Raw genomic sequence first — 453235 nt, 5'->3', positions numbered from 1 at the left:
TGCCTGATCTTGTTGGGGTCGATATCGACGCACAAGACGCGATGTCCGACATCGGCCAATGCTGCGGCTTGAATGAGGCCTACATAGCCCGTACCAAATACGCTCACGTCCACATTGGCGTGCCTCGTAAAACGGTGGATGTAACTGAAATGAGACTGTCAAAAGGGGTATAGCCCAGCCGTGGGAAAGAGAGTCAGCAAAATGACGGGTAACGCGACCGGGAGAACCCCGGTTTCACGGGCTTTTTGCCATCAAGTGCTTGCCGCTGCTGGATTTGCCGCGGTTTTGAGGGGTTTCTGAGGGTTTTAAGAAAACGATAAACGGTCGTAAGGCTTGAAACACAAGGGTTACAGGCGTTTGGGGGTGTCAGATTTGAGGCAACGTTTTTTTGACGCTTTGGGGAAAAAACCGGCATTTCTTGCGCTTCGAGGGCTCGGTGCTAGTGTCAGAAAATGGCCGACAATCCATTGGCCACGGAGGTGCTGTAATCACCATGATCCGTTACCTCAAGGAACTGTTGCTGGTTCTGTATTTACTCAAGAATTACGACGACTACCTCGATCGTCTTGACGCGCTGGGCATCGGTTTTCCTATGCTGCTGTATGGCGCAATGTTCGTCGTGCTGACAGTGGCGTTGTTCATGACCGCGTACATCCGTCAGACGCTGATCCGTCATCTGTTCGCGTTGGTGATGTCTGGCTCGGCGGTGTTCTTCGACGTCTATACGCAAGTGACTGCCGGTTACATGACCTACAGCAGTTTTGTGTCGCTGGTGTATTCCGGTGGGTTCATTCAAGAGGCCGCGTACCAGTACCGCGATGCAATCATCAGCGCGATGGTCAGTGGTTTGTTGCTGCTGATCGGTATCGGGCTCAAGCCGCGTCGACGGGCGCCATTACCGGATGCACTGTTGGTGGCGGCGCCAGTGCTCGGGGTGCTGATGCTCAGCACCGTGCTGTTCGTGCGGGCCGGCGAGGGGGCCCGTGGCTTGCCGATCATGTACACACCGTTGGCCTATCTGAATCTGTTCACCTATGAAGCGCTGCACAACACCGTCGGCCCGCGTGAGCCAGTGAGCCTGTCGCGCGTCGATCAGCCGGTGGGGCACGACATTGTGCTGATCATCGACGAGAGCATTTCCGGCAACTACCTGGACATCAACACGTCGTTCGGTGTGCACAGCAATCTCAAAGAACCGCGCCCGGGCGTGGACATCTTCAATTACGGCTACGCGGCGTCCATCGCCAATTGCAGCGCCGACACCAATGTCACCCTGCGCTACGGTGGCACCCGCGCCGACTACATGCGGATCAACAGCACATTGCCGTCGATCTGGCAGTACGCCAAAAAAGCCGGGCTGCGCACCGTTTACATCGACGCCCAGCGCACCGGCGGCAACTTGCAGAACCTGATGAACGCTGCCGAGAAAAAGGACATCGACGAGTTCGTGCAATTCGACCGCACCAGCGTGCGTGAGCGCGACATGGCCGCGGCGGCCAAGCTGATCGAGCTGCTCAACGACGGTAAGCCGGAGCTGGTAGTGATCAACAAGGTCGGTGCGCATTTTCCGGTGCACGACAAGTACCCGGACGCCTTTATGGCTTACCGCCCGACATTGCCCCGTGGACAGTTTGTCGAAGTGGTGGACACGGGCACACGCGATGGTTTCAATGGTCAGCCGGATGATTGGTTGCTGTACCGCAATGCCTATAAAAATACCGTGCTGTGGAATGTCGGCGAGTTTTTCGCGCGGGTGTTTGCTCAGGCGGATCTGAGCCATGCGCTACTGATCTACACCTCGGATCACGGGCAGGATCTGCATGAGCGCGGTAACCCCGGGCTCAATACTCACTGCGGTGGTGATCCGGTGGAGGAGGAGGGGTTGGTGCCGTTGGTGGTGATTTCGGGCAGCGGTTTGCAGACCCTGGACTGGCAGGCGCAATTGCCGGCCAACAAGGATCGCTCCAGTCACTACAACATCTTCCCGACGTTACTGCAGGTGATGGGTTATGACCTGGCGGGGATTGAGGCGGTGTATGGCAAACCCTTGAGTGTGCCGACGGTGGACGATTTCACCTTTAACTATCGGTTTAATGCGCGGTTGGGGGCCAAGCCGGAGTGGAAGCACATTGACCTGAACAGCATTGTGACGCCGGGGCGGGTGGTGCCGAGTGTGGCGGTGGGGCAGTGAGGTTTTGAGTGACTGACCTGGCCTTATCGCGAGCAGGCTCGCTCCCACATTCGATATTCGGTGGGCACAAAATCTGTGTTCACACCCATCAAATGTGGGAGCGAGCCTGCTCGCGATAAACGATAACGCGGTCCTGCTGCCGTCCGCTATCCTAGGCCCACTGCCTTCAACGAGTCTCCCCTCATGCTTTCGGTCCAGGGCGTCTTCAAAAGCTACGCCACCCCCCAAGGCCCGCTGCCGGTATTGCAAGGCGTCGACCTCACGTTGAAACCCGGCAGCAGCCTGGCGCTGATGGGTGAATCGGGCAGTGGCAAGAGCACCTTGCTGCACCTGATCGCCGGGCTGGACAAGGTCGATCGCGGCAGCATCCGCAGCGGCGAACATCGGCTGGAGCAGATGAACGAAAGCCAATTGGCGAACTGGCGACGGACCGAAATCGGTCTGGTGTTCCAGCAGTTCAACCTGATCGGCAGTTTGCGCGTTGAAGACAATCTGGCGTTTCAGGCACGTCTGGCCGGGCGCCACGATCCACGTTGGCAGGCGCATCTGGTGCAACGTCTTGGGTTGGGAGATTTGCTGCGGCGCTATCCGGAGCAACTGTCTGGTGGGCAACAGCAGCGGGTCGCCTTAGGTCGCGCCCTGGCATCGCAACCCAAACTGCTGCTGGCCGACGAGCCCACCGGCAGCCTCGATGAAGCCACCAGTGATGAGGTGTTGAAGTTGTTGCTGGAGCTGCTCGACGACAGCCCGACGACTTTGTTGATGGTCACTCACAGCCCACGGGTCGCCGCGCGGCTGGCAGACAAAGTGGTGCTGCACGGTGGCCGTCTGGCTGGCGCGGACGAGCGCTGAAGTGCGGGTTTTTCGTGAGACGCTGCGGGCGCTGCTCAGCCATTGGCGACAGCACCCGGTGCAATTTTTCAGTGTGCTGACCGGGCTCTGGCTCGCCACCAGCCTGCTGACCGGCGTGCAAGCGCTGAACAGCCAGGCGCGAGAAAGCTACGCCCGGGCCAGTCAGCTGATCGGCGGCGAACCGCAAGCCAGTCTCACGGCACTCGGCGGTGGGGTGTTTTCCCAGCAAGTGTTTGTTGACCTGCGTCGTGCGGGTTGGCCGGTATCGCCGGTGTTGCAAGGGCGGGTGACGCTCAAGGGCCATGAAGAGCAGCGCTTGCAGTTAATGGGCATTGAGCCGGTGTCACTGCCGGCCGGTTCCGCAGTGGCCGGGCGGGCGTTGCCGATCGAGCAGGTTGTCGAGTTTTTCACGCCGCCGGGCAGCACCTGGATTTCACCGCAGACCTTGCAGGCGTTGGGCTTGCGCGAAGGCGAAACCCCGATGGCCCAGAGTGGAGTCACCTTGCCGCCGCTGCGTGCCCAGACCGACATGGCGCCCGGCGTGTTGCTGGTGGACATCGGCTTCGCCCAACAGATTCTGCAATTGCCCGATCAATTGTCACGCCTGCTGCTGCCCAAGGATTTCACCGCGACCCTGCCTGATGAGCTCAAGGGCCAACTCCAGTTCAAAAGCAGCGGCGAAGAAAACAACCTCGCGCGCCTGACCGAGAGCTTCCACCTGAATCTCGATGCCTTGGGTTTTCTGTCGTTCGTGGTCGGCCTGTTCATCGTTCACGCGGCGATCGGCCTGGCGCTGGAGCAACGCCGAAGCTTGCTCAGAACCCTGCGCGCCTGCGGGGTCAGTGCCCGCCTGTTGATTGCCTGCCTTACCGTCGAGCTGGGTGCTCTGGCGCTGATCGGTGGTATCGCCGGCGTCGTCAGCGGCTACCTGCTGGCCGGCGTGCTGTTGCCGGATGTGGCCGCCAGCCTGCGCGGCTTGTACGGCGCCGAAGTGCCGGGGCAGTTGAACCTCAGTCCGCTGTGGTGGTTCAGCGGCATTGGCCTGAGCCTGTTCGGCGCTTTGCTGGCCGGCGCCAACAGTTTGCTGCGGGCTGCGCGGTTGCCGTTACTGGCACTGGCCAATCCGCAAGCCTGGCATCAGGCCCACGCCCGCTGGTTGCGACGCCAGGGTTGGGTCGCGGCGATGGCGGCGATGATCGCGTTATTGGCGTTGATCTTCGGCGACAGCCTGAGCAGCGGCTTCGTGTTGATGGGCGCGTTGTTGATTGGCGCCGCACTGGCCTTGCCGGTGGTGTTGAACAGTGTGCTCAACTGGGTGCTTGGGCGCAGTCGTTCGGTGCTCGGCCAATGGTTTCTCGCCGACTGCCGCCAGCAACTGCCGGCCCTGAGCCTGGCCTTGATGGCGCTGTTGTTGGCGCTGGCGGCAAACATCGGCGCCGGCAGCATGACCGCCGGTTTCCGCCAGACGTTCAGCAACTGGCTCGAACAACGGTTGACCGCCGAGCTGTACCTCAATCCGCAAAATCCCGCCCAGGCTCGAGAGCTGCATACCTGGCTCAAACAACAACCCCAAGTCACCGCAGTGCTACCGAACTGGCAGGTATCGATCCAGTTGCAGGGCTGGCCGGCGGACGTCTTTGGCGTGATCGATCACCCGACTTATCGTCAGCACTGGCCACTGCTGGAAGCCTTGGGCGACAACCCTTGGGAGCGACTGGCCAAGGATGACGCGCTGATGCTCAGTGAACAACTAGCGCGGCGGTTGAAGGTACGGCTCGGTGATCACCTGACAATCCCGACGCCGAATGGCCCATGGTCACCGCGGATCGTCGGGATCTACGCCGACTACGGCAATCCCAAGGGGCATCTGCTGGTCAACATCAATCATCTGCTGCGCGGCTGGCCGCAATTGACGCCCAACCGTTTCAACCTGCGCATCGACCCGGCGTCGATTCCCGGATTCCTGACCGCGCTGCAAGCACGCTTCGCCCTGGACGACAGCCGTATCGTCGATCAGGTCCGGCTCAAGGGCTGGTCCACGCAAGTGTTCGAACGCACCTTCGCCGCCACCGCCGCGCTCAATAGCCTGACACTTTGCGTCGCGGGCGTGGCGCTGTTCATCAGCCTGCTGACCCAAAGCCAGAGCCGCCTTGGGCAACTCGCGCCGCTGTGGGCTTTGGGCGTAACCCGTCGCCAATTGATGCTGTTGAACCTAGGGCAAACCTGGTTGCTGGCGGTGTTGACGCTGGTGCTGGCGTTGCCCTTGGGCATCGCGTTGGCGTGGTGCCTGGACACGGTGATCAACGTTCAGGCCTTCGGTTGGCGCTTGCCGTTGCGGGTGTTTCCGTTGCAACTGTTGCAGTTGATGGGCCTGGCGTTGCTCGCGACATTGCTCGCATCGGCCTGGCCGCTGTACTCGCTGTATCGCACGCAACCGGCGGATCTGTTGAGGACGTTTGCTCATGAGGATTAAGGTTGGCCTGTGGTTATTGGCCGCTCTGTTGAACGGATGCGACAACACGCCTGCGCCGGAGAAAGGCTTCGCCGGCCTCGGTCATCAGGCTGAGGCATTTACCCCGGTGGTGCCCGGTCGGGTATTCAGCTTCCCGGCGGATCACGGCCCCCACGATGGTTTTCGTATCGAATGGTGGTACGTCACCGCCAACCTCAAAGACGATCAGGGCCAGGAATTCGGCGCGCAATGGACACTGTTTCGCAGCGCCTTGAAAGCGACACCCGAGCAACCCGGCTGGGGCAAACAGACCATCTGGCTGGGTCACGCGGCCGTGACTTCCGCCACGGTACATCACGCTGCCGAACGCTACGCCCGAGGCGGCGTCGGCCAAGCCGGTGTGAGTCTGGCGCCGTTCAAGGCATGGATCGACGATTGGCATTTCAGTAGTCAGGCCAGCGATGAAGATCCGCTAGCGGACCTGCAACTCAGCGCCCGTGACAAGGCTTTCAGCTACCAGCTTCGACTGACCTCCACACGTCCACTGGTGCTTCAGGGCGACAAAGGCTTCAGCCAGAAATCCGAACAAGGCCAGGCGTCGTACTACTACAGCCAGCCGTTTTTCCAGGCCAGCGGAACCCTGGAAATCGACGGCAAAACCTACACCGTCAGCGGCCCGGCCTGGCTCGACCGCGAGTGGAGCAGCCAACCCCTGACCGCCAACCAGACCGGTTGGGACTGGTTCTCCCTGCACCTGGACAGCGGCGAACAGGTCATGCTCTACCGCATGCGGCAAAAGGACGGCGCGCCGTACCTCACCGGTACCTGGATCGATGCCCAAGGGCAAACGCAGTTATTGCACGCCGACGACATCAGCCTCACGCCTCAGGAGAAGACCAATGTCGCTGGCCGTTCGATGCCTGTGAGCTGGTCGATCAAGATACCCGCCAAGCACCTCGATATTACAATCGGTGCCCTCAACCCCAAGGCCTGGATGGACTTGCGCATTCCCTATTGGGAAGGGCCGGTGCGGCTGAGCGGCAGTCATGGTGGGCAGGGGTATCTGGAGATGACCGGGTATTAAGATCAAAAGATGGTTATGCGTATGCCGCAATGTCGCGGGTGTACTCGGTCAGTGTAGGAGCTGCCGAAGGCTGCGATCTTTTGATCCTGCTCCTAATGCGTCCAATCCACAGGAACTCCCAAAGGCCTCCATCTCTCTACCGTAATAATACCGGCAGGAGCCCGCCATGAGCGACGACCTCAAACCGCCCACCCTTGCCACCTGGCAGCGGCTGTTCGACGACAAAGCCTACTGGCAGCAATCCCCCGACGCGCATTACAGCGAATTGCTGCGCATCGCCGACGATCTGCTGGGGCAGGGCGCCATCGACCTTGATCAATGGCAGATCCTCAAGACCAAGGCCGATCAATCCCACAAAGACTCGCCTGCCGTGAATGTTGCCCATGAAGTCGACGATCCCGAAGCCTGAGGACATCCCCATGAATCGCAAACCGACCACTCCCTCGGAAAACCCCGACGAACCCCGGCCACCAGGCGAAGTCGAGCGCGACAACGACGCCCTGCGTCCCACCGACCCGACCCGGCGCAAGGAAAGCGGCAAGGGCACAGACAGCGGAGAATCCACCGCGCAAGAAACAGCGGAAACTCCCTGATCAGCGTCTATGCTCATCGGCACAGACGGCCCCGAACCTGGATAGAGAGCTGTCTGCTGCCATCCATCACAGGGAAAGTATCGCTTATGAAGCTCAACGCACTGACCAAAGCCATCACCCTCGCCACGCTCCTGGCCACCGCCAGCCTCAGCGCCATTGCCGCAGACATCCCGCTGTCCGCCGTCGTGGAAGCCGATCAGGTCATCACCAAAGTCCTGGCGGTCGACGCCGCCAAACATCAAGTCGTCCTTGAAGGCGCGGAAGGTCGGCAGGTCCATGTACAACTCAGCGACAAAGCCAAAAACCTCGGCAAACTGAAAGTCGGTGATCAGGTCAACGTCGAAGTCATCCGCTCGGTCGCGGCCTACCTCGACACCGACATCGACAAAGGCTTGCCAGGCTCCATCGAACACACCGGCGAAATCCGCGCCACCAAAGACAACCCCAACCCCGGCGGCGAAGCCTACCGTCAGGTACAGGTCCAACTGAAAATCACCCACATCGACCTGAAGAAAAACCAGGTGACCTTCCAAAACCCGGCCGGCCAATCCAAAATCGTCAACGTCGAAAGGCCTGAAGTCCAGGCGAAATTGAAAGATCTGAAAGTTGGGCAGAGCGTTGTGGTGACCTATACCGATGTGCTGAAAGTCACCAGCCAACACCCAAGCTGATCATTACTTGTACCCGTTGATTGTTTTTGTACAGAAAGTTGTATAAGAACAATCAGTTTTAATGGTCGAACTGGTGAGTTTTAAAAGTTTGTATCTGGTTTTTTAGCAAAAACTTACGAGATATTACGTGCATAAATTTCATGTTTATACCGAGGACATATCGGCCAAATTCTATTAAAATCCTTACCGTTCGCCCGGTGTCAGGGCTCTTTACCGGTGCATGGATTGCCAGGCCATTACACTGGGCGAACACCTTCTTTGGGAGGCGAAGTTTAAAAGTTTTTGATATAAAAAATGGGCGACCTTGGAGTCGCCCATTTTTATTGGCTGGGTTAAAGCGGTGGCGCCGGACACCCTACCGGGGGGTTGTAATGGCGTTTGTAGCCTGAGTCTATTTCAACCCAAAATTGTATCCATTATCGGAGTGCTGGCCTGGAGCTGCTGCCGATAGTTGGCTGCACGCTGAAGCACTCGGCACAAGGCCTGAAAATTTGCCGGTTTGGTCAAAATATCATTGGCACCGGCGGCCCTGAAACGTTCTATCTCGCTCGAAAAAGCACTCGCGGTGAAAGCAACGATGTAGCAAATATCGCCCAGTGGTAGTTCGCGGATTTTACGGATGGCCTCCAGCCCATCCATGACAGGCATGTTGATATCCATAAAAATGATATCCGGAGTCGAAGTCATGCACTGATTGATCGCCTCCAAGCCATCTGACGCAAGGTCGGGCGCATAACCCAACTCTTGCAACATCGCCATGGCAACTTTCTGACTCACGGGATGGTTTTCCACCAGCAGAATATCGAGCGGGTAATCCTCGGCAAAAGATGAGTCGAAACCAACCGATGCATGATCATCCCGGATGGGTAGTTCCGAAACCGAAAAAAGCTCCATGGGGAGTGAGAAGGAGAACGTCGATCCGACGCCAGGCTGACTGGTAAAGGATAAAGTCCCCTGCTGCGCCTCGACCAGACTTTTGCAGATGGAAAGACCGAGCCCACTCCCGGTAAAGCGTTGACTGGCCGGTCCTTTAAACTGAGCAAAGGGCTTGAACAGGCTGTCTTGCCGTTCCATGGGGATACCTATGCCGGTATCGCGGATGGAGAATTCGAGTCGGGCTCGAGTGCCGTAACCGCTAGTCGTGACCATGAGCGATACCTTTCCGGCCTCGGTGAATTTAACCGCATTGCCCAGCAAGTTGATCAATATCTGGCGCAGGCAATTGGTATCGGTTTTGACCAAGGGAGGTACGTCTGGTGAGACCTGAGCCTCAAGTACAATTGGCTTGTCCTGCATGTTTTGCCGGATCATTTCAATACTGGATGAAACCAGAGCTCTGACTTCGAAGACACGAGGCTTCAATTCAAGTTTGCCTGCTTCGATTTTTGCAAGGTCGAGAATGTTGTCGATAAGAGATAGCAGGGCTCGCCCACTTGTATTGATCGTTTTTAGCAGACTGCTTTGCTCGCGGTTCAGGGCGGACCTTGCCAGCAACTCCGTCGCGCCGATAACACCGTACATGGGCGTACGGATTTCATGACTCATGGTGGCCAAAAATCTGGTTTTTGAACGATCAGCATCCTCGGCGGCATTTTTTGCCTGATTCAATACTTCTTCGTTTATTTGCAATTGCTGGAGATGAGCGCGCATGCGTATAACGCTGAAGACGAGAAATACCAGAATGGCCAAGATGATATGGTGCAGGGAGTCCTGTTTAAGTTGCTGGTAGTAATCCGTCAACGTCATCTCCGCACCCGCAATATAAATCGTACCGTCCTGCGATTTCATCGGGACGAAGACGGCGCGAAAATCTCCCCAGTGATCCGAGTAGTCAATCCAGGTGGGTTCGGTGCGTTCAAAACTGTCGAGCAAAGCCTGACTGGCATCCGGGTAGGGATCGAAAAAGCGTACGAAATTCTTCTCCAAGATCTCTTTTTTCGATGCGCTGGAGCTGACCAGATAAGCCTCGCCCGAGCGTTTGACCACACTGTAGACAAAAGCAGTACCCATGGAATCGTTGAAGCTGGAAAGCCGTTGAATGGCATTCCAATCTTCCGCCTCGGATTTGGACTGTTTGTCGGTCAGATTGTCATGGTAGCGGTCGCCAAGGATGGCCGACGCCCCCAGTGCGGCATGCAGCAGCTTGTTATTAATGTTGTCAGTGAGGATCCCTTGAGTCTCGACGTAGAGGTAGTAGATATAGCCACTGACACCTACTATGTAGACCAAGAGAAAAATCCACGTTTTCCGTTTGAGTTTGAACATAAATCACAGCCTCCATACTGTAGGGCCAAGCATAATTTGAAGGCGTGGTGAAAACCATTGTTTTGTTTTTTGCTGTTTTCAGGTGAGGTGTTATTTGACCGAAGAGCCAGTTTTTTTGGTTTTTTTGCTCACGATGTTGAGTCGATTTTTTTGGATTGATCAGAAATTTAAAGACGGTTTTTAACAAACTCTTGCGAAGTACTGCGTGCATAAGTCTGGGAGGCGGAATTGACAATTTCGGATATAAAGTTGCGCTCGCAACCGCCGTCCGACCACATCCAGCAAATCGCAGCCATCGCGCAACGGGATGGCCAACACCCGCGCAAACTCTTGCAACAGCGCAGCATCACCACCAATCGCTTCGCCCAGGGAAAGCGTTTCCAACAGTTGAGTGACACTGCGAATGCGATACGCCGCCGTGTCGTGCAACACGTCGACAGGCGCTTCGATGTCGATCAGCAGGGAAGGGATCGTGCAGTCGATGCCGGTAATCGGCATGTATCGAGTCATGGTTGAGCCTGCTCAGCGTCGGACATCTCACCGGGTGGATCGAGATTGTCCAGCGCCCGGTTCACCAATAACTCGCCCAGTACGGCCAATTGCTGAATCGACAGCGCCAGGCTGCGGTGCGAGCCTTCGAGTTCGCAGGCAAAGTCAGTGGCCAGCACGTTGAGCGAGGCGAGGGTTTCGCAGGCGTGGCTTAACAGGGTTTCGGTGTCGATGTTGGGGATGAGGGGGAAAACGTGGCTGATGGGGGCGGGATGTTTTGGATCGCAGAGTCGGGCACTGACGGCCTGTGGATTGATGTCTTCAGATGTCACAACAGCCATCCTTGATGAGTGAATCTAAAAACTCATATCCGCTTCAATACTTTCTTCGTAAGTCGAGAGCAACTTCTCAACGCTTTCGTTTCCGGAGTATTTTTCTTTCAACTGCTTCAGCTGCTGGTCGGTGCCCTTGCAATATTTATTTATATCGCTGATGACACGATCGAGATTTTTCGGGGCAGCGGGGTCCCGTTCAGGAATATCTCCGCGCAAAGAATCACAGTTGTCTCTGTTTTTGATATAGCTGGAGACGTCGGTCGGAACGGACTCAGTATTTTCCGTTTCGCAAGAATTTGACGTTGGCTCTGCATCGTAACCTAGGCTCAAATACAAGTGACCGTTCAAACTCCCATTTTTTCTCGAGAAGAGATGAACGCCCTCTTGACTCAAGCAGGTGCTGATAGTTGTAGCTTGGTCCTTGACCTCAACGGCTGAGACGCCGCTTTCGGTTGCATGTTTACCAACTACAGCTATGCCGATGAAAGGCGCTGTGCATTGAATGTCAAGCCCATAGATGTGCATGTCGAATTCGTTGAGCAGGTCCACTGCATCGCCCTGCTGCTGTTTTCCCCCAGTTGTCTTTGTTAACTTACAGCAAGCAACGGTTCCATCCTGAGGGAATTGGACTGAAATGACTTCGCTGCCTGAAATATTCTGGGTTGTATATAGATAAGTTTTTCCGTCTGGATTGTTTTTAACGAGTCCAAATCCAGTGTCTTGGGCAAATACTGACCCTGAAAACATAGTCAGAATTATGAAAATTGTATGTTTAATGTCCATCGGTTGACCAACGTGGAGGGTCGAAAACAAGCTTTTTAACTCCATATGTAGTACCTGCTGGATTCAAATCCCCTTTCTTTACATTTTTGCTTTGAAGCGTTGAGGTGGGTTTTGTTAATTTTTTAGGCAGTTCTCTTGGTGTGAGCTGATTTGGATGTTCTTTTGCTACACTGCACCATAGTTATGGTATGCCTTAATATTTGCTATGGTAATGTTTTTTGCATTGCATGTGGCTGTACATGAATTTCCAAACCCAAGTGTGATTTTGTAGTTTGAGCTATCTTGAGTAACGGTTATAGTGGTGGGGCCGCTGAAATTGAAATTTTCGACATTGAAATTTTCTACATTTATCATGTAAAGCTGGAATTCGTACTCGTTATAATCTTTTTCCAGCCATTTCTTAGGGGCGACTGCTTGCTCTACTTGGCTGCATAGTTTTAAGCATATAGAGTTTCCGTCCAGTATGACGTAAGAAGTGCGCATGCTGGTAGGGGAGTAGTCTTCTCCAAAAATAGAAGTCCACTGTTTTTTATTAGATATTGATGATGTCCACATTTTAGGTTATTCAAACACGTAATGGTTGGCCACACTTTTGAGGTGGAATGTTAATAAAACTGTCCCTTGTTGGGTCAATTTTTCGTGATTAATTTTCTGCCGCCTCAGCTTTGGCGAGCAATCTGTTGAGTTCTGGCTCAACTTCATCAATGGGTGTTGCCTCTATAAGTTTTCTGATGGAGGATGCGTATTTTTTTTCTATAGGTACTTCTGCCCAGTCGAGTTCGTATGTTGCGATTATTTTTACATCTTTGTAGCAGGAACTGGAAAGCAATAGTTTTAGGAGTTTAATCGCTTGTTCTGTTCTGTCTTCTCCCAATGAAACGGCGCAACGCTGTTGCCAATACTCTGGCTTCTGAAGTATTTCTTGCTCTAATCGTTCCCATTGCTGATCTTTAAAGTCTATAAGGACTGACTTTGCAACAAGCTCTGTACCGTACTCAGTCCAGTTTGACTCCTCCGAATCGCCAATCCATGAGTGAAGCTTTTCATAAGTCTCGTTTTTTTCATAACCTTTCATGGGGTGACTCCTGTTGGATAAGATGAAGTCACTGCCCCGCTTTTTTGGATCACTTGCCATTTATGTTGGGTTTTGTTTTAAAAGCTTTGAATGATGTCTGGTATTTCAGTTTCGGTTGTTTTTATGGTGTCTAACATTTCAATTAAGGATTTTATTTTATCGCTATACTCTATTGGGGCGATAAGTTGTGCGGCTGAATGAGTATCGCTTTCTATGAAGCGGCCTATGAGGGTGTCTCGACTGTTTGTTAAGAGGTCAAAGATGTTTTGCGAAGTGATGCCTTTGTCTGCTTTACTAAGTTGTTCCCATATAAGGTTGAGGTTAGGGGTGGACTTTTTGAAGATTAGAATTGTATTTCGATGCTGTGTTAACTCGTTTGGTTTGAACTTGTTGTCTAGGTTATTGCTGGATTGAATATATGAATATATTTTTGAGGTTGCATTTTTTTTTATTAAATCTTCGTCGGTTAAGGTTTTTTCAATTTCTTTGCGTAGACGTACCTCTTGAATTTTATGTTGCTCCAAGGAGTAGCCAACTGTTCGCCATTTCATCACGATTGGCCATTCGGGTGCCAAAGAATTAGTGACTTTGCTCCAAGTGGCCCATACTTCCAAAATGGACGGGCCAAGAAATGAAAAAGTTATGAATCCGGGAGCAGTAGTATAGGTTGGTTGCTCCCATAGCTTTATTCCTGGTTCACAAGTATAAAATGTGCTCATGGTCTTTCTTTCTTGAAGTAGGTGTGTGAGTTGTCTCCCTCTTTTAGGGCTGCTTTTGTACCTGTGGTCCCAGTGACTTCTGTATTGAAGTGTGGGCCTTCATTACCTTTCACGTGGCCAAGGGAGTGTTCGCGTATTGTCACAGTTCGCCCATCCTTCAGGTGAAATTCGTAGACACGGCTCATTACACGACCCTTTTGGTCGGTAAGTACTTCTTTATATGACGTTGAAGGCTGCTGTGACAAAGGAACTCCGCCGACTTTTTTGGCCTGTCTGAATGCGGCTTTCCTAGTAAGGGTGCTGTCATGGCCTTTTGGTAGTTCAACTTCATTCGCTTCTACCTTTGAACTACTCGTATCATCTGGTTTTCTCTTGGTTCCGTTTTTTGTTTTTCCAGGACAATTAGTACTCAAGCCCAACGGATCCACCCAACCCGTAGGGTTGGGAACGTATTGGTAACTGTTCAACCCACCCGCCAGCTTGATCGGATCCGGAGTCAAAAACCGTCCAGTACCCGGATTGTAGTAGCGATGGCGGTTGTAGTGTAAACCTGTCTCCGCATCGAAGTACTGGCCTTGGAAACGTAGCGGATTGTCGATTTCGGCGACGTCCAGCGCGGCGAGGTTGCCGTAGGCGCGGTATTTGGCCGACCACATGATTTCGCCACTGTAATCGGTGAGTTCCTGCGGGGTACCGAGATGATCGAGCTGGTAGTAGAAAGGTGCCGCCTTCAGGGGGCCTTCACCGTCTAGCATCGCTAGAGGATGAAAGCTATCAGGCTCATATAGGTACGTGCGATACCTGTTTTCAGCGCTTTCCGTGAGTAAGTGATCTCCCATCCACAGGAACTCGGTGGTTTGGCCGTCGACAGTCTTTTCGATGCGTCGGCCGAAGGCGTCGTACTTGTAGGACGCGACGCTGCCACCCGGCAGGCTGACGCCGATCAGGCGATGTTGGCAGTCGTAACGGTACTCGGTAACCAGTTTCTGCCCGGCGCCGCGGCGTTCGCGGATCAGGTTGCCGTAGGCGTCGTAGTCGTAATGACGGTCGCCCTGCATCAGCAGTCGGTTGCCCTTGACGTTGGCGAAGTTCGCGGTCGGCTCGTTGTTTTGGCCGAGGAGGTTGCCCGCCGGGTCGTGGGCGAAGCTTTCAGGCGTAGCGCCGCGTACATTGATCAGGCGGTCAAGCGGATCATAGTGATAGCTGCGGTGGCCTTTGCGGCTGTCGTCGATGCCGGCGAGGTTGCCATTGGCGTCGTAGGTGTAGCGGCGCTGGAACAGATTCTTTTCGCGCTGGCTGACGCTGTGTGCTTGCAACCGACCCTGTTCGTCGTACTGGTATTGGCTGAGCAGCAGCCCTTGTTGGCGCTGTTGTTCGCGGCCGGCGTTGAACTGGTGGCTGGTCAGGCGCGAGCCGTTGAGGTCGATGCTGCTCAGCTGGCCGCCAGGCTGGTGGCGGTAATCGAGCTTGCTGCCGTCCGGGAGGCGGCAGTGTTTCAGTTGGCCGACGTTGTCGTACTCGTAGCGCAGAGTGCCCCAGCCCTGGTGCTCGGTGATCAGGCGATCTTGCCGATCGTATTCGTAGGCGAGGGGCCAGTGGCTGTCGTCGACGTTGACAAGGCGCCCGAGGGAGTCATAGCTGTAGTGAATTTCTTCACCGTCAGCCAGGGTTTTCACCAGCAGACGGCCAGCAGCGTCGCGCTGGTACTCGGTGATCAGCTCGCTGCCGTCGTCGCCGAATTCAGTTTTCTTCAGCAGTTGGCCATTGAGATCGTACTCGTAAGCGGTACGGCGACCGTCGAAACCGGTTTCCTGCTGGATCAGGCCGTTAGGGTAATAGTCGAGGCGGTAGTGCTCGCCACGTTCGTTTTCGATCTCGGTGAGCAGCAGGCGCGAGTTGTCGTAGCGGTAGCGCAGCTGGCTGCCGTCGGGGTTGATGCGGCGGCTCACGAGGTGCAGGTTGTCTGCGTATTCGTAGCGGGTGATGCGCCCGAGTTCATCCCGTTCGGCGGTGACGCGATCATACGGGTTATAGGTGAAGGCGCGGGTGGCGCCGCCCGGGAGGGTGATTTGTGTCAGGCGATCAACGGCATCCCATTGGTAATGGGTGATGGCGCCGGTTTCTTCCTGACGGGTGATCTGCCGGCCCAAGGCATCGTAGCGGTACTTGCGCTGACCGCCATCGGGCAGGCGCTCTTCCAGTAGTTGGCCGAGGTTGTTCCAACCCAGTTGATGACGACTGCCATCGGGATGGCGGATTTCCAGCAAGCGGCCTTGACGGTCGTAGTTGTAGTGGGTTTCGGCGCCGTGAGGGTCTGTTTGCTGGGTGATATCGCCTTGACGGTTGCGCTCGTACTTCCAGCGCGCTTTACCTCGCTGGACATCAATGAGTTGACCATTGAAGTAGTTGTAACGGGTCGGTTCGTCTTCTGGCGGGATCACGGCCATCAAGCGCCCGGCATCGCTGTACTGATACTCGGTGATGGCGCCCATCGGGTCTTTTACTGCGATCAGGCGACCCTGATCGTCATAGGCTTTCTGCGTTTCCCCACCATCGGGAGCGGTCTCGCTGATCAAACGCGCATTCTTGTCATGCACGTACACATGCTCGCTGCCGTCGGAGTTGTAAGCAGTCACTGAACCTTTGTCATCCCACTCGTAACGCGCTTCCAGCTGCGAGTAGTTAGCCCAGTGGCGGATGCAACGGGAAAGCTTGCCTTCACGCTCCCATTCCCAGAAAAAACTGGCACCACCGGCCAGTTGCCGTTCCAGAATGACGTGCTGGTCGTTGTAGTGGTAATGCTCGGTTTCACCTGCCGCATTGGTCGAGGATACGAGCTGATTACGCGTGTTGTAGCGGTAGGAGACCAAGGTCTGAATGGTTAGCCATGGATCCTGGCGTTCACCGCGGTCGTTGTACTCGGAGCGTTGTTGCTGATGATCCACTGCGGCGATATGACGGTCGTCGTAACGCAGCAGCAAGGCGCGGCCTGCACCGTTGTCGATGCGTTGAATACGGTCGACAAAGTCATAACTGATATGCACCCGATTGTCGTAGGCGTCGCTGATGCTGATCAATCGCCCGGCACGGAAGTGATAGAAGCGTGCTTTTGGTCCCGCCTGGGTAAGGGTTAACTCACCGGGTGCATCGCCCAAATAAATCGCCGCCTGCGCCAGGCTGTTGGTGATAGCCGGGCGTTGTTCGGTTGGCATCGGGAAGCGGATCTGGCGGTTTTCGTTGTCCGTCCACAGCACACCTTCATCGTCCAGTTGCAAACGATGAGACAAGGAATGGCTCCAACCATGGCCAAGACGGCTGTCGATTTCGACCGCACTGCTTCGGTAAAGGCGCGTCCATTCCAGAGGTAACAACCCACCCAGCTCGCCATCGGAGAGGGTCAGCAATTCCTCGCCGGTCACCATCGAAATCGGGTCGTCTTTGAGGCAGGTTTTATTGGCACACTCGGTGGGTTGGTCAGCCGGGTTTTTCGATTGGTTTGGCGCGTTGTCGACCGCTTCTTTTTGCTCGACGCGTGTGGCGCTTTCAGTTTTGCCGCGCGCCTGGATCTGCGCATCCGTTTCCACTTTTCCACCGGCGACAGGTGGCTTTTTCTTCGGCGCCATTGCTGTTTCGGCGGGTTTGGGCGGGGCGATCTCAACGTTGGCTTTACGCGCCGGGTTGAATGCCGAATTGCCATTAAGCAGTAAAGGCCGAGCAGCCTCGGTATGCGGTGTGGCGCTTGTTTTGCTGACTTTCATCAGCATGCCGGTAAAATCTTCAATCAGTTTCACAACTTTGGCGCTGTTTTGCGTGGCTTTAACTACCTTCGTGCCAATGCGCACGGCCAGGCCGAGACCACCGGTCAGGACCACACCGACCAGAATGTTCAGCAGGAACTCTGTGGTCAGCTGAGCCAGCACTTCTGTGCATGTCTGCGGCGGCAGCATCTTCACCCAGGCCATGATGGCGGCAACGTAGATCCACATCAGTGGTTCATCGCTGGCGATCAACAAGGCGGTGTGAATGGCCTCAGCGGAGGCGTCATAAATCTTCTTGATTTGCTCTTCGGTGAAGAAGTTTTTCAGCTTCTCGTAGTTCTCACGAGGATGCGCAACCAGGTTGTAGAGGCTTTTGATATCGCCCCACAGACCCATGATCGCTTTCAGAAAGCCTTCCCATGCGGCCTCCAGTTCCTGCAGGGCACGGCCACCCATCGAGGCATCGGTATGTGCCTGCCAAAGCGGTAGGAAACTGGTGCTCCATTCAGTCTGCAACCAGCCGCTCAAATCGCCGATCACGCCCTGATAGGAATTGAACAGGCTGTCGATCTGCGCGCGAGTAGGATTCGGGAAGAACGTGATTTTGTATTGCTGATTGGGCGTGAGGCCGGTGACTTCCAGAATCCCGGTCGAGTCGATTGTCTTGTTGATCTCCGGTCCGGCTTCGTTCTTGCCAGTGAACCGGCCATCCACCACAGGCACCAGACGGACCGGCGTATTGCCAATCGGAACAAATCGCGCAGACTCGAAGCTATGCACAAGCGTGAGCTTGCCGTTGGCCGGGCAGTTGGCATAAAGGGTGTTTTCCTTTTTGCTGTCCTTGTCCTGAGTACCGACCTCATCACCGACCTTGAATTGCTGTTCCGCGTCCAGCACACCGCCGTACCAGGCCTCGGCATGCTCACGGTAATCCTTCAGGCACTTTTTGAAGTCACTGATGATGGCCTGAGCATCAGGTTGTTTTGCCGTGAGGTTGCCTACGATCTCACCCATCAAAATGCTCATACAGCCACCTCATTTTCCAGATGGGCCTTCAACAGCCCGGTGAAATTTTCTTCCGTGAGCGGCGTGCGTTTTACGAAGCGCGCCACTTTTGTTCGTAGGTTGGATTCGGGAAACGAGAAGTACAGGTCGGCGTGATCCTCCTTCAACCACTGCATCATGTTGCCGACTACGGTCGATGGGTTTTGCTTGGTCAGGCCATCCAGCAACGCCTTCGGCACCTCCCACCAAGGCCAATCCTTCGCCGGTGGCACCACTCTCGGCCCCACCTCCAGGCTCTTGCCATTAATCAGGTACCGATCAAACACCGGCAGCACTTCACCGGCGGTATCGCCGAGGCCTTCCAGAATCGGGTAGATATGCCGCCCATCCCAGAACCGGAAAAACACTTCGGTCCCATCCGGCATCCGCACCTGAGTGAGGCTACGCAGATGCTCGAACACCACGTTCGGTTCGCTGCGGGAAACGGCCAGCCACCCCCAATCGAGGGCGTCCGTTTCGGCAATCCATGGCAGGAAGCTTGAGTTGGGTTTCAACTCGGTGAGGTAGGGCATCACCGGCTGCCAGGCCGCGTAGGGTGTACCGCCCCAGATCGGGATCGCCTGAGTTGTGGGTTCGTTTTGGTAAAGCGTCTTGAGCGCTTCGGCATCGCTGGCGGCGCTGACGATCAGGTACAAACGTTCGCCCGTTTGCAACGGCCGTCCTGCGAGCCAAGCCTGCGGAGTCATCAGATCAGATCGCACAGGCACCTGCCTTACACTTCTCGCACTCTTCACAGAACGGCGCATTACGTTTCAGCGTATTGATCTGCGCCGGGCTCAGCACCGCACCCGCCTTATCCGCATCCGCCTGTTTCAACGCCCCCGGCATCAACGGCGCCGCCCCGGTGCCACTTCCCGGGCTACCCCCAGAGTTCATGTTGATCACCGGGCCGCTTAGCGTCACACCGCTGGCGTCGATCTTGATGAAGCTGCCGCCGCCCTTGAGGGTCAGTTCGCTGCCGGCTTCGAGCACGACTTTCATGCCGCTGCTCAGGTGGATTTCCTGGCCGGCGTCGATGAATTGGCCGGTGCCGACCTTGATGTGTTGGTTCACGCCCACGGTCAGGTGGTCGTTGGCGCGGGCTTCGACTTTGCGGTCGGCATAGACGGTGTGGTGTTCTTCGGCCTTGAATTCGCTGTAGCTGTTTTTCTCGACGGTGTCGTGGCGTTCGTTGCCGACGCGGATTTTCTGGTCGTGTTCGACATTTTCGTCCCAGTCGCGCTGGGCGTGCAGGAAGATCTGTTCCTGGCCCTTTTTGTCTTCGATGCGCAGTTCGTTGTAACCGCCGCCACCCGGAGAGCTCAGGGTTTTGAAGGTGCTGCGGGTTTTGTTCGCCGGCAGGGCGTACGGGACGACGTTTTCCTTGTGGTACAGGCAGCCGCTGATCAGCGGTTGGTCGGGGTCGCCTTCGAGGAAGCTGACCAGCACTTCCATGCCGATCCGCGGGATGGCGATTCCACCGTAATGGGCGCCGGCCCAGGCGGAGGAGACGCGCAGCCAGCAGCTGGTCTTGTCGTCGGCCTGGCCTTCGCGGTCCCAGTGGAATTGCACTTTGACGCGGCCGTACTGGTCGCAGTGGATCTCTTCACCTTTGGGCCCGGTGACCACGGCGCTCTGGCTGCCGAGGATCCGTGGTTTGGGATGGTTCAGCGGCGGGCGGTTTGGCACGTCCCAAGGGGTGGCTTGGAAGCGGTTGCGGTAGCCCTGGTGGAAATCGTCCTTGAGGTTAGTCGTACTGCTGGTGACCGACTCTTCCAGCACTTGCGGCTGTTTGCCTTCGTGAAGGATTTCGGTCAGCAGCCACAGGTCGTTCCACTTAGGCTTAGGGTGTTGGGTCAGGGCCAGGAAGTGGCCGCTGACCAGCAACGGCTGATCGCTTTTGCCTTCGACGAGCTGGAAGTCGCTGCGGTGACGTTCGAGGGCGCGTTTGGCCAGGTGCTTGCCGCGTTCGCGGTCGATGAAGCGACCGGGGTAGTCGTAGTCTTCGAGGTCGGGCAGGGCATCGCCACGGTGTTCGCTTTCCAGGGTCAGGCGCGGTTTTTCGAAGTCGTAGTCGCGGCGGGTGGTGCGGCTGGTGCGGGTTTCGAGGCGCAGGTCGAAGCGCTTGATCACCGGGTCGTTGGCGACCATGCCGGAGTCTTGCTGGTAGGCCACGGGCGCGAGTTTCGGGAACACCGTCTGATCATCGCCGAACACCAGCTTGTGGGCCGTGGCGCTGTGCTGGAAGTGGTAGTGGATACCTTCTTCCTCGCACAGGCGCTGGATGAACTGCAGGTCCGATTCATCGTACTGAACGCAGTAAATGCGCTCGGGATAAATCGCCCCGACTTTGAATTGGTAGGCATTGCTTTGGATGCCGTGCTCTTCGAGGACCATGCCGACGATTTTCGGCACGCTGAGGTTCTGGAAGATGCGTTGGTTGATGCGGTGCGCCAGGTAAGACAGCTGCGGACGCAGGGTCACGGCGTAGCGGGTCAGGCGTTTGCCCGAATCGCCTTGGGCGGCGCGGTAGATCTGGCCATGGATGCCGCTGCCGTCAGGCGAGAGCTGCAAAAAGGCCGGTTTGTGCAATAGCGTTTCGAGGTCCAGGGACGGCTGTTCACTGACCAGCTCCACCTCAAACACAAAAGGCTGGCTGATGGCTTCCCGACCTTGCAGGGCAAGGACCTGGAGGTCGTTTTCCAGACCTTCGACAGTCAGGGCAAAGTGAGTCTGATTGGCCGGCGCGAACATCCCTTGTTCCTCGTGCAGTGCTGCGGCGCACGCCGACACCCAAACGGGCGCTTGCGGACGCGAAAATTCCTGGTAGGCGCAAATGACATCGACCAGCAGAGCTGGCCGATGTTTGGAACCGTCAGCCGCGATTAAGCGACTGGAACTCGCCAGTCATCGGAACCCGAAGTACCGGATACTTCGTGGGTCCAGGTGATTTTGCGGTAGGTGAATTGCACTTCTTCCAGGTGCGTGAAGTGCGAGTTCGACGGATCCTGGCAGTTGTGCATTTTGTTGTTGATGGCGACGATGATCGCGTCTTCCAGTTTGGTGGTGTAGTAGTGCTCTTGGGTACCTTGAGCCGAAGTGCGGTACCACTGGATAACGATTTCGCTCATGCGCTCGCCGGAGGTCAGCGCCGCTTGCAGCAGTGGCGAGGACTTGTCGTAGACCTTGGTGATCACGACTGGCTTGTGTACACGCTGACCGGTCGGTTGGCCCGACTGCGGGTCACGCGGGATGATCACGTCGTGGCTGAAAGCCTGAACCATGACCTGGTCTTCGTGACCTTCCTGGTAGGTGTTGCCAACGGAGTCGGCGGTGAATGCGCCGGCAGTGATCAGGCCTTGTTTCTCGCCGGTAACGGACATGTACGCTGGTGTAGCCATGGATGTGCTCCTTGCTAAAAGTTAGGGTGCCCGGGAGGCGGTATCGCCCGGTGGGTGCCTGACTGTTATCAAGGAGCGTGCCAGAAATTATTAATGCTATATAAATCAGATGGTTGAGGTGGTTTTCCCAGCGACGAAGAGGTTTTCGGTAAGGATCCGCTGAAAAAGTGCGCAAGAAGTTGCGCACCACTGCGCAACTTCTTGCGCACTTGGCTGGAGGGCTTGATAAACCTGGCGTTCAGCATCGCCGGGGGACTTTTCACCGAAATAGTTGCGCAACTTCTTGCGCATCAAGGCCATGAGCCGTCACCCCCGATAATGGGCGCAACGAACAGCGCTGTCCGGAGGTCAAATCCAGCGCCAAGATCACTGAGTAACCCTGACATCGACTGGAGAACGACATGAAAATCCTGATGGTTCTAACGTCCCACGATCAATTGGGTAACACCGGTAAGAAAACCGGCTTCTGGCTCGAAGAATTCGCCGCGCCGTATTACACCTTCAAGGACGCTGGCGCGCAGCTGACCCTGGTTTCACCCAAGGGCGGCCAGCCACCCCTGGACCCTAAAAGTGATGAGCCAGGCGCGCAAACCGCGGCCACCGATCGCTTTCGCAAGGATTCCGCTGCCCAGTCTGCTTTAGCGTCTACCGGGCTGCTGGATACCGTGAGGGCCGAAGACTACGACGCTGTTTTCTATCCAGGCGGGCATGGCCCGTTGTGGGATCTGGCTGAAGACACCTTTTCAATTGCGCTGATTGAAGCGTTTTACAAGGCGGGCAAACCGGTGGCAGCGGTCTGTCATGCGCCGGGGGTATTGCGCCACGTCAAGGATGAGGATGGTCAGCCGTTGGTCAAAGGCAAGCGGGTGACAGGCTTCACCAACTCCGAAGAGGCCGCTGTGCAGCTGACAGACGTGGTGCCGTTTCTGGTGGAGGACATGCTCAAGGCCAGCGGTGGTCTTTTCTCCAAGGCCGATGACTGGGCGAGTTACGTGATCGTGGATGGTCTGTTGCTGACCGGTCAAAACCCCGCCTCGTCGGAAGCGACCGCCAACGCGTTGTTGGCGAAGCTGCAATAAGATCAAAAGATCGCAGCCTGCGGCAGCTCCTACCTCGACCGCGTGCAACCGCAATGCAACGGGTGCACTCGACCCCCGTAGGAGCTGGCGAAGCCTGCGATCTTTTGATCTTGATTTTGGTGATGGCGAACACAGCCAAAAGATCGCAGCCTGCGGCAGCTCCTACCTCGACCGCGTGCAACCGCGATGCAACGGGTGCACCCAACCCCCGTAGGAGCTGGCGAAGCCTGCGATCTTTTGATCTTGATTTTGGTGATGGCGAACACAGCCAAAAGATCGCAGCCTGCGGCAGCTCCTCGACCGCGTGCAACCGCAATGCAACGGGTGCACTCGACCCCCGTAGGAGCTGGCGAAGCCTGCGATCTTTTGATCTTGATTTTGGTGATGGCGAACACAGCCAAAAGATCGCAGCCTGCGGCAGCTCCTACCTCGACCGCGTGCAACCGCAATGCAACGGGTGCACCCAACCCCGTAGGAGCTGGCGAAGCCTGCGATCTTTTTTGCGGCCATCACGCCTATTCGGAAACGTTCAAACCCAGTGCTGCAAGACACTCATCAATCGACCGCCGCTGCGTCTCGGCATACAGCCCCAGCTCGTCAATCGTCGACCTTCCCAGAGCCTTTTCGAACGCTCGCTGGTTCGAATGCACGCCATAGTGGATTTGCGCCGCGTCCCCCAGGTTCGACTGAAAAATCCCCGCCGCGCTGACCGGCAAAAAGTCTTCGTACACCAGCGGTTCAACCCGCACATAGCCGTCGCGAAGCAAATCCTCCAGCGACAAACCCTTCAGCCCCTTCGCCGCCAAGCCTTTTTCCGTAACGAAGTAGCGAAAATACGCCAATTCCTGTCGGCGCATATCCTCGACGGTGTCAGGGAATTCGCCAAAGTGCTGCGTCATTAGTGCGTTGTAGCGTGCGGCGTTGGTTTCGTTGGGGAAGTCCTTGAGTTCATCCCGGGCAGCGTTGAGCAAGCGGTCGTAAAGCGCCCGGCCTTTGGGGGTGAGCGCCGCGCCGCGTTGCTCGATTTCACCGAAACGGGCGCTGTGGCTGCCGCGGGTCTGGGCTTGATCGGTGAAGGTGATGGGCTCGTCCAGCGCCTTGAAACTGGTTTGACGCAGCAGGATCGGGCATTGGCGGCGGGGCGGGCCTTCGATCACCGCTTTGGGGGTGATGCCATGGGCGGGCATTTGCGCCTGGACGATGTCGATGTCCAGGGTGCGTGGCGTCAGGTGGTTGATGTGCGGGCCTTTGAACGCCACCACGTCGGCGATCAGCCGATGCTGGGCGCTGAGTTGCTGGTACTGCTCGGCCGTGACGGTGGCGCTGTGGTGCCAGCGGAAGGTTTCCAGGGCTTGTGCGACGAAATCCTGCACCTCGTCTTCGCTCAGGCCGCCCCGGGTTTCAGCGCGTTCGATGAGGGCCAATGCCGCCGGGGTGAAGATTGAGCGCTTATCCAGCACCGACTGGGCAAAGGTTCGCAGTTCGGCGTCTTCGATCAGTTCCAGGCGCAGCAGCGAGGTGAACACCCGGAACGGGCTGACTTGCAATGCGGCTTCATGCACGGCGCGGAACGCAGTGGAATGCACCGGAACACCGGCGGGGGTCAGGTCGTAATAGCCCACCGGCTGCATGCCCATCACCGCAAACAGGCGGGCGAGGGTCGACAGTTCAGCGGCAGTGCCGACCCGGATCGCGCCGTGGCGTTCCATGTCCAGGCGCTGGATTTCGCCGGTGCTGTGCAGCTGTCGGGCGATCTGCGGGTCGCTGTCCAGCACGTGGCGGTTGGTCTGTTCCACCAGTTCCATCAGCGCGCCGTACAGTGGCACTTCTTCGCGGTACATGTCGGACATCGCTTTGGAGAAGCGTTGGCGGATCAGGTCAGGGCTGACGAAGTTCGGATGGCTCATGAAAAGAATTCCTGGCGCGGTGTGATGGATGCGGGAAAAGATCGCAGCCTTCGGCGGCGCCGACAAACGAAGTTTCTGACGAACTTCATTCTGCCAAGGACTGTTCTTGCGACACTGCCCCGTTCGTTCAGCGCAGCACTTGGTCCACCAATTCGATCCAGTGCCTGACCGGCGTTCGTCCGGCGCTGTTGAGGTGGCTCTGACAGCCGATGTTGGCGGTGGCGATGACCTCGGGCTGGCCGCTTTCCAGGGCGTTGAGTTTGTTGTCTCTCAGTTGTCGGGCCAGTTCCGGTTGGGTAATCGAATAGGTGCCCGCCGAGCCACAACATAAATGACTGTCGGGCACTGCCGTGAGATTGAAGCCCAATCGGGTCAGCACGGCTTCTACCGCACCGCCAAGTTTTTGGGCGTGCTGCAAGGTGCAAGGGCAGTGGAAGGCGATCCGCTGGTCAGTAGCAGCGCAGACCCGTTCCAACGGTTCCTCGGCCAGCACTTGCACCAGGTCCAGCGCCAGTTCGCTGACCCGCTGGGCTTTGGCTGCATAGACCGGGTCGCGCTCCAGCAGATGCCCGTAATCCTTGATGAAGGCGCCGCAGCCGCTGGCGGTTTGCACGATGGCTTCGGCGCCGTTTTCCAGGTGCGGCCACCAGGCGTCGATGTTGCGTCGGGCGCGGTCCAGGCCCATGGCTTGGGCGTCGAGGTGATAGTCCAGCGCACCGCAGCACCCAGCTTCGGGCGCCGGGATCACGCTGATCCCCAGCCGGTCCAGTACCCGCGCGGTCGCGGCATTGGTGTTCGGCGACAGACCAGGTTGCACGCAGCCTTCGAGCATCAGCACTCGGCGAGCATACCGAGGGGCAGGGCGCTCGCCTGCGGCGGGGAGGTCGTGGGGCAGCTTCGCCTCGATGCCCCGTGGCAGCAATGGCCGGAATGTGGCGCCGATCTGCAGCAAGGTCTTGAACAGATTCGGATTCGGCGCCAGCGCCCGCAACCCCTGACGCAACAACCGCTGACTGGCCGGGCGCGGCACCGCTTGATCGATCACGGCGCGGCCGATGTCCAGCAGGTTGTGATAATCCACCCCGGACGGGCAGGTGGTTTCGCAGTTGCGGCAGGTCAGGCAGCGATCCAGGTGCAACTGGGCTTTGGCCGTGGCGGGGGCGCCTTCGAGCACTTGCTTGATCAGGTAGATGCGCCCGCGCGGCCCGTCCAGTTCGTCGCCCAGCAGTTGATACGTCGGGCACGTGGCGTTGCAGAAGCCGCAATGCACACAGGTGCGCAGAATCTTGTCCGCTTCTTCGGCGCGGGGCAGTAGTTTGGACTGTTCGCTGAGGTTGGTTTGCATAACGCCCCCTAGAGCTCCGCGTACATCCGCCCAGGGTTGAACAGCCCTTGCGGGTCCAGTTGCGCCTTGAGTTGCCGGTGATAGCGCAGCAGCGCCGGGGCCAGCGGCTGGAAAGGCGTTTCGCTGACGCCATGGCTGAAACAGGTGGCATGGCCGCCGAGTTCGTGGGCTCGCGACTGAATGTTGTCGGCTGCGGATTTCAACCAGCGTTGCGCGCCGCCCCAGTCGATCAGTTGCTCACCGGGCAAGTCCAGAGGCCCGAGGTTGTTGGGCAATGACAAGCGCCACAGCGGCAGGCCCTCATTGAAAAAGTCTAGTCGTTGTTCGTTCAGGTCGGCCCAATAACCGGAATCCAACGGTTCGCCACCGAGCCGTTGATGGGCGGCCGTCACCGAACCTTCGCCGCCTTCGAGCCGCAGATACAGACGCTGACCGTCGTGGCAGGCGGCGCTGATGGGCAGTGGTTGCTGGCCCCATTGCGCCAGATTGGCCAAGGCGTGGGCGCAGTCGATGTCCAGGCTGATGCTCAAGCATTGCCGGGGTTTGGGCAGCACTTTGAGCGAGACTTCGGTCAGCACGCCGAGGCAGCCATAACTGCCCACCATCAGGCGCGAGAGGTCGTAGCCGGCGACGTTTTTCATCACTTCGCCGCCGAAGCGCAGGTGGGTGCCGAGGCCGCTGATCACCCTCGTACCGAGGACAAAATCCCGCACCGAACCGGACCACGGGCGCCGCGGCCCGGACAGCCCTGCCGCGATCATCCCGCCAACAGTGGCGCCTTCGCCGAACGATGGTGGCTCGCAGGGCAGCATTTGCCCCTTTGCATCCAGTGCGGCAAACAGTTCGCTGAGCGGCGTGCCGGCGCGAACGCTGATCACCAACTCCGTCGGGTCGTAACTGACGATGCCGCAATGGGCGCGGATGTCGAGTATTTCTCCGGCCACTTCACGGCCGAGAAACGCCTTGGTGTTACCGCCCTGAATGCGCAGCGGCGTGGCGTTCTCCCGCGCCTGTTTGACCTGCTCCAGCAGGGCTTCACTGGCATCGAAGTCCGGCATCAGAAACGCTCCAGCTCAGGGAACGGCAGTTGTCCGGCGTGGATGTGCATCGCGCCGAATTCCGCGCAGCGGTGCAGGGTCGGGATGTTCTTGCCGGGATTGAGCAGGCCCTTTGGGTCGAACGCGGCTTTCACGGCGTGAAACAGGGTCAATTCATCACTGTTGAACTGCGCGCACATCTGATTGATTTTCTCCCGACCGACGCCATGTTCGCCGGTGATGCTGCCGCCGACTTTCACACAGAGTTCGAGGATCTTGCCGCCGAGGGCTTCGGCCCGCTCCAGCTCGCCGGGCTGGTTGGCGTCGAACAGGATCAGCGGGTGCATATTGCCGTCACCGGCATGGAAAACGTTGGCCACGCGCAAACCGTACTCTTGCGCCAGGCTGGCGATGCCCTTGAGTACACCGGGCAATTCGCGGCGGGGGATGGTGCCGTCCATGCAGTAGTAATCCGGCGAGAGACGGCCGATCGCCGGGAAGGCGTTTTTGCGTCCGGCCCAGAACCGCACACGTTCGGCTTCGTCCCGAGCCTGGCGCACGTCGCTGGCACCGGCCTGTTGCAGCACCTCTCGGACCCGCTCGCAATCGTCATGGACATCGGCTTCGACGCCGTCCAGTTCGCAGAGCAGGATCGCTTCGGCGTCCACTGGATAACCGGCATGGATGAAATCCTCGGCGGCACGGATCGCCAGGTTGTCCATCATCTCCAGGCCTCCCGGGATGATCCCGGCCGCGATGATCTCGGCCACCGCGTGGCCGGCCTTTTCCACGGAATCGAAACTGGCCAGCAGGACTTTGGCGACCTGGGGTTTGGGCAGCAGTTTGACCGTGACTTCGGTGATGATCCCCAGCAAGCCTTCGGAGCCGGTGAACAGGGCCAGCAAGTCGAAGCCCGGCGCGTCCAGCGAATCGGTGCCGAGGGTCAGGTGTTCGCCTTCGAGGGTGAGCACTTCGAGTTTCAGCAGATTGTGTACGGTCAGGCCATATTTGAGGCAATGCACGCCACCGGCGTTTTCTGCGACGTTACCGCCGATGGAGCAGGCGATTTGCGAAGACGGGTCCGGCGCGTAATACAAACCGAAGGGCGCCGCTGCCTGGGATATCGCCAGGTTACGCACTCCCGGCTGGACTCGTGCAGTGCGGGCGGCAGGGTCGATGTGCAGAATGTTGTTGAACCGTACCATCACCAGCAGCACGCCTTTGTCCAACGGCAGCGCACCGCCGGACAACCCGGTGCCGGCTCCGCGCGCCACCACCGGCACGTTGCGGGCATGACAGAGCCTGAGCAGCGCTTGCACCTGTTCCAGCTGCCGGGGCAGGGCGACCAGCATCGGTGTGGTGCGATAGGCCGAGAGGCCGTCGCATTCGTAGGGTTTGAGTTCTTCTTCGCGCCAGAGAATGTCCAGGTCCGGCACCTCCTGCTGCAAGGCCTTGAGTAACGCGGCCTTGTCGACATTGGGCAGAACACCGTCGATGCGTTCGTCGTAAAGAATGTTCATCGTTCACCACCCAGAGCAAAGGGGCTTGCCCCCTTTGTCACAAGGGATCTCATCAGGTTTTCCTTCCCAAAAACTCCCGATACAGCCGCGCGGTCTTGGCCGGTTGCTCAACCATCGGCATATGCCCGACACCGTCCCAGATCTCCACCTGCAAATCGGCGATGCCCTTGCTCCAGACCGGTACGCTGCTGACGTCGATCAAGCGGTCCTTGCGCCCCCACAGAAGCAGCGCCGGGCATTTGATGTCGGGCAGTTTTGGCTCCATCGGCGGGCTGGCGTGGAAGTCCCTGAAGATTTCTTCCAGCTCGTCGCGCTGCTGTTCATAACGCTGGGCGACGGCGTCCAGCACGATCCCCGGCACCCATGGCGGCGAGACCATGGTCATGGCATAAAAATGCTGGAACTCTTCACGGGAATGAATCAAAAACGGGTTATGCCCGCGAGCCAGGTGTCGCTCCATATCGCTGGGCTCCGGGGCGGTGACACCTGCCGGGTCGAGCAGCGCCAGCGAGATAATGCGCTCCGGGTAGTTGGCCGCCAGCCATGCCGCGATGTAGCCGCCCATGGAGTTGCCGATCACATGTACCTTTTCGACCCCGCAAATATCGAGCAACTGGATCAATCGTTTGGCCTGGACCGGAATGTCATAGCCCCCGCCGGCCTTGAAGCCGGTTTCGCCGTGCCCCGCGAGGTCAGGAATAATCACCCGGTAGTCGTCGACAAAATGCCGGGCGAAGCGCAGCCAGATGTTCTTGTCGGCGCTATAGCCGTGCAGCATCAGCACACTGCTGGCGGCTTCGTAAGGCCCGCCTTGCCAGGTCGAAACGGTCATTTCGGGGATTGGCACAACGATCTTGTGCAACCGGTACAGCCGAGCCTCCAGCGCCATGTTCAAGTCATAGAGCCAGTAACCGATGGCCGGGTAGCTCAACCAGCTCCAGGCCACGAAGACGGCGATAGTGACAACCAACAAAAGCATCAGGCTATTCCTTTGCAGTGATCAGGACAGCGTGTGGTCGGCGGATTTGAGCGCTCGGATCAATGTGTGTTAACTGAAATCCAATTCCGCCGCGACACACTCCTTGTAGCAGCTGGCGAAGCCTGCGTTCGGCTGCGAAGCAGTCGTGAATCCGGCTGATGCGGTTTGCCTATTGCATCGCGAGTTCAGGTTTTGTCGACTGCTTCGCAGCCGAACGCAGCCTCGCAGGCTCGGCAACTGCTACAACCGAACGCAGGCTTCGGCAAGTTGCTACAAAGGCCTCCTCTTTCTCGTTGTTATCGATCCCTCCCTTCATGTATAGACCAAACATTGGGCATTGAGCTCATGGGAGGTCACGCTATTCAGACCGCCAACCGGTGATGGCTATTTGCCGTTGCCCTGATAGACTTCAAACACACTTTCAACCCGTGTGTTGTCAGGCTCCGTTCAGCGGTACAGAGGCCTCTATGGAAAAAAAGGGAGGAAAGGGACTTTCACTGGCCAGGAGGCTGTACGGATCGCGAATCCTGGGGCTGGCCCTTGGATTATTGTGCGTCGGCGCAGGGATGTACCCACTCGACCCGGCGCCATGGGTCTGGGCGGTAATGCTGTTCAACGGGCTGCTCTGGCCGCATGTGGCCTATCAATGGGCGCGCCGGGCGGAAATTCCTTTTCGTGCCGAACACCGCAATATCCTGGTGGACGCGTTTCTCGGCGGTTTCTGGGTGGCCGCCATGCAGTTCAATCCGCTGCCCAGCGCGGCGACCCTTTCGATGATGGCGATGCACAACGTGGCCATCGGCGGTTTGCGTTTTCTGTTGATGGGCACCGTCGCGCAGGTGCTTGGGATAGGCCTCGGGCTGCTGGTGTTCATGCCGGCTTTTGTCCCGCAAACCAGTCCGTTTCAGCTGTACGCCTGCTTGCCTTTGCTGTCGATTTATCCGCTGTCTTTTGGTTGGATCTGCTTCCGTCAGGCCGACACCCTCGGCCGGCACAAGCGCGAACTGCTGGCCCTGAGCCGCACCGACAGCCTGACCGGCCTGCTGAATCATGGTGCCTGGAAAGATCAGCTGGAAATCGAGTTTCAGCGCTGCCAACGCCAACAGCAGGGCGGGGCGATTGCGCTGATCGACATCGACCATTTCAAAACCATCAACGATACCTACGGCCATGTCGCCGGGGATATGGTCCTGCGTCGGCTGAGCAAAATGCTCAAGCAGAACCTGCGGGCAGCGGATCTCGCCGGGCGTTATGGCGGTGACGAATTCTGTGTGCTGCTGCCGGACCTGCCGCTGGACCGTGCTGCCGTGGCGATGGATGCGTTGCGTGATCGTTTCGCCACATTGGGTTACGAGCAGAACCCGGCATTGAAAGTCAGTTTGAGCATCGGCCTGGCCGCCTTCAACCCGGCCCACGACGACGCGACCCTGTGGCTCAACGACGCCGACCAGGCGCTCTACGAAGCCAAGACCACTGGCCGCAACCGCGTCATTTGCCACAGTGATGGTAAACCGCATAAGGCGATGCTCGATTCGGTGTAAGCCAATCACCACAAACCCCTGTGGGAGCGAGCCTGCTCGCGAAGACGGCGGCACATTCAGCATCGAGGTGACTGACACACCGCTATCGCGAGCAGGCTCGCTCCCACATTGGATCTTCGGTTGATCGGGTTTGTGTGTGTCGTATTCGGTGTAGAGCGTTGTGGCTCAGTCAGGTAGTGTTTCAACACTCCGACACGAAACAAGGATCGATTCATGACGTTCAAACGCTCTCGCTCCCTCCTGGCCACCAGCCTCGGCCTGACCCTCGCCCTCGGCGCCTTCACCCTCACAGCCTTCGCCGAACCCCATAAACAAGTCCTCGCCGATGCCGAACAGTACAAAGGTGAAGCCCTGAAATTGCTGGAGCGGTTGGTGAATATCGACTCTGGCTCCGGTTATGAGCCGGGGCTGACTCAGGTGAGCGACATCGCCATCGAAGAGTTGAAGAAACTCGGTGCCACCATCGAACTCGTGCCCAACACCCCGGACAGGAGCAACCATGTGCTGGCCACGCTCAAAGGCACCGGCACGGCGAAAATCCTGCTGATGGCGCACATGGACACCGTGTTCAAGGAAGGCTCGGCCGCTGCGCGCCCGTTCCACATCAAGGACGGCCGCGCTTACGGGCCGGGCGTGATGGACGACAAGGGCGGCATCGTCGCCGGGATCTATGCACTGAAAGTCCTGAAAAACCTCGATTTCAAGGATTATGCGCAAATCACCTTCCTGCTCGACGCCAGCGAAGAAACCGGCTCGGACGTCGCCACCGATCTGATCAAGAAAACCGCCAAGGCCCACGACGTAACACTCAACCTCGAACCGGGCCGCCCGGCGGATGGTTTGGTGGTATGGCGCAAAGGCAGCGCCACCGCCGTGGTCGAGGTCAAGGGCAAGGCATCTCACGCTGGCGTCGCGCCGGAACTGGGGCGTAACGCGGCCATGGAAGCCGCGCACCAGATCCTGCAACTCGGCAAACTGGGCGATGCGCAGAAGAAAACCACCATCAACTTCACGGTGCTCAATGCTGGCGATCGCACCAACGTGATTCCGGATCAGGCCACCGCCAAGGCTGACGTGCGGGCAGCGGTGCCGGAAGAGTTCGACCGGATCGAGAAGGACCTGGCGCGAGTCTCCAAGGACAAACTGATTCCCGAGACTGAAGTGACCACTACCCTTAAACGCGGCTTGCCACCGATGCCGCAAACGGCGGAGTCAGATCGCTTGATGGCCATGGCCCAGGGGATTTACGGCGAAATTGGCCGCAGGCTGACGGAAGAAGGCAGCGGCGGGGCGGCGGATGCCAGCCTCTCGGCCGGAGTGGGTACGCCGACGCTGGACGGGTTCGGGATTGTCGGCGGCAATATTCATACCCCCGAGGAATACGCCGAGGTCGAGAGCGTGGCGCCACGGATCTATCTGTTGTCGCGGATGATTATGGAATTGACCAAGAAGTAATCGGCCAGATCATTCCTTGATGTGGGGCTGTTCCCTGTGGCGAGGGGGCTTGCCCCCGTTGGGGCGCGAAGCGGCCCCTGCATTCTTTCAGCCCCACCGAGTCGCCTGGATTACGACTGCTGCGCAGCCGAACGGGGGCGAGCCCCCTCGCCACGGGGGAGTAGGGAGGTTCAAGGTCGTGATTTAGCGGTGTTGCAGCAGCCGCTATCGCGAGCAGGCTCGCTCCCACATTTGATTGCTGGCATGCACAGGAAATCCAGTGTGGGAGCGAGCCTGCTCGCGATGGCGTCATGTTGGTTCACACCATCATTTGCGCCGAACCCTCACTCCTTGACGCTCATATATTCCTTCGCCCAAACGATGTATTCCTCAGGCTGCGTGTACGTGTGCGTCAGTTCAGTCGCGCTCAGATCCGATGCCTGGGTGAAGATCTGGCGTTGTTCGCGCAGGCTGTCATAAGTCGCCTTGATCGCCGCGAAGTACGCACCATGCCCGTCGATGGTGACGCGCACACCCAGTTCGGCCAGGCGATCGTCGTCGCGCAGCAACGGGTTGCCATAGGTGACCAGCATCAGCGGTACGCTCAGGTGCTCGGCGATTTGTTCGAGGTGATCGAAGTCCCGCACGCCCACCATGCAAATCCCGTCCGCCCCGGCCTGTTGGTATTGCTTGGTGCGGCTGATGATCTCCTGAACCGGCAGGATCCCGGCATTGGTCCGCGCAATGATCGCCATTTCCGAGTCGACCCGGGCTTCCAGAGCCGCGCGAATCTTGCCGACGCCTTCCGCGACCCCGATCAGGTCAGTGGACTTGCGGCCGAATTGCGCCGGCAACAGGGTGTCTTCAATGGTCAGGGCGGCCACGCCAGCGCGTTCGAGTTCGACGATGGTGCGCATGACGTTGAGCGCGTTGCCATAGCCGTGGTCGGCGTCGGCGATCACCGGCAATTGGGCCACGCGGCCGATGCGGGTGGCCTGCTCGGCGAACTCGCTCAGGGTAATCAAGGCAAAGTCGGGGGCGCCCAACACCTGCAACGACGCGACCGAACCACCGAGGATCCCCACTTCAAAACCCAGATCAGCGGCAATGCGTGCCGACATCGGGTCGAAGACCGATGCGGTGTGATAGCAGGCGTTGGAAGCGAATAGTTGGCGGAAATTACGGCGCAAATCTTGATGAGACAGCCTGGACATATGAGTTCCACCATACAAAGGAATGGAAGGGCTTGAGCAAAAGTGTCAACGCCGAAGGAACAAAAGGCTATCACGTGGGCGGGTGAAGAATGATGACGAATTTGCCGGCCAAGGAATGCAAGATCAAAAGATCGCAGCCTGCGGCAGCTCCTACAGGATGTTCAACGATTGATGCAGACGGGTAAAGAATGATGTAGGAGCTGTCGAAGGCTGAGATCTTTTCCGATCACGCCGCCACCGCCTGCTGCTGTTGATTGCGCAGCGGCACGGCACGCACCGAGTTGCCGGGTTGCAGTTGCAGGCGTTTGGCAGTGAGTCGGTCGACGATCAGGCTGTTGCCCACCAGCCGCGCCTGGGCAGTGGTGATGCGGCAGTTTTCCAGGCGGCGGTTGTGGATCAGCCATGTTGGCGCCTGGTCGTCGGGCGTGCCGATGGCCAGCTCCAGGCGTTGGCTGTCACGCACCGTGCGGATTCTCGATACCGGGGCTTCGATCACCGGGCCGGCGTCGAAGATGTCGATGTAACCCTTATGAGCAAATCCCTCGGCAGTGAGGATCTTCAGTGCAGGCTCGGTGTCCGGGTGTGGCTTGCCGATAACCGCCTGCGCCTGTTCGGTGAGCAGGCAGGTGTAGAGCGGCTGGCGCGGCATCAGTTCGGCGATGAATGCTTTGCTGCCAAGCCCCGACAAGTGATCGGCATGGCTGAAATCCATCTTGAAAAAGTGCCGGCCCAGGCTGTCCCAGAACGGTGAGCAGCCTTGTTCGTCGGCACTGCCACGCAGTTCGGCGATAAGCTTGTCGCCGAACAGATGGGGGAACTCGGCAACGAACAGCAGGCGCCCCAGCGACAGCAGTCGACCATTATTGCCATGACGTTGATCGTGTCGCAGAAACAGCGAACAGATTTCCGATTGGCCGGTCATTTCGTTGTTCAGGAACAACGTGGGGATCTGGCGCGCAATACCCAGGTCCGGCGAGGAGCTGACCGTGAGCCCCACCCGGTAGTTGTACCAGGGCTCCCGCAGGCCGACGGCTCCTGTCAGGGCGCTGACGCCGACCACTTGTTGATCGTCGTCTTCAAGCACGAACAGGTAATCGGCGTCCGCACGCTCGACCTGTTCTGCAAATGTGCGCTGGGCCCAGCGTACACGGTGGGTCAGGCGCTCTTCACTGGCCGGCAGGGTGGTGAACCCGGGGCCGGCCCGTTGCACCAGATCAAGCAAGGCGGGCAGGTCGGTGACTTGGACCGGGCGGACAATCATGATGCAGCTCCTTCTTCGCGCTTGTTCGGGCGCTGTCGTTGGGCACGGGGCCGGTGGCGGCTCACAGGGCGATCAACCGGATTGTGCTGGCGTCAGTCACATTCAGGGCCGCGCACATCTCGGCGCTCAAGGCCACGGGTTGCCCGGCGTGGTAGTCCAGTTCGGCAACGATTGCGCGGTAGTCCTTCAACGAATCGTTGCTCACCAGATAGTTGCTCACCAGGCAGTTGCTCACCAGGGAGCTACCGCGGGCGCGGGCATCGATGGCCGGGCCAGGATGCACCGTGCCGGTCTGGCTCTGGGCGATGGAGCGAATGTTCGAGGTGCGTGCGTACAGCGTCGGGCCAGCGTCGAACAGGTCGATGTAGCTGTTGGTCTCGAAGCCTTCGCGTTCAAGAATGTCGAAGGCCTCTTGACCGTCAGGATGAATCCGGCCGATACAGGCCTGTGCCTCCGGCGGCAGCATCGGCACGTAAATCGGGTATTGCGGCATCAGTTCGGCGAGAAACGTCCGGCTCTGCAGACCGCAAAGCCGCTCGGCCTCAACGTACGGCAGGTCGAAGAAATGCTTGCCCAGCGCATCCCAGAACGGTGACTGGCCCTGTTCGTCGCTGTAGCCAACGATTTCGGTGATCACCGCTTCGGCAAAGCGCGCCGTGTGTGCGGCGATGAACAGCAGTCGCGCCCGGGACAGCAATTCGGAAAACCGCGTGCGCTCCAGCGCTGCGTCGATATGGAAGCCACGCAGCAACGTATGACCACTGAGGTCGTGGCACAACGACAGTGCCGGCACCCCGTGCTCGATGTTCAGCTCCCGTGAGGCGCTGGTGAAATGGCGGTTGCGCAAACTGTAGAACGGCTCGTTGAACCCTGCGGTGGCGAGGATTTCCGAGCAGCCGACCAGACGGCGAGTCGTGAGATTTTCCAGCACGAAGAAATAATTCTCCGGACCAGGACCCTGCACAGCTTTTTCGAACGAAGCGCAGGAGGCGAGAATCTTCTCGCGCAGGCGTTCGGTGTCGTCCGGCAAGGACGTGACCCCCACCAGACTGTCGCGCGCCAGTTGCTGCAATTGGGGCAGGTCGGTTAACTCCACCGGGCGTAAGACCAGCATGGATGTACTCCTGTATCAAAGGGTTCGGCGATTTGCACTGAACCTGACTATCACTGTCGGTTTCCACGCTTGAAATCAGCAGTCGCCTGAATTCATGTCAGACGCTGCCCTTTTTCTTGTCAGCCATTGCTTGGGTCGGTGCTCGGATCAGGCCGCGCCGTGCTGGCACCCAGTTTGTTGAGGAAGAATAGATAGACCAGCCCCAGGGCAATCCAGATCAGGCCGAGTTTCTGTGCATCGACGCCCATGTTGTACATGATGGCCGCGACGATGATGAAGCCGATGACCGGGCAGATCAGGTGACGGATCACCTGGCCGGACTTCTGCCGACGCCAGTAATAGTTGATGACGGTCAGGTGCAGCAACATGAAGCCGCTCAGGGCGCCGAAGTTCACCAGGGAGGTGAGGGTGTCCACCGAGTTGATGAACAGGTAGCAGATCACCAGCGACAGCACCGCCACCAGATAGATGCTCAAGTACGGCGTGTTGTGTTTCGGGTGCACCTTGGCCAGCACTTTCGGCAGTTTGCCGTCCCGGGCCATGCCGAACAGCAGGCGCGAAACTGCCGCTTGCGAGGTGATCGCGACGGCTACGCCCCAAGCCAGGGCGGTGGCCACGGCGGTCAAGGTTGCCAGCCAGCTGCCGGCGGCGATTTCGGCGATTTCATAGAACGCAGTGTCGGCGCTCTTGAAGCCCAGGCCGGCGGCCAGATCCGTGGCAATCCAGGTCTGCACGACAAAGATCACGCCCATTACCAGCAATGTGATCAGCGCAGCCTTGCCGACGCTACGGCCCGGGTCGCCCTTGATCTCTTCGGCGAGGGTGGAGATCGCATCGAAACCGAGGAACGACAGCACGGCAATCGACACCGCTTGCATCAGCAAGGCGAAGTTGAAGGTCTCGGGGTTGTACAGCGGCGCCAGGGTCAGTTGACCATTACCGCCGCCGCTGTGCAGGGCATTCCAGGCGTAGAACAGGAAGATCCCCAGCACCACCAGTTGCGCCAGTAGAAAGATGATGTTCATCCGCGCGGTGAAGGTAATGCCCCGCAGGTTGACGAAGGTCGCGCTGACCAGAAAGGCCAGGATGAAGCCGACTTTCGGGATATCCGGGTACAAATGATTCAGCGCCATCGCCGCGTAGACGTAGAGCAGCGGCGGAATCAGCAAATAATCGAGCAGCATCAGCCAACCGGCGATAAATCCGACATGCGGGTTGAGGCCGCGTTGCGCGTAGGAATACACCGAGCCCGCAATCGGAAAGGCCCGGGCCATGCTGCCGTAACTGAGGGCAGTGAACAGCATCGCCACCATGCCGATGATGTAGGCCAGCGGCACCATCCCCGGGGCTTCGGCGTTGACGTAACCATAGACGCCGAACGGGGCGATGGGGATCATGAAGATCATCCCGTACACCACCAGGTCCGTCAGCGACAGGCTACGTTTCAACTCTTGCTTGTAGCCGAATTCTTCTATTTCCATGAAGCCCTTCTCCTTGATTTGAAAGCAGCTGAATGCTGCGAGTGTGAAGCTATTGCTCTACAGCAGTGGCGCCAGATAATCGGTCCAGCGACCGATGTTTTCGGGTGTGCGCAGCAGATCGTTGCGCACCTCGATCAACACCGACTCCAGCCCTCGTGCATCGCCGTGAACCGGCACGGTCATGTCGCACAGCGGATCGACTTTGTACGGCTGATTACCCGCGACTTTCAAGGGATGCCGACTCAACCCGTCGATCAATCGCTGGGCGTACTCCTCGGCCTGTCCATACAACACGCCGACTTCCAGCACGCGTGGCTGACCGTGATATATCGGCGTGAAGCTGTGAATCCCCACCACGCGAACCGGTCGACCTTGCGCCACACGGGCGTCGATCAAGGTTTGCAGGCGTGCATGAAAGGGCGTGAACAGGCAGTGCCGGCGATACTCGCGGGTGGCCTCATCCAGATCCCGATTACCCGACACCTGATAAATTTCGCTCTGCACAGGAATGCTGTCCGGCGCATGACGTGGACGGTTGAGGTCGATTAGCAGCCGTGAATAGTTGGCTGCCAACAGGGTCGCGCCCAGTGCTTCGGACAAGCCCTCGGCCAGCGCCAGGGCGCCGATGTCCCAGGCGATGTGTTCGCGGGCGGCTTCATGGCTCAAGCCCAGGTCATTCAACCCGGCCGGGATAAAACGACTGGCGTGTTCACACACCAGAATCAGCGGGTGCCCGGAGGCTTCCCGGCTCAGGGTGTACGCAGGCTGGGTATAGAGCCCCAGCTCGGCGGATTCAGTACAGGCGCGCATAGTGCTCACACAGATCGGCGGGCGAGAGCTGTTCCGTCAGCTTCAGTTCCTCGGTTTTAAGGGCGAAGTAGGTGTCCAGCAAGGCGCTCGGCAGGGCTTCGATCAGCGCCTCGCTGTTGCGCAGGCATTCCAGGGCCTGGGACAGGGACGCTGGCAGGGCGACGATGCCGCGGGCCTGGCGTTGCTCTTCGTTCAGGGAATCGGGGACTTCATCGGTGATCGCGTTCAGGGCCAGGCGCTGCTCGATGCCTAGGCGCCCGGCGATCAGCAACGCGGCCATGGCCAGATGCGGCGAGGCGGTGGCGTCCATGGCGCGAAACTCCAGGTTGTACTGCGCCGCCACGGCTTTGCCGCCCAGGCTCACGGTCGGGCAAATCCGCAGCGCCGCTTCGCGGTTGCGTTGGCCGAGGCAGGCGTAGGAAGCGCTCCAGTGATGAGGCTGCAAGCGTTCGTAGGAAACCGGTGTCGGCGCGGTAAAGGAGCAGAGCGCCGGTAAATAATGCAGAACGCCGGCGGCCCAATGCTGGCCGAGGGTCGACAGACAGTTGGTGGTGCCGGCGTCGTACATCACCGGGTGGCCGGCCAGATCCTGCAGGCTCACGTGCAAATGCACTCCGTTGCACACCGCCTGTGCGGAAGTCTTGGGCGCGAAACTCAGGTCCAGGCCCATTTGCCGGGCGATCTCACGGGTGATCTCTCGCAGGTTCACCGCGCGGTCGGCGGCGGCGACGCCGAGGGCGGGGCGGCAGGTGATTTCGTATTGGTGCTTGCCGTATTCCGGCAGGAACATCTCCGGCTCCACACCGCCGGCACGCAGTGCACTGAGCAACCAGCCGCCGAACTCGGCGCCTTGGCGCTGCGCCTCAAGAGAGAACGCCAGATGCTCAGCCGCGCCGCTGCCGAGGTTGAATTCATGTTCGAACGCGGCGTTGATCTGCAGTCCCAATTCGCCGCGATAACGCTCCACCTCATTGTGCAACAGCGTGCGCGGGCAGGCGCCCCACGGGCGGCCATCGGTTTCGCGAATATCGCCGTGAATGAAGTCCAGGGCCGGGGCGTTGGTGTCCGGGCCGTTGTTGACGGTCACGCGGCTGCTCATGTCGGGGATCAGCCGCAAGTCGCCATAAGCGCCCCATGGATTGGCGGAAGCGATGATGTCTTGCGGGGTCAGGGCGCTGTTGGCCGGCACCCACCCGCAGCCCGCCACTTGATAGGCCTCGAGTTCGTCGGTGGGAAAGGAACGGCCGCGCGTCACGCCGATCAGGTCGGTGGTGACAATGGTGGTCATGGGTAATGGCGACAGGCGAGCGCTCATGGCTGCATCTCCTGCAACCGACCCAGCACGGTCTGGGTATCGGTGATCCAGCAGTAGCCCTTGATGGCGTTCAGGCAGGCGTGATGCCGTTGTTCGGTGTAGGTGGCGCAGGCATCTTCGACCAGCGTCACCAAGTAACCGCGGTCGGCGGCATCGCGCACGGCCATGTCGACGCACTGGTCGGTGACGATGCCGGCGATGATCAGGTGTCGGGTTTCCAGGTTGCGCAGCACATAGTCGATGTTGGTGGAGTTGAAGACCCCGGAAGAGGTCTTGGGCAGCACGATTTCGTTTTCGATCGGTGTCAGGTCATCAATGATTCGCGCTTGAGGGCTGCCCTTGAGCAGGTGCATGTCCGAGAGTTTATGGTCCAGCGAGCGATCGCGACCATCGGCGGTGAGGCTCTCGATGAGCGTGTGCAGCACGTTTTGTCGTGTATTACGAAAAGCACTGAGCAATCGGCGTTGATTGGGCACCACTTGCATGTGGGCGCGGGTCAGAAAGTATTCGGCATCCGGCCCGTTGAGGTGCGCGTCGAACTGCGGCTCAAGCCAGGCACGCTGCATGTCCACCAGCAACAGTGCGGTATGGTCGGTGGCAAACGGCAAATCCCGGGGCGAGTGGTGGGGGAGCGTGAACATCCTTATTTTTCCTCCAGCAGGTGAGTGTCGAAGTCGTTCCGCAGGGCATCGATGCCTTCCAGGCGATCGGCCAGATCGGGGCTGCGCAGTGACAGGCAGGCAACCAGTGCTTCAACCTGAGCCAGCGCCGGAACCATCGAGTCGAAGGCCGACGCCGATTCCACCGGTGCGCTGATGATCAGGTCGGCCATTTCTCGTAGCGGTGACGCGTAGATGTCGGTGAACAGCACGACCCGCGCATGTCGGCTCTTCGCCGCATTGGCCACCCGCAGGGCTTGGGACTGATAGCGGCGATAGTCGAACACCAGCACCACGTCCTGACGCTGCACGTCGAACAGCCGGTCCGGCAATTGCGCGTTGTCTTCCAGGGCAAAACAGCCGGACCGCAGCAGGTGCAGATGGTTGAGTAAATAGTTGGCGAGGAAACTGCTGAAGCGGCCACCAAAGCAATGGACCTGATGGCGGGTGTCGAGCAGCCATTCGATGAGAATTCGTACATCTTCGGGTTGGGTCAGCGCCTGGGTCTCGACCAATGCCCGATGGCTGTTCGCCAGATAGTGGCCCCAAGGGTCATCTTTAGTGAGATGGGCGCGGGGTTGCAACAGGGTACTGGGAGAGCGCAAGCGGTCATCCATGTCGCTGAGCAAGGCTTCCTGAAAGTCGGCATAACCGCTGAAACCAAGCTTCTTTACCAGCCGCACGATGGTCGGATCGCTGACACCGGCATGTTCGGCCAGACGTGACATCGGGCCCAGCCCGTTACGCGGGTATTGATCCAGCAACGCACGTATCACTTTGCGTTCCGACGGCGTGAGTTCCAGGCCGGGATCGGTGATCAGGTCTCTGAGAGAGGGCATCCGGGCTCCTGCTGGATGGGTGTGTCTGTTTTGTTTCATAAATTGCTAAAACAGTATTTGTGTAACGTGTGCTACATGTCTAGTGATTTTTCCACGGATTTTCCAAGCCCCGGAATGGGGCGAAACCTCGTGCGTCGGGGGTTACGCGGATGTCGACTGAGTTTGTAGGACATCGCCCATGGTTGTGTGAGATATCGCCATTTTTTGGGGGAATTGGAGACTGTAGGAGCTGTCGAGCCTGCGAGGCTGCGATCGGCTGCGAAGCAGTCGAGAATCGGGCTGACGCGGTCTGCCTGACACACACCGCGACTTCTGGTTTTACGACTGCTGCGCAGCCGATCGCAGCCTCGCAGGCTCGACAGCTCCTACAGAGCCGATCGCAGCCTCGCAGGCTCTCGACAGCTCCTACAGAGCCGATCGCAGCCTCGCAGGCTCGACAGCTCCTACAGAGCCGATCGCAGCCTCGCAGGCTCGACAGCTCCTACAGAGCCGATCGTAGCCTCGCAGGCTCTCGACAGCTCCTACAGAGCCGATCGCAGCCTCGCAGGCTCGACAGCTCCTACAGGGCCGAACGCAGCCACGCGAGTTCGACAGCTGCTACGAGGAATGCGTTCAGAGTGTGCTTCTTGGGGCACAATGACGCGATTGTTCGCGGCGTCGTGCCGTTTTCCATCCTATCGACAGAGTGATCTTCCGTGCAGGCGACCCGCTTGACCCTGATGTGCCACGCTCGAACCGTCGCACAAAAATTGGCGCGTTTTCCTACGAATGAGCCGTTGGAAATGGATTGGCAATCGGCGAAGGGGTCGCGTTGCCGCCAGTTCAAGGGCATCCCCCGTTTGCTCTGTGGCCCGGAACTGCGGACCCGGCAAACCGCTGAGCTGTTTGGCCACGACGTGGAGATTGTCACGGCACTGGCAGATTGCGATTTCGGACGCTGGAAAGGCACGTCGATCGACGACCTGCAAACCTCCGAACCCGAGATGCTCCAGGCCTGGCTCAATGACCCGACCTCGGCACCCCACGGTGGAGAATCGGTGGCACAACTCGGTGAGCGGGTGGCTGCGTGGTTGAATAGCCTTGAGGCGACGCCGGGGCATCTCGTTGCCATCACTCATCCCTTTGTTATTCGCGCCGCACTGATGCAGGTGTTGCAGGGCGCGGCGTTCAACCAGATCGACGTCGAGCCGTTGTCGGCCATCGAGTTGCGGTTCAACGGTCGCTGGCGGCTACGTTTGATGGGCACGGAACCTGAGGGCACATGCTGATGAAAAAACTTCTGGTCATCGGTGTCGGCGCCGGCAACCCCGACTACATCACGATGCAGGCGGTGAAGGCACTGAACCGCGTCGATGTGTTTTTCCTCATGGACAAGGGCCAGAGCAAAGACCAACTGATCGACCTGCGCCGCGAGATTTGTGAGCGCTACATCACCGATCGCGACTACCGCTTCGTTGAAGCCCGCAGCCCTGAGCGGGAGCGCGGGGATGTGGACTACAAGGCCAGCGTCGAAGATCTGAACCGCGCCAAGCAGCAGACCTTCGAGCGGTTGATCAACGAGGAAATGACTGACAGTCAGTGCGGCGGTTTTCTGGTGTGGGGCGATCCTGCGTTGTACGACAGTACCATCCGGATCCTGCAGGCGATTCTGGCATCAGGCCGGTGTGTGTTCGAGTTCGAAGTCATCCCCGGGATCACCAGCGTGCAGGCGTTGGCGGCGCAACATAAGGTGCCGCTGAATTGCATCGGGCGCTCGATTGAAATCACCACCGGCCGGCGATTGGCGGCGGGGCAGGTGAGTGACGCCGACAGCCTGGTGGTGATGCTGGATGCGCAAGATGCCTACCATCAGGTGGCCGATCAGGAGACGGAGATTTACTGGGGGGCTTACCTGGGGACGCCGGATGAAATTTTGATCAGTGGCAAACTCAAGGATGTCGCGGATGAGATTGAACGGGTGCGTAAGGCGGCGCGGCTGGCGCATGGGTGGATTATGGATACCTATCTGCTGCGTAAGCCTTGAGAAAACTGGTGTCTGGGCTGGCCTCATCGCGAGCAGGCTCGCTCCCACATTAGACCGCGACCGTCCAGACAACTCGGTCAACTGTGGGAGCGAGCCTGCTCGCGATGAGGCCCTCAAACACACCTCAAATTATTGCTTTAACCTCTCGCCCAAACCGCTCCCGATACACCGACGGCGGCACGCCGACCACACTACGAAACGCCACCCGGAAACTCTCCACCGAACGATAACCGCAGTGCTGGGCAATCTGCTCGGTGTTCTGGCGGGTGCTCTCCAACAATTCGCGGGCCCGGGCCAGGCGCTCATGCTGCAACCATGCCTTGGGCGGCAGGCCGCTGGCTTCGGTGAACCGCCGCAGGAACGTGCGTTCACTCATGGCCGCTTCGCTGGCCAGGTCGCGAACTTCCAGCGGTTCGTGCAGACGTTCCCGCGCCCACTGCATGACCCGCGACAGATCGCTGCGGGGCGTCGGGCTGACCGGTGACGGAATGAACTGCGCCTGGCCGCCGGTGCGTTGCGGCGACATCACCAAGCGCCGCGCCACCGAGTTGGCCACCTGAGTGCCGAAATCCCGCGCGACCAGGTGCAGGCAGGCATCAATGCCGGCGGCGCTGCCGGCCGAGGTGATCAATTGGCTGGAATCAACATACAGCACGTCCGGGTCCACCTGAATGTCCGGAAAACGCTCGGCCAGTTCAGCGGTGTAGCGCCAATGCGTCGTGGCGCCGTGACCGTCCAGCAATCCGGTGGCCGCCAGTACAAATACCCCGGAACAGATCGACAGCAATCGCGCGCCCCGGGCATGGGCCTGGCGCAGGGCGGCGAGCAAGGGTTCAGGTACCGCCGCGCTGCGGTCGCGCCAGCCTGGGATGATGATAGTCCGCGCTTCTTCCAGCAGTTCCATCCCGCCGTCGGCCAGCACCTGAATGCCGCCCATGGCACGCATCGGCCCTTGGTCGACGGCAACGATTCGATGCTCATACCAAGGGAAATCGAACTCCGGTCGCGCCAGGCCGAAGATCTCCACGGCAATACCGAATTCGAAAGTGCAGAGGCCGTCATAGGCCAGAATCGCGACCAATCCAGGGGTGGGCTGCATTTGGCGGAAAATTCCCGGTGAGTGTCTTGTGCGCCACTGTAGCGGCAAGCGCGGGGCAGATAAAGTCTTCCCACACCCACCGAGACTTTGGAGTACAGCCCATGCCCAGCCTGGTTCGCGAAATTCCCGCCGCCCCATCTGCCATTGCCCTGATGCATTTCAGCAACCGTCTGACCTTCGAGACCGATTGTTCCGACGTCTACGGCAGCCAACAGGCCGGCGAGGTGGATTTCGTCCTGGTCGACGTGCGCGGACCGTTGGCGTTCGAACGCGGACATGTACCGGGCTCGATCAACATCCCGGGGCGGCTGATCACGGCTGACGGCTTGGCGGGTTATTCGACATCCACGCTGTTCGTGGTTTATTGCGCAGGGCCCCACTGCAACGGCGCCAACAAGGCCGCGGTGAAACTGGCGGCGCTGGGTTACCCGGTCAAGGAAATGATCGGCGGGGTGACCGGGTGGCTGGATGAAGGGTTTGAATTGAGTGTTGCGGTGCAACGGCCAGTCAGTACCGTGATCGGCTGCGAATGTTGATGTAGCCGAAAAGATCGCAGGCTTCGCCAGCTCCTACATTGATCGAGGACACCGGTGAAATCACGGCAGTACGTCTTCTGTAGGAGCTGCCGAAGGCTGCGATCTTTTGATCTTGATTCAAACCGCTGTCCGCGCCGCCCACCATTGGTCGAGCGTCCCCTGCAACCAGTCATTGACGGCTGTATAGGCGGCGCTGTCCTGTGACTCCCGAGGCAGCGGCGATTCCTCGGCAAAATGCTCATTGAGGGTCGCCACCGATTCAGCATTCCACTCCGGGTGGAACTGCAACCCCACCCGAGTTGCCCCGACGCGGTACATCTGCTGCTCACACACGTCACTGCTGGCCAGCAATTGCGCATCCGCTGGCAGATCGATCGCGTCTTCGTGCCATTCCAGCACCTTCAGCGTCTGACCATCCGCAAAGGTCACGGTCGTCCAGCCAGTTTCGGTGCGAGCCATGCGCCGCACATTCCCACCCAGGCTCAACGCCAGCAATTGCGCGCCCAGACAAATCGCAAACACCGCCGCGCCCTGAGCCAAACTCCCCGCCAGCCACTGACGCTCCGCTTCCAGCCACGTCGGCCCGGCGTTGGATTCATAAGGCCCGCCCAACAGGATCGCGGGTGCCGCGCTCACCGGCGGCAACTGGCTGAGGTCGGCGCGAAACACGTTCAGCGTAATGCCACGGGCCCGAGCCCATTCGGCAATGGCGCCAGGACCTTCGGCAGGATGGTGCTGGATCAGGTTCAATGCGGGCATCACGCTTCTCTTCCGGGGATGGGGTGGCGGGATCAATGTGCCGCAAAAAAAGCTTCATCGCCAGCGCGACTGTTCAATCGGATCACGCCCGAAACCTTGTAGGTTTTGTCTGAAACAAGGGATTGTCCTACAGCCCTTGCACCACCTTGGCGCACGCTTCAAGTGCCTTGAATTCCGTGGCTGTTTTTCTATAAGTATTTGTCGCTTAAACACAATTTGCCCTCCTGAAGCCGCTCTAGACTGCCGGCCACTTCGGTCTTCACTAACCGAAAGTTGCCAATCGAAAGCTGCCAATAAAAGCCTCCGCACACAGGAGTTATAAATGAAGAAGCGAGTGATGTTCGGTGCCCTGGCACTGTCGATGTTGTCCCTGACCGCCGTGGCTGAAGACGCCAAGCCGATTCGCCTCGGTATCGAAGCCGGCTACCCGCCATTCTCGATGAAAACCCCGGACGGCAAACTCACCGGTTTCGATGTGGACATCGGCGATGCGTTGTGTGAGCAGATGAAGGTGAAGTGCACCTGGGTCGAGCAAGAGTTCGATGGCCTGATCCCGGCCCTGAAGGTCAAGAAAATCGACGCGATCCTGTCGTCCATGACCATCACTGACGACCGCAAGAAGAACGTCGATTTCACCATCAAGTACTACCACACCCCGGCGCGCTTCGTGATGAAGGAAGGCACCGACGTCAAGGATCCGCTGACCGAGCTCAAAGGCAAGAAAGTCGGTGTGTTGCGCGCCAGCACCCACGACCGTTTCGCCACGGAAGTGCTGGTACCGGCCGGCATCAACCTGGTGCGTTACGGTTCCCAGCAGGAAGCCAACCTGGACATGGTCGCCGGTCGCCTCGACGCGATGCTGGCCGACTCCGTCAACCTGGACGACGGTTTCCTGAAAACCGACGCCGGTAAAGGCTTCGCCTTCGTAGGCCCGACCTATGAAGACGCCAAGTACTTCGGCGGCGGTGCCGGCATCGCCGTGCGCAAGGGTGATAAGGAGCTGGCGGACAAATTCAACACCGCCATCACCGAAATCCGCGCCAACGGCAAGTACAAGCAAGTGCAGGACAAGTACTTCAACTTTGACGTTTACGGCCATTAATAGGCTGTAGAAAAAAGTGGCCACTGTTGACGCGGTGGCCACTTTTTTTTATTACCCTGAGAAACACATTTCCCGTAGGAGCTGCCGCAGGCTGCGATCTTTTGATCTTGTTTCTAAAAGCAAAATCAAAAGATCGCAGCCTTCGGCAGCTCCTACCTGGGGGAACGGTGCATCGGTGGGAGACAGTGCATCGGCAGGAAGAGATGTTAGGCTTTGCCCCGAATCCTGCGCGCTGTGAAGGAAGGTTTATGTTGAAGTTGCTTGCTCTGCTCACGCTCCTGGCGTCCACCGCCGTCCACGCTCAAACCCCACTGCACACCGATCTGCCGCTCAAGTACCTGGAGCAGGCCGACTCTGAATCCCGCAACCAGCGTCTGGTGATTTTCCTGCACGGTTACGGCAGTAACGAGCAGGACCTGTTCGACATCAAGGATCAATTGCCGCCCCAGTACAACTACCTGTCGGTGCGGGCGCCGATGACGTTGGAGGAGGGCAGTTACCAGTGGTTTCGCCAGAAGGGCGAGGGCGCCTACGACGGTGAGACGGCCGACCTGAAGGCCAGCGGCCAGGTGTTGAGGGATTTTGTCGCACAAGCGGCGAAGAAATATCACACCGAAGCGGACAAGGTATTCCTGGTGGGTTTCAGCCAGGGCGCGATGATTTCCTACGAGGTCGCGTTGCGTCATCCCAACGCAGTGGGTGGAATTGCGGCACTGAGCGGGCGCGTTCTGCCGGTGCTCAGATCCGAGCTCAAACCGTATGAAAAGCGCCAGCAGCTGGCGATTTTCATCGGTCATGGCACCGCCGACACACTCCTGCCCTACAACGACGGTACTGAGGCCGACAGCCTGTTGCAGCGCCTGTCACTCAAGCCCGAGTTTCATGCCTATCCGGGTGTCGGTCACAGCATCAGCGCCACCGAGGTGAAGGATTTGAACGCCTGGTTGCAGCGGCTCAATCCCTGAGTCGGTCGGGTTTATTTGCCGCTGACGATTTGTTTCACCAGCGTTTCGTGACCGGTTTTGTCGTTGGGGCGGGAAATGATCTGAACGATGGCCATGCGCGTGCCGGAAGCAGCCATCAACGTGCTGTCCAGCGTCATGCCGCCGCCCTGGGTGGCGGTGCTGTCGATCTGCCGAAGGCCCAGGCCCGTGCCTTTCTGGGTCAGGCTTTTTTCGCTGGTTTTGTTGAAATCCGGCAAGGCGTTGCGTTGCTCGGTGGCGAACGCGGACACGGTGGTGTCGAGGAATTCACCGTCGTTGTCCTTGACGTTGACGCCGCCGGGGATGGTGTTTTCAGCGGCGATCACCACTGTTTTGGTGGCCTGGTTGGTGTACATCGTACCCGTCGCCCCAGCAGTGCCGGTGGCCGCATCGCCGGCTGGCAGCGGGTTGGCGATGAAACCCTTGGGCAGGGTGAAGATGAACTTGCCGCCGAGCATCGAGACCTTCTGGGCCGGCGCTTTGTCGCCGGCAGTGGCCTTGGCCGCCTGCGCATTCAAGGCACCCAGGCTGGTAGCCGCCATCAGCAGCAGAACAACGGCTTTTTTACTCAACAATGACATTCAAACTCTCCAGGGGATGATCCGCGCTTTGACGGCGATCATCCCATGGAGGTCAGGAAGCACTCCAGCGCGAATGTGCTGACTGGTTACGCAGTACTGGCGAATGAGTTGGTTGTGGCGAGGGGGCAAGCGCTCTCTCAAGCATCCACCGGCCACGTCCCACGCCGCACCATCTCCCTGACCCGATCGGCACCGTTGGCGCGCACCAGCAGTTCCATGCGGGCTTTTTCGATGTCTTCGGCGCTCCACTTCTCCGTGGCCATGGTGGCTTTTTCATGAGACCAGCCGTTGTCGTAGTGGCGGACTACGTATTGTTGCTGGTATTCCCACATTTCAGTGCCCGGAATCGGCGTGACGATAAAGGGATTGGCATAAGCCATACCTGCGCCCATCAGGTTGACGGCGTAGTCGATGGTATTACTGATCTGCCCCAGGCTTTCAATGAACGGTTGCTCACCGGCCGAAGCAGGCGGGTTGACGAAACCGAGCATGAACCCACCGGTGACCTGAATCCCGCATTCGGTAAACATTTGAATGATTTCGAAGGTTGCCTGCTGGATGGCGTTGAAGCGTGACTTGTTGGAGTTCACCAGGCTTTCTTCGTTGGCACTCTCCACTGCCAGATAAATGTTGTAGCAGCCGTTCTCGGCGATTGACCGGATGAATGCCTTTGCCGTTAGCCCGCCGCGAATGGCCGCGATGACATTGCGGTAATGGGGGCTTTTGAGTTCCTGTTCGTCGAGTTCGGCTAGAAATTGCTCGCCCTTGTGCAACAGCACCAGATTGAACAAGCTCAGACCACCTTCCTCGACCCAGGGCAGGTTGTGTTTCTTCAATAATTTGCCGACTTCCATGGCGTACAGCGGGTCGTGCATCAGGTGATCGTCTTCGATCAGCACTTCAGTCACGCCCTGTTTGACCAGGTCGGCCAGGTGCAGGTCAAACCAGTCCAGCCCAAGTGCCCGCCAGGGGCCGTTGATCTTGGGGATGTAGCAAAAGTTGCAATTGACGTTGCAGCCGATGGTGGAAAAGATCTGTGCCCAGGCCCCGTTCTTGCGCACCCTGGCCCCGGAGGAGTGATAAGGCTGCAGATAGTTGTTCATATCGAGGAAACTGAAGTCCGGCAGCGGCATCACACCCAGACGCTCTTCCAGATCCTGCCGGGCCGGGACAATGCTCAAGTAGCTGGATTTGCGTGTCGGGCGAACCAACTGGCCGCGGTAGTTGCGGTAGGCAATACCCGGTACCGCGTCAACATTGCCGGCGTCATGGGTGAGGGCGTCGAGCAACAGGGTGAAGGCACGATCGGCTTCGTTGATCAGCGTGAAATCGAAGGGCGAGTCGAGCAAGACGTTCTGCCAGTCGCCGCTCGAATGCGCGCCACCGGTGACCAGCAGCAAGTCGGGGTCGATGGATTTCACCAGATCGGCCAGCGCCCGTGCGTTGCCCCACTGCACGGTGTAGTTGCACTGGATGCCGACGATGTCCGGCTGGGCGTCTTCGATGATCTTGCGCATCTGCGCGTCGGTGAGGCCATAGCGGATCAAGTGGCCCTGATCGACTGCCACCAGTGTCTGTTCCTGAGACCAGCCGGCGAACGGCGCATCGACAATTTGCACGTCGTAACCGGCACGCCTGGCCACCGTGGCGATGCGCAACAGGCCGATGGGCGTACCCGCGCGCTTCATGACTTCGAACGTGTCGATGCCGATATCGGCAAACGCGCTGCCCAGCGGCACCGGTTCGATCAACCGTGTGTAGGGTGGCACGAATAGCAGCACTCGCGGGGCTTCGCCGTTGGCACGACGGCGAATGCCGCTGCGGCTCGATTTCAGTGAAGGCAGCCCCAGGTGCTGGAGTGCAGGTCGATTGGGGGCCACGCTAAAACGTGGCAGGTCGCGTTCAATCCTTACTGTTCCTTCAGAGGCAATCAGGTCCATCTCCACAGCTCCTTTACAACATTGATGTCAGGCTTTGGGCTGACCTGTTCGCGAGGTTGCGATAACGGCGCCGACGATAATCAGCAGGGCGGGAATAATCAGGAACGGGCTGGCATGGCTTTGCCCGATGGCCACCAACAGCAGGGTCGAGATCAGTGGCGCGAGGTACGACAGTGCGCCGAGCATCGACAGGCTGCCGTGCTTGGTCGCGTGATCCCAGGCAAAAAACGCCAGCCCCACTGGCCCTAGGCCGAGGCCGACGATGGCCGCCCATTGGCCGGAGTCGGGGGTGACCGAGGTCTCAAACGCCAGATGACAGACCAGACCTGCCACCGCGACCAGGCCGCAGATGCCGCCGATGATGCTGCTTGGCACTTCGTTGAAGCGCCGGTTGATGACCGAGTAGGACGACCAGACCAACGCGCAGGCGAACGCGGCCAGGTAGCCGGCCACCGGCATGTCGGCGACTTCCGCCGAAGCACGCTGCTGCATGATGAATGCGGTCCCGGCCAGCCCCAGCAGCGCACCGAGCAGTTGGCGTTTGCGTAGCTGTTCACCGGCGGTGAAGGCCGAGAGCAGCACAATCAGCAGCGGCCACAAGTAGGCGATCAGGCTGGCCTCGGCGGCTGGAGCGGCTTTGAGGGCGAAAAAATACAGCGCGTGGTAGGCGAAGATCCCGAGAAAACCGACCGCCCAGACCGACCAGGGCTGGTTCCAGCTGCGAAACCCTGCCACACCGCGTCGCCCGAGAATGCACAGACTCGCCACAAACGCGACGCCGAAGCTCAGGGTCAGCAACTGAAAGGGGGGAATGCCTTCAGTAAGGGTGGTCAATAACGCCAGGCAGGACCATAGAAACACTGCGATCACACCGACGGCAGTGGCGGATGTCGCGGTCTTGGCGGACCCAAGTGTTTTGGTTGTCTGCGTCGCTTCGCTCATCTGTGCCTCGTCTGATTCTTCATGTCAGTGAGGCGATGATAGAAAGGTCTGGTGGGGAGGGTATTGACGGAAACTGCTGAAGATTTGTTCAGGCCTGCCGGATTCACGCCAAGCGTGAACTTCTGCGGACGGCGGCCGGGGTGAGGTCACGGTGCTTTTTCAGCGCATGGGTGAGGGCACTCTGATCGGCATAGCCGACCCGATGAGCGATTTCGGTGATCGACAGCGCGGTCTCGCAAAGCAGCTCGATGGCTCTGTTCAGGCGCAAGCTCGCAATGTGCGCGAAAGGTGTGGTCTTCAAGTGCTGATCGAACAACACGTAGAGGCGCCGTTCGCTGGTTCCGGCCACCCGCGCGATGTCCGTGGCGGTGAGCGCGCTGTCCAGGTTGCTTTCGATACAGGCCAGGGCCCGGGCGAGCGTGAACTGGCTGTGATCGGGGATGTTTCTGGAGGGCAGCGTCAGAGAGGACAACAGCAACGTGCTCCAGGATTCGGCCACCTGAGGCGAGCTGATCAGCATCGGCGCGCTGCGGGCGGCGTAATCGAGCAAATGGCGGATTTCCGGGCGCACCGGGAAGAAGAGTTTGTCGACCAGCAGTCTGCTCGACAAATCGATATTCTGCTGCCCGCCGAAAGGCGCCGCTGGCACGTCGAGCACCAAAAAGGTATTAGCCTTCTGCGCCAGAAACGCATGACGCGCACCGGCGGGAATCACCACTCCCTGGCTCCAGTCGACTTTGCCGCCCTGGCCGTCAACCTCGATGTCCATGGCGCCGGACTGCGGTAGCACGACTTGATGGAAGTCGTGATCATGCAGCTCGACCTGACCCGAATACGAACGCAGGGCCAGTGAAACCGATGGGCTATCGTTGCTGCTCATTACGCCTCTCCGTTGGCTGAAGTTCGCATCATGCCTGAGTCACCGAACTCTGTGCCACCCGGCCTCTTCATGGGGAAAGGACGGGACGCATCATGCCGTAATGCCTGCGGTTTTTGCCGGCGTGATGTCTAACCGCTGAAAAGCCAAGGCTATCCATTCATCTTGCGCAGCTTTCGTGTTCCTGGTGCATTGTTTCCAGATCGCAAAAGCAAGCGTTTCGTGATCAACAACATTCCCATCGATACTCCCACGCCCAAAACAAACCCCTGCCACCCAAACTGCGGCAGCGCAAGCGCCAGCACCAGACAAAACGCCGCAAACGAATACATCCCCGTCGCCGTCGCCCTGAGCAACGCCGCAGTAAAAGCAGGCCCACGAGTCTGCTGGGAAAACACCGCCATCACACTGCCCAGCACCGGGAATACCGCGAGCAACCCGCTCCAGCGTTCGCCGACGGTGCTGGCCAGCAACGTCACAGCCAATGTGAGCAGGGCGCCGGCCATCATGCGCAGCAGCAGTTTGTCGGACTTCGGCGTCGGGCCTGAAACGATAAGTTGCACCGAGGGAAACAGGTACGGCGCGGCCAGTAATGCGGTGGCGGCCGCGATCACCGAGAACTCCAGAGATGGCGGAATCAGCGACAGCACAATAGCCGCCAAGGCCCAGACCAACAGCGAAATCGTCAGTGCCCACGGCCAGCTCAAGCATTGTGCAACCTGAGCGTAGGTCACGCAGAAGGCAATCATGGCGAACATTGCCGACAGCGCCGCCGTCGCCGCCTGAGCAGCGAACAGCTGGCCCTGCTCAATGGCGAGGAAGAACAGAATCGGCCCCACCACCACCGGCAACCCCGACAGCCAACCGGCCACGCTTGGGCCCCAGCGTTTACCGGCCAGGGAAATCAGCAAGAGAAACCCTGGAATTACCAGCAGTTTGAGCATCAGCACGCACGCGTCTCCATTCGGTGTGAGCCGGCCACGTTAGCATTGCGGGCGATGGATTGCTCAGGGGGTCGTTTGTGAATCGACCGGGTGTTTCAGCGGGGCGAACAACTGGTTGATTTTTCAGTTTGTGGTGTGAATCGTTAAAAGATCGCAGCCTTCGGCAGCTCCTACATGGGGATGCATACTCCTGTAGGAGCTGCCGAAGGCTGCGATCTTTTGATTTTCACCCCCGCTCAAACACCTCGACCAGATAATCGATAAACACCCGGGTCTTGGCCGGCATCAACGTGCGGCTCGGGTAATACAACGAGATCGGCCCCGCGTCGGCATGCCAGCCCGGCAACAAGCGCACCAGTTCACCTCGCTCAATATTGGCGGCGACATCGGGCAACACCAGCAGCGTTACTCCGAGGCCGAGCAGGGCTGCTTCACGCATGGCGGCCGGGTCATTGAGCACGATGTTTTCACTGAGCTCGGCACTTGCTTCATTGCCCGCGCCATCCTGCATGACCCAGTGACGCACTCGCCCGGTGCGCACGCCGCGCATCACAATCCCGTTGTATCGCGCCAGATCCGTCGGGTTGTCGGGCGGTGTGCGTCCGGCCATGTACGCCGGTGAAGCCACTGCCACCACATGCGCCGCCGCCAACGTCCGCGAGACGACCCCGGGCGTCAATTCGAAACCACCACCGATGGCCGCGTCATAGCCTTCGGCGATCAGGTCCACCTGGCGGTTTTCGAAGTGCCACTCAGGGCGAATCAGCGGATAGCGCGCCAGAAATTCCGGCAACAATGGCAATACATGGCCGATGCCAAAAGTCGGCGCCAGGCTGACCTTGAGCACGCCCGCCGGCTCCCCGCGATCACTGCTCACCGCACTGATCGCCGCCTGCAACGCGTGCAGATTGCCGCTGATACTCGCCAGAAAACGCTCCCCGGCTTCGGTCAGTGACAACTTGCGGGTCGAGCGCTGGAATAGCCGCACACCGATGTTGCGTTCGAGCATCGCCACGTTGCGGCTGACAGCGGCGGGTGTCAGTGCGAGCAGCCGCGCGGCGGCGGAGAAGCTACCGGTTTCGGCGCTGCGCACGAAAGATTCGAGGTTGGCGAGGGTTTCCATTTCAGACGCCTGATAGTAATGCTTGAAGATAATTCAAGTCATTACCGTCTAATCAAGTCGTAATGGCAAGTGCAGTATTCACTCCATCAACCCACCACGGAGTGAACACCATGAGCACAATCGGAATCATCGGCGCTGGCGCCATCGGCACAGCCTTCGCCAAAGCACTGTCCCGTCAGGGTATCGAAGTCGTCATCGCCAACAGCCGTGGCCCGCAAACCCTGGCCTCACTGGTAGCAGAACTCGGGCCGACAGCGCGGGCCGGCACCCGTGAAGAAGCGGCTGCACAGCCGATTGTTTTGGTCGCGGTGAATTGGTCGAAGTTACCGACGGCACTGGCCGGGCTGCCAGATTTCGGCGGGCGGATTGTGATCGATGCGAACAATTCGATTGAAGCGCCATCGTTCAAAGCGGTGGATTTGCAGGGACGTCCGTCCAGCGAAGTGTTTGCCGAATGGGTGCCCGGTGCGCGGGTCGTCAAAGCGTTCAATCACCTACAGGCGCATCTGCTTGAGAGCGATCCGAAAGCGGAGGGCGGTCGGCGGGTGCTGTTTCTCTCTGGTGACGATGCCGAGGCCAAGGCACAGGTGGCTGCGTTGATCGAGCGGTTGGGGTTCTTTGGAATCGATCTGGGCGAACTGAGTGTCGGGGCGCGGCTGGTGCAGTTTCCGGGCGGACCGTTGCCCGCGTTGAATCTGGTGAAATTCGCCTGACACAACGACTATCCCCCGTAGGAGCTGCCGAAGGCTGCGATCTTTTGATCTTGATCTTCTGCGGCCTCAAAAAAACCCAAAAGCAAGATCAAAAGATCGCAGCCTTCGGCAGCTCCTACAGGGCTTTCACAGGCTTCAGTGATGTGGAGGACCCGGTGCGATGTGAATCGCACCGGGTGTTTTGCCAGGCTGCGGCGGTTCTTCGTGGGTCCCCGTGCAGTCTGTTGAACGCTTTATGCCCGTTCGATCGCCAGCGCCACGCCCTGACCACCACCGATGCACAGGGTGGCCAGGCCTTTTTTGGCGTCCTGCTTGATCATTTCATGCAGCAAGGTCACCAGTACCCGGCAACCTGACGCACCGATCGGATGGCCCAGGGCAATGGCGCCGCCATTGACGTTGACCTTGTTCAGATCCCATTCCAGGTCTTTGGCCACGGCCAGGGATTGCGCGGCGAAGGCTTCGTTGGCTTCGATCAGGTCCAGTTGACCGATGGACCAACCCGCCTTGTCCAGGCAACGGCGAGTGGCCGACACCGGGCCGATGCCCATGATCGCCGGGTCGACGCCCGCGTTGGCATAAGCGGCGATTTTCGCCAGCACTGGCAACCCGAGGGCCTTGGCTTTGTCGGCACTCATCAGTATCACTGCAGCGGCGCCGTCGTTCAGCGAAGAAGCGTTGCCGGCAGTCACCGAACCGTCCTTCTTGAAGGCCGCTTTCAGTTTGCCCAGTGAGTCGGCGGTGGTGCCGGCCCGAGGCTGTTCATCGGTGGCGAAGGACAGCGGATCGCCCTTGCGCTGCGGGATCAGGATCGGCGTGATCTCATCGGCAAACCGCCCGGCTTCGATGGCAGCCACGGCTTTTTGCTGGGAGGCGGCAGCGAAGGCGTCCTGTTGCTCACGGGTCAGGCTGTATTTTTCGGCCAGATTCTCGGCGGTGATGCCCATGTGGTAATCGTTGAACGCATCCCACAAACCGTCGCTGATCATCGTGTCGACGATCTGCGCGTGACCCATACGCAAACCGGTGCGGGCGCCGGGCATGACGTAATTGGCCAGGCTCATGTTTTCCTGGCCACCGGCGATGATCACTTCGGCATCGCCGCAGCGAATCGCCTGAGCCGCCAGATGCAGCGCTTTCAGGCCCGAGCCGCAGACTTTGTTCAGGGTCATGGCCGGCACGGCGAAGGGCAGGCCGGCCTTGATCGCGGCTTGACGCGCAGGGTTCTGCCCGGCACCGGCAGTCAATACCTGGCCCATGATCACTTCATCGACCTGCGCCGGGTCCAGCCCGGTCTGCGCCAGCAACTGGCGGATCACCGCAGCACCAAGGTCAACGGCGGACACATTGGCCAGCGCCCCCTGGAAGCTGCCGATGGCAGTGCGAGTGGCGGCAACAATTACGACTTCTTGCATGGAAGGATTCCTCACTGGGCAGTGAACTGCATTTCCGGGACATGATCAGGCACGATCAGTTTACCAGCGGTCTTGGCGACGATTTCCTCGACGCTGACGCCCGGCGCGCGCTCTTTGAGAATGAACGCACCGTCCTTTATTTCCAGGTAGGCCAGGTCGGTGAGCACGCGCTTGATGCAACCGGCGCCGGTTAGCGGCAGGCTGCAACGCGACAGCAGTTTCGACTCGCCGTCTTTGGAGGCGTGGGTCATGGTGACAATGATGTTGTCCGCACCGGCCACCAGGTCCATCGCGCCGCCCATGCCCTTGACCAGTTTGCCGGGGATCATCCAGGAGGCGATGTTGCCTTCGACGTCCACTTCAAACGCGCCCAGCACGGTCAGGTCGATGTGGCCGCCGCGGATCATCGCGAACGATTCGGCGGACGAGAAAATCGATGCGCCGATTCGTGCAGTCACGGTTTGCTTGCCGGCGTTGATCATATCAGCGTCGACTTCGGCGTCGGTCGGAAAGGCGCCCATGCCGAGCAGGCCGTTTTCCGATTGCAGCATGACTTCCATGCCTTCAGGGATGTAGTTGGCGACCAGGGTCGGGATGCCGATGCCGAGGTTCACGTAGTAGCCGTCCTGCATTTCGCGGGCGACGCGCTGAGCCATTTGTTCGCGGGAAAGTGCCATTGTTGTTATTCCTTCATTCGGTCCGGGGGCAGGGGATCACTTACGCACGGTGCGCTGTTCGATGCGCTTCTCGAACGTGCCGCAAATGACCCGGTCGACGTAGATGCCAGGGGTATGGATCTGCGACGGGTCCAGCTCGCCGGGTTCGACGATTTCTTCGACTTCGACCACGGTGATCTTGCCGGCGGTGGCGGCCAGCGGGTTGAAGTTCTGGGCGGTGTGGCGATAGACCACGTTTCCGAAATGGTCGGCTTTCCAGCCTTTGACGATGGCGAAGTCACCGGTGATGGATTCTTCCATCAGGTACTGGCGGCCCTTGAATTCGCGGACTTCCTTGCCGTCGGCCACCGGAGTGCCGACGCCAGTGGCGGTGAAGAACGCCGGGATGCCGGCACCGCCTGCGCGCATTTTCTCGGCGAGGGTGCCTTGAGGGGTCAGGACGACTTCGATTTCGCCGCTCAGCAGCTGCTTCTCGAACAGCGCGTTTTCGCCGACGTAGGAGGCCACCACCTTGCGGATCTGCCGGTCCACCAGCAGCACACCGAGGCCGAAACCGTCGACGCCGCAGTTGTTGGAGACCACGGTGAGATCACGTGTGCCGCGGTGCTGGATCTCGGCGATGAGGTTTTCCGGAATCCCGCACAGGCCGAAGCCGCCGGAGATCACGGTCATGCCGTCTTCAAGACCTGCCATCGCTTCTTCGTAGGAATACACGCGCTTGTCGAACCCTGCCATATGCACCTCTTTTATTCTTTGTGGGCGGCTGGCTAGCCGGATGGGCAGGGAGTGTCTCGCTGGATGATTTATTTGTTAAGTTGATTTTTAAGGTTGATTGATAGATAAAACTCACTAATCGGTAGGAGCTGCCGCAGGCTGCGATCTTTTGATTTTGATTCTTGACGGCCACCAGATCGCAAAAGATCAAGATCAAAAGATCGCAGCCTTCGGCAGCTCCTACATTGGATGTGCTTACCGTTGGAGACCGTGGTTATGACCGTCAAACAGATCCGAGCCTTCCTGGCCGTGGCCCAGAGTTTGAGCTTTGCCGTGGCGTGCGAGCGGCTGCACCTGTCCCAGTCGGCGTTGAGCCTGACCATCAAGGCGCTGGAGGAGGGTTTGGGCGGGCGCCTGTTCACGCGCAATACCCGCAACGTCGCACTGACCGCCGAAGGCGAATCGCTGCTGCCACTGGCCCGTCGATTGATCGCGGACTGGGACAATGCCGAGGATGAACTGCGGCAACGCTTCACCCTCCAGCGCGGCCGCGTGACGCTGGCGGCTATGCCGTCGTTTGCCGGCAACCTGCTGCCGCCGATCCTCAAGACTTTTCGCGCGCGTTACCCCAAGGTCAACGTCACGGTGAACGACGTGATCAACGAGCAGGTGCTGGAAATGGTTCGCGACCGTCAGGTGGAATTGGGCGTGGCGTTTGAACCGACCCAGAGCTCGTCGCTGGAATTTACCCCGTTGTACATCGACCGGTTTGTGGCGGTGGTGCCCCTCGATTCACCGCTGGCGGAGCTGGACGACATTGATTGGCAGACCTTGCTCAAGGAGCCGTTCATTACCTTGCAGCGACCATCGACGGTGCGGGTGATGCTCGAAGAACATTTACAGACGCGCGGCATGAAGTTGCCGGTGGAATTTGAAAGCCATCAGTTGGCAACGGTCGGGCGGATGGTCGCCAGCGGATTGGGCGTCAGTGCGGTGCCGGCCTTGTGCGCCGGGCAGATGCGCGAGCTGGGCGCGCGTTGCATAACCCTGCGCGACCCGGTGGTGGAACGGGCGATCGGGGTGCTGACGATGGGGCATGAACTGTCAGCGGCGGCGCAGGCGTTGTTCGATATTCTCAAGGCCGAAAACCTTGGCGAACGCCTCTCCCTCTGAAATCCAACACGGTCCCGTAGGAGCTGCCGAAGGCTGCGATCTTTTGATCTTCAGCGATTCCAACATCGCCAAATCAAGATCAAAAGATCGCAGCCTTCGGCAGCTCCTACGATCAGCAGTCAGCGGTGTTTATTTACGCGCCTCCAGTATCAGGTTGAATGGCGTTTCGGTGGCCCGCCGGAACTGGGTGAACCCCGCCTCAGTGAAGACCTTGCGCAACCGTGCCTCACCCGCCTGGGCGCCGAGCCCGAGGCCGACCTCCTGGGACAGTGAGTTGGGTGTGCAGACAAAGGTCGAGGCGGCGTAGAACAGTCGTCCCACCGGAGTGGTGTTGGCGTCGAGCGTGTCGTTGGCGAAAGGTTCTACCAGCAGCACCGAGCCGTCGGGTTTGAGCGATTCATAGGCGTGCTTTGCGGCGCCGACCGGGTCACCCATATCGTGCAGGCAGTCGAAATAGCAGACCAGGTCATAGTCGTCGCCCGGATAGCTTTTGGCGGTGCCCTGAAAGAACCGCGCCCGGCCGGACACGCCACCTTCTTCGGCGCGCTGGGTGGCGACGGTGACCGAAGGCGCGTGGTAATCGAAACCGACGAACCGTGAATTCGGAAACGCCTGGGCCATGATTACGGTCGAGGCGCCGTGGCCGCAGCCGATGTCCGCTACCTTGGCGCCGGCCTCCAGTTTGGCGACCACTCCATCCAGGGCCGGCAGCCATTCGCTGACCAAATGCGCTTTGTACCCAGGGCGGAAGAACCGTTCGGTGCCGCTGAACATGCACGGATGGTGATCGCCCCAAGGCAGGGCGCCGTTGCCGCGCATGGCATTGACCAGTTTGTCCTTGTCATGGAAAAACGATGCAACCACGCCGACACCGCCGGCCACATAGACCGGTGAATCTTCGATTGCCAGCGCCAGGGCTTGCTCTTCAGGCAGGCGGAACTGGCCGTCGTGGTGTTCCATGTAACCGGAAGCGGCGTGGGCGCTGAGCCATTCACGCAGCAGGCGGGTGTTGCAGCCGGTCTTTTCGGCGAGTGCTTCGGGGGTGACTGGCTGACTGTCGGCCATGGCCCGGTACAGGCCGAGCTCTTCGCCGAGGATGACGTTGGCGAGCATCGCCGCGCCACCCATGTCGTTCACCAGTTTGCCCATGAAATCATTGAGTCTGGCCTCGTCCATCATGTGTGCTCCTTCAGCAGGATCAGGGTCCAGAGGCATTGTTTGTCGAGGCATGCACCTTTGGGCGGTGATCGTGGGAATGAACAGGACGATAACGGCGTCCTGGCCCCCTGCGGGGGTAATCAATAAGTCTAGTTCGTGTATCCCACTGTATCTGACTGCCTGTCCGATACAGTGGCCTGAGAAGAGCGGCGTTGGTGAACACAGACCCGACACACTGCGGCGCTTGACTGGGCCTGCCGGCCGGCACTGAGTTTTCAGACGCTGGAGACCGGATCCCAGGATGAGATCGACACCATGCACACTCCCCTCACATCAGCGAAGACGAGCGTCGGGCTAGGCTTGCGCCGCGGTTTGATGAAGGACCTTCAAGCGGCCCCGGTGGGCGCTTTCGACTTTCTGGAAGTCGCGCCGGAAAACTGGATCGGCATCGGCGGCGCTCATGGCGCGACATTTCGCGCCTTGGCCGAGCGCTATCCGTTGTCCTGTCACGGCTTGTCCTTGTCGTTGGGCGGGCCGGCACCGCTGGACGTCGGGTTTCTGCAGGAGGTGCGGGTTTTCCTCGATCACCACAAAGTGCCGCTGTACAGCGAACACCTGAGCTACTGCAGCGATGACGGGCATCTTTATGATCTGCTGCCATTGCCGTTTACCGAAGAAGCGGTGCATCACGTTGCCGCCCGAATTCGCCAGGCACAGGACATTCTCGGTCGGCGCCTGGCGGTGGAAAACGTCTCCTACTACGCCGCGCCGCAGCAAGACATGGATGAACTGACCTTCACCAATGCGGTGTTGCTTGAAGCCGATTGCGACCTGTTGCTGGACGTCAACAATGTCTACGTCAACTCGATCAATCACGGCTTCGATCCGCAGGCGTTTCTGGCCGGCATCGACGCGGGGAGGGTGGTCGCCGTGCATGTGGCGGGGCATTTCGATGAGTCCGACACACTGAAGATCGACACCCATGGCACCTCGGTCAAACCGGTGGTCTGGTCGCTGCTGGCCGACGCTTATGCGCGGTTCGGTGTGCAACCGACGCTGCTGGAACGGGATTTCAACTTTCCGGCGTTCTCTGAGTTGGTGACTGAATTGCAGATCATTCGCCGCCTGCAAGGTGAGGGGGTGAACCGTGGATAAGCCGACGCTGTATCAGCAGCAAGACACATTGACCCGCTACCTGCGCGACCCGGACCACTGTGCGCCGCCCGCCGGGATGGACGTGGCACGGGTGCAGGTTTATCGCGATCTGGTGTTTTCGAATCTGTCGTCGTTGCTCAGCGGCACTTTTCCGGTGCTGGTGAAGACTGGGTGACGGTGAGTGGCGTTCTCTGGTGCGGATCTTCCTGCGGGCCTATCGTGCTCAAACGCCAAAATTCGGCGAGATCGCCCGTGAGTTTGTCGAGTTTCTGGCCTCTGAACCACAGGCGCTGAGCGACGGACCGTGGCCGCCATTCATGGTTGAGCTGGCGCATTACGAGTGGGTCGAGATGGCGCTGCAACAATCCGAAGCCGAGCCATTGCCGGCCAGCGATGCCGGGTTGCTGCTGGATCGACCGTTGCAGGTTTCGCCCCTGGCCTGGCCATTGGCGTATGCCTGGCCGGTGCAGTTGGTGGGGCCGGATTACCGGCCGGACTCGCCGCCGGCCCAGCCGACGTTGCTGTTGGTTCGTCGGGGCGAGGACTGGGGGGTACGGTTTTCCGAACTGAGCCCTTTGGCGTGGCGGTTGTTGCAGCGGATCGGGGAATTTCCTCGGCTCGATGGCCGGGCGCAGCTAGAAGGGTTGGCGGTGGAGGCGGGGATGGTTGGATCGCCGGAGTTTATCGACAACGGGTTGGCGTTATTGCAGCAGATGCACGGGGAAGGGGTGATCGGCATAGTCGCCTGACCGCACGCAATCCCCCAAACACCCAATACTCCCTGTGGGAGCGAGCCTGCTCGCGATGAGGCCAGTAGACTCAATATCGATGTCGGCCGACATTCCGCCATCGCGAGCAGGCTCGCTCCCACATTGGATTTGTGGCGGTTATTGGGCCCTCGGCAACCTGAGCTCCGCACAAACCCCACCACCCTCGCGATTGCTCAATTTCAATGACCCGCCAATCGCGATGGCCAACTGCTGGGCAATCGCCAACCCCAAACCGGTCCCTCCCGTGCTGCGATTACGCGAGTTCTCCACGCGGTAGAACGGTTCCATCACTTGTGCCAATTGCTCTTCGGCGATCCCTGGCCCACGGTCCATCACTTTCACCGACAAGCTACCATCAGCCTTCGTTTCCACCGACAGCTCTGCGGTGCCGGCGAATTTCAGCGCGTTGTCTATCAGGTTCACCAGCACTCGTCGCAAGGCATGCGGCCGGGTGTTGATCACGGCTGCGCTTTTGCCGTCGAGCTGCACGTCTTTGCCCATGTCCTGATAGTCGAACACCAGGCTGTCGAGGAATGAATCCAGATCAGTGCGGCGACTTTCCTCGGTGGCCCCATGAATGCTGCGGGCATAGGCCACGCCTTCGCGCACCAGGTGTTCCATCTCGCCGAGGTCGTTCCACAGTTTGTCTTTCTCGCTGGAGTCATCCATGAACTCGGCGCGCAGTTTCATGCGGGTGATCGGGGTTTGCAGGTCGTGGGAAATTGCCGCCAACAACTGCATGCGTTCCTTGAGATAGGCCGCAATACGCGCCTGCATCGCATTGAAGGCCCGCGCAGCGTAGGCGACTTCGGTCGGGCCTTTTTCATCCAGGTGTACGGCGTGGGTGTTGGGGTCGAGGGTTTCCACCGCTTGGGCGAGGCGGGTGAGCGGGCGAATGGCGATTCTCACGGCCAGCCAGGTGCAGATAATCATCAGCGCCAGTTGCCCCAGCAACACCGCCGGCAGCCACGGCGACAACGGCACCATCGACGGTCGCACGTCGATAGTGACGGGGCTGCCGTCCTTCAGTTTCAGGTGGGCTTGGAAGTGTTTTTTCGGGCCGGGGATGTCGGTAAAGGTCAGCGGGTAATCATGGCCGATGGCGTCCTGAATCGAGGTCACTGCAATCGACACATCGCGGGCTGCCATCGGCGTGCCCGGCGAGCCTTCATTCAACAGATAGTTGTAGTTGGCGCGTTCCAGACGCGGTAGCCAGTTCGGGCGTTCGTCGGCGGGCAAACGGTCGAGGATGGCCAGAGAGGTCGAAACATCGGTTTCCAGGTTGCCCAACATGGTGTTTTTCGCACTTTCGTAACGCTCGTAGTACTGAGCGCCAAAGGACAGCACCTGGGCGAGAATCAGGCCAATCAGGAAAATCAGCGACAGCCGCGAAGCCAGCGTGCGGGGCCAGTGCAGCGCAAGGTTCATGACGGCGCACCGAGCACTTCCACCGGCAGGGAGAACACATAACCTTCACTGCGTACGGTCTTGATGTAAGCCGGCTCCCGGGCATCGTCCAGCAGACGCTGACGCAAGCGGCTCACCAGCAAATCGATCGAGCGGTCGAACAGATCGGCATCGCGGCCCTGGGTCAGGTTAAGCAACTGGTCGCGATTGAGCACCCGCTGAGGGTGATCGAGGAACACCCGCAGCAAACGATATTCCGCACCGCTGAGGGCGACCATGGTGCCGTCCTCATCCAGCAGATGCCGGGCCGAGGTGTCCAGGCGCCAGCGACCGAATGCCAGCAGGCGACCGCTTTCGGTGATCACCAGGTTCGGCGGCAGCATCCGCGTGCGTCGTAGCACAGCGTTGATGCGGGCGAGCAATTCACGGGCGGCGAACGGTTTGACCAGGTAATCGTCGGCACCCATTTCCAGGCCGATGATGCGGTCGGTTTCATCGTTGCGAGCGGTGAGCATCAGCACCGGCGTGGCCTTGTGTTTACCGGCGCGAAGTTCGCGGCAGAGGACCAGGCCATCGTCCCCCGGCATCATGATGTCGAGCACGATCAAATCCACTGGCGTGGACTCCAGAAACGAGCGCATCTGCCGTCCATCCGCCACCACGGTGGTGCGCAGGCCGTTCTTTTTCAGGTAATTGCCTACCAGTTCCCGGATTTCGCGGTCATCGTCCACGATGAGAATGTGATCGACGTGTTCCATAGTGACCAAGCCTCTTGAATGGGAGTTGTCGCACAGTCTATCGAGCCTTGGCCCGCTCGCCTGCCGTCGATTGTATTGCAGTGTATCTGGCGTATCAGCAGATACACGGGGACGCAAAAACAGCCGATTTCAGGGGTTTTGTATCGCTGTGTATCGCAGGCCTGCGCTGATACGTAGTGATTTACCCGCGCCTGTTCTCGACACAGACGGGATACCTCACGGGTTTCAAATAGGTTCCATCGAGGCAAACCCAACTGCCTCGGCTGACCTATGGAAGCCCTGAGGAAATCACCATGAACACCAAAGCCGTGTACGCCGCTTGCCTGTTTGCCGCCCTGAACATCTGCACCTTGTCGGCCCGGGCCGAAGCCGACGTCACTCATCAAACCTACACCTATGGCACGCACCTGGACATCCAGAAAGTGCTGTCGATGAAACAGGACGCCACCCCCGCCTGCGGGATTGTGAATGCCCGGATGACCTACCTGGATTCCCAAGGCAAAACCCGGGTACTGGATTACAGCAAATTCGCGGATGGCTGCAACGAAGGCAACTGAGGTCTGTAGAACCTCCACCGTTCTCATGTGTGAGCGAGCCTGCTCGCGATGACGGCAGCACATTCAACATCCATGTGACTGCCAGAGCGCTATCGCGAGCAGGCTCGCTCCCACATGGAACTCGCATTTCAAGGTGATTCAATGTTCCTCATCGCATTCCTGGGCGGTATTTTGACCGTCCTCAGCCCCTGCATCCTCCCGGTCGTGCCGTTTCTGTTTGCCGGTATTAAACGCACGCGTTCTTCGATCCTGCTCACCCTCGGCGGCATGGCCCTGACCTTCGCCCTGATCTCCAGCCTGGCTGTGGTCAGCAGCGATTGGGTGATACAAGCCAACAACACCGGCCGCCATGTGGCGCTGATCGTGATGGTGCTGTTTGCCCTGTCGCTGATCTCCGCTCGCATCGGTGGCTGGCTGGCGCGCCCGTTTGTGCTGCTGGGCAATCGCCTTGATCCCAACACTCGCAAAATGTCTGGCCCGTTAGGCTCGGTGATGATCGGCGTCGCCACCGGTCTGCTCTGGGCGCCGTGTGCCGGGCCGATCCTCGGGGTAATCCTCACCGGCGCCATGCTGCAAGGCGCCAACGTTCAGACCAGTCTGTTGCTGGTGGCGTACGGCCTGGGCAGCGCGTTGTCCCTGGGCACTTTGATCTTCGCTGGTCGCGGCCTGGTCAATCGCTTGAAACCGTCGATTCCGCTCATCGGTTGGCTGCGTCGCGGCACGGGGGCTGCGGTGTTGGTTGCCGCAGCGGTTATCTCCACGGGTGCCGACAACAAATTGCTCGCCAGCACCTCGTCCGAAGGCGTCACCACGGTTGAACAACACGTGCTGGAAACCGTACCGAAAGTGGTCGATTACTTCGTCAGCAAGGTCAAGGCCGACTCGACCCAGGACGCGGCCAAAGGCGCGATGCCGTCACTCTCTGGCGCGGTCGAATGGCTCAACTCGCCAGCGCTGAGCAACGATGCCCTGCGCGGCAAAGTGGTGCTGGTGGACTTCTGGACGTACGACTGCATCAACTGCCAGCACACCTTGCCCTACGTGAAGGACTGGGCGAAGAAATACGAGAAGGACGGCCTGGTCGTAATCGGCGTGCACACCCCTGAATACGGTTACGAACGCATCATCGACAACGTCCGCGAGCAGGTGAAAAAACTCGGCATTACCTACCCGGTGGCGATCGACAACAACTATGCGATCTGGCGCGCCTTCAATAACCAGTACTGGCCCGCTCACTACCTGATCGATGCCAAGGGCCAAGTGCGTTACACCCACTTTGGCGAGGGCCGATATGAGACTCAGGAACAGATGATTCGGCAACTGCTGGAAGAGGCCAAAACGCCTGCTGCATAACCCGTTTTCGGCGACGCAAGCCGATCTGTTAATGCGGCGTTACAGATAGGCGACCATGTATCGGAGAATGCCATATTTCGTGGGTTCTCCGGACGATCGGCAGGACGCCGGCGTATCCGGGAGCGATAGTTTGTGGACGACGGGATCATTGCCGACCCTGTCATCACCCTCAAGAAAAGGACGTTGCCATGCCTAAATACATTATTGAACGCGAGCTTCCGGGCGCCGGCGCACTGCCGCAACAGGAACTCAAGGCGATCTCGCAAAAATCCTGCGATGTGTTGCGCGAGATGGGACCAGAGGTGCAGTGGCTGGAGAGTTACATCACTGGCGACAAGATTTACTGCGTGTACATCGCGCCGAATGAGGGACTGATCAGGGAGCACGCCCAAAAAGGTGAATTTCCCATCAACAGCGTTTCGCGGGTCATGAACATCATCGATCCCACCACGGCGGAGTGAGCCGGACGAGTTCCAACCCGCAACGGAGCAGATTTCATGAGTACCCCCATTGACCTCACTGCCCTGAAAAACCGTCAAATGGCCTCGTGGGCCAGCGGCGACTACGCCGTGATCGGCACCACCTTACAGATCGTCGGCGAACAACTGGCCGAAGCCTGCGACTTGCTCTGTGATGAGCAGGTGCTGGACGTCGCCGCCGGCAACGGTAATGCAACGCTCGCCGCCGCGCGCCGGGGCTGCAAGGTCACGTCCACCGATTACGTGGCCAAGTTGCTTGAACGTGGCGAAGACCGCGCACGGGCGGAACACCTGGACGTGACCTTTCAGGTGGCCGATGCCGAGGACTTGCCGTTCGAGGACGCCAGTTTCGATGCTGTGCTTTCGACCTTTGGTGTGATGTTTACGCCAGATCAGCCCAAGGCCGCAGCGGAACTGGCGCGGGTATGCCGTCATGGAGGGCGGATCGGCCTTGCCAACTGGACGCCTGAAGGCTTCATCGGCCAGATGTTCAAGACCCTGGGCCGTCACATGCCGCCACCGCCAGGAGCGCAACCACCTTCGAACTGGGGCACCGAAGCCTGGTTGCACTCGCAGTTCGATCAGCGCGACTTTCAGCTCCAGGTGACACGGCGGTTGTTCAACTTCCGCTATCGTTCGGCCGCGCACTTTATCGACACCTTCCGCACCTGGTATGGCCCGGTTCACAAGGCCTTTGCGACCCTGCCACCCGAAGAGGCCGCGGCCCTGGAAAACGACATGACTGAACTGCTGAATCGCCTGAACCGGGCGGGGGAGCGGTCGCTGGTGGTGCCCAGTGAATACCTGGAGGTGGTGATTACACGGCGTTGAACCTTTGAGGAGGGCAATGTAGGAGCTGCCGAAGGCTGCGATCTTTTGATTTTGGTCTTGAAGATCCAAAAGATCGCAGCCTTCGGCAGCTCCTACAGGGGACCGCGTGCGGCGCAATCACTCATCCAGCCTCTCGGTGTACACCACCCATACACTGCACGGCATTTTGTACAGCAGATGCTCCACGGTGCTGCCGATCAACCGGCCCATGCCGCGATGGCCGACCCGGCCCATGACAATCACATCGACGTCATAAGTCTCGGCGTAGCGAGTCAGTACCTTGGTCGGGCTGCCCATGAGCATGTGCCGTTGCTCCGGCGCGATGCCGTTGCGCGCGGCCAATTCGTTGAAGGCATCCTCCTGGAAGTCGAACAGGGTCTTGGCCTTTTCCGAGGCGAAAAAAGCCGAACCGTTTTCGAAGCTGAACTCGTCCGAGCTGATCGACGAAAGGTCATAGGCGTAGACCACGTCGAGCTCGGCATTGCAGGCACTCGCGAGTTTTGACGCTTCGTGCAGAATCCGGTCATTGAAGCTTTTGTAGTGATCATCACGATGGAAGGGGTCCACCGCTGCAACGATCTTGCGCGGCAACGCATGCTTGGCATGGCTGACGAAGTGCAGCGGCACCGGGCATTCGCGCAGCAAATGCACGTCGAGAGGGGTAAAAACCAGCCGCGACAGCCGTGATTGGTGCTCCAGCGCCTTGATCAGCACGTCCATCGGCTGCTCTTTGAGGTGCGTCAGGATTTCCTCCAGCGGATTTTCGACCCAAGTCACCTCCGTGGTGACGTGCACTCCGATCTTGCGCAAAGGGCGAGCCTGTTCCTCAAGCCACTGGCGGTGACGCTCGACATAGCCCAGACGCATCTGCTCCAGAGCCTTTTCGTTGACCAAGCCGGCGGTCGCCAGACCCTCCAGATAGTCGAAGGCCACGATATGCAGGGCCGCATCTTCGGCTTTGGCCAGCGCTGCGGCCCGGTCGAAGGCAGGGCTGTGTTCCATCAGGGGCGAGGCGACCAGCATGAAACGAGCTTGACCAGACATGACAAACCTCCCGTGGGTAAACGAGCAGACGACGGGCCCCCTGGATTGCGATGGGGAATTGCCTGTGCGCCCGACGTGTGGTCATTCGATAGCCATTCAATCCTCTAAGTATTGACCATGATCAAAATCTCGTCCGCAAGCGGGCGATTAGCGTTGAGGTAGCGGTTGACTCGGTAAAAAGTGTGGGAGCGAGCCTGCTCGCGATGGCGGAATATCAGTCGACATCTATATTGACTGGAATGCAGTCATCGCGAGCAGGCTCGCTCCCACAAGGGATCAGCGGTGTTCATGTGATGGGTGTCACGCCGGAGTTCTAATGTGGGAGCGAGCCTGCTCGCGATGGCGGAGTATCAGTCGACATCTATATTGACTGGAATGCAGTCATCGCGAGCAGGCTCGCTCCCACAAGGGATCAGCGGTGTTCATGTGATGGGTGTCACGCCGGAGTTCTAAATGTGGGAGCGAGCCTGCTCGCGATGGCGGAGTGTCAGTCGACATCTACATTGACTGGAATGCAGTCATCGCGAGCAGGCTCGCTCCCACAAGGGAGATGGGGTTCGTGCGACCTATATAACCTTCGCGCCCCGTGCCTCCAGCAACTCCCGTAACACGGAACGGTGGCAGTGGGCCTCGTCTTCGCAATAACACCCCACGGCCAGCGACGTTTGATGGGAGAGGGCGGCCAGCAGGTCGAGCAGTTGACTGGGCGCGGGATGGTTCATCTCGGCCTTGAACTTGCGCTTGAAGGCGCCCCAGGCCTTGGCATCTTCCGCCGATTTGGCTTCAGCCACCAATTCGGGGCTGGGGGACAGCAGCGGTTGCCACACGTCGTAAAAATCCCGGCTGGCAAATTCGGCCTTCGGTACACCACGGGGCGGGCGGCGTACCGTGCCCAGGCGCAGGCCTTCATCCGCGGTGCGGGGTGAGCCCAGTTGGACGATGTGGATGGGCATGATCGCAGTGCCTATTTGAGCCGCGAGCTGTCGAACCACTCCAGCGCCGTGCGCCAGAAGCAGATCCCCAGGAAGTAGGCCGACATCAGCAACCACAAACCCATCACCAGCGGATTGATGACCGGGTGGTTGACCACCAGCGACAAGCTGCACAGCAGCCAGATGGCCGTCACGGCAATGTTGATCGGCATGAACCGGCGCACGCGGAATGGGTGCAGGAATTTCATGCGGGTCACGGTCAACAGCGCCAGGCCGATGACGGCGAGCAAGGTGATCCACGGCGACGGGTCGATGATGTACAGGCACAGCGCAACCACGTTCCACGCGGCGGGGAAGCCCTGGAAGTAGTTGTCTTTGCTCTTCATGTTGACGTTGCAGAAGCAAAACAGTGACGACACCAGAATCAGCGACACGGTCAGCAGCAGGGTGTAGTCCGGCAACGGGATGTAACGGTAGATGAACAGTGCCGGGATAAACACATAGGTCAGGTAGTCGATCACCAGATCGAGGATCGATCCGTCGAAACTCGGTAGCACCGACTGCACATTCACCTTGCGTGCCAGCGCGCCGTCCAGACCGTCGACGATCAGCGCCACGCCCAGCCACAGCAGGCAATTGGTCGGCTGGTTCTCCAACAAAGCGAGGGTCGCGAGGAAGGCTGTGACCACGCCAGTGGCGGTAAAACCATGGGCGCCCCATGCTTTTAGCCTGGCAATGTGTACGGTGGATATCACGGGGGCGTTCTCCAGAAAGTGAAGCAAGCCAGTTATCACCCTCTTGTTGAGGGCGTCGGCAAACCGGGTCGGGTTGCAGGTATCGACCGGATTTTCGGGGATAAGGTTCACCACCTATGAATCTTAGCCGCCGCGCAAAAAAATACCCCGGAAATATCCGGGGCAAGAATTAATGCGTTGTCCGCCTGTGCGCTCCATTCAAGGTGGGCGCAGCATAAAAGGTGGCAGTGTCATTTCTGTCAGGAGTGGGAAGGGCAAGGGCGGCGCGGCATCCACCTGTAGGAGCTGGCGAAGCCTGCGATCTTTTGATCTTCAGCGGTTTTGAAAATGGCCAGGATCAAAAGATCGCAGCCTGCGCCAGTTCCTACACAAATTGTGTACATCCCGGGATGCGGCCGGTGATTTCGGCAGCAGAAACGTAAGGCCGAAATTCTCGGCTGTCACCAGAGGCGTGAATCCCCCTGCGCTGAACTGCGCCGCGAGCCAGTGCCACGGCGCTGGCCCGTCTGTCCGGCCAATTTCAACGCCAATGGAATTTTTTTCAGGCACCGCCGCTCTGCTGATAGAGACGTGCTGATCCAGCGTCCTGCCACTGGCCGCAGAGCGAGAAAACCATTCCATGACTGCCCTGACACGACTTCAATCCCGGCCTGCCCACGAGCACGTGATAACTGTCGCTGGCGGCTTAAAGGCGCTCTATGAACAGTTGTTGCTGAACGACGATGATGCGCAAAAACATGCGCTCGCCCGGGGCTTCCTGCAAGAGCAATTGCAGCAAGCGGCGCAGCTGCCTGATGAACTGCCACGGGACCTCTCGGCCCTGCAAAACTGGGTCGAACAGCACAGCGTCGACGTGGCCCGGCAATACGCCGATTACCTTCAGCAACGCAAGGCGGGTGGGGCGCGACAGTTCTTCAGCAATAAAGCCCATGGGTTGTTTTTCCTGCAAGCGGTAGCCCCGACCAAATTGGTGGATGGCGCCTGGCTTTATGACCTGTTGCCGCACTGGCAGGACCCGCGCTTCGACGGGCTGTTGTGCACCTATCTGGAAGAATTGGGTGAGGGCAATCCGGCGCAGAATCATGTAGTGATCTACCGCAAACTGCTCGCCGAACATGGCTTGCCAGACACTGCCGCGATTACCGATGAGCGCTACCTGCAAGGCGCGATTCAACTGGCGCTCGGCTATTGCGCCGACGAGTATTTACCGGAAGTGATCGGCTACAACCTCGGCTATGAACAGCTGCCGCTGCACTTGTTGATCAGCGCTTATGAACTCAGCGAACTGGGCATCGATCCGCTTTATTTCACGCTCCACGTGACCATCGACAACGCCAGCATCGGCCATGCTCACAAGGCGGTGCAGTCGGTACTGCAATTGCTCCCGGTGGAAGGCGACCGTGATAACTTTTTGCGTCGGGTGGCGCTGGGTTATCGGCTCAACGACCTGGGGCAGGGCAGCCGGGCGATCATTGAGTCGTTCAACCTGGACAGTGAAGTCCTGAGCATGTTGGAACGCAAACGCCCGTTCGGCCAGCACATGCATTCCGATTACAGCCGCTTTGAAGGCAAGACCGTCAATCAGTGGCTGTCTTCACCGGAGCAATTGCCAGGATTGCTGGCGGCCATGGAAAACAGAGGCTGGATCAAGCGCCACCAGGACCCGCAGGCCAGCCGCTTCTGGCAATTGATCGACGGTGCCGGCGCGGCGATGTTCGGCGTATTCAGCCCTTACGAAAAACAGTTGCTGCATGACTGGATTGCTGGCGACTGGACGCCGGAGCATCCAGTCGCTGCGGTACGACGCGGCAGTAGCGTCACGGCGCAGACGCCGGTGCCCGCCGACAGCGATCCGGATATCAAGCGCCTGCATACCGCGCTGAACGGTTTGAGCGGGCACGAGCAGATGCCGGTGTTAATGCCGTGGCTTTCGCCCCGTCGGCATGCTCATCCTGCGGGTTTGTTGGCGACACGCCGGTTTGTCGAACTCAAATCCAGCCTTCTCTAGAACGCCTTTTATCAACGGGAGCGGTTTATGAGTCAGGAAGAACAGCTGTCTGTCGCCGACCTGGCACTGGTGCGACTGGGACGGCGTCTGCAGGCTGACGGCTATCGCTTCATCACGCCGACGCCGCTGACCCATCAGCGTGTCAATAACCGCGCCGAAGGCCTACGGGCCGAGACCCTGCGCGATGTTTTTGGCTGGTCGCGACCGTTCGAGCCAGGGCTATTGTCGGCGGATGAACAACGCCAGTTACAACAGGCGCAGGTGCTGGAGCCGTGCAACGGGCGGCTGAAAAGCCGGGTGCGCTGGTCCAGCCTCGACGACTTGCTGTTCGTGCATTCGGCCTTTCCTACGGAGGCCGCCGATTCGGTGTTCTTCGGGCCTGACACTTATCGGTTCGCCCAACTGATTCACGCCCATTTGCAGCAGAATTTCGCCCCGATCAGGCGCGCTGTGGACGTGGGTTGCGGTGCCGGTGTCGGTGCCATTCTGATTGCACGCGCCCGTCGCGAAGCCGAGGTGTTGGCGCTGGACATCAACCCCGAGGCGCTGCGCATGACAGCCATCAACGCCGCGCTTGCCGAAGTGGCTAACGTCAGGGTCGAAGCCAGCGATCTGTTGCAGGATGTCGACGGATACTTTGACCTGATCGTCGCCAACCCACCCTACATGGCCGACCCGGCCGAGCGTGCTTACCGGCATGGCGGTGGCGCGTTGGGTGCGGAGTTGTCACTGCGGATTGTCGAGCAGGCACTCGGTCGGTTGGCGCCCGGCGGCTCGTTGCTGCTGTACACCGGCGCGGCGATGGTCGATGGGCGCGATCCATTGCTGGAGGCCCTCACTCCGCGTCTAGAGGCTCCGGGGTTCGGCTGGACGTATCGCGAACTCGATCCCGATGTGTTCGGTGAGGAGTTGTCGACCCCCGGTTACAAACGGGTGGAACGGATTGCCGTCGTCGCGCTGACCGTGATGCGTCTCGGCCCAGGCATTGGGGAAAACGTTGATGAACAGGCGCCTGAACTTCGGCATTGAAGAAGAATACTTCCTCACCGACCTCGCTTCCCGGCGCATGCCGGGGCAGCCATCGGTCCAAGCGATCGAGGCGTGCAGGGCGGCGCTGGGCCAGTCGTTCGCCTATGAAATGTTCCAGGGGCAAATTGAAGTCGCCTCACCGGTATTCAGCAGTGTGCCGGAGGCTGCCGATTACCTGGCCACCACCCGCAGTGCCTTGCGACGTGCTCTGGAGCCGTTCGGCCTGGGCCTGCTCAGCGCCGGCAGCCACCCCTTGGCGGATTGGCGAATTCAGCAACCGACGGATCAGGTGCATTTCCATCAGTTGTTCGATGACTACCAGCGAGTGGCCCGGCGCAGCCTGTTGTCCGGGCTGCACGTGCACGTCGAAGTGCCCGGTCATCTGGATCGTATCCGCGTCATGAACGAAATCTTGCCGTGGGTGCCGCTGTTGTTGGCGCTCAGCACCTCGTCCCCGTTTTGGGAGGGCGTGGACAGCGGTTTCATGAGCTATCGCCAAGTCGCCTGCGACGAGTGGCCGCGCATGGGCATTCCGGAGTTCTTCGAGGATCAGGATGCGTTCGATGACTACGTCGCGCTGATGACCCGGACCGGCTCGATCCGCCAGCCCAGTGACTGTTGGTGGAGCGTGCGCCCGGCCGCACGGTTTCCCACGCTGGAGCTGCGCATCACCGACGCTTGCCCACGGTTGGACGATGCGCTGTGCATCGCTTCGCTGTTTCGCCTGATGGTCGCTGACGCCGTCGCGCAGCCGCTGCCCGGGGCGAACTTCAGCCGCGCGGCTTACTGGATCCTCAAGGAAAATCGCTGGCGTGCCAAGCGTTACGGCATTCACGGCACCTTCATCCGCCAGGACCACGAACCGACAATCTCGATCGAGCAATGGCTGGCCCTGGCGCAAGTGACATTTGCCGAGACCGCGCAGCAACTGGGTGTGCAAGACGTCTTCAAACAGGCCCGGCGCATGCTGATTGAGGGGACCAGCGCGGATCGGCAACGGTACGCGGTGGAACAGGCCTTGTGCGACGGACGTTCGATGCCCGAGGCGTTGGCGCAAGCTGTCGATCAACTGCTGATGGAAACCGGCGAACAACCTTGCGCCAGCCCGGCCTCGCAACGAGCGGTAGGTGAGCCATGAACAAGAACCTGGACGATTACAACCGCATGCGCGATTTCTCGGCGACCTCGGAACCGGCCGCCGTCAAACGCTCGGGCAAAAAAACAGCGAAGGATCATGCGTTGCAATTCTGCATTCAGAAACATGATGCCTCGCACCTGCACTATGACTTTCGCCTGGAACTCGACGGCGCGCTGAAAAGTTGGGCCGTGCCCAAAGGGCCGTCGCTGGACCCCAAGGTAAAGCGCCTGGCCATCCATGTCGAAGACCATCCGCTGGAATACGCTACGTTCGAGGGCACCATTCCCGAAGGGCATTACGGCGCTGGCGATGTGATCGTCTGGGACCGTGGGGTGTGGATTCCCCAGGACGATCCGGCCAAGGCGTACGCCAAGGGCCGGCTGAAATTCGAGCTGAAAGGAGAAAAGCTCGGTGGCCTGTGGAACCTCGTGCGCACGCACATGCCGGGCAAGCAGGAACAATGGTTTCTGATCAAGCATCAGGACAGCGCCGCCAGACCCGACAGCGAATACGACGTGGTCGCCGCTGAGCCCGACAGCGTGCTCAGCGACCGCACAATTCTGGAAAAAAAGCACGGTACTGAAAAACCCAAACCGGTCAACAAAGCCCTGGCCAAGGCGCGTAAGGAAAAGTCGGCACAACTGACGGGCGCGCGCAAAGCCAAACTGCCGGAGCTGCTCAAACCGGAACTGGCGACACTGGTCGAATCCGCGCCAAGCGGCGAATGGAGCTATGAGATCAAGTTCGACGGCTACCGGGTCATGACGCGCATCGACCACGATGAGGTCAAACTTTTCACCCGCAACGGTCACGATTGGACCCATAAATTACCCGGGCAAGCCGAGGCACTGGCAGCGCTTGGCCTGGAGTCGGCCTGGCTCGACGGCGAAATGGTGGTGGCCAACGAGCAGGGCGTTCCGGATTTTCAGGCGCTGCAAAATGCGTTCGATTCCGGCAGTAGCGCCAGCATCGTTTACTACCTGTTCGATTTGCCCTACCTCAATGGCGTGGACCTGCGTGAAGTACCCGTCGAGGAGCGCAGGGCGGCGCTGGCGACTGTGCTCAAACTCAATGAAAACCCGCTGTTGCGATTCTCCGACGCCTTCGACGAATCCCCGGAGGCGTTGCTCAACAGCGCCTGCGAAATGAAGATGGAAGGGTTGATCGGCAAGCGCCTGGGGTCGCCTTACGTGTCCCGGCGCACCCGTGACTGGATCAAACTCAAGTGCAAGCACCGGCAGGAATTCGTTGTGGTCGGCTTCACCGACCCCAAAGGCGCACGCAGTGCCTTTGGCGCGTTGCTGCTGGGGTTGCACGACCGCGACAGCGGTGAATTGCGTTATGCCGGCAAGGTTGGCACCGGGTTCAATGAGGCGACTCTCAAGCGCATTTACGAACAATTGAAACCGCTGCAGACGAAGAAGCCGTCGGTGGTCAATCCGCCTAGCGGTTTTGAAGCCAAGGGTGTGCATTGGCTTAAACCCACTTTATTGGCGGAAGTGGCCTTTGCCGAAATGACTAAGGACGGCTCGGTGCGCCACGCCGTGTTCCATGGTTTGCGCGATGACAAGCCTGCCAAAGAAATCACCGAGGAGTTGCCGACAACCGTGAACACATCAGCCTCGAAAACTGCCGCAGCAAAATCCTCAGCGAAGAACAAATCCGCCGCCGAGAAACCTGACGCCGCCGACCCGAAAACTGCCCAGTCGACTGTCGCGCCGTCGCAGATTGGCCTGGCCAGCGGCAAAGTGCGGATCACGCACCCGGACCGGGTGATCGACGCCAGCAGCGGCACGACCAAGATGCAACTGGCGCAGTACTACGCCAGCGTCGCCGAATGGATACTGCCGCAACTCAAGGACCGGCCGGTGGCGCTGGTGCGCGCGCCGGACGGCATCGCCGGCGAACTGTTCTTTCAGAAGAACGCCGAGCGCCTGGCCATTCCGGGGATTGTTACCCTGGACAAGGAACTAACGGGCCAACCGGTGATGATCATCAACAACGCCAAAGCGCTGATCGGCGCGGTGCAGATGAGCACGGTGGAACTGCACACGTGGAATGCCACGTCAGTCGATCTGGATAAACCCGATCGCTTTGTCCTCGATCTCGACCCGGATCCGGCGTTGCCCTGGAAAAGCATGATCGAAGCAACTCAGCTAACCCTCACGGTGCTGGATGAACTGGGGCTCAAGGCGTTTCTCAAAACCAGCGGCGGCAAGGGGATTCACCTGATCGTGCCGCTGACCCGCAAACACGGCTGGGACGAGGTCAAGGACTTCAGCCACGCGATCGTCAGCCACATGGCCAAATTACTGCCAGACCGCTTTTCTGCGGTGTCCGGACCGAAAAACCGCGTCGGGCGTATCTTCATCGACTACCTGCGCAACGGTCTGGGCGCCACCACTATTTGCGCGTATGCCGTGCGCACCCGCGAAGGGCTGCCGGTGTCGGTGCCGATCTTTCGCGAGGAGGTGGCCGAGCTCAAGGGTGGCAATCAATGGAACGTACATAACGTGCATGAGCGCCTGGCCGACATCGGTGACGAACCCTGGGCTGACCTGAAGAAAACCCGACAGACGATAACTGCCGACATGCGGCGGCGGGTGGGGATGAAAAAATAGTGAATCAGAAGGAAGGCGGCGAGGGCACTCGCCGCCTCGACGCCTATTGCTTGCCGACTGCGGCAGCCAGCAGCGGCGCCACCTGTTCATCGGTCAGTGCGGCGTGGACTTCCATGCTCATGAGGTCGCTCCATTCCAGCACCCACTTCTGAATCGACACCGGATCACTGGCTTCTGCAATGCCAAAACCACTCGAGCCACCGACGGCATGCCAGCGCCCCAGCATGTTGACGCCTGCGGGTGGCGCGCCACCGGTCTTGAGAAAACGTTCGATTGCGCTATTACGCTGTTGCGGACTGATGGACCAACGGACCATGAATAACATCTGCCACCTCCTGCTACGGATTGGCACCTTTTATCTTCGCGCACATGGCTGGCGCCGGGCCACGGCCACGCTTGTGTTTCCAGTTCCGTCCTGGCTGGCCTGATACCCTTTCTCCCATCAGAAGGCATAGCAGCGGCCCGCATTTCGCGTACGACCGCTGATCCTCTTTCAGGACATTTGAAACGAACATATCGAGATAACAGCGAGAACAATCAGGCATCACGCAACAAGTCGTTGGCATTGAGCAGCTCGTAGGCAATCTCCGGGCGCTTCTCCAGCCCTCGACGAATCGCCGCCGGAATCGACTGACGGGTTTTGCGGCACAGGCCTGGCAGTTCGCCGAGGGTAATGTTGATGCCGCGCATGGTGCGCACTTCATTGAAGCCCGGGACGATCTCGACGCGCAGACCCAATTGCTCGTACATCCGGCGTTGCAGACGCTCCAGATCGCCGAGGCTCTGGAGATTTTCCAAGCGCTCGACCAAGCGCTTTTCCTCCGATCGGGTCAGGCTCAGGATGCGCAGATCCGCGCCGGGGGTTTCCAGCAACGGCTCACGCTCGCAGATGCAGGCTCCGGGCGGGCAGGGTTGGCGGATTGGAAGAGAGGTCGTCATGGGGTTCAATCATAGAGCGCTATGATCGGGTTTGCCCATGGGGTTGTTGTGCCGTTGAGCGCGACACACTCCATGCAATCCGCTGTGCGAAAAGAGTCAAGCCTTGACCCAGCGTTGACGGCTCCAGCTGCTCAATGTATCGACCGCGAATACCAGCAACAGCATGGCCAGAATAACCGTGCTGGCTTGAGCTTCCTGGAACAGGCTGAGGCTGACATAGAGCATTTGCCCCAAACCACCGGCGCCGACGAAGCCGAGCACGCTGGCCATGCGGATATTGTTTTCCCAGCGGTACAGGACGTAGGCCAGTAGCTGGGGCAACAGGTTGGGCAGTGTGCCGTAACAGAAAGCCCATATGGCGTTGCCGCCCTGCAAGCGGATGGCTTCGGCCGGTTCCGGAGGGGTGTTTTCCAGCGCTTCGGCGAACAGCCGGCCGAGCACGCCGGTGGTGTGCAGGGCTAGCGCCAGGGTGCCGGCATTAGGGCCGAGACCAGCGGCAAGGACCATCAGCGCGGCCCACACCAGTTCCGGAACCGCGCGCAAGGCGTTGAGCACCAGGCGCGATGCGCTCTGCAATGGCCAGCCGAAGCGCCCGGCCGCAGGCAATGCCAATAGCAGACCGAATACCGCCGCGAGCAGGGTGCCCAGGGCAGACATGGCAATGGTTTCCAGAGCGCCGTGGCCGATGGCTTGCAGATGGCCGGAGCTCAGGTCCGGGCTGAGAAAACGCTGCGCATAAGCGCCCATCTGCTTCAGGTTGCCGGTGCCGCCCAGCTCGCCGAGGTCGATGCCCAGGTAGATGAACGAGGCGATCACCGCTGCGCCGATGCAGAGCAGCAGTGCCAGATTGATCAGGCGATTCATGCCAGCCTCCAGCGCAACAGGCGGCTGAGTTGATCGGCGAGCAGCACCAGCACGAGGAACGTCAGTAACAAACTGGCCACTTCACCGCCGGCGAACATGCGCAACGACAGATCTATTTGCTGGCCCAGACCGCCGGCACCGACAAAGCCCATCACCACCGAGGCGCGGATGGCGCATTCCCAGCGGTAAACCGTGTACGACAGCAGCTCCGCAGCGACATTGGGCAGGATCCCGTAGCAGAAGGCTGTGAGCCGACCGCTGCCCGATTGCAGTAGCGCGTGGGCCGGGCGCTGGTCGACCGACTCGAAAATTTCCGCATAGACCTTGCCCAACATGCCGCTGTAGGTAATGGCAATGGCCAGCACCCCGGCCGTCGGGCCGAGGCCGACGGCGCGCACGAACAGCAGGGCCCAGACGATTTCCGGCACGCTGCGCAGGAAGATCAGCAAACCGCGTACCGGCCAACGCAGCAGTTGGCCCCAATAGCTCGGGTGGCCGGCACGGGAGGCCGCAGACAGCGACAGAGCGCGGCTGGCCAACAGGCTGGCGGGGACTGCCAACAGCAACGCCAGGGCCATGCCGGCCGTGGCGATGGCCAGGGTCTGCAGGGTGGCTTGCAACAACAGCTCAATGAACGCTTCGCCATGGGCCGGTGGCCAGAAGGCGGACACAAACCGGCCCATCTCGCTCTGACTGTCACTCGCCACCAGTACGCTGAGGTCCAATTCGCTGAAGTGGATCCCTGGCCACAGCAAGACGAGGGCCAGCAAGATGAACAGCAGGCGGGGCCGGGTGGCCGGATCTCGGGTATCACGGGTCAGCATCGTGGAATCTGCACACTCAAGGGCGCCGGAGCAATCGGTGGGGATAACAGTTGTTCGTTGGCGTACAGCTTGTCGAGCAACTCGCGGTCGACTTCGCTGGCCTGAAGGTCGAACAGGATCTGTCCATCACGCAAGCCGATGATGCGCGAAAAGTGCGCCAGGGCCAGCTCCACCGCATGCAGGCTGGCGACCAGGGTGACGTTGTGCTGCCGGGCATGGCTGCAGAGCACCGAAAGCGTGTGATGGGCCAACACGGGGTCCATGGCCGAAACCGGCTCATCGGCCAGCAACACCTCGGGCGCCTGGTACAACACGCGGGCAATGCCCACACGTTGCAGCTGTCCACCGGACAGTTGCTGGCATTGCGCGAACAACTTGTCACTCAGGTCCAGCCGGGCCAATGCCGCGCGTGCGCCCGGAATATCCAGTGGGTGCAGCAGGTTCAGCAGGCTCTTGCCCAGACTCCACTGACCCAGCTTACCGGCCAGAACCGCGGTGATCACACGCTGGCGCGGTGGCAGGGGAGGCGACTGATGGATCAGGCCGATACGCGCGCGCAGACGCTGACGCTGGCGGGCGGAAAGCTGCCAGGCTCGCTCGCCGAGCACCTGCAGCTCGCCATTGCCCGGTCGCAGGGCAGTGGCCAGCAGGTTGAGCAGGCTCGACTTGCCCGCGCCGGACGGGCCGATGATGGCGACCTGTTCGTTTGCACCGATGTGCAGGTCCACGCCACGCAGCGCCTGGACACCATTGGCGTGGGTAAGGCTGACCTGGGTTAGACGCAATGTCATTTGAGCAGGTCGGCGGCGCGTGCGGCTTCCTCGATGCCCTTGTAGTTCTCGGGCTTGGTTTCGATGAATCGGCTGGCGGCCTGCAGATCCAGAATCTCCTTGTCCGCAGGCTTCGCCGGATCGAGGGCCAGGAAGGCAGCCTTAATCTTGGCCGCCAGCGCTGGATCGAGGGTCCCGCGCACCGTCCAGTTGTAGTCGAAGTAGGCCGGAGTAGTCGCAAACACTTTGACCTTGGTGGTATCGACCTTGCCGGCGGCGACCAGTTTTTCCCACACGCTGGCGTTCAGTACCCCGGCGTCGACCTTACCGGCCTGGACCCAGGCGGCAGTGGCGTCATGAGCGCCGGAGTAGCCGACTCGGCTGTAGTAAGTTTCAGGCTTGATGCCGTCCTTGAGCATAAAGTAGCGCGGCATAAGACTGCCCGACGTGGAGGACACCGAGCCAAATGCAAAGGTCTTGCCCTTGAGATCGGCGAGGGACTTGACGGCAGGGTCGGCGGTGATGAATTTGCTGGTGAATTGGGCGTCCTGTTCGCGCTGTACCAGCGGAATGGCATTGCCGGTTTTCAGGCGTGCCTGCACGAACGTGAAGCCGCCCAGCCAGGCCAGGTCGATTCGATCGGTGGCCAGCGCCTCGACCACGGCCGGATAGTCGCTCACCGGCACGAACTCGACCTTCATGCCCAACTGTTGTTCCAGATAGGCGCCAAGCGGCTTGAACTTGCGCAGCAGTTCGGTCGGGGCTTCATCGGGAATCGCGCTGACTTTCAGCGTATCGGCGGCCTGCGCCAACAGGGTGCAAAAAGGCAGGATCAAGCTGACGGCCAATGCCAGGGTACGCTTGAGCATGAAAAATCTCCGGTGTATTAACAAAAGAATGTCGAGGCGCCAGGCATGCCTGGCGCTTTGTGAGGGTAGACGAAAGGGAGCGATATTGACCGGTTTTGGCCCAATTGCAATCTGTTGCATCGGCGGGTTGAATCCAAAACGCAAAGCGGTCAATTTCCGGAACGCATAATACCGTTTGGGAGATCACCCCCCCACCAACGTCTGCATCATGATTTCTCTCGTTCCAGCGGCACCCTGCTAGTTACCGTCCGCCACCTTGCGTTCTATCTCCGCTATTTTTCGCCTGAGCTCTTCAGCCTCTAGCTCCCGGGCATGGGTTTGATTTATACCTTCGTTGTCGTTGTCGCTGTCCTCAAGCTCTGTTTCAACCACATCGTCGGGTTTGCCAGAGGTATCGGCAGGCGGGATGTTCGAGGTCGTTTCTGATTCGTCGTCATTAACACGGTCATCATTGTTCATTTCGCTCACCTCCATTGGCCTATAAATTGGATTCATCGGTGTGGAGGGAGTTCGGGTTTTTCAGCCTTTATGACGCGGTTCAATGCTTACTGTTTTCAATAACGCCTCTCCCTTGCCTCAATGGCATGTCGCAAACGCTCTCTCGCGTGTCGTCCCCGGCCACAACACCATTTTCGTCGATGATAAAGACCCGCTTCGTCACGGCTTTCAACTGGCCTGATCGGTCGCATAATTGCGCTAGGGCTTTTTGAGCTTCTGCAGGTAGCATTAGCTTTATTAGCGCACCTAATGACAGGTTGGTTAACGTAACCGAGTGGGTCGAACATTGATCGAACGACGTCAATTCAGCGGAGGCATGAAGGGGAAAAACCTCCGCTATCTGAATGAAAACACTGGCGAGCCTGCTCGAATGACTCGGGCAGGCTTTTTGCTGCTCGAGCATTTCTCGCTGCCCGCGTTCACGCAAGCACTGGACACGATTGTCACCGCGAATCTTCTACGCCCCGGATTGTTCTCTTCCCGAACGTTCGGCTTGAATGAGGGGGAGGTCGTCAGCGACCTGGGCCTGGTCATCCGGCCGGATGCACGTATCAACTCTTCAGCCATTCACGACCTGGACCTGCTGGTCATTTGCGGTGGCTACAGGACAGAACTGAAGGCGACTGATGAGTTCATCAGCCTGTTGCGAGCGGCGGCAGATCAGGGTGTCATTCTGGCCGGGTTGTGGAACGGTGCATGGTTCTTGGGCAGCGCAGGCTTGCTCGATGGATACCGTTGCGCCATTCACCCCGAACATCGTCCCGCACTGGCGGAAATCTCCAAGGCGACGCATGTCACCAGTGAGCCCTATGTGATTGATCGAGACCGGCTCACCGCGTCCAGTCCCTCTGGGGCATTTCATATGGCGTTGGACTGGATCAAGGAACTGCACGATAAAGCCCTGGTCGAGGGGATCGAGGACATTCTTGCTTTCGAGGAGTCTCGCTACCGGCGCATCAAACCGGCTGAAAATATCTGTGTGAGCGCGCCATTGCGAGAGGTGGTCAAGCTGATGGACGCCAACCTCGAAGAGCCTCTGGAGCTGGAGCAACTGGCGGTTTATGCCGGCCGTTCCCGGCGACAACTCGAACGCTTGTTCAAGGAGCAGCTCGGGACCACGCCGCAGCGATATTACATGGAGCTACGCATCACCGAAGCGCGTCGATTGCTTCAGCACACAGAACTGTCCCAGGTAGACGTATTGGTTGCCTGTGGCTTTGTGTCGCCCAGTCATTTCAGCAAGTGCTATAGCTCGTATTTCGGCTACAGACCTTCCAAGGAAAAACGGCTCGTTAAATAGCCGCTTTTGAGTCCCGGCGAAGATCTCCCGACGGCGCAAATCTGCCGTCGGGAATGGCCCGGTGGCGGCCTGCTCGATGGAGCAGTGCCACCGGATCAGTCCGCAGACTCAGCCCTTGGCCGCCATCGCGGTAACTTCCACGCGCATACCTTCGACCGCCAGGGACGCCACGCCAACGGCAGCGCGGACCGGCCAGGGCTTGGCGAAGAAGCGCTTGTAGACTTCGTTGAAGGCGGCTCGGTCGGCCATGTCAGTGAGGTAGATGGTCAGATGCAGCACCCGGTCCATCGAACTGCCGGCTAGCTCCAACGCTACCTTGAGCGCTTGCAGAGTGCATTCACTCTGCTCGGCGATGCCACCCAGCTCCAGACTGCCGTCGGCACGGGTGGGGATTTGAGTGGAGACCAACAGGCCGCCGAAACCGGCGACATCGGAGGAGATGGATTCCGGGTCCGGGTCGGGGAGAAAGGTGATGTCGCGATTTGCCATGTGGGATCTCTTGCTTGAGGTGGTTAAGGGCGGTTGTGTATGGGGCAGCTGCTACGGGCGAACGCAGCCTTCTCATTACGACTTAACGTACCGCGGTCAGTTTATAGCACGAGACTATCTGCCAGCTTCATGGCCTGCTGAGTCGCGGCCTTGCGCGCACTCAGGTCAACGTCTTCCCCCAGGATGGTTTTCTCGACAATCACCGAGTGCACATCGCTCACGCCGATAAATTGCAGCCAGGCTTCCACGTAGGGCTTCTGAAAGTCGAAGCGCTCCGCTGGCGTGATCGACTGCGCCGAAAAATCCAGGCCGCGGGCGTACATCACCACGGCGGTTTTGTTGTGCAGCATGCCTTCCAGACCGCGCTCCGGGTCGAAGCTGAATAAAATGTCTTTCTGCGACACCAGGTCGATGAAGTGTTTGAGTTTGTACGGGATGCTGAAATTCCACAGCGGTACGGACATCACCAGGACGTCTGCGCGGTGCAGGAACCCGGCCAGGTCTTTCAAGGTGTTCCAGGCGTCTTGCTGCGCCGGGGTCAAGGGCGTGCCATTGAGCCCGGCGTATTTGGCGTCCATTGCCAGCTCATCAAACTCCGGCAACACCATGTTCCAAAGATCGAGGGTGATGATTTCGGTGTCCGGGGTGTTTTCTTGATAGCGCGCAATGAAGCCGCGGGCGACTTCAAGGGAGGCCGATCGTTGTTTGCGCGGGGAACATTCGATATGCAGAAGGGTGGTCATGGCGTGTCTCGGGCGGGGAAGTTGGATCATTGCAACATAGTTTTATTTGGAATATAAATCGTGAATAAATAAACAATTAATCACGAATAGAACTATGTTCGATGTGCTGTTGTTAAAAACATTCGTCACCGTCGTCGATGAAGAGGGTTTCAGTCGCGCAGCCGAAAAGTTGCACCTGACCCAGTCTGCGGTCAGCGGTCACTTGCGGCGACTTGAAGAGCAAGTCGGAAAACCGCTGTTGACGCGTACAACCCGTTCCCAGCAATTGACGCCCGATGGCGAGCGCCTGATCGCTTATGCGCGGACGATCCTCGCGCTGAACCGTGATGCCTGGGCGCAACTGACGCGCACACCGTTTCACGGGCGGGTGCGGATCGGGGCGTCGGAGGATTTTGTCGAACCGCGATTGCTGCGGGCTTTTCAGGATTTCGCGGCGCAGTACCCGGGCATGGAAATCGACGTGCAGGTGGGCATTCCTGGCACGTTGCTGAACCTGATGAAGCAAGGTGATCTTGAGCTGGTCATCGGTTCTCTGTGCGAAACCAGCGAAGCGGGGTTGCTACTGTGGCAAGAACCGCTGGTGTGGGCCTGGTCGGCGCAGCCCGTCACCCAGTTACCGACACCGTTGCCGCTGGCGCTGTTTCCTGAGCCTTGTCCTTATCGTGAGATCGCGCTGAGGCGGCTGGCTCAGGCGGGGATCGCCCAACGCACGGCGATGTCATGCACAAGCACCGCCGGGCTGCGGGCGGCGGCGCTGGCTGGTTTCGCGGTGGCGCCCATGACGGTCAGTCAATTGGGGCAGGGACTGGCGGCTCTGGGGGCGGAACAAGGATTGCCGGATTTGCCGGATGCGCAGTTTCGGTTGTTTGCCTCTGCTGAAGCGGATCAGGCGATTGTGGCGGCGCTCTCTCAGCTCATTGTGGAGTATTGCTCCACGCGAAGGGCTTGATCGTCATTTACGAGGCGATGATTGGCCCTGTAGGAGCTGTCGAGCCCGCGAGGCTGCGAGCGGCTGCGCAGCAGCCGTGAATCCGGCTGACGCGGTCTGCCTGATACACCGCGAGTTCTGGTTTTACGACTGCTTCGCAGCCGATCGCAGCCTCGCGGGCTCGACAGCTCCTACGGTCGATCGCAGCCTGGCGATCAAGTAAGCAGCTCCCGTGGCAGATCGGCGTGCGGCTATGCGGTCGTGAGATAGACTGATCAGCGGGCATCGGACGGTGGGGGTGACAGGTGGCGCGCTTCAGATGGATTCGCTGATCACGGCGGCAGCGCGTGCGCTCGCGGCGGGTGATCCCCTCGGCGCGCTGAACCGCATCGCCTTGCGCGACGATGCGCCAGCCCTCGCGCTTCGTGGCATCGCGATGGCGCAGCTGGGCGACCTTGTGCGCGCGAAGGCGCTGGTGCGCAGCGCCGCACGTGCTTTCGGGCCGAAAGAGGCGTTGCCCCACGCGCGATGTGTCGTCGCCGAGGCCGAAATCGCGCTCGCCTCGCGGGATCTGAACTGGCCAACCAAGGCACTCGACGCCGCGCGGGCGACGCTTCAGGCGCACGGCGACTGGATCAACGCCGCCCATGCGCGGTACCTCGAGATCCGCCGCTTGCTGTTGATTGGGCACCTCGACGAGGCCGAACACCGGCTCACAGAACTCGATCCAACACCGTTACCCCCCGCATCGAGGGCAGCCTACGAACTGGTCGTGGCAGGCGTTGCGATGCGTCGCCTGCAAACAAAAGCGGCGCGCGCGGCACTTGAACGGGCCGAGCGTGCCGCACAACACGCCGCTATCCCCGCGTTGACGGCCGAGGTCGAAAGTGCCGCCCGCATCCTCGACACGCCGGCGGCGCGGCTGATTGTCGGTGGTCAGGAACGGCCGCTGCTGCTCGATGAAATTGAAGCGTTATTGGCGTCCCCCGCACTGGTCGTGGACGCCTGCCGGTATGTCGTGCGCGACGCAGGCTCGTCAGTTTCACTCGCCCGGCGGCCGGTGCTCTTCGCGCTCGCCCGGGCGTTGGGCGAAGCGTGGCCCGCCGACGTGCCGAGGGAGACGCTGATTGCGCGCGCCTTTCGTATGAAAGTCGCGGATGACTCCCATCGCGCGCGGTTGCGCGTCGAGCTCGGGCGGCTGCGCGCAGCGCTGCACCTGATCGCCGATGTCGTCGCGACCCCGCGAGGGTTTGCGTTGGTGCCGCAGGATGCGCGTGACGTCGTGGTGCTGGCGCGGCCTGTCGAAGAGCAACATGCGACGCTGCTCGCCTTCCTCGCTGACGGCGAATCATGGTCGAGTTCGGCCCTGGCGTTGGCGCTTGGCGCCAGTCAGCGCACCGTGCAACGAGCCCTCGACACGCTGGCGGTGGCCGGCAAGGTGCAGTCGTTCGGTCATGGCCGGGCCCGTCGCTGGATGACCCCGCAGGTTCCAGGATTCGCGACGGTATTGTTACTCACAGGGTTGCTGCCCAATGATTAGCATCCCTTCACCAACCCAGTGAATGAGGAACAAGACATGAAACATTCAACAGCCGAAATCATCCGCGAATACGGCCCTTTTCCAGGCGTCGACAGCGTCCATGGCGTCACCCATGACGGCCAGCAGGTCTGGTTTGCCTCCGGCGACAAACTCAACGCCCTGGATCCTGCGAGCGGCAAAACGCTGCGCTCGATCGATGTCGCCGCCCATGCCGGTACAGCCTTCGACGGTCAGCATCTGTTTCAGATCGCCGAGGATCGTATCCAGAAAATTGACCCACAGACCGGGCGTGTGCTCTCCACCATCCCCGCGCCCGGCGGCGGTGGCGACTCGGGGCTCGCCTGGGCCGAAGGGACGCTTTGGGTGGGTGAATATCGCGAGCGCAAGATTCATCAGGTCGACCCCCAGACCGGGGCAGTGCTGCGCACCCTCGAATCCAACCGCTTCGTCACCGGGGTAACCTGGGTCGAGGGCGACCTGTGGCACGGCACCTGGGAGGGTGACGAGAGTGAGCTGCGGCGAGTCGACCCGGCCACGGGCGAGGTGTTGGAGAGCGTCCAGATGCCGGCTGGCGTCGGGGTCTCGGGACTTGAGTTCGATGGTCACGACCGGTTTTTCTGTGGCGGCGGCAGCAGCGGGAAGGTGAGGGCGGTGCGCCGGCCTTGATAAGCGTTGGGGGCGGGTATCGGGCCGCAATACCCGCCCAGAAAAAACGAACTTGCGAAGCGGCCGCGTCTCGAATTTAAAAGACTCGAGAAGAAGGCGCCCAATGAGCAAGTCGATAGGCGCAAAAGACCTGAGTAGTCACAGCAGACCTCTGCCGGTCATGACGCCCAAGGAGCACCCGCGATACGACCTGGCGCTGTTGATTGCATTTCTTCTCATCGTCGCAGCACTGGGTATTTCACCCCATAGCCGAGTGGATTGGGTCCTGGAAAACCTGCTGGCCCTGCTGCTGGTGATGGTCCTGGTGGTCGTCTCCCGACGGTTCCGTCTGTCTGCCGTTTCCATCAGTCTGGTGTTCGTTTTTCTCTGTATTCATGAGCTCGGGTCGCATTACACCTATGCGCTGGTGCCCTACGACCGCTGGTGCTCAGCCTTGACTGGGGTCAGCCTGAACAAAACCCTTGGGTTGGAACGCAATCATTACGATCGGCTGGTGCATCTGACGTATGGACTCTTGCTGGTGTATCCGATTCGGGAAGTGCTGGTGCGAATCACGCCGCTGCGCGGTTTCTGGGTTGGGTTTATCGCGTTGAACATCGTGCTGTCGACCTCGGCAGTCTATGAAATCGTGGAATGGATAGGTGGGCAGTACCTTGGAAAAGACACGGCGAAGGCGTTTGTCGCTGCACAAAATGACCCATGGGACTCTCAAGCCGACATGGCGCTGGCCGTGGCAGGTGCGTTCTTTACGTTATTGGTTGTCTGGTTCCGGCGACGGTTGTTTCATCGAAACGCTCAATTAAATGCTTTCGAAGAGAATTCATAATATTTATAGAGTGTTCCAATTGAATGATGTCGATAAGCCGCCAATGTAAAACTACGGACCGCGCCAGGCCCCTTCATCGCCGTACTCCGGGGCTGAACGTACTCTGTAGCAGCTGCCTCGCGGGCTCGGCAGCTGCTACAGGATTAGGTCGTATTACCGGATGGAACTGATGCAGCAGGCGTACCGTCAATCGAGGACAGGGCCACCAGATCTGACTGTGTGAGAACTAAAAGCACTGGAGGCAATGCCAGTCAGTCAAACCGCACAACCTGTGGGAGCGAGCTTGCTCGCGAAGACGGCGTTACAGTCAACATTGATGTCGCCTGACTCACCGCATTCGCAAGCAAGCCCGCTCCCACAGGGATTTAGTGCTGGAGGCCTTAATTCTTCGACCGAATGACGGAGGGCCTCTCCATGAGGATCGCTCAGATCGCGCCGCTCACCGAACGTTGTCCGCCCCGTTTGTACGGTGGCACTGAGCGGATCGTGTCTTACCTGACCGAAGAACTGGTGCGCCAGGGCCACGATGTCACGCTCTTCGCCAGCGGCGATTCGCTAACCTCGGCACGCCTGGAAGCGGGCGCGCACCAAGCTCTGCGGTTCGATCCACGCATCAAGGACGGGGCGCCTCATCACATTCTGATGCTCGATCAAGTCCTGCGGCAGGCGGATCAATTCGACGTGATGCATTTTCATGTCGATATCTTCCATTTTCCGTTGATTCGACACCTGGCCGGGCGCAGCGTGACCACGCTTCACGGGCGTCTGGACATTGCGGATTACCAATCCTTTTACCCTCACTTTCCCGAGGTGCCGCTGGTCTCGGTGTCCAAGGCGCAACGCAGTCCGGTGAAGGGCGACGTCAATTGGGTGGGCAACGTCTATCACGGCATTCCGGGTGATCTGCTGACCTTCAACCCTGAACCGAGCGGCGACTATCTGGTGTTTCTGGGACGTATCTCTCCCGAAAAGCGCCCGGACCGGGCCATCGAGATTGCCTCGAAGGCCGGGCTGCCATTGAAAATCGCCGCCAAGGTCGACAAGGCCGATCAGGTGTATTGGGAAGAAATCATCGCACCGATGATCGCCACCCATCCGAATGTCGAATTTCTCGGCGAGATCGATGAATCGCAAAAGGCAGATTTGCTGGGCAATGCTCGCGCCTTGATCTTCCCCATCGACTGGCCTGAGCCGTTCGGCCTGGTCATGATCGAAGCCATGGCGTGCGGCACACCGGTGATTGCGTTTGGTCAGGGCTCGGTGCCGGAAGTGATCGATGAGGGGGTATCCGGTTACATCGTCGATGGTGTCGCAGGAGCGGTAGCGGCGGTGCAGCGGTTGGGAGAGCTGGATCGGCGCAAGGTGAGGGCCAGGTTCGAGGAGCGGTTCACGGTCGAGCGCATGACCAATCACTATCTGGAGTTGTACCGCCATCTGACGGCGGGCAACACCTATGGCCATCCCTCCACGCCCTTCGATATTCCCGCCACTGCGTCGTTGCAAGAGCTGCGTTTGCGCAACCTGAAAAACAACGACACCTTCGCGGTGTTCGATCCCAATGGCGATGTGCTGTTTGCGGACGACAGCCCGCAAGGGATTTTCCATACCGATACCCGCCACCTTTCCGGGCTCTACCTGACGCTTAACGGCGCGCGGCCGCTGTTGCTCAGTTCGACGCTGCGTGACGATAACGCGATGCTCACGTGCGACCTGACCAACCCGGATCTGTTCGACGCCCATGGTGAAAAAATCCTGCACCACGATTTGATCCATCTTCGCCGCTCACGATTCTTGTGGAATGGCTCCTGTTATGAACGGCTGACCCTGCGCAATTTCGACGATTCGCCCCAGCATCTGCAATTGAGAATTCAGTTCGCAGCCGACTTCAAAGACCTGTTCGAAGTTCGCGGCGCCCGGCGTCCGCAACGCGGGGAGGGGCACCGGGCAGAGATTACCGATGAAGAGGTGGTGCTTTCCTATACCGGCCTGGACCACAAACGGCGCATGACCCGCCTGCGTTTTGCCCCGGTGCCGGCCAGCCTGACCTGCGATTCGGCGTTGTTCGAGGTTCGGCTGGCCCCGGGGGAAAGTCAGTCACTGTTCATGGACATCAATTGCGGCGTGCAAAATCCACCATTTACGGTGCGCCACGGGTTCTTTATTTCATTGCGCGATTCCCGGCGCGAGTTACGCACATTCTCTTCGCGGGCAGCCTCTGTGGTGACCTCCCACGATGTGTTCAACGAGGCGGTCAGCCGCAGCGTTTCCGACCTCTACATGCTCATGACCAAAACCCGCGAGGGGCTCTATCCCTATGCCGGCATTCCTTGGTTCAGCACCGTTTTCGGACGAGATGCGCTGATCACGGCATGGGAGATGCTGTGGTTTGATCCCGGTATTGCCAAAGGCGTGCTCGGGCATCTGGCCGCCAACCAGGCAACCATCGTTGACCCCCATGCCGATTCCGAGCCCGGTAAAATCCTGCACGAGATAAGGCTGGGGGAAATGGCCGAGTTGGGCGAGGTGCCGTTCCGACGTTACTACGGCAGCATCGACTCCACGCCGCTGTTCGTCATACTGGCCGCCGCGTATCTGGAGCGCACCAATGACCTGGGCACACTGCGTCAGCTCTGGCCGAATATCGAAGCGGCGCTGAGCTGGATCGAGGAATACGGCGATCGGGATGGCGATGGCTTTGTCGAGTATGGCCGGCAGTCCGCCGAGGGGCTGATTAACCAGGGCTGGAAAGACAGCTTCGATTCGGTTTTCCATGCCGATGGGCAACTGGCCGTGGGCCCGATTGCGATTGTCGAAGTTCAGGCCTACGTGTATGGCGCCTGGACTGGTGCCGCTAAAATCGCTCGTCGGCTGGGTAATCCAGACCGGGCTCAACGCCTTAAATACAAGGCTCAACGCTTGCGCGAAGAATTCGATAACCGCTTCTTCGACGAAGAGCTGGGCACCTATGTATTAGCTTTGGACGGCAACAAGAAACCCTGTCGAATCCGTACCTCCAATGCCGGCCATGCCCTGTTCGCCGGCATCGCGTACCCGGAACGCGCGGCATCGGTCGTCAGCGCCCTGATGGACCGCTCATCCTTTTCCGGCTGGGGCGTGCGCACCGTCGCGTCTTCCCAGGCTCGCTATAACCCGATGAGTTATCACAACGGCTCCGTCTGGCCCCACGACAATGCGCTGATCGCGGCCGGCTTCGCCCGCTACGGTTACCGTCGGGACGCGGCGCGGATTTTCGAAGGTCTGTTCGCCGCGTCGACCTACATCGATCTGCGGCGCCTGCCCGAACTGTTTTGCGGCTTTGCCCGGCAACGCACCCAAGGGCCGACGTTCTATCCAGTCGCCTGCATGCCCCAGGCCTGGGCCGCTGCTGCGCCGTTGTCGATGATTCAGTCGTGCCTGGGGCTGAGCTTCAGGCCGAGGAAGCTCAACATCCTGTTCGACGAACCGGTGCTCCCGGCGTTTCTGGACACCATCGCCTTGCGGCGTTTGGCAGTGGGTGCTGAATGTGTGGACTTGATGCTCCGGCGCTCGGGGGAAAACGTCATGATCGAGGTTCTCAATCGCCAGGGCCCGGTGCGGATCTTGAGTACCAGTTAGCAAGATGGGCGCGAGCGTGTCAGAAGGTGAACGCTTGTGCCGACGGATGCTGAGCCATTTCAGTCTCCAGCAGATGCTCAACCAGCACATCATTCAAAAAGCGGAACTGATCGTTGAGCCCGACCACTTCGTTACTGAAGTGGTTGGCCGCTGCGGGCATCAGCAAGGCCTCGAAGTGCTCGTCGAACACCAGCGCGACTGCTTTGCGAGACACGACCTGCTGCGAATAATAGTTGCTGCCGAACACCGGGAAGCTCACGGCGAGGCTGACGGAATGAATCATGATTTCGGCTCCTCGGTTTGACCGATATCCAGCACCAAGCGGGAAAACAGGGTCAGGGTAACGGTCGTCAGGGCCAGGCAGGTCAGGAGATGGATCAACATGGTTTGCCCCTCCGGTGCGGGGTTGAAATAGGGATGAGATTGATCCTGCACCTGATGGTTTTTTTGCGGAAGGCATTCGCGGCGATGGTGAATATTGATGTGAATGATGGTGGCGATCTGTAGGAGCTGCCGAAGGCTGCGATCTTTTGATCTTGCTCTCCGATGGCCCCGAAAAGATCGCAGGCTGCGCCAGCTCCTACATTTGAAATGCATTCCCCTGTGGGAGCGAGCCTGCTCACGAAGGCGTCTTTGAGGGCGCCATCCATTCATCTGACGGACGGCCCCCGCCCCCGACCTATACTCAAATCAGCACGCTGTTTAGCGTTGGACACTCCGTTCGGCGCAGTCTGTAGGACCCCGCGATCTTGAACCTGCGTTCGCTGATCGTCGCTGTGTTGGTGATCTTGGCGGGATGCGCCACGCCTACGCCTGCCCCGGTAATCGTGGTGCCGGTGGTCGTGTCCCAGAGCACCTGGCAGCAGGTGGACCGGGAGATTGTCGCCGCTTCACAACAGGCCACCGAACAGGCCAGGGTCTATGCCCGCGGGTCCATGGAGCACTGGCGCACGCGGGTTTATCAGCAAACCGAAGAAGTCTTCATTCCGTGGTTCAGCAGCTACTGGACCCAGGAATGGCTGTCGATGAAAGTCAGCTGGTACGCCATCAATGCCGGAGACGAGCAGGATGCGGCGACCAAGCGCCTGGCGGCCTATCTGCTGGAGCAATATCACCGGCGCGTGCTGGAACCGGTGGCGGTGGAGATCGATCCCGACGCGATCCTCGGCCAGGCGACAGAGTTTTATGTGCAACTGATGGGGCAGCAGCTCGAAGTTATTTCCAAACGTCATGGCGTGCCAATGGCGCAGCTCAACGGTCGCATCCAGAAAATTCCGGCTATTTCACTGGGCCCGCCGCCTGCCCGTGACGCTTCGCTGTATCAGGTGGTGCATGCCGAACTGAGCAAATTGCCGGCTTATCTGGCACTGATCGACACGATCCACACGGCGGGCGGCGAGAAGGGCATCGCCTCGACGGACGCCGGCATGGCGCCGGTGGCCAAGCGTGCCAGCAAGCGAATACAAGCCGAAATGGCCCCGCGAGGGGCGGCCAGTGCAGTGGCGGCAGTGGCAGGGAAGGCGGCCGGGGCATTGATTTCCGTGGGGGTGGCGGGAGTGCGCGCGATCATTCAGGCCAACGACCGGCCCGACAGCGAAGCGCTGATCCGCAGCAGCCTGGGTAACTCGTTCGACAAGGCATGGGTGAAGCTGGTGAATAACCCCGCCACCGGCGTCATGGCCGGAACGCTGTACATGGCCAGGCAGATCGAGGGCAACCTGGCCCTCACCCTCGAACAGCCAGCCGAGCCGTCGGTCGGTCTGGATGCAGGCACTGTCGATTTTAGCCACGTTGAATCGACTACCCAGCAGATCACCCCATAACCCGAGGAGAACGATCATGGCTTACGTAGATGGCTTCGTCGCTGCAGTACCCACCGCCAACCGCGAAAAATTCAAACAACACGCACAATCCGCTGCCGAAATTTTCAAGGAAAGCGGCGCACTCAGCCTCGCCGAATGCTGGGGCGATGACGTGCCCGATGGCAAACTGACCTCATTTCCCATGGCAGTAAAACTCAAGGAAGACGAAACCGTGGTGTTTTCCTGGATTGTCTGGCCGGACAAGGCCACCCGTGACGCCGGGATGGCGAAGCTCATGAGCGATCCGCGGATGCAGCCGGACGTCAATCCGATGCCGTTCGACGGCCAGCGGGCGATTTTTGGCGGTTTCGAGATGCTCGTCAAAGCCTGAACATCGTCGCAGGATCACTCCGGCGTCGGGGTGGTCCTGCAACTCTTGCGGTTACGAATCTGGCTGTCCGACGGCCGCTCCTTGATGAACTCGAAGCGCGGCTCGCCTTCGTTGTAGTGAACCAGCCAACCCCATTCCAGCTCGGATTCATCCTGGCCGGGCTTGGGTGGCACAGCCCACCATGGCTCTTTGCTGATGACCTGACGCATGGCGCCCTCCCGTCGATTCGGTTGCTTCAACTATAACGCGCCTGCCGGGTGGTGCCAGAAATGCACTTGCTGGCGTGGTATCCCTTTGTAAAATCAAAGGGACTCCGTAGCCTTGAGGTGGCAGACATGAGCGATGAATCCCGTGAGCCGTTCAAACGGCTGTTCTTCGCCCTCAACTGCGCCCCCGAACAACGCCGGGCCATCGCCCGATGGCGCGGCGCGCTGGAGCTCAATGTCGGGCGCCCGGTGCCGGCGGAAAACTTTCATCTGACGCTGCTGTTTCTCGGCACGGTGGGGATGGCGCAGATAGCGGGCGTCTGCGAGGCCGCCGCCAATGTCCAGATGCCCGGCGTGCCGTTGACGGTTGTGCTTGATCGTCTGGAAGTCTGGCGTCGCTCCGGGGTTTTGTTGCTGGCGCCCGAGCAGGCAGCACCTGAGTTGCTGCGGTTGGTGTATGCGCTGGAGCAGGCCATGTTGCCCTTTGGTTTCGAAGACACCCGGCGGGAATTTCGCCCGCATCTGACCCTGATGCGCGACTACCGGGCGCCAATCCCCGAATCTGCGACGCCGCCAGAGTTTTTCCTGCGTGCTGACCGCTTCACCTTGTTCGAATCCCATAAAGGCCGGTACCGGGCGCTGGCCGAATGGCCGTTGGTCTCTACATAAAAAAAGGCGCCCGAGGGCGCCCGAAATTCACCTTGACCGAGGAAGCCAGGTGAAGCCGTTCTTCTTCAGAGGAGTGCAGCGGTGGTAAGGCGCTGCGTGAACGGAAAAGGGGAAAGCTGTCATTGATGCTGGATGTAATGGCCTCATCGCGAGCAGGCTCGCTCCCACAGGGGATCGGCGTCGTTAACAAATCTGCGTTCCACCACGGGCTACTGTGGGAGCGAGCCTGCTCGCGATAGCGATGTCAGGTTCAACAGTGATGCCGAGTGAATCACTTACCCAGCTTCACCCGCGTCCAGCCACGAGTCATCACCCGCTGAATACCGATCGGCATATCTGGAATCGCATACAGCGTCGCCATCACCGCTTGCGGCGGGTAGGACCCCGGGTCGTTTCGAATGGCTTCATCCACCAGCGGCGTGGCCGCTGCGTTGGCGTTGCTGTAGCCGACACTGTTGGTGACTTCGGCGATGATCTCCGGCCGCATCAGAAAATTCATGAACAGGTAGGCATTGTCGACGTTGGCCGCGTCCCGTGGGATGGCAACCATGTCGTAAAAGCTGCCGGCGCCTTCTTTCGGGATGCTGTATTCGATCTTCACCTTGTCGCCGGCTTCCTTGGCGCGAGCCTTGGCTTGCAGCACATCGCCGGAGTAACCGACGGCGACGCAGATGTTGCCGTTGGCCAGGTCGGAGATGTACTTCGACGAATGAAAGTAAGCCACCGACGGCCGAATCTTCATGAACAGCGCTTCAGCTTCGGCGATCTGCGCCTTGTCCTGAGAATTCACCGGGTAACCCAGATAGTGCAGGGCGGCCGGGAGCATTTCTGTCGGCGAATCAAGGAAGCTGATACCGCAGGCTTTGAGCTTCGCAGCGTTTTCCGGTTTGAACAGCAAGTCCCAGGAATTCACCGGCGCATCAGTGCCCAGCACTTCCTTGACCTTGGCCGGGTTGTAACCGATGCCGATCGAACCCCACATGTACGGGAAAGCGTGGCCATTGTCAGGGTCGCTGGCGGAGGCGTTTTTCAGCAGCACCGGGTTGAGGTTTTTCCAGTTCGGCAGCTTCGATTTGTCCAGCGGCTGATAGACGCCAGCCTTGATCTGCTTGGCCAGGAAACTGTTGGAGGGCACCACGATGTCGTAGCCGGATTTACCGGCCAGCAAGCGTGCCTCAAGGGTTTCATTACTGTCGAACACATCGTAGGTCACGCGAATGCCGGTCTCGTCTTCGAACTTCTTGACGGTGTCCGAGGCGATGTAATCCGACCAGTTGTAGACGCGCAATACCTTGTCATTGGCCTGGGCACCGGTAGCGATCGCGCCCAATAAGGACAGTGTCAGCAGAGTCCTGCCAAACATTTTCATTGGTACAACTCCATTTTCTTTTTATTCAAATCACATAGAACAACGGTGCAGGTGGACACAAACCCTGTGGCAAGGGAGTTTCTGTGGCGAGGGAGCTTGCTCCCGTTCGGCTGCGAAGCAGTCGTAAAACCAGCGAATTCGGTGTATCTGATACACCTCGGTTGCCGGTTTTGGGGTCGCTTCGCAACCCAGCGCGAGCAAGCTCGCTCGCCACAGTTTTGTGTTCACTTCATTTAACTCAACAGCACTAAGCCATCGCTTCGACCCGCTGGTTTTTCGGCTGCTGCCAGGATTCGTTGGCGGTCTGGTCCATGGCTTCCTGGATCGCCCGCTTGCGTGTGGCTTCGGCCTTGCGGCTGAAGTACCAGACCATGAACGTGACGATCGACACCGCCAACAGAATCAGGCTGGCTACGGCATTGATCTCAGGCTTCACGCCCAGACGCACCGCCGAGAATACTTCCATCGGCAACGTCGTCGAGCCCGGGCCAGAGACGAAACTCGCCAACACTAGATCATCCAGCGACAAGGCAAACGACATCATGCCGCCCGCCGCCAGCGACGGCGCGATCATCGGAATGGTGATCAGAAAGAACACCTTGAACGGCCGCGCACCCAGGTCCATGGCTGCCTCTTCGATTGACAGGTCCAGTTCACGCAAACGCGCCGAAACAACCACTGCCACATAGGCTGCGCAGAACGTTGTGTGGGCGATCCAGATCGTGACGAGGCCACGTTCCTGCGGCCAGCCGATCAACTGGGCCATGGCCACGAACAGCAGCAACAGCGACAGACCGGTAATCACTTCCGGCATCACCAGCGGTGCCGTCACCAGACCACCAAACAGCGTACGACCCTTGAAGCGTGTAACACGGGTGAGCACGAAAGCGGCGAGGGTGCCCAACGCCACGGCGGCAATCGCCGTGTAGCAAGCGATTTCCAGGGAGCGCACCACCGAGCCCATCAGTTGCGAGTTGTCGAGCAGGCCGACGTACCACTTCACCGACCAGCCGCCCCACACCGTCACCAGTTTCGAGGCGTTGAACGAGTAGATCACCAGAATCAGCATCGGCAGGTAGATAAACGACAGGCCGAAAATCAGCATGAACTTTGAAAACCCGAAGCGTTTCATCCCCGTCCCTCCATCTCTTTGGCCTGGCTGCGGTTGAACAGCAGAATCGGCACAATCAGAATCGCCAGCATCACCACCGCCAAGGCGGATGCCACCGGCCAGTCGCGATTGTTGAAGAACTCCTGCCACAGCACACGGCCGATCATCAGGGTCTCCGGGCCGCCCAACAGCTCCGGAATCACGAACTCACCGACCACCGGAATGAACACCAGCATTGCGCCTGCGATGATGCCGTTCTTGGCCAGCGGCACGGTGATTTTCCAGAAGTTGTTGAAGTTGCTCGAACCCAGGTCCGACGCGGCTTCCAGTAAGCTGTGATCGTGCTTGACCAGGTTGGCGTACAGCGGCAACACCATGAACGGCAGGTAGGCATAGACCACGCCGATGTACACCGCCGTGTTGGTGTTGAGGATCTCGATCGGCTGCGACGTCACCCCGGTCCACATCAGGAACGCGTTGAGCAAACCGTTGTTGCTCAGAATGCCCATCCACGCATAGACGCGAATCAGGATCGCGGTCCAGGTCGGCATCATGATCAACAGCAGCAGAACGTTCTGCGTTTCCTTGCTGGCCTTAGTGATCGCGTAGGCCATCGGGAAACCGATCACCAGGCACATTAGCGTGCTTAAAAACGCGACCTTCAACGAACCAAAGTAGGCCGAGATGTACAACTCATCTTCGGTCAGCAGCGAGTAGTTGCCGATGTTCAGCAGCAGCTGAAACTTCTGTTCGGCGAAGGTGTAAATCTCAGAGTAGGGAGGTATGGCCAGGGCCGCTTCCGAGAAGCTGATCTTCATCACCAGGAAGAACGGCAACAGGAAAAACAGGCACAGCCACAGGAACGGAATGCCGATGACCAGTTTGCGGCCGCTGGGCACCAGGCGCAGGAACTGCTGATTGAAGGTTCTCATGAGCGCAGTACCACGCCGCTGTCGTCTTCCCACCACACGTAGACCTGATCGTCCCATGTCGGGCGTGCGCCACGGCGTTCGGCGTTGGCCATGAACGACTGGACGATCTTGCCGCCGGGCAGCTCCACGTAAAACACCGAGTGGCCGCCGAGGTAGGCGATGTCATGCACCTTGCCTTCGGACCAGTTGTAGCGAGTTTCGGGCTTGAGGGTGCTGACCAGCATTTTTTCCGGGCGGATGGCGTAGGTGATCGACTTGTCTTGCACCGACGTGCTCACGCCGTGGCCGACGTAAATCTTCTGCTCAAGGTCCGGGCTGTGAATAATCGCGTGACCTTCCAGATCCTCGACCACCGTGCCGTCGAAGGCATTCACGTTGCCGATGAACTCACAGACCATGCGGCTGACCGGCGCTTCATAAATATCCACCGGGCTGCCGATCTGGGCGATCCAGCCCAGGTGCATGATCGCGATGCGCTCGGCCATGGTCATGGCTTCTTCCTGATCGTGGGTGACCATCACGCAGGTCACGCCGACGCGCTCGATGATCTCCACCAACTCCAGTTGCATCTGCGAGCGCAGCTTTTTATCCAATGCACCCATCGGTTCGTCGAGCAACAACAGCTTCGGTCGCTTGGCCAGAGAGCGGGCCAACGCCACACGTTGACGTTGGCCGCCAGACAACTGATGCGGCTTGCGTCTGGCGTACTGGGTCATGTGCACCAACCGCAGCATCTCTTCGACACGGGCGTCGATTTCGCTGGCGGGCAAACGGTCCTGCTTGAGGCCGAAAGCGATGTTCTGCGCCACCGTCATGTGCGGGAACAGCGCGTAGGACTGGAACATCATGTTGATCGGCCGTTCGTACGGCGGCATGTCGGTGATGTCGACCCCGTCGAGCAGAATCCGCCCTTCGGTCGGGCGCTCGAAGCCGGCGAGCATGCGCAGCAGCGTCGATTTACCCGAACCGGAACCGCCGAGCAGGGCGAAGATTTCGCCTTGATGGATCTCCAGTGACACATCGTCCACGGCGGTGGTTTCGTCGAATTTCTTGGTGACGCGGTCGACTTTCACCAACACCTTTTTCGGTGCCTGGTGACCTTCAAGAGCCTTCCTGTAGATGCTGGAGGCGTTTGCCATATGAAACTCCCAACAGGTTTCAGTCGTCGGGCCAACGCGGCCTGACTTAAGAGTGGATTGCAAACCCGGGCCGGACGATGCCCCCTGTAGGAGCTGGCGAAGCCTGCGATCTTTTGACTTTGCTCTTCAAAATCAAGATCAAAAGATCGCAGGCTTCGCCAGCTCCTACGGGGGATTACGCTGGCGCTCCGGGCTTATTCGGCACCGCCATCCTGGCTGCCTGGTCGTACTTGTTGTTATTGCGGTTCATCTATTACGTGAGCGACCGGCGCGCAAAGGCACGCCCGCCAGACTCACGGGGGCAGTTAAATCGTTGAATGCTGTTTGAAGTCAGCGCGTATTACGCAGCGCCGCCCGTTGCCGGCACGCGTCGCCAAACGCCTGGAAAATACTCAAGTAGGGGGGATTCGAAAGCACCTGCCATTCCGGGTGCCATTGCACGCCAACGGCGAAGGCCTTGCTGTGTTCGACGGAGATCGCCTCGATCAAACCATCCGGCGCGATCGCCTCAGCGCGCAGGCCGGGAGCGAGTCGGTCGATGCCCTGGCTGTGAATCGAATTCACCTGAAACACCTGCGGCAGGTCCAGCGCTTCGAACACACCGCCCGGTTGCACATTCACCGCATGGGCCGGTGCGTACTGCACGGCCAAATCCGGATGATCCGCTTCCCGGTGATCGAGCATGCCGGGCAGTTCATGCACCTTCTGATGCAGGCTGCCGCCGAACGCCACGTTCATTTCCTGAAAGCCCCGGCAGATGCCAAGCACCGGAACACCGGTGGCGATGGCTGCGCGCAGTAAGGGCAGGGTGGTGGCGTCCCGTTGCGGATCGTGATCCGTACCGGGGGCACTGGCCGGGCCTTGATAGTGGAAGGGCTCCACATTCGACGGCGAGCCGGTCAGCAGCAGACCGTCGAGCTGCGCGAGCAGGTCATCGATTTCGGTCAGATCGCCTAGAGAAGGAATGACCACTGGCAACCCCAAAGCCGCGACGCTGACAGCACGCAAATACTTGTCGCCGCTGACGTGGTAGGGGTGCAGGCCAATCTGTTTGATGCACGCAGTAACGCCGATCAATGGCTTGAATGCCATTTTTATCACCTCGAAGTTTCACACTTGAACGAGCTTTTCCGGAGCTTAGCCTTGTTGATTTTAATTAACAACTCTCATGTAAAAAATTCTAAACGCCGCGCATCCGATCTTCAGGATTTACGCGGTGCGCAAGACTGATCTGGCACTCTTGCGCCCAAAAAAGGCCCGAAAATAAAGGTTGAAAGGCCAAGTGTTCGCTATTGACTTCACTTTGCCTTTCGGATTGACTGGGCTCGTGAAAGGGTAGTGAACATAATAATTAACAGCTAATAGGTGCATCATGTCGGTCCCTCTGCGTGCCGTTCAACTCAACGAAGCAAACGCATTCCTTAAGAAATATCCTGAGGTTTTGTACGTCGACCTTCTGATTGCGGATATGAACGGTGTGGTGCGCGGCAAGCGCATCGAACGCACCAGTCTTCATAAGGTTTACGAAAAAGGCATTAACCTCCCGGCGTCACTGTTTGCCCTGGACATCAACGGCTCTACGGTGGAAAGCACCGGCCTGGGTCTGGACATAGGCGACTCGGATCGAATCTGTTTTCCCATCCCCAATACCCTGAGTATCGAGCCTTGGCAGAAGCGCCCGACCGCGCAGCTGTTAATGACCATGCACGAACTCGAAGGCCAGCCGTTCTTCGCTGACCCTCGCGAAGTGCTGCGTCAAGTGGTGAGCAAGTTCGATGACATGGGCCTGACCATTTGCGCGGCGTTCGAACTGGAGTTCTACCTGATCGACCAGGACAACGTGAACGGTCGTCCGCAGTCGCCACGCTCGCCGGTGTCCGGCAAACGTCCGCACTCGACCCAGGTGTATTTGATCGACGATCTGGACGAATACGTCGACTGCCTGCAAGACATCCTCGAAGGCGCAAAAGAGCAGGGCATTCCTGCCGACGCCATCGTCAAGGAAAGCGCCCCGGCGCAATTCGAAGTGAACCTGCATCACGTCTCCGACCCTATAAAGGCCTGCGACTACGCGGTGTTGCTCAAGCGTCTGGTGAAGAACATCGCCTACGACCATGAGATGGACACCACCTTCATGGCCAAGCCGTATCCGGGCCAGGCGGGCAATGGTTTGCACGTGCACATTTCGATTCTCGACAAAGAAGGCAACAACATCTTTGCCAGCGAGGATCCCGAGCAGAACGCCGCACTGCGTCACGCGATCGGCGGTGTGCTCGAGACCCTGCCGGCGCAGATGGCGTTCCTCTGCCCGAACGTCAACTCGTACCGCCGTTTCGGCGCGCAGTTCTACGTACCGAACTCGCCAAGCTGGGGCATCGACAACCGTACCGTGGCGGTGCGCGTGCCCACCGGTTCGGCGGATGCCGTGCGCATCGAACACCGCGTTGCGGGTGCCGATGCCAACCCGTACCTGCTGATGGCGTCGGTGCTGGCCGGTATTCACCACGGCTTGACCAACGAAATCGAACCTGGCGCCCCGGTCGAAGGCAACAGCTACGAGCAGAACGAGCAAAGCCTGCCGAACAACCTGCGCGATGCTTTGCGCGAGCTGGACGACAGCGAAGTCATGGCGCGCTACATCGACCCGCTGTACATCGACGTGTTCGTGGCGTGCAAGGAAAGCGAACTGGCCGAGTTCGAAAACTCCATCTCCGACCTTGAGTACAACTGGTACTTGCATACGGTTTGATGGCCAGACACCCGTCAATCGAGAATGTGGGTATCGACACATCTTTGATGACGGCGAATAACCCCGGTAGGAGCTGCCGAAGGCTGCGATCTTTTGATCTTGGCTTTTGATATCCATGAAGCCGCCGAAGATCAGGATCAAAAGATCGCAGCCTTCGGCAGCTCCTACAGGGATCGTGGTTTTCTGATCGTTAATTGGTCGGCTTTAGTCCGGCGACTACTTATTCCTCTGCGTAGAGTCACAACCATGACAAACACTCGCAGCGACTGGGAACAACGCTTCCAGTCCCTCACACTAGAAGGCCGCGCATTCATCGATGGCCAATACCGCCCGGCACTCAGCGGTGACACCTTCGAATGCATCAGTCCGGTCGACGGCCGCTTCCTGGCGAACATCGCCAGTACCGACGAAGCCGACGCCAATGCCGCCGTGCAGGTTGCACGCCGCACATTCGAATCCGGCATCTGGGCGCGGTTGGCGCCCGCAGAACGCAAGCGCATTTTGATTCGCTTCGCGGACCTCATCCTGGCCAACCAGGAAGAACTCGCCCTGCTCGAAACCCTCGACATGGGCAAGCCGATCAGCGATTCCATGAGCATCGACATCCCTGCGACCGCCAACGCGATCCGCTGGAGCGCCGAAGCCATCGACAAAATCTACGACGAAGTCGCCGCCACACCGCACGACCAACTCGGCCTCATCACCCGCGAGCCGACAGGCGTGGTCGCCGCCATCGTGCCGTGGAATTTCCCGTTGATCATGGCCAGCTGGAAGTTCGCCCCGGCCCTGGCGGCAGGCAATTCGTTCATCCTCAAGCCTTCGGAAAAGTCACCACTGACGGCGATTCGCATCGCGCAGTTGGCCCTCGACGCCGGCATCCCCAAAGGCGTGTTCAACGTCCTGCCAGGCTTCGGTCACACCGTCGGCAAAGCGTTGGCGTTGCACATGGACGTCGACGTGCTGGCCTTCACCGGCTCCACCGCGATTGCCAAGCAACTGCTGATCTACGCCGGGCAAAGCAACATGAAACGCGTCTGGCTGGAGGCGGGCGGCAAGAGCCCGAACGTGGTGTTCGCCGATGCACCGGACTTGCGTGCAGCCGCTCAGGCAGCGGTCAGTGCGATCGCCTTCAACCAGGGCGAAGTCTGCACCGCTGGCTCACGTCTGCTGGTGGAGCGCTCGATTCGCGAGCAATTCATTCCGCTGCTGGTGGAAGCACTGCAAGCCTGGAAACCAGGCCACGCCCTCGATCCTGAAACCACTGTTGGCGCAGTCGTCGATCAGCGCCAACTGGACAACGTGCTGCGCTACATCCAGATCGGCAAAGACCAGGGCGCGCAACTGATCGCTGGCGGCAATCGTACCCTCGCAGACACCGGTGGCCTGTACGTGGAACCGGCAATTTTCGACGGCGTGACCAACGCCATGACCATCGCCCGGGAAGAAATCTTCGGCCCGGTGCTGTCGCTGATCACCTTCGACACCGCTGAAGAAGCGCTGCAGATCGCCAACGACAGCATCTTCGGTCTGGCGGCCGGCGTATGGACCAGCAACCTGAGCAAGGCCCACACCTTCGCCCGTGGTTTGCGCGCCGGCAGCGTCTGGGTCAACCAGTACGACGGCGGCGACATGACCGCGCCGTTCGGCGGGTTCAAGCAGTCGGGTAATGGTCGGGACAAATCGCTGCACGCGTTCGACAAATACACCGAACTCAAAGCGACCTGGATCAAGCTCTAACACTTTTACAGCGGCGGTCGCAGGCGAGCGTTTGCGGCCATCGGAGAAACCTATGAAACAAGACTCTGTTAAACAAAAGCATGTAAACAGCTACTACGCCGCCACCCGCAATCAGACCGGCGATTACCCGATTCTGGAAGAGCTGGTGGACTGCGACGTCTGCGTGATCGGCGCCGGCTATACCGGTTTGTCCTCGGCGCTGTTCCTCAGCGAAGCGGGCTACAGCGTGACCGTACTGGAAGCCGCCAAAGTCGGCTTCGGTGCCAGCGGCCGCAACGGCGGCCAACTGGTCAATTCGTATAGCCGCGACGTCGATGTGATTGAAGAGCGTTACGGCGACAAAACCGCCGAAGTGCTCGGCAGCATGATCTTTGAAGGCGCCGACATCATCCGTTCGCGCATCAAAGAGTACGACATCCAATGCGACTACCGCCCCGGCGGCATCTTCGCAGCGCTGAACAAAAAGCAACTCAACGGCCTGGCCGAGCAAAAGAGCAGTTGGGAGCGCTATGGCAACAAGAACCTGAGAATGCTCGACGCCGCTGACATCAAGCGCGAAGTGGGTTGCGACAACTACGTCGGCGGCCTGCTCGACATGCAGGGCGGCCACATTCACCCGCTGAACCTGGCCCTCGGCGAAGCCGCCGCGATCATCCGCCTGGGCGGCAAAATCTACGAACAATCCGCCGCCGTGGAAATCACCTACGGCGAGCCGATCACCGTGCGCACCGCCAAAGGCGTGGTGCGGGCCAAGTACCTGCTGATCGCCGGCAACGCCTACCTGCCTCAAGACCTCGACAACCGCGTCACGCGCAAAAGCATGCCCTGCGGTTCGCAAATCGTCGTCACCGAACCGTTGTCCGAAAAAGTCGCCCGCAGCCTGATCGCCAACAACTACTGCGTCGAAGACTGCAACTACCTGCTCGACTACTACCGCCTCACCGCCGACAACCGCCTGCTGTACGGTGGCGGCGTGGTCTACGGCGCCCGTGAGCCGGACGACATTGAGCAACTGATCAAACCAAAAATCCTCAAGACTTTCCCGCAACTCAAGGACGTGAAAATCGACTACCGCTGGACCGGCAACTTCCTGCTGACCATGTCACGCATGCCGCAATTCGGTCGCATCGAAAAGAATGCCTACTACATGCAAGGCTACAGCGGTCACGGCGTCACCTGCTCGCACCTGGCCGGCAAACTCATCTCGGAAATGATCCGCGGCGACGCCGAACGCTTCGACGCCTTCGCCTCCCTGCCGCACATGCCCATGCTCGGCGGCCGCACCTTCCAGGCCCCGCTCACCGCCATGGGCGCCGCGTATTACGCGCTACGCGACCGATTCGGCATCTAAGGCAGACGCAACTCCTGTAGGAGCCGAGCTTGCTCGCGAAGGCGGCCGCACAGTCAACATCTCTGTCGACTGACACTCCGCCATCGCGAGCAGGCTCGCTCCCACAAGGGAACTGGCGACATACACAAATTTTGCGAACAACACCGACCACTGTGGGAGCGAGCCTGCTCGCGATGAGGCCATATCAGCCGCCATCAATGCTGCCTGACACACCGCCATCGCGAGCAGACTTGCTCCCACAAGGGAATTGGCGACGTACACCAAATTTTGCGAACAACACCGACCACTGTGGGAGCGAGCCTGCTCGCGATGAGGCCATATCAGCCGCCATCAATGCTGCCTGACACACCGCCATCGCGAGGCACCCCGCCCCCACAGTTCCCGCACCTGACCGACCGGCATCAGGGGCTCGCCGGCTTTTTTCATAGCCGTTTATCGAACCTGCTGAGCAACACCAACAAACGTGATTTAATACCCGCCTTTCACGGTTCCGGGACGGGAAACGGCGTGATCCGCGGCCACCAGTCGCCCGCCACCCACCCCCCATTACCCCTTAAGTATTCTTCGCATAAGGCTGTCATGGACACGGGCTCACGACTCAAATTAGTACGCGAAAGCTACAAACTGTCCCAGCGCGAGCTGGCCCGGCGTAGCGGCGTCACCAATGCCACCATTTCCCTGATCGAACAGAATCGCGTCAGTCCCTCCGTCAGTTCCCTGAAAAAACTGCTCGAAGGCATCCCCATGTCTTTGGCGGACTTCTTCACCTTCGACCAACCGCCCCGCGAGCACCAATACGTGTTCCGCGCCAATGAACAGCCAGATCTGGGGCGTCATGGGTTGCGGTTGTTGCTGATCGGCGCTTCGGTGCCGAGTCGGCAGATGCGGCTATTGCGCGAGCAATACGCCCCTGGGGCGAGTTCGGGTGAAGAACCCATCGTGCATGCTGAAGGGGAGGAGTGTGGGCTCGTTACCCGTGGCACGGTTGAGCTCACCGTTGATGGGCAGATCAGTGTGCTGAATGCCGGGGATGGGTATTACTTTCCGACGACGCTGCCGCATCGGTTTCGCAATATTGGGCAGGACGAGGCCGAGATCATCAGCGCCAACACCCCGGCGAACTTCTAATCTCCTTGCGCCTTCGCATTGGGCGGGGTTGCTGTCTTTGCGGCGGTGGTTTTTGTTTTTAGTTATTGTGTTTGGAAGCCAGGTTGCAGGCGGTAGTTAGTTTGGCTGGGTTATGATGGCTATGAGGTTATGGCATCGTTAAGCTTGGTTTGCCGCGATTGATAAAAGTCCAACTCCAGTTCAGGTGTTGGACTTTTTGTTTTTACGGTTCTAATAAATTTTAATGCTCGACCGAGTATGCCGGCTTCCGATCTTGAAGACATCTATTGCGATAGTTTTTTTTTGATGAATTGTTTCTGGGGTTGTGGGAATGATGTGTAGGATGAAAAGAAGTGGTGTGTAGGGTTTTTCGGATCGTCGCTCGTTTATGTCGTTTGTTAGAGTGAGTCATATTAATGATATGGTTATAATTTTTGGCATGTGCGCTGATTGTATCGAAGCTCAACAATCTGTGAGACTGTATGAGGGGGTGTTAATGCGATTTCGAGTTTTCTTTACTGTTTTAGTTTCGGATTTGCTAGCTGTTATTCTTTCCATGCTTTATGCGGCATTTCTTGCATGGTTAATAGAGAGAGTGGTCCCTTTAAGTGGGGTTTATTATTGGTTGGTGCTAGGTGCTTTTTTTGTTTTTTTATTGTTTGTTAATTTTTATTACTGCTCTCTCAGCTATATTGATGTTTCACTTGGGCGCGATCTTAATCCCGAAAGAGACTCTGCTTGGGTTGCGTATTTCGGTGCTTTTATCGTCTCTTTGTTTTGGGCTGCTATTATCGTTCTACAAATTGATCAAGTATTTCCACTGCAAGGCAAGCTTTCGTTTGTCGTTAGTGCGGCTATTTTTATGTTGGTTTTTGTCTGCTTATGCATTTATATAATGAGGCTGCGCCGAAGAAAGTGATGTGCTCGATGATGTGGTTTATTCTAAAGTTGTTTCTTCTGCTATGTTTTTCATTGTGATTGCATCGGCCAAGGCTTCAAAGGCCAGTGCCAGTTTTCCCATTTGTCTGTATGCTCGCTCATAGTTGATAGGGTCTTTCCTAAAAAGCTCAAGTGTATCGTTTTTACGCACTAAACTCATTGCGCCGAAAGCTGATAATCCTAAGTCCACAGAGTAATAGATAGTGTTGCCAGTTTTAGTGTTTTCGGCTAGGTGTTGATATGTTTTTCTAATTGGTCCTGCTGTGCTTGGTGCGTCAGGTCCGTTGTATATATTTCCTGCGTTTTCATAAATATTATTAGCGCCATGCGCAACGTAGGTTAACCCGCTAGCTAATTTAATACCTCTTGAGTTTCTGAGTAATGAAGCCCCAGTTTGAACTTGCATTACTCCCGCTAAAATACCAATGCCATTTTGAGTGTAAAACATCGCTTTGGATGATAGTTCGGTATGCTCATCTCTGATTTTTTGCAAACCCTGTCGCGCGCTAATTAAACCTTCATCAACCGCTTGGATAATCTCGTTAGCATAAGATGAAACGATCGAACTGAATTGAAGCTGCAAAAAACTATCGTACAGCTGCGTAGCACCAATAGAGCACCCAAACGCCACAAGATCAGACGCAGCTTTAGTCACGTCGTGAATATCACAGCGCTCGTCATTCATCCTCGTTCCCCCAAGTACTATAAGCACATGTGCCCGCCTGAATGTGTGTCCAACTAATGTCGCGATAACGAATGGACACCAATTCTTGCGGTTGTGCATCATTCATATGAATGGCATGAGGAACTTGAAGGCTGATATGTGCAATTTTAGCCCCCGTGAGTTGTATTGAATAATATTTGTCCTGGCCGCCCGCTGGTGATGTTCGATAAAAATGGATCGTGCATTCAATTTCTTCGCGCTCATGAAGTGCACTGGCCAGTAACGGTGAAGATTTATCAATGTTCTTTGTAATCATAATAGGCAGGTGCTTGCCGCGATTGCCTGAAACTCCGCCGTCGTTGCCTGTAATCATGTTGTGCGAATACGCCAGAATCATGATTTCGTCTTCATGAGCGATCTGACATTTGTTGCCGATAGAATTCAAGCCGGAGCACTCGGCAGAAATCAAACCTTGTCGTTTGCCGGTAATACTCATGTAACCGTGATTAGCCATATATGCCACTCCCTTTAGTCAACTGATCGCTCTATTCCAAGCGTAACAGTTGCTCTGCCAGGAGAACTTTTGTTTGGTTCAGCGCCTTAAAAAGTTCGGACTGTTCTTACAGCGAATAAAGAAATTAGTAATGGAAAAGCCCTACATCACTGCGCGATTAGTCACAACTGTCGAATGGCGTCAACAGGTAGGTGATCGGGGAAGACCTCGCAGATTCATCGGCTCGTGCAGCCCGCAATATTCCTGATTGCCACGATTGACAGTCGTAACGACTTGTAGGAATTTAGCCGCCCGCAGGTAAGGAATATCTGCTGACGACCAAAAATGGCCGTTATTCACCACACAGGGATTGTCTATGCAGGGTTCAAACACCGTTGCTCAACAAGTGTGCGGTCAGCTGGTGCACGAGCATCAGCACAACGCGCACATGAACATTGCCCAGCAAATTCTCGAATGCCTGTTTCGACGTCGTAGCCTTGCCCCGGGGCAGGATCACGAGCTTTCGTTGCAGGTGCTGGAACCCCATCTGGCGAAAGTAGTGCAGGCGATCGAGAACGGCCGCCAGATCGAAATGGTCTTGCCAGCCTTTCCCGGCAAGTCGCCCAGCCGCAAGAAAACCCTCAGCCATCTGCCCGATCTTGCCGAACATCATGCCATCGACGAGTTACATCGCCTGTGCAATGAGATCCAGCAGATCTACGCACCGGGGGCGCTGATTCATATCTGCTCCGATGGCTATGTGTTCTCTGACCTGGTGCATGTTCCCGATGCGGACGTCAAAGCCTACACCGACGCTATCCAGGACTACGCCGAACAGCACTATCCCGGCACGTTCGCCCATTTCGATCTGCGGGATGCCTATCCTCCGCTTGATTGTCTGGACGCCATGCGTGAGGAGATGATGATCGAGCACGGCCAGTCACTGGTCTTGTTGCAGCAGCGTTTCAAGGATGAGCCGCACATGATGTTGATGTACTGCGGTATCCATCGCTTCCTGTCCGAGGATTACTCGGGGCTCAAGGTGTTCGCCGGCATGAGTCTTAATGCGGTGAAGAAAATCGCCAAGCCTGCCTCGCAGCGGGTGATCCAGCGCAGTGAAGCCTGGAGTGCGCTGTTACAGGCGCGCTACCCGCATTGCCTGCGCCTGTCGATTCACCCGCAACTGGCGGTGTCGACGAAGATCGGTATCCGGTTGGTGCCAACCAGTGACCTGTGGCGTACGCCCTGGCATTCGGTGGCGATCAAGCGACGGGGTGTGGTCACCCTCGAAAAACGCAGCAATGTCGATGAACGCTACCACCGCTTGGTGTTCCGCAAGGGGCGTCCTTGTCACTACACCAGTGCTCAATAATGGCGTCTCGGTTGCGGGTCGAAGCCGTACTCTTCGATTTGGATGGGACCCTGGTCGACACCCTGCCTGACATCACCTGGTGCCTGAACCAGGTGTTGCTCGAACACGGTTGCCCGGCGCAGACAGCGGAGACGGTGCGGGGTTATATCGGCGGTGGGGTCACAGCGATGATCGAGCAGGTCGCCACGGGGTTTGGCATTGCCGATGCGGCCGCGATGCACCAGCGCTATGTGACGCTGTATCAAAACAACCTTGTTCAATTTTCCCGGCCGTTCAGCGGTGTGCTTGCCTTGCTCGAAGGTTGTCGCCAGTTACAAGTGCCGCTGGCTATCGTCACCAACAAGACCGAGGAAATGGCCCTGCAAGTAGCCGATGCGCTGCTTCCACAGAATACCTTCGGGGCGATTCTGGGGCATCGCGCGGGCAGGGCGCTCAAACCTCAACCGGAGGTGGCATGGGAAGCTGCCCGGCGATTGTCGGTTGATCCGCAACGCTGTTTGTTCGTCGGTGACACCGAGATCGATCTGAAGACCGCCCGTGCTGCAGGCATGTACTCGGCGGCGGTCACCTGGGGCTATGGCCTGACACCTGACTTGCAGGCCCTGGCCCCGAACTTCTGCTGCGAACAGCCGGCCGGATTGCTGCGCATTCTGCGGCAAGTCTGCGGTACGGCGCATGCATTCACCAAGCATGGCGACACCGTTAAATCCTGTTGATACACACACTCTCAAGGAAGTTGTTCTATGGAACATAGAGACGCCTGGATCGCTGCCGTCAGCGATTTGCTCGCGGGTTATCTGCTCAAAGGCACGGATGATTGTTTCGACACACAAGGCAGAGCGCATCTCGCGCAACGTTTGGGGCACTGCTTCGATCGCCGCCTGCCGGTGCGTCTGGTGCTGCCAGGTTTTCCCTGCAAGTCGCCAAACGCCACTGACCAGACATTCGGCGTGCTGCCGGACTACGGCGAGGTCATCGCCATCGAGCGCCTCGACCAACTCGGCCAGGCCATCGCCGCGCTGCACGCACCGGGTTGTGTGGTGTCGATCCTCAGTGACGGAACGACCTTCAACGACATCGTCGGCGTGGCCGACGACGTTCGCGAGACCTACAACCGGGCTTTGCGTGACCTGTGCACCACCCATACGATTCAGTGGGTCAGCATGGAAGACCTGTTTCCTCAGGCCCAAAGTGCCGAGTCGGTTCGCGCCAGCCTGATCAAGCAAGCCCGCCTACCCTGGAAAAATCTTGGGGATTTGATCGAGCAGAGCCGGCACGATGAATCCCTCAGCCAGGCCCATGACCACCTCTGCAGTCACCTCTACAACGACCTGCGTCTGTGCCGTGAAGACGGGCAGAGCGAAGGTGAGTACCTGCAGCAAATCAACTTCAAAGCCTACCAAATGATGTATCGAGGGCAGGCATTGAATGCGGCAGTGGATCGTTTCTTCGGTGATGACATTCGCTTGTCGGTCCATCAATACAGCAATGCCGGGCCCAAATTCACCTTCGGCCTGGCCGAAGGGCTGACCCGTGTCGACAGCCCCTGGCACGCCGTACCGGTGTGCAACCTCGATGGCAGCCAAACCCTTCGCGCCCGCGCCCAGGTCGACCTCGACCATCATGTGCTGGTCACCTTTGAGGGGCGGCCATGGCTCTACCACCAAACAGAAAACCCGCAGGCCCAAGGCTTCGAATACGAACTGCAAAAACTTCCGCTGTTTGGCCTGGTGGTGCGAGACCCGTTGGGGCTGGGTTTCGAACGACTGTCCACGGGCCTGCTGGAAGCACTGGTGGAAACCTTTGGTTTCGTCTGCCTCAAGGGCTGCCGCTTCGACGACCAGGACAGTTTTGCTCGCAGCTGCGAACGCTTCGGCACGCTGTACGAATGGGCCTTCGGTGCCGTGCACGTGGTCAAGCCTGCGGACAAACCCCAAGGCGTGGTGCACTCGCTGGAGAAAACGCCGTTGCACTGGGACCTGAACATGCTGCCCGACAGCGACCCACAGGTGCAGCGCAACCCGAAATTCTGCGCCAGCAAATTCATGCTGTATTGCAAGACCGCGCCGCAGCCGGGCGAAGGCCAGACCACCATCGTCGACAGTCGAAACGTACTGCGCAAAGTCGGCCAGCAAGTCGCCCGACAATGGCAGGACGTGAACATCACCTACTACACCAAAATGACCTACTTCGGTGGCTCCCCGCGCATGTACAGCCTGGTGGATCATCACCCCCGCAGCGGCGAACTGATCCTGCGTTACCAAGAGGGCACCGACTCGACATTGCAGACCCTGAGCCAGGCTGTGCAGGACCATGACGAGGAAGCTCAACAGGCACTGCTCGAACAGGTCAACTCGCTGGTTTATGACCCGGAGTGCCTGATTGCCCATCAATGGAGCGAGGGTGATCTGGTGTTGATTGATAACTATCGGACGCTGCATGGCCGGTTGCCGATGTCGGCGGGTTCTTCGTCGCGGGAGTTGTGGCGGGTGCAGGTTTACTGACCGGCATCGTTTGGGAGGCCCTGGAGACAGGGCCTTCTTCGAGACCTTTTCCCATCACTGTGCGATGAAGTTGCGAATCGAGAAAAATCGCTGGCATTGCATCAGCATCACACCAAGTCGGCCCAATACTCACATCTACCTCGACGCAGATGGCAACATTGATATGCGAAAAGGAAGTGGCACTGACACTGATCGCTTGAGGCCGTGCGAATGGGATCTAGCGAAGCCATAGTCGTAAAAAACCCGCAATAACACGGGTTTTTTTACGGCTCAAATAGGGTCACTGCCCCTTAGGCGCATCAAACCCACGCTGCTCAATCACCCGAAATACATCGCTCACATCCTGGACCATGATCCGGGCGATGTTGGTGACGGTGTTGATGTCGTGCTCGGCGTAGTCGGGGAGACTGGTGCAGGCCATGAGGTTGAGGTATTTGAGGACGGCGTTGAGGCGTTCACTGAGGCAGTTGTGGAGTTCACGCAGTGGGGCGTCGGCGTCGATGAGGAGGACGGGGTGATCGGTGGCGAAATGGGACATGGGGGTGTAGTGGCGGAGCGGGTTGTTCGTACTCATAAGTAAATCTTCCTCGTGTCTGTTAGAAGAGCTACTGCCGTTCGCTGCGAATCGAAAGGGTGGTAGCTATGTGCGGGTTCGCAGACCGAGGATACGAGGAACCCGGCAGACCCGAAGATCTCCCACACACAGCCACCATAAAACGGAGTACGGGCGCGTTTTTGCGGCCGTTGCTGGTTATGGGGTGCAAGGTTACTACACGTATCGTCAGGGCTGCGAAACCCTATCGCTGAATTCGCTCAGCGACAGACCCACTCTAGGCAGCGATTTTGGTAGCCGCAACCGGGCTGTAGGACCACACGCGCTCACTGTGGCGAGGGGGCTTGCCCCCGTTCGGTGGCGCAGCCGCCGTAAAACCGGGCGTTGTGGTGTGTCTGAGGAAATGGGCTAGCGGGGTTTGGGGCTGCTTCGCAGCCCAACGGGGGCAAGCCCCCTCGCCACAAAGGGCAGATTCCTACATGTTTTGCAGACTTCAAAATCCTCGCCGTGCCTTCATCGAACGTTCAGGCGCGGGATTTCCCGTGGGGAGGCTCGGCAGGATTCATTAAATTTTTTGGGGGGGTGTGGGGGCATAAGCGGGATTGCTCGCGATAGTGAGGGGTCGGGGCACTTTGAGGAGTCTGTCACTCGACTGCGTCTGAAGTCACACCGTCGCGTTACTCCGCAAGGTAAGTAGCCTGTGTGTCATGAAGTGGCTGCGCGATGTTGAGTGCATGTTTGACTGCCCGCCGTTCCTCGCCTGTGAGGCTCTTTCTACCAAAATCATAGGAGTCACCACCCGGATTCATGTGCAGCGAAAAGAGCCCAATGATCTCGTCGTCAGCCACTTTGAGGATCAATTCCATGTAAGTCTCGCTTGAGGTGCTCGCCGTTAAATAGGTGAGGCCTTCAACCACTGCGCTGCCGCACCAATGCAACTCATCCCAGGCCAGGAAGTTCCCATTCGCGGTTCCAATTTCTTGTAGATACCAAGACGTCGAATCTTCTTGGAGTGCTTGCAGTGCTGGCAGAAATCTCTCGCAGGAGAGGATGTCGAGTGGGTACTTGAGCTTGCCGTGGTGAATGTTATGCAGGCGTTCTGCTGACTGCTCTGGTGCTTGAGCCGCGCCGACAACTTTCGCCTTCAGCAGGTGGCTTTGGGCAATTTCTGAAGGTTGTTCACTCCAGCCATTCAAGTCGGAAACTGGCGGGCACCAGATAAGCAGAAGGATCTCACCAACGTCTAAACGGTCATGGCTATCAAAGAACGCGAAGGTTCTTTTGCCAACGCTCGGCACGATGTCTTTGAGGTGGAGTATCGGCGCGCTGTAGTCGATGCCCTGATCCAGAGACCAGAACATCGGGCAGTAGGTTTTCATCTGTGAACGCTCCTGGGAGGACAGCGCACTGTACGGTGTCTTTCCTGATTGCTCACATGAAAGCGGCCGCTCGGTTTTCACACAACGCTAGCACGATTCAGATTGCTCATATGTCCGATGCCGGCGGCCTTCAAACGGCTGACCAGATCTTCGCGTGCTGCTCGCCCACCCGATCGGACATATTCAAGCTCCGATGCGGTGATCAATACCATCGAAACCAACCTGACTGGAGATAACGGCATGTCATCCAGTCGGGTCGGGAAATCCGGTTCCAGGGCTCCCAGCAGGACGCCGGTACAATCGTCCTCGGTCACGAAGCTTTTGGGGAGTTGATCGCTCATGTGGTGCGACTGGCTGAACCCGGGAATTTCGAGAGTTGTGCTTCCACTTCAAGGATTTTTTTGCTGATGGCCAGGCAACTCAAGATTCCACCACCTCAATCGTCCATTCGCCCTGCACGTTCCGTGTGACGTATTGGATCGGCACAAACATTCCATACGCTTCGAGGTAGACGTAAATGTCGGTGCTGTATTGGTAGGCATCTCTTGTGCAACTGAGTACCTTGGCAGTTCCGGTCAAACTCGGGTGATACGTGCTGGCGGGTTTCTGCGACTGCACCTCACAGCTGTATCTGTCGTCGACCGGCACCAAGGCTCTGGGACCTTTCCCGCCGTTGGTATAAAGAAGCTGCATATCCTGCGTCGTGTATCGCAGGAGTGCGCCGACCGGCATGTTCGCCCAATCGCCCTCGAAGCTGAGTTTCGTCAGCGCCTTATTCTCGATCGTTATCTCACCTGCATGATTGTTGAATTCACTTTCAGCCAGGTCAATCAGACCCCGGAAAGTGACTTTGGCCCACTGACTTCCTCTGCCTTTAAAACGCTCCGTCAGTTGTTTACTCGTCTCGTCAGAAAGGTATTTCGAGTCACGCCCGTTAAGCCGTACGCCTTCATCTGAATACTGCCTTGGCTCGGACTTATCCGTGAACACCCGACGTAAGTGCCGAATGCTTTTCTCCGGTTTGGGCATGTTCAATGCCTCGATGGCTCTCAACACGGGGACGGCAACGGCGGGGACCGGCAATTCGAAGGGAGACTGCTCGCGTCCTTCAAAAGGTTTGTATTGATCCAGCGATTGCGGCTTGCCACAGGCCACCTGAAAAAGCTGACGTTCATCAGCGCCGAGGCTTTGCAGGCCGACGGTTTTAAGATCTGGCTGCATGTTTCCAGCGAGCACATGACTGTGAGCATCAAGGTAGAAATGGCTTAACGCGGTCAGTTGTTGCAGGGCGCAGTTGGCCGTCCACCGCTGGCGTACCTGCCCATACAAGACGTTTTTGCCGGGCATCAACATCTCGCCGGGTAGTACCCGAGCCGTCCAGAAAGTCACCTCATCACCTTTTACTTTCAGGCTGGCGCGGTCGATCATCTGCCAATCCTGAAGCTCGGGTGCCGAGAACACGCGCCATTGAGGAGGTGTTGTCTGGGCACACACTTGCTTCAACTGCGCACTTTGCAGGTACTGGCTCTTTTGTTCCGCAGGCAACTGCCAGGATTCCTCCGAGTCCCCCCGCGGTTTAACGGCGAATAGAGACATCCCCGCTTTGCTGCGGTAAGCCATTTGCGCATCGGGTTGGCCGCAGTTGGCATCGAAGCGTGCCAGATAGTGGAGTTCCGGGCTGGGGGACGAAGTCACTAAATAGGTGATCCTGTCTCCCTCTCGCACAATCGAACTCGGCTCGGGGGGCTCCAACATCACACTGTTGAAAACCGCAAGGCCTGGCTGGGCCTCGGGTGTTGTGATTTGAGCGGGTTTTGTTGCTTGGCATCCAGAGAGGATCACGGCAACGGTAAGCAGTGAAAAGAAGCTGGAAGGGCGGGACGTGGCATCCATGCGGGTGTACTTCATTGAAAGAGTGATGGCATATTAACATGAGCTGGTTGCCAAGTAGGACGGCGCTTATAGCGACGATATTGTGTTCGTGCAGCGCGCCCCGGACAAAACAGGCATCTGAGTTTCAGGGCTGCTACTCAAATTATGGAGAGGAAAAGATGACTGGACAGATTTTAAAGTCGAAGTGGGTCAATTTTCTGGTGGCCGATGCCGAGGTGAAATACGACAACGTTGACGATTTATATTCCGTAGCCGGAGCTGGCAATGTGAATGCGTTGGGCTGGGTGCTGGGGGCCTTCAAGAAAGCATACGGAGGGCTGTGGGTCGGCGGGAAAATGGTGCTGACTCAAACCGCAGTTCGCTTGAGCGCAAATGCCATGAACCGCCTAATTCAGGATGGGACGCTGGATATTGAACTCCCACTGGAGTTGGTCAGAAAGGTCAGCGTTGAGGGTTGGTTCGGGATGAAGATCGTCCGTCTTGATACCGACGCTGGCAGCGTTAAATTTCGATGTTACGGCGCGAAGGACGTCGCCGCGCTGATAGAGAAGACAATCCTCTCGACAACTCGACAGGCCTGAACAAAACAAAAAACCCGCAACTCAGTGCGGGTTTTTTTACGACTCAACTCTGATCACTGACCCTTAGGAGCATCAAACCCCCGCTGCTCAATCACCCGAAACACATCGCTCACATCCTGGACCATGATCCGGGCGATGTTGGTAACGGTGTTGATGTCGTGCTCGGCGTAGTCGGGAAGGCTGGTGCAGGCCATGAGGTTGAGGTATTTGAGGACGGCGTTGAGGCGTTCGCTGAGGCAGTTGTGGAGTTCGCGCAGTGGAGCGTCGGCGTCGATGAGGAGGACGGGGTGGTCGGTGGCGAAGTGGGACATGGGGCTGTAGTGGCGGAGCGGCTTTTGAGTCGTCATGGTGTTAATCCTAATAAAAGTAGAATTGCCACCGTTCTGCTGCGAAACAAAATGGGTGGCAGCTATGCGCGGGTTCGCAGACCGGAGGATTAACACCAGGACCCGGCAGACCCGAAGGTCTCCCACGCACAACCGCCATAAAACGATACGCAGCCGGGAGTCGGCCGTGCCTGACGGAACAAGGTGTCAATCTTAAGGGCTGCGAAACCCTATCGCCAACTGCGGTCAGCGACAGACCCACTCTAGGCAGCGATTTCGGTAGCCGCAATCGGGCTGTAGGACGCCAAGATTGTCATTTTGGCGAGGTGGCTCTTCCCCGTTCTATGTCGTAACGCAGTAAAACCGGGCGTTACGGTTTGTCTGAGGAAATGGGCTAGCAGGGTTTGGGGCTGCTTCGCAGCCCAGCGGGAGCAAGCTCCCTCGCCACAATCGGTTATTTCCTACGAGATTTTCGGACTTCAAAATCCTCGCCGTGCCTTCATCGAACGTTCAGGCGCGGGATTTTCGGCGGTGAGTGACGCTTGCTTCCGTTCAGCATCACCATAGTCGTAGACTGAACGCCAACGGGAATTCAAGGATGGAACGCGCCCATGATCGAAATCGGCAGCCGCAACAACGCCCCCACGCCACAGCACCAAACCCAGGACATTTACCTCTTCCACATCGACCTTTCCCGGCCGGATACGCCTTTTTGTTTCGAGCAGTCCATCGGTGGCGGTCATTGCGAGCAGGGTGGGGCGGCGTGGTTGGCGGTGTCGGCGCTTGAAGCCTGGCCGGGTGAGTGGCGTCTGCATTTGCAGAAGTCTGGTTGTGGCTGGGTCGCCGAAGTGGTGGATGGTCATCCGGGCGTCGATCAGGCGACGCTGGTGTCGATGATTCTCGAACGCCACGCTGAGGGCGCCAAGCGCAACATTCATGTCGCCGGCCGTTACGGCGTTTAACCCGAGGAGAATCCCATGACCCAGACACTGGAACGCGCCATTGCCATCGCTGCGGCGGCACATGAGGGGCAGGTGGACAAGGGCGGCGCGCCTTACATCCTGCATCCGCTGAAAGTCATGCTGCGGGTGAATACGCTGGAAGAGCGCATCGTCGCGGTGCTGCATGACGTGGTCGAAGACTGCGGCATCAGCTTTGACGATCTGCGTAACGAAGGCTTCAGCGAAACGGTGCTGATGGCGATTGCGTCGGTGACCAAGGTGCCGGGCGAATCCTACGAGGCGTTTATCGAGCGCGTGGCGCAGAACCCCATCGGGCGGGTGGTGAAACTGGCGGATCTGGAAGAGAACAGCGACTTGTCGCGGATTGCCCAGCCGTCCTGGGAGGATCTGGAGCGCGTTGAGAAGTATCGGCGGGCGATCGGGGTGTTGCGGTCGTAGAGTGGAGTTCCAGATTTACTGCGTGCTCATGCTTATAAAGCGCCCTTCGCCGGCGATGCATCGGGCTTGGTAATCCAGCCGACATAGGTGAGCCAGAGGCCGATCAGCACGGCGACGCCGAAGCCGACTTGCACCAGCAACGGCACCCTCGCCGATACAGCCACGCCACGTTCAATCAGTTGCGGCGCGGCCAGGAGTACAGCGCCGCGAAGCGCCAGGAACCAACCGAACAGGGAAATCACAACCGCCGCGGCGTTCGACCAATATTGATGGAACGCGATGATCAGCAGGCCACCGAACAACAGCAGGGCGCCGGCAAACCACACGGTGAGCGGGCTCGCGAAGAAGTCGGCTGCCAGTGGCCCCATGTCTGGCGCCCGCACGGCGATGATGCCGGGCACGATGACCAGCCAAGGCCCGATGACGCGTGCGAACGCGCGCGTGCACGCTCTGGATTCTGCTGTGGCGGGCATGGGAGTTTCCTCTATCACGTCGCTCGGTGGTTAGGGGAACTCTACACTCCATTTGCGGGCCATATCGAATATGGCAAGCAAAATGGAAAAGACAGAAACTCCCCAGGATCCGAAGGCGATGTCACGCCGTACGGCCATCACTTATGGGATCGGCCTGCCGCTTGCGCTGCTGGTATTGATCTTCCTGCCGGCTGGCACTATTGCCTGGCGGCCCGGATGGGTATTGCTGATCGTGCTGATTTTGGCTTTGGGCGCGTCAGGCCTTGTCCTGGCGTGGGTCAACCCTGTGATCTATCGCGCGCGCAGCCGGATTCAGCCAGGCACTAAAAGTTGGGACAAAGCGCTGCTGGCGCTCATATTGCCGACGATGACGGCGGTCCTGCCGGTCGCGGCGATCGATGCCGGGCGTTTCCATTGGTCGGCGGTACCGGCCTGGTTGGTGCCAGGCGGCTACATCGCTGTGCTGGCGGGCATCGCGGTAACAGGCTGGGCGCAGGCAGTGAATCCGTTCTTCGAACCAGGTGTGCGCATCCAGGCCGAGCGGCATCAGCGCGTGATCGATCGCGGCCCTTACCGTTTCGTGCGTCACCCCGGGTACATTGCCGCACTGTTCCTGTTCTTCGGCATGGCCCTTGCGCTGGGTTCGTTCTGGGCACTGTTGCCCGCCGCACTGGCGTCGGCGTTACTCGTCTTGCGCACGGCATGGGAGGACCAGCTGTTGCGGTCCGAGCTTGCAGGGTATGACGATTATACCCGTCGAGTACGGTGGAGATTGGTCCCCGGCCTCTGGTGAAGGCCAGGGTTGGATAGTGGTTTCCGAGCGGGAGGAGAGGAGAGCGCCAAGGCTGGCCGCCCCTTCACGACTTCACACACTGGGCCGGCAAAAAACAATGCTTTTGCTCGCCTGTTACGTTCATAGTCAGGTCGAGGAGAACAGCATGAAATCCCGGATCATTGGGTTGCGAGTGGCCGGCACCGTCTACGCACTGATGGCCTTGGCGCAACTGGGGCGCCTGATTATTCGCCCCGAGGTTCTCGTTGATGGGTATCCCATGCCCCTGTGGCCAAGCGTGCTCGCCTTGGTATTGCTCGTGGTATTGAGCGTCTGGATGTGGTCGCTCACACAGTCGCGAGCAGAGTGAGGCTGACTCATCCAGGCCGAACCGCTTTTTGGGCCACTGGAGCGCGTTGAGAAGTATCGGCGGGCGATCGGGGTGTTGCGGGGTGTTCCAGCCAGAAACGACAAAGCCTCAAATCATCAGGGCTTTGTTCTTACGCGACGGGTTTGATGTCTTAGTGGCGCGATGCTGATTTATCGACTGAACTGCTGCTCAGGTTTCAGGAGGAAATCAGATGGCGCGGCTCATTCTCGGTCATACCACCGATACGTCGATTAAAGTCTGGGTACGCGCCAGCGAGCGTTGGCCGGTGGCCTTTGTTGATGTCGTGGATTGCGACAACAATGCGACAGGCCCCACCAAGGTGCTCGATGCCCAGCCAATGGAGTTTTATACGGGCGTTCTGGAGTGGAAAAAGCTCAATCCCGATACGCCTTATACCGTGAAGGTGGCCTTCGGCAAGACCCGCGGTGCGGCAGCCGATGAGCGAGTTCGTGATGCCTATACCGAAGGGCGCTTTCGCACCTTTCCCGCGGTAGAACTGACCGGATCATTCTCTTTCGTGCTCGGCTCCTGCAATTTGCATTCGCTCGGGATACTGGAGAGGCCCGACCGTGCCTGGGTCGAGATTTCTCGGGTGGCCAAAAACAACGACGCACGCTTCATGATTCATTGCGGCGACCAGATTTACTCGGACATCCCGCGCCAGCCCTCCATCGATGTGCAGTTCTTTCGTGACAAGTATCTGGATGCCTGGGAGGACTGTGTGCCCGCGCGCCGGACGCTGACAGAGTTGTCGCATTACATGATTCTTGACGACCATGAACTGATCAACAACTTCGACACGGCCACCGGTTCGTCCACGCAAGCGCTGGCGAACGCCGCCATCAAGGCGTATTGGGAGTTTCAGCATTCGCACAATCCTTCGAGTCGTCATGCCGAGCATCATTACCACTACGAGTTCAACTACGGCGCGGTGAAGTTCTTTGTCATGGACACCCGTTATTACCGCAGCACGGCGCAAAAGTGTTTGCTTGATGAGGTCCAGGAAGACGACCTGTTGCGCTGGCTGTCGCGTTACCGTGATGACCTGAAGTTCGTTGTCACCAGCGTGCCGTTCGTGGGGGTGGTTAAAAACTCTGAAGGTGACAAATGGTCGGATCCTGCTTTCGAAGAACAGCGAAGCCGCATCCTTGAGCATGTCCTCGAAAAAAACGTATCACGCCTGACCTTCCTGACGGGCGACATGCACACCTCTTATCACGCCACGCTTGCGGTTTCGCGCGGCGAGAAAAGCACGGTGATCAATGAGTTGATGTCCAGCCCGATAAACCAGTACACCCCAAACATAAGGCCCGAGCAGATCTACAATATGAACCACTCGCACACCCTGCCTAATGGAATTTCCACGCTGTCGTGTATCGATCCGGATTCCTTTTACGGTAATCACTCGAATGTCATGGTGATCGATGTCGATATGACGTCAGCCAGGCAGACGGTGGGCTATAAGATTTTTCGCACAACAAAAACGGGTGCGGGGCCGAGTGGGAAATTCCATCCCTAAAGGGAAAGGAGAGTTCCATTGTGGTGAGGGGATTCCTATGGGTTTTTCGGGCCTCAGATCAATAGATCGCAGCCTTCGGCAGCTCCTGCGCTGTGGCGTTCGTCCTGGTTCGAGCCATAGGGGCGCAGCGTTAGTATCTTTCCATTTACCTGTCATTCCCTTAGAAAAGAATCGGTCTAAAAAGCCCGACCCAGGCTTCGATCGATTTGCTATTCTGAAGCTGTAGGTGAAGACGCAGACTGATGCGCAAAGGGATAGCGAGGAGGCGTGGGGCGCGCTCCCAAGGGTACACGGTTAGAAAGATCTCCGCGCTGAGATCCAGCCCTTATGCCGTGTGAGGCAGAACAGCCTAAAGTTAAAAATCCTGTTCTGTGAGAGGCCCGATAAACCTTGTAAGCCAGAGACCAGCGCTGGCCACCTACATCGATTTCCAAAGCCCGCCTTGTGCGGGCTTTTTCGTATTTGCGGGTAGCCAGTTTGTTCTACACGGCGCGCGCTTTTGCGGATGCGGCTCGCACGTGTTGTTCATCGCGTTCTGCCTGTCTGACGTGAGCCGAAAACCCAGTCTCATCCGACGCAATCTCCGCACGCAACGTGAGTTGCGGGATGTCATACGCCCCGGCATTCTGCGGCCGGAAAGGAATCGGTGCGGTCTTCCAGAGTTCATCCAGCCGTTGGCCGAGCGCATCACAGGTCGTCGAAAATTTCGCTTCGTCCATTCGGCTGGTGCGATAGATCACGAACGGTGGCAGCACGTCGAAACCGGGGTAAAACAGCACGCCATGCTGAATCGGGAATAACACATCATCGATGGGCCCATTGATGCCCCGAGGGCTGTAATGAGACTCCCATCCACCGGCGGTGACGATCAGCATCGCCCGTTTGCCCGCCAGCGTGCCTTCTCCATAGCGGTTACCCCAGCGCGCATCGGAATGCTCTCCTACGCCATAGGCAAAACCATAGGCATAGACGCGTTCCACCCAGCCTTTGAGGATCGCCGGCATCGAAAACCACCACAGTGGAAACTGCAGAATGACGGCATCGGCCCAGAGCAGTTTTTCCTGTTCGAGGACGATGTCCTGGCTTTGCCGGCCTTCTTCGAAGGCAAGTTTGGAGTCCAGCGAAGGATTGAACCGCGATTCGGCTGGCCGGCCGGGACTGTCATCGGCATCCAGCGAGGCTTTCCAGTCCATCGCGTATAGATCGGAGACCTGCACTTGGTGGCCGGCGGCCTCCAGGCGTTTGACGGCAAAGTCTTTGAGCGAACCGTTCAACGATTTGGGTTCGGGATGGGCATAAACGAGCAGAACTTTCATGGCTGAGTCTCCGGTGTCAGGAGTCAGCAGAATCGGACGTTACCCGGTATATTGGAAATGAATAACCAATATGCCAGGTATTACCATGAATAATCTGCGACGCCTGGACATCAATCTGTTGCTGACCCTTGATGTCTTGCTCTCGGAACACAACGTGACCCGTGCGGCGCAACGCCTGAGTTTGTCTCAACCGTCGGTGAGTGTTCATCTTGCCAAATTGAGGGACATTTTCGGTGATCCGCTGTTGCTGCCAGGACCACGGGGCATGCGGCCCACGGCCAGGGCCGATGAGTTGCGCGAGCCGTTGCGTCAGGCCCTGGAAGCCCTGGAGCGTGCCGTGTCGCCCGCCAGTCCTTTCAATCCGGCCGAGGCCCGGCAGACGTGGAACGTCATGGCGTCCGACTACGGTGAGACGACTATCGTTTTACCTGCGTTAGCCGGGCTGCGTTCGACAGCACCTGATACGCGTTTGGCGGTGTTTGATCTGGTTCCGTCTCAGATCGCCAGGCAAGCGGAGCAGGGGGCAATCGATCTGGCTTTCCACACCAGCGAGGACGCTCCCCCCGGCTTGCGGCGTCGCGCGTTGTTTACCGAGCAGTATGTTTTGGTGGGCCGTGCCGGTCATCCGCTATTGAAAAAGCGACCGACACTGGCGCAATTTTGTGAACTCGACCACGTGATCGTGTCACGGGATGGTGGGGCGTTTCAGGGTGTCACCGACCAGGCGCTTTCGGCGGTGGGCATGACGCGCCGGGTGGTGCTTTCCGTCCCGCATTTCCTGTTTGTGCGGTCGGTGGTGGAGAGTACCGACATGGTGGCGATGCTGCCGTCGCGGCTGGTTCGCGATGCGGGGGCGTTGGAAGTGGTCGAGCCACCGCTTGATGTCCCGGGTTACGAGATGTCGATGCTCTGGCCCGAGCGTGTTCATCGCGACCCTGCGCATCAATGGTTGCGCGAGTTCATTGTGAGTGCGTTGTGATGGGGTCGTGAAAAAGTAGAAGGTCCCCTGATGCCAGTCAGTCAAGCGCAATCCATGTGGGAGCGAGCCTGCTCGCGAAAGCGGTGTGTCAGTCGACATCAATGCTGGGTATGCCGCCGCCTTCGCGAGCAGGCTCGCTCCCACAGGTTCCGCGCTGCCATGCCGGTTGTGTTCATTCCACTGTTTGGCTAATCTCGCATAAACACGCAAAAACAGGCATAACCATGCAAGCCGAGCATTCCATCGCCGAACTCCCGCAGTTGCGCCGTCAAAAAATCCTGCTGATCCTCGAACGCGACGGCAAGGTTATGGCCTCCGAGCTAAGCCAGCATTTCGCCGTGTCCGAAGACACTATTCGTCGCGATCTGTCGGAGCTGGCCAGCGCCGGGCTGGTGCAGCGGGTGCATGGCGGAGCACTGCCGCGGCCCAAGGATACGGGCAAGGATTACTTCACCCGGGTTGGCGAAACCGATGAGGTGAAAACCCGTCTGGCCCAACTCGCCGCACGCCGGGTCAAAAACGGCCAGATTGTGATTTTCGATTCCGGCAGCACCACGCTGCAGATCGCGCGCTCGCTGCCCGCTGACATCTCCATCACGGCCATTACCGCGTCGCCGATGATCGCGATCACCCTGGCCGAATACAAAGGCATCACGGTGATTGTTGCCGGTGGTCAGCTCAATCCCGCGACGATGTCTTCCGGCGGCCATGAAACCCTGCGGTTGATCGAAGGCATCAAGGCCGATCTGCTGTTCACCGGGGTCTGCGCCATTCATCCGGAAGTCGGCATCAGCTCACTGCATTTCGATGAGGTGCCGGTGAAGCAGGCGATGCTCGCCAGCGCTTCCCATGTGGTTGCCGTCACCACCGCGGACAAGCTGGGGGCGGTGGAGCCTTTCGTTGTTGCGCCTTGCAACCGCGTGCATACCCTGATCACCGAACGTCACGTGGCCTCGGGCAATGTCGAGGATTATCAAAAGCTGGGGATCGAGGTGGTGCAGATAGACGCTTGAGCGTCATCGCGCTCAGTGCTGCATGGGTTACGCTGATAGCAACGACGGGAGGAATGCAGCCATGACTGAGCGCCATATGATCCACTCGGAAACACTATCGAACGGATGCAGCATCGAGGTTAAAGCCGAGATATTGAGAGACGGCTCGCTGAAGATGTTCATGGGTGTCTATTGGCCGGACGGTTCGGCCATCGTTGAGGACAACCACCCGTCGCCGCATCTGCTGGACATGGAAGCGGCGATGGAGTGGGCCATCGAAAAAGCCAAAACCATCGGTAACAGCCAAAGAACGCTGTAAGGCCTGGCGATAACTGAATCATTGAGCATCTGGAAGGTCGTACCTGCGGTTTGCACGCACTTCGATTGAATTCGTGGATAGCGTCAACTCATCCCCGCCGCTCTGACCTTTGCTTTTAGGATGTTCAAATGAAGCGCACCGCGATAATGACCCTGGCCATTGCAGCTACTCTCTTGTTGGGAGGCTGCTTTCCTCACTGGGAAGATGATGACAGGTACGATCGGGATCACCGCCGTGAATACCGTCGCGACCATGACCGAGGCTATGACCAACGTGATGATCGAGGGTATGACCGGGATTACGACCGACGTGATGATCGCCGTCGTTACCGCGACCGGGACCGCGACGACCGCGACGACGATTGATACTTGCTCGCCAGCCTTCAGAGCGGGCACCACCGCTCTGATCTGCCGTCAGTCATGCGAGGTGTCACCATGGGAGTTCTGCCTGGACGTTTCACTCGGCATGTCAGCCACTGGTTGATCGCGGCGGGTATCGGCCTGACCGCAGTGGTGCTCAATGCACAGGCGCAAACCCCACCTCAAGCCACTCAGGAAATAAACAGCTTGCTGGACTTTGTCGAGCACAGTGAGTGCCGGTTTGTGCGCAACGGGAGCGAATACCCAGGCGCTCAGGCCCGGGCGCATCTGGAAAAGAAGCTTGAGTATCTCGAAGAGAGGGACAAGATCACTAGCGCAGAAAACTTCATCGACCTGGCGGCCACCCAAAGCAGTGTGAGTGGTCGCGCCTATGAAGTGCGCTGTCCGGCGGGCGTACAACCGGCAGATACCTGGCTGAAGACCGAGCTGCAGAGGCAGCGACAACTTCACTGATCACGTTTGCTGCACTAGCGCAGCAAATGCACCACCAACCCGATCAGCCCGCACCCCATCAGTACTTCGATCACACCCCGCTTGAAGCGGAACAAGGCGATGGCCGCCGCAATGGCGATCAGCGCCGAAGGCCAGTCGAGTCGGCCGCTGAAGCCTTTGGGCCAAAGCACGTGGTAGCCGAAAAAACACGCCAGATTAAGGATCACCCCGACCACGGCCGCAGTAATTGCGGTCAGCGGTGCGGTGAGCCGGAGTTCGTTGTGCGTCGACTCCACCAGCGGACCGCCGGCGAGGATGAACAGGAACGATGGAAGAAAGGTGAACCAGGTCACCAGCGTGGCGGCGAGGGCGCCGGCCAGGAACACATGATCAGGGCCGAACACCTGCTGAACATAGGCGCCGACGAAACCGACGAAGGCCACCACCATGATCAGCGGCCCGGGGGTAGTTTCGCCGAGTGCCAGGCCGTCGATCATCTGCGTGGGTGTCAGCCAGCCATAATGGCCGACCGCGCCCTGATACACATAAGGCAACACGGCGTACGCGCCGCCGAATGTCAGCAATGCCGCTTTGGTAAAGAACCAGGCCATCTGGGTCAGGGTGCCTTCCCAGCCGAACAGCGTGGTGAGAATGCCCATCGGCAACACCCACAAAGCCGCACCCACCAGCAACAGACGCAGCAATTTAAAACGGTTGAAACGGGCATGTTCGGGAGGCGGGGTATCGTCATCGATCAAGGCTGGGCCGAAGGATTTTTTCGCAGCACCGTGGCCCCCGGTCTGGAACCTTTCAGGCGCCAGACGTCCGCCGACATAACCGATGATGGCGGCGCCCAGCACAATCAACGGGAACGGCACATTGAACACGAAGATGGCCGTGAATGAAGCCGCGGCGATGCCCCACAGCCAGTTGTTCTTTAGGGCCCGCGAGCCGATCCGGTGGGCCGCCTGCACCACAATGGCGGTCACGGCAGGCTTGATCCCATAAAAAAGCCCGGCCACCACCGGCACTTCGCCAAAGGCGATGTACACCCAGGACAACGCGATCAGGATGAACAGCGAAGGCAGCACAAACAGTGCGCCGGCAATCAGGCCGCCCCACGTGCGGTGCATCAGCCAGCCGATGTAGGTCGCCAGTTGCTGAGCCTCCGGTCCGGGCAGCAACATGCAGTAGTTGAGGGCATGCAGAAAGCGCCGTTCCGAGATCCAGCGTCGGCGCTCCACCAACTCCTGGTGCATGATCGAGATCTGTCCGGCCGGCCCGCCGAAACTGATGAAGCCGAGTTTCAGCCAGAACAGGAACGCTTCCCGCAAGCTGATGGCGTCAGGCTTCGACAGGTCCTGTTCGACGGTCGAAGAGGGGGCTTTATTCAAATGATGATTCCTTTTTCAACGGTCGATTCAAGCCTTCACGGCGTCCCGAACATCGCCGTCCAGTAAATGCCTGCGTCACTCTTCGGGTCCACCGCATAGGCCGCACCCAGCTCACGAAATTGCGGGTTCATCAGGTTGGCGCAATGGCCCGGGCTGGCCAGCCAGCCATCGACCACTTTGCGCACAGTGTCTTGCCCGGCGGCGATGTTTTCGCCGACCTGCTGGCCCGCATAACCCGCCAGTTCAGCCCGATCACCCGGCGTGCGACCGTCGCGGTCCTTGTGATCGAAATAGTTATTGTTGGCCATGGCGCGGCTGTGGGTCTCGGCCGCGGAGCCCAGTGTGGCGTTCCAGGCCAGCGGCGTCGTGGCGGCAAAGGCTTGGGTGCCGCACTGGCGCGTCTGAGCGCGGGCGCTGTTCATCGCTTCAAGCAGTTTCTGTCCCTCCGCCTGCCAATCACCCAAACGCCCGGTCAACAGCGGACGCGCCAGCACAATGCGCCATTCACGGCCATTGCGGCTGACGCCGATGTCGACGAATTGCGGGTCCAGCACCACTTGGCAGAAGCTCTCCTGAATCGCCTTCATGGCGGACGGCGCATCACGCGGACCCGAGAGGCTGATCGCCTGCACATTGACCATCGGATACGCCGCGCGGGCCAGTGCCTGCTGCAAATCACCGATGCTGTTGGCGGACAGGACCAGCCGCGGATCGCTCGCCAGCGGCGGCAACTCCGAAGACGCCTGGCCGCCGCAGCGCTGCACCTGGCTGCGGTAAACGTTGATCGACTCGACCAGCTGCGTTTCCTCGGCTGCCAAGGCGGCGACGCTGAACATCAGCCCGAATGACAACACGGCGAGATGCAAAACGGATGACAGGCTGCGCATGAAAATCTCCCTTGAACGGACTAGGGGGGCGTTCTCAATTAGTTTCCCCGCCGCGTTGTCGCCTTAAAGCGGGCCAGGCAAGGCGTAGGCCGCTGGGAATGGTTGTTCCCTTTCCAAGGCCTGCAACGCAGCCTGGCCCGCTTTAAGGCACAACCCGAAGGGCCGGGCCTGCTGTTGTGCAGGGCTGCGTTGCTCGAAGCTTATTTGGAATGACCAAACTACGCTTCTCGCGCCTTGCCCTGCACAACAGCAGACCCGGCGCGGCGGGGAAACTAATTGAGAACGCCCCCTTTGCCCATGATGCGCGATTTCCCCCCTGCGCACGCAATGCCTTTTTGCGCCGACATGCATTTATTGTCAGACGGCTGGAATGACGTGCGACGACTACAATCACAGCAGGTCAGCGCTACAACATCGCCGTTTCATTGCCCAAGCCAGTGTCATCGGAAGGATCGATCATGCGATTACATTGGGTACTCACCTGCTTCGCAATCATCCTTCTGTGCAGCCAGGTGTTGGCGACTGAGCAAGAGCAAAAACAGGAAGTGGCCGAAGACAAGGCGCAGGTCCTGGAGCAGAAAGCCGCCGAGAAGGACAGCGAACTCCCGGTGCCCAAGTCCGCAGTCATCACCCCCTCCGAAGCGCAGGCGGTCGATCCGGCAGGCGCAGCCCCTCTGGACGATGCAATCACCTGCTTTGCACGCAGTATCTATTGGGAAGCCAAAGGTGTTGCACCTGCCAACATGGAAGCCGTCGCCAGCGTGGTCATGAACCGGCTCGGCCATGGTGGGTTTCCCGATACGGTGTGCGCCGTGGTCAAGCAAGGCTCTGAAACGGGCTCCTGCCAGTTTTCATGGTGGTGCGACGGACGTGCAGATCAGGTAAAGGAAGACGACGAATATGCCCTCGCCAAGGAAATCGCGCGCAAGGCGCTCAACAAGCAACTCACGGACCGAACCCATGGTGCCTTGTATTTCCACGACAGAACGGTGAAACCCGCCTGGGCGAAGAAATACACCAAGACGGCTGAGACCCGGAAGTTCCTGTTCTATAAACCTCGTGGCGGGACGGCAAAATAGGGGTGAATCGCTTGATGATCATTGGGGGAGGGGGCTGCCCGTACAATTTTACGAATTCTTTACGGTCGATATTCTCCCTCGCGACGATACTTGCCGCGTTTTTTTGATCATGAATATGCCTGTAATTTTTCCTGATTCCAGTCAGTTAAGGCGCGAAACCTGTTGGAGCGGACTTGCTCGCGAAAGCGGTGTGTCAGGCGACTTTCGCGAGCAAGTCGAATTGTCGCACCGCCGCTCCCCACATGGATTTCGCTAAACTGACTGACATTGCAATCCTTCCTCCTTATCGAGAAGCTACCCGTGAGCGAAACAGCGATCCCGGCCCATGAAGAATCCCATTCCAAAACCTCGGGAGTGGGCTTGCTCATCGCCGCGGTGGGCGTGGTTTATGGGGATATCGGCACCAGCCCTCTTTACACCCTCAAGGAAGTGTTCGCCGGTCATTACGGAGTCCAGGCCAATCACGACGGTGTACTGGGCGTTCTGTCGTTGATCTTCTGGTCACTGATCTGGGTCGTCTCGATCAAGTATGTGCTGTTTATCCTTCGTGCCGACAACCAGGGCGAAGGGGGCATCATGGCCTTGACGGCACTGGCACGTCGGGCTGCGGCGCCGTATCCCAAAATGAGCAGGGTGCTGGTGTTGCTTGGCCTGTTTGGCGCGGCACTTTTTTACGGGGACAGCATGATCACCCCGGCCATCTCGGTGCTCTCTGCGGTTGAAGGGTTAGAGCTTGCGTTTGATGGCATTGAGCATTGGGTGGTTCCGCTGTCCCTTGTCGTCCTGGTAGTACTTTTCTTGATACAGAAACATGGCACGGCTCGTATCGGCATCTTGTTTGGCCCGGTCATGGTGCTGTGGTTTGTGGTGTTGGGGGTACTCGGCATTTACGGCATCTTGCAACGGCCGGAAGTTCTGCAAGCGCTGAATCCTGCGTGGGCGGTGAAATTTTTCGTGGTCCATCCGGGCATTGGCATCGCCATTCTGGGCGCCGTCGTGTTGGCATTGACTGGTGCTGAAGCACTGTATGCCGATATGGGCCATTTTGGTCGCAAACCCATTGCTCGTGCCTGGTTCATCCTGGTGCTCCCCGGCCTGGTACTTAACTACTTTGGCCAAGGCGCGCTGATCCTCGGGAACCCTGAAGCGGTACGTAATCCGTTCTATCTATTGGCACCTGACTGGGCGCTGCTGCCGATGGTTGCGCTCTCGACACTGGCCACCATCATCGCATCCCAAGCCGTGATTTCCGGGGCATTCTCACTGACTCACCAGGCCATCCAGCTGGGTTACGTGCCTCGTATGTTTATCCAGCACACCTCCAGTCAGGAGCAGGGGCAGATTTACATCGGCATGGTGAACTGGGCGCTGATGGTCGGCGTCGTGTTGCTGGTCATCGGTTTTGAATCGTCCAGTGCACTGGCGGCGGCTTATGGTGTGGCGGTGACGGGCACCATGCTGATTACCACCATTCTGTCCTCGGCTGTTGCATTGCTGCTTTGGAAAACACCTCGTTGGCTGGCTATTCCGATGCTCTTGGGTTTTCTCTTGGTGGACAGCCTGTACTTCGCTGCCAACGCTCCGAAGATCTTCCAGGGCGGTGCGTTCCCGGTGATTGCCGGTATTGCCCTGTTCATATTGATGACCACCTGGAAACGGGGCCGAAAGATCATTGTCGAGCGGCTGGACGAAACCTCGCTGCCGCTGCCGTTGTTCATCAGCAGCATCGGCTCGCAACCCCCTCATCGTGTGCAGGGTACCGCGGTATTTCTGACGGCCAGGGCGGATGCGGTCCCTCATGCCCTCTTGCACAACCTGTTGCATAACCAGGTGCTGCACGAGCAGGTGGTGTTGCTTACCGTGGTGTCTGAAGACAGTCCGCGTGTGCCGGCGGACCGGCGATTCGAAGTCGAGGCTTTTGGTGAAGGATTCTTTCGAGTGAGTCTGCACTTTGGTTTTATCGAGGAGCCCGACGTCCCTCTGGCGTTGAGCCTGTGCCATTTGAAAGAGCTGGATTTCAGCCCGATGCGCACCACGTATTTCCTCAGCCGGGAGACTGTCATCCCGACCAAGCGTATTGGCATGGCCCGTTGGCGCGAAAGCCTGTTCGCGTTCTTGCTGAAGAACGCCAACAGCAACCTCAAATACTTCAAGTTGCCGCTCAATCGCGTGATCGAGCTGGGCACGCAGGTTGAGATGTAGCCACAAACAAAACCGAAAATGCACCTGATCCCTGTGGGAGCGAGCCTGCTCGCGATTGCCGTCAGTCATTCCAGTTGATGTCGACTGATCCACCGCTATCGCGAGCAGGCTCGCTCCCACAGGTTCTGCAGCGCCGGATAGACCGTGCAGCCGTTGGGGCATGCATCGCAGTGGCAGTTTCCTCAGGCGCTCTGTGGTCTCGGTTTACGACCCTCACCGAGACGCCGGGCCGTTCATGGAGTGGGCTCTTGCTCTAATCTCATGCAAAATCACGGGTACAGCATGCTCACCGCGTATTGATCGCAGGTTAAGCACGTATTGTGAGTAATCGATCGCGCTAATGCAGTGCAACGAGAGCCACTATGAAAACCCTTTTTGAGATAAGTGATGTCTTTGAGCCCAACATCCAGTCACCCATCACCCGCCGGCGGTAACAGCATGATCGAGGTCACCGAGGTTTCCATTGCCCAACTGCGTGCTGCGCTCGAATCGGGCCAGACGACGGCGGTTGAACTGGTTCAGGCCTATCTCGCCAGAATCGACGCCTACGACGGCCCTGACACGCCCACCGCCCTCAACGCAGTGGTGGTTCGCAACCCCGATGCGCTCAAGGAAGCGCAGGCATCCGATGCCCGTCGGGCCAAGGGCCAGACGCTGGGGCCGCTCGATGGCATTCCCTATACGGCCAAGGACAGTTATCTGGTGAAAGGGCTCACCGCAGCCTCCGGAAGTCCCGCCTTCGCGAACCTGATTGCTTATCGCGATGCGTTCACCATCGAACGGCTTCGTGCCGCTGGCGCGATTTGCCTGGGCAAGACCAATATGCCGCCCATGGCCAACGGCGGCATGCAACGCGGGGTCTACGGTCGTGCGGAGAGCCCGTACAACGCTGCCTATCTCACCGCACCCTTCGCCTCGGGCTCATCGAACGGCGCGGGTACTGCAACCGCCGCGAGTTTCGCGGCATTCGGCCTCGCTGAAGAAACCTGGTCGAGCGGACGTGGCCCGGCGTCGAACAATGGTTTGTGTGCCTATACGCCTTCGCGCGGCGTGATCTCGGTGCGCGGGAACTGGCCGTTGACGCCGACCATGGACGTTGTCGTGCCGTTTGCCAGAACCATGGCCGACCTGCTCGAAGTGCTCGACGTGGTGGTGGCGGATGATCCCGACACACGGGGCGATCTGTGGCGGATGCAACCCTGGGTGCCCATCCCGAGTGTCGCCTCGGTGCGTCCCGCTTCCTATGGGGCGCTTGCCGCAAATACCGATGCCCTCGCCGGAAAACGCTTCGGCGTTCCTCGTATGTACATCAACGCGGATCCCGAAGCGGGCACGAGCGATGCGCCGGGTATCGGTGGTCCGACGGGGCAGCGAATCAACACCCGTCCTTCCGTGATCGGGCTCTGGGAAGAGGCTCGCAAGGCACTCGAAGCCTGCGGGGCCGAAGTGGTCGAGGTCGATTTTCCGCTGGTCTCCAATTGCGAAGGCGATCGTCCTGGTGCACCGACGGTGTTCAACCGCGGCCTGGTTTCCAAAGAGTTCCTTCACCATGAGTTGTGGGATCTGACAGCCTGGGCGTTCGACGATTTTCTGCGGGCCAACGGCGATCCAGAACTCAATCGCCTGGTCGATGTGAACGGGCCGCTGATTTTCCCGCACGACCCGGGGACGCTGCCCAATCGTGAGGGCGACCTTGCCGCTGGCATGGACGAGTATGTGCGGATGGCCGAGCGCGGCATCACGCCTTGGGACCAGATCCCCACGGTGCCGGACGGGCTGCGCGGCCTTGAGCAGACGCGCCGTATCGATCTTGAGGACTGGATGGATCGGTTGGGGCTCGACGCAGTGATCTTCCCGACGGTGGCCGACGTCGGGCCGGCGAATGCCGATGTCGATCTGAAGTCTGCGGACATCGCATGGAGTAACGGTGTCTGGGTCGCCAACGGCAACCTCGCCATCCGCCACCTGGGTGTTCCCACGGTCACGGTGCCGATGGGAATCATGCCGGACATCGGCATGCCCGTCGGGCTGACCTTCGCCGGTAGGGCCTATGACGACTCGACGCTGCTGCGCTTGGCTTCGGCGTTTGAGTCGACGAGGACGAAGCGATTGATCCCGCCGCGAACCCCACCGTTGTCGGGTGGTCAGAACTAGGAAGGGCGGGATTGGCGCACGGCACACGCGTCAATCCCGCCCGGTAACGGTAAGCCAGGGCAGTCTGGCTGTACTCAAATCGTCGCTCGCAAAAATAGTGTGCGGCGCAGCCGATGTGTTTTCCCGGCAAAGGTGCAGTGTCTTGTCTTTCTAACGCAGTCCTGTCCAGGTTGAGAGGTGGATTTCATGAACAACATCATCTACATCGTCGGGGTAGTTGTGATCGTCGTGGTTATCCTGTCATTCCTCGGGTTTGCATAGGCGAAGACCCCGCAAAAGCCAGTTTCCCTGGCAGCCGTCCCGATGCGCTCGACTATTGGCCCAGCAGAGGTGCCAGCAGTGCACACATGCTGCGCCAGTGCGCACCCTCCCAGTAAATCCGTTGGCAGGCATCGCAGCGCAGGAAGTGTGAATAGAGGGCGCCAACGCGGGGCGGCACCTGCAACCGGGCCAATTCCGGGCTGATCTCGTGCAGCGGCAGGTTGCAATGCAGGCACAGGCTGAATGGTCGCGCGCTACGCGCCAGGTCCAGGCGCTCGTACAATTCGCGCAGCTGCAGCGACGGTTTCAGGGCATGCACGTAACAGCCGTGGCTGATGATCCGCCGCTTGAGCAGTTCGCGGTCGCGGGTTAGCACGATGCGTCCTTGCTGCGCTGCGATCTCGGCGATCTCGCCGTCCTCGAAGCCATTGTCGTAGAGGGTGTCGAAGCCGCTCATGCGCAGCAGGTTTGCCAGCCCGCCAAGGTGCGCATCAGCGATAAAGCGCAGCACCCGTAAAGGTTGCGCACGAACCTTGAGCAGCGGGCTGATGTCCAGCGCTTCGAATTTGGGATACACCGCCAGCCGGTCATTGTCGAAAATCACCCGCTCCAGGCCCACCGACTCGCCGTTGAGCAGCACCAGCTCGACCTCGGTGTGCGGTATTCCGAGCGCTTCGATCATGTGCTTGACCGTCGCCCCGCGTGCGCACTCGCAGGTGAAGGACTGCCGCCGCCGGTCGGCCGGCAGGAAATCGTTGAGCTCCTCGTAGAAGCGGAAGGTTGCACGGGTCATGTTGAACAGTATGGCAGGGCTGCAGCGCTGGTTAATCTTTCAAAGCCGCTTCAATCGCAGCGATGTCGATCTTGCCCATCCCCATCATGGCGTCGAACGCACGCTTGGCCGCCGCTCGATCAGGATTGGCTATGGCGGCGGTCAGCACGCGTGGAGTGATCTGCCACGACAGTCCCCACTTGTCCTTGCACCAGCCGCATACATTTTCCTGGCCGCCGTTTCCGACGATCGCGTTCCACAAGCGGTCGGTTTCGGCCTGGTCGTCGGTCGCAACCTGGAACGAGAAAGCCTCGTTGTGCTTGATCTCCGGCCCGCCGTTCAGCCCCAGACAAGGGATACCCATCACTGTGAACTCCACCGTCAAGACATCGCCCTGTTTACCCGCCGGATAGTCGCCAGGCGCGCGAAGGACAGCGCCCACGGCGCTGTCCGGGAACGTCTCGGCGTAGAACGTCGCGGCATCCAGCGCGGTGCCGTCGTACCAGAGACAGATCGTGTTCTTGATGATCATCTTGGTTCTCCAGAATTGGCGTGTTATTCAGTGCCCTCGTTCATGACCGACGGGCGTTTGTTCAGTGATTGACCGCGAACAGAATGGACCGTTTCGATGACGCTCTATTAATTTTTGCACTCCGACAACACCACCTGGCAGGTATTGGGCGTACCCCCGGATCGGCCAGCATAACGAATGCAATTATCCATGGATTTTTTGCGAGCCATGCTCAAGGTATCGCCCCAAGCCAGGCCGCCCTCGCCGGCAGTGGGTATCGCTTTTGCGTAGCAGTTTGAGCCTGTATTTGAGGCTGAATAGTGAGCCGTGGAAGCTTTGCCTGCACATCCCGCCATCAGCGCCAGGTTGATCGCGAGCAGGGAGGGCAGGACCCATGACGAACACTGGCGCGCTGTTTTTCCGGTCATCCCGTTTCCCCTGAGGCTAGAGGCGTGTTTGTGCTGGTGCTCTACTCAGATTAGTCGACCCATGGCCGTGGCTTCGCTACTATTTTCACAGTTTGCAAAGTCACAACCGTCGCTTGATCAGAGGAGACGCAGCATGGACCGATTCACCGGCGGTTGCCTGTGCGGCAACGTCCGGATCGAGGCATCGGGACTCCCGTACCGGGTCGGCCTTTGCCACTGTCTCGATTGCCGCAAACATCATGGGGCTCTGTTTCACGCCTCCGCGATATTCCCTCAGGACGCGGTGACGATCGAGGGCGAAACACGCGACTACGCCGGACGGTTTTTCTGTCCCCGCTGCGGCTCGTCCGTTTTCGCCCGCACCGGCGACGAAATCGAAGTGAACCTGGGATCCCTGGATGCCCCTGACCAACTGACACCTACCTACGAAAGCTGGATCGTCCGTCGCGAATCCTGGTTGCCGCCGTTTCCGCTTACGCGACGATACGAGCGCGATCGTGACGCCACGGGGCGCTTTGAGGAGTAAGTCGCCCGAACGGTGCGAAGGCGCCCGGTAGGAGCTGTCGAGCTTGCGAGGCTGCGATCGGCTGCGCAGCAGTCGTAAAACCAGAAGTCGCGGTGTGTCAGTCAGACCGCGTCAGCCAGAATCACGACTGCTTCGCAGCCTCGCAAGCTCGACAGCTGCTACAAAGAGAGCGTCGTAGCTGTAATGGCTTTGCCTGAGCGGCATTTCAATCCAGCGTGAAGGGCGTTCAAGTGCCGCTTCGCTGTCGCCGCTGGCCCAGCCCTCGAACCCGACGACACCGGTGTATCCCTTGCCGAACAAGGCTTCGGCAATGGCCGGAGGATGCAATACGTGAGGTTTGGGTCGGGCACGGTCACCTGATATTCCTGAGCTACGCATCAGTGCCTCAAAGCATTGTTCTGATGCGAGCTCGCTATACCACCTATGTAGCAGCCTCTGTCATCAAATGTTAAATCACTGACGCTCAATGAAAAGCAGTCGATTTGCGCGTGACAATACTGACTCACTCACCGACGGTGAACAGTTAAGCGAAATTCCACTTACACATTAAGTCCGATGCCTCTCTGCCCTGATGGGAGGCTGTCAGTTGCATCTCAGTAGAACAATCATAGAGAGTGCAGAATGAAGTTCAGTTTTGTAGATAACAGCGAGCCGAGTCGCCGACGCATTCTACGCGATGCCTTCACTCTGGCTTTGGCGGCCTCTCCGTTGGCAAGCCTCGCCAAGGCAGCCGACGAGACCAAGGCAGCCGACGATACCAAGGCGGCCGACGAAAACGCCGAAGACGTGACCTTCGCTGCTGGCCCGCGGCCGCTGGTGCAATACCCGCAAAAACGACCGTTGACCCTGGTGACCACTCGCCCACCGCATCTGGAGACCCCATTCCCTGTCTTCAACCTAGGGCCCATTACGCCGAATGACGCCTTTTTCGTGCGTTATCACTTGCCCAATTTCCCTACCAGCATCGATCCGGACAGCTACCGTTTGACGATCAAGGGCTCAGTCAACACGCCGCTGTCACTGTCGCTTGCAGAACTCAAGGCCCTCGCCGAACCGGTAGAGGTGGTGGCCGTGAATCAGTGTTCGGGGAATAGCCGTGGCTTCTCGATGCCGCGCGTGTTCGGCGCTCAGTTGGGCAATGGCTCAATGGGTAATGCCCGCTGGGTGGGGGTGTCGCTCAAGGCGGTCTTGGAAAAGGCGGGTGTGAAAGCCGACGCCAGGCAAGCGACATTCCGTGGGCTCGATAGGCCAGTGCTGCCGAGTACGCCGGAGTTCATCAAGGCCCTGGACATCAGTCATGCCATGGATGGCGGGCCAATGATCGCCTGGTCGATGAACGGTACCGACCTGCCATTCCTCAACGGTTACCCGATACGTCTGGTGGTGCCAGGTTATTTCGGTACGTATTGGGTCAAGCACCTGAGTGAGATCGAAGTCGTCGACCACACCTATGACGGTTTCTTCATGGCTAAAGGTTACCGCGTTCCGGACAACGATTGTTTTTGCATCGCCCCCGGCACCACTGCGGCGCAGACTCAGCCGATTTCCAGGTTGCCGGTGCGCAGCTTCATCACCAGCGTCAAACACGGCGATGTGCTGCCGCTGAAAAAAAGCGTGGTGCTCAAGGGCATTGCGTTCGACGGCGGCGTTGGGGTCAACAAGGTTGAAATATCGATCGATGGCGGCAAAAGTTGGCGCGAAGCCAGGCTTGGTCAGGATCTTGGTCGTTTCTCCTTCCGTGAGTGGACGCTACCGATCACCTTTACCAGCAAGGGCGCCACACAGTTGATGGTGCGAGCCAGTAACAGTGCGGGCGAGACGCAACCGCTGCAAGCCGACTGGAACCCCGGTGGCTACCGCCGCAACGTAATAGAAACCAGCCACGTGACCGTCGCCTGAGGGGGCCCGCATGAAACGTATGACCACCTTGCTGTGCGCGGCTCAGGTTTTCTTGGCTGCCATGGCTAGCGCAGCGCCACTATCGATCACGTTGCCGCCCGAAACAGCTGCATTCAAGCCCAGTGCGCTGCCTGGCTACTCGTTGGCCCAGCAGAAATGTTCCACCTGCCACTCAGCCGATTACATCAACTTCCAGCCTCCTGGCATGACCTTGGCTCAGTGGACTGGTGAAGCGAGCAAGATGCAGCACGTGTACGGTGCTCCGATCAGCGATCAGGATGTGAAGATTATCGGCGCCTACCTTGCGGTGACCTACGGTAGTGCCCATGCGAGCGATGCCGATGTGCAGGCTGCCTCGAACCCGTCGGCGGGCCAACCCCCGGCGACGTCTGTAGCAAAAGTCGATTCCATGGCCTTGTTCCAGAGCAACTCCTGCCTGTCGTGCCACGCGATCGATCATAAGGTCGTAGGCCCGGCCTTTCACGATGTGGCTGCCAAGTATGCCAATGACCCGCAGGCACTGGCCAAGGTAACGTCCAGCATTCAGCACGGTGGTGCCGGCAAATGGGGGGATATCCCAATGCCGCCTTTTACGCAGTTAAGCCTGGACGATCTGCAAACCCTGGCAACTTTCATACTGGACCAGTAAGCCAACCTTTACCGGCCGCTGCGATGAGGGGCATCCGGCCGAACACTATCTCCAGCCAACACTATTCAGCCGAAGAAGATTGTTGCTGTGCCTTCAGCGACGCCAGCCAAAAGCCTGTTGCCGGACTTCAAAAGTGTCTCGCAGGGGTGACAGTGCGGTGGCCAGGCATGATTGATTCATTGTGCCTGGCTAGCGCTCACTGCATTTTTTTGTTCCTGGGATCGTCCGCCGGGTTGAGGTAAGTGATCCCCCAAGGCCCTGTGCCGTGGAGTTGAAGCACGGTTTCCTGTTCTCGACTGGCGCCGAACATCGACATGCCGACAGGAATGATCAGGGTGTCACCCGGATGATAGGCCTTGGCCCGTGCCGGATCGAATGTGTCTCCGGTGGCGAAGTAGAAGGTGCCCGAGATAACGGTTACGCGTTCGGTCACGGGATGGGTATGCACGCCGATTTTTGTATTGGCCGGCAGCTTCAAGCGCAGGGTGAAGGGCTCGGCGGCTTTCAGGTCACCTTCGATCACGGCAATCATTGCGCCAGGTCCCACCGCCGGCGCAGGTTTCCAGTTGAGTCCGGATGAGGTGGCGGCAATAAAACCCGCTTCCTCGGCCAGGGCGGTCAATGTCAGAAAGGCAGGGCTGAGCAAGGCCAGTAAAACAGCGACCGCTTTGTGGGCAATCATCATGGTTTCCTCGTGTGTGGGGGTCTCAATGCACAGGCGCAGAGCCTGTGTAATCAAGTCATATACGTTGACGGTAGCCGAATGCCGGATCGCGGATATATCCATTGTGAACCAGTGCTATAACGCATAAGCATGAATGTATGTTGGCCCGGTCCTACCGGGGCCCACCCTGAGGAGTGACAACCATCATGAAGAAGATCGACCCAAAAGACGGCGAGGAGGGAGGCTCCGTCTCTGTACTGATAGACGCAAAAATCAAGGCGCTGACTGACTGGCGGGGTGAGACCCTCGCTCGGGTTCGAACGCTGATCAAGCAGGCCGACCCTGAAGTGGTCGAGGAATTGAAGTGGAGAGGGGTTCCGGTGTGGTCGCACGCCGGCATCATCTGCACCGGTGAGACATACAAGAATGTCGTAAAGATGACCTTCGCCAAGGGGGCTTCGCTGGAGGATCCTTCAGGTCTCTTCAACGCCAGCCTTGAAGGCAACACCCGACGTGCCATTGATATTCATGAGGGCGAGAGGGTTGATGAAGAGGCGTTGAAGGCGCTGATTCGTGCGGCGGTGGCGCTCAATACGTCGGTGTGAACGGCTGACTGCACTGTTCAGTCTCAGAGAGGTATCAAGGAGAGCCTATAAAGTTTTTCGTAGATAGCTCGCCGACGCAGGGCACAGGTGCTTGAACTGAGCTGTCTGGCTGATTACGACAGGCGCTTCACCCCTATCGAGCAATTCATAGCCATTGGCTGCAAAAAAATCAGCCGCGCTTTGGGTCAGCAAGTGGAGTCGGACTGCGCCTTGGGAGATTGCATAGCGTTCCAGTTCAGACAACACGGCTTTACCCAGCCCCTCGCCACGACAGGTCTTACAAACGACCATTGAACGAAGCAATAGATCAGGGCCAGAACCTTCCAGCCCTCCATAAGCAACCCGGTTTCCATTCACCTCGAAGCGGAAAAACTGCAGCCCCGGTTCGCTTATATCATCGTAAGGAAGTCCTGCTTCACTCAAAGACTCACGAAGCTGATTCAAACCGCTGGGCCCTACTTTAATCGTCTGCATCGTTTGCTCCATTAAGATGTTTTTGGCACCAAGTTACTCGCTCAATCCTGGCGCTTGCCAATTGATCGTTCCGGGCTCAGGTTAGCGGTTGCGGTGGGACTAAGGCTTACGCAACAGAAGCAACAACAACGCCGCAGCCGCCAGCACCGCCCCGACGATGAAAGTGCTGGCCGAGCCCGAGGTCTCCCACAGCGCGCCTGCGAGCACACTGGCGATCAACAGGCACACGCCGCTGATCAAATTGAACAGGCCGAACGCCGTGCCCCTGAGGTGTTCCGGTGCGGTGTCGGCGATCAGCGTCGCGAGAATGCCCTGGCTGAAGCCCATGTGCAGGCCCCACAGGGCCACGCCCACCAGCATGGTCATGATCGAGTCCGCATGCGCCAACAACAGGTCTGCCAGGATCAGCAGGACGATGCCGATGCATAGCACTTTGGTGCGGCTGATCCGGTCGGACAACCAGCCGGCAGGGTAGGCGGATACGGCATAAAGCAGTGACATGACCACCATCACCATCGGCACCCAAGTGGCCGTCAGACCTGTTTGCTGTGCTTTCAATACCAAAAAGGCTTCGCTGAAACGGGCCAGTGTGAAGAGCCCGCCGACAATCACCACCCACCAATAATCGCGCGAGAAGTCGCGCAGGACTTTCCAGTGGATAGGCGAGCGGAAGGCGCGTTCGCCAGCGACAGTGGTCGGCTCTTTGACCCCGCCGACAATCATCGCCACCGATATCACCGCCGGGATCACCGCAAACCACAACACCAGATGGATCTGCCCGAGCCAGAGCATCAGCACGATGGCCAGAATCGGACCCAGAATGGCACCCACGGTGTCCATCGATTGGCGCAAGCCAAAGCAGGCGCCACGGATTTCGGCGGGGGCGATATCGGCGACCAGCGCATCTCGCGGCGCGCCACGAATGCCTTTGCCGATGCGATCCAGAAAACGCGCGGTGAACACCACATCCACCGAGTGCGCGAGGGGAAAGAGCGGTTTCGACAAGGCGGCCAGACCGTAGCCCATCAACAGCAGGCCTTTGCGCCGGCCGATAAAGTCGCTGATGGCGCCGGAGAAGATCTTGGTCAGCATCGCGGTCGCTTCGGCGATGCCCTCGATCACCCCGACGGTCAACGCGCTCGCGCCCAAGGTCGTGACCAGAAATATCGGCAGCAGGCTGTGCACCAGTTCTGAAGACAGGTCCATGAACAGGCTGACAAAACCCAGCGCCCAGACTGTTCGTGGAATACGTAACGGATCAGAGCGGATGCTTGCGGGATTTTTTTTCACATCAAGTCCTCATCTGAACACCGGGCTCTGGTCGGCTAGCCCATCCTGCGTGTGTTTGAGTGTGTGTCTGAAGTCTAGGGGGCTATCGCAAAACCGTTCTTGCAAAGACAGATGCGCTTTTCAGCCAGCTGTCGTTGTAAGCATCGATTGCTGTGTCTAGACTCCAGCCCATGAAACGTTATTTGCGGTTTTGCCTCGCCTTCCTGATCAGCTTCGCGCTTCCCGTTAGTGGAATGGCGGGCGTTCAGGCTCCTGCAGAACCTTGCCCGATGAAAACCATGGGCATGGCAATGATGGTCGACATGGATAAAGACTGCTGCCAAGACATGAGTCGCCCGTCCGAGCATGGCAAACCCTGTAAACCCGGTCAGGAATGCAAAACCGGTGGCATGCTGCAAGTCACCATCGCCCAACCTCCAATCACCCTTTTCAGCCCCATCGTAGCCTCGTTTTTTGTAGACGCACTGCCTGTTCAAACCCCGCCCGGGGTTTGGCGCCCCCCTCGCAGCTGATTCCTGTTCGACGCTGAGCCCCATTCCACCCATGCGGAATGGCGTTGCTGCGCGCCCTTTGAAAGCGCGCAGCGGATCATCACAGGAATTGTGAACATGAACTCCATGTGCTTTCGCGCAGGGTGGTCGCTATTGGCTGCGCTGGCGGCAAGCGTGCTGGCTTTGCCGTGCGTTGCTGCGCCATTGACTCTCGATGAAGCCCTTCGGCTGGCGGATGACAACGCGCCATCCCTCACAGCCCAGGCCGAAAAACTCCAGGCAGCACGAAGCGCCGCCATTCCTGCCGGTGAGTTGCCCGACCCCAAGCTGCTGCTGGGGGTACAGAACTTCCCGGTGGGTGGTCCCGATCGCGGGACGCTGGATCACGACTTCATGACCATGCAGATGGTCGGTGTGATGCAGGAAATGCCCAATGGCGACAAACGTCGGGCACGTATCGACGTCGCTGAGGCCGCCGTTGAGCTGGCCGCTGCGCAAGGTCGTGTCGAACGTTTGAACGTGCGACAGGCCACGGCGATGGCCTGGATCGGCAGTTATTCGGTGGAGTTGAAACAGACGCTGTTCCAGGAGTTTTACCGCGAGAATCGATTGTTGGCTGACACCGTTCGTGCGCAGATCGCCAGCGGGCGCGCTCAGCCTGCCGATGCGGTGACACCGAAGCAGGAAGCGGCGCAACTGGAAGAGCAGCAGGACCAATTACTGTTTCAACGCGCACAAGCTCGCGCGCTACTCAAGCGCTGGATTGGTCCCGCCGCCAATGAACAACCGGTCGGAAATTGGCCGCAATGGCCCATCGATGCGTCGGGTTACGTGAACAAGCTTGAGCATCACCCTGCATTGGCTGCATTTGCGCCATTGACCCGCGAGGCTCAGGCCAAAGTCCGTGAAGCGGAGGCTGACAAACGGTCCGACTGGAGTTGGGAGCTCGATTATCAGCGGCGCGGTCGGGAATTTGGCGACATGGTCAGCGTGCAATTCACCTTTGATCTACCGCTGTTTCCCGATACCCGTCAGAACCCGAAGATCGCTGCCAAACGTGCTGAACTGAATCAACTGGCGGCCGAACGCGAAGCGTTAACCCGTGAGCAAACCCAGCAGCTGGAAGAACAACTGGCCGACTATCAACGGCTGGACCGTGCTGTGCGGCGTCAACAGGAGAACCTGTTGCCGCTCGCCAAAGAAAAGGCCGAATTGACCCTGGCCAGTTATCGGGCGGGCAAAAGTGACTTGTCGGCGGTCGTCGCCGCCCGGCGTGAATTGATCGAGGCGCGCCTGAAACAGATCGATGTCAACGAACAGAAAGCGCTGATCAGTGCTCGGCTGTATTTCGCCTATGGGGAGGCCGGCCAATGAACATTCAGCGTTTTGTAGGTGTTCTATGGGTTGGCGGTGCATTAGTCCTGGGCGGTGTCAGCGGTTACTGGTTTGCCCATCGAGCAGAGCCCCTTGTTCCAGGCTCCGTGACCCAGGACGAGCGCAAGACCTTGTATTGGTACGACCCGATGTACCCGCAACAAAAGTTCGATAAGCCCGGTAAGTCGCCTTTCATGGACATGGAACTGGTGCCGCGCTACGCCGACAGTGCTCAGGACACAGCTTCCGTGCAAATCGATGCGAGCGTGACGCAGAACCTGGGGCTTCGTCTGGCCACCGTTACCCGTGGCGTTCAGGCTTCCAGTCTTGAAGCGGTAGGCGTGCTGACCTACAACGAACGGAATGTCGCGGTGATCCAGGCCCGGAGTCCGGGTTTTGTCGAGCGGGTATATGCCCGGGCACCAGGTGATGTGCTCAAGGCTGGTGCGCCATTGGCGGACGTTCTAGTCCCTGAATGGGCCTCGGCGCAGGAGGAGTTCCTTGTACTCAAGCGCATGGGGGATGTCGGGCTGTTGACAGCGGCCCGCCAACGCCTGCGTCTGACCGGAATGCCGGCGGAGTTGATTACCCGGATCGAGCGCAGCGCGAAGGTACAGCTGAACCACACCATGACTACGCCCATTGCTGGCGTGTTGCAGGAGTTGAATGTTCGTGCCGGTATGACCTTGGCTGTTGGCGATACGCTGGCCCGGGTCAATGGCCTTGAGAGTGTGTGGCTGGCGGTGGCCGTGCCGGAATCGGCAGCCGGGGGAGTCCAGGTCGGTCAGTCGGTAGAGGCCAGGCTTGCGACGTTTCCGGACGCCATTCTTCACGGTACGGTCAGTGCAGTTCTACCGCAAACCAGTCCGGACAGCCGAACTGTCAGCGTACGGGTTGAATTGCCCAATCCCGACGGCCGATTGCGACCCGGTCTCACGGTGCAGGTGCGGTTGAAGCGTTCGACCGAGCACAGTGTGCTGTGGGTGCCGAGCGAGGCATTGATTCGCACCGGTCGGCGCGTGTTGGTGATGCTTGCCGAAGAGGGCGGACGCTATCGCCCGGTAGAGGTGCAGGCAGGGCAGGAAAACGATGGCCAGACGGCGGTCCTCAATGGTCTGGAGGAGGGGCAGCAGGTTGTCAGTTCGGGCCAGTTCTTGCTCGACTCAGAAGCCAGTCTCAAAGGCATTATTGTCCAGCCTCTTGAGAAAACCGGAGCCCAGCCATGATTGCCGGATTGATTCGCTGGTCCGTGGCCAACCGTTTCCTGGTGCTGCTGGCAACATTGTTTGTCACCGTCTGGGGAGTCTGGTCAGTACAGAGCACTTCCATCGATGCGTTGCCGGATCTCTCCGATGTTCAAGTGATCATCCGTACACCCTATGCGGGCCAGGCGCCGCAGATTGTCGAGAACCAGGTGACCTATCCCTTGGCAACCACGATGTTGTCGGTGCCGGGTGCCAAGACAGTTCGCGGCTATTCCTTTTTTGGCGACAGCTTTGTCTACGTGTTGTTCGAGGATGGAACCGATTTGTATTGGGCGCGCTCACGGGTGCTGGAGTATCTGAGCCAGGTCCAGAGTCGTCTGCCGGCCAGCGCCAAACCGGCGTTGGGACCGGATGCCACCGGGGTTGGCTGGATTTATCAGTACGCCCTGGTGGATCGCACTGGCAGGCATGACCTCGCGCAACTGCGCGCCTTGCAGGACTGGTTCCTCAAATTCGAACTCAAGACCCTGCCCAATGTTGCCGAAGTGGCCACCGTGGGCGGTATGGTCAAGCAATATCAGGTTCAGCTCGATCCGCTGAGAATGGCCAGTCTGGGAATCCCCCAGACTCTGGTCACCGAGGCGATCGGCAAGGCCAATCAGGAAACCGGCGGTGCTGTGCTGGAAATGGCTGAAACCGAATTTATCGTGCGTGCTTCGGGCTATCTGAAGACGCTTGATGACTTTCGTGCCATTCCCCTCAAGCTCGGAGTGGGTAGCGTGCCCGTCACCCTCGGTGATGTGGCGACGATTCAACTGGGGCCAGAAATGCGTCGTGGCATCACTGAGCTCGACGGCGAAGGTGAGACTGTCGGGGGCGTGGTGATTTTACGCAGCGGCAAGAATGCTCGCGAAACCATTGCAGCGGTCAAAACGAAGCTCGATGAATTGAAAAGCAGCTTGCCGGTCGGTGTAGACATCGTCACCACCTACGACCGCAGTAAGCTGATCGACCGCGCGGTGGAAAACCTCAGCCGTAAGCTGATCGAGGAATTTATCGTCGTCACGCTGGTCTGCGTGATTTTCCTATGGCATCTACGTTCGGCGCTGGTGGCGATCATCTCTTTGCCGGTCGGCGTGTTGATTGCTTTTATCGTCATGCGTTATCAAGGCATCAACGCCAACATCATGTCGCTGGGTGGCATTGCGATTGCCATCGGTGCCATGGTCGATGCCGCGGTGGTGATGATCGAGAACGCCCACAAGAAGATCGAGGCCTGGCACGTCGCTCACCCACTGGAAGAACTGAAAGGTGAGCGTCATTGGCAGGTCATGACTGACGCGGCGGTAGAGGTGGGACCGGCGCTGTTCTTCTGCCTTTTGATCATCACGCTGTCGTTTATTCCGGTATTCACTCTGGAGGCCCAGGAAGGGCGCCTGTTCGGACCACTGGCATTCACCAAAACTTACGCCATGGCCGCAGCGGCAGGGCTGTCGGTGACGTTGGTGCCGGTATTGATGGGCTACTGGATTCGCGGACGGATCCCTGATGAACAACGCAACCCTTTGAATCGCTGGTTGATCAGGTTCTATCAGCCGGCGCTGGACGCGGTGTTGATTCGACCGAAAATCACCCTGCTGGTGGCGTTGCTGATCTTTCTCAGCGCGTTTTGGCCGATGTCTCGCTTGGGAGGCGAATTCCTGCCGCCGCTGGATGAAGGTGATTTGCTTTACATGCCCTCGGCGTTGCCAGGATTGTCTGCGCAGAAAGCGGCGCGATTGCTGCAACAGACGGACCGGCTGATCAAGACCGTGCCAGAAGTCGAACATGTTTTCGGCAAGGCGGGCCGTGCAGAAACCGCCACCGACCCGGCGCCGCTGGAGATGTTTGAAACCACTATCCAGTTCAAGCCACAAGAACAATGGCGTCCAGCAATGACCCAGGAAAAACTGGTGGAAGAACTGGATCGAGTGGTCCGTGTGCCGGGGCTGACCAATATCTGGATTCCACCGATCCGCAACCGTATCGATATGCTCGCCACCGGTATAAAAAGCCCGATCGGGATCAAGGTTTCCGGAAGCAATCTGGAGCAGATCGACATGGCCACGCAGGGGATCGAGCGCGCCGCCAAAGGTGTGCCGGGCGTCAGTTCTGCCCTGGCCGAACGTCTGACTGGCGGCCGTTACATCGATGTGGATATCAACCGCCAGGCTGCCGCTCGTTACGGACTCAATATTGCCGATGTGCAATCGATCGTGGCCGGTGCCATCGGTGGCGACAATATCGGGGAAACCATCGAAGGTCGTGCACGGTTCCCGATCAATCTGCGTTATCCCCGTGAGTGGCGTGATTCCCTGGGAGCCCTGGAGCAATTGCCGATCTATACGCCGCTGGGGAGCCAGATCACTCTCGGTACAGTGGCGAACATCAAGGTGACGGATGGCCCGCCGATGCTCAAAAGCGAGAACGCCCGACCGTCCGGCTGGGTGTATATCGACGTCCGTGGACGGGATATCGGGTCAGTGGTCGCCGACCTGCGCCAGGTCGTCAGTGAGCAAGTCAAATTGCAGCCCGGAATGAGTCTGAGCTATTCCGGGCAGTTCGAGTTTCTTGAGCGGGCCAATGCGCGACTCAAGTGGGTCGTGCCAGGCACGCTGCTGATCATCTTTGTGCTGCTTTACCTGACCTTCGCGCGTTTCGACGAAGCCTTGCTGATTATGGCGACGCTGCCTTTCGCCCTTGCAGGGGGTGTGTGGTTTCTCTACTGGCTCGGGTTCAATCTGTCGGTGGCCACGGGTGTCGGCTTCATTGCGCTAGCCGGTGTGTCCGCTGAGTTTGGCGTGATCATGCTGCTCTATCTGAAGAACGCCTGGGCCGAGCGCGAAGACGCTGGCGATCGCACTGAGCTCGGGTTGCTCGCCGCGATTCGTGAAGGGGCGGTGCAACGCGTCCGACCCAAGGCCATGACCGTCGCGGTGATCATTGCAGGTCTGTTGCCGATCCTGCTGGGGGGCGGCACCGGTAGTGAGGTCATGAGCCGCATCGCCGCGCCAATGGTCGGTGGAATGATCACCGCGCCCCTGCTTTCTCTGTTTGTCATCCCGGCGGCGTATCGCTTGATGCGCCGTCGTCAGGTTGAAGGAGTGAAATAGCACTCGGCCTTCCCGGCGGCACGAATGCGATTCGGCCGCCGGGTCGTCTGGTTCAAAGGTTCTGGCTGAGAAAGATCAACGTATTGCCATGTGCTTCGACCGCCGCCCGCTGGTTGTAGCTGTCACGGTGTGAGCAGTTGAAGCCATGTTCGGCTCCCGGATACACCTCGATATCGACGTCATCGTTGAACTCGAAACGCTCGGCGATTTGCTTCACGGCGTCGATGGGGATGTGGCTGTCCTGTTCGCCGAAGTGCATCAGCACCGGCACCTTGATTTCATCGGCTCGATCCAGCTGGTTCTGAATGCCGCCGCCGTAGTAGGCGATCGCCACGTCGACGAAACCGTTGGCTGCGGTGTTGTATGACAGCATGCCGCCGAAGCAGAAACCGATAGAAGCGATTCTGCCGTCCAGCCCCGGCTGCGCTTTCAGAGCGTCAATGGCCAGTTTGATGTCGGCCTGCGCTTTTTTGGTGTCGGTGGCGTTCATCAGCTCGACGGCGCGTTTCCAGCCGGCTTCGTCGTAGCCCAGTTCGATACGGTGGCCGTTGCGCCAGAACAGATCCGGCGCGATGACCAGGTAGCCGTCGGCGGCGTATTGCTCGGCGATCGAGCGGATGTGCTCGTTGACGCCGAAGATTTCCTGAATCAGCACAATCCCCGGACCTTTAAGGGTGTGGGGGATGGCCAGGTAAGCGCCGAATGTGCCCTCGGCGCTGGTGATCTCGATCCATTGGGTGGTCACGCTCATGATGGCTCCTTTACATAAGTTGGGTAGGTTATCGAGACGCTGGCGGATCAGCGGAGACTGCGCCGCCAGAAGTATCGAGCCAACAGCGCGTCGACGCTGAGTTTGCCGGCCCCCGAGAGTAACAACGGCATGAGGGCTGCGAGGTAGATCAGCGGCAGTTTGAAGTTGCCATGGCCTTTATTGCTGATGGCATAACCCTGGGCAAGTTCACTCAATGTAGACCAATCGGCCGGCCAGTGAACGGCAGCGGTCGCGACGATCGTGACCACGGTCAGAATAATCGCCGAAACCCGCGTCCCCAGGCCCGCCAGCAGGGCGAGGGCGCAGATCAATTCGGCCCACATCGCCAGTTCCCAGTTCAGCGTGGCCGGTACGTGATTGAAGGGAAACGGGAAGCTGTTCTGGATGTCGGCGAACCAGTTCTGGCCGTTCCATTTTTCCAGGCCTGATTCGAAAAACTCCCAGGCCAGAAACACCCGCAAGGTCAGGGGGGCGATCCAGCTGCCGGCACGGTCGAGGTTCAGGTGCAGGCCTTTGAGGGCCGATGAGAGGGAGGTATTCATGGGCTTGAGCTCCGGGATTTGATCGACAGGTGCATTCATTGTGGGAGCGGACTGTGGCGAGGGGCTCGCCCCCGTTCGGCTGCGAAGCAGTCGTAAACCCGTTACATGCGGTTTAACTTTGAAATGCCGGGGCCGCTTCGCGACCCAACGGGGGCAAGCCCCCTCGCCACAAAAGCTCGCTCCCACAGGGGAATGTCGGTGTTGTTGAGGTTTCATTCGGTCAATAGCGTGTTTCTGGCCGACCGTTTGTACTTCAGCGCAATCTTGCCCAGCAGCCGAACGACGATTGCCGAAAACATCAAACCGAACGGCAATACGTACCAGGCGCTCAGGGGGATGCGTTTGAAGTTGGAATAGGTGAACACCGCCGCAATCACCCACATGCCGCTGACGTGCAGGGCTTTCCAGGCTTTGGGGCCGATCAGCCGCGCCGTGGTTTTGAATGAGGTCAACGCCATCAGCACAATGAACAGATAACCGACCGAGCCCGGGATGTTGCCGACCGTGGTGCGGCCGGGCCAGAACTCGGGGTTCAGTTGGCCATAGCTGTAGATCAGGAGGGCGTGCACCAGGTGGGAAAATGCAAAGGCCAAGCCGATGAAGCGTCGTTCGCGCACCAGCGATCGGGTGAAAGGCGAGGGCACCAGCACGGCCAAAGCGGACGCAGTGAACGCCGCGAGAAACAGCCCAAACGAAGTGCGTGCGGTGGCGCGAATGGCGCTGCGCGTGGCCTCCACCAGGTCCGGGTTGAGCAGCAGAATCAGGCTGGTCATCACCAGCACCAGCAAGGACAGCAGGCCAAACAGCGACCAGCCGTGGTAACGGGGAACTTGGGTCATCATGACGACACTCCTGAGCAAGAGCCGACCCGGTTTTGCCGGTGATCGGCGGACGGCAAGAGTTTTTCAACCCGGTGTGTGGGCGGTATGTCCGAAAGGTTTCCCGGCGCAAGTTCATGTATCCCGGGCCCCGACAGATACATTCCCATACAAAACTGTGATTCAGCCCCGACCAGTGGCGTCTAGCGAAAGTGTCCCCGCAATCCCATGGGGCGAGACTTCGGAACCCGGCATGCAAGCGCTGTTGAACGAGATCCTTGACGCAGTCCGACCGTTGATCGGTCAGGGCAAAGTGGCTGACTACATTCCCGCCCTCGGCACCGTGCCGGCCAATCAGTTGGGCATTGCCGTGTATGGCAATGACGGCGAGTTGTTTTGTGCCGGAGACGCCGACACGCCGTTCTCTGTGCAAAGTATTTCCAAGGTGTTCAGCCTGGTGCAGGCCATCGACCATTCCGGCGAAGCGATTTGGGAGCGTTTGGGCCATGAGCCGTCCGGACAGCCGTTCAACTCGCTGGTGCAGCTGGAGTTCGAGCGCGGGCGCCCGCGCAATCCCTTCATCAACGCCGGTGCGCTGGTGATCTGCGACATCAACCAATCACGCTTTGCCGCGCCGGCATTGTCGATGCGCGATTTTGTCCGGCGCTTGTCCGGCAACCCGAATGTCATGGTGGACGGCAAAGTCGCCGAGTCGGAATACCAGCACCGCGCGCGTAACGCGGCCATGGCTTATCTGATGCAATCGTTCGGCAACTTTCATAACGACGTCGAAGCCGTGCTGCGCAGCTACTTCAGCCATTGCGCGCTGCGCATGAGTTGCGTGGACCTGGCCCGCACGTTCTGCTTTCTGGCCAATGACGGTTTCTGCAAACACAGCGGCGCACAGATCCTCAGCGCCCGCCAGACCCAGCAAGTCAACTCGATCATGGCCACCAGCGGGCTGTACGACGAAGCCGGCAACTTTGCCTATCGCGTCGGTCTGCCAGGCAAGAGCGGCGTGGGCGGGGGCATCGTCGCGGTGGTGCCGGGACAATTCACGGTGTGCGTCTGGTCCCCGGAGTTGAACGCTGCCGGCAACTCCCTAGCCGGCATGGCCGCGCTGGAATTGTTGAGTCAGCGGATTGGCTGGTCGGTGTTCTGATGGCCTGTCTTGACTAGCGCCCGATGACCGCTACCGTGAAGCAGGCATTCTTTGACTCAAGGGGCGGGTGACTTCATGGTGAATTTCGGTTCCGCGCTTCTAGTCTTCAATGACCCGGCCACTCAGTTGCGCAAAGGCTTGTCTGCCGTGGTCCAGATAGGCGACACCCTTTGGGTCGCCAATGATGAATCCTTGAGCCTGGAGCGCTTCACCTTGCGTGAGCGCGTCGGTGCGGGCGAGTTTCTGTTTGATCAGCACAAACAATTCCCGTTGGCGTCCCTGTTGACGCTGCCGGTCATCCCGACGATTGGCGAAGAATTCGTTGAGGCAGACCTGGAAGGCATGAGTTACGACCGCGACACGGGGTATCTCTGGATGGTGGGGTCTCACAGCCTGAAACGGAGAAAACCTGATAGCTCCAAGTCCCCGAAGAAAAACGCCGAGCGCCTGGCAACGGTCAGCCGCGATGGCAATCGTTTTCTCCTGGCCCGGATTCCGGTGGTCGAAGAAAACAGGACGTTCACTTTGGTGAAGAGCACCGCCGGCGATGATCGAGTTGCCGCCCAATTGTCCGGCAATCAACTGGGCAACGAATTGCTCGACGAGCTCAAGGACGACGAGCATGTGGGGGCATTTCTGCACATTCCCGGCAAGGATAACGGGTTCGATACCGAAGGCCTCGAGGTCAATGGCAAGCGGGTTTTTATCGGGTTGCGAGGGCCTGTGCTGCGGGGCTGGACCATTGTTCTGGAGGTCGAACCCGAAGACCATCCCAAGGCCGTCCACACGCTGACGCTGAAAAAAATCGGGCCTGGGGGGCGAAAATATCGAAAGCATTTTCTCCAGTTGGGCGGGCTCGGCGTCAGGGATTTGTGCATCGATGGTGATGACATGCTGATTCTGGCCGGGCCGACGATGAACCTCGACGGGCCAGTCAGCGTATTTCGCTGGCTCGACGGTGCCAGGCCAACAGACGAAAGTTTTGTCTTCAGCGAACAATTGCTGCCGGTCCTGGAGGTTCCTTACGGGCAAGGAAAGGATAAAGGCCGCGATCATGCCGAAGGACTGACCTTTATCAGCACCGCGGGCGTAGAAGAGCCCTTGCTGCTGGTGGTCTATGACGCGAACGCCGGATGGCGCAAACAGGGGAGCAATCGCCTGGAGCAAGATGTATTTCGACTGGCAAAAAAGTAACCGCTACTGCGCCCCAGTGAATGACGCTCCACGGATTTTCCTATACATTTTCTGACCGCTCTCCTGCATGGTGAAACCGTTTCATGTCTCTTGCACTCGAACGTCTAGTCGCTGGCACGCCAATCCCTTTTGCCGGTAACCGTGTCACTGTCGTCAGCCCCGAACTGGCGGCGCGCTTTCAGCCCGGCGACCATCTGCTGGTGGAGCAGGTCAGCGGCGAATTGTTGCTGATACCAGTGGCCGACCAGCAAGCGGCGGCTGTCGCCATCGAGCGCGCGGAATCGGCATTCGCTGCAATGTCTACCGTCTCGGATCACGCCATCAGCGAGTTCTTCGATCATTTTGCTCAACGCCTGGAAACCCCGGAATGCTGGGCCTTGATTGCAGCCGCCAATCTGGCCGACATCGAGCGAGCCAAGGCGCGCGGGCGTTCCACCACGCGGTTGCTCGCCGATGAACGCATGCGCGGCGACATGATCGCCGGCCTGCGGGCCTGGCGCGATGCACCGGCCACCCGTGGCAAAGTCGTGAGCTGCGTCGAGCACGACGGCTGGAAAGTCGAGCAAGTGGTTTCGCCGCTGGGTATCGTCGCGTTCGTGTTCGAAGGCCGACCGAATGTCTTTGCCGACGCCGCCGGTGTATTGCGCACGGGCAACACTGCGGTGCTGCGCATTGGCAGCGATGCGTTGGGCACTGCCCAGGCCATCGTCACCCACGCATTGAATCCTGCACTGGCCGACGCCGGATTGCCGACCGGTGCGGTGTCACTGGTGGAAAGCGTCAATCACGCCGCTGGTTGGGCGATGTTCGCCGATCGGCGCCTGTCATTGGCCGTGGCCCGTGGTTCGGGACGGGCGGTCAGCCAGTTGGGCAGCATCGCGCAACAGGCCGGCACCGCCGTCAGCTTGCACGGCACCGGCGGCGCGTGGCTGATCGCCGACAAACACGCCGATGCCCAGCGCTTTGCCGCCGTAGTGCGCAACTCGCTGGACCGCAAAGTCTGCAACACCCTCAACGTTTGCGTGATCCACCGCGACCGCGCCGCCGAACTGGTGCCGCTGTTTCTCGATGCACTGCAACAGGCTGGCACCGCTCGGGGCCAGGGCTGCAAGTTGCATATCGTCGAGGGGAGCGAACAGCATTTGCCAACTGATTGGCAGACCGCGAGCGTCGAGGTGTACCGCGCCGAAGGCTATCAGACCGAAGCGTTGGCCGAACCGCTGCCCGAGGATCAATTGGGCCGCGAGTGGGAATGGGAAGAAACCCCGGAAGTCAGCCTGAAGATCGTCGACGACCTGGACCAGGCCATTGCCTTGTTCAATCGTTACAGCCCGCAATTCACCGTGTCGCTGATCAGTGAAGATGCCCCGGTGCAGGAGCGTTTCTACAACGCGGTCAACGCACCTTTTGTTGGCAACGGGATTACCCGCTGGGTTGACGGTCAGTACGCGCTGAACAAGCCGGAACTGGGGCTTTCGAACTGGGAAAGTGGCCGCCTGTTTGCGCGCAGCGCGATTCTCTCGGGCGATGGCGTATTTACCATCCGTAGTCGCATGACGCAGACGAGTCTGTCGGTCAAACGTTGAAACGGCACTCCAAAACGGACGGCGAGGGACAGCCCAATGTCGGTAGTTAAGGGCTTGAACACCGCAGCCCTGTGGGAGCGAGCCTGCTCGCGATAGCGGCGGGTCAGGCAACATTGATGCTGAAGGTGCTGCCGTCATCGCGAGGAGGCTCGCTCCAACAAGTTTGCGCGGCTTATCTTACCGGCATCAGGGACAGCCCCCCCGATCGCAGGCAACGGCACGTACTATACTTAATGTGTGTCCGCGTCTGCGGTGGGGCGGGCGGCGCATCTGATTACGTGAGGGAGAGTTGCGCCATGAAACTTCATTCCTTTCAACATTACTCTCATGATCTGGAATCGGTCGTTCACGACGCGTGGATTACCACCAGAGTGAAGTCGGCCCTGGCATTGGCCGACTCATCCCTTGGCCTGCATGTCCATGTCAAAACCCATGCGGGCAGGGTGGCATTGAGCGGCCGCGTCAACACTCATAGACAGTGTGAGCAGGCTGTTGCTCTGGCCCGTTCGGTTCCTGGTGTCGTCGACATCGATGCCAGCGAATTGCTCACTCATGTGTTCACGCCGGGCAGTTTTCCAGAAGCGCCCAATGCCGAAGAGACCACTGAACGTCGGTCACAATCGTCTACAAAAATCGACGATAAATGACAGGGGCGATCTTGTGAGTGTCACATTCCCGGTCGGGAACCGAGGACGGGCGTAGTCGCGCGCGTGCCCACTTTGTAACGCTGCGCCAAGCTTGGTGCAGCTCGGGCAGACGAACCGTTCAGGCGGCTTCGACCGCTTGACCATACACCGCACAGGTGTCCGGGTGCTCGGCCAGCGACACGAAGTTGCGCCGGCTGGCATCCAGCGCATCGACGGAGCCGGTCTCGATTTCATAAACCCAACCATGCAGATTCAGCAGGCCTTTTTCCTGGGCCAGGCGCACGCTCGGGTGAGTCTGGATATTCGCCAGTTGGGCGATGACATTTTCCCGGACCATCGAACTTACCTTGGCTGCGTCGCTGGCGTGAGGGCGGGAGTCATTGATTACCTTGGCCGACTCGGCGTGTTGCAACCAGCCGCTGACGGCGGGCAGGTGATCCATGCATGTGCACTGAGCGATGGCGGTCATGGCGCCGCAGTCCGAATGCCCGCAGATCACGATGTCCGTCACGCCCAATACCGCGACCGCATATTCGACTGTGGCCGACACACCGCCGGGATGCGGACTGTACGAGGGCACGATATTGCCGGCATTGCGCACCACGAACAGTTCGCCGGGCTCTTGCTGGGTCAGTAATTCCGGCACTACGCGGCTGTCGGAACAGGTGATAAACAATGTGCCGGGATGCTGGGTAGTGGCCAGGTGTTTGAACAGGTCGGTACGTTGTGGGAAGGCTTCGTTCTGGAACTTCAATAAACCTTCGATGAGCGCTTTCATGGCGGACTTCCTTGCAATGAATGAGAGGGGGCTAATGCCAGTCAGTTAGGCACAATCCATGTGGGAGCGAGCCTGCTCGCGATGGCGGTACATTCAGCATCAATGTTGGCTGACCCGCCGCTATCGCGAGCAGGCTCGCTCCCACAGGGGGCAGTGTTCAAATTCTTAATTGACTGGCATTAGTCGGTGCGGGCTATTTCAGAACGGACGCAACGGCAGGAACTTGCCGTCCAGAGTAATCACTGCGCGGGAACCACCTTCCGGGTCTTCAACTTTCTTCATGTCCAGCTTGAAGTTGATCGCGCTGATGATGCCGTCGCCGAATTGCTCGTGAACCAGGGCTTTGAGTGTGGTGCCGTAGATCTGGATCATTTCGTAGAAACGGTAGATGGTCGGGTCGGTCGGGATACCCGAGAGGCTGCCGCGCAGCGGAATGATCTGCAGGCGGGCCACGGCGTCGGCGTCCAGTTCGAGTTTCTCGCCAATCACCCTGGCGGCAGCTTCCGGCAGCGGATGCTGGCCGAGCAGGGCGGCGGTGACGTAGGCCAAACCCAGGCCGGTGCCGTCGGTCAGATCCTGCCAGGACAGATTTTTTCGCGCCTTGGCATCGAGGATCGAAGTGGTCAGGGCCAGACTCGGGTCTTGGTAAGCATGGGACTGTTGCATGGTGTGACTCCTATCGGTTGTCGCTGGAAAGTGCAGCCATCTTCGGTCGATTGATCCATAGCGTCCAAGACCGATATACAATGCTTCGCATAAGTCCTGCCTATAGATGGTGTGCCCATGCTGCTCCGACATTTGCGCTATTTGCTGGCAGTCGCCGACCATGGTGGCTTCACCCGAGCCGCCGAGGCGCTGCATGTCTCCCAACCGACGCTGTCCCAGCAGATCCGGCAACTGGAGGAAACCCTCGGCGTCAGCCTGTTCGACCGCACCTCGCGCACGGTCAAACCGACCGATGCGGGGCTGGCCTATATCGAAAGTGTCCGTCGGGTACTGGTGGAACTTGAAGCCGGGAAACGCGCGCTGCATGACGTGAAGGATTTGTCTCGGGGCAGTTTGCGACTGGCTATGACGCCAACGTTCATGGCATATCTGGTGGGGCCGTTGGTGCGCGACTACGTGGCGAATTTTCCGAACATCCATCTGCAGATTTTCGAGTTATCGATGGATGACATCGAGGCCGGGTTGCTCGATGACTCGCTGGACATTGCCATTGCCTTTACCCCGGTGAGAAGCCCCGACATCGAGTGCGTGCCGGCGTTTGTCGAGACGTTGGGCGTGATGGTCGGGCGCAGTCATCCGCTGTACGAGCGCCAGACCCCGCTATCGCCGAAGGAGGTGGCGCAATTGGAGTTCGCGTTGCTGACGCCGGGCTTCATCACCCGATCTTCCATCGACGGGTATTTTCGGCAACAGAACATTACGCCCAAGGTGGCGATCGAGGTGAACTCGGTGAGTACGCTGTTGGAGGTCATTCGTCACGCGCCGATGGCCACCATCCTGCCGGAACCCATCGCCACCGCGGAGCGGGCATTGCGCAAAATTCCGCTGCAGGGGGAGGCGCCCAACCGAGGGGCCGCGCTGCTTCGGCGCAAAAACAACTATCACAGTGCGGCGTCGGTGGCTTTCATGGATCTGGTATTGGGCGCGGCTGCGGTCGAGTCGGCGAAGTCAGTCATCCACTGATTGGCACAGCCCATTGGGAGCCTTGCCGGTGGAGGACACGGTCACCGAATCATCATCGGCGAGGATGATCGAGATCGTGATGCCCGAACCCCTGGCTTCGAAGTGGCGATCGTTGATGGCTTTGGTTACCGCCTCTTTGCTGTTGATCAATACCGGACCGTCCTGATCTGCATGGACGACGACTTTACCGGGGCAGTCCACATCGAATGAGGGAATGCCAGGGAGGGTGTTCGCATGGACAGCATTCGCCATCGCGAACACTATGAATATCAGGATTTTGTTCATCGCAAGCCTCCAGAGATCCAGCAGGGCATACGGTTAACCATAGCTTTGTTTGGTGCGCACGAGACAAACGAAAAGGCCCCGCTCGATACTCCGAGCGGGGCCTTCTTTCTTTACTGAGGGGGGATATCAATACAACCGATCAATCACCCGAACTTCGTTCTGGTTCTGCATCGATGCCCACGCCTGTTTCAGCGTTTGCAGCACATTACCGATGAAGTCTTTGTCGGCCGCGGCTTTCTTGCCGACATAACCCTGGCCGCGACGGTACATCTTCAGTCGGGCGAGCAGGTTCTGGTTGTTCCGGTCGAACTCTTCTTCGTGGGCATGGGGCGACAGGCAGTCGATATGGACCTGGCCCGATTTGCTGATCCACAGAATATGGCTGTCCTGGCTGTCTTTTTGCGCAGCGAACAAGCGAGCCAGTTCATCGATAGTAGGTTGATTGTTCAGATTCATTGTAAGCCCCTTGACCATTTGGTGATCTTTCAAAGTTGATTCGCTAATACAAGTAGCCCATCGGTTAGTTGATCCCTGGCACCGAAACCAGGACGTCAGCGGTCGGCCGTCAATTTGACGGGGGGCCGCGTCTGCTGCATGTAGTCGTGTTGAATAACTGCTACGCAATAGCGTCACAACGAAGAGAAGCGACGAAAACCTGGAGGCCACTGCCGACGTTTTCAGGGTCGGCCACAAGCTTCATGAGGATTGATCGCCAGCGCTTCTCGTCCTTTGTACTGGACGTTCAGGCCAGGTCAGCTTCTTCAATCTGCCTTGTGGGCAGCGTGTATCCGGGAAAAACAGCTCGGCGGTCAGACGAGCTTGCTCAAACGTGTTGCCTGTACTCCCGATCGGGGAGATGTCTGCATCATGCAAGGGCAAATCGGAGGCGTCAACGGTTTTGTAGTGATTATTTTTGCTCACTACATATTGTCGGACAAAGTGGTTTTGGAATTAGAGAAGCGGTAAAAGGTGCAGGGGTAGCCATCCACTGCCAGTTGATGCACGGTGAATGCTGGACCCGTGAGATCGGGTATCACCTTGGCCCAGAACCGACGCGCAGGCTGGTTGGCATCGATGTGGAAAATCTGCCATTGACCGGGGAATCGGTTCAAGAGGGCGGAGACGACAAACTTCGCGACGCCTTGGCCACGAAAGCGTCGACTGACAAAAAAGTAGCCGATGTTGTACTCAGCACCGACGATATGGGTTTCGTTATCCACGGTCACGAAACCGGCAAGCTCGCCGTCAACCTTGATCAGAAACGGCCTGGTTGCCGGGTTGCGCCAGTAGTCCTGTCTGGGCTGGATGTTGAAGACGCCATGCTCACCGAGTTTCAGCGGCAACCATTCGCTGAAGTCATACACGTAGAACTGCATCAGGTTCTCGATGGTTTCCAGTTCGTCGCGCTGAGCGGCGTGCAGTTCTATCGAGGGCTGGCTTCTGACTGTCGTCATGGTTGTACCTTTCAGAAAGCAGGGGCTGATGCGTAGGAGCTGCCGAAGGCTGCGATCTTTTGATCTTGCGCCTGTACCCGATCAAATCAACAAAGCAAAAATCAAAAGATCGCAGCCTTCGGCAGCTCCTACATGTCCTCTTCACGCCCTGAGCCTTTGCGTCAACCCGGTTTTACCGCGCGCTTGGTGCCGGTCGAAGACTTGCGTTTGGCCGGTTTGCGTTTGTTTTTCCACGGTGTGGCGCCACGCCCGGCCGGGCTTGCCGGCCCGCTGATGGTCAGGTTCAGGCCGGCGCAACGGGCCACCTGCTTGCTCATCCACGCCGCCTGTTTGGTGACGAATTCTTCCAGGCTCATTTCACCGCTCTGCACCATGTCCAGGGCCTGTTCCCAGATCGCCGTGGTGCCGGGATCGGCAATCGCGCGCGGCACGGCATCGATCAGGCTGAACGCTGCCGGTGTCGCCGCCAGGGCCTTGCCGTTCTTGATCAGGTAGCCGCGGTCCAACAGGCCCTGGATGATCGAGGCGCGTGTGGCTTCGGTGCCGATGCCGGTGGTGTCCTTGAGCTTTTGCTTGAGCAGTGGATCTTCCACCAGTTTGGCGACGTTCTTCATCGCCTTGATCAGATCGCCTTCGGTGAATGGCTTGGGCGGCTGGGTCCAGAGGTCCTTGAGCTTCACATCCGCCACTGCACAGTCACGCCCTTCGGCCAGTGCCGGCAGTGTTTGTGGTGCCGGTGCTTCGCGGCCCTTGGCGGGTGCGAGGGCCTCGGGCAGGGCGCGTTTCCAGCCGGGCTCGACAATCTGCTTGCCCACCGCGCGCAAGGCTTCACCGGCGCAGTCGAAGTCGGCCTGGGTCCGGTCGTATTCATGATTGGGCAGGAACTGCGCCAGATAACGCGCACGAATCAGGGTGTAGACCGCCCGTTGTTTGCCTGCCAGTCGCTCGAGATTTTTCGCCGCTGCAGTGGGGATGATGCCGTGGTGAGCGCTGACCTTGGCATCGTTCCAGGCCCGTGAGCGGCGCTGGGGCTCCAGGTGATCGTGCAAGGCGTTCAGGGCCGGGTCGGCCAGCCTCAGCGCAGCAAGAATACTTGGGGCTTCACTGTGCTGACTCAGGGGCAGGTAGCCGCAGTCGCTGCGCGGGTAGGTAATGACTTTGTGGGTTTCGTACAGCGCCTGGGCGATATCGAGGGTTTCCTGGGCGCCGAGCCCGAGTTTCTTCGAGCAGACTTCCTGCAACGTGCCCAGGTCGAACGGCAAAGGCGCGACTTCGCGCATGCGTTCGGTGCGCAGTTTGATCACCCGAGCGCTTGCTGCATTGCCCATTGCGTAGGCTGCCTGTTGCGCCAAGGCCTGATTCAGGCAGCGATCCTGATCATCGCAAGCGTCGGAGGCCGCGCGCCATTGGGCGGTGAACGCGGTGCCGTCGTGCAGCAGTTGCACATCGATCGCCCAATAAGCGACCGGGACGAAATCGGCAATGCTGCGATCGCGATCCACCACCAAGCGCAAGGTCGGCGTCTGCACCCGACCGACCGGCAATACACCCTGATAGCCGGACTGACGCCCCAGCAGGGTGAACAGCCGGCTCATGTTCATCCCGATCAACCAGTCGGCCCGGGAGCGCCCCAATGCCGAATGATAAAGGCTGAACGTCTCGGCCCCTGGCTTGAGCGCCGCCAGTGCCTTGCGGATCGATGCATCGTCCAGCGCCGATAGCCACAATCGCCGGATCGGCCCGCGATAACGGCAATGTTCCACCAGCTCCCGGGCGATCATCTCGCCCTCACGGTCGGCGTCGGTGGCAATCACCAGTTCACTGGCCTCGCCGAGCAAGCGTTTGACCGCCTTGTACTGGCTGGCCGTGCGCGGTTTGACGGTCATCTTCCATTTTTCGGGAATGATCGGCAGATCCGCCAGCACCCAACGCTTGTAACGCGCGTCATAGGCATCCGGCGGTGCGGTTTCCAGCAGATGGCCGATGCACCAGGTCACCGTGACACCCGTTCCCAGCCAGCAGCCGTCGCCCCGGCGCTTGGCGCCGAGCACGGCCGCGATGTCTTTGGCCTGGGAGGGTTTTTCACAGAGGTACAGCTGCATAACCACCATCATCAATCAGTGTTCGAGAGGTGCACAGAATGGCGGCTGATGAGCGATGGAGCAATCTTTATCTGTATGGATGTACAGCTTGAGCTGTTGCGGTTGATGACAGCAGTCAGTCCACCACAAACAACCGGGCGCCCATGGCGGTGGATGAACGATGCGCTTCGGCATTGTCCGCCACTTGATAGCTCATGCCTGGCGTGAGAACGAAGACTCGACCATCCTCCAGTTCGGTGTGCAGTTCCCCCTCCAGGCAAAACAGCACATGCCCCTTTGAGCACCAGTGATCGGCCAGATACCCCGGTGTGTATTCGACGATACGCGCGCGAATCGCGCCGAACTGCCGGGTGCGCCACAGGGCGCTGCCAGTCTCGCCAGGGTGTTCGGTGGGTTCGATTTGCGACCAGTCGGTGGTGCCGAAGGGGATGTTGGCAATGTCCATGCTGCTCTCCAGGTTGAGGCATGCTGTTTTGGGACCTCACTGTAGCCCAAGCAAGCTCCGTTCGGCTGTGAAGCAGTCGCGATACCGAAACATGAGGTATACCTGTCGGAGTGCGGATTTCAGCGCAGCAGCGACAGAGGACCCTTTATGAAAGCCCCCGGACCCGGTAATCCCATCGCCATCAGCCCACAACCCGGCTGCGTGGTGGTGAAGTTCCATGGCATTCAAGTGGCGTCATCCACTCGGGCGCTGGTCATGCATGAGGCCAATTATCCTCCGGTGTACTACATCCCGCGGGAGGACATTGCCGAACAATATTTCGCCCGCACCGACCACACCAGCTATTGCCCGTACAAGGGCGATGCCAGCTATTTCAGCCTGCAAATCCCCGGGCATGAAGGCGCCAATGCGGTATGGAGTTATGAGCATCCGAAGGTGTCGGTTGCGCAGATTGGCGGGTATGTGGCGTTTTATCCTGAAGAAGTGACGTTTGAGGTGCTTGATACCTGAGGTGCAGAAAGCATTGTGGAGAGGGAGCTTGCCCCCGCTGGGGCGCGTAGCGGCCCCGAAACCTGTCAACGCGCAGAAATTCAGATAGAGCATGGTGTCCGTCTTGCGGCTGCTTCGCAGCCGAGCGGGAGCAAGCTCCCTCGCCACAGGAAGCCCGCTCTTACAGGAAACCTCCGCTAGAGGTTCGTGCCGTCAGTTCTTGTCCAGATCCACATCCTTCGTCTCACGCAAACACATCATTCCCACCACCAGGCTCACCCCGGTAATCACCACCGGGTACCACAGCCCGTAGAAAATATCCCCGGTGTACACCACCAGCGCAAACGACACCGTCGGCAGGAAACCACCGAACCAGCCGTTACCAATGTGGTAGGGCAGGGACATGGAGGTGTAGCGGATGCGGGTCGGGAACAGTTCGACCATCAGTGCCGCCAGCGGGCCGTAGCACATGGCGGAGATGATGATCAGCGCGACGATCAGCACCACGATCATCGGTTTGTTGATCAGCTGGGTGTCGGCTTGTGACGGATACCCGGCCAGGGTTACTGCGCCGCGCAAGGCCGCTTCATCGTAGCCATCGATTTTCACCTCGCCAATGCTGACCTGCACGGCGCTGCCGGTCGGGGCCGCTTCGCTGTTGTAGGGCAGGCCCTGTTTGACCAGGAAGGTTTTGACCTTGTCGCACGGGCTATCAAATTTTGCCTTGCCCACCGGGTCGAACTGGAAGGTGCAGGTGGCCGGGTCAGCCAGCACGGTGATCGGTGCCTGGCGGCTGGCCTGGTCGATGGCCGGGTTGGCGTAGTGGGCCAGGGTCTTGAAGATCGGGAAGTACAGCGCGGTGGCCAGCAGCAGGCCGATCATCAGCACGGGTTTGCGCCCGACCTTGTCCGACAGCCAGCCGAAAAAAATGAAGAACGGTGCGCCGATGATCACGCTGACGATCAGCAGGCTGTTGGCCAGGGCCGGGTCCATTTTCAGGAACTGGGTGAGGAAGAACAGCACATAGAACTGCGCCGCGTAGAAGGTTACCGCTTGCCCGGCGTTGATGCTGAACAGCGCAATCAGCACCACTTTGAGGTTGTCCCATTTGCCGAAGGAATCGCGCAGCGGCGACTTGCAGAGTTTGCCTTCTTCTTTCATTTTCACGAACGCAGGCGACTCATGCAGGCTCAGGCGGATCCAGGTCGAGATGCCCAGCAGCACGATCGAGAACAGAAACGGAATGCGCCAGCCCCAGACTTCGAACTGGTCGCCGGTGAAGTAGCGGCAGCCGAGCACCACCAGCAGCGACAGCAGCAAGCCGAGGGTGGCGGTGGACTGAATCCAGCTGGTGTGGAAACCGCGTTTGCCCATCGGCGCGTGTTCGGCGACGTAAGTGGCAGCGCCGCCATACTCACCGCCCAGTGCCAGGCCCTGAAGCATGCGCAACACCACGAGGATGATCGGCGCGGCGATGCCGATGCTTGCGTAGGTCGGCAGCAAGCCGACGCAGAAGGTCGCCAGGCCCATGAGGACGATGGTTGCCAGGAACGTGTATTTACGCCCGATCATGTCCCCCAAGCGTCCGAACACCAGCGCACCGAATGGCCGCACGATGAAGCCGGCGGCGAAGGCCATGAGCGCGAAGATGAACGCCGTGGTGTCGTTGACCCCGGCGAAGAACTGTTTGCTGATGACCGCCGCGAGGGCGCCATAGAGGAAAAAGTCGTACCACTCGAACACCGTCCCGAGGGACGAGGCGAAGATGACTTTCTGGGTTTCCTGACTGGTGCCGGCGCTGCGGACGGCTTCCATGGGCTGAACATGTTCTGACATATCGGTATCCCTCACAGTGATTGTTTTTGTTGTTCCACTGTCGGCGCCAGCCTTGTGGGCGGGTGCCGCTACTGTCGATGTATCGGGTGTACTCCTACAGGACTGCGTTCGGCTGCCCCCGTTCCCCGTAGGAGCTGCCGAAGGCTGCGATCTTTTGATCTTGATCTTCCAGCGCCTTCAAGGACGCCAAAAGATCGCAGGCTTCGCCAGCTCCTACAGGGACCGCGTTTGGCCGTTCAGGCATTGCTCGTCAGTTCCTTCTGCGCGGTGATGCTCCTTGTGTCAGGGCTGAGCATCAATTGCGCGGCTTTCTCGGCGATCATCAACGTCGGCGAACAGGTATTGCCCGAGGTGATGCGCGGCATGATTGAAGCGTCGGCGATGCGCAGACCCGGAATACCGTGGACGCGCAGCTCGGCGTCGACCACCGCGTCCGCATCGTTACCCATCCGGCAGGTGCCCACCGGGTGGAAAATCGTCGTGCCTATCCGGGCGGCGGCTTCGTGCAATTGTTCTTCGCTCCGCAAGCTGTCGCCGGGCAGATACTCGACCGGTTTGAACGCTTGCAAGGCGGGCGCGGAGACGATACGGCGGGTCAGGCGGATGGCATCGGCTGCCACTCGCAAGTCTTCGGGATGGCTCAGGTAGTTGGGCTGAATCAGCGGCGCTTCCCGTGGGTCGGCAGAGCGAATGTCTATTCGGCCACGGCTTTGCGGGCGCAGATCGCAAACCGACGCGGTGAACGCGGGGAAGGCGTGCAGCGGCTCGCCGAAACGCTCGAGGGACAACGGTTGCACGTGATATTCGAGGTTCGCCGAGGTCTGTTCCGGTCCCGAACGGGCGAAGGCGCCGAGTTGGCTCGGGGCCATGGACAGCGGGCCGCTGCGGTCATACAGATAACGCAGGCCCATGCCCATCTTGCCCCACAGCGTGCCGGCGATCTGATTCAGGGTGCGGGCGTTTTCCAGTTTGTAGATCAGCCGCAGTTGCAGGTGATCCTGCAGGTTGCCGCCCACGCCGGGCAGTTCATGGACAACGCCGATGCCCAGTTTTTGCAGCAGCGGGCGAGGGCCGATACCGGAACGCTGGAGAATGCCCGGTGAGCCGACGGAACCGGCACACAAAATGATTTCCTTGCGAGCCTTGAAGGTTTTCGCCTGGTCTTGCCAACGTGCGCTGACCGCCGAGGCACGGCCATTTTCCAGTAGCACGCGGTCCACTTCGACGTCGGTCAGCACCGTCAGATTGGCGCGCTGGCGGATCGGTTTGAGAAATGCCTTGGCCGCGTTCCAGCGCACCCCGGCTTTTTGATTGACCTGGAAGTAGCCGCAGCCTTCGTTGTCGCCGTGATTGAAGTCATCGATGCTGGCGATGCCGCTTTGCTCGGCGGCCGTGCGGAAGGCATCGAGGATCGGCCACGACAGACGCTGGCGCTCGACTCGCCATTGCCCGGCGGCACCATGAAATTCCGAGTCGCCGGCAAAATGGTTTTCGCTTTGTTTGAACAGTGGCAGCACGTCTTGCCAGCCCCAACCGGCATTGCCCTCTGCCGCCCAGCCGTTGTAATCGCCGGCCTGGCCGCGCATGTAGATCATGCCGTTGATCGAGGAACAGCCGCCGAGCACCTTGCCACGTGGGTAGCTCAGGGCGCGACCTTGCAGGCCCGGTTGCGCTTCGGTCTTGAAGCACCAGTCGGTGCGCGGGTTGCCGATGCAGAACAGGTAACCGACGGGGATGTGAATCCACGGGTAGTTGTCGCGGCCGCCGGCTTCGAGCAGCAACACGCGATGCTGCGGGTTGGCTGACAGTCGATTGGCCAGCAAACAACCGGCCGGCCCGGCGCCGACCACGATGTAGTCGTATTCATCAAGGGAAGTCTGCATCCCTGACCTCGTGTTGTTGTTCTTGTTGTCGGTCATCCTAGTTGTTAGCTTTCGTTAAAAGAATGTTAGTTTTTACGCAGCTGTTGTGCGTTTTTAAACAGTGTCGTTAACGGCATAACGTCAAGGATGGTTCATGTTCGACTGGAATGACCTGCGGTTTTTTCTCGAATTGCAGCGCAGCGGCCGCTTGCTGACCGCCGCGCGCCGTTTGAACACCACTCACGCCACCGTGGCCCGGCACATCGAGGCCATCGAAAAAAGCCTCGGCACCGCGCTGTTCGTCCAGCATGCCCAGGGCTACGAACTGACCCCGGCCGGCGAAGCACTGCTCAAACATGCCGAAGCCATGGAAAACGTCGCGCTGCTGGCACAGGAAGAAATCACCCAGTCATCCGCGCCGCTGGGCAAGATCCGCGTCGGAGTGACGGAAGGGCTGGGCATCATGTTCCTCGCCAGCCGCATGAACGGGTTGTTCGAACGCTATCCAGGACTGGAAGTGGAACTGGTGGCGGTGCCGCGCTTTGTCAGCATTCTCAACCGTGAAGCCGAGATCAGCATTCACCTGGAACGCCCGGCCGCCGACATGCTGGTCACCCGAAAACTCACCGATTACCGACTGGCGCTCTACGCCAGCCAGGCCTATCTGGACCGTTCGCCACCATTGCGCAGCCGCGAAGACCTCGGTCGCCATGCGTGGATCGGCTACGTCGACGATTTGCTGTTCAGTCAGGAGTTGATGTTCCTCAACAGCTTCTGCCGCAACCCCCAGGTGGTCTTTCACAGCACCAGCGTCATCGCCCAGCAACAAGCCGCGCGCTCGGGCCTGGGGATCGCCGTGCTGCCGTGTTACATGGCCAGCGCCGATCCCCAACTGGTGCCGTTGTTGCCGGATGAAAGCATCCAGCGCAGTTACTGGATCAGTACGCGGCGCGAGCTGCACAAATCCGTGCGGTTGCGGGTGCTGTGGGATTACGTGGTGGAGTTGTGTGAGCGTGAGCAACATCTGCTGCAAGGCTCCATTCCCCTGTAGGAGCGAGGCTTGCCCGCGAAGAACGATAACGCGGTGTGCCAGACCTTACGCCTTCGCGGGCAAGCCTCGCTCCTACAAAGGCATCCGCCGCGAGTGAGGCTGCATCTCGCTCACAGCCCCATTTAAACAAGAGAAATCGCGATCGTTTAAATGAAGCTTGCAGTTACCACCTAAGGGCTACAACGCCTTGCGCCACCCCCTTCACGTAAGACAGAATCCGCCGGCTTGTGCGTCTAGGGGGCCGTCGGTAACTTGATTCCCGTCACTGCTAATCAGTGATCGGGTCTGCAAGCCCGCCGGAATACCAGTCGCATAGCCCTGCCACAGGACGCTCGTTTATGTCCGCGAAATGGCGGCTTTGTACGGGAGATCTTCGGATCTGCCGGGTGCCTGGTTTCCCGGTCTTGCAGACCCGCACATAGCTGCCACCCATCATCTGCAAGTGATGTTGGTAGCTCCTAATGAACAATCAGGAGTTTCACCATGATCAAACCTGCGTTCGGCGCACAGACATTCAGCCATTGGACGTCCGTTGCGCAGGGTTGTGGTTCTGGCCATCAGGAATCGACAGCATCGCCCGCAGCCCGCCTTCGGGTGGATTGACCAGCGTAATCCGCCCACCCAGCCGCGTCGCAATGGTGCTGACGATGGTCAGTCCCAACCCCGCGCCCCCGGTATTTCCACGGCTGTAAAAGCGTTCGAACAACCGCGCGCGATCCGCTTCGTTGATGCCCGGTCCCTGATCCTGGACGCTCAAGTTGTAGAACCCGTCGTCCCGGCTCAATTGCACCGTGATGACACCATGCTTCGGCGAAAAATTCGCGGCGTTGGTGACCAGATTGTTCAGGGCGATGTCGATGTCGGCGGCGTCGGCGAGGACTTCAAAAGGCTGGTCAGCGACATCGAAGGCCAGCTCCAGGTTCTTGCTCAATAACCAGGGCGTGAGTTGGGCCAGACTGGCGCGCACCGTTTCGCTCAGGTCGATGCTTTGCTCCACCGGTGCCACGGCTTTGGGTTCGAGACGGGCCATGGTCAGCAGCTGATTGACCAGGCGGCTGGTGCGGTCGACCCCGGCAATCAGAAACGCCAGGGACTCACGACGCTCCTGTTCCGTGCCGGCTTCCTGCAGGTTTTGCGCATGCACCCGCAGCACGGCCAGCGGCGTGCGTAATTCGTGAGCGGCGTCGGCGATGAAGCGCCGTTCGCGGCCAAGCACCTCTTGAATTTGTGCGAGCATGCGGTTGAGCGCTGCCTGCATCGGTTCCAGTTCGCTGGGCAACGGGGTCAGTTGCAACGGCTCCAGAGAACCGCTGTGCCGTGCCCGCAACGTTTGCGCCATATTGGCCAGGGGTTTGAGCCCCCAGCCAATAGCCAGCCAGACCATGGCCGCCAATATCAGGCTACCCAGCACATTGGGCCACAGGGTATGACGCACGATCCGGTCTACCAGGTCCGCACGCACGTCGTCCCGTTCACCGACCCAGATGCGCAGGTCATTCTGTTTGTCTTCGAGCATGAACACCCGCCAATGACGGTTGTGCAGATCCACCACATCGCTGAAACCGGATTTCGTCGGCGGCGCCGTGAAGGAGGGCGCACTGGCGGTGTGCACCAGTACTTCGCCCTTGCGATTCCACACCTGAAAGGCAATTTTGCTTTCATAAGGATGACCATCGACTCTCGGCACCGCTTCACTCAAGGCCTTGTTGAACGCTTGATACAGTTCGGCGTGTTCATTGCTGGCCAGCGGCATGCGCATCACACCCTGCAACAGCCGGGCGTTCTGGGCCAGTTGGGCGTCGTAGACTTCGGCAATTTCGTGATTGCTGTCGTGCAGGTTGAGCACGCTGATGATCGCCAGACCCGTCAGCATCAGGCCGATGATCAGTGTCAGGGTGCGACGCCGGATCGAAGTCATCGACGCTCCTCCACCAGGTACCCGACACCGCGAATGGTGCGGATCAGGTCGGTGGAGAACTTCTTGCGCAGGTGATGGATATGCACTTCCAGAGTGTTGCTTTCGGCTTCTTCGTTCCAGCCGTAAAGCAGTTGCATCAGGTGATCGCGGGTCATGACCCGGCCCGGAGGCGAGAGCAACTCGTGGAGCAGTTGATACTCCTTGGGCGTCAGCGCCACCGGTTCGCCTTGATAGCTGACTTGCTGGGTACCGGGGTTCAGGCTGATGCCGGCGTGCTCGATCAGCACTTGGGCGCGACCGGCGCTGCGTCGCAACAAGGCCCGCAGGCGAGCCTTGAGTTCGGCCAGGTCGAAGGGCTTGATCAGGTAATCGTCGGCCCCGGCATCCAGCCCGGCGATGCGGTCTTCGGTGGCATCCCGGGCGGTGAGGATCAGTACCGGCAGGTTGGAGCCGCTTTCACGCAGGCGACGCAGCACTTGCAAACCGTCCATGCGCGGCAGGCCGAGATCGAGCACGGCCAAGTCAAACGTCTCGCTGAGCAGCGAATGCAAGGCACTGCTGCCGTCTTGCAGCCAGTCGACGGTGTAACCCTCACGGCCCAGGGCCTGATGAATGCCCTCGCCGAGGGCCACGTCATCCTCGATCAGTAATAAACGCACGCGGACTCCTGTCAGTTGAGTTTTTTGTTCACGTCCACCAGTAACGCTTCGATCTCTTTGCGGCGCCCGGCATCGGCGCTTTCCCGGCCAGGGCGGGGCGCTGCTTGCAGGGCTTTTTGCAGTGCTTCCTTGGCTTCACCATAGCGCTTTTGACGGTAAAGGTGATCGCCCCAGAAGTACAGACTGTCGATGCCGGCCGGGTTCAGCTGCAAGGCCTGCTTTAACAGTTGTTCGGCCTTGTCGGCATCGCCGAAACCGATGGGCCAGCCGGGCACGCGATCATACAGCGCCGCGAGACTGGTATAGGCCGAGCCTTGCAAGGCCTTGGGATCAATAGCGAGGGCTTTTTCCAGGTCAACTTTGGCGGCCTTGACCTTGCTCAGGGCGCCGAGTCCACCCTGGGCTCCGGCCCAACTGCTGGTGACAATGCCGGACCAGATCCACGCTTCGGCCAGGGACTGGCGTTCCCGGGTGAAGGCCGAGGTCTGGGTCGCGAGTTTTTCGAAGGCCGCGGTTCGCTGGTCGGCGGGCAATTCGTATTGAATGTGTGCCCAGCTTTGCTGAATGCCATTGAGGCGCTGCTGATCGGCGGCGTCCAGCGCCCAGACGCTTTGGCTCAACACCCCGAACAGCAGGCAAGTGACGATTTTTTTCATGGTTTGAGACTCTCGTTATCGGGCTTCTGACTGAGGCGACGGATCAGCGGCAACTGCTTGCGCAGGCCACGGTCCACCAGATGCGGCAACAGACTGTTCAGGCGGACGAAAAAGCGTTCCGGCCAGCCCAGGTACAAATCGCGCCGGTCACCGGCAATGGCGTGGATGACCGCCGAAGCGACAGTTTGCGGATCGTCGACATTGGCTTTGAGCGCATCGTTCAGCGCCTGGGCCGCCGGGCTGTTCATGCTGGTGTGGGTCGCCCGAGGGGCAACGTAAAGCACGCTGATCCGGGTGTCGGCCAGCTCCCGGCGCAGGGCTTCGGAGAAACCGCGCAGGGCAAACTTGGTGGCGCAATAGCTGGCGTAACCGGGGTAGCCGATGGAGCCGTAGGTCGAGCTGACGTTCACCACCATGGCGCTCTCGGCTTGCTTGAGCAGCGGCAGCAAAAGCTTGGTCAGGCAGATCGGCGCACTGATGTTCACCGCCAGCATCGCATTGATCTCGCTGTCATCGAGCTGTTCGAGCATGGCGAAGTGGTTGACCCCGGCGGCGTTGACCAGCAGGTTGATGCCACCGATGGCTTCGCCCGCAGCCAGCACTTTTTGTCGGTCGCCCGGGACGGTCAGGTCAGCGCCGACCCAACACAGGTGCAGCGGGTAGCGTTCGAGCAAGGGCTCCAGCGCCTCCCGGTGCCGGGACACGGCCAATACCCGCGTGCCACTGGCACACAGGGCGCTGGCGATGGCCAGGCCGATACCGCCGCTGGCTCCGGTCAAAACCACACGGGCTTCATGCAGCTGCATGCAGGTTCTCCCCATCGCGGGGCAGGCCGCGGAACATGTCGGTATAGAGCGTGTAAACGACCTTCGAGGCATGAATCACCGCGGCTTGATCCGCCGGGTCTTGGAGTGTGTTCATCAGCCGGCGGTAGGTCTGCATGTGTTCGATATCCAGCGAACCGTGGGAACTCAGGTAGCTGAAAGCGGTTTCCGGCAGCGCCAGGCGCTCGCGGATGCTGCCGGCCGCGTGGGTGGCCAGGGCAATGCTGGTGCCTTCCAGCACGTTGACCATGCCGAACAGGCCCACCGGGTTGTCCCGGGCAATCAGGTCGTAGAGGAAGCTGACCATCAACTCGATCGGCAGCGATGGACGACCGTCACGCACCGCCTCTTTGTCACCGCCACAGGCCGCGATGTCGTCGAGTACCCACTGTTCGTGGCCGTACTCCTCGTCGATGTACTCGCACACCGCTTTGCGTAGCCATTCCAGCCGCTGCGGCAGACGTGCGCCGCACGCCATCATCAACGGCACGGTATGGCGCACGTGGTAGTAGGCCTGGGCGAGGAAGGCGCGGTAGCTCTCCAGGCTGACCTTACCCTCAAGGGCATCGCGGATGATCGGCAGGTTGAACAACTCGTGGCGTTCCTGCTGGGTGGCTTCTTGCAGGGTGTCGAAAAAACTCATGATGCGGATTCCTCGGAAAAAATGAAGTCAGTGAGCTGCGCCCGGTAACGCTCGACGATGGCGTCGCGGCGCGGTCGGCCATTGGCGGTCAGCAAGCCATTGGCGGCGGTGAACGGTTGATCGAGGCGGGTCCAGTGATGAACCTGGGCGTAATCGGGCAAGGCCTCGTTGGCCTGGGCCACGGCGGCGGCCAGCTCTTCATCGGTGCAGTCAGGCCGATGGGGCCAGAGCAGGGCGTGGTTGGTTGGCATGGCTTCGCCGTAGACGAACGCCTGAGCGATGTGGCGACGCTGAGTGAGCTCGGCCTCGACCCATTCCGGATTGACGTTGCGGCCGAAACTGGTGACGAACTGATGCTTCTTGCGCCCGTTGAGGTAGAGAAAACCTTCCGGGTCGAACTCGCCGAGATCGCCGGTCGGCCACCAATCATCGCGCAAGGGTGCTTGCCCCAAGTAGCCGAGCAGGGTCGAGCCCTTGACCAGCACTTCACCATCATCGGCCAGGCGAATCTCGACATGGGGCAGGGGCCGGCCAACGCTACCAGGGCGGCGCGCGCCCGGGCGATTGAGGCACACCACCGACGAGCATTCCGACAACCCGTAACCCTCGTAGACCGGAATGCCGATGCGCTGGGCGCGATGCAGTAATTCTTCGCTAACCCGTGCTCCACCGACCGCGGCAAAACGCAACGATTGGGGGTTGAATGCTTTTTGCACGGCGGCGCTGACCAGCATCAGCAGCAACTGCGGCACCAGGATCAGACTTTCCGGTTTTCGGGCGGCCAGACAACCCAACAGCCGCGGCACATCGACACCGCTGGCACCTTGAATGCCCAGGGTTTTCTGGCTCGGTACGCTCAAGGTCGCGCCGGCATACAGCGCGGCGTAACAGCCGAGGTTTTCCAGCAGAATCGCCAGGGGCAGCAGCGCCAGGTGATGCCGTGGATCGGTGGGTTTGCTTGCCTGATCCAGCTCACGGACCACTCGCAAAAGGCTCTCGGCGCTCAGGCACACGCCTTTGGGCGTACCGGTGGTGCCTGAGGTGAAGGTCAGTTTGGCGGTGCCTTCGGGTATCAGGTTCGGGCCGCTGAAGGGGCGACGCCAGAATTCGCCGGTCTTCTCGTAGCCGGCCGCCTGCAGTTCGGCTTCCAGTTCCGGTTCGGCAATCACCAGTGTCGCCTGGCTCTGTTGCAGGCAATGATTGCGTTGTGCCGGGCTGAAGAAGGGCGGCAGCGTCAGGCAGGTCAGGCCTTCGAACAGGACGGCCAGGTCCCAGAGCATCGCTTCGGTGCCATTGTCCAGGGCCAGCGCGACCACTTTGACGTGCTCATCGCGCAGACGCTGTTGGCGGTACATGACCTCCGCATACAGCGTGGCGTAGTCCAGTTTCAACTGATCGCCCCACAAGGCGATGGCGTTGGTCTTGCGCTCGGCGTGACTGCGCAGGGTCTGCTTGAACCGCTCCATTTCAGGCGACATGGCTGGACTCCTCAAGGGCCGTCGGCAACCCCAGGCGATTGAACAGACCGATATTGCGCAAATGGATGAAACCGGCGCGGATGTTGCCGACATGCACCCATGGCTGACTCTCGTAATAACTGCCCCAGAGGTGACGGTCGTCGCCCAGCCGCGCAGGCTCGGCGGCGCAGAGCGTCACCGGCTTCAAGCCCAGGCGATGAAAACTGTTCACCAGCCCGATGTTGCCGGTGAACGCCACCCATTCCAGCCCGCCCATGGCCAACAGGTAGGTGATGGCGATGATGCTCAGGCGCGCACTGCCGGTATCGCTGGCGGCGAGGTTACCGACCTCGACGATGCCGGCCCGGTCCACGGGTTGACCGGCAGCGTCGCTGATCAGCGGATCAATCGCCTCGTCCAGATAACGCTCCAGAAACAAGGGTTCGGCACCGGCCAGTCGTACGCCAGCTACCGCACACAGCGTGCCTGACGCATCACTCATGCCGAACAGCTGCGGCATGAACTGGCGGATGTCGGCGCCGTGGGCCTTTCGAAAACGCTGCTGGATAAAGGCTTCGAAAACCGGACGCTGGGGATCGTCCGGCAAGGCTCTGGTCAGGCTCATCTGCGGGGTTTCGGCTTGGCCGAAGTGCAGGGGCAGAGGGATGTTCCAGTCGAAATCGGGCATGGGCAAGAACGCCTCCCTGAGTAAGTTTGGGAGGAGTATCAAAGGCAATTCTTAACGGAGTCTGAAGGTGGCCCTTCAGATTGTCTTAAGACTGGACGGGCAGGGTGACGCCGGTCGGTTCGACGAAACCGGATCCAGGCTGTACGAAATGAGTCGGCAGCCGCCACCGATCTTCACGAGGCCCCGTATGACCCGAGATTCAGCAGTACACCGGTATGGAAAACTCTCGATCACCTTGCACTGGCTGATACTGGCGCTGTTCGTCGGCGTTTATGGTTGCATCGAGATCAAAGGATTGTTGCCCCGTGGACATGCCCTGAAGGGCCTGTTTCTGGGGCTGCACGGCATATTCGGGGTGAGCATTTTTGTGCTGGTCTGGGTTCGCCTGCTCGGGCGCCTCACGCCTCGGCCACCGATTACCCCGGCCCTGCCCACCTGGCAGACGGGCGTCTCGCACCTCATGCACCTGGCGCTGTATGGGCTGATGATCGCTACGCCGCTATTGGCCTGGTTGATGCTGGCCGCCGGGGGCAAGCCGATGCCGTATTTCGGCTTTTTCCTGCCGGCGCCGGTTGCGGTTGATCCCGATCTGGCCAAGCAACTCAAGCATTGGCATGAATGGCTCGGCAGCACTGGCTACTGGTTGATTGGTTTGCACGCGGCTGCGGGTTTATTTCATCACTACTGGGTCCGCGACAACACACTCACGCGCATGCTGCCGGGGGGCTCTGGTGTGGGCGTCAATGAGCGTCAGCAATAATTCGGAATTGGGTGCTGGCCAAGCGTTCGCCATTTACCAGAATGTGCACCGCGTGCTGGCCGGCATAGTGCCGGCGGGTGGTCAGTTCCTTGATGTGCTGACTGCGGCTAATGGCTTCGCTGGCATTGTCGGACAGAGTGAGGGCTTTAAGTTTGAACACCTTTGCCGAGGTGCTGCCGTTGGCTTTGACATAATCGATAGCGTAATCGATCACCAATCGCTGACTGTCCGGGACCATGGACTTCACTCTGAAAGACAGGGTGATTTTCTCACCCAGACGTATCACCGCCGGCTCAACCTTCACGTCAATGATTTCAACCTCGGGCTTGCCGCTTGCGCCAATGATTGCCAGCGCTCGCTTGTTACCCTGTTTGATCAAACTGCGCAGAGCGTGTCTGGCAATCCACGCCGTGTGTTTGTTGTCCAGCGACCAGCCCTCGATCAGCGCCAGCACCCACTCGGGATGATCCTTGGTGATGTCGTTGAGGTGGTTGGCCACGGATTTTCGCACGTAGAGGCTGTTGTCGGCCTTGAGATTGTCGAGGATCGCTGCCGCCAGTGTCGGGTCGGCCTGGACCTGTTCCAGGCGGAACGACCATGGCAGGCGCGGTCGGCTGCCTTCGCTGGCCAGGCGCCGGACGTGTTCGTTTTCATCCAGCGACCAATCGTGCATCAGCGCCAACGAGCGTTCGATATCACTGCGCAAAAAATGCCGGATCGCGAATTCCGATGACCCGAAGGCCGTGAAATATTTGAGCGCGTCCATCGACAGATCGAACGTGTGAGCGCCGTAGGTCGCAACGTAGTGCGGCAAAAACATACTGACGAAGGCGCTGTTCAGGCGGGGGGCGAGGGCGCGCAGGACATCGAGGGATTCTTCATAACCGAGTGGCAATACCGCGTGCAGGCATTCGCTGACGCGGGCCATGCGTTGCATGACTGACAACTCCGAGAGGCCGGTTTTAGCCAGTTTCAGGAAGGCCTTGGCATCGAAGCCTGGATAGACCGCCGTCATTTCGGTGGCGATGTGCGCGAGGCGTTCGGCGTTGAAGATTTCCTTCAGGGCGGGGGAGGCTTGGTCTGTCATCGTGGATTCCTTGCCAGGTGATCGTTCCCACGCTCTGCGTGGGAATGCATCCCGTGACGCTCTGCGTCACATTTCAAGAGCGGACGCAGAGCGTCCATGGCGGCATTCCCACGCGGAGCGTGGGAATGATCTGGATCAAACCTTACCCGCTTCCTCTTCCAACTGATCCGACTCAAACAGTTTTGCCAATTCCGCCCGCGCTTCCTGGGCGGTCTGCATCACTTTGGCCGCATCGTCATACACCGCATGCTGGGCTTCCAGCACCTGTTCATCGTGATGGGTAAAGCGCTTGATCCGCGCATCCGCCTGGGCCTGTGTCAGACCCAGTCCGACCAAGGTCCGCCGGGTCATTTCCAGGCTGGAGTAATAGGTTTCCCGCACCGCCTGCGCCCCGACATCCACCAACCGGTGCACATGCTGACGGTTACGGGCGCGGGCGATGATTTTGATGTGCGGATAGAGCTTGTGCACCACCTCGGCCGTCTTGATGTTGGTGTCGGGATCATCGGTGGCGATCACAAAAAACTCCGCTTGCTCGACCTTGGCCGCGCTGAGGATTTCCGGGCGCATCGGGTCGCCGTAGAACACCGGCACGCCGCCGAAGCTGCGGGACAGTTCGATGGTTTCCACTGACGTGTCGAGGGCGATGAACTTGATGTTCTGCGCCCGCAGAATCCGCGCCACGATCTGCCCCATGCGACCCATGCCGGCGATGACCACGCGCGGCGTGTCGGCGTCGATTTCACGGAATTTTTCCGGCACCACCACGGGTTGAACCTTGGGGCTGACCAGTCGGGCGCACAACAGCAACAACAGCGGCGTCACGGCCATGGACAAGGTAATCGTCAGCACCAGCAAATCGTACAGGCGTGGCTCGAACAGCCCCTGATCACGACCGATCTTGAACACCACAAATGCGAACTCACCACCGGCCGCCAGCACGATGCCGAGGCGAATCGCACTGACCTTGCCCAAACCTCCGGCCAGTCGACCGACAACAAACAGCAGCGGCAACTTGATGGCGATCAGCAACAGGGTCAACCCCAGCACCACGACCGGCGCGCTCAGCAGCAAGCTCAAATTGGCGCCCATGCCGACGCTGATAAAAAACAGCCCCAGCAGCAGGCCCTTGAACGGCTCGATCTGCGCTTCCAGCTCGTGGCGGTATTCGGAATCCGCCAGCAGCAAACCGGCAAGGAACGCGCCGAGTGCCATGGACACGCCGACCAGGTCCATCAACCACGCCGTACCGATCACCACCAGCAACGCAGTGGCGGTGGACACCTCCGGCAGACCAGTCTTGGCCACAACCCGAAACACCGGTCGCAGCAAGTACCTTCCGCCAATCACCACCACCGCGATACTGCCCAGCACCCGCAAGCCATGGTTCAAATCTTCGGCGGCACTGGTGGTGTGATCACCGCCGGCCAGCAGCGGCACCATCGCGATCAGCGGGATCGCGGCGATGTCCTGGAACAGCAAAATCGCGAACGCCAACCGTCCATGGGGGCTGGTCAGCTCCTTGCGCTCGGCCAGGCTTTGCAAACCAAATGCAGTAGACGACAACGCCAGGCCCAGGCCCAACACGATGGCACTGTTCAGGGATTGGCCGAACACGAACAACGCCAGCACACCAATCACCGAACCGGTCAGCAACACCTGCGCCAGGCCCACGCCGAACACCGATTTGCGCATCACCCACAAGCGTCGCGGCGACAGCTCAAGGCCGATGATGAACAGCAACAACACCACCCCGAGTTCAGAGATGTGGCTGACGCTTTGCGGGTTGCCGATCAAGCCCAGCACCGACGGCCCGATGATCACCCCGGCAAACAGATAACCCAACACCGCCCCCAATTGCAGGCGCTTGGCCAAGGGCACGGTGAGCACCGCCGCGAATAAAAAGACGACAGCGGCTTGCAACAGGTTGCCTTCGTGGGGCATGGCGAAACTCCTGGGTGGGGCAGGCGAGAGCGGCGCTCGCCCGATTTTCAGCGGGGGCGTCAGGATAAAGGCTGGCGTCCGTTCAGTCAGCAACGAGGTGGCTGAACGAGCTCAGGGCTCAGTGCGGCCATTGTTCAAGCAGGATTGAAACGAACTTCTCCGCCGCCGGCGATAACGATGCGCCCCGACGGTACACCAAGCCGAGTGTCCGGTTCACGACGGGGTCAGTCAGCGGGATGCTCACCAGTGTCGGGTGATCCGCCGCCGGCATTGCGAGGCTCGGCATGGCGGAAACCCCAAGCCCGGCTTCGACCATGCCCAGCGAGGTGGACAAATGCTGCACTTCATAAAACCACTGCGGACGCCAGCTCAGGCCCGACAGGGCGTGGTCCAGCAGCATGCGGTTGCCGCTCAGGCGTCCGACGCCGATCAACCGGTAATCGCTCAGTTCTGACCAGGTCACGGACTTCCGCTGGGCCAGTTCATGGTCACGACGGCACGCCAGGACGAAGGGTTCGTTGACCAGTGAAACGAATTCGATGTCCGGGTGCTGGCCGCTCATCATGTTGATGCCGAAGTCGGCTTCCCCCCGCAACACTGCTTCGAGCCCTTCATTGGCGCTGAGGTCGAGCAAACGGATGCGGATTTTCGGGTAGCGCTCGTTATAAAGACGAATCACCGACGGCAGGAAGTAAAACGCAGCGGTTGGAATGCAGGCCAGGGTCACCTGACCGATTTGTCGTTCGGCCAATTCACGGATGTTCAGGATCGAATCGTCGAAGTCATCCAGTAATCGACGAGCCTTGGGCAGGAAGTCGCGGCCGACGCTGGTCAGGCTGACCTTGCGTGTGGTGCGATCAAGCAACGTAGTCCCTAAACCCTCCTCGAGTTTTTTTATCCGTCGGCTCAAGGCTGGTTGCGACAGATGCAGTGCATCGGCAGCTTCGTGAAAACTCCCAAGTTCGGCGATTTTCACGAAAGATCGAATGTCCTGAAGCTCATATTCCATGTTTTATCTCGTTGGGGAGGGCGTTGGACCACGTTCTGAACGTTAAAACTTTCTTTTGTGAAACGCAATAATTGCTACGATCTTTGCATTGGAAACACAATTACTTCCCTGTCACTCTTGTTTGCAAGACATCAATTACCCCGATTGATTAACAAGAGTTAGTGGCCATGCAACGAATTCCTTGTGTGCTGATGCGCGGTGGTACCTCAAAGGGACCGGTATTTCTCGCCTGGGATCTGCCGGTTTCGGTTGAAGAGCGCGATGAGTTGTTGCTCTCGGTGATGGGCTCCGGTCACGAACTGGAGATCGACGGCATCGGCGGCGGTAGCCCGCAGACCAGCAAGGTCGCCATCGTCAGCCCCTCGTTACATCCCGATGCCGATGTTGATTACTTGTTCGTTCAGGTCATGGTGTCCCAGCGTCGGGTGGATACCGCCCCGAACTGCGGCAACATGCTCTGCGCGGTCGGGCCGTTTGCCATCGAGCAAGGCCTGGTCAAGGCGGTCGGTGAGCTAACCCGCGTGCGGATTCGCAATCTCAACACCGGCACCTTCGTCACCTCTGACGTGCAGACACCAAACGGCAAAGTCAGCTATGAAGGTGACACCGCCATCGATGGCGTGCCAGGCAGCGCGGCACCGGTTCAACTGACATTCCTCGACGCCGCAGGCAGCAAGACCGGCAAGCTGTTTCCAACCGGCAGCACCCAGGACTGGTTCGACGACATTCCGGTGACCTGCATCGACATGGCCATGCCGATGCTGATCATCGAGGCGCGTCACTTGGGCAAACGCGGCGATGAAACTCCGGCCGAGCTGGACGCCGACAAAGACTTTATGCACCGTCTCGAAGCTCTGCGGTTGCGGGCCGGCGTAGCCATGGGGCTGGGCGACGTCAGCGACAAGGTCATCCCCAAGCCTGTGCTGGTTGCACCGGCCAAGGCCGGTGGCACGTTGCAGGTTCGTTACTTCATGCCGCACAACTGCCACCGTGCGCTGGCCATTACCGGTTCCATCGGTCTGGCCACGGCATGCGTCAGCGAAGGCAGTGTGGTTGCGCAGATGCTCGGTCATACCGGTGGGACGCGTCTGCAACAGGTGCGGATCGAGCACCCGAGCGGCGGCATCGATGTCGTGTTGTCCTACACCGGTAAAAACGGTGAGACAATCCGCGCCTCCGTTGTTCGTACCGCCCGAAGGCTGTTTTCCGGCTTTGTTTATGCCCCGGTTCCCCAACGGCTCGCCGGGTAGTCTTCCCGCGCAGTCACTGTCGTTTTGCATCAGAACAATTCTAAAAATGGGTGATGCCATGAAAGTTGTTAAATCGCTCTACTTCCAGATCCTCTGCGCCGTGCTGCTGGGCGTCGTGGTCGGACACTTCTGGGCTCAGCAGGCCATTGCCCTCAAGCCGTTGGGTGATGCCTTCATCAAGCTGATCAAAATGATGATTGCGCCGGTCGTGTTTTGCACCATCGTCACCGGCATCGCCGGGATGAACGACAAACGCTCCCTTGGCCGCTTGCTGAGCAAGACCATGCTGCTGTTTCTCGGGCTGACGGTGATCAGCTTGTTCATAGGCCTGGTCGCGGTCTACGTGTTCAAGCCGGGCGTGGGCATGAACATCGATCCGAGCCAATTGAGTACGGCGGGTCTATCCCAGTACACCGAGTCTGCGGCGAAGCTTGGGGTGGTCGAGTTTTTCATGCACATCATCCCTGACACCTTTATAGGTGCGTTCAGTAAAGGTGAAGTGCTGCCGGTGCTGTTTATCGCGGTGCTGTGCGGTTTCGCCCTGTCTTCCCTGGGCGACCGTGGCAAGCCAGTGCTCGATGTACTGGAAGCGGCATCGCAGATGGTCTTCAAGATTTTTTCCTATCTGATGCGTTTTGCGCCGATCGGTGCCTTCGGGGCACTGGCGTTCACCGTCGGACAGTACGGCATCACCTCGCTGGGTTCGCTGGCAAAGTTGATCATGACCTTGTACGTCGCCTGCGCCTTCTTCGTCTTTGTGGTGCTGGGAAGCATTTGCCGCGCCCACGGCTTCAGCCTGTGGAAGCTGCTGCGTTACCTGCGCGAAGAGTTCCTGGTGGTGTTGGGGACTTCCTCCACTGAGCCGGTCATGCCACGCATGCTGGAGAAACTTCAGGCATTGGGATGCAGCAAAGGTGTGGTCGGGCTAGTGCTGCCGACGGGGTACTCGTTCAACCTCGATGGCACGGCGATCTACCTGTCTCTGGCGGCAATTTTCATTGCCCAGGCCTGCAACATCGACCTGACCATGACCCAAACCTTGACCATGCTGGCGATCATGTTGCTGTCGTCCAAGGGCGCGGCAGGGGTGACTGGCAGCGGTTTCGTGGCGCTGGCTTCCACGCTCACGGTGATCCATGACATTCCGCTGGCTGGTCTGGCGCTGTTGATCGGGATCGACCGTTTCATGTCTGAAGCACGGGCCTTGACCAGTCTGGCCAGTAACGCCGTGGCGACTGTGGTGATCTCTATCTCGGAGAACGCCTGCGACCGTCAGGTCCTGCTCGATACCCTGGACGGTAAAACACCGGTTGTCCCGGGTGTGGATCAAAGCTGGGACCGCGTCGGGACCACCACGCACATTTAGTCCTGCGTAAACGCGGCAAAAACTAAGCTTTTTACTACCTGCTGCCGGGCGTCGCCAATCGCGTCGCCTGGCGGGCTCGGAGTCGTTCGCCTGCGCGTCGGCCACACAATCCATAACAACAAGAGAGTTGCCTTATGCTTGCCTTACTCGGCTTGGCCATGGTGGTTGTGTTCACCTTTCTGATCATGACCAAACGTCTGTCACCGATCGTTGCGTTGACCGTTGTTCCGATCGTCTTTGCGGTTATCGGCGGTTTTGGTGGGACTACCGGCAAAATGATGCTTGATGGCCTGAAAATGGTCGCACCGTCGGCGGCGCTGCTGCTGTTCGCGATTCTGTTTTTCGGTTTGATGATCGACTCGGGACTGTTCGATCCGCTGATCCGCAAGATTCTCAAACGGGTCAACGGTGACCCGATGAAAATCGCGGTCGGCACTGCGCTGCTGTCGCTGACTGTCGCCCTGGACGGTGACGGCACAACCACTTACATGATCACCTGCGCGGCGATGCTGCCGTTGTACAAGCGCATCGGCATGAACCCGATGATTCTGGCGACTATTTCCATGCTGTCGCTGAGCATCATGAGCGGCATGACCCCTTGGGGCGGCCCGGCGACCCGGGCGATTGCCGCGCTGGGGCTGGATGCCGGGGCGTACTTTGTTCCGTTGTTGCCCACCATGATCGGCGGCGCTACGTGGGTGGTATTCACCGCGTTCCTGCTGGGCCGCGCCGAGCGTAAACGCATTGGCAACGTCCAGCTGCAAAGCGGCGGGAGTGATTGCTACATCAAGGCGATTCTTGAGGACACGCCGCACAAACGCCCGAAACTGGCCTACGTCAACCTGTTGCTGGTGACGGCGGTGATGGTCGCGCTGGTGATGGGGCTCATGCACTCGGCAATCCTGTTTCTGATTGGCTTCGTGCTGGCGCTGATGATCAACTATCCGCAACTGGACATTCAGAAAGAACGCATCCTCGCACACTCCGGCAACGCCATGACTGTAGTCCTGCTGGTGTTTGCGGCTGGTATTTTTGCCGGGATTTTCTCTGGAACCAAAATGGTCGACGCATTGGCGCAAACCCTGGTGGACTGGATTCCACCGTCCTGGGGGCACCTGTTCCCGCTGGTGGTGGCGATCACCAGCATGCCGTTGACCTTCGTGCTGTCCAATGATGCCTATTACTTCGGTGTGGTACCGATCCTCGCCAACGCGGCGGCAGCCTACGGGATCGACCCGGTGGAAATCGCCCGGGCGTCGATTCTTGGCCAACCGGTGCACTTGATGAGCCCGCTGGTGGCCTCGACCCTGTTGCTGGTGGGGATGGTCGATCGCGACCTGGGCGACTTCCAGCGCGCCACCTTCAAATGGGCTGTGCTCACTTCCCTGGTGGTCACAGCTTTAGCCCTGCTGACCGGGGCCTTGACGCTGTTCTCCTGATTCACCCCTGACTCGCCGCTGATAGAACTCCACGCTCCCGATGACGGGTGCGCGGCCACGTGCATCCTTAAAACAACAATATGAGTAGTTCGACATGACCCATTTTCTGACTCGCGGGGCTCTTCTTCCTCTTCTGGGCGTGTTGCCGGTGGCCACTGCCGGTGCGAGTGATTTCATCGACGACAGCAAGTTGAAGCTGCAACTGCGCAACGTCTATTTCAACGAAAACTTTCGCGATGAACATGGCTTGAGTGCGCGCTCCGCCAGAACCGCCAAAAGTGAGCGCACCGAGTGGGCCCAGGGTTTCCTGCTGGATTTCCAGTCGGGGTTCACCCCCGGCACTATCGGTTTCGGGGTCGACGCATTGGGCCTGCTGGGTGTCAAACTCGATTCCGGGCGTGGCCGCAGTGGCACCGGTCTGTTGCCGGTACACGATGACGGTCGCGCCGCCGATGAGTTCGCCAGTGCCGGGGCTGCGGCCAAGGTCAAACTGGCCAAGACCACCCTCAAATACGGCACCCTGCTGCCCAAAACTCCGGTGCTGATCTATAACGATGCGCGTTTGCTGCCGCAAACCTATGAGGGAGGACAAGTCAGCAGCACCGACATCGAAAACCTGACCCTGACTGGCGGTCATCTGGAGCGATTCAAACTGCGCGATTCGACCGACAGCGTATCGATTGTTCCTGACGGATACTCAGGCGACAAAGGTGGCGATTTCACCTACGCCGGCGGTGATTACAAACTCGGCAAGAACACCCGTCTGAGTTACTTCTATGGTGAACTGGAAAATTTCTATCGCCAGAACTTTGCCGGCATCCAGCACGATCTGCCATTGGGCCCCGGGGTGTTGACCGGCGACCTGCGTTATTTCAGCAGCAATGACGCGGGCCGTGCCTACGCCTCGAAAATCGATAACGACATGCTCAGCGGTCAGCTGTCCTACGCGGTGGCGGGGCACACCTTTGGCGGCGGTTATCAACAACTCAGCGGTGACGCCGGGTTGCCATACATCAGCGGGGCGACGGTGTACTCATTCAGCAACGTCGGCATCGGCAAGTTCATCGAAGAGGACGAGAAGACCTGGATGCTCAGTTACGGTTACGACTTTGCACCGGTGGGCGTGCCCGGGCTGACGTTCATGACCCGTTATCTCAAAGGCAACGACGGCAAGTCCGACACCAACATCAAAGAGTCCGAACGCGACACGGAACTGGCCTATGTGGTCCAGAGCGGCACGTTCAAGGGTATTGGCGTAAAGCTGCGCAACTATGTCTACCGTTCGGACTTCGCGCGTGGACGTGACAGCAATCGGATTTACTTCACCTACGACATTGCTCTCTGGTAGGGCGCCGGGGCGCCTGCATCAGACCCAGCTCACCGTCTGCTCGCCCAACCGATACTGATTATTCCCACTGCGTTTAGCCCGAACCGTGGGAGGAGGTGGCGGGTATATTAGTTCACGGCCACTGCCCGATATAGAGCGAAACGGTTGCCAATAGCCCGCATTTCTGGGAAAACGGCGCCCATGAAGCCTGTTCAGGCAAGTGCACAATAGAGTGAACGTAATGAATGATGAATTGCAGGTAATCGACCTTGAAGTGGGCGACGGCAAAGCTGCCGTCAAAGGCGCGCTGATCACTACTCAATATCGGGGTTGGCTGGAAGACGGCACTGAATTCGACTCTTCCTACAGCCGGGGAAAACCTTTTCAGTGTGTGATTGGCACCGGGCGGGTAATCAAGGGCTGGGACCAGGGAATCATGGGCATGCAGGTCGGCGGCAAACGCAAGCTGCTGGTGCCGGCGCATCTGGCTTATGGCGAGCGGACGATGGGCGCGATTACACCGAATTCGAATCTGATTTTCGAGATTGAATTGCTGGAAGTGCTGACACGGGATGATTGATTGGCGCGTGGGCTGAAATGACAAAGCCTTCTATCTCTTCTCGCGGAGATGACGGGTTTGTTTTTTGCGAGCGGGCTTGCCTTGATGACTATCAGTTAAGTGTTGGCGACCCCAAAAGATCGCAGCCTGCGGCAGCTCCTACGGATTTGTGTACGGCTTCAATTCCACGGGTGTACCCGGTCGGCGTAGGAGCTGCCGAAGGCTGCGATCTTGGCGATTCCGAGTGTTCTTTTGCTAAACGGTGAGTCAGGTGAACGCCTCAATATCATCAAGGGTATCCGCCACAGTCCCTTCCAGTGAGGGGAATTTTTCCTTCATCTTTTCAAGAGCGGGGAGTACAGCACCCAAGTCCAGATCACCCAGCCTGCGGGCTATGTGACCGAGCGCGGTGATGGCAGCTGCTGCAACCGATTCGGACTCACTCTCGAGGTACTTCAGGCAGGTGTTCTGAGCCCAAATCCTGTCTTGCTCATTCAGGCCGATAGAAATCAATGCGGCGGCAACGCTGGTTTCTACGCCGCTGGCTAGAAGCCTCGTCGCTTCCTCGTGGCTCATTGTTGGATCTTGGTAGAGAAGGCTCATTTTTTAGCTCCCTGAATGTTGCCTTTGTGATCGGTTTTTCCTGCCTTGAACCATCGAGAATATTTGCTACCCCAAAAGATCGCAGCCTGCGGCAGCTCCTACGGATTTGTGTACGGCTTCGATTCCACGGGTGTACCCGGTCGGCGTAGGAGCTGCCGAAGGCTGCGATCTTTTGATCTTTGGGTGGCAGTTGGATCAGCACCTTAAGCCCTGACGCAAAACGATGTCACCTGTTGCGGTAGCCGGAGTTTGCGTTGTTTGTCAGACTGCTATCGCGAGCAGGCTCGCTCTCACACGGATTTGTGTCGATCACGAATGCTGTGTACGGGAAGACTTCGAAATGGAGGCCACCGCCATGACCCTGAAACCTCAGGCTTCGCGCTTTACCCACGACCACCTGTTTCTAGGGGCCGCCCACGATGACAACGCCCGCCGCACATTGTGGGTGGTGGCGCTGACGTTCGTGATGATGATTGGCGAAATTGCCGCCGGTTACATCACCGGCTCCATGGCGCTGCTGGCGGATGGCTTTCATATGGCGACTCACGCCGGGGCCCTGGGCATTGCGGCGGCGGCCTACGGCTTTGCTCGACGACATGCCAACAATTCGCGCTTCAGTTTTGGTACCGGTAAGGTCGGGGATCTGGCGGGTTTTGCTTCGGCCATAGTGCTGGGCCTGGTGTCGATCGGCATCGCTGGCGAATCCATCGTGCGACTGTTTCAACCGACCACGGTGGCCTTCACCGAAGCGACGGTGATTGCGGTGGTGGGGCTGGGGGTGAACATCGTCAGCGCGTTTCTGTTGTCGGGCAATCATGGGCATCACGGCCATGATCATCACGATCACAGTCATGCCCACGCTCATCATCACGACAACAACCTGCGTTCGGCGTATTTGCATGTACTGGCCGATGCGTTGACCTCGGTGCTGGCCATCGTGGCATTGTTGGCCGGGCGCTACCTGGGCTGGGTCTGGCTGGACCCGGTGATGGGGATTGTCGGCGCCATCGTGATCGCGAGATGGGCTTATGGCTTGATGCGTGACAGCGCCGCCGTGTTACTCGACACCACCGATGAGCACGTCGCCGCCGAAATTCGTGAGCTGCTCGAATCGACGGACGATGTTCGCATCAGTGACCTTCATGTCTGGCAGGTTGGCCCTCAGGCGCGGGCGGCGATAGTCAGCGTCGTGGCCGTGGCGGGTATTAGTGCCGATGCCATTCGCGAACGTCTGGCGCCGGTTCATGAGTTGTCTCACTTGACGGTCGAGCATCGCCACGCTTGAAGTGTCTTTCAGGCAAAGAGCGGAATGCGCCCGTTAAGGGAAGGGCGGTAGTGCCAGGTCAACCGGTCCAAAGCAGGTTGCATCGCCAGGATCTCAGCCAGCGTCGCACGGGCAATGCTTAAGGCCAACACCTGTCCCGGACATTGATGACGCCCCGCGCCGAAAGTGAAACTGCGACGGTTCGGGCGATCGAGCAAAAACGCGTCGGGATCATCATTAAGCTGCGGATCGCGATTGGCCGAGGCCAGCAGCACCAGGATAACCTCGCCGGTGTTCAGGCTCACGCCGTCAATTTCACACGGCGCGGCGACGAAGCGGCGGGTGTTTTGCACCGACGGGTCGAAGCGCTGAACTTCAGCGATCAGCTCGTCAACTTGAGCCGAATCCAACTGCGGGTTTCGCCTCAACGCCAATAGCGCATTACCGATCAGCCCGGCAGTGGCTTCATGGGTCTGGGAGAACAGGCCGATCAGGTTGGCGATCAAGGTTTCAGCGTCGGTTGATGTCGCCGCGAAACGCTGCCGGATACCGGCGAGCAGGGCGCTTCGGTTGCTCGGGTCGTCCAGTAGCTCGATGAAATAACCCTTCAGCTGTTCCGCCGCGACATGGGCGGCGTCCAGTTGCGCCTGATCGCTGAGAGGCGACAGGCAGGCGACGAAGTCTGCGGTCAGCTCGCTGATGGCCCGGCCCTGAGCTGGAGAAAACCCCAGCAACGCCGCCACTACGCAGACCGGTCCGCGAAACATCGCCGCGTACAACCCGTCGGGGCCCGGGGTAATCAATCGAGCGCCGACCAACGCATTGACCTCATTCACGTCAATCAACGCCAGCCCCGGCTCAATCGCCGCCCTCGGGCAACGCTGCCGCTCGCCTTCATTCATCCGCATCAGCTGACCGAACACCTTGCCGGCCATGCCTTGAGCAATCGCCTGGGGCACCGGCTCGTGGGTTGGCCGCACATGACAGTGCGGATGCGCCAGCACGGCGGCAACGGCTCGGGCACTGCTGGCCACCCACAGTTTCAGTCCTTGATGAAAAACCAGCCCACCCTCGGCGCGCAGTTGCGCGTAGTAAGGGTAGGGATCGGCGTGAGTCGCAGCGATGATCGGGTCCATGGGTCGCAGCCTTATCGATGGTTGAAAAGTGTTGCTACTATCTCCAGTCCGAAAGGGCCTTGATTCGTCCGGGAGCGAAATATGAACGCAGAACAACACGACATCGGCGTCTCGCAAGTGGCTGCCGCCATCGCGGAACCTGCCCGAACGAAAATCCTCTGTTCGCTGATGGACGGCCACGCCCGCACCAGCACCGAGCTGGCGACGATTGCCGAAGTCAGCGCCTCGACCGCCAGTGCTCACCTGGCCAAGCTCAAGGAACTGGCGCTGGTGCGTTTGCACGTTCAGGGCCGTCACCGCTATTACAGCCTCGCGGACAAGCGCGTGGCCCAGGCACTCGAAGCGCTGATGGTGATCGGCCAGAACGCCGCGCCGACGTTCAATCCGCGCACCCCGGATCGCCTGCAATTCGCCCGCACTTGCTACGACCACATGGCCGGCACGCTGGCAGTGTTGCTGCATGACCGGATGATCGACGCGGGGTGGTTGCTGGAAACAGATGAGCAGGTTTATCAACTGAGCGACAGCGGTGAGGCGTTGTTCGAAGGATTGGGCATCGACGTCAAAGACCTCGGCACCTTGCGCCGCCGCTTCGCCTGCCCCTGCCTGGACTGGAGCATGCGTCGGTCGCACCTGGGCGGTGCCTTGGGCGCGGCATTGCTGCAAACGGCGATCAAACGCAAATGGGTAACGCAGGATCTGGACAGTCGGGCGCTGGCATTGACGGCGCTGGGGCGCAAGGAACTCAATAGCCGGTTCGCCATAGAGCTGCCGGTTCAGGCAGCGACAGCACAACCTGCGTCCACCGAGACCAGGCGCCGTGCGATCGCCAGCCCCGCGGCTTAGCGACTGGACGAGGCCATGAGCACGCCAAAGCCGGCGAAGGTCACGCCCGAGACTTTCGCCGCCAGCCAGGAACCCTTCGGGCTCGACAACCAGCCTTTGGCGGCATTGGCGAGCAAGGCATAGCTGCCATGCACCAGAATCACCAGTACACCGTAGGAAGCGACCAGTTTGATGAACTGGGTGTAGAAGTGCGCCGAGGTGTCGATGAATTGCGGGAACACCGCCAGAAAGAAAAACACCGCCTTGGGGTTCAACAGCTGCATCGAAGCCGCTTCAAGAAAGCGATAGCCAGGGCTTGAGGGGCGCGTTTCAAGCAGCGTACTGAAACGATCCGAGCGCCAGCTTTTGTAGCCCAGGTACAACAAATAGGTCGCCCCTGCGTATTTCAACGCGGTAAAGGCGTTCGCGGAGGTGCTGAGTATCAGGCCAACACTGGTGGCGCTGATGGCGGCGACGACAAACGCCCCCGACGCGATCCCCAGAATGCCCGGCACGGCCCCCGTCCAACCGTGTCGCACCGCGTTCGACAGGGTCAGGACCACGCCTGGCCCCGGGCTCAAGATGGTCAGGGTGGCGAAAAGTACAAAGAGTCCGTAGCTGTTCATGTCTTGCTCCATCGGTAACGCTGGCTGCGTGTTGGCAGATTGGCGTGACGAAACGAGCGTGACAAACGCTTTAATTAAAGCGCATAGGTGACTAAATTAGACCCATGAAAAATCAACTGCCACCTCTTAATGCTGTTCGCGCCTTCGCCGTTGCTGCTCGTCATCAGAGCTTCAGGCTGGCGGCCGAAGAGCTGCATGTCAGCCATAGTGCCGTCAGCCGGCACATCAAATTGCTTGAGGAATATTTGGGCGTGCTGCTGTTCGAGCGGCGCATCCGTCAATCGGTGCTGACGCCGGCCGGCCAGCGCTTTTATGAGCAGGTCAGCGCCGGGCTGTCGCAGATCGCCAACGCTGCCGCTGCGCTCAAGCAACATGCCTCGCTGCCTACCGTTAAGATCAATGTCCGTCCGTCCTTTGCCGTGCTTTGGCTGACGCCCAGGCTGGCGGATTTTGTTGCGCAGCACCCAGGCATCAAGCCGCAGGTGATCACTCAAACCCAGGCACCCGATCAGGCACGCGACGGGTTCGATGTCGTCATTCGCCGTGGCCGTGACGACTGGGCACCGGCGATTGAAGCGCGAGCACTCTTCGAAGACGAACTATTACTGGTCGCGGCGCCATCGCTGATCGAGCGCCTGCCACTTGAAGAGCTCACTTCGCTGAGCCGGCACACGTTACTGACCGTCAAGGCGCGTCGCGAAGACTGGCACAATTGGGCCATGCACTTTGGTCAAAGCCAGTCAGCCACTCAGGTAACCCGGCAGTTTGAGCACATGCACCTGGCACTTCAGGCTGCCGTGGATGGACAGGGTATCGCCCTGTGCCCAACCTCTTTGCTGGGCTCTCACCTCTCGAGCGGACGCCTGATCTGCCCGTTGCCCGAGTTGCGTCTGCCGTTGCCGCGTTATTACTACGGCGTTGCACCGGACGTGACGGCGCAGACACGGGTGTTTGTGGAGTGGATGTTTGCCCGCATTGCTCAAGATGAGCTGCAGTGGCAAACACCTGGTGCTGTGACCGCTACGCCCTGAAATTCCAGACAATCTCCACCACCCGCACCGCCAGCACCAGGTAGACCAGAAACAGAATGATCTGAAACGCCGTGTGATACGGCAACCTGGACAGCCGACGCAGGCCGTCGCTGACATTAAGCAGCATCAGCACCGCTGACAGCAGGATCAATCCCCAGCCGGCGAGGCTTGAGGTGAGAAACCCCATAAACAAGTACTGATCGCTGTGCAACGCGTTGGTGCCCGCCGCAAACATCAGCGCACACACCAGCAGGTTCTTGATGTTGTCGAACACTTGCGTGGTGAAGTCGGTGTCCAGCAAGGCCAGATACTTTCGCCAGAGTTTTCCCATGGTTTTGATGGCACCCGTTGATGGCTGTTGGACGTGGCAAGTCTAGTGACCTTTTCCACGACAGCGGACGAAAAAAAGCCCGGCCTTCAATTTGATGGCCGGGCTTTTTTGTTCAAACGGACAGTCGCGTCAAATCAAACCTTGACGATCCAGCCCGCTGGCGCTTCGACGTCGCCGGTCTGTACACCGGTCAGCTCTTTGTAGAGCTTCTGGGTGATCGGGCCGACTTCGGTTTCGCTGTGGAACACGTGCAGTTTGTCTTTGTAGCTGATACCGCCGATCGGGGTGATCACTGCGGCAGTACCGCAAGCGCCGGCTTCCTTGAAGTCGGACAGCTTGTCGATGAACACGTCACCTTCGACCACTTCCAGGCCCAGACGGGTCTTGGCCAGCTCGATCAACGACAGACGAGTGATGCCCGGCAACACCGAAGGGGAATTCGGGGTGACGAACTTGTTGTCGTGGGTGATCCCGAAGAAGTTGGCTGAGCCGACTTCTTCGATTTTGGTGTGGGTCAGCGGGTCCAGATAGATGCAGTCGGCGAAGTGCGCCTTCTTGGCCTGGGAACCCGGCATCAGGCTGGCGGCGTAGTTGCCACCGACCTTGGCCGCACCGGTGCCTTGTGGGGCGGCACGGTCGTAGCTGGAGATCAGGAAGTTGTGCGGGGTCAAACCGCCCTTGAAGTAAGCGCCGACCGGGATGCAGAAGATCGAGAAGATGAACTCGGGCGCGGTGCGCACGCCGATGTTGTCACCCACGCCGATCACGAACGGGCGCAGGTACAGCGCGCCGCCGGTGCCGTAAGGCGGGATGAAACGCTCGTTGGCGCGTACCACTTCCTTGCACGCTTCGACGAACTGTTCGGTGGACACATGCGGCATCAGCAGGCGCGCGCAGCTGCGTTGCATGCGTGCGGCGTTCTGGTCCGGGCGGAACAGGTTGATCGAACCGTCCTTGCAGCGGTAGGCCTTCAGGCCTTCGAAGCACTGCTGGCCATAGTGAAGGGCAGTGGAGCCTTCGCTGATGTGCAGCACGTTGTCTTCGGTCAGGGTGCCTTTGTCCCACTCGCCATTACGCCAGTGCGACAGATAGCGCTTGTCTGTCTTGATGTAGTCAAAACCCAGCTTGTCCCAATTGATGCTTTCGTTACCCATGACACCCTCTATCACTTAACAACCGCCGAAACGGTTCAAGGCTTCTGACATTTTTCTGGATGGGGACAACAATACTTCATTCCGGGCCCATTTCGCAGCCCGGACTATCGGATGACAGACAGATAAATCGAGTTGGCCTCAAGAAATCGCTAGCAGGCTAGCTCCCACAGGAGAACGCATTCCAAATGTGGGAGCTAGCCTGCTAGCGATGGGGCCATCTCTGCCGCCATCAATTGTTCTGAATCACAAGTGCAACGCATGCCCCAACGCACGCAACGCCGCTTCCTGCACCGCCTCACCGAGCGTCGGATGCGCGTGGATGGTGCCGGCGATGTCTTCCAGTCGAGCGCCCATTTCCAGGCTTTGACCGAATGCCGTCGACAACTCCGACACGCCCACACCCACTGCTTGCCAGCCAACAATCAGATGATTGTCACGGCGCGCCACGACCCGCACGAAGCCGCTTTTCGACTCCAGCGTCATCGCACGGCCATTGGCGGCGAACGGGAAGCTGGACACGATGCAGTCCAGCCCCGCAGCCTTGGCTTCATCCGGGGTCTTGCCGACCACCACCAGTTCCGGGTCGGTGAAGCACACGGCGGCGATGGCGGTCGGGTTGAATTCGCGGTGTTTGCCGCTGATCAGCTCGGCGACCATTTCACCCTGAGCCATGGCCCGGTGCGCAAGCATCGGTTCGCCGCTCAAGTCGCCGATGGCGTAGACGTTACGCATGCTGGTCTGGCACCGGTTGTCGATCTTGATCGCCGAACCGTTCATGTCCAGGTTCAAGGCTTCGAGGTTCCAGTCTTGAGTGTTGGGTTTGCGACCAACGGCCACCAGTACCTGATCAGTTTCCAGGGTCAATGTGTCACCGTTCGGGTCACGAACTTGCAAGGTATTTCCTTGTGAATCAAAGCCTTCAACGCTGTGCTTCAAGTAAAGCTTCACGCCGAGTTGCTTGAGTGCTTCATGCACCGGATGGGTCAGTTCGGCGTCGTAGGCCGGCAAGATGCGATCCTGCGCCTCGACCACACTGACCTCGGTGCCGAGCTTGCGGTAAGCAATCCCCAGCTCCAGACCGATGTAACCGCCACCGACCACAACCAAGCGTTTTGGCACGGATGTCGGTGCGAGGGCTTCGGTGGAGGAGATAACCGACCCACCAATCGGCAGCATCGGCAGGTTCACGCTTTTCGAGCCGGTGGCCAGCACCAGGTGCTCGCACTGAATGCGCGTGTCGCCGACTTCGACGGTCTTGCCGTCGATCACTTTGGCCCAGCCTTGAATGACCTGGACCTTGTGCTTCTTCAACAGTGCCGAGACGCCAGTGGTCAGGCGATCAACGATGCCGTCCTTCCACTCGACGCTTTTGCTGATGTCCAGGGTCGGCGCCGATACGCTGATGCCCAGCGCCGAGTGTTGGCTGTGGTGCTGCGTCTGATGGAACTGTTCGGCGACGTGAATCAATGCCTTCGATGGAATGCAGCCGATGTTCAGGCAGGTGCCGCCCAACGATTCGCCTTCCACCAGAATGGTCGAAATGCCCAACTGACCGGCGCGGATCGCCGTCACATAGCCGCCAGGGCCGCCGCCGATGATCAGCAGCGTGGTGTTCAAAGTCTGTTGCATGACCTTCTCCACAAATGCCTACTCAACAAAAAGCGTGGCGGGTTGTTCGAGCAAGCCACGAACGGCCTGGATGAATTGCGCCGCGTCCATGCCATCGACCACGCGGTGATCGAAGGAGCTGGAGAGGTTCATCATCTTGCGAATCACGATCTGGCCTTTGACGACTATCGGCCGTTCGACGATTTTGTTCACGCCGATGATCGCCACTTCCGGCAGGTTCAGCACCGGGGTGCTGACGATGCCGCCCAGGGCGCCGAGGCTGGTCAGGGTGATGGTCGAGCCGGACAGCTCATCGCGGCTGGCCTTGCCAGTGCGCGCAGCGGTGGCCAGACGGGAGATTTCCGCGGCGCTGTCCCACAGGCTGCGGGTTTCGGCATGGCGCACAACAGGCACCATCAAACCGATGTCGGCTTGCGTGGCGACACCCACATGCACCGCGCCGAGGCGGGTGATGACTTGCGCTTCGTCGTCGTAACGGGCGTTGATCTGCGGGAAGTCGCGCAGAGCCACGACCAGCGCGCGGACCAGGAACGGCAACAAGGTCAGCTTGCCGCGGGTTGCGCCGTGTTTTTCGTTCAGGTGTGCGCGCAGTTCTTCAACGGCAGTGACGTCGATTTCCTCGACGTAACTGAAGTGGGCGGCACGCTGAGTGGCGTCTTGCATGCGCTGGGCGATCTTGCGGCGCATGCCGATCACCGGGATTTGCTCTTCGTCGTTGCGCTGGGCGTAAGCGGCGGTGACGGTCGATGCGTTCGACTGACCCTGAGCCAGCCAGGCTTCGAGGTCTTCGTGCAGCACCCGACCGGCAGGGCCGCTGCCACGCACCAGACGCAATTGAATACCGAGGTCCAGCGCATGCTTGCGCACGGCCGGGGAGGCCAGCGGGCGCTCATCGGCCTCGCGCGCAACCATCGGACCTTGGCACGCGGCGGCAGGACGAGGGGCCGCCACCGGTTTGCTTTCAACAACCGCTTCAACTTTCGGCGTTGCAGCGGGTGCTTCTTTAACCGCTACTGGCTGAGCCGACTCTTTAACGTTGCCCGCGCCTTCGACTTCGATGCTGATCAGAATGCTGCCGACGGCCATGACTTCGCCAGGCTGGCCGCCCAGCGCAATCACTTTGCCATGCACCGGGGACGGGATGTCGACCATCGCCTTATCGGTCATGACATCGGCCAGCACCTGATCTTCGACGACCATGTCGCCGACCTTGACGTGCCACTGAGACAGCTCAACTTCTGCAATGCCTTCGCCAATGTCCGGCATTTTAATAACGTGCGTGCCCATTCAGACCTCCATAACCCGATGCAAAGCCGCGCCCACGCGGGACGGCCCAGGGAAATACGCCCACTCTTGCGCGTGCGGGTAGGGAGTGTCCCAACCGGTGACGCGCTCGATCGGCGCTTCCAGGTAGTGGAAGCAATGCTCTTGCACCAAGGCGACCAGTTCGGCGCCGAAACCGCAGGTGCGGGTCGCTTCGTGAACGATCACGCAACGGCCGGTTTTCTTCACCGACTTGACGATGGTGTCCAGGTCCAGCGGCCACAGGCTGCGCAGGTCGATGACTTCGGCGTCGATACCGGTTTCTTCAGCCGCCACTTGCGACACATAAACGGTGGTGCCGTAGGTCAGGATGGTCACGTCTTTGCCGGGACGCGCGATGGCAGCGACATCCAGCGGCACTGTGTAGTAACCGTCCGGCACTTGCGCGGCGGGGTGTTTCGACCACGGGGTTACCGGGCGGTCGTGGTGGCCATCGAACGGGCCGTTGTAGAGGCGTTTTGGCTCGAGGAAGATCACCGGGTCATCGTTTTCGATGGAGGCGATCAGCAGGCCTTTGGCGTCGTAAGGGTTGGACGGCATGACCGTGCGCAAGCCGCAGACCTGAGTGAACATCGCCTCGATGCTCTGGCTGTGGGTCTGGCCGCCGTAGATGCCGCCGCCGCAGGGCATGCGCAGGGTCATCGGCGCAGTGAACTCGCCGGCCGAGCGATAACGCAGGCGGGCGGCTTCGGAAATGATCTGGTCCGACGCCGGGTAGACGTAATCGGCGAACTGGATCTCGGCCACCGGCCGCAAACCGTAAGCGCCCATGCCCACGGCGACGCCAACGATCCCGCTTTCGGAGATCGGCGCATCGAATACCCGGGAGGTGCCGTACTTGTTCTGCAGCCCTTCGGTGCAACGGAACACGCCGCCGAAGTAGCCCACGTCCTGGCCGAACACCACGACGTTGTCGTCACGCTCAAGCATCACATCCATGGCCGAGCGCAGGGCCTGGATCATGGTCATGGTGGTCGTGGTCATGGCGGTTTCCAACTCGATTTTATTGTTGTGATCGTTCATGTCAGATCCCCAACTCTTGACGCTGGCGCTTCAAGTGCTCCGGCATCTCTTTGTAGACGTCTTCGAACATGGTCGCGGCGCTCGGAATCTGGCCGCCGGCGAGGGTGCCGTACTGCTCGGCTTCTTTCTGCGCGGCGATCACTTCGGCTTCCAGCTCGGCGCTGACGGCGACGTGTTCCTCTTCAGACCACTGACCGATTTTGATCAGGTGCTGCTTGAGGCGCGCAATCGGGTCGCCCAACGGGAAGTGGCTCCAGTCGTCGGCAGGACGGTATTTGGATGGATCATCGGACGTCGAGTGCGGGCCGGCGCGGTAGGTGACCCATTCGATCATGGTCGGGCCGAGGTTGCGGCGCGCACGTTCGGCGGCCCAGGCAGAGGCGGCGTACACCGCGACAAAATCGTTGCCATCGACCCGCAGGGAGGCAATGCCGCAACCGACGCCGCGACCGGCGAAAGTAGTGGCTTCACCACCGGCAATCGCCTGGAACGTCGAGATCGCCCACTGGTTGTTGACCACGTTGAGGATCACCGGCGCACGGTAGACGTGGGCGAAGGTGAGGGCGGTGTGGAAGTCCGATTCAGCGGTAGCACCGTCGCCGATCCAGGCCGAGGCGATTTTGGTGTCGCCCTTGATCGCCGAGGCCATGCCCCAGCCCACGCCTTGTACGAATTGGGTGGCGAGGTTCCCGGAAATGGTGAAGAAACCGGCGTCCTTGACCGAGTACATGATCGGCAACTGACGGCCCTTGAGCGGATCGCGCTCGTTGGACAGCAGTTGGCAGATCAGGTCCACCAGCGGCACGTCGCGGGCCATGAGGATGCTTTGCTGACGGTAGGTGGGGAAGCACATGTCGTCGATGTTCAAGGCCAGGGCCTGGGCGCTGCCGATGGCTTCTTCGCCAAGGCTTTGCATGTAGAACGACATTTTTTTCTGACGCTGGGCGACCACCATGCGGTTGTCGAAAATCCGCGTCTTGAGCATGGCGCGCATGCCTTTACGCAGGATCTCGACGGGCACGCCTTCGGCCCATGGGCCGAGGGCATTGCCCTGGTCGTCGAGCACGCGAATCAGGCCTTTGGCCAGATCAGCCGTGTCGGCCGGTTCAACGTCGATTGGGGGTTTGCGCACCAAGCCTGCGTCGGTCAGATGCAGGTAGGAGAAGTCGGTTTTGCAGCCGGGGCGGCCCGAAGGTTCGGGAACGTGCAGGCGCAGCGGTTCGTACGCTTGGTTCATGGCTTCTACGCTCGATCTTGTGAATTTCTTGTAGTGAGCTGGCAGTCATTCTTCGATAAAAGAAATCTTGTCCTACAACAATCATAGGCCGGCCCAAGAAGAATATTTCTCTCTGTTTCGTTGCGCTTGAGGTCATTTGAGGATAAAAATTCTGCATAAACATAAAAAGCAGGTGGTTTTGTCTCATGCGCAAACTGGACCGTACCGATATCGGCATTCTCAACAGCCTTCAGGAGAACGCGCGCATCACCAACGCCGACCTCGCGCGCTCGGTGAACTTGTCGCCCACGCCGTGCTTCAACCGGGTCAAGGCGATGGAAGAATTAGGGCTGATTCGTGAGCAAGTGACCCTGCTGGATGCCGACCTGTTGGGGCTGCATGTGAATGTGTTCATTCACGTCAGCCTGGAGAAACAGGTGGAGGAGGCGTTGCAGCATTTCGAAGAGGCGATCTCGGATCGCCCGGAAGTGATGGAGTGCTATTTGATGGCCGGCGACCCGGATTACCTGATCCGCGTACTGGTGCCGACCATTCAGTCGCTGGAGCGCTTCATGATGGATTTTTTGACCAAGGTACCGGGGGTGGCGAACATCCGTTCGAGCTTTGCGCTCAAGCAGGTGCGGTATAAGACGGCGCTGCCGTTGCCGGCGAATGGGTTGACGTTGGCCAATTGAAGATCAAAAGATCGCAGGCTTCGCCAGCTCCTACACTGACCGTGTGCACCATGATCTTGCGGATGCATCACTACAAGACGGCGCTGCCGTTGCTGGCGAATGGGTTGACGTTGGCCAATTGAAGATCAAAAGATCGCAGGCTTCGCCAGCTCCTACACTGACCGTGTGCACGATGATCTTGCGGATGCATCACTACAAGACGGCGTTGCCGTTGCCGGCGAATGGGTGACGTTGGCCAATTGCAGATCAAAAGATCGCAGGCTTCGCCAGCTCCTACACTGACCGTGTGCACCGTGATCTTGCGGATGCATCCGGCCCCGTAGGAGCTGCCGAAGGCTGCGATCTTTTGATCTTGATTTACAGCTTGTTAATCGGGATCTTCAGGTAAGTCACGCCATTGTCTTCCGCCGGCGGCAAATTCCCCGCCCGCACATTCACCTGAATCGCCGGCAACAACAGCGTCGGCATGCCCAACCCGGCATCGCGCCGGGTGCGCATGGTGACGAAAGCGGCCTCATCAATGCCATCGTGAATATGGATGTTGCTTTTGCGCTGCTCGCCAACCGTGCTCTGGCATTGCGGGGCGCGGCCCGGGGGCGGGTAATCGTGGCAGACGTAGAGGCGAACGCTGGCGGGGAAGGCCAGCAGTTTGTGGATCGAGGCAAACATCTGGTTGGCATTGCCGCCCGGGAAGTCGCAGCGCGCGGTGCCGACGTCCGGCATGAACAACGTATCGCCCACCAGAATCATATCGCCATCGATCAAATAGGCCATGTCCGCCGGGGTATGGCCGGGCACATGCAGGGCTGTGGCCTTGAGATTGCCGACCCGGAATGACTCGCCCGGCGCGAACAGGTGATCGAACTGTGAACCATCGACGCTAAATCCCGGTTCAAGGTTGAACAGCGTCTTGAACACGTCCTGAACCTTGCTGATCGACTCACCGATCGCAATCTTGCCCCCAAATTCCCGACGCAGATACGGCGCGGCGGACAGGTGATCGGCATGGGCGTGGGTTTCCAGCAGCCATTGCACCTGCAACTGATGTTCGCGCACGAAGGCGATGATTTTGTCGGCCTGGACGGTCGCGGTGCGCCCGGCGGCGGGGTCGTAATCCAGCACTGGGTCGACAATCGCGCAGTGCCCGCCATCGTGCTCGTAGATCACGTAGCTGTAAGTCGACGAGGCGGGGTCGAGGAAGGCTTCAATCAACGCAGACATGGGGACGAACCTGTGGAAAGGGGCGGGAGGACAATAACCGGTTGCAACACTTTATGTTTAAACATAATGTCCGCAGCTTAAGTGACGTCGAAGGCATCCTGCAAATGCAATCCAGTCTGACCGAATGTGAAGTCGCCCAACTCCGGGCCTCGGCCTCCAAAGCTTGCGCGCTGCTCAAGGCCTTGGCCAACGAAGATCGCTTGCTGATTCTCTGCCAACTGACCCAGGGCGAGCGCAACGTCGGCGAACTGGAAAAAATGACCGGCGTGCGCCAGCCCACACTGTCCCAGCAGCTGGGCATCCTGCGCGACGAGGGATTGGTCGCCACCCGTCGTGAAGGCAAGTACATATTCTATGGTTTAGCCAGTCACGAAGTGATTCAGGTGATGAAAACGCTGTCCGGCCTGTACTGCGGAGCGGTGCTGAAAAGCTGGGGCTGAGCCTGATAGCCGTAATGCGGGACTGAACCCGGCGCCATGCGTGCAATAACAAGGAATGAATGATGAACGATCAACACTGGGGCCCATCCATCAGTGCCGACATCGTGGTAATAGGCGGCGGGACCGCCGGCATTGGTTTGGTTGCCAGCCTGCTGAAACGCGATCCTGGTTTAAACATCACCGTCATCGAACCCGACAGCCAGCATTACTACCAACCGGCGTGGACGCTGGTCGGCGGTGGTGCTTACGCGGTGAAAAACACCGCGCGCCCGATGTCCTCGGTGATGCCGCGCCAGGTCACCTGGTTGCAGGCGTCCGTGACTGACATCGCCCCGGACAGCAAACAGCTGACCCTCGACGATGGCCGCACCGTCAGTTACCAGAATCTCGTGGTCTGCCCCGGTTTGCGCCTGGCCTGGGAGAAAATCGAAGGCTTGCAGGACACCCTTGGCCAGAACGGCGTGACCTCCAATTACAGCTATCGGCACGCAGCCTACACCTGGGAACTGGTCCAGGGATTGCGCGGCGGCAAAGCGATCTTCACTCAGCCAGCGGTGCCGATCAAATGTGCGGGTGCACCGCAGAAAGCCTTGTACTTGTCCTGCGATCACTGGCGTAAAACTGGCGTTCTGAACAAATTCGACGTCGAGTTCAATCTGGCCGGCGCTGCGTTGTTCGGTGTGGCGACATTCGTGCCGCCGCTCATGAAGTACATCGAAAAGTACAACGCCCGGCTGGCCTTCAATTCCAATCTGGTCAAGGTTGACGGGCCATCGAAAACCGCGTGGTTCGAGGTCAAGGACGCTGCAGGTGTCGTGACCGTACAAGAAAAAACCTTCGACCTGCTGCACGTCGTGCCGCCTCAGGTCTCGCCGGATTTCATCCGCCAAAGCCCGTTGGCCGATGCCGCTGGCTGGTGCGAAGTGAACCCGCACAGCCTGCAACACGTGCGCTATACCGACGTCTTTGCCTTGGGCGATGTCTGTTCCACCAGCAACGCGAAAACTGCCGCCGCCGCGCGCAAGCAGATCGTGGTGGTGGCGCAAAACCTGCTGGCCCTTCGCAGGCAACAGCCGTTGCCACTCAAGTACGACGGCTACGGTTCCTGCCCGCTGACGGTGGAGAAGGGCAAGGTGATCCTCGCCGAGTTCGGTTACGCCGGTAAGTTGCTGCCGACCTTTGCCCTCGATCCGACGGTGGCGCGCCGTTCAGCCTGGTTCCTCAAGGCGACCTTGCTGCCGTGGTTCTACTGGAATGGCCTGCTCAAGGGCCGTGAATGGCTGACCCATCTGTCCAAGGTTGACTGAGAGAACCCTATGTTGCTGGCCAGTTTTTTCGGCGTTGTCATGGGTCTGGTGCTGGGTTTGACCGGTGCTGGTGGCGGTATTCTTGCGGTGCCGGCCCTGGTGCTGGGGCTGGGTTTGACCATGACCCAAGCGGCGCCCGTCGCCTTGTTCGCGGTGGGCAGTGCGGCGGCGATCGGTGCGATCGACGGTTTGCGCCATGGCCTGGTGCGCTATCGCGCCGCGTTGTTGATCGCACTGCTGGGCGCGGTGTTTTCGCCGATGGGCATCTACTTCGCCCATCAGTTGCCGGAAAAGATCCTGATGGTCCTGTTCAGTCTGCTGATGGTCATGGTGGCCTGGCGGATGCTGCGCCGGGAAAAGCCCGACGATGGCCCGAGCGATCACGGCCACGCCAACTGGGGCCAGAAGAACTGCATGCTCGATCAGCAGACCGGGCGTTTTTCCTGGACCGCCAAATGCACCGCCACCCTGGCGGCACTCGGCGCGGTGACCGGTGTGGTCTCGGGGCTGCTCGGGGTCGGTGGCGGCTTTCTGATTGTGCCGGCGTTCAAGCAACTGACCGATGTGCAGATGCGCGGCATCGTCGCTACTTCGTTGATGGTGATCAGCCTGATCTCGGTAATCGGCGTGATCGGCGCGTTTCATGCCGGGGTGCGGATCGATGGTTTGGGCGGGTCGTTCATTGTCGCCAGCATCGTCGGAATGATCCTCGGTCGAAAACTCTGCGCGCGGGTGCCGGCCCGAGGGTTGCAGATGGGCTTTGCCAGCGTCTGCGTGGTGATCGCCGTTTACATGCTGTTTAGAGCGCTCGCCTAGCGGGCACCGGTCTCTGTGGACGCCAGTCGGGTCCACAGGCGTACACCCTAAGTTCCGGGCCTGTCCGACTGGCGGTCTTACGCCGAATTTGCCGCGCACCACCCGCCAATCCAAAGCAGCTGACAACCGCCCCCAAGGCAGCGTATGACGCCGCCAGTCAGCTTTCGATAATCGCCTCCGACATCAAGTCCCCCGTTGCGGAGCGCGTCATGCACAACAATAAGAACTTCAAGCACCGTTTCTTGCCGGCCTTCATCGCCAGCCTGTCCTCCCTTGGCCTGAGCTCAATGGCCGAGGCCGAAATCATGCTGTACGACAAGGACCAGACCACGTTCTCCACGGATGGCTACATCAACGCCTTCTACGTGAACAGTGACGTGGACCGGGCCGGCGAGCAGTACGACCGGCGCCAGGCGCGGGTGAAGATGGGGTTTCTGCCCAACTACCTGGGCTTCAACATGGGCAAGCAGGTCGATGACCTCAAACTCGGCGCCCGTGCCTCGTTCTGGGTGACCATCAACGACAGCGAAACCAACGGCACCGACACCGCCATCGACGTGCGGCAGTTCTACGGCACGGTGGCCAATCCAGAGTGGGGCGAGGTGTTGATCGGCAAGGACTTCGGCCTGTTTGCCCGCTCCAACATCCTGCTCGACGAATTACTCGCCGGTTATGGTCAGGTCAGCGATACGTTGGGCCTGGTGGACGGCGGCGGGGTGTCGTTCGGCAACATCGGCAGCGGTTATCCATACCCGTTCCCGACCTCGCAAATTACCTATCGCACCCCGGTGATGGACGGCTTGCGGGTGGCGGTCGGAATCATGGACCCGGTCGACACCAACGACAGCAGCGCGACGGGTAAGGCGTATCAGGAGAACCCGCGCACCGAGAGCGAGATCACCTATCAGTTCGACGTCGGCGGGGCGAAGATTTACAGCTGGCTCAACGGCAGCTACCAGACTTCGGACAACACCGATTCCAGCGTCGAGTCCGTCACCTCCAAAGGTGTCGGCTACGGCGTGCAGGCGAAGATGGGCGGGCTGTCGCTGACCGGCTCCGGCTTCCAGGCCAAGGGCATCAACCCGTTCTTCACCAACAACGCCGGCGAACCGACCCTGCGCAATGTCGACAGCGACGGTTACCTGTTGCAGGGCTCCTACAAACTGGGCAAGAACCGCCTGGCTCTGTCTTACGGCAAGACCGAGGACGACGGCAACGGCGTGGTCGGCAGCGGTGCCGATTACGAGACCCGCGGCATTGCACTGTTCCATGACGTCAACGACAACCTGAAGCTGGTGGCCGAGTACAACCAGTTCGAAATCAATGGCCACGACACCAGCGCCCAGAATGAAGACACCGATACGTTTGCGGTGGGGGCGGTGTTGACCTGGTAACAACAGCATCGGCATCACGCAGATCCAATGTGGGAGCGAGCCTGCTCGCGATGAGGGCTTAATATTCAGCGAAGATGTTGAATGTAAGTCCGCCATCGCGAGCAGGCTCGCTCCCACAGGGAAATGTGTGGTGCCAACACTTCTCTCATCCCATCGAACCCCCCACCCGCTACCCAAGTAGCATTCGCCACCGCCCGCAGGCTTCGTACACTCGTGCCTCATACAGGCGCACCGGCGAGGGGCGAGGATGCAGCAGGTTCAGAACGACGGTGTGGTCAGTGGCATGTCCCAGGCCACCGATGCCCAGCAAGCGGCTCAGGATCTGGCGCGACAACTCTTGCATCCGCATTTGGGCTTTGTGCTGTTCTTCTGCTCCGCCGAGTACGACTTGCAGGCGCTGGGGCAGGCATTGCAACAGAGCTTCGGCGGCATTCGTCTGGTGGGCTGCACCAGTGCCGGAGAAATCACCCCCCAAGGCTATGGCCGCAGCTGCGTGACGGCGGTGGGCTTCGATCATCGGCACTTTTCCATCTCCACCGAACTGATCGACGAGATGGAGCATTTCAGCCTGATCGATGCCCAGCAAATGGTCGAGCGACTGGTCAGCGGCTGTCGCAGCAACACCCTGGCGCCGATCAAGGGCAACAGCTTTGCCCTGACCCTGCTCGATGGCCTGTCCAGCCGTGAAGAAATGGTGCTGGCGGCCTTGAGCGCGGCGTTGGGCGACATTCCGCATTTCGGCGGATCGGCCGGTGACGACAACTACCTGACCCATACCCATGTGTACTTCGGCGGCGAGTTTCACAGCGGCGCGGCGGTGGTGGTGCTGGTCAATACCTGGCTGGACTTCGAAGTCTTCACCACTCACCACATCCTGCCCAGGGCCGAGAAACTGGTGGTCACCGCTGCCGACAGCACCTCGCGCCGGGTGTTCGAACTGAATGCCGAACCCGCCGCCGAGGAATACGCCCGGCACATCGGCGTAGCCGTGGCCGACCTCGACTATCGGATCTTTGCCGCGCACCCGTTGGCGGTGCGAATCAACGATCAGTATTACGTGCGTGCGATCCAGCAGGTTCATCCAGACCTGAGCCTGAGTTTCTACTGCGCGGTGGAAAACGGCATCGTCCTCACCGTCATGACCCCCGGCCCCATGCTGCCGAATCTACAAAATCTGTTCGACGGTTTGCAGGAGCGTCTCGGGGACCTGTTGCTGACTATCGGCTGCGACTGTTTTCTCAGGCGTCTGGAACTGGAAGACGGCGGTAATCTCGAGCAGATCGGCGCGTTTCTGCGGGACCAGCGGGTGATGGGTTTTAACACCTATGGAGAACAGTTCAATGGCATGCACATCAACCAAACCTTCACCGGGGTTGCCATTGCCCGAGGCCGCTCCCCTGGACAGCGCTGACCTTCAAGCGCAGATCGCCAGCCTGCGCCACGAAAACCACAAACTACAGCGCATCAATGGCGCGCTGATCGAGCGCATCGAATCCGGCATCACCCGGGGCAACGACCCCTACGCGGCGTTCCAGCATTCGGTGGTGCTGGCCGAACAGGTGCGTGAGCGCACCGATGCCCTGAACCAGGCCATGGCTGAACTCAAGGCCGGCAATCATTTGCTCAGTGAGGCACGGCTGCGGGCCGAAACCGCCCATCAACACTTGATCGACGCCATCGAAAGTATTTCCGACGCCTTTGTGCTGTTCGACGCCGAGCAGCGGATCGTGCTGTTCAACAGCCGTTTCAAGGCGTTCTGGGGCAACAGCCGGGTGCGCATCAATGCCGGCATGCGCCTGCGCGAGGTCAAACGGTTGATGACCGCGACCGGACTGTTCAGCGAAGAACCCCGCGGGCATGCCGACGAAAACCTGCTCTATCGCCTGCACAACGGCCGCTGGCTGCAAGTCAGCGAACGGCCGACTCAGGAAGGCGGGCGGGTGATCCTGTTCACCGACATTACCGACGTCAAACTCAGCGAAACCCTGCGCCGCGAGCAGGCGGTGGCGCAGAAGTCGCACTTGTTGCAACGGGCGGTCGACAACCTGTCCCAAGGGGTGGCGATGGTCAACGCCGAGGGCATTCTGGAACTGTGGAACCGGCGCTTCCTGGAACTCAGCGGCCTGGCCCCGGTGGCGGCTCATCGACCGTTCGCCGAAGTGATTGCCGACAGCGAACTGAACCTGCTGACCCCGGCCAGTCGCGATCCGAACGGGCGGCATGTACAGGAATGCGAGCAGCGCCTCTACGATGGCCGGGTGCTGGAAATCCGCACCCATCCGTTGCCCACCGGCGGTTTCGTCAACACCTTCACCGACATCACCGAACGCTACCAGCACGCCGAAGCGCTCAGCGAAAGCGAGCGCTGGATTCGCCTGATCACCGACCATGTGCCGGCGCTGATCGCTTACTTGAATGCCGATCTGGTCTATGAATTCACCAACAAAGTCTACGAAGAATGGTACTGCTGGCCCCGGGGCGTGATGCTCGGGCAGAGCCTGCGCGAAGTCCACAGCGAGCAGCACTATCAGCGCCTGGAAGCCTACGTGGCCCGGGCCCTGGCCGGCGAGAGCGTGACGTTCGAGTTTGCCGAAACCAACATCAATAATCAGGAGCGCTACATGCTGCGCTCCTACGTGCCCAATCGCCTGGCCACCGGGGAAGTGGTGGGGATTTTCGTGTTGATCCGTGACATCACCGAGCGCCGCCGCACCGCTGAGGCGTTGCATCAGGCCTATCAGAACCTTGAGTTGCGGGTACGCGAACGCACCACCGAACTGACCACCCTCAACGACCAATTGCTGCGCGAAATCGACGAACGCCGCCGGGTGGAATCGCGCTTGCGTGAGGCCAAGCTCGAAGCCGAGCAGGCCAACCTGTCAAAGACCAAATTTCTCGCGGCGGTCAGTCACGACCTGCTGCAACCGCTGAATGCTGCGCGGCTGTTTACCAGCGCCTTGCTGGAACGCCGGGAGCCGGTGGCCAACGAGACGCTGGTGCGCAACGTGAGCAATTCCCTGGAAGACGTGGAAAACCTGTTGGGCACGCTGGTGGACATTTCCAAACTCGATGCCGGGGTGATCAAGGCCGACATTGCGCCTTTCGCCCTCAGCGAATTGCTGGAAAACCTCGCCGCGGAATACACCCAAGTGGCCCGCAGCGAAGGTCTCGAGCTGCATTTCATCCCCTGTTCGGCGTTGGTGCGCAGCGACATTCAGTTGCTCGCGCGGATTCTGCGTAATCTGCTGAGCAATGCCATTCGGTATACCTACAGCGGGCGCGTGGTGCTCGGCTGCCGGCGTCATCATCAGCGGTTGACCATCGAGGTCTGGGACAGCGGCATGGGTATTGCTGAAAACCGTCTGGAGGAGATTTTTCAGGAGTTCAAACGCGGTGACGTGCAGCGTCCCGATCAGGATCGCGGCTTGGGGCTGGGCCTGGCGATCGTCGAGAAAATCGCCCGTATTCTCGGCCACAGGATTCATGTGCGTTCGTGGCCGGGCAAGGGCTCGATGTTTTCCGTCGAAGTACCGTTGAGTGCCACGGCGCCCAAGGCGTTGCCGAACCTGCTGATGAGTGAACCGATGCTCGAGCGCCTGCGCGGTGCACGGGTGTGGGTGCTGGACAACGATGCGGCCATTTGCGCGGGGATGCGCACCTTGCTCGAAGGTTGGGGCTGCCGGGTGATCACGGCGCTGTCGGAAGAAGACCTGGCGCGGCAAGTGGATAATTATCACGACGAAGCCGACCTGCTGATCGCCGACTATCACCTGGATGACGAGAAGAATGGTGTCGACGCCGTGGCCCGCATCAACGCCCGGCGTGCTTCAGCGATCCCGGCGATGATGATCACCGCCAACTACAGCAACGAACTCAAACAGCAAATCCGCGAACTGGGCCACACCCTGATGCACAAACCGGTGCGGCCGATGAAGCTCAAGACGGCGATGAGTCATTTGCTTGGTCGGCCTTGAGTTTTCTGGTGTTTGTGAGGGCCCCATCGCGAGCAGGCTCGCTCCCACATTAGATCTGAGTTGACTCGGTCAAATGTGGGAGCGAGCCTGCTCGCGATGGGGGCGACTCGGTCTTCTGGTTGCCTGCGAACTCAGCGCCGCAAATACGACCCGAAATCAATATCCCCTGCACTCAAAATCGCCTGCACCCGATTGTGCACATTGAGTTTGCGCAATATCGCCGAGACGTGGGCCTTGACCGTGGTTTCGGCGATTTCCAGGGTGTAGGCGATCTGTTTGTTCGATTCGCCCTTGGTCATGCGCTCAAGCACCAGCAGTTGTTTGCGGGTCAGTGCCTGGAGCAATTCGGGCGGGAAGCTCGGGGTGTCATTCATCCGGCGATGAGTGCCGCTTTTCTGCGTGCGGATGATGTCCGGCGGCAGGTACACATTGCCATTGAGGATCTGCTGGATGGCCTCGGTCATCTGCACCCGAGGCGAGGACTTGGTGATGAACCCCACCGCGCCATAGGTGATGGCTTGCAGCACGATTTGTTTGTCCTGCTCGGCCGAGACGATCACCACCGGAATGGTCGGCGCCTCGTTGCGCAGATTGATCAGGCCATTGAGGCCATGCATGCCGGGCATGTTCAGGTCGAGCAGGATCAGGTCCAGGTCATCGTGTTCCTGGGTCAGGGCCAGGGCACTGTCGAGGTCGGCGGTTTCCATGACCTCGCTGCCGGGGAAACCGTCGCTGATGACGTTATGAATGGCTTCGCGAAACAGCGGGTGATCGTCGGCAATCAGAATTTTGTACATGGCCTTTCACCTCATTATTTTTGATTCGGGTGTGGCAACAACACGCAAGCGCTCACGTCAGGGAAAGGGCTCGGGCTTTGCCTGCGTCACGGGCAGATTCGCCGCTTGCCAGGCATCCAGTCCGTCGCGGTACCAATACAGTGTTTTATAGCCTATGGACGCGGCGCGTTTTACCGCGTTCCAGCTCAACCAGCAATCGGAGCGGCAGTAAAAGACCAACGGTCGAGTCAGGTCGCCCGCCGTCAATTGCTGCAGGTGGCGCGCGAAATATTGCTGCCACGGGGGCGTCAGGTCACCGTCACCGGTATTGGCCAGCCAATGGCTGCCGGGCAGGTTTTCATGGGGCTCGTCTTCGATGAAACGGCCTTGCAGCCATTGCCGGCGGTAGACATCGATCAGCAGCGGCTGCGGCGTGTGCTTGAGCAGGTTTTGCAGGGCCGGCGTGTCGATGATACTCGCGCCCTGGAGCTGAGTCGGGGTTGGGCTGCGGTATAGACTGATGCGATAACCGTCGGCAGAAAACAGCGCTGTTTCAGCCTGCGCGACGCCCAGCAACAGGCTCAGCGACAGCGCGGCGAGAGAAGGGCACAGCAGAACACATCGTGCACGCGGCATAGGGTTCAGTCCTTATAGTTATGAACCCATTACATGCCAGTAGCGGTGCGTTGTGAATGCGACGATAGACAGGTAAACCAGTACTAAAGTAGTAATTTTGTGCTGGATTGCCGGGTGCTTTGCTTATGAACACAAAGATGTGAACACCTCAGATCAACTGTGGGAGCGAGCCTGCTCGCGATGGGGTCGTTACATCCAGCATGGATGTCGGCTGACCCACCGCCATCGCGAGCAGGCTCGCTCCCACAGGGGGATGGATTGTTAGCTGGTTTTGCGCAGGGCCGCATGCTGGGGGTTGAAGGTGAGTACGGCGAGCAGAGTGAATATCAGTGTCAGCCCCGTACATACCGCCAGCGCCACCAGGTTGAAGCGTTCATACAGCGCGAACCGCACCAGTTCCACCGCATGGGTGAACGGGTTCAGGGCACACAACCAATACAGCCACTCGCTGGACTCGCGCATTTTCCACAATGGATACAGCGCTGACGACAGGAAAAACAGCGGGAAGATCACGAAGTTCATCACCCCGGCAAAGTTCTCCAGTTGGCGGATGGCATTGGACAGCAACAGGCCCAGCGCGCTGAGCATCAACGCCACCAGCAGCAATGCCGGCAAGGCCAGCAACAAACCCATGGCCGGCGGTTGCACACCGTACAGCCAGGCAATCGCCATAAAGGCATACACCTGCAACAGTGAAATCAGCGACGTCGCCAGCAATTTGCTGCACAGCAGGAAGGTCCGGGGCAGGGGGCTGGTCAGCAGCACGCGCATGCTGCCCATCTCCCGGTCGTAGACCATCGACAGCGAACCTTGCATGCCGTTGAACAACAGGATCATGCAGGCCAGGCCCGGGATGATGTAAACCTCATAGGGAATGTAGGTGTCGTAGGGCTCGATGATGGCGATGCCCAGTGCCGCGCGAAAACCGGCAGCGAACACCAGCAGCCACAGCAACGGCCGCACCAAAGCGCTGAGAAACCGCGTGCGCTGCAACACAAAACGCAGCCATTCGCGCAGCACGATACCGCTGAAACATTGCCAGTAGGCGTTCATCTGACGACTGCTCCTGAAGGGGCCGGGGTGGTCAGGCGAGTGAAGGCCGAACCGAGGTCGCCGCCATGTTCCAGGCTCAGGGCATCAGCCTGTCCGCTGGCTACCAAACGGCCCTGGTGCAAAATCAGCAAGTCGTCGGCGGGCTGCACTTCATCCAGCAAATGGGTGGTCCAGAGCACGCTGAGGGTGTGCTCGCGGCACAGGCTGCGGATGTGTTGGTTGAGCGCCAGGCGACTGGCCGGATCGAGGCCGACGCTGGCCTCATCGAGCAGCAACAGGCTTGGCTCATGCAGCAACGCGCGGGCAATTTCCACCCGTCGACGATGGCCGCCATTGAGCTCGCGCACCCGTTCGCGACGGCGCTCGGTCAGGGCCTGGCGTGCCAGTTCGGCGTCGACTCGCAGGTTGGTCTGGCGCCGGGACAGGCCATGCAGCGCGGCGTGATAACGCAGGTTTTGCTCAACACTGAGGTCCAGATCCAAAGTGCTTTGCTGGAACACCACACCCAATTGCTTCAACGCTGGACGTGCCGAGGTGCGCAAGGAGCAGCCGCCGACCCGAATATCACCGCGCTGCACATCATAAAGGCGGGTGAGCAGCGCAATCAGCGTCGACTTGCCCGCGCCGTTCGGTCCCAACAGCGCCGCAAAACGCCCCGCTGCCAGATTGAAACTCACCTGACGCAAGGCCTCGCGCGCGCCGTAAGCGAAACTCAGGTCGCTGACTTCAAGGGCGTTCATGGTGTCACCACCACGCCCCACGGATAGCGCCCGACTTTCACCGATTTAGTGACCTTGAGGCTGTCGACATCGATCACCGATACGTCGCCGCTGACGCCATTGGTGGCCAGCAATTGCCGTTGATCCGGGGTAAACGACATCTGCCAGACCCGTCGGCCCACCAACAGGTAATCAAGGATCTTGAAGGTCTTGGCGTCGATCACCGCCACATGGTTGGCCGGGCCGAGCGCGACGAAACCGTACTTGCCGTCGGCGCTGAGTTTGATCCCCACCGGCTGGACTTTGTCTGGGTGTACGCCCTTGATCTGAAAGGTCAGGGTCTTGAGGACCTTGCGGCTGGCGACGTCGAGAACCGTCACCGTGCCGCCGATTTCCGCCGAGGCCCACAGCTGCGAGCCATCGGGATTGAATTCGACGAAACGCGGCCGCTGATCGACCAGGGTGTTGTCGGCCAGGGTCTGAGTGCTGGTGTCGATCCAGTGCAGCATGTTGGTGGTTTCACTGGTGTTCACCGCCCACTTGCCGTCGGGGCTGACGGCCATGCCTTCGGGCTCGACACCGACGCTGATCTGCCCGAGCACCTTGGAGGTTTCGGTGTCGATCACCGTCACCAGCGCATCGTCCTCGTTGGAGACGTACAACCAGCGATTGTTGGGGTGCAGGGCGAATTGCTCGGGGTCTTTGCCCGAAGGCAGTTCCTTGATGATCTTGCGCGTGGCGATGTCCATCACCTGGACCCGGTCCGAATCGCTGGCGCAGATGTACAGCAACTTGTTGTCGTGGGACAGCAACAGGCCGCGCGGGCGCTGGCCGACGGGCAGGGTGTCGGTGACTTGCAGGGTCTGCATATCGATCAGGCTCAGGCTGTTGTCCTTTTCGTTGGAGACCCAGGCGGTGCTGGCAGCGACGTGCCCGGCGGCGAGCAGCAGGGCCCAGGAAAGCAGGGCACAGGAAAGTAGGGTGCGGCGCATGGCAGATTCCTTATTGTTGTTGTCGTGAAAAGGATCAGAGAAAGCGGCAGCGGACCTCGGCTTTGTCGTAACCCAGGCTGTCCATTTCGTTGACGGGGTGCAGGAAACCGTCTTGCGGCGAGGTACTGACCAGCGCCCGGGGTTGCACGATGGGGATTGGTTGGCGCAACTGACCGTTCCACGGCCGATAACTGAGCTTGCGACCCTTGAAGCCGTCCAGCGGCAATTGATCGCTGATCTCAAGCGTACGAATCGCCATGGCATCGGCCTGACGCAGTTTGCCCACCGCACTGGCGATGCTGCGTACGGCAATCCACGCGGCGAAATCCCGGTCGTTCATCCAGCGCCCGGCCAGGGCTTCGAAGCGTTTCTGCAACTGCGCGGCGCCGTAGGTTTCCACGGTCTTGTGCCAGCCCACCGGGGTCAGGCCCTGGGTGCCGGCGACCGGCCGTGGATACCAGGTCTGGTAGGGCACGTACTCGCCGAAGTCACCGCGTTCATCAGCCACCAGCACCACGTCGTACTCGGCGGTCTGGGTGAACAGCGGCATGTCGGCTTGGGCGCTGCGGCGCTGATCGTTATCAAAGCTCCAGGCTTTCTCCGCCACCAGTTGCAGGCCGAAGCGTTTGGCCGCCCGGCGCAGGGCGGCGGCATAGGCTTGATCGTCCGCGGTCGGGCCGACGATCAGCAGTGCCCGCTGCCATTTGCGCAGCACCAGAAATTGCGCCAGTGCATCGGCCAGCATCGCGCGGCTTGGCAGGCTGTGCAGCACGTTCGGCAGGCAGTCGGTGCTGCGCAGGCTGTCATCCGCGCTGCCGGCGTTGAACAGCAGGCTGTCGGGTAGCACGGCGCTGAGTCGGCGCAGGGTCTGCGCTGGTGCATTCACCACAAACAGGCGCAGGCCTTGTTCGTGTTGGGCTTTGGCCGCTTCGATCAGCGCATCCGGATTGTCGACGCTGGCGCTGACCAGGCTGTAGCTGTGATTGAGAAAGCGCCCGGTACTGTTGCTGTCGGTGATCGCCAGTTCGGCGCCGCGCAGGCCGGCATCGGTCGGTTCGGGAATGACGTTCGACAGCAACGGCCCGGGGTCGGGGCGATAACCGAGGTAGCCGATCTGCACTTGCAGCGGTGCCTCCGCCGCCTGAACCTGGGTCGCCACCCCGGCGGCGCAGGCAATCGCCAGCAAGTAGATCAAGGCATAAGGGGCGAGCTGGCGCATAAAGGCACTCCATCACAGGTAGCGTCAGCATAGGAACCCTGGGCGGGCGGGGAAATATGCAGAAAGTACCGATGGGCCAGTACCAAGGTAGTAACTCACCCCGGGCGGCGCGGTTTTAGCATGGATTGCAACGGCCATCACTCAAGGGGGGAGATTGACCATGCGAATTCTCAAAGCACTGCTCCTGCCGTTTTTGCTGATCCTGACCCTGATCGGCGTCGACAAGCTGCACGGCGCCCGACCCGTATTGGTTGGGCCTGCGCCACAAGCCCTACTACCAAGGGAGTAGGCTGCGACCACCAAAGCAGCATGGGGTTGGCGCAAAGCCGTTCCTAAGATGGGTGCCATAGCCTCTTCAAAGAGGTTTTGCGTGCAATCTTGAGGGCAGAACAATGACAACAAAACGCAACGCCTTGCTCGTTGCCGGACTGCTGGCCGGTTTCATCAACGCAGGTTCCGTCTGGGCCCACGGCAACGTGGTCCCCCAAGCCGTCGAAACCCAGGGACTGACCCCGATCAAGGATGCCGGTGTGCAAGTCGATGCCGATGGTTGGGCGGCGGCGAACCCTTACCGTTCCTCCCCGGAACGTGAAAAAGCCGTGCAGATCGGCTCTTCGGCCTACAACCAGAACTGCGCGGCCTGTCATGGCCTGGAAGCCAAGTCCGGCGGCATCGCCCCTGACTTGCGCATGCTCGACGCCGGCGAGGCGGGTGATGAATGGTTCGTCGAACGCGTGCGCCATGGCGCGGTGCGTGACGGCCGGGTGTACATGCCGAAAATGGCCGACTACCTGAGTCAGGAAGCCTTGTGGGCGGTACGCACCTACCTGGACAGCGTGCGCGTCGAGGAGTGACCCATGCGTTTGCTCGCGGTGTTGATCAGTGCGGTGTGGCTGTGTTGCCAGGCAGCGCAGGCGCAGGTCCGTACCTATGACGAAATGATCGCCGCCGCCGAGCTGAAAGTCGCGGTGTACAAGGACTTCGCGCCCTACAGCTTTGAAGACGCTGGTCAGGCTCGCGGGGTCGACGTCGAACTCGCCCAGGCCCTGGCCAAGGCCATGGGGGTACGCCTGAAACTGATTTGGGCACCCGCCGGGGAAAAACTCGACGACGACCTGCGCGATTACATCTGGCGGGCCAGCCAGTTGCACAATCAACAACTGGCCGACCTGATGATGCGCGTGCCGTACGATCGCGATTACGCACAGAAACGCAATGAACTGGGTGAACTGGAAAACGGCCATGTGGTGATGTTCGGGCCGTACCAGACCGAACAATGGCAAGTGGCCTATGACCGTCGTCGATTGGACTCAGTGGCCAGCGTCGCGGTGTTCCAGCAACACCCGATCGGTGTTGAAGTCGACAGCGTGCCGTCGTTTTACCTGACCTCGGTGTTCAACGGCATGCTCGCCGCCAAGACCCATCACTACCCGGGCGTGCCCCAGGCCTTTTCCGCGATGAAGGCCGGTGAAGTCGACGCGGTAATGGCCATGCGCGGCGAGATCGACTGGCAAGTCCATCAGGCCGCCGACCCGCAAGTGGCGCTGGCGGAAAACGCCTACCCGAACATGGGCAAACAGCTTTGGGAGATCGGCATGGCGGTGCATGAAAGCAATCGGCAACTGGCCTACGCCGTGGAAGAGGCGCTGGAAGCGTTGATTCGCGAGGGCGCGGTGAAAGCCATTTATGCCCGTTACGGCCTGCGGTATGACGTGCCCGAGATGTATCAATAGTGAACTGGCGAGCGAGTTGTCTGTTGGCCTGCTGGTTACCCTTGGCCGCGAACGCGGTTGACGTCGAGCCGGGTAAAGACCCGGTGCCGTCGGTGATGTGGGGGTTCTATCACAAGCAGATGCTCGGCGACGCACCGTTCGTGTTCGACGAGCGGGTCAAGTTGCTCGCGCCGCCATTTGCCGAAGACGCCCGACAAGTGCCGCTGGAAATCGACGCTCGGGCGTTCAAGGGTGAAGTGGTGCGCATCCTCGCCTGGGCCGAACTCAATCCGCTGCCGAAAATCGTCGACTTCGAACCCTTGACCGGTGTGCTGCCATGGCTGTCGATCCGCATCCGCGTTGAACAGGCAACGCCGTTGCGTGCGGCGGTACTGACCCGCGACGGGCTGTGGCATGTCGGCTCGACCCTGATCGATGCGGCGGGCGGCGGTTGTACGGCGCCAAGCGTGGTGCGCACGCAACCGGGTTGGGAAGAACACATCGGCGAAGTATTCGGCGGTCGCTATCCCCGTGGCGAATTCAGTCGTGTGCGTTTGCAGGTGGCGCATCCGATGGACAACGGCATGGTCAGCGGCATCCCGGAATTTTTCATCAACCAGGCCGAGCTGCGCGATCAAAACGATCAATTGCTCGCGAGTCTGGAGTTGTTCCCGGCGGTCAGCGAAAACCCCAATCTGGCCTTCGACATCGAAGGAGCAGGGCAGACGCGTCTGGTGCTGCGCGACAACAGCGGCAATCAATTCGATGCGGCCATTCCCTGACCCAAGGAGCGAGTGATGCGCTGGATGCTGCTGTTGTTCATCAGTCTGAGCCTGCCGGCCCTGGCCGATCCCGATTACGCACTCAAGCCCCGGCAGATCGCCGAGGGCACCTGGTTGCTGGAAGGCAGCACCGACAACTTCGCCAAGAGCAACGGCGGCAACATCGTCAACACCGCGTTCATCGTCACGGAAAAGGGTGTGGTGGTCATCGACACCGGGCCGTCGAAACGCTATGGCGAGGCCCTGCGCAAAGCGATTGCGGCGAACACCGATAAACCGGTGATTCAGGTGCTGCTGACCCATCACCATCCCGACCATGTGTTGGGCAATCAGGCTTTCACCGACGTGCCGATTGGCGCCTTGGCCGGTACCACCGAACTGTTGCGACAGCAGGGTGATGCCATGGCTGAAAACATGTATCGGCTGGTGGGTGACTGGATGCGCGGCACCGAAGTGGTGTTGCCGACGCAGTTGCTGACGCCAGGCATGCACAGTTTTGGGAACCACGATCTGCGCCTACTGAGTCTGGGTGGGCACACCGGCGCGGATCTGGCTATTCTCGACCAGAAAACCGGCGTGTTGTTTGCCGGGGATCTGGTGTTTTATCAACGCGCCCTGACCACGCCCAACAGCCCGGGGCTGTCGGTGTGGCTGGCCGAGATCGCGACCCTGCAGGGATTACCGTGGACACTGATCGTCCCCGGCCATGGGCCGGTGGCCACGGATACAAAACCGTTCGAGCAGATGCACGATTACCTGACCTGGCTGGACCAGCTGATGCGCGATGGCGCCGCCAATGGCAGCGATATGGCCGAGATGATCCGCAGCCCCATCCCCGAGCGTTTCGCCGGGATCAGCCTGAGTCGCTATGAACTGATCCGCAGCGTCAGCCATTTGTACCCGCGTTACGAACGGGGGCAGATGAGGCGGGTGGATTCCGCCGCAAACAAATGATCAACACAAAACCCCTGTGGGAGCGAGCCTGCTCGCGATGGCAGTGTATCAGACGACATCAATGCTGAATGTGAGGGCCTCATCGCGAGCAGGCTCGCTCCCACAGGGGACTGGTGTCGATCAACATATCCGGTGTTCGTATAATCCGACCCGGTACTAAGGAACTAGCAATCTCCGCACTGCGGGTAATTGTTGCAAGGGCGGCGGCGCCCAAGAATCTGCACCAGACCGGGAAAATTTCCCGGGTATAACAAAAAACCGCAGAGGCAGCCGTCATGACCCAACCCGCACGTCGCCAACCCTTCGTTTTGAGCATGCTGCTCAGTGCCATGCTGTTGTCTGGCCAGGCATTGGCCGCAGTCTCCGATCAAGACATCCTCCAGGACCCGAAGAACCCGGAGCAGGTCGTCACCAACGGCCTGGGCGTCCAGGGTCAGCGCTACAGCCCGCTGGACACCCTCAATGTCGACAACGTGAAGGACCTGCGACCGGTCTGGGCCTTTTCGTTCGGCGGGGAAAAACAGCGCGGTCAGCAAGCGCAGCCGATGATCAAGGACGGCGTGATGTACATGACCGGCTCCTACTCGCGGGTGTTCGCGGTGGATGCGCGCACCGGCCGCAAGCTCTGGCAATACGACGCGCGCCTGCCCGATGACATCCGTCCGTGCTGCGACGTGATCAACCGTGGCGTTGCGCTGTATGGCGATCTGGTGATTTTCGGCACCCTCGACGCCAAGCTCGTGGCCCTGAACAAGGACACCGGCAAAGTCGTCTGGAGCAAGAAAGTCGCCGACCACAAGGAAGGCTATTCCATCAGCGCCGCGCCATTGGTCATCAACGGCAAATTGATCACCGGTGTGGCCGGTGGCGAGTTCGGGGTAGTGGGCAAGATCGAAGCCTACGATCCTAAAAACGGCAGCCTGCTGTGGAGCCGGCCGACCGTCGAAGGTCACATGGGTTATGTCTACAACGACGGCAAGGCTGTGGAGAACGGCATCTCCGGCGGCGAAGCCGGCAAGACCTGGCCGGGCGATCTGTGGAAAACCGGCGGCGCAGCCCCTTGGCTGGGCGGCTACTACGACCCGGAAACCAATCTGCTGTTGTTCGGCACCGGTAACCCGGCGCCGTGGAACTCGCACCTGCGTCCTGGCGACAACCTCTACTCGTCGTCGCGCCTGGCGCTGAACCCGGATGACGGCACGATCAAATGGCACTTCCAGAGCACGCCACACGACGGCTGGGATTATGACGGCGTGAACGAATTGGTGTCGTTCAACTACAACGAAGGCGGCAAGGAAATCAAAGCCGCGGCCACGGCGGACCGTAACGGTTTCTTCTACGTGCTCGATCGCACCAACGGCAAATTCATCCGTGGCTTCCCGTTCGTGGACAAGATCACCTGGGCCAGCGGCCTGGATAAAAACGGTCGGCCAATCTACAACGACGCCAGCCGTCCGGGTGCGCCAGGTTCCGAGGCCAAAGGCAGTTCGGTGTTCGTCGCGCCAGCGTTCCTGGGGGCGAAAAACTGGATGCCGATGGCCTACAACCGCGACACCGGCCTGTTCTATGTGCCGTCCAACGAATGGGGCATGGACATCTGGAACGAAGGCATCGCCTACAAGAAAGGCGCGGCGTTCCTCGGCGCCGGTTTCACCATCAAACCGTTGAATGAAGACTACATCGGCGTGCTGCGCGCCATCGACCCGAAAACCGGCAAGGAAGTCTGGCGCCACAAGAACTTCGCGCCGCTGTGGGGCGGGGTGTTGACCACCAAGGGCAATCTGGTGTTCACCGGTACGCCGGAAGGTTTCCTGCAAGCGTTTAACGCCAAGACTGGCGAGAAGGTCTGGGAATTCCAGACCGGTTCCGGCGTGCTCGGCTCGCCCATCACCTGGGAAATGGACGGCGAACAATACGTCTCCGTGCTCTCCGGCTGGGGCGGCGCGGTACCGCTGTGGGGCGGCGAAGTGGCCAAGCGCGTCAAAGACTTCAACCAGGGCGGCATGCTCTGGACGTTCAAGTTGCCTAAAGACCTGGTGGCGAAACATTAACTCAAAATTCACCGCATAACCCTGTGGGAGCGAGCCTGCTCGCGATAGCGGTCTGACAGTTAACATCATTGTTGAATGTACTGGCCCCATCGCGAGCAGGCTCGCTCCCACAAGGAGTTTTGTGGGCAAACCTACTACCAAATAACGAGAATCCCCCTGCCAACGGCGCATTCGTCTGGCAGGCGGGGCTCTCTACTATCGGTTCATCGCCTGTTGGCTCGACAGGCATCGACCCAGACAGAGGCCCACCATGATCTACGCACAACCCGGAACAGCCGGCGCCATCGTTTCCTTCAAACCGCGCTATGGCAATTTCATCGGCGGCGAATTCGTTGCCCCAATCAACGGCGAGTACTTCACCAACACCTCACCGGTCACCGGTGAAGTGATCGCCGAGTTCCCGCGTTCCAGCGCCGCCGACATCGAAAAAGCCCTCGACGCTGCCCATGCCGCCGCCGATGCCTGGGGTAAAACCTCGGCGCAGGATCGCTCGCTGGTGCTGCTGAAAATCGCCGACCGCATCGAGCAGAACCTGGAAATCCTCGCCGTCACCGAAACCTGGGACAACGGCAAGGCCGTGCGCGAAACCCTCAACGCCGACGTACCTTTGGCCGCCGACCACTTCCGGTACTTCGCCGGTTGCATCCGCGCTCAGGAAGGCGGCGCCGCCGAGATCAACGAACTGACCACCGCCTATCATTTCCACGAACCGCTGGGCGTGGTCGGGCAGATCATCCCGTGGAACTTCCCGCTGCTGATGGCCGCCTGGAAACTCGCCCCGGCCCTGGCGGCCGGCAACTGCATCGTGCTCAAACCCGCCGAACAAACGCCGCTGTCGATCATGGTGTTCGCCGAGCTGATCGCCGACTTGCTGCCGGCGGGCGTGCTGAACATCGTCCAGGGCTTCGGTCGCGAAGCCGGTGAGGCGCTGGCCACCAGCAAGCGCATCGCCAAAATCGCCTTCACCGGTTCCACCCCGGTGGGCGCGCACATCATGCATTGCGCCGCCGAGAACATCATTCCAAGCACCGTCGAGCTGGGCGGCAAGTCGCCGAACATTTTCTTCGAAGACATCATGAACGCCGAGCCGCAGTTCATCGAGAAAGCCGCCGAAGGCCTGGTGCTGGCGTTCTTCAATCAGGGTGAAGTCTGCACCTGTCCTTCCCGGGCGCTGGTGCAGGAATCGATCTACGAGCCGTTCATGGCCGAGGTGATGAAGAAGATCGTCAAGATCAAGCGCGGCAACCCGCTGGACACCGAAACCATGGTCGGCGCCCAGGCGTCCGAGCAGCAATACGACAAGATCCTCTCGTACCTGAAGATCGCTCAGGAGGAGGGCGCCGAGCTGCTTACCGGCGGCGCGGCCGAGCGTCTTGAAGGCGATTTGTCGAGCGGCTATTACATCCAGCCGACCCTGCTCAAAGGCCACAACAAAATGCGCGTGTTCCAGGAAGAAATCTTCGGCCCGGTGGTGGGTATCACCACCTTCAAGGACGAAGCCGAAGCCCTGGCGATTGCCAACGACAGCGAGTTCGGCCTCGGCGCCGGGCTGTGGACCCGCGACATCAACCGCGCCTACCGCATGGGCCGGGCGATCAAGGCCGGGCGCGTCTGGACCAACTGCTACCACCTGTACCCGGCCCACGCCGCGTTCGGTGGCTACAAGAAATCCGGTGTCGGCCGTGAGAACCACAAGATGATGCTCGACCATTACCAACAGACCAAAAACCTGCTGGTGAGCTACGACATCAATCCGTTGGGGTTCTTCTAACCCGCAGGAACACCACAAACCCTGTGGGAGCGAGCCTGCTCGCGATGAGGCCAGTACAGTCGATATTGATGTTGACTGTTAGTCCGTCATCGCGAGCAGGCTCGCTCCCACAGTGGATTTGTGTCTGTCCGTCATTGCCGGGTAACGCAGTTCAAAGGTGGGAGCGAGCCTGCTCGCGATGAGGCCAGCACAGTCGATATGATGTTGACTGTTAGTCCGCTATCGCGAGCAGGCTCGCTCCCACAGTGGTTCTCCATGTGGTTGAAGATCTTGTGACACCCCCTACCAACGCACCCCACAACCTCCTTCGAAAGTAGCATTCGGTCATCTCATCCCCCGTGCATTAATGGTCTTACCGGAATTGACCGGCACAAGAAGAGGATTGACCCATGTGGAATAAACCCGCGTTTACCGATCTGCGCATTGGCTTCGAAGTGACGATGTATTTCGCCAACCGTTGATTGATCGCCCGGTCAGCCGTCGCGTTGGCCGGGCCTGCCTTCTGGAGGCACCCCATGCACATCCGCGTTCTCGGTTCCGCCGCTGGCGGCGGTTTTCCGCAATGGAACTGCAACTGCCGTCAATGCGCCGCGATGCGCAACGGCAACTTGCGTGCACAACGCCGCACGCAGTCGTCCATTGCCCTGAGCGACGACGGTGTGGAGTGGGTGCTCTGCAATGCTTCACCGGACATTCGCGCGCAACTCGAGAGCTTCCCGGCGATGCAACCGGCCCGACGCTTGCGTGACACGGCGATTGCCGGTGTCGTTCTGCTGGACAGTCAGATCGACCATTGCACCGGCTTGTTGAGCCTGCGCGAAGGCTGCCCGCATGCGGTCTGGTGCACCGAGCGGGTTCACGAAGACCTGAGCAGCGGCTTTCCTTTGTTCACCATGCTCAAACACTGGAACGGTGGCTTGCAGTGGCAACCCATCGGACTGGATCGCGAGCCGTTCAGCATCGCGGCCTGCCCACAGCTGCAATTTCGCGCGATTGCGTTGGTCAGCAACGCACCGCCGTACTCGCCCAACCGTGGCAACCCGCAACCGGGGGACACCATCGGCCTGTTCATTGAAGACCTGCGCAGCGGCGCATCGGTTTTCTATGCGCCGGGGCTGGGGCAAGTTGATGCCGAGGTGTTGAGCTGGATGCAGCGTGCCGACTGCCTGCTGCTGGACGGCACGCTGTGGCGCGACGATGAAATGCGTGTGTGCGAAGTCGGCCAGAGCCTGGGCAGCGAAATGGGCCACCTGCCACAAAGCGGCCCCGGCGGCATGCTCGACGTGCTGGAGGGCTTTAGCCGTCAGCGCAAGGTGCTGATCCACATCAACAACACCAACCCGATCCTCGATGAAGACTCGGCCGAGCGCGCCTTGCTGGAGCGGCGCGGGATTGAAGTGGCTTATGACGGCATGAGTATTGAGCTGTAGCGGATGGCCCCATCGCGAGCAGGCTCGCTCCCACAATGGACCTGCTTTGTGCAGAAAATCGGCTAAGACCCGGACTCCTGTGGGAGCGAGCCTGCTCGCGATGAGGCCAGACCAGACACCGCAGAACCCAACGGTTATTCCCCGGAGAACCGCAATGACCGACACCCCCATGACCCCCGCCGAATTCGAACAGGCGTTGCGCGCCAAAGGCGCCTATTACCACATCCACCACCCATTCCACCAAGCCATGTACGCCGGGCGTGCCACCCGCGAGCAGATTCAGGGCTGGGTCGCCAATCGCTTCTATTACCAGGTGAACATCCCGCTCAAGGATGCCGCCATCCTCGCCAATTGCCCGGACCGCGATGTGCGCCGGGAATGGCTGCAACGGATCCTCGACCATGACGGCGTTCCCGGCAGTGAAGGCGGCATCGAAGCGTGGCTACGATTGGGCGAAGCCGTGGGGCTGGATCGCGAACAAATCCTTTCGCAAGAGCGGGTGCTGCCGGGCGTGCGTTTCGCCGTGGACGCCTACGTCAATTTCGCCCGTCGCGCGTGCTGGCAAGAAGCGGCCAGCAGCTCGCTGACCGAACTGTTCGCGCCACAGATCCACCAGTCCCGGCTCGACGCCTGGCCCACCCATTACCCATGGATCGACCCGGCCGGCTACGACTATTTCCGTACACGTCTGAGCCAGGCCCGGCGCGATGTCGAGCATGGTTTGCGCATCACCCTGGCGCATTACGTCACGGTCGAAGGCCAGCAACGCATGCTGGAGATTCTGCAGTTCAAGCTCGATGTGCTGTGGAGCATGCTCGACGCGATGAGCATGGCCTATGAGCTGGATCGCCCGCCGTATCACACCGTCACCACGGAGCGGGTCTGGCACCGGGGGATCATCTTGTGAGCCAGATCGAACAGCAACCCGGCCCACCGCTGTGGTTGCTGGCGGAGCTGACCTATCGCTGCCCGCTGCAATGCCCGTATTGCTCCAACCCGCTGGACTTCGCCCAGCAGGGCGAGGAGTTGAGCACAGAAGAATGGATTCGGGTGTTCCGCGAGGCGCGAGAGATGGGCGCTGCGCAACTGGGTTTTTCCGGTGGCGAGCCGTTGGTGCGCCAAGACCTCGCCGAGCTGATCAAGGCCGCGCGGGACATGGGTTACTACACCAACCTGATCACCTCGGGTATCGGCCTGACCGAACAGAAGGTCCGCGACTTCAAGATTGCCGGGCTGGACCACATCCAGATCAGCTTTCAGGCCGCCGACGAACAAGTGAACAATCTGCTCGCCGGCTCGCGCAAGGCCTTCGCCCAGAAACTGGCCATGGCCCGGGCGGTGAAGGCCCAGGGTTACCCGATGGTGCTGAACTTCGTCACCCATCGGCACAACATCGACCAGATCGCGCAGATCATCGAACTGTGCCTGGAGCTGGAGGCGGATTTCGTCGAATTGGCGACGTGCCAGTTCTACGGTTGGGCCGAACTCAACCGCGTCGGCTTGTTGCCGACCCGCGAACAGTTGCAGCGCGCCGAGCGCATCACCAATGAATACCGCCAGCGGCTTGAAGCCGAGGGCCACCCGTGCAAGCTGATTTTCGTCACCCCGGATTACTACGAAGAACGCCCCAAGACCTGCATGAATGGCTGGGCCAACCTGTTTCTCGACATCACCCCGGACGGCACGGCATTGCCTTGTCATAGCGCCCGCCAGTTGCCGGTGCAGTTTCCCAACGTGCGTGAGCACAGCATCGCGCACATCTGGAACGACTCCTTCGGTTTCAACCGTTTTCGCGGCGATGACTGGATGAAAGAGCCGTGCCGTTCCTGCGATGAAAAGCACAAGGACCTCGGCGGCTGCCGCTGCCAGGCGTTCATGCTCACCGGCGATGCGAGTAACGCGGATCCGGTGTGCAGCAAGTCGCCGCACCACGACGTTATTCTCAAGGCCCGGGACGAAGCCGACGCGCCGGGGCAGGGCATGGAACACCTGACCTTGCGCAATGAAAAGGCTTCGCGGCTGATTTATCGCGGATGAATTGCAAACGCAAACCCCTGTGGGAGCGAGCCTGCTCGCGATGACGGAGTGTCAGACAACCTCATATTGACTGGAAGACAGCCATCGCGAGCAGGCTCGCTCCCACAGGGGATCTTCGGTGAATCTGAAATTGGGGTGGCCCCCCGGGCTGGCTCGCTATCCATTGGTCTGATTGCATTCGCAGCCGGATGCGTTAGTGTGGTCTGTACCTTCAAAACAATAAAAACAGGCTTTCCAATGAGCCAGAATCTCAGCCAGCTGCGTAAATTCGTTTCGCCAGAAATCATCTTCGGTGCCGGTTGTCGGCACAACGTCGGTAACTACGCCAAGACCTTTGGCGCCCGCAAGGTGCTGGTGGTCAGCGACCCCGGTGTGATTGCCGCCGGTTGGGTCGCCGATGTCGAGGCCAGCCTGCAAGCCTTGGGTATTGATTTCTTTTTGTATAGCGACGTTTCGCCTAACCCGCGGATCGAAGAGGTCATGCTCGGCGCCGAGCTGTACCGGGAGAATCACTGCGATGTGATCGTGGCGATCGGCGGCGGCAGCCCGATGGATTGCGGCAAGGGTATCGGCATTGTCGTCGCCCACGGACGCAACATTCTCGAATTCGAGGGCGTGGACATGTTGCGCATGCCCAGCCCGCCGCTGATCCTGATCCCGACCACCGCCGGCACGTCGGCCGATGTGTCGCAGTTCGTGATCATCTCCAATCAGCAAGAACGCATGAAATTCTCCATCGTCAGCAAGGCCGCAGTGCCGGACGTGTCGCTGATCGACCCGGAAACCACCCTGAGCATGGACCCGTTCCTGTCGGCCTGTACCGGCATCGACGCGTTGGTCCATGCCATCGAAGCCTTTGTCTCCACCGGTCACGGGCCGCTCACCGACCCTCATGCGCTGGAGGCGATGCGGCTGATCAACGGCAATCTGGTGCAAATGATCGCTAACCCCAGCGACATCGCCCTGCGCGAGAAAATCATGCTCGGCAGTATGCAGGCCGGTCTGGCGTTCTCCAACGCGATCCTTGGCGCGGTGCACGCCATGTCCCATAGCCTTGGCGGCTTTCTCGATCTGCCTCATGGTTTGTGCAATGCGGTGCTGGTGGAACACGTGGTGGCGTTCAACTACAGCTCGGCGCCGGAGCGCTTCAAGGTGATCGCCGAGACCTTCGGTATTGATTGCCGTGGCCTCAATCACCGGCAGATTTGCGGGCGGCTGGTCGACCACCTGATCGCCCTCAAACACGCCATCGGCTTCCACGAAACCCTGGGCCTGCACGGGGTGAGTACCGCGGATATTCCGTTCCTGTCGCAACACGCCATGCACGACCCGTGCATCCTTACCAACCCGCGTGAATCCAGTCAGCGCGACGTCGAGGTCGTCTATGGCGAAGCCCTCTGACGAGCAACAACGGGCGCTGGCCGGGTTACTCGGCTTAGGCAACCACTCGGCGCGCAAGAGTCATTACCCGGAACTGGCCGCGCGCCTGGATGAACTGGAAACCGAACGCAACCGCTACAAATGGCTGTTCGAAAACGCGGTACACGGGATCTTCCAGGCCAGCCTGCTGGAGGGCATGCGCGCCGCCAACCCGGCGCTGGCGCGGATGCTCGGCTATCAAAACCCCCAGGAGGTGCTGTTTTCCCTGACGGACCTGGCGGGCACGTTGTTCGTCGGAGGGGCGCAAGAGCTGGAAAGCATCGGCGAAATCCTCCAGCGCGAGCGCAGCCTGCTGGGCTATGAAACTCAGCTGCGGCGCAAGGACGGCAGCGTCCTCGACGTGTTGATGAACCTGCTGCTCAAACCGGATCAGGAAGGCCTGGTGGAGGGCTTTGTCGCCGACATCACCGAACGAAAACTCGCTCAGCAGCGCCTGCAACAACTCAATGACGAACTGGAGCAGCGGGTCACCGCGCGCACCAACGAGCTGCTGGACGCCGCCGAAGCCTTGCGCGATGCCCGTGATGCCGCCGAAGCCGCCAATCGTAGCAAGGACAAATACCTCGCCGCCGCCAGTCACGACTTGCTACAACCGCTCAACGCCGCGCGTTTGCTGATCTCAACCTTGCGCGAGCGCAAACTGCCCGACGTCGAACAGGTGCTGGTGGAGCGCACGCATCAGGCGCTGGAAGGGGCGGAAGATTTGCTCACCGATCTGCTGGATATTTCCCGACTCGATCAGGCCGCGGTGAAGCCGGATATTGCCCTGTACCGCCTCGACGAATTGCTCGCGCCACTGGTCTCGGAGTTTCAGTCTGTGGCGGCGGCAGCCGGGTTGAACCTGCGGGTCCACATGGGCGATTACGCCATTCATACCGACTTGCGCTTGATGACGCGGATTTTGCGCAACTTCCTCAGCAATGCCTGCCGCTACACCGACGAAGGCTGCATTCTGCTGGGGGCAAGACGCCGGGGCGATGCGCTGCGTATCGAAGTCTGGGACACCGGGCGCGGGATTCCTGCGGATCGTCTTGACTCGATCTTCCTCGAATTCAACCAACTGGACGTCGGGCGCGCCGCCGATCGCAAGGGCGTGGGCCTGGGACTGGCGATTGTCGAACGCATCGCCAAGATCCTCGACTACAGGATTCAGGTTCATTCGCTGCCGGGGCGCGGTTCGATGTTCAGCATCGAAGTGCCGATTTCCCATGAGATTCCACTGCCGATCAGTCAGGCCGCACCGCAACCAAGTACCGGCAACCCGTTGCCGGGCCGGCGGCTGTTGGTGCTGGATAACGAAGTCAGCATTCTTGAAAGCATGAGCGCGCTGCTCGGGCAGTGGGGCTGCGAGGTGGTCATCGCCACCGACGAGGCCACCGCGCTGATGGCTTTGCAGGGACAGGCGCCGGAATTGATTCTGGCGGATTATCACCTGGACCACGGGGTGGTGGGCTGTGAAGTGGTCCGGCATTTGCGCGAGCATTTCAGCCAGGCGATTCCAGCGGTGATCATCACCGCCGACCGCACCGACCAGTGTCGGCGCTCACTGCAGCGACTCGACGCACCGCTGCTGAACAAACCGGTGAAACCCGGCAAGTTGCGCGCGGTGCTGACTCAGCTGTTGGCGTAGCGATAGCGCAGGCTGAAACCGAGCTCGGCAGATTGCCCTTGCTCCAGCAAACGCAACCCTGGCCGGCCCGGCAAGTGATGGGCGTTGACCGGATGGCTTACCGGTTCGATACAGAAAAACTCCAGGCCCACGGGGCAGTAGAGCAGGTAGTAGTCGCTACCGGTGGCTTGGCATTCCAGTTCATAACCCAGCTCGGGTTGCTGGATCAGGCAGTGGCCGTCCCATGCGCAAAAGCCATTGTCCACCAGCGTTTCGGGTAATGCCCGGGTCTGGCTGAAGTCCCATTCCTCAGGAATCGAACTGAGTTGTGTCGGCAGTTTTGCGCCGTCGCACAACCAGACCTCTCGCGCCTGCGTCTGCAACCGAGTGTCTGCAGTGCGCGGGAAATAGGGGTGTAAACCGAGCCCATGCCAGGCGGCGTGTTCAGCCAGATGGGTGACCTGCAAATCGATGCTCAACTTGCCCTCGCTCAGATGGAAACGTTGCCTTGCGCGATAAGCGAAGGGCGTGGTGCTGTCGAGTTGCAGGACGATTTCATCGCGGGTGTGCGAGATGATCTGCCACGGCTGTTGCCAGGCACTGCCATGGATCGGCAGCGGATCGGTGAGGCTGTTGGGTGTCAGCGCGAGCCAGCCATCCGGGCAGTCGAAACCGCCTTTGTCGATGCGGTTCGACCATGGCGCCAGGGGGTAACAGGCGAGTTTGCCGGGCAGGCCGGTGTTCAAGGCGTGTTGGTCACTGTGGCGCAACAGCGGCTGGCCGGTACTGCGCACAGTCCAGTTGACGATGCTCGCACCGAGTTCCGGGGCGAGGGTGAAGCGGGTGAGTTCGTCTTCGAGTTCGAGGGTGTTGAGGGTCATGATTTTCGCCCTGCGTTGAATGGTTGAAAAGATCGCAGCCTGCGGCAGCTCCTACATTGAAATCGCGCACGCCCGTGAAATATCGGACGAACACAAATTCTGTAGGAGCTGCCGAAGGCTGCGATCTTTTGAGGTCACAACACCAAATGCGGCAACCACAGCGAAATGGCGGGAATGTAGGTCACGGCCATCAGCACCAGGAACAGCACGCCATAGAACGGCAGCAGCGCTTTCACGGTGCTTTCGATGCTGACCTTGCCCACCGCCGAGCCGACAAACAGCACCGCGCCCACCGGTGGCGTGATCAAGCCGATCCCCAGGTTCACCAGCATGATCATGCCGAACTGCACCGGGTCCACGCCAATGCCCAGAATCACCGGCATCAGAATCGGCGTGAGGATCAGGATCAGCGGCGCCATGTCCATCACCGTGCCGAGCAACAGCAGCATCACGTTGATGCACATCAGGATCACGTAACGATTGTCCGACAGGGTCAGGAACATCGTGGTGATCTTCGCCGGGATCTGCATCAGCGTCATGATGTAGCCGAAGCTGGCGGCGAAGCCGATCAGGATCATCACTATCGAGATCGTGCGCACCGTGCGGTGCATCAGCTTGGGCAGCTCACGCCATTTGTAGTCGCGGTAAATGAACATGGTGACGAAGAATGACCACAGCACCGCGATCGCCGCCGATTCTGTGGCGGTGAAGATGCCCGAGGGAATCCCGCCGAGAATGATGACCATCGCCATCATGCCCCACATCGCTTCACCGCAGATTTTCAGCGCCTGCTTGAGGGGAATGACTTCGCCCTTGGGATAATTGCGCTTTCTGGCGAAGATCAGGCACAGCACCATCAGGCACGCGCTCATCAGCAGGCCCGGCACCACGCCGGCCATGAACAGCGAAGCGATCGAAACGGTCCCCCCGGCAGCCAGCGAGTACAGCACTGAGTTATGGCTGGGTGGCGTCAACAGGGCTTGTACTGAACCGCTGACTGTCACGGCGGTGGAGAAATCCCGCGGATAGCCGCGACGCTCCATTTCCGGAATCAGCACCGAACCGACCGATGCCGTGTCAGCCACCGAAGAGCCGGAAATCGCGCCGAAGAAGGTCGAGGCCATGATGTTCACCAACGACAAGCCGCCGCGCACGAACCCCACCAGCACCCCGGCAAAAGCCACCAGCCTGCGGGACATGCCGCCCTCGGCCATGATCGCACCGGCGAGCACGAAGAAAGGAATCGCCAGCAACGAGAATTTGTTAACGCCGCCCGCGACCTGAATCATCAGCGCCTGGAACGGGATGTCGATCCACCACGCCCCGATCAAGGCAGAAAGCCCAAGGGCGTAGGCGACCGGCATCCCGATCAGGATCAAAGCGATAAAACTGCCGAGCAGAATCAGAGCGTCCATTTAGGCGGCACCTTCGCTTTCTTCAACCAGGTCGAAACGCACGACCCGACGGTTGCTCTGGTCTCCGAGCAAGAGTTTTTCCAGCACGAAAATCAGCGTCAGCACACCGCCTACGGGGATCGGCATGTAGGTGATGCCCACGCGCAAGGTAGGCAAGGCGCTCATGAACTGGTTCCAGGTGGACATGCAGAGCTTGGTGCCCCAGATGGCCATGAACAGGCAAATGGTCGCCATCAGCAGTTGCGAAATAATGCTCATGGTCTTGCGCAGTTCGGGGGGCATGCGGTCGGTGAGCATGGCCACGGCCATGTGCGCACCGGCACGATAACTGGCGGCGGCGCCGATGAAGGTGAAGACCATCATCAGCAAGATCGCGGTGGGCTCCGGCCAACTGGAACCGGTGCCGAGGATGTAACGGGCGAAGACGCCCCAGGGAATGATCAGGGAAATAGCCAGGACCGACAGGCCGGCGACCCAGATGCAGGTCATGTAAATCCTGTCGTTGATGCGCAGCAGCAAATTCTTCATCGGATTTCACCGTAACCGGGCGCCGCTGACGATTCGCTCGTCAACAGTGCCGGGCCTTTCATGAATGCAGGGAGGGTTACTGAACGGCTTCGATGCGCTTGATCAGGTCGGCGTAAGGCGCGCCGTATTTTTCCCGGACCGAAGCGGTGGCTTCATAGAAAGGTTTTTTGTCGACGGTGATGAACTCGACGCCGGCGGCCTTGAGTTTTTCTTCGCTGCTGGCGGACTTCGCATCCCACAGTGTGCGTTCCTGGGCCTGTGCGGCTTTGGCGGCTTTTTTCACCAACACTTGCTGGTCGGGGCTGAGTTTTTCCCAGGTGATTTTCGACATCACGATCGGCTCGGGCAGGATCAGGTGCCCGGTCAGGCTGTAGAACTTGGCGTTCTGGTAGTGGTTGTGTTCGAGCAGGGTCGGCGGGTTGTTTTCCGCGCCGTCGATCACCCCGGTCTGCAAGGCACTGAAAATCTCGCCGGTATCCATCGCGATGCCATTGCCGCCCATGGCATTGATGGTGTCGATGAACATCGGGTTGCCCTGCACGCGGATCTTCATGCCTTTGAGGTCGGCGAGGCTGCGAACCGGTTTCTTGGTGTAGATATTGCGCGTGCCGCCGTCCATCCAGGCCAGGGCGACCAGGTTGAATTCGGAGTGGGTGATCTTGTCGAGGATTTCGTCACCGACTTCACCGTCGATGACTTTGCGCATGTGCGCCTGGTCGCGGAACACGAACGGCATGTTGAACACGTTCACGTCCGGCACCACCGGCCCGACGATGCCGAGGCTGACCCGGGCCATCTGAATGGCGCCGACCTGGGCCTGTTCGATGACCTCTTTTTCCGAACCGAGCACACCGCCGGCGAACATCTTGAAAGTCAGTTTGCCGTTGCTGTCGGCCACCAGGGTTTTACCCAGTTGTTCTTCGGCAACCACGGTCGGGTAACCGGCGGGGTGAATGTCGGCGAATTTGATTTCCAGCGCCTGGGCGGCGCTGCTGAGGGTGAAGGTGAGTGCTGCAGTGATGGGAAGTGCGGCGGCGAGCAAGGTGCGTTTGAAATCCATGAGGTGTGTCTCCAGTCTTGTTGTTGTTTTTATTCAAGGCACAGCGATGCAGCAGAGGGGTTACAGCAATTCGTCGAACACCGGCTCGGGCAAGCCTTTGACGCCGGGGTTGAGGGCGAACACGCCGCCGGCCAGCGACTGTTCGTCATGGTCGTCAGCGGGACGGATCGAGGTCACAAACAGCGTATCGAGCTGGCTGCCACCGAAGGCGCACATGGTCGGTTTCTTCACCGGCACGGGGAGGGAGCGATCCAGTCGGCCATCGGGGGTGAAACGGTGAATCAGCCCGGCGTCGTTAGCGCAGATCCAATAGCAACCTTCGGTATCCACCGCCGCGCCATCGGGGCGGCCGAGGAAGTGATGCATGTCGACGAACAGCCGGCGGTTGGACGGCGTGCCGCTGTCGATGTCGTAATCGAAGGCCCAGATCTGCTGCACATTCGGGTGCGAATCCGAGAGGTACATCGTCTTGCCGTCCGGGCTGAAGCCCAGGCCGTTGGGCACGATGAAACCGCTGAGCCGGGCGTCGAGCGGCCCGGGTTGTCCGGCACTGTAGCGATAGAGCGTGCCATCTACGGCGTTGGCGCCCATGTTCTGCACCATGCTGCCGGCCCAGAAACGGCCCTGACGATCACAGCGGCCATCGTTCAGGCGCATGTCGGGGCGGGCGTGATCGACGCGGGCCAGCAGTTCGCTGTCGAGGCTGCCATCGTTGTGCGGGTGCAGGTGAAAGAATCCGCTTTCCATGCCGGCGACCCAGCCCCCCGCGCTGTGACGAGCGATGCAGGCGAGCATTTGCGGGGCTTTCCAGGCATGAACGTGCCCGCTGTCGGCATTCCAGCGCTGTAATCCACCGGCCGGAATATCGACCCAGTACAGGGCGTTTTCCTCGGGGACCCACACCGGGCTTTCACCGACCGCATTGCGGGCATCGACAATCAATTCGACTTGCATGGCAACGCATTCCCTTGGCTTTGTTATGTGGGGATTGGCGAGGGCTCAGTCGCCGAACGGCCCGGCCGCGACAAAGGCACCACCCTGATAAACCCGGGCCGGATCATCTTCGGTGGGCATTGGCTGGGCTTCGACTTTTTCGCGGAACACTTCGGAGGTGTCCTGTGGCGCAAAACCCAGGTGTGCGGCGAAACGGTTGTCCCACCAGACGTTCTTGTTGTCGGACATGCCGTACACCACGGTATGGCCGACATTCGGGGTGTACAACGCGCGTTCGAGCAGTCGGGTCATGTCGTCGAAGCTCAGCCAGGTGCTCATCATTCGGCGGTTCTGTGGTTCCGGGAACGAGGAGCCGATGCGGATGCTGACGGTTTCGATGCCATAGCGATCGAAGTAGAAACCGGCCATGTCTTCGCCGTAGGACTTGGACAAGCCGTAATAACTGTCCGGGCGGCGAGGGGAGTGGGCGTCGAGGGTTTCGTCCTGCTTGTAAAAGCCGATGACGTGGTTGGAACTGGCGAAAATCACCCGCTTCACGCCATGGCGACGGGCCGCTTCGTAGATATGGAACACGCCGCAGATGTTGGCGCCCAGGATCTCTTCGAACGGACGCTCTACCGACACGCCGCCGAAGTGCAGGATCGCGTCCACGCCTTCGACCAGTTGATGCACCGCTTGCTTGTCGGCGAGGTCGCACGGCACGACTTCTTCGCGATCATCAATGGCTGGCGCCATGTCGGCGATGTCCGACAGACGGAGGACGTTGGCGTAAGGTCGCAGGCGTTCGCGCAGGACTTTGCCGAGGCCACCGGCGGCGCCCGTCAGGAGCAGGCGATTGAATGGGGATGTGGTCGTCATGTAAATCCCTGAGCTAGATAATTGTAGTTATTGGTTGTTGTAGGTTGTCGTATGACTTGGCCGAAGTATTGTTAGGCTTTCCGGCGCTTGTCAACGCGACTTTGGTTGAAATTGACGGAGGGTCATGTTCATCCAGTGAGTGCACTGAACCTGTGGCGAGGGAGCTTGCTCCCGCTGGGCTGCGAAGCAGCCCCCAAACCAGAAGTTCAGGAACATTCAGAGATCGGATTGGGAGCGCTTCGCACTCCAGCGGGAGCAAGCTCCCTCGCCACAGGGTATGCAGCTAGCAATGTCCGACTTACAACAACGAAATCGGGTAACTGATAAAGATCCTGTTCTCATCGAATTCATTGGTGCTGAAATCGCGGCGGATGGTCGCGTTGCGCCATTTGACGTTGAGGCTCTTCAGCGCGCCGCTTTGCACGGTGTAGGCCAGTTCCGATTCGCGGCCCCATTCCTTGCCATCGGTGATCGCCCCGGTGTGCACGTTATCGCCGTTGATGTAGCGGTTCATCAGCGTCAGGCCGGGGATGCCGAGGGCGACGAAGTTGTAGTCGTGGCGCACCTGCCAGGAGCGTTCCTTGGCGTTGTCATAGCTGGCGTTGTAGCTGTCGTTGGCCAGCGTGCCGCCGCTGGTGCCGTTGACGCGCATCCAGGCGCTGTCGCCGCTGAGTTTTTGCAGGCCGACATAGAAGGTATTGCCGCCGTATTTGGCCGAGAGCAGGGCGAACGCGGTTTTGTTGTCGAGGTCGCCGGCCAGCGCGCTGCCGTCTTCCTTGCCGATGAAGTAACCGAGGTTGGCACCCAGGGTCCAGTCACCCATAGGCTGGCTATGGCTCAGGTTGAAATACTGCTGCTGATAAATGTCGCTGAGTTCCGCGTACCAGACGCCGACCTGAGTGCGCTTTTCATTGAACGCATACTCGCCGCCGCCAAAGTTGAAGCGGTCGGAGGTGAACGCGCCTCTGCCGTTCATCGACATGTCTTCCATGCTCGCGTCATTGCGCGGGCTGTTGCCGCGGAACTGGCCGCCGTAGAGCGTCAGGCCGCTGAGTTCGGTGGAGGTGACCTGGCCGCCGCGAAAGGTTTGCGGCAGCGAGCGACCATCATCGGAGCGCAGGATCGGCAGCACCGGCATCCATTCCCCGACCTTCAATTCGGTTTTCGACACCTTGGCTTTCAGCGCCACACCCAGACGGCCGAAGTTGTCGGCGGGGCGGCCGTCATCATGGATCGGCAGCAACTGCGTGCCGCCCGTGCCCTTACCGCCGTCCAGTTTTTGCGAGTACATACCGAGCACATCCACGCCGAAACCGACGGGACCCTGAGTGAACCCGGATTTGGCGTCAAGGATGAAGTTCTGCGTCCACTCTTCAGCCTTGCCCTGGGCATTGTTCGGGTTGGTGAAGTTGCGATTGATGTAGGCATTGCGCAGATTCAACGTGGCCTTGGCGTCATCGATGAAACCTTCGGCCTGACTGGTCATGGGCAGGACGAAGGCCAGGCTGCTGCAACCGATCAGACTGAGGGTTTGGCGACGGACGAAGGTGCGGCGAGGGGTGCTGGTGAAGGAATTGCGGGCGAGTCTGCTCACGATAACGCTCCCTTGTTTTTTGTTGTTTTTATTTTATGTCATACGTCGTCGTACAACATTGGCGGGCGATTATTTGCGAGGCTTTAAGGGGATGTCAATCACAAGTTATACGATGACCTCTCCATCAATGTTGACTGTCACCGAGCTGCAAGACCACCGTACGAAGTTTCGTTTTCCCCTGTCGCCCCGATCCAGAGCGGATGCTAGTCTTGACCAACGCTGTTGTCAGGGAGCCCTCATGGGCAATCACAAGATCGAGATTCGTCGCAGTAACGTCGAAAAAATTCTGCTGGGGGCCGAAAAAGTCTTCGCCGAAAAAGGTTTCGGCAGCACCGCCATGGCCGACATCGCCGCCGAAGTGCAACTGCCGCGTTCCAACCTGCATTACTACTTCAGCACCAAGAGCGAGCTGTACAGCGCGGTATTGCTGGGTTTGCTGGAGGTCTGGAAGCAGGACGCCTTGTGCTTCGAGATGTTCGATGACCCGCGTGTGGTACTCAGCAGTTACATCCGCGCCAAGATGAACCATTCCCGCAGCCGGCCGTACGGCTCGAAAGTCTGGGCCAACGAAATCATCCACGGTGCGCCGACACTGGGTGACAAACTGGACGCCAGCCTGTACGACTGGGCCAAGATGAAAGAAGCGAAGATTCGCCAGTGGGTGGAGGACAAACGCATCCTGCCGGTGGAACCTTCCAGCCTGCTGTACATGATCTGGGCCTCGACCCAGCACTACGCTGACTTCGATCACCAGGTGAATATTCTTAATGATCACCAGCCGCTGTCGGACATGCAGTTCGAGCGGGCGGTGCAGACGGTGACGAGTGTGATATTGCGTGGGATCGGGTTGGAGCCATAAATCAAAAGATCGCAGCCTCGTTTCACTCGACAGCTCCTACAGAGAAATGCGTAACCCTGTAGGAGCTGTCGAGTGAAACGAGGCTGCGATCTTTTGATCTTCAACGATCAAACAGCAACGTGGTACGGATTCCTCGGATCATGGTTCCAGTCCAGGAACGGCTTGCCGGTATCCATCGGCACCATCTCGATGCAATCCTGCACCGGACACGTGATCTGACACAGATTGCACCCCACACACTCATCATCGATCACTTCATATTTATGCGTCCCGTCCGCCTGTTTAAGGCTCGCAATCGCCTGGTGCGAGGTGTCTTCGCAAGCGATGTGGCAGCGACCGCAACCGATGCACGCCTGCTGATCAATCTTCGCAATCACCTGATAGTTGATGTCCAGGTACTTCCAGTCCGTGGTATTGCCCACCGCTCGCCCGGAAAATTCCGACACGCTGGCGTAGCCCTGACTGTCCATCCAGCGCGACAAACCGTCCTTCATCTCCTCGACAATCCGGAAACCATGCAGCATCGCCGCCGTGCATACCTGCACCGAACCGCTGCCCAGGGCAATGAATTCCGCCGCATCGCGCCAGCTGCCGATGCCGCCAATACCGGAGATCGGCAGGCCTTGGGTCTGAGGATCGCGGGCGATCTCCGCGACCATGTTCAACGCAATCGGCTTCACTGCCGAGCCGCAATAACCACCATGGGTGCTTTGGCTGCCAACGGCGGGGTTGGCGACCATACGTTCCAGGTTGACGCTGGTGATCGAGTTGATGGTGTTGATCAGCGACACCGCATCGGCCCCACCCCGGTGCGCGGCACGGGCCGCGACGCGGATGTCGGTGATGTTCGGCGTGAGTTTGACGATCACCGGTAGCGAGCAATAGGTCTTGCACCAGCGGGTGACCTGCTCGACGTATTCCGGCACTTGGCCGACCGCCGCGCCCATACCCCGTTCCGGCATGCCGTGGGGGCAGCCGAAATTCAGTTCAATGCCATCGGCTCCGGTGGCTTCCACCAGCGGCAGGATGTTTTTCCATGACTCTTCGACGCAGGGCACCATCAGCGACACGATCAGCGCGCGATCCGGCCAGTCCTTTTTGACCTGGGTGATTTCCCGCAGGTTGATCTCCAGCGAACGGTCGGTGATCAGCTCGATGTTGTTAAAACCAAGCACCTCCCGATTAGCCCCGAAGTGTGCCGAGTAACGCGACGATACGTTGACCGCCGCCGGGTCTTCACCCAGGGTTTTCCAGACCACGCCGCCCCAGCCAGCCTCGAACGCGCGAACCACGTTGTAGGCTTTATCGGTCGGTGGCGCAGAGGCCAGCCAAAACGGATTGGGGGCTTTGATGCCGGCGAAGACAATCGAGAGATCGGCCATTTACGCAGCCTCCACGTTGAGCATGAGTTGAGCGTTGATGGCCTCGGCGGCCAGCTTGCCGTGCTGCACGGCCTGCACGGTGAGGTCCTGATCGAGGCTGGTGCAATCGCCGCCGGCATACACGCCGGGAATGCTGGTACGCAGCTGTTCGTCGACGAGGATGCGGTCGCCCTGACGCTTGAGTTCACGGGCCAGCGGATCGGCGAGGGCGCTGTTGTCGAAGGTTTGGCCGATGGCTTTGAAGATCGCGTCGGCGGCCAGTTCGAAGGTTTCGCCGGTGGTTTGCAGACGACCTTCCACCAACCGGGTGCGGGCGAAGCGCATGCCGCGCACCTGGCCCTTATCGTCGAGCAGCACCTCTTGCGGTTGCGCCCAGGTCAGCAGCCGCACCTGATTGGCCTTGGCGATGTCCTGTTCGTGACCGGTGGCACCCATGTCCTCGACGCCACGACGGTACACCAGATTCACGTCGCGAGCGCCGAGACGGGCCATTTGCACGGCCATGTCGATGGCGGTGTTGCCGGCACCAAGGACAATGCAGTGCTCGGCCAGTGGCAGTTGCGTCAGGTCATCGGCCTGACGCAGTTCGCGGATGTAGTCGGTGGCGGCGAGCAGGCCGGGGGCATCCTCATGGGCTAGCCCCAGCTGTTTGCTGGCGGCCAGACCAAGGCCGAGGAACACCGCATCGAATTGCTGATGCAGTTCGCTGAGGGTCAGGTTGTCGCCGAGTTTCTGCCCGTGGCGAATCTCGATCCCGCCAATCCCCATCAGGAATTCGAGCTCCTTCTGCGCGTAATCGTCCACCAGTTTGTACTTGGCGATCCCGTATTCGTTGAGGCCGCCAGCCTTTTCCCGCGCCTCGAAAATCACCACGTCATGGCCGTGCATGGCGCTGCGGTGCGCGCAGGACAAACCGGCCGGGCCGGCACCGACCACGGCGATGCGCTTGCCGGTCGAGGCGGCACGCTGGAACGGGTGTTCGCTGAAATGGGCATTGTCCACGGCATAGCGTTGCAACAGGCCGATCAGCACCGGCGCGCATTCCTGGGCGTTGTTGCGCACGCAGGCCTGCTGGCAAAGAATCTCCGTCGGGCAGACCCGGGCGCAACTGCCGCCGAGGATATTCGCCGAGAGGATTTTCTGCGCGGCGCCCTGAACGTTTTCCTGATGGATATTGCGGATGAACGATGGAATGTCGATGTCGCTCGGACAGGCATTCACACACGGCGCGTCGTAGCAGTACAGGCAGCGCGAGGCTTCCAGATGGGCCTGACGGTCGTTGAGCGGTGGCGCCAGATCGGTGAACTGGCCAGCGAGGGCGGCCGCGTCCTCATGGGGATGCGGGAGGTGGTTCAAGGTCTTGATCACGGTGTTGGCCTCACGGTTATTTGAGGTGCTGCCTCTGGTGGGCATTGATTGGTTCACATACGTCCCCCTGTAGGAGCTGCCGAAGGCTGCGATCTTTTGATCTTGATGTTAAAAAGCAAAGTCAAAAGATCGCAGCCTTCGGCAGCTCCTACAGGGGAATGCATTTCAACTGTGGGAGCGAGGCTTGCCTGCGATAGGCCGAAGGCCGCTCTCAGCGTTTCACTGCCGTCGGCTTATTCATCTCAGCCCGCTTGCTCAGCAAATCAAACACCGCCGGATACGCCGGCCGTTCGACATACCGACCGGCACCACGCTCGGCGCGCAAATCACCATCGGCCCACACCACTCGGCCCTGGCTGACGGTGTGGCTCGGCACGCCGCGCACGGTCTTGCCTTCGAAGATGTTGAAATCGACTTGCTGGTGATGGGTCTTGGCTGAAATCGTCCGCGTACCTTCCGGATCCCAGAGCACCAGATCCGCATCGGCGCCAACGCGGATTGCCCCTTTGCGCGGATAGAGGTTGAAGATCTTCGCGGTGTTGGTAGAGGTGAGGGCAACGAAGTGCTGCATCGACAAGCGACCGGTGTTCACCCCTTCATCCCAGAGCACCGCCATGCGGTCTTCGATACCGGCGGTGCCGTTGGGGATTTTGCTGAAGTCGTCACGACCGGCGGCTTTTTGCTCGGCGCAGAAGCAGCAGTGGTCGGTGGCGGTGGTGTGCAGGTTGCCCGCTTGCAGGCCATGCCAAAGCGCCTCTTGATGGCCGCGAGGACGGAAGGGCGGGCTCATCACGTAACCGGCGGCGGTCTGCCAGTCCGGGTGTTGATAAACGCTGTCGTCCAATAGCAAATGCCCGGCCAGCACTTCGCCGTAGACCTGTTGGCCTTTGCTGCGGGCGTAGGTGATTTCGTCGAGGGCTTCCTTGGTCGAGACGTGCACCAGGTACAGCGGCGTGCCGAGGGTTTCGGCAATGCGGATCGCCCGGCTCGCGGCTTCACCTTCCACCTGCGAAGGCCGCGACAGCGGATGTGCTTCTGGCCCGGTCATGCCCTGAGCCATCAATTTGCGTTGCAGGTGATAGACCAGCTCGCCGTTTTCCGCATGCACGGTCGGCACCGCGCCCAATTCCAGACAACGCTCGAAACTCGCCACCAACGTATCGTCGGCGGCCATGATCGCGTTCTTGTAGGCCATGAAATGCTTGAAGCTGTTGACCCCGTGGTGGCTGACCAGCTCGGCCATTTCCTCGCGGACCTGTTCGCTCCACCAGGTGATCGCGACATGGAAACCGTAATCCGACGCCGACTTCTCCGCCCAGCCGCGCCATTGATGAAACGCCTCCATCAACGATTGCTGCGGGTTGGGAATCACGAAGTCGATGATCGACGTGGTGCCGCCGGCCAGTCCCGCCGCCGTGCCACTGAAAAAGTCTTCGCTGGCCACCGTGCCCATGAAGGGCAACTGCATATGAGTGTGCGGATCGATGCCGCCGGGCATCAGGTATTGGCCGCTGCCGTCGAGCACTTCGGCATCGGCGGGAACATCGAGGTTTTCACCGATGGCTTTGATCACGCCGTCGGCGCAATAGACGTCGGCGCGATAACTTTCATCATGGGTAATAACGGTGGCGCCACGGATCAACAGAGACATTCCGAGTTCCTCGCAGGCATTGACCGACTGATGCCGGTTCTAAATGTTTTATATGAAGCAGACGCCAATCGGTGTATTCCTGTCAGCGCTGTCAAGAATAGACGCTAGCTGCAGTTTGTGGATTGAGCAAGAATATTTTTTATAACCTTATTTCTGTTTTAACTAATTGAAAAATAACGATAAAAACTGAAAATCACCAAAATGGTGAGGCCTCTCACCATTTTGACGCACTTGACAGGTTGCAAAAATAGACGAGATTTTCTATGTGAAATCAGCCGCTTGAGGATGGTCTATGGTTGATGCGCAATCTTTCAAAAAAGATCGACGCACCAGATTGAGTCCTGACTGTTCGGACAACTTGCCTGACATTCGGCCTGAGTGGCATGGCAACTCACCGCGGATTCAATAGTTGGATAAATAAAGCTGATTAACATCAGTTGGTTAGCGAAATTTTATGGCACTGCCCGATGCGTAAGCGGGGCACCCGGCACGTTTATTGATGCCGCCGCTGACACCTTGGCCGGTCCGTAAAAGTTGTCAGTTTCTCCGGCCATCGTCCGGCTCGCGCACCTCGCGCCAGCCCTGATGAGCAAAAATAATCAAAAGAACAGTGGAGCGGCCATGCAACAGATCAGATCGCAAGTGACCGAGCGCGACGGCTTGTTTGAGCTCGAAGCCGGCAGCGACGTGCTTGACAGTCCCCGTTACAACCACGACATGGCACCGACCAAGGTGCGCGAACGAACCTGGAACAAATGGCACATCACTGCGCTGTGGGTCGGCATGGCGATCTGCGTACCGACCTACACCCTCGGCGGCGTGCTCACCGCTTATTTCGGCCTGAGCGTCGGTGAAGCGCTGCTGGCGATTCTGTTTGCCAACATCATCGTGCTGATCCCGCTGACCCTGAACGCCTTCCCCGGCACCAAGTACGGCATTCCGTTTCCGGTGTTGCTGCGCTCGTCCTTCGGGATCCTTGGCTCCAACATTCCGTGCCTCATCCGTGCCCTGGTGGCCTGCGGCTGGTTCGGCATCCAGACGATGTTCGGCGGGCTGGCGATTCACCTGTTTCTCGGCTCGGTGTTCGATGGCTGGAAAGCCCTCGGCGGTACCGGTGAAGTGATCGGCTTCATGCTGTTCTGGGCCTTGAACCTGTGGGTGGTGATTCGCGGCGCGGACTCGATCAAATGGCTGGAAACCCTTTCGGCGCCGTTGTTGGTGCTGGTGGGTGTGGGGCTGCTGGTGTGGGCGATGCCGAACGTATCGATGACTGAATTGATGGCGATCCCGGTCAAGCGTCCGGAAGGGGCCAGTGTGGTCAGTTACTTTGCCGCCGGGCTGACCGCCATGGTCGGGTTCTGGGCCACCTTGTCGCTTAACATTCCAGACTTCAGCCGCTACGCGAAAAGCCAGAAGGATCAGATCATCGGGCAGATTATCGGCTTGCCCCTGACCATGTTCCTGTTCGCCTCCCTTGGTGTGGTGATGACGGCCGCTTCGGTAAAACTGGTCGGCGTTACTGTCTCCGATCCGGTCACGTTGATCGGCCATATCCAGAGCCCGGTCTGGGTCGCCCTGGCCATGGCGCTGATCATCATTGCTACGTTGTCCACCAACACCGCGGCCAACATTGTTTCGCCGACCAACGATTTCCAGAACGTCGCGCCCAAGGTCATCAACCGCACCAAAGCGGTGATGCTCACGGGTTTGGTCGGGTTGGCGCTGATGGCCCATGAGTTGTTGAAAAAACTGGGGCTGATCGTCTCGGATTTGAGCCTGGAGACGGTGTATTCCAACTGGTTGCTGGGCTATTCAAGCCTGCTGGGCCCGATCGCCGGGATCATGGTGGTGGACTATTTCCTGATCAAGAAACAGCAACTGGACCTGGCGGGCCTCTACCGTGATGACGTTTACCCGGCGTGGAACTGGTTCGGTTTTATCGCGTTCGGCGTGCCGGTAGCGCTGACGCTGTTGTCGCTGGGCAGCGATGCGTTCAGCTGGTTCTACAGCTACGGCTGGTTCACTGGCTCGGCCCTTGGTGGGTTGATTTATTACGGGTTGAGTGTGATGCGGCCGAGTCCGACTGCCGTGAAATCGGCGGTGTGAGGGATGGCCTCATCGCGAGCAGGCTCGCTCCCACAGGGGAATGCATTTCAACTGTGGGAGCGAGCCTGCTCGCGATGGCGGCCTCAAAGACATCAAAAATTCGCCTGAAGAACCTATAACAACTGCCTGAGGAGATCACCATGAACGCTGCCATAGACGTTCTGCAGTCCACCCATCAGCACATCAACCGCGACCGTCTGTGGCAGTCGCTCATGGACCTCGCCAAACTCGGTGCCACGGTCAAGGGCGGCGTCTGTCGGCTGGCCCTGACCGACCTCGACCGCCAGGCCCGGGACATCTTCGTGAACTGGTGCGAGGAAGCCGGCTGCACCGTCAGCATTGACGCCGTCGGCAACATCTTCGCCCGCCGTCCGGGGCGCAACCCGAATCTGCCACCGGTGATGACCGGCAGCCACATCGACACCCAACCCACTGGCGGCAAGTTCGACGGCTGCTTCGGCGTGCTGGCCGGGGTCGAAGTCTTGCGCACCCTCAATGACCTGGGCGTGGAAACCGAAGCGCCGCTGGAAGTGGTGGTCTGGACCAACGAAGAAGGCTCGCGCTTCGCTCCCTGCATGATGGGTTCCGGCGTGTTCGCGGAAAAATTCACCCTCGAAGAAACCCTGGCCAAGGTCGATGCCGAGGGCGTGACCGTCGGCGAAGCCCTGAACGCCATTGGCTATGCCGGACCGCGCAAGGTCAGCGGCCATGCCGTAGGCGCGTATTTCGAAGCTCACATCGAGCAAGGCCCGATTCTTGAGGATGAGCGCAAAACCATCGGTGTCGTGATGGGCGCCCTCGGGCAGAAATGGTTCGACCTGAAACTGCGCGGCGTCGAAGCCCACGCCGGTCCGACGCCGATGCACTTGCGCAAGGACGCTCTGGTCGGTGCCTCGGTAATCGTCGGCGCGGTCAATCGCGCCGCCCTCGGCCATCAACCCCACGCCTGCGGCACCGTCGGCTGCCTGCAAGCCTACCCCGGCTCGCGCAACGTGATTCCTGGCGAAGTGCGCATGACCCTGGATTTTCGTCATCTGGAGCCGGCGCGACTCGATTCAATGATCGCCGAAGTTCGCGAAGTCATCGAAACCACCTGCGAGGAACACGGCCTGACGTTCGAACTGACCCCCACCGCCGACTTCCCGCCGCTGTACTTCGACAAGGGTTGCGTCGAAGCGGTACGCGGCGCGGCGCAAGGGTTGGGTTTATCGCACATGGACATCGTCAGCGGTGCAGGGCACGACGCGATCTTCCTCGCCGAACTCGGCCCGGCGGGGATGATTTTCGTGCCTTGCGAAGGCGGTATCAGCCACAACGAAATCGAAAACGCTGCACCCGATGATTTGGCCGCCGGGTGTGCGGTGTTGTTGCGGGCGATGTTGGCGGCTTCGGATGCGATTGCCAGTGGTGAATTGGCGGCTTGAAGATCAAAAGATCGCAGGCTTCGCCAGCTCCTACAGGGGTTGCGTACATCCGCGGGTGTACTCGGTCAATGTAGGAGCTGCCGAAGGCTGCGATCTTTTGCTTCTACGCGTTAAAAAAACGTCCCCCACGTCACAAACCCGAATCCTCAATCGTCATCCTGTTGAACCCCACAATTAGCGGAGCAACACGATGTCGTCCAACACCCAACCGGTCAACCTGCTGCAATCCATCCCTCAGGTTTTCGAAAGCCTGGCCCAGGTCCATGTCACCCTCGACAGCCATGACCTGGACCCGACCCTCAAACACTTGGTGCACCTGCGTGCCTCGCAGATCAACCAATGCGGTTTCTGCGTGAAGATGCACACCCGCGAGGCGCGTGAGGCCAATGAAACCAACGAGCGCCTGGATCGCCTGATTGTCTGGCGCCATGTCAGCGATTTCAGCGCCGCGGAACGCGCCGCCCTGGCCTGGACCGAAGCCCTGACCGTACTCGATGAAAAGACCGATTACGCCACCCTGCGCGGCGACTTGCGCGAGCATTTCAACGATGCGCAGATCGGTGCCTTGACGGCCGAGATCGGCATGATCAACCTGTGGAACCGTTTGCAGGTGTCGAGGCACTGATCGATGAACTCCGCTGAAAACGCCGCCGCTGTATTCGAGCAGCGCCGGCCCTTTTTGCTCGGTCTGGCGTATCGCATTCTCGGCTCGCGCACCGAAGCCGAGGATGTGGTGCAAGAGTTGTTCATCAAGTGGCTGGAGGCCGACCGGGCCTCCATCGCCACGCCGGCCGCCTGGCTCACCACGGCCTGCACCCGGCACTGCATTGACCTGCTGCGCTCGGCGCACACGTCACGGGTCGATTACATCGGCACCTGGCTGCCGGAGCCGATTCACACCACCCACCAGCATTCACCCGAACACATGCATGAACTGGCCTCGTCTTTGTCCACCGCATTCCTGCTCTTGCTGGAACGGCTGACACCCAAGGAACGCGCCGCGTACCTGCTTTACGAAATTTTCGACATGGATTACGCGCAAGTCGCCGAGGCGATCGGGGTTCAGGAAGCGGCTTGCCGCAAACTGGTGTCCCGGGCCAAGGCTGGCCTGGGGAGCGGGCAAATCCGCTATCAGCCGGAGCCGGCGCGACAGGACCAATTGCTGAACGCCTTTCACAGCGCCATCGCCAGCGGCTCAACCGCGTCCCTGACCGCGCTGCTGGCCGAAGACGTCGAACTCTGCGCCGACGGCGGCGGCAAGGCCTCGGCCATCCGCGAAACCCTGTTCGGCATCAACAGCGTGCTGGAATTCATACGCCAGTCGCTGCACACCTACTGGCAAACGTACGAATGGCTGCCCACGGCAATCAACGGCGCTCAAGGCGTGATCATCAAAACCGACGGCGAACTCGTCGCGTCGCTGAGTTTTGGTTTTGACGAAGCGGGGCGGGTGAACCGGATTTTCATCATGCGTAATCCGGATAAGTTGGCGGGGTTGGAAGCGGGGTTGGACGTGCGATAATGCATCGACCCGAAAAGATCGCAGCCTGCGGCAGCTCCTACATTGACCGGGTACACCCGTGATCATGCGGATGCATGCATTCCCCGTAGGCGCTGGCGAAGCCTGCGATCTTTTGATCTTACGATTTGTCAGGCGAAAAGATCGCAGCCTGCGGCAGCTCCTACATTGACCGAGTACACCCATGATCATGCGGATGCATGCATTCCCCGTAGGAGCTGGCGAAGCCTGCGATCTTTTGATCTTACGATTTGTCAGGCGAAAAGATCGCAGCCTGCGGCAGCTCCTACATTGACCGAGTACACCCATGATCATGCGGATGCATGCATTCCCCGTAGGCGCTGGCGAAGCCTGCGATCTTTTGATCTTACGATTTGTCAGGCGAAAAGATCGCAGCCTGCGGCAGCTCCTACATTGACCGGGTACACCCGTGATCATGCGGATGTATGCATTCCCCGTAGGCGCTGGCGAAGCCTGCGATCTTTTGATCTTACGATTTGTCAGGCGAAAAGATCGCAGCCTGCGGCAGCTCCTACATTGACCGGGTACACCCGTGATCATGCGGATGCATGCATTCCCCGTAGGCGCTGGCGAAACCTGCGATCTTTTGAACTTCCGATTTGTCAGGCGAAAAGATCGCAGCCTGCGGCAGCTCCTACATTGACCGAGTACACCCATGATCATGCGGATGCATGCATTCCCCGTAGGAGCTGGCGAAGCCTGCGATCTTTTGATCTTGACCCTCTCAAATCCAAATGGCATCCCACAACGGATAATCACCCACCCGTTTCACCAATCCCGCGCGCAACGGATTCATGACGATGTAACGCGCTGCGCCCTTGATGTCTTCATCGCGACGCAAAGCCCGATCGTAATATCCTCGTTGCCATAATCGGCCTTGGCTGCGACGCACAAGATTGATCGAACGGCTGCTCCTGGATTTGATGCGGCACATCAGCTCGGCCAAGGTCCCGTGCTGGAGTTCCAATAACCAATGCAGGTGATCCGGCATCACTACCCATGCCATCGAGTGGACCACCGAAGTTTGATCGGCGCAGCGCAGTTGGTCGACCAGAAGCCGTCCCATCCGCCAATCTGCGAACACCGGCTCTCGTTGATGAACGACGACGGTCAGTAGATAAATACGACCAGATTCGGAAAATCGAGCCTTGCGCAGGCGACATCCTTTTGCAGCGATAGCCATTCCTTGGCCTCCTTGAGGTGTGTTGTCAGGTAAACGTTAGTCGTTAGCATGAGTGGCACGGATGAAAGCGTTTTCGGAATATTTCGAATCCGCCGAAAAGATCGCAGCCTTCGGCAGCTCCTACATTGACCGAGCACACCCGTGATCACGCGGATACACGCAACCTTGACCGGGTACACCCGCGATCACGTGGATACACGCAACCTTGACCGGGTACACCCGCGATCACGCGGATACACGCAACCTTGACCGGGTACACCCGCGATCACGTGGATACACGCAACCTTGACCGGGCACACCCGCGATCACGTGGATACACGCAACCTTGACCGGGTACACCCGCGATCACGCGGATACACGCAACCTTGACCGGGTACACCCGTGATCACGCGGATACACGCAACCCCTGTAGGCGCTGGCGAAGTCTGCGATCTTTTGATCTTGTGTTCCCGGCAGCCGCTTCATTCGCACTATCAGAGCCCCCAGCGGTCGTAATCTTCACAGGGCCGCGCGTAACGGCGCCGCCGCAATCGTGGAGTTCCAATGAGCCAGGACGTCCTGACCACCGAAACCAATCGCCGCCAGTTGCAGCAGATCATCGCGGGCCTGTCCGACGGGGTGATTCTGCTGGAGCTCGACCAGACGATCCTCTGGGCCAACGATGCCGCGCTGACCATGCACGGCGTCAGTCGGATCGGTGAGCTGGGGGCCAATGCCAAGGAATACGCGAAGCGGTTTGCCTTGCGCTATCGCAACAATCACCCGGTTGCGACGGAGAATTATCCGATCAGCCGTGTTGCCCGCGGCGAGATGTTCAACGATGTACTGGTTGAATTGACGCCAGTCGAAAACGACGAACGCACCTGGGTTCACAGCGTGCGCAGCATGGTGCTGGCCGACCACGCCGGCGAGCCGGAGTCGTTGGTGCTGATCATGGATGACGTCACCGAATGGGCCAGCGCCGAGCAGCGTTTCGAAAAGACCTTCAATGCCAACCCGGCCCCGGCGGTGATCTGTCGCCTCAGCGATTTGCGCTACATCAAAGTCAACCAGGGCTTCCTGGAAATGACCGGTTATGCCCGCGATCAGGTGATCGGCGCTTCGACCTATGAGCTGGATGTGCTGGAGCGCGCTGAAAACAAGGACCTGGCCAAGCAGCGTTTGCGTGACGGGGCAACCATTCCGCAGATGCAGGCCGAACTGCAATTGCCCGACGGTGGCAGCAAACAGGTAATCGTTGCCGGGCAACCGCTGGAGCTCAACGACGAAGCTTGCATGCTGTTTTCCTTCGTCGACATGGAACTGCGGCACAAGGCTGAAATAGCCCTGCGCCAGAGTGAGGAACGGTTTGCCAAAGCCTTTCGCCTCACTCCGGTGCCGATCCTGGTGTGCAGCGCCGACGATCAAGCGGTGATGGACGTCAACGAAGCGTTTCTCGATACCCTCGCATGCCCGAGTGAAGAGGTGCTCGGCAAGACCGTGGCGCAACTCGGTTTCATCGATGACGCAGGCGCTCGCACGCGACTGTTTGCGGCCCTGGAGAAAACCGGGAGTGTGGATCGCGTCGATGTCAGGGTGCGCCGCAAGGATGCCGGGCTGATCGATTGCGCCGTCTCGGCGGACACCGTGAACATTCAGGGTGGCACTTGCTACCTGCTGGTGTTGATGGACATTACGGAGCGCAAACGCACCGAGCTGGAACTGGTGTCAGCCATTGAAGAGGTGATGAAAGATGCCTCCTGGTTCAGCCGCACGCTGATCGAAAAACTCGCCAACGTGAAGAACGTCAATTCACCGCAGTTGCCCACTGTGTCGTTCACCGAACTGACCGCGCGAGAGCGCGATGTGCTCGGCTTGATCTGTGAAGGCCTGGCCGACAAGGAAATCGCCGCACGCCTGAAACTGGCGCCTAATACGGTGCGCAATCATGTTTCGACGGTGTATTCCAAACTCGACGTGCACAGCCGCAGCGAGGCGATTGTATGGGCTCGCGAACGGGGTCTGTTCTCCAGCGAGAGGCGGACCAAGGGGCAACGTTAAGATGCAAATGCACTAGTTGGGATGGTGCAATTTGATGTTCTGCTCAGGGGCTGGTTTTTCTAGGCTGTGAGGGTGCGATACGTGGCTTCGAGTCGGTATCGCGTCCTTTTCGAAGCAGCTAAAGGAACAGCCACATGGGTGCGAACAGTTCAAGCGTGGAGTCGATTTCAGCTCGTCGCCAAGGTGAATCGGGATGACTCATCTGGCGCAATTGCGTATGCAACTGGAGCGGAGTTTTTCGCCATTGGCCTGTGAGTGCGCGCTCACTGGGGATAATTCGTTGACGGTGAAGCTTTATCATCCGGCGACGGGGCAGGTGGATCTGGTGGTCAGCGGGTTGAGCATGGTGAATCTCAGGACACCAGAGGCGGTGACGGCGCTGATTGAAGAGTTGCGGTACGAGCTTGAGAGCATTGGTCTGCATCGGTCCAGTGCGTTGTAGGCGCTGGCCAGTAATTCGTGTCTCACGGATGTACTGTAGGAGCGACGCTTGCCCGCGAAGACGGCCTTATAGCCTATAAATTTCCCGCTGATGTACGCGGTTCAAACGGTGGGAGCGAGCCTGCTCGCGATAGCTATTTGTCAGGCAATCGGGATTTTTGATGGTGTGCATATCCATTCCTGCGATGACGGCCAGTCTATCCGCTGTTTTTCTGGCATTGGCGGGTGGCTGGGCTATAAGGAATGCGAGGTATTTCTTTTCTGTGACGGGGCCGCAGGTAGGCGGTGTGGTTTTTGTGTCGCGGAAAATGTCGATTACTTACCGCGGGTCAACCTATGAACAGTCTTGGTATACGTATTTTTTCGCCACTGTCGCTCATACTCTGCGCGGCGATTCTGGGTGGATGTGCCAGTCCGCCACCTCCACCACCCGCTGCGCCGCCACCACCACCGGTTCGTACCTGTCAGACCTCCGAAAACACCGATGTGCAGGGTGATATGAGGGCAGAAGGGCAGGTGACGCGGACCACGACCCTGACCCGTTGCGTCACTCAGTAAGTTTGCTCCGGTTAATGGCGTTTACCGCCAGTGGCCCTCTGCGACTGGCGGGTGTCGCCCGAGCGGCGATTCAGACTTCCTCGATCCTGACCCAACGCGACTCGTGTGCCGCCAAACGAATCGCTGTCGCCAGGCGTTCGACTTCCCATGCCTGCTCGAAATCTGTCCCGTCCTGACCGAGGCCGGCCAGCGCCATCACCAACTCATGCACTTCCAAAGTCTTGAGTTCGTTGTAACCCAACTGATGCCCCGGTGCCGGGCTGAAAGCGGCATAACCCGTTAAATCCGGCCCTGCCAGCAGCCGTTGAAAACCGCCTTGCCCTGCGCGATACATCCGCAGTTCATTCAAGCGTTCCTGATCAAACGCCAGGGTGCCCCGGGTGCCGCTGATTTCAAAACTCAGATGATTCTTGTAACCGTGTTTGAGCCAGCTGCTGCTGAACGTCCCGCGCGCGCCGTTGGCGAACCGCAGCAACGCGTGGACCTGATCATCGACCGCGACGTCGCGCCGTTCCTGGCCACCTAGCGTAACGGGGCGTTGCGCATGCACGGTCTGGGTATCCGCGCACACCGCCTGAATATCGCCAAGCAGATGACGGGCCATGGCCAGCAAATGACTGCCAAGGTCCGCCAAGGCACCGCCGGCGTAATCGGCGTCACAGCGCCAGGACCAGGGTGAAACGGGATCGGCCATGAAGTCTTCGCTGAATTCGCCCTGGAAACTGATGATCTGTCCCAACGCTCCGCTTTGAATCAAATCGCGAGCCAGGCCGATGATCGGATTGTGCTGGTAGTTGTAGCCGACCCGCGTCACCACGCCCGCAGCTTTAGCGGCCAGACGCATGGCGCTAGCCTGTTCGAGGTTCACTGCCAGCGGCTTCTCGCAATACACCGGCTTGCCGGCGGCGAGGGCGGCCATGGCCATGGGGTAGTGCAGATGATTAGGGGTTGTGATGGCGATCAGATTGACCTTGGGGTCGTTGATCAGCTGTTGCCAGTCGCTGTGAGCGGCATCGAAGCCCCACGCGTCGGCGCAGTGCCGGGCGCGCTGCGGATCGGCGTCGGCGAGGGCGGCGAGTTTGAGCTTCAGCGGCAATTCAAAAACGGCGCTGACGTTGCGAAAGGCCAAGGCGTGGGCGCGGCCCATGAAACCTGTGCCGATAAGTCCGATACCGAGTTCGCGCATAGCCGGGGTCCTTTGGATTTTTATTTTCAGGAGGGCTATTTATGGAATAAATATTCCTAATATGCAAATGGTGGAATAAATATTCTTATATTGTATCCGATACTGCCTGTGGAAACATACCAATCCCTCTGTAGGAGCTGCCGAAGGCTGCGATCTTTTGATCTTTAACGATTCAACTAACGCCATAGATCAAAAGATCGCAGCCTTCGGCAGCTCCTACACGGGGGTGGTGTGCTCACGTGAGAAGCAAAAAAGGCAGCCATTTGGCTGCCTTCGGTTTATTCGCAGAACCCAATCAGGACAAGAACCCACCATCCACATTCAACGAAACCCCAGTCGTGTAGCTCGACGCGTCACTGGCCAGGTACAACACCGCACCGGCCATTTCACTCGGGTCCGCCACGCGCTTGAGCGGAATCTGCTGCAGCGCGGTTTTCAGGATGGCGTCGTTCTTCACCAGCGCCGAAGCGAACTTGGTGTCGGTCAGACCCGGCAGCAGGGCGTTGCAACGGATGCCGAATTGCGCGCATTCCTTGGCGAAGACTTTGGTCATGTTGATCACCGCTGCCTTGGTCACTGAGTAGATGCCCTGGAAAATCCCCGGCGAAATACCATTGATCGAGGCGACGTTGATGATGCTGCCGCCGCCGTGTTCGCGCATCAGCTTGCCGGCTTCCACCGACATGAAGAAGTAGCCGCGAATGTTCACGTCGACGGTTTTCTGGAAGGCGCTCAGGTCAGTGTCCAGTACGTTGCAGAACTGCGGGTTGGTCGCCGCGTTATTGACCAGAATGTCCAGGCGCCCGAACTGTTCGCGGATGCCGGCGAAGACCTGGGTGATCTGCTCCATTTCACCGATGTGGCAGGCGACTGCGGTGGCTTTGCCGCCAGCGGCGATGATCGCGTCGGCAACGTGCTGGCAACCGTCGAGTTTGCGGCTCGAAACGATGACGTGGGCGCCTTGTTGCGCCAGCAGTTTGGCGATGGCTTCACCAATGCCGCGGCTGGCGCCGGAGACGAAAGCGATCTTGCCGTCGAGGTCGAACAACTGAGTCTTGGACATGATTTTTCCTTGTTATTGGGCCCGATCAGCGACCGTGATCAGAGGCTGGATTTCGAGATGACTTGCAGGCTCATCTGCTCCAGCAGTTTGTTCATGTGAATGAACTGCGCGAAGCGTTTGTCCTGGGTCTGACCATGGAAGAAGCGGTAGTAGATCTGCTGCACGATGCCGGCCAGGCGGAACAGGCCGTAGGTGTAGTAGAAGTCGAAATTGTCGATCTGGATGCCCGCGCGTTCGGCGTAGTAATCGACGAATTCACGGCGGGTCAGCATGCCGGGGGCGTGGCTCGGCTGGCGGCGCATCAATTGCACCGGCGCCGGGTCGTCGGCTTCGATCCAGTAGGCGAGGGTGTTGCCCAGGTCCATTAGGGGATCGCCGAGGGTGGTCAATTCCCAATCCAGCACGCCGATGATCTGCATCGGATTCTCGGGGTCGAGGATCACGTTGTCGAAGCGGTAATCGTTGTGGACGATGCTCGACGTCGGGTGGTCGGCCGGCATCTTGTCGTTGAGCCAGGCCTTCACCGCTTCCCACTTAGGCGCGTCCGGGGTCAGGGCTTTTTCGTAGCGCTCGCTCCAGCCTTTGATTTGCCGTGCCACATAGCCTTCGGGTTTGCCGAGGTCGCCCAGGCCATAGGCCTTGTAGTCGACCCGGTGCAGTTCCACGAACTTGTCGATGAAGCTCTTGCACAGGGTTTCGGTCTTCGCTGAATCAAGCCCCAGTTCTGGTGGCAGTTCGGAGCGCAGGATGATCCCCTTGACCCGTTCCATCACATAAAACTCGGCGCCGATCACTGATTCGTCGGTGCAGTGCACATAGGCTTTGGGGCAATAGGGAAAGCCGTCCCGCAGCTGATTGAGAATGCGAAATTCGCGGCCCATGTCGTGGGCGGACTTGGCCTTGTGGCCGAACGGTGGCCGACGCAGGACGAATTCCTGTTCGGGGTATTCCAGCAGGTAGGTCAGGTTCGACGCACCGCCCGGAAACTGGCTGATTTTCGGTAAGCCGCTCAGGCCCGGAATGTGCGCCTTGAGGTATGGATCGATCAGGCTGGCATCGAGTTCTTCGCCGGAGCGGATACGGGTGGACTGGTCAGTAAGCGCCATGCTTATCCCTTCTGCTTATTTTGGAGGCCAGACATCATTGACTAATCTAATGGTGCGCCGGGGTGGCCACAAGCGCGGCACGGTCTTATAGGTTAGCGTGTTGCCGGATAATCAGCGTTCCTGATGTGCGCGAACGGGCTCGGCGGACTATGGTTCAGTGGAGCGTCGCTTCCAGGAAGGAGATTCGACATGGGTTGTCCGCAAGTTTGCGCCACCGCGACCCTGCAATGCAGTTTCGGCGCGGTACCAGCGGTACTCAACGTGTTGCCGGTGAATCGCACGCTGACCGGGGGCATGCCAGCGGCGAACATCATGGATCACATCCCGCTGGTGAACATCATGCCGTTCGGCACGTGCATGAGCATGGCCAACCCGATGGTCGCGGCCGCCACCGCCGCAGCGCTTGGCGTATTGACGCCGATGCCGTGCATCCCGGCCACCGCCACCCCGTGGATCCCCGGCGGCGCGCCGACCCTGCTGCTGGGCGGCATGCCGGCCATCGATGCCAACAGCACCCTGATGTGCAATTGGGCAGGGGTGATAAAAATCGTGATGCCGGGGCAAATGCAGATGCTCATTCCCTGACCGCACACGATCAAACTGTGGGAGCGGGCTTGCTCGCGAAGGCGCCGTGTCAGGCGACATCGATGTTGAATGTGAGGGCCATATCGCGAGCAGGCTCGCTCCCACATTTTGATCTGCGTCGTACACAAATACCGTGTTGAACCGAAATCTCCTGTGGGAGCGAGCCTGCTCGCGATGTGGCCATGACAGTCACCACAACAGGTTCAGGCCTCAGCAGGATCACTCCAGCGCCTGAACCACCAGCGAACCCTGGAAATCGGCTTACCCTCGGCGTCCAGCGGTCGCCCATCAGCAGCAAAACCCTGTTCTGGTTCCAGCAGTTGACCGTTGAGATAACGAGCCTCGACGGCGGGTTTGCCGTTGGGATGAAAGCGCTGATACCGCCCCTCGCGCACGCCATCGCGGTAGAACTCTGCTTCGGCCAGTTGCCCGTCGGGAAAGTAATTGAATGCCTCGCCATGCAGCAGCCCTCGGCGGTAAGTCGCCTTGCGCTGCAGCCAGCCTTGCGGCGCATAGAAACTCGCGACCCCCTGCAGCTTGTCACGAGCAAACGGCAGCTGCGCCGAGACCTTGCCATTGGGGTGGTAAAGCAGGGTAGTGCCTTGTAGCTCGCCCTGGATGTACTGCAAATCAGCCTGCGCGCGACCGTCATCCTTGATGTGCAGCGCACCGTCGAGCTGGCCATCGAGCAAGCGACCTTTGAGCTGTTTATCGTTCTGCTGCAAATCCAGCGGCGTGATGGCCATGGGTTCTCCTTGTCAGTTGACTTGCACCAGACCACCCTTGATCGTCAGCATGCCGCCACCGTCCACGGTCTGCGAAGCGGCGCCTTTGTTGGTCAGGCTGATCCCGGCATCGTTGGTCATGGTCGTGCCGGCCTTGTTCTCCAACGAGGTCCCCGCTTGATTGCTCAGGGACGTACCGGCCTTCTGGCTGATCGAGGTGCTGGCCTGGGCCGCCAGATCAGCGCCACTCTTGATCGCAAAACTGCCGCCGCTTTGCAGGGTCAGGGTGCCGGTCACCTTGATCGTCAGGTTGCCGTCCACCGTCAGGCTGTAATCGCCGGTGACTTTGTGCGTGTAGTTGCCACCGGTGCTGTGGGTCTGGTCCGCGCCCACGGTCACCGTGCGACTGTCCTTCACATCGAGATTGTCACTGCCAGTCTGGATGGTCACGCTGCGTTTGCCTTTCTCCAGGGTCACGGTCTCGTCGCCTTCCTTCACCGTGCGCGTACGGGCGTTCTGTACGGTCAGGGTTTCGTCATGACCCACCGTGGCAGTGGTGTCGTTGAGCACGTTGATCTTCAGATCTTTCTGTGCCTGGAGAAACACTTCTTCGGCGTCCTTCTTGTCCTCGAATCGCAGCTCGTTGAAACCGCCACCGCCCTTGGACGATTGGGTCTTGATCCCGGACTGGGTCTGATTCGCTGGCAGTGCATAGGGCAGGGCGTTGTCACCGTTGTAGACGCAACCCGTCACCAGCGGTCGATCGGGATCGCCATCAATAAACGTCACGATCACTTCCTGGCCGATCCGTGGCACGAACTGCATGCCAAAACCCTTGCCGCTCCAGGGCAACACCACCCGTACCCAGCAGGAACTGGCTTCGTCGTTCTTGCCGTTGCGATCCCACGGGAACTGCAACTTGATCCGGCCGTATTCGTCGGTCCAGATTTCCTCGCCGGACTTGCCGACGACGATGGCGGTTTGGGTGTGCATTCGCGGCTTCGGTGTGGTTCTCACCGGGCGAAAAGGTGTGGTCTTGGGGATGGCTTCGAAGCGATTGCGATAACTGTCATGGCTGGCTTCGTGAGTCACCGCCGTTACAACCCAATCGATATTCAACGTCGAATCGTCATGACCGGCGAGGGTGAACCAGTGCCCCGGCACCAACCAGCGGCAGTCGCTTTCGCCGACAAAACGTTTCTCCTGACTGCGCAAACCGTCGACCCGCTGCTTGGTCAGCGCATCGCCGCGCGCTTTGGCGTTGTAGCTACCGGGGTGCTCGTACATCGACCGTGGCCCGGCGACTGCTTCGGCCTGGCTGTAGAGCGAGGTGGTCGGGGTGGTGAACTCGTAATCCGTCGCCTGATACACCCCGGCCACCGCCTGTACGCAGACCTGGCCGGAGCGAATGCCGTGCAGTTCTCGCTCACCCAACTGCTGGCCGAGATAGTTCACCTTGGGTCCATTGGGGATTGGCACAAACGCATCGTTGCTGTCACCCAGTACCAGCGTGTGTTTGCTGTCCTCGTGGGTGAAAAACCAGAAAATCCCTTCCTCTTCCAGCAACCGTGAAACGAAGGCGAAATCGGTTTCGCCGTACTGCACGCAGTATTCGCGCGGGGCGTAAGTGCCGGTGAGTGAGAGCTTGAAGTCGGTGAAGGCGTGAGCCTTGAAAATCGTGGCGACGATGTCCGAAGTGCTGAGGTTCTGGAACACGCGATTGTTGCTGGCCAGGGCCAGCCACCACAGCCATGGTCTTAAAACAAGCTGATAGCGCTCGGCGGTGGCATCGGCTGGGAGTTGGCGGATTTCGGCCACCAATGCATCGAGAGGGCGGGTTTGGGCGTCGTTGTGCAGGGTGGTGGTGACGTGGGTGGCGACGGCGGTGGTCAGGGTGAGGGAGGCGCCGTCGTTGAGGCCATTCAGGATCTGCGAACCCAGAGCGTTCAGGGTTTCTTCGCCGGACAGCGACTCAGGATAAAGCGCCGACAGCGAAGCGGCGGTAAGGGAGAGGCTGGTATTGCTGTCGGTGGTGCGGGGCATTGAATGGCCTCAGGTGGTGGGTGAGGGAAAGGCTTACCACTTGAACGTGCCGCCTTTGGCATGGATTGAAGCCTGGTTATCACTGACCCACGCATCCATGTCGCGGTCTTGTCCATAGTCGTAGCTGTACATCAATACCGAATTTGCGACATAGGGGGCGAGTTGCGGTCCACAAAGCTGACAGGGGCTGAGTTCGATATAGATACGGGTGACGAAGTTGCTGTAATCACCGTCCGGAAGGGCGACGCTATTGATCGCCTGGACCAATGCACTGATTTCCGCATGCCCGCGCAGGGTCGTGACGACTTTCTTGGTCGTGGTGGTGTAGTTGCCGAGAAGATCCAGCTTCAATGCGCTGTCACCGAATTTGTACATCAATACGCCACGCGCGGCGTCGAAATGTTCGACCACTGCGAAACAGGTTCCATGAGACGCTCCCGACCCGGCCAGGGCGCGGCGGGTTGAAGAGGATTCATGGCAAATACTGGCCAGATCGGGAATGGTCCCGCCGTTCGTGGCCTGGTTGGCCGCCAGCCAAGTGGCGTATAAAGGGTTTGCGCCTGTCATTGCCACATTGCCGCCTGAGTAACGACCGACTTTATGTACTTCAGTCATGTCAATCTCCTATTGAAAGCCCCGGCCAGTTCATTCCGTCAGTTTGCCTGTCACTTGTGTCGTCAACACATTCTTATAGGAAAGAGATAAACTTATTTGTACGGTAATAATAAATTTATCCATTTTTTCTGTGCTTTTTTCTATGGTGTGGGGCATCGAGTACCTAGTGGGTAGATTAGTCTATTGGCTGTTTTATGTGTTGTCGAACAAGTAATATAAATGCTCTTAGGGTTTCCGATGATAGGAAGTCGGAATATCCTTCTGCTGAACTGTCTATGCTTATATCGGGGTGCTGCTCTCTAAGGCGCTGAAGTATCCAGGCAGCAGCAATTCCTCTCGTTAAGAATTGAGGAGGGCGCTCATTCAAGTTGATCGTCAATATTCTTCCTGTTGTTTCGCGATATGCTGCGGATCGTGCCAAGCTGGGTGGTAGTACGGCCGTGGGGTCGTACGTAAATCCTGTTGCGTAGTAAAAAAAATAGGGGATGCCGTTACTTTCCAAATTTACTAAGTGTGTGAAAATTGCTGAATCGAGGTCCAACTTCCAATGTGATTCTTCGGAAGCCTCTCGGGCGCAAGTGACATGTGTATTGTCATCATCGTCGTTCCCGCCAAATGCCATAGGGAATCCAGCGCCCCACATCCGATGACGAGAATTGTAGGGGTTTATCAAGGATTTTACTCCTAGGTAAACCTCTCCGTCTTTTATTGGAAATACATAGCATTTCATTTTTTTATCCTGAAGGTGTATTTCTTGAAGAAAGGGGCATTTATTTTCGCGCTACCCGCCCAGGGCGATTGATCATGTCAATCTACCCATAGGCCCCTATAGCACAACCAGTAGGCAGTAAAGGCGGGTGCCATGGAGTCCTGGTTTTGTGGGATTGAGTCCGCCCATAGCCGCAGGTCAGCGCGGTGGTTATTAATCTGCTCGGCCAGTTGTACGGTTGTAAATTTCATATAAACGCTCCTTGAACACTACAGTCGTTACATTGCCCTAAGAACAGGGCGGGTTCATCTTCTATTACTCCAACACCCACTCCGCCAACTTCCCCGTCACCTGCGTCATCAACACATTCTCTACATCCCTCGCTCCCGCCGCACTGCACTTGGCCAACACCGCCTGCACAATCCCGGTATCAAACTCAAACTGTTTCCCGGTCGCAGCCTTGTAGCGTCCGCGCAATTTCTCCAGTTTCGCCAGCACAATGCCTTCCAGCGTCACCTCATCCAGAGGCCGATACGCCACCACCGTCATGCGCGCCAGAAACGCTGGTCGAAACGCTTTCAGCAGCACTTTGTGCAACGCTTCATTGAAGGCATCGGTGCCCAGTTGCGCGACCGGTGTATCGAGCAGCAACTCAGCGCCAACGTTGCTGGTGGCGAGCATCACGGTGTTTTTGAAATCCACCACCAATCCGGTGCCGTCTTCCATCACGCCTTTGTCGAAGACGTTGTAGAAGGCTTCGAGCACATCCGGATGGGCTTTTTCGATTTCATCCAGCAGCACCACCGAATAAGGTTTGCGCCGCACCGCTTCGGTGAGTACGCCACCGCTGCCGTAACCGACGTAGCCGGGCGGGGCGCCTTTGAGTTGGCTGACGGTGTGGGCTTCCTGGTATTCGGAGAGATTGATGCTGATCAGGTTGCGTTCGCCGCCGTAGAGCGCGTCAGCCAACGCATAAGCGGTTTCGGTTTTGCCCACGCCCGTGGGGCCGACCAGCAGGAATACGCCGACTGGTTTTTGCGGGTCGGTGAGGCCGGCGCGGTAGGCTTGCAGGCGTTGGGCGATGGTGTTCAGCGCGGTGCTTTGGCCCATGACCCGCAGGCCCATGCGCTGGCCGAGGGTGCGCACGGCGTGGGCTTCGTCGGCGAGCATTTTGCCCACCGGGATACCGGTCCAGCCGGCGATCACGGCGGCCACGGTTTTCGCGTCGACCTGTTCCGGCACCAGCGGATCGTCCTGGCGAATGGCATCCAGACCGGCCTCGAGTCGTACCAGCTCGGCGGCCAGATGATCGATGCGGCTGTCGGTGGCTTCGTCCGGTTTGTCGTTGTCGGCGCGCTCGCTCAAGGTGAGTAACTCGCGGCGGGTTTCCAGCAGTTCGCGCACGGCGATCCGTTCTTCGTTCCAGCGGATTTCCAGATCGCGAATGGCTTGCACGTTCCCGACGGATTCGGTTTCCAGCAGGGTGATGCGTTCCCGATGATCGAGCCCGGTGGCTTGTTCGCGACGCAGGCGTTCGACTTCATCCTTGAGGCTGTTCTGGCGATGGCGCAGGCTTTCCAGCGGTGGCGGCACGTCGTGCTGGCCGAGGGCGACCCGGGCGCAGGCGGTGTCGAGCACACTGATGGCCTTGTCCGGCAACTGACGTCCGGAGATGTAGCGGTGGGACAGTTTCACCGCTTCGTGAATCGCCGCGTCCAGCACCTGCACGCCGTGGTGCTGTTCCAGTTTCGCGGCCACGCCACGGAGCATTTCCACGGCGGTGGTTTCGTCCGGCTCCTCGACTTGCACCAACTGAAAACGCCGGGCGAGGGCCGGGTCTTTCTCGAAGTATTTTTTGTACTCGAGCCAGGTCGTGGCGGCGAGGGTGCGCAACTCGCCACGGGCCAGCGCCGGCTTGAGCAGGTTGGCCGCGTCGCTGCCGCCTTCCGCGCCGCCAGCGCCAATCAGGGTATGGGCTTCGTCGATGAATAGAATGATCGGTTTGTCGGCGCTGCGCACCGCGTCAATCACGCCTTTGAGCCGCTGTTCGAACTCGCCTTTGACCCCGGCGCCGGCCTGCAACAAACCGAGGTCGAGCACCCGCAGACTGACTTCCTGCAACGACGGCGGTACATCGCCAGCAGCAATGCGCAGGGCCAGGCCTTCGACCACGGCTGTCTTGCCCACGCCCGGCGCGCCGACCAGGATCGGGTTGTTCTGCCGACGCCTGAGCAGGATGTCGATGCACTGGCGAATCTCGCCGTCGCGCCCGACGATGGGGTCGATGCGCCCGGCGTGGGCGTCGGCGGTCAGGTCCTGGGTGAACTGATCGAGCACCGAATCCTGTTTCGGCTGCGGCTTGCCGGCATTGACAGGCCGCGTGCCGCCGACGTGTTCGCGAGAGTTTTCGGTCCACTCCAGCAGGTTGCTGCGCAAGGCTTCCCGCGGAATTTTCAACAGCGACGAGGCGCTATTGAGCAGCAGGCTGCGGCGTTCATCGCGGTCGAGCAAGGCCAGCAGCAGCAAGCCGGAACGGATGCTGTCGAGACCGAGCACACTGGCCTGAACCACCGCGTCTTCGAGCAGGCCGATGGTTTGCGCCGAGAGCGCCGGGGTGCGGGTGCTGCCGGATTTGAACAGTTCCAGGGCCTTGTTGATTTCCGCCGTCAGGGCATCGCGCTCCAGGCCGAAGCGCGGCAGCAGCCGGGCGAAGTCACCGCCCTCGATGTCCAGCAACTCCAGCAGCAGGTGCTCGATTTCGACGTAATGATGACCCCGTTGCAGGCAGCGTTGCGCGGCCCGTTCGAGGGCGCGGCGGTTGTCCGGGTTGAGGCGTCCGATCAGGCTGGCCAGTTCCATGTTCAGGTGATCTCCAGCTGACGAAGGCGGGTTTCGATCTGTTGCACGGCGAGGCTGGTCTGGCGTTGCAGGCCGCCGTTCCAACTGAGCAAAGGCGGGGCCTGGCGACCGAGTTTTATCGGGCTGGCACCGCGCACCAACAGCACCAGCGTGCAATCCAGATCGGGGCCGAAATACAGCGCGCTGAGGCTGGCCAGTGCCGGATGGGATTCACCGTCCGGCAGAAACCGCGCCGCCTGCGCCGAGGTCAGCGGGCCGAGGGTCAGGCGGATGCCGGCGTGTTCATCCCAGACCCGGGTGCCGGCCACGGCGCTGTGGCCCAGTTGCAGGTTGCGGCCTCCCGGTTGCAGGCGGCTGCGACTGGCCGGGGGGATGTCCCGCCAGGCACCTTCATAGGCGCTGAGTGCGACCGGCAGTTCGAAGTGCTCGCGCACGATCGCGGCGAAGCCGGCGAGGGAGCGACGACCGTCGGCAAACAGCGCGCTGCATGCCAGTACGGCGGAATCGGGAACGGCCTGACGTTCCTGCAAGGCTTTGGGCAACAACCCGGTCAGCGCCCGCAGTTGCGCCTGCACCGGGGACGCGCCGGGGGCCGTGAAGCCGACGGCAATCCGGTGTTTGCGCATCACCTTGTACAGCAGGCTGAGCAAGCGATGCTGGAACAGGTCGAGGAATTCGGCCGGTGCATGGTCCTTGGCGCGAGCCCGTTGTTGCAGCCATTCCTGATAGGCGTAGGGCAGGGGGCCGTCGGGCCCGCCGAGGCCAAACACCGGAGTGCTGAGCGTCGGTTGCTGACCGGGTTCCTGGGTCAGGCTTTCGATTTCGCTGGCGGAGAAAATCGCCGTCAACGGCCCGCGCAGACGCAGGGCTTCCGCTTGAGGCGCGGTGCCGCTGCCAAGGGATTCGGCTTGCGGGTGTTCACGCTCCAGCAGCAGCAACGCCTGCAATAACTCGAACGCCTGCGGGTCGCGCCGCAGCTTCTGGCTCAGGCTCAGAGGGACAGCGGCATGCCGGCTTGGGGTTGCCATGTCTTGACCTCCTTGTCTGACTGGACCAGGACCGTGCGCACAAAGCGATTGGCCGTGGCATAGAGTGAAAAGAACTGCGCCAGCACCGCTGAAAACAACACGGCGCTGCTGCCGACGAAATGCTGCGGATCGAGTTGCAGCTGAACCTCCAGCCCATTGCGCCAGCCGCGCCACGCGTCTTCGCCGACATGGGCGATCACTCGTTCGCAGCCAAGACTGATCAAACCTTCGATCTGCCGCAGGGCGCTGGCCTCGTCACGCAGGTTGTGCAACTGGAGGATTTCCTTGAGGGCATCCAGCGCCTGCGGCCCCTCGACCAGCGACAAATGATTGAGGGTCAGTTGCGACACCAACCGCCAACGGGATTCGCCGTCCAGTCGTGGCAAACTCTGCGGGCTGGGAGGGTTGCGCAGACGAGCCCAGGCCACTGGCCCCGTTCGTTCGAAACCCAGTGGCGTACCGGCCGGCAAGCTCTGGGCCAAGTGTCGGTTGGTACACAGCAGTTCGGCGGTGAGGCTGTATTCGGTGGCCTCGGACAATGGATCGAGTCGGGTGTCCACCAGGCTCACCATCAGGTCGGTGCCCAGACGATTCGGGGTCATGCCACTGACCCGTCGTGCGTGCCAGTAGCATTGCTTTTCACCACCGATGTGCTGGCCGCCGTAATAGGCGGGAACGCGCAGCACACCCTGACTGGAACTGGCGCGCATCGCCCGGATGCTGTGGATCTCGACGCTGTTTTCCCGGTGGCTGTCGGCGACCAGTCGGTACTCGCTGCGGGTGCCGTCGGGGCGCAGGGGCTCCGAGGTTCGTGGGAACAGATTGATCACCGGCGCACAGCCCAAGGCGAAGTCGCTGGCTTGAAGGTGCAGACGGTTGGCCGGGGCGCGGTTGAAGACGATGTACAGGTACAGCGTCTGGCTGTCGCTGGTGGCACCGGCCAACGGGATATCGAAGAAATTGAATTTGTCCGGGAAGGCAAAGTACTCGGCGAGCAGGCGCATGCCCGGATGCACGCCGTCCTCGTCCGGCAACAGCACTTCGTCGCTGGCGAAACCGACGATATCTGGCAGCCCCGCCAACACTTTAGGCACGCTGCCGATGGGGCCGGCCAGCACCTTCACAGCGTGGGCGCCGAGCAGGTCATACAGGCAGGCGTTGATCACCGGGGAGGCGGCGAGGTGCACGCGCAACTGTTTGATCGCCAACTCCGACCACTGGCTTTCACCGAGGCAACGCAGGCTCAGGCGCAGGGCCGAGCGCGCTTGCGCAACACCGGTCAGAGCCTGTGCTTCGTCGCTGCCCAGCAACAGCGCTTCATTGATTTCCAGCGGCCACAATCGAACCGCGGCGCTGGTGCGAAAATGGATGCTTTCGCCTTTGCTGGTGGTGACGAACAGCGGCGTGTCCCTGGGCAACGGGTATCCGCCGGCGAGGTTGCCTTTGCTCGGATCCGGCTCGAACTGCACGATTGCGCAGGACGGTAATGGCCGCATGGCCAACGGGTAAAGCTGTTCGAGCAAGGCGTCGCTGAATTCGGCGTAGTCGTCGTCGAGCCGTCGTTGCAGGCGTGCCGCGAGTAAGGCGAAACCTTCGAGCAGGCGTTCGACATGCGGGTCGGGGCATTCACCGGGGGACAGCTCCAAGCGTCTGGCGACCTTGGGATAACGCTCGGCGAAAAGGCTCCCGGCGTGTCGCAGCCAGGTCAGTTCGCGCTGGTAGTAATCGAGCAGTTGCGGGTCAATCGAGTCGCTCATGACGCACCTCAAGGCCATCGCCGGCCTTCTCGATGACAAATGCCACGGGCCAGTGCTGCTGGCCGCTGCGTAACTCGCCCAGTAGCCGAATGCTCAGTTGCTGCGGATGGCCGGGGACCGGATTGACCTGAACCTCGCCCAGTTGCAGGCGCGGTTCGAAGTGGGTGATGGCCTCGCGGACTTCCCGTGCCAACTGACGACGGTCATCGCTGCGCTGCTGTTGCAAGGCAGTCCAGTCAGCGATGCCGTAGTCGAGAATGCTCGGCGGGGAGGTCAGTGGACGTTGGCCGCGTCGGGTATTGAACAGGCGCAGCAACTCCGTGTGCACCGAGTCGAGCAACCCCTGGTGATCGAACACCTGCACGGTGTCGACCTCGCTTGCGGCGAGGCGCTCGAACAACGGTGGGAGAATGCCCGTGCCTGCCATGGCCGACGCGTCCGCTTACTTGACGAGCTTGTTGGCGGCCATGTCCCAGGTCGAGGCGGCCGTGCCTTCCTTGGTGCCGTCGTCTTTCTGGGCGGTGAGTTCCCACTTGATCTTGGTGAAGTTCAGCGACAGGGTTTCCACCGGTTTGCCACCCGTACCGCCACTGACACTGACGTTGGACAGCACGACGTTGGTCAGGGTGTAGATGATGAATGGCATCAGCTGACCACTGCCTTCGGCGGCGTTGCGACCGATGGTGATTTTGGCTTCCGGGATTGGTTTGCCGGCGCAGCAATACTCGTTGAGGGAGGGTGTCGAGCTGTCGACGAATTTGGTCAGGGTGAACTCGCCGATGTGCGGCTTGCCGGAGGTACGCTCCGAGTTGCTGACGTCGTTGGTCACCTGCATCGCCACGTTGTGGCTGTAGGACATGACCTCGATCTTGTCCTTGTAACCCTCGAGCAGGCTATCGCCTTTGATGTCGCCGCCGAGGTCGAGAATGATTGCATCCATCGCATGAAACTCCTGAAAGTTAATAGTAGGCCAATGCCCTGTAGGAGCTGCCGCAGGCTGCGATCTTTTGATCTTGATCTTCCATCCGATATCTCAATCAGCCGAAAAAGATCGCAGCCTCGTTACACTCGTCAGCTCCTACAGTCCAAGCGTCAAGCGCCTTGCCACAGCGGTCAGGCGGCTACCGGTGGCGGCAGGGTCGCGACCAGGCGGATCGATGCGGTCAGCTCTTCAAGCTGGAAGTGCGGCCGCAGGAACACCGTGGCCTTGTAGGCACCCGGTTTGCCGGCGACCTCGGTCACATCCACCCGGGCTTCACGCAACGGGTACTGCGCCTTGATCTCTTGCGGCGCGTTGTCGTTGATCAGCACGTAGTCGGCGATCCAGTTGTTGAGGTAGGTCTGCACGTTGTCGCGGGTCATGAAGCTGCCGACCTTGTCGCGCATGATCACCTTCAGGTAGTGGGCGAAACGCGAGGCCGCGAGCACATACGGCAACATCGCCGAGATCCGCGCGTTGGCGTTCGCCTCATTGGTGTTGTAGAGCTTGGACTTGTTGGTGGTCTGGCCGCCGAAGAACACCGCCACATCGCTGTTTTTCTTGTGGCACAGAGCGATGAAACCGAGGTCGTTGAGTTCTTTTTCGCGACGGTCGGTGATCGCCACTTCGGTCGGGCATTTGAGCGACAGATCGCCAGAGGTGGTGCGGAAGGTATGGGCCGGCAGGCCTTCCACCGCACCACCGCCTTCGGCACCGCGAATCGCCGCGCACCAGCCGTACTTGGCGAAGGCTTCGGTGATTCGTTGCGACAAGGCCCACGCAGCATTGCCCCACAGGTATTTGCCGTGGTCGCTGCCGTTGACGTCTTCGACGTAGTTGATGCCTTCCACCGGTGACGTGTCTGGGCCGTAGGGCAGACGCAGCAGGAAGTGCGGCAGCACCAGCGACACATAACGCGAGTCTTCGCTTTCGCGGAACGAGCGCCACTTGATCAGCTCCTGGCTCTCGAAGACTTTCGACAGGTCACGGGGCACGGCCAGTTCGGTAAAGCTGTTCATGTCGAACAACCGGGGGCTGGCGGCAGCAATGAACGGCGCGTGAGCGGCTGCGGCAACGTTCGAGAGTTTCTCCAGCAGGCCGATGTCTTGCGGGTGCCGGCCGAAGGTGTAGTCACCCACCAGCAGGCTGAACGGGTGGCCGCCAAAGGTGCCGTATTCTTCTTCGTAGATCTTCTTGAACAGCGCGCTCTGGTCGAACTCGACGGCTTTTTCCAGGTCGTTCTGCAGCTCTTTCTGGGTCACGTTGAGCAACCGCAGTTTCAGCCGGGAACTGGTCTCGGTGTTTTTCACCAGCAGGTGCAGGCCGCGCCAGGAGGCTTCGAGTTTTTGCAGGTCCGGGTGGTGCAACACTTCGTTGAGCTGAGCGCTGATCAGTTCGTCGATCTGGCTGATGCGGTCGTTGATCATCGCCACGGTGTCCTTGTCGATGGCCATGCCTTCGTCGAGTACCTGGGTGGCGAATTCCGCGAGCATGTCGCGGGCGTAATCTTGCTGGCTGTCGTCATGGGCCATGCGGCCTTTGGCGATTATTTCATCGAGCAGAGACAAGGTCTGGGCGGTACTGTCGCTGGCTTGGCTCTGGGCGGCGGATGAGGCGGGCATGGCAAATTCTCCCTAAGTGGATGAACGATCAGGCTTGCGGTTCGGCCGGTACTTCTGCATCGCCTGCGGGGGCGGGGGCGGCGGTTTCCGGGCGGGCAGACTTGATCTCTTGCAGTCCCTCGGTGTTGGCGATGACGTCACGCAACAGCTTGTCCAGATCATCGTTGCCATCGAGCTTGGTTAGCAGATCGCGCAGACGCTGACGGGCTTCGAACAGACGCCGCAGCGGGGTCACTTGCTCGACCACCTTGACTGGGTCGAAGTCGTCGATGTGTTTGAAGTTGAGCTCGATGTTGAGTTTGCTGTCGTCGCCGCTGAGGGTGTTGGTGACCTGCAAGGTGGCGCGCGGGCCGATCGAGGCGAGCACTTCGTTGAAGTTATCGCGGTCGATTTCGGTGAAGCGCCGTTCATTCAATTTCGGGAGTGGCTCCAGAGGCTTGCCGGAGAGGTCGGCAAGAATGCCGACCACCAATGGCAATTCTTTCTTCTCGATGGCGTTGCCGATTTCGACGTCGTAGGTGATTTGCACCCGGGGCGGGCGAACCCTGTCGAGCTTGTGCTGAGTACTTTCTGCCATGGTGGCTGACTCCGATGCATGAGGCGGGTGCAATGCATCGGGAGGCCCGTTTCATCGCATTCCCTTACTGGACCGTAGGTTAGAAAGGGAGGGCAGAGGACCTGTCATTCCTTTGACGAACCTTCCACATTCGTCGTGCTGACCGAACTACCCAAGACGCTAGAACAGGTCTATAAAAAAGCAAACAAAAAGCATTTTTGGACTGTATCGAGAAAAGGAAAATTCATTTTGTATGCACGTTTTTTTTCTTTGGTTCTGCTCCTGTCACTCGCCGGGTGTTCGTTGTTCGGACCTCGTGTCGACCTCGATAACCTGACGCTGGACGTCGCGCCCCGCGCCAACGATGACACGCCGATCGCGGTGGACTTCATTGCGGTGAACGACCCGGACCTGCTCAAGCAGTTGTCGGGCATCACCGCCCGGCAGTGGTTCGCCGAACGCGAGCAGTTCCAGCGTGACTACCGACAGCTGATGACGGTCTGGGGACTGGAGCTGGTGCCCGGTCAATTCATCGACAAACAACCCTTCCCGCTGGAGGGTAAGCGGGCGGCTGGACTTTTAGTCTTCGCCAGCTATAACACTCCCGGAGCACACCGGTTACGACTGGACGATCAGAGCAACGCCTGGCTCAAGTTCGACAGTCGCGAGATGACGCTGGTCAGCGACCACCCGAACTGAACACAGAGGTTAAGGTGCGCAAACTTGTGGGAGCGAGCCTGCTCGCGATGACGGCGGTACATTCAGCTTCAATGTTGGTTGACCCACTGCTATCGCGAGCAGGCTCGCTCCCACAGGGATTGCGGTGTTCAAGTCCGGGCCAGGCCGCCCATGTTTTGTGCGGCAATAAGAGATGTCGAAGGGAGTCGTATGAGTCTGCTACCTGACGCGGTTTGCTGGCATGAGGGCATGCAGCTATTGCCCCAGCATTTTCAGTTGCAAGGGCTGCGGGCCGAGGCGCTGGTGGCGCATTTCGCCCAGGCCTGTAATCCGTGGTTCTGGGGCGTGACCCGCGTTGAGTTCGATCCCTCGGCACTGAGCGCGGGGCTGGTACGACTGATCAATTTACAAGCGACCTTGCCGGACGGTTTGCCGGTCAATCTGCAGGCCGGTGTGGGGCCGATGCTGGAGCTCGACGTCAGTGAAGCGATCGACGCCACGGACAACGCCACCGTCACCGTGTACCTGGCGATCAGTCCGCTGTGGCGCGCCGGGCAGTTGCTGCCGCTCAAGGGCCGATTGCAATCGGTGGTCGGCGATGCGTTGCCGGACCTCACGAGCGGCGAGTACCCCGAATCGATCACGGTCTGGCGTCCGAATCCGCGCTTGTGCACACAACTGAACAAGGCGGATTCCGTCTGCCTGCCACTGCTGAGAATTCGCAAGGAGGGCGGCGGCTTTCTCCAATTGCCGTACACCCCGCCGACGCCGTGCCTGTTGCCCGAGTCGGTAGTGGGGCGGCGCGTGGCGGGGCTGTGTGCCAGGGCGCGGGAGAAATGCATGTTCCTCGCCGGTCGTTTGCGCCAGGCGCAGCAGGCTGGCAATCAGGACGACGCGCTGGAAATTCGTCGCCAGTTGACGGCGCTCTGGGCGCGGCTGCCGGAAGTCGAAGGCCTGCTGAACAGTCGAGTGGCGACGCCTCAGGCGCTGTATGGCTTGCTGCTCGGGCTGGCCGGCGCCTGGTCGTCGCTCGATCCATTGGCCGGTGTTCCGGCGTTCGCACCGCTGGACTTTCTTGAGTTGCAGCGCGGCTATGAAGCGGTGCTCGACTGGCTTGAAAAGACACTCGAACTGATCCGTGCCGGATATCGCAGCCTGGCGTTCGAACGCAGTGAACAAACCTTCTCGATTCAATTGCCCGACGATCAGCCGAGCCAACGGCTGGTCATCGGTTTGCGCATGCCCAACGGTGCCAGCGAGCAGGCCGCGAGCGAATGGTTGCGCGGGGCGATCATTGCGTCGCAGCCGCACATCGCATTGCTCAGTCGTCAGCGCATGAGCGGTTTGTCCCATCAGGCCATGAGTCGCAATGAACAAGTGGCCTACAGCGTCGGCGACGATACGCGTTTGTTTGTGGTGACGGCCGAAGGCCAATGGTTCGACGGGCAGTTGCCGTTGCTGATTGCCGCACCGGCTTCCAGGCTGGCCAGCAGTCCATGGCAAGTGGTGTTGTTTGTCGCCCAGGCGAGTGAAAGTGCTTGATCAAGGAAGGAACGTCCTATGTCTGAGGGCAATGTCGGATCGGGTACACGAGGCCTCCACGAAGCGCCGCTGAGCAGTGCTTTTCGCCAGGCCTGGCAGCAATGGTCCCAGGACTGGAACCAGTTGCCCAAGGACAGCGAGGACGAAGCGCTGGTGGAAGCGGTGGTCGAACTCTCCACGCAAATCTCCCAACGCCTGTGGCGCACCGCATTCGCCAAAGTCGGTGACGCCGCCACCGAGCAAGTCAAGTCGCTGGTCTATGCCTTTGTCGCGCTGGTCGATGAAACCTTGCTGTTTACGCCGTGGCCCGGCCAACCGGCCTGGCAGGAAAAACCCTTGGAATCGCGGCTGTACGCCAGCCGTCAGGCCGGTGAGCGGATACCGCTGGCGATCAAGGAACTGTTGGATGAGCAGATTCCCACCACCCGCGATCTGGCCAATGTCTATTTGCAGTGTCTGGTGCTGGGGTTTCAGGGACGGCTGCGCGGCGAACAGAATCAGACTCAACATGAAAAATGGCGTCTGGCGCTGTTCACCTTTGCCTGGCAGCACGAGGCGGATTATGCCGACGTCAGTGCCCGGCTCGAACAGCCTTCGGCCGTGCCGCCGCTGCAATTGCCGGTGCGCCTTTCGTTGCCCGACGGTTTTCGCCTGGGCCTGGGGATTCTCGCCATGGTTCTGCTGCTGACCGGGTTGGGGCAGTTGTTCTGGCGTGACATTCGTCTGGAGCTCGAACCGGTGTTGCAGATGACCGATTCCGTGACCGCCTCGGAGCAAGACTCATGAGCACGCTGGGGATTATCGGCCTCGTCATCGCCGTGCTGTTGCTGCTGGCGATTGTCGGGGTAGCGGTCTGGTGGTGGCGCACGCAAAGCGGTGCGGCGATTCGCAGTTTTTACCTGGCGGTGCGGCACATGGAGCAGGAGCAGGGCGCCCAGGACCGGTACCAGATTCCATGGCTGCTGATGCTCGGCAACGAAACCCAGGGCACGCAGTTGTGTAGCCAGTGGCGTTTGCAGCCCACCGACAAACCGGCCTGGTTCGGTCGCTGGTGGTCGGACCCTGAAGGGGCGGTATTGGTGGTGCCACAGGCGCTGTTTTTACCGGATGAAGGCATGCACCTGCAACGCGGCGGCTGGTGGCGCTTGCTGGGATTGATCCTGCGCTTGCGCAGTCAACGTCCGCTGGACGGAGTGATCTGGACGGTGCCGGTCAGTCGACTGGGCAACGTCGAGCAAGCCGCGACCCTCGGGTTGGCGGCACGTCGACGCTTCATCGATCTGTTGCAACGGTTCGGGCTGAGCCTGCCGGTGTACATGGTCATTACTGGCATGGAAGAGTTGCCGGGCTTTCAGGAATTGATCACCGCGCTGCCGGTCGAGGCCCGTGAACGCACGCTGGGCTGGTCATCGCCCCACGGGACCGATGCGGTCTGGCAAGCGCAATGGAGCGATCAGGCACTGGATCAGGTGACTCGGGCCCTGGCGGAATCGATCATCGAAATCGGCGCCTTGTCCGGGCAACTGAGCACTGAGCTGTATGGCTTGCCGGAACGTCTCGAAGCCTTGCGGCGCCATCTGCAATCTTTGCTGGAACCGGTTTTCCAGGGCAATGCGCAAGGCGAGGCGCCGCGTTTTCGCGGTATTTATTTCACTGCCAATCAGCCCTCGGAAGACAGCGCCGACGGATTTTCGGCCTACGACACCGGGTTGCAGCAGAGCGCCTTTGCCCGGCAATTGTGGCAGCGGCGGGTGGTTGCCGAGCGCGGTCTGGCCCAGGTGGTGCCGCGTCTGTTACGCCTGCGTCAACGCTGGCAGCGCGTGACCGGTGGGGTGGCGCTGGTGGTCGCGGTGGTTTGGAGCGTGGGCATGCTGTGGGTCTGGCAGGATTCGGTCAAGGAGGCCCATGAACTGTCGCGCCTGCTGCAGGGGGCGCAGAAAAACTACACGGCGGTCACCGATGAATCTCATCGGCTGGAGTCGACCCGGCGCAATGTCCAGGGTTTCTGGCGGGTGCTGGAAAAGGCGCCAGGCTGGAGCTTCACCTCAGTGGTATTTCCGACCTCCTGGTTCTCTTCGCTGGATGCGCAGTTGGCGAGCGAGTTGCGCCTGACCGCCCAGAGCCATTTGATGCTGCCGTTGCGCGACCTGTTGAGCGCGGAGCTGGCGCAACTCAAGACCATCCGCAACACCGAACGACGAGGCAACGTCGAAAGCGAAGATCCGGCCCAATGGCAAAACTACGTCAAGGCCAAGGATCTGGTGGAGCGCGCGGTGAATCTGGAGCAGCAGAACCAGTGGTTCAGTCAGGCACTGAACAACCCCAAGGCCCCTCTCGAAGATCTGGTGTTGCTGAGCAACAATGCGTTGTCGCTGAACCTCAACGTCGGCACGTTGCACCGCGCCGGTTTTTACAATCGGGCGTTGTTCGAGGCTGATGGCAGCGACTTGCGACCGCTGGATCTGACCGTCGAGCGCCCGCTGATCGAGGAAAATTTCCTCGGGCTCATGGAGCGCTGGCTGGACCAGTATTTCCTGGCCGACAATTTCGTGCGCCAGGCCGGTTATCTCAAGCTGCATCTGGAACGGCTGGAGGCCGGCAGTGGCAACTCCCTCACCGAGCTCGAAGATTTGCGCGCACTGGTCGATGACCTGCAAACCGTGATCGGCTTGACCAATTCTGCGTGGGGCCGCGGCAAGGGTCAGGACCTGGTGCCTGGCTACCGCGAGTTGCTGGACAACGTGCGCAAAAGCGCCTTGCTCGGACCGCAACTGGAACAACAGTTGGAAATGCAGGCGGCCAAGCTGCAACAGAGCTTTCGTGATCAATGGATCGTCCAGGCCGGCTCCCGGGACAATTTATTGATTCAGCAAGGCAGCGGGCAACTGGTCTTGCAGGAACACGTGGTGCAGCTCAACAACGCGGTGCAGGCGCTGTTCAAGCGTGACTTTGTGGCCATCGCCTTACAGGCGGATCGCGCCGAAGCCCCGAATGGGCAAGGGCAGGGCGTTGATGGCGACGACCTCGACAGTGCGCTGAACTATTTCGCCAGCTACAAGAGTTACGCCGCCGAAGAGTTGCCGCGCATTCCCCCGGCGTATCGCGGCGCCTTGTTGCAAGCGGCCGAAGGCGCAGTGGTCAAGGCCATGTTGTCGAGCCTGCGCGAGCACAATGCTCAGGTCCATGGCGGCGTTTTCAATGTGCAGGCCTCCCAGGCGATTGCTTTGCAAAAAGCCTTTATCGAGGTGCGTCGCAGTGATCTGGCCACGCGCTTGCAAACTGCCTTGAACCGCCGCGCCCTGGCCGAAATCGTCAGCGGCCTCGACGAAATCGTCGCCCAGCCGCTGTTCAGCGGGCGCACCGAAATCAGCCAGTGGGACGGCTCCAAAAACCTCGGCCTGCAGCTGTATGGCGCCAACGACGTGCAGGATTTGAAACTGAGCCTCAAGCAGCAATTCAACACCATGCTCGGTATCACCGAGCGACGCACCTCGGCGCTGGAATGGCTGAAAGTCCAGCAACAGAACCTCTCGGCGCTGGATTATGAACGCGTGACGCAGTTCAGTGCGCTCAACGACGAACTGCTCAAGTACAAGGAGCAGAACCCCGCCAGTTCGCCGGCGCAGATCGAGCAATTGGTCAGTCGCGACTTCATCGAAATGGACGCCACGTCCTGCGGCCAGATCCTGCAAACCGCCAACCTGTCTGGCGGGCGCGGAACACTGGCGTTGCGGGCGGTGGATCTGCAACAAACCGCCATGCAACGCTGCCAGTTCCTGCAACAGCAACAGGCTGCGGCGGCGTGGAACGACCTGGCCAACTATTTCAATCAGTACCTGGCGGAGCGCTTTCCGTTTGCCAATGGCCTTCAGGCCGCCGACGCCGATCCGGCCCGGGTTCAGCATTTGCTGGAGCTGATCGACAAGCGTTTGCCGGTGGCGCAAGCCGGATTGCTGCTGAGCCAGACCCCGGAACGCCTGGCCGCCGAAGACTTTCTCAATCGTTTGAAGCAAGCCAGCACCTGGCTGGGTCCGATGTTTGTACGCGACAAGAGCGGTGTGTTGGGGCTGGAGATGGACGTGCGCTGGCGCACCGATCGAGAGGAAGAGCGCGGTGCCGATCAGGTGATTGCCTGGGGCTTGAATGCCGGCAATCAACAGCTCAGCTATCCCGGCGGCGAGCCGCAGCAGAACCTGCGCTGGATGGTTGGCCAACCGATCCGGCTGACTTTGCGTTGGGCCCGAAATGGCTACCAGCGCCCGGCCAACGATCCGTTGCAGTCGAGCCTGGTGGTGCGGGATCTGGAAGCGGGCTGGGAGTACAGCGGGCCGTGGTCGTTATTGCGCTTGATGCGTTCGCACGTGTCGGTGCAACGCCAGCCGAACATGGACTACACGGACTTTCCGTTGACGTTGCGCCTGCCCGTGACGACGCAAGCCAGCACCACCACCGCCGAGCAAACCCTGATGTTTGTGCGCCTGTCGTTGATGACCCAGGGCTCGAAATTGCCGCTGTCCATTCAGCCCTTGCCAACCCGGGCCCCACGCTCTCCGTTCATGGTGACGAGATCGACCGCGGGCATTGAAGCCCATGACATCGAATCCCAAAAGGAGGGCCTGTGAATCAACCTTCAACGCCGTTGCCGGAACTGATCAGCCAACTGCTCGAACCGATCAGCGAGCAGGCTCCCTGTGGTCAGGACCTGCGTTATGAGCCCGAGTTCGACCGGTTGCGCGAGCTGCGCCGCGAGGACGACACCAGTTTGCCCACGGGGGTGTGGCAGTCGTCGATCAAACGCGCCCAATGGCCGGAACTGGAAAAACTGACCACCAGCCTGCTGCTTGAACGCAGCAAGGATTTGATGCTCAGCGCCTGGCTGGGTGAGGCCTGGCTGCATCAGGACGGGCTCGAAGGTTTGCCGGGCAGCCTGGCGCTGGTGGCCGGGTTATGCGAGCGCTATCCCGAGCACTTGCATCCCCAGGCGGAGGACGGCGATCAGTCATGGCGGGTGATACCGCTCGAATGGCTGGCTCGACGCTACGCTGAAGTGTTACTGACCCGAGTCCCGTTGTTCGAGCCGCGCAACAATGAATTCGATAGTTTCTGTCTGGATGCCTGGCGTCGGTTGCAGCTGCAACAGGTACAGGCCAGCGACAGTAAAACGGCCAAGACCTCGGCCGAGAACGCGCGTAACGAACAGAAGAAACTGACCGAACAGATTCGCGCCACCCCATTGTCATTCTGGTTGCGCAGCCAGGGCACGTTGCTGCTCAGCCAGCAGCACCTGCAACGCCTGGAGGTGTGGAGCGACGCTTATCTCGGCAATCAGGCCCCAGGCTTCAAAGCGTTGCAGGACGTGATTGAAGCGTTGTTGACGCTGGTTCAGGAGTTCATCGCCATGCACCCACGAAAACCGACCCCGGCGCCTGTCGAAATTCCAGCGGTGGTGGCATCGAGCCCGGCCGACGTGCCGCCCGTCATTGCGGCGCCTCAGGTGTTCAGCGAGCCGGCGAATCGTGAAGAGGCGTACCGGCAATTGCTGTTGATCGCCGAGTACCTGGCGCGCACCGAACCCCACAGCCCGGTGCCCTATTTGATCAAACGGGGCGTGGAATGGGGCAACAAGCCCCTGAGTGAGCTGCTTGGAGAACTGATCAGCGCCGATGCCGAATCCCGGCGACTCTGGACGCTGTTGGGCGTCCTTTAATGAGTGTTGCGGGCGGCTGCCGACGGCGGCGGTAAAGCGATGGGGGTGAGCACCGGTTGACCGGAAAAAAATGCCGTCAGGTTTTTGCCGACCAGTTCCACGGTGCCTTGGGTGGCCTCCGGGGACAACCCGGCGACATGCGGGGTCAAAATCACGTTGGCCAGTCCCTTGAGGGCGTCCGGCACCTGGGGTTCGTTATCGAAGACATCCAGCGCGGCGCCAGCGATCCGTCGTTGTTCCAGCGCGCTGATCAGGTCAGCCGTGACGATCACGCTGGCCCGCGCGATGTTGACGATAAATCCGTTAGGCCCTAAAGCGTCGAGTACCTGCCTGTTGATCAAGTGTTGGGTGCCGAGCCCGCCGGGTGCGGCAACGATCAGAAAATCCGAATGGCGTGCCAGTTCGGTCGGCGTCGAGCAAAAGCTGTAGGGCACGTCGCTGCGATGCTGGCGGTTGTGGTAACTCACGCTCATGTCGAAGCCGTTGGCGGCACGTTTGGCGATAGCGATGCCGACGGCACCGAGGCCGAGGATGCCCAGGCGTTTGCCGGCCAGGGAAGGGCGCATGATTTTCGGCCACTCGCCCCGACGCACGGCAGCATCGGCCCGAGGAATATCGCGCACCAGTGCCAGCAGCAACGCCATGGCGTGGTCGGCGACGGAAGAGGCATTGACGCCGGCCCCATTGGTGACGGTGATACCACGGTCGGCGGCGGCTTGCAGGTCGACGTGTTCGTAACCGGCCCCGATCACGCAGATGATCTTAAGGTTGGGCAGGGCGGCCATTTCATCGGCACGCAGGCCCAATGGACCGCGCGTCAGCACCGCATCGATCTGGCTGCCCTGTCGGGCAATGGCGGCGGCGCGCTCGGCCGGGGTCGGGGCCAGGATCAAATGAAACCCCTGATGTTCGAGAATCGGCAGGTATTCATTGATGGTTTCAACCAGTACCAGAACAGTTGCGGTCATGCTGGGCTCCTGCGGGCAGCGGAATGTCGGGGTTTGAACGTCGTTTCAGGTTGCTGACTCCAGAGCGGTTTGGCAATGGTCAGGGGCTTTGGCTCCCGGTGTCGGAGCTGGCGAAGCCTGCGATCCTTCTAATGACAACACTAGATCAGAGCGGGGCAGATGGAGAGGATTTGTTGCCATAGCGCCCGCTGCATCTGATCCGCATAACCATTGCTCAGCTAAGCCTTTGCTTCTGTTGATTAATCCCGGACAATCGCGCCCCTGTTTCGGCCAGGGCGCTGTCTGTCGGTTTTTTCCGACTCGTCCTGACCGGGTGGCAAGTGACCGGAAAGCGGAGATCCGACCGGATGAATGATCAGGCCAATAGCGTCGACGAACGCTATGTAGCGGCAACACCAGCGAGCCTAGAAAGCTGGAATCGCCATGACACCACCTGGATGCTGGGCCTGTTTGGCACGGCAATCGGGGCCGGCACCCTGTTTTTGCCGATCAACGCGGGGCTGGGCGGCTTCTGGCCGCTGCTGATCCTGGCGGTGCTGGCATTCCCCATGACGTTTTACGCCCACCGTGGCCTGACCCGCTTTGTCTTGTCCGGCCGCGAAGGCGCCGACATCACCGAAGTGGTGGAAGAGCACTTCGGCATCAAGGCCGGCGCGTTGATCACGTTGCTGTATTTCTTCGCGATCTTCCCGATCCTGCTGATCTACAGCGTGGCCCTGACCAACACCGTGGGCAGTTTCCTCGAACATCAATTGCACATCATGCCGCCACCGCGCGCCGTGCTGTCGTTCGTATTGATTCTCGGCCTGTTGGCAGTGGTGCGTTGCGGTGAGCAGGCGATCGTCAAGGCCATGAGCCTGATGGTCTATCCGTTCATCGTCGCGCTGTTGTTTTTGGCGGTGTTTCTGGTTCCGCACTGGAATGGCGGCATCCTCAGCACCGCGACCACGCTGCCTGAGTCGTCGGCGCTGCTGCACACCTTGTGGCTGGCGATTCCGGTGATGGTGTTCTCGTTCAACCATTCGCCGATCATCTCGGCGTTCGCGGTGGACCAGAAGCGTCGCTACGGCGCGCATGCCGAAGAGCGCAGCTCGCAGATCCTGTCCCGCGCCCACCTCTTGATGGTGGTGATGGTGCTGTTCTTCGTCTTCAGCTGCGTGCTGACCCTGTCGCCGGCGCAACTGGCCCAAGCCAAGGCGCAGAACCTGTCGATCCTGTCGTACCTGGCCAACCACTTCAGCAACCCGACCATCGCCTTCGCGGCGCCGTTGATTGCCTTTGTGGCCATTTCCAAGTCGTTCCTGGGCCACTACATCGGCGCCAGCGAAGGCTTGAAGGGCCTGATCGTCAAGAGCGGTAAACGCCCGGCACCGAAGACGCTGGACCGCATGACTGCGGCGTTCATGCTGGTGGTCTGCTGGATCGTTGCCACGCTGAACCCGAGCATTCTCGGCATGATCGAAACCCTCGGTGGCCCGATCATCGCGGCGATCCTGTTCCTGATGCCGATGTACGCAATCCGCAAGGTTCCGGCGATGGCGCGCTTTCGTGGTCAAGCCTCTAACGTCTTCGTGACGGCGGTAGGCCTGGTGGCGATTTCGGCGTTGATCTACTCCTTGACAGCCTGAGTGCCACTCTGATCATTCCCACGCTCTGCGTGGGAATGCTCAGTAACAGTGAGCCCCACATTTCTTCAGGCATAAAAAAACGCCGCTCATCTCACGATGGGCGGCGTTTTTTATGGCGTTGTAACGTTAGGCTTGAACGACCGGGATGTTGGCGTTCGCAGCAGCTTCACGGAACTCGGCGATCTGGTCGAAGGACAGGTAGCGGTAAACGTCGGCCGCCATGCTGTCGATCTTGCCAGCGTATTCCATGTACTCCTCGACGGTCGGCAGGCGACCCAGGATGGACGCAACGGACGCCAGTTCGGCCGAAGCCAGGTAGACGTTCGCGCCGTCACCCAGACGGTTCGGGAAGTTACGGGTCGATGTCGACACAACAGTCGAGTTCGGCTCTACACGTGCCTGGTTACCCATGCACAGCGAGCAGCCTGGCATTTCCATGCGTGCGCCGGCCTTGCCGTAGATGCCGTAGTAGCCTTCTTCGGTCAGCTGGTGCGCGTCCATTTTGGTCGGCGGCGACAGCCACAGACGGGTTGGCAGCTGCCCCTTGACCTGATCCAGCAGTTTACCGGCAGCGCGGAAGTGACCGATGTTGGTCATGCACGAACCGATGAACACTTCGTCGATCTTCTCGCCAGCAACGCTGGACAGCAGACGGGCGTCGTCCGGATCGTTTGGCGCGCAGAGCACAGGCTCCTTGATGTCGGCCAGGTCGATTTCGATGATTTCAGCGTATTCGGCGTCAGCATCGGCCACCATCAACTCAGGGTTGGCGATCCAGGCTTCCATCGCTTGGGCACGACGTTCCAGGGTACGCACATCACCGTAGCCTTCACCGATCATCCAGCGCAGCAGGGTGATGTTCGATTGCAGGTATTCGGTGATCGATTCTTTCGACAGCTTGATGGTGCAACCGGCAGCCGAACGTTCGGCCGAGGCGTCGGACAGCTCGAAAGCCTGTTCGATGCTCAGGTTGTCCAGGCCTTCGATTTCCAGGATGCGGCCGGAGAAGGCGTTCTTCTTGCCTTTCTTCTCGACGGTCAGCAGGCCAGCCTGAATCGCGAAGTAAGGAATGGCGTGAACCAGGTCACGCAGGGTGACGCCCGGTTGCATCTTGCCTTTGAAGCGCACCAGGATCGATTCCGGCATGTCCAGCGGCATCACGCCAGTGGCAGCGGCGAATGCGACCAGACCGGAACCGGCCGGGAACGAAATGCCCATCGGGAAACGGGTGTGGGAGTCACCACCGGTACCGACGGTGTCCGGCAGCAGCATGCGGTTCAGCCAACTGTGGATGATGCCGTCGCCCGGACGCAGGGAAACGCCGCCGCGGGTCATGATGAAGTCAGGCAGGGTGTGGTGGGTGGTCACGTCGATCGGCTTTGGATAAGCCGCGGTGTGGCAGAACGACTGCATCACCAGATCAGCGGAGAAGCCCAGGCACGCCAGGTCTTTCAGTTCGTCACGGGTCATTGGACCGGTGGTGTCCTGGGAGCCGACGGTGGTCATCTTCGGTTCGCAGTAGGTGCCTGGACGCACACCGGCTACGCCGCACGCCTTGCCGACCATTTTCTGCGCCAGGGTGAAACCCTTGGTGCTTTCGATCGGGGCATCCGGTTTCTTGAACAGGTCGAATGCTGGCAGACCCAGTTCGGCGCGAGCCTTGTCGGTCAGGCCACGGCCGATGATCAGCGGAATACGACCGCCGGCACGGACTTCGTCCAACAGCACTGGGGTCTTCATTTCGAAGGTGGTGATGACTTCGTCGGTACCGTGCTTGCAGACTTTGCCAGCGTGCGGGTACAGGTCGATCACGTCGCCCATGTTGATGTTGGTCACATCGAATTCGATTGGCAGTGCGCCGGCATCTTCCATGGTGTTGTAGAAGATCGGAGCGATCTTGCTGCCGAAGCAGAAGCCGCCAGCACGCTTGTTCGGCACGTAAGGAACGTCGTCGCCGAAGAACCACAGCACCGAGTTGGTGGCCGATTTACGCGACGAACCGGTACCGACCACGTCACCGACGTAGGCGATCGGGAAGCCGCTGTTGCGCATTTCTTCGATCTGCTTCATCGGACCGATGGAGCCTTGCACGTCCGGCACGATGCCGTCGCGAGCCATTTTCAGCATGGCCAGGGCGTGCAGCGGGATGTCAGGGCGGGACCAGGCATCAGGAGCAGGGGACAGGTCGTCGGTGTTGGTTTCGCCAGTCACCTTGAACACGCGCAGGCTGATCTTGTCGGCCAGCACAGGGCGGTTCTTGAACCACTCGCCGTCGGCCCAGGATTGCAGCACGCCTTTGGCTGTGAATGTTGCCGTTCTTGGCGCGTTCAGCGACGTCGTGGAAGGCATCGAACATCAGCAGGGTGTGCTTGAGTTCTTCGGCGGCCACTGGCGCCAGTTCGGCGTCGTCCAGCAGATTGACCAGGGTCACGATGTTGTAGCCACCCTGCATGGTGCCGAGCAGTTCAACAGCGCGTTTCTTGTCGATCAGAGGGGATTTGGCTTCGCCTTTGGCGAGGGCAGAGAGGAAACCGGCCTTTACATAGGCCGCTTCGTCCACGCCTGGCGGAACGCGATTGGTGATCAGGTCAACGAGGAAGGCTTCTTCGCCAGCCGGGGGATTCTTCAGCAGCTCGACCAGGCCTGCAGTTTGTTCGGCGTTAAGCGGCTGGGGAACGATACCCAGTGCTGCACGCTCTTCGATATGTTTGCGGTAGGCTTCAAGCACAGTTATTACCCTCATCAGTGGTCCCAAATGGGTGTCCGGGACGCTCATCCCGAAATTGCCGTACTCATGCGCTGCGTGGCGTTGTGGGCCGCTTAGCCAGAATTACCGGCAATTCCTTACAGAAGCTGCTTTCAAAGTTTTACGCCTGCAGAACGGGGAGCTGATGAGGGTTGGCGTCAGGTTTTTCACCGCTGAAAAACCCTTCGCCAACACCGCTCTGAAGGAACGACTGTGCTCGTGACGCTTTGAAAACAGCTTCTAACGGACATTGGCGCCTTAAAAGGCTGGCTGATTCTACGGCAAAAAAAAATTAAAGGTAAGTCAGGGTCTATTGAACTTTGGTGGCGAGCCGCGTTGCCGGGCCAACGTGTGCGAGGCAAGGCGCGGGCATCCGTCGCGGCCGTTACCAAAGTCCAATAGACCTTGAGGGCCTGAATTTTGAGGGGTGATGAATGTTGGACAAAGGGCTAACATGCCGACCTGTTCTGCTTTCCCGTGTTTTGCCTACCTATGCCCAATCAGACCATCAAGACCCCCTGCATCGGCCTCTGCTCCACTGTTTACGGTGATCTGGTGTGCCGTGGCTGCAAGCGTTTCCACCATGAAGTAATTCACTGGAACGGTTACAACGAGGAAGAAAAACGCGCGGTATGGCTGCGTCTTGAGCAATTGTTGTCGCAGGTGATGGCCAGCAAGGTAGAGATTTTCGATCCCGCGTTGCTGCGTCTGCAGCTGGAGCAGCGCAAGATTCGTTTTGTGCCGCATCAGTCGGAATATTGCTGGGCTTATCAGCTGATCGCCCGGGGGGCGCGGGTCATCAACAATCTGGAAGCCTACGGGATGGTGCTGCTGCCGGAGTTCCGCGACTGGAACCTGCCGGAATTGCGCGATGCCATTGATCGGGAATTTTTCCTGCTCTCGGAAGCGCATTACCAGCGCTACATAGCGCCGGGTTTCCTCAAAGATGCGTTTGGCGGCTGATTTTTAAAGTCAAAGGATCGCAGCCTTCGGCAGCCCCTACAGGGGAATGCGATTCATGTAGGAGCTGCCGAAGGCTGCGATCCTTTGATCTTGCTTAATGCTGGGTCACGATCTCCTCCAGATGATCCATGATCGTATCCGGCTTGAGCACCAGCACATCGCTCTCCAGCGCATCCAGCACCACCTCCGCCGTATTCCCGATCAACGCCCCTGACAACCCGGTCCGCGCCACGGTGCCGATCACCGTCACCGATGCCCCCAGTTTATGGGCCATGAACGGAATCAACACATCCGCCGGGCCTTCCTCGATGTGCAGATGGTCGTCATCGATATCGAATTCGGCCTGGAACGCCTTGCACTGCTCGCGGTAACTGGCTTCGATGGTTTCCTTGAGTTGAAACGTCGGGTCGGCCGACGACAGCATCGGCGACGGGTGAGCGCTGATCACGTGTAAATGCGCCTTGGCCAGGCTGGCGATGTCGTAGCCATGATCGATGATGCTGGCGTGCAAGGTACGGTGTTCACCGTCGATGTTGCCGACATCGATGGCCGCCAGGATCACGCCACCGGTCCAGGGTTTCGAGGTTTTCACCAGCAGCACCGGGGTAGGGCAGTAGCGCAGCAGTTTCCAGTCCGCCGGGGTCAGCAGGGCTTTTTTCAGCGGGCTGTCAGCGAAATGCTGCTTGATCACCAGCCCGCAGCCTTCGGCTTGCTGCACATCGACGATGGTTTCATGCAGGCTTTCGTTCCACGCCTGCTCAGTGGTGACGCTGTAGCCGTCCTCAATCAGCGCGGCCTTGAGCACGCCAAGCATGCCAGCGTGGTCATGCTTTTTATCGCAGACCAGCAGGTGCAGATGGGCCTGGGTCACGCCAGCGATCAGTTTGGCCCGTTTGAGCGCCAGGCTTTCCGAGTGTTCGGGTTCGATGACCACCAGGATGCTGCGAATGGCTTGCATGATCGGGATCTCCATGAAGATAAAAAACACTGCGTTGGACAACTATAGTTGCTGGCCGGCATTCGGCGACTTGATGCATATCAACGGTTGGCGTCTGGTGGTCTGTCGGCAGGCCGGTATAATCGGCGCCCTTCGTTTTGTACCTTTTATCCGTGAGCCCCATGATCCTTCCCGAAATTCACGAGTTCCTCGGCTGCCGCACGCCCGATGGCTGGGTCCAGGCCGCGCTGGCTGATCAGGAAACCCTGCTGATCGACCACAAAAACTGCGAATTCAAGGCGGCCAGCACGGCGTTGAGCCTGATTGCCAAATACCACTCCCACGTCGATCTGATCAACCTGATGTCGCGTCTGGCCCGGGAAGAGCTGGTGCACCACGAACAGGTCATGCGCCTGATGAAAAAGCGCAAGATCGGGCTGCGTCAGCTGTCCGCTGGGCGTTACGCCTCGGGGCTGCGCAAAGTGGTGCGCAGCCACGAGCCGGTGAAGCTGGTGGATACGCTGGTGGTCGGCGCCTTCATCGAAGCCCGCAGCTGCGAGCGTTTCGAGGCGTTGGTGCCACATCTGGATGAAGAACTGGGCAAGTTCTACTTCGGCCTGCTGAAAAGCGAGGCGCGGCATTTCCAGGGTTACCTGAAACTGGCCTATCAGTATGGTGAAGCCAAGGACATTGCCCAGGTGATCGACAAGGTTCGTGACGCCGAGCAGGCGTTGATCGAGTCGCCGGATGTGGAGTTTCGCTTTCACAGTGGTGTGCCGGTAGCGGCGTGAAGATCAAAAGATCGCAGCCTGCGGCAGCTCCTACAGAACCGGGGTATATACACGGTCGGCGTAGGCGCTGCCGAAGGCTGCGATCTTTTGATCCGGCTTTGTCGTGAACGGGCTTAGCGGCTCAAACCCAGGCGCTCATGCCATTGGGCGATGGACTCTTCAGGCCACCTATTGCACCGTCGATCAGCGGGCTGCGTCTGGACTTCTACCCATGATGCTTTCGAACCGAGCATTACGTGCGTGTTCTCGGGTGGCACCGGCAGCGCCGTGTCGATGACCGAGGCGAATGGGTGGACAAGGTCCGGCCATTCAGGACTGAACACCCATAATCCCGAGCCGCAAACGGAACAGAAATGCCGCTCGGCGGTGCTGCGATGGGCGCGTTTGTCACCTTTTTCCTTGAGCCGCGCATGGTAAATCGAGATGTGCTTGCGACCGCGCACCTTCAGGCTGGCGGCATCACCAGCGATGTTGATCGCATAACCGCCCCCGCCCTGGGTCTTGCGACAGATCGAGCAATAGCAGCGTTGATAAGGGTAGGGGTGGGCGCTGGTCAGGCTGAACGACACCGCGCCGCAATGGCAGGAGCCTTCGAGCTGCATGGGAACCTCCAATGAGGTTGGGATGACTCAGGACAGCCTAGACTGTCCGCGTTCCTGGACTTGAATTTATGCTGGATGTGCCGGTGCTATCGCGAGCAGGCTCGCTCCCACATTGGATCTTCAGTGTTCACAAATAATGTGTTCGCAGAAAGTCCCCTGTGGGAGCGAGCCTGCTCGCGATGAACGATAACGCGGTCTACCGGCCGGGCACCCGCCACAAGTACCACGCCGCCACCGTCCGAAACGGGCGCCACGCCATCCCGATTTCAATCATCTGCTTACGAGTCGGCTGTACTTCCAGCCCCTTCAGCCGCCGATAACCCTCACGCACGCCAAAGTCATCGGCCGGTAAAATGTCCGGCCGCTCCAGGCTGTAGATCAGCAGCATTTCCACCGTCCAGCGACCCACCCCACGCAAGGTGATCAAGCGCTCGATCAATGCTTCATCGTCCATGGCCAGGGCCGTGGGGTAATCCGGCACCACGCCGTCCAGAGCTGCCTGAGCGATGCCCTGAATGGTCGCGATCTTGCTGGCGGAAAACCCGCAACCACGCATCTGCTCGAAGTCGGTCGCCAGAATCTGCTCAGGCCTTGGGAAGGTGCTCGCCGGAAACAACGCCAGCAGCCGGCCGACAATCGCATCGCCGGCCTTGGCATGCAGTTGCTGATAGGCAATCGCCCGCACCAGCGATTCGTAAGGATCGCGAGCCGCATGGGGCTGATGCAGGCAGGGACCGATGGCGCTGATATGGCGTTGCCAGTCGGCGTCGAGGGCCGATAGAAATTCGCTGGCCAGTTGGTAGGTGTCGGGCATGGAGCATCCTGAAGCGCGGGTGACTGCGGGGGAGATTAGCCCTCACCCCGCAGCGCCGCACTCCATTGCTTGCGGTCAAACTTTGCCGGTGGGGGTCAGCAGGGCGTTCACTTGACCATAAGTGAAGGCCTTGAGGTCGCTGCTATCGAGTTTTCCGGTTTCCAGAAAGCTTTTGACTACCGACGCCATGGCGCCGTAGAGGAATTCGGCGATGCTCGAGCCGGCGCTCAAACGGCGCACGCCGAGGGTTTGCAGTTCTTCAGGCGAAGGCAGGCCCGCGAAACCCAGCACGTTCACCGGCAGCGTCGTGCCACGGCACAACGCTTCAATCTCATACGCCGCCGTGACGCCCGCCGCGAACAGCCCGTCGGCCCCTGCGGCCTGATACAACGCGGCCCGTTTGAGTGTTTCTGCGACGCGATCTTCGGCCGGTACCAAGCCCTTGAGATACACGTCGGTGCGAGCGTTGATAAACAACTTCACGTCCCGGCGATTGGCAACCTGGCGAGCGATTTCGATCTTGCGGGCCAGCAGCTCGGGCGGCGAAGCACCGTCCTCGATATTGATCCCCACGGCACCGGCGGCGATGACGGCGTCGATCACTTCTGCGACCCGACCCAGGTCATCGGAATAACCGGCCTCAATGTCCACGGTCAACGGCACCGTGATGACTCGGGCGATGGATTCAACGGTGGAAACGAGACGTTCAAGCGGCAAGGTATTGCCATCCGGGTAGCCGTGAACCCAAGCCACCGCCGCGCTGCTGGTGGCGACAGCCTTGCTGCCGAGCTGTTCCACCAGTCGCGCCCCGGTGGCATCGGCGACGTTGGTCAGAATCAGCAAGCCGCTCTGATGCAGTTGGTGAAATTGGTTGTCGAGTGTGTCCATCGAATGTCCTTCCTTATGACTTTTTTTAATAAACGGTGGAGTGATCAGAACGCGAGTTGCTCGGTGATTTGCACCGCGGCACTTTCCAGCCTGAGCAGAAACGCCTTGCGCGGTTGTCCTCCACCATAGCCGGTCAACGAGCCGTCTGCACCGATCACCCGGTGACAGGGCAGGATAATTGCCAGGCGGTTTTGTCCGTTGGCCAGGCCCACGGCGCGACTGGCGCCGGGGTTGCCCAGTTGCGCGGCGATAGCGCCATAAGTCGTGGTCTGGCCGTAGGGGATTTTCATCAGTTCGGCCCATACCTGCCGGGCGAAAGCGCTCCCGGGCAGGTGCAGTGGCACGTTGAATTCTGTCCGTTTGCCAGCGAAATATTGCGCCAGTTCTTCTTCGATCTGCTGCAAATGCCCGTTGTGACCGGGTGCCACGGCGTAGCCATAACGGCTCTGCAATTCTTCGATTTCCTTGGTCAATGCCGGTCGATCGAGAAACTCCAGCAGCACCAGCCCACGCTGTTCGGCCATGGCGATCATTGGCCCCAGCGGCGTGGTCAGTCGAGTGAACAGCAGTGGCTCGCTGTGGGCAGCGCGGCCGGGCGTGATATGGAACGACTTTTGAAACGCATCGCGAAAGCCGCTCAGGGATTCGTAGCCGGAGTCGAACGCGGCGTTGTCGATGGATGCGCCCTGTTTGATGCCACCGAGGGCGATGCCCAGGCGCCGGCTGCGCAGCCAGGCGTGAAAGGTCATGCCGAAATGCTGCTTGAACCAGCGGCGCAGTTTCAGTGGCTCGATGCCCTCGGCCAGCAACTGGGCATCGGTCCAGCGCAGGTCGGGGTCGGTGTCCACGGATTTGAGCAGCCGCTGCACCCAGTCCGGCGCGATGGCCGCGGCGTCCAGTGGCTTGCAACGCAGGCAGGCGCGATAGCCCGCCGACATCGCCTCATCGGCATGGGCGAAAAACTCAACGTTTTCCGGCTTCGGTTTGCGCGCCGTACAGCCGGGGCGGCAGAAAATGCCAGTGGTTTTGACCGCGGTAAAGAACACCCCCTCGTAGGCGGTGTCGCGTTCGAGCATGGCGCGAACCATCTCGGCGTGGGGCGGAAGCACAGCGTTTTGTAGGTTCATGGGCTGAGCATATGCTGCGTCGCCCGGCGCCTCCACCGGAAAATCGACAGTGAATTTTTGTGGCCCTGCGCTACAGTCATCGGGTCACCGGTCATGCTGTAAACGATATTTTCAGGAATCATCCTATGCAACCGTTCACGATCAAACACATCGATCACATCGTCCTGCGCGTCAAGGATCTCGAGCGAAGCATCACTTTTTACGGCGAGGTGCTCGGCGCCGAACTGGTCAAGCGCCGTGACGATCTGGGCATGGTGCATTTGCGTGCGGGCACCTCGATGATCGACCTCGTCGACATCCAGGGCGAACTCGGCCGAAAGGGCGGTGCTGCCGCCGGCGACGAACGGCGCAACGTCGATCACTTCTGCCTGCGCATCGAACCGTTCGACGAGGAAACGCTGGTCAGTCACTTGCAGTCCTTCGGCCTGACCCCCGAGAAAGCTGCCGTGCGTTTCGGCGCCGAAGGCCACGGGCTGTCGATTTATTGCTTCGATCCGGACGGCAATCAGGTCGAACTGAAAGGGCCGTCCCAAGGGTAAAGGTCAGGCCCGTTTCGCCATCAACAACACCGAAGCCGCCGCCGACAACAATCCCGCGCAGCAACGGTTGAAGATCTGCTTGCCCCGTGGTTCGGCGAACCAGCGGCGCATGTGCAGGCCCATGTAGGCGTAGGCGCTGATGGCGATCCATTCCAGCAGCAGGAACAACGCGCCGAGCACGACGAATTGCGCGGCAATCGGTCGAGTCGGGTCTACGAATTGCGGCAGGAATGCGGTGAACAGCAAAATAGCCTTGGGATTACCCGCAGCCACCAGAAACTCCTGCCGCGCCAGAGCGACAATACCAATTGGTGCGGCGGTCACAAGCTGCTCGGCCTCGGGATTGGCGCGCCACAATTGCCAGGCCAGGTACAACAAGTAAGCGGCGCCGATGATCTTGATCGCATAAAACAGCCATTCCGAGGTTTGCAGCACCACCGACAACCCGGCGGCGGCCAGGGCGATCATCCCGGCAAACGCCAGCAAACGACCGACGCCTGCCACGCAGGCGCGACGATAGCCATAACGGGTAGCGTTGCTGACCGACAGTAGATTGTTCGGGCCGGGAGCCATGTTCAGGGCGAAGCAGGCCGGGAGAAACAGGGTGAGGGTGGCGAGGTCCATGACGACGGTTCCAGTTACGAGAACCGTATTTTTATCATGAGTGACGAGTGGGCCGGCCCATACAGCGGTGAACGCAAATCGCCATACACTTGCGTTGGCTTGGTTAACCAATGTCCCCCGTAGGAGCTGCCGAAGGCTGCGATCTTTTGATCTTGATTTTCAGTGGGCCAAGTGAAGATCAAGATCAAAAGATCGCAGCCTTCGGCAGCTCCTACAGGGGATCTCCTTTGGCATTCATATTGGGATAAAACAGGGGACAGACCACGATTGCCCGGCATTCGCCTTGAATCGCGGTCTGTCCCTTCTAACGTAAGATCAACCGGAAAGACGCGCTATTTGATCTGCACAATGACCGGACCTTCCGTCACGATCGGCGGGTTCGCGTGAATATTCGAGGCATTTTTCTGAATCCAGTCGCGCGCGACTTTCAAGCTCGCATCGCTGCCGGCCTTGTCCGTGCAAACAGTCACCGCCGTACCGCCATCACCAGTATTCAGCAGTGTGTAGCTTTCCAGGCCAGGCACTGTCCGCAGGGTAGCTTCGACGTCGGCCTTGCGCTCTTCTAAAAGATCGAAAAGCTGTTTTGCTCCAGCACCCAGGTAGGTTCTTATAACCGCATACATGGTCGTCTCCTTTGGGGAAAACAGGGGACAGACCACGATTGCTCGGCATATGCCTTAAATCGTGGTCTGTCCCTTTTTATGTATCCCTATTTATGTTCCCGGCGGTCCTGATGAAGATCAAGATCAAAAGATCGCAGCCTTCGGCAGCTCCTACGCGGGACGCGGTGCTTCAACAGGCGGAGTACCGTCGTGAAACATCGTCTTCAGTTGCGCACGCAGTTCCGGTGAGTCGGTGTGCTTGTGAACGCTGACTGCATGCTGTGCGGCGGCCTCGAGCAGTTCGTTTTCAGAGTCTGCGGACAGCGCGACCGAGCATTTGGAATCGCTTGGAAACTCGCGGCAGTCGATGTATTTACGCGCCATGATCTTTTCCTCCCTACGACGAAGGCAGGCCGTGGCCTGCGTGAACGATCACTCGACGCGATACCCCGTACATCAAACACGATTGCAGGTCGCTTCGAGTGTGCCAACTCTTAGAGTATAGGCTCGCCACAAGGCGCATCGTGGCAGGCTTGCAATGACGCAGAGGGGCGTTTTCTTCAATACGGCGTTCAGGCTGCTCATTACCTTGAAGCCTGGTTCAACTGAATTGAAGAAGGTATGCAATGAGTCTGATTCTTTCCATGGCCGCGTTTGCGCTGGCAGCTTCGATTACACCGGGACCGGTGAACATTGTGGCGTTGAGCTCTGGCGCGCAGTTCGGCTTTCGCGCCAGTCAGCGGCATGTGGCCGGGGCGACCCTGGGGTTTGTTCTGCTGTTGGTGCTGATGGGGTTGGGATTGCATGAGGTGTTGCAGCGTTGGCCGGCGCTGACGCGGGTGGTGCAATGGGCGGGGGTGGCGTTTCTGTTGTTCATGGCTTTCAAATTGGCCACTGATAACGGTCAACTCGATGCCAAGGAGTCGGGGCGGGCGCCATCGATGCTGTATGGCGCGGTGATGCAATGGCTCAACCCGAAAGCCTGGCTGGCCTGTGTGGCGGGGATGGGCGCGTTTGTCGCCGATGGCGAGGCGCGGCTGGTGTGGCAATTTGCGGCGGTGTATCTGGTGATCTGCTACTTGTCGGTGGGGTGCTGGGCCTATGCCGGCACGTTTTTGCGCGGCTACCTGAGCAATCCGGCGGGGATGCGCCTGTTCAATCGAGTCATGGCGTTGTTGCTGGCGGTGAGTGCGGGGTATTTGCTGTTGCCTTGAGTCAATCCCACTGTTGTCGTCAGAGCGCTTTTTGTGGCGAGGGAGCTTGCTCCCGCTCGACTGCGCAGCAGTCGCCGGGATTTGGGGCCGCTTCGCAGCCCAGCGGGAGCAAGCTCCCTCGCCACAGAAGCTGGTGTTGTCGGCATCAACCGCGATACTGCCCCGGTGTCGCCGCCAGATGCTGTTTGAACGCGCGCTGAAAATGCGCCTGATCAGCAAACCCGGCTTCCAGCGCCACATCGGCAATCAACTTGCCGTTACGCAGTTGTTCCTGCGCGAACTGGATGCGCCGGTTGATCAGAAACGCATGGGGCGTCATGCCGTAATGCTGCTTGAACGCGCGGATCAGGTACGACGGCGACAGTTGCGCCGCCTCGCAAATATCCTCGAGCTTGAGCATGTGTGTACAGTTGTCGCGGATATAGTCGGCGGCCCGTTCCAGCTTGAAATTGGGTTCGCGCAGCGGTCGATCGACGGGGTTGAGCCGCTGTTGCACGTCGGTGAAAAATTCCACCGCCGCGCTGTGCTTGCGCAGCACGTCTTGCTGCGGGTCGATCAACACCTCGTACAAATTCTTCAGGCCAGCAAACAGCTCGACGTCACGATTGTGAGTGATGGAAAACCGGCGAAACGCCGAGTCCTGGCTGAAGCCGAGCTGATGCTGCAAATCGGTCAGCCAAGGCGTCTCGACGTACAGCATCAGGTACGACCACGGCTGGTCGTCGATCGGATTGCAGGCATGCACATCGCCCGGATTCATCAGCACCACGGTGCCGGCACTGACCTGAAACTCCGATTGCTCGTGAATATAGGTGCTGCGCCCGGCGGTGATCGCGCCAATGGAAAAGTGCGCATGGGAATGCCGGCTGTAGCAGACCTCGCGACCGTCGGCGATGGAACGGGCTTCGATGAAGGGCAGCGCGTCGTCACGCCAGAAGCGCGGGGCTTTGTCTGCATCTTTGGTGACGGAGTGCTTCATCCTGACGTCCTCGGCGGTTCAGCTCTGGAGTGTATTAGCTCTCGCCGTCAAAGGCTCGTTGCAGCATGGCGATGTCGAGTTTTTTCATTTGCAGCATCGCCGCCATGGCGCGCTGGGATTTGGCTGTGTCGGGGTCTTTCATCATGTCCATCAGAACGACCGGCACGACCTGCCACGACACGCCGAACTTATCCTTGAGCCAGCCGCATTGCTGGGCTTCAACGGGACCGCCCGCAGACAGGCGCCCCCAGAAGTGGTCGACTTCTTCCTGAGTGTGACAATTGACCTGGAATGAGATCGCCTCATTGAACTTGAAAACCGGGCCACCGTTGAGGCCGGTGAAGCTCTGCCCATCGAGTTCGAAACTGACGGTCATCACCGAACCTTCCGGCCGGCCGTGGATTTCCTGACCGGCCTTGCCGTAATGGGTGATGCCGGCGATCTTTGAATGATCGAAGATCGCGCAGTAAAACTTCGCGGCGTCCTCGGCCTGATCGTCGAACCACAGGCAAGGCGTGAGTTTTTGAACGCGGTGCATGGCGGTGCTCCTCTGCGGGTTAATCACTCTGGATTATCAGCGTAGTCAGCCTGTGGTGGTCCGGTTGTGCCATAGATCGACAAGTCGTGAGAATTTCCCCAACCCGTTTGGAGCGAATGGGCGGCGACCGGTGGTCGATGAACATGGCTTGTGGGTCAAATTGCGCTTAGCTGTAGGGATAACCCAAGGCGCGCGTAACTCGTCGACCTTGTAGGAGCGAAGCTTGCTCGCGAAGGCGTCATTGCTGTCACACCGCGTTATCGTGCTTCGCGGGTAAGTCGGATCGCCGCACCGCTCGCTCCTACACAAAAATGATGGCGTCGAGGCAGAGGCGCCCCTTCAGAACACCGTGAGTCTGAGGAAACCCGCAATGCTGACCCTTAATATCAATGGCAAGGACCAGGAACTGGATGTCCCGGCGGACATGCCGTTGCTCTGGGTGCTGCGCGATGTCGCGCACCTGACGGGCACCAAATTCGGTTGTGGCATGGCCCAGTGTGGCGCTTGCACCGTACACGTCGACGGCGCGCCGCTGCGCTCTTGCATCACGCCTGCCACGGCGGTGGCCCACGGGCAGAAAATTCTCACCATCGAAGGCTTGTCCGCCGATGGCTCGCACCCGGTCCAGCAAGCCTGGGCCGAACTCGACGTGGTTCAGTGCGGTTATTGCCAGTCGGGGCAGATCATGTCGGCGGCCGCGTTGCTGGCGAAGATCCCCAAGCCCACCGACAGCGACATCGACCAGGCGCTGTCCGGCAACATCTGCCGCTGCGGCACCTACCCAAGAATCCGCGCCGCGGTCAAACGCGCCGCCGAGATCGGTTGATACCACGTCGAAGGGAGCTGACCCATGAACAGAATCAACCCTGTCTCGCGTCGCGGTTTTCTCAAGGGCAGTGCGGTGTTGGGCGGCGGTCTGGTGGTGGCGTTTGTCATCCCCGGTGCCAATCGCTTTGCCCTCGGCGCCGAGAATCAAGGAAACGTCTTCGCCCCCAATGCCTTTTTACGCATTGGCAACGACAACAGCATCACCGTGCTGCTCGGTCATTCGGAAATGGGCCAGGGCATCTGGACCGGCCTGACCATGTTGATCGCCGAAGAGCTGGACGCCGACTGGTCGAAAATCCGTGTCGAACATGCGCCGGCCTCGGCGGCCGATTATGGCCTGCCGGGATTCGGCGGGATGCAAATTACCGGCGGTTCGACGTCGACCTGGATGGAGTTCGACCGCTATCGCCAGGCCGGAGCGGCGGCGCGCTTGATGCTGATTGAGGCGGCGGCCAAGCGATTCGACGTGGCTCCTTCGCAGATCCGCACCGAATCGGGCGTGGTCATGGCCGGCGACAAGCGCGCCACTTACGGCGAATTGGCGGATGACGCTGGCAAGTTACCGGTGCCGGATCCGGCCTCGATCAAGTTCAAGGAGGCCAAGGACTGGAAGGTCATTGGCAAACCCACTAAGCGCCTCGACACCCCGGAGAAAATCACCGGGCAGGCGAAGTTCGGCATGGATGTGCAATTCGATGGGCTGATGACGGCGATGGTTGCACGTCCACCGGTGTTCGGTGGCAGCGTCAAATCCTTCGAAGGCGCCGAGGCACTGGCGGTGCCGGGCGTGCACAAAGTGGTGCAGGTGCCCACGGGTGTCGCGGTGATTGCCGATCATTATTGGGCGGCGAAGCTGGGGCGCGATGCGCTGAAGGTCGAATGGGACCTGGGGCCGAACGCCGGGCTCGACAGTCAGAAACTGCTGGAAAGCTTCCGTAAACTCGCCGCCACCCCCGGCACTTCCGCCAGTCGGGCCGGGGATGCGACGGCGACACTAGGCAAAGCAGCGAAGACGATTGAAGCAGAATACAGCGTGCCGTACCTGGCTCACGCGCCGATGGAGCCGCTCAACTGCACGGTGAAAATTTCCAAGGACAAATGCGAAATCTGGACCGGCACGCAGTTTCAGACGCTGGATCAGATGATCGCGGGGAAGATCACCGGGCTCAAACCCGAACAGGTAGAGATCCACACCCAATTCCTCGGTGGCGGTTTCGGGCGTCGGGCCAACCCGACCTCGGATTTTGTCAGCGAAGCCGTGTACGTCGCCAAAGCGGCGGGCGCGCCGGTAAAAACCGTCTGGGCCCGAGAGGATGACATTCGCGGCGGTTATTACCGCTCGGCGTTCTTGCATCAGGCGCGCATCGGGCTGGGTGCCGACGGCATGCCAATGGCCTGGAAGCATGTGCTGGTCGGGCAGTCGATCCTGACGGGCACGTCGTTCGCGGCGACCATGGTCAAGGATGGCATCGACAAAACCTCCGTCGAAGGCGTGGCCGACAGCCCTTATCTTGAGGGGCTGGCTAACCATCAGGTCGAACTGCATTCACCGCAAACCGGCATCAGCGTGCTGTGGTTGCGTTCGGTGGGGCACACCCACACTGCATTTGTCATGGAGTCGTTGATCGATGAGCTGGCAGACGCCGCCGGCAAGGATCCGGTGGAATACCGACGAACCTTGCTCAAGGCGCATCCGCGGCATCTGGGCGTGCTGAATCTGGCGGTGGAAAAAGCCAACTGGAAAGCACCCTTGCCGGATGGTCACGCATTGGGCGTGGCGGTGCATGAGTCTTTCGGCAGTTATGTCGCCCAGGTGGCCGAGGTGTCCCAGGACAATCTGGCGATTCGCGTGCACCGGGTGGTGTGTGCGGTGGACTGCGGCATTGCGGTCAATCCGCAGAGCATCGCCGCGCAGATGGAGTCAGGCATCACCTTTGGTCTCAGTTTTACCTTGCACAGCAAACTGACGTTCAAGAGCGGTCAGGTGGAACAGTCCAATTATCACGATTATCAGGTTCTGCGCCTGAACGAGATGCCGGTGGTCGAGGTGCATATCGTCCCCAGCAGCGACAAGCCCGGCGGCATCGGCGAGGTCGGTGTACCGCCCGTGGCGCCGGCCGTGGCGAACGCGGTGTTTGCCCTGACCGGGCAGCGTCTGCGGGAACTGCCGTTGCAACTGTCGGGGGTGTGAGATGAGACGACATGTATTTTGGGGCGCGGTGATGCTGATCGGCCTGGGTGGTTATACCTCGGACCTGTTCGCTGATGATAAAGAGGCGGTGAAGGCGTTCGACACGGTGCAGAAAGTGTTCCAGAGCCCGCGTTGTCAGAACTGTCATATCCCCGGCGATTCACCGTTGCAGTTCGACGCCGGTGTTCCTCACGCAATGAATGTGGTTCGCGGCCTGGACGGCAAGGGCGCAGCCGGTTTGCCGTGTGCCAGTTGTCATGCCGAACGCAATCCGCCGGCCAGCTATGGCCCCAACGCTCCACCCGGAGCACCGCATTGGAGCCTGCCGCCGGCCGCGCACAAAATGGCCTGGATCGGCCTGCCACCCGACAAGTTGTGCGCGATGATCAAGGATCGTTCCAGTAATGGCGACCGTGATTTTGCGGCGCTGATCAAGCACGTCAGCGAGGACAAACTGGTGCTCTGGGGCTGGCGCCCGGGCGAGGGACGGGCGCCGGTTCCGGTGCCCCACGACATTTTTGTCACCCAGTTCAAGCTCTGGGCCGATGCTGGAGGGCCGTGTCCGGTGGCAGGAAGCTGACCAACGGCGCGTTTATAGGGAGTCATACCGGGTATGAGCGACTCTAACGTTCATACCCATCAAGGAGTGAGTGATGTTAACCCCAGGCAAATCGTTTAAACCCGGCGTTGGCGCAGATGCCTTGCGTGCACCGAACATCCTCGACAGCGCGGCGCAGGATCGCGATGTATTGCGCGACCTGGCGCGAAAGGCCGAGCAAGAACTGACGGGCGTGCAGATGGCGAGCATGGATGAATTGACGCTGCTCTCCAATCGTCATGGCTTCGAGGCTTTGGCCCGGTTGGCGCTGGAGGCCTGTCAGCAGTTGGGCATACCCGCGACGCTGCTGTTTTTCGACCTTGATGACTTCAAACGCATCAACCAGCTGTACGGTCGCGCCGAGGGCGACGATGCCCTGAAAACCTTTGCCGATGTGCTACGCATCGCCTTTCGTGAAAGCGATGTGATCGGCCGGCTCGGCAGCGATGAGTTTGCTGCCTTGTTGACCGGCACCGACGCCGTGGAAATCGCCGCGATCAGAGCGCGCCTCGAAGAAATACTCGATGAACGCAATGCCACGGCGCATCGTGGCTATGACATTCGCTTCAGTATCGGGCAGATCGAGTTTGATCCTCGGCTACACCAGACGGCGGAAGACTTGCTGGCCTTGGTCGATAAGGCGCTGCGCGACGCCCGTCATTGTTGAATGGCGTCTTGCAATAGCGCTGCAACGTGCTCGGATCATTTGGCGAACAACTGGTCGATGTTCTTGAATGCCTTGAACTCCAGAGCATTGCCGCAGGGGTCGAAGAGAAACATCGTCGCCTGTTCGCCCACCAATCCCTGAAAGCGGATACCCGGTTCGATCACGAAGCGCGTGCCAAGGGCTTTCAAACGCTCGGCCAGGGCCTCCCATTCCGCCATCCCCAATACCACACCGAAATGCGGCACCGGTACGTCGTGGCCATCCACGGCGTTGGTGTGGGCGGCTTCCTGAGAAGCGTTTTTCGGTGCCAGATGAATGACCAGTTGATGGCCGAAAAAGTTGAAATCGACCCAGTGATCGCTGGAGCGACCTTCTTCCAGGCCGAACACTTCACCATAGAAGCACCGGGCAGCGGCCAAGTCGTAAACCGGGATGGCCAAGTGAAAAGGGGACAGTTGCATCGGACGTGCCTCGACGGGTTGAGAGTTAAGACCGAGTTTAGTCCTGTGCTTTTTGATTGAAAGACGATAGTTTTTGCGACGAGCTCAAATTATTTCGATCAATCGGAGAACCGCATGCTGCGGGAACTGAAAACCTTCATTGCCGTGACACGTCATGGCACGTTCGCTGCGGCAGGCATGCACATTGGCCTGACCCAGTCGGCGGTCAGCGCGCAGATCCGCAACCTCGAACAGGCGTTGGGCATTCGCCTGTTCGATCGCACCGGCCGTCAGGCGATTCTCAACGCCGCAGGGCAGCGGGCGTTACCGATGGCTCGGGAAATCCTTGAGACCTTCAGCCGCATGGCCGTCAGTGATAGCGTCGGCGAGTTTCGTGGCGAATTGAAGATCGGCGCGGTGGCCACCGTCCAGACCGGGTTGTTGCCGGGCGCGCTGTTGCGACTCCGGCAGCAGGCGCCATTGCTGGAGGCGAAGCTGGTGCCGGGGGTATCCCTGAGCCTGTTGAGTCAGGTGGACACCGGCGAAGTGGATCTGGCGATTCTGATCAAGCCACCGTTTGAATTGCCCAAGGAATTGTCGGTGCAAGTCATTCGCCGGGAGCCGTTTGTGCTGATCGTGCCGGCAGACCTTGAGGGCGACGACCCGCTGCAGTTACTCGCCAACCATCCCCACGTACGCTACGACCGCAATTCTTTCGGTGGGCGCTTGGTGACTCGCTTTTTACGTGAGCAGCAGATTGATGTGCAGGTAGCTCTGGAGCTGGATGAGCTGGAAGCTATCGTCAAAATGGTCGAATGCGGGCTGGGTGTTTCGCTATTGCCCGAGGCTGGGCTGTGGCTTGAGCATGGGGCGAAGGTGCGGATCATCCCGTTGGGTGAGCTGACGTTCTACCGGGAGATCGTGCTGTTGCAGCGTTATAGCCAGCGCAGCCTGCCGATTCAACGACTGTTTGCCCGATGTCTGTCTCCAATTGACGGCTGAACACCATCCCCTGTGGGAGCGAGCCTGCTCGCGATAGCGGTTCGTCAGTCGATACATGCAGTGCGTCTGACATCGTCATCGCGAGCAGGCTCGCTCCCACAGGGGGATTGCATCGATTTTTGAATGGCAGGCATAAAAAACCCGCCAATCGGCGGGTTTTTCATGGCTAACCGAAGATCACTCTTCGATGTTGCCCATGGCGGTGGTGTTGAAGCCGCCGTCCACGTACATGATTTCGCCGCTGATGCCGGACGCCAGGTCCGAGCACAGGAAGGCGCCGGCGTTGCCGACTTCGTCGATGGTGACGTTACGACGCAGCGGGGTTTGCGCTTCGTTGGCGGCCAGCATCTTGCGGAAGTTCTTGATGCCGGAAGCGGCGAGGGTGCGGATCGGGCCAGCCGATACGCAGTTCACGCGGGTGCCATCCGGGCCCAGGGAGCCGGCCAGGTAACGCACGCCAGCTTCCAAAGAAGCCTTGGCCATGCCCATCACGTTGTAGTTCGGCATGGTGCGCTCGGCGCCCAGGTAGGACAGGGTCAGCAGGCTGCCATTGCGGCCTTTCATCATTTCGCGACCAGCCTTGGCCAGGGCCACGAAGCTGTAGGCGCTGATGTCGTGAGCGATGCGGAAACCTTCACGGGTGGTGGCTTCGGTGAAGTCGCCGTCCAGTTGGTCGCCCGGGGCGAAGCCGACGGAATGCACGATGCAGTCCAGGCCGTCCCACTTCTTGCTCAGTGCTTCGAAGACCTTGGCGATTTCTTCATCGCTGGCCACGTCGCACGGGAAGCACAGCTCAGGGCTCGAGCCCCAGCCTTGTGCGAACTCTTCGACACGACCCTTGAGTTTGTCGTTCTGATAAGTGAAGGCAAGCTCAGCGCCCTCGCGATGCATGGCGGCAGCGATGCCGGATGCGATGGACAGCTTGCTGGCGACACCGACGATCAGTACGCGCTTACCGGCGAGAAAACCCATGTGTTGCTCCTCTTTTCAGGTTTATTGCGCAGTGGCTGGTGCCAGAAAAGCGGCTTCCAGCAACTGCTGTGTATACGGATGTTGGGGGGCGGCAAAGATACTCTGCGCGTCTCCCTGTTCGACCACTTGGCCATGCTTGACCACCATCAGCTGGTGGCTCAGCGCTTTGACGACAGCCAGGTCATGGCTGATAAACAAATACGTCAGGTTGTACTTGGTTTGCAGTGAACGTAGCAGCTCCACCACTTGGCGTTGCACGGTGCGGTCGAGGGCCGAAGTCGGCTCGTCCAGCAGAATCAACGCCGGTTTTAGCACTAATGCCCGGGCAATGGCGATTCTTTGCCGTTGCCCACCGGAAAATTCGTGGGGGTAGCGGTGCCGGGTTTCCGGGTCCAGACCTACCTCCTTGAGTGCCGCAATAATCGCTTGTTCCTGTTCTGCCTCGGTGCCCATCTTGTGGATCCGCAGGCCTTCGCCGACGATCTGGCTCACGCACATCCGTGGGCTCAGGCTGCCGAAAGGGTCCTGAAACACCACCTGCATTTCCCGGCGCAGCGGCCGAACTTCGCTCTGCGTCAGGCAGTCTAGCTGCTTGCCTTCAAAACGGATGGTGCCTTTGCTACCGATCAGCCGCAAAATCGCCAGGCCGAGCGTCGACTTGCCGGAACCGCTTTCTCCCACAATCCCCAGGGTCTGGCCCTGGGGCAGGCTGAAATTGATGCCGTCTACCGCTTTGATATGGTCCACGGTCTTTTTCAGAAAGCCTTTCTTGATCGGGAACCAGACTTTCAGGTCCTCGACCTGCAGCAACGGCGGGCCAATCACATTGGTCGCAGGCGTCCCGCTGGGCTCCGCTGCCAGCAGTTCCCGCGTGTACGGATGCTGCGGCGCGCGGAACAATTCTTCGCACGATGCCTGTTCGACGATGCAACCGCGCTGCATGACACATACCCGATGCGCAATTCTTCGTACTAGGTTCAAATCGTGACTGATCAGTAACAACGCCATGCCCAGACGGGCCTGTAATTCCTTGAGCAGTTCGAGAATTTTCAGTTGAACGGTCACGTCCAGGGCCGTGGTCGGTTCGTCGGCGATCAGCAATTCCGGCTCATTGGCCAGGGCCATCGCGATCATTACCCGCTGGCGCTGGCCGCCGGACAATTCGTGGGGCAGGGCCTTGAGACGCTTCTCCGGTTCGGGGATGCCGACCATTTCCAGCAGTTCCAGCGTGCGCTTGGTCGCGACTTTGCCGGTCAGGCCTTTGTGGATGCCCAGCACCTCGTTGATCTGTTTTTCGATCGAATGCAGCGGATTGAGCGAGGTCATCGGCTCTTGAAAGATCATCGCAATCCGGTTGCCGCGGATGTGGCGGATGGTTTTCTCTTTCAGGTCCAGCAGATTCCGGTCGGAATAAGTGATGGTGCCGGACGGGTGCCGGGCCAGCGGGTAGGGCAGCAGCCGCAGGATCGAGTGGGCGGTCACCGATTTACCGGAGCCGCTTTCGCCCACCAGCGCCAGGGTTTCGCCGCGCTTGATGTCGAAGCTCACGCCCTCGACCACCCGCTGCACGCGTTCACCGACGACAAATTCGACGGCCAGGTCGCGCACTTCGATCAGATTGTCCTGATTCATTTCACTTCCTCGGGTCGAAGGCATCGCGAGCGGACTCGCCGATGAACACCAGCAGACTCAACATCAACGCCAGCACCGCAAACGCACTCATACCCAGCCACGGCGCTTGCAGGTTGGATTTGCCCTGGGCCACCAGTTCACCCAGGGACGGCGCGCCCGGCGGCAGGCCGAAGCCGAGGAAATCCAAGGCGGTCAGCGTGCCGATGGCGCCGGTCAGGATGAACGGCATGAAGGTCATGGTCGAGACCATGGCGTTGGGCAGGATGTGGCGGAACATGATCGCACCATTCTGCATACCCAGCGCCCGGGCCGCGCGCACGTATTCCAGATTCCGGCCGCGCAGGAACTCGGCGCGCACCACATCCACCAGGCTCATCCACGAGAACAGCAGCATGATCCCCAGCAGCCACCAGAAATTCGGTTGCACAAAACTGGCCAGAATGATCAGCAGGTACAGCACCGGCAACCCGGACCAGATCTCCAGAAAACGCTGCCCGGCCAGATCGACCCAGCCGCCGTAGAAACCCTGCAAGGCCCCGGCGATCACGCCGATGATCGAGCTGAGAATGGTCAGCGTCAAAGCGAACAGCACCGAAATCCGGAAGCCATAAATCACCCGGGCCAGCACATCGCGGCCCTGATCGTCGGTGCCCAGCAGGTTATCGGCCGAAGGCGGCGCGGGGGCCGGGACTTTCAGGTCGTAGTTGATGCTCTGGTAGCTGTAGGGGATCGGCGCCCACACCACCCAGGCGTCCTTGGCCTTGAGCAGTTCGCGGATGTACGGGCTCTTGTAGTTGGCTTCCAGCGGGAATTCGCCGCCGAACGCGGTTTCCGGGTAGCGCTTGAGGGCCGGGAAGTACCAGGCGTTGTCGTAATGCACCACCAGCGGTTTGTCGTTGGCGATCAGTTCTGCACCGAGGCTTGCGCCGAACAGAATCAGGAACAGCCACAACGACCACCAGCCACGTTTGTTGGCCTTGAACAGTTCGAAACGTCGGCGATTGAGAGGGGAAAAGTTCATCTCAATGCTCCCGGCTTTCGAAGTCGATGCGCGGATCGACAAAGGTGTAAGTCAGGTCACCGATCAATTTCACCACCAGCCCCAGCAGGGTGAAGATAAACAGCGTGCCGAAGACCACCGGGTAATCGCGGTTGATCGCCGCCTCGAAACTCATCAGTCCCATGCCGTCGAGGGAGAAGATCACTTCCACCAGCAACGAGCCGGTGAAGAAGATCCCGATGAACGCCGAGGGGAAACCGGCGATCACCAGTAGCATGGCGTTGCGGAACACATGGCCGTACAACACGCGGTGGCGGGTCAGGCCCTTGGCCTTGGCGGTGACTACATACTGCTTGTTGATTTCATCGAGGAAGCTGTTCTTGGTCAGCAAGGTCATGGTTGCGAAGTTGCCGATCACCAATGCGGTCACCGGCAGTGCCAGGTGCCAGAAGTAATCGAGGATCTTGCCGCCAGTGCTCAGCTCATCGAAGTTGTTCGAGGTCAGGCCCCGCAACGGAAACCAGTCGAAATAGCTGCCGCCGGCGAACACCACAATCAGCAAGATGGCAAACAGGAACGCCGGGATCGCGTAGCCGACGATGATCGCCGAACTGGTCCAGACGTCGAAGTGGCTGCCGTGTCGCGTCGCCTTGGCGATCCCCAGCGGGATCGACACCAGGTACATGATCAGCGTGCTCCACAACCCGAGGGAGATCGATACCGGCATCTTTTCCTTGATCAGGTCGATGACCTTGGCGTCGCGGAAGAAGCTGTCGCCGAAATCCAGGGTGGCGTAGTTCTTGATCATGATCCACAAACGTTCCGGCGCCGATTTATCGAAGCCGTACATGTGCTCGATTTCCTTGACCAGCGCCGGGTCCAGGCCTTGCGCCCCACGATAGGCCGAGCCGGCCACCGACACCTCGGCACCGCCGCCGGCAATGCGGCTGGTGGCGCCTTCGAAGCCTTCGAGCTTGGCGATCATCTGTTCCACCGGCCCACCGGGGGCGGCCTGGATGATCACGAAGTTGATCAGCAAAATGCCGAGCAGGGTCGGGATGATCAGCAGCAGTCGCCGAAAAATATACGCCAGCATCTGATTACTCCGTGCCCGCAGGGTCGGCTTGCAGTTTGGTTTCGACTTCTATCGGCAATGTCGCGTCGGGCTTGACCCACCAGGTATTGATGCCGATGTCATATTTGGGCGAAACCTTCGGGTGGCCGATGTGGTTCCAGTACGCCACGCGCCAGGTCTTGATGTGCCAGTTGGGGATCACGTAATAGCCCCATTGCAGCACCCGGTCCAGCGCCCTGGCGTGGGCGACCAGGCTTTGCCGCGAATCGGCGTTGATCAGTTGCTCGACCAGTTGATCCACCACCGGGTCTTTCAGGCCCATGGAGTTGCGGCTGCCGGGTTTGTCGGCCGCGGCCGTCATCCAGAACTCGCGCTGTTCGTTACCCGGCGAGTTGGACTGCGGGAAGCTGCCGACGATCATGTCGAAGTCCCGGGAGCGCACGCGGTTGATGTATTGCGAGACGTCGACCCGGCGGATCACCAGGTCGATGCCCAGGTCGCTGAGGTTGCGCTTGAACGGTAGCAGCACCCGCTCGAACTCGGTCTGGGCCAGCAGGAATTCGATGGTCACCGGTTTGCCGGTGGCGTCGACCATTTTGTCGTCGACGATCCGCCAGCCGGCTTCTTGCAGTAGTTGATAGGCCTTGCGTTGCTGGGTGCGGATCATGCCGCTGGCGTCGGTCACCGGGTTCTGGAACGCCTCGCTGAACACTTGCTCGGGAATCTTGCCGCGCAATGGGTCCAGGATCGCCAACTGATCGGCGTCGGGGAGGCCGGTGGCGGCCATTTCCGAGTTTTCGAAGTAACTGCGGGTGCGCGCGTAGGCGCCGTTGAACAGTTGCTTGTTGGTCCATTCGAAGTCCAGCAACAGGGTCAGTGCCTGACGCACACGCACATCCTGAAACACCGGGCGGCGCAGGTTGAACACGAAGCCTTGCATGCCGGTGGGGTTGCCGTTCGGGATTTCTTCCTTGATCAGCCGACCTTCGGCCACCGCCGGAATGTTGTAGGCCTTGGCCCAGTTTTTCGCGGCCGATTCCAGCCAGTAGTCGAACTGACCGGCCTTGAGCGCTTCCAGCGCGACGGTGTTGTCGCGGTAGTAGTCAGTGGTCAGCACGTCGAAGTTGTAGAAGCCGCGATTGACCGGCAGATCCTTGCCCCAGTAATCCTTGACCCGCTCATAGCGCACCGACCGCCCAGCCTTGACTTCGCTGACCTTGTACGGGCCGCTGCCCAGCGGCAGTTCCAGGTTGCCCTTGTTGAAATCGCGGGTGGCCCACCAATGCTTGGGCAGCACCGGCAATTGGCCGAGGATCAGCGGCAATTCACGGTTGTTATTGTGCTTGAACTTGAACAGCACTTTGAGCGGGTCTTCGGCGACCACTTCCTCCACGTCGCTGTAATAGCCGCGGAAGAGCGGGGCGCCGTCCTTGATCAGGGTCTGGAAGCTGAACACCACATCTTCGGCACGCACCGGATGGCCGTCGTGGAAGCGTGCTTCGGGACGCAGGTAGAAGCGCACCCAACTGTTGTCCGGAGCTTTTTCGATTTTGCCGGCGATCAGGCCATATTCGGTAAACGGCTCATCCAGGCCCTGTTTGGCCAGGGTGTCGTAGATCATGCTGATGTCGTCGGCCGGCACGCCTTTGTTGATGAACGGGTTGAGGCTGTCGAAGCCACCGAACCCGGCCTGGCGAAAGATCCCGCCCTTGGGCGCGTCGGGGTTCACGTAATCGAAATGTTTGAAATCGGCCGGGTATTTCGGCGGCTCGTTGTACAGGGTCAGGGCATGTTGCGGGGCGGCGCAGGCCAGCCCGGCGAACAACAGGCCGCTGGCCTGCAAGAGCAGGGCGCGTACGGGTTTCATCGATCTTTCTCCGAAGATTTCAGCCACCACGCGCTCAGGCCCAGGGTGTAGGGCGGCGTGGTGACGAAGGCGAACCGGTTGCGGTAGGCCAGGCGGTGATAATTGAGGTACCAGTTGGGAATGATGTAGTGCTGCCACAGCAGCACCCGGTCGAGCGCCTTGCCGGCGGCGACTTGTGCATCACGGGTCTGGGCGGCGAGCAGTTGTTCAAGCAAATGGTCGACCACCGGGTTGGCGATACCTGCGTAATTCTTGCTGCCCTTGACCCCGACCTGGCTGGAGTGGAAGTACTGCCATTGTTCCAGGCCCGGGCTGAGGGTCTGGTTGAGGGTCATCAGGATCATGTCGAAATCGAACTGATCGAGGCGCTGTTTGTACTGGGCGCGATCGACCGTGCGCAGCCGTGCGTCGATGCCGATGCTGGCGAGGTTCTCGACGTAAGGCTGAAGGATGCGCTCCAGGTTCGGGTTGACCAGCAGGATCTCGAAACGCAACGGTTGGCCGATGCTGTTCTGTAGTCGCTGGCCGCTGAGCTTCCAGCCGGCCTCGGCGAGCAGCTCCAGGGCCTTGCGCATGGTTTCCCGCGGAATGCCGCGGCCTTCGGTCTGCGGCAGGCTGAACGGCTCGGTGAGCAGCTTGGCGGGCAACTGATCGCGATAGGGCTTGAGCAGCAGCCACTCATGACCGACCGGTAGCCCGGTCGCGGAGAACTCGCTGTTGGGGTAATAACTCATGGCGCGTTTGTAGGCGCCGCTGAACAGCGTGCGGTTGGTCCACTCGAAATCGAACATCAGCCCCAGCGCTTCGCGGACCTTGGCCTCGGCGAAAGTTGGCCGCCGGCTGTTCATGAACAGGCCCTGGCTCTGGGTCGGGATCTGGTGCGCGATTTGCGCCTTGATCACATCGCCACGGCGCACGGCCGGGAAGTTGTAACCGTTGGCCCAGTTCTTCGCCTGGTGTTCGATGTAGATGTCGAACTCACCGGCCTTGAACGCTTCGAAAGCCACGTCGCTGTCACGGTAGAACTCGACTTCCATGCGATCGACATTGTACTTGCCGCGATTGACCGGCAGGTCTTTGCCCCAGTAATCCTTGACCCGTTCGAAGACGATCTGCCGCCCGGGCGTTACCGAGGTGATGCGATACGGCCCGCTGCCCAATGGCGGGTCGAACGTGGTGGCCTTGAAATCGCGACCTTCCCAGTAATGCTGGGGCAGCACCGGCAACTCGCCCAAGCGCAGGATCAGCAGCGGATTACCGGCGCGTTTGAAGACGAAACGGATGCGCCGTGGGTTGAGGATATCGACCCGCGACACTTCCTGAAGGTTGGTGCGGTATTGCGGGTGACCTTCCTTGAGCAGCAAACGGTAAGAGAACGCCACGTCGTAAGCGGTGATCGGCGTGCCATCGTGGAAACGCGCTTCGGGGCGCAGGTTGAACACCACCCAGCTGCGGTCCTCGCTGTATTCCACCGATTGGGCAATCAGGCCATAACTGGAGGTCGGCTCATCGCCGGACGGCGCGTATTGGCCGGTGCCGACCATCAACGGTTCATTGAGTTCGTTGATGCCGTATTGCAGGAAGTTGGCGGTGGAAACCGGGCTCGAACCCTTGAAGGTGTATGGGTTGAGCGTATCGAAGGTGCCAAACGCCATCACCCGCAACGTACCGCCCTTGGGCGCTTGCGGGTTGACCCAGTCGAAGTGGGTAAATCTGGCCGGGTACTTGAGCGTGCCGAACTGCGCATAACCATGGCTTTCGCTGATCATTGCGCTTGCGGGGGAGCTCAAGGCCAGGCTGATCAGGAGCAGGAGGAGGGGACGCTTCAAGTCAGAGATCCGATCCAGGCGGCTTGGGCTTTGTGGGCCGTACAGTAACAGCTTGTATCGACAGGAAAAAGACGGGGGGTTAACGAGGGCTTAATGCGGGGGCGGGTCGAAAAAAATCGCAGCCTGCGGCAGCTCCTACACCGATCAGGTACACCCGCGATTGATTGGATGTACGCATTATCTGTAGGAGCTGCCGAAGGCTGCGATCTTTTCGGCATCACATCAATCTTAATGCGGCGAAGCAACCGTCAGCATCTGCCCCGGTTTCAGCGCCTGGCCAACCCGAGGGTTCCAGCGCTTGAGGTGCTGCATTTCAACGTTGAAGCGTTTGGCGACCATGTACAGCGAGTCGCCTTGCTTGACCTTGTATTGGGTCTGTTGCGTTTTGTTGGTTACCTTGCCGTTGGTCTTGCTGTTCGCCGCGACCACGGTGTTGACGCGCCCGGATTTGCCCTTGGCGGTGTCCTGCATCACCAGGGTCTGGCCGACCTTGAGGTTCTTGCCGGTCAGTTTGTTCCAGCGTTGCAGGTCCTTGATGTCGACCTTGTTGGCCTTGGCGATGGTGCCCAGATTGTCGCCGCGTTTGACCCGATAGGCGCGCTTGAGGCTGGCGATTTCGCTGTCGTCTGCCCCTTCGAACACCGGCTTGAGCGATCGCTGGCTGATCAACTCTTCAGGACGCATGGTCGACAGGCTGGCGGTCAGCAGTTGCGCCTTGGACGTTGGCACCAGCAGATGCTGGGGGCCGTCGATGGTGGTGCGCTGCTTGAAGGCCGGGTTGAGCTGGAACAGTTCGTCTTCGTCGATATTGGCGACGGCGGCAACCTTGGACAGGTCCATGCGCTGGTTGATTTCGACGACCTGGAAGTACGGTTCATTGGCGATCGGGTTGAGGTTCACGCCATAGGCGTCGGGCGCCAGGACCACTTGCGACAGGGCCAGCAGCTTCGGCACATAGGCCTGGGTTTCCGCTGGTAGCGGCAGGTTCCAGTAGTCGGTCGGCAGGCCGAGTCGTTCGTTGCGCTCGATGGCCCGGCTGACCGTGCCTTCGCCGGCGTTGTACGCCGCCAGGGCCAGCAGCCAGTCGCCGTTGAACATGTCGTGCAGGCGGGTCAGGTAATCCATGGCCGCGGTGGTCGAGGCGGTGATATCGCGACGGCCATCATAGAAACGGGTTTGACGCAGGTTGAAGTAACGCCCGGTGGAAGGGATGAATTGCCACAAGCCAACCGCATCGGCCCGGGAATAGGCCATCGGGTTGTAGGCGCTTTCAATCACCGGCAATAGCGCCAGTTCCAGCGGCATGTTGCGTTCTTCAAGGCGTTCGACGATGTAGTGAATGTAAAGGCTGCCGCGTTCGCCGGCGTTTTCGAGGAAGGACGGATTACTGGCGAACCACAGGCGCTGTTGCTCGATGCGCGGGTTGACGCCCAGGTTGTCCTGCAACTGGAAGCCCTGGCGCATGCGCTCCCAGACGTCCTGTGGAATTTGCGGTGTTGGTTTTTCGCTGAGCCAGACAGGTTTTTGCTTGGCTCGAGCGGCGATGTTCGGAGTGTGTGTCGCTTCGGTCTGCGGCACATGGCTGGAACAGCCCGCCAAAGTGGCGGACACAGCCACCGCGATGGCTTGAGCCAAGCGGGTCAATGCGTCTGAATTGATGGCTTTACGAATAGGTGACGACATTGGCTGGAAGTAAGTTCCGGGCAAAAATGTCGGGCGATTCTAGAAAGCGCACCCCCTGCGGTCAACCATTCAGAATTTTTGTACCAACGTGATGGCTACTTAGAACTTATCTTTCCAAGCGCGTAGAGCAGCAAAAACCGCACTCGGAGCCCGGTTTTGGGTTCCATTCCGTTCGTCCACTTTTTCTTTAACGGATGTTTCGTCGACACGCAAAAACGGGTTGGTACGCTTTTCAAGCGCCAGAGTAGAGGGCAGCGTCATGATTCCGGCTTCACGTTGTGCGGTGACTTTTTCCAGACGTGCGGCGGTGTCCGGATTGCCCGGTTCGACCGCTGCGGCAAACTTCAGGTTGCTCAGGGTGTATTCGTGAGTGCAGTAGACCAGCGTGTCTTCGGGCAGCGCCGCGAGGCGGCTCAGCGAGTGATGCATTTGCTCCGGCGTGCCTTCGAACAGGCGCCCGCAACCGGCGGCGAACAGGGTGTCACCGCAAAACAAATGGCCCTGGTGATAAAAGGCAATGTGTCCGAGGGTATGGCCTGGTACTTCGATGACTTCGAAGTCCCAGCCCAGCACGCTGATGCGGTCATTGTCCTTGAGTGCCACGTCCCGCGCCGGGATGCTTTCGCTGGCCGGGCCGTAGACTGTCGCGTCTGTCGCTTTTTTCAGCCGCTCGACGCCGCCGACATGGTCATGATGGTGATGAGTGATCAAAATATCGCTTAACACCCAACCTGTGTGCGCCGCGAGCCAGGCTTGTACTGGCGCGGCATCGCCCGGATCGACCACGGCGCAGCGCTGGGTGCTGTGGTCTTGTAACAACCAGATGTAGTTGTCGGTGAAGGCGGGCAGGGCACTGATCTGTATCATCGTCGGATTCGCCAAGCGGAAAACATTGGCGCATCTTAGAACTTCCTGGCGCGTTGGAGAATGCAATGACCGATAAAGCGTTCGCTCAGGCCGATCCTGAGTGGCTGACATTGATCAGCGCGGCCCGTGAATGGCTGTCCGGCCCCATCGGGCAATTTCTGCTGGACGAAGAACGACGCATGCTCGAAGACGAGTTGGGGCGCTTCTTCGGCGGCTACCTGGTGCATTACGGCCCTTCGGCGCAGACGCCGCCGTCGGCGCCGCAGGTCCAGCGCAATGTGCGGCTCGGTGCGCCGTTGCCGGGTGTGGAGATCGTTTGCGAAGAGCAGGCCTGGCCTTTGAGCGAGCACGCCGCCGATGTGGTGGTGTTGCAGCACGGGCTGGATTTCTGCCTGTCGCCCCACGGTTTGCTGCGCGAAGCGGCGAGCAGCGTTCGGCCCGGCGGGCATCTGCTGATTGTCGGGATCAACCCCTGGAGCAGTTGGGGCCTGCGTCATGTGTTCGCCCATGACGCCTTGCGCAAGGCCCGTTGCATTTCGCCGTCGCGGGTTGGCGACTGGCTGAATCTGCTGGGCTTCGCGCTGGAGAAACGCCGCTTCGGGTGCTATCGTCCGCCGCTTGCGTCGCCTGCCTGGCAAGCCCGTCTGGCCGGTTGGGAGCGCAAGGCCGGTGACTGGCAGTTGTCGGGTGGTGGCTTCTATTTATTGGTCGCGCGCAAGATTGTGGTGGGCCTGCGGCCGGTGCGTCAGGAACGGCGCGAACCGATGGGCAAACTGATTCCCTTGCCGATGGCCAAGGTCAACCGTCGTCACCTCGAACCGTAATACACATTTTATTTTCCCGGCCGGGTTCGCCCCGGCCTCGGGCATCGTCGGTCACCGATCGGCGAGCCACCGCATTTTCTGGATAGATTGGCATGAGCGATAGCGTAGAACTCTTCACCGATGGCGCCTGTAAGGGCAACCCTGGCCCGGGCGGCTGGGGTGCATTGCTGGTGTGCAAGGGCGTTGAAAAGGAACTCTGGGGCGGCGAAGCCAACACCACAAACAACCGCATGGAGTTGATGGGCGCGATCCGTGGCCTGGAAGAGCTCAAGCGTTCCTGCGACGTACTGCTGGTGACCGACTCCCAGTACGTGATGAAAGGCATCAACGAGTGGATGGCCAACTGGAAGAAACGCGGCTGGAAAACCGCGGCCAAGGAGCCGGTGAAAAACGCCGATCTGTGGAAGCTGCTCGACGAGCAGGTCAACCGCCACAACGTCACCTGGAAATGGGTGCGCGGGCACATCGGCCATCATGGCAACGAACGGGCCGACCAACTGGCCAACCGTGGCGTTGATGAAGTGCGTGGGTACAAGCAGGCCTAAAACCGCGCAATTCCCCCGTCATGATCGTTCCCACCCTCTGGGCGGGAATGCCGCCTGGGACCGCGCGCCCCTGTAGGAGCTGCCGAAGGCTGCGATCTTTTGATCTTGATCTTCGGCAATTCCGAAACCGCCAAAAGATCGCAGCCTTCGGCAGCTCCTACAAGGGCCGTGTTCACAACATCAGTGCCGGTTATGTGGCGGCGCGCGCTCGATCTCGCGAGCGTGTTAACATCGCCGTTTTTGCACGATTGACCCGTTGAGAGCTGAGCACTGATGGCCACCAGATCCGTTGTACTCGATACCGAAACCACCGGCATGCCGGTGACCGACGGCCACCGGATTATCGAAATCGGTTGTGTCGAGTTGATCGGTCGGCGCCTGACCGGCCGGCATTTCCACGTTTACCTGCAACCGGATCGCGAGAGTGACGAAGGCGCCATCGGCGTCCACGGCATCACTAATGAATTCCTGGTGGGCAAACCGCGTTTCACTGAAGTGGCCGATGAGTTTTTCGAATTCATCAAGGGCGCACAGCTGATCATCCATAACGCGGCGTTCGACGTTGGCTTCATCAACAACGAATTCGCCCTGATGGGCCACCACGATCGCGCGGACATCACGCAACACTGCTCGATCCTCGACACCCTGATGATGGCCCGGGAACGTCACCCGGGGCAGCGCAACAGCCTCGACGCCTTGTGCAAACGCTATGGCGTCGACAACTCCGGCCGTGAGCTGCACGGCGCCTTGCTCGACTCCGAGATTCTCGCCGACGTCTACCTGACCATGACCGGCGGCCAGACCAGCCTGTCGCTGGCCGGTAACGCGTCCGATGGCAATGGTTCAGGTGAGGGCGCGGATAACTCCGCCACCGAAATCCGTCGTCTGCCGGCCGATCGTCAGCCGATCCGGATCATCCGCGCCAGTGAAGAAGATCTGGCCCAGCACATTGCGCGCCTGGAGGCCATCGCAAAATCCGCTGGTGCTCCGTCGCTTTGGCAACAATTGGCTGAGGCCAAGGCTCAGGCCTGAAAAGATCGCAGCCTTCGGCAGCTCCTACGCCAACCGTGTCGGCCATCAAATCAACGGTGGCCCCGATCCTGTAGGAGCTGCCGCAGGCTGCGATCTTTTGATCTTCACACGCATCCACGCCCCACTTCAGGGCATCCCCCTCGCCACATGCGCTCCAACCCTCTACCCTGAGGTTATTGGCAGGCCACGGTCTGCCGTCTCAGGACACCGAGCACCATGTATAAAGATTTGAAATTTCCGGTCCTGATCGTCCACCGCGACATCAAGGCCGACACCGTTGCCGGTGATCGTGTGCGTGGCATCGCCCGGGAGCTGGAGCAGGAAGGCTTCAGCATCGTCTCGGCGGTCGATTACAACGAAGGGCGTCTGGTCGCCTCGACCCATCACGGCCTCTCTTGCATGTTGATTGCCGCCGAAGACGCCAGCACCAATGCTCATCTTCTGCATAACATGGCGGAGCTGATCCGCCTGGCACGGGTTAGGGCGCCGGACCTGCCGATCTTTGCCCTGGGCGAACAGGTGACCCTGGAAAATGCCCCGGCTGACGCCATGGCCGAGCTCAATCAACTGCGCGGCATTCTTTATTTGTTCGAAGACACCGTGCCCTTCCTTGCCCGTCAGGTTGCCCGCGCGGCGCGCAAATATCTGGACGGTCTGTTGCCGCCGTTTTTCAAGGCGCTGGTGCAGCACACCGCCGATTCCAATTATTCCTGGCACACCCCCGGCCATGGCGGCGGTGTGGCGTATCACAAGAGTCCGGTGGGGCAGGCGTTTCACCAGTTTTTCGGGGAAAACACCCTGCGTTCGGATTTGTCGGTGTCGGTACCGGAACTCGGTTCGCTGCTCGATCACACCGGCCCGCTGGCCGAAGCGGAAGCGAGAGCCGCGCGTAATTTCGGCGCCGATCACACCTTTTTCGTGATCAATGGCACCTCGACCGCCAACAAGATCGTCTGGCATTCCATGGTGGCCCGCGATGACCTGGTGCTGGTGGATCGCAACTGCCACAAGTCGGTGCTGCATTCGATCATCATGACCGGCGCGATTCCGCTGTACCTGTGCCCGGAACGCAATGAGCTGGGAATTATCGGCCCGATTCCGTTGAGCGAATTCAGCCGTGAATCGATCCAGGCCAAGATCGAAGCCAGCCCGCTGACCAAGGGCCGCGAACCCAAGGTCAAGTTGGCGGTGGTGACCAATTCGACTTACGACGGCCTCTGTTACAACGCCGAATTGATCAAGCAGAGCCTGGGCAACAGCGTCGAGGTCTTGCATTTCGACGAGGCCTGGTACGCCTACGCAGCATTTCATGAGTTCTTCGCCGGCCGTTACGGCATGGGCACCTCTCGCAGTGAAGACAGCCCGCTGGTGTTCACTACGCACTCCACGCACAAATTGCTGGCGGCGTTCAGTCAGGCGTCGATGATTCACGTTCAGGACGGCGGTGCGCGGCAGCTCGATCGCGACCGTTTCAACGAAGCGTTCATGATGCACATCTCGACCTCGCCGCAGTACAGCATCATTGCTTCGCTGGACGTGGCCTCGGCGATGATGGAAGGGCCGGCTGGCCGTTCGCTGTTGCAGGAAATGTTCGACGAGGCCCTGAGCTTTCGCCGGGCCCTGGCCAATCTGCGTCAGCACATCGCCGCCGATGACTGGTGGTTTTCCATCTGGCAACCACCCTCGGCCGAAGGTATCGAACAGGTAGTCACCGAAGACTGGTTGCTGCAACCCGACGCCGATTGGCACGGCTTTGGCGGCGTGACCGACGACTACGTGCTGCTCGATCCGATCAAGGTCACGCTGGTGATGCCGGGTTTGACGGCGGGCGGTGCCCTGAGCGCGCGGGGTATTCCGGCGGCGGTGGTCAGCAAATTCCTCTGGGAACGCGGACTGGTCGTGGAAAAGACCGGGCTGTATTCGTTCCTGGTGCTGTTCTCCATGGGCATCACCAAGGGCAAATGGAGCACGCTGCTGACCGAGTTGCTGGAGTTCAAGCGCAGTTACGACGCCAATGTCAGTCTGGCCACCTGCCTGCCGTGCGTGGCACAACACAATATTGCCCGTTATCAAGGCATGGGTTTGCGCGATCTGTGTGATCAATTGCACGCCTGTTATCGCAGCAATGCCACGGCCAAACACCTCAAACGCATGTACACCGTACTGCCGGAAGTCGCGATGAAGCCGGCGGACGCCTATGATCAATTAGTACGCGGGGAGGTTGAGGCTGTTTCGATCGATGCTCTGGACGGGCGGATCGCAGCGGTAATGCTGGTGCCATACCCGCCGGGGATCCCGTTGATCATGCCCGGCGAGCGGTTCACCGAGTCGACCCGTTCGATCATCGATTACCTGAAGTTTGCCCGTACGTTCGACAGCAGCTTTCCCGGATTTGTCGCCGATGTGCATGGCTTGCAACACGAAGACGAGGGCAATGGACGGCATTACACCGTCGATTGCATCAAGGAATGAGGACCTTTCCGAGTATGCAACCAGTCATGAATCCCAAATACCCAGGCCTCTCGGTGCGTGTCGCCGATGAGGGGTTTGCGGCTTATATCTGGGGCAGTGATTTCAGTTTTGAAGTCGCCGCCTATGGTGCCGCGCAAATCGGTAAGCCGGTGGCGCAGTGGCCGGTGACGCCAATCACCCCGTATCGCAAGTGTTACGGCATTGATCCCGAGGAATTCAGCAGTTTTCGCGATGCCGCCGACAGTGAAATTTTCATGGCCTATCTGGATGACGAGCCGGTGGGGCATTTAGTGGTCAGCACCAACTGGAACGGCTTCGCCCATATCGATGAATTGGCGGTGCATGCGCCGGCACGCCGTCATGGCGTGGCCAGGGCGTTGCTCGACGTGGCGCAGTTCTGGAGTCGCAAGAAAAAACTGCCGGGCATCATGTTGGAAACCCAGAACAACAACCTGGGCGCCTGTCGGCTTTATGAGCGCTGTGGCTATGTGGTCGGCGGAATCGATCACTTGCGCTATCGCGGAATCGATCCGAATACCGCTGAAATGGCATTGTTCTGGTATCGATTATTCGATAATCCGCTGGAAAACCCGCTCAGCTCGCCAGCATCGCCACGGCTTGTTCCGTGATGATGTCCAGCAGCGCTTGAACGGCCGCAGAGGGCTCGGCGCTCTTCAGGCTCAAGGCATACACGCTGATCGGCACGGCAGGCGCCAGCGGGCAGGCATCGAGCCCGGCCGATTTGGCGCCGAGGGCGGTAAATGGGTCGACGATCGCCAGACCTTCACCGGCCTCGACCATGCTGCGCATCATCTGATGAGTCTGTACCCGTGTCTGAATGACCGGGGCAGGGCGCAGCGCATGCAGCTTGTTGTCCAGTGCCGGGCTTAACGGATCGTGACCTTCCAGGCCAACCATCGACTGGCCGGCCAGGTCCTGTAGCGAGATGTACTTCTGTTTCGGTTGCAGCCAGCCATGGGGTGCCAGTAGCTGGAGCTTGCCTTGAGCGATGACCTGGCAATGGATATCGGCGTGGTCCGGGTCATGCAGGCTCAGGCCCAGATCGCTTTCACGCAGCAGCAGGCTTCTGACAATCGCGCCGGTCGGCTGGCTCAGGAGGGTGCAAGGTGCGTCGGGGAGGCGTCGGCGCAGGGCCGCGATGCTGTGTGGCAACAGGTGTTGTGCCAACGGCGGGGTGCAGATGATGCGCAGGGGCGGGGCCAAATATTGCTTGAGGCTGCTGGCCAGTCGCTGGACCGGCTCAAGGGCTTCGTAGACGTGGGCGATCTCGACTTGCAGCTCCCGTGCTTCGCGCGTGGCTTGCAGACGACCACGCACGCTGGCAAACAGCATGAAACCCAACTGATCCTCGGCATCCCGCAGGGTGCGTTCAACCTCGGCCACTGGCAGCTGCAGCCATTCGGCGGCGGTGCCCAGGTGACCGGTCTGCAGGAGCGCCTGGATCACTTCGATATGACGTAAACGCATGCGTGAAGTCCATGTTCAGCAGGTGAGGGAGTCAGTCACTGAATCCTAACTCAAGTGCGCGCATATGACTTCTGCTCATAACAGCGAGTTATGAGGCCACGTTCGGTTCAGGTTCGCGAGTGAGGGTGACGCCCGATTGCACCAGCACAAATTCGTTGCCGTCGAGTTTGTTGAGCCGGTCGCCAATGGCCAGCTTATAGGTGGTGACAGGCACCGAGCCGGCGAGGCCGTCGTGCGACGGGGTGGATTCCTGGAACTCATGCACGGAATAAACGCGGCCTTCCGCGTCTCTTGCATGGAACTGACCGACGAGTACTGCTGCCATCTGCTTAGAACCTCTGGAGATAAATCACTCAATTTGCGGTTCTGTAGACCGTGGTTGGGCGAGGTAAGTTTTCCTACAGGAAAAAAATAGTCAGGGGCGGTGTTTTTCCGTCGCCCGCTGGTTGAATCGTCATTTGATCATCTATAACTAGAAGCTCTTCCCATCGGACAGTCGAGAATCTTCCATGAGCAACGTCTACGAGATCGCCGTTCTGGTCGGCAGCCTGAGAAAAGCATCGATCAACCGCAAGGTCGCGCTGGCGCTGGCCGAGCTGGCGCCTGCCAATCTGAAGCTGAACATCGTCGAAATCGGCGATTTGCCGCTCTACAACGAAGACATCGATGGCGAATCACCGCCGGCAGCCTACAGCACTTTCCGACAACAAGTGAGTTCATCCGACGCGGTGCTGTTCGTGACCCCGGAATATAACCGTTCGGTACCGGCGCCATTGAAGAATGCGATTGACGTGGGGTCGCGCCCTTATGGCAAGAGCGCCTGGAACGGCAAGCCGGGTGCGGTGATCAGCGCTTCACCGGGCGCCGTCGGCGGATTTGGCGCCAACCACAACGTGCGCCAGTCCATGGTGTTTCTCAATGTGCCGTGCATGCAGCAACCGGAGGCCTACCTGGGTGGCGCTGGTTCAGCATTCGACGAGGCGGGCAAGTTGTCGGAGTCGGTCAGGCCGTTTCTGCAAAAATTCATCGATGCGTATGCGCTGTGGGTTGAGCAGCATAAAAAGCAGTGACCTTTCCCTTGTAGCAGCTGCCGAACCTGTAGGTCGGGACTGTGTTGATGGTGACGCCGGCGGCGCTGGCGTTGCGGTTGTCTATCTGAACCGTGTCGACCCTATCGCGAGCAGGCTCGCTCCCACAAGGATCTTCGCCATACGGAGATCCAATGTGGGAGCGAGCCTGCTCGCGATAGGGCCAGTCCATTCGCCACAAAAACTCAACCATTGCCCGGCACATTCGGCCAAAGATCGGACACCAGAAACAGCCGCTCGGCTTCTTCCCAATCTCCTTCGCCATTCTCTGTCAGCCGCACCATCAACTGCGCCGGTGCCAGCGGGTCCAGATCGCTCAGCCACGCATTCAGTTGTTCAACGTTCCAGGTCTGCTCTTCGGGATAGTGCGCCGGCGCCAGCCAGGCATGGCGGGGCAGGGGTTGCCAGCGGCCGAACGGGCGTTGCACGACAAAGTCCGCCCAGTCCTTCTGATGCAGCCAGCTACCGCGCAAATGTTGAGGGTGCGCGCCGCTCGGTGACTCGGACTGTCCCGGCCAGGGATAGAGCAGATAACCGCCCAGCCACAAATGCGCGCTGAACTGCTGGATATCCAGCGACGCCAGCACTGCACGGCTCTCCGCCCGCGCGGAAATCGGTAATTGATGCTGGCTCAGGTGCTTGAGTTTACGGTCGAGCCGATCATGACAACCCGGTCCGAGCCACTGCGCGGTGTCATGGCCGTCACCATTCTGTGGCCCCAGATAGAGCTTGATCGCCAGTTCCAGGTGATGCACGCCATCGCGATCACGCAGCAGCATGTCCAGCTCACCCAGGGTGTGGCCTTCACGGCGGATCGGCATATTGGCGGCGATCAGTTCGATGCCCGGCGCGTGCCGCACGGCGTATTGCCACAGCCGCTCGTAGTACAGACCCAGGCGCCGGGTCCTGGCCTGGGCCAGCCAGTGCAGCAAGTCGTAGCTGTCGCGATCCAGTTGCCGGAGCCAGTGTTCCAGGCGCTCCGGTGCCTGCACCCAGTCGCTGCCCGCCAGCGGATGACGCTGCGGCCACGGGGTGACGCTGAGCATCGGCGGCGCGAGGATGACCCAAGCCAGGTCGCGCACTTCGGGGTGGCGCAACTGGTGAGGTAACTGGAGCAAATCTGGAAATAGGATCATCTTGCGAGCATAGCCCGAAACGCGAGCGCACCGTCGTGGCTGAAAGGGTTTTGTCTACGCCGCGCTTTCGCCCATAATCGTGTTTTTCGCCGTCGCAGGCCCTCCGCATCCTAATAGGAGCCCCATGGAGCAATTTCGTAATATCGGCATCATCGGTCGCCTGGGCAGTTCTCAGGTGCTGGATACCGTCCGCCGACTGAAACGGTTTCTGCTCGATCGTCACCTGCACGTGATCCTCGAAGACACCATCGCCGAAGTCCTGCCGGGTCATGGCCTGCAAACCTCGTCGCGCAAGATGCTCGGTGAAGTCTGTGACATGGTGATTGTGGTCGGTGGCGACGGCAGCCTGCTGGGTGCCGCCCGGGCGCTGGCCCGACACAATATTCCGGTGCTCGGCATCAACCGGGGCAGCCTGGGGTTCCTGACCGATATTCGCCCCGATGAGCTGGAAGTCAAAGTCGCCGAAGTGCTCGACGGCCACTATCTGGTAGAAAACCGCTTCCTGCTGCAAGCCGAAGTCCGGCGCCACGCCGAGGCCATCGGCCAGGGCGATGCGCTGAACGACGTGGTGCTGCACCCCGGCAAATCGACGCGGATGATCGAGTTCGAGTTGTACATCGACGGCCAGTTCGTCTGCAGCCAGAAGGCTGACGGCCTGATCGTCGCCACACCGACCGGATCAACCGCCTACGCGCTGTCGGCGGGCGGCCCGATCATGCATCCCAAGCTCGACGCTATTGTGATTGTGCCGATGTACCCCCATACCTTGTCAGGTAGACCGATCGTGGTCGATGGCAACAGTGAGCTGAAAATCGTCGTGTCCAAAGATATGCAGATTTACCCGCAAGTTTCCTGTGACGGGCAGAATCACTTCACCTGCGCGCCCGGTGACACCATTACCATCAGCAAGAAAGCGCAGAAGCTGCGGCTGATTCACCCGCTCGACCACAACTACTATGAAGTCTGCCGGACCAAGCTCGGCTGGGGCAGCAAGTTGGGTGGTGGAGGCGACTGATGCTCGATCCCGCGCGTAGCTACGACCTGATCGGTGACGTGCACGGTTGCGCTCTGACCCTTGAGCACTTGCTCGACCGGCTCGGTTATCACAAACAGGCTGGCGTCTGGCGGCATCCGTCGCGCATGGCGGTGTTCCTCGGCGACATCATCGACCGCGGCCCGCGGATTCGCGAGGCGCTGCACATCGTCCACGACATGGTCGAAGCCGGGCAGGCGCTGTGCATCATGGGCAACCATGAATTCAACGCCCTCGGCTGGAGCACGCCGGCGCTGCCGGGCAGCGGCCAGCAGTTCGTGCGCGAACATACGCCGCGCCACGGTCGCCTGCTCAAGGAAACCCTGACTCAGTTTGAGGATCATCCCGAAGATTGGCATGACTTTCTGCAATGGTTCTATGAATTGCCTCTGTTCGTCGATGCCGGGCGCTTTCGGGTAGTGCATGCCTGTTGGGACGCCGGCCTGATCGAGCCGTTGCGCGGGTTGTTCCCCGACGGTTGCATCGATGAGCACTTCCTCCAGGCCTCCGCGGTGCCGGGCAGTTTTGCCTGCACCGTGTTCGATCGCCTGTTGCGCGGCACCGACATGCGCTTGCCCCACGGGTTGACCATGACCAGCGGCGATGGCCTGACGCGCTCGTTTTTCCGCACCAAATTCTGGGAAGACGACCCGCAAACCTACGGAGATATCGTGTTCCAGCCCGACGCCTTGCCTGAGCCAGTGGCCCGCACGCCGCTGTCGTCCAGCGAAAAAGACAACTTGCTGCGCTACGGCGTCGATGAGCCGTTGTTGTTCGTCGGCCACTACTGGCGCAGCGGCAAACCGGCGCCGATCCGCCCGAACCTGGCGTGCCTGGATTACAGCGCGGTGCTCTACGGCAAACTGGTCGCTTATCGTCTGGATCAGGAAACCCGTCTCGACCCGCATAAATTTGTCTGGGTCGATGTCGAGCGTCCGGAGGTGCTGCAATGACGGCGGTGGCGGTATTGCGTCTGCCTCTGGCGGTGGATTTGAGCGGGTTCGTCAAACTGCTGCAACGCATGCAAGTGCCCCACCGGGTCAGCGAAGAGGCGGGCGAGCAAGTGCTGTGGGTGCCGGCCAGCATCAGCGAAGACGTGCGCTCATTGTACGAACGCTTTCCGGCGGGTGACCCCGATCAGCAACTGGATATCCCGATCGCGCAGACGCAGCCGCGTCCGGGCTTCGTCGAGCAGTTGCGCTACAGCAAGGCTACGGCGTTGGTGCTGTTGCTGAGCCTGATCGTCGCCATGGTGACGCTGCTGGGCGATAACCTCGACACGATACGCTGGCTGACCTTCCTCGATTTCCGTGTGGTCGGCGAGTACATCCATTTCACGCCATTGGCCGACAGCCTGGCGGCGGGGCAGTGGTGGCGTCTGGTCACGCCGATGCTGATCCACTTTGGCATCCTGCACCTGGCCATGAACGGCATGTGGTACTGGGAACTGGGGCGGCGCATCGAGTCGCGGCAGGGCAGCATCAACCTGATCGGCCTGACGCTGCTGTTCAGCCTGGTGTCCAACTATACCCAATACCTTTTCAGCGGCCCGAGCCTGTTTGGCGGGTTGTCGGGGGTGCTGTACGGCCTGCTCGGGCATTGCTGGATCTTCCAGGTTCTGTCGCCGAACCCGGCGTATCGCCTGCCCCGAGGGGTGTTGGTGATGATGCTGGTGTGGTTGCTGGTGTGCCTGTCGGGGCTGATCTCGATGATCGGCTTCGGCCAGATTGCCAACGCGGCCCACGTCAGCGGGTTACTCATCGGATGCTTCACCGGTTTGTTGGGCGGTTTGTACAACCGCCGTAAACTGACTTCCAAATAAGCTATGTGATTAAAGAGCGCGGAGCCCTTGATGTCCTCTTTTAACGAAATGATCAAAAACATCACCCCGGATATCTACCAGAGCCTGAAACTGGCGGTGGAAATCGGCAAATGGTCCGACGGTGGCAAACTCACCGCCGAGCAGCGCGAACTGTCCCTGCAAGCGATGATCGCCTGGGAAATCCAGAACCTGCCCGAGGAAGAACGCACCGGCTACATGGGCCCGCAGGAATGCGAGTCGAAGTCGATTGAAGTGCCAAACATTCTGTTCAAATCGGATGCCGTCCATTGATCGAGATTGGCCGCGGTGCAATCAGCAAAATGTCGGCGCGCCTTGACGGGCCGAACGTTCAGTACGCTTTTCGTCTGGGCGACGCCGAGGTACCGGTCAATCCGTTGATCGGCACCACGGTGCGCCTGGAATACCTGGGAGCGATCCACTGCACCCATTGCGGACGCAAGACCAAAACCAGTTTCAGCCAGGGTTACTGCTACCCGTGCATGACCAAACTGGCCCAATGCGACCTCTGCATCATGAGCCCGGAGCGTTGCCACTACGACGCCGGCACCTGCCGTGAGCCTGCGTGGGGCGAAAAATTCTGCATGACCGATCATGTGGTGTATCTGGCCAATTCGTCGGGGATCAAGGTCGGCATCACCCGCGCCACGCAACTGCCCACTCGTTGGCTCGATCAGGGCGCCAGCCAGGCCTTGCCGATCATGCGCGTCGCGACCCGTCAGCAGTCAGGCTTCGTCGAAGACCTGTTCCGCAGCCAGGTAGCCGACAAGACCAACTGGCGTGCTTTACTCAAGGGCGATGCGGTATCGGTGGATCTGGCGCAGGTTCGCGATCAGCTGTTTGAAAGTTGTGCGCCAGGTTTGCAAGGTTTGCAGGAACGATTTGGCCTGCAAGCAATCCAGACCATTACCGATGTCGAACCGCTCGAGATCCGCTATCCGGTCGAGCAATACCCGGCCAAGATTGTCAGCTTCAACCTGGACAAGAACCCGATTGCCGAAGGCACGCTGCTGGGGATCAAGGGCCAGTACCTGATTTTCGACACCGGCGTGATCAATATTCGTAAATACACGGCTTACCAGCTCGCCGTGCATCAGTAAGGATTCCAGTATGCGCACCGAACAACCGAAGATGATCTACCTGAAGGACTATCAGGCGCCTGAGTACCTGATCGACGAGACGCACCTGACCTTCGAGTTGTTCGAGGACCACAGCCTGGTCCATGCGCAACTGGTGATGCGTCGCAATCCTGAACGTGGCCCGGGTCTGCCGCCGCTGGTGCTGGATGGCCAGCAACTCGATCTGCTGTCGGTGACGTTGGCCGATCGCGAACTGAGCGCCGCCGACTACCAACTGACCGAGAATCACCTGACCCTGCACCCGACCAGTACAAGCTTCACGGTCGACACCAGCGTCAGGATCCACCCGGAAACCAACACCGCCCTGGAAGGCTTGTACAAATCCGGCACCATGTTCTGCACCCAGTGTGAAGCCGAAGGTTTCCGCAAAATCACCTATTACCTCGACCGCCCGGACGTGATGAGCACGTTCACTACCACGGTGGTCGCCGAGCAGCACAGCTATCCGGTGCTGCTGTCCAACGGCAACCCGATTGCCTCAGGGCCCGGCGAAGACGGCCGGCACTGGGCGACCTGGGAAGACCCGTTCAAGAAGCCTGCCTACCTGTTCGCGCTGGTGGCCGGTGACCTGTGGTGCGTCGAAGACACCTTCACCACCATGACCGAGCGCTCCGTGGCGCTGCGCATCTATGTCGAGCCGGAAAACATCGACAAGTGCCAGCACGCGATGAACAGCCTGAAGAAGTCCATGCGCTGGGACGAAGAGGTTTACGGTCGAGAGTACGACCTGGACATCTTCATGATCGTCGCAGTCAACGACTTCAACATGGGCGCCATGGAAAACAAGGGCCTGAACATCTTCAACTCCAGCGCCGTGCTGGCCCGCGCTGAAACCGCCACCGACGCCGCACACCAGCGGGTCGAAGCGATCGTTGCCCACGAATACTTCCACAACTGGTCGGGCAACCGTGTGACCTGCCGCGACTGGTTCCAGCTGTCGCTCAAGGAAGGCTTCACCGTGTTCCGGGATTCGGAGTTCTCCGCCGACATGAACTCGGCCACGGTCAAACGCATCCAGGACGTTGCTTACCTGCGTACCCACCAGTTCGCCGAAGATGCCGGCCCCATGGCTCACGCCGTGCGCCCGGACAGCTTCATCGAGATTTCCAACTTCTATACCCTGACCGTGTACGAAAAGGGTTCGGAAGTGGTCGGCATGATCCACACCTTGCTGGGCGCCGACGGTTTCCGCAAAGGCAGCGACCTTTACTTCGAACGCCATGATGGCCAGGCCGTGACCTGCGACGACTTCATCAAAGCCATGGAAGACGCCAACGGCGTTGACCTGACTCAATTCAAGCGCTGGTACAGCCAGGCCGGCACCCCACGTTTGGTGGTGAGCGAGTCCTACGACGCCGCGGCAAAAACCTACAGCCTGACCTTCCGCCAGAGCTGCCCGGAAACCCCGGACAAGGTGGAAAAACTGCCGTTCGTGATTCCGGTGGAACTGGGCCTGCTGGACAGCAAGGGCGGCGAAATGGCCCTGCGTCTTGCCGGTGAAACCAGTGCTCAAGGCACTTCGCGGGTTATTTCGGTGACTGAAGCCGAGCAGACCTTCACCTTCGTCGACATTGCGCAAAAGCCGCTGCCTTCGTTGCTGCGCGGCTTCTCGGCACCGGTGAAACTGAGTTTTCCGTACGATCGCGATCAGTTGATGTTCCTGATGCAGCACGACAGCGACGGCTTCAACCGCTGGGATGCCGGTCAGCAATTGTCGGTGCAGGTCCTGCAAGAGTTGATCGAACAGCAACAGAAGGGCGAGGCGCTGGTGCTGGATCAGCGTTTGGTTGCAGCGCTGCGTACCGTGCTGTCCGATGAGACACTGGATCAGGCGATGGTCGCCGAAATGCTTTCGCTGCCGGGCGAGGCGTATCTGACCGAGATCAGTGAAGTGGCTGACGTAGACGCCATCCACACGGCCCGCGAGTTTGCCCGCAAGCAATTGGCTGAAGGTTTGTTCGAGGCGTTGTGGCTGCGTTATCAGGCCAATCGCGATCTCTCGAAGAAAACGCCGTATGTGGCCGAGGCCGAGCATTTCGCCCGCCGCGCGCTGCAAAACATTGCGCTGTCGTACCTGATGCTCAGCGGCAAGCCGGAAGTGTTGGCGGCAACCCTCGAACAGTTCGACACCAGCGACAACATGACCGAGCGTCTGACGGCGTTGGCGGTGTTGGTCAATTCGCCATTCGAAGAGCAGAAAGCCACGGCGTTGGCGACCTTCGCCGAACACTTCAAGGACAATCCGCTGGTCATGGATCAGTGGTTCAGCGTTCAGGCCGGCAGCCCATTGCCGGGTGGTCTGGAGCGGGTCAAAGCCTTGATGCAACACCCGGCGTTCACGATCAAGAACCCGAACAAGGTGCGGGCACTGATCGGCGCGTTTGCCGGGCAGAACCTGATCAACTTCCACGCGGCTGACGGTTCCGGGTATCGCTTCCTGGCGGATCTGGTGATCGAGTTGAACGGGTTTAACCCGCAGATCGCCTCTCGCCAACTGGCGCCGCTGACTCGCTGGCGCAAATACGACGACGCTCGTCAGGCGTTGATGAAAGGCGAGCTGGAGCGGATTCGCGCTTCGGGGCAACTGTCCAGCGATGTGTTTGAGGTGGTTAGCAAAAGCCTGGCCTGAGTTTGGCCTTGCTCCCGCAGGGTTCACTCGGATCCCTGTGGGAGCTGGCTTGCCCGCGAAGGCGGACTTACATTCAACATTGATGTCGACTGACAGGGCCTCTTCGCGAGCAGGCTCGCTCCCACATTTGGATTTTCGTTGGCCCTCAGGCCATCGTTTTCTGCCGGCTTTCATGCTGGCGAGCATCACTGGCAATCAACTGCCTGATCCCTTCAAACAACTCATCACTCTGCGCCTGCGTGCAATCCTCACCATGGCGTTTACGCAGCCCGTAATGGCTGAGAATCAGATGCACATCAGCATGCAGCCCATGTTGCTTGAGGCAGTTTTCAACACATTGCAACGGGCAACCATCCAGCGCGAAGATCCGCCGCCCCGAGCGTGCCTTGTTGACCAGCGCCGCCACATGCCCGCCGACACCAACGATGCAGGACATTTCAGCCAGGCCACTGCGGTCCAGGCGCACGGCCAGGGTATTGGCCAGTTGGGCGACATTGGAGCAACCTGAGCAGGAGTAAACCAAAGGCAGGGTTGAACGGGGCATTTGCACTCTCCGTGGATGGACGCTGCCAGTGTGCAAGGCGCTTGGCATTGCGCCTTGATGGCGGTCAATTCCGACTACTGGAAAGCCGCCAGCTCCTCTTCAGCGAGGATGCTGATATGGCGACGCTCCATGGCGATCAGGCCGCACTCCACCAGACGATGCAAAATCCGCGAGAAGGTTTCCGGCTGAATCCCCAGCTTCGACGCCACCAGGCGTTTGGACACCTGCAAGACAATCTGGCCGGTAACCGGGTGGCGTTCCTGGAACAGAAAATTGATCACCCGACGAGTCGCACTGGCCATGGTCAAGGTATCGATGTCGCGCAGACGCAGGTGCAGGTGAACGCTCATGCTCGCGAGGATCGCCAGACAGACTTTCGGCTGATCCTCCAGGGCGTTGCGGTAATGGTTGCCCTCGATACTGACCAGCACGCTGTCCTTCAGCGCGGTGGCGCTCACCGGGTAGAGTCGGGCCTGGCTGAACAGCAAGGCTTCGGCAAAGGTCTGGCCGGGCTGGATGATCTCCACCAGGTTTTCCTGGCCTTCGCCGGTGAGCCGGTACAACTTGACCTGGCCGCTGACCAGCAGGAAAAAACGCCTGGCCGGATCCCCTTGGTGCATGAGCGTGCTGTGACAACTCAGGCGCTTGAGCATGGCCAGGCTGCAGACTTCCTCGAAGACTTTCTCCGGCAGTTGGCTGAACAGATGATGACGGCGCAACGTTAAAACGATGGAAGGGTGGGTCAGCATGGCGTACCTCCGCTGACCGTCATAGTAGAGAGCGCAGGCCAATTGACCTATGCCTCTGCAGGCCTACCTCCAAGGAGGGATGCCCGTCAGCCTGCACTGCGCAGATGCTCCATGGCCCACACTGCCGCCTCCACCCGCGAGCGCAAGCCGAGTTTGTGCAGCAGGTTTTTCACGTGGACCTTGACCGTCCCTTCGGTGATGCCCAGCTTGTGCCCGATGACCTTGTTGCTGAAGCCGCTGGCGATGGTTTTCAACACCTGACGCTCACGCTCGGTCAGTTCCACCACGGCCTGGCGCGGCGGCGAGCGCAGCGCCTGGGCCATGACTTGGGTCAGCCCCGGGCTGATGACCAAGGCGCCGTTCAAGGCATCGCGGATGTACTGGATCAACAGTTCCGGTTCCATGTCCTTGAGCAGATAACCGTCGGCATCCAGGCGCAGTGCATCGCGAATATCGTCTTCGGCGTCCGACACGGTGAACAGCAGCACTTTGCCGGTGTAGTGCATCGCCCGTAATCGGCGCAGGGTTTCGATGCCATTCATTTGCGGCATGTTGTTGTCGAGCAAGACCAGATCCGGTCGAAGCGGCTCAATCAGACCGAGTGCTTCTTCACCCTGGCTGGCTTCGCCGACGATCAGGAAATCATCTTCGAGTTCGAGCATCTGGCGAATGCCGTGACGCATCATCGGGTGGTCGTCTACCAGCAGAATTCTGTGTTGCGGGGACGGGGTCATAGGGTGCTGCCTTCTGTTTGCTGCCCGAGAAATTCCGGGTGGAATTCCAGTTGGACACGGGTGCCTTGGGGTTCCCTGGAAAGGATCTGCAGCTGGCCGTGCAAGCTGCGAGCCCGCTCATCCATGATGTTCAGGCCGTGGTGTTCGCGTTGGTCGACGTTGCCGCTGAAGCCGCGACCGTCGTCTTCGACCGACAATCTGACTGTCTCGCCATCTTGGCGCAGTTGCAGCCAGGCGTTTTGCGCATGGGCGTGGCGCAAGCAGTTGGAGAGCGCCTCACGGGTGATCTGCAGAATGTGGATCTGTTCGCTGGCCGATAGCTGAAAGGCCAGGGTGTCGACGTGCAGGTGCACCTGGAATTCCCCGCGCCGGGAAAACTCCTCGGCGGTGTCCTTGAGTTCCTGCACCAGTCCCGCGTCGTGAATCTGTAAACGAAAAGTCGTCAGCAACTCGCGTAACTGGCGATAGGCATTGTTCAGTCCCTCGCGCAATTCGGCGGTGACGGTTTCCAGGGTCTGGACCGGTTCGCCCCGGCGCATCAGGGTCTGCATGCGGCTGACTTGCAGCTTCATGTAGGACAGGGCCTGTGCCAGTGAATCGTGCAGCTCGCGGGCGATGATCGTGCGTTCTTCGAGCAGCAGCAGGCGATGATCTTGTTCCCGTTGGCGCTTGAGCGAGAGCGAGGTGCCGATCAGGTTGGCCAGGGCCTGGATCAGTTGGGTTTCCCAGGCTTGCATGGGGTGCCCGTCGACAAAGTGCGCCTTGAGCTCACCCAGCTCACTGCCCTGGTTGCTGATGCTGAAGGCTTGCGGATTGGCTTTGTGGTGCTTCTGGCAAGTGGCGCAGTCGCTGCTGGCGCAGACTTCGCGGATGTTCGCGCCGTGCAGGGCCAGTAACTGTTGGGCCGGTGCCTGCAGTTGGCCTTGCAGACACAGCGACAGGCGCAAGCCGGGCAGGCGTTGCTGGAAACGTCGAATCAACTCATCCAGGCCTTCGGCATTAGCCAGACGTGTGGCCAGGCTTCGGCTGCTTTGATACAGCAGCTCCAGGGCGGCATTGGCTTGTTGCAGGTTCAGGGTTTTTTGCCGGACCTGACTTTCCAGGGTGCGATGCGACTCTTCGATCGTCTCGGCCATGGTATTGAAACTCGTGGCCAACTGGCCCAGTTCATCCTGGGACTGATGGTTGACCCGCACCTTGAAGTCGCCGCGACGAAAACGCTGGGTGGCGTCCACCAACTCCTTGAGGGGCGTGACGACACCGTACTGCAACTCGTACAACCCGATCAGCAGGACAATCATGGTAGTGAACAAGGCCAGGCCCTGGATCGCCTGTTGCCAGCCCTGCTTTTGTTCGCTTTGACGCTGCAACAGGTTGACGAACTGGTTCAGTTGTTCAACGAAGGGCAGTGCCTGGACCTGAAAATAGGCGGCATCGCCGCGCAGCAGTGCCGGGAGTAAATCCTCGTTCCATTGTTGCTGGATTTGCCTATAGCTGACTTGCAGGGCGGCGGTGGGGCCATCTTCCAGCACGGCCTTGAGTGACTGGCCGGTGAGACGGGTTTGCAGGCTGTCGGTGATGGCGGCGATTTCTGAGGGCGTTGCACCCGCGGCCAGTTTCCAGCTCAGGTGATAAGTCTCCATGCGCACCGAGCCTGCGGTGTTGATGGCGGCGGCATCGCCCTGGCTGAACCAGGCGATCAGCCCGGCGCTCAGCGAACTGGCGAGCGCCAGCACGGCGATCAGGATCACCGCCAGCCCGGCGCGAGCGGGCAGGGAGCTGCGCAACCAGCGCATCACCGGCGCAGGTCCCGGAAGACATCAGGAAAACAGAGCATGTGCAGCACCAGAGTAGGTTTTGCCGCCGATCCCAGGCGCGCTACCTCTAAAGAGTTGTCGACAGTTCCTTGTCAGCAAAAGCGTGGGTTAAAACTCTTAATGGACTGATAAATAAAGGGTTTTAAGGCTTTTCAGGACTACCTCCTTAGAGGTAGACCGCATAAGCATAGGCCTATGCCCCCATGGGCTTCGTTGACATGGGTCAAGTTTTTGCGGGGTTGGCCTCTCTAGTCTGCCGCCATGGCTAACTGACTGGAGAGCATTGTGAACCCACCGCGTGTACGACAAGGCTTGGTGCTGGGCATGAGCACGCTGGCCTTCACTGTGTGCTTTATGGTCTGGATGATGTTTGCCGTGCTCGGGGTGCCGATCAAGGACCTTCTCCAGCTCAACGAAACCCAGTTCGGCCTGCTGGCCGCGACCCCGGTGCTGACCGGCTCGTTGGTGCGTTTGCCGCTGGGTTTGCTGACCGACCGTTTTGGCGGGCGCAGCGTGTTCTTCCTGCTGATGCTGAGCTGCGTCGCGCCGCTGTACCTGATCAGCCACGCCACCGCCTATTGGCAGTTCCTGGTGCTGGGCTTGTTCGTCGGCCTGGCCGGCGGCTCGTTCTCGGTCGGGATTGCCTACGTCGCCAAATGGTTCGACAAGGAGAATCAAGGCTTCGCCATGGGCATCTTCGGCGCCGGTAACGCCGGGGCTGCGGTGACCAAGTTTCTCGCCCCGGCACTGATCGCTGCCGGCAGCTGGCAACTGGTGCCGAAAGTCTTCAGCGCGATCCTCTTTATTACCGCGCTGCTGTTCTGGTTTCTCAGTGCCGAAAACAAGGACCACCGCAGTGCATCCGGCGCTACCTTGCGTGAGCAACTGCGCTCGTTGAAAGACCCTGCGGTGTGGCGCTACTGCCAGTACTACTCGATCGTCTTCGGTGGCTACGTCGCCCTGGCCCTATGGATGACCAAGTACTACGTGCAGGAATACGGTTTCAGCCTGCAAAGCGCGGCGCTGCTGGCGGCCTGTTTTTCCCTGCCCGGTGGCGTGCTGCGCGCCGTCGGCGGCTGGATGTCAGATCGCTGGGGGGCGCAAAGCGTGACCTGGTGGGTGTTGTGGGTCAGCTGGATCTGCCTGTTCCTGCTCTCGTATCCCCAGACCCAACTGCAAGTGCAGACCATCGACGGCCCGGTGGATTTCCATATCGGCCTGAGCCCCGCGCTGTTCACCGTGCTGCTGTTCGTCATGGGCATCGCCTTCGCGTTCGGCAAGGCCTCGGTTTTCAAATACATCGCCAATGACTACCCGAAAAACATGGGTGCGGTGTCCGGCATCGTCGGCCTCGCCGGTGGCCTGGGTGGTTTCGTGCTGCCGATTCTGTTCGGCGCCCTGGTGGACCTCACCGGCGTGCGCTCTTCCTGCTTCATGTTGATGTACGGCGTGGTCTGGGTCTCCCTCACCTGGATGTACTTCAGCGAAATACGCAAAAGCCCGGTGCTGGGTAAGGCGCCGCTGCTGACCCCGTCCCCGATTTCCAGCATTGCCCTAGGAGAAGAACATGTCCGTTCTGCAAAAGCCTGACAAAGGCCCGCTCATCCATGACTGGCGCCCCGAGGACCCCGCGTTCTGGGGAAGTAGCGGCAAACAGACCGCCACGCGCAACTTGTGGATTTCCATTCCTGCGCTGTTGTTGGCCTTCGCGGTGTGGATGGTCTGGAGCACGGTGATTGTGCGTTTGAATGCCATCGGCTTCACCTTCACCACTGACCAGCTGTTCTGGCTGGCGGCGTTGCCGGGGCTGTCCGGCGCGACCTTGCGCGTCTTCTATTCCTTTATGGTGCCGATCTTCGGTGGCCGTCGCTGGACCGCCCTGAGCACCGCGTCGCTGTTGCTGCCATCGATCTGGATGGGCTTCGCCGTGCAGGACCCGAGCACCTCCTACAGCGTGTTCGTGTTGATTGCCTTGCTCTGCGGTTTTGGTGGCGGCAACTTTGCCTCGAGCATGTCCAACATCAGCTTCTTCTATCCCAAGTCGCAGCAGGGCACAGCCCTGGGCCTCAATGCCGGGTTGGGTAACCTGGGCGTTTCGGTGATGCAGTTCTGTGTGCCGCTGGTGATTACCTTCGGTGTGTTCGGCTTCATGGGCGGTTCGCCGCAAGCACTGCCGGATGGCGGTCAGTTGTGGCTGCAGAACGCCGGGTTCATCTGGGTGCCTTTTATTGTCCTGGTGACGGTGCTGGCCTGGTTCGGCATGAATGACCTGTCCAGTGCCCGCGCTTCGTTCAGCGAACAGGCGGTGATCTTCAAGCGCAAGCACAACTGGCTGATGTGCTGGTTGTACCTGGCGACCTTCGGTTCATTCATCGGTTTCTCCGCCGCGTTTCCGCTGCTGATCAAAACCTCGTTCCCTGACGTGATTGCCTTGAAATTCGCCTTCCTCGGCCCGTTGGTCGGCGCGCTGGTTCGTCCATTGGGCGGCTGGCTGGCGGACAAGCTCGGTGGCGCGAAAGTGACCTTGTGGAACTTCGTGGCGATGATCGCGATGGTCTTCGGGGTGATGCACTTCCTGCCGCAGAACGATACCGGCGGCAACTTCTACGGCTTCCTCGGCCTGTTCATGCTTCTGTTCATCACCACTGGCGTCGGCAACGGCTCCACCTTCCGGATGATCCCGGTGATCTTCCGCACTCAACACGAAAAAGCCTCGGCCGGAAAACCGCCAGCCGTACGCGAACAAGCGCTCAAGGATGCCGGTAAAGAATCGGCCGCCGTCCTGGGCTTCAGTTCGGCCATGGGCGCCTTCGGTGCGTTCTTCATTCCCAAATCCTTCGGCTCTTCGATGGCCCTGACCGGCGGCCCGGAGATGGCCTTCTACATGTTCGTCGGCTTTTACCTGAGCTGCATCGTGGTGACCTGGTGGTGGTACGCGCGCAAAGGCGCCGCGACACCCTGCTGAGACGACCCGAATTCAACCATTGCGTGGGCGGGGCACAGACTCCGCGACAAAGCCTGAGAGGACTACACCGTGAGTCATTTACTGGATCAATTGCGGTTTTTCAACCGTAAGCAAAACGAGTTTTCCGACGGTCATGGAGAGACCCGCAAAGAGTCTCGCGACTGGGAGAACGTCTACCGTTCGCGCTGGCAGTACGACAAGATCGTGCGCTCCACCCACGGGGTGAACTGCACCGGCTCCTGCTCGTGGAAAATCTACGTCAAGAACGGCCTGATCACCTGGGAAACCCAGCAGACCGACTACCCGCGTACCCGTAACGACCTGCCGAACCATGAGCCCCGTGGCTGCCCCCGTGGTGCCAGTTACAGCTGGTACATCTACAGCGCCAACCGGCTCAAGTACCCGAAAATCCGCAAGCCGTTGCTCAAGCTCTGGCGCGATGCGCGGCAGACCATGGCGCCGGTGGAAGCCTGGGCCAGCATCGTCGAGGACAAGGCCAAGGCTGACTCCTATAAAAGCAAGCGCGGCATGGGTGGCTTCATTCGTTCCAACTGGGAAGAAGTCAACGAGATCATCGCGGCGGCCAACGTCTACACCATCAAGCAATACGGCCCGGACCGGATCGTCGGCTTCTCGCCGATCCCTGCCATGTCGATGGTCAGCTACGCCGCAGGCTCGCGTTACCTGTCGCTGATCGGCGGTGCCTGCCTGAGTTTCTACGACTGGTACTGCGACTTGCCACCGGCCTCGCCGATGGTCTGGGGCGAGCAGACCGACGTGCCGGAATCGGCCGACTGGTACAACTCCAACTACATCATTGCCTGGGGCTCCAACGTCCCGCAGACCCGCACCCCGGACGCGCACTTCTTCACCGAAGTCCGCTACAAGGGCACCAAGACCGTCGCGATCACTCCGGACTACTCGGAAGTCGCCAAGCTTACCGACCTGTGGCTGAACCCTAAACAAGGCACCGATGCGGCGCTGGCGCAGGCGTTCAACCATGTGATCTTCAAAGAATTCCACCTGGACAAACCGAGCGCCTATTTCACTGACTACGCCAAGCGCTTCACTGATTTGCCGGTGCTGGTGCTGCTCAAACAAATGGTCGACAAGGCACCGGGCGCCGGTTACCAGCCGGACCGCTTCCTGCGCGCCAGCGACCTGACCGACAACCTCGGCCAGGAAAACAACCCGGAATGGAAAACCATCGCGCTGGATGTCAGTGGCGAACTGGTTTCCCCTCAAGGCTCCATCGGCTATCGCTGGGGCGAGAAGGGCAAGTGGAACATCCTGCCCCGTGAAGGCGGCGAAGGCCGTGAGATCGATCTGAAGCTGAGCCTGATCGGCGATGACGTCGCCGAAGTGGCGTTCCCATATTTTGCCGGCGAATCCCACGAGCACTTCCAGCACGTGGCCGGCGATGCCGTGCAATACCGCCGCGTGCCGGTGCATAACGTGGTGCTGGCGGACGGCAGCGTGGCCAAGGTCGCCACCGTGTTCGATCTATCGGCGGCCAACCTGGCCATTGATCGCGGCCTCGGGGGCGCTAACGTGGCCAAGGATTACAACGACGCCTCGGTGCCCGGCACCCCGGCGTGGCAAGAGCAGATCACCGGCGTCAGCCGCGAGAAAGCCATCCAGATCGCCCGTGAGTTCGCCGACAACGCCGACAAGACCAAGGGCCGTTCGATGATCATCGTCGGCGCGGCGATGAACCACTGGTACCACATGGACATGAACTACCGCGGGCTGATCAATATGCTCATGCTCTGCGGGTGTGTCGGCCAGACCGGTGGCGGTTGGGCGCACTACGTTGGCCAGGAAAAACTCCGTCCGCAATGCGGCTGGCTGCCCCTGGCGTTCGGCCTGGACTGGAACCGTCCGCCTCGCCAAATGAACGGCACCAGCTTCTTCTACGCCCACAGTTCGCAATGGCGCCACGAGAAGATGAGCATGCACGACGTGCTCTCGCCATTGGCCGATAAATCGCAATTCCCTGAGCATGCGCTGGACTACAACATCCGCGCCGAACGCGCCGGCTGGTTGCCCAGCGCACCGCAACTCAACACTAACCCTTTGCACATTTGCCGCGACGCCGCTGCGGCCGGCATGGACCCCAAAGACTACGTGGTCAAGTCGCTGCAGGACGGTTCGCTGCGCTTCTCCTGCGAACAGCCGGACAGCCCGGTCAACTTCCCGCGCAACATGTTCATCTGGCGTTCCAACTTGCTGGGCTCCTCAGGCAAGGGCCACGAGTACATGCTCAAGTACCTGCTCGGCACCAAAAACGGGGTGATGAACGAAGACATCGGCCAGGTCGGCGATTGCAAACCCGAAGAAGCCGAATGGGTGGACGAGGGCGCCATCGGCAAGCTCGATCTGGTCACCACGCTGGACTTCCGCATGTCCTCGACCTGCGTCTATTCCGACATCGTCTTGCCGACCGCGACCTGGTACGAAAAAGACGACATGAACACCTCGGACATGCACCCGTTCATTCACCCGTTGTCGGCTGCCATCGACCCGGCGTGGGAATCGCGTTCCGACTGGGAAATCTACAAAGGCATCGCCAAGGCGTTTTCCAGCATGGCGGTCGGGCATCTGGGCGTGGAGAAAGACCTGGTGACCATCCCGCTGATGCACGACAGCGTCGGCGAACTGGCCCAGCCGTTTGGCGGCACCGACTGGAAAAGCGACGGCGTGGCACCGGAGCCGGGCAAGAACGCGCCGAACCTGCACGTGGTGGAGCGTGACTACCCGAACATCTACAAACAGTTCTCGTCCCTCGGGCCATTGCTGGAGAAAAACGGCAACGGCGGTAAAGGCATCAACTGGAATACCGAAGACGAAGTGAAATTCCTCGGTGAACTCAATCACAAAGAAGGCGACGCCGGCATCAGTCACGGCCGTCCGAAAATCGATACGGCGATCGATGCTGCTGAAGTGATTCTGTCGCTGGCACCGGAAACCAACGGCCAAGTCGCCGTCAAGGCCTGGGCCGCGCTGTCGGAATTCACCGGCATCGACCACAGCCACCTGGCGCTGTCCAAGGCCCACGAGGCGATTCGTTTCCGCGACATTCAGGCGCAGCCGCGCAAGATCATTTCCAGCCCGACCTGGTCGGGACTCGAAGACGATCACGTCAGCTACAACGCCGGTTACACCAACGTTCACGAAGGGATCCCATGGCGAACCATCACCGGTCGCCAGCAGTTCTACCAGGATCACCCGTGGATGCAGGCGTTCGGCGAGCAACTGATGAGTTATCGCCCGCCCGTCAACACCCGCACCATCGAAGGGGTGAAAGGCAAGCGCAGTAACGGCCATAAGGAAATCGTCCTGAACTGGATCACCCCGCACCAGAAGTGGGGCATCCACAGCACCTACAGCGACAACCTGCTGATGCTCACCCTCAGCCGTGGCGGGCCGATTGTCTGGCTCTCGGAGAACGACGCGAAAAGCGCCGGCATCGAGGACAACGACTGGATCGAATGCTTCAACGTCAACGGTGCACTGACCGCCCGGGCGGTGGTCAGCCAGCGCGTCAAGGACGGCATGGTGATGATGTATCACGCACAGGAACGGATCGTGAACGTGCCCGGTTCGGAAACCACCAAGACCCGTGGCGGCCACCACAACTCGGTCACCCGCGTGGTGCTCAAACCGACCCACATGATCGGCGGCTATGCCCAGCAGGCCTACGGTTTCAACTATTACGGCACGGTCGGTTGTAACCGCGACGAATTCGTCGTGGTGCGCAAAATGTCCAAAGTCGACTGGCTCGATGGTTCAAGTGGCGATGACCTGCCACGTCCGCTGCCGACCGATATCGAGGAGAACTGAGATGAAGATTCGCTCACAAATCGGCATGGTTCTGAACCTGGACAAGTGCATCGGTTGCCACACCTGTTCGATCACCTGCAAAAACGTCTGGACCAGCCGTGAAGGCATGGAATACGCCTGGTTCAACAACGTCGAATCGAAACCCGGGATCGGCTACCCGAAAGAATGGGAAAACCAGGACAAGTGGAAGGGCGGCTGGATCCGCAACGCCAACGGCACGATCAACCCGCGCATCGGCGGTAAATTCCGCGTATTGGCGAACATTTTTGCCAACCCGGACCTGCCGAGCCTCGACGATTACTACGAACCGTTCGACTTCGATTACCAGCACCTGCACACCGCGCCGCTGGGCGAGCATCAGCCCACTGCGCGTCCGCGCTCGCTGATCTCCGGCAAGCGCATGGAAAAAATCGAATGGGGCCCGAACTGGGAAGAGATCCTCGGTACCGAATTCGCCAAGCGTCGCAAGGACAAGAACTTCGACAAGATCCAGGCGGACATTTACGGCGAATACGAAAACACCTTCATGATGTATTTGCCGCGCCTGTGCGAGCACTGCCTCAACCCGACGTGCGCAGCGTCGTGCCCGAGCGGGGCGATCTACAAGCGTGAAGAAGACGGGATTGTCCTGATCGACCAGGAGAAATGCCGTGGCTGGCGGATGTGCATCAGCGGCTGCCCGTACAAGAAGATCTATTTCAACTGGAAGAGCGGCAAGTCCGAGAAGTGCATCTTCTGCTACCCGCGGATCGAAGCCGGGATGCCGACCGTTTGTGCGGAAACCTGCGTCGGGCGCATCCGTTACCTCGGGGTGCTGCTGTATGACGCCGATCGCATCAGCGAAGTGGCGAGCACCGCCAATGAGCAGGACCTGTACGAGAAACAACTGGAGATCTTCCTCGACCCGAATGACCCAGCGGTGATTCGTCAGGCCCTGGCCGATGGCGTACCGCAGTCGGTGATCGATTCAGCCCAACGTTCGCCGGTCTACAAAATGGCCGTGGACTGGAAACTCGCACTGCCGCTGCACCCGGAATACCGCACCTTGCCGATGGTTTGGTACGTGCCGCCGCTGTCGCCGATCCAGAACGCCGCCACTGCCGGCACCGTCGGTATGAACGGGGTGATCCCGGACGTCGACAGCCTGCGTATTCCACTGAAGTACCTGGCCAACCTGCTGACGGCGGGCGATGAAAAACCGGTCAAGCGTGCGCTTAAACGCTTGCTGGCGATGCGCGCCTACAAACGTTCCGAGCAAGTCGACGGGGTTCAGGACCTGCAAGTGTTGAAGGACGTCGGCCTGAGCGTGGCCCAGGTCGAGGAGATGTATCGCTACCTGGCGATCGCCAACTATGAAGACCGCTTTGTGGTACCGAGCGCGCACCGTGAAGACGCCATGAGTGACGCCTTTGCCGAACGCTCCGGTTGCGGCTTCAGTTTCGGCAGCGGCTGCAGCGGTAGCTCCGACACCAACATGTTCGGTGCGAAGAAAGCCAACCGCCGCGACATCCTGAAAACCGTCCAGTTGTGGGAGGAATGAGCATGCAAATTCTCAAAGTGATTTCGCTGCTGCTCGATTACCCGACCGAGACGCTGATTGGCGGTCGCGACGAACTAGAGAAAGCGATCATCCAGTCACGGGAAATTAGCCCTAAACAGCGCGGCGCGTTGTTCGAATTGCTCGAACTGATCTGCGCCAATGACCTGATGGATGGGCAGGAGCACTACGGTGCGCTGTTCGGCCGGGGTCGTTCGCTGTCGTTGCTGTTGTTTGAACATGTGCACGGCGAGTCCCGCGACCGTGGCCAGGCGATGGTCGACATGATGGCGCAATACGAAGAAGCCGGTTTTGCCATCGGCGTCAAAGAGCTGCCGGACTATATCCCGCTGTACCTGGAGTTCTTGTCCACCCGCGAAGACATCGAGGCCCGCGAGGGCCTGGCGGATGTTTCGCACTTGCTGGCCTTGCTCGCCGCACGTCTGGAAGAGCGTGAAAGCGCCTATGCCAGTTGCTTCCGGGCGCTGCTGCAAATCGCCGGGGCCGAACCGCATCAGGCGGTGGCCGACCTGCGGGCGCAGGTGGCGGCGGAACCGCGCGACGACTCCCTAGAAGCACTCGACAAGATCTGGGAAGAGGAGGCCGTGGACTTCCTCCAGGCCGAACAGCAGGACCGTTGCAGTTCACTGCCTAGCGCACCGGGCAAGGCTCGGGAAGAAAGCGCAGTGCCGTTGCACTGGGTGGATTTTCAGCATGAAGGGTTGGCCGCCGCGCCAGCCAAGGAGGTCGGTAATGTCTAAATGGAATCTGTTGTTATTCGGGATCTATCCCTACGTCGCTTTGGCCATTTGCCTGATTGGCAGCTGGGCACGCTTCGACCTGTCGCAATACAGCTGGAAGGCAGGTTCGAGCCAGATGCTCAATCAGCGCGGGATGCGCGTGGCGAGCAACCTCTTTCACGTCGGTGTGTTGTTCGTGCTGGCCGGGCACTTCGTTGGCCTGCTGACGCCAGCGTCGGTCTATCACCACGTGATAAGCACCGAGAACAAGCAGTTACTGGCCATGGTGTCTGGCGGGTTCTTTGGCCTGCTGTGCTTGATCGGCTTGCTGATGCTGGTCAATCGGCGGCTCACCGATCCTCGGGTACGCGCCACCTCCAGCCCTTCAGACATCCTGATTCTGCTGGTGCTGCTGGCGCAGTTACTGCTGGGGCTGCTGACGATTTCGGCGTCCACCGCACATATGGACGGCTCGGTGATGGTGATGCTCGCCGATTGGGCGCAGAACACCGTGCTGTTGCGGCCGATGGAAGCGGCGGCGGCCATCGCGCCGGTCGGGCTGACTTACAAGCTGCACGTGTTTCTCGGTTTGACCTTGTTTGTGCTGTTCCCCTTCACCCGTCTCGTACACATGATCAGCGCACCGATCTGGTACCTGGGGCGTCGTTATCAAATCGTTCGTCAGAAGTACTGAGGAGACAATCATGTCAGGTGGATGTGGATGTGGTGGTGGTAACGGCGGCAGCGGTGGCTGTGGGTCTTCCAAAAAAGCCGAGGACGTTCTCGACATCGCGCCGGTCGCAGAGGCGCAGTTTGAAGCTCTCCCGGTTGAGCCGGCGGCTGCCGATGACGCCCCGGCGCAGTTGATCGCCAGCAGCGAACAGGAGTGGCCGATCATCAGCGTCAACGAGGTGTCGATCACACCAGAAGCTATGGCCCAGGAGCTGCAATATCACCCGGCCGAAAGCCGCGAAGAAGCGGTGTACCTGGCCGCCCGGGCGCTGGTGATCCGCGAGTTGTTGCAGCAGCGCATTGCCGAACTCGGCGTGTCGATGGAAATTGGCGCTGGCGAGAACGAAGAAGAAGCGGCGACGCGCTTGTTGCTCGAACGCGAGGTTCACGTGCCGCAATGCGATGAGGAAACCAGCCTGCGTTACTACGAAAACAATCGCGGGCGCTTTCACAGCGCACCGTTGCTGGCGGTTCGGCACATCCTCCTCGAGTGTGCGCCGGATGATGTTGAGGCACGCGCCGTTGCCCATGATCAGGCGGAAGTTCTGCTGCAACGTCTGGAAGATTTTCCCGGCAGTTTCGCCGAGCTGGCCGTGAAGTATTCGGCCTGCCCGTCGAAGGCCCAGGGCGGTTCCCTGGGGCAGATCAGCAAGGGCCAGACCGTGCCCGAACTGGAGCGTCAGCTGTTCACGCTGGCGCCGGGCCTGGCCAGCAAACCGCTGGAAAGTCGCTACGGCTGGCATGTGGTCAGTGTCGATCAGCGGATCGAAGGTATGCCGTTGCCCTATGAAGTGGTGTCGACGGCTATTCGCACGCAGTTGCAGCAAGGCGTCTGGCAAAAAGCGCTGGTGCAGTACCTGCAAACCCTGATCGGTGCGGCGGATATTCGCGGCATCCACTTGCAGGGTGCCGACTCACCGCTGGTGCAGTGAGCATCGAGGCAAACCGGGAGATGTGATGAACGCTGTAATGCAGGATGGCTTTGGACGGCAGATCGATTATCTGCGGATGTCGGTGACGGACCGGTGTGATTTTCGCTGTGTGTATTGCATGGCGAAAAACATGACCTTCCTGCCGCGTCAGCAGGTGCTCACGCTGGAAGAGTTGCAGCGTCTGGCAACGCTGTTCGTCGGGTTGGGCGTACGCAAAATCCGCCTGACCGGCGGCGAGCCGCTGATTCGTCCGGGCATTGTCGAACTGTGCCGCAACATCGCCGCGCTGCCCGGTTTGCGCGAACTGGTGATGACCAGCAACGGCTCGCAACTGAGCCGCCTGGCCCGGCCATTGGTGGAGGCGGGGGTCAAGCGGATGAACATCAGCCTCGATAGCCTGGACGGGCAGAAATTTCGGGCGATCACCCGCATCGGCGATCTCGATCAGGTGCTCAACGGCATCGAAGCGGCGCGGGACGCGGGGTTTGAGCGGATCAAACTCAACTGCGTGGTGATGAAAGGGCGCAACTTCGATGAAGTCCCGGCGTTGGTGCAATACGCCATCGATCAGCGCATCGATATCAGTTTCATCGAAGAAATGCCCTTGGGCGACGTCGGGCGTTCCCGGGGCGAATCGTTTTGTTCCAGCGACGAAGTGCGGGCGCTGATCGCCAGCCAGCATCGGTTACTCGACAGCACTGAAAACAGCGGCGGACCTGCGCGCTACGTGCGCCTGGAACGCCATCCCGATACCCGGATCGGTTTCATTTCGCCCAACAGTCACAACTTCTGTGGCAGCTGTAATCGGGTGCGGATGACGGTTGAAGGGAAGCTGTTGCTTTGTCTGGGGCAGGACGACGCGCTGGATTTAAGAGGATTGCTGCGGCGTTATCCGCTGGATGACCAGCCCGTGATCAACGCCGTGCAGAAGGCCTTGCGCGGCAAGCCATTGCGCCACGATTTCAGTCCCGAAGGGGAGGTGCAGATTGTGCGGTTCATGAACATGAGTGGGGGTTGAGCTGATCTATTAAGGAAAGAGTTTGCCAAACACAATACTTGTGGCGAGGGAGCTTGCTCCCGCTGGGTTGCGAAGCAACCTAAATGAGGCACCACGATTATCCAGACAAATTGAGTGTGCAGGATTACGACCGCTTCGCGGCCGAGCGGGAGCAAGCTCCCTCGCCACAGTGTTCGCACCGGATTTCCCTTCACCGCCTCCGGGCGGTTTTTTTCACCGCCAAATCTTGATATCGATCAATTGCAGATCAGTCCTTTGTCCGTAGTCTTCACTGCATGTTGTGTTTGTTTGTATATAAACATCTATATGTAGTATCTGGAGGCCGAATGCAGAGCACGCTGATCTCAGTAGGATGTAACCGCTTGCACAAGCGCGATGGCAGTCTGGTCGCCTTCGATGCCGACAAAATCCGTCAGGCATTGATCGCTGCCGGCAAGGCAACCGGGGAGTACACCGAGGTTGAGGTTGAAGGTTTGCTTCAGGCGGTACTCGCTCGGCTGGACGGACTGCCAAGGCTGCATGTCGAGCAGATCCAGGATCGTGTCGAACGGGTGTTGATGGACGCCGGTTTCTTCTTCGCCATGCGGGCCTACATCGTCTACCGCGAACAACACGGGCGTTTGCGTCGGGACCGCCGGACCATGGTCGAAGTGGCGACCTCGATGAACGAGTACCTGGACCGTGAAGACTGGCGGGTTCAGGCCAATGCCAATCAGGGCTATTCACTGGGTGGGCTGGTGTTGAACGTGTCGGGCAAGGTCACTGCCAACTACTGGCTGGACGAGGTGTACAGCGAGGCCATCGGCCAGGCCCACCGCGAGGCGGACTTGCATGTGCACGACCTGGACATGCTCGCCGGTTACTGCGCCGGGTGGTCGCTGCGCACCCTGTTGCACGAAGGGCTCAACGGTGTGCCGGGGCGTGTTGAAGCCGGTCCGCCGAAGCACTTGAGCAGCGCTTTGGGGCAGATGGTGAATTTCCTCGGCACCCTGCAAAACGAATGGGCCGGTGCTCAGGCATTCAGCTCCTTCGACACCTACCTGGCGCCTTATGTGCGCAAGGACCAGCTGAGTTATCAAGAGGTGCGCCAGGCGATCCAGGAGTTCATCTACAACCTCAACGTGCCGTCGCGTTGGGGCACCCAGACGCCGTTCACCAACCTGACTTTCGACTGGGTGTGTCCGCAGGATTTACGCGAGCAGATTCCCATCATCGGCGGGGAGGAAATGCCGTTTGCCTATGGCGACCTGCAGGTCGAAATGGACCTGCTCAACCGCGCCTACATCGAAGTAATGCAGGCCGGCGATGCGAAAGGGCGAGTGTTCACCTTTCCGATCCCGACCTACAACATCACCCATGATTTTCCGTGGGACAGTGAAAACGCCGACCGTCTGTTCGAGATGACCGCGCGTTACGGCCTGCCGTACTTCCAGAACTTCCTCAATTCGGATCTGCAGCCCAATCAAGTGCGTTCGATGTGCTGCCGGTTGCAGCTGGATGTGCGCGAGTTGCTCAAGCGTGGCGGCGGTTTGTTTGGTTCGGCGGAACAGACCGGGTCGCTCGGCGTGGTGACCATCAACTGCGCCCGTCTGGGTTATGTGTTCAAGGGCAACACCAGTGGTTTGTTGCAGCGACTGGACACGCTGATGGAGCTGGCGATGGAGAGTCTGGAGGTCAAGCGCAAAGTCATTCAGCATCACATGGACGCCGGTTTGTACCCGTACACCAAGCGTTACCTGGGCACCTTACGCAACCATTTTTCCACCATCGGCCTCAACGGCTTGCATGAAATGCTGCGCAATTTCAGCGGCGACGAGGAGGGCATGCACACCGAACAGGGCCGCAAGTTTGCCCTGAACATGCTCGATCATGTACGCGCCACGCTGCTGCGTTTCCAGGAGGAAACCGGTCATCTCTACAACCTGGAAGCGACACCGGCAGAAGGCACCACGTACCGCTTCGCCAAGGAAGACCTCAAGCGCTATCCCGACATTCTCCAGGCCGGCAGTGTGCAGGCGCCGTATTACACCAACTCCTCGCAACTGCCCGTGGGCTACACCGAAGACCCCTTCGAGGCGCTGGAACTTCAAGACGAACTGCAATGCAAATACACCGGCGGCACGGTCCTGCACCTGTACATGGCCGAGCGGATTTCATCGACCCAGGCCTGTAAGCAACTGGTGCGAAAAGCCCTTGGCCGCTTCCGCCTGCCGTACCTGACCGTGACCCCGACGTTCTCCATCTGCCCGGTGCACGGCTACCTCGATGGCGAGCATGAGTTCTGCCCCAAGTGCGACGAAGCACTGCTGCTGCAAGAGCAGAAGCTCGGCACCGTTCACTGATTTCGATCCACTCAACCGCAAGGAGCTTCATCATGACTGCATCGCAAACACTGCCCCAGGCTCAACGTCAACGCTGCGAAGTCTGGACCCGGGTGATGGGCTATCACCGTCCCGTGTCGGCGTTCAATCCGGGTAAACAGTCGGAGCACCGCGAGCGGGTGCACTTCACTGAAAGCGCGGCACTGGCCGGGCGCCAATGAGTCGAATGCTTCGGGTCGGGGGCATGGTGCCCCTGACCACTATCGACTATCCGGGACAGCTCGCCTGCGTGCTGTTTTGCCAGGGTTGCGCCTGGCGTTGTCGTTATTGTCATAACCCGCAGCTGATTCCCCCTCGTGGCAGTGAGGAAGTGGATTGGCGGCGGGTGTTGGCATTTCTGCAACGTCGTCAGGACCTGCTTGATGCCGTGGTGTTCAGCGGTGGTGAGCCAACCTTGCAGGATGGTTTGCTCGGCGCCATGGATGAAGTGCGGGACATGGGATTTCGCATCGGCTTGCACAGCGCCGGCATCAAGCCTGCTGCATTTGCCAAGGCATTGACCGGAGCGGATTGGGTCGGTTTCGATGTCAAGGCGTTGCCCGAGGATTGCCAGGCCATCACCCGGGTCGAGGGCAGCGGGACCGCCAACTGGCGCAGCCTCGAGCATCTGCTGGCCAGTGGTGTCGATTACGAATGTCGCACCACCGTGCATTGGCATCTGTTCGAGCCGGCGCGTCTGCTGATTCTGGCCAAACGCTTGAATGCGCTCGGCGTCAAACGCTTTGCCGTGCAACTGGTTCGCACCGAACGGATGTTCGATCCGCTGCTGCCAAGCGTGTCGGCTCAAGCATTGCTGCCAGAGTTGTGGGAGGCCATGCGCGAGTTGTTTCCAGCCTTCGTGTTGCGGGGGTAACGGGGCTGGGAACTCAAGCCCAGCCCCAGAATTGCAACCACCAGCCAAATCCCACCATGCCTTCGGCCAGGAGCAGGCAAGCGATGGCGGACCCGCGTCGTACCTGGGAAAGACCTTCGCGACTCAGCCGTTTCCAACCCAGTAGCAGGCTCCAGCCCATCGCGGCCAATAACAGACAGGCCCTGGCCGGTTGTACCCACTCCAGCAGCAGACCTTCATAACGCAGTAATTTGACGGTGGTGGCCGACAGCCCGAGAAACAGGCCGGCACCCCCCAGAGGCGTGAGTGTCAGCGCCAGGGGCCAATACAGTGTGCGATCTCTCGCCAGTCGGGCCGTCAGACGCAGAAGCAGCATCAACGCCGTGCCGAGCACAATCGAACTCAAGCTCAGGTAAGCGACGATGCTGAAACCGTCGAGCCAGCTGAAGCTGTCGTTGAGCTGCGGGTAATGGGTGAGCAGCCACCAGGGAGCGTTGTCCTGCAGGGCCCAGAGTTGGTCGTGTTCGACCAGCCACTGAGCCAAGTGTTGTTTGAGAGCGACAAACCATGGGCTGACCGTCCACTGAAACGCGCCCATGGCCAAGCCGATCACGCCGAACAGCAGCAAGCGTGTATCCCAAGGGGACAGCGTCTGTGCCGTCGCGTGAAGAATCTCCTGATTGCTGGAGCGGGCGATCAGTTGAACGGCCCCGCGCTGCCCGCTGCAGCGTCCGCAGGCGTGGCAATCACTGGCGCCTTGCAGGCGGCGGATATCGAGCAGGGGTGCGCAGTTGGGCGGCGGCAGGCGCGGTGCGGCATTTTCTAGCCAGCGTTGTTCATCGACCTGAAAGTGCACAGGGGCCAGCCGGGCGAGTAGGGCGAAAACGCCGCTGACCGGGCACAGGTAACGGCACCAGACTCGCTTGCCCCGGGCGAACAACAACCCGACGATGACCGCTGCGACGGTCGAACCGCCCAGAATCAACAGCGCGGCCTGGGCGTAGTCATAGACGCTGATCAACTGGCCGTAGAGGGTCGTCAGGCAGAACGCCAAGGTTGGCCAGCCGCCCCAGCGCAACCAGCGCGGCACACCCAGGCCTTTACCGTAATGGCTGGCCCATTCGCTGAGCGAACCTTCCGGACACAAAACGCCACACCAGAGTCGGCCGAAGAACACCATCGACAGCAACACGAACGGCCACCAGATCCCCCAGAATAGAAACTGCGCGAGCAAGGTCAGGTTGTCGAGTATCCGTGCCTGGCTGTCTGGCAGGGGCAACAGCGCCGGGGTCACCAACAGCACCGCGTAAAACACTACAACAGCCCACTGCACCGCACGGATGACGGGTGCATGGCGACGCATCCCGTCGCCCAGACGCTGGAGCCATCGATTGCGTCGGCTCAGGTCGGGCATGGCAGGTTTTCCGCAGTCCGTTGCCGTAGCCAGCCGCCGACGGCCAGCCAATAACCGATCCACACCAACAAGGTCAGGCCACTGGGGCTTGCCCGATAACCGGCGAACCCGGCAAGAAAACCACCCAATCCGTGGCTGTCGTTCAGCAACGTGCTGCTGTCCCAAAGCGCTTCGCCAACGAGGCTGTAAACCACGTCCGGCAAATCCAGGGCGAGCAGTTGGCCGCCGATTCGTTCGGTCCCGCTGACCAGCAACGCTGCGCCGAGCATGAGCAGGATAACTTCGCTGATGGCAAAGAATCGCTGCCATGAAATGAATCGGCGACTGCTGTGCAGCAGCGTGATGGTCAGCGCCGACAGCACCAGTCCCAACACGCCGCCGACGGCAAACAAACCGAGCTGCGGACCGCGCAACCGGGCGCCGGCGCCATAGAGAAAAACCACCGTTTCGCTGCCTTCACGGCTGATTGCGAGCATGGCCAGCAGTAATAGACCTGCGCCCCCTTGTCGAGCCAGGTGGCTATCGGCGTGTCGTCGCAAATCGTGGTTGAAGGTGCGTCCGTGGCGATGCATCCAGCCCACCATCTGCACCATCAACAAACTTGCAACCAGTGCGAGTGCGGCCTGGAACCATTCGCTGGCCGACCCGCTCATGGCCTCACCGGCAAACAGAATCAACACCGCCAGCAGGCCCGAGAGCATCAACCCCAGCACCACACCCGCCCAGAGGAATTTGACCAGACGATTACGTTGGCCTTGCTGGCTGGCCCAGGCCTGGAGAATACCGATCACCAGCAACGCCTCGACGCTTTCGCGCCAGACGATGAACATTGATTGATTCATGGAAGCTCCGTGCGCTAACAGGTTATTTCGCGAGGATGCCGCCCTCGGGCAATTGCGGATTGAACTCGTCAAAAAAGGGGTAGTGACCGGGCCTCAGGGGGTGAATGACCACGAAGGTCGTCACGCCCGGCGACAAGACTTTTTCAACCCGCAACGGCGTGCTCTCGAACTCGGCCGGACCTTGGCCGGCGTTCTTCAGAACGATCTTGAAGCGCTGTCCGGCTGGCACCTCCAGCAAGGCAGGCGTGAAGTGGCCATCGCGAAGGATCAGCTCAAAGCTCGGCAACTCGGCATGGGCCGTCAACGGTGCAACTGTTCCGGCCACAATCAGCCAGGCAAGATGCAGGCGCTTCATTCAATAACCGCCTTTTTTACCGATTCCGGCGTAGATGAATTCGTAGTGCAGTTCGCAGCGTTCAAACCAGGGAGCGACACCGGTTTCCTTATCGGTGTGGCGCCCGAGGGAGCCATGACCGCCGGGTGGCAGGACGGTGAACGTCAGCTGATATTTACCGGGGCCAAGCAGCTTTACGTTGTCGCCATAGTGCGGACCGTCGTTGGCCACCATGGCGTGGAAATCGCCTTTGATCTCGGGGTCGCTGCCGTGTTTTTTCAGGTTGAAAGAGACGTTCAGGTAGGGGACGAAACTGCCTTCCTGAAAGCCCTGCCGATTGTCCGCAGTGGCGCGAATGTCAGCTTCCAGGTGGACGTCGGAATCCGCGGTGGCGCGCATCATCCCCGCAGGTGCCATTTCTATCGGCTGCAAATACACCGCCCCGACTTCCAGCCCGGGACACAACTGTGGTTCCCCGATCGGGTATTCCTTGGCGTGAGCCAGTGGTGTGAGCAAGAGCAGGGCGAGTGATAGCGAAAAAGGGGTACGCATAATAGCTTCCTGAACACCGATGAGTAGGAGCCCGAGTCTAGGAAGCTTTGCTGCGAACAATAATGATTGTTATCAAGTTTTGAGTAATTAAACGGTTGGCTCAGGATGGCGCAGGGGGCTCGATGCCGGTTCTTGATATGTATCAAGGCTGGCATTGCGCAAGGGCTGTAGGTTGGAAAAACGCCACTCAATGATCGGAGATCGGCATGGCCAAGAATTTCCCCGTCAACCCCAAGCACCCCGAACGGATCTGTTGGGGATGCGACCTGTATTGTCCGGCGAAGTCCCTGGCATGCGGCAATGGTTCCGAACGGACGATGCATCCGGCGGAGATGTTTGGAGAGGATTGGCACGTGCCTGGCGACTGGGGCCTTGATGCGGTCATTACTACAGACAAGGTGGTGGATGACTTCCAGTCATTGCCCGATGATACGCTGCACGTAAAGAGTTGATCCGGCCGCTTTTCGTAGGAGCCAGCGGTGCGTCGATCGCCGCACGGCTGGCTCCTACAGGCTGCGCGATATCAAACATGGGTGATGGAAAGGTCGCTGATGATGCACACCGAACCGTCTTCGGGGTCGGTGGTGTCGGAGTAGTCGATCTGGTTGTACACACCGCCGTGGAAGGCCAGCGTTTTCGTGTCCCAGGTATTGTCGAGGCGCATGATTGCGGAGGTCGATTTGACGCCGTTACAGCTCGCCGAAACGGAGACAGCGCCGCTCGAATTGGCGTGAATGTTGATTTTGAACAGTGCTCCGAGCGGCACGTTTTCCAGGACCGTGGTGTTCACCGGGTCTTCTTGCAGATAACTCGACCGGAACCCCATGGTGATTCGGCCTTTGTTCCAAAACACTTTCACCGGTGGTCGCTCTGAACCCTGCACATGAATCTGGCCGATCACCACCTTCTGCAGCGAGTTGACCTTCGTCAGGCGCATTTCTTGTCGGTTCCAGTGGTCAGCAGCGCTGGTGAGCAGCCAATAACCCGGCTCTTTCCACTCGCAGCGCGTGCGGTGCGTGCTTTTGCTCGAAGCGCCGAGCGTCGGTGCCGTCATTTGCAGCGAGCCATCTGGAAGCATCGAAATGACTTGCGGGCATTCAAGCAGCGCCCGCCAGCCGATGAGCTCAAGTGCGATGGGGTTGGTCTCGGAGATCGGAAGCGGTGTAGCGATTGTGTAGTTGCTGATGTCTACGGTCATGGTCATTTTCCTTAATTCATGTTGATGTCACCTTTTGCTCCAATGAGCCTTTCGTTTGATGTAGGCCTACATCCCACTGCCCACTCAGTGAATGGGCAGAAGTGATGCTTTCGTTGTGGCTCGCGCCGCTTCCGGGCGATGCGTCAGTTCGGTCAATACCTCGCTGGCCGTCAGATCTAACTAGCGATTCGATATTTGATTTCTTGAGATGAAAGTAGCAGTGCTTATATTTGATGTAAATAGCACTGCTAATAATATTTTGGCGGGGCGTAAAAAAACCCGCACCTGGCGGGTTTTTGATGCTTCGGCTTTTTAGCTGCAACCTCATCGCCTGACGGGCATGTGAACGTCAATCAGCGGGCAAACATCCCCCACCAAAACACATGGCCCAGGATCACGATCTGCTGTTCCTGAACTTCTGCAAAGGTGTAGTCCTCATCCGGATGCTCGTCGCGATTGAAGCTGCGCAGACGGATGCCCGTCGGCAGGCGGTAAACCTGCTTCACACGTAGCTGACCGTTGTGGTTGATGGCGTACATGTCGCCGTCAACGATATCGCCCAGTGAGCTCTTGCCGATATTGATGCCCACGGTTGCGCCGTCACGCAGCACTGGCAGCATGCTGTTGCCGCTGACAACCACGCACTTCGCGTTGCTGAACTGAACGCTGTTATGGCGAAGGTCCTTCTTGAAAAAGCGCAGCCGGGCAGCGTCGCTTTCCTCAATGACGAAACGGCCTGATCCGGCTGCCAGTTCCACTTCGCGCAGGAAGGGAACGTAGACTTCATCGTCATCCAGGGGCGTGTCGTCATCCCAAGGTTCGATGTCCGACATCAATACGCTCGGCTGGATGCGTTCGGAAGGCTGGACGCTGGCAACGGTCGACATCAGGCGCTGGCTCACTTCACTGGCATCGAAGCGCAAGGCTTTTGCCAGTTTCAGGAGTGCCTCGACGTTCAGTGGAACCTTGCCGGTTGCGTACTGACTGAAGGCGCTTTGGCCAGACCATCCGCAAGCCTCAGCCACATCCGCTTGAGTGAGATTTGATCCAGCCGCTTTGGCAGCAGACTTTCGCTGGTCATAAATAGCCTTGAGCCTGGAGCTCTCGGCGACTTCTTCAGGGGTAAGGGGGCGGCGTGTTTTCATGGTGACAAGGGTATTAGCAGAACTGATATTTCTGCAAGTAGCGCTGCTGGTAGTTTCTAGCTCACGAAAGTAATTCTGCTGTGATGCGTGGGTGTGTCTGGGCGGTAATGATCTCGTCATGGTAATGACGAAAATTTCAATATTGAAATATGTCTCAATTTTACATACCTTCACCTTGCCTGACGATGAGACCGGCGCGTCTCACGACTTCAATCACAACAAGGGCTCGAGATGAACAACAACAAAAAAGCTTCGCAACTGCCTCCCACCGCCGTCGATGTGCTGGTCGTCGGTAACGGCCCGGTAGGGGCGACAATCGCGGCGCTGCTCGGCCGCTATGGAGTAAAGACACTGGTGTTGGACAAGACCCATGAGGTCCTGCTGATGCCTCGTGCCATCGCTCTGGACAACGAGGCGCTTCGCATCCTGCAACTCGCCGGATTGTCGGAAGATGCTTTCGAGAAGATCGCTATCCCTGAAGTGAAGATGCATTCCCCGGTCCTCGGGCAATTCAGTCGGGCCAACACCGCCGGGTGCATCGACGGCCACCCCAAACTGGTGACTTTCTATCAACCCGACCTCGAACACGCGATGCGTAAACAGGTCTGCGGGCTGAAGTCGGTGACCAGCCTGGGTGGCTTCGAGCTCGAGAATCTGGTCGAGGAATCGGATTGTGTCGTCGCCTCCGTGCGGGATCAGGACGGCCTTCTGCATTTCATTCGCGCCCGATACCTGATCGGTGCGGATGGTGCCAGCTCCAGGGTCAGGGCCTTGATTGGCCAGGAATTCGAAGGACAAACCTATACAGAGGATTGGCTGATTGTCGATGTAAAAAACCGGCATAAGTCCGCCATTGATCACGTTGAGTTTCTCTGTGATCCAATGCGCCCAACGCCGCACATGCCTGCGCCCGGCGGAAGGGAGCGTTGGGAGTTCATGCTGCACCCAGGCGAATCCCGGGAAGAGCTGGAAAGCCCGGAAAGCATCGCCCGGCTGATTGCGCCATGGATCAATCCGCAGGCGCTGGAAATCGAGCGCAAGGCGGTGTATCGATTCCACGCGCGCTGCTGCAACAGGTTCAGCAAGGGGCGAGTTTTCCTTGCAGGGGATGCAGCCCACATTACTCCCCCCTTTGTCGGGCAAGGTCTCGTAGCGGGGCTTCGAGATGGCGCCAACCTCGCCTGGAAACTGGCCTGGGTCCTTCACGGCCAAGCCGCGCCTTCAGTACTCGATACCTATGACGTAGAGCGCCGCCCCCATGCCCAGGCGATGATCAATCTGGCAAAACTCATGGGCCGTCTGGTGATGCCAAGAAACAAGGTCGCCGCTTTCTTCATCCACGCAATGATGCGCGCGCTGGCGTTGACTCCCGCTTCCAGAAAGTACTTCGAACAACTGGACATCAAACCGAAGAACATCTTCAAAAACGGTCTGTTCATGCGTCATCGTCGTGGCGACAAACTGGTGCGTGGCAGCCTGTTTCCCCAGGCCTGGGTACGCAACACGCAACAGCAGATCCAACTGAGCGACGATGCGCTTGGACACAACCTGACCCTGGTCGGATTCGGTGTCGACCCATTGTCGCTGCTGAGCGCTGCCGAGGTCTTTTCCTGGATACAGATGGGAGGTCACTTCTTGCAGATCGGACCCTGCGGTCAGCGCTCCGACAGCGCTTGCGACTTCATCGAAGACCTGAACCATGACATCCTGGCGCTGGCTGCCAAAGGCACGCTCGTCGCGATCCGCCCCGACCGTATCATCATGCACCACGCTCCCGGCGCACAGGCAGGCAGCCTGGTTCGAGACTGCCTGATCCTGATGGGTAGCGCCGATTCCACGGCCGACAACGTTTCCATTACCATAAACGAGCCTCCTCGATTAAGAGCGTGAAGATGCCTTCCCCCATTTTTCCTTCAGAAGCAACTGAGCAAGAGCCTCTCACTCGAGGCCACAAGAAGCGGGAACGCACCCGTCGCGGCCTGGTGGACGCGGCGTTGCGTCTGGTCGCACGCAAGGAAGTGGGGGAGATTGCACTGCTCGATGTCGCCACGGAGGCCGCGGTATCCAACGGCACCATCTACAACTATTTTCGAACGCGCGATGAAGTCCTCGAGGCGGTTGGCATCGCCATGGCGAGCGAGTTCTCCGATGCCATTTCCGTCCTGAGCTCGGACGTACACTGCGGTGCACAGCGGCTTTCGATTGGCGTGCGCATGTTCATCTGCCGGGCCGCGTACGACCATCAATGGGCTAACGCACTGCTGCGCATCATCCATTCCGATCAGACCATGCGCTCGCGCTTGGCCGCCCATGTGCTGGGCGACTTGCGTGAAGGGCTGCGCGCGGGGACTTTCGCTTATGAGGACGAAGGGATCGCCCTGGACATGGTCGTATCGTGCACAACCGGCGCTATGCGTTCGGTTGTGGAAGGGCGTGCGGTGGCGGAGCACGATCTGCAGGTTGCCGAGATGATTCTCAAGGCGCTGGGCGTAACACCTGCCAGAGCCAAGAAAATCGCTGGTAAGCCGCTACCCTAGTCCTGATGTCATCCTCGGCCGGCTAAGCCCGGCCAATCCATTGCCGATAGTTCTTCGCCTGGCGACGAGATTTCAGCTGATTGCCGATCAATGCCATGAGTGGCGACGTCCTGGGTTTTGTCTGTTTGCCTTGGCTCAACAAGCCGAGTTGCTTCTTGACCACCGACGCCACTGCAAGCGACGCCAGCGCCTTATTCTTCCAGCGGACGACGATCGGCTCCACTTCGGTGTCCTGACCTGCCATCCACTGGCTTGGCAGGGCCGGCTCGATTGCCAGCGCAGTGGCAAGCCCCACCATCGACACCGAGCCGCTCACCACTCGCTCCGCGACCTCCTTTCTGCGCACGCCGCCGGTGACCATCAGCGGCATGCGCGCGATTTCTCCTATTTTTTCCGCGCACTCGAGAAAATACGCTTCTCGAGCCAGGCGACTGCCATCGCGGGTTTGCCCCTGCATCGCCGGGCTTTCGTAGCTGCCACCGGACAACTCGACCAGGTCGACCGCCTTGGCGTTGAGCATTTCCACCACGCGCGCCGCATCCTCGGCATCGAAACCACCGCGTTGAAAGTCCGCGGAATTGAGCTTCACAGCGACGCAAAAGATCGGTGCCACTCGCCGGCGTATTGCATCGATGGTTTGCAGGAGAATTTGCGCACGATTTTCCAGGCCGCCGCCCCAGCGGTCGCTACGCCGGTTGGTCAAGGGGGAGAGGAATTGGCTGAACAGGTAACCATGCGCTGCATGAATCTCCACGCCGGTGAATCCGGCGCGCTCAGCCAGCACTGCAGCCTGGGTATAGCGCTCAATCAGCTCTTCGATCTCCTGCTCATTCAAGGCTCTGGGCGGCACAAAGGCCTTTGATAGTCCGGGAATGTCGACAGCCACCGCGGAGGGGCCCCGTGCCAATTGCCCCATGGAGACCAATAGCTGCCGTCCGGGATGATTGATTTGCATCCAGGCCTGGGCTCCGCGACTGCGGCAAGCATCGGCCCATAGCCTGAACTGGCCCAGGTTCCGATCGTCCTCAAGCACTACGCCAGCGGGTCCGGTCAAGGCGTGGCGGTCAACCATGACGTTGCCAGTGATGATCAGGCCGGCCCCACCGTCCGCCCAACGCCGGTAGAGCTTAACCAGCGCATCCCCTGGAGCGTGATCCTCATTGGCAAGATTCTCCTCCATGGCAGCCTTGGCGATTCGGTTGGGAATCACCGTGCCGTTAGGCAAACGAAGCGGTTTGAAGAGCTTTGAGCCGGTCATGTTCTGTCCTTCAGCTGATGAGAATTCGGCCAGCCATCGCTAAGGGTCATACCGTTTGAGCACCGTCTGCACAGTGCTTGCTCAGGTTGTTGAGCTCCTGGTTTGCATCGAGGGGCCGGTTTGATGACCTGCCGGGACGGCGAGCCAGAAACACGACATAGCTGAACACGCGTGTTCAGTTGTGTCAATGTGTAGAGCCCTTCAACGTTCCTGCCATATCCAATCGATCTACCCGGGCTTTACGCCATAGAAAGGATCTCATTGAGAAAAACGTATTTAATTCAAAAAACGTTGTTGACGGAAACTGAACACAAGTGTTCAATCAGGCCATAAGGTAATCCTGGAGAGAGAACCGTGGAATCCCTGAACCCAACACAGCGCCGTATTCATCAAGCCGCCTTTCGCCTGTTCGCTGAAAGAGGCACCTCACAAGTGAACATTCTTGACCTCGCACAAGAGGCAGGCGTGGCGCGCGGAACGGTCTATAGCAACATCGACAACATGGAAAGCCTGTTCGAGGCGGTCGCCAGCCATCTCGCCAAGGAGATGCATGAGCGTGTTAACAAGAGCTTCAACTCCTTCACTGATCCGGCTCAGCGCCTTGCCAATGGCATTCGATTGTTCATTCGTCGAGCGCACGAAGACTCTCAGTGGGGGGCGTTCATCCATAAATTCGCCATGAGCAATGCTTCGTTGCGCGAAATGTTCAGCAGCCAAGCGACGACCGATCTTCTGAGCGGACTGTCCAGTGGGCGGTACACGTTTGAAAAGGGGCAATTGCTCTCGGTAATGACGCTGATATCGAGCAGTGTCCTGGGCTCGATTTTCCTGGTGCTGGAAGGCCACAGGACGTGGCGCGAATCGGGCTCTGACACGGCCGAGCTGGTGCTGCGGGCATTGGGCGTCCCGCCTGAAGAGGCTAGAGCGCTGGCGACCAGCGAGTTGCCAGCACTGCCTTCCCTCGACTGATTCATTAACCGAGTCAACCAGACACCCCTGGATTTTCAGGGGTGCGGGGACGGCTTTACCCTGAAAACCCGGAAAACAAGAACAATGACCCACAAAAATGAAATGCCCCGGTTAGCGACACCACAACCTGCCCGGCATCCGCAACCGACGGTGAAGGCCCAGGATCTGACGCACCTGATCTTTCAACGGCCGGACTTGAACGAGGCGGCGCGGTTCCTGACCGACTTCGGCCTGTCGGTAAGTCAGCAGGACGCCGATACGCTTTACCTGCGCGCCACCGCCCCCACTGCATACTGTTACCGTGTCCATCGTGCAGAACATGCACGTTTTGTCGGGTTCGGACTGGCAGTCCAGTCGCTCAAGGATCTGGAAAAACTGACGCGCATCCCAGGCGCGTCATTGTTAGAAAAATCAGAACATCCTGGTGGTGGGTATTGCGTCAAACTCACCGATCCTTCCGGATTCATCGTGGAAGCTGTTTGCGACCAGACGGCAGGTATAACGCTGGGACACAGAGCTCCTCTTTCCTGGAATCTGGCGCAGGAGCAACCGCGAATCAACGCCACGCAGCGCCCGCCGATCGCTCCGGCTGAAGTCCTCAAACTGGGCCACATCGTCATCGAAGTGGCCGACTACCAGGCGACCTGCGCCTGGTATACGAAGCATTTCGGGTTGATTCCCAGCGACGTACAGGTACTCCCCGATGGCACACCTATTGTCACCTTTATGCGCCTTGACCTTGGTGACACTCCTGCGGATCACCATACGCTCGCGATAGCGCAAGGGTTCATGGCGACCTATAGCCATAGCGCCTATGAGGTCGTCGATGCGGACGCTGTGGGCATGGGGCAGCGCGTCCTGCGCGAGCGCGGTTGGGTGCACTCATGGGGCATCGGCCGACACATTCTGGGCAGTCAGATCTTCGATTACTGGCAAGACCCTTGGGGCGATAAGCACGAGCATTACTGCGACGGGGATATTTTCACGGCTGCACAGCCTACGGGCATTCATCCCGTGAGCCCCGAGGCAATGGCGCAGTGGGGGCAGCGCATGCCCAAGCGTTTTACAAAACCGAAGATGAGCCTGGCCAATCTGCGTGCGTTGTTGCGCAACCTGCGACGCAGTCCGGACTTGAGCATTCGCAAGTTGATAACACTCATGCGGATGTTCGGGTAGAGCTGCCGCCATGTCGGGCAATACAACCAGGTATGGCCGTCGGGATGTGCTCAAAGCCGGCGCCTTGATCGCCGGCGGATCGTTGGTCTACAGCGTTGCCAGCCCCCCTCAGAACAACACCACAGTTCTCGCGCCGCCGAGCGTGGGACAAACGCCGCTCCAGGAGTACCTTCAATGTCTGCTGTACACGTAGTCCGCTTCGAATTTCAGAACGGTATCCACTGGGGCGTGCTACGCCAGGGCCGTATCACGGTTGTCCCCGGTGCTTTTGAAACCACCGGTGATTTCATTCGCGAAAACAGTATCGACGACCTCGCTCAAATAACAGGTACGGAGCTTGCGGAGGGCGAAGTGAAACTGCTGTCGCCGGTGACCCGTAACCAGCAGTTCGTCTGCCAGGGCGCCAATTACCGTCAGCACATGATCGAGTCGGGCATGGACCCGGATGCGAAGAAATTCAACATGATCTTCACCAAGGCGACGAGTTGCCTGGTGGCGGCTGACAGCGACCTGATCAAGCCACGGACCGTGCGCTTCCTCGACTACGAGATCGAACTGGGGCTGGTGATGAAACGCGCGATCAACGGCGCTGTTGTTGTCACCGACGCCAATCTGCATGAGTTCATTGCAGGCGTCGTCATCGTCAACGACTACTCGGCTCGTGACATTCAGATTCCTCAGATGCAGTTCTACAAGGGCAAGAGCTTCCGCACTTTCGGTCCGGTCGGCCCGTACCTCTGCCTTCTGGATGCCACGAACATTCGTTACCTGAAAGAGCTGCAACTGCGCCTGACGGTCAACGACCAGGTGCGACAGAACGACAGCACGGCCAACCTGGTTTACGGCCCCGCTGAAACCCTTACCGAACTTTCCGCCCTGCAAGATTTCGCCGCTGGAGACCTGATCGCCACCGGTACGCCTGCTGGCTGTGCGCTCACGGTACCTTCGCCTGGCAAACAGCGTATTGCGGCCCTGATGCCAGAAGCCACCAAATGGAAGCTTTTCCTCAAGGCGCAGGAAGGTCGGACGCAATATCTCAAGCCAGGTGACGTGGTTGAGGCGCGCATTCGCAGCGCCGATGGCGTGATCGACCTCGGCGTGCAACGCAACCGAGTCGTGGAGGAAGCCTGATGGTTGTGCAGACCCTGAGTGACATCGAAAGCCTCGAACAAGTCCCCCTGTCGGAACGTGGCCTGGCATCCAGCACTTATGAAGCGCTGCGACAGGCAGCCCGGTGCTCCCCCCAGGCACCGGCGCTTAGCTTCTTCGCCGATGCCGCCGATTTCAAGCGCACCTACAAATGGAACTACTCCCAGCTCTTCGCGGATATCACCCGCGCGGCGAATGCTTTCCATGACCTGGGTATAAAACCGGGCGAGGTGCTTGCCTTTATCTTGCCCAATCTGCCGGAAACCCATTTCACGATATGGGGCGCGGAGGCGGCGGGCATCGTCATGGCAATCAATCCGCTGCTCGAGGCCAAGCAGATAGCTGGCTTGCTGGATGCTGCGAAGGCATCCGTGGTAGTGACGCTCGCGCCAACGGCGGGCAGCGATCTGTGGCCCAAACTGGCTTCGCAACTGGATCAGTTGCCCACGGTCAGGTCTGTCGTGTGGGTCAGCATGGAGCCCTATGTCGCCGAACCCGTGCGTGGGGCCCTGAAAGCAGCGGCACTGAAGGAACGAGACTTACACCGAGATATCGCGATCCACGATTGGCAATCGCTGATGAGTACTCAGCCGCACACACACCTGAAGAGTGGTCGGCAAATCCGCCAGGATGAGTGCTCCTCCTACATCTGTACGGGCGGCACCACCGGGCTTCCCAAGATCGCCGCGCGTAGCCATGGCTCTGAAGTTTTCAACGCATGGGCCGTAGCCGCTCATTTGCAGCCACGCAGTGGTGGCCAGGTCATCTTTTGTGGCCTGCCGCTGTTTCATGTCAATGGACAACTGGTGACGGGGCTGGTGCCTTGGACTCAGGGCGACCATGTGATCCTCGGCACGCCTCATGGGTATCGTGGCGAGGGGGTGATCCCACGATTCTGGGAGATGGTCGAGCACTTCGGTATCAACCTCTTTTCCGGCGTGCCAACTGTCTATGCCGCACTTCTGCAAAATGAATGGCAGGGCTGCGACCTGTCCAGTCTTCGCTATGCAATGTGTGGCGCCGCACCCATGCCGGCTGAGCTTTTCCGGGAGTTCGAGCGCCGGACCGGGGTAAAGATCCTTGAAGGTTACGGTCTGACGGAGGGCACCTGCGTTTCCTCAATCAATCCGCCCCATGGCGAGCGCCGTATCGGCTCCATCGGGATGCGGATTGCCTACCAGAATATGCGCGCGGTCGTGCTCGATGATTCTGGAGAGTATCTGCGCGACGCCAACGTGGATGAGATCGGCCTCATCACGATCAGTGGCCCGAATGTCTTCGATGGCTACCTGGAGGCGCGTCATAACCAGGGCCTTTGGATCGATATCGACGGTCAGCGCTGGCTAAATACGGGCGATCTGGGTCGTCAGGATGCACAGGGGTACTTCTGGCTGACCGGACGCAAGAAGGAGTTGATCATTCGCGGCGGCCACAACATTGATCCCAAGCAAATCGAGGAGGCTCTGCAGGCGCATCCCGCCGTCGCCTTGGCCGCTGCAATTGGCAGCCCCAATGCCTACTCGGGCGAGGTGCCAGTCGCCTACGTTCAACTGCGTCCCGGACAAGTCTGCAACGCCGAAGAACTTGAGGCGTTCGCTCATCTCAACATCAGCGAGAGGGCAGCAGTCCCCAAGCGCATTGAAATTCTCGAGGCGTTGCCACTGACTGCCGTGGGCAAGATATTCAAGCCCGCTTTGCTACAGCGGGAGATTGCCAAAGTAGTCCAGGAAGAAGTGGAACGCCTGGGGCTTTCGAATATTGCTGTTGAGGTCGTGCAGGACAATCGCCGTGGGCATGTCGCCTGCATCCGGGCCGGAACTGCCCAAGAAGTCCTGGCTCCGCTTTTGGGGCGTTATAGCTTTCAAACCGAGTGGCTTAATTGAGTCTCTGATTCGCATCCGTAATCGCGTCAGTCGTGCCCTGGTGTTGTTCAGTCAGGGCCTTTTACACAACTTCGATCAATTCCAACCGGCACTGAAAAGTGCACAGGAAGGCGAAGCCTTGCCTGCGTGCAATCAATAAAAACAATAAACAAGAGGTGGATAATGAAACTGAATAGCCGTGTGATCCCGTGTCTCTCTGCTCAGCGAAAGTATGCTGTCTGGATTAAGGTCACCAGTGCCATGGCCCTGCTCAGCGCCTCTTCCATTGCAGGTGCCAATGGCATTGCTCTAAACGAACAAAGTGCAAGCAGTGCGGGAACTGCTTATGCAGGAAGGTCGTCTTCCGCGCTGGACGCCAGCACCATCTATGGAAATCCTGCTGGCCTGACTAAGTTGAAGCGCAGTGAGATTTCCGGCGGTGCCGCGATCGTTTCGGTGAGCGACGATATCAGTGATGCGCAGAGCAGTGCCCCAGGCACGAATGAGGGGGACTCGGTACCTTTGGGGGCCGTTCCTTTCGCCTATATGTCGACACCGCTTGATGAGCGTCTTTCGGTGGGGCTGGGCCTCTATGCCCCGAGTGGTCTGATCAATGATTACGAGGGCTCTTTTCAGGGTCGCTACCATGGCTCCTACAGCACGACCAAGGAAATAACCCTGCAGCCCACCATTGCCTATCGAATCAATGATTACGTGTCTATTGGGGGTGGACCGACCCTGAACCGTTTCAATGCAAAGCTTCAGAATTACATGGCAACCGGCGCCCTGAACAACGGCCAGGACACACTGGTTACCATCAAAGGCGATGACACGGCGATTGGCTACAACGTCGGACTCTTGGTCGACTTTAATGAGGCAACCCGTTGGGGAATTACCTATCACTCGAAGGTGAACTATCAGCTCAAAGGGCACACTGAGGTTTCCGGCTCCCCGAGCGTTATCCCGCTGGATGGAAAGTATGACACCAAGATAGATCTTACGATGCCCGAATCAGTGGATACGTCCATCACCCATCGATTCAATCGTCGCTGGACCGGATACCTGGGGACCACCTGGACACGCTGGAGCCGGATTCAGAAGATCGAAGCAATCAACAGCGGCGTTTCCGCCATGGGCCAGGCTGCTGGCCTGGGGCGTGTGGCCGAAGAGATGAACTGGCACGACACCTGGTCCACCGCGGTTGGCGCATCCTATCAATTGACCCCGCAATGGCTGATACGCGCAGGCTATGCCTATGATCAGACGCCCGTTGGAAATGCCGACCGCAGCGTGCGCGTTCCGGTCGGGAATCGCCAGGCCGTGACCTTGGGCGGCGCTTATTCGCCGAGCGCCGATCTGACATTAGACTTTGCTTATGGCTATCTCTGGGATTCAAAAGCCTCAGTACAGCATTCGAACAACTCCGGACTTCAACCGGAATACAGTGCCAACTACAAAAATAGTGCGAATGGAATTTCAGTGCAGGCAACCTATCGGTACTAATCGATACGATTCCATTTTTGCAAGTCTTGCACCTTTAATCGAAAAGCAACTATCCCGACGGGGCGTGATGCAGTTCTGCCTGTCAGTCAGCACCCATTGCCGCGACTACTTTCGCGGTAGTGAGTGGGTTTTGCTCAGCCACCAGCAGCAACGACTGCGGCACAGGACTTTGCGGGTGCTGCGGCTCCTGCAGGCTGGCCAGCCGAAAACCGGCGATGTCCAGAGCATTGAGCCAACTGGACAGCGTTCGCAAGTACCACGGCATGGGTTGCCACTGCCCCTTGAACCCCGCGAAGGTCTCCTCCCGCCAACCATCTTGATAGTCGCCCGCCGCCGCGGTCCACGGATGCAGCGTCTGGATCACCAGCGTGCCACCAGGGACGAGCAGGGCGTTCATGGCCGCGAGCAGGGGAATGATGTCCTGGTGCAACAGGGCGAAGTTGGCGCAGATCAGGTCGTAGTTGCTGCCAATGTCTACCTTCGCCTCCACCAACTCTTCATAGCTCGCCAAATGCACCCGCGAAGAGCCCGCCGCCCGCGCCGCCTCGACCAGCGCTGCATCGCCATCCACACCAACCGCCTGGATGGCGCAGTCAGCCAGCGCACGCAACAGCCAGCCCTCGCCGCAGCCCAGGTCGAGCACGCGCTCGGGTTGGCGGCCGAGTACCGCCAGCAGGATGGCCTGGTCGGTGACTTTCAGGCGGCTTTCGATGGTGCCGGTGCGGATGGCCTCGATCCAGGATTGGGCGTTGTGGTGCCAGCTCTGGAGGAGGGTGGATTCGGGGGCGGGCATTTCGATGTCCGGAGTCATGGGTTAGATGGAAGGATAGGACAAGTACCGGCAGGTCGCAGAAGCGTTGTCGCGAACCACTTGGAAGCCATCAACCATTGTCCCGTTACCCGAACCTCTGCCATCATTCAAGAACTCACACGCCGAGCAGGACATATGAACCGTCGTAAAAAAATAAAGCAGCTATTAAAGGCTCACGCAAAAAAGGCCAGCGCCAAATTGGCACCGGCCAGTAAGTCTAAATACATCAGTAAAGCTGACCGATTGAAACTGGCTGCTGAACCCAGTCTGGACTCGATCATTTCCCCTGAGAGCTGATCCAGGTATTTTTTTGGGGCGATACGTGTGCGGTAGGTCGGGGCGAGATGGCCCTGGTCGCATAAATTTGAAATGCATTGCGTGACTCGACAGAATCGCGCCCCGATCCGGCCAAAGGTTTCGGACGTTCGTGGTGAAAAGGGGCTGCTGTTGAACGAACACACATTGTCCATGCGCCTGGAACGCGTCGCGGCGCATGTACCAGCTGATGCGCGCCTGGCCGATATCGGCTCGGATCACGGCTATCTGCCGGTGGCGTTGATGCGCCGTGGCGCCATCGCGGCGGCGGTGGCGGGCGAGGTGGCATTGACGCCATTGCGCTCGGCCGAACGCACTGTGCGCGAGAACGGCCTGGACCAGCGGATCACCGTGCGCCTGGCCAATGGCTTGGCGGCGATCGAGCCAGAAGACGAGATCACGGCGATCAGCATCTGTGGCATGGGCGGCGAGACGATCCGCGACATCCTCGACAACGGCAAGGCGCGCCTGAGCGGCCGTGAGCGACTGATCCTGCAGCCCAACGGTGGCGAGCAGCCATTGCGCCAATGGCTGATGGAGAATGGCTACCGTATCCTCTGCGAGGAAGTGCTGCGGGAAAATCGCTTCTACTACGAGATCATCGTCGCTGAGCGCGTCGGGCCGGTGCTGTATACCGCTGAGGAGCTGTACTTCGGCCCACTGCAGATGCAGGCACGCAGCCCGGCGTTCCTGATCAAGTGGCAGCACATTCTGCGCCACAAGCAACAGACGCTGACCAGCTTCGCCCGGGCTCGGCAGGTTGTGCCCGAGGAAAAGGTGCAAGACATCGCCCGGCAAGCCCGGTGGATCACCGAGCTGCTGGCTTGAACACGCTCCAGCGGCTGTACGTAAAGTCGCCTATCGAGGGATTCACGGAAAAAATGGTCTGCCCTGCAATTATCTTGGGAGCGTCTGGTTCGGGACTACGCTAAAGCTAGCTGATCCTCGATCAATTGTGACCTGCGTCCGTCCCTGGAGCGCCAATGCCACCCATCACCACGCGCCTGGTGGCGCTGTTTGTGCTTTGCCTGACGCTTGAAGTGCCAGCCCAGACCAACGCTTGCCCAGCTGGCGAGAGGCAAGTGTGCCTGAACGGCTGCATCTGCCTGCCAGACCTGGAGCCGATGCTCGGCTCCCTGCCTGATGACGTCCACCAGGTCGCGGCACCTGCCCTGGCGCTATGGTTGACCCAAGCCCGCGCTGATGCAGCCAGCGCCGGCATCCAACCCATTCCACCGCACATCCGGCAGCAACTGCTGCGCTGGTACGACCCCAGCGTCCTCGATACCGCGCGCTACAAAGTCAGCGACGACGGTCAATTCAACGCTGCCACTGCCATGCTGCAAAACCCCGATGTCGGAGCCGTGACACTGATCGACATCATCCTCTTCCGGGACGCTCAAACCGCAGAACAGAACATCGCGCTCTGGGCTCACGAGTTAAAGCATGTGCAGCAGTATCAGGAATGGGGGGTAGAAGGATTTGCCCAGCGCTATACACAGGATTTCAATGCTGTAGAGGCGCCGGCTTATGCCATACAGGCTGAGGTCAGGCGGTCGATGAGCGAAGGGCTTATTGAAAAATAGCGACCTGTCACCGAGGGGCGTTATCGGTGCGGGCCAAAGCTGGGCTCGCGTGTGGTTGGCATCCGCGACAGCAGAACCTCAGGTTTCTCATACCGGATGCCGAGAGCCAGCCAGGTGGTACTCATAGAAAACGCTCTTGAAATTACTGAGGGCGGAGCAGGTGAGCATTACTGTCGATGATGGTTTGGATGATTTCCACCGAGCCATTAATGGCGAATTGCGCGCCCATGCATACCAGAAGGAAACCCATCAGCCGTGATATGGCATCAATGCCTGACTGTCCCATTATTCTCATGATTATTCCTGAGCCAAGCAGGCATACCCAAAGGATAAGAGCGGTAAACAGGAAGATTAACGGAGGGGCTACTAATAAGACCCAGGCAGGAAATAACGTACTGTGTTTGATAGTGGCGGCGGAACTTATGATCATCGCAATGGTGCCAGGTCCGGCCGTACTGGGCATGGCCAGCGGGATGAAGGCAAAGTTCGGTTGTTCGGTTGCGCCGTTGCTGGAAGCAGAGGGCTGAAGAGGCGGTGGAAACAGCATCTTCAAGCCCATGATGATGAGAATTCCGCCACCGGCCATACGCAAGCCCGGTATGGAAATGCTAAATGCATCCATAACAAACGCGCCTACGTAGTAAGTGAACGTCATGATCAGAAAGACATAGAATGACGTCAGAAAAGCCTGTGACTTTTTTTCCTTGTGACTCAGCCCCTTACTCAAGGCGAGAAACAGCGCAACTGTGGTGGGGGGGTTAGTCAATGGCAGCAGCGCCAGTAACCCAAGTCCGATTGCATTGAACAGATCTGTCATGTCGAACTCAAGTCCTGTTGTTCGAGGCCACGTTTGTCGGTGAGCGTCGTTAGCGTGAAGTTTTGACCTTCAGGACTTCGGTATAAATGGCATCGACCGTCTGACCCACCTGGAGTTTTTTCATTCTTTCCTGAAGCTTCGGATCTTCGACTTTCAGGACAGTCGCTTCTCCCTCTGGCGGAAGCAAGGTCACCTCATGCTGTTTCAAGTCAATGCGAGTGATCTTGGACGTGACCTTGACCTGGCGAACCGCTTCACCTCCGGGATTGGGATTGTCCTTGGTGGCGCGGATGGACATGGATTCATCAGTGACGCCCGATGCACCGCCAACATCGGTATCAAGCTTATAAGCGACCGAGCGAATCACATGAATATCGACCGTGTCGCCTACTTTCAAATTGTGCAGATTTTTGGCCTGGTCGGTGAGTTGGATAGGCATTGGACTCTTGTCGCGACCTTCGATGGTGACCTGGTAGTTGGCGGGATCAACGGCCAGTACGCGTGAAACGATGTGACCTTCCATGGCACTGCTGCCCAACGGTATATCGGCGGCATGGGCCGTCAGGCAGGCGGTTGAGAGGAGTGAGGCGAGGGCAACGGCGCGGATTGGTTTCATGGGTCTGCTTTTCCATAGATGGTTGACAGAACGAATCCAGGGATCGCTAGAGCCTTGCTCTGGACAATCGCTTCGATATCCGAGAGTGGACCGATCACCGCGGTTTTTCCAGTATGGCGGGCAAAATCGCAGTCGGCTTGGGACCTGCGGACCATTGTCGTGGGCGATCACCAGTTGGTTGCCGGATGGACTTGGCGATCTGTTCGGTGGCGATTCCAATGTTGGTGCTGGTTGCCCTTGACTGCTTTCCTCGGCGAAGGCTTATTTACCTCGCACCCTGTGGTCGGAGGGGGTTGCGGAAAGGACGGAAAAGATGCGGAAGCGATACAGAAATGGTGCAACAGAAATCGGGAACCCCAGAAACGACAAAGCCCTGAAAAATCAGGGCTTTGTCGTATAAAGATGGCGGAGGCGATGGGATTCGAACTCATGGACCTGTTACAGTCGACGGTTTTCAAGACCGTTGCCTTAAACCACTCGGCCACACCTCCGTTTGCGTTGCGGGCGCCATAATACCTGAATGAAACACACTGTCAAACTCTCTGCATGGCTTGTTACAGAGCGTCTGTTATGATCTTTGCGACTGAACGTTTCAAACCCAACAGGAGTGTCGCCATGCGCGAACAGGATTACGCAGTTAATAACAGCGTGCAGGCTGAGCAGCTAGAGGTTAGCCGCGTCCTGCGCAACACTTACGGCTTACTCGCCCTCACCCTCGCATTCAGCGGCGTGATGGCGTTTGTCGCGCAGCAGATGCGTGTCGGCTACCCGAATATCTTCGTGGTGCTGATCGGCTTCTACGGCCTTTTCTTTCTCACCAACAAACTCCGTGATTCGGCATGGGGCCTGGTTTCTGCGTTCGCGCTGACCGGTTTCATGGGTTTCCTGCTCGGCCCGATTCTCAACCGTTACCTGGGTATGCAGGGCGGCGCGGAAGTTGTCAGCTCGGCTTTCGCGATGACCGCGCTGGTGTTTGGCGGCCTGTCGGCTTATGTGCTGATCACCCGTAAGGACATGAGTTTCCTCGGTGGTTTCATCACCGCCGGTTTCTTTGTGCTGTTGGGCGCGACTCTGGCGAGCTTGTTCTTCCAGATCAGCGGTCTGCAGCTGGCGATCAGCGCAGGTTTCGTGCTGTTCTCCTCGGTGTGCATTCTGTTCCAGACCAGCGCCATCATTCACGGCGGCGAGCGCAACTACATCATGGCGACCATCAGCCTGTATGTATCGATCTACAACCTGTTCGTCAGCTTGCTGCAACTGTTCGGCATCATGAGCCGCGATGATTGATCGCCAGCCTTGAGTAAAAAACCCGCTTCGGCGGGTTTTTTATTGTCTGTGATTTGGCTCAGCGTTGGTTTTGATCAGGTTCGTGGCAACACACGCAGAGTTTGTTGCCGTCCGGGTCGCGCATATAGGCGCCGAAGTAATCGGGATGGTAGTGCGGACGCAGGCCAGGTGGCCCTTCGCAGGATCCACCATGAGCGATGGCCAGCGCGTAACAGCGGTTGACGATCTCATGACTCGGCGCAAGCAGGGCGATCATCTGCCCATTCCCCGGTGTGGCCGGCTGTTCGTCGAACGCAGTGCCAATGACGAACAGCGGACGCGGTGCATTCTTGCTCATCCACGCAGCCCAGGGTTTGCCGGAATCGCAAAATTTCATCTGTAGCTGCAGTGCATCCATGATCGGTCGGTAGAACGCTAATGCACGATCGAAATCGGTGATGCCGATAAAAACGTGAGACAACATTCACCTGCTCCTTATTCGGCCACAATGATGCTGCCATCAGCCTGTTGCCGATAAATGGTGTAGGGCAGCAGCATGGTGTCGAGAACGCCGGAAATCACTACGTCGATCAGTACAAAGGGCGTGCCGTTGTTGTATTTGTACTCATCGATGCCCGGGCCTGGAGGCGCATGCAGACTGCAAAAGTCATACGTCACGCCGCTATAGATCCGTGGAACCGCACCGCAGTAGGTTTTCTGTTCCTTGAGACTCTTCGCCGCTGCCTCGTCACTGCGCACCACGGTCTGAAACGTGCCGCAACCAGTGAGTATCATGGCCGCCAGTAACATGACTTGAGTTTTCATACCGTCAATCCTTCGCCGGAAACCCCCAATCTACCTCTTTGTGAACAAAACAGCACTCAAGCCATCGGTGGCAGTCGGCGCTTGATCGGGGTTTTCTTGACGATGGCGGTGTTGGTTTCGGCGTGGCTGTTGAGGCGATCGAGGAGGGTGTCCAGTTGTTCCATCGAGCGCACATGCAGGCGGGCGATGAAGCAGTCATCGCCGGTGACTTTGTCGCACTCGGTGAATTCGGGGATGGCCTGAATCTGTCGTTCCACTTCCTGTAACTGGCCCGGCAATGGGCGAATACGGACAATGGCCTGGAGTTGGTAGCCAAAGCATTTGGGGTCGATCTCGACGGTGTAGCCTTTGAGCACGCCACGTTCTTCGAGGCGGCGCAGGCGCTCGGCGACACTGGGCGAGGACAGGCCGCTGATCTGTGCCAGGGCCTTGAGCGAGCGGCGTGAGTCTTCCATCAACGCGCTAATCAGCACTTGGTCGATGTCGTCGGTCATGGCGAATCCCCTGTTAGGCAATCGGTTGAATAAGCCTTGATAAAAAAGGCAAAAGCCGAGTTTAGCCTGCTTTTTGCGCTGGAGTAGCCCCTCGGGTGGTTGGCATACTTTGGGCTCAAACACAGGAGGTTGATGATGGACAGAACATTACATCGCGGCTCATTTGAAATGACCGCCGCCATGCTGATTTCCGGGACCATTGGCTGGTTCGTGCTGGTGTCCGGGCAACCGGTGCTGGACGTGGTGTTCTGGCGCTGCGTGTTCGGTGCCGCCACCTTATTGCTGATCTGCGCGGCGTTCGGCTTTCTGCGCCCAGGCATCTTGACGTCCACCACCTTCCTGCTGGCGGTGCTGAGTGGTGTGGCGATTGTCGGCAACTGGGTGCTGTTATTCGCGTCCTATTCCCGTGCCTCGATTGCCATTGGCACGGCGGTTTATAACGTTCAGCCCTTCATGCTGGTGGGGCTGGCCGCGTTGTTCCTGGGGGAGAAGATCACCCTGCAGAAGTTGTTCTGGCTGGGCATTTCGTTTCTAGGCATGCTGGCTATTGTCAGCGCACATGGTGAGAAGGGTGAGGGTGGCAACGATTACCTGATGGGGATTGGTCTGGCGCTAGGGGCTGCCTTTCTGTACGCGATTGCCGCGTTGATCATCAAACGCCTGACCGGCACACCTCCGCATCTGATCGCATTGATCCAGGTGTGCACTGGCGTGCTATTGCTCGCGCCCTTTGCGCACTTCTCGGCGATACCGCAAACGCCCGATGCCTGGGCCAGTCTGGTGACCCTGGGCATCGTGCATACCGGTTTGATGTATGTGCTGCTTTACGGCGCGATTCAAAAACTGCCGACAGCGCTGACCGGAGCGTTGTCGTTCATCTATCCGATTGCGGCAATTTTCGTTGACTGGTTCGCCTTCGGCCATCGCCTGGAGCCGCTGCAATGGATCGGTGTCGCCGCGATTCTGTTGGCCGCCGCCGGGATGCAACAGGGTTGGAGCCTCAAGCTACGGCGGGTGGCGGCGCAGTAAGCAGGCCTCAGAAAATGTAGTCAGTGGTCAGGAAACTCGAGTTGCGTCCGCTGATAATCTCGCTGAGAAGCTCTTTGCTGCTTTCCTGGAACTTGGTCGCCACCAGAGTCCGAATCGAAAACACTCGCAACGCATCGTGCACCGACAGCGTGCCCTCGGCGGAGTTCTTGCGGCCGTTGAACGGATAAGTGTCCGGACCGCGCTGGCACTGGGCGTTGAGGTTGATCCGGCCGACCTGGTTGGCGAACGTGTCCACCAGCCTGCCGACCGCCACCGGGTTGGTGCCGAAGATGCTCAGTTGCTGGCCGAAGTCGGATTCCAGGACGTAATCGATCACGGTGTCCAGATGACGGTAAGGCACGATCGGCACGACCGGGCCGAACTGTTCTTCCTGGTAGACGCGCATCTGCGGTGTCACCGGGTACAACACGGCCGGGTAGAAGAACGATGCGCGGGACTCACCGCCATTGGGGTTGACCACGGCTGCGCCTTTGCTGACCGCGTCCGCCACCAGGGTGTGCAGATAATCGACCTTGCCTGATTCCGGCAATGGCGTCAGGGCCACGCCACTGTCCCACGGCATGCCGGGTTTGAGGCTGGCGAGTTTGGCGTTGAACTTCTCGATGAACGCTTCGACCACGTCTTCATGGACGAAGAGGATTTTCAGCGCGGTGCAGCGTTGACCGTTGAACGACAGCGAGCCGGTGACGGCTTCGCTGACCGCATTGTCCAGATCGACCTCCGGCAGAACGATACCGGGGTTCTTCGCATCCAGGCCCAGCGCCGCGCGCAAGCGGTGAGGCCTTGGGTGGAGTTTTTTCAGGTCGCTGGCGGCCTTGTTGGTGCCGATGAACGCAAAGATATCGATCTTGCCGCTGGCCATCAGTGCGCTGACCGTCTCGCGGCCGCTGCCGTAGATAACGTTGATGACACCGGCCGGGAAGCTGTCGCGAAAGGCTTCCAGCAACGGGCGAATCAACAGCACCCCAAGCTTGGCCGGTTTGAATACCACGGTGTTGCCCATGATCAGCGCCGGAATCAGCGTGGTGAAGGTTTCGTTCAGCGGGTAATTGTAAGGCCCCATGCACAACGCCACGCCCAACGGTACGCGGCGGATCTGGCCGAGGGTGTCCTGCTCCAGTTCGAAGCGGCTGGAGCGGCGGTCGAGTTCCTTGAGGGCATTGATGGTGTCGACGATGTAGTCGCAGGTGCGGTCGAATTCTTTTTCCGAGTCCTTGAGGTTCTTGCCGATCTCCCACATCAACAACTTGACCACCGCCTCGCGCTGTTCGCGCATGCGAGCCAGGAAGGTTTCGACGTGCTGGATGCGCTCGGCCACGCGCATGGTCGGCCACAGGCCCTGGCCGCGGTCGTAGGCGCGGACGGCGGCGTCGAGCGCGGTCAATGCGGTGTCGGCATCGAGCAGCGGCGTGCTGCCGAGGATCACCTGTTCATCACCATTCGCACCGCTCAGGTACACCGGGCTGCGGACTTGAGCGAGGGGCCCGGACCAGGTTTTCAGTTCGCCATCGACCAGATACTCGCGCTGCTCGGTCGGGCCGTTGAGGCGGTACTTTTCCGGGACGTTGTCGGCGGTGGGAAACAGGTTGCCAAGGATTTGTGCTGTGGTCATATCGCTACCCCGTCTGGATTGGGTGATGCACTGATGAATCGTTTTAGCAGACCTCGGACTTGCTTGTCATGGCTCATCTTATGATTTTTTTTGCTCGGCGTTATGGATCGCGAATCTGTCGGCAGCTGCTACGGGGCGATCTTTTGCCCTGAAAACACACAAGTAACGATCCCCCGGTTAAACTTCATGTTCTTTCTCAAAGGAGTTCATATGAGTTATTACCAGCCGGGCATTCTCGCCACCCCTGTTCCGCCTCAAGCTCGTCATATGTTCTTCGCCCTTGAATCCGTTGAGGCACTGCCGGCTGCGCTGGATAATCTGATGCGCCTGGTGGACGGCAAGTCGGCTGTAGTCGGTTTTGGTGAATCCCTGGTCAAGGCGTTGCACGCGCAGATCGACGGGCTGCGCGCCTTTCCTGCGCTGGTCGGTGTCGGTGTCGACAACCCGTCCACCCAACACGCGCTCTGGTGCTGGCTGCACGGGGTTGACCGTGGCGAACTGCTCAATCGCAGCCGTGCGCTCGAAGCCGCGCTGGCACCGGCCCTGCGTCTGGTACAGATGAACGAAACCTTCCGCCACATGACCGGGCACGACCTGACCGGTTACGAAGACGGCACCGAAAACCCTCACGATGAAGCCGCTGTGGCCGCTGCATTGTTGAGCGACGGCGCGGACGGTCTGGTCGGTGGCAGCTTCGCCGCGATTCAGCAGTGGCAGCATGATTTGAAAGGTTTCCACGCATTGCCGCCCCATGAGAAAGACAACATCATGGGCCGTCGCCTGAGCGACAACGAAGAACTCGATGACGCGCCGATCTCTGCCCACGTCAAGCGCACCGCCCAGGAAAGCTTCACGCCCGAAGCCTTCGTGGTCCGTCGCTCGATGCCGTGGATCGAAGGCGATCGTGCCGGCCTGATGTTCCTGGCCTTCGGTTTTTCCCTCGATGCGTTCGAATCCCAGTTGCGGCGCATGAGCGGTCTGGAAGACGGCATTACCGACGGTCTGTATCGCATCAGCCGACCGATCACCGGCGGCTACTACTGGTGCCCACCGCTCAAGGACGATCGCCTTGACCTGCGCGCACTGCGTGTCGGCTAAACCTCGAGTAAAGTCGGACACGCCGATGCCGGTTCTGCCTTGGTTGAAGCCTTGAGCGACGATTACTGGCAAGTCCGCCTGCGCGCCACTCGCAGCCACGAACGCGGCATCTACCCGTGGCCCTACCTCTCAGGACTCACCTGAAGCCTGTAGGAGCTGACGAGTGAAACGAGGCTGCGATCTTTTGATGTTGTTTTTAAAGAGCAAGATCAAAAGATCGCAGCCTCGTTTCACTCGACAGCTCCTACACAGCTCCTACAAGTCCTTGTCAGGAAAAGCTCAAAAGAGTACAAATGTACTCCATGACGACTTTAACTCCCCGCCGTACCGCCATCCTGACCTTCATCCGCGATCGAATCGCCGAACATGGTCAGCCCCCGAGCCTCGCTGAAATCAGCGAGGCCTTTGGCTTCGCCTCCCGCAGCGTGGCACGCAAGCATGTGCTGGCGCTGACCGAGGCCGGTTTCATCGAGGTTAATCCGCATCAGGCGCGCGGCATTCGGCTGTTGAATCAACCGCCGCGGCCCGAACTGCTGGACGTTCCGGTACTCGGTCGAGTGGCGGCCGGTGCGCCGATCGGTGCCGATGCCGAGATCCACAGCCGTTTGCTGCTTGATCCGTCGATCTTCTCGCGGCTACCAGATTACATGCTGCGGGTGCAGGGCGATTCGATGATCGAGGACGGTATTCTCGACGGCGATCTGGTGGGCGTGCGGCGCAATCCCGAAGCGGTCAACGGCCAGATCGTCGTGGCGCGGCTCGACGGCGAAGTCACTATCAAGCGTTTCGAGCGGGTCGGCGATTCTGTTCGCCTGTTACCGCGCAATCCGGCTTACAAACCGATCATTGTTCGAGCCGATCAGGATCTGGCCATCGAAGGCGTGTTCTGCGGTCTGGTGAGGCAAGGGTAATGGGCGCCGTCGTTGCGTTGGATACGCTGTTCAATGGCGGCCAGGTCTGGAAGGGCCGGCCTGCGCCACCGGCCGTCAGCCCGCAACCCACCGGGCATGCGGCGCTGGATGCGGCATTGCCCACAGGTGGCTGGCCGGAAGCGGCGCTGACTGAAATCCTGTTGGCCGGGCAGGGCGTGGGTGAGTTGCAACTGGTGTGGCCGGCGCTGGCGCGGCTGTCGGCGGCAGGTGAACGCATCGTGCTGGTGGCGCCGCCTTACGTGCCGTATCCCCAGGCCTGGCAGAACGCCGGGGTCGATTTGCGGCAACTGTCGATTATCCAGGCCAGTGAGCGCGATGCGCTGTGGGCGGCGGAACAATGCCTGCGTTCGGGCAGTTGCGGGGCGGTGTTGTGCTGGCCGCACAAAGCCGACGATCGGGCATTGCGACGTTTGCAGGTGGCGGCGGAAACCGGTCAGACCCTGGCGTTCGCCTATCGCTCGATCAGTGAAGCCATCAACCCGTCGCCAGCGGCCCTGCGCATCGCCATCGACGCCAAACCTGCGCAGTTGCGAGTGCTCAAGTGCCGGGGCGGGCTGGCCCGTTCGGCGCCGATTGCCTTTGCCATCGGGCATTGAGGTTGCCATGCGCTGGGTTTGCATTCTCTTCCCGCAATTGGCGCTGGACGCGGTATTGCGTCAGCGCCCCGACCCCGACGAACCGCTGGCGCTGCTGACCGGCCCGGCCCAGCGTCGGGTGCTGCAAGCGGTCAACGGTTCGGCGCGGGCGCTGGGCTTGCGGCCCGGCCAGTCGATGACCGCCGCTCAGGCCCTGAGCAAAGGGTTTGTCACCGCCGAATACGACGCCGCCGAGATCGAACACTGGCAGCAATTCCTGGCCGCCTGGGCCTATCGGTTCAGCTCTCAGGTCAGCGTGCATTACCCGCGCGCCGTGGTGTTTGAAATCGAATCCAGCCTGGGCTTGTTCGGGCCCTGGCCGCAGTTCGAAGCGCGGTTGCGGGCGGAACTTGGCGAGCTGGGGTTTCGTCACCGGATTGTCGCCGCGCCCAATCCGGTGGCGGCGCGAGTGCTGGCCAACGTTTATGACGGTCTGGTGGTGCCGGACAATGACGCCTTGCAGCACCATCTCGGGCAATTGCCCGTCGACCGGATCGCCCTGGAGCCAAGCGTTGCCACGGCACTGTCGCGCATGGGGCTGCGCACTTTGAGTCAGGTGCAGGCGCTGCCACGACATAGCCTGGCCCGGCGTTTCGAAGCCCAGGTGCTCAAGCATCTGGATACCCTGTTTGGTTTACGACATCTGGCGCTGGCGTTTTACCTGCCGCCGGACCGTTTCGATGTGCGCATCGAACTCAACTTCGATGTGCAATCCCATCAGGCATTGCTGTTTCCATTGCGCAGGCTGACCGGCGATCTGGCGGCGTTCCTCTGCGGACGCGACAGCGGTGTGCAGCGTTTTGACCTGCACCTGGAGCACGCCGGGTTGCCAGACACGCTGATCAAGGTCGGCCTGCTCAGTGCCGAGCGCGATCCGGCGATGCTGTTCGAACTGGCCCGGGGGAGGCTGGAGCAGGTTCAGGTCGAGGCGCCGGTGCGCGGTTTTCGTCTGCGCGCCGAAGACTTGCCGACCTTTGTGCCCCAGTACCAGGAACTGTTCGATGATCGTCCGCAGCAATCCTTGCCTTGGGAGCAACTGCGCGAACGCTTGCGCGCACGGCTGGGGGATGACGCGGTGCAAGGCTTGCGGTTCCAGGCCGATCACCGGCCGGAATGCGCGTGGCAGGCCAGTGTCGACAGCCAGACTTGTGAGGTATTGCCTGCCGTGCAACGTCCGGGCTGGTTGCTGACGGAGCCACAGGCAGTACACGAAGGTTCGACGCGTATCCTCATGGGGCCGGAACGCATCGAGTCGGGCTGGTGGGACGGCGACGACGTGCGCCGCGATTATTACCTGATCGAAACCCGTTCCGGTCAGCAGGGCTGGGCCTATCGGGCGGTGGGCGAAGGCGGTCCGTTGTGGCTGCAAGGCTGGTTCGCATGAGTGTCGATTATGCCGAGCTGCACTGCCTGTCGAACTTCAGTTTCCAGCGCGGTGCTTCCAGTGCGCTCGAGCTTTTTCAACGGGCGAAAAAGCAGGGCTATCGAGCGTTGGCGATCACCGACGAATGCACCCTGGCGGGCATCGTCCGCGCCTGGCAGGCGGCCAAGGCCGTGGAGTTGCCGCTGATCATCGGCAGTGAAATACGCATCGAAGACGGCCCGAAACTGGTGCTGCTGGTGGAAAGCCTCGAGGGTTACCAAACCCTGTGCCGGCTGATTACCCGCGCCAGACGCCGTACGCAGAAAGGCCAATATCAGGTGCTGCGGGAGGACTTCGGCGAGCCGTTGCCGGGGCTGTTGGCGTTGTGGGTGCCGGACGCCGTCGATGACGTTGAGCAGGGTCACTGGCTGAAGCAGACCTTCGCCGAGCGCCTGTGGCTGAGCGTTCAGTTACATCGCGGGCAGGACGACACCCGGCGACTGGCGGCGCTGCTGACCCTGGCGCGGGAATTGCGGATCCCGGCGGTGGCCAGCGGCGATGTGCACATGCACGCCCGTGGTCGGCGTGCCTTGCAGGACACCATGACCGCGATTCGTCATCACTTGCCGGTGGCCGAGGCCGGGTTGCGCCTGCACCCCAATGGCGAACGGCATTTGCGCAGCCTCGACGCCTTGCGCGATCTTTATCCGCAGGCACTGCTCGACGAAACGCTGAGCATCGCCCGCCGCTGCAGGTTCGACCTCGGTCAGTTGCGCTATCAATATCCCCGGGAGCTGGTGCCTGAGGGGCGCACGGCCACGTCCTGGCTGCGGGAGTTGGCTGAAAAGGGTGTTCGGTGGCGCTGGGAGAAAGGCCCTAAAGCCGAGGTGTTGGCGCAGATCGACAAGGAACTGCAACTGATTGCCGAGCTGGGGTACGAAAGTTATTTCCTGACGGTTCACGACATTGTGAATTTCGCCCGCAAGCAACACATTCTGTGTCAGGGGCGCGGTTCTGCGGCCAACTCGGCGGTGTGCTACGTACTGGGGATCACGGAGATCGACCCGGAGCGGAGCACGTTGCTGTTCGAACGTTTTCTCTCCAAAGAGCGCAACGAGCCGCCAGACATTGACGTCGATTTCGAGCACGAGCGGCGTGAAGAAGTCCTGCAATACGTGTTTCAGCGTTATGGTCGGACCCGCGCGGCGCTGACGGCGGTGGTCAGCACTTACCATGGTGCCGGCGCAGTCCGCGATGTGGCCAAGGCACTGGGTTTGCCGCCCGATCAGGTCAACGCCCTGGCCGACTGCTGCGGCCACTGGAGTGATCAGGCGCCTCCCGTCGAGCGCCTGCGTGAAGGTGGTTTCGATCCCGACAGCCCGGTGTTGCGCCGGGTGCTGAGCCTGACGGGGCAGTTGATCGGTTTCCCCCGGCACCTGTCCCAGCACCCTGGCGGTTTCGTGATTTCCGAGCAGCCCCTGGACAGCCTGGTGCCGGTGGAAAACGCCGCCATGGCCGAACGCACCATCATCCAGTGGGACAAGGACGATCTGGATGCGGTCGGGCTGCTCAAGGTCGATATTCTGGCGCTGGGCATGCTCAGCGCGATTCGCCGTTGTTTCGATCTGCTGCGTCGGCACCGTGGCCGGGACCTGAGTCTGGCAACGGTGCCGGCTGAAGATCCGCAAACCTACGAGATGATCGGACGTGCCGATACCATCGGGGTGTTCCAGATTGAATCCCGGGCTCAGATGTCGATGCTGCCAAGGCTCAAGCCCACGACCTTCTATGACCTGGTGATTGAGGTGGCAATCGTTCGTCCGGGGCCGATTCAGGGTGGGATGGTGCATCCCTATCTGCGGCGGCGTAAGGGCGAAGAAGAGGTGATCTACCCGTCGAAAGAACTCGAAGCGGTGCTGGAGCGTACGTTGGGCGTGCCACTGTTCCAGGAACAGGTGATGCAGATCGCGATTGTCGCCGCCGACTACAGCCCCGGCGAGGCCGATCAATTGCGCCGCTCCATGGCCGCCTGGAAACGCCACGGCGGACTGGAACCGCACAAGGAACGCCTGGCGGACGGAATGAAGAAAAACGGCTACACGGCGGAGTTCGCCGCGCAGATCTTCGAGCAGATCAAAGGCTTCGGCGATTACGGTTTTCCCGAGTCCCACGCCGCCAGTTTCGCCTTGCTGACTTATGCCAGTTGCTGGTTGAAATGCCACGAGCCGGCGGCCTTCGCCTGTGCGCTGATCAACAGCTGGCCCATGGGTTTCTACAGCCCGGACCAGATTCTTCAGGACGCCCGCCGGCATCATTTGCAGATTCGTCCGGTGGACGTACGGGCCAGTGACTGGGATTGCAGCCTGGAACCGATTACCGGCGCGCAGCTGGCCATTCGCATGGGGTTGCGGATGATCAAAGGCTTTCGCGAGGACGATGCCAGGCGCATTGAAGTCGCACGGTCGAAAGGGGCGTTTGCCGACATCGCCGACCTTGGCGAACGGGCGCGACTCGATGCCCGTGCCCAGGAGCAACTGGCCGATGCCGGTGCATTGCGCGGGCTGGCCGGTGACCGGCATCGGGCGCGCTGGGAAGTGGCGGGTGTGCAGAAGCAGCTCGGCTTGTTTGCCGGTTTGCCGAGCCAGGAAGAGCCGACGGTGTCTCTGCCCAAACCCACCGTGGGCGAGGACCTGCAAGCCGATTACAACAGTGTCGGCACCACCCTCGGCCCGCATCCGCTGGCATTGCTGCGGGGTGAATTGAAAGCCCGGCGTTGCCGCAGTTCGAAAGAACTTATGGATGTCGAGCACGGCCGACCGGTCAGCGTCGCCGGGTTGGTGACCGGTCGGCAACGCCCGGGCACCGCCAGCGGCGTGACCTTCGTGACGCTTGAAGATGAGTTCGGCAACGTCAACGTGGTGGTCTGGCGCGACCTGGCCGAACGGCAACGGCAGGTACTGGTCGGCTCGCAATTGCTCAAGGTCGATGGGCGCTGGGAAAAGGAAGGGGAGGTGCGGCATTTGATTGCCGGACGCCTGAGCGACCTGAGTTCACTGCTCGACGGTATCCATGTGCGCAGCCGGGATTTCCGCTGAACCGGCGACATTCAGCTATACCTCAATGAAACCATTGGCGTCGGCGGTGCTCGAAACAAACGGGCACGCACCGTCTCCTCACGCCGTTGCACTGCCTGAAAACATGTCATTCACAAGACATAGGCCAGTCGATGCAGTTTCTAGACAATAGCCACGGATGTACCGGCTGGAGCGGCGAAATGGCCGGACGCATTCGCGCGTTCGACTGGAGCCTGACTGAGCTCGGGAGCATCGATACCTGGCCCGGGAGCCTGTGCAGCACGGTGCAATTATTGCTCGCCTCACCCCTGCCCATGGTGATGCTGTGGGGCCGGCCCGGTTACATGATCTATAACGATGCCTACTCGAGATTTGCCGGTGGGCGCCATCCTTACCTGCTGGGTTCCCCGGTGGAGTTGGGCTGGCCAGAGGTCGCCGAATTCAATCGGCATGTGGTGGACACCTGCCTTGCGGGCGGCACCTTGTCCTATCACAACAAAGCTTTGGTGCTGTTGCGTGACGGCGTACCCGAAGACGTCTGGATGGATCTTTACTACAGCCCCGTCGCCGATGATGACGGGCACCCCGCCGGGGTCATGGCGATGGTGGTCGACACCACTGACCATGTGATTTCCGAGCGCCGCCGCCAGGAAGCCGAAAGCGCTTATCGCGCCGACAACGAAAGAGTTCGCCTGGCTCTTAATGCCGGGGCTTTGCTCGGCTCATTCGTCTGGGATATCAAGGCTGATGTGCTGTCTGCCGACGAACGCTTCGCCCGCACGTTTTCCTATCCGCCCGACCAGGACCTTGCCAACCTGTCACCGCTCATCGCCGAAATGCAGATCCATCCCGACGACCGCAGTTGGGTTCAGGAACGGATCAATCAGTCGGTGGAAACCGGCATACCCTATAACGCCGAATACCGGGTCCTGCGCCCCGATGGCAGTTACCTGTGGGTGCTGGCCAGCGGGTGTTGCGAGTTCGATGAGCAAGGCGAGGCGTTCCGCTTTCCCGGGGTGTTGATTGACATCCATGAACGCAAGAGCGCCGAAGAATCTTTGCTCAAATTCACCCGCAACCTGGAGCAGCGAGTCGCCGACGAAGTCGAGGCGCGGCTGGCGGCTGAAGAGCAGTTGCGCCAGTCACAGAAACTCGAAGCCATCGGCGGTCTCACCGGTGGTGTGGCCCATGACTTCAACAATTTGTTGCAGGTGATCGCCGGCAACCTGCATTTGCTGGCGCGTCACGAGCCGGACAACGCCAATGTGCAACGCCGGGTCAGCGCGTCGATTGCCGCGGTCGAGCGCGGTGCCAAATTGTCGTCGCAATTGCTCGCATTCGCCCGTCGTCAGCCTTTGTCGCCGGCGGTCTGCGATCCACGGCAGATCTTCGAAGGCCTGGGAGAATTGTTGCAGCGGGCGCTGGGGGAAACTATCCAGATCAAGGTGACGGCGCCTGACGATCCATGGCATCTCTACGTGGACCGCAATCAACTGGAAAACGCCATTCTCAACCTCGCGATCAACGCCCGAGACGCCATGAACGGCGAGGGGACCATTGCCCTGAGTGCCGAGAACATTGCCCTCGACCGCAAGTTTTGCGCAGGCAAGGGCATCGTCGCCGGCGACTATGTTTGCGTCGCGGTGGCTGACACAGGTGTCGGCATGTCGCCTCAAGTGCTCGCACAGGCCTTTGAACCGTTTTTCACCACCAAGGCCGACGGCCAGGGCACCGGCCTGGGTTTGAGTATGGTGTTCGGTTTCGTCAAACAGAGCGACGGGCATATCGAGATTTCCAGCGTCGTCGGGCAGGGCACTCGGGTGCAGCTGTATTTCCCGCGCAGCTTGCGCCCGTTGCCCGGTGAAACAACGCGCCATGATCCGCAGCACCGTGGCGGGCACGAAACCATTCTGGTGGTCGAGGACAACGAAGCGGTGCGTGGCTCGGCGGTGGATTTGTTGCGTGAAGAGGGCTATCAGGTTCTGACCGCGGCCAACGGTGACCTGGCCATGCAGATGTTGCTCGATGGCGTGGCAGTGGATCTGATCTTCACCGATGTGGTTATGCCCGGTCTGATCAAAAGCGCGGACCTGGCCGCCTGGGCCAAGGTGCAGAATCCACCGGTGGCGGTGCTGTTTACCTCCGGCCACACCCGGGACATTATTTCGCGCAATCACCAACTCAGCCCCGACACTTATCTGCTGAGCAAACCTTATGGCCCTGAAGCGCTGTTGAGTAAGATCCGCAATGTGCTGGGTGGTTGAGACCTGTAGGCTGTAATGCGATCGCCCCTGTAGGAGCGAGGCTTGCCGGCGAACAAGAACCCCGCGGTTGTATCAGGTACCCCGCGTCATCGTTCTTCGCGGGCAAGCCTCGCTCCTACAGGGGCTAACCGGCCGGCATCAAGGCTTACCCGCGCCGGGCAAGCCTTGTTCCTGTGGAGGTTATTTGTCGGGATGAGCCGCCTGGAGTTTTTTCGCCATATCCAGGTGTTTTTCCAGCGCCGGCAGCATTTTTTGTGCAAAGGCCTTGAGGTCGGTGGCGCCTTTGGTCTTGTCGTCCGTCACCGTATTGGCTTCTTTCTTGAACCGTTCAATGGCTTCTTCGTGAGCCTTCACCTGATTGTTGGCATAGGCCGTGTCGAAGGATTCATCGCGCAGGTCGAGAATTTTTTCCTTGGCCTGTTTAACTATTGTCGTCGTGTCCGGCACTTCGATGTCATGCTTTTTCGCCAGTGCCGCCAGTTCATCGTTGGCTTTGGAATGATCGGTGATCATCATATTGGCGAACGCCTTGACGTCGGCCGATGAGCTTTTTTCCAGGGCCAGTTTGCTGGTCTCGACTTCCGCGATGCCGCCCGCGACCGCGTCATCGACGAAGTCGTTGGAATCGGCGGCAAAAGCTGTGCCCATGCTGGTGCTCAAGGCAACGGCCAGGGCGAGGTGACGCAGATTGAAGCCGTCCATTGATCATTCTCCACACAGGTTTCTATGGGCGATCCGGGTGATCGTTATTCAATGGAGGCGGGCGCTCGAGTAAAGGTTTTATCGCGTTTGCGACAGGACGACGAACGGACACCGCTGGTCTGATAGACGGTCGACAGAACCGGGTAAGCGAGGCCATTCTGATAGCTGGTGAACGCAATCGATCACGTTTGCCACCGATTAACAAACGGAGGTGTTCCATGCCGGTGACCCATGACCTTTATCAGGACTTGCGCTGCACGAAGGAAGAGATCCAGCAAAAACGCACCAAGGATCCGTTACTGGATTCACTGCTCAACAAGTACTCCCAGGCGGACGCCGAAATATTGAAGGCCGAGTCCGCACAATCGGATGCGCCCAGCGATGACGCACTGAAGAAGCTCAAGGAGAAGCGCTTGCAGGTCAAGGACAAGATCGTCCAACAACTCCAGGCACGGTCCTGAGGCGCTATGTCGAGTCACCGACGACCGGTGACTGAAAAATTGGAACGGGGATAAATACCGGCACCTCGAACGATCAGAGCCGACTTTGCGGCCCATGCGAGGTGCCCCATGCCCCATTCAGCCTTTCCCCATAAAGAAAAGTACCCCAGCGAACAACAGGGGGGCTATGACCCGATCCCGACTCATCCCGAACCCCTGAGCCCGGGACGCACCACCGTCAACCCCGAGGATGAACCGGGCATCGATGAATTGCCGGACAATGAGGACATAACGCCTCTGGAACAGGATGACGTCACTGACATCGACCCGGAGCGAGTGCGCGAAGAGACAGACAATTCGGTTCGTGATGGTGAGATGGATCCGCGTTGATTCAAGATCAAAAGATCGCAGCCTTCGGCAGCTCCACAGTTGACCGTGCGCACTGTGATCTTGCGGATGCACCCACCCCCGTAGGAGCTGCCGAAGGCTGCGATCTTTTCGCGGCAACGTCTATTTCAACGCCGTACTCAACGGCAACCGCGCCATGTGCCGCGCTTTCAGCGATCCCAGATACAACCAGTCCCCATACTCGCGCACGGTGGTGATGGGGGAGTAGTTGCCGCTGCTGGCGTCCTGCAGATTGGCAATCACTTTACCGTCGAGGTCCAGGCCAAGGGCGAAGGCGCGTTTCTCCACCGGTTTGGGCAGGACCGTCATCGCGCGCACGATCATTTTGCGTACCAGAGGGTAGGGCGCCGTGGCGTCGAGCAGTGCATTGCGCGGGGCATACAACGCCACCCAGAAACGGTCGCGACCATTGAATGCCAGGTTGTCCGGCAGCCCTGGCAAATTGTCGATGAACAGATCGTGGGTTCCGGCTTTCGGCCCGGTCAGCCAATAGCGGCTGATGCGATAGGCGCCGGTTTCGTTGACCAACACAAACGCATCGTCAGGCCCCAGGGTCACACCGTTAGCGAACTCCAGTTTGTCCAGCAGAACCGTCGTTTTGCCGGTCTGGAAGTCATAACGCAGCAATCGGCCGTCGCCGCCGTGCTCGATGATTGCCTCGCCATCCTTGCCGTAACCCCAACGGCTGGATGCATCGCTGAAATAGGCGTAATGCCCGGGCTTGTCGATGGCCACGTCATCGGTAAAACCGAAGGGCACGTTGTTGGCCGTGGTGCTCAATGCAATCAACCGGCCTTGAGCATCGAGCGACAGCAAACCCTTGACCCCGTCGGCGATCACCAGCAAGCCATTGGGATGGCGTGCCAGGCCCAATGGCCTGCCACCGGTATCGGCCAGCACCCTGGTGGTCTTGCCGTCGAGGCTGGTGCTAATCAACCGGCCGTCATGCAGGCCGGTGATGAGGATGTTTTCTTCCAGAAGCAATGCTTCCGGGCCGTCGATGTCGGCGGCACCGACACGCTCCACGCCTTTGAGGCGCTGATTGTCTGTGTAGATGCCATCGATGAGGGAGGGCGCTGGTGACGGTGTCCAGGCGATCGGCTGGACCTTGGTGGGTAATAACAACAGGAAGCCGCCAATCACGATGATCAGCAGCAACAGTAAATGCCGAAACCTGAAGGCTCTTTTCACGCGGTGACTCCTGTCGAGGCCAGATGTTTTTGCGCCATCTCGCGTAACGCCAGCATCGATTGCGCCGATTCATGCTCAATGCGCCGTTTGAGCAACAATCGATTGGCGATGCGCATCAGTACACCGCTAAAGCAATATTCCAGGGTGCGGACAAACCGCGTGCCATCGCCAAAAGCCTCGCACTCGTAAGTCAACACCAATGACAGCCCATGATCGTCCTGGGCCCGAGCGCTCCAGCGACGGCCGGGCAAGTATTCGTCGACCTCCCAACTCAAATGTCCCTCACGCCCACCGGCCCGAATGTCTTCCTCGAACCGCGCCCCGGCATACAACGGGCCGCTCTGGCCGTCGACCTTGAGCGAGGACGGATGCCACTCCGGCCAACGTGTCGCCGTGCTGGCGTAGGCGAGCACGGCGAGCGGATTTCCTGCGATGTCGACCACGTGCTGCAGGCGGGTGGGCGTTCTCGTCAGGTGTGGAGGCGCTTGTTCCGGCTCCCAGTGCAGGGTGCCGAACAGGTAGTCCATCAGTGGAAACACGATATTGAAATTGCGCTCCTGCATCAGCTCACGGCGATGGTGCAGTTCGTGCAAACGGCGCATCTGGCGAATCCACGGCAGACGTGTCAGCGGGTTGCCGGGCGGTAAATGTTCGCAGGCATGGAACACTTCATAAGTCAGGTAACCGAGGACCATGCAACCGCCGAACAGCCCAGCGACGTTGCCATTGAGCTGAGCCAGCAGCCACCACGCGGGCGTGGTAATGACGAGGGTGTGCAGCACAATCAGCCAGGCCGGAAACAGAATCACCCGCCAGTCGCGCGCATTGTCGTAGGTCATGTGGCCAAGGGTGAAAAAGCTGTGATGATCACCCGCGTGACGAGCGTAGAACATTCGCGCCAGACGCTTTTTGTGGTGCCCCAGATGCCGATGTATCACATAGACGCCGAAGTTGAAGAACAGCAGGGTCAGCGGCACCGCCAGCCATTCCAGGGGGTGTACCTGATGCACGGTGCTCCAGAACGCGCCGATGGCCAGCAACCCGAACAGCAGCACAAACACGCCGTGCAACCAAGGGTTGTAGAGCGGATGAATATCGGCACGGTAGCGCGCGCGGAATGCTTCGGTGGTCTGCCTCACTGCGTTCACCTGTGGTTATTGTTATAACCAGCAGATTAGCCGATCCCGCCGCAGAGGCTGGCCCAACCTTGAGGCCACATGCGCCATGCTCCGGTGCAAGACGCCTGGCGTCAGGTCAAGGGGTTCCAGCGCTGGGACCAGTCGTCGTCCGTCTTGATCACTTCGCGCAGCAAATCAAAGGCTCGTTGCAAGGTCGCCGAGTCGCGGTCCCGGGAGTAAACCAGGTAGGTCGGGTAGCTGAACTCCGGAGCTTTGGGCACTGGCTCCAGCACGCCGCTTTCCAGGTAGCTCTGGACCACGCGGGTGCGGAAATAGCCGCTGCCGCCGTTTTCCAGGATGTACTGCAAGGCCAGCGGGCCGAGGTTGAAGCTCAGGGCTGCCTTGGCCTTTTCCGGCAACGCGGCATCGTGCTGACGACGGAAGTCCGGGCCCCAGTCGATATACACGTAAGGCTCGGGCTGGCCGGCCAGGCGTACCAGAATGAGTTTTTCTTCCAGCACCTGCTCGACTTGCAGGCGTGGCCAGTACTCGGGCTGATAGACCAGCGCCGCATCCAGCACCCCCAGCTCCAGTTGCCGCAGCAGGTTTTCGCCGTCGCGGATTTCCATGCGCAGAGCATGGCTGGGAATCTTCTCGCGCAACTCGCCGGCCCAGCTGAGCATCAACGGGTTGCACAGACTGACCTCGCCGCCAATGTGCAGCACGTCGCGGTAGCCCTCGGGCAGTGGCAAGTCTCGGCGTGCCGCTTCCCAGGTTTGTACCAGTTGATTGGCATAAACCACAAAGGCCTCGCCGTTCGGCGTCAGGCGCGCCCCGGCGCGGTTGCGCACGAACAGCGTGCTGCCGAGCTGGCTTTCGAGCTTTTGCACGCGGGCGGTGATCGCGGTCTGAGTGACGTGCAGCTTTTCGGCCGCCGCGGCCAGGCTGCCGTGGCGGACGATTTCCAGAAAGGTGCGGGCGAGGTCGATGTCCATGGGCAGGCCGATGCGGGAGGTGCGGGCATTGTAAGAGCAGGCGCCGCCAGCGGATAGAAAGCAAGATCAAAAGATCGCAGCCTTCGGCGGCTCCTACATTGGAATCGCGCACGCCGTGAAATATCGGGCGAACACAAATCCTGGAGCTGCCGCAGGCTGCGATCTTTTGCAGGCGCTTCCGATTACCCGGCCAATTCAACATCCCGAACAGTCGCCCACTGCGCCACCAACCGCTGCGGCGTGCCACACGCCTTGCGTTTGAACACAAAATTTCGGCACTTCTCGGCAAATTGTTTGCGGTTCTGCACCATGTCCAGCTGCATCTCTTCCAGCTCGGCATTGCGACAGTGCTGCGCCAGTTGAGTCTCGAGCTGGCTTTTGCGTTCACGCACCGCCTGATATGCCGGATCACTCAACGCACCATTGGCTCGCTGCAACAACCACAGACCAAACTCGTCGGGGCAGCGCGGGCCGACTTCCTGGACCATGCCCAGTTGCAAGGCTTGGGTGGCGCTGATCGGCAGACAGTCTTCAGTGAGTTTTTTCGCCTTTGCCTGGCCGACGGCGCGGGGAAGGCTGTAGGTCCAGTACTCGGAGCCGTACAGGCCCATGGTTTTGTAATGAGGGTTGAGCACGATATCGGACCGGGCCAAGACAATATCGGCAGTCAGCGCCAGCATCACGCCGCCGGCCCCGGCATTCCCGGTCAAGCCGCTGACCACTAGTTGCCGGGCGCTGAGCAGTTCCTGGCAGACGTCATCGATCGCCTGAATATTGGCCCAGGCTTCCAGCCCCGGAACCGCTGCGGCCTGGATCACGTTGAGGTGCACGCCGTTGGAGAAACTGCCGCGCCCACCCTTGATCAGCAGCACCTGGGTGTCCCGGGACTTGGCCCAGCGCAGGGCCTCAACCAGTCGTTGGCACTGTTCGGTGCTCATTGCGCCGTTATAAAACTCGAAGGTCAGTTCGCCGACATGCCCCGATTCGCGATAGCGGAGCGGTTGATAGCTTTCATTGCTGAAGGGCTGGGAGGCGATCGACCAATCAAGGGTAGGTACTTGCGCCAGCTGTTCGGCGAGCACATGTCGGGCCGGGCGCTTGAAGGTTTCTTCACCGGGCCGGGGTTTGTGTCGCAATGAACCGATCCACAGGCTGTGATCGCCGGTTGCCACCAGCACCGCATCGTCATGCACCGCGAGAATCTCCCCCGGCGTGCCGCTGCGTGAATCCAGGTGAGCGTCGTACAGGTAATACTGACCGCCGGCCAGGCTCGCCAATACGCCGGGCTGGCCGTCGGCAGCGTCGATGCAGCGTTTGATGAAGTGTGAGCTGTCGTGCCAGCTGAAGGATCGGTCGGCTTGCTTCATGTTCGGCTGCAAATGGCCAATCACATGGCGTTGGCTGTAATCCAAGGGCACCGGCACGAAACCGTCGATGAATTTTTCCACCACTTCGCGGATGCAGGAGATCGCCGCATCGCTGACGCGCCCGTTGTACAACTCGGATTTACGCAGGCCTTGAGGCAAGTTGAACTCACAGGTGGCCCAGACTGGCCCGGCATCCATTTCCTCCACCGCTTGCAACGCGGTCACGCCCCAGCGGCTGAGTTCGCGGGTGATCGCCCAGTCCAGCGCACTGGCACCACGGTCGCCGACAATGCCCGGATGAATGATCACCACGGGACGCTGGCGGTTGCTCCACAACTGTTGCGGTACCCGATCCTTGAGGAACGGGCAGATCACTAGGTCGGCGCCGGAGTGTTCGATTTGCTCGCATACCGCCTCTTCATCGGTGAACAGCACCACGCTGGGCGAATGACCGGCGTGACGCAAGTCCAGCCAGGCCCGCTGGGTCAGGCCGTTGAACGCTGACGCCAGCAGAATGATTTTCAGTGACCGCACGATTGACTCTTCCTTGAGAATGACGGGCCGCAGGCTCCCAATGAGCCGTCCGTGGCCTTCGATGGAAGCGCGATAGTAGTGATTGCGAGGGGGGGAGCAACTGATCGAGGTCAAGCTTGTGTCAGTGGGTGTTTCATTGGCGGCCGAGCGGCTTATTTCTGTGGGTGAGTGGATCCTGGTTTTTTTATTGCTTCAAATGTATTTGGGGAATGTTGAGGCTGAAAATCAAAAGATCGCAGCCTGCGGCAGCTCCTACAGGATTTATATTCACCGAAATATCGCGGGTGACCATTGATCCTGTAGGAGCTGCCGCAGGCTGCGATCTTTTCTCTTTTTCAAAACGCAAAACACGAACAGCCAAACGCCCCCCAGAACCCTTGGAAGTCACTGACCGGCGCCGACGACAACCGTGCCCGCTCATGGCTGTGGGCATGCACCGCGCAAGCGCCCACGCATTGGTGAACCTGAGCCGTCAGCGGCGCCAGTGGTTTCCAATGCCCCGGTACGTTCACCACCGGCGACCACTCAGGCACTACCGGAATCGGCGCAGGCCCCAGTTTTTCGAACTCGACGCTGCCGTAGACGATCTTGCCATCGACAATGGTCAGCACCGACTCGATCCATTTGATGGCTTCGTCTTCGATGTGGAAGTAGTCCGCCGACAGCGCAATCAGGTCCGCCAGTTGTCCGACTTTGATCTGGCCTTTCTTGCCTTGTTCGGAGGAAAACCAGGCGCTGCCGTGGGTGAACAATTCCAGCGCCGTATCACGGCTCAAACCTTGCGGGTACAGCGCCAGCCCGCCGACGGTACGGCCACTGACCAGCCAGTACAGGGAAGTCCAGGGGTTGTAGCTGGAGACTCGCGTGGCATCGGTACCGGCGCCCACCGGCACACCCTCGGCCAGCATGCGTGCGATCGGTGGTGTCGCTTCGGCCGCCTTCGCGCCGTAACGGTCGACAAAGTACTCGCCCTGAAATGCCATGCGGTCCTGGATGGCGATGCCGCCACCGAGCACTTTGACCCGCTCAATGTTCCGTGGGCTGATGGTTTCGGCGTGATCGAAGAACCATGGCAAACCGTCGAACGGAATATCCCGGTTGACCTTCTCGAACACGTCGAGCATGCGGCTGATGGATTCGTTGTAGGTGGCATGCAGACGGAAGGGCCAACGCTGTTCCACCAGATGCCGCACCACCGGCTCCAGCTCCTGCTCCATGGTCTGCGGCAAGTCTGGGCGAGGTTCGAGGAAGTCTTCGAAATCGGCTGCCGAGAACACCAGCATTTCCCCGGCACCGTTGTGCCGCAGGAAGTCATCGCCCTGACCGTAATGGGAGGTGCTGGTCCAGTTTTTGAAATCGGCCAGCTCTTCCTTGGGTTTTTGGGTGAACAGGTTGTAGGCAATGCGCACTGTGAGCTGTTGGTCTTTGGCCAGTTGCTGGATGACTTGATAATCGTCCGGGTAATTCTGATAACCGCCGCCGGCATCGATGGCGCTGGTGACGCCCAGCCGATTGAGTTCACGCATGAACTGGCGGGTCGAGTTGACTTGATACTCCAGCGGTAATTTCGGTCCCTTGGCCAGGGTCGAGTAGAGGATCATTGCGTTGGGTCGGGCGATCAGCATGCCGGTGGGGTCGCCATTGGCATCGCGCTGGATCTCGCCGCCCGGCGGGTTTGGCGTGTCGCGTGTATAGCCGACCACTTTCAACGCCGCGCGATTGAGCAGGGCGCGATCATAAAGATGCAGAACGAATACCGGGGTGTCCGGCGCGGCCTTGTTCAGTTCTTCAATCGTCGGCAGGCGCTTCTCGGCAAACTGGAACTCGTTCCAGCCACCGACCACCCGCACCCATTGCGGCGTTGGCGTGCGATCGGCCTGATCCTTGAGCATGCGCAAGGCATCGGCCAGAGACGGCACGCCTTCCCAGCGCAGTTCGAGGTTGTAATTCAGGCCGCCACGGATCAAGTGCAGGTGAGAGTCGTTGAGACCGGGAATCACCGTGCGGCCATGCAGGTCGATGATTTGACTGCCGGGGCCTTGCAGGGCCATGGCCTGGGCGTCGCTGCCGACCACCACGAAGCGCCCGTCCTTGATCGCGACGGCACTGGCTTGGGGTTTCTTGCGGTCAACGGTGTGCAGGCGTCCGTTGTACAAAATCAGGTCGGCTGGGGTATCGGGCATGGCTTTACTCCCTGCGAATAGTGGGCTGACCCAGGCACCGACGGCGCCTGCCGAGAGGCCTTGCAGTACACGGCGACGGCTGAAGTCGTTGTGCTCGTCAGGTGGGCTCATGGCAGCGCTCTCCACAAAGTTCTTCACAAAGAAGCGGGGATCAACAGCCGATGTCTGACGCATGCGGCCAGAAGGAATATAGTCGGCAAATCCACAGATAGCCGTTTTCCGAGGGCGAAAAACGACGAATCCCGCCACGAGGGGCGGGATTCGTTTGCAGCCAGACGTGCTCCCGAAAGACGGGAGCGGCGTGCTTAGGCCGGGAACAGCTCGGACAGTTTCATGGCCAGCATCATGTCGCCTTCAGCGCGCAGTTTGCCGCCCATGAACGCTTGCATGCCGTCGGTCGAACCGTCGACGATGCCTTCCAGGGTTTCGCCGTCCATGACCAGAGTCACCTGGGCGTCCGGGTTCTCACCTTCTTGCAGTTCGCAGGTGCCGTCTTTGACGATCAGCGAGAAGTTCTTGGTGTCGTCGATGCGAAAACCGAATACCAGGTCCAGACCGGCAGCAGCGGCTGGGTTGAACTTGGCTTTCATTGCTTGTACGGCATCAGCTACGGAGGTCATGGTTCGATCCTTTCTTGGGTAATAAGAGCTGGGTGATTACAGCCAGGGTCACAATAATCCGGACTCAGCGAAACGTGATGAGTTCCGGGGCCTTCAACAGTTGCAGGTGTGCATGACTGTTGAAGGAAGCCAGGGCCACCTCGCGCCCGCGAAACTTGAGCAGGTTGAGCGAGGTGTTGACGATTTGCCAGTTCAGTTCAAAGGCCTGCTTTGCGGGCATTTGCGTAATGAGGTGGAGCAGGGCAGTGATAGTGCCGCCGGAGGTGAACACAGCGATTTTCTGGGTATTGTCGGCTTGTTCGAGCAATCGATGCAGACCGCTCTGTACGCGTTCGACGAAGCCCAGCCAGCTTTCCAGTCCCGGTGTGTCGTAGGTGCCGGCAAGCCAGCGCTCGACGATCAAGGCAAAGATGCGTTGGAATTCAGCACGGTTTTGTGCCGCGTTGCGCAGGATATCCAGCGCTTGAGGCTCGTCCTCCAGCATCGCCGGCAGCAGGGCGCGGATCACTGCGTCGGCATCGAATTCATTGAAAGCGGAATCGATTTCCAGGGCAGGCACCGGCATACCGACGGCCGCGAACTGTTCCAGCGCACTGTTGGCGGTGTGTTGTTGGCGGCGCAGGTCGCCCGACAGGCAGCGATCGAAGCTGACACCGAGTTCGGCCAGGTGCTGACCGAGGAGTTCTGCCTGGCGAATACCGGTCGGCGACAGGACGTCATAGTCGTCTGCACCAAAGGAGGCCTGGCCATGTCGAATCAAGTAGATGCTGCCCACGTCCGCGTCATCCCGGTACGTTGAAGGTTTGGCGAGGTTATGAGGATGGCGGTGAGCTGTCAATGAAAAAACATACGCTTGTTTGAAATGCCCGTTACAGGCCTGTTGCCAGAGGTTTCACGGCTGGCCGTCGGGCCGGCGGATGGGTATGCTGGAGGTATCCCGCGCGTGTTTACCCCGCGCATTGATTGAAGGAGTCCCTGTGGAGCTTTTGTTCGAGTACGCCATTTTTCTGGCCAAGACCGTGACTCTGGTGATTGCCATCCTGGTGGTCCTGGCCAGTTTTGCGGCGTTGCGCAGCAAAGGTCGGCGCAAGTCAGCCGGTCAGCTGCAGGTCAGCAAACTCAATGATTTCTACAAAGGGCTGCGCGAACGCCTGGAGCAAACCTTGCTCGACAAGGATCAGCTCAAGGCCCTGCGCAAGTCCCAGGCTAAAACCGAGAAAAAGCAAAAGAAGAAACCCGAGGCCAAACCACGGGTGTTCGTGCTGGATTTTGATGGTGACATCAGGGCGTCGGCCACTGAGAGCCTGCGCCACGAGATCACCGCGCTGCTGACCCTAGCCACGCCCAAGGATGAAGTGGTGCTGCGCCTGGAAAGCGGCGGCGGCATGGTCCACAGCTATGGCCTGGCGTCTTCGCAACTGGCGCGGATTCGTGAAGCCGGCGTGCCGTTGACCGTGTGCATCGACAAGGTCGCGGCCAGCGGCGGCTACATGATGGCGTGCATCGGCGAGAAGATTATCAGTGCGCCATTCGCGATCCTCGGCTCGATCGGCGTGGTGGCGCAGTTGCCCAACGTCAATCGCCTGCTGAAAAAACACGACATCGACTTCGAAGTACTGACGGCTGGCGAGTACAAGCGCACCCTGACAGTGTTTGGCGAAAACACCGAGAAGGGCCGAGAGAAATTCCAGGAAGACCTGGACATCACCCACCAGCTGTTCAAGAACTTCGTTTCCCGCTATCGCCCGCAATTGGCTATCGACGAAGTGGCCACCGGTGAAATCTGGCTGGGCATTGCGGCGCTCGACAAGCAACTGGTGGATGAACTCAAGACCAGCGATGAATACCTTGCCGAACGCGCCAAGCAGTCTGAGCTCTACCACTTGCATTACGCCGAACGCAAAAGCCTGCAGGAGCGCATCGGTATCGCGGCCAGCGGTTCGGTCGATCGTGTATTACTGAGCTGGTGGAGCCGCTTGACCCAGCAACGCTTCTGGTAAGCCTCTGGCAGGCGTCTCCGGAAAAAATCAAACCGCGGATTTCCGCGGTTTTTTTTCGTCCGACATTTAAGACTGTTCACTTTCCTGCGGGCTCTGCGAAACGTCCTAACTGGCCTGCCGATCATTCCGACTTACGCTTGAGTTGCACCTGGATATTCTGGTGACTCCCAATAGTTTGCAATGGAATGCACATGAATGATCACGCCCATGGCGACGCCCCAACGCGCAATGTCCTGATGCGTAACGAACTGAAGGCCGCGGTGGAGACCGCACTTGCGCAAACTCCCGCTCAGTTTGGTGAGCGCTTGATCAAGGAGAAGTGGGGAGCCGACATTGATCCGCAAACAGCCCTGCTGGTAACGCTCGACTATAACTACCATGGGCATCCTCCTGAGAACGGTGTCCACCAGGGGCGGGTGGGAAGTTCTCGCACCCTGATCCAGGCGCTGCTTGGCAATTATCAGACGGTGGGCGACGGGCGCTTCGGCGAAACCGCGTTTGGGCTGTACACACCGCCCGACATCGGGCCGTCGGTGCGCATTGTCGAGAAGGTCGATGAGTTTGCCTATGTAGGCAATGGCAATCACGACACCTATGAAGGGATTTACCGCGCCACGGTTCCGCAATCCTATGGCCCGCACACGCAAATCAATCTGCGGCCTGCCGATTTCAAGCAGTGGGTCTGGGGGTTGTTTCTTGCCCGTCGATACCAGGCTTATCTTGATCAGGCCTGGCCGTCGGACGCGGTCATTGCTGCTCCCGGTCCTTATGCCCTGAGGACATCAGTCAAGGCGGCTTTCGTCATGGCGGCCCGGCTGCAATATCAAGAACGGTGCCTGTCCCGAAAGGGGCTGGAACTCGCTATGCAAGCCGCCGGGTTGCCTGCCGCGCAGACTTGGGAAACGCTGACAATCGAGCAACTGCAAGCGCCGACAAGAATGCCCCCGAGCGTCGAGGCGAGTCGGTTGAAACTGTACCGTTATACGGCAACCGATATCTGGTGTTTTCGAGCGCGATCAGGCGCCAGGGTGCTGCTGTACATCCCTGGCAATTCTTCACCGCTGCATGAATTCACCGATAGCCGGCAGTTGCGTCAATGGATCGTGGCTCAGGGCAGGAAGGCCGATACGAAACAGGCACTGGCGGCTCACTTTTCCGAAGAGGATCGCGAGGACGGCACCTTTCATGCGGGGGTACTGACCGCACTGGAGGGCATGGCGGTTTATCCCAGGATGCACAAGCTGACGAAGAATGCCGGGTTCTTCAACGATGATGGCCATTGGGATCCGGGCGATTACATCAATTTTGATCGCTCCCCCGGCGCATCCGACCCTTTTGCGCGGTTGGTGAGTTCCATGAAGCAGGCCGCCCAGGACAGCGTCAAGACCATCCGCGACGATGCCCAGGTCAACCGTGACAATCTGAGCGCTTTCGTCGAGCCGATCGTGCAATGGATCAACCGGTTCGGGCCACTGGCGTTGTTTGTGCCCGGAGGTGAGGGATTGTTGGTGCTGGCCGGGCTTATTGACGCCGGTTACGGTCTGGATGAGGCCATCGAGGGGAAAACGGCCAGTGAGCGTTCTGAAGGCGTAACGCGTACCGTGTTCGGCTTGCTCAACGCACTGCCGCTGGCCGGGGCTGGCGCTTCTTTAAAAGGCGAAGGCGCCGAGGCCGCCGCGCTGGGCAGGGCCGAGCACGGGGTCGAGGAGCCTGCTGTGCAGCTCGATGGTATGCCGGTGGACGCTCCACCCGTTCATGTCGCCCCTCTGGAGTCGGCCGCGCAGATGCCGACCCGTCTGAGCCTGCTGCGAGGGATCGGCGCCCCGGTGGACGCCTTCAGCGACGAAGTGCTGGCGCAAATCGGCAAGGTCAGCGCCGTTGATGACGATCTGCTGCGAATGATGCAGGCCGGTCGTCAACCCACGCCTGTGTTGGCCGACACTATCAGCCGCTTCAAAATCGATCAGGGCGTCGTGGAGGCCATCGATAAAGCGCAGGCTGACGGGAGCGAGGCATTGCAGGCCCGGCGAGTGGAGTTATTCAACGCTCGCTATCAGGCGCTCCAGCACTCGGAGCATGAATGGGTCCGATTGTTTCAACAGCAATATCCCGGCCTGCCGAAAAGTGCGGTGGAGCAGATGCTTGATCGCTGTGGCATAGCGTTCACAGAGACGCCGGATGCGATCGAGATCAAGGGGGTATTCAGGCAACTGGATGGCAAGGCACGCCAGTATCAGCAGCATGTGAGGCTGACCCGTGCTTACGAAGGCCTTTATCTGCGATCCGTGGCCCATTCTGATTCGGACACGCTGGCCTTGCATTCGCTGAGAAACTTGCCCGGATGGCCAAAAGGCCTGCGAATCGAGGTGCTAGACGGCTCGCTGCAAGGTCGGGTGCTGGATCGTTGCGGTTCGCTTGATGCGGCTGATTGTCGTCGCTTGATCAAAATCGGCGACCACTATCAATACGTCGATGTGGCCGCCCAAGCCATCGCGCACGCGGACTTTTACGGGGCCGTCATCGGGGTGTTGTCCGCGGATGAGCGGGCGGCGCTGCAGTTGCAGTCGCTGAACCCGGCCAACGAACTGAAGCTCAACCTTCGCGACCGGACGCTATCGCGCGCCGAGTTCGGCCTGGGCCTGGGCAGAATGGACGGGGGGCTGCCTTTCGAAATGCAGGGTTTGAGGGGCGGCGGCTTTCCGACGACCCTCCAGGCTACGGCGTTGACTCACGAGACGATGAGACTGCAAGTCAGGGACCTCTATCCCGACTTCGGCAATGCGCAGGCCGATGAATGGCTGCAACATGCCGGAGCAAGCGCTCAGTCACGCCTCGATGGTCTGAAGCAACAGTCTGAGCAATTGAGTACGGATTTGACCAGTTGGATCGACCGGTCCCTGCAGGATGTCGATGACATGGACATCGACTTTCTGGCCGCTGGCGACGAGGACGCTGTGGGCATGACTCATGCGCAAATCGCGGTGCATAACGTCGCGCTGGTGCAGCACGCGATGGAACTCGAGCGCGAGACCCGAATAGAACTGGCTGACGAGCTGATCTCAATCTGGCAAAAGTGTCCTTCGCAGGCCAATCGCCTCTATTCCGGCGAAGCGTTAGCGGGATACAAACTGGATCTGGAATTCGAGGACTACCACCGCTTGCCGATCATGAACATCAAGTTCAACGAGGTGATCGAGTTGTCGATGCGCGGATTTCACCTGACAGAGCGTGAGAGCCTGAACGGGTTCCTGGAGTCTTTCCCCAATCTGCGGGTATTGAATCTGGAGAAAGTCGATCTGCGGCTATCTGACGCCATGGGGGAGCTGGAGAGTGTTTTGCCGCCTGCAATCGCGCGAATGAGCCATCTCACAACGCTGAATCTGAAAGACACGTTTCTCAAATTCAGGGAGAACACGGCGTCGCAACTGAGTGACTTGATCAACTTGCAATCACTGGACCTGAGTGAAAACCCCCTGAGTGTTTCGCCTGTGTTGTTAGGGATGGACAACCTGCGCGAGGTGAATTTGAGGAAAACAGAGATCAGTACGTGCCCGATCGGGATTAGGGACGAGCCCTACCTGACGTCGCTGGACCTGCGTGACAACCGGATCACCCGGGTTCCGTCGGCGGTGTTGAGCCAGGCCATTGTTCGGGGGCGAGTGCAGCTTTGGGGCAATCCGTTAACGGACGAAGACACATTGCGGCGCCTGATCAGCCATCGACAGCGCACAGGGATCAACCTGTGGTTGAACGCGCCGGGTCCCGGTTATGGCAATCCAGAGGCGTGGTTACAAGAGGGGGAAGAAGTGCTGCAGCAAGCCAGGCGAACGATCTGGCAGCAATTGGCGGTCAAGCCGTCAGGCAGTCGTTTCCTGAGGCTCACCGATGGGCTCAGCCTGACGGCGGACTTTCAGGTCGAGTATATGGCGTTGCAAGCGAGGGTCTGGCAACTGTTGAGTGAGGCGCAGGCATCGGACGAGTTGTGGCACTGGCTGAACCGGGTGGTCGAGGCCACAGAGGTCGATGCTGAGAATCCGCTGGGAATTTTCATGTCGCTGGAGGATCGGGCCAGGCTCTACCGCGATTGGGTAGCGATGGGGCGGCCCTTTCCGGTGATCACCGAGCAGGCCTAGAAGAGGATGGCCTTGAACCCGCAAAGGGTTCAAGGCCTGGACATCAACGGCGACGGAACAGCGGCAGCGGTTCGTCGGTGGCGGCCTGATAGGTCACCGAGAAGTCCTTGAGGCCTTCAAGGGCTTCGTACGGGTCTTTATCGGCGCGAATCGCAAACGCGTCAAAACCGCAGCGGTGCAGGTAGAACAACTGGTCGCGCAGCACATCGCCAATCGCCCTCAATTCGCCTTTGAAACCGTAACGGTCACGCAGCAAGCGAGCGTTGGAGTAGTTGCGCCCATCAGTGAAGGCCGGAAAGTTCAAGGCGATCACCTGGAAATTATCCACGTCTTCACCGATTTCCTCGGCTTCTTCATCGGCGTCCAGCCACACACCCAGGCCGCCATCGCGAGCCTTGAGCATACGGCTGTGTTCGCGCCACAGTTGCAGCGGGACGATCAGGTCGTCGCAATTGCTGATCTCGTCGATGTTGAAATCTTTCGGCAGCAAGTGCCAGGTTTCGTCGACGACTTCGTTGTTCTTAATTATTCGCTGCATAGACGCGCTCCTTGAAGAGGTCGATGCCGATACGCTGATAGGTGTCGATGAAGCGCTCGTCTTCGGTACGTTGTTCGATGTACACGTCGATCAGCTTCTCGATCACGTCAGGCATGGCTTCCTGTGCGAAAGACGGGCCAAGGATCTTGCCCAGGCTTGCATCGCGACTGGCGCTGCCACCCAGGGACACCTGGTAGAACTCTTCGCCTTTCTTGTCCACCCCGAGAATGCCGATGTGGCCGACGTGGTGGTGACCACAGGCGTTCATGCACCCAGAGATGTTCAGGTCCAGTTCGCCAATGTCGAACAGGTAGTCCAGGTCGTCGAAACGGCGCTGGATCGACTCGGCGATCGGGATCGACTTGGCGTTGGCCAGCGAGCAGAAGTCGCCGCCCGGGCAGCAGATGATGTCGGTCAGCAAGCCGATGTTCGGTGTGGCGAAACCTTGCTCGCGCAACTCGCTCCACAGGGCGAACAATTGGCTCTGCTCAACGTCAGCCAGAATGATGTTCTGCTCGTGGGAAGTGCGCAGCTGACCGAAGCTGTAACGATCGGCGAGGTCGGCAACGGCATCAAGCTGCTTGTCGGTGATGTCGCCCGGCGCAACGCCAGTCGGCTTCAGGGACAGGGTCACGGCTACGTAACCCGGTTTCTTGTGGGCCAGGGTATTGCGGGTGCGCCAGCGCGCGAAGCCCGGGTGTTCTTTATCGAGTTCGGCCAACGCCAAGGTCTGGTTGTCCAGCGCCTTGTACTCCGGATCAACGAAGTGTTTGGCCACGCGATGCACTTCGGCCTCGGTCAGCGTGGTCTGGCCACCGCGAAGGTGTTCCATTTCCGCATCGACTTTCCGCGCGAACACTTCAGGTGTCAGGGCCTTGACCAGAATCTTGATCCGCGCCTTGTATTTGTTGTCGCGACGGCCGTAGCGGTTGTAAACCCGCAGGATGGCGTCGAGATAGCTCAGCAAGTCCTGCCACGGCAGGAACTCGTTGATGAACGCGCCCACCACCGGCGTACGGCCCAGGCCGCCACCGACCAGCACACGGAAACCCAGTTCGCCCGCGGCGTTGTGCACTGGCTCAAGGCCAATGTCATGGACTTCAATGGCCGCACGGTCGGACGTCGAACCGTTGATGGCGATTTTGAATTTACGCGGCAGGTAGGCGAATTCCGGGTGGAACGTGGTCCACTGGCGGACGATTTCGCACCATGGACGCGGGTCGATCAATTCGTCGGCCGCGACACCGGCGAACTGGTCGGTGGTAACGTTGCGCAGGCAGTTGCCGCTGGTCTGGATCGCATGCATCTGCACGGTGGCCAGTTCAGCCAGGATGTCCGGGATGTCTTCCAGGGCCGGCCAGTTGAACTGCACGTTCTGCCGGGTACTGATGTGGGCGTAGCCCTTGTCGTAGTCGCGGGCAATTTTGGCCATCATTCGCGTCTGGCGCGAAGTCAGTTGGCCATAAGGCACCGCCACCCGCAGCATCGGGGCGAAGCGCTGGATATAAAGGCCATTTTGCAGGCGCAGGGGGCGGAATTCTTCTTCGCTCAGCTCGCCTGCCAGATAGCGTCGGGTCTGATCACGGAACTGCTTGACGCGGTCCTCGATGATCCGCTGATCGTACTCGTCGTATACGTACATATAAGTCCTGTTCTCAGGCTTGGGCCGGTTGGATACAGCTGCGTTTTCGCTAGCTTTCATCCGATACAGCCTCGGCAATTCTGCGCGCACGGCCGCGCACTCCCAACGGAGCCGACGCAAGATACCAGTTTGCAGTTATGCGCAAAAGTGATGTTTGAGTATATGCAAAGAACCAAAACGACTAATGAAACTCATGGGGGTAAAACCCACATTTGTGGTGCGGGCAATCATCGTCTTAACTGTGGTCGAGTCTTTATGCAATCACCGATAAAACCGACAAGAGGCGATGCAATGAGCAACCCAACCAAAGCAGGGAAAAGCGATAGCACGGTCGATGCCTGGGCGATTTTGTTCCTGATCATCCTGGTCGTGGGCACAGCGGTGTTCTGGGTCAGCCATCAATAAACGACCCCGTCCGGGCCCGGCGCCGACGATTGTCGGACAAAAGCCGGAATAAGCGCCGTTCCAGAAACTTCGCTGGCTATAATGCGCAGCGGATTTTCGGGGGCTCGGACGTTTAATGTTGAAGTTCATCTGTGGTGTTGTGCTGGCGCTTGGTACGGTCTTGGGACCGTGTGCCCAGGCCGCGTCCGTATTGTTCCTCAATCCCGGGACTACCCAAGAGGTGTTCTGGGTCAGTTACTCGCAGTTCATGCAGGCCGCAGCCAAGGACCTGGGCATGGATTTGCGCATCCAGTATTCCGAGCGAAACGCTGAAACCACACTCAAGCAAGCCCGCGAAGCCCTGCAAGGGCCGAATCGACCGGATTATCTGGTGTTCGTCAACGAACTGTACGTTGCGCCCGAAATCCTGCGTCTGGCTCAAGGCAGCGGTGTGAAGCTGTTTTTGGTCAACAACGGCTTGACCGCAGACCAGATGCGCTTGCTCGGCGCCCAGCCGCAGAAGTATCCCGACTGGTTGGGCAGCCTGGTGCCCAACAATGAGGAGGGCGGCTACTTGATGCTCAAGGAGCTGATTCGCCTGCATCGCCCGGTCGCGCCCGGTCAGGTCATTGATCTCGTGGCCTTCTCCGGCCTGAAGATCACGCCAGCCGCGCAACAGCGCGAGAAGGGCATGATGCGGGCATTGGCCGAACACCCTGAAGTGCGGTTGCGCCAGTTGGTCTATGGCGGCTGGACCCGCGAGCGCGCCTATGAACAGGCCAGGTTATTGTTCAAGCGTTACCCGCAAACGTCGCTGGTCTGGTCGGCCAACGATGAAATGGCCTTTGGTGCCATGCAGGCCTACGCCGAAACGGGCGGCCAACCCGGCAAGGACGCGCTGTTCAGCGCCGTCAATAATTCACCGACTGCGTTACAGGCGCTGTTGGAAGGGCGGTTGAGTGTGCTGATGGGCGGGCACTTCACTCTGGGTGGTTGGGCCTTGGTGCAACTGCATGACTACGATCAGGGGGTGGATGTCAGTCAGTACGGCGGGCGCGACCGGCAGATTCCGTTGTTGCAGCTGATCAATCACGCACAAGCCAAGCGGTTGCTGGCGTTGAGTGCGACTCAGGATTATGGCGTGGATTTCCAGAAGCTCTCCGCCAAGGGGCGGCCGACGTCGTATCGCTACCCGTTCAGCTTGCAAGCCCTGATGCACTGAGCCGGTTCAGATACCCGCCAGGTACACCACCAGTTTGACGATGCCAAACAGCGTCAACGCGAACACTGCCGTGAACAGAATCCCCAACATCACGAAATGACTCGGCTTGCCGTGGGTGAAATCCCGGGCCCGGTTCTTCCCGCTCTGCACCCCAAACGCCGCCGCCAAGACGCTGTGCAGCATCTGCCAGAAAGTCGGTGGCTTGTTGTTGTCGACTGGATCGTCCATAAATCCCCCGTCACGTATATGTGAGAGCTAAGCATAGACAATACACCCGAAACCTGTGGGAGCGTGGCTTGCCCGCGATGGACGCGCCGCGGTCTCACAGGGAAACCGCGTCATCGTTCATCGCGGGCAAGCCACGCTCCCACAGGGGATGGGGGTTAGTTGTCGTAACCCAGGTTCGGCGCCAGCCAACGCTCGGTCACGCTCAACTCCTGGCCTTTGCGCGAGGTGTAGCTCTGCACCTGATCCTTGTCGATCTTGCCCACGGCGAAGTACTGCGCCTGTGGGTGAGCGAAGTACCAGCCGCTGACCGCTGCCGCCGGGAACATGGCGTAGTGCTCGGTGAGGAACACGCCGCTGCGGCCGGCTTTGAGCTCTTCCGCTTCCGGGTCCAGCAGCTTGAACAGCGTGGCTTTCTCGGTGTGATCCGGGCAGGCCGGGTAGCCTGGAGCAGGGCGGATGCCGGTGTATTGCTCTTTGATCAGTGCCTCGTTGTCCAGCGTCTCGTCCTTGGCGTAGCCCCAGTAATCTTTACGCACCTGTTGGTGCAGCCACTCGGCACAGGCCTCGGCCAGGCGGTCGGCCAGGGCCTTGACCATGATCGAGTTGTAGTCGTCGCCCGCATCCTGATAGGCCTTGGCCACTTCTTCGGCGCCGATCCCGGCGGTGGTGATGAAGCCCCCCACGTAGTCGGTCACGCCGCTGTCCTTGGGCGCAACGAAGTCGGCCAGGGAGAAGTTCGGTTTGCCGTCGGTCTTGATGATCTGCTGACGCAAGTGGTGCAGCTTGGCCAATGGCTTTCCGTCATCGCCGTAGACTTCGATGTCATCGTCGCGCACCTGATTGGCCGGCCAGAAACCGAACACCGCACGGGCGCTGATCAGCTTTTCGTCGATCAGTTTGGCAAGCATTTCCCGGGCATCGGCGTACAGCGAGGTGGCGGCTTCACCGACCACTTCGTCCTTGAGGATGCGCGGGAATTTACCGGCCAGGTCCCAGGAGATGAAGAACGGTGTCCAGTCGATGTACTCGGCCAGCACCTTCAGGTCGATGTTGTCCAGCACTTTGGCGCCGGTGAACGTCGGTTTGACAGGTTCGTAGCTGCCCCAGTCGAACTGCGGCTTCTTGGCGATGGCCACCGGGTAGCTCAGGCGTTCGGTACGGGCGCTGCGGTTGGCGGTGCGTTCGCGAACGTCGATGTATTCCAGGCGAGTCTTCTCGACGAAACCGGCCTTCAGCTCCTTGGACAGCAATTGCGTCGCCACGCCGACGGCGCGGGAGGCGTCGGTGACGTAGATCACCGCGTCGTTGCTGTACTTGGGCTCGATCTTCACCGCCGTGTGCGCCTTGGAGGTGGTCGCGCCACCGATCATCAGCGGCAGATGGAAGTCCTGACGCTGCATCTCGCGGGCCACGTGAACCATCTCGTCCAGTGAGGGCGTGATCAAGCCGGACAGGCCGATGATGTCGCATTTCTGTTCTTTGGCGACTTGCAGGATCTTTTCTGCCGGTACCATCACGCCAAGGTCGACGATGTCATAGCCGTTGCAGCCCAGCACCACGCCGACGATGTTCTTGCCGATGTCGTGTACGTCGCCCTTGACCGTGGCCATGAGGATCTTGCCCTTGGCTTCTGGCTTGTCGCCTTTTTCCAGTTCGATGAACGGAATCAAGTGGGCCACGGCCTGCTTCATCACGCGGGCGGATTTCACCACTTGCGGCAGGAACATTTTACCGGCACCGAACAGGTCGCCGACGATGTTCATACCGGACATAAGCGGGCCTTCGATCACTTCGATCGGGCGCGCAAAGGACTGACGCGACTCTTCGGTGTCTTCCACGATGTGGGTGGTGATGCCCTTGACCAGCGCATGCTCCAGACGCTTGTTGACGTCCCAGTTGCGCCACTCTTCGGTCTCGGCTTCCTTGACGCTGCCGTCGCCCTTGTACTTGTCGGCGATGGCGAGGAGGGCGTCGGTGCCTTCCGGGGTGCGGTTGAGGATCACGTCTTCGACGGCGTCGCGCAGCTCGGCAGGGATCTGGTCGTAGATCTCCAGTTGGCCGGCGTTGACGATACCCATGGTCAGGCCATTACGGATCGCATACAGCAGGAACACCGAGTGAATTGCCTCGCGCACCGGGTTGTTGCCACGGAACGAGAACGACACGTTCGACACGCCGCCGGAAGTCAGGGCGTACGGCAGTTCGTCGCGGATGTAGGCGCAGGCGTTGATGAAGTCCACAGCGTAGTTGTTGTGTTCTTCGATACCGGTGGCCACGGCGAAGATGTTCGGGTCGAAGATGATGTCTTCCGGCGGGAAGCCGACGTCGTTGACCAGAATGTCGTAGGAGCGTTTGCAGATTTCTTTCTTGCGCGCTTCGGTGTCGGCCTGGCCAGCTTCGTCGAAGGCCATCACCACCACCGCGGCGCCGTAGCGTTTGCACAGTTTGGCGTGATGAATGAACTGCTCGACGCCTTCTTTCATGCTGATCGAGTTGACGATGCCCTTGCCCTGGATGCACTTGAGGCCGGCTTCGATCACTTCCCATTTGGAGGAGTCGATCATGATCGGCACGCGGGAGATGTCCGGTTCACCAGCAATCAGATTGAGGAAGGTCACCATGGCCTTCTTCGAATCGAGCATCCCTTCGTCCATGTTGATGTCGATCACTTGGGCGCCGGCTTCGACCTGCTGCAGGGCGACTTCCAGGGCTTCGGTGTAATTGTCTTCACGGATCAGACGGGCGAATTTGGCGGAACCGGTGATGTTGGTCCGCTCGCCGACGTTGACGAACAACGAGCTGCGATCAATGGTGAACGGTTCCAGGCCCGACAGGCGGCAGGCCTTGGGAATGTCCGGAATCTCGCGCGGCGCATAGCCGGCCACCGCCTTGGCGATGGCTTCGATGTGGCCCGGCGTGGTGCCGCAGCAGCCGCCGACGATGTTCAGGAAGCCGCTTTGGGCGAATTCTTCGATGACCTTGGCGGTTTGGGCCGGCAGCTCGTCGTACTCGCCGAATTCGTTCGGCAGGCCTGCGTTCGGGTGCGCCGACACGTAGGTGCTGGCCTTGTTCGACAGCTCTTCCAGATACGGGCGCAGTTCACTGGCGCCCAGGGCGCAGTTCAGGCCAACGGAGATCGGCTTGGCGTGAGCCACCGAGTTCCAGAACGCTTCGGTAGTCTGGCCGGAGAGGGTGCGGCCAGAGGCGTCGGTGATGGTGCCGGAGATCATGATCGGCAACTCGACGCCCAACTCTTCGTAAACACCCTGTACAGCGAAGATCGCCGCCTTGGCGTTCAAGGTGTCGAAAATGGTTTCGATCAGGATCAGGTCGGCGCCGCCTTCGATCAGGCCTTTGGTGGCTTCGGTGTAGTTCTCCACCAGCTCATCGAAGGTCACGTTGCGGTAGCCAGGGTTGTTCACGTCCGGCGACAGCGAGCAGGTGCGGCTGGTCGGGCCGAGTACGCCAGCGACGAAACGCGGCTTGTCCGGGTTCTCGAGAGTTTTCGCATCGGCAATCTTGCGGGCCAGGCGAGCGCCTTCTACGTTCAATTCGTAGGCGAGTTCTTCCATGCCGTAATCGGCCATGGAAATCCGGGTGGCGTTGAAGGTGTTGGTTTCCAGTATGTCGGCGCCGGCGTCCAGATAGGCCTTCTCGATGCCGCCAATCACGTCAGGACGCGTCAGCACCAACAGGTCGTTGTTGCCTTTGACATCGCTCGGCCAGTCGGCGAAGCGTTTGCCACGGTAATCCTGCTCCTCGAGCTTGTAGCTCTGGATCATCGTACCCATGCCGCCATCGAGAATCAGGATGCGCTCTTTGAGGGCGTGCTTGAGAGCTTGAAGGCGAACGCTGCGATCGGACATTTGGACTACTCGGTAAGGCCATGACGAAGGGCCGGAATGATAACAAACCTGTGCGCTTTTGGAGCATGTACGGGTTTTGCATGAATATCGTTCATGTTGGTGCGCAGGCCAGACCGGTAGAATCGCGGCGTTTTCTCATGATCAGGACCAGGGATATGTCGTATCGCATCGTCACCAGCCTATTGATGCTGTTTTTAAGCGGGGGCGCTGCTGCGCAAGGTCCGGACATTTCCTACGCCCGGGACATCCAACCGATCTTCACTGAAAAGTGCGTGGCCTGCCATGCCTGCTACGACTCCGCCTGTCAGCTCAATCTGGGCAGTGGTGAAGGGGCGGCCCGAGGTGCAACCAAGGCGCCCGTTTATGATGGCGAACGCAGACAGGCCGCAGCGCCGACCCGGCTGTTTTATGACGCCTTTGGCAAACGCGCCTGGCAGCAAAAAGGCTTTTATTCTGTGCTTGACGCCCAGGGCAGCCAGGCGGCGCTGATGGCGCGCATGCTAGAGCTGGGCCACAAAACCCCGTTGCAACCCAATGCCAGGTTGCCGGAAGACATCGTCCTGGGCCTGAACCGGGAGAATATGTGCGCCAAGCCGGCGGAGTTCGACGGCTATGCCCGTTCTCACCCCAAAGAAGGCATGCCGCTGGCGGTTACCGGTCTGACCGATCAGCAATATCAGACGCTGCAACGCTGGCTCGCCTCTGGTGCGCCAATCGATGAGCAGGGCCTGGTGCCCAGCGCCAGGGAAGCCCTGCAGGTAGTGCAGTGGGAAAACCTGCTCAACGCCCCGGGCGCCCGGGAGAGTCTGGTCGGGCGCTGGTTGTTCGAGCACTGGTTCCTGGCGCACCTCTATTTCAAGGACGGCGAGCCGGGGCATTTCTTTCAGTGGGTACGTTCGCGCACACCGACGGGACAGCCCATTGATTTGATCAACACTCGCCGCCCGAATGACGATCCGGGCACTCAGGTCTACTACCGTTTGTGGCCGGTGCAAGGCGTGATCGTGCACAAGACCCACATCACCTATCCGCTCAGCGCGGCGAAGATGGCGCGGATCAAAAGCCTGTTCTACAGCGGCAACTGGCAGGTCAACGCGCTGCCTGGTTATGGGCCGGAACGACGGGCCAATCCGTTCACGACCTTTGAGGCTATCCCGGCTCAGGCGCGTTACCAGTTCATGCTCGATAATGCCGAATACTTTGTGCGCACCTTTATTCGTGGTCCGGTCTGCCGCGGCCAGATCGCCACCGACGTGATTCGCGACAACTTTTGGGCGTTGTTCCAGGCCCCGGAGCATGACCTCTATATCACCGACCCGAATTATCGCGGCCAGGCCACGCCGCTGCTGGCGATGCCGGGGCAGAACGATGACGTCGGCAGTGTCCTGAGCCTGTGGCACGACTACCGCGACAAACGCAACGAATACGAGGCCCTGCGCCGGGACAGCTATGCCGACTTGCCAGCCCCGAGCTGGTCGACCCTGTGGGCCGGCAACGACAACGCGTTGCTGAGCATCTTCCGGCATTTCGACAGTGCCTCGGTGAACAAAGGGCTGATCGGTGAAGTGCCGCAGACGATGTGGTTGTTCGATTTCCCCTTGCTGGAACGCACGTATTACCAGTTGGCGGTCAACTTCGATGTGTTTGGCAACCTATCTCATCAAGCCCAGACCCGGCTTTACTTCGATCTGATTCGCAATGGTGCCGAGCAGAACTTCCTGCGCTTGATGCCGGCCGATTCACGGGATGGGTATCTCGACGATTGGTATCAGAACGGCGGCCAGCTCAAGATGTGGCTGGATTACGAGTACATCGACAACGACAAACCCACGGCACTGACGCTGGACGAAAAGGACCCGAAACGCGATTTCGCCCTGCAATTGCTGGCCCGGTACGGCGAACTCAACGCCAACCCCGACCCGATCAACCGCTGCGACGGTGCCTACTGCTCGCGGCCGAACATCGATCTGGCCTTGCAGAACGCCGAACAGGCCTTGAGCCGCCTGACTTCACGTCCGTCTGCGGGGCTGAAGGTCATCGATCAATTGCCAGAAGCCACGATGCTGCGCATCGAGACTCAAAGCGGCAAGCGCGGGGTCTATAGCCTGCTGCGCAACCGGGCCCACAGCAACGTGGCGTTCCTGCTGGGTGAGTCGCGGCGCTATCAGCCGGGGCTCGATACGTTGACGATTTATCCGGGTGTACTCAGCAGCTACCCGAACTTCATGTTCAACATTCCGGCCGGCCAAGTGCCCGCTTTCGTTGATGCGATGGAAACCGCGAAGGACGCTGCCAGTTTCGAGAAAATCGTCGAACGCTGGGGCATTCGCCGCAGCCATCCGCAGTTCTGGCAATATTTCCATGATCTGAGTCGCTATATCCACGACACCGACCCGGTGGAAGAGGGCGTGCTGGACATGAACCGCTACGAGAATCTTTGATTGAAGGCCTGAACACGCACCCCCGAACCCTGGCTGAACCCCTGTAGGAGCGAAGCTTGCTCGCGAAAGCGATCTGACATTCAGCATAGATGTCGACTGTTGGACCGCTTTCGCGAGCAAGCTTTGCTCCTACAGGGGGCGACGGTGATCAGATGTTCATCGACAGGCACACTTTCCCGACAAAAATACTAGGACTTTGTCCGGCGCGATGATTGGCGTAAACTGCGTCCAAGCCTGCGAGGAGTTTCCATGACCGCTATTACCATTACCGACGCCGCCCACGATTACCTGGCTGATCTGCTCTCCAAGCAGAACACCCCGGGTATCGGCATCCGCGTCTTTATCACCCAGCCTGGCACCCAGTACGCCGAAACCTGCATTGCCTACTGCAAGCCGGGCGAAGAAAAACCCGAAGACACCGCGCTGGGGCTCAAAAGCTTCACCGCGTACATCGATCACTTCAGCGAAGCCTTCCTGGACGATGCAGTCGTCGACTACGCGACCGACCGCATGGGCGGCCAACTGACCATCAAGGCGCCAAACGCCAAGGTACCGATGGTCAACGCCGACAGCCCGGTCAACGAGCGCATCAACTACTACCTGCAAACCGAAATCAACCCGGGGCTGGCCAGCCACGGCGGTCAGGTCAGCCTGATCGATGTGGTCGAAGACGGCATCGCCGTGCTGAAATTCGGCGGCGGTTGCCAGGGCTGCGGCCAGGCAGACGTCACCTTGAAGGAAGGCATCGAGCGCACCTTGCTTGAGCGTATTCCTGAGCTCAAGGGCGTTCGTGACGTGACCGACCACACGCAGAAAGAAAACGCCTACTACTAAGGTGTTCGCTGCGACATAAAAAAACGGTGCCCGTGAGCACCGTTTTTTTATGGATGAAGCCTTAAAAGATCGCAGCCTTCGGCGGCGCCCACAGGCGCGTAGGAGCTGCCGAAGGCTGCGATCTTTTGATTTTTTAATCTTTTGATCTTATGGGCGATACAAATGCGCATGCCCCGCGCGATACAACGATGATTCACTGAAGTGATCGCTGCCCAACACCCGACCCACCAGAATCAGCGCCGTCCGGCGAAATCCCTTGGCTTGAACCTTCCCGGCAATATCCGCCAGCGTCCCCACCACCCAATCCTGATCCGGCCAGGTCGCCCGATGAATCACCGCGATCGGGCAATCGGCGCCGTAGTGCGGCAGCAATTCAGCAAGGATCTTCTCCAGATGATTGACCCCAAGGTGGATCGCCATGGTCGCCCCATGCTGCGCCAGACTGCCCAGCTCTTCACCGGCCGGCATCGCGGTCTTGTCGGCGTAGCGGGTGAGAATCACGCTTTGTGACACGTCCGGCAGGGTCAGTTCAGCACCCAAAAGCGCCGCGCAGGCGGCGGTGGCGGTGACGCCGGGAATGATTTCGAAAGGGATGTCGAGTTCACGCAGGTAGCGAATCTGCTCGCCAATCGCCCCGTACAGGCTCGGATCGCCGGAGTGCACCCGGGCCACGTCCTGGCCGTTGGCATGGGCGGTCTTGATCAGCTCGATGATCTGTTCCAGGTGCAATTCGGCGCTGTTGACCACCTGTTCGGCCCGGTGGCCCTCCAGCACGGCGGTGGGCACCAGGGAGCCTGCATAGATGATGACCGGGCAGCTACGAATCAGCCGCTGGCCTTTGACGGTGATCAGTTCCGGGTCGCCGGGGCCTGCGCCAATGAAGTAGACGGTCATCGTCGTTTCCTGTCAGAAAAAGGATATGGGCACGCTTCAGATGAAGATTGCTCATGATCGAAGGCGGGGATTATCGGGGATTTTACGCGGCGCAGGCCAATGCGAGGGTGGCCTGGGCGTATTTTTGTCGTGGAATCAGCAACTTTGCCGGTGCTTGAGCCAATTGTTCGGCCAGTGCCAGCGCGGCACTTTCCGCTACGCCGTAACAGCCGGTGCGTTCGAACGCGATGTCCGAGTGGTGGCTGAGTTGCGGTTCATAACCGGCCAATTGTTCGCTGCTGAAATACATCAACGGCAATGCCAGTTGTTCGGCCAGTTCGATCAGGGCGGGTTCTTCGCGCTTCAGGTCAATGCTGGCCAAGGCCTTGATCTCACGGAGCTCGATTTGATGGGCCTGTAACGCCTGATCAAGCAGCGCCCGCAGCGTGCTGACGGGGCAGCCGCGCTGGCAGCCCAGGCCGACCACCAGGGTCGGCGCTGCGCTGACGTCAGTCATGCGGAGTATTGGCCATCGCTTTTGCGGCGGAACAACCAGGCGCTGATCAGGCCCAGGGCCAGCCAGAACGCCATGTTGGTCAGCTGCGAAGCGATTTTGAACTGCGCTTCCAGGGCTTGCGGCGCGAGCATCGAATGGACTTCCGGTTGCGGCGCGCCAATCACATGAGGCACGGCCAGGATCGCCACGCCGAGGATCTTCATCAGCCAGTGGCGGCTGAATGCGATCAGCGCGATGCCGACTGCTGTGGACGCGGCGGTGCCAATCCACCAGATCTGCCGTTGCGCCAGATCCGCCGCGGCAGTGCCCGGCAGCTCAGGTGGCAGGCCGAGGGTAGGCGCCAGCACGAACGTCGCGTAACCGGCCAGACCCCAGAGCAGGCCCTGAGAGGTACGGCGTGGAGCGCGCAAGGTGTAGAGGCCCGCGAGCATCAGGGCGAAACCCACCGCCACCACCAGATTGCCGCCGGTGGTCGACAGCACGCGCTGCCAGCCGTCTTCTGGCTCCCAGGCTTCGGCATCGTGGGTGTGAGCGGTGACAGCACCCGCGGCGTGCTCGTGGATTTCAACCGCGGCCGGCTCGGATTTTTCGTAGGTCTCGGCCTGCAGAATCAGCGGAGCCACCCAGAAGCTTTGCAGCAGGGTCAGCAGCAGGGCGGCCAGCAGCCCGGCGAAACCTGCGGTTTGCGCAATACGCTTGATCATGTCAGCAGGTCTCAATGGCACGGGAATGCGGCGCTGTGACGGGTATCGTGCGCGGCGTTGTGTACCGCTTCGATGTGCGAGAAACCGGCGAAATACACAAGGCTGGCGCCAAGAATCGACGCACAAAAAGCGGCGGTCAGGCGTTGGCTCAGGGTAGTGGTGGTGCTGATCGTGCTCTTTTTATCGGTGTTGCTGGCGGTGCTGCTGATGATCGACATGGCGCTTCCCTCTGGTCTGTCAGCGGGTGAATAGAGCGCATGAAAACCTCCGTACGCCGGGGCACGCAGAGATTTCGAACAGCGCCCGCCCACCGCGGGTTTGTTATTCAGTGAACGTAAAAGTCACTTTGTGTTGCGGGCCGGTCTCCGGGCTCGCGAGGGGCAGGGCTTGTGCCCAAACCTGCAAGCATCACCTTCCCATGCCGTATGACGGGCACAGTGGATTTGACGCTTCACTCGCTTACCGTTGCGGGGGCAGCACCGGACTGACATGGCTTTAGAGTAAAGCACATGATCCACCGGTTTCCCGTTTCACCCTGTGAAGGGCACCCGTAACAAGGCGTGTAGGAGAGCATGGGCGGGGGTTGGGCGTCAATTGGCAAGGGTTCTCACTTGGATGCCCGCTGCTGACTGGCTCTTTGTAGGAGCTGCCGAAGGCTGCGATCTTTTGATGTTGCTTTCAAAAACAAGATCAAAAGATTGCAGCCTTCGGCAGCTCCTACAGGGGGGCGGCGTGCTCAGTGATTGACCCGCCCCCACACGATGCGTAGCCTTGCGCTTTCGAGGTTCTTCGGCGTCTGCCGAAGCTAAGAAGGGAACGCGGTCGATGCCGCGGCTGCCCCCGCAACTGTGAACGGTGATGTTCGCTGCCACGCCACTGCAAGCCCTGATCCATCAGGTTCGCGGGAAGGCGCAGCGAATGCCAGGCTGACTCGCCCGGCACACCGTCAGCCAGGAGACCTGCCTCGATACAGATTCTCACTACAACCGGGCGGGGTGATCCGGTGGCGGAACTCTTGCGCGCGTGCATCCGCCGCTGCGATTGTCGTCCCGTATGCCCGCCACCTTGCCAAAGGGCATCCGATGAAAACACTGGCCAAACTCCCTGTCACCATCGTTACCGGCTTCCTCGGCTCGGGCAAAACCACCTTGCTGCGCCACATGCTCGACAACGCCCAGGGCCGTCGCATCGCGGTGATCGTCAACGAGTTCGGCGAGCTGGGCATCGACGGCGAAATCCTTAAGCAGTGCTCGATCGGTTGTACCGAAGAAGAAGCCAACGGCCGCGTCTACGAACTGGCCAACGGCTGCCTGTGCTGCACGGTTCAGGAAGAATTCTTCCCGGTGATGCGCGAACTGGTGGCTCGTCGCGGCGACCTCGACCACATTCTGATCGAAACTTCGGGTCTGGCCCTGCCAAAACCTTTGGTTCAAGCCTTCCAGTGGCCAGAAATCCGCAGCGCCTGCACCGTTGACGCGGTGATCACCGTGGTCGACAGCCCGGCCGTCGCTGCTGGCACCTTCGCTGCGTTCCCGGACCAGGTCGATGCCCAGCGCAAACTCGACCCGAACCTGGACCACGAATCGCCGCTGCATGAGCTGTTCGCCGACCAACTGGCCAGCGCCGATCTGGTGATCCTCAACAAGGCCGACCTGATCAGCGCCGCAGACCTGGCCCGCGTGCGCCTGGAAGTCGCCGAAGAACTTCCGCCCGCGGTGAAAGTCATCGAAGCCAGCAGTGGTCGTCTGCCACTGGACGTGCTGATCGGTCTCGGTGCCGGTTCTGAAGAACACATCGACAGCCGCCACAGCCATCACGATCATCACCACGAAGGTGAAGACGGCCATCACGATGAGCATGACCACGACGCATTCGATTCCATCTCGATTGAGCTGCCACAAGCCGACGAAAGCCTGCTGATGGACGCGCTGACTCAATTGGTGGTCCAGCACGGCATCCTACGGGTCAAAGGTTTTGCAGCGGTGCCAAACAAGCCGATGCGCCTGCTGATCCAGGGCGTGGGCACGCGTTTCGACAAGCACTTCGACCGTCAGTGGGGCGCTGAAGAAGCGCGCACCACCCGTCTGGTGTTGATCGGTCAGGATCTGGACGCCGCTGCGCTCGAAGCGCAATTGCGCGCTGCGCTCAGCGTTTAAACCATGCACCTGCTCAGGACTCAGCCCGGCGGTTTCGTGTCGGATGACAACATTGCCGACCTTGGACAAACCCCCGCCGAGCTGGTGATCCTGTGCAGCGGCGATTCCAGCCTGGCATTGCTCGCCGAAGCGGCGCAGCAGTTGCCCGACGATTACCCGAGCCTGCGCCTGGCCAATCCGATGCAGGTACAGAATCACGCCTCGGTCGATCTCTACGTCGACGAAGTGCTGCGCCACGCCAAGGTGATTCTGATCTCGCTGCACGGCGGCATCGCCTATTGGCGTTACGGCATTGAGCGGCTGGTGGAATTGTCCGAGCGCGGTGTGCAGCTGATTCTGGTGCCGGGGGACGATCGCCCGGACCCGGAACTCAGTGACCTGAGCACCGTAACCGCGCAAGACCGCGACCGGCTCTGGCACTTCCTGCGTCAGGGCGGCATGGCCAACGCACTCGACCTGTTTCGCTGCCTCGCCAATCGCTGGTTGGATCGCGACTACTCATGGTCCGAGCCGCAAACCCTGCCACGCACCGCGATTTACCATCCGCACAAAAGCCCCGCTGAGCTGAGCGATTGGCAAGCCGACTGGCAAGCTGATCAGCCGGTGGCGGCGGTGCTGTTTTACCGCTCGCATTTGCAGGCGGCAAACACCGGTTTCATCGATATTTTCTGCCAGCGTTTGCAGGCGGCGGGGTTGAACCCATTGCCGATTGCGCTGGCCAGTTTGAAAGAGCCCGGCTGCCTGACGGTGGTTGAGGACATGCTGGATGAAGTCGAGGCGGGGGTGATTCTCAACACCACCGGTTTCGCCCAGTCCAGCCCCGAAGCGCCGCACCTGCGGCCGTTTCGCCGCAATATTCCGGTGATCCAGGCGATCTGTGCCCAGGACAATGAACCCGGTTGGCGCGCCAGCGAACAAGGCCTCGGTCCCCGCGACCTGGCGATGCACATCGCACTGCCGGAGCTGGACGGGCGGATCATCAGCCGGCCGATCAGTTTCAAGGACCTGGCCTGGCGCAGTGAGCGCAGTCAGTCAGACGTGGTCTGCTACCGGCCGCAACCTGAGCGCATGGATTTTGTCGCCGAACTGGCCCGGCGCTGGATCGATCTGGCGCGGGTGCCCAACGGCGAAAAACGCATCGCCCTGATCCTCGCCAACTACCCGACTCGCGATGGGCGTATCGGCAACGGCGTCGGCCTCGATACTCCGGCTGCGGCGTTGAACATCCTTCGAGCGCTGCACGCTGAAGGTTATCCGCTACCGGTTGAATTGCCGGACAGCGGCACCGCGCTGATCCAGCAATTGCTCGGCGGCGTCAGCAACGACCTCGATACCCTCGATCAGCGTCCCTGTCATCAAAGCCTCGCGCTGGACGACTACAACCTGATGTTCAACGCGCTGCCCGAGGCCAATCGCCAAGCCGTGCTGGAGCGCTGGGGCGCGCCCGAAAGCGATCCAATGTTCCGTGGCGGACGAATGATGATTGCTGGTCTGCGCTTCGGCCTGACCTTCGTCGGCATTCAACCGGCCCGGGGTTATCAGGTTGACCCGAGCGCGGTCTATCACGACCCCGACCTGGTGCCGCCTCACGGTTATCTGGCGTTCTACTTCTGGTTGCGCAACACCTACGGCGCTCACGGCGTGATCCATGTGGGCAAGCACGGCAACCTCGAATGGCTGCCGGGCAAGGGCGTCGGGTTGTCGGAAAACTGCTGGCCGGATGCGTTGCTCGGGCCGCTGCCGAACATCTATCCGTTCATCGTCAACGACCCGGGCGAGGGCGCCCAGGCCAAACGCCGCACTCAAGCGGTGATCATTGATCACCTGATGCCGCCGCTGACCCGCGCCGAAACCTACGGCCCGCTGCGCAATCTCGAATTGTTGGCCGACGAATATTACGAAGCGCAATTGCTCGATCCGCGCCGCGCCCGGGAACTGCAGCGCGATATTCTGCAACTGGTGCGCGACACGCACATCGACCGCGAACTGCAACTGGACGAGAAACTCGACAGCGATGCCGATGCGGCGATCTGGTTGCCGCGCCTGGACACGTACCTGTGCGACTTGAAGGAGTCGCAGATCCGCGACGGCCTGCACGTGTTTGGCGAGTCGCCAGTGGGGCGGTTGCGCATCGACACCTTATTGGCCTTGCTGCGTATTCCGCGGGGCGATGGTCGTGGGGCGCAATCGAGTTTGTTGCGGGCGCTGGCCAAGGCGTTTGCGTTGGGGTTTGATCCGCTGGATTGCGTTTTGGCCGAGCCATGGAGCGGGCCGCGTCCCGTGGAACTGCAATCGCTTAACGATGAACCCTGGCGCACCGCCGGGGATACCCGTGAACGCCTGGAGTTGTTCGCCACTCAACTGATTTCACACACGTTAGACCAGTCTCAAGCCCAACCCGGCCCCTGTGGGAGCGGGCTTGCTCGCGAAAACGGAGTGCCAGTCGACATTGATTTGCCTGACACACCGCTTTCGCGAGCAAGCCCGCTCCCACAGGAGGGTGATTGGTCGGAAGTGAGTGCGATCATCAACAGCCTGCGCGAAGTCGTTGCCCCACGTCTGGACGCCTGCGGCCCGGCGGAAATGCGCGGCCTGCTGGACGCCCTCAGTGGTCGATTCGTCCCCGCCGGGCCTAGCGGCGCGCCGAGTCGCGGCCGTCTGGACGTGCTGCCTACCGGGCGCAATTTCTATTCGGTGGATGTGCGCAACCTGCCGACCACCACCGCGTGGCGCATCGGTTTTCAGTCCGCGAACCTGATTCTTGAGCGTCACTTACAGGACCACGGCGATCACTTGCGGCAGCTCGGTCTGTCGGTTTGGGGCACCGCGACCATGCGCACCGGCGGCGATGACATCGCCCAGGCCATGGCGCTGATGGGCGTGCGTCCGGTCTGGGCGACTGGCAGCCAGCGGGTCGACGATTTCGAGATTCTGCCGTTGAGTTTGCTGGACCGTCCACGGGTGGACGTGACCTTGCGCGTCTCCGGATTTTTCCGCGATGCCTTTGCCAACCTGATCCGGCTGTTCGACGCCGCCGTGCAAGCGGTCGCCGCACTGGATGAGCCGGACGATCTCAACCCGTTGGCGGCCAAGGTCCGCGCCGAGCGGCAAGCGTTGCTGGAATCCGGTCTGGATGAAGACGCTGCGCGGCGGCAGGCCGGCTGGCGCATCTTCGGGGCCAAACCGGGTGCTTACGGAGCAGGCGTGCAGGGCGCCATCGACGGTCGTCTGTGGCAAAGCCGTGAAGATTTGGCCGAGGTTTACCTGAACTGGGGCGGCTACGCTTACGGCGGCTCTGACGAAGGCACCGCCGCCCGCGAACAGTTCGCCCAGCGTCTGAGCCAGGTGCAGGCGGTGCTGCAAAACCAGGACAACCGTGAACACGACTTGCTCGATTCCAACGACTATTACCAGTTCCAGGGAGGCATGCTGGCAGCCGTCGAAAGCCTCAGCGGTGAAGCGGCGGCCAGTTACCATGGCGACCACAGTCAGCCGGACTTGCCGAAGATCCGCACGTTGAAGGAAGAGCTGAACCGGGTGATCCGTTCTCGGGCGGCCAATCCGAAATGGATCGACGGGGTCAAGCGTCATGGCTATAAAGGCGCGTTCGAACTGGCGGCGACGGTCGATAACCTGTTTGCCTTCGACGCCACCACGCAGTTGATCGACGATCACCAATATGCGTTGCTGGCGGACGCCTATTTGCTCGATCCAGCGACCCGGGAGTTTGTCCGCGAGCACAATCCCCATGCCTTGCGCGACATGACCGAACGCATGCTGGAAGCGCAGCAGCGGGGGCTGTGGAAAGAGCCGGGCGAGTACCGCGAGGCGCTGGAGAATTTGTTGCTGGACATAGAAGAAGACACCTGACGCGCCGCAAACCCCTGTGGGAGCGAGCCTGCTCGCGATAGCGGTCGACCAGTCAATATTGATGTCGATTGATCCACCGCTATCGCGAGCAGGCTCACTCCCACAAGGTACAAAGTGTGCCTGCTACCGACCATGACCGAGTATTGAACATGACCGACACCCCCCATTTCCCGCTCTCCGCCGTGGTCGGCGCCGATGACTTGAAGCTCGCGTTATACCTGACCGCCATCGACCCTAAAATCGGTGGCGTGCTGATCGAGGGCCCGCGCGGCATGGCCAAATCGACCCTGGCCCGAGGCTTGGCGGACCTGTTGGCCAGCGGTCAATTCGTCACCTTGCCCCTGGGCGCCACCGAAGAACGGCTGGTGGGCACCCTCGATCTCGACGCAGCCCTGAGCGAGGGGCGCGCACAGTTTTCCCCCGGCGTACTGGCCAAGGCCGACGGCGGCGTGTTGTATGTCGATGAAGTCAATCTGTTGCCCGATCACCTCGTGGACTTGCTGCTCGACGTGGCCGCCAGCGGCAACAACCTGATCGAGCGCGACGGGATTTCCCATCGGCATTCGGCGAAGTTTGTGCTGATCGGCACCATGAACCCGGAAGAGGGCGAACTGCGTCCGCAATTGCTCGACCGCTTTGGCCTGAACGTCGCCCTCAGTGGCCACACCGCACCCGTCGAGCGCGGTCAGATCATTCGTCGCCGACTGGATTTCGACAGCGACCCGCAAGGGTTCTGCGCCGAGTGGGAAAGCCAGCAACACGCACTGCGCGAGCGCTGCCAAAAGGCGCGTTCGGCACTGGCGAGCATTCCCCTCGACGATGCCGCGCTGGCGCAGATAACCGAGCGCTGCTTCGCTGCCGGCGTCGATGGCCTGCGGGCCGATCTGGTCTGGCTACGTGCAGCTCGGGCTCATGCCGCCTGGCGCGGAGCGAATGCCATTGGCGAAGAAGATATCGACGCGGTCGCCGAGTTTGCCTTGCGCCATCGTCGTCGCGAACACTCGCCACCGGCGCCGCACCAATCACCCGCAGCGCAGCCGCCTTCCAATCAGAACGCCAACCCGAGCGAAGGTCAGGGCCAGTGGGGCGAAATGCCCGCCCAGGCGCTGCCGGTCGGCGCTCGACGTGAAGTGCCGAGCTGGCCAAAAAAGCCCTAGGCATTCGCCCTCGATCGGACGCGGGGGCGAATGCCAGACCCCGCGCAGGACGGCTGGATCACGGTAAACAGGGCAAGCGTCACGCAGCCCTGAGCGGATCGATCAATTGGCCCGGCACCTTGCTCAATGGCCGACCGCGTCAACGCGACGATGTGCTGTTTCACCTGCGCACCCGCAGCCCTCATGAATTATGGCTGGTGATCGTCGATGCCTCGGCCTCGACCCGACGTCATCAAGCGTTGAGCGATGCCAAGGGCTTGTTGGCGCAACTGTTCGACGATGCCTATCGACAGCGTGCGCGCCTGGCGTTGCTGACCGCCAGTGGTCATGTGCCGAAGTGGCAGGTGCAAGGGTTGAAAGCCTCCGCTGGCTTGCGCGACTGGCTCGACGGGCTTGGGGCTGGCGGCGGTACGCCGATGCTGGCGGCGTTGGGCGAGGCAGGGCGCTGGCTGGCGGCTCGGCAGAAGCGTTTTCCGGCAGAGCAGCAACGGCTGCTGTTGGTGACGGATGGACGGCTGAAGGAATGGTCAATGTTGCCGGCGCTGGAGTGTCCAGGGCTGCTGATCGACATTGAGCGCGGGCCGATTCGACTTGGCCGGGCTAAAGTGTTGGCGGCTCAACTGCAAACGTATTATCAGCATATTGATGAGCTGTAGCAGGGCGAAAAGATCGCAGCCTTCGGCAGCTCCTACAGGGAGCGGGTACATCCGCAAATGATGGGTGAATCGCGGGTACATCCGCGAATGATTGGCGCACATGCGGGTACATCCGCGAATGGCGGGTGTGCCACAATCGGTGTAGGAGCTGCCGAAGGCTGCGATCTTTTGATCTTCACAGGAGTGACCCATGCGCGTTCTAGCCCGCAACGATCAGGACGATTTCCGCGTCAAAGCCTACGCTGGCACCAACGGCGTGTTGCTGGCGATCGACTTGGCCGAACCCCGCCGTAAAGGCCTGCTGGGTTTCGCCATCGAAAAACAGCAAGGCAGCAAACCCTGGCTGTTTCTGTTCAACAGCCTGACTTTCCCCGGCAAGACTCATACGTTCCCCCAGTTTCATGCCACCCCTAGCGATGCCGCACCGTTGCAGAAATTTCGCTGGGCCGATTACGCGGTCAATCCGGGTGTGACGATCCATTATCGGGTTCACCTGGCCTACGGCACTGCCGATGCGCCGCAGCTGGGTGAGTTTCTGGAAGTGACGCTCACCACCGACAATGGCCTTCCAGCGGGCCAGAATGTCATCTTCAACCGGGCGGTGGCCGCGAGTCAGGCCTTCCAGCGCAAATTCGCCGACCTCGATGCGCTGCTCAGCGCCAACAAAAAGCTGCCCATCGAAGAATGGCCCGACGCTCCGCGGCAATGGTTGGAAAACGGTCTGCTCACACGCTTGCTGGGGTTCATCGAACGGGCCGAGGATGGCCGGTGGGCGCTGGACATCGCGATCTATGAGTACCAGCTGAAGGTGATCGTCGATGCGGTGAACGCTGCGTTTGAGCGCGGCGTAAAGGTTCGGGTCCTGTACCACGCCCAACCGGACGAAGACACCACGGCGCTGAACGAAGCCAGCCTGGAAAAAATTCCGGCGGCGAACAAGCGCGGGCGGGTCACTCACAATATTTTTCACAACAAGTTCATGGTCCTGAGCCGGCTCGACGCAGCGGGGCAGCATCAGCCCGAAGCTGTGCTCTGTGGCAGCACCAACTTCACTCCCAACGGTGTTTATCGTCAGGCCAACGTGGTGCATGTGCTGGACGACGCCCGGATCGGCGCCAGTTATCTGCAAACCTTCGAGCAGGTCTGGGCCGACCCGACGGATGTCGGCGCCACACGGGAATGGCTCACGGAAAACAATCCGATGCAGCCGGAGCAGGCACTGTTCGCCGGCTTCTCACCGCGCTCGGGCCAGGGCGACTTGCGTGAGTTCGTCGACATCATCAACGCCGCCAAAAAAGACCTGCTGTTTGTCACCGCGTTTGCCTTGCCGGACGAAGTGCTCAACGCGTTGCTCGGCCTGCCCCACGACGATGTTTTGCGTTACGGCCTGCAAAACACCGTCAGCAGCATCACCGGTTTCCACGCTGATCGCACCGCTCAATTTGCCGCCACCGCGTTGCTCAATACTGGCTTGGAAGGCTGGCTCAAGGAAAACATGAAAGGCCAGAAGGGCAGACTGCTGGTGCACACCAAAGCCATCGTTGTCGACTTCACCAGCGATGCACCGACGATCATCAGCGGCAGCCACAACCTGAGTGAGGCGGCCAGTAACGGCAATGACGAGAATTACCTGATCATCCGTGGCGACACCGACCTGGCCGATCGATACGGGCTGGAACTGCTGCGCTTTTACGAGCATTACCGGTTCCGCTACTTCGCAAAAAAGCTGGCGCTCAAGCAGGTCAGACCGTTGGCTGCGAACGACAGCTGGACTGATGATTATTACCGCGAAGGCGATCTGCGCATGTTGTCGCGGTTGCGTTTTGCCGGACGATAAACAGTCTGGCGGGCTTCCTGTGGGAGCGAGCCTGCTCGCGATAGCGGTAGATCAGTCAACATAAATGTTGAATGTAAGGCCCTCATCGCGAGCAGGCTCGCTCCCACAGGTTTGATCTTCGGTTATTTGCCCATCGCCTGGCGGTACTGACGGGTACGTCGAGCGATGTACAACTGATCGAGGATCAATGCCCATACCGCCGAAACCTGCGGCCTAGGCTTGCGCCCGCGGCTCAATCGATGGAGCTGAAACTTCACCACGGCCATATTCGCCAGCGCCGCCAGAGGTTTGCGTTTCCAGCGAATCGGCGGCAACTGTGGGTGACTGTTCTGGCCTTCACGCCAGCGTTTGACCAGGTTCGGTTCGATGGCCATGGCCGTGCCAATACCGGCCATGGCGATACCGCTGTCGAGCACTTGTTCGACGATCGCCAACCGCCGTATTCCACCGGTCACCATCACCGGCATGTTCGCCACACTGGCCAGTTCACCGGCCATTTCCAGAAAATACGCTTCTCGCGCCAGGGTCCGACCGTCGCGCGCTTCGCCTTGCATGGCCGGGGCTTCGTAGCTGCCACCGGAGAGTTCCAGCAAATCGATTTGCTGGTCGTTGAGCCACTGGATCACTTGCCGGGCATCATCGGCGTCGAAACCGCCGCGCTGGAAGTCCGCGGAATTGAGCTTCACCGCTACGCAAAACTGCGGCGATACCAACTTGCGAACAGCGCTGAGCACTTCCAGCAGCAGGCGCGCGCGATTTTCCAGAGAACCGCCCCAGCGGTCGGTGCGGCGATTGGTCAATGGCGAGAGAAACTGGCTGATCAGATACCCGTGCGCGGCATGGATCTGCACCCCGGTGAAACCGGCCTTTTCCGCCAGGGCGGCGCTGGTGGCGAAGCGTTGAATGACCTCTGCAATGTCGTTCTCGCTCATGGGTGTGGGTTCGGCAAACATCTTCGAAAACCCGCCCAGATCCAGCGCGACCGCCGAAGGTGCCCAGGCTTGCTGGCCGAGGTTGGCCATGGTCTGGCGGCCGGGATGATTGAGTTGCACCCAGAACTGCGCGCCACCGGCCCGGCCGATGGTTGCCCACTGACGAAAGCGTTCCAGGTCTCGCTCGTCTTCCAGCACCACGCCACCGGGGCCGGTCATGGCGCGGCGGTCGATCATCACGTTGCCGGTCAGCAACAACCCGGCTTCGCCGTCGGCCCAGGCTTGATACAGCCGAAACAACTCGCCGGAAGGCGCCTGCCCGGTATCGGCGAGGTTCTCTTCCATCGCGGCTTTGGCGATACGATTGCCGATGGTCTGGCCGTTGGGCAAATTCAACGCTTGGAAGGGCGACATGCTTGACTCCTCATCAGTGAAGCGTGGAGGCTAAGCTTAAAGTTAACTTTAATGTCAAGCGTGCAAACGAGGCCGTGATGAAGATTGGTGAATTGGCGCAACAAAGCGGGTTGAACGCCTCGCGCATTCGTTTTTACGAGGCCCAGGGGCTGATCCGTCAGGTCGAGCGGCAGGCCAACGGCTATCGGCGTTACCCGCCGCAAGTGTTGCAAACCCTGAAAATCATCCAGTGCGCCCAACAGGCCGGTTTCACCCTCGAAGAGCTGAAGTTGCTGCTACCGGATGCCACGACGGGTGAGGTCAATCACGACGAACTGGTGGCGAGCCTTGGGCGCAAGGTCGAACAGATCGAAGCGATGCAACTGCACCTGGCCCAGAGCAAGGCGCAGTTGCTGGAGGTGATCGAGAATATCCAGGCGCGACCCGAGGGCATGGGGTGCGGTGCGAATGCCGAGAGGGTGCTGGCGTCGCTCAAGCATTAGCGCCAATGCCGGAAAATTAAGACGCATAACCTGTGGGAGCGTGGCTTGCCCGCGAAGAACGATGACGCGTAGTACCTGAAAAACCGCGGTGTACTCTTCGCGGGCAAGCCACGCTCCCACAGGGGACTGCGTCTCGTCGGCTCAACAGCTCCCGCGCCCGAGGCGCGGTGCATAAAGTGCTGAGGGTTTTCTGCAACCACGGCAAGTCATGGTGAGGTTTGCGGGCAACCTGTTTGGGCCTGAGCTTGCCGATGTGTTTTTTGAAATTTTCTTCCAGGGTTTCCCGGGTTCCGATTCCCTTGAGCTTCTTCAGCAGCTTCCCCTCCTTGTAGAACAACACAGTGGGCGTGCCGGTGACATCCGGATGCCTGGGGGACTCGCTCGTACTCAGCATGTAGACCTGCGCGTGATCCTTATACTGCTCGGCAATCGTGCGGAAAACCGGCTCGGCCATTTCGCAGGCGTAACAGTTTTTATTGCCGAAATACAGAATGACCGGGCGCCAGGTTTTCAGGGCTTTGCGATAGGCTGGAGCCAGCGTTGATGGGTGAGTCATTGAACTCATTGAAATCTCCTTTTCAAAAGACTATCGAAGGCCTGTTGACGTTAAAGGAGGCAAGCAGGTGGGTCTACTGTCAGAAATTACAGGTAGGGCTCTGCTTCATTTTGAATCGCTATGGCTTCAGATGTGGTGCAAGTACTCGAGCGTTGTGTCCCACGGTAGCGTTCTCTTATTTGTGCGTTTCGTAACGCCTTCCTCGCGCTCACGCGCATCCATCTGATTCAAAACACTTTCCAGACTCCCCGAGATTCCGCCCACAACCTGTGGCACACTTTCTGCTGTATATTCCGTTGTTACATACCTACTTCCGGTATAACGGAATAAACATCACCCTGGAGTGCTTGCCATGCATCGCCGACCTTCGTTGTTTAAAGCGTGTGTTTTTCTGTTCGCGGCTTCGGCCGCTGTCATGGGTGTCGCCCAAGCGGCAGATAGCAAGCTCGATAGCGTGCTGGCCCGTGGGAAGTTGATCGTGGGCACGGGCAGTACCAATGCGCCGTGGCACTTCCAGGGCGCGGATGGCAAGTTGCAGGGCTTCGATATTGATATCGCGCGCATGGTGGCCAAAGGGTTGTTCAACGACCCGAGCAAGGTCGAGTTCGTGGTGCAGTCTTCCGATGCGCGGATTCCGAATCTGCTGACCGACAAGGTCGACATGAGTTGCCAGTTCATTACCGTGACCGCCAGCCGCGCACAGCAAGTGGCGTTCACCCTGCCGTACTACCGCGAAGGCGTCGGCCTGTTGTTGCCGGCCAACAGCAAGTACAAGGAAATCGACGACCTGAAGGCCGCCGGCGATGGCGTTATCGTGGCGGTGCTGCAGAACGTGTACGCCGAGGAACTGGTGCATCAGGCGCTGCCCAAGGCCAAGGTCGATCAATACGACAGCGTGGATTTGATGTATCAGGCTGTGAACTCCGGCCGTGCCGACGCGGCGGCCACCGATCAGTCGTCGGTGAAATACCTGATGGTGCAGAACCCTGGTCGCTATCGCAGCCCGGCTTATGCCTGGAGCCCGCAAACCTACTCCTGTGCAGTCAAGCGCGGCGATCAGGACTGGTTGAACTTCGTTAACACCGTCCTGCATGAAGGCATGACCGGTGTTGAGTTCCCGACTTACGCGGCGTCGTTCAAGCAGTGGTTCGGTGTCGACCTCCCTACACCTGCAATCGGTTTCCCCGCTGAATTCAAATGATCCCGTGAGAGCGGGGCGGTTTTAAATCGCCCCGCTCAAGGTACTGCTGACCATGAACTATCAGTTGAATTTTGCCGCCGTCTGGCGCGACTTCGACACCTTGCTGGCGGGGCTCGGTCTGGGCCTTGAGCTGGCACTGGTGTCGATCGCCATCGGCTGTGTGATCGGCCTGCTGATGGCGTTTGCATTGCTGTCAAAGCACCGCGCATTGCGGGTGCTGGCGTCGGTGTATGTGACGGTGATCCGTAATACGCCGATTCTGGTGTTGATCCTGTTGATCTACTTTGCGTTGCCGAGCCTGGGGATTCGTCTGGACAAGATCCCCTCGTTCATCATCACCCTGTCGCTGTATGCCGGGGCGTACCTGACCGAAGTGTTCCGCGGCGGGTTGTTGAGCATTCCCAAGGGGTTACGTGAAGCCGGCCTGGCCATCGGGCTCGGTGAGTGGCAGGTCAAGGCGTACATCACCGTGCCGGTGATGCTGCGCAATGTGCTGCCGGCCCTGTCGAACAACTTCATTTCGCTGTTCAAGGACACCTCGCTGGCGGCGGCGATTGCCGTGCCGGAGCTGACCTATTACGCGCGCAAGATCAATGTCGAGAGCTACCGGGTGATCGAAACCTGGCTGGTGACCACAGCGCTCTATGTTGCGGCCTGTTACCTCATTGCCATGATGCTGCGTTACCTCGAGCAGCGTCTGGCGATTCGCCGATAGGAGGCCCCCATGTACGAATCCCCCAGTTGGCTGCATGAGTTATGGGTGGCGCGGGAAGTCCTGTGGCAAGGCTTCCTGACCAGTGTGCAGTGCTCGGCGCTGGCGATTTTACTGGGCACGCTGGTCGGCATCGTTGCCGGTCTGGTGCTCACCTACGGCACGTTCTGGATGCGCGCACCGTTCCGGTTTTACGTCGACATCATTCGCGGCACGCCAGTGTTTGTATTGGTGTTGGCCTGCTTTTACATGGCGCCGGCATTGGGCTGGCAAATCAGCGCATTCGGTGCCGGTACCTTGGGGCTGACGCTGTTTTGCGGCTCCCACGTTGCCGAGATTGTGCGCGGTGCATTGCAAGCGCTGCCCAGTGGCCAGATGGAAGCGAGCAAGGCCATCGGCCTGACGTTTTACCAGGCGCTGGGCTACGTGTTGTTGCCCCAGGCGTTGCGGCAGATCTTGCCAACCTGGGTCAACTCGTCCACCGAGATCGTCAAGGCCTCGACGCTGTTGTCGGTGATCGGCGTCGCCGAATTGCTGCTCAGCACCCAACAGATCATCGCCCGGACGTTCATGACCCTGGAGTTTTACCTGTTCGCCGGTTTGCTGTTTTTCGTCATCAACTACGCCATCGAATTACTCGGCCGGCACATTGAAAAGCGGGTGGCTTTGCCATGACACAAGCTCAAGTTTCGACACAGAATCAAGCGCTGCTGGACATCCGCGGCCTGCACAAACAATACGGCCAGCTTGAAGTGCTCAAGGGCGTTGACCTGACGATGCAGCGCGGCAACGTGGTCACGCTGATCGGCTCCAGCGGCTCGGGCAAGACCACGCTGCTGCGCTGCGTGAACATGCTCGAAGAGTTCCAGGGCGGGCAGATTCTGCTCGATGGCGAATCCATCGGCTATCACGAGGTCAACGGCAAGCGCGTGCGTCACCCGGAAAAAGTCATCGCCCGCCATCGCGCCATGACCGGTATGGCGTTCCAGCAATTCAATCTGTTCCCGCACCTCACCGCGTTGCAGAACGTTACCCTCGGTTTGCTCAAGGTCAAAAAGCTGCACAAGGATGAAGCCGTGGCGCTGGCGGAAAAATGGCTGGAGCGGGTTGGCCTGCTGGAACGTCGCGATCATTACCCCGGTCAGTTGTCTGGCGGCCAGCAACAGCGCGTGGCGATTGCCCGGGCGATTGCGATGAACCCGAGCCTGATGCTGTTCGATGAAGTCACCTCGGCCCTCGACCCGGAGCTGGTAGGCGAAGTGCTCAACGTGATCAAGGGTTTGGCCGAAGACGGCATGACCATGCTGCTGGTGACCCACGAAATGCGCTTTGCCTTCGAGGTCTCGGACAAGATCGTGTTCATGAATCAAGGGCGGATCGAAGAGCAGGGGCCGCCCAAGGAACTGTTCGAACGCCCACAGTCGCCGCGTCTGGCGGAATTTCTCAAGAACACTCGTTTCTGATTTTACAAAAGAATTTTACTTTCAATCAGGAGAAACACCCATGAGCATTACTCGTTACGGCACCGGTAGTACGGCCGGTGGCGGCCAGCCCCGTCCTTTCGCCCGCGCCGTCGAAGCCGATGGCTGGCTGCACGTGTCCGGCCAGGTGCCGGCGCTGGATGGCGAAATCATTGTGGGCGGTATTGTCGAGCAGACTCACCAGACCATGAAAAACCTGATCGCGATTCTGGAGGAGGCCGGTTACGGGCTCGAAGACGTGGTCCGTGCCGGCGTGTGGCTGGAAGACCCGCGGGATTTCTGGAGTTTCAACAAGGTTTTCTCCGAGTACTTCAAAAGCGAACACGCACCGGCGAGGGCCTGCGTACAGGCGAACATGATGGTCGATTGCAAGGTCGAGATCGACTGCATCGCGTACAAGAAAAAGGCCTGAACCGAGGTGACTTCATCGCTAGCAGGCTAGCTCCCACAGGGAAACGCATTCCAAATGTGGGAGCTAGCCTGCTAGCGATGGCGGCCTAACGGTCGTCGCCGCACTCTAGGTAAACTCCCGGCGACTTTGAATGGGAACCACTGAAATGACCGAAGACACCATCAAACGCCGGGCTCGCGGTCTGGACCGGGCGTTCGACATTCTCGATTTCCTCAAGGAAATCGGCCAGCCCCTGCGCCCGAATGAAATCGCCAGCGGCATCGGCAGCCCGAAATCGACGGTCTACGAACTGGTCGCCTCCTTGTTGGAGCGGCGTATTCTCGAACCTGTGGGCAAGGACGGTCACGTTTACCTCGGTCGTCAGCTGTACTTCCTAGGGCAGGCGCATTTGCGCCATTTCGACCTGACCCGCGAGGCTGATCTTGCCTTGCAAGAGATCGTCAGCCAGACCCGTGAAACCGCGCAGATGTGCCTGCTCAACGGGCGCAAATACACCGTGGCGTTGATGAAAGAGGGCGAGCGTCATTTCCGTATTTCCTCGGACATCGGCGAGAACGCGCCAATCCCCTGGACCGCTTCCGGGCGCTTGCTGCTGGCGCACCTGAGCGATCAGCAGATTGTCGACTTGATCGACCCGGACGACTTCATCCTGCCCGACGGCGAACGTTTGCCGCTGGAGCGGTTTCTCGAGGAAATTCGCCAGGCCGGCATCGACGGATTCTTTTCCTTCGACAGCGTCGCTGACACGTTTACCCATTGCTTCGCCGCCCCGGTCAAAGACCCGAATGGCGTGGCCATCGCAACCCTGTGCATCGTCGCCCCAAGGGCCGATGCGAAGAACAATTACAACGACTATCGTCGGGTGCTGATCGACAGCGCCAACAGCCTCGCCCGGCGTATCAACGAATAACAGCGGCTGCCTGCGGCCGCGAGTGTGAGGAGATCGACCATGTATTCCGCCAAAAATACTGCCGCCGTGGAAAAGGGCTTTGCCCACACAGGCGCCAATCTTGTGCGCGACGTCAGCCTGCCTGCACTGGTGCTGCACCGCGACGCGCTGGAACACAACATTCGCTGGATGCAGGATTTTGTCAGCAACAGCGGCGCGGAACTGGCGCCCCACGGCAAAACCAGCATGACCCCGGCGCTGTTTCGCCGCCAACTGGACGCCGGTGCCTGGGGCATTACTCTGGCCAGCGCCACGCAAACCCGCGCGGCTTACGCCCATGGCGTGCATCGGGTGCTGATGGCCAACCAATTGATCGGTACGCCGAACATGGCGCTGATCGCTGATCTGTTGGCAGACCCGACCTTCGATTTCTATTGCATGGTCGATCATCCGGATAACGTCGCGGACCTCGGCGCGTATTTCGCCTCGCGCGGGGTGCGCTTGAACGTGATGATCGAGTACGGCGTGGTCGGCGGGCGTTGCGGTTGCCGCACCGAAGCCGAAGTGCTGGCGCTGGCCAAGGCGATTGCGGCGCAACCGGCATTGGCGCTGACCGGCCTCGAGGGTTACGAAGGAGTGATTCACGGCGATCACGCGGTGAGTGGCATCCGTGCGTTCGCTGATTCTTTGGTGCGCCTGGCGGTGCAATTGCAGGACAGCGGCGCGTTCGCCATTGCCAAACCGATCATCACGGCGTCGGGTTCGGCCTGGTACGACTTGATTGCCGAATCCTTCGAAGCGCAGAACGCCGGCGGGCGCTTCCTCAGCGTGCTGCGTCCTGGCAGCTATGTAGCTCACGACCATGGCATCTACAAAGAAGCGCAATGCTGCGTGCTCGACCGCCGCAGCGACCTGCACGAAGGATTGCGCCCGGCGCTGGAAGTCTGGGCGCATGTGCAGTCGTTGCCGGAGCCGGGTTTTGCGGTGATCGCCCTGGGCAAACGCGACGTCGCCTACGACGCCGGTTTGCCGGTGCCGTTGCAGCGTTACAAGGCTGGTGTGGTGCCGGCGATCGGCGAGGATGTGAGTGCCTGCAAGGTGACAGCGGTGATGGATCAGCACGCGTTCATGACTGTGGCGCCGGGGGTTGAGTTGCGGGTGGGCGATATCATTTCGTTCGGTACTTCGCACCCGTGCCTGACGTTCGACAAATGGCGCATCGGGTGTCTGGTGGATGAGCAGTTGAATGTCATCGAAACCATGGAAACCTGTTTTTAAGGATCCATGCCGAGGTGCGGCCATCGCGAGCAGGCTCGCTCCCACAATGGAATGCGTTTTCCCTGTGGGAGCGAGCCTGCTCGCGATGGGGCCCTATCAGACAACACAGAAACACCTGAGGCCCACAATATGAACAGCATCAGCCCCCTCGGCCCCAACACCCCGCGCATCGCCCTGATAGGCGAATGCATGATCGAATTACAGCAGCGCGCCGATGGCACGCTGCAGCAAAGCTTCGGCGGCGATACCCTGAACACGGCGGTCTACCTGGCCCGTGAGCTGGGCGATGGCGGCACGGTGGATTACGTCACCGCCCTGGGCGATGACAGTTTCAGCGACGCGATGTGCCAGAGCTGGGCCAGTGAAAACATCGGGCTGGACATGGTCCAGCGTTTGCCCGGTCGCCTGCCTGGCCTGTATTGCATCCAGACCGATGCGGCCGGCGAGCGACGTTTTCTCTACTGGCGCAACGAAGCGGCAGTGCGCGATTGCTTCACCACCCCGGCGGCCGCGCCGATCCTGGCGGCGCTGCCGGATTACGACGTGTTGTATTTCAGCGGCATCACTCTGGCGGTGCTCGGTGTGCAAGGGCGGGAAAAACTTCTGGAAACCCTGATCGAAGCCCGGCAACGGGATGCGCGGATCGTGTTCGACAACAATTATCGACCACGCTTGTGGGCTTCGATTGAAGAGGCACGGGCGGCTTATCGCAGTGTTCTGCCCTATATCGACCTGGCGTTGCTGACGGTTGACGATGAGCAGGCGCTGTTCCACTTTTCCGATTGCGCGGCGGTATTTGCCGCTTATGAGCAAATGGGCACGCCCGAAGTGGTGCTCAAGCGCGGGGCCGAGGCGTGTCTGATTCGCTGTGACGGTGAGTCGTTCGAAGTGCCGGCACAGGTGGTCGAGCGGGTGGTGGACACCACGGCGGCGGGGGATTCGTTCAGTGCGGCGTATTTGGCGTGTCGGCTCAAGGGTGGCAGCCCGGTCGAGGCTGCCGAGGCGGGGCATCGGTTGGCGAGTCGGGTGATTCAGGTGCCCGGGGCACTCATCCCCAAGAATTGAAATGCAATCCCTGTAGGAGCTGCCGAAGGCTGCGATCTTTTGATCTTGATCTTTTCGGGATCGCTGAAAATCAAGATCAAAAGATCGCAGCCTTCGGCAGCTCCTACATAGGGCTTTCAAGCCCCTCAATCCCGATAAAACACCTGCACCAGGTGATAACCAAACTTGCTCTTGATCGGCCCATGCACCACCCGCAGTGGTTTTTTGAAGATCACCGCATCGATCACGCCGACCATCTGCCCGGGCCGTACTTCGCCCAGGTCGCCGCCGCGTTTGCCGGACGGGCATGTGGAGTATTTTTTGGCCAGCACATCGAAGGCTTCGCCCTTGGCGATGCGTTGTTTGAGCTGCTCGGCTTCTTCCGAGGTCTTCACCAGAATATGGCGGGCTTGGGCTTTCATTGGCAGTACCTTGCAACGGTGGTGGCTATGTTGGTGCCAGCGTGGGGCGCGCGATTATGCCTTAACTCAGTCCGCTTGGCCGATCATCGTGCGAATCTTGTTGGCCAACAGGTCAATGGAAAAAGGTTTGGCCACCATGTCCATGCCTTCCTCCAGAAAACCCTGGCGTTCGGCGGCTTTCTCCGCATAACCGGTCATGAACAGCACCTTCAGACCCGGGCGATGCTGACGCGCGATTTCTGCCAGTTGCCGACCATTCATGCCCGGCAGCCCGACATCGGTCACCAGCAGATCGACCCGCAGATCGGATTCCAGCAAGGGCAGGGCGGCCTTCGCGTCTTCGGCTTCATGGGCGTGATAACCCAGTTCATTGAGCAGGTCGAGCACCAGCATGCGCACCGCCGGATCGTCTTCCACCAACACCACTGTTTCACCGGCCACCGCTGCCGGAGTTTCGCCGGTGAGCGGCTCCAGAGTGTGCTCCGGCACCGCGACGTGCAGGCGTGGCAAATACAGGCGAACGCAGGTGCCCTGGCCCGGCAGGCTGTGAAGGCTGACGTGCCCGCCCGACTGCTGGGCGAAACCATAGATCATCGACAGCCCCAGGCCGGTGCCCTGACCGATGGGTTTAGTAGTGAAAAACGGGTCGAAAGCCTTGGCCAACACTGACGGCGTCATGCCGGCGCCGTTGTCGCTGACGGCAATCATCAGGTAGTCCCCGGCCCTGACCGGTTCCAGAGGGGTGATGTCGCTACCGTCGAGGTGAACATTGGCGGTTTCGATCAGCAGCTCGCCACCTTCGGGCATCGCATCCCGGGCATTGATCACGAGGTTGAGCAGCGCGTTTTCCAATTGGCTGACATCAGTACTGACCGGCCAGACTTCATCGGCCAGCTTTATTTTGAGCTCGATAGGGTCGCCCTTGGTGCGGCGGAACAAATCTTCCAGGGAATGCACCAGCTGATTGGCATTCAGCGGCTTGCGATCCAGTGACTGACGCCGGGAGAACGCCAGCAGGCGATGGGTCAGGGCGGCGGCGCGGTGAGCCGAGGACACCGCGGCTTCGGTAAAGCGCCCGATCTCGGCGGCACGCCCGTCGGCGATGTAGCGCTGCATCAAATCGAGGCTGCCGATGATCCCGGTGAGCATGTTGTTGAAGTCATGGGCGATGCCGCCGGTGAGCTGTCCCACCGCTTCCATTTTCTGCGCATGCCGCAAGGCGTCTTCGGCGCGCTCGCGTTCGAACATCTCGTTCTGCAGCCGCTGGTTGGCTTCGGCCAATTGCTGAGTGCGGGCGCTGACGCGTTCTTCAAGGGTTTCGTTGAGGTTGCGCAGGGCTTCTTCGGTCTGTTTGCGCTCGGTCTCGTCGATCACGAAGATGTAGAAACCGTTGACCGCGCCGTCCGCGCCATGACGTGGCAGGTAGTTCATCAGGGCCTGACGGGTGCTGCCATCGCGGTGCGCGGCGCTGATGCTGAAACTGCAAGCCTTGCCTTTCAGCGCCTCGGTAATGTATTCGGCGCGCAGGGCATAGGCTTCGTCGCCCAGCACTTCACGGACGGTGCGGCCGTAAAGCTCCTGAGGCGTCAGGCCGTACCATTCCAGGTAGGCGGCATTGTTGAGGCGAAAACGCTCCTCGCTGTCGACGTAACTGATCAGGATCGGCATGGCGTTGATGATCAGTTGCAGCTCGGTCTGGCTCTGGCGCAAGGCCTGTTCAATGTGTTTGCGTTCGGTCAGGTCGAGTGCCGCGCCAAGGAAACGAATCGGCCGACCATGATGATCCTTGTAGCAGCGGCCTCGGGCAAACACCCAGCGCAATTGGCCGTCGGGCTGCAGCAAGCGATATTCCTCGGCGTACTCGCTGCCATGGGTGATGCAGTGCTTGATGCTGCGGGCAATCATGGCCCGGTCTTCCGGGTGCACACCGTGGAGGTATTCGCTGATGGGCAACTGGTTGGCCATGGCCGGATCGACGCCATGCAATTGCGCGAAGTGGGCATCGGCGATGAAACGGTCTTCGCCGATGTCCCAGTCCCAGGTGCCGACGGCATCGGTGGCGGCCAGCGCCAATTGCAAACGCTGCTCGGTTTCGTGCTGGGCCTTGAGGCTGGCGGCGGAGCGTTGCTCGAGTTCCAGGGCGATGCGGCGGCGTTCATTGGTTTCGATGGCCGTGACCAGAATCCCGGCAACCTCGGCGTTTTCATTGCGAATGGGGCTGTAGGTCAAATCCAGCCAGAAGTCGGAATCTCGCCCGTCGCGCTGCAAGGTAAAGCGCTGTTCGCTGTAGGTCCGCACCTGACCCTGTAGGACGGCGCTGTAAATCGGGTCGGTGAAGTCTTTCAGTTCTGGCCAGATCAGGTGTGTGGGTTGTCCGAAAGCGTGAGGGTGTTTGCTGCCGGCGAGGAAGGCGAAGCCGTCGTTGTAGATCTGGGTGAGCTGCGGGCCCCACAGCAACAGCATCGGCATTGGCGAGTGAATCACAATGTCCACGGCGGTGCGCAGGCTCTGCGGCCAGTGATCCGCGGCGCCCAGCGGGTTGTTTGTCCAGTCCAGTCGGGCAATCAAGGCCTGGGCGTCGCTGGCGGTCGGTGGTGCGTTCATTACAATGTCCTGCGTCAGTCGGTGTGGCGGCGTCTACTATCCTTGCATGGCGGTAGACGCTGGATGACCCAGATGGGGTCATTTTTTCAATTGAATGCTTCGCGGGTGTTTTTTGCCATGGAAATCGATGCACTGTTGCAAATTCTGGCCAGCCGTAATGGCTCCGATCTTTACCTGTCCACGGGCGCGCCACCCAGCGCGAAATTTGACGGTGTGCTCAAAGCCCTGGCCGAGCAACCGTTCAAGCCCGGAGAAATCGCTGCCATTGCCGCGTCCATCATGGACGCCGAACAGCGGCTGGAGTTCGATCGCGAACTGGAAATGAACCTGGCGCTTTCCCTGACCGGGGTCGGGCGCTTTCGGCTCAATATCTTCAAGCAGCGCAATGATGTGTCGATCGTGGCGCGCAATATCAAACTCGACATTCCACGTTTCGAAGACCTCAAGCTGCCTCCGGTGTTGCTCGAAACCGTGATGCTCAAACAGGGGCTGATATTGTTCGTCGGTTCGACCGGTTCGGGCAAGTCGACCTCGCTGGCGGCGCTGATCGATTACCGCAACCGTCACAGCAGCGGCCATATCATCACCATCGAAGACCCGGTCGAGTTTATCCATCGGCACAAGAAGTCGATCATTAACCAGCGTGAGGTCGGCGTCGATACCCGCAGTTTTCATGCAGCGTTGAAAAACACCCTGCGCCAGGCGCCGGACGTGGTGCTGATCGGCGAGATCCGTGACCGCGAGACTATGGAGCACGCGCTGGCGTTTGCCGATACCGGTCATCTGGTCATTTCCACTTTGCATGCCCACAACGCGAATCAGGCGCTGGACCGCGTGATCAACTTCTTTCCCGAAGAACGCCGGGCGCAACTGCTCCATGACTTGGGCAATAACCTCAAGGCCTTTGTTTCCCAACGTTTGGTGCGTACCCGGGATGGGCAGCGCCGGGCGGCGGTGGAAGTGATGCTGGGGACGCCAACCATCGGCGACCTGATCCGGCGCAATGAGCTTGGCGAGCTCAAGGGGATTATGGAGAAGTCGTCAGAAGCGGGAATGCAGACCTTTGATGGAGCGCTGTTCGGGCTGTTTGCCGAGGGCGCGATTGATGAGGCAGAGGCATTGAAACATGCAGATTCGGTGAACAACTTGCGTCTGCGCCTGAAAATGCACGCCGAGGCCACGCCCGGGCCCCATGCACCGCCGGGTGAGTGGAATTTGATGGACTGACGCATACCCCTGTAGGAGCTGCCGAAGGCTGCGATCTTTTGACTTTGGCGTCAGATGAATCGTTAAAGATCAAAAGATCGCAGCCTTCGGCAGCTCCTACAAGGGTCGCATTTCAGTCGTTCAGATCGGTGCGGCGTGTTTCAGTCGTTCAATTCAGGGCGGTCGCGAAACTGCTCCAATGCCTCGGGATTGGCCAGTGCGTCGGTGTTCTTCACCTTCTGGCCATGTACCACATTCCTTACCGCCAGCTCGACCACCTTGCCGCTGATGGTCCGCGGAATATCGGTCACCGCGACAATCTTCGCCGGCACATGCCGCGGCGTGGTGTTGGCGCGGATGACTTGGCGAATCTGTTGTTGCAGCGCTTCGTCCAGCTCGACACCGTCGCGCAACCTCACAAACAGCACCACTCTCACGTCATCCTGCCATTGCTGGCCGATGGCGACGCTGTCCAGCACCTGCGGGATTTTCTCTACCTGACGATAGATTTCCGCCGTGCCGATGCGCACGCCGCCGGGGTTGAGCACGGCATCGGAACGCCCGTGGATCAATAGGCCACCGTGGGGCAGTTGTTCGGCGTAATCGCCCTGGGTCCAGACGCCCGGGAACAGGCTGAAATAGGACTTTCGCAGTTTCTCCCCGTCAGGGTCATGCCATAAACAGATGGGCATCGCCGGAAAATGTCGGGTGCACACCAGTTCGCCTTTTTCCCCGATCACAGGCGTACCGGCGTCGTTCCAGACTTCCACCGCCATGCCCAGGCCCTTGCACTGTATTTCGCCACGGCGCACCGGCAGGACCGGATTGCCAATCACAAAGCACGAAACAATGTCGGTGCCGCCAGACATCGAAGACAAACACAGGTCGGACTTGAACGCGCGGTAGACGTAATCGAAGCTTTGCGGCGACAGCGCGGAACCGGTGGACAGCACGGTTTTCAGGCTGCTCAGGTCATGACTGTCGCAGGGCTTCAGGCCATTGCTTTCCAGCGCGGTGAGGAACTTGGGGCTGGTGCCGAAGACGTTGATGCGTTCGTCGTCGATCAGGTCGATCAAACGCTCCGGGCCTGGATGAAACGGCGAGCCGTCATACAGCACCACGGCGCTGTCGACCGCCAAGGCCGAGACCAGCCAGTTCCACATCATCCAGCCGCACGTGGTGTAGTAGAACAAACGGTCGCCGGGGCCGAGATCGGTATGCAGCCCATGTTCCTTGACGTGTTGCAGCAGTACGCCGCCGGTGCTGTGAACAATGCACTTCGGCACGCCGGTGGTGCCGCTGGAATAGAGGATGTACAGCGGATGAGCGAAGGGCACGGGAATGAATTGCGGCTCGCCGCCCGGGTCGTAGAAATCGTCCCATAGCGTCACGTTGGCCTGGCTGCGGAAGTCTTCTATACGCGCCTGGGGTCGTGCATAAGGCACAACGATCAACTGCTGCAAGGACGGCAGTTGCCCGAGGATTTCGTTGACCTTGGCGGTCTGGTCAATCTCTTTGCCGGCGTAACGGTAACCGGCGCAGGTGATCAGCACTTTCGGCTCGATCTGGCCGAAGCGGTCGATCACCCCATGAGTACCGAAATCTGGCGAGGAACAAGACCAGATCGCACCCAGACTGGTGGTGGCGAGCATGGCTACCAGGGTTTGCCAGGTGTTCGGCATGCACGCGGCCACGCGGTCGCCGAGGCCGACACCGGCGGCTTTCAGGCCGTTTTGAAAACCGGCGACATGGCTCGCCAGTTCGGCCCAGGTCAGTTGTTCCCGTTGGCCGTTTTCGCCGATGGCCACCACCGCCACGGCATCGTCGCGACGGCGCAGCAAGTGCTCGGCGAAGTTCAGCGTGGCGCCGGGGAACCACTGGGCGCTGGGCATTTGTGCGCCCTCAATCAGCACCGCGTCTGGCTGATCGTGAAAACGGATGTCGAAGAAATCGACGATGGCCTGCCAGAAAGCTTCGCGTTGATCGATGCTCCACTGGTGCAGGGCAGGGTAGTCGGCGATCTCAAGGGCATGTCGCTGATTGACGAAGCGCCGGAAGGCCTCCATGCGGGATTTGCCGATGCGCTCGGTGCCGGGTTGCCAGAGGATGTCGGACATGGCTTGGCCTCTTTTTCTTATGTGTACACAGTCTACTGTGGCGAGGGAGCTTGCTCCCGCTGGACAGCGAAGCTGTCCCAAAACCGATTTACGACTGCTTCGCAGCCGAACGGAAGCAAGCTCCCTCGCCACAGGGGTTACCGGTGGGTTACTGCGCCAACCACCCACCATCAATATTCCACGCCGCGCCACGCACCTGGCTACCGGCTTCGCTGCATAAAAACAGCACCAACTCACCCAGCTGCGGAGGCGTCACGAATTCCAGCGACGGCTGCTTCTCCGCCAGCAAATCATGTTGCGCCTGCTGCGGGTCGATCCCGGTCGCGGCGCGATCATCGATCTGCTTTTGCACCAGCGGCGTCAGCACCCAACCCGGGCAAATGGCATTGCAGGTGACGTTCGTCGTAGCGGTTTCCAGACCGACCACCTTGGTCAGGCCGATCACACCATGCTTGGCCGCGACATACGCCGCCTTGCCCACCGAACCGACCTGGCCATGCACCGAGGCGATGTTGATGATCCGTCCCCAGCCCTTGGTGCGCATCCCCGGCAAGCTCAAACGGGTGCCGTGAAACACCGACGACAGATTGATCGCAATGATCGAGTCCCAGCGCTCCACCGGAAAATCTTCCACCGACGCCACGTGCTGGATGCCCGCGTTGTTGACCAGGATATCCACGCCGCCGAACTCACGCTCGGCGTACTCGATCATGTCGGCGATCTGCGCCGGGTCGCTGACGTCGGCGGGGTGATGGCCGACCTTGCCGCCGCTTTTATTATTGAGCTGTTCCACCTCGGCAATCACCCTGGATGCATCGCCGAAACCGTTGAGGATCAGGTTGGCGCCCGCCTTGGCCAGGCTCAGGGCGATTCCCAGACCGATGCCGCTGGTGGAACCGGTGACCAATGCGGTCTTGCCCGAAAGAGTCGTCATGAATACCTCACACAATGCCAGTGGCGTAGAAAGTACCGATCACCACAAAAACAGCGAGTGTCTTGATCAGCGTAATACAGAAAATGTCTTTGTAGGCTTCGCGGTGGGTCAAACCGGTGACCGCCAGCAACGTAATCACCGCGCCGTTGTGCGGCAGGGTGTCCATGCCGCCACTGGCCATCGCGGCGACCCGGTGCAGCACTTCCAATGGAATGTTGGCGGCATGGGCGGCGCTGATGAACGTCTCGGACATCGCCGCCAGGGCAATGCTCATGCCGCCCGACGCCGAACCGGTGATGCCGGCCAGCAGGGTCACGGTAATCGCTTCGTTGACCAGCGGGTTGGGAATGCTTTTGAGCCAGCCGGACAGCACCAGGAAACCCGGTAGCGACGCGATCACTGCACCGAAACCGTATTCCGACGCGGTGTTCATCGCCGCCAGCAGCGCGCCGCTGACCGCACTTTTACTGCCTTCGGCCAACTTGCCGCGAATCGTCTGAAAGGCGAACACCAGCACCATGACGATGCCCACCAGCAAGGCTGCCTGGACCGCCCAGATCGCGGTCAGTTTGGCGATGTCGGTGGTTACCGGTGCAGCCATGCCTGGCAACGAGAGGCTGTGAGTCTTGCCGTACCACAGCGGAATCCAGCGGGTGAACAGCAGGTTCATCAGGCCCACCATCAACAGCGGCGACAGCGCGATCCACGGGTTGGGCAGCTTGATATCCGGCGCGGTTTCCGGCTCGTTGCGCAGCTCTGAACCATACCCTTCACCGCTGCGCTGGGCCTTGTTGCGCTGGCTTTGAAGGAACAGCATGCCGGCGCAGAACACGAAAATCGTGCCGATCACACCCAGCCACGGCGCGGCCCAGGCGGTGGTGTTGAAGAAGGTGCTGGGGATGATGTTCTGGATCTGCGGGGTGCCGGGCAGGGCATCCATGGTGAACGAGAATGCGCCGAGGGCGATGGTCGCCGGGATCAGGCGCTTGGGGATATTGCTCTGGCGGAACATCTCGGCGGCAAACGGGTAGACCGCAAACACCACCACAAACAGCGACACGCCGCCGTAAGTGAGCAGGGCGCAGACCAGCACGATCACCAGCATCGCCTGACGAGTGCCGAGCAAGCGAATGGCCGCTGCGACGATGGAGCGGGAGAAGCCCGACAACTCGATCAGCTTGCCGAACACGGCACCGAGCAGGAACACCGGGAAATACAGTTTGACGAAGCCGACCATTTTTTCCATGAACACCCCGGTGAAGACGGGGGCAACGGCGGAAGGGTCGGTGAGCAGGACGGCGCCGAGGGCGGCGATCGGGGCAAAGAGGATAACGCTGTAGCCACGGTAGGCAGCCACCATCAGCAGCGTGAGGGCTGCCAAGGCAATGATCACACTCATGGTGTGTCTCCTTCGATTGTTATTTTTGTAGGGTGAAGCTTTGTGGGAAGGGCTATAGCGAGTTTCGTGCCAGATATATAAGTTGATGAAATATAAAGGATTTATATTTTTTCTGAATGTTGCGGAGGATGTTTGTCTCTGTTTGGAGACGGTGAGCGCCTTAAAAGATCGCAGCCTTCGGCAGCTCCTACAGGGAAACGCAGAAATCACCGTAGGAGCTGCCGAAGGCTGCGATCTTTTGATCTTGAAAAATAAATCTACCAATGGAGATCTGTGTCTCTTTATGGAGACTCCGCAATCCCCAACGCCACCATCTTCTTGTACAACGTCGACCGCCCCAGCCCCAAACGCGCCGCCGCTTCGATAACCTTCCCACCGCATTGCGCGAGGGCGGACTCAATCAACTGCCGATCAAACCGTTCGCGAGCTTCACTGAAAGTCTCATGGGCAACCGGCTCGATGGCCAAGGGCGCCACACGCTGCACCGGGATAAAACTGCCAATCGCCGCGCGGATATCCGCCACGTTCAGCATCAAATCATCACTGAGCAATGCCGCACGCTCCAGAACATTGCGCAGTTCGCGGATGTTCCCTGGCCAGGCGTGTTGACCCAACAAATTCAAGGCTTCGGGGTTCAGTTCGTGCTGACTGCGCAGCTCTTCGAGGATCGCTTCGCTGAGGGCCGGCAGGTCGTCGAGGCGATCACGCAGGGGCGGGACCTGAATCGGCAGCACATTAAGGCGGTAATACAAATCGGCACGAAACTCGCCGCGTTTGATCGCCGCTTCCAGGTCGGTGGAAGTGGCCGCGATCACCCGCACATCGCTCTGGATCACTTCGTTGGAGCCCACCGGTTCGAATTCCTTTTCCTGCAACACCCGCAGCAATTTGCTTTGCAGCGGCAGCGGCATGTCGCCGATCTCATCGAGAAACAGCGTGCCGCCCTGAGCGATCTGCAACTTGCCGGTGCGGCCCTTGCGATCGGCGCCGGTGAACGCGCCGGGGGCGGTGCCAAAGAACTCGGCTTCCAGCAGCGACTCGGGGATCGCCGCGCTGTTGATGCTGACGAACGCTTTGTGCGCCCGAGGCGAGGCGCCGTGAATCGCCTGGGCCAGCAACTCTTTGCCGGTACCGGTTTCGCCCAGCAGCAACACCGGAGACTCGGCACTGGCGCTGCGCCGGGCGCGACGTTTGACGTCCAGGCTGGCGGCGCTGGTGCCGATGAAGTGGGCGAAGTTGTACTTGGTCTGCCGTGCCCGCAGCAGCGAGCGGGTGGAGGCGAGTTCTTCCTGCATGCTCAGGTAGCGCTTGAGCATCGGCGACAGGCTGCGCAATTCATCGAACAGGGCAAAGCCGATAGCGCCAATCACTGCGCCGGCATCGTCGTGAATCGGCAGACGCATCACCACCAGCGGTTCCTTGGGGGTGTCTTGCATGTCCAGCAGGATGGGTCGTCCGGTGCGCACCACCTCACGCAACAGGCTGCCAGGGATCACACTTTCACAGGCCCGGCCGATCGCACCTGCAGCCGATTCGAGACCGAAACGCCGGGCATAACGCTCGTTCATCCAGACGATGTTCGCGTCGCGGTCGACAATCACCGTGCCTTCGCTCGATTGCTCGATGATTTCGAACAGTGAGCGGATCGCCAGGGTACGAACGCGCTGGTAGTCCTTGAGGCTTTCGGTGGTGTTCATCGGTGTCATATCCAGAATGTGTGGTGTTTGTTCGGGCCCCATCGCGAGCAGGCTCGCTCCCACAGTCGATCTGTGTCGTTCACAAATCCCCTGTGGGAGCGAGCCTGCTCGCGATGGCCGCTACACGGTCCAACGGCATGACGCCGATTATGCCCACCCCGGATGCGCCGCCGCCAACAGCTCTTTGGTATACGGATGCTGCGGCGAGTCGAACACCGTGTGGCTGGCACCGCTTTCCACCACTTTGCCGTCCTTGATCACGATCATGTCGTGGGCCAGGGCGCGTATCACCGCCAGGTCGTGACTGATGAACAGGTAGGTCAGGCCGTATTTTTCCTGAAGCTGACGGAGCAGGGCGACCACTTGTTTTTGCACCGTGCGATCCAGCGCCGAGGTCGGTTCGTCGAGCAGGATCAGCGCCGGTTTCAGCACCAGTGCGCGGGCAATGGCGATGCGTTGGCGTTGGCCACCCGAGAATTCGTGCGGGTAGCGATGACGGCTTTGCGGGTCGAGCCCAACTTCTTCCAGCACCCGGATCACCTGGGCTTCGCATTCGTCCGGGGTGGATTGGCTATGAACCTCAAGGCCTTCACTGATGATCTGCGCCACGGACATTCGCGGGCTGAGACTACCGAAGGGGTCCTGGAACACCACCTGCATCTTCTTGCGCCATGGTCGCAGCTGCTTTTGCGTCAAGCCATCCAGGGCCTCACCCTGAAAGCGAATGCTGCCTTGCGAATCGAGCAAGCGCAGGATCGCCTGACCGAGGGTGGACTTGCCCGAACCGGACTCACCGACGATGCCCAGCGTCTTGCCACGCTGAACATTCAGACTGATGTCGTCCACCGCACGCAGATAGGTTTTACGCTGGAACAGGCCGCCACCGATGACGAACCGGACCTGTAAATTATCCACTTCCAGCACTTTTTCACGCTCGTCCCGGGGCAGCGCTTCACCTTCCGGCTCGGCGTTCAGCAACATGCGGCTGTAAGGGTGTTTCGGCTCGGTGAACAGCGTTTCGCAAGGTGCCTGCTCGACGATTTCCCCGGCGTGCATCACGCAAACCCGCTGGGCCATGCTGCGCACCAGATTGAGGTCGTGGCTGATCAACAGCAGCGACATGCCGAGCCGCTGTTGCAGGGATTTGAGCAGCAGCAGGATCTTGCGTTGTACCGTCACATCCAGCGCGGTGGTCGGCTCGTCGGCGATCAGCAATTCCGGCTCGCAAGCCAGGGCCATGGCGATCATCACCCGTTGCCGTTGGCCGCCCGACAGTTGATGGGGATAAGCCTTGAGCCGTTCTTCGGGTTTCTGGATGCCTACCAGTTGCAGCAACTCAAGAATCCGCGCTTGTGCCGCTTTGCCGCCCAGCCCTTTATGCAGCAGCAAGGTTTCGCCGATCTGCTTTTCAACGCTGTGCAGCGGATTGAGGGAGGTCATCGGCTCTTGAAAGATCATCGCGATCCGGTTGCCGCGCAGCTCGCGCAAGGTCTTGATGTCGGTGCCGATCAATTCCTGGCCGCGATAGCGAATGCTGCCGGTGGTTTGAGTGCCGGTCTCGGGCAGCAGTTGCAGGATCGAGTGGGCAGTCACCGACTTGCCGCAGCCCGACTCGCCGACCAGCGCCAGGCATTCTCCGGGGCGGATGTCCAGGCACAGGTTGCGCACCACGGTCTGGCCGATGAAAGCCACGTTGAGGTCACGGATTTCGATCAGGTTGTCACTCATATCAACAGTCCGCTTCAAGACCGAGGATCAAAGGCATCACGTAATGCCTCCCCGATAAACACCAGTAAAGAAAGAATCAGCGCCAGGGTGAAAAACGCCGTCAGCCCCAGCCACGGCGCTTGCAGGTTCTGCTTGCCTTGACCAATCAACTCACCTAGGGACGCACTGCCGGCCGGCATGCCGAAGCCGAGAAAGTCCAGTGCTGTAAGGGTGGAAATCGCCCCGGTCAAAATGAACGGCAAATAACTCAGGGTGGCGTTCATCGCGTTGGGCAGAATGTGCCGCACGATCACCTTGCGGTCGGTCAGGCCCAGCGCACGGGCGGCCTTGACGTATTCCAGGTTGCGCCCGCGCAGGAACTCGGCGCGCACCACGTCCACCAGCGCCAGCCAGGAAAACAGCGCCATGATCCCCAGCAGCCACCAGAAATTCGGCTCAACGAAGCCCGACAGAATGATCAGTAGGTACAGCACCGGCAGCCCCGACCAGACTTCCTGCAAGCGCTGACCGATCAGGTCGACCCAACCCCCGTAGTAGCCTTGCAGCGCACCGGCGGCGATGCCGATCAACGCACTGATGAAGGTCAGCGCCAGCGCGAACAGAATCGACACCCGCGCCCCGAAAATCACCCGGGCCAGCACGTCCCGGGCCTGATCGTCAGTGCCCAGCCAGTTGACCTTCGACGGCGGGCTCGGCGCCGGTTGATTGAGGTCGTAATTGGGCGTGTCGTCGCTGAACGGGATCGGAGGAAACAGCATCCAGCCGCCGTCCTTATGAATCAGCTTCTGCACGTAATCGCTGCGGTAATCGGCCTGGAATGGCAGTTGCCCACCAAACTCCTGTTCGGTGTGGCGTTTGAATGCCGGGAAGTACAGCGAGCCCTGATAACTGACCACCAGCGGTTGGTCGTTGGCGATCAGCTCGCCGCCCAGGGTCAGCAGGAACAGGCCGATAAACAACCACAGCGACCACCAGCCACGGCGGTTTTTCTTGAAGCGCTCGAAACGGCGACGGCCCAGCGGCGAGAGCTTGAACATCAGGCGTTCCTCGCGGCGAAGTCGATGCGTGGGTCGACCAGGGTGTAGCAGAGGTCGCCGATGAGTTTTATCAGCAGGCCGAACAAGGTGAAGATGAACAGCGAACCGAATACCACCGGATAGTCCCGTGAAACCGCGGCTTCGTAACTCATGCGACCCAGGCCATCGAGGGAGAAAATCACTTCGATCAGCAGTGAGCCGGCAAAAAATACGCTGATGAAGGCCTGCGGAATTCCTGACACCACCAGCAGCATGGCGTTGCGAAACACATGACCGTAAAGCACCCGGCGTTCGCTCAAGCCCTTGGCTCGGGCGGTGACCACGTATTGGCGAGTGATTTCATTGAGGAAGGAGTTCTTGGTGAGGATGGTCAGGGTGGCGAAACCGCCAACCACCAGCGCTGTCACTGGCAGCACCAGGTGCCAGAAGTAATCGGTGATTTTGCCCAGGGTCGACAGCGACTCGAAATTGTCCGAGACCAGCCCGCGCACCGGGAACCAGTTCAATGAGGTGCCGCCGGCGAAGACCACAATCAGGAACATCGCGAACAGGAACGCCGGCATGGCATAACCGATGATGATCGCGGTGCTGCTCCAGATATCGAAATGGCTGCCATGATGCACGGCCTTGCGGATGCCCAGGGGAATCGACACCAGATAAGTGATCAACGTGGCCCAGAGCCCGAGAGAAATGGTCACCGGCATTTTTTCCAGGATCAGGTCGGTAACGGTGGCGCCGCGGAAGAAGCTCTTGCCGAAGTCGAGGCGGGCGTAGCTCCCGAGCATCAGCCACAGACGCTCCGGGGCCGGTTTGTCGAAGCCATATTGCTTTTCAATCTCCTTGATCAGCTGCGGGTCGAGCCCTCGACTGGCCCGTGAGCTGCCATGCATGGTTTCGCTGGAACCGCCACCGACACTCGCACCGCCAATGCCCTGCAATTGCGCGATGGCCTGTTCCACCGGGCCACCGGGCGCGGCCTGGACGATGACGAAATTGACCAGAAGAATGATCACCAATGTCGGAATGATCAGCAGCAGGCGCCGCAGTATGTAAGCCCACATCAGTGCGGTCCTCCGGGCTTGCCGCGTTTGATGAGCTCGGCGGTCATTTGTTGATTGGTCAGCGGGGTGGAGCTCACTTCCCACCAACTCTCGATAGCTTCGTCATTGCTCGCCTGTACAGAGGGAATGCCGAAGCGGTTCCACCACACGGTCGAGCTGCCCGGCGGGTAATAATTGGGAATCCAATAGAAGTTCCATTGCAGGACGCGGTCCAGGGCATGGGCGTAGCGCAACATGTCAGCCTGGGTGGTGGCGCGAACCAGGCCGTTGACCAGCGTATCGACCGCCGGGTTCTTCAGCACCATATAGTTGTTGGAACCGGGATCGTTGGCCGCCGCCGAGCCAAAGTAGTTGTACAGCTCGTTACCCGGCGAGGTGGTGACCGGGTAGCCGGTGACGATCATGTCGTAATCCCGGGACATCAGGCGGTTGACGTACTGGGAGGCATCGATGTGGCGAATATTCATGTCGATACCGATTTGTTTCAGGGTGCGCTTATAAGGCAACAGCAGTCGGTTCATGCCGTTCTGGCTGACCAGGAAAGTGAAGCTCAGCGGTTGGCCTTGGGCGTTGACCAGTTGATCGCCATCGGGTTTCCACCCGGCTTGTTCGAGCAAACCCAGGGCTTGCAACTGTTTGTCGCGAATCACGCCGCTGCCGTCGGTTTTCGGCGCTTCGAAGACCTGGGTGAAGACTTCGTCGGGGATCTGCCCGCGCAGCGGTTCCAGAATCGCCCGTTCACCTGCGTCGGGCAGTTCTCGGGCAGCGAGGTCGGTGTTGGAAAAGTAGCTCTGCTGGCGGATGTACATCTCGCGCATCATCTGCCGGTTGCTCCACTCGAAATCCCAGAGCATGGCCAGGGCCTGACGCACGCGACGGTCCTGGAACATCGGGTTTTGCAGGTTGAACACAAAGCCCTGGGCCGATTGCGGTGCCTCTTTGGCCAGGTGGGCCTTTTGCAGGCGACCGTCGCTCAGGGCCGGGCTTTCGTAGCCGATGGAGTAGGCGGTGGCGGAGAACTCGCGGTTGTAGTCGTAGGCGCCACCTCGCAGGACCTGGCGGGCGACATCGGTATCGCCGAAATACTCGATGCTGAAATGATCGAAGTTGTAGAGGCCACGGTTGACCGGTAAATCCTTGCCCCACCAGTCGGCGTTACGCTCGAAGGTGATGCTGCGCCCGGAGTCGACCTTGCTCACGCGGTACGGCCCGCTGCCCAGTGGCGGCTCGTAACCACCTCCGTTGGCAAAGTCGCGGGTTTTCCACCAGTGCTCGGGAAACACCGGCAAGGTCGCGATGTCCAGGGGCAGGGTACGGTTTTCGTTGCTCTTGAAGTCGAACCGAATGGTGAGTGGTGACTCTACTTCGACGCCTTTGACGTCGGCGAACTGCGTGCGATAGCGCAGGCTGCCCTGGGTCATCAGCAGGTCGAAGGTATAGCGCACGTCTTCGGCGGTGATCGGCTTGCCGTCGGCGAAACGGGCCTTCGGATTCAGGTAGAAACGCAGCGACAGTCCGTCGTCGGAACGCTCCATCTGTTGGGCGACCAGGCCGTAAACGGTATAGGGCTCATCCAGCGAACGCTGGGCCAGGGGCGAGTAGATCAAGCCGTCGATCTGCGTGACACCCGTGCCCTTGTCGATGTACGGCAGCATATGGTCGAAATGACCGATTTCCATCGCTGAGCGACGCATCGTGCCGCCCTTGGGCGCGCGCGGGTTGGTGTAGGCGAAATGGCTGAAGCCCGCGGGATACTTCGCCGGTTCACCGTACACGGTCAACGCATGTTGCGGTGCAGCATTCACACCAGCGGCACTTAATAGCAGCGCCACGGCAGTGAACAACAAAGTGGGGAAAGCCAGTCGCATTGTCAGCCTTAGAGCCGGGTGGTGGATAACCACAATTTGTACGCTAGCGGCGCGTCCCTCGCCAGCCGTATCACGTAACGAAAACACAACGGCCCACCAAAAGGCGGGCCGTTGTGTAGCAAACTCAAAGCGCTGATCAGTCCTGACGACTGGTCACTTCCAGCAGGTGGTAACCGAACTGGGTCTTGACCGGGCCTTGCACCACGTTAATCGGCGCGCTGAAGACCACGGTGTCGAATTCCTTGACCATCTGGCCCGGGCCGAACGAACCCAGGTCACCGCCCTGACGGCTGGAAGGGCAGGAGGAGTTGGCTTTGGCGACTTCGGCGAAATCGGCGCCAGCCTCGATCTGGGCCTTGAGTTCGTTGCACTTTTCTTCGCTGGAAACCAGGATGTGACGGGCAGTGGCTTTGGCCATGGGAAAATACTCCATTCAATGTTCAATAAAATGCGGAGCCTACCGGATTCAGTGGGCTATTTCTTCCTCAAAGTTCCGTCTCTTTCATGCAGCGTTTTAAAGGCCGGCATTTCGCAAGCGTTCGGCATGTTGCACATACAGGGCAATCGGGTCGATACCCCGGCGGACCTGACCGGTTGTCTGGCCGAGGCTATCCAGATGATCCAGCGAATAATCCGAACGGATCACTTTGCCCAGATGGGAACTGAATCGACCGACCATACCGTCATTCTGCTCGGCTTCGGTGGTGAAATAGTGGGAGAAGGCCCGCAGAAACCCGTGCAGCGGATTGAGTGCATGGAGCCCCTCATCGAGGATGTCCCCCTGCAAAATGCCGCTCCAGGAATAGTAGCGCACGCCATTGACCTGATCGCGCCCCTTGCCGCCCCAGGTTTTTGGCAACCCTTGCGGGTACTTGTCGTTAAAGGCGCCGACGCCTTCGGTGGTCAGTGCATTGAGCGCGGCAATGGCGTTTTGCGGCAGATGCCGGTTGCCACTGAGCAATGACAGGAAATCGGCGAACAGCGTGGCCACCGCTCCGGCAACGTGTTCCGGCAGGCGTCCGGGTATCAGTGCCTTACGCAGGAAGTCGGCCAGTTCCGAGCCATGATTCGGCCCGCTGACCGATGTCACCGAGGCGACCACCTCGGGTGCCAGCGCTCCTGCATACCGGGCCGCAAGCGCCCCCTGACTGTGACCGATCAGGTTGACTTTGCTTGCACCGGTCCCCAGCAGTACCCGATCGATCTGCGCCAACAGTTGCTCGCCGCGGGTTTCATTGCTGTGGGTAGCCGACAGATGCGGGATGAAGACCCTGGCGCCGGCGCTCCTGAGGGCCAGTTTGACGTCATGGAACAATTCCAGGTTGCCGATGCGATCGAAGCCGAAGAGCCCGTGGACCAGCAGGATCGGATAGTGAGTGGTTGCATTCCGTAGCATGTAGATTCCTTTTTCGCAGTAGGTCAGGTGTGTGTTCAAGGGGGCACTCTAAAGCACACCAGCTACTCGGCGATGTATGAAAAAGCCGCTGTAACCCGATGAAAACGGAATAGAAATAGTGCGAAAGTTCGGATGAACATGAGGTCTTGGTCGGAATATCTGGACATCTTTTTAACGATGGTTGAACGCTTTCTCGCAATGACCTACTTGTGAAACGTCATTTTTCCGTGCAATCCGACGCCTTTGCCCTGCATCACGAATCAGCACCGTGGGGTTCAATAGGCTTCGTTCGATGCCGACTTTCAAGGCGGCATTTATTCCAAGGACTGGAGCGTATGAATGACTATTTATGAAGCCGCAAACCTGAATGTTGTAGAGCAATACATGGCGGCACCACGGCTGGACCAGGCGGAAAACGCCATGTTGGATCCATCCGAAAGAAAGGCCATTGTCACTGTTGCGCCTTATCAGGCCATGGCCTGTGGAGACAAGCTGGTCTTGTCCTGGTCAGGTATCGATGCAGAGGGTGTGGCGTATCGGCATGAAGTGTCGCGGTTCGTCAGCGAAGCCCAGGTGGACAGGGTGATTGTCTTTACTGTGTCGGACGTACACATCGCCGCACTGGACGGCGGGTCGCTCGAGGTTTACTACACGCTGTACAGCGCGCTCCATTGTGAGCCTTTGGAGTCCGGGCGTTTACAGTTGAGCGTCGGTGATGTCCGGTCGGATCTGCTGCCTGTGATTGTGAACGATGCGGTGGGCGGCACACTTGATCCCGACAGGGTCGCCGAGGGCGCGCGCGTTACGATAAGGCCGTATTCCCGGATGGCGGCTGGAGATCGGGTCTTGCTTTCCTGGGCCGGCGGTACGCCACAATCAAGCTTCAATGACACATTGAAAATCGAATCTTTTGCAGTGGGTGGCGAACTGTCGTTCTGGGTAAGTCCCGAGTCTATTGCTCCCAACCTTGGTGCAACCATTACGATCAGCTATTGCGTCGAGAAAGAGGGCCAAGAGGCTCGCTGCTCGGAGACTGCACAGTTGTTGATCGGCCCTCTGGAGCGAGGACCGCTATTGCCTCCCTCTGTTCTGGAGGCCGATGAGGGTTGGCTGGATCTGCAAGATGCGATCGATGGTGTCACCGTCGTGATCGACAATGCCCAGGCAGAAGAGGGTGAGCTGGTTTATCTGAAATGTGACGGGGAGCATTTCAATCATCGCGATGATCGTGAGATCTCAAGGGAAATGGCCGGTCAACCGCTGGTATTTATCGTTCCCTACAGGTTTTGGCGCGAACATCGGGATTTGACGGTCCGGGTAGCCTATTCGGTCGAACGTCTCGACGATGTGAGCCAACAGTCCGAAGTCACGTTGGTACAAGTGCAGTCGTAACCGGTTTAAGGCAACCGCCTTCCAGTTTTCGCTTGGAGAACTGGAAGGCGGGCACCGGTCACTTCGGCTGTTGGGTGCAGCGCTGCGCACGAAGTTGCTCGGCTGCCTGCTGCAACAACCGTTCTGTCCCGGTCCAGCCAAGGCAGCCATCCGTTACTGACACCCCGTAACGCAGCGACGGGCTCAGCGCTTGGCAACCTTCGAACAGATGGCTTTCGATCATCATGCCAATCAACGATCGATCACCCTGCAGGCGCTGTTCAAGCACGTCGTTGAACACCGCTGGCTGACGCAATGGGTCTTTACCGCTGTTGGCGTGGCTGCAATCGACCATGATCCGCGCCGGAATCTTGAGCCGGGTCAAATCGCTGTGCACTTGAGCGATGCTGTCACGGTCGTAGTTCGGCCCGCGATGGCCGCCACGCAATACCAAATGGGTATCAGCGTTGCCCGGTGTCTGGATAATTGCAGGATGCCCCTGGCTATCGACACCAAAATGGCGGTGCGGATGGGCGGCCGAGCGCATGGCATCGCTGGCGACAGCCACACCGCCATCGGTGCCATTCTTGAATCCAACCGGCATGCTCAGGCCGCTGGCCATCTCCCGGTGGATCTGTGATTCGGTGGTACGGGCGCCAATCGCGACCCAGCTCAGCAGGTCGTCGAAGTAGCCGGCGGCCATCGGTTGCAGCAGTTCGGTGGCAACGGGTAAGCCCAGTTGGAGCATTTCGCGCATTAATTCGCGGGACAGCGTCAAACCGCCGGCCATGTCGTCGCTGCCATCCAGATGCGGGTCGTAGGCCAGGCCTTTCCATCCCACCGTGGTGCGAGGTTTTTCGACGTAGGCGCGCATCACCAGCAGCATCTCATCGCTGACTTCGGCAGCCAGGCGGGCAAGGTGGGTAGCGTATTCGAGGGCGGAACGGGGATCGTGAATCGAGCACGGACCGACGATGACCAGCAGACGGGAGTCTTCACCGTTGAGGATCGCGCGAACCGCTTGACGGTGGGCGGCGACTTGCCGGGTCAGGGCGTTGCTGAGGGGTAATTGTTGTTTGAGCTGCAATGAGCTGGGCAGACGCAAGGTCAGCGCTTCATTGGCAGGGTTCAAAGTGGACAGCGGCAGAGCAGAGACGGACGAGTTCATATTCGGGCTTCCTGGGCTGGCGGCGGGTTCGTTCCCGCGCGCTCGGCCCTACTGGGGTGTTCGACAATTGGCCGGATTGGCTGCGTGTGTGTGCTTGCCACCTGTGGGTGACCGATCGGAGGCGGCAGGCTGTCCCGAGCGGAGGCTGGTAAATCGCCAGGCGGTAAAACTGTCGTAACGGTAATAAGTGGCGTAGTTCATGTCGTGAATCCTCAAATTGTCTGGTGTGACGCTAAAAATGTTCAGGGCTGAAAAAACAAAACCCCCGGTCGGGAGGCCGACCGGGGGTTGAGAATTCTCTGGTGGCGACCCGTTTAAAGTGGGCGCCGTGTGGGTATCAGGCGCGCCAGTGGCTAAACCAATACCCAAAATAAAAGCTGACCGAAGCACAAACGTCATTCACCCGGGCAGCTGCAACCGAGCGCAGGGCGCTAGCGGTACGAAGCTGTGAGAGGGCGTTGAGCATGGTCTGTCTCCGATGAGTGCGCCGAGCTTACTAGAGGCCGGTACGTGGATTCAATCAGAAAATGCTATCGATCATCACGGGCTTTTCTATCGCTTGAGTACGTCGGGGGTTGTGACACACTTTGCGCTGCGCCCAACAACCACAACGTCACAAGGACGAACCATGACGACACTGACCATTGCCGCCGCTCAATCGATCTCCATCGCCGGTGATCTTGCCGCCAATATGGCTAGGCATCGGCGCTTCATGCAGGTTGCTGCAGAGCAGGGCGTGCACTTGCTGGTGTTTCCGGAACTGTCACTGACCGGGTACGAACGCGGCCTGGCGGCGGAGCTGGCCATAGCGCCAGACGCCGGAGTGCTGCAACCGCTGCGCGATTTCGCGCGGGAAGTCGGTGTGACCAGTGTCGTTGGGATGCCGATTCGTCTATCAGACGATTCGCCGGTGTTGATCGGCGCTCTGGTATTGGGCGCCGATGGTTCGCTTGGGGTTTACAGCAAGCAGCATCTGCACCCGGGCGAGGAGGTGGCGTTTGCTCCGGGAACGGGCGGTTCGACATTAAAGATCGGTACCGACACCGTCGCGCTGGCGGTCTGCGCCGATTTTTCTCACGCCAGTCACGCGGCAGCCGCGGCACGGCAGGGCGCTGATCTTTACGCCGCGGGCGTGTTGATCACAGAAAACGGCTACGCTCCGGATACCGCACTATTGCAAGGCTATGCTTGCACTCACTCGATGGCGGTTCTGATGGCCAATCATGGTGGCGCAACGGGTGGCTGGGAGTCGGCAGGGCGCAGTGCAATCTGGGCGGCGGACGGGACGTTGATGGTGGCGGCGCCGGGTACGGGGAACCTTATGGTCGTTGCTCGCCGCAATGCTGACGGCTGGAAAGGGCAAATCGTGGCTGTGGCGGAGGCTTGAATGGGTTTCGAATTGCGTCCGGCAACCCCGCGGGACCTGGACTTTGCCCGTGACCTGACTTGTCGAAATATGCTTCGCTACTACATTCAACATGAGCTGTTGTGGCTGGACGAGGCCTTCGATGTCGCTTGGGAGGGACGCGAAAACTGGCTGATTGTGCGGGAGGACACGGTGATGGGTTATGTCAGCTTGAGCCGTGACGCCAGAGCCTTGTATATCCGCGAATTGCATTTACTCGAAGCGTACCAGGGGCAGGGCGCCGGTTCCTGGGTGATCGATCAGGTATTCGCCATGGCGAGCAAGGAACGACGTCCGGCATTGCGTCTGACCGTCTTTGAAAATAATCCGGCAAAAAAGCTTTACGAAAGAAAAGGCCTGACGGTGGTCGGCAAAGACCAGTGTTTCCTGAGAATGCAGCGTGATATCAATGGACTGCATCGCTGAAACACACTGGCGGCAAGCCTCGCAAGAAGATTTGACACTTTTTATATGCTGCTTTCCGCTAGGTCTGCCTGTTGCTTTTTGCTAAGGTGTCCAACAACCCAATAAGACCAATTCGCGAGGTGTCTGCTTGATTAGGGTGCTAGTAGTCGATGACCATGATCTCGTTCGTACAGGCATTACACGAATGCTGGCTGACATCGATGGCCTGCAAGTAGTCGGTCAGGCCGAGTCAGGGGAGGAATCCCTGCTCAAAGCGCGTGAGTTGAAACCCGATGTGGTGCTGATGGACGTCAAGATGCCCGGGATCGGCGGTCTCGAAGCCACGCGCAAATTACTGCGCAGTCATCCGGACATCAAAGTCGTCGCGGTCACCGTGTGCGAAGAAGATCCGTTTCCTACCCGGCTGTTACAGGCAGGTGCCGCAGGTTACCTGACCAAGGGCGCCGGATTGCCGGAAATGGTCCAGGCCATCCGCCTGGTGTTTGCCGGGCAACGCTATATCAGCCCGCAGATTGCCCAGCAACTGGCGATCAAGTCGTTCCAGCCAACCAATGATTCGCCCTTCGATGCCTTGTCGGAGCGTGAAATCCAGATTGCGTTGATGATTGTCGGCTGTCAGAAGGTGCAGATCATTTCCGACAAACTGTGCCTGTCGCCCAAAACAGTGAATACCTACCGTTACCGTATTTTCGAGAAGCTTTCGATCAGCAGCGATGTCGAATTGACGCTGCTGGCGGTTCGTCACGGCATGGTTGATGCCAGCCTCTGAAAATGACTGAAATCTTCGATCCAAGTGCTTTTCTGTCGACAGTCAGTGGTCGGCCGGGCGTCTATCGCATGTTCGACAGCGATGCGCGCCTGCTCTACGTAGGCAAAGCCAAAAATCTCAAGAAGCGTTTGGCGAGCTACTTTCGCAAAGCCGGTCTTGCCCCCAAGACCGCTGCGCTGGTAGGCCGTATTGCCCAAGTCGAAACCACCATCACGGCCAACGAAACCGAGGCCTTGCTGCTTGAGCAGACGCTCATCAAGGAATGGCGTCCGCCGTACAACATCCTGCTGCGCGACGACAAATCCTACCCTTATGTCTTTCTCTCGGATGGCCAGTTCCCACGCTTGAGCATTCATCGCGGGGCGAAAAAGGCCAAGGGCAAATATTTCGGCCCTTATCCCAGCGCGGGTGCGATTCGCGAAAGCCTGAGCCTGCTGCAAAAGGCGTTTTTCGTTCGTCAGTGTGAAGACAGCTTTTACAAGAACCGCGCTCGACCTTGTCTGCAATACCAGATCAAACGCTGCAAGGCGCCGTGTGTGGGGCTGGTGGAGCCCGAGGTATATGCCGAAGATGTACGCCATTCGGTGATGTTTCTTGAAGGGCGCAGCAACGCTCTGGCGGACGAGTTGTCTGCGGCCATGGAGGAGGCGGCGGTCAACCTCGAGTTCGAGCGCGCCGCCGAGCTGCGTGACCAGATCTCATTGCTGCGTCGGGTGCAGGATCAGCAGAGCATGGAAGGCGGGACAGGCGATGTCGATGTGATTGCGGCGTTCGTCAACCCAGGTGGCGCCTGCGTACACTTGATCAGCGTGCGCGGTGGTCGGGTGTTGGGGAGCAAGAACTTCTTTCCGCAGGTAGGTATTGAGGAAGACGTTTCTGAAGTCATGGCAGCGTTTCTTGGCCAATACTTCATCAGCAGTCCTGAACGGGACTTGCCGAGCGAGCTGATCGTCAACGTGGTTCACGAAGATTTTCCGACCCTGATCGCAGCCATCGAAGAGCTGCGCGGTCGAGAATTGACCATCAGCCATCGAGTACGCGGCACCCGGGCGCGCTGGCAGCAATTGGCGGTCACTAATGCCGAGCAAGCGCTGGGCGCACGTTTGGCTAACCGGCAACACGTTGCGGCCCGTTTCGATGCGCTGGCCGAAGTGCTGAACCTGGACGAGCCGCCGCAACGTCTTGAGTGTTACGACATCAGCCATTCCAGCGGCGAGGCCACTGTGGCGTCTTGCGTGGTGTTCGGCCCGGAAGGCCCGATCAAGTCCGACTACCGGCGCTATAACATTGAAGGCGTTACCCCAGGCGATGACTATGCCGCGATGCACCAGGCCTTGACCCGGCGCTTCAGTAAATTGAAGGACGGCGAGGGCAAGTTGCCGGACATCCTGCTGGTCGACGGCGGCAAAGGCCAGCTGTCCATGGCGCGTGACGTGCTTAACGAACTGGCTGTGCCAGACCTGATTCTCTTGGGTGTGGCCAAGGGCGCGACGCGCAAGGCCGGTTTTGAAACCCTGTACCTCAACGACGCAGCCCATGAGTTCACCTTGCGCGGCGATTCCCCCGCGCTGCATCTGATCCAGCAGATACGCGACGAAGCGCACCGTTTCGCCATTACGGGGCATCGCGCACGTCGTGGCAAAACTCGCCGCACGTCTACACTTGAGGGCGTTGCCGGTGTCGGACCGACACGTCGGCGCGATTTGTTAAAACATTTTGGTGGATTGCAGGAGCTGTCTCGTGCCAGCATCGAAGAGATCGCCAAAGCACCCGGAATCAGCAAAAAGCTCGCAGAGTTGATTTATGCAAATCTGCACAGCGAGTAGAATGCCCAACTCACCTCGTAGCCAGTTGTGCCGATGAATATCCCTAATCTGATTACCGTTCTACGCGTCCTGCTCATCCCGATCTTCATTTTGCTGTTTTACTTGCCTTACCACTGGAGCTATCTGGCGTCTGCCTCGGTCTTCGCCTTTGCCGCCGCGACCGACTGGCTCGACGGGTATCTTGCCCGTCGTCTGGAACAAAGCACTCCTTTCGGGGCCTTCCTCGATCCTGTTGCAGACAAGCTGATGGTCGCCGTTGCACTGGTTCTGCTGGTGCAAGAGCATGGCAATCTGTGGCTCACGCTGCCGGCCGCCGTTATCATCGGTCGCGAAATTGTTGTCTCGGCACTGCGCGAGTGGATGGCCGAACTCGGTGCCCGCGCCCATGTAGCGGTGTCGAACCTGGGCAAATGGAAAACCGCCGCGCAGATGCTGGCGCTGGTGATCCTGCTGGCCAATCCTTCGGACTTCAGCTTCTGGGTCCTGATGGGTTATGCCTTGTTGCTAGTGTCCGCTGGCCTGACGTTGTGGTCCATGGTCCAATACTTGCGGGCTGCCTGGCCGCATCTGAAGACGGACGTGGAAAAGAAATAAACTTTTTTTGAATCAAGGGGTTGACGGGGGATGTGGATTCTATAGAATGCGCCTCACCAAGACGCGGGAATAGCTCAGTTGGTAGAGCACGACCTTGCCAAGGTCGGGGTCGCGAGTTCGAGTCTCGTTTCCCGCTCCAAATATTGCGCTGCAGAGTTCCACTGAATTCTATAAGTGATTGAAATCAGGACCTTCGGGTCCTTTTTTCGTTCCGGCGGGAACCACTTGTTGGCGCTGATGCGATTTTGACCCAGGTTACTGATTTTAGCTGACCCATGTGCAGCCTCTGAAATCCCACGCAAGGTCATCGATTGCTGAGTATTCGAATGGGTCAATGATTTCCGGCGGCTTGGGTCAAAATCGCATCAGCGCCAACACGCTGACGTCTTCACCGATGCGTTTCAGTGCGCAGCCACATGGGCAGTGAGTATTGTCGGGCTTGTGATGGGTCAACGTGCGTGGAAACTCTGCCGGCAACACCGTGCGCTTAGGTTTTTGCTTTTTTTCGGTCGCCGCAGGCACTGCTTGCAAGGCCTGAAGCTCTGCTTCAATCGCCGCGATATCGGTATCGATCCGGTCATCGAGCAGGCTGGCCTGCTCAGGATTCATCTGCTCGCTAAGCTTGGCAAATTTCAAGCACTTGAGTTCGGCGATCTCGTGGGTCAGCTTCTCGATCACCGTTTGGTCGCGGTTGATCTTCTTGCCCATAGTGTCGACCTGCGACAGCAACTGCGCTGCCAAGGCACGCAGTTGTTCGGGGGACATTTGGTCGAGATTGGGCGAAGAAGTCATGCCACGGATTTTGCCAGAGCGGTGATGGCCGGCCCCTTACTCTTCATCCAGGCGGGAATCGCACGCTTATGGAGCGCAAGCCGGGGCATCACTGGGCTGAAGTGCTGGAGCCCAAAGGCGTGTTTACCAACAGCGATCAGGCCCAGTTCTATCGCCTAACCGCGAGTTACATCGGCACGCTGTCCCAGGAAGGCTACCAAGTTCAGTTTCAGGGTTAAGCGACCACGGAGAACCCGCTGCGGCGTTTTTTTTTCGTCAGCTATTTAGCAAGTCGTAGGATTGCCGATAAAGCAATATGTGGGCCATTGGTCAGACCACTTTGCCAGACTATTCGTGTGCACACAACCCTCACTGTTGTCCGATCTACAAAGGTACCGCCTTATGCTTGCCACTCTCCGGTTACGCTCCAAAGTCCTGTTGTTGGCCCTGGTGCCGATGCTGTTGTTGACCCTGGTGCTCAGCGCCGTCGCCGTGGTTATCCTGCATCGACTGTCCGACCAGCAGGAGAGGCAGACCCGCGAGAAGCTGACCCAGGATCGGCGCAGCGAAATCAAACAGTACGTGGAGCTGGCGATGAAGGCTGTCGCGCCTATCTACGAGGCCTCGGCCGCAGGTAATATGGCCGCGCGCGCACAGGCGGTGGACGTGCTCAAGCACCTGTCTTATGGCGCGGAAGGCTACTTCTGGGGCTATGACGGCGAGTCCGTGCGGGTCCTGCAAGGCAGCACCGACGATCGCATCGGCCAGAGCTTCGCCGACTACCGCGACCCCAATGGGGTCTATGTGATGCGCGAACTGGTGCGCGCTGGCAAGGACGACAGCCACTACGTCGACTACAGCTTCGTGCTCGGCGACGGCAAGGTGCTGGTGCCCAAGGTGGGTTATGCACAGTACTTACCCAAGTGGAATCTGGTGTTCGGTACTTCGGTCAATCTCGACAGGGTCGAGCGCGACGTGCAGCAGGCACGTGCCGAGTTTCAGGCACGTATCGACGACCTGTTGCTGATCATGACTGGCTCGGCACTCGGCTTGCTGCTGCTGATGGGCCTGCTCGCGGTGCTGATGAGCAACTCAATCCTCAGTCCGCTGCAGATGCTCAAGGCCAACCTGGACGACATGGCTGCGGGCGATGGCGACCTCACTCACCGGTTGCCGGTGACGAGCAAGGACGAACTGGGTCAACTGGCGTTCTCCTTTAACCGTTTCGTCGAGAAAATCCATGCGCTGGTGCGCCAGGTAGCGGGCACCACCACCCAGTTGTCCAGCCTGGTAAGCGACGTGGCCACGCAAGCCGAACGTTCGGAGCAGGCGATGTCCGGGCAGCGCCATGAAACCGAGCAGGCCGCCACCGCGATCAACGAGATGTCTGCAGCGGCCCATGAAGTGGCGATGAGCGCTCAGCGCGCCGCCGAGGCGGCCAGCGAGACCAATCGCCAGGGCAACGATGCCAAGCGCGTGGTGGAGCAGAGCATCGGCCAGATCCGCGAACTGGTCGGCGGCTTGGGCAGCACCAGCCATTCCCTCGAAGGCCTGCGTCAGGATGTGCAGGGCATCGTAGGGGTGCTCGAAGTGATCCGTTCCATCGCCGACCAGACCAACCTGCTGGCCCTCAACGCCGCCATCGAAGCGGCCCGTGCCGGCGAGGCCGGGCGCGGCTTCGCGGTGGTCGCCGACGAGGTGCGCGCCCTGGCCAGCCGTACCCAGCAGAGCACCGGCGAGATCCAGGGCATGATTGAGCGCTTGCAGCACGCCACCCTCCAGGCGGTCAATGCCATGCGCCGGGCCAGCGACATGGGCGAACAGACCAGCCAGCAGGCCAACCAGGCGGGCGAGTCGCTGGATACCATCGCCATCCTGATCGGCACCATCAACTCTATGAGCGCGCAGATCGCCAGCGCGGCGGAGGAGCAGACTGCAGTGGCCGAAGAAGTCAACCGCAGCGTGCACCAGATCGCCGTGGCGGCGGACGGCGTGGCCGACGATGCCAGCCAAGGCGCGCAGACCGCCCAGGAGCTGAAGGCCTTGGGCGAGCAGTTGCAGCGATTGGTGGAGCAGTTCCGCATCTGAGACAAGCGCCATCCGGGGGCGAAACATTCCGGATGGCGCCCCGTAGCGGCGTAAGTCTGCGACAATCGCGTCCTTTACGTGAATTGTCCGATGTTGCGTATGCGTCCGGCAAAGTCATCCAGCTAATGCCGCTAAGCCCAGAAATGGTGTCCACCAACGCAGATGGATACGGCTTTACCACAGTACAGCTTCAAGAAACTTGCCAGCCTTCATTCCTATACCGCTTGAGTCGAACAACCAGGCGCGTCCCGAAACATCGATCAACATTAATGTGCCATGCAGGCACGGACAGCTGTAGATGTTTGCGGCAGGCACGAAGAAAACCCATCGAGCCTCATCACGCCGCCTATCAGGGTGATCCCGTCAGCCAGTTTGTGGAGTTGCTGTGGCTTACGTTCTTAGCCCAAACCGCTCCGGCGAGCACGCAGAAATTTCTTGCCATGGCAATGCTGAAATGGCGCGTTGGTCTGCGATATTTTTTTGGCGACTAAGGCATCAACTACTGCCTGTATTTGGGGCAAAGAGACTCGATCATCCAGTAACTCACTTCGGCAATCCCCCGGTACTTCTCTGCTAGGAGAAGTAATCATCAAAATTTCGCACCAAAATGACGCAAACAAAGTCAAGAAAAAAGAGTGAAAAATCGTTTCAGCAAGTGAGTTTTCCGTCGATAAAGTCTATGAGACATCAACCCCTGACCCCGGAGTCAGGGGTTGAGCTACCTGAATACTAGAGAGCAGAGAGCCCTGCGAGGAATAGAGTGAGTAAATTTTTCGGTAATATTAGCGTCAACCTCAAACTGGCTTTGGGATTCGGCCTAGTTCTGGCCCTGACTGCCGTCCTAGCCCTGACCGGCTGGGCCAGCGTGGACAGTCTGGTGTGGCGCAGCAACCGAATGGGCGATATCACCCAGTTGAACACGTTGCTCAGTAAAATACGCGTGGCCCGCCTGCAATACCTACTGTCCAAAGGCGATGAAGGCGCCGCACAGAACGTGCAGGTCAACCTGGATGCGTTTATCGCCCAGCAGCAAAAACTGATCAACACATTCACTCGCCCGGAGAATCTCAAGCTGCTCAAAGAACAAGCGGCCATTATCAGCAACTTCCAGCAATCACTGAACAAGATGCGCGGTGCCTACCTCACAGCCAACGCTGCACGCCAAGCCCTAGGCGATAACGCTGAAGTGGCTGGTGGTCTGATCGCAGCCATCAACAGCAGCGTACGCCAAATACCTTTTAGCGATCAGAGTTTCGAGCAGTACCAGGCCATCACTAAGGTCAAGGAAGCGTTCCTGCTGGCCCGCTATGAAGTGCGCGGATATACCTACGCCGCCAACGTCGATCCAGAAGCGGAGAAGAAAGCGGTTAATCAACTGAATGAAGTCGTTAGCGGACTGACGCAACTCAACGAGCGTTTCAACAACACCCAACCAGACAAGCTGCGTCAGTTGGAAAGTGCGCTGAATAATTACCGTACCGCGTTTCAGTCGTACAAGACGGCGGCCAGCACTGTGGCCCTGGCAAGTAAGGAACTGGTCGATCAAGGGCTCGATTTGTGGACCCGCAGCGACACCCTTTACCAAATGCAACTGGACAGCCGCGACAGCGAAGTCACCAAAGCTCGCGCCCAGCAGTTGGGCAGCACCTTGTTGGCCTTGGTGTTTGGCATACTGGCCGCTGTCATCATCACCCGCCAGATCACTCGTCCGATCCGCGAAACCCTCGGCGTTGTCGAACGCATCGCTGCCGGCGACCTCACCCAGAACCTGGTGGTCACCCGCCGCGATGAACTGGGCGTGCTGCAACAAGGCATCCAGCACATGGGCGAGACCCTGCGCAACCTCATCAGTGGGGTTCGCGATGGTGTGACGCAGATCGCCAGCGCCGCCGAAGAGCTGTCGGCCGTCACCGAACAAACCAGCGTAGGGGTCAACAACCAGAAAGTCGAGACCGATCAGGTCGCTACTGCCATGCACGAAATGACTGTCACCGTGCAGGAAGTCGCGCGCAATGCCGAGCAGGCCTCGCAAGCTGCCGCGATGGCCGATGGCGAGGCTCGCGAAGGCGACAAAGTCGTGGGTGAAGTGATTGTGCAGATCGAACGCCTGGCTGAGGAAGTGGTGCGCTCTACCGAGGCCATGACCCGCTTGCAGCAGGAAAGCAACAAGATCGGTAGTGTCATGGACGTGATCAAGGCAGTGGCCGAACAGACCAACCTGTTGGCCCTCAACGCTGCCATCGAAGCCGCCCGTGCCGGTGAGGCCGGTCGCGGTTTTGCCGTGGTCGCCGACGAAGTTCGCGGCCTGGCCCAACGTACCCAGAAGTCCACCGAGGAAATCGAAGGGTTGGTCGCCGGTTTGCAGAGCGGCACCGAGCAGGTGGCCAGCATCATGAGCAACAGTCGCAGCCTGACCGACAGCAGCGTGGCGCTGACTCGCAACGCCGGTGTCTCACTGGGAAACATCACCCGTACCGTATCGCACATCCAATCGATGAATCAGCAGATCGCTACCGCCGCCGAGCAACAAAGCGCCGTGGCCGACGAGATCAGCCGCAGCATTATCAACGTACGCGATGTCTCCGAACAGACCGCTGCCGCCAGCGATGAAACTGCCGCATCGAGTGTCGAACTGGCGCGGCTGGGCAATCAGCTGCAGATGATGGTCAGCCATTTCAAGGTCTGACGAAGCGTGATCGCTTCCAAGCTTTGAGTGGGAGCGGTCAGCTGATTAGTCAACAGTGATGCATGGTAGAAATGATCTACTACCGAACGTATTTCTGACAGCCATATCCGGGCGGCCTCACCGACTTGTACCTGGTTGTATAAGCGGTAGTGCTGGCGGCTAACGGCTGCAGGAACCATTCGCAATGAGAAAACCAACTTGGACATGATCTCGGCATGTCCAATATCTGAGCAAAAAAATATCCAACATGAGCATTTCCCGAATGCAGCAACCTCTCGGAGTGCCGGATGAGGCATCCTTCGTCAATGTGCATCACCTCTCTACTTCGCTGGTATTAATCATTCTCTTTGGAATCATGATACTCGCTACCTTGTGCATTTATTTGTGCAGACTTCGCTTCTCCATTGAACGGTCTGTCGAGGCAGAACCCAAAGAGCAAGCGCAGCTCAAACGTGGTGTGGTTGAGCGACTCAGTTGCATACGCAGCGATATGGAAAATACCAGCAAAACCATCCTGGAGATCAGGCTGGGAACGGGCCTGGATATAACCACTGCATCAGCTCTGTCCTTTCCTTCCGGACATCGTAGAGAGGGTAACAATAGATCGATATCAACAGAGAACGTCGCCGGGAGGGGCGAAACGAGCCATCAGGCCAACTTGCTGTCATCTGGGTCCACCCACGAAGTGTCGGGGACAGACAATAGCGAACAAGACCTCAGCGAAGTCGCGGTCAAGATGCGCGAGCTGGTCGAACTTTCTCATCGCCTGCAAGCGGCGGCGCAGGTTTTTGATACCTACAACATAGCTTCGTCGCTGGAGATGGGAAATGAAGATAACTCAGAACAAAGCAGACGATACCTTCCCTTTTTCCTAGGTGATGAGGTGTTCGCAGTGGGCATTCACTCCGTTCAAGAAGTCGTAGAAGCCAATAGGCTCATCCTTGAATCGAATAGGCCGCGGAGGACCCGCAGGGCGATCAATCTACGCGGTTCGGTGGTGCCGGTGATCGACCTAAGCACGCATTTTGGTGGGGAACCAACCGAAGTCAATCAGAGTACCCTCATCGTCATTCTGGTGGTGAACCACGGTGAGCATCGGCAAATGATCGGCGTTAAGGTAGATGCGATCTGCAAGATATTGAACGTTGCCCCGTCGAGCATCGAGCTACCACTTGTTCAGAAAGCGGATATTCGTAGCCGCTATACCATCGGAACAATCAGGATCGA

The 453235-nt window shown here is 59.6% G+C and carries 406 protein-coding genes, 2 tRNA genes, 10 pseudogenes and 2 riboswitches (2 of these 420 running past the window's edge); of the genes and pseudogenes, 203 read left to right on the top strand and 215 right to left on the bottom strand.

The genetic code is table 11. From position 1 onward, the window contains the following. A protein-coding gene (locus ACZ89R_RS07145; RefSeq protein ID WP_429546222.1) for a UDP-glucose dehydrogenase family protein crosses the window boundary here: on the bottom strand, positions 1–113 show its start. It extends 1240 nt beyond the left edge of the window; 113 of the gene's 1353 nt are visible here — the first part of the coding sequence; its start codon is at positions 111–113; its stop codon lies off the left edge, out of view. Positions 114–493: 380 nt separating this feature from the next. Between ACZ89R_RS07145 and ACZ89R_RS07140 the strand changes: the two genes are divergently transcribed. From ACZ89R_RS07140 to ACZ89R_RS07110, 7 genes are all read left to right on the top strand, one after another. Beyond that, entirely contained in the window at positions 494–2191 is a 1698-nt protein-coding gene (locus tag ACZ89R_RS07140) for a sulfatase-like hydrolase/transferase (RefSeq protein WP_429546223.1), read from the top strand. A gap of 183 nt (positions 2192–2374) precedes the next feature. After that, positions 2375–3043 (top strand): ABC transporter ATP-binding protein, encoded by a 669-nt coding sequence (locus tag ACZ89R_RS07135; protein ID WP_008013141.1) that lies wholly within the window; start codon positions 2375–2377, stop codon positions 3041–3043. Position 3044: 1 nt separating this feature from the next. Continuing rightward, the gene (locus tag ACZ89R_RS07130) at positions 3045–5516 is read left to right on the top strand and encodes an ABC transporter permease (protein ID WP_429547886.1); all 2472 of its coding nucleotides are present in this window, start codon (positions 3045–3047) and stop codon (positions 5514–5516) included. Continuing rightward, the gene (locus tag ACZ89R_RS07125) at positions 5506–6579 is read left to right on the top strand and encodes a lipocalin-like domain-containing protein (protein ID WP_429546224.1); all 1074 of its coding nucleotides are present in this window, start codon (positions 5506–5508) and stop codon (positions 6577–6579) included. Before ACZ89R_RS07130 ends, ACZ89R_RS07125 begins: the two co-directional genes overlap by 11 nt. A gap of 166 nt (positions 6580–6745) precedes the next feature. Further along, the gene (locus tag ACZ89R_RS07120) at positions 6746–6988 is read left to right on the top strand and encodes a hypothetical protein (protein WP_052965204.1); all 243 of its coding nucleotides are present in this window, start codon (positions 6746–6748) and stop codon (positions 6986–6988) included. 10 nt (positions 6989–6998) lie between these two features. Further along, a complete protein-coding gene (locus ACZ89R_RS07115) occupies positions 6999–7172 on the top strand; it encodes a hypothetical protein (RefSeq protein ID WP_429546225.1) in 174 nt (57 codons plus the stop codon). Between the two features lie 86 nt (positions 7173–7258). Beyond that, on the top strand, positions 7259–7843 hold the full coding sequence (locus tag ACZ89R_RS07110; RefSeq protein WP_429546226.1) for a hypothetical protein: 585 nt from the start codon (positions 7259–7261) through the stop codon (positions 7841–7843). 396 nt (positions 7844–8239) lie between these two features. On the opposite strand, the gene ACZ89R_RS07105 is transcribed toward ACZ89R_RS07110, so the two are convergent. The 12 genes from ACZ89R_RS07105 to ACZ89R_RS07050 form a co-directional block, all read right to left on the bottom strand. Continuing rightward, a complete protein-coding gene (locus tag ACZ89R_RS07105) occupies positions 8240–10108 on the bottom strand; it encodes an ATP-binding protein (RefSeq protein ID WP_429546227.1) in 1869 nt (622 codons plus the stop codon). A 180-nt stretch (positions 10109–10288) separates the two neighbouring features. Then, on the bottom strand, positions 10289–10618 hold the full coding sequence (locus tag ACZ89R_RS07100) for a hypothetical protein (protein ID WP_123497601.1): 330 nt from the start codon (positions 10616–10618) through the stop codon (positions 10289–10291). Continuing rightward, complete coding sequence (locus ACZ89R_RS07095; protein WP_429546228.1) at positions 10615–10929, bottom strand: DUF6124 family protein; 315 nt, start codon at positions 10927–10929, stop codon at positions 10615–10617. The genes ACZ89R_RS07100 and ACZ89R_RS07095 overlap by 4 nt, the downstream gene beginning before the upstream one ends. A gap of 24 nt (positions 10930–10953) precedes the next feature. Continuing rightward, on the bottom strand, positions 10954–11760 hold the full coding sequence (locus ACZ89R_RS07090; protein ID WP_429546229.1) for a hypothetical protein: 807 nt from the start codon (positions 11758–11760) through the stop codon (positions 10954–10956). A gap of 120 nt (positions 11761–11880) precedes the next feature. After that, a complete protein-coding gene (locus ACZ89R_RS07085; protein WP_192343442.1) occupies positions 11881–12270 on the bottom strand; it encodes an Imm50 family immunity protein in 390 nt (129 codons plus the stop codon). An 88-nt stretch (positions 12271–12358) separates the two neighbouring features. Then, positions 12359–12790: a HEAT repeat domain-containing protein gene (locus ACZ89R_RS07080; protein WP_192343443.1), complete on the bottom strand. Its 432-nt coding sequence runs from the start codon at positions 12788–12790 to the stop codon at positions 12359–12361. Positions 12791–12867: 77 nt separating this feature from the next. Beyond that, positions 12868–13509 (bottom strand): hypothetical protein, encoded by a 642-nt coding sequence (locus ACZ89R_RS07075; protein WP_429546230.1) that lies wholly within the window; start codon positions 13507–13509, stop codon positions 12868–12870. Next, positions 13506–18293, bottom strand: coding sequence for an RHS repeat-associated core domain-containing protein (locus tag ACZ89R_RS07070; protein ID WP_429546231.1), 4788 nt, complete (start codon positions 18291–18293; stop codon positions 13506–13508). The genes ACZ89R_RS07075 and ACZ89R_RS07070 overlap by 4 nt, the downstream gene beginning before the upstream one ends. Next, on the bottom strand, positions 18290–19018 hold the full coding sequence (locus tag ACZ89R_RS07065) for a DUF4123 domain-containing protein (RefSeq protein WP_429546232.1): 729 nt from the start codon (positions 19016–19018) through the stop codon (positions 18290–18292). Before ACZ89R_RS07065 ends, ACZ89R_RS07070 begins: the two co-directional genes overlap by 4 nt. Before the next feature lie 4 nt (positions 19019–19022). Further along, on the bottom strand, positions 19023–21065 hold the full coding sequence (locus tag ACZ89R_RS07060; protein ID WP_429546233.1) for a type VI secretion system Vgr family protein: 2043 nt from the start codon (positions 21063–21065) through the stop codon (positions 19023–19025). A gap of 131 nt (positions 21066–21196) precedes the next feature. Next, positions 21197–21712 (bottom strand): Hcp family type VI secretion system effector, encoded by a 516-nt coding sequence (locus ACZ89R_RS07055; protein ID WP_007900657.1) that lies wholly within the window; start codon positions 21710–21712, stop codon positions 21197–21199. A gap of 105 nt (positions 21713–21817) precedes the next feature. Further along, positions 21818–22012, bottom strand: a complete 195-nt coding sequence (locus ACZ89R_RS07050; RefSeq protein ID WP_429546234.1) for a hypothetical protein — start codon at positions 22010–22012, stop codon at positions 21818–21820. Between the two features lie 101 nt (positions 22013–22113). On the opposite strand from ACZ89R_RS07050, the gene ACZ89R_RS07045 reads away from it, so the two are divergent. Further along, positions 22114–22791: a type 1 glutamine amidotransferase domain-containing protein gene (locus ACZ89R_RS07045; protein WP_429546235.1), complete on the top strand. Its 678-nt coding sequence runs from the start codon at positions 22114–22116 to the stop codon at positions 22789–22791. 515 nt (positions 22792–23306) lie between these two features. On the opposite strand, the gene hglS is transcribed toward ACZ89R_RS07045, so the two are convergent. The 5 genes from hglS to ACZ89R_RS07020 all read right to left on the bottom strand — a co-directional run bounded on the left by hglS (position 23307) and on the right by ACZ89R_RS07020 (position 29579). Further along, entirely contained in the window at positions 23307–24698 is a 1392-nt protein-coding gene (gene hglS, locus ACZ89R_RS07040; protein ID WP_429546236.1) for a 2-oxoadipate dioxygenase/decarboxylase HglS, read from the bottom strand. Positions 24699–24825: 127 nt separating this feature from the next. Next, on the bottom strand, positions 24826–26043 hold the full coding sequence (gene glcF / locus ACZ89R_RS07035; protein WP_429546237.1) for a glycolate oxidase subunit GlcF: 1218 nt from the start codon (positions 26041–26043) through the stop codon (positions 24826–24828). A gap of 8 nt (positions 26044–26051) precedes the next feature. Next, a complete protein-coding gene (gene glcE, locus ACZ89R_RS07030) occupies positions 26052–27101 on the bottom strand; it encodes a glycolate oxidase subunit GlcE (RefSeq protein ID WP_429379530.1) in 1050 nt (349 codons plus the stop codon). Next, positions 27101–28600, bottom strand: coding sequence for a glycolate oxidase subunit GlcD (gene glcD / locus ACZ89R_RS07025; RefSeq protein WP_429546238.1), 1500 nt, complete (start codon positions 28598–28600; stop codon positions 27101–27103). Before glcD ends, glcE begins: the two co-directional genes overlap by 1 nt. 52 nt (positions 28601–28652) lie before the next feature. Beyond that, entirely contained in the window at positions 28653–29579 is a 927-nt protein-coding gene (locus tag ACZ89R_RS07020) for an alpha/beta fold hydrolase (RefSeq protein WP_123499695.1), read from the bottom strand. A gap of 467 nt (positions 29580–30046) precedes the next feature. Here ACZ89R_RS07020 and ACZ89R_RS07015 point away from each other — a divergent pair, with 467 nt between their 5' ends. Further along, positions 30047–31120: a diguanylate cyclase gene (locus tag ACZ89R_RS07015; protein WP_429546239.1), complete on the top strand. Its 1074-nt coding sequence runs from the start codon at positions 30047–30049 to the stop codon at positions 31118–31120. A gap of 213 nt (positions 31121–31333) precedes the next feature. Beyond that, on the top strand, positions 31334–32575 hold the full coding sequence (locus tag ACZ89R_RS07010) for a M20/M25/M40 family metallo-hydrolase (RefSeq protein WP_429546240.1): 1242 nt from the start codon (positions 31334–31336) through the stop codon (positions 32573–32575). A gap of 323 nt (positions 32576–32898) precedes the next feature. Here ACZ89R_RS07010 and ACZ89R_RS07005 read toward each other — a convergent pair whose 3' ends face one another. The 8 genes from ACZ89R_RS07005 to ACZ89R_RS06970 form a co-directional block, all read right to left on the bottom strand. Further along, the gene (locus tag ACZ89R_RS07005; RefSeq protein ID WP_123499689.1) at positions 32899–33768 is read right to left on the bottom strand and encodes an isocitrate lyase/PEP mutase family protein; all 870 of its coding nucleotides are present in this window, start codon (positions 33766–33768) and stop codon (positions 32899–32901) included. 226 nt (positions 33769–33994) lie between these two features. Continuing rightward, positions 33995–35029, bottom strand: a complete 1035-nt coding sequence (gene astA / locus ACZ89R_RS07000; RefSeq protein WP_429546241.1) for an arginine N-succinyltransferase — start codon at positions 35027–35029, stop codon at positions 33995–33997. A 61-nt stretch (positions 35030–35090) separates the two neighbouring features. Then, positions 35091–36143 (bottom strand): arginine N-succinyltransferase, encoded by a 1053-nt coding sequence (locus ACZ89R_RS06995; RefSeq protein WP_429546242.1) that lies wholly within the window; start codon positions 36141–36143, stop codon positions 35091–35093. A 119-nt stretch (positions 36144–36262) separates the two neighbouring features. Further along, complete coding sequence (locus ACZ89R_RS06990; RefSeq protein WP_429546243.1) at positions 36263–37624, bottom strand: APC family permease; 1362 nt, start codon at positions 37622–37624, stop codon at positions 36263–36265. Positions 37625–37681: 57 nt separating this feature from the next. Next, positions 37682–38434, bottom strand: a complete 753-nt coding sequence (locus ACZ89R_RS06985) for an N-formylglutamate amidohydrolase (protein ID WP_429546244.1) — start codon at positions 38432–38434, stop codon at positions 37682–37684. After that, positions 38418–39749, bottom strand: coding sequence for a type I glutamate--ammonia ligase (locus ACZ89R_RS06980; protein ID WP_429546245.1), 1332 nt, complete (start codon positions 39747–39749; stop codon positions 38418–38420). The genes ACZ89R_RS06985 and ACZ89R_RS06980 overlap by 17 nt, the downstream gene beginning before the upstream one ends. Beyond that, the gene (locus tag ACZ89R_RS06975) at positions 39746–40390 is read right to left on the bottom strand and encodes a cysteine hydrolase family protein (RefSeq protein WP_429546246.1); all 645 of its coding nucleotides are present in this window, start codon (positions 40388–40390) and stop codon (positions 39746–39748) included. Before ACZ89R_RS06975 ends, ACZ89R_RS06980 begins: the two co-directional genes overlap by 4 nt. 2 nt (positions 40391–40392) lie before the next feature. Continuing rightward, positions 40393–41247 (bottom strand): MurR/RpiR family transcriptional regulator, encoded by an 855-nt coding sequence (locus ACZ89R_RS06970; RefSeq protein WP_429546247.1) that lies wholly within the window; start codon positions 41245–41247, stop codon positions 40393–40395. A gap of 695 nt (positions 41248–41942) precedes the next feature. Between ACZ89R_RS06970 and ACZ89R_RS06965 the strand changes: the two genes are divergently transcribed. Together ACZ89R_RS06965 and cobF are read left to right on the top strand one after the other, a co-directional pair. Then, entirely contained in the window at positions 41943–42515 is a 573-nt protein-coding gene (locus ACZ89R_RS06965) for a histidine phosphatase family protein (RefSeq protein WP_429546248.1), read from the top strand. After that, positions 42515–43270, top strand: coding sequence for a precorrin-6A synthase (deacetylating) (gene cobF / locus ACZ89R_RS06960; RefSeq protein WP_429546249.1), 756 nt, complete (start codon positions 42515–42517; stop codon positions 43268–43270). The genes ACZ89R_RS06965 and cobF overlap by 1 nt, the downstream gene beginning before the upstream one ends. Before the next feature lie 124 nt (positions 43271–43394). On the opposite strand, the gene ftrA is transcribed toward cobF, so the two are convergent. Then, positions 43395–44369, bottom strand: coding sequence for a transcriptional regulator FtrA (gene ftrA / locus ACZ89R_RS06955; RefSeq protein WP_429546250.1), 975 nt, complete (start codon positions 44367–44369; stop codon positions 43395–43397). A gap of 101 nt (positions 44370–44470) precedes the next feature. Between ftrA and ACZ89R_RS06950 the strand changes: the two genes are divergently transcribed. Then, positions 44471–44905, top strand: a complete 435-nt coding sequence (locus tag ACZ89R_RS06950) for a rhodanese-like domain-containing protein (protein ID WP_429546251.1) — start codon at positions 44471–44473, stop codon at positions 44903–44905. A gap of 117 nt (positions 44906–45022) precedes the next feature. Here the strand turns inward: ACZ89R_RS06950 and ACZ89R_RS06945 are convergent, their stop codons facing one another. Next, positions 45023–45664 (bottom strand): type 1 glutamine amidotransferase, encoded by a 642-nt coding sequence (locus ACZ89R_RS06945; protein WP_429546252.1) that lies wholly within the window; start codon positions 45662–45664, stop codon positions 45023–45025. Positions 45665–45986: 322 nt separating this feature from the next. On the opposite strand from ACZ89R_RS06945, the gene ACZ89R_RS06940 reads away from it, so the two are divergent. Both ACZ89R_RS06940 and ACZ89R_RS06935 read left to right on the top strand, forming a co-directional pair. Continuing rightward, positions 45987–46766, top strand: coding sequence for an ABC transporter substrate-binding protein (locus ACZ89R_RS06940; protein WP_008013776.1), 780 nt, complete (start codon positions 45987–45989; stop codon positions 46764–46766). Positions 46767–47014: 248 nt separating this feature from the next. Next, entirely contained in the window at positions 47015–47731 is a 717-nt protein-coding gene (locus ACZ89R_RS06935) for an alpha/beta hydrolase (RefSeq protein ID WP_429546253.1), read from the top strand. A gap of 11 nt (positions 47732–47742) precedes the next feature. Here the strand turns inward: ACZ89R_RS06935 and ACZ89R_RS06930 are convergent, their stop codons facing one another. From ACZ89R_RS06930 to ACZ89R_RS06905, 6 genes are all read right to left on the bottom strand, one after another. Then, positions 47743–48330 carry a DcrB/PsbP domain-containing protein gene (locus tag ACZ89R_RS06930; RefSeq protein ID WP_429546254.1) on the bottom strand — a complete coding sequence of 196 codons (588 nt, stop codon included), beginning with the start codon at positions 48328–48330 and terminating at the stop codon, positions 47743–47745. Positions 48331–48467: 137 nt separating this feature from the next. Then, on the bottom strand, positions 48468–50270 hold the full coding sequence (locus tag ACZ89R_RS06925; protein ID WP_429546255.1) for a B12-binding domain-containing radical SAM protein: 1803 nt from the start codon (positions 50268–50270) through the stop codon (positions 48468–48470). Positions 50271–50297: 27 nt separating this feature from the next. Continuing rightward, a complete protein-coding gene (yddG, locus tag ACZ89R_RS06920) occupies positions 50298–51212 on the bottom strand; it encodes an aromatic amino acid exporter YddG (protein ID WP_063340282.1) in 915 nt (304 codons plus the stop codon). 103 nt (positions 51213–51315) lie between these two features. Further along, positions 51316–52092, bottom strand: coding sequence for a helix-turn-helix domain-containing protein (locus ACZ89R_RS06915; protein WP_429546256.1), 777 nt, complete (start codon positions 52090–52092; stop codon positions 51316–51318). A 149-nt stretch (positions 52093–52241) separates the two neighbouring features. Continuing rightward, positions 52242–53039: a hypothetical protein gene (locus ACZ89R_RS06910; protein WP_429546257.1), complete on the bottom strand. Its 798-nt coding sequence runs from the start codon at positions 53037–53039 to the stop codon at positions 52242–52244. 220 nt (positions 53040–53259) lie between these two features. Further along, positions 53260–54156, bottom strand: coding sequence for a LysR family transcriptional regulator (locus ACZ89R_RS06905; RefSeq protein WP_429546258.1), 897 nt, complete (start codon positions 54154–54156; stop codon positions 53260–53262). A 110-nt stretch (positions 54157–54266) separates the two neighbouring features. Between ACZ89R_RS06905 and ACZ89R_RS06900 the strand changes: the two genes are divergently transcribed. Then, positions 54267–54869 (top strand): NADPH-dependent F420 reductase, encoded by a 603-nt coding sequence (locus ACZ89R_RS06900; RefSeq protein ID WP_429546259.1) that lies wholly within the window; start codon positions 54267–54269, stop codon positions 54867–54869. Between the two features lie 233 nt (positions 54870–55102). Here ACZ89R_RS06900 and ACZ89R_RS06895 read toward each other — a convergent pair whose 3' ends face one another. Genes ACZ89R_RS06895 through ACZ89R_RS06885 form a run of 3 tightly spaced genes read right to left on the bottom strand, consistent with a single transcriptional unit; the run spans position 55103 to position 57696 of the window. Further along, entirely contained in the window at positions 55103–56284 is a 1182-nt protein-coding gene (locus tag ACZ89R_RS06895) for an acetyl-CoA C-acetyltransferase (RefSeq protein ID WP_429546260.1), read from the bottom strand. A gap of 11 nt (positions 56285–56295) precedes the next feature. Continuing rightward, on the bottom strand, positions 56296–56961 hold the full coding sequence (locus ACZ89R_RS06890) for a CoA transferase subunit B (RefSeq protein ID WP_123499651.1): 666 nt from the start codon (positions 56959–56961) through the stop codon (positions 56296–56298). 36 nt (positions 56962–56997) lie between these two features. Next, complete coding sequence (locus ACZ89R_RS06885) at positions 56998–57696, bottom strand: CoA transferase subunit A (protein WP_007896014.1); 699 nt, start codon at positions 57694–57696, stop codon at positions 56998–57000. 255 nt (positions 57697–57951) lie between these two features. Between ACZ89R_RS06885 and ACZ89R_RS06880 the strand changes: the two genes are divergently transcribed. Then, positions 57952–58848 (top strand): LysR family transcriptional regulator, encoded by an 897-nt coding sequence (locus ACZ89R_RS06880; RefSeq protein WP_429546261.1) that lies wholly within the window; start codon positions 57952–57954, stop codon positions 58846–58848. 129 nt (positions 58849–58977) lie between these two features. On the opposite strand, the gene ACZ89R_RS06875 is transcribed toward ACZ89R_RS06880, so the two are convergent. Beyond that, positions 58978–60024 carry a class I SAM-dependent methyltransferase gene (locus ACZ89R_RS06875; RefSeq protein WP_123499723.1) on the bottom strand — a complete coding sequence of 349 codons (1047 nt, stop codon included), beginning with the start codon at positions 60022–60024 and terminating at the stop codon, positions 58978–58980. Between the two features lie 297 nt (positions 60025–60321). Between ACZ89R_RS06875 and ACZ89R_RS06870 the strand changes: the two genes are divergently transcribed. Further along, complete coding sequence (locus ACZ89R_RS06870; RefSeq protein ID WP_429546262.1) at positions 60322–61161, top strand: HvfB family MNIO-type RiPP peptide maturase; 840 nt, start codon at positions 60322–60324, stop codon at positions 61159–61161. Next, positions 61154–61910, top strand: a pseudogene (locus ACZ89R_RS06865) (HvfC family RiPP maturation protein). The gene ACZ89R_RS06870 and the pseudogene ACZ89R_RS06865 overlap by 8 nt, the downstream one beginning before the upstream one ends. Positions 61911–62048: 138 nt before the next feature. On the opposite strand, the gene ACZ89R_RS06860 reads toward ACZ89R_RS06865, so the two are convergent. Beyond that, positions 62049–63359, bottom strand: coding sequence for an ATP-binding protein (locus tag ACZ89R_RS06860; protein WP_429546263.1), 1311 nt, complete (start codon positions 63357–63359; stop codon positions 62049–62051). Continuing rightward, positions 63356–64096 (bottom strand): response regulator, encoded by a 741-nt coding sequence (locus ACZ89R_RS06855; protein ID WP_007896007.1) that lies wholly within the window; start codon positions 64094–64096, stop codon positions 63356–63358. The genes ACZ89R_RS06860 and ACZ89R_RS06855 overlap by 4 nt, the downstream gene beginning before the upstream one ends. Positions 64097–64389: 293 nt before the next feature. On the opposite strand from ACZ89R_RS06855, the gene ACZ89R_RS06850 reads away from it, so the two are divergent. From ACZ89R_RS06850 to ACZ89R_RS06835, 4 genes are all read left to right on the top strand, one after another. Continuing rightward, positions 64390–64653: a DUF2790 domain-containing protein gene (locus ACZ89R_RS06850; protein ID WP_429546264.1), complete on the top strand. Its 264-nt coding sequence runs from the start codon at positions 64390–64392 to the stop codon at positions 64651–64653. Between the two features lie 141 nt (positions 64654–64794). After that, positions 64795–66006 (top strand): cytochrome c biogenesis protein DipZ, encoded by a 1212-nt coding sequence (locus ACZ89R_RS06845; protein WP_429546265.1) that lies wholly within the window; start codon positions 64795–64797, stop codon positions 66004–66006. 188 nt (positions 66007–66194) lie between these two features. Then, the gene (locus tag ACZ89R_RS06840) at positions 66195–66467 is read left to right on the top strand and encodes a DUF4242 domain-containing protein (RefSeq protein WP_123499640.1); all 273 of its coding nucleotides are present in this window, start codon (positions 66195–66197) and stop codon (positions 66465–66467) included. A gap of 36 nt (positions 66468–66503) precedes the next feature. Then, positions 66504–67316, top strand: coding sequence for a class I SAM-dependent methyltransferase (locus tag ACZ89R_RS06835; RefSeq protein ID WP_429546266.1), 813 nt, complete (start codon positions 66504–66506; stop codon positions 67314–67316). Between the two features lie 117 nt (positions 67317–67433). Here the strand turns inward: ACZ89R_RS06835 and ACZ89R_RS06830 are convergent, their stop codons facing one another. The 3 genes from ACZ89R_RS06830 to pcsA form a co-directional block, all read right to left on the bottom strand. Further along, positions 67434–68360, bottom strand: coding sequence for a universal stress protein (locus ACZ89R_RS06830; protein WP_429546267.1), 927 nt, complete (start codon positions 68358–68360; stop codon positions 67434–67436). 566 nt (positions 68361–68926) lie between these two features. Beyond that, positions 68927–69313 carry a DUF488 domain-containing protein gene (locus tag ACZ89R_RS06825; RefSeq protein WP_429546268.1) on the bottom strand — a complete coding sequence of 129 codons (387 nt, stop codon included), beginning with the start codon at positions 69311–69313 and terminating at the stop codon, positions 68927–68929. 11 nt (positions 69314–69324) lie between these two features. Beyond that, a complete protein-coding gene (pcsA, locus tag ACZ89R_RS06820) occupies positions 69325–70047 on the bottom strand; it encodes a phosphatidylcholine synthase (RefSeq protein WP_052965377.1) in 723 nt (240 codons plus the stop codon). A gap of 619 nt (positions 70048–70666) precedes the next feature. Between pcsA and ACZ89R_RS06815 the strand changes: the two genes are divergently transcribed. Genes ACZ89R_RS06815 through ligD form a run of 4 tightly spaced genes read left to right on the top strand, consistent with a single transcriptional unit; the run spans position 70667 to position 76843 of the window. Then, positions 70667–72055 (top strand): iron-containing redox enzyme family protein, encoded by a 1389-nt coding sequence (locus ACZ89R_RS06815; protein ID WP_429546269.1) that lies wholly within the window; start codon positions 70667–70669, stop codon positions 72053–72055. A gap of 27 nt (positions 72056–72082) precedes the next feature. Then, positions 72083–73084, top strand: a complete 1002-nt coding sequence (locus ACZ89R_RS06810) for a methyltransferase (protein ID WP_429546270.1) — start codon at positions 72083–72085, stop codon at positions 73082–73084. Then, positions 73056–74222: a carboxylate-amine ligase gene (locus tag ACZ89R_RS06805; RefSeq protein WP_429385195.1), complete on the top strand. Its 1167-nt coding sequence runs from the start codon at positions 73056–73058 to the stop codon at positions 74220–74222. Before ACZ89R_RS06810 ends, ACZ89R_RS06805 begins: the two co-directional genes overlap by 29 nt. Further along, complete coding sequence (gene ligD, locus ACZ89R_RS06800) at positions 74219–76843, top strand: DNA ligase D (RefSeq protein WP_429546271.1); 2625 nt, start codon at positions 74219–74221, stop codon at positions 76841–76843. Before ACZ89R_RS06805 ends, ligD begins: the two co-directional genes overlap by 4 nt. 43 nt (positions 76844–76886) lie before the next feature. Here ligD and ACZ89R_RS06795 read toward each other — a convergent pair whose 3' ends face one another. The 7 genes from ACZ89R_RS06795 to ACZ89R_RS06765 all read right to left on the bottom strand — a co-directional run bounded on the left by ACZ89R_RS06795 (position 76887) and on the right by ACZ89R_RS06765 (position 81568). Next, positions 76887–77168 carry a DUF3303 domain-containing protein gene (locus ACZ89R_RS06795; RefSeq protein ID WP_429546272.1) on the bottom strand — a complete coding sequence of 94 codons (282 nt, stop codon included), beginning with the start codon at positions 77166–77168 and terminating at the stop codon, positions 76887–76889. A gap of 212 nt (positions 77169–77380) precedes the next feature. Then, entirely contained in the window at positions 77381–77782 is a 402-nt protein-coding gene (locus tag ACZ89R_RS06790; protein ID WP_008073195.1) for a hypothetical protein, read from the bottom strand. 96 nt (positions 77783–77878) lie between these two features. After that, a complete protein-coding gene (gene phnE / locus ACZ89R_RS06785; RefSeq protein ID WP_063343295.1) occupies positions 77879–78646 on the bottom strand; it encodes a phosphonate ABC transporter, permease protein PhnE in 768 nt (255 codons plus the stop codon). After that, the gene (locus ACZ89R_RS06780) at positions 78643–79470 is read right to left on the bottom strand and encodes a PhnE/PtxC family ABC transporter permease (RefSeq protein ID WP_429546273.1); all 828 of its coding nucleotides are present in this window, start codon (positions 79468–79470) and stop codon (positions 78643–78645) included. Before ACZ89R_RS06780 ends, phnE begins: the two co-directional genes overlap by 4 nt. Beyond that, a complete protein-coding gene (locus ACZ89R_RS06775; protein ID WP_429546274.1) occupies positions 79464–80261 on the bottom strand; it encodes a phosphonate ABC transporter ATP-binding protein in 798 nt (265 codons plus the stop codon). Before ACZ89R_RS06775 ends, ACZ89R_RS06780 begins: the two co-directional genes overlap by 7 nt. Further along, positions 80258–81109, bottom strand: coding sequence for a putative selenate ABC transporter substrate-binding protein (locus ACZ89R_RS06770; RefSeq protein WP_429546275.1), 852 nt, complete (start codon positions 81107–81109; stop codon positions 80258–80260). The genes ACZ89R_RS06775 and ACZ89R_RS06770 overlap by 4 nt, the downstream gene beginning before the upstream one ends. Positions 81110–81346: 237 nt before the next feature. Further along, a complete protein-coding gene (locus ACZ89R_RS06765; protein ID WP_429546276.1) occupies positions 81347–81568 on the bottom strand; it encodes a hypothetical protein in 222 nt (73 codons plus the stop codon). A 325-nt stretch (positions 81569–81893) separates the two neighbouring features. Between ACZ89R_RS06765 and ACZ89R_RS06760 the strand changes: the two genes are divergently transcribed. Continuing rightward, entirely contained in the window at positions 81894–82907 is a 1014-nt protein-coding gene (locus ACZ89R_RS06760; protein WP_429546277.1) for a GlxA family transcriptional regulator, read from the top strand. 108 nt (positions 82908–83015) lie between these two features. On the opposite strand, the gene ACZ89R_RS06755 is transcribed toward ACZ89R_RS06760, so the two are convergent. Together ACZ89R_RS06755 and ACZ89R_RS06750 are read right to left on the bottom strand one after the other, a co-directional pair. Then, on the bottom strand, positions 83016–83396 hold the full coding sequence (locus tag ACZ89R_RS06755; protein ID WP_401176152.1) for a RidA family protein: 381 nt from the start codon (positions 83394–83396) through the stop codon (positions 83016–83018). Between the two features lie 101 nt (positions 83397–83497). Further along, positions 83498–84139 carry an FMN-dependent NADH-azoreductase gene (locus ACZ89R_RS06750; RefSeq protein WP_427623446.1) on the bottom strand — a complete coding sequence of 214 codons (642 nt, stop codon included), beginning with the start codon at positions 84137–84139 and terminating at the stop codon, positions 83498–83500. A 94-nt stretch (positions 84140–84233) separates the two neighbouring features. Between ACZ89R_RS06750 and ACZ89R_RS06745 the strand changes: the two genes are divergently transcribed. From ACZ89R_RS06745 to ACZ89R_RS06725, 5 genes are all read left to right on the top strand, one after another. Continuing rightward, positions 84234–85088 (top strand): LysR substrate-binding domain-containing protein, encoded by an 855-nt coding sequence (locus ACZ89R_RS06745; RefSeq protein ID WP_429546278.1) that lies wholly within the window; start codon positions 84234–84236, stop codon positions 85086–85088. A gap of 298 nt (positions 85089–85386) precedes the next feature. Beyond that, positions 85387–86607, top strand: coding sequence for a helix-turn-helix domain-containing protein (locus ACZ89R_RS06740; protein ID WP_429546279.1), 1221 nt, complete (start codon positions 85387–85389; stop codon positions 86605–86607). 36 nt (positions 86608–86643) lie between these two features. Continuing rightward, positions 86644–87273, top strand: a complete 630-nt coding sequence (locus ACZ89R_RS06735; protein WP_429379619.1) for a Vgb family protein — start codon at positions 86644–86646, stop codon at positions 87271–87273. A 103-nt stretch (positions 87274–87376) separates the two neighbouring features. Then, entirely contained in the window at positions 87377–88099 is a 723-nt protein-coding gene (locus tag ACZ89R_RS06730) for a DUF2238 domain-containing protein (protein ID WP_429546280.1), read from the top strand. Positions 88100–88513: 414 nt separating this feature from the next. Continuing rightward, a complete protein-coding gene (locus ACZ89R_RS06725; RefSeq protein ID WP_476241467.1) occupies positions 88514–91714 on the top strand; it encodes a glycogen debranching N-terminal domain-containing protein in 3201 nt (1066 codons plus the stop codon). A gap of 19 nt (positions 91715–91733) precedes the next feature. Here ACZ89R_RS06725 and ACZ89R_RS06720 read toward each other — a convergent pair whose 3' ends face one another. Then, entirely contained in the window at positions 91734–91997 is a 264-nt protein-coding gene (locus ACZ89R_RS06720; protein WP_192343514.1) for a hypothetical protein, read from the bottom strand. A 466-nt stretch (positions 91998–92463) separates the two neighbouring features. Here ACZ89R_RS06720 and ACZ89R_RS06715 point away from each other — a divergent pair, with 466 nt between their 5' ends. After that, on the top strand, positions 92464–93537 hold the full coding sequence (locus tag ACZ89R_RS06715; RefSeq protein ID WP_429546283.1) for a hypothetical protein: 1074 nt from the start codon (positions 92464–92466) through the stop codon (positions 93535–93537). Between the two features lie 16 nt (positions 93538–93553). Continuing rightward, positions 93554–93907 carry a DUF1428 domain-containing protein gene (locus ACZ89R_RS06710; protein ID WP_008068166.1) on the top strand — a complete coding sequence of 118 codons (354 nt, stop codon included), beginning with the start codon at positions 93554–93556 and terminating at the stop codon, positions 93905–93907. Between the two features lie 14 nt (positions 93908–93921). Here the strand turns inward: ACZ89R_RS06710 and ACZ89R_RS06705 are convergent, their stop codons facing one another. Further along, positions 93922–94116, bottom strand: coding sequence for a hypothetical protein (locus ACZ89R_RS06705; protein WP_192343516.1), 195 nt, complete (start codon positions 94114–94116; stop codon positions 93922–93924). Positions 94117–94242: 126 nt separating this feature from the next. Between ACZ89R_RS06705 and thpR the strand changes: the two genes are divergently transcribed. Continuing rightward, the gene (thpR, locus tag ACZ89R_RS06700; RefSeq protein WP_429546284.1) at positions 94243–94782 is read left to right on the top strand and encodes an RNA 2',3'-cyclic phosphodiesterase; all 540 of its coding nucleotides are present in this window, start codon (positions 94243–94245) and stop codon (positions 94780–94782) included. 271 nt (positions 94783–95053) lie between these two features. Here the strand turns inward: thpR and ACZ89R_RS06695 are convergent, their stop codons facing one another. The 5 genes from ACZ89R_RS06695 to ACZ89R_RS06675 all read right to left on the bottom strand — a co-directional run bounded on the left by ACZ89R_RS06695 (position 95054) and on the right by ACZ89R_RS06675 (position 100425). Continuing rightward, on the bottom strand, positions 95054–96151 hold the full coding sequence (locus ACZ89R_RS06695) for a polyamine ABC transporter substrate-binding protein (RefSeq protein ID WP_429546285.1): 1098 nt from the start codon (positions 96149–96151) through the stop codon (positions 95054–95056). Between the two features lie 247 nt (positions 96152–96398). Then, positions 96399–97283: an ABC transporter permease subunit gene (locus tag ACZ89R_RS06690; protein WP_429546286.1), complete on the bottom strand. Its 885-nt coding sequence runs from the start codon at positions 97281–97283 to the stop codon at positions 96399–96401. Further along, positions 97280–98161, bottom strand: coding sequence for an ABC transporter permease subunit (locus tag ACZ89R_RS06685; protein WP_429547887.1), 882 nt, complete (start codon positions 98159–98161; stop codon positions 97280–97282). Before ACZ89R_RS06685 ends, ACZ89R_RS06690 begins: the two co-directional genes overlap by 4 nt. A gap of 29 nt (positions 98162–98190) precedes the next feature. Then, a complete protein-coding gene (gene potA, locus ACZ89R_RS06680; RefSeq protein ID WP_063343315.1) occupies positions 98191–99333 on the bottom strand; it encodes a polyamine ABC transporter ATP-binding protein in 1143 nt (380 codons plus the stop codon). Between the two features lie 330 nt (positions 99334–99663). Continuing rightward, positions 99664–100425 carry a gamma-glutamyl-gamma-aminobutyrate hydrolase family protein gene (locus tag ACZ89R_RS06675; protein WP_429546287.1) on the bottom strand — a complete coding sequence of 254 codons (762 nt, stop codon included), beginning with the start codon at positions 100423–100425 and terminating at the stop codon, positions 99664–99666. Between the two features lie 280 nt (positions 100426–100705). Between ACZ89R_RS06675 and ACZ89R_RS06670 the strand changes: the two genes are divergently transcribed. The 5 genes from ACZ89R_RS06670 (at position 100706) to ACZ89R_RS06650 (ending at position 107196) form a co-directional block, all read left to right on the top strand. Then, positions 100706–102082, top strand: a complete 1377-nt coding sequence (locus ACZ89R_RS06670; RefSeq protein ID WP_050681361.1) for a glutamine synthetase family protein — start codon at positions 100706–100708, stop codon at positions 102080–102082. A gap of 246 nt (positions 102083–102328) precedes the next feature. Beyond that, positions 102329–103819: an aldehyde dehydrogenase gene (locus ACZ89R_RS06665; RefSeq protein ID WP_429546288.1), complete on the top strand. Its 1491-nt coding sequence runs from the start codon at positions 102329–102331 to the stop codon at positions 103817–103819. A 52-nt stretch (positions 103820–103871) separates the two neighbouring features. Further along, positions 103872–105170: an NAD(P)/FAD-dependent oxidoreductase gene (locus ACZ89R_RS06660; protein WP_429546289.1), complete on the top strand. Its 1299-nt coding sequence runs from the start codon at positions 103872–103874 to the stop codon at positions 105168–105170. A 579-nt stretch (positions 105171–105749) separates the two neighbouring features. Further along, on the top strand, positions 105750–106298 hold the full coding sequence (locus ACZ89R_RS06655; RefSeq protein ID WP_008068184.1) for a cupin domain-containing protein: 549 nt from the start codon (positions 105750–105752) through the stop codon (positions 106296–106298). 382 nt (positions 106299–106680) lie between these two features. Continuing rightward, complete coding sequence (locus tag ACZ89R_RS06650) at positions 106681–107196, top strand: hypothetical protein (RefSeq protein WP_429546290.1); 516 nt, start codon at positions 106681–106683, stop codon at positions 107194–107196. Positions 107197–107214: 18 nt separating this feature from the next. On the opposite strand, the gene ACZ89R_RS06645 is transcribed toward ACZ89R_RS06650, so the two are convergent. Beyond that, complete coding sequence (locus tag ACZ89R_RS06645) at positions 107215–107901, bottom strand: DUF4225 domain-containing protein (RefSeq protein ID WP_429546291.1); 687 nt, start codon at positions 107899–107901, stop codon at positions 107215–107217. Further along, positions 107894–108394: an Hcp family type VI secretion system effector gene (locus tag ACZ89R_RS06640; protein ID WP_429546292.1), complete on the bottom strand. Its 501-nt coding sequence runs from the start codon at positions 108392–108394 to the stop codon at positions 107894–107896. Before ACZ89R_RS06640 ends, ACZ89R_RS06645 begins: the two co-directional genes overlap by 8 nt. A gap of 355 nt (positions 108395–108749) precedes the next feature. On the opposite strand from ACZ89R_RS06640, the gene ACZ89R_RS06635 reads away from it, so the two are divergent. The 3 genes from ACZ89R_RS06635 to ACZ89R_RS06625 are packed head-to-tail and all read left to right on the top strand — an operon-like array spanning position 108750 to position 112249. After that, positions 108750–109745 (top strand): L-tyrosine/L-tryptophan isonitrile synthase family protein, encoded by a 996-nt coding sequence (locus ACZ89R_RS06635; protein ID WP_429546293.1) that lies wholly within the window; start codon positions 108750–108752, stop codon positions 109743–109745. Further along, complete coding sequence (locus ACZ89R_RS06630; protein WP_429546294.1) at positions 109745–110461, top strand: HAD family hydrolase; 717 nt, start codon at positions 109745–109747, stop codon at positions 110459–110461. The genes ACZ89R_RS06635 and ACZ89R_RS06630 overlap by 1 nt, the downstream gene beginning before the upstream one ends. Positions 110462–110488: 27 nt before the next feature. Continuing rightward, positions 110489–112249 carry an isocyanide synthase family protein gene (locus ACZ89R_RS06625; protein WP_429546295.1) on the top strand — a complete coding sequence of 587 codons (1761 nt, stop codon included), beginning with the start codon at positions 110489–110491 and terminating at the stop codon, positions 112247–112249. A gap of 280 nt (positions 112250–112529) precedes the next feature. Here ACZ89R_RS06625 and ACZ89R_RS06620 read toward each other — a convergent pair whose 3' ends face one another. The 4 genes and pseudogenes from ACZ89R_RS06620 to ACZ89R_RS06605 all read right to left on the bottom strand — a co-directional run bounded on the left by ACZ89R_RS06620 (position 112530) and on the right by ACZ89R_RS06605 (position 116074). Beyond that, entirely contained in the window at positions 112530–112823 is a 294-nt protein-coding gene (locus ACZ89R_RS06620; protein WP_218396576.1) for a fructose-bisphosphate aldolase, read from the bottom strand. Between the two features lie 656 nt (positions 112824–113479). Next, positions 113480–114181: a hypothetical protein gene (locus tag ACZ89R_RS06615; protein ID WP_429546296.1), complete on the bottom strand. Its 702-nt coding sequence runs from the start codon at positions 114179–114181 to the stop codon at positions 113480–113482. A 77-nt stretch (positions 114182–114258) separates the two neighbouring features. Then, positions 114259–114567, bottom strand: a pseudogene (locus tag ACZ89R_RS06610) (suppressor of fused domain protein); the annotation flags it as partial. Positions 114568–114601: 34 nt separating this feature from the next. Beyond that, positions 114602–116074 (bottom strand): hypothetical protein, encoded by a 1473-nt coding sequence (locus ACZ89R_RS06605; protein WP_429375995.1) that lies wholly within the window; start codon positions 116072–116074, stop codon positions 114602–114604. A gap of 158 nt (positions 116075–116232) precedes the next feature. Here ACZ89R_RS06605 and ACZ89R_RS06600 point away from each other — a divergent pair, with 158 nt between their 5' ends. Continuing rightward, positions 116233–116655, top strand: a complete 423-nt coding sequence (locus tag ACZ89R_RS06600) for a hypothetical protein (protein ID WP_123495365.1) — start codon at positions 116233–116235, stop codon at positions 116653–116655. A gap of 53 nt (positions 116656–116708) precedes the next feature. Here ACZ89R_RS06600 and ACZ89R_RS06595 read toward each other — a convergent pair whose 3' ends face one another. After that, positions 116709–117002 (bottom strand): fructose-bisphosphate aldolase, encoded by a 294-nt coding sequence (locus ACZ89R_RS06595; protein WP_123495364.1) that lies wholly within the window; start codon positions 117000–117002, stop codon positions 116709–116711. Between the two features lie 590 nt (positions 117003–117592). On the opposite strand from ACZ89R_RS06595, the gene ACZ89R_RS06590 reads away from it, so the two are divergent. Beyond that, complete coding sequence (locus ACZ89R_RS06590) at positions 117593–117943, top strand: hypothetical protein (RefSeq protein ID WP_429546297.1); 351 nt, start codon at positions 117593–117595, stop codon at positions 117941–117943. 15 nt (positions 117944–117958) lie between these two features. Continuing rightward, a complete protein-coding gene (locus ACZ89R_RS06585) occupies positions 117959–118381 on the top strand; it encodes an HD domain-containing protein (RefSeq protein WP_429546298.1) in 423 nt (140 codons plus the stop codon). Between the two features lie 32 nt (positions 118382–118413). On the opposite strand, the gene ACZ89R_RS06580 is transcribed toward ACZ89R_RS06585, so the two are convergent. After that, entirely contained in the window at positions 118414–118854 is a 441-nt protein-coding gene (locus ACZ89R_RS06580) for a hypothetical protein (protein WP_429546299.1), read from the bottom strand. Between the two features lie 118 nt (positions 118855–118972). On the opposite strand from ACZ89R_RS06580, the gene ACZ89R_RS06575 reads away from it, so the two are divergent. The 3 genes from ACZ89R_RS06575 (at position 118973) to ACZ89R_RS06565 (ending at position 121536) form a co-directional block, all read left to right on the top strand. Then, positions 118973–119647 (top strand): methyltransferase family protein, encoded by a 675-nt coding sequence (locus ACZ89R_RS06575; RefSeq protein WP_429546300.1) that lies wholly within the window; start codon positions 118973–118975, stop codon positions 119645–119647. 145 nt (positions 119648–119792) lie between these two features. Further along, entirely contained in the window at positions 119793–119996 is a 204-nt protein-coding gene (locus ACZ89R_RS06570) for a hypothetical protein (RefSeq protein WP_218396563.1), read from the top strand. Positions 119997–120207: 211 nt separating this feature from the next. Next, positions 120208–121536 carry an alkaline phosphatase D family protein gene (locus ACZ89R_RS06565; RefSeq protein WP_192343531.1) on the top strand — a complete coding sequence of 443 codons (1329 nt, stop codon included), beginning with the start codon at positions 120208–120210 and terminating at the stop codon, positions 121534–121536. A 482-nt stretch (positions 121537–122018) separates the two neighbouring features. Here ACZ89R_RS06565 and ACZ89R_RS06560 read toward each other — a convergent pair whose 3' ends face one another. Then, positions 122019–122852: an NAD(P)H-dependent oxidoreductase gene (locus ACZ89R_RS06560; RefSeq protein WP_429546301.1), complete on the bottom strand. Its 834-nt coding sequence runs from the start codon at positions 122850–122852 to the stop codon at positions 122019–122021. 85 nt (positions 122853–122937) lie between these two features. On the opposite strand from ACZ89R_RS06560, the gene ACZ89R_RS06555 reads away from it, so the two are divergent. The 5 genes from ACZ89R_RS06555 to ACZ89R_RS06535 all read left to right on the top strand — a co-directional run bounded on the left by ACZ89R_RS06555 (position 122938) and on the right by ACZ89R_RS06535 (position 125975). Further along, positions 122938–123831 carry a LysR family transcriptional regulator gene (locus ACZ89R_RS06555; protein ID WP_429546302.1) on the top strand — a complete coding sequence of 298 codons (894 nt, stop codon included), beginning with the start codon at positions 122938–122940 and terminating at the stop codon, positions 123829–123831. 224 nt (positions 123832–124055) lie between these two features. Beyond that, a complete protein-coding gene (locus ACZ89R_RS06550; RefSeq protein ID WP_429546303.1) occupies positions 124056–124844 on the top strand; it encodes a DeoR/GlpR family DNA-binding transcription regulator in 789 nt (262 codons plus the stop codon). Between the two features lie 61 nt (positions 124845–124905). Next, on the top strand, positions 124906–125142 hold the full coding sequence (locus ACZ89R_RS06545; protein ID WP_008006271.1) for a hypothetical protein: 237 nt from the start codon (positions 124906–124908) through the stop codon (positions 125140–125142). 128 nt (positions 125143–125270) lie between these two features. Further along, positions 125271–125507 carry a hypothetical protein gene (locus tag ACZ89R_RS06540; RefSeq protein ID WP_371317129.1) on the top strand — a complete coding sequence of 79 codons (237 nt, stop codon included), beginning with the start codon at positions 125271–125273 and terminating at the stop codon, positions 125505–125507. A gap of 69 nt (positions 125508–125576) precedes the next feature. Further along, positions 125577–125975, top strand: a complete 399-nt coding sequence (locus ACZ89R_RS06535) for a YfeK family protein (RefSeq protein WP_429546304.1) — start codon at positions 125577–125579, stop codon at positions 125973–125975. Positions 125976–125989: 14 nt separating this feature from the next. On the opposite strand, the gene chrA is transcribed toward ACZ89R_RS06535, so the two are convergent. Both chrA and ACZ89R_RS06525 read right to left on the bottom strand, forming a co-directional pair. Further along, positions 125990–127348, bottom strand: coding sequence for a chromate efflux transporter (gene chrA, locus ACZ89R_RS06530; RefSeq protein WP_429546305.1), 1359 nt, complete (start codon positions 127346–127348; stop codon positions 125990–125992). Between the two features lie 35 nt (positions 127349–127383). Beyond that, positions 127384–128235, bottom strand: a complete 852-nt coding sequence (locus tag ACZ89R_RS06525) for a CAP domain-containing protein (protein WP_429546306.1) — start codon at positions 128233–128235, stop codon at positions 127384–127386. A gap of 458 nt (positions 128236–128693) precedes the next feature. On the opposite strand from ACZ89R_RS06525, the gene ACZ89R_RS06520 reads away from it, so the two are divergent. From ACZ89R_RS06520 to ACZ89R_RS06510, 3 genes are all read left to right on the top strand, one after another. Further along, a complete protein-coding gene (locus ACZ89R_RS06520) occupies positions 128694–129314 on the top strand; it encodes a cell wall hydrolase (protein ID WP_429546307.1) in 621 nt (206 codons plus the stop codon). Positions 129315–129614: 300 nt separating this feature from the next. Continuing rightward, positions 129615–131516, top strand: a complete 1902-nt coding sequence (locus ACZ89R_RS06515) for a potassium transporter Kup (protein ID WP_429546308.1) — start codon at positions 129615–129617, stop codon at positions 131514–131516. Between the two features lie 438 nt (positions 131517–131954). Next, positions 131955–133670, top strand: a complete 1716-nt coding sequence (locus ACZ89R_RS06510; RefSeq protein ID WP_429546309.1) for an amidase — start codon at positions 131955–131957, stop codon at positions 133668–133670. A 313-nt stretch (positions 133671–133983) separates the two neighbouring features. Here the strand turns inward: ACZ89R_RS06510 and ACZ89R_RS06505 are convergent, their stop codons facing one another. The 3 genes from ACZ89R_RS06505 to ACZ89R_RS06495 all read right to left on the bottom strand — a co-directional run bounded on the left by ACZ89R_RS06505 (position 133984) and on the right by ACZ89R_RS06495 (position 135642). Beyond that, on the bottom strand, positions 133984–134724 hold the full coding sequence (locus tag ACZ89R_RS06505; RefSeq protein ID WP_429546310.1) for a Mut7-C RNAse domain-containing protein: 741 nt from the start codon (positions 134722–134724) through the stop codon (positions 133984–133986). Positions 134725–134755: 31 nt separating this feature from the next. Then, entirely contained in the window at positions 134756–135235 is a 480-nt protein-coding gene (locus ACZ89R_RS06500) for a VOC family protein (RefSeq protein ID WP_429546311.1), read from the bottom strand. A 107-nt stretch (positions 135236–135342) separates the two neighbouring features. Further along, a complete protein-coding gene (locus tag ACZ89R_RS06495) occupies positions 135343–135642 on the bottom strand; it encodes a hypothetical protein (protein ID WP_123495335.1) in 300 nt (99 codons plus the stop codon). 133 nt (positions 135643–135775) lie between these two features. Between ACZ89R_RS06495 and ACZ89R_RS06490 the strand changes: the two genes are divergently transcribed. Next, entirely contained in the window at positions 135776–136168 is a 393-nt protein-coding gene (locus ACZ89R_RS06490; RefSeq protein WP_429546312.1) for a GFA family protein, read from the top strand. Positions 136169–136390: 222 nt separating this feature from the next. On the opposite strand, the pseudogene ACZ89R_RS06485 reads toward ACZ89R_RS06490, so the two are convergent. Further along, a pseudogene (locus tag ACZ89R_RS06485) lies at positions 136391–136492 on the bottom strand (hydroxypyruvate isomerase); the annotation flags it as partial. Positions 136493–136789: 297 nt separating this feature from the next. Here ACZ89R_RS06485 and sorA point away from each other — a divergent pair. Both sorA and sorB read left to right on the top strand, forming a co-directional pair. After that, positions 136790–138067, top strand: a complete 1278-nt coding sequence (gene sorA, locus ACZ89R_RS06480; RefSeq protein ID WP_429546313.1) for a SorA family sulfite dehydrogenase catalytic subunit — start codon at positions 136790–136792, stop codon at positions 138065–138067. Positions 138068–138077: 10 nt separating this feature from the next. Further along, positions 138078–138716, top strand: a complete 639-nt coding sequence (gene sorB / locus ACZ89R_RS06475) for a SorB family sulfite dehydrogenase c-type cytochrome subunit (RefSeq protein WP_429546314.1) — start codon at positions 138078–138080, stop codon at positions 138714–138716. Between the two features lie 196 nt (positions 138717–138912). Here sorB and ACZ89R_RS06470 read toward each other — a convergent pair whose 3' ends face one another. Then, positions 138913–139398: a cupin domain-containing protein gene (locus ACZ89R_RS06470; RefSeq protein WP_429547888.1), complete on the bottom strand. Its 486-nt coding sequence runs from the start codon at positions 139396–139398 to the stop codon at positions 138913–138915. Between the two features lie 188 nt (positions 139399–139586). On the opposite strand from ACZ89R_RS06470, the gene ACZ89R_RS06465 reads away from it, so the two are divergent. Then, on the top strand, positions 139587–139985 hold the full coding sequence (locus ACZ89R_RS06465) for a DUF1801 domain-containing protein (protein WP_429546315.1): 399 nt from the start codon (positions 139587–139589) through the stop codon (positions 139983–139985). A gap of 45 nt (positions 139986–140030) precedes the next feature. Here ACZ89R_RS06465 and arsN2 read toward each other — a convergent pair whose 3' ends face one another. Continuing rightward, complete coding sequence (arsN2, locus tag ACZ89R_RS06460) at positions 140031–140459, bottom strand: arsenic resistance N-acetyltransferase ArsN2 (protein ID WP_221178755.1); 429 nt, start codon at positions 140457–140459, stop codon at positions 140031–140033. Between the two features lie 99 nt (positions 140460–140558). Then, positions 140559–141749 (bottom strand): MFS transporter, encoded by a 1191-nt coding sequence (locus ACZ89R_RS06455; protein ID WP_429546316.1) that lies wholly within the window; start codon positions 141747–141749, stop codon positions 140559–140561. Positions 141750–141919: 170 nt separating this feature from the next. Here ACZ89R_RS06455 and ACZ89R_RS06450 point away from each other — a divergent pair, with 170 nt between their 5' ends. From ACZ89R_RS06450 to ACZ89R_RS06435, 4 genes are all read left to right on the top strand, one after another. Continuing rightward, complete coding sequence (locus ACZ89R_RS06450; protein ID WP_429546317.1) at positions 141920–142261, top strand: hypothetical protein; 342 nt, start codon at positions 141920–141922, stop codon at positions 142259–142261. A gap of 96 nt (positions 142262–142357) precedes the next feature. Beyond that, positions 142358–143614, top strand: a complete 1257-nt coding sequence (locus ACZ89R_RS06445) for a TolC family protein (protein WP_429546318.1) — start codon at positions 142358–142360, stop codon at positions 143612–143614. Next, positions 143611–144840 carry an efflux RND transporter periplasmic adaptor subunit gene (locus tag ACZ89R_RS06440; RefSeq protein WP_429546319.1) on the top strand — a complete coding sequence of 410 codons (1230 nt, stop codon included), beginning with the start codon at positions 143611–143613 and terminating at the stop codon, positions 144838–144840. Before ACZ89R_RS06445 ends, ACZ89R_RS06440 begins: the two co-directional genes overlap by 4 nt. Beyond that, positions 144837–147971, top strand: a complete 3135-nt coding sequence (locus tag ACZ89R_RS06435) for an efflux RND transporter permease subunit (protein ID WP_429546320.1) — start codon at positions 144837–144839, stop codon at positions 147969–147971. The genes ACZ89R_RS06440 and ACZ89R_RS06435 overlap by 4 nt, the downstream gene beginning before the upstream one ends. Before the next feature lie 52 nt (positions 147972–148023). Here the strand turns inward: ACZ89R_RS06435 and ACZ89R_RS06430 are convergent, their stop codons facing one another. The 3 genes from ACZ89R_RS06430 to ACZ89R_RS06420 form a co-directional block, all read right to left on the bottom strand. Next, complete coding sequence (locus ACZ89R_RS06430) at positions 148024–148722, bottom strand: dienelactone hydrolase family protein (protein WP_429546321.1); 699 nt, start codon at positions 148720–148722, stop codon at positions 148024–148026. A 47-nt stretch (positions 148723–148769) separates the two neighbouring features. Continuing rightward, positions 148770–149285, bottom strand: a complete 516-nt coding sequence (locus ACZ89R_RS06425) for an HvfX family Cu-binding RiPP maturation protein (protein ID WP_429546322.1) — start codon at positions 149283–149285, stop codon at positions 148770–148772. Positions 149286–149497: 212 nt separating this feature from the next. Continuing rightward, positions 149498–150127 carry a ferric reductase-like transmembrane domain-containing protein gene (locus tag ACZ89R_RS06420; protein ID WP_429546323.1) on the bottom strand — a complete coding sequence of 210 codons (630 nt, stop codon included), beginning with the start codon at positions 150125–150127 and terminating at the stop codon, positions 149498–149500. A 229-nt stretch (positions 150128–150356) separates the two neighbouring features. Here ACZ89R_RS06420 and glsB point away from each other — a divergent pair, with 229 nt between their 5' ends. From glsB to ACZ89R_RS06400, 4 genes are all read left to right on the top strand, one after another. Continuing rightward, entirely contained in the window at positions 150357–151265 is a 909-nt protein-coding gene (gene glsB, locus ACZ89R_RS06415) for a glutaminase B (protein ID WP_008072010.1), read from the top strand. A 75-nt stretch (positions 151266–151340) separates the two neighbouring features. After that, positions 151341–152459: a DUF3616 domain-containing protein gene (locus ACZ89R_RS06410; RefSeq protein ID WP_429546324.1), complete on the top strand. Its 1119-nt coding sequence runs from the start codon at positions 151341–151343 to the stop codon at positions 152457–152459. An 83-nt stretch (positions 152460–152542) separates the two neighbouring features. Continuing rightward, positions 152543–154045 carry an aldehyde dehydrogenase family protein gene (locus ACZ89R_RS06405; RefSeq protein WP_429546325.1) on the top strand — a complete coding sequence of 501 codons (1503 nt, stop codon included), beginning with the start codon at positions 152543–152545 and terminating at the stop codon, positions 154043–154045. A 296-nt stretch (positions 154046–154341) separates the two neighbouring features. After that, entirely contained in the window at positions 154342–154692 is a 351-nt protein-coding gene (locus ACZ89R_RS06400; protein ID WP_123495315.1) for a BON domain-containing protein, read from the top strand. Positions 154693–154810: 118 nt separating this feature from the next. Here the strand turns inward: ACZ89R_RS06400 and ACZ89R_RS06395 are convergent, their stop codons facing one another. Together ACZ89R_RS06395 and cynS are read right to left on the bottom strand one after the other, a co-directional pair. After that, positions 154811–155470, bottom strand: a complete 660-nt coding sequence (locus ACZ89R_RS06395; protein WP_429546326.1) for a carbonic anhydrase — start codon at positions 155468–155470, stop codon at positions 154811–154813. Positions 155471–155668: 198 nt separating this feature from the next. Beyond that, the gene (gene cynS / locus ACZ89R_RS06390; protein WP_007904428.1) at positions 155669–156136 is read right to left on the bottom strand and encodes a cyanase; all 468 of its coding nucleotides are present in this window, start codon (positions 156134–156136) and stop codon (positions 155669–155671) included. 117 nt (positions 156137–156253) lie between these two features. Here cynS and cynR point away from each other — a divergent pair, with 117 nt between their 5' ends. After that, positions 156254–157159: a transcriptional regulator CynR gene (gene cynR / locus ACZ89R_RS06385; RefSeq protein WP_429546327.1), complete on the top strand. Its 906-nt coding sequence runs from the start codon at positions 156254–156256 to the stop codon at positions 157157–157159. On the opposite strand, the gene ACZ89R_RS06380 is transcribed toward cynR, so the two are convergent. From ACZ89R_RS06380 to ACZ89R_RS06360, 5 genes are all read right to left on the bottom strand, one after another. Beyond that, positions 157145–157444, bottom strand: a complete 300-nt coding sequence (locus ACZ89R_RS06380; protein ID WP_123495307.1) for a hypothetical protein — start codon at positions 157442–157444, stop codon at positions 157145–157147. The two genes, cynR and ACZ89R_RS06380, sit on opposite strands and share 15 nt — an antisense overlap. 126 nt (positions 157445–157570) lie before the next feature. After that, positions 157571–157900, bottom strand: a complete 330-nt coding sequence (locus tag ACZ89R_RS06375) for a hypothetical protein (RefSeq protein ID WP_008072022.1) — start codon at positions 157898–157900, stop codon at positions 157571–157573. Between the two features lie 464 nt (positions 157901–158364). Next, positions 158365–158898, bottom strand: a complete 534-nt coding sequence (locus tag ACZ89R_RS06370; protein ID WP_429546328.1) for a GNAT family N-acetyltransferase — start codon at positions 158896–158898, stop codon at positions 158365–158367. A 161-nt stretch (positions 158899–159059) separates the two neighbouring features. Further along, positions 159060–161000, bottom strand: coding sequence for a DNA topoisomerase III (locus tag ACZ89R_RS06365; RefSeq protein ID WP_429546329.1), 1941 nt, complete (start codon positions 160998–161000; stop codon positions 159060–159062). Between the two features lie 115 nt (positions 161001–161115). Beyond that, positions 161116–161445: a DHCW motif cupin fold protein gene (locus ACZ89R_RS06360; RefSeq protein ID WP_123495299.1), complete on the bottom strand. Its 330-nt coding sequence runs from the start codon at positions 161443–161445 to the stop codon at positions 161116–161118. 147 nt (positions 161446–161592) lie between these two features. Between ACZ89R_RS06360 and ACZ89R_RS06355 the strand changes: the two genes are divergently transcribed. Beyond that, positions 161593–161955, top strand: coding sequence for a DUF427 domain-containing protein (locus ACZ89R_RS06355; protein WP_007907061.1), 363 nt, complete (start codon positions 161593–161595; stop codon positions 161953–161955). Between the two features lie 192 nt (positions 161956–162147). Here ACZ89R_RS06355 and ACZ89R_RS06350 read toward each other — a convergent pair whose 3' ends face one another. Both ACZ89R_RS06350 and ACZ89R_RS06345 read right to left on the bottom strand, forming a co-directional pair. After that, entirely contained in the window at positions 162148–163770 is a 1623-nt protein-coding gene (locus tag ACZ89R_RS06350; protein ID WP_429546330.1) for an MFS transporter, read from the bottom strand. 236 nt (positions 163771–164006) lie between these two features. After that, the gene (locus ACZ89R_RS06345; RefSeq protein WP_429546331.1) at positions 164007–165653 is read right to left on the bottom strand and encodes a GMC family oxidoreductase; all 1647 of its coding nucleotides are present in this window, start codon (positions 165651–165653) and stop codon (positions 164007–164009) included. 133 nt (positions 165654–165786) lie between these two features. Between ACZ89R_RS06345 and ACZ89R_RS06340 the strand changes: the two genes are divergently transcribed. Further along, positions 165787–166683 carry a LysR family transcriptional regulator gene (locus ACZ89R_RS06340; protein WP_007895089.1) on the top strand — a complete coding sequence of 299 codons (897 nt, stop codon included), beginning with the start codon at positions 165787–165789 and terminating at the stop codon, positions 166681–166683. A gap of 514 nt (positions 166684–167197) precedes the next feature. Here the strand turns inward: ACZ89R_RS06340 and ACZ89R_RS06335 are convergent. Genes ACZ89R_RS06335 through ACZ89R_RS06305 form a run of 7 tightly spaced genes read right to left on the bottom strand, consistent with a single transcriptional unit; the run spans position 167198 to position 173528 of the window. Further along, a complete protein-coding gene (locus tag ACZ89R_RS06335; protein WP_429546332.1) occupies positions 167198–168601 on the bottom strand; it encodes an ATP-binding protein in 1404 nt (467 codons plus the stop codon). Next, entirely contained in the window at positions 168598–169260 is a 663-nt protein-coding gene (locus ACZ89R_RS06330) for a response regulator (RefSeq protein WP_052963507.1), read from the bottom strand. The genes ACZ89R_RS06335 and ACZ89R_RS06330 overlap by 4 nt, the downstream gene beginning before the upstream one ends. An 11-nt stretch (positions 169261–169271) precedes the next feature. Beyond that, positions 169272–169916 carry a tetratricopeptide repeat protein gene (locus ACZ89R_RS06325; RefSeq protein WP_429546333.1) on the bottom strand — a complete coding sequence of 215 codons (645 nt, stop codon included), beginning with the start codon at positions 169914–169916 and terminating at the stop codon, positions 169272–169274. Then, positions 169913–170722: an SDR family oxidoreductase gene (locus tag ACZ89R_RS06320; protein ID WP_429546334.1), complete on the bottom strand. Its 810-nt coding sequence runs from the start codon at positions 170720–170722 to the stop codon at positions 169913–169915. Before ACZ89R_RS06320 ends, ACZ89R_RS06325 begins: the two co-directional genes overlap by 4 nt. Beyond that, on the bottom strand, positions 170709–171383 hold the full coding sequence (locus ACZ89R_RS06315; protein WP_063343388.1) for a TenA family transcriptional regulator: 675 nt from the start codon (positions 171381–171383) through the stop codon (positions 170709–170711). Before ACZ89R_RS06315 ends, ACZ89R_RS06320 begins: the two co-directional genes overlap by 14 nt. Beyond that, positions 171380–172861: an AMP-binding protein gene (locus ACZ89R_RS06310; protein WP_429546335.1), complete on the bottom strand. Its 1482-nt coding sequence runs from the start codon at positions 172859–172861 to the stop codon at positions 171380–171382. The genes ACZ89R_RS06315 and ACZ89R_RS06310 overlap by 4 nt, the downstream gene beginning before the upstream one ends. Further along, positions 172851–173528: a thermostable hemolysin gene (locus ACZ89R_RS06305; protein WP_429546336.1), complete on the bottom strand. Its 678-nt coding sequence runs from the start codon at positions 173526–173528 to the stop codon at positions 172851–172853. The genes ACZ89R_RS06310 and ACZ89R_RS06305 overlap by 11 nt, the downstream gene beginning before the upstream one ends. A gap of 187 nt (positions 173529–173715) precedes the next feature. Here ACZ89R_RS06305 and ACZ89R_RS06300 point away from each other — a divergent pair, with 187 nt between their 5' ends. Beyond that, positions 173716–174288, top strand: coding sequence for a cytochrome b (locus ACZ89R_RS06300; protein WP_429546337.1), 573 nt, complete (start codon positions 173716–173718; stop codon positions 174286–174288). On the opposite strand, the gene ACZ89R_RS06295 is transcribed toward ACZ89R_RS06300, so the two are convergent. From ACZ89R_RS06295 to ACZ89R_RS06285, 3 genes are all read right to left on the bottom strand, one after another. After that, positions 174269–175375 (bottom strand): DNA alkylation repair protein, encoded by a 1107-nt coding sequence (locus tag ACZ89R_RS06295; RefSeq protein WP_429546338.1) that lies wholly within the window; start codon positions 175373–175375, stop codon positions 174269–174271. The genes ACZ89R_RS06300 and ACZ89R_RS06295 overlap by 20 nt on opposite strands. Before the next feature lie 135 nt (positions 175376–175510). Continuing rightward, a complete protein-coding gene (locus ACZ89R_RS06290) occupies positions 175511–177319 on the bottom strand; it encodes a monovalent cation:proton antiporter-2 (CPA2) family protein (RefSeq protein ID WP_008071329.1) in 1809 nt (602 codons plus the stop codon). A 118-nt stretch (positions 177320–177437) separates the two neighbouring features. Further along, positions 177438–178328 (bottom strand): LysR family transcriptional regulator, encoded by an 891-nt coding sequence (locus ACZ89R_RS06285; RefSeq protein ID WP_008071328.1) that lies wholly within the window; start codon positions 178326–178328, stop codon positions 177438–177440. 167 nt (positions 178329–178495) lie between these two features. Here ACZ89R_RS06285 and ACZ89R_RS06280 point away from each other — a divergent pair, with 167 nt between their 5' ends. The 5 genes from ACZ89R_RS06280 to ACZ89R_RS06260 all read left to right on the top strand — a co-directional run bounded on the left by ACZ89R_RS06280 (position 178496) and on the right by ACZ89R_RS06260 (position 184290). Then, positions 178496–179578 (top strand): 4-oxalomesaconate tautomerase, encoded by a 1083-nt coding sequence (locus ACZ89R_RS06280; protein ID WP_429546339.1) that lies wholly within the window; start codon positions 178496–178498, stop codon positions 179576–179578. 46 nt (positions 179579–179624) lie between these two features. Then, positions 179625–180944 carry a C4-dicarboxylate transporter DctA gene (dctA, locus tag ACZ89R_RS06275; RefSeq protein ID WP_429546340.1) on the top strand — a complete coding sequence of 440 codons (1320 nt, stop codon included), beginning with the start codon at positions 179625–179627 and terminating at the stop codon, positions 180942–180944. Between the two features lie 134 nt (positions 180945–181078). After that, positions 181079–182383 carry a CitMHS family transporter gene (locus ACZ89R_RS06270; RefSeq protein ID WP_429427687.1) on the top strand — a complete coding sequence of 435 codons (1305 nt, stop codon included), beginning with the start codon at positions 181079–181081 and terminating at the stop codon, positions 182381–182383. A 94-nt stretch (positions 182384–182477) separates the two neighbouring features. Continuing rightward, a complete protein-coding gene (locus ACZ89R_RS06265) occupies positions 182478–183731 on the top strand; it encodes an OprD family porin (protein ID WP_429546341.1) in 1254 nt (417 codons plus the stop codon). 220 nt (positions 183732–183951) lie between these two features. Further along, positions 183952–184290 carry an FKBP-type peptidyl-prolyl cis-trans isomerase gene (locus ACZ89R_RS06260; protein WP_007895103.1) on the top strand — a complete coding sequence of 113 codons (339 nt, stop codon included), beginning with the start codon at positions 183952–183954 and terminating at the stop codon, positions 184288–184290. A gap of 246 nt (positions 184291–184536) precedes the next feature. Here the strand turns inward: ACZ89R_RS06260 and ACZ89R_RS06255 are convergent, their stop codons facing one another. Then, positions 184537–184872 (bottom strand): hypothetical protein, encoded by a 336-nt coding sequence (locus ACZ89R_RS06255; RefSeq protein ID WP_429546342.1) that lies wholly within the window; start codon positions 184870–184872, stop codon positions 184537–184539. A gap of 355 nt (positions 184873–185227) precedes the next feature. Here ACZ89R_RS06255 and dmeF point away from each other — a divergent pair, with 355 nt between their 5' ends. After that, positions 185228–186157: a CDF family Co(II)/Ni(II) efflux transporter DmeF gene (gene dmeF, locus ACZ89R_RS06250; RefSeq protein WP_429546343.1), complete on the top strand. Its 930-nt coding sequence runs from the start codon at positions 185228–185230 to the stop codon at positions 186155–186157. A gap of 8 nt (positions 186158–186165) precedes the next feature. Here the strand turns inward: dmeF and ACZ89R_RS06245 are convergent, their stop codons facing one another. Next, positions 186166–187272, bottom strand: a complete 1107-nt coding sequence (locus ACZ89R_RS06245) for a cytochrome P450 (RefSeq protein WP_429546344.1) — start codon at positions 187270–187272, stop codon at positions 186166–186168. 81 nt (positions 187273–187353) lie between these two features. Between ACZ89R_RS06245 and ACZ89R_RS06240 the strand changes: the two genes are divergently transcribed. Next, positions 187354–188118: an ArsR/SmtB family transcription factor gene (locus ACZ89R_RS06240; RefSeq protein ID WP_429546345.1), complete on the top strand. Its 765-nt coding sequence runs from the start codon at positions 187354–187356 to the stop codon at positions 188116–188118. Here ACZ89R_RS06240 and ACZ89R_RS06235 read toward each other — a convergent pair. Further along, the gene (locus tag ACZ89R_RS06235) at positions 188115–188723 is read right to left on the bottom strand and encodes a LysE family translocator (RefSeq protein ID WP_429546346.1); all 609 of its coding nucleotides are present in this window, start codon (positions 188721–188723) and stop codon (positions 188115–188117) included. The two genes, ACZ89R_RS06240 and ACZ89R_RS06235, sit on opposite strands and share 4 nt — an antisense overlap. A 104-nt stretch (positions 188724–188827) precedes the next feature. Between ACZ89R_RS06235 and ACZ89R_RS06230 the strand changes: the two genes are divergently transcribed. After that, positions 188828–189754, top strand: a complete 927-nt coding sequence (locus ACZ89R_RS06230; RefSeq protein WP_429546347.1) for a LysR substrate-binding domain-containing protein — start codon at positions 188828–188830, stop codon at positions 189752–189754. Here ACZ89R_RS06230 and ACZ89R_RS06225 read toward each other — a convergent pair. From ACZ89R_RS06225 to ACZ89R_RS06200, 6 genes are all read right to left on the bottom strand, one after another. Continuing rightward, the gene (locus tag ACZ89R_RS06225) at positions 189744–190085 is read right to left on the bottom strand and encodes a hypothetical protein (protein WP_008071311.1); all 342 of its coding nucleotides are present in this window, start codon (positions 190083–190085) and stop codon (positions 189744–189746) included. The two genes, ACZ89R_RS06230 and ACZ89R_RS06225, sit on opposite strands and share 11 nt — an antisense overlap. A 134-nt stretch (positions 190086–190219) precedes the next feature. Further along, positions 190220–191239, bottom strand: coding sequence for a branched-chain amino acid aminotransferase (locus ACZ89R_RS06220; RefSeq protein ID WP_123495252.1), 1020 nt, complete (start codon positions 191237–191239; stop codon positions 190220–190222). A 243-nt stretch (positions 191240–191482) separates the two neighbouring features. Then, on the bottom strand, positions 191483–192868 hold the full coding sequence (gene lpdA, locus ACZ89R_RS06215) for a dihydrolipoyl dehydrogenase (RefSeq protein ID WP_429546348.1): 1386 nt from the start codon (positions 192866–192868) through the stop codon (positions 191483–191485). 18 nt (positions 192869–192886) lie between these two features. Then, entirely contained in the window at positions 192887–194155 is a 1269-nt protein-coding gene (locus ACZ89R_RS06210) for a dihydrolipoamide acetyltransferase family protein (protein WP_429546349.1), read from the bottom strand. Next, positions 194156–195214, bottom strand: coding sequence for an alpha-ketoacid dehydrogenase subunit beta (locus tag ACZ89R_RS06205; RefSeq protein WP_007895121.1), 1059 nt, complete (start codon positions 195212–195214; stop codon positions 194156–194158). It lies immediately after the preceding gene. Between the two features lies 1 nt (position 195215). Beyond that, positions 195216–196451 (bottom strand): 3-methyl-2-oxobutanoate dehydrogenase (2-methylpropanoyl-transferring) subunit alpha, encoded by a 1236-nt coding sequence (locus tag ACZ89R_RS06200; RefSeq protein ID WP_007895123.1) that lies wholly within the window; start codon positions 196449–196451, stop codon positions 195216–195218. Between the two features lie 185 nt (positions 196452–196636). On the opposite strand from ACZ89R_RS06200, the gene bkdR reads away from it, so the two are divergent. Next, positions 196637–197125, top strand: coding sequence for a Bkd operon transcriptional regulator BkdR (bkdR, locus tag ACZ89R_RS06195; RefSeq protein WP_017339472.1), 489 nt, complete (start codon positions 196637–196639; stop codon positions 197123–197125). Positions 197126–197482: 357 nt separating this feature from the next. Here bkdR and ACZ89R_RS06190 read toward each other — a convergent pair whose 3' ends face one another. Beyond that, on the bottom strand, positions 197483–198346 hold the full coding sequence (locus ACZ89R_RS06190) for an MBL fold metallo-hydrolase (RefSeq protein WP_429546350.1): 864 nt from the start codon (positions 198344–198346) through the stop codon (positions 197483–197485). Positions 198347–198450: 104 nt separating this feature from the next. On the opposite strand from ACZ89R_RS06190, the gene ACZ89R_RS06185 reads away from it, so the two are divergent. The 6 genes from ACZ89R_RS06185 to nahK all read left to right on the top strand — a co-directional run bounded on the left by ACZ89R_RS06185 (position 198451) and on the right by nahK (position 206277). Continuing rightward, complete coding sequence (locus ACZ89R_RS06185; RefSeq protein WP_026331709.1) at positions 198451–198786, top strand: ArsR/SmtB family transcription factor; 336 nt, start codon at positions 198451–198453, stop codon at positions 198784–198786. 62 nt (positions 198787–198848) lie between these two features. Next, complete coding sequence (locus ACZ89R_RS06180; protein WP_429546351.1) at positions 198849–200093, top strand: NAD(P)/FAD-dependent oxidoreductase; 1245 nt, start codon at positions 198849–198851, stop codon at positions 200091–200093. Between the two features lie 9 nt (positions 200094–200102). Further along, a complete protein-coding gene (locus ACZ89R_RS06175; RefSeq protein WP_429546352.1) occupies positions 200103–200909 on the top strand; it encodes a sulfite exporter TauE/SafE family protein in 807 nt (268 codons plus the stop codon). A 209-nt stretch (positions 200910–201118) separates the two neighbouring features. Further along, a complete protein-coding gene (locus ACZ89R_RS06170) occupies positions 201119–202303 on the top strand; it encodes a porin (protein WP_008005357.1) in 1185 nt (394 codons plus the stop codon). Between the two features lie 247 nt (positions 202304–202550). Then, the gene (gene nosP / locus ACZ89R_RS06165; RefSeq protein WP_429546353.1) at positions 202551–203714 is read left to right on the top strand and encodes a nitric oxide-sensing protein NosP; all 1164 of its coding nucleotides are present in this window, start codon (positions 202551–202553) and stop codon (positions 203712–203714) included. After that, positions 203683–206277, top strand: coding sequence for a hybrid sensor histidine kinase/response regulator NahK/ErcS' (gene nahK, locus ACZ89R_RS06160; RefSeq protein WP_123495233.1), 2595 nt, complete (start codon positions 203683–203685; stop codon positions 206275–206277). Before nosP ends, nahK begins: the two co-directional genes overlap by 32 nt. Positions 206278–206408: 131 nt before the next feature. Here nahK and ACZ89R_RS06155 read toward each other — a convergent pair whose 3' ends face one another. The 6 genes from ACZ89R_RS06155 to ACZ89R_RS06130 all read right to left on the bottom strand — a co-directional run bounded on the left by ACZ89R_RS06155 (position 206409) and on the right by ACZ89R_RS06130 (position 211672). Next, positions 206409–207074: a response regulator transcription factor gene (locus tag ACZ89R_RS06155; protein WP_008005351.1), complete on the bottom strand. Its 666-nt coding sequence runs from the start codon at positions 207072–207074 to the stop codon at positions 206409–206411. Positions 207075–207131: 57 nt separating this feature from the next. Further along, positions 207132–207689, bottom strand: a complete 558-nt coding sequence (locus ACZ89R_RS06150; protein WP_429546354.1) for a PQQ-dependent catabolism-associated CXXCW motif protein — start codon at positions 207687–207689, stop codon at positions 207132–207134. A gap of 261 nt (positions 207690–207950) precedes the next feature. Continuing rightward, positions 207951–208742 carry an ABC transporter permease gene (locus tag ACZ89R_RS06145; protein ID WP_429546355.1) on the bottom strand — a complete coding sequence of 264 codons (792 nt, stop codon included), beginning with the start codon at positions 208740–208742 and terminating at the stop codon, positions 207951–207953. Continuing rightward, on the bottom strand, positions 208739–209482 hold the full coding sequence (locus tag ACZ89R_RS06140) for an ATP-binding cassette domain-containing protein (RefSeq protein ID WP_429546356.1): 744 nt from the start codon (positions 209480–209482) through the stop codon (positions 208739–208741). The genes ACZ89R_RS06145 and ACZ89R_RS06140 overlap by 4 nt, the downstream gene beginning before the upstream one ends. After that, positions 209479–210453 carry a YVTN family beta-propeller repeat protein gene (locus tag ACZ89R_RS06135; protein ID WP_429546357.1) on the bottom strand — a complete coding sequence of 325 codons (975 nt, stop codon included), beginning with the start codon at positions 210451–210453 and terminating at the stop codon, positions 209479–209481. The genes ACZ89R_RS06140 and ACZ89R_RS06135 overlap by 4 nt, the downstream gene beginning before the upstream one ends. A gap of 34 nt (positions 210454–210487) precedes the next feature. Then, the gene (locus tag ACZ89R_RS06130) at positions 210488–211672 is read right to left on the bottom strand and encodes an ABC transporter substrate-binding protein (RefSeq protein ID WP_429546358.1); all 1185 of its coding nucleotides are present in this window, start codon (positions 211670–211672) and stop codon (positions 210488–210490) included. Positions 211673–211832: 160 nt separating this feature from the next. On the opposite strand from ACZ89R_RS06130, the gene ACZ89R_RS06125 reads away from it, so the two are divergent. The 13 genes from ACZ89R_RS06125 to ACZ89R_RS06065 all read left to right on the top strand — a co-directional run bounded on the left by ACZ89R_RS06125 (position 211833) and on the right by ACZ89R_RS06065 (position 225479). Then, on the top strand, positions 211833–211961 hold the full coding sequence (locus tag ACZ89R_RS06125) for a hypothetical protein (protein WP_007907038.1): 129 nt from the start codon (positions 211833–211835) through the stop codon (positions 211959–211961). A 103-nt stretch (positions 211962–212064) separates the two neighbouring features. Continuing rightward, a complete protein-coding gene (pedF, locus tag ACZ89R_RS06120; protein WP_063343417.1) occupies positions 212065–212526 on the top strand; it encodes a cytochrome c-550 PedF in 462 nt (153 codons plus the stop codon). A 3-nt stretch (positions 212527–212529) separates the two neighbouring features. Then, entirely contained in the window at positions 212530–213405 is an 876-nt protein-coding gene (locus tag ACZ89R_RS06115) for a substrate-binding periplasmic protein (RefSeq protein WP_429546359.1), read from the top strand. Continuing rightward, entirely contained in the window at positions 213405–214166 is a 762-nt protein-coding gene (locus ACZ89R_RS06110; RefSeq protein WP_429546360.1) for a quinoprotein dehydrogenase-associated SoxYZ-like carrier, read from the top strand. The genes ACZ89R_RS06115 and ACZ89R_RS06110 overlap by 1 nt, the downstream gene beginning before the upstream one ends. 15 nt (positions 214167–214181) lie before the next feature. Beyond that, positions 214182–215120, top strand: a complete 939-nt coding sequence (locus ACZ89R_RS06105; protein WP_429546361.1) for a quinoprotein relay system zinc metallohydrolase 1 — start codon at positions 214182–214184, stop codon at positions 215118–215120. 275 nt (positions 215121–215395) lie between these two features. Next, complete coding sequence (locus ACZ89R_RS06100; RefSeq protein ID WP_429546362.1) at positions 215396–217171, top strand: PQQ-dependent methanol/ethanol family dehydrogenase; 1776 nt, start codon at positions 215396–215398, stop codon at positions 217169–217171. A gap of 250 nt (positions 217172–217421) precedes the next feature. Further along, entirely contained in the window at positions 217422–218942 is a 1521-nt protein-coding gene (gene exaC / locus ACZ89R_RS06095; protein ID WP_429546363.1) for an acetaldehyde dehydrogenase ExaC, read from the top strand. A gap of 389 nt (positions 218943–219331) precedes the next feature. Then, a complete protein-coding gene (gene pqqA, locus ACZ89R_RS06090; RefSeq protein WP_010455123.1) occupies positions 219332–219403 on the top strand; it encodes a pyrroloquinoline quinone precursor peptide PqqA in 72 nt (23 codons plus the stop codon). Positions 219404–219457: 54 nt separating this feature from the next. Continuing rightward, positions 219458–220372, top strand: a complete 915-nt coding sequence (gene pqqB, locus ACZ89R_RS06085; protein WP_429546364.1) for a pyrroloquinoline quinone biosynthesis protein PqqB — start codon at positions 219458–219460, stop codon at positions 220370–220372. 154 nt (positions 220373–220526) lie between these two features. Continuing rightward, positions 220527–221279: a pyrroloquinoline-quinone synthase PqqC gene (pqqC, locus tag ACZ89R_RS06080; RefSeq protein ID WP_429546365.1), complete on the top strand. Its 753-nt coding sequence runs from the start codon at positions 220527–220529 to the stop codon at positions 221277–221279. Then, positions 221276–222409: a pyrroloquinoline quinone biosynthesis protein PqqE gene (pqqE, locus tag ACZ89R_RS06075; RefSeq protein ID WP_429546366.1), complete on the top strand. Its 1134-nt coding sequence runs from the start codon at positions 221276–221278 to the stop codon at positions 222407–222409. Before pqqC ends, pqqE begins: the two co-directional genes overlap by 4 nt. Positions 222410–222646: 237 nt before the next feature. Then, the gene (ercA, locus tag ACZ89R_RS06070; protein ID WP_429546367.1) at positions 222647–223810 is read left to right on the top strand and encodes an alcohol dehydrogenase-like regulatory protein ErcA; all 1164 of its coding nucleotides are present in this window, start codon (positions 222647–222649) and stop codon (positions 223808–223810) included. Beyond that, on the top strand, positions 223794–225479 hold the full coding sequence (locus ACZ89R_RS06065; RefSeq protein ID WP_123495201.1) for a PAS domain-containing hybrid sensor histidine kinase/response regulator: 1686 nt from the start codon (positions 223794–223796) through the stop codon (positions 225477–225479). Before ercA ends, ACZ89R_RS06065 begins: the two co-directional genes overlap by 17 nt. On the opposite strand, the gene ACZ89R_RS06060 is transcribed toward ACZ89R_RS06065, so the two are convergent. From ACZ89R_RS06060 to ACZ89R_RS06030, 7 genes are all read right to left on the bottom strand, one after another. Further along, entirely contained in the window at positions 225464–226339 is an 876-nt protein-coding gene (locus ACZ89R_RS06060; protein ID WP_429546368.1) for an aldose 1-epimerase, read from the bottom strand. The two genes, ACZ89R_RS06065 and ACZ89R_RS06060, sit on opposite strands and share 16 nt — an antisense overlap. 134 nt (positions 226340–226473) lie before the next feature. Beyond that, complete coding sequence (locus ACZ89R_RS06055) at positions 226474–227754, bottom strand: TRAP transporter large permease (RefSeq protein ID WP_429546369.1); 1281 nt, start codon at positions 227752–227754, stop codon at positions 226474–226476. Next, positions 227755–228282: a TRAP transporter small permease gene (locus ACZ89R_RS06050; protein WP_123495195.1), complete on the bottom strand. Its 528-nt coding sequence runs from the start codon at positions 228280–228282 to the stop codon at positions 227755–227757. A gap of 76 nt (positions 228283–228358) precedes the next feature. Further along, positions 228359–229342 carry a TRAP transporter substrate-binding protein gene (locus ACZ89R_RS06045; protein ID WP_007899503.1) on the bottom strand — a complete coding sequence of 328 codons (984 nt, stop codon included), beginning with the start codon at positions 229340–229342 and terminating at the stop codon, positions 228359–228361. Positions 229343–229402: 60 nt separating this feature from the next. Next, positions 229403–230296: an SMP-30/gluconolactonase/LRE family protein gene (locus tag ACZ89R_RS06040; RefSeq protein ID WP_429546370.1), complete on the bottom strand. Its 894-nt coding sequence runs from the start codon at positions 230294–230296 to the stop codon at positions 229403–229405. A 45-nt stretch (positions 230297–230341) separates the two neighbouring features. Continuing rightward, positions 230342–231154 (bottom strand): NAD-dependent epimerase/dehydratase family protein, encoded by an 813-nt coding sequence (locus ACZ89R_RS06035; protein ID WP_429546371.1) that lies wholly within the window; start codon positions 231152–231154, stop codon positions 230342–230344. 298 nt (positions 231155–231452) lie between these two features. Next, the gene (locus tag ACZ89R_RS06030; protein WP_429546372.1) at positions 231453–232748 is read right to left on the bottom strand and encodes an OprD family porin; all 1296 of its coding nucleotides are present in this window, start codon (positions 232746–232748) and stop codon (positions 231453–231455) included. Between the two features lie 238 nt (positions 232749–232986). On the opposite strand from ACZ89R_RS06030, the gene ACZ89R_RS06025 reads away from it, so the two are divergent. Beyond that, on the top strand, positions 232987–233607 hold the full coding sequence (locus ACZ89R_RS06025) for a TetR/AcrR family transcriptional regulator (protein ID WP_123495187.1): 621 nt from the start codon (positions 232987–232989) through the stop codon (positions 233605–233607). 107 nt (positions 233608–233714) lie between these two features. On the opposite strand, the gene preA is transcribed toward ACZ89R_RS06025, so the two are convergent. The 3 genes from preA to hydA all read right to left on the bottom strand — a co-directional run bounded on the left by preA (position 233715) and on the right by hydA (position 238008). Further along, on the bottom strand, positions 233715–234989 hold the full coding sequence (preA, locus tag ACZ89R_RS06020; protein ID WP_429546373.1) for an NAD-dependent dihydropyrimidine dehydrogenase subunit PreA: 1275 nt from the start codon (positions 234987–234989) through the stop codon (positions 233715–233717). Then, a complete protein-coding gene (locus ACZ89R_RS06015) occupies positions 234990–236357 on the bottom strand; it encodes an NAD(P)-dependent oxidoreductase (protein ID WP_429547889.1) in 1368 nt (455 codons plus the stop codon). It abuts the gene before it with no gap. A gap of 211 nt (positions 236358–236568) precedes the next feature. Then, positions 236569–238008 carry a dihydropyrimidinase gene (hydA, locus tag ACZ89R_RS06010; protein WP_429546374.1) on the bottom strand — a complete coding sequence of 480 codons (1440 nt, stop codon included), beginning with the start codon at positions 238006–238008 and terminating at the stop codon, positions 236569–236571. Between the two features lie 621 nt (positions 238009–238629). On the opposite strand from hydA, the gene ACZ89R_RS06005 reads away from it, so the two are divergent. The 4 genes from ACZ89R_RS06005 to sigJ all read left to right on the top strand — a co-directional run bounded on the left by ACZ89R_RS06005 (position 238630) and on the right by sigJ (position 243060). Next, complete coding sequence (locus ACZ89R_RS06005; protein WP_429546375.1) at positions 238630–240114, top strand: NCS1 family nucleobase:cation symporter-1; 1485 nt, start codon at positions 238630–238632, stop codon at positions 240112–240114. A 140-nt stretch (positions 240115–240254) separates the two neighbouring features. Further along, on the top strand, positions 240255–241538 hold the full coding sequence (locus ACZ89R_RS06000) for a Zn-dependent hydrolase (RefSeq protein WP_429546376.1): 1284 nt from the start codon (positions 240255–240257) through the stop codon (positions 241536–241538). Between the two features lie 190 nt (positions 241539–241728). After that, complete coding sequence (locus ACZ89R_RS05995) at positions 241729–242163, top strand: carboxymuconolactone decarboxylase family protein (RefSeq protein WP_429546377.1); 435 nt, start codon at positions 241729–241731, stop codon at positions 242161–242163. 3 nt (positions 242164–242166) lie between these two features. Beyond that, positions 242167–243060 (top strand): RNA polymerase sigma factor SigJ, encoded by an 894-nt coding sequence (gene sigJ, locus ACZ89R_RS05990; protein WP_429546378.1) that lies wholly within the window; start codon positions 242167–242169, stop codon positions 243058–243060. Between the two features lie 742 nt (positions 243061–243802). On the opposite strand, the gene ACZ89R_RS05985 is transcribed toward sigJ, so the two are convergent. Then, positions 243803–244261 carry an REP-associated tyrosine transposase gene (locus ACZ89R_RS05985; protein WP_429546379.1) on the bottom strand — a complete coding sequence of 153 codons (459 nt, stop codon included), beginning with the start codon at positions 244259–244261 and terminating at the stop codon, positions 243803–243805. 543 nt (positions 244262–244804) lie between these two features. Here ACZ89R_RS05985 and ACZ89R_RS05980 point away from each other — a divergent pair. Then, positions 244805–246301, top strand: coding sequence for a helix-turn-helix transcriptional regulator (locus ACZ89R_RS05980; protein WP_429546380.1), 1497 nt, complete (start codon positions 244805–244807; stop codon positions 246299–246301). Positions 246302–246494: 193 nt separating this feature from the next. Next, complete coding sequence (locus ACZ89R_RS05975; RefSeq protein ID WP_429546381.1) at positions 246495–246743, top strand: DUF1652 domain-containing protein; 249 nt, start codon at positions 246495–246497, stop codon at positions 246741–246743. A 627-nt stretch (positions 246744–247370) separates the two neighbouring features. Here the strand turns inward: ACZ89R_RS05975 and ACZ89R_RS05970 are convergent. From ACZ89R_RS05970 to ACZ89R_RS05960, 3 genes are all read right to left on the bottom strand, one after another. Then, on the bottom strand, positions 247371–248486 hold the full coding sequence (locus ACZ89R_RS05970) for a Gfo/Idh/MocA family protein (RefSeq protein ID WP_429546382.1): 1116 nt from the start codon (positions 248484–248486) through the stop codon (positions 247371–247373). A gap of 295 nt (positions 248487–248781) precedes the next feature. Continuing rightward, positions 248782–249549 carry an SDR family oxidoreductase gene (locus ACZ89R_RS05965; protein ID WP_008009686.1) on the bottom strand — a complete coding sequence of 256 codons (768 nt, stop codon included), beginning with the start codon at positions 249547–249549 and terminating at the stop codon, positions 248782–248784. A 38-nt stretch (positions 249550–249587) separates the two neighbouring features. Next, a complete protein-coding gene (locus ACZ89R_RS05960; protein WP_192343638.1) occupies positions 249588–250655 on the bottom strand; it encodes a phosphotransferase family protein in 1068 nt (355 codons plus the stop codon). Between the two features lie 189 nt (positions 250656–250844). Here ACZ89R_RS05960 and ACZ89R_RS05955 point away from each other — a divergent pair, with 189 nt between their 5' ends. Further along, positions 250845–251240, top strand: coding sequence for a DUF4280 domain-containing protein (locus ACZ89R_RS05955; protein WP_429546383.1), 396 nt, complete (start codon positions 250845–250847; stop codon positions 251238–251240). A 203-nt stretch (positions 251241–251443) separates the two neighbouring features. On the opposite strand, the gene ACZ89R_RS05950 is transcribed toward ACZ89R_RS05955, so the two are convergent. The 10 genes from ACZ89R_RS05950 to tssB form a co-directional block, all read right to left on the bottom strand. Further along, entirely contained in the window at positions 251444–251986 is a 543-nt protein-coding gene (locus tag ACZ89R_RS05950; protein WP_429546384.1) for a toxin-antitoxin system YwqK family antitoxin, read from the bottom strand. A gap of 12 nt (positions 251987–251998) precedes the next feature. Then, the gene (locus ACZ89R_RS05945) at positions 251999–254008 is read right to left on the bottom strand and encodes a type VI secretion system Vgr family protein (protein ID WP_429546385.1); all 2010 of its coding nucleotides are present in this window, start codon (positions 254006–254008) and stop codon (positions 251999–252001) included. A gap of 33 nt (positions 254009–254041) precedes the next feature. Continuing rightward, positions 254042–254623 carry a hypothetical protein gene (locus tag ACZ89R_RS05940; RefSeq protein ID WP_429546386.1) on the bottom strand — a complete coding sequence of 194 codons (582 nt, stop codon included), beginning with the start codon at positions 254621–254623 and terminating at the stop codon, positions 254042–254044. 1024 nt (positions 254624–255647) lie between these two features. Beyond that, positions 255648–258191 (bottom strand): type VI secretion system ATPase TssH, encoded by a 2544-nt coding sequence (tssH, locus tag ACZ89R_RS05935; protein WP_429546387.1) that lies wholly within the window; start codon positions 258189–258191, stop codon positions 255648–255650. 2 nt (positions 258192–258193) lie between these two features. Next, positions 258194–259219: a type VI secretion system baseplate subunit TssG gene (tssG, locus tag ACZ89R_RS05930; protein ID WP_429546388.1), complete on the bottom strand. Its 1026-nt coding sequence runs from the start codon at positions 259217–259219 to the stop codon at positions 258194–258196. Continuing rightward, positions 259183–260976: a type VI secretion system baseplate subunit TssF gene (gene tssF / locus ACZ89R_RS05925; RefSeq protein WP_429546389.1), complete on the bottom strand. Its 1794-nt coding sequence runs from the start codon at positions 260974–260976 to the stop codon at positions 259183–259185. The genes tssG and tssF overlap by 37 nt, the downstream gene beginning before the upstream one ends. Continuing rightward, positions 260960–261403, bottom strand: a complete 444-nt coding sequence (tssE, locus tag ACZ89R_RS05920; RefSeq protein WP_429546390.1) for a type VI secretion system baseplate subunit TssE — start codon at positions 261401–261403, stop codon at positions 260960–260962. The genes tssF and tssE overlap by 17 nt, the downstream gene beginning before the upstream one ends. Positions 261404–261418: 15 nt before the next feature. Then, positions 261419–261916 (bottom strand): Hcp family type VI secretion system effector, encoded by a 498-nt coding sequence (locus tag ACZ89R_RS05915; RefSeq protein ID WP_007906301.1) that lies wholly within the window; start codon positions 261914–261916, stop codon positions 261419–261421. Positions 261917–262089: 173 nt separating this feature from the next. Beyond that, positions 262090–263577, bottom strand: a complete 1488-nt coding sequence (tssC, locus tag ACZ89R_RS05910; RefSeq protein WP_008067879.1) for a type VI secretion system contractile sheath large subunit — start codon at positions 263575–263577, stop codon at positions 262090–262092. A gap of 28 nt (positions 263578–263605) precedes the next feature. Continuing rightward, positions 263606–264154, bottom strand: a complete 549-nt coding sequence (gene tssB / locus ACZ89R_RS05905; protein WP_007906307.1) for a type VI secretion system contractile sheath small subunit — start codon at positions 264152–264154, stop codon at positions 263606–263608. 228 nt (positions 264155–264382) lie between these two features. Between tssB and ACZ89R_RS05900 the strand changes: the two genes are divergently transcribed. The 5 genes from ACZ89R_RS05900 to tssA all read left to right on the top strand — a co-directional run bounded on the left by ACZ89R_RS05900 (position 264383) and on the right by tssA (position 272060). After that, complete coding sequence (locus ACZ89R_RS05900; RefSeq protein WP_429546391.1) at positions 264383–264832, top strand: type VI secretion protein; 450 nt, start codon at positions 264383–264385, stop codon at positions 264830–264832. A gap of 189 nt (positions 264833–265021) precedes the next feature. After that, a complete protein-coding gene (gene tssK, locus ACZ89R_RS05895; RefSeq protein WP_429546392.1) occupies positions 265022–266353 on the top strand; it encodes a type VI secretion system baseplate subunit TssK in 1332 nt (443 codons plus the stop codon). Between the two features lie 18 nt (positions 266354–266371). Further along, positions 266372–267139: a DotU family type IV/VI secretion system protein gene (locus ACZ89R_RS05890; RefSeq protein WP_429546393.1), complete on the top strand. Its 768-nt coding sequence runs from the start codon at positions 266372–266374 to the stop codon at positions 267137–267139. Beyond that, the gene (locus ACZ89R_RS05885; protein WP_429546394.1) at positions 267136–270975 is read left to right on the top strand and encodes a type VI secretion system protein; all 3840 of its coding nucleotides are present in this window, start codon (positions 267136–267138) and stop codon (positions 270973–270975) included. The genes ACZ89R_RS05890 and ACZ89R_RS05885 overlap by 4 nt, the downstream gene beginning before the upstream one ends. After that, positions 270972–272060 carry a type VI secretion system protein TssA gene (gene tssA / locus ACZ89R_RS05880; protein WP_429546395.1) on the top strand — a complete coding sequence of 363 codons (1089 nt, stop codon included), beginning with the start codon at positions 270972–270974 and terminating at the stop codon, positions 272058–272060. Before ACZ89R_RS05885 ends, tssA begins: the two co-directional genes overlap by 4 nt. Here the strand turns inward: tssA and ACZ89R_RS05875 are convergent. Beyond that, entirely contained in the window at positions 272057–273028 is a 972-nt protein-coding gene (locus ACZ89R_RS05875) for a 2-hydroxyacid dehydrogenase (RefSeq protein WP_429546396.1), read from the bottom strand. The two genes, tssA and ACZ89R_RS05875, sit on opposite strands and share 4 nt — an antisense overlap. 347 nt (positions 273029–273375) lie before the next feature. On the opposite strand from ACZ89R_RS05875, the gene ACZ89R_RS05870 reads away from it, so the two are divergent. Then, positions 273376–274656: a serine/threonine transporter gene (locus ACZ89R_RS05870; protein ID WP_429546397.1), complete on the top strand. Its 1281-nt coding sequence runs from the start codon at positions 273376–273378 to the stop codon at positions 274654–274656. Between the two features lie 126 nt (positions 274657–274782). Here the strand turns inward: ACZ89R_RS05870 and acnB are convergent. Then, a pseudogene (acnB, locus tag ACZ89R_RS05865) lies at positions 274783–277384 on the bottom strand (bifunctional aconitate hydratase 2/2-methylisocitrate dehydratase). Between the two features lie 510 nt (positions 277385–277894). Here acnB and ACZ89R_RS05860 point away from each other — a divergent pair. Beyond that, the gene (locus ACZ89R_RS05860; protein WP_429427578.1) at positions 277895–278365 is read left to right on the top strand and encodes a DUF1289 domain-containing protein; all 471 of its coding nucleotides are present in this window, start codon (positions 277895–277897) and stop codon (positions 278363–278365) included. A 94-nt stretch (positions 278366–278459) separates the two neighbouring features. On the opposite strand, the gene ACZ89R_RS05855 is transcribed toward ACZ89R_RS05860, so the two are convergent. Then, positions 278460–279323 carry a universal stress protein gene (locus ACZ89R_RS05855; RefSeq protein WP_429546398.1) on the bottom strand — a complete coding sequence of 288 codons (864 nt, stop codon included), beginning with the start codon at positions 279321–279323 and terminating at the stop codon, positions 278460–278462. 161 nt (positions 279324–279484) lie between these two features. On the opposite strand from ACZ89R_RS05855, the gene ACZ89R_RS05850 reads away from it, so the two are divergent. Next, complete coding sequence (locus ACZ89R_RS05850) at positions 279485–280093, top strand: MiaE family protein (RefSeq protein ID WP_429546399.1); 609 nt, start codon at positions 279485–279487, stop codon at positions 280091–280093. Positions 280094–280206: 113 nt separating this feature from the next. Here the strand turns inward: ACZ89R_RS05850 and ACZ89R_RS05845 are convergent, their stop codons facing one another. The 4 genes from ACZ89R_RS05845 to ACZ89R_RS05830 all read right to left on the bottom strand — a co-directional run bounded on the left by ACZ89R_RS05845 (position 280207) and on the right by ACZ89R_RS05830 (position 283524). After that, positions 280207–280695 (bottom strand): GFA family protein, encoded by a 489-nt coding sequence (locus ACZ89R_RS05845; RefSeq protein ID WP_429546400.1) that lies wholly within the window; start codon positions 280693–280695, stop codon positions 280207–280209. 196 nt (positions 280696–280891) lie between these two features. Further along, positions 280892–281509, bottom strand: coding sequence for a DNA-3-methyladenine glycosylase family protein (locus tag ACZ89R_RS05840; protein WP_429546401.1), 618 nt, complete (start codon positions 281507–281509; stop codon positions 280892–280894). Positions 281510–281584: 75 nt separating this feature from the next. Beyond that, positions 281585–282397 carry an isocitrate lyase/PEP mutase family protein gene (locus ACZ89R_RS05835; protein WP_429546402.1) on the bottom strand — a complete coding sequence of 271 codons (813 nt, stop codon included), beginning with the start codon at positions 282395–282397 and terminating at the stop codon, positions 281585–281587. A 44-nt stretch (positions 282398–282441) separates the two neighbouring features. Continuing rightward, a complete protein-coding gene (locus tag ACZ89R_RS05830; RefSeq protein WP_429546403.1) occupies positions 282442–283524 on the bottom strand; it encodes a bifunctional transcriptional activator/DNA repair enzyme AdaA in 1083 nt (360 codons plus the stop codon). Between the two features lie 125 nt (positions 283525–283649). On the opposite strand from ACZ89R_RS05830, the gene ACZ89R_RS05825 reads away from it, so the two are divergent. After that, positions 283650–284063 (top strand): VOC family protein, encoded by a 414-nt coding sequence (locus tag ACZ89R_RS05825; RefSeq protein ID WP_429546404.1) that lies wholly within the window; start codon positions 283650–283652, stop codon positions 284061–284063. A gap of 3 nt (positions 284064–284066) precedes the next feature. Here the strand turns inward: ACZ89R_RS05825 and ACZ89R_RS05820 are convergent, their stop codons facing one another. The 3 genes from ACZ89R_RS05820 to ACZ89R_RS05810 all read right to left on the bottom strand — a co-directional run bounded on the left by ACZ89R_RS05820 (position 284067) and on the right by ACZ89R_RS05810 (position 285673). Further along, entirely contained in the window at positions 284067–284687 is a 621-nt protein-coding gene (locus ACZ89R_RS05820; RefSeq protein ID WP_429543669.1) for a LysE family translocator, read from the bottom strand. Positions 284688–285019: 332 nt separating this feature from the next. Continuing rightward, complete coding sequence (locus ACZ89R_RS05815; protein WP_429546405.1) at positions 285020–285310, bottom strand: hypothetical protein; 291 nt, start codon at positions 285308–285310, stop codon at positions 285020–285022. 150 nt (positions 285311–285460) lie between these two features. Beyond that, positions 285461–285673 carry a DUF1059 domain-containing protein gene (locus ACZ89R_RS05810; RefSeq protein ID WP_008074349.1) on the bottom strand — a complete coding sequence of 71 codons (213 nt, stop codon included), beginning with the start codon at positions 285671–285673 and terminating at the stop codon, positions 285461–285463. Between the two features lie 242 nt (positions 285674–285915). Here ACZ89R_RS05810 and ACZ89R_RS05805 point away from each other — a divergent pair, with 242 nt between their 5' ends. Beyond that, a complete protein-coding gene (locus ACZ89R_RS05805; RefSeq protein ID WP_063343467.1) occupies positions 285916–286503 on the top strand; it encodes a LysE family translocator in 588 nt (195 codons plus the stop codon). 145 nt (positions 286504–286648) lie between these two features. Here the strand turns inward: ACZ89R_RS05805 and ACZ89R_RS05800 are convergent, their stop codons facing one another. Together ACZ89R_RS05800 and ACZ89R_RS05795 are read right to left on the bottom strand one after the other, a co-directional pair. Continuing rightward, positions 286649–287482 (bottom strand): helix-turn-helix domain-containing protein, encoded by an 834-nt coding sequence (locus tag ACZ89R_RS05800; protein ID WP_429546406.1) that lies wholly within the window; start codon positions 287480–287482, stop codon positions 286649–286651. 34 nt (positions 287483–287516) lie between these two features. Next, complete coding sequence (locus ACZ89R_RS05795) at positions 287517–288020, bottom strand: VOC family protein (protein ID WP_123495117.1); 504 nt, start codon at positions 288018–288020, stop codon at positions 287517–287519. 370 nt (positions 288021–288390) lie between these two features. Here ACZ89R_RS05795 and ACZ89R_RS05790 point away from each other — a divergent pair, with 370 nt between their 5' ends. The 4 genes from ACZ89R_RS05790 (at position 288391) to ACZ89R_RS05775 (ending at position 292304) form a co-directional block, all read left to right on the top strand. Then, positions 288391–288846 (top strand): (2Fe-2S)-binding protein, encoded by a 456-nt coding sequence (locus ACZ89R_RS05790; RefSeq protein ID WP_007906916.1) that lies wholly within the window; start codon positions 288391–288393, stop codon positions 288844–288846. A 24-nt stretch (positions 288847–288870) separates the two neighbouring features. Beyond that, positions 288871–291039: a xanthine dehydrogenase family protein molybdopterin-binding subunit gene (locus ACZ89R_RS05785; protein WP_429546407.1), complete on the top strand. Its 2169-nt coding sequence runs from the start codon at positions 288871–288873 to the stop codon at positions 291037–291039. 1 nt (position 291040) lies between these two features. Beyond that, complete coding sequence (locus ACZ89R_RS05780) at positions 291041–291619, top strand: hypothetical protein (RefSeq protein ID WP_429546408.1); 579 nt, start codon at positions 291041–291043, stop codon at positions 291617–291619. A gap of 73 nt (positions 291620–291692) precedes the next feature. Then, entirely contained in the window at positions 291693–292304 is a 612-nt protein-coding gene (locus ACZ89R_RS05775) for a GGDEF domain-containing protein (protein ID WP_429546409.1), read from the top strand. A 35-nt stretch (positions 292305–292339) separates the two neighbouring features. Here ACZ89R_RS05775 and ACZ89R_RS05770 read toward each other — a convergent pair whose 3' ends face one another. After that, positions 292340–292765: a VOC family protein gene (locus ACZ89R_RS05770; RefSeq protein ID WP_123495113.1), complete on the bottom strand. Its 426-nt coding sequence runs from the start codon at positions 292763–292765 to the stop codon at positions 292340–292342. Positions 292766–292879: 114 nt separating this feature from the next. Here ACZ89R_RS05770 and ACZ89R_RS05765 point away from each other — a divergent pair, with 114 nt between their 5' ends. Beyond that, positions 292880–293746 carry a LysR family transcriptional regulator gene (locus ACZ89R_RS05765; protein WP_429546410.1) on the top strand — a complete coding sequence of 289 codons (867 nt, stop codon included), beginning with the start codon at positions 292880–292882 and terminating at the stop codon, positions 293744–293746. 177 nt (positions 293747–293923) lie between these two features. Here the strand turns inward: ACZ89R_RS05765 and fabI are convergent, their stop codons facing one another. From fabI to gloB, 8 genes are all read right to left on the bottom strand, one after another. Further along, the gene (gene fabI, locus ACZ89R_RS05760) at positions 293924–294718 is read right to left on the bottom strand and encodes an enoyl-ACP reductase FabI (RefSeq protein WP_007906751.1); all 795 of its coding nucleotides are present in this window, start codon (positions 294716–294718) and stop codon (positions 293924–293926) included. 21 nt (positions 294719–294739) lie between these two features. Then, positions 294740–296350, bottom strand: a complete 1611-nt coding sequence (locus tag ACZ89R_RS05755; protein ID WP_429546411.1) for an ABC transporter ATP-binding protein — start codon at positions 296348–296350, stop codon at positions 294740–294742. 1 nt (position 296351) lies between these two features. Beyond that, on the bottom strand, positions 296352–297371 hold the full coding sequence (locus tag ACZ89R_RS05750; protein ID WP_429546412.1) for an ABC transporter permease: 1020 nt from the start codon (positions 297369–297371) through the stop codon (positions 296352–296354). 1 nt (position 297372) lies between these two features. Next, positions 297373–298446, bottom strand: a complete 1074-nt coding sequence (locus tag ACZ89R_RS05745; protein ID WP_123495110.1) for a microcin C ABC transporter permease YejB — start codon at positions 298444–298446, stop codon at positions 297373–297375. Between the two features lie 4 nt (positions 298447–298450). Beyond that, positions 298451–300292, bottom strand: a complete 1842-nt coding sequence (locus tag ACZ89R_RS05740; protein ID WP_429546413.1) for an extracellular solute-binding protein — start codon at positions 300290–300292, stop codon at positions 298451–298453. Continuing rightward, the gene (locus ACZ89R_RS05735) at positions 300289–302061 is read right to left on the bottom strand and encodes an extracellular solute-binding protein (RefSeq protein ID WP_429547891.1); all 1773 of its coding nucleotides are present in this window, start codon (positions 302059–302061) and stop codon (positions 300289–300291) included. Before ACZ89R_RS05735 ends, ACZ89R_RS05740 begins: the two co-directional genes overlap by 4 nt. A gap of 288 nt (positions 302062–302349) precedes the next feature. Beyond that, the gene (locus ACZ89R_RS05730; protein WP_429546414.1) at positions 302350–303804 is read right to left on the bottom strand and encodes a transglycosylase SLT domain-containing protein; all 1455 of its coding nucleotides are present in this window, start codon (positions 303802–303804) and stop codon (positions 302350–302352) included. A gap of 99 nt (positions 303805–303903) precedes the next feature. Beyond that, on the bottom strand, positions 303904–304671 hold the full coding sequence (gene gloB / locus ACZ89R_RS05725) for a hydroxyacylglutathione hydrolase (RefSeq protein WP_429546415.1): 768 nt from the start codon (positions 304669–304671) through the stop codon (positions 303904–303906). A 65-nt stretch (positions 304672–304736) separates the two neighbouring features. On the opposite strand from gloB, the gene ACZ89R_RS05720 reads away from it, so the two are divergent. The 5 genes from ACZ89R_RS05720 (at position 304737) to ACZ89R_RS05700 (ending at position 310173) form a co-directional block, all read left to right on the top strand. Continuing rightward, positions 304737–305495, top strand: coding sequence for a methyltransferase domain-containing protein (locus ACZ89R_RS05720; protein WP_052964263.1), 759 nt, complete (start codon positions 304737–304739; stop codon positions 305493–305495). Positions 305496–305587: 92 nt separating this feature from the next. Beyond that, the gene (rnhA, locus tag ACZ89R_RS05715; protein WP_003180633.1) at positions 305588–306040 is read left to right on the top strand and encodes a ribonuclease HI; all 453 of its coding nucleotides are present in this window, start codon (positions 305588–305590) and stop codon (positions 306038–306040) included. Between the two features lie 273 nt (positions 306041–306313). After that, positions 306314–307072: a DNA polymerase III subunit epsilon gene (dnaQ, locus tag ACZ89R_RS05710; RefSeq protein ID WP_052964264.1), complete on the top strand. Its 759-nt coding sequence runs from the start codon at positions 306314–306316 to the stop codon at positions 307070–307072. 216 nt (positions 307073–307288) lie between these two features. Beyond that, the gene (locus ACZ89R_RS05705) at positions 307289–309544 is read left to right on the top strand and encodes an Orn/Lys/Arg family decarboxylase (protein ID WP_123495103.1); all 2256 of its coding nucleotides are present in this window, start codon (positions 307289–307291) and stop codon (positions 309542–309544) included. A 14-nt stretch (positions 309545–309558) separates the two neighbouring features. Continuing rightward, positions 309559–310173 carry a GNAT family N-acetyltransferase gene (locus ACZ89R_RS05700; protein ID WP_429546416.1) on the top strand — a complete coding sequence of 205 codons (615 nt, stop codon included), beginning with the start codon at positions 309559–309561 and terminating at the stop codon, positions 310171–310173. On the opposite strand, the gene ACZ89R_RS05695 is transcribed toward ACZ89R_RS05700, so the two are convergent. After that, positions 310139–311032 carry a LysR family transcriptional regulator gene (locus ACZ89R_RS05695; protein ID WP_123495102.1) on the bottom strand — a complete coding sequence of 298 codons (894 nt, stop codon included), beginning with the start codon at positions 311030–311032 and terminating at the stop codon, positions 310139–310141. The two genes, ACZ89R_RS05700 and ACZ89R_RS05695, sit on opposite strands and share 35 nt — an antisense overlap. 88 nt (positions 311033–311120) lie before the next feature. Continuing rightward, positions 311121–311357: a hypothetical protein gene (locus tag ACZ89R_RS05690; RefSeq protein WP_429546417.1), complete on the bottom strand. Its 237-nt coding sequence runs from the start codon at positions 311355–311357 to the stop codon at positions 311121–311123. A gap of 184 nt (positions 311358–311541) precedes the next feature. On the opposite strand from ACZ89R_RS05690, the gene ACZ89R_RS05685 reads away from it, so the two are divergent. Further along, the gene (locus ACZ89R_RS05685) at positions 311542–312102 is read left to right on the top strand and encodes an NADPH-dependent FMN reductase (protein WP_123359687.1); all 561 of its coding nucleotides are present in this window, start codon (positions 311542–311544) and stop codon (positions 312100–312102) included. Positions 312103–312305: 203 nt separating this feature from the next. Here ACZ89R_RS05685 and ACZ89R_RS05680 read toward each other — a convergent pair whose 3' ends face one another. Continuing rightward, positions 312306–313256, bottom strand: a complete 951-nt coding sequence (locus ACZ89R_RS05680) for a DUF1853 family protein (protein ID WP_429546418.1) — start codon at positions 313254–313256, stop codon at positions 312306–312308. Positions 313257–313380: 124 nt separating this feature from the next. On the opposite strand from ACZ89R_RS05680, the gene ACZ89R_RS05675 reads away from it, so the two are divergent. Genes ACZ89R_RS05675 through pepN form a run of 6 tightly spaced genes read left to right on the top strand, consistent with a single transcriptional unit; the run spans position 313381 to position 319897 of the window. After that, positions 313381–314271 (top strand): NAD(+) kinase, encoded by an 891-nt coding sequence (locus ACZ89R_RS05675; RefSeq protein WP_007906781.1) that lies wholly within the window; start codon positions 313381–313383, stop codon positions 314269–314271. Beyond that, entirely contained in the window at positions 314268–315242 is a 975-nt protein-coding gene (locus ACZ89R_RS05670) for a metallophosphoesterase (protein ID WP_185022091.1), read from the top strand. Before ACZ89R_RS05675 ends, ACZ89R_RS05670 begins: the two co-directional genes overlap by 4 nt. Then, on the top strand, positions 315239–316111 hold the full coding sequence (locus ACZ89R_RS05665) for a rhomboid family intramembrane serine protease (protein ID WP_429546419.1): 873 nt from the start codon (positions 315239–315241) through the stop codon (positions 316109–316111). The genes ACZ89R_RS05670 and ACZ89R_RS05665 overlap by 4 nt, the downstream gene beginning before the upstream one ends. A 30-nt stretch (positions 316112–316141) precedes the next feature. Next, positions 316142–316402 (top strand): YeaC family protein, encoded by a 261-nt coding sequence (locus tag ACZ89R_RS05660; protein WP_008074411.1) that lies wholly within the window; start codon positions 316142–316144, stop codon positions 316400–316402. After that, positions 316399–317229 carry a DUF2797 domain-containing protein gene (locus ACZ89R_RS05655; protein WP_429376074.1) on the top strand — a complete coding sequence of 277 codons (831 nt, stop codon included), beginning with the start codon at positions 316399–316401 and terminating at the stop codon, positions 317227–317229. Before ACZ89R_RS05660 ends, ACZ89R_RS05655 begins: the two co-directional genes overlap by 4 nt. Positions 317230–317239: 10 nt before the next feature. Next, the gene (pepN, locus tag ACZ89R_RS05650) at positions 317240–319897 is read left to right on the top strand and encodes an aminopeptidase N (protein ID WP_429546420.1); all 2658 of its coding nucleotides are present in this window, start codon (positions 317240–317242) and stop codon (positions 319895–319897) included. A gap of 145 nt (positions 319898–320042) precedes the next feature. Here pepN and ACZ89R_RS05645 read toward each other — a convergent pair whose 3' ends face one another. The 4 genes from ACZ89R_RS05645 to ACZ89R_RS05630 form a co-directional block, all read right to left on the bottom strand. Then, a complete protein-coding gene (locus ACZ89R_RS05645; RefSeq protein WP_123495094.1) occupies positions 320043–320441 on the bottom strand; it encodes a putative zinc-binding protein in 399 nt (132 codons plus the stop codon). A gap of 74 nt (positions 320442–320515) precedes the next feature. Then, the gene (locus ACZ89R_RS05640) at positions 320516–321190 is read right to left on the bottom strand and encodes a Crp/Fnr family transcriptional regulator (protein ID WP_063340214.1); all 675 of its coding nucleotides are present in this window, start codon (positions 321188–321190) and stop codon (positions 320516–320518) included. An 86-nt stretch (positions 321191–321276) separates the two neighbouring features. After that, the gene (gene narL / locus ACZ89R_RS05635) at positions 321277–321924 is read right to left on the bottom strand and encodes a two-component system response regulator NarL (RefSeq protein ID WP_052964418.1); all 648 of its coding nucleotides are present in this window, start codon (positions 321922–321924) and stop codon (positions 321277–321279) included. Further along, positions 321921–323723, bottom strand: a complete 1803-nt coding sequence (locus ACZ89R_RS05630) for a HAMP domain-containing protein (RefSeq protein WP_429546421.1) — start codon at positions 323721–323723, stop codon at positions 321921–321923. The genes narL and ACZ89R_RS05630 overlap by 4 nt, the downstream gene beginning before the upstream one ends. A gap of 303 nt (positions 323724–324026) precedes the next feature. On the opposite strand from ACZ89R_RS05630, the gene ACZ89R_RS05625 reads away from it, so the two are divergent. The 11 genes from ACZ89R_RS05625 to ACZ89R_RS05575 all read left to right on the top strand — a co-directional run bounded on the left by ACZ89R_RS05625 (position 324027) and on the right by ACZ89R_RS05575 (position 338742). Beyond that, the gene (locus ACZ89R_RS05625; protein WP_218396241.1) at positions 324027–325331 is read left to right on the top strand and encodes an MFS transporter; all 1305 of its coding nucleotides are present in this window, start codon (positions 324027–324029) and stop codon (positions 325329–325331) included. Beyond that, on the top strand, positions 325309–326706 hold the full coding sequence (locus ACZ89R_RS05620; protein WP_429546422.1) for a NarK family nitrate/nitrite MFS transporter: 1398 nt from the start codon (positions 325309–325311) through the stop codon (positions 326704–326706). Before ACZ89R_RS05625 ends, ACZ89R_RS05620 begins: the two co-directional genes overlap by 23 nt. 69 nt (positions 326707–326775) lie before the next feature. Next, on the top strand, positions 326776–330549 hold the full coding sequence (locus ACZ89R_RS05615) for a nitrate reductase subunit alpha (protein WP_429546423.1): 3774 nt from the start codon (positions 326776–326778) through the stop codon (positions 330547–330549). Position 330550: 1 nt separating this feature from the next. After that, positions 330551–332089, top strand: coding sequence for a nitrate reductase subunit beta (gene narH / locus ACZ89R_RS05610; protein WP_038982852.1), 1539 nt, complete (start codon positions 330551–330553; stop codon positions 332087–332089). 2 nt (positions 332090–332091) lie between these two features. Further along, entirely contained in the window at positions 332092–332847 is a 756-nt protein-coding gene (gene narJ, locus ACZ89R_RS05605; RefSeq protein WP_102614424.1) for a nitrate reductase molybdenum cofactor assembly chaperone, read from the top strand. Beyond that, positions 332840–333520, top strand: coding sequence for a respiratory nitrate reductase subunit gamma (gene narI / locus ACZ89R_RS05600; protein ID WP_429546424.1), 681 nt, complete (start codon positions 332840–332842; stop codon positions 333518–333520). The genes narJ and narI overlap by 8 nt, the downstream gene beginning before the upstream one ends. Positions 333521–333530: 10 nt before the next feature. Continuing rightward, on the top strand, positions 333531–334490 hold the full coding sequence (locus ACZ89R_RS05595) for a peptidylprolyl isomerase (RefSeq protein WP_008067098.1): 960 nt from the start codon (positions 333531–333533) through the stop codon (positions 334488–334490). A 25-nt stretch (positions 334491–334515) separates the two neighbouring features. Continuing rightward, a complete protein-coding gene (gene moaA, locus ACZ89R_RS05590) occupies positions 334516–335508 on the top strand; it encodes a GTP 3',8-cyclase MoaA (RefSeq protein ID WP_429546425.1) in 993 nt (330 codons plus the stop codon). Positions 335509–335834: 326 nt separating this feature from the next. After that, positions 335835–337850, top strand: a complete 2016-nt coding sequence (locus ACZ89R_RS05585) for a ribonucleoside triphosphate reductase (RefSeq protein ID WP_429546426.1) — start codon at positions 335835–335837, stop codon at positions 337848–337850. Positions 337851–337882: 32 nt separating this feature from the next. Continuing rightward, the gene (gene nrdD, locus ACZ89R_RS05580) at positions 337883–338050 is read left to right on the top strand and encodes an anaerobic ribonucleoside-triphosphate reductase (RefSeq protein ID WP_017338867.1); all 168 of its coding nucleotides are present in this window, start codon (positions 337883–337885) and stop codon (positions 338048–338050) included. Further along, entirely contained in the window at positions 338047–338742 is a 696-nt protein-coding gene (locus ACZ89R_RS05575) for an anaerobic ribonucleoside-triphosphate reductase activating protein (protein ID WP_176466953.1), read from the top strand. Before nrdD ends, ACZ89R_RS05575 begins: the two co-directional genes overlap by 4 nt. A 13-nt stretch (positions 338743–338755) precedes the next feature. Here ACZ89R_RS05575 and ACZ89R_RS05570 read toward each other — a convergent pair whose 3' ends face one another. From ACZ89R_RS05570 to ACZ89R_RS05555, 4 genes are read right to left on the bottom strand one after another with little or no spacing between them, the layout of a single operon-like run. Then, positions 338756–340135 carry a 4Fe-4S binding protein gene (locus ACZ89R_RS05570; protein WP_429546427.1) on the bottom strand — a complete coding sequence of 460 codons (1380 nt, stop codon included), beginning with the start codon at positions 340133–340135 and terminating at the stop codon, positions 338756–338758. Then, entirely contained in the window at positions 340123–340977 is an 855-nt protein-coding gene (locus ACZ89R_RS05565; RefSeq protein WP_429546428.1) for an FTR1 family iron permease, read from the bottom strand. The genes ACZ89R_RS05570 and ACZ89R_RS05565 overlap by 13 nt, the downstream gene beginning before the upstream one ends. 22 nt (positions 340978–340999) lie before the next feature. Then, positions 341000–341332: a cupredoxin domain-containing protein gene (locus ACZ89R_RS05560; RefSeq protein WP_429376085.1), complete on the bottom strand. Its 333-nt coding sequence runs from the start codon at positions 341330–341332 to the stop codon at positions 341000–341002. Beyond that, positions 341333–341863 carry an iron transporter gene (locus tag ACZ89R_RS05555; RefSeq protein ID WP_038982871.1) on the bottom strand — a complete coding sequence of 177 codons (531 nt, stop codon included), beginning with the start codon at positions 341861–341863 and terminating at the stop codon, positions 341333–341335. Positions 341864–342069: 206 nt separating this feature from the next. Between ACZ89R_RS05555 and ACZ89R_RS05550 the strand changes: the two genes are divergently transcribed. After that, a complete protein-coding gene (locus ACZ89R_RS05550; protein ID WP_429546429.1) occupies positions 342070–342315 on the top strand; it encodes a DUF3079 domain-containing protein in 246 nt (81 codons plus the stop codon). Positions 342316–342386: 71 nt separating this feature from the next. Here ACZ89R_RS05550 and ACZ89R_RS05545 read toward each other — a convergent pair whose 3' ends face one another. Together ACZ89R_RS05545 and ACZ89R_RS05540 are read right to left on the bottom strand one after the other, a co-directional pair. After that, positions 342387–343061 (bottom strand): polysaccharide lyase family 7 protein, encoded by a 675-nt coding sequence (locus tag ACZ89R_RS05545; RefSeq protein WP_429546430.1) that lies wholly within the window; start codon positions 343059–343061, stop codon positions 342387–342389. Positions 343062–343414: 353 nt separating this feature from the next. Continuing rightward, positions 343415–344206 (bottom strand): XRE family transcriptional regulator, encoded by a 792-nt coding sequence (locus ACZ89R_RS05540; protein WP_429547892.1) that lies wholly within the window; start codon positions 344204–344206, stop codon positions 343415–343417. Positions 344207–344437: 231 nt separating this feature from the next. On the opposite strand from ACZ89R_RS05540, the gene mhpA reads away from it, so the two are divergent. Together mhpA and ACZ89R_RS05530 are read left to right on the top strand one after the other, a co-directional pair. Next, on the top strand, positions 344438–346096 hold the full coding sequence (gene mhpA, locus ACZ89R_RS05535; protein ID WP_429546431.1) for a bifunctional 3-(3-hydroxy-phenyl)propionate/3-hydroxycinnamic acid hydroxylase MhpA: 1659 nt from the start codon (positions 344438–344440) through the stop codon (positions 346094–346096). A 2-nt stretch (positions 346097–346098) separates the two neighbouring features. Continuing rightward, positions 346099–346743, top strand: coding sequence for a TetR/AcrR family transcriptional regulator (locus tag ACZ89R_RS05530; RefSeq protein ID WP_429546432.1), 645 nt, complete (start codon positions 346099–346101; stop codon positions 346741–346743). 22 nt (positions 346744–346765) lie between these two features. Here ACZ89R_RS05530 and ACZ89R_RS05525 read toward each other — a convergent pair whose 3' ends face one another. After that, complete coding sequence (locus tag ACZ89R_RS05525) at positions 346766–348001, bottom strand: NADH:flavin oxidoreductase/NADH oxidase family protein (protein WP_429546433.1); 1236 nt, start codon at positions 347999–348001, stop codon at positions 346766–346768. Positions 348002–348355: 354 nt separating this feature from the next. Between ACZ89R_RS05525 and ACZ89R_RS05520 the strand changes: the two genes are divergently transcribed. The 5 genes from ACZ89R_RS05520 (at position 348356) to ACZ89R_RS05500 (ending at position 354660) form a co-directional block, all read left to right on the top strand. Then, positions 348356–348970, top strand: a complete 615-nt coding sequence (locus tag ACZ89R_RS05520) for a TetR/AcrR family transcriptional regulator (RefSeq protein WP_429546434.1) — start codon at positions 348356–348358, stop codon at positions 348968–348970. Between the two features lie 84 nt (positions 348971–349054). After that, the gene (locus ACZ89R_RS05515; protein WP_429546435.1) at positions 349055–350146 is read left to right on the top strand and encodes a VOC family protein; all 1092 of its coding nucleotides are present in this window, start codon (positions 349055–349057) and stop codon (positions 350144–350146) included. Between the two features lie 174 nt (positions 350147–350320). Further along, complete coding sequence (locus tag ACZ89R_RS05510; RefSeq protein ID WP_429546436.1) at positions 350321–351277, top strand: fumarylacetoacetate hydrolase family protein; 957 nt, start codon at positions 350321–350323, stop codon at positions 351275–351277. Beyond that, positions 351277–353178 (top strand): acyl-CoA synthetase, encoded by a 1902-nt coding sequence (locus ACZ89R_RS05505; protein WP_429546437.1) that lies wholly within the window; start codon positions 351277–351279, stop codon positions 353176–353178. Before ACZ89R_RS05510 ends, ACZ89R_RS05505 begins: the two co-directional genes overlap by 1 nt. A gap of 162 nt (positions 353179–353340) precedes the next feature. Continuing rightward, the gene (locus tag ACZ89R_RS05500) at positions 353341–354660 is read left to right on the top strand and encodes an outer membrane protein transport protein (protein ID WP_429546438.1); all 1320 of its coding nucleotides are present in this window, start codon (positions 353341–353343) and stop codon (positions 354658–354660) included. An 82-nt stretch (positions 354661–354742) separates the two neighbouring features. Here ACZ89R_RS05500 and ACZ89R_RS05495 read toward each other — a convergent pair whose 3' ends face one another. Next, entirely contained in the window at positions 354743–355453 is a 711-nt protein-coding gene (locus ACZ89R_RS05495; RefSeq protein ID WP_429546439.1) for a class I SAM-dependent methyltransferase, read from the bottom strand. Positions 355454–355606: 153 nt separating this feature from the next. On the opposite strand from ACZ89R_RS05495, the gene ACZ89R_RS05490 reads away from it, so the two are divergent. The 3 genes from ACZ89R_RS05490 to ACZ89R_RS05480 all read left to right on the top strand — a co-directional run bounded on the left by ACZ89R_RS05490 (position 355607) and on the right by ACZ89R_RS05480 (position 357372). After that, the gene (locus tag ACZ89R_RS05490) at positions 355607–355768 is read left to right on the top strand and encodes a DUF2986 domain-containing protein (RefSeq protein WP_123495063.1); all 162 of its coding nucleotides are present in this window, start codon (positions 355607–355609) and stop codon (positions 355766–355768) included. Positions 355769–355918: 150 nt separating this feature from the next. Then, positions 355919–356614 (top strand): tRNA (adenine(22)-N(1))-methyltransferase, encoded by a 696-nt coding sequence (locus tag ACZ89R_RS05485; RefSeq protein ID WP_429546440.1) that lies wholly within the window; start codon positions 355919–355921, stop codon positions 356612–356614. Positions 356615–356769: 155 nt separating this feature from the next. Then, complete coding sequence (locus ACZ89R_RS05480; RefSeq protein WP_429546441.1) at positions 356770–357372, top strand: eCIS core domain-containing protein; 603 nt, start codon at positions 356770–356772, stop codon at positions 357370–357372. A 142-nt stretch (positions 357373–357514) separates the two neighbouring features. Here ACZ89R_RS05480 and ACZ89R_RS05475 read toward each other — a convergent pair whose 3' ends face one another. The 4 genes and pseudogenes from ACZ89R_RS05475 to ACZ89R_RS05460 form a co-directional block, all read right to left on the bottom strand. Further along, positions 357515–358189: a MarC family NAAT transporter gene (locus ACZ89R_RS05475; protein WP_429546442.1), complete on the bottom strand. Its 675-nt coding sequence runs from the start codon at positions 358187–358189 to the stop codon at positions 357515–357517. A gap of 49 nt (positions 358190–358238) precedes the next feature. Then, positions 358239–358805 carry a hypothetical protein gene (locus tag ACZ89R_RS05470; RefSeq protein ID WP_429546443.1) on the bottom strand — a complete coding sequence of 189 codons (567 nt, stop codon included), beginning with the start codon at positions 358803–358805 and terminating at the stop codon, positions 358239–358241. Between the two features lie 141 nt (positions 358806–358946). After that, positions 358947–359070 (bottom strand): annotated as a pseudogene (locus ACZ89R_RS05465) (carbamate kinase); the annotation flags it as partial. 138 nt (positions 359071–359208) lie between these two features. Further along, positions 359209–359296 (bottom strand) — tRNA-Ser (locus ACZ89R_RS05460). A gap of 124 nt (positions 359297–359420) precedes the next feature. On the opposite strand from ACZ89R_RS05460, the gene ACZ89R_RS05455 reads away from it, so the two are divergent. After that, a complete protein-coding gene (locus ACZ89R_RS05455) occupies positions 359421–360092 on the top strand; it encodes a Bax inhibitor-1/YccA family protein (RefSeq protein ID WP_007898177.1) in 672 nt (223 codons plus the stop codon). Positions 360093–360150: 58 nt separating this feature from the next. Here ACZ89R_RS05455 and ACZ89R_RS05450 read toward each other — a convergent pair whose 3' ends face one another. Genes ACZ89R_RS05450 through ACZ89R_RS05440 form a run of 3 tightly spaced genes read right to left on the bottom strand, consistent with a single transcriptional unit; the run spans position 360151 to position 361390 of the window. Then, positions 360151–360555, bottom strand: coding sequence for a VOC family protein (locus ACZ89R_RS05450; RefSeq protein ID WP_429546444.1), 405 nt, complete (start codon positions 360553–360555; stop codon positions 360151–360153). Between the two features lie 11 nt (positions 360556–360566). After that, positions 360567–360896 (bottom strand): YceK/YidQ family lipoprotein, encoded by a 330-nt coding sequence (locus ACZ89R_RS05445; protein ID WP_008066990.1) that lies wholly within the window; start codon positions 360894–360896, stop codon positions 360567–360569. A 56-nt stretch (positions 360897–360952) separates the two neighbouring features. Continuing rightward, positions 360953–361390 carry an Lrp/AsnC family transcriptional regulator gene (locus ACZ89R_RS05440; protein ID WP_183679622.1) on the bottom strand — a complete coding sequence of 146 codons (438 nt, stop codon included), beginning with the start codon at positions 361388–361390 and terminating at the stop codon, positions 360953–360955. A gap of 135 nt (positions 361391–361525) precedes the next feature. Between ACZ89R_RS05440 and ACZ89R_RS05435 the strand changes: the two genes are divergently transcribed. After that, complete coding sequence (locus ACZ89R_RS05435; RefSeq protein ID WP_429546445.1) at positions 361526–362419, top strand: DMT family transporter; 894 nt, start codon at positions 361526–361528, stop codon at positions 362417–362419. Between the two features lie 7 nt (positions 362420–362426). Here the strand turns inward: ACZ89R_RS05435 and ACZ89R_RS05430 are convergent, their stop codons facing one another. Beyond that, complete coding sequence (locus tag ACZ89R_RS05430) at positions 362427–364052, bottom strand: NADP-dependent glyceraldehyde-3-phosphate dehydrogenase (protein WP_401171293.1); 1626 nt, start codon at positions 364050–364052, stop codon at positions 362427–362429. A 210-nt stretch (positions 364053–364262) separates the two neighbouring features. Between ACZ89R_RS05430 and ACZ89R_RS05425 the strand changes: the two genes are divergently transcribed. The 7 genes and pseudogenes from ACZ89R_RS05425 to ACZ89R_RS05395 all read left to right on the top strand — a co-directional run bounded on the left by ACZ89R_RS05425 (position 364263) and on the right by ACZ89R_RS05395 (position 373418). Further along, positions 364263–365150 (top strand): Dyp-type peroxidase, encoded by an 888-nt coding sequence (locus tag ACZ89R_RS05425; protein WP_429546446.1) that lies wholly within the window; start codon positions 364263–364265, stop codon positions 365148–365150. After that, a pseudogene (locus ACZ89R_RS05420) lies at positions 365151–365246 on the top strand (HEAT repeat domain-containing protein); the annotation flags it as partial. Between the two features lie 197 nt (positions 365247–365443). After that, positions 365444–366061 carry a transcriptional repressor LexA gene (gene lexA / locus ACZ89R_RS05415; protein WP_192343723.1) on the top strand — a complete coding sequence of 206 codons (618 nt, stop codon included), beginning with the start codon at positions 365444–365446 and terminating at the stop codon, positions 366059–366061. Continuing rightward, a complete protein-coding gene (imuA, locus tag ACZ89R_RS05410; protein ID WP_427623154.1) occupies positions 366061–366678 on the top strand; it encodes a translesion DNA synthesis-associated protein ImuA in 618 nt (205 codons plus the stop codon). Before lexA ends, imuA begins: the two co-directional genes overlap by 1 nt. Positions 366679–366685: 7 nt before the next feature. Then, entirely contained in the window at positions 366686–368101 is a 1416-nt protein-coding gene (locus ACZ89R_RS05405) for a Y-family DNA polymerase (protein ID WP_192343725.1), read from the top strand. Then, on the top strand, positions 368077–371175 hold the full coding sequence (locus ACZ89R_RS05400; protein ID WP_429546447.1) for an error-prone DNA polymerase: 3099 nt from the start codon (positions 368077–368079) through the stop codon (positions 371173–371175). Before ACZ89R_RS05405 ends, ACZ89R_RS05400 begins: the two co-directional genes overlap by 25 nt. Positions 371176–371306: 131 nt before the next feature. Beyond that, complete coding sequence (locus ACZ89R_RS05395; RefSeq protein WP_123495047.1) at positions 371307–373418, top strand: hybrid sensor histidine kinase/response regulator; 2112 nt, start codon at positions 371307–371309, stop codon at positions 373416–373418. Positions 373419–373598: 180 nt separating this feature from the next. Here ACZ89R_RS05395 and ACZ89R_RS05390 read toward each other — a convergent pair whose 3' ends face one another. Then, positions 373599–374120, bottom strand: coding sequence for a DUF4142 domain-containing protein (locus ACZ89R_RS05390; protein ID WP_429543629.1), 522 nt, complete (start codon positions 374118–374120; stop codon positions 373599–373601). A 218-nt stretch (positions 374121–374338) separates the two neighbouring features. Here ACZ89R_RS05390 and ACZ89R_RS05385 point away from each other — a divergent pair, with 218 nt between their 5' ends. Together ACZ89R_RS05385 and ACZ89R_RS05380 are read left to right on the top strand one after the other, a co-directional pair. Further along, the gene (locus ACZ89R_RS05385) at positions 374339–374581 is read left to right on the top strand and encodes an HP1242/YdcH family protein (RefSeq protein WP_429546448.1); all 243 of its coding nucleotides are present in this window, start codon (positions 374339–374341) and stop codon (positions 374579–374581) included. Between the two features lie 108 nt (positions 374582–374689). Then, the gene (locus ACZ89R_RS05380; RefSeq protein ID WP_429543627.1) at positions 374690–374950 is read left to right on the top strand and encodes a hypothetical protein; all 261 of its coding nucleotides are present in this window, start codon (positions 374690–374692) and stop codon (positions 374948–374950) included. A gap of 120 nt (positions 374951–375070) precedes the next feature. Here the strand turns inward: ACZ89R_RS05380 and ACZ89R_RS05375 are convergent, their stop codons facing one another. The 7 genes from ACZ89R_RS05375 to ACZ89R_RS05345 form a co-directional block, all read right to left on the bottom strand. Then, a complete protein-coding gene (locus ACZ89R_RS05375; RefSeq protein WP_429546449.1) occupies positions 375071–376159 on the bottom strand; it encodes an SMP-30/gluconolactonase/LRE family protein in 1089 nt (362 codons plus the stop codon). Beyond that, positions 376156–377298, bottom strand: a complete 1143-nt coding sequence (locus ACZ89R_RS05370) for an SRPBCC family protein (RefSeq protein WP_429546450.1) — start codon at positions 377296–377298, stop codon at positions 376156–376158. Before ACZ89R_RS05370 ends, ACZ89R_RS05375 begins: the two co-directional genes overlap by 4 nt. A gap of 110 nt (positions 377299–377408) precedes the next feature. Then, on the bottom strand, positions 377409–378272 hold the full coding sequence (locus ACZ89R_RS05365; protein WP_008066951.1) for a LysR family transcriptional regulator: 864 nt from the start codon (positions 378270–378272) through the stop codon (positions 377409–377411). A gap of 182 nt (positions 378273–378454) precedes the next feature. Beyond that, a complete protein-coding gene (locus ACZ89R_RS05360) occupies positions 378455–380173 on the bottom strand; it encodes a hydrogenase maturation protein (RefSeq protein WP_429546451.1) in 1719 nt (572 codons plus the stop codon). A 335-nt stretch (positions 380174–380508) separates the two neighbouring features. Next, positions 380509–382356: an amidohydrolase gene (locus ACZ89R_RS05355; RefSeq protein WP_429547893.1), complete on the bottom strand. Its 1848-nt coding sequence runs from the start codon at positions 382354–382356 to the stop codon at positions 380509–380511. 305 nt (positions 382357–382661) lie between these two features. Further along, entirely contained in the window at positions 382662–382976 is a 315-nt protein-coding gene (locus tag ACZ89R_RS05350) for an SCP2 sterol-binding domain-containing protein (RefSeq protein WP_123356684.1), read from the bottom strand. A gap of 64 nt (positions 382977–383040) precedes the next feature. Next, positions 383041–383751, bottom strand: coding sequence for a histidine phosphatase family protein (locus tag ACZ89R_RS05345; RefSeq protein WP_429546452.1), 711 nt, complete (start codon positions 383749–383751; stop codon positions 383041–383043). A 202-nt stretch (positions 383752–383953) separates the two neighbouring features. Between ACZ89R_RS05345 and sohB the strand changes: the two genes are divergently transcribed. Together sohB and ACZ89R_RS05335 are read left to right on the top strand one after the other, a co-directional pair. Beyond that, positions 383954–384976: a protease SohB gene (sohB, locus tag ACZ89R_RS05340; RefSeq protein WP_476241466.1), complete on the top strand. Its 1023-nt coding sequence runs from the start codon at positions 383954–383956 to the stop codon at positions 384974–384976. Between the two features lie 191 nt (positions 384977–385167). Next, positions 385168–389109 carry a dermonecrotic toxin domain-containing protein gene (locus tag ACZ89R_RS05335; RefSeq protein ID WP_429546453.1) on the top strand — a complete coding sequence of 1314 codons (3942 nt, stop codon included), beginning with the start codon at positions 385168–385170 and terminating at the stop codon, positions 389107–389109. Between the two features lie 43 nt (positions 389110–389152). Here the strand turns inward: ACZ89R_RS05335 and ACZ89R_RS05330 are convergent, their stop codons facing one another. Both ACZ89R_RS05330 and ACZ89R_RS05325 read right to left on the bottom strand, forming a co-directional pair. Next, entirely contained in the window at positions 389153–389647 is a 495-nt protein-coding gene (locus ACZ89R_RS05330; RefSeq protein ID WP_063340169.1) for a DUF934 domain-containing protein, read from the bottom strand. After that, complete coding sequence (locus ACZ89R_RS05325) at positions 389631–391289, bottom strand: nitrite/sulfite reductase (protein WP_429546454.1); 1659 nt, start codon at positions 391287–391289, stop codon at positions 389631–389633. The genes ACZ89R_RS05330 and ACZ89R_RS05325 overlap by 17 nt, the downstream gene beginning before the upstream one ends. Positions 391290–391809: 520 nt before the next feature. Between ACZ89R_RS05325 and ACZ89R_RS05320 the strand changes: the two genes are divergently transcribed. Then, the gene (locus ACZ89R_RS05320; protein ID WP_429546455.1) at positions 391810–392895 is read left to right on the top strand and encodes an ABC transporter substrate-binding protein; all 1086 of its coding nucleotides are present in this window, start codon (positions 391810–391812) and stop codon (positions 392893–392895) included. Positions 392896–392901: 6 nt separating this feature from the next. Here the strand turns inward: ACZ89R_RS05320 and ACZ89R_RS05315 are convergent, their stop codons facing one another. Both ACZ89R_RS05315 and metH read right to left on the bottom strand, forming a co-directional pair. Further along, on the bottom strand, positions 392902–393123 hold the full coding sequence (locus ACZ89R_RS05315) for a DUF2970 domain-containing protein (protein ID WP_429376125.1): 222 nt from the start codon (positions 393121–393123) through the stop codon (positions 392902–392904). Between the two features lie 155 nt (positions 393124–393278). Then, positions 393279–396989 (bottom strand): methionine synthase, encoded by a 3711-nt coding sequence (gene metH, locus ACZ89R_RS05310; protein ID WP_429546456.1) that lies wholly within the window; start codon positions 396987–396989, stop codon positions 393279–393281. A 155-nt stretch (positions 396990–397144) separates the two neighbouring features. Here metH and ACZ89R_RS05305 point away from each other — a divergent pair, with 155 nt between their 5' ends. Then, positions 397145–399430 (top strand): fatty acid cis/trans isomerase, encoded by a 2286-nt coding sequence (locus ACZ89R_RS05305; RefSeq protein ID WP_429546457.1) that lies wholly within the window; start codon positions 397145–397147, stop codon positions 399428–399430. Positions 399431–399679: 249 nt separating this feature from the next. Beyond that, positions 399680–400264 carry a Fe-S biogenesis protein NfuA gene (gene nfuA, locus ACZ89R_RS05300; RefSeq protein WP_007941757.1) on the top strand — a complete coding sequence of 195 codons (585 nt, stop codon included), beginning with the start codon at positions 399680–399682 and terminating at the stop codon, positions 400262–400264. Positions 400265–400411: 147 nt separating this feature from the next. Here nfuA and cobM read toward each other — a convergent pair whose 3' ends face one another. The 4 genes from cobM to ACZ89R_RS05280 form a co-directional block, all read right to left on the bottom strand. After that, a complete protein-coding gene (cobM, locus tag ACZ89R_RS05295) occupies positions 400412–401158 on the bottom strand; it encodes a precorrin-4 C(11)-methyltransferase (protein ID WP_429546458.1) in 747 nt (248 codons plus the stop codon). An 82-nt stretch (positions 401159–401240) separates the two neighbouring features. Continuing rightward, positions 401241–401654, bottom strand: a complete 414-nt coding sequence (locus ACZ89R_RS05290; protein WP_429546459.1) for a cobalamin biosynthesis protein — start codon at positions 401652–401654, stop codon at positions 401241–401243. Continuing rightward, on the bottom strand, positions 401651–402358 hold the full coding sequence (locus tag ACZ89R_RS05285) for a CbtA family protein (RefSeq protein ID WP_429546460.1): 708 nt from the start codon (positions 402356–402358) through the stop codon (positions 401651–401653). Before ACZ89R_RS05285 ends, ACZ89R_RS05290 begins: the two co-directional genes overlap by 4 nt. 11 nt (positions 402359–402369) lie before the next feature. After that, positions 402370–402576 (bottom strand): CbtB domain-containing protein, encoded by a 207-nt coding sequence (locus ACZ89R_RS05280; protein WP_063340162.1) that lies wholly within the window; start codon positions 402574–402576, stop codon positions 402370–402372. Positions 402577–402697: 121 nt separating this feature from the next. Continuing rightward, positions 402698–402925: riboswitch (cobalamin riboswitch) on the bottom strand. A 198-nt stretch (positions 402926–403123) separates the two neighbouring features. Then, a riboswitch (cobalamin riboswitch) is annotated at positions 403124–403339 on the top strand. Between the two features lie 101 nt (positions 403340–403440). Here ACZ89R_RS05280 and cobW point away from each other — a divergent pair. The 5 genes from cobW to ACZ89R_RS05255 all read left to right on the top strand — a co-directional run bounded on the left by cobW (position 403441) and on the right by ACZ89R_RS05255 (position 412034). After that, entirely contained in the window at positions 403441–404514 is a 1074-nt protein-coding gene (gene cobW / locus ACZ89R_RS05275) for a cobalamin biosynthesis protein CobW (protein ID WP_429546461.1), read from the top strand. Positions 404515–404517: 3 nt separating this feature from the next. Next, positions 404518–408384, top strand: coding sequence for a cobaltochelatase subunit CobN (gene cobN, locus ACZ89R_RS05270; protein WP_429546462.1), 3867 nt, complete (start codon positions 404518–404520; stop codon positions 408382–408384). A gap of 149 nt (positions 408385–408533) precedes the next feature. Next, positions 408534–409541 (top strand): magnesium chelatase ATPase subunit I, encoded by a 1008-nt coding sequence (locus ACZ89R_RS05265; protein WP_429546463.1) that lies wholly within the window; start codon positions 408534–408536, stop codon positions 409539–409541. 119 nt (positions 409542–409660) lie between these two features. After that, positions 409661–410197, top strand: coding sequence for a vWA domain-containing protein (locus ACZ89R_RS05260; RefSeq protein ID WP_429546464.1), 537 nt, complete (start codon positions 409661–409663; stop codon positions 410195–410197). Positions 410198–410387: 190 nt separating this feature from the next. Further along, entirely contained in the window at positions 410388–412034 is a 1647-nt protein-coding gene (locus ACZ89R_RS05255; RefSeq protein ID WP_429546465.1) for a phospholipase D-like domain-containing protein, read from the top strand. 122 nt (positions 412035–412156) lie between these two features. Here the strand turns inward: ACZ89R_RS05255 and ACZ89R_RS05250 are convergent, their stop codons facing one another. Further along, positions 412157–413380, bottom strand: coding sequence for an NADH:flavin oxidoreductase/NADH oxidase family protein (locus tag ACZ89R_RS05250; RefSeq protein ID WP_429546466.1), 1224 nt, complete (start codon positions 413378–413380; stop codon positions 412157–412159). A gap of 77 nt (positions 413381–413457) precedes the next feature. On the opposite strand from ACZ89R_RS05250, the gene ACZ89R_RS05245 reads away from it, so the two are divergent. Next, positions 413458–413862: a MerR family transcriptional regulator gene (locus ACZ89R_RS05245; RefSeq protein WP_253547962.1), complete on the top strand. Its 405-nt coding sequence runs from the start codon at positions 413458–413460 to the stop codon at positions 413860–413862. A 133-nt stretch (positions 413863–413995) separates the two neighbouring features. On the opposite strand, the pseudogene ACZ89R_RS05240 reads toward ACZ89R_RS05245, so the two are convergent. Continuing rightward, positions 413996–414427 (bottom strand): annotated as a pseudogene (locus ACZ89R_RS05240) (thioredoxin family protein); the annotation flags it as partial. Positions 414428–414770: 343 nt separating this feature from the next. On the opposite strand from ACZ89R_RS05240, the gene ACZ89R_RS05235 reads away from it, so the two are divergent. The 8 genes from ACZ89R_RS05235 to ACZ89R_RS05200 all read left to right on the top strand — a co-directional run bounded on the left by ACZ89R_RS05235 (position 414771) and on the right by ACZ89R_RS05200 (position 421456). Then, entirely contained in the window at positions 414771–415619 is an 849-nt protein-coding gene (locus tag ACZ89R_RS05235; RefSeq protein WP_123495018.1) for a transporter substrate-binding domain-containing protein, read from the top strand. A 52-nt stretch (positions 415620–415671) separates the two neighbouring features. Beyond that, a complete protein-coding gene (locus tag ACZ89R_RS05230; RefSeq protein ID WP_105341167.1) occupies positions 415672–416334 on the top strand; it encodes an amino acid ABC transporter permease in 663 nt (220 codons plus the stop codon). Positions 416335–416343: 9 nt separating this feature from the next. Further along, positions 416344–417006, top strand: coding sequence for an amino acid ABC transporter permease (locus ACZ89R_RS05225; protein ID WP_007898262.1), 663 nt, complete (start codon positions 416344–416346; stop codon positions 417004–417006). Next, on the top strand, positions 417003–417794 hold the full coding sequence (locus tag ACZ89R_RS05220; RefSeq protein WP_063340152.1) for an amino acid ABC transporter ATP-binding protein: 792 nt from the start codon (positions 417003–417005) through the stop codon (positions 417792–417794). Before ACZ89R_RS05225 ends, ACZ89R_RS05220 begins: the two co-directional genes overlap by 4 nt. Positions 417795–417834: 40 nt before the next feature. Continuing rightward, positions 417835–418224: a RidA family protein gene (locus tag ACZ89R_RS05215; RefSeq protein WP_403098135.1), complete on the top strand. Its 390-nt coding sequence runs from the start codon at positions 417835–417837 to the stop codon at positions 418222–418224. A 145-nt stretch (positions 418225–418369) separates the two neighbouring features. Next, positions 418370–419134, top strand: coding sequence for an IclR family transcriptional regulator (locus ACZ89R_RS05210; RefSeq protein ID WP_032830034.1), 765 nt, complete (start codon positions 418370–418372; stop codon positions 419132–419134). 39 nt (positions 419135–419173) lie between these two features. Beyond that, the gene (locus ACZ89R_RS05205) at positions 419174–420391 is read left to right on the top strand and encodes an amino acid deaminase (protein ID WP_429546467.1); all 1218 of its coding nucleotides are present in this window, start codon (positions 419174–419176) and stop codon (positions 420389–420391) included. Positions 420392–420520: 129 nt separating this feature from the next. Beyond that, positions 420521–421456 (top strand): sugar kinase, encoded by a 936-nt coding sequence (locus ACZ89R_RS05200; RefSeq protein ID WP_429546468.1) that lies wholly within the window; start codon positions 420521–420523, stop codon positions 421454–421456. Between the two features lie 125 nt (positions 421457–421581). On the opposite strand, the gene ACZ89R_RS05195 is transcribed toward ACZ89R_RS05200, so the two are convergent. Together ACZ89R_RS05195 and ACZ89R_RS05190 are read right to left on the bottom strand one after the other, a co-directional pair. Continuing rightward, on the bottom strand, positions 421582–421857 hold the full coding sequence (locus ACZ89R_RS05195) for a peptidylprolyl isomerase (RefSeq protein WP_007898282.1): 276 nt from the start codon (positions 421855–421857) through the stop codon (positions 421582–421584). Between the two features lie 66 nt (positions 421858–421923). Next, complete coding sequence (locus ACZ89R_RS05190) at positions 421924–424461, bottom strand: PAS domain-containing hybrid sensor histidine kinase/response regulator (RefSeq protein WP_429546469.1); 2538 nt, start codon at positions 424459–424461, stop codon at positions 421924–421926. Positions 424462–424578: 117 nt separating this feature from the next. On the opposite strand from ACZ89R_RS05190, the gene ACZ89R_RS05185 reads away from it, so the two are divergent. Next, on the top strand, positions 424579–425688 hold the full coding sequence (locus tag ACZ89R_RS05185; protein ID WP_429547894.1) for a PilT/PilU family type 4a pilus ATPase: 1110 nt from the start codon (positions 424579–424581) through the stop codon (positions 425686–425688). A 140-nt stretch (positions 425689–425828) separates the two neighbouring features. Here ACZ89R_RS05185 and ACZ89R_RS05180 read toward each other — a convergent pair whose 3' ends face one another. The 10 genes from ACZ89R_RS05180 to ACZ89R_RS05135 all read right to left on the bottom strand — a co-directional run bounded on the left by ACZ89R_RS05180 (position 425829) and on the right by ACZ89R_RS05135 (position 438904). Next, entirely contained in the window at positions 425829–427784 is a 1956-nt protein-coding gene (locus ACZ89R_RS05180) for an acetoacetate--CoA ligase (RefSeq protein ID WP_429546470.1), read from the bottom strand. Positions 427785–427932: 148 nt separating this feature from the next. Beyond that, positions 427933–428718 (bottom strand): 3-hydroxybutyrate dehydrogenase, encoded by a 786-nt coding sequence (locus ACZ89R_RS05175; protein ID WP_429546471.1) that lies wholly within the window; start codon positions 428716–428718, stop codon positions 427933–427935. Between the two features lie 7 nt (positions 428719–428725). Continuing rightward, positions 428726–430117: a GntP family permease gene (locus tag ACZ89R_RS05170; protein ID WP_192343757.1), complete on the bottom strand. Its 1392-nt coding sequence runs from the start codon at positions 430115–430117 to the stop codon at positions 428726–428728. A gap of 281 nt (positions 430118–430398) precedes the next feature. After that, the gene (locus tag ACZ89R_RS05165) at positions 430399–431814 is read right to left on the bottom strand and encodes a sigma-54 interaction domain-containing protein (protein ID WP_429546472.1); all 1416 of its coding nucleotides are present in this window, start codon (positions 431812–431814) and stop codon (positions 430399–430401) included. Positions 431815–431961: 147 nt separating this feature from the next. Further along, complete coding sequence (locus tag ACZ89R_RS05160) at positions 431962–433542, bottom strand: ABC transporter ATP-binding protein (RefSeq protein WP_429546473.1); 1581 nt, start codon at positions 433540–433542, stop codon at positions 431962–431964. Positions 433543–433556: 14 nt separating this feature from the next. After that, positions 433557–434579, bottom strand: a complete 1023-nt coding sequence (locus ACZ89R_RS05155; protein WP_123495006.1) for an ABC transporter permease — start codon at positions 434577–434579, stop codon at positions 433557–433559. Then, positions 434579–435640: a microcin C ABC transporter permease YejB gene (locus tag ACZ89R_RS05150; RefSeq protein ID WP_123495005.1), complete on the bottom strand. Its 1062-nt coding sequence runs from the start codon at positions 435638–435640 to the stop codon at positions 434579–434581. Before ACZ89R_RS05150 ends, ACZ89R_RS05155 begins: the two co-directional genes overlap by 1 nt. Further along, the gene (locus tag ACZ89R_RS05145; protein WP_429546474.1) at positions 435640–437508 is read right to left on the bottom strand and encodes an extracellular solute-binding protein; all 1869 of its coding nucleotides are present in this window, start codon (positions 437506–437508) and stop codon (positions 435640–435642) included. The genes ACZ89R_RS05150 and ACZ89R_RS05145 overlap by 1 nt, the downstream gene beginning before the upstream one ends. 136 nt (positions 437509–437644) lie before the next feature. Continuing rightward, on the bottom strand, positions 437645–437926 hold the full coding sequence (locus tag ACZ89R_RS05140) for a peptidylprolyl isomerase (protein ID WP_007898306.1): 282 nt from the start codon (positions 437924–437926) through the stop codon (positions 437645–437647). Between the two features lie 96 nt (positions 437927–438022). Further along, on the bottom strand, positions 438023–438904 hold the full coding sequence (locus ACZ89R_RS05135) for an esterase/lipase family protein (RefSeq protein ID WP_192343762.1): 882 nt from the start codon (positions 438902–438904) through the stop codon (positions 438023–438025). Positions 438905–439243: 339 nt separating this feature from the next. Here ACZ89R_RS05135 and ACZ89R_RS05130 point away from each other — a divergent pair, with 339 nt between their 5' ends. After that, a complete protein-coding gene (locus ACZ89R_RS05130) occupies positions 439244–440296 on the top strand; it encodes a hypothetical protein (RefSeq protein ID WP_429546475.1) in 1053 nt (350 codons plus the stop codon). A gap of 58 nt (positions 440297–440354) precedes the next feature. Here ACZ89R_RS05130 and ACZ89R_RS05125 read toward each other — a convergent pair whose 3' ends face one another. Next, entirely contained in the window at positions 440355–441443 is a 1089-nt protein-coding gene (locus tag ACZ89R_RS05125; RefSeq protein ID WP_429376144.1) for a 3-deoxy-7-phosphoheptulonate synthase, read from the bottom strand. Between the two features lie 628 nt (positions 441444–442071). On the opposite strand from ACZ89R_RS05125, the gene ACZ89R_RS05120 reads away from it, so the two are divergent. From ACZ89R_RS05120 to ACZ89R_RS05095, 6 genes are all read left to right on the top strand, one after another. Then, on the top strand, positions 442072–442830 hold the full coding sequence (locus ACZ89R_RS05120; protein ID WP_429546476.1) for a carbon-nitrogen hydrolase family protein: 759 nt from the start codon (positions 442072–442074) through the stop codon (positions 442828–442830). Next, the gene (locus tag ACZ89R_RS05115; protein WP_429546477.1) at positions 442831–443274 is read left to right on the top strand and encodes a GNAT family N-acetyltransferase; all 444 of its coding nucleotides are present in this window, start codon (positions 442831–442833) and stop codon (positions 443272–443274) included. A gap of 127 nt (positions 443275–443401) precedes the next feature. Next, positions 443402–444043, top strand: a complete 642-nt coding sequence (gacA, locus tag ACZ89R_RS05110) for a response regulator transcription factor GacA (protein WP_008015884.1) — start codon at positions 443402–443404, stop codon at positions 444041–444043. A 2-nt stretch (positions 444044–444045) separates the two neighbouring features. Then, positions 444046–445869: an excinuclease ABC subunit UvrC gene (gene uvrC, locus ACZ89R_RS05105; protein ID WP_063340136.1), complete on the top strand. Its 1824-nt coding sequence runs from the start codon at positions 444046–444048 to the stop codon at positions 445867–445869. Between the two features lie 33 nt (positions 445870–445902). After that, positions 445903–446463 carry a CDP-diacylglycerol--glycerol-3-phosphate 3-phosphatidyltransferase gene (pgsA, locus tag ACZ89R_RS05100; protein WP_008066866.1) on the top strand — a complete coding sequence of 187 codons (561 nt, stop codon included), beginning with the start codon at positions 445903–445905 and terminating at the stop codon, positions 446461–446463. A gap of 63 nt (positions 446464–446526) precedes the next feature. Beyond that, positions 446527–446602: transfer RNA gene (locus ACZ89R_RS05095), tRNA-Gly, on the top strand. A 239-nt stretch (positions 446603–446841) separates the two neighbouring features. Here ACZ89R_RS05095 and ACZ89R_RS05090 read toward each other — a convergent pair. Continuing rightward, a pseudogene (locus ACZ89R_RS05090) lies at positions 446842–447255 on the bottom strand (transposase domain-containing protein); the annotation flags it as partial. A gap of 68 nt (positions 447256–447323) precedes the next feature. On the opposite strand from ACZ89R_RS05090, the gene ACZ89R_RS05085 reads away from it, so the two are divergent. The 6 genes and pseudogenes from ACZ89R_RS05085 to ACZ89R_RS05060 all read left to right on the top strand — a co-directional run. Next, positions 447324–447473 (top strand): hypothetical protein, encoded by a 150-nt coding sequence (locus tag ACZ89R_RS05085; RefSeq protein WP_429546479.1) that lies wholly within the window; start codon positions 447324–447326, stop codon positions 447471–447473. Between the two features lie 163 nt (positions 447474–447636). Then, positions 447637–448464: pseudogene (locus ACZ89R_RS05080) on the top strand (cache domain-containing protein); the annotation flags it as partial. Between the two features lie 102 nt (positions 448465–448566). After that, positions 448567–449322, top strand: a complete 756-nt coding sequence (locus ACZ89R_RS05075; protein ID WP_429547895.1) for a methyl-accepting chemotaxis protein — start codon at positions 448567–448569, stop codon at positions 449320–449322. 895 nt (positions 449323–450217) lie between these two features. Continuing rightward, positions 450218–451102 (top strand): annotated as a pseudogene (locus ACZ89R_RS05070) (methyl-accepting chemotaxis protein); the annotation flags it as partial. 42 nt (positions 451103–451144) lie between these two features. Next, positions 451145–452008, top strand: a complete 864-nt coding sequence (locus tag ACZ89R_RS05065; protein ID WP_476241493.1) for a methyl-accepting chemotaxis protein — start codon at positions 451145–451147, stop codon at positions 452006–452008. A gap of 262 nt (positions 452009–452270) precedes the next feature. Next, positions 452271–453235, top strand: partial view of a chemotaxis protein CheW gene (locus ACZ89R_RS05060; RefSeq protein ID WP_429546480.1) — the 5' portion only. It continues 91 nt past the right edge of the window; the window shows 965 of its 1056 coding nt (coding positions 1–965); it begins with the start codon at positions 452271–452273; the stop codon falls past the right edge of the window.

Source organism: Pseudomonas sp. TE3728, from assembly GCF_056279145.1.
Note: the sequence above shows the minus strand (reverse complement) of the source record. Positions and strands in the feature narration are given on the sequence as shown.

Excerpts from the sequence above, each read along its gene's own strand:
- ACZ89R_RS07140 (WP_429546223.1), top strand. The coding sequence starts at position 494 with ATGATCCGTTACCTCAAGGAACTGTTGCTGGTTCTGTATTTACTCAAG.
- ACZ89R_RS07135 (WP_008013141.1), top strand. The coding sequence starts at position 2,375 with ATGCTTTCGGTCCAGGGCGTCTTCAAAAGCTACGCCACCCCCCAAGGC.
- ACZ89R_RS07125 (WP_429546224.1), top strand. The coding sequence starts at position 5,506 with ATGAGGATTAAGGTTGGCCTGTGGTTATTGGCCGCTCTGTTGAACGGA.
- ACZ89R_RS07120 (WP_052965204.1), top strand. The coding sequence starts at position 6,746 with ATGAGCGACGACCTCAAACCGCCCACCCTTGCCACCTGGCAGCGGCTG.
- ACZ89R_RS07115 (WP_429546225.1), top strand. The coding sequence starts at position 6,999 with ATGAATCGCAAACCGACCACTCCCTCGGAAAACCCCGACGAACCCCGG.
- ACZ89R_RS07110 (WP_429546226.1), top strand. The coding sequence starts at position 7,259 with ATGAAGCTCAACGCACTGACCAAAGCCATCACCCTCGCCACGCTCCTG.
- ACZ89R_RS07105 (WP_429546227.1), bottom strand. The coding sequence starts at position 10,108 with ATGTTCAAACTCAAACGGAAAACGTGGATTTTTCTCTTGGTCTACATA.
- ACZ89R_RS07100 (WP_123497601.1), bottom strand. The coding sequence starts at position 10,618 with ATGACTCGATACATGCCGATTACCGGCATCGACTGCACGATCCCTTCC.
- ACZ89R_RS07090 (WP_429546229.1), bottom strand. The coding sequence starts at position 11,760 with ATGGAGTTAAAAAGCTTGTTTTCGACCCTCCACGTTGGTCAACCGATG.
- ACZ89R_RS07085 (WP_192343442.1), bottom strand. The coding sequence starts at position 12,270 with ATGTGGACATCATCAATATCTAATAAAAAACAGTGGACTTCTATTTTT.
- ACZ89R_RS07080 (WP_192343443.1), bottom strand. The coding sequence starts at position 12,790 with ATGAAAGGTTATGAAAAAAACGAGACTTATGAAAAGCTTCACTCATGG.
- ACZ89R_RS07075 (WP_429546230.1), bottom strand. The coding sequence starts at position 13,509 with ATGAGCACATTTTATACTTGTGAACCAGGAATAAAGCTATGGGAGCAA.
- ACZ89R_RS07070 (WP_429546231.1), bottom strand. The coding sequence starts at position 18,293 with ATGAGCATTTTGATGGGTGAGATCGTAGGCAACCTCACGGCAAAACAA.
- ACZ89R_RS07065 (WP_429546232.1), bottom strand. The coding sequence starts at position 19,018 with ATGACTCCGCAGGCTTGGCTCGCAGGACGGCCGTTGCAAACGGGCGAA.
- ACZ89R_RS07060 (WP_429546233.1), bottom strand. The coding sequence starts at position 21,065 with ATGTTCGCGCCGGCCAATCAGACTCACTTTGCCCTGACTGTCGAAGGT.
- ACZ89R_RS07055 (WP_007900657.1), bottom strand. The coding sequence starts at position 21,712 with ATGGCTACACCAGCGTACATGTCCGTTACCGGCGAGAAACAAGGCCTG.
- ACZ89R_RS07050 (WP_429546234.1), bottom strand. The coding sequence starts at position 22,012 with ATGGCCTTGATGCGCAAGAAGTTGCGCAACTATTTCGGTGAAAAGTCC.
- ACZ89R_RS07045 (WP_429546235.1), top strand. The coding sequence starts at position 22,114 with ATGAAAATCCTGATGGTTCTAACGTCCCACGATCAATTGGGTAACACC.
- hglS (WP_429546236.1), bottom strand. The coding sequence starts at position 24,698 with ATGAGCCATCCGAACTTCGTCAGCCCTGACCTGATCCGCCAACGCTTC.
- glcF (WP_429546237.1), bottom strand. The coding sequence starts at position 26,043 with ATGCAAACCAACCTCAGCGAACAGTCCAAACTACTGCCCCGCGCCGAA.
- glcE (WP_429379530.1), bottom strand. The coding sequence starts at position 27,101 with ATGCCGGACTTCGATGCCAGTGAAGCCCTGCTGGAGCAGGTCAAACAG.
- glcD (WP_429546238.1), bottom strand. The coding sequence starts at position 28,600 with ATGAACATTCTTTACGACGAACGCATCGACGGTGTTCTGCCCAATGTC.
- ACZ89R_RS07020 (WP_123499695.1), bottom strand. The coding sequence starts at position 29,579 with ATGCTTTTGTTGGTTGTCACTATCGCCGTCTTCGTGGCCTGGAGCTGG.
- ACZ89R_RS07015 (WP_429546239.1), top strand. The coding sequence starts at position 30,047 with ATGGAAAAAAAGGGAGGAAAGGGACTTTCACTGGCCAGGAGGCTGTAC.
- ACZ89R_RS07010 (WP_429546240.1), top strand. The coding sequence starts at position 31,334 with ATGACGTTCAAACGCTCTCGCTCCCTCCTGGCCACCAGCCTCGGCCTG.
- ACZ89R_RS07005 (WP_123499689.1), bottom strand. The coding sequence starts at position 33,768 with ATGTCCAGGCTGTCTCATCAAGATTTGCGCCGTAATTTCCGCCAACTA.
- astA (WP_429546241.1), bottom strand. The coding sequence starts at position 35,029 with ATGATTGTCCGCCCGGTCCAAGTCACCGACCTGCCCGCCTTGCTTGAT.
- ACZ89R_RS06995 (WP_429546242.1), bottom strand. The coding sequence starts at position 36,143 with ATGCTGGTCTTACGCCCGGTGGAGTTAACCGACCTGCCCCAATTGCAG.
- ACZ89R_RS06990 (WP_429546243.1), bottom strand. The coding sequence starts at position 37,624 with ATGGAAATAGAAGAATTCGGCTACAAGCAAGAGTTGAAACGTAGCCTG.
- ACZ89R_RS06985 (WP_429546244.1), bottom strand. The coding sequence starts at position 38,434 with ATGCGCGCCTGTACTGAATCCGCCGAGCTGGGGCTCTATACCCAGCCT.
- ACZ89R_RS06980 (WP_429546245.1), bottom strand. The coding sequence starts at position 39,749 with ATGAGCGCTCGCCTGTCGCCATTACCCATGACCACCATTGTCACCACC.
- ACZ89R_RS06975 (WP_429546246.1), bottom strand. The coding sequence starts at position 40,390 with ATGTTCACGCTCCCCCACCACTCGCCCCGGGATTTGCCGTTTGCCACC.
- ACZ89R_RS06970 (WP_429546247.1), bottom strand. The coding sequence starts at position 41,247 with ATGCCCTCTCTCAGAGACCTGATCACCGATCCCGGCCTGGAACTCACG.
- cobF (WP_429546249.1), top strand. The coding sequence starts at position 42,515 with ATGAAAAAACTTCTGGTCATCGGTGTCGGCGCCGGCAACCCCGACTAC.
- ftrA (WP_429546250.1), bottom strand. The coding sequence starts at position 44,369 with ATGCAGCCCACCCCTGGATTGGTCGCGATTCTGGCCTATGACGGCCTC.
- ACZ89R_RS06950 (WP_429546251.1), top strand. The coding sequence starts at position 44,471 with ATGCCCAGCCTGGTTCGCGAAATTCCCGCCGCCCCATCTGCCATTGCC.
- ACZ89R_RS06945 (WP_429546252.1), bottom strand. The coding sequence starts at position 45,664 with ATGCCCGCATTGAACCTGATCCAGCACCATCCTGCCGAAGGTCCTGGC.
- ACZ89R_RS06940 (WP_008013776.1), top strand. The coding sequence starts at position 45,987 with ATGAAGAAGCGAGTGATGTTCGGTGCCCTGGCACTGTCGATGTTGTCC.
- ACZ89R_RS06935 (WP_429546253.1), top strand. The coding sequence starts at position 47,015 with ATGTTGAAGTTGCTTGCTCTGCTCACGCTCCTGGCGTCCACCGCCGTC.
- ACZ89R_RS06930 (WP_429546254.1), bottom strand. The coding sequence starts at position 48,330 with ATGTCATTGTTGAGTAAAAAAGCCGTTGTTCTGCTGCTGATGGCGGCT.
- ACZ89R_RS06925 (WP_429546255.1), bottom strand. The coding sequence starts at position 50,270 with ATGGACCTGATTGCCTCTGAAGGAACAGTAAGGATTGAACGCGACCTG.
- yddG (WP_063340282.1), bottom strand. The coding sequence starts at position 51,212 with ATGAGCGAAGCGACGCAGACAACCAAAACACTTGGGTCCGCCAAGACC.
- ACZ89R_RS06915 (WP_429546256.1), bottom strand. The coding sequence starts at position 52,092 with ATGAGCAGCAACGATAGCCCATCGGTTTCACTGGCCCTGCGTTCGTAT.
- ACZ89R_RS06905 (WP_429546258.1), bottom strand. The coding sequence starts at position 54,156 with ATGGAAACCCTCGCCAACCTCGAATCTTTCGTGCGCAGCGCCGAAACC.
- ACZ89R_RS06900 (WP_429546259.1), top strand. The coding sequence starts at position 54,267 with ATGAGCACAATCGGAATCATCGGCGCTGGCGCCATCGGCACAGCCTTC.
- ACZ89R_RS06895 (WP_429546260.1), bottom strand. The coding sequence starts at position 56,284 with ATGCAAGAAGTCGTAATTGTTGCCGCCACTCGCACTGCCATCGGCAGC.
- ACZ89R_RS06890 (WP_123499651.1), bottom strand. The coding sequence starts at position 56,961 with ATGGCACTTTCCCGCGAACAAATGGCTCAGCGCGTCGCCCGCGAAATG.
- ACZ89R_RS06885 (WP_007896014.1), bottom strand. The coding sequence starts at position 57,696 with ATGGCAGGGTTCGACAAGCGCGTGTATTCCTACGAAGAAGCGATGGCA.
- ACZ89R_RS06880 (WP_429546261.1), top strand. The coding sequence starts at position 57,952 with ATGACCGTCAAACAGATCCGAGCCTTCCTGGCCGTGGCCCAGAGTTTG.
- ACZ89R_RS06875 (WP_123499723.1), bottom strand. The coding sequence starts at position 60,024 with ATGGACGAGGCCAGACTCAATGATTTCATGGGCAAACTGGTGAACGAC.
- ACZ89R_RS06870 (WP_429546262.1), top strand. The coding sequence starts at position 60,322 with ATGCACACTCCCCTCACATCAGCGAAGACGAGCGTCGGGCTAGGCTTG.
- ACZ89R_RS06860 (WP_429546263.1), bottom strand. The coding sequence starts at position 63,359 with ATGAACCTTGCGCTGCACTGGCCCCGCACGCTGGCTTCGCGGCTGTCG.
- ACZ89R_RS06855 (WP_007896007.1), bottom strand. The coding sequence starts at position 64,096 with ATGGAACACGTCGATCACATTCTCATCGTGGACGATGACCGCGAAATC.
- ACZ89R_RS06850 (WP_429546264.1), top strand. The coding sequence starts at position 64,390 with ATGAACACCAAAGCCGTGTACGCCGCTTGCCTGTTTGCCGCCCTGAAC.
- ACZ89R_RS06845 (WP_429546265.1), top strand. The coding sequence starts at position 64,795 with ATGTTCCTCATCGCATTCCTGGGCGGTATTTTGACCGTCCTCAGCCCC.
- ACZ89R_RS06840 (WP_123499640.1), top strand. The coding sequence starts at position 66,195 with ATGCCTAAATACATTATTGAACGCGAGCTTCCGGGCGCCGGCGCACTG.
- ACZ89R_RS06835 (WP_429546266.1), top strand. The coding sequence starts at position 66,504 with ATGAGTACCCCCATTGACCTCACTGCCCTGAAAAACCGTCAAATGGCC.
- ACZ89R_RS06830 (WP_429546267.1), bottom strand. The coding sequence starts at position 68,360 with ATGTCTGGTCAAGCTCGTTTCATGCTGGTCGCCTCGCCCCTGATGGAA.
- ACZ89R_RS06825 (WP_429546268.1), bottom strand. The coding sequence starts at position 69,313 with ATGCCCATCCACATCGTCCAACTGGGCTCACCCCGCACCGCGGATGAA.
- ACZ89R_RS06815 (WP_429546269.1), top strand. The coding sequence starts at position 70,667 with ATGACTGCCCTGACACGACTTCAATCCCGGCCTGCCCACGAGCACGTG.
- ACZ89R_RS06810 (WP_429546270.1), top strand. The coding sequence starts at position 72,083 with ATGAGTCAGGAAGAACAGCTGTCTGTCGCCGACCTGGCACTGGTGCGA.
- ACZ89R_RS06805 (WP_429385195.1), top strand. The coding sequence starts at position 73,056 with ATGAACAGGCGCCTGAACTTCGGCATTGAAGAAGAATACTTCCTCACC.
- ligD (WP_429546271.1), top strand. The coding sequence starts at position 74,219 with ATGAACAAGAACCTGGACGATTACAACCGCATGCGCGATTTCTCGGCG.
- ACZ89R_RS06795 (WP_429546272.1), bottom strand. The coding sequence starts at position 77,168 with ATGTTATTCATGGTCCGTTGGTCCATCAGTCCGCAACAGCGTAATAGC.
- ACZ89R_RS06790 (WP_008073195.1), bottom strand. The coding sequence starts at position 77,782 with ATGACGACCTCTCTTCCAATCCGCCAACCCTGCCCGCCCGGAGCCTGC.
- phnE (WP_063343295.1), bottom strand. The coding sequence starts at position 78,646 with ATGAATCGCCTGATCAATCTGGCACTGCTGCTCTGCATCGGCGCAGCG.
- ACZ89R_RS06780 (WP_429546273.1), bottom strand. The coding sequence starts at position 79,470 with ATGCTGACCCGTGATACCCGAGATCCGGCCACCCGGCCCCGCCTGCTG.
- ACZ89R_RS06775 (WP_429546274.1), bottom strand. The coding sequence starts at position 80,261 with ATGACATTGCGTCTAACCCAGGTCAGCCTTACCCACGCCAATGGTGTC.
- ACZ89R_RS06770 (WP_429546275.1), bottom strand. The coding sequence starts at position 81,109 with ATGCTCAAGCGTACCCTGGCATTGGCCGTCAGCTTGATCCTGCCTTTT.
- ACZ89R_RS06765 (WP_429546276.1), bottom strand. The coding sequence starts at position 81,568 with ATGAACAATGATGACCGTGTTAATGACGACGAATCAGAAACGACCTCG.
- ACZ89R_RS06755 (WP_401176152.1), bottom strand. The coding sequence starts at position 83,396 with ATGGCAAATCGCGACATCACCTTTCTCCCCGACCCGGACCCGGAATCC.
- ACZ89R_RS06750 (WP_427623446.1), bottom strand. The coding sequence starts at position 84,139 with ATGACCACCCTTCTGCATATCGAATGTTCCCCGCGCAAACAACGATCG.
- ACZ89R_RS06745 (WP_429546278.1), top strand. The coding sequence starts at position 84,234 with ATGTTCGATGTGCTGTTGTTAAAAACATTCGTCACCGTCGTCGATGAA.
- ACZ89R_RS06740 (WP_429546279.1), top strand. The coding sequence starts at position 85,387 with ATGGATTCGCTGATCACGGCGGCAGCGCGTGCGCTCGCGGCGGGTGAT.
- ACZ89R_RS06735 (WP_429379619.1), top strand. The coding sequence starts at position 86,644 with ATGAAACATTCAACAGCCGAAATCATCCGCGAATACGGCCCTTTTCCA.
- ACZ89R_RS06730 (WP_429546280.1), top strand. The coding sequence starts at position 87,377 with ATGAGCAAGTCGATAGGCGCAAAAGACCTGAGTAGTCACAGCAGACCT.
- ACZ89R_RS06725 (WP_476241467.1), top strand. The coding sequence starts at position 88,514 with ATGAGGATCGCTCAGATCGCGCCGCTCACCGAACGTTGTCCGCCCCGT.
- ACZ89R_RS06720 (WP_192343514.1), bottom strand. The coding sequence starts at position 91,997 with ATGATTCATTCCGTCAGCCTCGCCGTGAGCTTCCCGGTGTTCGGCAGC.
- ACZ89R_RS06710 (WP_008068166.1), top strand. The coding sequence starts at position 93,554 with ATGGCTTACGTAGATGGCTTCGTCGCTGCAGTACCCACCGCCAACCGC.
- ACZ89R_RS06705 (WP_192343516.1), bottom strand. The coding sequence starts at position 94,116 with ATGCGTCAGGTCATCAGCAAAGAGCCATGGTGGGCTGTGCCACCCAAG.
- thpR (WP_429546284.1), top strand. The coding sequence starts at position 94,243 with ATGAGCGATGAATCCCGTGAGCCGTTCAAACGGCTGTTCTTCGCCCTC.
- ACZ89R_RS06695 (WP_429546285.1), bottom strand. The coding sequence starts at position 96,151 with ATGAAAATGTTTGGCAGGACTCTGCTGACACTGTCCTTATTGGGCGCG.
- ACZ89R_RS06690 (WP_429546286.1), bottom strand. The coding sequence starts at position 97,283 with ATGAAACGCTTCGGGTTTTCAAAGTTCATGCTGATTTTCGGCCTGTCG.
- potA (WP_063343315.1), bottom strand. The coding sequence starts at position 99,333 with ATGGCAAACGCCTCCAGCATCTACAGGAAGGCTCTTGAAGGTCACCAG.
- ACZ89R_RS06675 (WP_429546287.1), bottom strand. The coding sequence starts at position 100,425 with ATGGCATTCAAGCCATTGATCGGCGTTACTGCGTGCATCAAACAGATT.
- ACZ89R_RS06670 (WP_050681361.1), top strand. The coding sequence starts at position 100,706 with ATGTCGGTCCCTCTGCGTGCCGTTCAACTCAACGAAGCAAACGCATTC.
- ACZ89R_RS06665 (WP_429546288.1), top strand. The coding sequence starts at position 102,329 with ATGACAAACACTCGCAGCGACTGGGAACAACGCTTCCAGTCCCTCACA.
- ACZ89R_RS06660 (WP_429546289.1), top strand. The coding sequence starts at position 103,872 with ATGAAACAAGACTCTGTTAAACAAAAGCATGTAAACAGCTACTACGCC.
- ACZ89R_RS06655 (WP_008068184.1), top strand. The coding sequence starts at position 105,750 with ATGGACACGGGCTCACGACTCAAATTAGTACGCGAAAGCTACAAACTG.
- ACZ89R_RS06645 (WP_429546291.1), bottom strand. The coding sequence starts at position 107,901 with ATGAATGACGAGCGCTGTGATATTCACGACGTGACTAAAGCTGCGTCT.
- ACZ89R_RS06640 (WP_429546292.1), bottom strand. The coding sequence starts at position 108,394 with ATGGCTAATCACGGTTACATGAGTATTACCGGCAAACGACAAGGTTTG.
- ACZ89R_RS06635 (WP_429546293.1), top strand. The coding sequence starts at position 108,750 with ATGCAGGGTTCAAACACCGTTGCTCAACAAGTGTGCGGTCAGCTGGTG.
- ACZ89R_RS06630 (WP_429546294.1), top strand. The coding sequence starts at position 109,745 with ATGGCGTCTCGGTTGCGGGTCGAAGCCGTACTCTTCGATTTGGATGGG.
- ACZ89R_RS06625 (WP_429546295.1), top strand. The coding sequence starts at position 110,489 with ATGGAACATAGAGACGCCTGGATCGCTGCCGTCAGCGATTTGCTCGCG.
- ACZ89R_RS06620 (WP_218396576.1), bottom strand. The coding sequence starts at position 112,823 with ATGAGTACGAACAACCCGCTCCGCCACTACACCCCCATGTCCCATTTC.
- ACZ89R_RS06615 (WP_429546296.1), bottom strand. The coding sequence starts at position 114,181 with ATGAAAACCTACTGCCCGATGTTCTGGTCTCTGGATCAGGGCATCGAC.
- ACZ89R_RS06605 (WP_429375995.1), bottom strand. The coding sequence starts at position 116,074 with ATGGATGCCACGTCCCGCCCTTCCAGCTTCTTTTCACTGCTTACCGTT.
- ACZ89R_RS06600 (WP_123495365.1), top strand. The coding sequence starts at position 116,233 with ATGACTGGACAGATTTTAAAGTCGAAGTGGGTCAATTTTCTGGTGGCC.
- ACZ89R_RS06595 (WP_123495364.1), bottom strand. The coding sequence starts at position 117,002 with ATGACGACTCAAAAGCCGCTCCGCCACTACAGCCCCATGTCCCACTTC.
- ACZ89R_RS06590 (WP_429546297.1), top strand. The coding sequence starts at position 117,593 with ATGATCGAAATCGGCAGCCGCAACAACGCCCCCACGCCACAGCACCAA.
- ACZ89R_RS06585 (WP_429546298.1), top strand. The coding sequence starts at position 117,959 with ATGACCCAGACACTGGAACGCGCCATTGCCATCGCTGCGGCGGCACAT.
- ACZ89R_RS06580 (WP_429546299.1), bottom strand. The coding sequence starts at position 118,854 with ATGCCCGCCACAGCAGAATCCAGAGCGTGCACGCGCGCGTTCGCACGC.
- ACZ89R_RS06575 (WP_429546300.1), top strand. The coding sequence starts at position 118,973 with ATGTCACGCCGTACGGCCATCACTTATGGGATCGGCCTGCCGCTTGCG.
- ACZ89R_RS06570 (WP_218396563.1), top strand. The coding sequence starts at position 119,793 with ATGAAATCCCGGATCATTGGGTTGCGAGTGGCCGGCACCGTCTACGCA.
- ACZ89R_RS06565 (WP_192343531.1), top strand. The coding sequence starts at position 120,208 with ATGGCGCGGCTCATTCTCGGTCATACCACCGATACGTCGATTAAAGTC.
- ACZ89R_RS06560 (WP_429546301.1), bottom strand. The coding sequence starts at position 122,852 with ATGAAAGTTCTGCTCGTTTATGCCCATCCCGAACCCAAATCGTTGAAC.
- ACZ89R_RS06555 (WP_429546302.1), top strand. The coding sequence starts at position 122,938 with ATGAATAATCTGCGACGCCTGGACATCAATCTGTTGCTGACCCTTGAT.
- ACZ89R_RS06550 (WP_429546303.1), top strand. The coding sequence starts at position 124,056 with ATGCAAGCCGAGCATTCCATCGCCGAACTCCCGCAGTTGCGCCGTCAA.
- ACZ89R_RS06545 (WP_008006271.1), top strand. The coding sequence starts at position 124,906 with ATGACTGAGCGCCATATGATCCACTCGGAAACACTATCGAACGGATGC.
- ACZ89R_RS06540 (WP_371317129.1), top strand. The coding sequence starts at position 125,271 with ATGAAGCGCACCGCGATAATGACCCTGGCCATTGCAGCTACTCTCTTG.
- ACZ89R_RS06535 (WP_429546304.1), top strand. The coding sequence starts at position 125,577 with ATGGGAGTTCTGCCTGGACGTTTCACTCGGCATGTCAGCCACTGGTTG.
- ACZ89R_RS06525 (WP_429546306.1), bottom strand. The coding sequence starts at position 128,235 with ATGCGCAGCCTGTCATCCGTTTTGCATCTCGCCGTGTTGTCATTCGGG.
- ACZ89R_RS06520 (WP_429546307.1), top strand. The coding sequence starts at position 128,694 with ATGCGATTACATTGGGTACTCACCTGCTTCGCAATCATCCTTCTGTGC.
- ACZ89R_RS06510 (WP_429546309.1), top strand. The coding sequence starts at position 131,955 with ATGATCGAGGTCACCGAGGTTTCCATTGCCCAACTGCGTGCTGCGCTC.
- ACZ89R_RS06505 (WP_429546310.1), bottom strand. The coding sequence starts at position 134,724 with ATGACCCGTGCAACCTTCCGCTTCTACGAGGAGCTCAACGATTTCCTG.
- ACZ89R_RS06500 (WP_429546311.1), bottom strand. The coding sequence starts at position 135,235 with ATGATCATCAAGAACACGATCTGTCTCTGGTACGACGGCACCGCGCTG.
- ACZ89R_RS06495 (WP_123495335.1), bottom strand. The coding sequence starts at position 135,642 with ATGACCGGAAAAACAGCGCGCCAGTGTTCGTCATGGGTCCTGCCCTCC.
- ACZ89R_RS06490 (WP_429546312.1), top strand. The coding sequence starts at position 135,776 with ATGGACCGATTCACCGGCGGTTGCCTGTGCGGCAACGTCCGGATCGAG.
- sorA (WP_429546313.1), top strand. The coding sequence starts at position 136,790 with ATGAAGTTCAGTTTTGTAGATAACAGCGAGCCGAGTCGCCGACGCATT.
- sorB (WP_429546314.1), top strand. The coding sequence starts at position 138,078 with ATGAAACGTATGACCACCTTGCTGTGCGCGGCTCAGGTTTTCTTGGCT.
- ACZ89R_RS06470 (WP_429547888.1), bottom strand. The coding sequence starts at position 139,398 with ATGATTGCCCACAAAGCGGTCGCTGTTTTACTGGCCTTGCTCAGCCCT.
- ACZ89R_RS06465 (WP_429546315.1), top strand. The coding sequence starts at position 139,587 with ATGAAGAAGATCGACCCAAAAGACGGCGAGGAGGGAGGCTCCGTCTCT.
- arsN2 (WP_221178755.1), bottom strand. The coding sequence starts at position 140,459 with ATGCAGACGATTAAAGTAGGGCCCAGCGGTTTGAATCAGCTTCGTGAG.
- ACZ89R_RS06450 (WP_429546317.1), top strand. The coding sequence starts at position 141,920 with ATGAAACGTTATTTGCGGTTTTGCCTCGCCTTCCTGATCAGCTTCGCG.
- ACZ89R_RS06445 (WP_429546318.1), top strand. The coding sequence starts at position 142,358 with ATGAACTCCATGTGCTTTCGCGCAGGGTGGTCGCTATTGGCTGCGCTG.
- ACZ89R_RS06440 (WP_429546319.1), top strand. The coding sequence starts at position 143,611 with ATGAACATTCAGCGTTTTGTAGGTGTTCTATGGGTTGGCGGTGCATTA.
- ACZ89R_RS06435 (WP_429546320.1), top strand. The coding sequence starts at position 144,837 with ATGATTGCCGGATTGATTCGCTGGTCCGTGGCCAACCGTTTCCTGGTG.
- ACZ89R_RS06430 (WP_429546321.1), bottom strand. The coding sequence starts at position 148,722 with ATGAGCGTGACCACCCAATGGATCGAGATCACCAGCGCCGAGGGCACA.
- ACZ89R_RS06425 (WP_429546322.1), bottom strand. The coding sequence starts at position 149,285 with ATGAATACCTCCCTCTCATCGGCCCTCAAAGGCCTGCACCTGAACCTC.
- ACZ89R_RS06420 (WP_429546323.1), bottom strand. The coding sequence starts at position 150,127 with ATGATGACCCAAGTTCCCCGTTACCACGGCTGGTCGCTGTTTGGCCTG.
- glsB (WP_008072010.1), top strand. The coding sequence starts at position 150,357 with ATGCAAGCGCTGTTGAACGAGATCCTTGACGCAGTCCGACCGTTGATC.
- ACZ89R_RS06410 (WP_429546324.1), top strand. The coding sequence starts at position 151,341 with ATGGTGAATTTCGGTTCCGCGCTTCTAGTCTTCAATGACCCGGCCACT.
- ACZ89R_RS06405 (WP_429546325.1), top strand. The coding sequence starts at position 152,543 with ATGTCTCTTGCACTCGAACGTCTAGTCGCTGGCACGCCAATCCCTTTT.
- ACZ89R_RS06400 (WP_123495315.1), top strand. The coding sequence starts at position 154,342 with ATGAAACTTCATTCCTTTCAACATTACTCTCATGATCTGGAATCGGTC.
- ACZ89R_RS06395 (WP_429546326.1), bottom strand. The coding sequence starts at position 155,470 with ATGAAAGCGCTCATCGAAGGTTTATTGAAGTTCCAGAACGAAGCCTTC.
- cynS (WP_007904428.1), bottom strand. The coding sequence starts at position 156,136 with ATGCAACAGTCCCATGCTTACCAAGACCCGAGTCTGGCCCTGACCACT.
- cynR (WP_429546327.1), top strand. The coding sequence starts at position 156,254 with ATGCTGCTCCGACATTTGCGCTATTTGCTGGCAGTCGCCGACCATGGT.
- ACZ89R_RS06380 (WP_123495307.1), bottom strand. The coding sequence starts at position 157,444 with ATGAACAAAATCCTGATATTCATAGTGTTCGCGATGGCGAATGCTGTC.
- ACZ89R_RS06375 (WP_008072022.1), bottom strand. The coding sequence starts at position 157,900 with ATGAATCTGAACAATCAACCTACTATCGATGAACTGGCTCGCTTGTTC.
- ACZ89R_RS06370 (WP_429546328.1), bottom strand. The coding sequence starts at position 158,898 with ATGACGACAGTCAGAAGCCAGCCCTCGATAGAACTGCACGCCGCTCAG.
- ACZ89R_RS06365 (WP_429546329.1), bottom strand. The coding sequence starts at position 161,000 with ATGCAGCTGTACCTCTGTGAAAAACCCTCCCAGGCCAAAGACATCGCG.
- ACZ89R_RS06360 (WP_123495299.1), bottom strand. The coding sequence starts at position 161,445 with ATGGACATTGCCAACATCCCCTTCGGCACCACCGACTGGTCGCAAATC.
- ACZ89R_RS06355 (WP_007907061.1), top strand. The coding sequence starts at position 161,593 with ATGAAAGCCCCCGGACCCGGTAATCCCATCGCCATCAGCCCACAACCC.
- ACZ89R_RS06350 (WP_429546330.1), bottom strand. The coding sequence starts at position 163,770 with ATGTCAGAACATGTTCAGCCCATGGAAGCCGTCCGCAGCGCCGGCACC.
- ACZ89R_RS06345 (WP_429546331.1), bottom strand. The coding sequence starts at position 165,653 with ATGCAGACTTCCCTTGATGAATACGACTACATCGTGGTCGGCGCCGGG.
- ACZ89R_RS06340 (WP_007895089.1), top strand. The coding sequence starts at position 165,787 with ATGTTCGACTGGAATGACCTGCGGTTTTTTCTCGAATTGCAGCGCAGC.
- ACZ89R_RS06335 (WP_429546332.1), bottom strand. The coding sequence starts at position 168,601 with ATGACTTCGATCCGGCGTCGCACCCTGACACTGATCATCGGCCTGATG.
- ACZ89R_RS06325 (WP_429546333.1), bottom strand. The coding sequence starts at position 169,916 with ATGAAAAAAATCGTCACTTGCCTGCTGTTCGGGGTGTTGAGCCAAAGC.
- ACZ89R_RS06320 (WP_429546334.1), bottom strand. The coding sequence starts at position 170,722 with ATGCAGCTGCATGAAGCCCGTGTGGTTTTGACCGGAGCCAGCGGCGGT.
- ACZ89R_RS06315 (WP_063343388.1), bottom strand. The coding sequence starts at position 171,383 with ATGAGTTTTTTCGACACCCTGCAAGAAGCCACCCAGCAGGAACGCCAC.
- ACZ89R_RS06310 (WP_429546335.1), bottom strand. The coding sequence starts at position 172,861 with ATGTCGCCTGAAATGGAGCGGTTCAAGCAGACCCTGCGCAGTCACGCC.
- ACZ89R_RS06305 (WP_429546336.1), bottom strand. The coding sequence starts at position 173,528 with ATGCCCGATTTCGACTGGAACATCCCTCTGCCCCTGCACTTCGGCCAA.
- ACZ89R_RS06300 (WP_429546337.1), top strand. The coding sequence starts at position 173,716 with ATGACCCGAGATTCAGCAGTACACCGGTATGGAAAACTCTCGATCACC.
- ACZ89R_RS06295 (WP_429546338.1), bottom strand. The coding sequence starts at position 175,375 with ATGACAGACCAAGCCTCCCCCGCCCTGAAGGAAATCTTCAACGCCGAA.
- ACZ89R_RS06290 (WP_008071329.1), bottom strand. The coding sequence starts at position 177,319 with ATGCCCCACGAAGGCAACCTGTTGCAAGCCGCTGTCGTCTTTTTATTC.
- ACZ89R_RS06285 (WP_008071328.1), bottom strand. The coding sequence starts at position 178,328 with ATGGAATATGAGCTTCAGGACATTCGATCTTTCGTGAAAATCGCCGAA.
- ACZ89R_RS06280 (WP_429546339.1), top strand. The coding sequence starts at position 178,496 with ATGCAACGAATTCCTTGTGTGCTGATGCGCGGTGGTACCTCAAAGGGA.
- dctA (WP_429546340.1), top strand. The coding sequence starts at position 179,625 with ATGGGTGATGCCATGAAAGTTGTTAAATCGCTCTACTTCCAGATCCTC.
- ACZ89R_RS06270 (WP_429427687.1), top strand. The coding sequence starts at position 181,079 with ATGCTTGCCTTACTCGGCTTGGCCATGGTGGTTGTGTTCACCTTTCTG.
- ACZ89R_RS06265 (WP_429546341.1), top strand. The coding sequence starts at position 182,478 with ATGACCCATTTTCTGACTCGCGGGGCTCTTCTTCCTCTTCTGGGCGTG.
- ACZ89R_RS06260 (WP_007895103.1), top strand. The coding sequence starts at position 183,952 with ATGAATGATGAATTGCAGGTAATCGACCTTGAAGTGGGCGACGGCAAA.
- ACZ89R_RS06255 (WP_429546342.1), bottom strand. The coding sequence starts at position 184,872 with ATGAGCCTTCTCTACCAAGATCCAACAATGAGCCACGAGGAAGCGACG.
- dmeF (WP_429546343.1), top strand. The coding sequence starts at position 185,228 with ATGACCCTGAAACCTCAGGCTTCGCGCTTTACCCACGACCACCTGTTT.
- ACZ89R_RS06245 (WP_429546344.1), bottom strand. The coding sequence starts at position 187,272 with ATGGACCCGATCATCGCTGCGACTCACGCCGATCCCTACCCTTACTAC.
- ACZ89R_RS06240 (WP_429546345.1), top strand. The coding sequence starts at position 187,354 with ATGAACGCAGAACAACACGACATCGGCGTCTCGCAAGTGGCTGCCGCC.
- ACZ89R_RS06235 (WP_429546346.1), bottom strand. The coding sequence starts at position 188,723 with ATGAACAGCTACGGACTCTTTGTACTTTTCGCCACCCTGACCATCTTG.
- ACZ89R_RS06230 (WP_429546347.1), top strand. The coding sequence starts at position 188,828 with ATGAAAAATCAACTGCCACCTCTTAATGCTGTTCGCGCCTTCGCCGTT.
- ACZ89R_RS06225 (WP_008071311.1), bottom strand. The coding sequence starts at position 190,085 with ATGGGAAAACTCTGGCGAAAGTATCTGGCCTTGCTGGACACCGACTTC.
- ACZ89R_RS06220 (WP_123495252.1), bottom strand. The coding sequence starts at position 191,239 with ATGGGTAACGAAAGCATCAATTGGGACAAGCTGGGTTTTGACTACATC.
- lpdA (WP_429546348.1), bottom strand. The coding sequence starts at position 192,868 with ATGCAACAGACTTTGAACACCACGCTGCTGATCATCGGCGGCGGCCCT.
- ACZ89R_RS06210 (WP_429546349.1), bottom strand. The coding sequence starts at position 194,155 with ATGGGCACGCACGTTATTAAAATGCCGGACATTGGCGAAGGCATTGCA.
- ACZ89R_RS06205 (WP_007895121.1), bottom strand. The coding sequence starts at position 195,214 with ATGAACGATCACAACAATAAAATCGAGTTGGAAACCGCCATGACCACG.
- ACZ89R_RS06200 (WP_007895123.1), bottom strand. The coding sequence starts at position 196,451 with ATGAACCAAGCGTACGAACCGCTGCGCCTGCACGTTCCCGAACCTTCG.
- bkdR (WP_017339472.1), top strand. The coding sequence starts at position 196,637 with ATGCGCAAACTGGACCGTACCGATATCGGCATTCTCAACAGCCTTCAG.
- ACZ89R_RS06190 (WP_429546350.1), bottom strand. The coding sequence starts at position 198,346 with ATGTCTGCGTTGATTGAAGCCTTCCTCGACCCCGCCTCGTCGACTTAC.
- ACZ89R_RS06185 (WP_026331709.1), top strand. The coding sequence starts at position 198,451 with ATGCAATCCAGTCTGACCGAATGTGAAGTCGCCCAACTCCGGGCCTCG.
- ACZ89R_RS06180 (WP_429546351.1), top strand. The coding sequence starts at position 198,849 with ATGAACGATCAACACTGGGGCCCATCCATCAGTGCCGACATCGTGGTA.
- ACZ89R_RS06175 (WP_429546352.1), top strand. The coding sequence starts at position 200,103 with ATGTTGCTGGCCAGTTTTTTCGGCGTTGTCATGGGTCTGGTGCTGGGT.
- ACZ89R_RS06170 (WP_008005357.1), top strand. The coding sequence starts at position 201,119 with ATGCACAACAATAAGAACTTCAAGCACCGTTTCTTGCCGGCCTTCATC.
- nosP (WP_429546353.1), top strand. The coding sequence starts at position 202,551 with ATGCAGCAGGTTCAGAACGACGGTGTGGTCAGTGGCATGTCCCAGGCC.
- ACZ89R_RS06155 (WP_008005351.1), bottom strand. The coding sequence starts at position 207,074 with ATGTACAAAATTCTGATTGCCGACGATCACCCGCTGTTTCGCGAAGCC.
- ACZ89R_RS06150 (WP_429546354.1), bottom strand. The coding sequence starts at position 207,689 with ATGCCGCGTGCACGATGTGTTCTGCTGTGCCCTTCTCTCGCCGCGCTG.
- ACZ89R_RS06145 (WP_429546355.1), bottom strand. The coding sequence starts at position 208,742 with ATGAACGCCTACTGGCAATGTTTCAGCGGTATCGTGCTGCGCGAATGG.
- ACZ89R_RS06140 (WP_429546356.1), bottom strand. The coding sequence starts at position 209,482 with ATGAACGCCCTTGAAGTCAGCGACCTGAGTTTCGCTTACGGCGCGCGC.
- ACZ89R_RS06135 (WP_429546357.1), bottom strand. The coding sequence starts at position 210,453 with ATGCGCCGCACCCTACTTTCCTGTGCCCTGCTTTCCTGGGCCCTGCTG.
- ACZ89R_RS06130 (WP_429546358.1), bottom strand. The coding sequence starts at position 211,672 with ATGCGCCAGCTCGCCCCTTATGCCTTGATCTACTTGCTGGCGATTGCC.
- ACZ89R_RS06125 (WP_007907038.1), top strand. The coding sequence starts at position 211,833 with ATGCGAATTCTCAAAGCACTGCTCCTGCCGTTTTTGCTGATCCTGACC.
- pedF (WP_063343417.1), top strand. The coding sequence starts at position 212,065 with ATGACAACAAAACGCAACGCCTTGCTCGTTGCCGGACTGCTGGCCGGT.
- ACZ89R_RS06115 (WP_429546359.1), top strand. The coding sequence starts at position 212,530 with ATGCGTTTGCTCGCGGTGTTGATCAGTGCGGTGTGGCTGTGTTGCCAG.
- ACZ89R_RS06105 (WP_429546361.1), top strand. The coding sequence starts at position 214,182 with ATGCGCTGGATGCTGCTGTTGTTCATCAGTCTGAGCCTGCCGGCCCTG.
- ACZ89R_RS06100 (WP_429546362.1), top strand. The coding sequence starts at position 215,396 with ATGACCCAACCCGCACGTCGCCAACCCTTCGTTTTGAGCATGCTGCTC.
- exaC (WP_429546363.1), top strand. The coding sequence starts at position 217,422 with ATGATCTACGCACAACCCGGAACAGCCGGCGCCATCGTTTCCTTCAAA.
- pqqB (WP_429546364.1), top strand. The coding sequence starts at position 219,458 with ATGCACATCCGCGTTCTCGGTTCCGCCGCTGGCGGCGGTTTTCCGCAA.
- pqqC (WP_429546365.1), top strand. The coding sequence starts at position 220,527 with ATGACCGACACCCCCATGACCCCCGCCGAATTCGAACAGGCGTTGCGC.
- ercA (WP_429546367.1), top strand. The coding sequence starts at position 222,647 with ATGAGCCAGAATCTCAGCCAGCTGCGTAAATTCGTTTCGCCAGAAATC.
- ACZ89R_RS06065 (WP_123495201.1), top strand. The coding sequence starts at position 223,794 with ATGGCGAAGCCCTCTGACGAGCAACAACGGGCGCTGGCCGGGTTACTC.
- ACZ89R_RS06060 (WP_429546368.1), bottom strand. The coding sequence starts at position 226,339 with ATGACCCTCAACACCCTCGAACTCGAAGACGAACTCACCCGCTTCACC.
- ACZ89R_RS06055 (WP_429546369.1), bottom strand. The coding sequence starts at position 227,754 with ATGGACGCTCTGATTCTGCTCGGCAGTTTTATCGCTTTGATCCTGATC.
- ACZ89R_RS06050 (WP_123495195.1), bottom strand. The coding sequence starts at position 228,282 with ATGAAGAATTTGCTGCTGCGCATCAACGACAGGATTTACATGACCTGC.
- ACZ89R_RS06045 (WP_007899503.1), bottom strand. The coding sequence starts at position 229,342 with ATGGATTTCAAACGCACCTTGCTCGCCGCCGCACTTCCCATCACTGCA.
- ACZ89R_RS06040 (WP_429546370.1), bottom strand. The coding sequence starts at position 230,296 with ATGCAAGTCGAATTGATTGTCGATGCCCGCAATGCGGTCGGTGAAAGC.
- ACZ89R_RS06035 (WP_429546371.1), bottom strand. The coding sequence starts at position 231,154 with ATGACGACCACATCCCCATTCAATCGCCTGCTCCTGACGGGCGCCGCC.
- ACZ89R_RS06025 (WP_123495187.1), top strand. The coding sequence starts at position 232,987 with ATGGGCAATCACAAGATCGAGATTCGTCGCAGTAACGTCGAAAAAATT.
- preA (WP_429546373.1), bottom strand. The coding sequence starts at position 234,989 with ATGGCCGATCTCTCGATTGTCTTCGCCGGCATCAAAGCCCCCAATCCG.
- hydA (WP_429546374.1), bottom strand. The coding sequence starts at position 238,008 with ATGTCTCTGTTGATCCGTGGCGCCACCGTTATTACCCATGATGAAAGT.
- ACZ89R_RS06005 (WP_429546375.1), top strand. The coding sequence starts at position 238,630 with ATGCAACAGATCAGATCGCAAGTGACCGAGCGCGACGGCTTGTTTGAG.
- ACZ89R_RS06000 (WP_429546376.1), top strand. The coding sequence starts at position 240,255 with ATGAACGCTGCCATAGACGTTCTGCAGTCCACCCATCAGCACATCAAC.
- ACZ89R_RS05995 (WP_429546377.1), top strand. The coding sequence starts at position 241,729 with ATGTCGTCCAACACCCAACCGGTCAACCTGCTGCAATCCATCCCTCAG.
- sigJ (WP_429546378.1), top strand. The coding sequence starts at position 242,167 with ATGAACTCCGCTGAAAACGCCGCCGCTGTATTCGAGCAGCGCCGGCCC.
- ACZ89R_RS05985 (WP_429546379.1), bottom strand. The coding sequence starts at position 244,261 with ATGGCTATCGCTGCAAAAGGATGTCGCCTGCGCAAGGCTCGATTTTCC.
- ACZ89R_RS05980 (WP_429546380.1), top strand. The coding sequence starts at position 244,805 with ATGAGCCAGGACGTCCTGACCACCGAAACCAATCGCCGCCAGTTGCAG.
- ACZ89R_RS05975 (WP_429546381.1), top strand. The coding sequence starts at position 246,495 with ATGACTCATCTGGCGCAATTGCGTATGCAACTGGAGCGGAGTTTTTCG.
- ACZ89R_RS05970 (WP_429546382.1), bottom strand. The coding sequence starts at position 248,486 with ATGCGCGAACTCGGTATCGGACTTATCGGCACAGGTTTCATGGGCCGC.
- ACZ89R_RS05965 (WP_008009686.1), bottom strand. The coding sequence starts at position 249,549 with ATGTCCAAGACTCAGTTGTTCGACCTCGACGGCAAGATCGCTTTCGTC.
- ACZ89R_RS05960 (WP_192343638.1), bottom strand. The coding sequence starts at position 250,655 with ATGGCGCTTACTGACCAGTCCACCCGTATCCGCTCCGGCGAAGAACTC.
- ACZ89R_RS05955 (WP_429546383.1), top strand. The coding sequence starts at position 250,845 with ATGGGTTGTCCGCAAGTTTGCGCCACCGCGACCCTGCAATGCAGTTTC.
- ACZ89R_RS05950 (WP_429546384.1), bottom strand. The coding sequence starts at position 251,986 with ATGGCCATCACGCCGCTGGATTTGCAGCAGAACGATAAACAGCTCAAA.
- ACZ89R_RS05945 (WP_429546385.1), bottom strand. The coding sequence starts at position 254,008 with ATGCCCCGCACCACCGACAGCAATACCAGCCTCTCCCTTACCGCCGCT.
- ACZ89R_RS05940 (WP_429546386.1), bottom strand. The coding sequence starts at position 254,623 with ATGACTGAAGTACATAAAGTCGGTCGTTACTCAGGCGGCAATGTGGCA.
- tssH (WP_429546387.1), bottom strand. The coding sequence starts at position 258,191 with ATGGAACTGGCCAGCCTGATCGGACGCCTCAACCCGGACAACCGCCGC.
- tssG (WP_429546388.1), bottom strand. The coding sequence starts at position 259,219 with ATGGCAACCCCAAGCCGGCATGCCGCTGTCCCTCTGAGCCTGAGCCAG.
- tssF (WP_429546389.1), bottom strand. The coding sequence starts at position 260,976 with ATGAGCGACTCGATTGACCCGCAACTGCTCGATTACTACCAGCGCGAA.
- tssE (WP_429546390.1), bottom strand. The coding sequence starts at position 261,403 with ATGGCAGGCACGGGCATTCTCCCACCGTTGTTCGAGCGCCTCGCCGCA.
- ACZ89R_RS05915 (WP_007906301.1), bottom strand. The coding sequence starts at position 261,916 with ATGGATGCAATCATTCTCGACCTCGGCGGCGACATCAAAGGCGATAGC.
- tssC (WP_008067879.1), bottom strand. The coding sequence starts at position 263,577 with ATGCCCGCCTCATCCGCCGCCCAGAGCCAAGCCAGCGACAGTACCGCC.
- tssB (WP_007906307.1), bottom strand. The coding sequence starts at position 264,154 with ATGGCAGAAAGTACTCAGCACAAGCTCGACAGGGTTCGCCCGCCCCGG.
- tssK (WP_429546392.1), top strand. The coding sequence starts at position 265,022 with ATGAGTCTGCTACCTGACGCGGTTTGCTGGCATGAGGGCATGCAGCTA.
- ACZ89R_RS05890 (WP_429546393.1), top strand. The coding sequence starts at position 266,372 with ATGTCTGAGGGCAATGTCGGATCGGGTACACGAGGCCTCCACGAAGCG.
- ACZ89R_RS05885 (WP_429546394.1), top strand. The coding sequence starts at position 267,136 with ATGAGCACGCTGGGGATTATCGGCCTCGTCATCGCCGTGCTGTTGCTG.
- ACZ89R_RS05875 (WP_429546396.1), bottom strand. The coding sequence starts at position 273,028 with ATGACCGCAACTGTTCTGGTACTGGTTGAAACCATCAATGAATACCTG.
- ACZ89R_RS05870 (WP_429546397.1), top strand. The coding sequence starts at position 273,376 with ATGAATGATCAGGCCAATAGCGTCGACGAACGCTATGTAGCGGCAACA.
- ACZ89R_RS05860 (WP_429427578.1), top strand. The coding sequence starts at position 277,895 with ATGCCCAATCAGACCATCAAGACCCCCTGCATCGGCCTCTGCTCCACT.
- ACZ89R_RS05855 (WP_429546398.1), bottom strand. The coding sequence starts at position 279,323 with ATGCAAGCCATTCGCAGCATCCTGGTGGTCATCGAACCCGAACACTCG.
- ACZ89R_RS05850 (WP_429546399.1), top strand. The coding sequence starts at position 279,485 with ATGATCCTTCCCGAAATTCACGAGTTCCTCGGCTGCCGCACGCCCGAT.
- ACZ89R_RS05845 (WP_429546400.1), bottom strand. The coding sequence starts at position 280,695 with ATGCAGCTCGAAGGCTCCTGCCATTGCGGCGCGGTGTCGTTCAGCCTG.
- ACZ89R_RS05840 (WP_429546401.1), bottom strand. The coding sequence starts at position 281,509 with ATGCCCGACACCTACCAACTGGCCAGCGAATTTCTATCGGCCCTCGAC.
- ACZ89R_RS05835 (WP_429546402.1), bottom strand. The coding sequence starts at position 282,397 with ATGGACACACTCGACAACCAATTTCACCAACTGCATCAGAGCGGCTTG.
- ACZ89R_RS05830 (WP_429546403.1), bottom strand. The coding sequence starts at position 283,524 with ATGAACCTACAAAACGCTGTGCTTCCGCCCCACGCCGAGATGGTTCGC.
- ACZ89R_RS05825 (WP_429546404.1), top strand. The coding sequence starts at position 283,650 with ATGCAACCGTTCACGATCAAACACATCGATCACATCGTCCTGCGCGTC.
- ACZ89R_RS05820 (WP_429543669.1), bottom strand. The coding sequence starts at position 284,687 with ATGGACCTCGCCACCCTCACCCTGTTTCTCCCGGCCTGCTTCGCCCTG.
- ACZ89R_RS05815 (WP_429546405.1), bottom strand. The coding sequence starts at position 285,310 with ATGTATGCGGTTATAAGAACCTACCTGGGTGCTGGAGCAAAACAGCTT.
- ACZ89R_RS05810 (WP_008074349.1), bottom strand. The coding sequence starts at position 285,673 with ATGGCGCGTAAATACATCGACTGCCGCGAGTTTCCAAGCGATTCCAAA.
- ACZ89R_RS05805 (WP_063343467.1), top strand. The coding sequence starts at position 285,916 with ATGAGTCTGATTCTTTCCATGGCCGCGTTTGCGCTGGCAGCTTCGATT.
- ACZ89R_RS05800 (WP_429546406.1), bottom strand. The coding sequence starts at position 287,482 with ATGAAGCACTCCGTCACCAAAGATGCAGACAAAGCCCCGCGCTTCTGG.
- ACZ89R_RS05795 (WP_123495117.1), bottom strand. The coding sequence starts at position 288,020 with ATGCACCGCGTTCAAAAACTCACGCCTTGCCTGTGGTTCGACGATCAG.
- ACZ89R_RS05790 (WP_007906916.1), top strand. The coding sequence starts at position 288,391 with ATGCTGACCCTTAATATCAATGGCAAGGACCAGGAACTGGATGTCCCG.
- ACZ89R_RS05785 (WP_429546407.1), top strand. The coding sequence starts at position 288,871 with ATGAACAGAATCAACCCTGTCTCGCGTCGCGGTTTTCTCAAGGGCAGT.
- ACZ89R_RS05780 (WP_429546408.1), top strand. The coding sequence starts at position 291,041 with ATGAGACGACATGTATTTTGGGGCGCGGTGATGCTGATCGGCCTGGGT.
- ACZ89R_RS05775 (WP_429546409.1), top strand. The coding sequence starts at position 291,693 with ATGTTAACCCCAGGCAAATCGTTTAAACCCGGCGTTGGCGCAGATGCC.
- ACZ89R_RS05770 (WP_123495113.1), bottom strand. The coding sequence starts at position 292,765 with ATGCAACTGTCCCCTTTTCACTTGGCCATCCCGGTTTACGACTTGGCC.
- ACZ89R_RS05765 (WP_429546410.1), top strand. The coding sequence starts at position 292,880 with ATGCTGCGGGAACTGAAAACCTTCATTGCCGTGACACGTCATGGCACG.
- fabI (WP_007906751.1), bottom strand. The coding sequence starts at position 294,718 with ATGGGTTTTCTCGCCGGTAAGCGCGTACTGATCGTCGGTGTCGCCAGC.
- ACZ89R_RS05755 (WP_429546411.1), bottom strand. The coding sequence starts at position 296,350 with ATGAATCAGGACAATCTGATCGAAGTGCGCGACCTGGCCGTCGAATTT.
- ACZ89R_RS05750 (WP_429546412.1), bottom strand. The coding sequence starts at position 297,371 with ATGAACTTTTCCCCTCTCAATCGCCGACGTTTCGAACTGTTCAAGGCC.
- ACZ89R_RS05745 (WP_123495110.1), bottom strand. The coding sequence starts at position 298,446 with ATGCTGGCGTATATTTTTCGGCGACTGCTGCTGATCATCCCGACCCTG.
- ACZ89R_RS05740 (WP_429546413.1), bottom strand. The coding sequence starts at position 300,292 with ATGAAACCCGTACGCGCCCTGCTCTTGCAGGCCAGCGGCCTGTTGTTC.
- ACZ89R_RS05735 (WP_429547891.1), bottom strand. The coding sequence starts at position 302,061 with ATGATCAGCGAAAGCCATGGTTATGCGCAGTTCGGCACGCTCAAGTAC.
- ACZ89R_RS05730 (WP_429546414.1), bottom strand. The coding sequence starts at position 303,804 with ATGTCGTCACCTATTCGTAAAGCCATCAATTCAGACGCATTGACCCGC.
- gloB (WP_429546415.1), bottom strand. The coding sequence starts at position 304,671 with ATGATACAGATCAGTGCCCTGCCCGCCTTCACCGACAACTACATCTGG.
- ACZ89R_RS05720 (WP_052964263.1), top strand. The coding sequence starts at position 304,737 with ATGACCGATAAAGCGTTCGCTCAGGCCGATCCTGAGTGGCTGACATTG.
- rnhA (WP_003180633.1), top strand. The coding sequence starts at position 305,588 with ATGAGCGATAGCGTAGAACTCTTCACCGATGGCGCCTGTAAGGGCAAC.
- dnaQ (WP_052964264.1), top strand. The coding sequence starts at position 306,314 with ATGGCCACCAGATCCGTTGTACTCGATACCGAAACCACCGGCATGCCG.
- ACZ89R_RS05705 (WP_123495103.1), top strand. The coding sequence starts at position 307,289 with ATGTATAAAGATTTGAAATTTCCGGTCCTGATCGTCCACCGCGACATC.
- ACZ89R_RS05700 (WP_429546416.1), top strand. The coding sequence starts at position 309,559 with ATGCAACCAGTCATGAATCCCAAATACCCAGGCCTCTCGGTGCGTGTC.
- ACZ89R_RS05695 (WP_123495102.1), bottom strand. The coding sequence starts at position 311,032 with ATGCGTTTACGTCATATCGAAGTGATCCAGGCGCTCCTGCAGACCGGT.
- ACZ89R_RS05690 (WP_429546417.1), bottom strand. The coding sequence starts at position 311,357 with ATGGCAGCAGTACTCGTCGGTCAGTTCCATGCAAGAGACGCGGAAGGC.
- ACZ89R_RS05685 (WP_123359687.1), top strand. The coding sequence starts at position 311,542 with ATGAGCAACGTCTACGAGATCGCCGTTCTGGTCGGCAGCCTGAGAAAA.
- ACZ89R_RS05680 (WP_429546418.1), bottom strand. The coding sequence starts at position 313,256 with ATGATCCTATTTCCAGATTTGCTCCAGTTACCTCACCAGTTGCGCCAC.
- ACZ89R_RS05675 (WP_007906781.1), top strand. The coding sequence starts at position 313,381 with ATGGAGCAATTTCGTAATATCGGCATCATCGGTCGCCTGGGCAGTTCT.
- ACZ89R_RS05665 (WP_429546419.1), top strand. The coding sequence starts at position 315,239 with ATGACGGCGGTGGCGGTATTGCGTCTGCCTCTGGCGGTGGATTTGAGC.
- ACZ89R_RS05660 (WP_008074411.1), top strand. The coding sequence starts at position 316,142 with ATGTCCTCTTTTAACGAAATGATCAAAAACATCACCCCGGATATCTAC.
- pepN (WP_429546420.1), top strand. The coding sequence starts at position 317,240 with ATGCGCACCGAACAACCGAAGATGATCTACCTGAAGGACTATCAGGCG.
- ACZ89R_RS05645 (WP_123495094.1), bottom strand. The coding sequence starts at position 320,441 with ATGCCCCGTTCAACCCTGCCTTTGGTTTACTCCTGCTCAGGTTGCTCC.
- ACZ89R_RS05640 (WP_063340214.1), bottom strand. The coding sequence starts at position 321,190 with ATGCTGACCCACCCTTCCATCGTTTTAACGTTGCGCCGTCATCATCTG.
- narL (WP_052964418.1), bottom strand. The coding sequence starts at position 321,924 with ATGACCCCGTCCCCGCAACACAGAATTCTGCTGGTAGACGACCACCCG.
- ACZ89R_RS05620 (WP_429546422.1), top strand. The coding sequence starts at position 325,309 with ATGTCCGTTCTGCAAAAGCCTGACAAAGGCCCGCTCATCCATGACTGG.
- narH (WP_038982852.1), top strand. The coding sequence starts at position 330,551 with ATGAAGATTCGCTCACAAATCGGCATGGTTCTGAACCTGGACAAGTGC.
- narJ (WP_102614424.1), top strand. The coding sequence starts at position 332,092 with ATGCAAATTCTCAAAGTGATTTCGCTGCTGCTCGATTACCCGACCGAG.
- narI (WP_429546424.1), top strand. The coding sequence starts at position 332,840 with ATGTCTAAATGGAATCTGTTGTTATTCGGGATCTATCCCTACGTCGCT.
- ACZ89R_RS05595 (WP_008067098.1), top strand. The coding sequence starts at position 333,531 with ATGTCAGGTGGATGTGGATGTGGTGGTGGTAACGGCGGCAGCGGTGGC.
- moaA (WP_429546425.1), top strand. The coding sequence starts at position 334,516 with ATGAACGCTGTAATGCAGGATGGCTTTGGACGGCAGATCGATTATCTG.
- ACZ89R_RS05585 (WP_429546426.1), top strand. The coding sequence starts at position 335,835 with ATGCAGAGCACGCTGATCTCAGTAGGATGTAACCGCTTGCACAAGCGC.
- nrdD (WP_017338867.1), top strand. The coding sequence starts at position 337,883 with ATGACTGCATCGCAAACACTGCCCCAGGCTCAACGTCAACGCTGCGAA.
- ACZ89R_RS05575 (WP_176466953.1), top strand. The coding sequence starts at position 338,047 with ATGAGTCGAATGCTTCGGGTCGGGGGCATGGTGCCCCTGACCACTATC.
- ACZ89R_RS05570 (WP_429546427.1), bottom strand. The coding sequence starts at position 340,135 with ATGCCCGACCTGAGCCGACGCAATCGATGGCTCCAGCGTCTGGGCGAC.
- ACZ89R_RS05565 (WP_429546428.1), bottom strand. The coding sequence starts at position 340,977 with ATGAATCAATCAATGTTCATCGTCTGGCGCGAAAGCGTCGAGGCGTTG.
- ACZ89R_RS05560 (WP_429376085.1), bottom strand. The coding sequence starts at position 341,332 with ATGAAGCGCCTGCATCTTGCCTGGCTGATTGTGGCCGGAACAGTTGCA.
- ACZ89R_RS05555 (WP_038982871.1), bottom strand. The coding sequence starts at position 341,863 with ATGCGTACCCCTTTTTCGCTATCACTCGCCCTGCTCTTGCTCACACCA.
- ACZ89R_RS05550 (WP_429546429.1), top strand. The coding sequence starts at position 342,070 with ATGGCCAAGAATTTCCCCGTCAACCCCAAGCACCCCGAACGGATCTGT.
- ACZ89R_RS05545 (WP_429546430.1), bottom strand. The coding sequence starts at position 343,061 with ATGACCGTAGACATCAGCAACTACACAATCGCTACACCGCTTCCGATC.
- ACZ89R_RS05540 (WP_429547892.1), bottom strand. The coding sequence starts at position 344,206 with ATGAAAACACGCCGCCCCCTTACCCCTGAAGAAGTCGCCGAGAGCTCC.
- mhpA (WP_429546431.1), top strand. The coding sequence starts at position 344,438 with ATGAACAACAACAAAAAAGCTTCGCAACTGCCTCCCACCGCCGTCGAT.
- ACZ89R_RS05530 (WP_429546432.1), top strand. The coding sequence starts at position 346,099 with ATGCCTTCCCCCATTTTTCCTTCAGAAGCAACTGAGCAAGAGCCTCTC.
- ACZ89R_RS05525 (WP_429546433.1), bottom strand. The coding sequence starts at position 348,001 with ATGACCGGCTCAAAGCTCTTCAAACCGCTTCGTTTGCCTAACGGCACG.
- ACZ89R_RS05515 (WP_429546435.1), top strand. The coding sequence starts at position 349,055 with ATGACCCACAAAAATGAAATGCCCCGGTTAGCGACACCACAACCTGCC.
- ACZ89R_RS05510 (WP_429546436.1), top strand. The coding sequence starts at position 350,321 with ATGTCTGCTGTACACGTAGTCCGCTTCGAATTTCAGAACGGTATCCAC.
- ACZ89R_RS05505 (WP_429546437.1), top strand. The coding sequence starts at position 351,277 with ATGGTTGTGCAGACCCTGAGTGACATCGAAAGCCTCGAACAAGTCCCC.
- ACZ89R_RS05500 (WP_429546438.1), top strand. The coding sequence starts at position 353,341 with ATGAAACTGAATAGCCGTGTGATCCCGTGTCTCTCTGCTCAGCGAAAG.
- ACZ89R_RS05495 (WP_429546439.1), bottom strand. The coding sequence starts at position 355,453 with ATGCCCGCCCCCGAATCCACCCTCCTCCAGAGCTGGCACCACAACGCC.
- ACZ89R_RS05490 (WP_123495063.1), top strand. The coding sequence starts at position 355,607 with ATGAACCGTCGTAAAAAAATAAAGCAGCTATTAAAGGCTCACGCAAAA.
- ACZ89R_RS05480 (WP_429546441.1), top strand. The coding sequence starts at position 356,770 with ATGCCACCCATCACCACGCGCCTGGTGGCGCTGTTTGTGCTTTGCCTG.
- ACZ89R_RS05475 (WP_429546442.1), bottom strand. The coding sequence starts at position 358,189 with ATGACAGATCTGTTCAATGCAATCGGACTTGGGTTACTGGCGCTGCTG.
- ACZ89R_RS05470 (WP_429546443.1), bottom strand. The coding sequence starts at position 358,805 with ATGAAACCAATCCGCGCCGTTGCCCTCGCCTCACTCCTCTCAACCGCC.
- ACZ89R_RS05455 (WP_007898177.1), top strand. The coding sequence starts at position 359,421 with ATGCGCGAACAGGATTACGCAGTTAATAACAGCGTGCAGGCTGAGCAG.
- ACZ89R_RS05450 (WP_429546444.1), bottom strand. The coding sequence starts at position 360,555 with ATGTTGTCTCACGTTTTTATCGGCATCACCGATTTCGATCGTGCATTA.
- ACZ89R_RS05445 (WP_008066990.1), bottom strand. The coding sequence starts at position 360,896 with ATGAAAACTCAAGTCATGTTACTGGCGGCCATGATACTCACTGGTTGC.
- ACZ89R_RS05440 (WP_183679622.1), bottom strand. The coding sequence starts at position 361,390 with ATGACCGACGACATCGACCAAGTGCTGATTAGCGCGTTGATGGAAGAC.
- ACZ89R_RS05435 (WP_429546445.1), top strand. The coding sequence starts at position 361,526 with ATGGACAGAACATTACATCGCGGCTCATTTGAAATGACCGCCGCCATG.
- ACZ89R_RS05430 (WP_401171293.1), bottom strand. The coding sequence starts at position 364,052 with ATGACCACAGCACAAATCCTTGGCAACCTGTTTCCCACCGCCGACAAC.
- ACZ89R_RS05425 (WP_429546446.1), top strand. The coding sequence starts at position 364,263 with ATGAGTTATTACCAGCCGGGCATTCTCGCCACCCCTGTTCCGCCTCAA.
- lexA (WP_192343723.1), top strand. The coding sequence starts at position 365,444 with ATGTACTCCATGACGACTTTAACTCCCCGCCGTACCGCCATCCTGACC.
- imuA (WP_427623154.1), top strand. The coding sequence starts at position 366,061 with ATGGGCGCCGTCGTTGCGTTGGATACGCTGTTCAATGGCGGCCAGGTC.
- ACZ89R_RS05405 (WP_192343725.1), top strand. The coding sequence starts at position 366,686 with ATGCGCTGGGTTTGCATTCTCTTCCCGCAATTGGCGCTGGACGCGGTA.
- ACZ89R_RS05395 (WP_123495047.1), top strand. The coding sequence starts at position 371,307 with ATGCAGTTTCTAGACAATAGCCACGGATGTACCGGCTGGAGCGGCGAA.
- ACZ89R_RS05390 (WP_429543629.1), bottom strand. The coding sequence starts at position 374,120 with ATGGACGGCTTCAATCTGCGTCACCTCGCCCTGGCCGTTGCCTTGAGC.
- ACZ89R_RS05385 (WP_429546448.1), top strand. The coding sequence starts at position 374,339 with ATGCCGGTGACCCATGACCTTTATCAGGACTTGCGCTGCACGAAGGAA.
- ACZ89R_RS05380 (WP_429543627.1), top strand. The coding sequence starts at position 374,690 with ATGCCCCATTCAGCCTTTCCCCATAAAGAAAAGTACCCCAGCGAACAA.
- ACZ89R_RS05365 (WP_008066951.1), bottom strand. The coding sequence starts at position 378,272 with ATGGACATCGACCTCGCCCGCACCTTTCTGGAAATCGTCCGCCACGGC.
- ACZ89R_RS05355 (WP_429547893.1), bottom strand. The coding sequence starts at position 382,356 with ATGCCCGATACCCCAGCCGACCTGATTTTGTACAACGGACGCCTGCAC.
- ACZ89R_RS05350 (WP_123356684.1), bottom strand. The coding sequence starts at position 382,976 with ATGACCTCCGTAGCTGATGCCGTACAAGCAATGAAAGCCAAGTTCAAC.
- ACZ89R_RS05335 (WP_429546453.1), top strand. The coding sequence starts at position 385,168 with ATGAATGATCACGCCCATGGCGACGCCCCAACGCGCAATGTCCTGATG.
- ACZ89R_RS05330 (WP_063340169.1), bottom strand. The coding sequence starts at position 389,647 with ATGCAGCGAATAATTAAGAACAACGAAGTCGTCGACGAAACCTGGCAC.
- ACZ89R_RS05325 (WP_429546454.1), bottom strand. The coding sequence starts at position 391,289 with ATGTACGTATACGACGAGTACGATCAGCGGATCATCGAGGACCGCGTC.
- ACZ89R_RS05320 (WP_429546455.1), top strand. The coding sequence starts at position 391,810 with ATGTTGAAGTTCATCTGTGGTGTTGTGCTGGCGCTTGGTACGGTCTTG.
- ACZ89R_RS05315 (WP_429376125.1), bottom strand. The coding sequence starts at position 393,123 with ATGGACGATCCAGTCGACAACAACAAGCCACCGACTTTCTGGCAGATG.
- metH (WP_429546456.1), bottom strand. The coding sequence starts at position 396,989 with ATGTCCGATCGCAGCGTTCGCCTTCAAGCTCTCAAGCACGCCCTCAAA.
- ACZ89R_RS05305 (WP_429546457.1), top strand. The coding sequence starts at position 397,145 with ATGTCGTATCGCATCGTCACCAGCCTATTGATGCTGTTTTTAAGCGGG.
- nfuA (WP_007941757.1), top strand. The coding sequence starts at position 399,680 with ATGACCGCTATTACCATTACCGACGCCGCCCACGATTACCTGGCTGAT.
- cobM (WP_429546458.1), bottom strand. The coding sequence starts at position 401,158 with ATGACCGTCTACTTCATTGGCGCAGGCCCCGGCGACCCGGAACTGATC.
- ACZ89R_RS05290 (WP_429546459.1), bottom strand. The coding sequence starts at position 401,654 with ATGACTGACGTCAGCGCAGCGCCGACCCTGGTGGTCGGCCTGGGCTGC.
- ACZ89R_RS05285 (WP_429546460.1), bottom strand. The coding sequence starts at position 402,358 with ATGATCAAGCGTATTGCGCAAACCGCAGGTTTCGCCGGGCTGCTGGCC.
- ACZ89R_RS05280 (WP_063340162.1), bottom strand. The coding sequence starts at position 402,576 with ATGTCGATCATCAGCAGCACCGCCAGCAACACCGATAAAAAGAGCACG.
- cobW (WP_429546461.1), top strand. The coding sequence starts at position 403,441 with ATGAAAACACTGGCCAAACTCCCTGTCACCATCGTTACCGGCTTCCTC.
- cobN (WP_429546462.1), top strand. The coding sequence starts at position 404,518 with ATGCACCTGCTCAGGACTCAGCCCGGCGGTTTCGTGTCGGATGACAAC.
- ACZ89R_RS05265 (WP_429546463.1), top strand. The coding sequence starts at position 408,534 with ATGACCGACACCCCCCATTTCCCGCTCTCCGCCGTGGTCGGCGCCGAT.
- ACZ89R_RS05255 (WP_429546465.1), top strand. The coding sequence starts at position 410,388 with ATGCGCGTTCTAGCCCGCAACGATCAGGACGATTTCCGCGTCAAAGCC.
- ACZ89R_RS05250 (WP_429546466.1), bottom strand. The coding sequence starts at position 413,380 with ATGTCGCCCTTCCAAGCGTTGAATTTGCCCAACGGCCAGACCATCGGC.
- ACZ89R_RS05245 (WP_253547962.1), top strand. The coding sequence starts at position 413,458 with ATGAAGATTGGTGAATTGGCGCAACAAAGCGGGTTGAACGCCTCGCGC.
- ACZ89R_RS05235 (WP_123495018.1), top strand. The coding sequence starts at position 414,771 with ATGCATCGCCGACCTTCGTTGTTTAAAGCGTGTGTTTTTCTGTTCGCG.
- ACZ89R_RS05230 (WP_105341167.1), top strand. The coding sequence starts at position 415,672 with ATGAACTATCAGTTGAATTTTGCCGCCGTCTGGCGCGACTTCGACACC.
- ACZ89R_RS05225 (WP_007898262.1), top strand. The coding sequence starts at position 416,344 with ATGTACGAATCCCCCAGTTGGCTGCATGAGTTATGGGTGGCGCGGGAA.
- ACZ89R_RS05220 (WP_063340152.1), top strand. The coding sequence starts at position 417,003 with ATGACACAAGCTCAAGTTTCGACACAGAATCAAGCGCTGCTGGACATC.
- ACZ89R_RS05215 (WP_403098135.1), top strand. The coding sequence starts at position 417,835 with ATGAGCATTACTCGTTACGGCACCGGTAGTACGGCCGGTGGCGGCCAG.
- ACZ89R_RS05210 (WP_032830034.1), top strand. The coding sequence starts at position 418,370 with ATGACCGAAGACACCATCAAACGCCGGGCTCGCGGTCTGGACCGGGCG.
- ACZ89R_RS05205 (WP_429546467.1), top strand. The coding sequence starts at position 419,174 with ATGTATTCCGCCAAAAATACTGCCGCCGTGGAAAAGGGCTTTGCCCAC.
- ACZ89R_RS05200 (WP_429546468.1), top strand. The coding sequence starts at position 420,521 with ATGAACAGCATCAGCCCCCTCGGCCCCAACACCCCGCGCATCGCCCTG.
- ACZ89R_RS05195 (WP_007898282.1), bottom strand. The coding sequence starts at position 421,857 with ATGAAAGCCCAAGCCCGCCATATTCTGGTGAAGACCTCGGAAGAAGCC.
- ACZ89R_RS05190 (WP_429546469.1), bottom strand. The coding sequence starts at position 424,461 with ATGAACGCACCACCGACCGCCAGCGACGCCCAGGCCTTGATTGCCCGA.
- ACZ89R_RS05185 (WP_429547894.1), top strand. The coding sequence starts at position 424,579 with ATGGAAATCGATGCACTGTTGCAAATTCTGGCCAGCCGTAATGGCTCC.
- ACZ89R_RS05180 (WP_429546470.1), bottom strand. The coding sequence starts at position 427,784 with ATGTCCGACATCCTCTGGCAACCCGGCACCGAGCGCATCGGCAAATCC.
- ACZ89R_RS05175 (WP_429546471.1), bottom strand. The coding sequence starts at position 428,718 with ATGACGACTCTTTCGGGCAAGACCGCATTGGTCACCGGTTCCACCAGC.
- ACZ89R_RS05170 (WP_192343757.1), bottom strand. The coding sequence starts at position 430,117 with ATGAGTGTGATCATTGCCTTGGCAGCCCTCACGCTGCTGATGGTGGCT.
- ACZ89R_RS05165 (WP_429546472.1), bottom strand. The coding sequence starts at position 431,814 with ATGAACACCACCGAAAGCCTCAAGGACTACCAGCGCGTTCGTACCCTG.
- ACZ89R_RS05160 (WP_429546473.1), bottom strand. The coding sequence starts at position 433,542 with ATGAGTGACAACCTGATCGAAATCCGTGACCTCAACGTGGCTTTCATC.
- ACZ89R_RS05155 (WP_123495006.1), bottom strand. The coding sequence starts at position 434,579 with ATGTTCAAGCTCTCGCCGCTGGGCCGTCGCCGTTTCGAGCGCTTCAAG.
- ACZ89R_RS05150 (WP_123495005.1), bottom strand. The coding sequence starts at position 435,640 with ATGTGGGCTTACATACTGCGGCGCCTGCTGCTGATCATTCCGACATTG.
- ACZ89R_RS05145 (WP_429546474.1), bottom strand. The coding sequence starts at position 437,508 with ATGCGACTGGCTTTCCCCACTTTGTTGTTCACTGCCGTGGCGCTGCTA.
- ACZ89R_RS05140 (WP_007898306.1), bottom strand. The coding sequence starts at position 437,926 with ATGGCCAAAGCCACTGCCCGTCACATCCTGGTTTCCAGCGAAGAAAAG.
- ACZ89R_RS05135 (WP_192343762.1), bottom strand. The coding sequence starts at position 438,904 with ATGCTACGGAATGCAACCACTCACTATCCGATCCTGCTGGTCCACGGG.
- ACZ89R_RS05130 (WP_429546475.1), top strand. The coding sequence starts at position 439,244 with ATGACTATTTATGAAGCCGCAAACCTGAATGTTGTAGAGCAATACATG.
- ACZ89R_RS05125 (WP_429376144.1), bottom strand. The coding sequence starts at position 441,443 with ATGAACTCGTCCGTCTCTGCTCTGCCGCTGTCCACTTTGAACCCTGCC.
- ACZ89R_RS05120 (WP_429546476.1), top strand. The coding sequence starts at position 442,072 with ATGACGACACTGACCATTGCCGCCGCTCAATCGATCTCCATCGCCGGT.
- ACZ89R_RS05115 (WP_429546477.1), top strand. The coding sequence starts at position 442,831 with ATGGGTTTCGAATTGCGTCCGGCAACCCCGCGGGACCTGGACTTTGCC.
- uvrC (WP_063340136.1), top strand. The coding sequence starts at position 444,046 with ATGACTGAAATCTTCGATCCAAGTGCTTTTCTGTCGACAGTCAGTGGT.
- pgsA (WP_008066866.1), top strand. The coding sequence starts at position 445,903 with ATGAATATCCCTAATCTGATTACCGTTCTACGCGTCCTGCTCATCCCG.
- ACZ89R_RS05085 (WP_429546479.1), top strand. The coding sequence starts at position 447,324 with ATGGAGCGCAAGCCGGGGCATCACTGGGCTGAAGTGCTGGAGCCCAAA.
- ACZ89R_RS05075 (WP_429547895.1), top strand. The coding sequence starts at position 448,567 with ATGTCCGGGCAGCGCCATGAAACCGAGCAGGCCGCCACCGCGATCAAC.
- ACZ89R_RS05065 (WP_476241493.1), top strand. The coding sequence starts at position 451,145 with ATGGGCGAGACCCTGCGCAACCTCATCAGTGGGGTTCGCGATGGTGTG.